Source organism: Thermaerobacter subterraneus DSM 13965 (assembly GCF_000183545.2).
In the GTDB taxonomy this organism is placed as follows: Bacteria; Bacillota; Sulfobacillia; order Thermaerobacterales; family Thermaerobacteraceae; genus Thermaerobacter; species Thermaerobacter subterraneus.
The window spans coordinates 130,183-591,555 of record NZ_JH976535.1 but is presented as its reverse complement, the minus strand read 5'-3'; the positions used below and the strand labels follow the sequence as shown (position 1 = coordinate 591,555).

The following is a 461,373-nucleotide window of genomic DNA, read 5'->3' as shown; positions in this document are numbered from 1 at the left end:
CTGGGCCAGATCGCCCGGGCGAAGGAGAAGACCGGCGCCACCCGGGTGATGGTGGGGATGGAGCCGACGGGGCATTACTGGAAGCCCCTGGCCTGGTACCTGCGGCAGGCCGACTTGACGGTGGTGATCGTCAACCACCAAGAGCGACCGGAAGGACACGTGGGTCATCGCCCAGCTGGTCCTCCAGGGCCGTTTCTCCGAGCCGTATCTCCCTGACGGCGTCTATGCCGAATTGCGGAGCCTGACCCAGGCCCGGCAGCAGCACCGGACCAAACTGAACGCCGCCTTGAACCAGCTGCAAGCCCTGCTGGACGAGTTCTTTCCGGAGTACCCGGAGGTGTTTGCCGACTTGCTGGGGCAGGCGTCCCTGTACGTGCTGCAGCACCGGCCCTTCCCCGCGGACGTGCTGGCGGTGCCGGTGGAGCAGCTTGCGGCCGAACTGCGGGCTGCGAGCAACCGGCGGGTGGGCCTGAAGCGGGCGCAGGCACTGCAGGAAGCAGCCCGCCGGTCCGTTGGAGTACCTTATGGGCTCGCCGCCGCCCGGCTACGGCTCCGGCAGATCCTCCAGGAGGTCACCTTCTGGCAGGAACGGCTGGCCGAGACGGAGGCAGCCATGGCCGAGGCGCTGGAGAAGACGCGGGTTGCCCCGTACCTACTGAGCGTCCCGGGAGTGGGAGTTGTGACCGCTGCCGTTTCCTGGGGGAGGTAGGTGACCTAAGCCGGTACGAGGACTGGCGGCAGCTCCGCAAGCTGGCGGGGTACAACCTGACGGAGAACACATCCGGGGAGAAGAGCCGCAGCCGGACACCCATCAGCAAACGGGGCCGGCCCGGGCTGCGCCAGATCCTGTACCAAATGGCGATGACGGCCGCCGCCAAAAACCGGGAGCTCCAGGCGCTGTACGAGCACTTCAAGACCCGACCGCAGAATCCGCTGAAGGGCAAGCAGGCGCTGGTAGCACTGGCGTGCAAGCTGTTGCGGGTGCTGTTTACGCTGGTCAAGAAGCAGTGCACCTATGACCCGGCCAAGATCCTGGGAGCCCGGCGAGCCCAGCAGCTAGGTATCGCTGCCTGAGAAGGCGGTGTGCCAATCGATGTGCCGCTTTGGGTGGGGGAAACCGAAACGCTCCTTAAGGGCATGACCCTGCATACGAGTCCTGGTGCCCCACCCGCCCCCATTAGGCAGGACGAAGGACTTTCAGGGCAAGACCCCGGGAGACATGATAGGGTAGCCGGGGGCGGAACACGTGGGACCCGTCCAGGCGGCAGTATACCGGCCATGTCTGAAGAGTCGAGCGAGGCTCTTCCCTACCGCTCTTGATTTGTCTCTCTGCGAAAGGACCCACAGTTCTGTCCGTCCGGTATACGGACTCACCCAGGCGAACCGCGAAAAGCTGAGAAAGAGAGAGCAACAACGAGTTTGGGACGACAACATCGAGATAGGAGCGTTGGAAGCAGGAGCGAAAGGTTCAGCCCCAGGAAGGGATTGTGGCATAAGCCTCAACCCGTCCACGAAACCGGGTCAACTCCACCTGGCTGGCCGCAGTCGTTGGGTGCGCCCACGTCCCCGGCAGGCCGCGGGCCCTGGGTGCCGGCCTGCCGACTCCCAAGCAAGGGGCAGGCCGCGTGGAGGCAGGGGATGGCGTGCGAGCCTGCAGCGGCTTCCCAGTGCGAGGGGCAGGATCTCGTTTCCGGGGGCATCGTGGTGCTCTTTACGGTTCCTGTGGTACGTTCTTCAGCGAATGGTTCAGCCACTCGCTCCTGCCCTGGCGGGCGGCTGTCAGAAGCCCCCACCGCCGTTGCGGTGGGGGCTTCAGCAGTGCGGCCGGCACCGAGGACGGCCGGCACGCGAGGACCTCGCGGCCGAGACTCGGTCCGCGGCAGGAACTCGGCCAAAGGTGGAGTACCCCGGCGCCCTTTCTGGGGCCTCAAGGAGGCAGGCGGTCGTGGAAGCGCGTGATCAATGGCGATCCCGCGCCGGCTTCATCTTGTCCACCGTCGGTGCCGCGGTGGGGCTGGGCAACTTCTGGCGGTTTCCCTTCATGGCCTATGAGAACGGCGGCGGCGCCTTCCTTCTTCCGTACTTCGTCGCCCTTCTCACCGCCGGCGTGCCGCTGATGATCCTGGAATTCGGCTACGGCCACAAGATGCGGGCGGCTGCCATCAGCGCCTTTGGCCGCCTCTCTAGGAAGTGGGAGTGGATCGGCTGGTGGCAGGTCATGATCCCGGTCGTGGTGGTCACGTATTACAGCGTGATCATCGGCTGGGCGCTGAATTACATGATCTACTCCTTCACCCAGGCCTGGGGTGCGGATCCCGGTGCCTTCTTCAGCCGCCAATTCCTGGGCGTGTCGGCCGGTCCGTGGGACTTCCAGGGGATCCGGTGGCACCTGCTCGTCGCCACCGCCGTCATCTGGTGGGTGAACTACTATTACTCGATCAAGGGCATCTCCGCCGGTATCGAGGCGGCCTGCCGGTGGATGACCCCCACGCTGGGGATCCTGATGGTGATCATCGCCATCCGGGGCCTCACCTTGCCCGGCGCAGCCCACGGCCTCAACTTCTTCCTGTAGCCGGACTTCTCCAAGATCCTGGACCCGCAGGTCTGGGTGGCGGCTTACGGTCAGGTGTTTTTCTCGGCCACCCTGGCGGTGGGCGTGATGATCGCCTACGCCAGCTATCTGCCCCGGAAGTCGGACCTGGTGAACAGCGCCTTCATCACCGTCTTCGCCAATTCCAGCTTCGACTTCCTGGCGGGGCTGGCGGTCTTCAGCGTGCTAGCAGCCCGTGTGAATAACGCTGCATCAGCCAGGCGATCGGGCAGTATTTTTCGGCTGACATGCCGAAGAAGAAAGACTATGAACAGGAAGAAGTTTCGGGACTACCAACCCCATCAGCTCATGATCCTGCCTCCTGCGCTGGACGAGTGGCTCCCGGAGGATCACCCGGTCCATTTCATCAGCCAGGTGGTCGACCAGTTCGACCTGTCAGCGGTCTACAACGACTACACCGAGCGCCGGGGCCAGCCCCCTTACGAACCGCGCATGATGGTCAAGGTGTGGGTGTACGCGTACATGCGGGGCATCCGCTCCTCACGGCGCCTGGAGCGGGCCCTGTACGAAGACGTGGGCTTCCGGGTGCTTGCGGCGAATCAGCAGCCCGACCACTGGACGCTGTCGAATTTCCGGCGCCGGCACCATGAAGCCCTGGCCCGGCTGTTTGTCCAGTCGGTTCGCCTGGCCCAGGAGGCGGGGCTGGTGAAGCTCCGGCACGTGGCGGTGGACGGGACCAAGCTCAAGGCCTACGCCTCCAAGCACAGCGCCATGAGCTACGGCCGGATGAAGGAGGAGGAACGGCGCCTGACGGAGGAGATCCGGCGCTACTTGGAAGAGGTTGAGGCCAACGACCGGGCGGAGGATGACGAACACGGCTCCGACAGTGGCTGGCGCCTGCCTCCCGAGCTGGCCACGGCGGAAAAGCGGCTGAAGGCGATTCAGGCGGCCAAGGCCCGGCTGGAGCAGCGGGCCCGGGCCGAGGCCGAAGCCAAGGAAGCGGCGCGGGAGGCGGAGGCGGCGAAGAAGGGGCGCCGCTCCCGCCGCAAGCAAGCCCCGTCCGACCCCCTCCCGGCCGACAAGGATCAAATCAACTTCACCGACCCCGAGTCGCGGATCCTGCGCAGCGCCGACAAGGCCTTCATCCAGGGTTACAACGCCCAACTGGCCGTGGACGCGGAAACGCACGTCATCGTGGCGGCGGACCTGACGAACCAGGCCGCCGACGCGCCTCATCTCCTGGGCCAGCTGCAACAAGTCGAGGTCAACACCGGGTGCCACCCCAGGGAGCTTTCCGCCGACGCCGGTTATTACAGCGACGCCAACCTCCAGGCTCTGGAGGAGCGGGGTGTCGAAGCCTTCATCCCGCCGGATAAGATCCGTCATACGGAATGGCGCCAACGCCAGCCACCCCGGGGGCGGATGCCAAAACACATGACGGCCAGGGACCGGATGCGCCGCAAACTGCGAACCGTTCGGGGGCGCCGCCGCTACAAACTCCGCCAGTGCTCGGTGGAGCCGGTCATTGGGCACCTCAAAGAAGCTATGGGACTCCGGCAGCTGCTTCTCCGTGGGCTGTCGAAAGCCCGCTTCGAGTGGCTCTTCAGTTGTACCGCTTTCAACCTCATGAAGCTCTGGCGCCACCACGCGCTTGCCCGCCGGATGGAGGCGATCGCCACCTCCTGAGCAAGGGGTACCGACCGCTCCCATGCCTGGGCGCGGCCGTCTGACGTTTTCAAAGACCAGCGACTTCGAGGGCCAACGGCATTACCAACACGGGCTGCTAGGGTACATCGCCACAACCAACGGGGTACCTTTTGAAGAGATTGCGACCAGCGGGGCCGGCGTCGCCTTCGTGGCCTTCCCCAAGGGCATCAGCCTGCTGCCCATGCCCTATTGGGCGCAGGTCATCTTCGGCCTGATGTTCTTCTTCGCGCTGCTGGTGGCCGGCATTTCCTCCAGCCTGTCCATGTTCGAGGCCTTCGCCTCGGCCCTGATTGACCGCACCGGCGCCGACCGGAAGAACCTGCTGCGCAAGCTGGCCCTCGTGGGCTTCCTGGTCAGCAGCCTCTACACCACCGGTGCAGGGGTTCACATCCTGGACATCGTCGACCACTTCGTGTCCAGCTACGGCATCGCCGTACTGGGCCTGCTGGAGGCCGTCGTCCTCGGCTGGCTCTACGGCACCGAGAAGATCCGGGCGCACGTAAACCCGCTCTCGGACTTTCCCGTCGGACGCTGGTGGGACGTCCTGGTCAAGTACGTCACGCCGGTCCTGCTGGGGTACAACATCCTGAACAACCTGATCCGCGAGTTCCAGCAGCCCTATGGCGGCTACCCGCAGAGCGCGGTCCTGGTGTTTGGCTGAACGGTGGTGCTGGGAATGGTGGCCGCGGCTCTCTACTTGAGTTTCCGGCTGAACGGGGAGACTGCCTACGCCGCAAGTGCCCACGCCACGACAGCCCGGGCCGAAAGGGAGGGGGATTAGACCCATGGCACCCATGGAACAGGGCCTCTTGCCCGGTGCAGCTGCGATGCTGGCCTTCGGGGTCGTCCTGCTTTACGGGGGACTGGCCCTGTTCATCAGCCTGGCTGTAGGGGCGGAAAGGCGGCGGCGCTAGGTTCATCTGCGAGTGCTGGCCGTTGTCGCTTAGGCCTCTCGCCGGTCGGAGGACTGGCCCGAGCCGGGCGGCTGCACCAGGCCACGCGAGATCAAGTACCGGTGGAAGAAGAATTCCACGACCCCAATGACCGACGTGGCCAGAACGATGGCGCCGAACCGCAGGTCCATAGCCGCCACCATAGTGCCGGCCAGCCAGAGGATCAAGAAAGCCAGCAATCCGTCGGCAAGGACGGCGACGGCATTGCCGGCCGCTGGCAGGATCATGCGGTCGCCAAGGACGTAGGCTACAACCGTTAGGACCAGGGACAAGGTTAGCAGCTGGCCCATGGTCAACGCCGCGCCTCCAACGGGAAGGACAAGATACAGTACGGCGGTAATGGCCGCGAACTTGATCAACAACGCTGTGCCGTGTTCCATGGTGGCACCTCCTTTGTGGTAGGGTTTCCCGAAACCGGCGGCCATAATCGACCGCCAACGAGTTCGGCGAGCCGGGTCAACCACCGGTTACAGTCCCTGCAGTGATGGGCGCCGACCCCCTCGATGTTTCAGAGCCCGCTCTGCCGGGCCTCGGGCCGTGAGGAGCCGCAGCCATCCCCGCGACGGTTCCAGCCACCGTCCCCGCGCCAGGTACGCGATGCGCCAGGTTTCCACATGGATACGAACCTAGTGTCAATGCGCGCGCTGGACCTTCCTGCTAGTACGTGCTCCGGAGGAGATCGTCAAGCTGGTCTCCCTGGCGCGGGAATACAAGGTGGCCCTGGTCCCGCGGGGCACCGCCAGGACCATGGGGGCGCCCATCCGGCAGAAGGACCTTACCGATGTGGTGGCGATGGCCCTGGGCATCGAGGATATCCCCGATCCCGGCGACACCGTCGCCAGCTACATGGAGGCGGCCGGGAAGCTGCTGGCGGCCAGCTGCGTCCGGCGCATGGGCTCGGCGTAGGGGGAGCGGGGTGCCTCGGCGAAGGGTCCGGTGAATCGCGGTTGAACGGCACGCCCAGTGTAGGGAACCGGACATGGAAGAACCCCCACCCGGCTGGGTGGGGGTTCCTGTGTTGTCGCCCTTCACGGGACTGCCGGTGGCTGTTGCCGCAGGCGTCACATCACCTGCGCTACCGGTTGCCGGCGAACTCCTCCAGCCGCCGCAGGAACTCCCGCATGAAGCCGGGCAGATCCGGCCACGCGTGGGCGGAGACCAGGTTGCCGTCCACGTGTAGCGGCTCGGTGACGTAGGACGCGCCCAGAGACTCCACGTCCGGCCGGCAGGCGGTGTACGCCGTCAACTTCCGGCCCTTCAAGTGCTCCTTCAGCCGCGCGAATACCAGGGCGGCATGGCAGATGGCGCCGATGGGCTTGTTGGCCTCAAAGAAGTGGCCCACGATGCGCGGCACGTGCTCATTCAGCCGGATGTATTCCGGCGCCCGGCCGCCGGGCAGGATCAGCCCGTCGTACTCCTCCGACTTGACGCCGGCAAAGGCGAGGTCCGCCTGCAGCTGGTAGGCCGGCTTCTCCGTGAACGTTTCCCAACCCGGCTCAAAGTCGTGGACGACGGTCCGCAACGTCTTCTTCGTCGGTGCCGCCACGTGCACCTCATGCCCTGCTTCCTTCAGGCGGTAAAGGGGGTAGTAGACTTCCAGCGCTTCCGCGGCATCGCCCGTGAGGATGAGCACCTTAGCCATACCGGACCACCCTTTCCGTGTATGTAAATGGCATGTGCGACAGAAGAGCGAGGGGTGAGATGGATCTACTTTAAGGAGATTGGTGGACACTCCCGCACCCGCCGAATCCGAAACATCCGAATCGGCGCGGTCCGACGCGTACCGAGAGCCGGTCGCCGTGCGGCGGGAGTAAGGCCGGAAGCGAACCACGTCGTTCCAACAAATAATTTAACAGCTCCCTCTCCGGCTTCGCTAGTGGTGGGGGGCCTGGCGGTGGCGGAAATAACAAGTAGTATGGTAATATGTGGAACATGAGGCAATGAACTGCGCCAGACAATGAAGGCAGGGCATCTGGGCGTGCTCAAGCCGTTGGTGGTTTGTCTCAGTACGGACAGTGCAGATGGATGGCTGATGGACGATGAGTAAGCTTCAGGCTTGGCCACTGATAAGGATCCATCGGATGAGCCACCCTCACAACTATCGTAATAACGGTGTAGTTAGCTGCACCGCGGCTATCCTTACCTACCCTGCACCACCGACACAAGGTCCCAGCCTTGGGGCACTACGACATCCTGCGCTTGGCGACATCCCAAAACACCGGCTACCGTTCCTACAACCAATTCGCAGGCGGCCAAGCGAAACCACACGCCCTCACGAGGACGCCCAACCTAATCATGCCAACACTTCTCACCGCACAAAACAGGTTCACAATTGAACCGAGTTGCCCATCAACGCTACTACGTTGGACCCTTGTGGCAAGCCATTTACGGCGCCCCTTTGGGAGTACCCTTGTCCCGAGTAGACATCATCCCTACCTGGTACCTCCAAATCGTACGCAGTAGCCCGCTATCTCGCTCATCCAACTACACGGTCCCGCTCTCGCCCACCCTTATCTCTCGCCCCTGCCAATTTCCAATGCTAGCCTTACCATCGGGCGTAGCTCACTGTCGGTCGGATCAGGCGGCCGGTCGTCAGTACCATGGTGGAACGGACTACAAAAGTCATTAAGTTGCACGAGATCATCTAGTCTGGCCGCCAGCTGCCCAAACCTAGACAAATCGTTCCGAATGCGTTCGATCATCTTACCAAGGTTCTTAGCCCCTTCCAGCTCAACCGGATATCGATTCCGCAGGTTATGTTCTAAGTATATCCGAATAGTCCTAGCGACCTCGGCTTCATTTCCATTTGGACCCGATGTCAGATAATTCAAGAGCAATTCATAACTCCGATAATAATCGTCTCGACATATGCGATGAATGTCGCACCCTTCTAGAACACTGTAGTCACCACGCCTCGTCAACTGTAGGCACGTCCATATTCCATCATCAGCAATTTTTTCCAACGCATCGCGTAAGAATAGAGCATCGTGTGATAGCACAATCAATTGAGAACACCGTGTGGCAACCTTCAGCAAAGCATCTCGCGTAGCACGTCGACGCCCCATATCAAGACTTGAAACCGGATCATCAATTACAATGATGCAATCCTCCATACTTTGCTCCAAGGTTACCCTCGCCAAGAAGAACGCAAGAGCAAGCGTCCGCTTATCTCCTTCACTCAACGTAGTAACTAAGGAAGGAACATCACTCCTTCCTCCCGGCGAGACAACTGGAATAGTCTCACCCAAGACTCTCAGTCGATACTCAGTGCGAGCCCTACCGCCAGTATGCCTCACCCCGATTTCCACAATCGAGAAATTAGCACCAAACCGGTCCAGCAGGTTGTTGATAGTGTCCCTGTATGTGGCCAACAATTGTTCTGTGTAGTCGTGAAGCTGCTCACGCAGTTCATCCTTGCAACGCTCAAGTAACCTTTTTGCATTTTCGAATCTTTGATAGCGTTGACACACCCTAGAGACTTCCGGCAGCAATCGCCTCTGTGCTGCTTCTAAGCATTCGATATCATTTTCGAGGCGGTCCATATTCTCCACCTTTAGAGAACTTTGGAGCGCCTCGATGTCCCTAACAACCCGAATTATTGCCTCGTTATATGCGTCAACCTGCTTTCGCATTTCCAGATATTTCGTCTTTACATCAGCAACCAATTCTTGGGCATGAAGTTGACGTAACGGAGCGGCTAGTTTCTGTCGTAACAGCTCAATTGCATTATCACGAAGAGCGTCCCATGTACGCCGTAGGGCATTTATATCCACCATCTTGGCGAAATTACAATCGAAGCGATCACTCCACATTCTGCCTGCCAGTTCATTCAGTTGAAAAATCTCGCTAATTGCACTCCAGTTCTCGTGACTAAAAGTCTTCTGAACCTCCTGCAGTGCAACTTCTATCTGCCTTTTCAATGCCTCATAGGCGGCGTTAAAATAGACCTTGTATGCCTCTACGAGAGTAATCCCGTGTAGTCCCTGTCCGCAAAACGGGCACTCGTCTCCATGCCGCAGGTACGCCAAACCTTCACGTAACCATTGCTCACCGTGGCCTCCGAGGCGGCGCGCTATATGTACCTTCACAATTTCCTCTACATCATTATCAACGCTTTCCAACGACTTTCCGAGAATCGTAGATACCGTTTCAATATCAAACTCTGGCATCTGTAGCTGCCGTGGAACCGGGCGATGCAGGAAGTCATCAACTCGCTTTGCGTCAGCCAAACGTTGCTTCAACTCTTTCAAACGACTTTCTATATCGGGTTCGGGTTGGAGCTGCACGAACTCACTTACTTGGTATGGCCCTGAATGTCGCGCAATTTCCGCCGTCAATTCTCGAAGAGTGTTTTGTATATGCCTGATCTTTTCAATAATCTTGTCAATAGTTCTTTTATGCCGAACACCAGTTTCGCCTAGGGCGAATTCCAAAAGATTTTCACGGTGGGCGGGCTCAATTCGGCTTCCGGAACATACATTCTTATCAACGAATTCCGAGTCAAAGACGAGGATTTTGTCGTAACTGGCTGTCCATTGGCCATCGCGAAACTGATAGTTTCTGCCGTTCAGCCGTAAGTGTACAGTCGGTCCATTTTGTCCGCCTATGGTTGTCCTTGCGTTGATGGCGGTAGCGTCGCCACACGAGAAGGCACGAAGCACAGAGGCTAGCGTTGACTTGCCTCGTCCGTTTTCGGCGTATATGGCAGTTATGGGCTTGAGGGTTACGGCTCGCTGTGGAACTGCATTATGTAGCAGACCAATTCCGCGTAAGGCGATTAGTTTTTCAATCATCTACTGTCACCTCGAGGATGGTCTTGGCCATGTAGGGTTAGTAATAGGATACTATTACCAATATCAAGGTGCAAGGATATGGTGGGGTCTTGAGGGAGGCTATCTATCGGCCGAAAGTGACGCTGGCCCATTCCTACCTGGGCGGGACCGTAGGGCATGGCGGCGGAGAGGCCTGTTTGGTATACACCGGAGTGCGTGTTGTCGGCCCCGAGGGTAGATTGACTCCGTAGGGCCAGAGGAAAGGTGACCCCTTAGCCAACCCTAATCCATTCCCCCAAAGGAGTAGAGCTCGGTTCATGCTAAGAGGCCGGCCTGTCTAAGTCGGCGCGGATAGCGGATACCGGGTTAGCGTCCCAGGTAGTGGTGGGAATAGCCGAGCCATAGGGCTCGGCCCTGGTGGCCCTTGACAAGAAAGGTCACCGGCGGCTCCCCTTCGGGTTGGACAAGAACCGGCTCGAAGGGAGGTCCGCTCACCGGTGACCGCTGAGTTCAAGATGGCACTTCTCGAGCTTTTGCGCAAATACCAGGGGGAGCCGGAAGTCGATGCCCTGCGGGAAGGATTGCGCTGGCTGGCTCAGCAGCTCATGGAGCTCGAGGTCAGGGAGCGGATCGGCGCTCAGCGGTACGAACGCACGGAGACGCGGAAGACGTCTCGCAACGGCTACCGCTCGCGGCCCTGGGACACCCGTGTGGGGACGATCGAGCTGCGGATCCCCAAACTCCGCCAAGGCAGCGACTTCCCCAGCCTGCTGGAGCCACGCCGGCGGGCGGAACGGGCCCTGGTCGCCGTGGTGCAGGAAGCGTATGTGCAGGGCGTCAGTACCCGGAAGGTCGACGACCTGGTCCGGGCGTTGGGCCTGGACGGCATCAGCAAGAGTGAAGTCTCCCGGCTTTGTGCGGAACTGGACGAACAGATGGAGCGTTTCCGGAACCGCCCCCTGGAGGGCGAGTACCCCTACCTATGGCTGGATGCCAAACCGATCAAGGTGCGGCAGGACCATCGCGTGGTGAACATGGCCGCGGTCATCGCCGTGGGGGTGACGCGAACCGGGCAGCTTGAGGTGCTGGGCTTTGACGTGGGAGCGGCCGAGACGTACGAGTTCTGGCTCGCGTTTCTCCGCAGCCTGGTGGCCCGAGGGCTCAAGGGCGTTCGCCTGGTCATCTCGGATGCCCACGAGGGACTCAAGCGTGCCATCAGCGAGGTGCTGGCGGGCGCCAGCTGGCAGCGGTGCCGGGTGCACTTCATGCGGAACCTGCTGGCCCGGGTGCCCAAGCACGCCCAGCCGATGGTGGCGGCCCTGGTGCGGACGATCTTCGCCCAGCCCGACCTGGCATCCGCCCGGGAGCAACTCGAACATGTGGCCGCTAACCTGGACCAGCGATTTCCCCAAGCCGCCGCTCTGCTCCGTGACGCCGTGGAGGACGTGCTGGCCTACATGGCGTTCCCGGCCGAGCACTGGCGGCGGATCCACTCAACGAACGTCCTGGAGCGGCTGAACCGGGAGCTCGCGCGGCGCTGCAACGTGGTGGGGATCTGCCCGAACGTGGCCGCGGTCCTGCGGCTGCTGGGGGCTCTTCTGGAGGAGCAGCAGGATGAGTGGCTGGTCTCCCGGCGGTACTTCAGCCTGGAGTCCATGGCCAAGATCGATGCGAACCCACCCCGCGAGGGCTCTCAGCGATCCGGCGACAGGACGGCACTGAAGGCGCTGGCTGTGTGATTCCTCCAACCCGAAGGCGAGAGAAATTTTACACCTCTTGACGGGACGTGACCGCGAGGTCCGCCTGCAGCTGGTAGGCCGGCTTCTCCGTGAACGTCTCCCAGCCCGGCTCAAAGTCGTGGACGACGGTCCGCAACGTCTTCTTCGTCGGTGCCGCCACGTGGGCCTCGTGCCCTGCTTCCTTCAACCGGTACAGGGGGTAGTAGACTTCCAGCGCTTCCACGGCGTCACCCGTGAGGATGAGCACCTTGGCCACACCGGATCACCCTTTCTGCGGTGTAAGTGGCGGATGCAATAGAGGTTCGAGGACGAGATTGACCTGACTTGCCGGTTGGGAAATGAGGTGGTGGGTGCAGATTCCCGCACTCGTCCACTAATCCAGCAGCACCTTTCTCGGCCTGTCCAGTAAGTGTCAAGGGACCTGACAACGGCCATCGCAAGCAGTATGGTAATAAAATGGAACCTTAACAGATGGAGCGGATTAAGGGCTGAAGTTAGGAGTTCGCGCGCCTGGAGGTTGCTGGGAGTTAGCGTATGAGTTACACCAGATAGAAGACCGATCGCCGGCGAGGAGGTTTCACGCGTGGCCCATAATGACGACCGTCGCGTGATCCACCGTGGCGACCGTGGCCATGGGAGCGCCGCCACCTGCACCGTGGCCATCCTGCCGACCCTGCACGATCTGCACAAGGACCCGGCCTTCGCCCATTACGACTACAACATCCTGCGTTCGTTGATCCTGACCTTCGACCCCGACTGCATATGTGGGGAGGTTCGCCCGGAAGATTGGGAGGCCACGGCCGGCGGCACACGTGAGGGCTACTGCGGCCCGGTGGAATACAGGGAATGTATCCTGCCCTTGTGCCGAGAAAGAGGCATTGCCTTTCGCCCCATCGACGCTTACCGGGACGAAGACGTTGCCGAATCGAATCAGCGTTCCGGCGGTGAAGCCCAGGCCGGATCCCGTGGCACCGATGAAGACGGCGAATACGTTGCTTCTTGCGGCGTGGCCCAAAAAGATTCGGTGGAAACTGCCTGGCAGGCGGTCACAGACGTTTTTCTCCAATTGATCCGGCGGTCCGAGTGCGGCGTGCGGGCGTTTTTCGATCCCGCGGTGATGGAGGTGATCCGTGTCAAGCATCGTCTGCAACAGCAAGCCCTTCCCGTCCAAGAGGCGCGCCTCTGGCAGGCCCGCAACCTGCGCATGGCCGCCAACATCGTCGATGTCTGCGCAGAATACCTGGGCGGGCGGGTACTGGTCACCGTCGGTCTTGAGCATGTGCCCTTTCTCTGGGACCTTCTCAGCCTTTCTCACGCTGTGCGGTTAATGCCGATCGACTGGGCGCGTGAAACATGACGGTACCGCACAAGAGCGTGCGTGCATGGCCACAGGCGATGGCCGTGGCGGCCGATCAGTCCTATACCCTTCCCTTTGTCATCCCCTTCGTCGTTTACGCGCCGGCCAGCGGAACCCCCGTGGATCACCGCTGTATGATGCACATGTCGCGAATTGTCCGGGACGGTGGAGAGTTGGCAGGAGGATTGTGACGCCATCGTGCGTATTTCGTTAGTTAGTAATCACTCACTTTTTCTTTCAGTCTGGACACCGTCATTAGGGGACTCCATGATCCACAAACACAGTCCGCGGCTTGCGTCCGAGCCGGACGGGGGGTGAGTCGAAGATCAGCCCGCGGCGAGCGAGAACGAAACGGCCCGAGCAGATCCTCCTCACGGCCAAGTCGGTCTTCGCCCGGTCCAATTACCGGTCGAGCACCACGGCGGAGATCGCCGCCGAGGCGGGCGTCTCGGAGCCGCTCATCTACCGCTATTACCCGTCCAAGAAGCACCTCTTCCTGGCGGTGCTGGAGAACGTGAACCGGCGGATCCTTGGGCGCTGGAACGCCATCCGCCGGTCCGAGACGTCGAGCCTGGCCTGCCTGCGGCGGATCGGGCAGGACTATCTGGATCTCGTGGACCGGAACAGCGAGGACCTGAAGGTGTTCTTCAAGGCCGTCTCCGAGGACAGCGACCCGGAGATCCGCCAGTTCCTGGCCGAGAGTTACCGCCAGTACGCCCGGTACCTGGAAGACGTCGCCCGGCAGGGGCAGGAGCGGGGGGAAATCCGCCGCGACGTCCCGGCCCGCGCCATCGCCTGGCAGATGATGAGCCTGGGCGCCGCCTTCAACCTGTTCGCCGTGCTGGAGCTGTCGGAATGGACGAGGGCGGACCGCGAGGCCCAGTTACTGGCCTTTATCGAGCGCATCAGGGCAGCCGGCGCGCCCGCCGGTTCATCGGCCCGTTCGACGGGCGAACGGGCGACGGGCGCGGTCGCTGGCTCGCATGGCGGCGGCGACGGACGGCCGGCCGCCCGGCCGGATCGGCAGGGGGGATGAACCGTGAGGTACCAGTCCTACGCCTACGAGCAGAACCACTGGGAGCGGGACCCGGACCTGCGCCACGTGTTGGCCCATTACTGGCCGGGTTTCACCGCCCATGAGGACGAGCTGCGCCGCTTCGGCGCCCTGGCGGGGAAGGAGGTCTACGAGGTCGCCTACCACGTGGACCACGACGCCCCGCCGGTGCTGGTCATGCACGACCTGGACGGCCACCGGGTGGACCGGGTGCGCCTGTCACCGGCCCAGCAGGCGCTCCTCCGGGAGCTGGCGCCCATGAACCGGCCACCCTACGAGGGCGGGAGCTGGCACCACCACTACGCCCTGGGTTACCTGGTGGCCGACCCGGGGATCTACTGCATCCTGACCATCACCAACCAGACCGCCTATGTGATTCATAAGTACGCTCCGGAGTTCGCCGAGTGGAAGGCCAAGCTGCTCCGCGGCGAGTTCTGGGGCGCCACCTGGATGACCGAGGTCCAGGGCGGCAGCGACCTGGGCGCCAACACCCTCCAGGCCACCCGTGACGGCGACGCCTGGCGCCTCGACGGCGAGAAGTACTTCTGCAGCGGCGCCGGCCTGACCGATGTGGCCGTCGTCACCGCTCGGCCGGAAGGGGCGCCCGCCGGGCCCAAGGGGCTGGCCCTCTTCCTCGTGCCCCGGATGAACCGGGCCGGCGAGCTGAACTACCACGTCCGCCGGCTCAAGGACAAGAGCGCCACCCGCGCCGTCCCCTCGGGTGAGGTGGATTTCCGCGGCAGCGAGGCCTTCCTGGTGGGCGAGGCGGAGAAGGGGATCTACTACACCCTCGAGGTCCTCACGGTCTCCCGGCTGGCCAACGCCATCGCCGGCATGGGCATCGCCCGCAAGGCGCACCTGGAGGTGCTGGAGCGGGTGCGGCGCCGCCGGTCCTTCGGCCGGCAGCTGGTGGACCACCCGCTGATTCGCCGGGACCTAACCGACATGGCCGTGCGCATCGCCGGCGGCCTGGTGCTGGGCTTCCACGCCGCCGACCTCTTCGAGAAGGCGTGGGACGAGTTACCGCCCTACACGTCCCGCTACCATTACGCCCGGTTCCTCTCCCACCTGGCCAAGAACCGCACCGCCGATCACGCTGCCGAGGTGACGCGGCTGGCCATGGAGCTCTTCGGCGGGCTCGGGTTCCTGGAGGAGTACGCCGTGGCCCGCTGGCACCGCGAGGCCCTGATCACGCCCATCTGGGAGGGGCCCAGCAACATCCAGGCCCTGGACCTGCTGGAGGCCATGCACAAGAAGCGGGCCCACGAGGCCTTCCTGGCCGAGTTCATCGCCATGTTGGAGAAGGCCGGCACGCCCGAGGCCCGGACCGCCCGCGAGGTCATCGAGGGCACCCTGGTCCGGCTGGCCGGCAGCGAGCCCGAGGAAGCCCAGTGGTACGCCAAGGATGCCACCGCCCGGCTGGCCGACGCCGCCCAGGTGGGCCTGCTGTACAAGCTGGCCGAGACCGCGGGCGACCGCTACGCCCACCTGGCAGCCCTGTATGCCCGCCGGTTCCTCCTGGGCGAGGAGTACCCGGCCTGGGCGCTGGAGAGGTCGGAGGTGTGGTCGGCCGACGTGCCGGTAGGGTTCCGGGGGCTGGCATGAGCCGCGCCCCGCGAGGACGAGAAGTCCACAAGGGCGGTTTGCGCCGGCCGGCCCGCCGGCGGCCGCCTACGATCACCGACCACGTGGAAAGGGGGAGCGTCCGGTGCGCGAGCTGGTCGTCCACGAGGTGTTGAAGAGCGCGCTGCACAACAGGCCGGACTCCGAGATCGTCTACGGGGGGCGGCGGTTCACCTACGAGCAGTTCTACGAGCGGGTGCTGCGCCTGGCCCAGAGCCTGAAGAAGCAGGGCGTGGGCCGGGGCACCGTGCTGGGGGTCATGGACGTCAACAGCCACCGGTACCTGGAGCTGCACTACGCTAGTTCCATGCTGGGGGCCGTGTTGCACACCATCAACTTCCGCCTGCCGCCTGACGACCTCCTCTATAGCCTCCAGCACGCCGGCGTCGAGTGGATGTTCGTATGGGAGGGGTTCCGGCAGCCGCTGGCCAAGGCGCGGCCGCTCTTCCGGAACTGGGTCTGGCTGACGGACGGCGACGAGTCGCCCGAGCCGGGCACGCCGACCCATGAGGACCTCGTCCACGAGGGCCGGGCCGAGGTCCCGGACGAGGCAGAGAAGGTCCGCGAGACCGACCCGTATTCCATCTTCTACACCACCGGCACCACGGGCCGGCCCAAGGGGATGCTCTACCGGCACCGGGACATGCTGCTGGCGTCCCTGGGGATCCTCCACCACCTGGCCATCCATCCCACAGGGGCGGCGGCCGGGAGCCGCGACGTGTACATGCCCTGCATCCCCTTCTTCCACATCCACGGCTGGGGCACCGCCCTGTTCGTCCCGTACCTGGGCGCCAAGCTGGTGCTGCCGGGTAAGGCCACGCCCGCCGAGCAGCTGCGACTGATCCTGGACGAAGGGGTCACCTGGTCCAACATGGTGCCCACCCAACTGCACATGCTGCTGGAGGCGGCGGACCAGGCGGGGGTCGGCGAGCTCAAGGGGTACAAGGTCCTCACCGGGGGCAGCCCGGTGCCTTCGGGGCTGGCGCGGCGGGCCCGGGAGCGGGGCATCGCCTACAGCGTGATCTACGGCGGCTCCGACCAGCTGGCGGCCACCATCTCGGTGGTGCCCCGGGGCGTCGAGCCGGGCACGCCCGAGGCCTGGGAGGCGCTCCGGACGAACATGCTACCGCTGGCCATGGTCGAGGTCCGGCTGGAGGGCGACAACGGCCAACCCGTCCCCGCCGACGGGAAGAGCATCGGCGAGGTGCTGGTGCGCTCGCCGTGGCTGCCGGACGGCTACTACAAGGACCCCGAACGCAGCCGAGGGGTTTACGAGGACGGCTGGTTCCGCTCAGGCGACCTGGGCGTGATGAACCCCGACGGCACCCTCTACGTGGTGGATCGAAAGAAGGACGCCGTCAAGAGCGGCGGCGAGTGGATCGCCACGGGCGTGCTGGAGGCGCTGATCTCCGAGCACCCGGACGTGGCGGCGGTGGCCGTCATCGCCCGGCCCGACGAGCGCTGGGGCGAGCGGCCGCTGGCCGTGGTGCAGCCCCGCGGGGGTCTGGCGGACGAAGAGGCCCGGGCGCGCCTGGAAGAGTCCCTCCGGGCCCATCTCGCGACGGCGGTAGAGCGGGGGCGGCTTGCCCGCTTCTGGATCCCCGACCGGTTCGTCTTCGTCGAGCAACTGCCGCTAACCAGCGCGGGGAAGATCAACAAGGTGGCGTTGCGGCGGGAGCTGGTGGGGTAGAATCGTGGGATCACCGGGTCGAGGTACCGGGGGGGGGCGACATCTATGAGTGGCAGGCCCCATGGAAACGTGGGACCTGCCACTCATTTACTACGCCCCCTTGGCTACAACTTCCTGTGAACTAGACGTTTATTACGCCCACATGGCATGCGCCCAACAACATGCCCAAAAACCTGCTCTATGCCCGACAAGCGGACCCACGGCATCTTAGTGGCCGCGTTGGTCCCGATGCTGGAAAGCGGCGGCTTCCCAGAGCCCCGCGCCGGCAGTTGATCGAGGCTACCTTGCCCCTGTCATCGCCGACCTAGAAGTGACCCACTTGGCGCCGGTTGGAAACTGACCCACCCCTGCGGGTCACTTACTCCGCAGAGCCGTCCTGTGGCATCACCTCCCTTCGGGGTGGGGTCCCGCCGAACAGTCCCGCCCGCTTCTTCTCTCGAAGCCGGTAGCTCTCGCCCCGGATGTTGATGACGTGGCTGTGGTGAAGCAACCGGTCGAGGATGGCGGTGGCGATCACCGAATCGCCCAACACTTCGCCCCACTCCGCAAAGCCTTTGTTACTGGTCAAGATGATGCTGCCCCGTTCATAACGGGCCGAGATCAGGGCGAACAGGGCGGTCGCCGCCGCCCGGTCGTAGGGGCAGACCCCGAATTCGTCAATGATCAGCACCTTGGGGGCCAGGTAGACTCGCATGCGCCGGTCGAGTCGGTGCTCGGCTTGGGCGCGGCGCAGGTCTTCGAGCAGCTCGTGAGCTCGCACGAAGTACACCCCATAGCCGGCCTCGATCGCCTTGATCCCGAGAGCCACACTCAGGTGGGTTTTGCCCACGCCGGGTGGTCCGAGGAAGATCACATTGGCGGCGTCGGCGACGAAGGCGAGGGTAGCCAGCTCGCGAATCTGGCGCTCGTCGACGGACGGCTGGAACCCGAAGTCGAACTGCTCCAGGGTGCAGTGAAAGGGCAAATGCGCCAGTCGTGTCCGTGTCCGTAGGTAGCGCTCCCGGCGCGCCGCCGCCTCGAGGCCCAGCAGGTCCACGAGGAAGTCGGGGTAGGGGAGCTGCTTCTGGGCGGCGGCCTCCAGGCGGCTTTCGAGAACCGCCGCCGCGTGGCTCAAGCCCAGCTGCTCCAGGTACTGCCGGGCCTTCTCCAGGGCGATCATCGCCGACTCACCGCCTCGGCCAGAGCCTCGTAGGTGCTCAAAGACCGTCGCTCGACTTCCACCGTGGGCCATTGCACCGCCCGGGGCTCCGGCCGCGGGCCGCCACTCTTCGCGGACAACCCCGCCCACTGCTGCGGGTGCGTGAAGCGCTGGCCCGGCCGGAGGGCCCGGGGATGCACCGCCACCCGCTGGTCACCGACCCAGAGCTCGACCACGCCCTCGCCCGGCTGGACCTGAACGAGCTGGCCGGGCCGCCAGGGCCACGGCAGGCCGTACCACGCCCGTTCCCACTGCACGTAACCGTCCCGGCCCACCTGCCGCGGCTCGCGCAGCCAAGGCCTCAGCCGTTCCTGCGAGGGCAACGGCCGCAAGACCCCTCGTTCGATCGCCAACCGGTCCACGGGCCGCTCATGGGTGGTGCCGTGGATGCGGACGTTGGCCACGGTATCACACCACGCCAGCGCCTGCCGGTTCAGGTCATCCAGATCCGTGAACCGAACCGCGGGCCAGAAGTTGCTCTTGACGTACTTGATGCCGCTTTCTACCCGGCCCTTGGTCTGGGGACGGTAGCCCTGGCAGAGCCGGATGGCAAAACCCAGCCGCAGGGCAAAGTCCAGAAAGCGTTTATTCCACTTGGGCTCGCCGTTCTCGTCCAGCCCCAACACCACCAGCTTGGTCCGGTCGTACAGGCACGTTTCCGGTACCCCGCCGAAGTACCGGAACGCGTTCAGATGGCAGCGGATGAACGTCGCGGTGTCGGCCCGGTCGACAAACTCTACGTACAGGGCCCGGGACCAGCTGAGCACCATGGCGAAGACCCACTTTCGCCGGACCGTGCCGTCCGGCAGCGTATAGGCACAACTGCCCCAATCCACTTGCGCCTGCTGGCCTGGCTGCGTCTCGAACCGGACCGTGCCAGGGATGGATCGGGGGCGACGCAGGGGCCGGACGAACTCCTTGAGGATGGTGTAGCCCCCCTCGTAACCCTGGGTCCGCAGCTCGCGGAGAAGGACGACGCAGTTTTCCACACCTTCCGCGACCCGTTGTAGGATAAACTCTTTGTACGGGTCGCGCTTCGAGCCGCGAGCCGCCCGAGGTGCCGGCTTGGGCACCTCGGTGGCGCGCAAGTACCGCCGCACCGTGTTCCGGGAGATGCCGAGGATTCGCGCGATCTCCCGGATGGACCGACCCTCGCCATGAAGCTCGTATAAGCGTTTCACCTTCCCACCTCCCAGCATGTTGCCGAGGACACCTCCCGCTCCGTGGCTGGATTCGGAAGGTGTCTTTGCTGGGGGGTGGGTCAATTCTTACCCGGCGATCCCGGGTCAGTTTAACACCGGCGATGACACCCCGGCTGGTACCCGTAACAAGCCCGACGAGGCCCAATGCCAACGATACCACAAGCACTCTGTGGGGAATGCGAGACCACGGCAGATCTGGAGACCCTTAATTGGCCTCGCCCCCTTCCCTGGACACGCCCGTCGACGCTCGGTCTGCCGATGGGAGAGTCGCTTCTTTGTCCAACCTGACATAGCGGCAATTAGCGCCTCCGTTGGTCTTGTTGAGGCGTCTTGCGTTTCGCCTGGCTGAACCAAAGGTCCGATCGACTGTGTAGCTGGACGGAGACGGGCGCGTTGCTAATTCTCAAACCTGTGTGGGTCATAAGCAGGACTCAGCGTTGCCAAATGTACTTGGATACCTCCGACAGACCATGCTAAACCCTCCTTGGAAAACACTGGAGATTCGATATACTAGGTAGCAGGACTACATAATTTAGCAGCAAGTCGGGGGGGGGGGGGGGCATTGAATGCGGTTCAGTCTGAATGACAGACCTGAAAATATTATCGCACAGTTCTTTTCGCATCTTGAAACACGTGATAAGGAGCTTGCCCGCATGCTCCGAACTGAACTCCCCACATCTCGAGAATTGAACGGGATAGAAAGAGCCCAGATCACACGTAAGGCGATTCAAATCCTCCTGCACCGGGTTGAAAATCATGACTAGATACTATTTAGCAGGCCTAACTGTAGAAGGGTTTCGTGGGATCAATAACAACGGTAGTCCCTTGAAAATGAAGTTTGATCCCAATAAAATTACTTCGATCTTTGGGGGAAATGGACTAGGCAAGAGTTCCCTATTCGACGCGATAACGTATGCAATCACCGGAAATGTTCCCCGGTTGGCCAAGATCCAAAATACTGAAAACGCAAGCAGATACTACTTGAATCGGTTTCACACTGGACCCGCGGCCATAACGCTTACGTTCATACCCGATGACTCCACTGGCGAAGAAGTCACGATAACGATAAAACGAGACGCACAGGGACGTCGCATTGTCGAAGCCAGCGGCAGTCTCGATCCAGACCAACTATTGACATCAATCAATTGCGAGACGTTGCTATTGGACTACACCACATTCAACGACTTCATAACTAGTTCTCCACTGGACCGTGGCCGCACATTTGCGCGATTACTCGGTTTGGGCAGTCTCAGTGTAATTCGAAAAAACCTGGAAGCGCTGAGCAACACGAGAAATTTAAATTCCGATTGCCAGCTCGAGACGCTACAACGCCGCCTAGGGGAGGTACAGCGTAAACGCGATGAGGCCGCAAATAAAGTACTAGAGCTGCTCACTAGCATGGAAAAGACGGGTTTGCCACCTGATAGCTTTGACCCTTGCTTAGCTGAACGGCTGTGTCTAGAAGCATTGTCGGAGATTTCAGGGCTAAGGTCCCTCGTTGAGGGAAGGAGACTTTCAGATATCGACTTCGACAAGTGTGAAGAACAGCTCAGCAGGGTTGAAGGGGCGAATGAGACAAAGGCTCTAAAGCAGCTGGTGACAACCCGCGAAGACCTTGAAACGGCAGTACCCATAGACAAGCTTAAGAGAAAGTGCGATGCTTTGCTGTCACTCGCACAAACCCATATGAGCCTGACAACAGCCGTCCATAACGAGCGTCCCTACAAGGACCTGTATGAGTCAGCGTTCAAGATTGTCGAGATGGGGTTGGCCGATGAGAAGTGTCCACTCTGTGAGCAGGCCTCGCAGCACCCCAGCGGATTGGATCTTCGAAGTTTTTTGATTCAGGTGCTAGGGGAAATATCGAGAAATAATCCCTATTGAGCGTAAGATGGCAGAGATATGGTCGGCAATTGTCGGCGAAGAATCCCTGGTCAAGAATTGGATGGTACTTAAAAGCAGGCGTTTGCAACCCCCTTCAGGGATAACCCTAGAAAGGGCCAGGGAGATTCGAGTGCCTAGGGAGGATGAAGTGAGGGCACTTCAAGAATGGATTACTCTGCTCGAACAACATCGTAAGGACATGTTGGATCAGATCCAAAAGGCAATTGAGGAGTTGCAGCGGAAAGTCCCCGCTTTCCTTGTGAGATCGGTTACCGTTGTTCACTGTGCTAGGGCACTACGCGATGCATTGATCGAGCATAGGGGGGCGACGGAGGAAGTTGGACGCCTACAACAAGAGTTGGATGCCATTGAACGGTGGCGATCATTCATTAGTGAAGCAGCAAGGGAGTTTGCTGAGGCTGAGGCCGACTTAGTGCGTAGGAAGATTGACATGCTTCAGGATGACATTCGAGCCATTTTTCGGGATATTTGGGCTGGGAGTGAAATAGTGCCGAAGCTTCGGCGTGACGATAGGAATCAACGATTGTATCTAATGCTGGAACGATTCTTTTCCGCGCAAGATCTAGACGCTGTTCCGGTTCTGTCGGAATCGGCAAGAAATGCTCTAGCATTGTCAATATTTTTGGCAGCGAGTAAACGACGACAATTTGGTGGGCGCTTTCTGGTCCTGGATGATGTTACGTCAAGTTTTGATGCTGGCCACCAGACGCGGCTAATAGAAGCAATTCGTACGCATATTGCACGTCCGCACGTTCCGGATGGTTTACAAGTTATCCTGTTGACCTACGACGGTATGCTTGAGAAGTTGTTTGATCAAGCGGTAAGCAATGGTTGGGCATGGACGGGTTATAAGTTGCATGGTACTCCACCAGAAGGTCTGGTAAAAGATTGATGATTCGATACTCACTGTGATGATCAATGAACATTTGGATAATGGACGAGTGGAGCAGGCGTTACCGTTGGTTCGGCAGTACCTAGAGTATAGGCTCTTAGAGGTAATTCGAGAAGTCAACATTCGAGTGCCGCTCGACTTTTCGACTAAGGAGGATAGGAGAATGGTTGGTAATATGCTTGAGGCGATCCGGGCAGAAGTAGCACTTTACAAAAGGGCAGGTCTGCTTGTGCTTTCAGCAGAACAGGAGCGTCGTTTATCCCAGGCTCTCATTCCGGCATTAGTAAGTAACTGGGTCAGTCACTATTCGACAGGTTCAGGAGATGCCTTTTCTCCTAATGTCGTTCGACAGGTGTTGCGTGACATAGATGACTTGGTTAGGTCCTTTAAGTGTCGGTGCGTATGCGGTGAGCAGCCGCAAGAGCGGTTTTACCGGAGTCTTTCTGAGAAGCAAAAGGGTTGCGGAGGTAAATGCCAGCCACTGGATTCGCAACGATTGGTTTCGTAGGCGTTGGGGATGGTCAGTGGGTAGGTGACCTATTTGAGGAGGGCGGAAGGGATAGGAACTGAGCGTGATGAAGTGGGGTGCTGTCCCCAGGGAGCTTGTCAAGCTTTCGGCGTAGACGAGTACAGGCGTGGCGTTCGTAGGGCGACGGCTGAGTGGTATTAGGGCGTGCTGCTCGTGTAAGCGGCTAGTACCTGGTTACTTGCGTTGGTGCCCTGGTGGCCTAGCAGCCCGTGTTAGTAATCGCCGTTGATGTCGGGTTCCCCCGCGGCCGTTGCTCCTTGATAAGACGAAGTGTGGGCCTTATGTCGGCGGGGAGAAACCTCCCTCGCTTCAGCAGGTCGCCATGGCCTCCCCTCGGCGGCCCATCGCTTGCTTCCAGTGGCGCCAAAGCTTCAGTAGGTTGAAGGCTGCGCATGTGAAGAGCCACTCGAAGCGAGCCTTCGAGAGCCCACGGAGCAAGAACTGCCGAAGCCCCATCGCCTCTTTGATGTGCCCGATGACGGGCTCAACGGAACACTGACGCAGTTTGTAACGTTTGCGCCCTCGGACCGTGCGCAGTTTGCGCCGCATCCGGTCTTTGGTGCTCATCTGCTTGGGCATCCGCCCTCGGGGCGGCTGGAGCTGGCGCCATTCCGTATGACGGATCTTATCCGGCGGGATGAAGGCTTCTACACCCCGTTCTTCCAGGGCCTGGAGGTTGGCTTCACTGTAATAACCGGCGTCGGCGGAAAGTTCCCTGGGGCAGCGCCCCGTGTTCGCCTCGACTTGCTCCAACTGAGGCACCAAGTGGGGCGCGTCGGCGGCCCGGTTCGTCAGGTCAGCCGCCACGATGACGTGCGGCTCGGCGTCCACGGCCAACTGGGCGTTGTACCCCTGGATGAAGGCCTTGTCGGCGCTGCGCAGGATCCGCGACTCGGGGTCGGTGAAGTTGATCTGATCCTTGTCGGCCGGGCGCGGTTCGGCGGCGGCCTCCTTGCGGCGGGCGCGACGCCCCTTCTTCGCCGCCTCCGCTTCCCGCGCCACTTCCTTGGCTTCGGCCTCGGCCCGGGCCCGCTGCTCCAGCCGGGCCTTCGCCTCCCGAATCGCCTGGAGCCGCTTATCCGCCGTGGCCAGCTCGGGCGGCAGCCGCCAGCCACTGTCGGAGCCGTGTTCGTCATCCTCCGCCCGGTCGTTGGCCTCAACCTCTTCCAAGTAGCGCCGGATCTCCTCCGTCAGGCGCCGTTCCTCCTCCTTCATCCGGCCGTAGCTCATGGCGCTGTGCTTGGAGGCGTAGGCCTTGAGCTTGGTCCCGTCCACCGCCACGTGCCGGAGCTTCACCAGCCCCGCCTCCTGGGCCAGGCGAACCGACTGGACAAACAGCCGGGCCAGGGCCTGATGATGTCGGCGCCGAAAGTTCGAGAGCGTCCAGTGGTCGGGCTGCTGGTTCGCGGAAAGCACCCGGAAGTCCACGTCTTCGTACAGGGCTCGCTCCAGGCGCCGCGACGAGCGGATCCCCCGCATGTACGCGTACAGCCACACCTTGACCATCATGCGCGGTTCGTACGGGGGCTGGCCCCGGCGCTCGGTGTAGTCGCTGTAGATCGCTGACAGATCCAGCTGGTCCACCACCTGGCTGATGAAGTGGACCGGATGGTCCTCCGGCAGCCACTCGTCCAGCGCAGGAGGCAAAATCATGAGCTGATGGGGTTGGTAGTCGCGAAACTTCTTCCTGGTCATAATGTCTCTTGCTTCGACATCTCGGCCGAAAAATACTTCCCGATCGCCTGGCTTATGCAGCGTTATTCACACGGGCTGCTAGCCTACCGCGGCCTGCCGCCGCACCCGTTAAGGGCCCATCAAGGCTTGCGTAAACTTCGGCAACAAAGCCTCTACCGTTTCTGCAGGCGGCGACCACAGTCCGGCCGGCGGCCGGGGTCCCGCTCGAAACAGAAAAATGCCGGTACCGGGCGGGGTCGCGGCCCCATTGGTACCGGCAGCTGGTATCCCTTGCGTGGGATTCCTTCCCTACGGCCTCATCGCCGCTTGATCACAACGGCCGGCCGCTACAACTGCTGGGCAAATTGTTCGAAATACGCCAGCGACTCCGGATTGCTCATGGAATCCGGGTTCACCGCCTTCTCCCGCGGCACGCCCAACAGGATCTTCTTGATCGGCACCTCCAGCTTCTTCCCGTTCAGGGTGCGGGGCACCTCGGGGATGGCCACGATGTCGTCGGGCACGTGACGGGGCGAGAGGCTCTCCCGGATGCGCTGCTTGATGCGGCTGCGCAGGGCGTCGTCCAGTTCCACCCCTTCCCGCAGCACGACGAACAGGGGCATGTAGGGCCCGCGGCCGGGCAGTTCCAGGTCGATCACCAGGCTGTCGAGGATCTCGGGGATGTCCTCCACCACCCGGTAGATCTCGCTGGTTCCCATGCGGACACCCTGGCGGTTGATGGTGGAATCGGAACGGCCGTAGATGACGACCGTGCCGCGGCGGGTGATCTTCACCCAGTCGCCGTGGCGCCAAATGCCGGGGAACATCTCGAAGTAGCTTTCCCGGTACCGCTTCCCCTCCGGATCGTTCCAGAAGAAGAGCGGCATGGAGGGCATGGGCTGGGCGATCACCAGCTCCCCGACCTGGTCCACCACGGGCCGGCCCTCCTCGTCGAAGGCCTGCACATCCGCACCGAGACAGCGGCACTGGATCTCGCCGGCATGCACCGGAAGCAGCGGGCAGCCGCCCACGAAGGCGGTGCAGAGATCGGTGCCGCCGCTGACCGACGCCACCCAGAGGTCCTTCTTGACGTGCTCGTAGAGCCACTGGAACCCTTCGGGGGAGAGGGGCGAGCCGGTGGAACCCACGCTGCGCAGGGCGCTCAGGTCCAGCTCCCGGCCCGGTTCGATGCCGGCCTTCATGCAGGCGGTAACGTAGGCGGCGCTGGTGCCGAACAGTTTCATCCCTGTGGCCTCGGCAAAGCGCCAGAGGGCATACATGTCGGGATAGCCCGGGCTCCCGTCGTAGAGCAAAACCGTCGCCCCCACCAGCAGGCCGCTGGCGAGGTAGTTCCACATCATCCAGCCCGTGGTGGTGAACCAGAAGAACCGGTCCCCCGGCCCCAGGTCGCTGTGCAGGGCCAGCATCTTGAGGTGCTCCAAGAGGATCCCGCCGTGGCCCTGGACGATGGGCTTGGGCAGGCCGGTGGTGCCCGAGCTGTAGAGGACCCACAGCGGGTGGTCGAAGGGCACCTGCTCGAAGGTCAGGGGCCCGCCCTGGCGCAGCAGGTCCGACCAGGGCAGGGTTCGTCCCGGGAAGAACCCGGCCCCGCCGCCATCCCCGGCGGGACCGCCGCCCTGTCCCGCCGGGACCGGGCCGGCGACGGCCGCCATCCCGCCGGCAACCGCCCGCCCGCCCCCCTCACCCAGGTACGGCACCAGCACCGTCGCCTCCAGGGACGACAGCTGCCGCTGGAGCTCCGCCACCACCGGCCGCCGGTCGTAATCCCGGCCGTTGTAGCGGTACCCGTCAACGGCAAAAAGGATCTTCGGCTCGATCTGGCGGAAGCGGTCGGCCACGCTGGGCGCACCGAAATCGGGCGAGCAGCTGGACCAGATGGCCCCCAGGCTGGCGGTGGCCAGGAAGGCGATCAGGGCTTCGGGGATGTTGGGCAGGTAAGCCACCACCCGGTCGCCCGGCCCCACTCCCAGCTCCCGCAGCCCGCTGGCCACGGCCGCCACCTGCTGGATCAGGTCCGACCACGTCAACATGCCCAGGGGTCGCAGTTCGGACTGGTAGATCACCGCCGGGTCCTGGGGATCCACCACCGGCCGGGCGGGCGCGCTCCCGTCCTCGCCCGGCGTTCCCTGTCCGCCCGCCCTGGCGGCCGCGGCCCGCAAGGCATGTTGGGCGTAGTTGAGGCGCGCGCCCACAAACCACTGGGCGCCCGGCATCTCCCGCCGGCCCAGCACCCTGGTGTAGGGAGCCGACGCCTGGATGCCGAAATACTCCCACAGGCTGCTCCAGAACCCTTCCAGATCCCGCACGGACCACTGCCATAGGGCCTCGTAGGTGGAGAAGGCCAGTCCCCGGTGCCGGGCCAGCCAGTCCATGTAATGGCGCATGCGGGAACGCTGCTGCAGTTCCTCGGGAGGCGACCAGAGCAGGGTGCCCTCGCTGACCGCCGCCATGACCCAACCCCCCATTGCCGGGCGGGCGACCCGCCCCCTTCATTCCTCACCGCTTTGCCGGGACCGGTTCGCCGGGCGACGGACGCTGCCCGGCAAGCCGGGTCCGGTTGGACAAAGGAGATGATAAGTTCGGACAACGGTAGGACGGCGGGTACAAGCCCCGACACGCCAGGTCCCAAAGACCTGTACCATTACGAAAGGGGTTCGCAACACCAGGCGGGGACACCTGCCGGATCCGGCCGGGGGCCGGCGGACCCGCTCGGGGAGCGGAACCGCTCCGGACAACGACAACGGTTGGCCAATTCCCGCGCACACCGGTGCAGAGACGCCAAGCGAAGGTTGGCGAAGCCTGATTCCCGAGGCGCCGGGCGGTCTGGTCCGGCCACCGACGGGATGCGAAAGGAGGGGCCGCCGCGATGGTCTCCGAGCCGGCCAGCCGAGGCCACCGCCCCCGCTCGACGGGCGCCGGGACCCTGCGGGGGCAACGCTGGTTTCGCCTGCGGCAGCTGGCCGCCCGCCTGCCCCAGTACGCACAGCTGGCCCGCCTCATCCTGGCCCTGAACCGGCGGAACGGGGTCCCCGGTGGCGGGCGTGCCCGCCGGCTGGTTCTGGCGGGCCTCGCCTATCTCCTGGTACCCCTCGACCCGCTGCCGGGCTTTGTCCCCGTGCTGGGCCAGCTGGACGACCTGCTGGTGGCGCTCTTCACCCTGCGCCTGGCCCTGCGGTCCCTGCCCGAGCCCGTTCGCTCCTCCCTGCTGCGGCAGGCAGGGCTCGACAGCGCCACCGTGGAACACGACTGGCGCCTGGTCTGGGGCCTCTCCCGCGATCTGGTGGCCGCCACCGGGCGCGGTGCCTGGCGGCTGGGACGCGGCGGGGCCCGCGTTGTCGCCCGGCTGGGGCTTCACGCCGGGGCCCGGCTGGCCCGCCGCCTGCGGGCCCGGCTGTCTCGCCGCTCCCGGGCCAGGCCGTGACCGGCCCCGTGGCGGCCCGGCATCACGGCCTGCCCGGCCTGAACGGCACCCAGAACCAGGGGCAGGCTCGGCCAGCCCGGCAGGCTCCCTCGACGCCATCGCATGGACCCTCTCGTGCTCCACCCCATCCACCCCGGGGGGATGGGTCCACAGGATCCACAGGTTCCTCAGGGGCCATGAGGGCGCATCAGAGTAACATCCGGAGCCCAAGGCGGCCGGAGCCCCCGTGCCCGGAGCCGCCTCCCACCCGGGCCCCGGTGTGCGGCAGGGAACGTTCGCCGCCCGGGACGGGAGCTCACGCCACGCGGACCAGGATCCGCCCCCGCACCCGCCCGGCCAGGACGTCTGCGAAGGCCTCGGGCAGCTCGTCCAGCCCCACCTCGCGGCAGACCAAGGCGTCCAGGGCGGGCGGCCGCAAATCGCCGGCCAGCCGCTGCCAGATCCGCATGCGCAGGGGCATCGGGCAGTATACCGAGTCGATGCCCAGCAGGGAGACGCCCCGCAGGATGAAGGGGAAGACGGTGGTGTTCAGCTGGCTGCCCCCGGTGAGGCCTACGGCCGCCACGGCGCCGCCGTAACGGGTGGTCCGCAGCACATGGGCCAGGGTGTCGCCCCCCACCGCATCGATGGCGGCCGCCCAAAGCTGCTTCTCCAGCGGCTTGCCGCCCTGCACCGCCACCTCGCTGCGGGGGATGACCCGGCTGGCCCCCAGGCGCTTGAGGTATTCCACCGCGCCGTCCTTGCCCGTGCTGGCCACCACCTCATACCCGCGGCGGGCCAGGATGGCTACGGCCACAGAACCCACGCCGCCCGTGGCGCCGGTGACCAGGACCGGGCCCTGGCCCGGCGCCAGGCCGTGTTCTTCCAGGCGATGGAGGGCCAGGGCGGCGGTGAACCCTGCCGTGCCCAGGATCATCGCCTCCCGCAGGTCGAGGCCGCGGGGCAACGGCACGATCCACTGGGCGGGCACCCGGGCGTATTCGGCGTAGCCCCCGTAGTGGCTGACCCCCAGCTCGAAACCCGTCACCAGGACGGGATCCCCGGGCCGGAAGCGGGGATCGGCCGACTCCACCACCTTGCCGGCCAGGTCGATGCCCGGCACCATGGGATAGGACCGCACCACCCGGCCGTCGGGCCGGCTGGCCAGGCCGTCCTTGTAGTTGACGCCGGAATAGGCGACGCGCAGGGTGACCTCGCCCGGCGGCAGGTCGCCGGCATCCAGCGTACGCACCCCCTGGCGCAGGCTGCCGTCGCCGTCCCGCTCGACCAGGTACGCCCTGAAAGACTCCGCCACCGCTGGACTCATGGCAGGTCCCCCTTGTGGATGTTTCAGGCCTTCCCCTGCGCCCGGCGCTGCAGGTAATCGGCGATGCCGAAGGCACAGATGTCCAGGTCCAGGGCCACGGCGGGTTCCACCTCAGCCCAGTCCAGGCCGTGGGCCTCCGCGTCGCGGCGGATGTGCTCGGCCAGGCGGCGGCGGGTCTCCTCCGGGCCGGCCGGCCGCCCGTCCACCTGCCCGCAAGCTACAAACAGGGGAACCTGTTCTTCCAGGCGCTCGGCGATCTCCTCGGGCGACAGGCTGGTGGCCGCAAAATGGGGCAGCAGCATGGTCGCCGGGCGCAACTGGGGCAGCCGCCGGGCGGACTGGAGCATCAGTTCCGGGTCGAACTGGTTGGGCGCGGTGGAAGGCAGGAGGTAGTCCCGGCCCAGGCGCCGGCTCAGGGCGGGATAGCGGACCCCCGCCTCGTCGGCGGTGACCAGAGCCCCGGTGCCCTCATCCAGGATCATGTACTGGTGCCGGGCATGGCCGCCGGCAGCGATGAACCGCAGCCGGTGGCCGGCCCCCAGATCCAGGGTCTCGCCGTCCTCCGGCGTGAGCATCCGCTCCGCAGCCACCGGCTCGGGCAGGCCGAAGAGGCTTTCCAGGCGATCCCCGAAGATCGTCCGGGCTCCCTGCACCAGCCGGGTCGGATCCTGCAGGTGCCGGGCGCCCCGCGGGTGGACCACCACCTGGGCCCGGGGCAGCAGCCGGGCCAGGGTACCGGCCCCCGCCGCGTGGTCCAGGTGGATGTGGGTCAGGATGATGTAGGCGATCTCGTCCCGGGGAATTCCCTGCTGCTCGAGGGCCTCCAGCCATGCCTGGACGCCGGCCCGGCCGCCCGCCTCGATCAGCGCCGGGCGGGGTGCCCGGATGAGGAACCCGGCCGTGCGCTCGGCCTGGCCGCCCTCCCGCAGGTCTACAACGAAGGTGTCGGGGGCCACCCAACCGGCCCCGCGGTCGCTTACGTTGGCGGTCACGGCCCCGCCCCCTCTGCTTGCCATCTTCCAGCAGGGATACATTACGCGAACCGGCGGCCGGTGCCTGCCGGCAGGCCGCGCAGGAGGCGGGCCGCATACCGCGGGCATGCCCCCTTACAACCCGGCCGGCGGCCGGCGCAGGACGAACCAGTAGAACCCGTGGGGGCCCAGGGTCAGAAAGTACGGCTCCTCCCCCACCGGGGGCAGGGCCGAGCCGCCGAAGGCGTCGGCAGGTATGGCGCCCCGGTACGGCCCGAGGCCAAGCCGGACCCCCTGGACGTAGCGGGACAGGTTGGCCACCACCAGAACCGCCAGATCGCCGTGGCGCCGGATGAAGGCCAGCACCCGGGGATTGTCGGCCTCGACCAGCTCCAGGCTGCCGCGGCCCAGCGCCGGCAGCCCCTTGCGCACGGCGATGAGCCGCCGCATCCAGTTGAGCAGCGAGTCGGGGCTGGCCAGCTGGGCCTCGACGTTGACCGCCTCGTAGTGATAGGCCGGGTCGACCACCACCGGCGCGCAGAGCCGCTGGGGGTTGGCCGGTGAGAAGCCCGCATTGCGCCCGCCGCTCCATTGCATCGGCGTGCGCACCGCATGCCGGTCGGGCAGGTAGATGTTGTCGCCCATGCCGATCTCGTCCCCGTAGTAGATCACCGGCGTGCCGGGCAGGGAGAAGAGGAGGCCGTAGGCCAGCTCGATCCGCCGCCGGTCGTTGCCCAGCAAAGGCGCCAGCCGGCGCCGGATGCCCAGGTTGACCCGGGCCTGGGGATCGGGCGCATAGGCGTCAAGGAGCGCTGCCCGTTCCTCCGGCGTCACCATCTCCAGGCTCAGCTCGTCGTGGTTGCGGAGGAACACGGCCCACTGGCAGGCCGGGGCGATGGCCGGCGCGTCCCGCAGCACCTGCTCCAGCGGCCGGGCCTCTTCCCGGGCCAGGGCGAGGAACAGCCGGGGCATCAGGGGGAAGTGGAAGGCCATGTGGCACTCGTCCCCCTGCAGGTAGCGGGCCAGTTCGGCCGGCGGCTCGTTGGCCTCGGCCAGCAGCACCCGCTCGCCGTAACGGGACTCCACGTGGGCGCGGAACTCGCGGACGAAGTCGTGGGTCGCGGGCAAACCCGCACAGGTGGTGCCCTCGGCCTCGTAGAGGTACGAGAGGGCATCCAGCCGGAAGCCGTCGACGCCCAGGCGCAACCAGAAATCCGCTACCCGCAGCATGGCCCGGCGCACCAGGGGATTTTCATAGTTCAGGTCGGGCTGGTGGGCATAGAAGCGGTGCCAGTAGTAGGCCTGGGCCACGGGGTCCCAGGTCCAGTTGCCCTCCTCGTAGTCGGGGAAGATCACCCGGACCCCGCGGTAGCGGTCGGGCGTCTCGCTCCAGACGTAGAAGTTGCGCCACGGGCTGCCCGGCCGGGCGCGCCGGGCCCGCTGGAACCAGCGGTGCTGCCGGGAGGTGTGGTTCAGCACCAGGTCGATGATCACCCGCAGCCCGCGGCGGTGGGCTTCCGCCAGGAACCGCTTGAAGTCGCCCAGCGTGCCGTAGGCCGGGTGGACCGCCGTGTAGTCCGCCACGTCGTAGCCGTCGTCCGCCAGGGGCGACGGGTAGAAGGGCAGGAGCCAGAGCGCCGTGACGCCCAGGTCCTGCAGGTAGTCCAGCCTGGCCGTCAGGCCACGGAAGTCGCCGGTGCCGTCGCCGTTGCCGTCGAAGAAGGTGCGCACGTGCAGCTCATAGAGGATGGCATCCTTGTACCACAGCGTGGGTGGAACCGGCCCCCCGGCCGGCCCCCGGCCGTCCGCCGCTGCCCGAACCTGCAGCACGGTACCGGCCGCTCCCCCTTGCGCCACCCCTTGCCGGGGATGGCCGGCAGCCTGTCCCTCCGGCGCCTGCACGCCAGCGGTCCCTCCCACCGGCTGGGTCGAAGCATTGTCCGGTTTGCCAGCGCCCTCCCGGGATACCCGGGGCAACATCCTATGCAGGTACCGGAAGGCCGGTCAAGGGACGGGGCAACCGTTCCTCAAAACATAGGCATTTATTGCATCCGCCTATGACGCCGGGCGAACAGCGCTCCCGACGATTCGCGCCGGGGGATCGCACCCCGGACCCCAAGCCAGACCATCACACCCCGGGCCGTGCAGGTTGTGAGCTGCCGGTGCCAGGGTGGATCGGGGTTCTCCCCGACCTGGAGTGTCCTCGGAGGACCGCTGATAAAGCCGGTGCGCCCGCTTGCCGCGCACCGACGGGGCGATGCGCCGCCAATCGCTCCAGACGTGCCGCCCTCGATTCCTCGCGGGTAGAGGGCGGGCGGTTCCGGAGCGCAAGCGCTCGCCCAAACCAAGGCCCCGGCGGGCAATCGCCACCGCCGCGGCGGCGTGGGGCGACAGTCCGTACCGGGCCATAAACTTGACCTTGCCAATCACACTGGTGAAGGCCGGGTTGACGCGGATCACTTCCACGCCTTCCCGGGCGGCCCGGGAGAGCAGCAGGGCCATGAACGCGCCATAGGCAAAGGCGGAGAGCATCCGGGCGTAGCGGGGGCCTTCTTCCCGTAGGCGGGTCTTCTTCTCCCGGAAATCGAGGTGCTCCACCACGATGGGCTTGCCGGCGCCCTTTGCCCATGCCACCAGGTCCGCCACCACCTCGCCCAGGATGGCCTTCACCTGCTCCCGGCGTTTGCCTTGAATCTGAAACCGGATGTCGCGAGCCGCCACGGGGTTGCCGAAGCGGTCGACCTCCGCCACGGCCAGCCGGTCGGGATTCAGATCCGCGCCAAGGGCGCCAGCCCTCCGCCAGGTGGTGATCGGAGCCGCGGGCCGTTCGGTGGTGGCGAAGACATACCACGCGCCGTTTTGCCGGACGAACCGATAGCTGATGGCTTGCCCGGACGCAAGGGCCGCCAGGATGACATCCTGTCCGTAGGGGAAGCGGATGCCGTGTAGCCAAACATGCCGCCCCAAGCGGCCGGCCAGGGCGTTGGGCACCCGAAGGCGCAAGCTGTCGCCAAAGAGCGAGCACGTTTGGTTGCCGCTCATCTCGTCTTTGGAGCCGATGCAGAAGAAGCCTTGGCTTCGGGCATCGCGCCATGCCTTGCGCCATTCGTCGTGGGAAGCCAAGCCGTTCTCTGCAAGGTGGAACTGCCGGTGAAACAAACGCCGTGAGCCAAAGCAAATCGGCGGCAATCCCGTCCGGGCTTTTGCCGTTTCAAGGCGGGCGCGAAGCATCGCCAGCCGTCGCTTCTTCTGGTGCAGCCGAAACCGAACCCGGCGGCGACGCTCGGCCCGCTCTTCGGGCGGCAGGCCGGCCCCGCGGCCCTTTCCGGACGCCAGGGCCTTGTCTTGCTTTTGCAACTTGGCAATCGCTCGTTCCGTGGCTTGAATCTGGCCGCGCAGATGCACCAGATGGTGCCGATGGGCTTCCTCCGCCGCCTTCACCTTGGCCTGGAGTTCGGTGGCCAGCGCGTTGAAGTGGCGGGCTGTGATGCCGTAGCGGGCAATGTATTCCCGCTTGCATTCGACAAGGGAACGCTTCCGCACATAGACATCGACAAACAACCGGCGCAGCAGGCGACCGTACAGGGCGGCGATGGCGTCCAGCACGGGATAAACAGACGGGTCTTGAATCTTTGTCTGAAAGGTCGCCTGCATCGGCCAGATCATCCTCCTTTCCTCATAATACCAAACACCTTTTCCGTTCGTCAGCCGAAAGTGGGGGAAAGTGTCGGGAGTGGGGAACAAGTTATGGGAAAGATTCGCCTACGGCGGATAAGAGATGATGATGGAATGGTAAGCAGCTACGAGCCCCTGGACATGCCCTGGAAGGGCAGGGAACCGCTGATCTCCGCCGGCCTGGCCCGCGCGCTCGCCTATGCAGCGCCCGGCGCCCGCTCACCATCCCGCATCCCACCACCCGGCCCCGCGCCGGACCCTCCACCCTGCGTCACCCACAGGTATGTTTGTCACCGCCGCGTCCGGCAGCGCCGCCCCCTCGACGTCGGTGGAGACGCGGCCTGTCGGCGCGGTGTCAAGCCCGTCCAGGCAGGATTTCAGGCTACTACAACGAATTTTTGCTCGTTCACATCGATTGGAGGAATCCCGCCATGGCAGAGGTCCGGCTGGTGGACGTAACGAAGCGCTTTGGCTCCACCGTGGCGGTCGACCGGGTCTCGCTGGACATCGCCGACGGGGAGTTCCTGGTCCTGGTGGGGCCTTCGGGCTGCGGGAAGTCCACGCTCTTGCGGCTCATCGCGGGCCTGGAAGACGTGACCGAAGGCCAGGTGTACATCGGGGACCGGGTGGTCAATGACGTGCCGCCCAAGGACCGGGACGTGGCCATGGTCTTCCAGAATTACGCCCTCTATCCCCACATGACCGTCTACGACAACATGGCCTTCGGCCTGCGGATGCGCAAGGTACCGCGGGACGAGATCGACCGCCGGGTGCGCCAGGCGGCGGAGACCCTGGGCCTGACGAACCTGCTCAAGCGCCGACCGGCCCAGCTCTCGGGCGGCCAGCGCCAGCGGGTGGCCCTGGGCCGGGCCATCGTCCGCGATCCCAAGGTGTTCCTGATGGACGAACCCCTCTCCAACCTGGACGCCCAGCTCCGCGTACAGATGCGCACCGAGCTGGCCCGCCTGCACCAGCGCCTGGGTACCACCACGATCTACGTCACCCACGATCAGGTGGAGGCCATGACCCTGGGTGACCGCATCGCCGTGCTGCGGGACGGCAAGCTGCAGCAGGTGGCCACGCCCCAGGATATCTACGCCCGCCCGGCCAACGTCTTCGTCGCCTCCTTCATCGGCTCGCCGCCGATGAACTTCATCCGCGGTGTGGTGGAACGGATCGACGGGGAGGTCCGCTTCGCTGGCGGCGGCTTGAGCTGCCGCCTGAAGGGCGAGCTGGCCGAAACGGCCGGAGCTTGCCTGTCCTCCGGGGACGGCCACCGGCGGGAAGTGCTCCTGGGCGTCCGGCCCGAACACATTCACGCCCGCCCGGCCGAAGGCAGTGCCGTGCCCGGTGAGACCCACCTGGTGGCCACCGCCGAGGTGGTCGAACCGCTGGGCGCCGAGACCTTCGTATACGTGACGGCGGGGGCGGCGTCCCTGACGGTGCGGGTCGACCCGCGCCTGGCCGTGCGCCCGGGCGACCGGCTGGCGCTTACGCTGGACGCCGAGCACCTGCACCTGTTCGACGCGGCCACCGAGCAGTCCCTGCGGGAACTGGCCGCGCTGGTCCCGGCGTAGCGTACCGGTGTCGCGGTAAACCGTCGGCAAGATCGCAGGCCGAGGTCACCATGGCAGAGCGTGGCATGGGCGATGGAACAGCGTGGCACGGCGCATGGCGATCACGTCGGCAAGACAAGGAGGGCCAGGACCGGGTGCTGAGCTTTGATACGGACGGCGTGCGCTTCAACCTGCGGGTCGCCGGCGTGATCCTCGCCGGCGACCATGTTCTTCTTCACCAGATCGCCGGCACCGATTACTGGATCCTGCCCGGTGGCCGGGTCGAAGGGGGCGAGGCGACGAGTGCTGCTCTGCACCGGGAACTGCAGGAGGAGCTCGGCGTCAACGTCCAGGTGGGCCGCCTGCTCTGGGTTGTGGAATCCTTCTTTACCTTGCAAGGGCGGCGGTTTCATGAGCTGGGGTTCTACTACCGGGTGACGTTGCCCGGTTCCCCGGGCGGACGGGTCCCGGCGCGGGGGCAATCCAGCCACCGGCAGGATGGGTCCAACCTGCTCACCTTCCGCTGGTTCTCCCTTGGTGACCTCGGCCACGGCGTGCGGCTCTTGCCGCCCGTCCTGGGCGCAGCGCTGGCCCACCCGCCCCTGACCACCCGTCACCTGGTGTACCGGGACGAACCGGCCGATTCCTAGCACCCTGCGCCAACGGACTTCGGCTTTGCCCCTCCGCCGGGGGTTCGCCGGCCCGGGCCACGGCCATGGAACGAGCCTCCTCACCAGGGGCTCGCGGCTCACGCCTCGCTGGGGGGTGGGTCCTGCGGCTTGCGAGGGCGCCGCGCCACGGCCGGTGCCACCGGTGCCGGCATGGGCCCGTCCCCGGACCCGCCGCCCCCCAAGCCGCTGCGGGTTGCGGTGCCGCCGGCACGCGGGCCGGGGAGCGGTTCGGGCGGCGGGGAGGAGAACCGGCCGTCCGCAGGGCCCCCGTGGGAGGATGAGGGCCGTTTGCCGGGTTCGTCCGGCACCGCACCGGCCGTGTGGAACCCGGCGCCAGCGGGCGCGGTCCCTGCAGCCACCTCCGGCGTGGGCACCTGTCCCTGCCGCCGGCTCCTCAGCATGAAGAAGCCCGTCACCAGCAGCGTCGCAGCAATGTGGGCCGCCAGGAGCACCCCTTCGGGCACCCCGGCCAGGGCCTCGTGCACAAGCCGGTCCTCGAGCAGCATCTCCACGGCCACCCACACCAGGATGCCGGCACCCACGTGGATCAGCCACGGCCACCGGTCCATGAGCCCGCTGAGGAGCGAACTGCCCCAGATGATCAGCGGTACCGACAGGGCGAGCCCCATGACCAGCAGCCCCAGGTGACCGCCCGAGACGCCGACCAGGGCGAGCACGTTGTCGAGGGACATCACCACGTCGGCCAGGATGATGGTCTGGACCGCCTCCCAGACACCGGCCGCTTCATGCACGTTCTCGTGGCCGCCGTGGTCGCCGGCCACCAGCTTGCGGGCGATCCACAGCAGGAGCAGCCCGCCCACCACCTGCAGCAACGGGATGTGGAGCAGCCACGTGACCGCCGCCGCCAGCCCAAGCCGCAGTCCCACGGCGCCGCCGGCGCCGAGCAGAATCGCCTGCCGGCGCATGCGCCCGTGCAGGCGGCGGGCCGCCAGGGCGATGACCACCGCGTTGTCACCGGCCAGCAGCAGATCTACAAATACAAGCCCAAAGAACCGCGCCGCCTGTTCCCAGAGATCTGCCACCCATCATGCCTCCCGGGAGGATCCAGCAGGTTGGCCCGCCGCCGTTGCGAAGCGCCGTGCCCCGATGCCGTGGGCGGCTCCGGCGGCGTTACCTATAACGTACCACCACTGTTGGGCAGGGGTGAGGCGGGCGCGGGACTGGCGATACTTGCAGGTAAGAGGGCGTGGACCCGCCGGCTCCGGACCACGGGCTGGGGCGCACCGGCGGGCGTCCTGGTCATTCCATGGAGCGGGCCGCCGGGCCGCCGGTGAAGCGGTCGGGCGATGCGCCCCGATCCCACGCCCGTCGCCGGGAAACGGGGCGACCGGCTGCGATCTTGGTCGCCGGCGGGGGATCGGGTCAGGGGGGAGGCGGCATGGAAGCGGGAGTGCAAGGCACCGGTCGAACACGCACCGGCGGCGCGGGGCGCGGTCCTGCCGCCGACAGCTGGCGCTGGGCGGGCCGGCTGCTGGTGGCCGGAGGCCTGCTGGCGGCGGCGAGCACCGTCCTGCACCCCGTCACCTTGGACCCGGGCAACGCGGCGGAGGTGCTGGACGCGGTGCGCCGGGCCCCCGAACGCTGGGTTGCGGTCCACGTGGGTCTGGGCCTTGGGGTGGCCGCCTGGTCCCTGGGCTGGTTCCTGGTGTACCAGGGCCTGCGCGAGGCGGGCCGTGCCCGCTGGAGCGGCGCCGGCGCCATGCTGGCCACGGCAGCGCTGGCCGTGTGGCTGCCGCTGCTGGCGCTGGAAGCCGCCGGGCTCCCCCTTTTGGCCCGGGCCGCGCGCCCGGATGAAAGCCCCCTCTGGTTTGATGTGGCCTGGCCGGCCACCCTGGCGGGTGGGTACGTGGCCACCTGGCTCTACTGGCTGGCGGGGATGGCGGCGGCCTGGGATCTGGCCTCCTTGGCCCCCACCGGGGGTCCCCGGGTTTCCCGGAGCATGGCCCTGGCCGCCCTGCTGCCTGGGCTGCCCGGCATGGTGCTGGCCTGGCTCTTCCCCCATGCGGCCGTTCCCCTGCTGCTGGCGTCCCTGATCCCGGGCGCCCTGTGGGCGCTGGTTCTGGCGTGGCGCCTGGCCAGGGGACCCGGCGGCAGCCGGCGCTGAGCCGCGCCGGCTGGCCAGCCACCGGCCGGATCCACGCCGCCGATCCCTCAGCAACGCTCCCGTATCCGTTACCTGGCGCCCCCAACGGGCCGGTGGCCTCGCTGGCGGGCACGTCCCGGGTCCGGCCGGGACTCCGGCCTCCGCTGCCTAGCACCATTCCAGACAGGCCAGACTGGCCTCCAGGCACCATTCCGGCCTGGCCTGATCGCGCCGCCCGCAGCCGCTCGCCGCACGTTCTTCCCCTCCGCCCCCGCGTTGCGCCCTGGCCATCCTCCGCGACGACTGCCCGCCGACCTCCATCCCCGGCCCGCCCGAGCCGCCTGCCGGCTCCGCCCTCCCCGCGCGGGGCCCGCCGGGCGGTCCGCTCCGTCCCCGGCATGCGGCATGCTTGGATCCCAAGCCAGCCATTTCCGACCGTGAAATCGCCCCTACCGGCAGGAACGGCCCGGCGAACCGCGAAGATCCGCACATAAACACACATGCTCGATAATCACTGAACACTCAATCGAACAGGATAGATCAACACCCGGCCCCGGGACGGCCTCAGCCCCGAGGCAGCCCCCGAGGCGCCCTCACGGCGGCCTCGCCCCCAAGGCGGTCCCCGCGGCGGCCCCGCGACGGCCTGGCCGCCTGGCCCCGGAGCCGGGCCGGGCAGGAGCGATGTCACCATGCTGGCCGAAGAACGGCGCCGGCAAGTCCTGCAGTGGCTGGAAGCCGAAGGGCGGCTTGAGGTCAGCGAGGTGGCCCGGCGCCTGGCCGTCTCCCCCATGACCGTACGGCGCGACCTGGAGCGCCTGGAGGCGGACGGGTTGCTGGTGCGCACCCACGGCGGTGCCCTGCCCGTGGGCGCCGTCACGCCCAGGGAACTGCCCTACGCTACCAAGCGGGCCCGGCAGGTGGAGGCCAAGCGCAAGATCGGCCGGGCGGCGGCGGCCCTGATCCGCCCCGGGGAGACGGTGATCCTGGACGCCGGTTCGACCACGCTGGAGATCGCCCGCCACCTGCCGCCCCGGATCACCCTCAAGGTGGTGACCAACGACCTCTTGATCGCCCGGGAGCTGGCGGATCGCGAGGGCGTCGACGTGTACGTGACAGGCGGCCAGGTGCGCCGGGGTGTCTACAGCCTGCAGGGGCCGGAAACGGAGGCTTACCTGCGCGCCACCCACGTGGACCGGGCCTTCGTGGGGGCCGACGGGGTCGACGTGGCCTACGGCGTGTCCACCACCAACCGGCAGAAGGTGCCGGTGAAACAGGCCATGCTGGCCGCCGCCGAGCGGTCCTACGTGGTGGCCGACCACAGCAAGCTGGGGCGGCGCGCCTTTGCCCGGTTTGCCGGGATCGACCAGATCCGCACCCTGATCTGCGACGACCAGGCCCAGGCGTCCGCCGCCGTGCAGTTGGAGGCCCTGGCGGAAGCGGGCGTCGAGGTGGTGCTGGCCCCGTGACGGCCATCCCCGTTCCTGGACCCAGGGAAGGGAGAGATCCCGGCATGTTCGGACTAGTGGCCGACGACGTGACCGGTGCCAACGCCACCGCGGCCCGGGTGGCCGCGCGGGCCGGTGTTGCCGGCCGGGTGGTCCTGGACCCCCTGCCCCTGGCGGGCCCCACCGCCGGGCTCGCCCCGGCCGGTGCGGCGCTCGTGGTGCTGCCCACCCACTCCCGGGCGGTCGAACCGGCCGTGGCGCGCCGGCGCGTGCGGGCGGCGTTTCAGGCCCTCCGGAGCGCCGGGTGCCGGTTCTTCGGCAAGCGCATCGACAGCACCCTGCGGGGCAACCTGGGGGCCGAGCTGGCGGGTTCCCTGGAGGCCCTGCCCGGGCACCTGGCCGTGGTGGTGGCCGCCTTCCCTGCCTCCGGCCGCGCCACGGTGGGCGGGCGGCTCCAGGTCAACGGGGTCCCGCTTCTGGCGACGGAGGCCGCCCGGGATCCCCTCACCCCCGTGACGGACGACCACGTGGCCCGGCTGCTCGCCGCCCAGAGCGGCCTGCCCGCTGCCTACCTGCCGCCGGACGGCGAAGGCTACGACCACCGCCTGCCGGAGCGGCTGCGTGAGCTCCACCGGGCGGGCACCCGGGTGGTGGTCCTGGACGCGGCCCGGGATGAGGACATCGAAACCCTGGCCGCCCTGGTGGCCCGGGCCCCCATCCCCGTCCTGGCCGTCGACCCGGGCCCCTTCTTTGCGGCCTGGGTCGCCCACCGGCTGGGGGAACGGCCCAGCGAGGGCGCAGCCGGTGCGGACCGCCACGGTGGCCCGGCCACCCCGGCCTCTGCGGCCGCCTCGCCTGCCGCCTCGCCGGCAGCGGGTCGACCTGGCGGGCCGGCATCCCCCGCCTCCCCGGGGGCTGCAGGCGCCGGCGCGGGTCCCTGGCTGGTGGTGGCGGGAAGCCTCACGGACCTGACCCAGCGCCAGCTGGCCGCCGTGACCCGGCGCTGGCCGGTGCCGCGCCTCCACGCCGCGCTGCCCCAGCTGCTGGCCGATCCCGTCGCTGCAGCCCAGACCCTGCTCCCCCAGGTCGAGGCCGCCCTGGCCCGCTGGGGGGTGGCGGTGGTGGAGACGGACCGCTCGGCGGCGACAACCCGGCCAACCCGGCCCCCCGCGGGGTCGCCCGCAGCGGCTGCCCGGAACGCCGGGCGCTCCGGCGGCGCCATTCCGGAAGGCCTGGCCCGGCAGGTGGCCCGCCAGCTGGGGACCCTGGCCGCCACCCTGGTGGAACGCCTCCCGGCCCTGGCGGGGCTCGTGCTGACCGGCGGCGATACCGCGGCGGCGGTGGCGGCGGCGCTGGGGGCCGGTGCCTTGCAGGTGACCGGCGAGCTGGCGCCCCTGGTGGCGGCCGGCTCCCTGGAAGGTGGGCGGCGGCCGGGGCTGGCGGTCATCACCAAGGGCGGGCTGGTGGGGGACGAGGACCTTCTGGTCCACCTGCTGGAGCCGCGGGTCCGCCCCCTGGCGGAGGAGACGGCAGCCGCCACGGAGGGCCCGGGGCCACCCCGAGGGCCGGGGTCGCCCCACCCTGATCCGGGCGGCCGGTCCCAGGCCGCCGCCGGGGCAAGGCCTCCCCGCCCCCAAACCGGGACCTCACCCGGCCGGATCCCCTGAAGACCGCCGGATGCCACGAAGGAGGTGCAGGAGCATGCCAAGCGACCCCTACCACCCCACGCCCCGCGACGGCCGCCCCCTGGTGGCCATCACCCTGGGCGACCCCGCGGGCATCGGGCCGGAGATCGTGGTCAAGGCGCTGGCCGATCCCGGGGTCTACCAGGAGCTGCGCCCGCTGGTCATCGGCGATCGCGGCGCGGTGGAGCGGGCCCGCACCCTGGTGCCCGGGGCGCCGGCGGTGCGGGTCGTCACCCGGCCGGCGGAAGGCGCTTACACCCCCGGCACCCTGGATCTGGTCGACCTGGCCAACGTGCCCCCGGACCTGGCCCTGGGCCAGGTGCAGGCCGCGGCGGGCCGCGCCGCCTACCAGTACATCGAGCGGGCGGTGGCCTGGGCGCTGGCCGGCCAGGTGGATGCCGTGGCCACGGCACCCATCCACAAAGAGGCTCTGCGGGCGGCCGGCGTCCCGCACATCGGGCACACGGAGATCTTTGCGGAGCTGACCGGCTCGCCCGACCCCCTGACCATGTTCGAGGTGGCGGGCATCCGGATCTTCTTCCTGACCCGCCACGTCTCCCTGCGCCAGGCCCTCGACCTGGTGCGCAAGGACCGCATCGTGGCCACGGCCCGCGCCGCCCTGGAACACCTGCGGGACCTGGGCATCGCCCAGCCGCGGCTGGCCGTGGCCGCCCTCAACCCTCACGCCGGCGACGGCGGCCTGCTGGGCCGGGAGGAGATCGACGAGATCGCCCCGGCCGTCCAGGTCCTGCAGCAGGAGGGCCACCAGGTGGTGGGGCCCGTGCCGGCCGATTCGGTCTTCCACCTGGCGCGGCAGGGGGCCTTCGACGCGGTCCTGTCCCTTTACCACGACCAGGGGCACATCGCCGCCAAGAGCATGGACTTCGAGGGCACCGTCAGCGTGACCCTGGGCCTGCCCTTCATCCGCACATCGGTCGACCACGGCACCGCCTTCGACATCGCGGGAACGGGCAAGGCCAGTGCCGTCAGCATGAAGCGGGCCATCCTGGCCGCCGGGCGCCTGGCCGCAGGACGGCCGGGTGCGGGGCGGGCGGGTACGGGGCACCGGGTGGCCGGCGGTCGCCCGGCGGCCGGACAGGAGGAGGCCGGGCTGTAGTCCGCCCGGCCGGCGGACACGAGGCCGGGGGCCGGTTCCTCCCCCGCGGACGAACCGGCGCCCGCCGAGAGGGGAGCGTGACCTGTATGCACGGGGACGGAACGCAGATGGTCCTGGGCCTGGTGCTGGGCGTGGCCGTCCTGATCTTCCTGGTGTTGCGGACCAAGATCCACACCTTCCTGGCGCTGATCGCCGCCGCCGCCCTGACGGGCCTGGTGGGCGGGATGGCGCCGGGCGATCTGGCCCAGGCCATCACCCAGGGTTTCGGCAACACCCTGGCCAGCATCGGCATCATCATCGGCTTTGGCGTCATGCTGGGGCGGATCCTGGAGGTGACCGGCGCCGCCCAGCGCATGGCTCTGACCTTCCTCCGGCTCTTCGGGCGCGGGCGGGAGGAGTGGGCGCTGGGGGCGACGGGGGCGGTGGTGTCCATTCCGATCTTCTGCGACTCGGGCTTCGTCATCCTCTCGCCGCTGGCCCGGGCCCTGGCCCGGGAGGCGGGCAAGCCCGTCCTGGGCCTGGGCGTGGCCCTGGCGGCCGGCCTGATGGCCACCCACCACCTGGTGCCGCCCACGCCGGGGCCTCTGGCCGCGGCCGGCACCTTCGGTGTCGACATTGGCCTGATGATCTTCTGGGGCCTGGTGATCGCCCTTCCGGTCTACGTGGTGACCATGCTCTACGCCCGGTGGATCGGCCGCTGGGCGGCGGCCCGGGGCATCACCGTGGAACGCGGTGCTGCGGCGCGGGCGGCGGGTTCCCGGGCGCAGGCAGCCACCACCGGCATGGTGCCCATCACCGGCGGGTCGGGGGCGGACGCTGCGGCCGGGACGGCCGCCGGCTGGGGCTCCGGGCTCGCCGGCACGGGCGGAGACGACGGCCTGCCCGGCGCCTGGCGCGCCTTCGCCCCCATCGTGGTGCCGGTGCTGCTGATCTTCCTCAACACGACGCTGACGGCCCTTCAGGCTCAAGGGACCCTGGCCAGTTACCTGATCTTCCTCGGCCACCCCGTGATCGCCGTGGCCATCGGCCTGCTGCTGGCCGTCTACGGCCTGATGGGTCGCGCCCCGCGGGAAGAGGTCCTGAAGCGGGTGGAAGAAGGGGTGGCGTCGGCCGGCATCATCATCCTGGTCACCGGCGCCGGCGGCGCGCTGGGCAACGTGCTGCGGGCCAGCGGGACCGGCGACTTCATCGCCCAGCAGATCGCCCAGATGCCGCTGCCGCCGCTGCTGCTGCCCTTCCTGGTGGCGACCCTGGTGCGGCTGGTCCAGGGCAGCGGCACCGTGGCCATGGTGACCGCCGCCTCCATCACCGCCCCCATCCTGGCCTCGCTGGACGTGGCGCCGGTGATGGCCGCCCAGGCGGCCGCCGTGGGGTCCATGGTCTTCTCGTACTTCAACGACAGCTATTTCTGGGTGATCAACCGCACCTTGGGCATCACGGACGTGAAGACCCAGATCCTCACCTGGTCCGTGCCCTCCACCCTGGGCTGGCTGGCGGGGCTGGTCACGCTGCTGATGGTCAACGGCCTGTTCTTCTGACGGGCGAACCGGAGCGGCCGGTAAGAGCGGCCTGAGGCGGATGCCCCGCCGGGGAAATCGGGGCACCCCGTCGGCCCGGTGAACGCGGCGGGGCGGGTCTTCCGAAGACCCGCCCCGCCTGCTCTCCTGGGCGGGGACACCGGCGGCGGAGGGCGCCGGCGGCAAAGCCCGGTGACGGCGCCAGGGCCTAGGGTGGTGCACCTGGGCCGGTCCCGGCCTGCCGCCCCCGCGCCACCGAGGGGCGTCCCCCGGCCGGCTGTCCCGGAGAGGCGTCAGGTCCGGGCGTACGCCCGCTGCGCGTAGGCCTCGTGGCTTCCGGCGTGGCCCGCCGGGTGACCGTAGGCCTGTTGACCGTAGGCCTGCTGCCCGTACGGTGCCTGGAACCCGGAGGCGAAGCCGCCCTGGCCATGGGTGCCGTAGGCACCGGCGCCACCGTGGGCCGCCTGATGCATGCCCGCACCGGCCGCGGCGAAGCCGCGCTGGGCCGGCACCAGGCCCTGCGCCGCCACGGCCTGCCCCACCTGCATCAGCTGGTGCAGCTTCTGGGTGTACTCCTGCACGGCGTGCTGGTCGATGGGCGGCGAGGCGTACACCTGGTGCTGCTCGAGCCAGCGGTAGTGGTCCATGGCCATGCGCAGGTGCTCACCGGCCAGCTGGTACAGGTACGAGCGGGCCGGCTCGCCGCACTCGGTGGCCCCCCAGATGCACTGGACGGCGAAGGTCTTGCACGTGCGCAGGCAGTCGGAGGCCAGGGCGATGTCCAGGGGCTGCCCCTGGATGCCGGCCGCGCCGTAGACCTGGTTCGTCCCGTGGGCCTGGGGCTGGGACTGCCAGGTCGCGCCGCCGCCGGCCTGCCACTGGGCCTGATAGGGCGACTGCCAGGCGGCCGCCGGCCACTGCCAGGAACCGGCCTGCCCCTGCTGGCCGTCCTGGCCGTACCGGCCGTGGGTCCCGTAGCCGCCCTGTTCCTGCAGGAAGCCCATCAGCCGCTGGGCGGCCTGCTGGAACTCCCCGGCGTGCCGCTCCAGGGTCTGGCGCAGCGTGCTGTCCTGGCAGCTTCCGGCCAGGGCACGCAGCTTGGCCCCGGCGACGGCGTGGTCCCGGCAGAGTTCCCACAGCTCGGCCGCCTGATGCTGGGCCATCTGGGGCATGAGCGTCCCTCCTCGGGGGATGGATTTGGCACTCGGCACGAACCCGCGCCCGCGGCCGCCCCTAGTATGCGCCCGCCGCCCCGCGGCCAAGGATGGTATGATGATGGCGATTACCACCAGCAGGCGGCGCGGCCGGGCCGTACAAGGCACCGGCGTGATGGGCCCGGCGGGCCCGGGCGGGCCGCCGCGGACCGGGAGGTCAGGCCGTGCCCCTCTTGCCCCTTCTGTTGTTTTTCCTGCTCTCGCTGCCGATGCTGTTCTTCTTGACGTATGCCCAGGTGGCCGCGCTGTCCTTTGCGCGCCTGGGCTTGAGTCCTGCCGGCGCCTTCCTGCTGTTTGCGCTGTCTCTGGTCGGTAGCGGCATCAACCTGCCCCTGCGGCGGGAGCGGGTGCCCCTGGATCCGCCGCCGGTTCCACCCATCGCCTTCTTCTGGCTTTTCCCCATGGTGCAGCCGCCGCGGGTGGCGGAGCGTGTTCTGGCCATCAACGTGGGCGGCGCGGTGATCCCCACCTTGTTCAGCCTGTTCCTGCTGGGCGCGGGCCGCGCGCCCCTGGTGGCTGCCCTCGTGGCGACGGTTCTGGTGGCGGCGGTGGCCAAGGCCCTGGCGCGGCCCGTACCGGGACGCGGCATCGTCCTGCCTGCCTTCATTCCGCCGCTGGCGGCGGTGGTCATCACCCTGCTGGTGGCGCCACCCGGCAGCCGCGCCGCCGTGGCGTACGTGGCCGGCACCCTGGGCACCCTGGTGGGCGCCGACCTGCTGAACCTGCGGGCCCTGGACCGCATGGGTCCGGGGATGTTGAGCATCGGCGGCGCGGGGGTCTTCGACGGGATCTTCCTGGTGGGCGTGCTGGCCGCCTTTCTGGCTTGAGGCGTGAGGTGGCGTCCGGGCACCGGCCTGGCGGCGGAGCGGCATGGGCCTGCGCACCCGGCCGGACGTACGGATCGAGGTCGTCCACCGCGACGGGGAGTGGGTCTGGTTGGCACGGCGACGCTACGTGGTCACCGCGGCCGATGAGGGACAGCGATTGCACCGGCTGGCCCGCCGGTGGCTGGCGGACGTGCCCCTCAGCGCCGTGTTCCGCATGCTGCGGCAGGGCCGTATCACCGTCAACGGCCGCCGCGTGCCCCGGGACACGGTCCTGCGCGCCGGGGACGTGGTGGAGGCCGAGGTGGTCGATGCGCCGCCCCACCAGGCCGCACCCGGCGCCCCGCCCCCGTCGCCGGCAGCAAGGCCCCGGAGCGGTCCCGCCGGTTCGTCCCGGGCGCCCCGCTTGCCGGCCCCGGCCCGCCACGAGCCCCGGGTGGTGTACGAGGACGAGCACCTGCTGGTAGTCAACAAGCCGGCCGGATTGCTGACCCATGGCGCCGGCGGATTCGGGGCGGCGCGGGAATACACATTACTGGACTGGGTCCGGGACGAACTGGCTCGCCGCGGCACGCTGCCCGAAGGTGCTCTGTACCAGCCGTCGCCCGGGCACCGCCTCGACCGCAACACGTCGGGGCTGGTGGCCTTCGGCAAGACCCGCCAGGGAGCGGCTCGCCTGGCGGATTGGATGCGCAGCGGCGCGGCCGTCAAGGAGTACCTGGCCATCGTCCGGGGCCGGCCGCCGGAAGGGGTCCTCCAGCACCAGCTGCAGCGCGATCGCCAGCGCCGGGTCACCCGGGTCTTGCCTGTCTCCGTCGCGCAAAAGCAGCCTGCCGCACCGGTGGAGATAGGGGAGGCTGGCCTCGAGAAGGCGCCGGGCGCGGCGGAGCAGGCCCGCAGCGCCACCCTTCACCTAACCGTCGTGGGCGCGTCCCGGGGCTACACCTTGTGCCGGATCCGCCTGCTCACCGGACGCACCCACCAGATCCGGGCCCAGCTGGCGGCGGCGGGCCACCCCCTGGCGGGCGACCGCAAGTACGGCGGGCCCAGGGTGGAAGGGCTCGACCGGCCCGCGCTGCATTGTCACCGGCTGGTTCTTCCCGGAGGAGTGGAGCTGGTGGCGCCGCTGCCCGCGGACTTGATGAGGCTGTGCCGGCGTCTGGGGCTGCCGGTACCGCAGGGTGCGCCGGGCCGTCGCGAGCCCTGACCCGGCGGCTCCTACCACGGGGCGCCGGTTCCCGGCTCGGTGGGCGGGTGCCGGGCGCCGGCAACGTGCGGGCTGCCCGGGCCGCCGGTGCTGCCAGCGGGCGGCGCCCGCGCTGGGTTCCGGGCCGGGCTCTGCGAGGCCACCGGTCCCCGAGCCAGCCTTCGCTCCGCCTCAACCTTCCTGGTGAGAGTCGATGGGACCCTGCCACTTCCCTTCGGCCCGCAGCTTGCGCCGGTACTGGCGAACAGCCTCTTTCAGCGTGCTCAGGGCCAGGGTGGCGCAGCGGGGCCGGGTAGCCAGGGCCGATTCGCCGACGAACTGCTTCATGTCTTCCCCGCGCAGGTGGAGGACCTGGTCCATGGTGAGGCCGTCGTCGACCACCTTTTGCAGCAGCATGGACGCCGCTGCCTGGCTGACGTTGCAGCCGCTGCCCTCGAACTTCACCCCGGCGATGCCGTGGCCGTCGCCCGTGCCCTTGAGGTAGATGTGCACCACGTCCCCGCAACCCGGATTGCCGCCCGACACCGTCACGTCGGCGTCGTCCAGCCGCCCGCGCATCCGCGGGTTGCGGGCCTCCTCGATCAGGATCTGGATCAGGGTCTCCCGGTCCCATTCCACGGTTGCGTCCCTCCCAGGCAGTTACCTAACTAATGTATCACGCGCGGCGGGAGTTCCATGGGGGGCCGGTGGATCCGGGCCGGTACGGAAAGACTGGTTGCTGTACCGGGTTTTATTACCTTACAATTCCCCTTAGCTAACTCATCTTTCCCGAGGAGGGATTCCCGTGTCCGAGGCCGCGGAAAAGGTCTTCCAGGAGCGGGGCTACGCCCACCCCGAGGTCCTGGTCAGCACCCAGTGGGTGGCCGAGCACCTGGACGAGCTGGCCGACCCCAACAGCACCAAGTACCGCCTCGTGGAGTCCGACGAGGACGTGACCCTCTACGAGGTCGGCCACATCCCGGGCGCCGTCAAGATCGACTGGCAGACCGACCTGCAGGACCCCGTGGTGCGCGATTACCTCTCGCCCGAGCAGTTCGCCCGGCTGATGTCGGAGAAGGGCATCGACAACGACACCACGGTGATCTTCTACGGGGACAAGAACAACTGGTGGGCAGCCTACGCCTTCTGGGTCTTCCAGCTCTTCGGCCACAAGAACCTGAAGATCATGGACGGCGGCCGCGCCAAGTGGGAGGCGGAGGGCCGGCCGCTGACCAAGGAAGTGCCCACCTTCCCCAAGACCAACTACAAGGCGGTCACCCGCTACGACCCCTACATCCGCGCCTTCAAGGAAGACGTGCTGCGCCACATCGAATTCGGCAAGCCGCTCATCGACGTGCGCTCGCCCGATGAGTACTCCGGCAAGCTGCTGCACATGGAGAACTACCCCCAGGAGGGTGCCCAGCGGGGCGGCCACATCAAGGGCGCCAAGAACGTGCCCTGGGCCAAGGCGGTCAACCCCGACGGCACCTTCAAGTCCGCCGACCAGCTGCGCAAGATCTATCTGGAGGAACAGGGTCTCAAGCCGGACGACGACGTCATCGTGTACTGCCGCATCGGCGAGCGGTCGTCTCACACCTGGTTTGCCCTGAAGTACCTCCTGGGCTTCGAGAGCGTCCGCAACTACGACGGCTCGTGGACCGAGTGGGGCAACCTGGTGCGGGCGCCCATCGAGCGGTAATCAAACCAGCCCGGGACAGGACCATCGCCGGTAACGGCAGGAGGCCCAACCGGGGCCGCCTGCCGCCCGCGGGCGGGCCGGACGCCTGGAGGCTCCGGCCCGCCCGCGCCTTTTTCCCAGGGGCGGTTAGAACCGGCGGGCTGGTGCCCATGCTAGGTGCGCCGGCCCTGCATGTCCAGAAGGGTGCCGGTGCCAGGGAGGTGGCGTCCGGTGCAGGATCCTTCCATTGCACGCTATGCCGGCCGGGCGGTGGACCCGGCCCCAAAGCCACAGGAAGCTGCAGCGACGGGTTCCCCAGAGGCACCCGAGCCGGTCTTCCACCCGCGCGCGGCACGACTCGGGACCTCCGGCGCAAGACCTGCGGGTTCTGGTTCGGTCCGGGCCGGGGGGTTCAGGCGGAGCCGGCCGGGCCGCCGTCCTCTACTGCTGGCGGCCACGGCCCTCCTGACCGCGGCCGCCCTGGCCGGGGGCTGCAGCCTGCCTTCCAGCAAACCCGGTAGTGCTGGAACCCGGCAAATGGTGACCTCGCTGGCCGACGATCCCCAGGTCCAGCAGGCGTTTGCCGCCGGTCGCGGCGAGGTGATCGCCACCGATCCCCAGGCCCGGCGGATCATCCTGGAGGAGATGGTCCGCGAGCAGCGCCGCCTGCTGGAGGAACCTGCCGTCCGGGAGGAGGCGCTGCGGGTCAACGCCGCCCTCACCCGGGCCACGTCGACCCACCGGGAGACGCGCCCGGAGATCCTCGAGAACACCGTCGGCCTGCTGGAGGCGATTCCCGGCGACCCGGAGCTCCGCCGCCGGATGGTCGACGTGATGCGGGAACTCCTGAAGGACCCGGCCATCCAGGCCGACATGGCCGCCATGATGCGGGCCATGATGGCCTCGTCCGGTGCCGGAGGCGGCAGCGGCCAGGGAGCCGGCGGCCCCGGGGCAGACGCGGGCCAGGGAGGCGAAGGTGAAAGGGAAGGCAGCGGCCCCGGCGCGGCGGGCACCCGTCCCGGAGAGGGCAGCAGCGGCCGCTGAGGGACTTCAGCAGGGCAGAGCAGGACGGGGCGACGCCGGGGAGGAAGGCGGCGGAGCGCCGCCCTCCGGCGTCACGCCCCTCGCCACGGGGCAGGGTTCAGCCCGTGCCGGCGCCCTCCTTGCCGCCCGCAGCGGCGGTCCCGACCGGCGCCTGCCACAGGCTGGTTTCGTCCAGCATCAGCCCGCACGCCGTCTTGACCTCTTCCATGGTCTGGCGGGCGATGACCCGGGCGCGGCGGATGCCCTCCCGCAGGACCCGCTCCAGGTAGGCGGGGTCGTTCTCCAGTTCGGCCCGCCGGCGGCGGAAGGGCTCCAGGCTGCGGATCAGGGCATCGGCCAGGGTGCGCTTGAGGTTCACATACCGCAGCGTACCCGCGTCGTACTCCGCCCGCAGCTGGGCGTACTCCTCTTCCGTACCGAAGAGCTTGAGCAGGTGGAACAGGTTGGCCACCCCAGGGCTCATCTCCTCGCCCGCAGGCCCGGTGTCCGTCACCGCCTTCATGATCTTGTCGCGGATCTCCTCGGGCGGATCCGCCAGGGCGATGAGGCTGCGGGGCCCCAGGCTCTTGCTCATCTTCTTCTCCGGCTCGGTCAGGCTCATGATGCGTGCCGTATCTTCCTGGACCAGCGCCTGGGGCTCGGGAAAGATCCGCACCCCGAACAGGTGGTGGAACCGGCGCACGATCTCCCGGGCCAGCTCCAGATGGGGCAGCTGGTCCTCCCCGACGGGCACCACCTCGGCCTTGTACAGGACGATGTCGGCGGCCATCAGCACGCCGTAGGAGAGCAGGCCCAGGTGCACGTAGTCGGGGTGCTGCTCCACCTTCTCCTTGTAGGTGGGCACCCGCTCCAGCCAGGACACGGGTGTCACCGTGCCCAGGATCCAGGCCAGCTCCGTGTGTTCCGGAAGCGCCGACTGGACGATCAGGATGGACCGCTCCGGATCCACCCCGGCCGCCAGGTAATCGATCAGCAGTTCCCGCACGTTGGCCCGCATCTCCGCCGGATCGTAGGGCGTCGTCATGCCGTGGTAGTCGACGATGGCGTAGATGCACTCGTAGCGGTCCTGCAGCTCGATCCAGCTCTTGATGGCGCCCAGGTAGTTGCCCAGGTGGATCTGTCCTGTGGGTCGAATGCCGCTGAACACGCGCTTGCGCGCCACCGCTTGCGCCCTCCCGTCCATGCCCGGCCCGTAAGTCTCGTAAGTCTCGGCAGGCGTTGCCACACGTGTGTTCATCATCTTAACCTTCCCGGCGGCCGCAGGCCAGCTTCCTGGTGACGTCCGGCGCCGCCGCCCGCGCCCGGCCGCTGGCCGAACCGGAACGGCTCCCCGGCCGGCCCTGCCCGGCGCCCCGGGGCCGCGGCGGCGAATGCTGCCATACCGCCGGCTGCGCGCCATCCATGCAGGCAGGCCTAACCAGCCATACAGGCAGGCCTAACCGGTTCCACACCCTGCATACCGATGATTGCCATGAACACCGGCTCGCGCCAGCCCCGTCCCGTCCCGGCCCGTCCTCCCGGAGCCCCCCTCGCCTCCGGGATGGGTACGCCGCCTGCCGGGGGAAGGCAACCGCCCCCCTCCCCGGGGTCGCCGCGGGCTCCGGGGGATGCAGCCGGGCCGGGCTCCTGGCCCGTGGCCGCCACCTTCATCGGCACCGTGGTGGGTGCCGGCTTCGCCTCCGGGCAGGAGATCCTCTCCTTTTTCACCCTCTACGGATGGCCCGGCAGCCTGGGCATCGTGCTGGTGGCCGTGGCCTTCGCCGCCGGCGGGAGCTGGTGGCTGGAGCTGGGCGCCCGCACCCGGGCCCGCTCCTACCGGGACGCCCTGGCCGCCACCGCCGGCCCCTGGGCCGGCAGCCTGCTGGACGGGCTGCTGACCGCCTCCCTGTTCCTGGGCGTCGGCGTGATGACCGCAGGAGCGGCCGCCGTCACCGCCGAGCAGCTGGGGTGGCCGCCCTGGGCGGGGCGGGCTGCCTTCCTGTTCCTCTGCGTGGTGACGGTCTGGCACGGGCTTCCCGGGGTCCTGGCGGCCAACACGACGGTGGTGCCCCTGCTGGTGGGTGTGGTGATCGTGGTGGCGGTGCACGGCCTCCGGGCGGCACGGCCGGCAGCGCTGGCGGCCCTGGCCCCCATGGCTGCCGCCCTGCCCGCCGCCCCCGCTCCCCACTGGCTCGTGGCCGCCCTCCTCTACGCCGGCTTCAACCTGCTGCTGGCGCTTCCCGTGCTCGTCCCCCTGGGAGCGTCGGCTCCCCCCGGCGCCCGGCGGCTGGGCAGCCTGGCGGGTGGGATGGGCCTGGCCGCCCTGGCCCTGCTGCTGCACATGGCGCTGCTCGCCCACATGCCTGCTTCTGCCACCCGGCAGATCCCGGTGCTCTACCTGGCGGCAGGGCTGCCCGGCTGGTTCCGGGCGCTGCTGGCGGTGGTGTTGTGGACGGAGATCTTCACCACCGCCGTCGGCAGCCTTTACGGCCTGGCCAGCCGCCTGGGGGTGCCGGGCTCCGGTTCCTACCGCCTGGCGGTGCTGGTCACGGCTGCCCTGGCGATGGCCGTGGCGGAGGCCGGCTTTGCCCACCTGGTCCGGGTCCTTTATCCCTTGCTGGGCTGGCTGGGCCTCGGCCTGGTGGCCTGGCTGCTGTGGGGCGCGCGCCGCTGAGGTTCTGCCGCCTTCCCAGACAGCCCCGCTCCGGCTACCATGGGACTAGCGCCCCGGCCCTGCCGGTGGCCGGCCGGCCCGCCGCGGCCTGCCGTCCCGGGGCCGCGGCAGATCCGCACAGGGAAAGGATGGAGATCGTGCCCCCCAGGTCGACCCCAGCATCCGGAACCGGGCCCCAGGCCGGTGGCCGGGGGTCCCAGGCGGGAACCCGCTCCGGTCCCCCTCTCCGTCCCCGCTCCGGTCCCCCTCTCCGTCCGGGATCCGGGTCCGGTGGCTACGGCCGCTCCCGGCGCGAGGCGGAAGCGCGGCGCCGCCGGCTCCGGTGGCTCACCCTGGGCACGGCCGCCATGATCGTCCTGGCCGTGGCCCTGGCCGTGGCCGCCACCCGCCAGGCGGACCGGCAAGCCGCCCCGGCGGACCTGTTCCAGCTGGAGCGGCAGCCGGCCCTGGGCTCCGCCAGCGCCCCGGTCACCGTGGTCGAGTTTGCCGATTTCAAGTGCCCCTATTGCCGCGAGTTCACCCTGAACGAGTTTCCCCGGTTCAAGGAAGCCTATATCGACACGGGGAAGGTCCGGTTCTACTTCATCAACTATCCTTTCATCGGCCCCGATTCCGATACGGCGGCCCAGGCCATGGAAGCGGTATACGCCCAGTCCCCGGAGGGCGTCTGGGCCTTCATCGACCGGGTGATGCAGCTGCAGGGGCCCGAAGACCAGCAGTGGGCCACCCCGGAATTCCTGGTGGACGTGGCACGCCAGGCGGTGCCCGGGATCGACGCCCAGCGCCTTTTGGATGACCTGCGGTCCGGGCGGTACGCCGGCGAGGTGGATGCCGACCGGGCCATCGCCGTCCGGGCGGGCGTGCGCGGCACGCCGTCGGTGTTCGTCAACGGCAAGTTCGTGGAGAACTGGTCGTTCGAGGGACTCAAGGCCGCCGTCGACCAGGCCCTGGCCGAGGCAGGAGGCAGCGGCGAGGGCGGCGGGCAGAACGGCGCCGGCGGCGGCCCGGCGGGAACGGGTTCCCAGGGTGGATCCTGACCCGGGCCGGGCGGGTGCTGGCGCCGGCCACGATGCCGGCCGGCTCCGGCCGTCCGGCGTTGCCAGCCGGGGCCGGGCCGTGAGGAGGCGGGGCGTTGCGCCGGTTCTTCCGGGAATACGGGCTTTACCTGGCGTGGCTGGTCGCGACGGTGGCGACCCTGGGGAGCCTCTACTTCAGCGAGGTCCTGGGGTTCATCCCCTGCAAGCTCTGCTGGTGGCAGCGGATCTTCATGTACCCCCAGGCGCTGCTTCTGGGCATGGCCAGCTTCCGGGACGACCGGCGCATCATCCCCTATGCCGTACCCCTGAGCGTGGCCGGCGGGTCGATCTCGGCCTTCCACTACTTGCAGGAGCAGGTGCCCGGCCTGCGGCTGCCCGTCTGCGGGGTGGACGTCTCCTGCTTCACCCCCTGGATCAACTGGTTCGGGTTCATCACCATTCCTTTCATGGCCCTGGTGGCCTTCGCTCTGATCGTGCTCTTCCTCAGCCTGGCCCGCCCGGACGAACCGGCCTGAGCCGCACGGTCTGAGCCGCACCCCCGCTTTCCGCCGGGCTGGCGCCCCAGGTGTGCCCGCTGGCTAGCGGCCCAGTTGCCGGATGAACCGGATCACCGCCCAGCGATCCTCCTCCGTAAGCACGTCGCCGAAAGCGGGCATGGCGGTGCCGTCGATGCCGTGGGTGATCCACCAGTACAGGTCGCCGTCGGTGTGTTGGCGGGTGTGGACGCCGGTCAGGTCGGCCGGCGGGGGCAGCATGCCGGCCGCCGCCGGCCCGTCCCCGCGCCCCTCGGGGCCGTGGCAGGCTGCGCAGTGGGTGGCAAAGACCTGCCGCCCCCGCTCGATGACGGCCGGCGTGCTGGGCAGGGGGTTGGGAACGTCGGTGGTTGGGTAGGCGTCGATCCAGGCCACCTGGCCCAACAGCCAGGCGCCTGCCGCCAGGGCGATGAGGCCCGCAGCAAAGGGGATGGGCCACAGGCGCCGCCAGCCCAGCACCACCAGGACGGCGGCCTCCAGAAGGCCGAGCAAGGCCACCGTCGCCTGCACCGCCCCGGCGGTGGACTGGTAAGCCGCCCGCAGGCTGAGCCGGCCCTGGCGCTGGTTGCCGGGCGCCCCGGCCGCCTCGAAGGTGGTGACCGCCGTCTCCTGGCGGCCGTCCGCCAGGGCCAGGGTCCAGGTGAGCTGCCAGGCACCGGGCATGGGTAGCACGGCGCGGGCCTCCAGGGTCCCGTTGGCGCGGCCGGCAGGTGGACTCAAGGTGACCTGGTAGAGCCCCATGGGATGCTCCGGCATGTCCAGGCGCACGGCGCCTCGGGCCAGGGCGGCCTGACCCAGGGAGCGGGCCGAGAGGGTGACCTCGCCCCGGCCCCCGGGCTCGAGGGCCAGTTCCACCGGCACCCCGGCCACCTGGACCCGCCAGGTGACGGGCTCGGTGGCTGCGGCGGGCCGGTCGGCGGGCGGCAGCACCGCCAGGATCCCCGAGGCCAGCAGCACCGCCAGGGCGGCCAGAGCCTCTGCCCGCACCAGCCGGCGCACGACGGCCACCACGGGTCCGGGCCCTCCGGCCTGAAGCCGGTGGACGCCGCCACCTCCACCCGAGCTGCCGTCACCGGAACTGCCTTCACCGTAGCCGCCTGCCGCTGCCCTCCGCTCCAGCCACGGCCGCAGGGCAAACAGGTTCACCGCCGCGATGGCCAGCACCACGGCGACCAGCAGCAGCTTCACCAGCAGGGCCTGGCCATAGGGGCTGCGCAGCAAGGCATCGGCCCCGTAAAGGTTGCGCCGGGCAGCCAGGATCCCGCTGGTCGCGACGAGCAGCACGGCCACCGCGCCCAGGTTGGAGAAGCGGCGGATCAGCGGGGGCAGGAGGGCAAGGACGGCGGGGGCCCGGTGTTCCGCGGGCCCGGAGGGGTGCAGGCGAGGGCGGCTGCCACCCGGCGGGCCCGCGTCGGGCCGGCCGGGTACGGGTCCGGCGCCTGGCGGCGCGGCAGCCCCGCCGGGTGTGGCCAAGCCGGTGGCGGGTGCCCGTGGACCGGCCAGCTCGCCGAGCCGCCGCCAGTCGAGCAGCGCCAGGCGCAGCAGGCCACCGATCCAAAAGGCCACCGCCACCACGTGGACGCCGTCGACCAGCAAGGCGCTGCCGCCCCGGATGCCGGCGTGGCTGTTCCAGACCAACGCCCCGGCGCCCGCCAGGCCGGGCAGGATCCACCAGCGGCCGGGGGTGGTGGCCCGCGGCCAGCCCGCCGCCGCCAGGGCCGCGCCCGCCAGCCCCACCGCCGCTTGCACCAGGGTGGCCCGGCCCGTGCGGGTGGCGACCAGGTAACGGCCGAGCATCTCGGGTCGTCCCCCGGTCACCTCCCAGGCGGCGACCAGAGCGCCTGCCAGGGCGCCCAGTGCCAGCACCAGCCCTCCCGCCACGGCAAGAGCCCGGCTGCGGCGCCAGTGGCCCGGACCGGCGATGGGGCCGGCCTCCCCGCGGAGGATCCAGCCGTCCAGCACGGCGGGGCCGGCCAGGCCCATCAAGCCCAGCAGGCCCACCCAACGCACGATCCCCGCCGCCAGTTCAGGCAAACCCGACCCCTCCCGCGAACCTCCCGCGGGCCACAGCTTTGTGGAACAGCCCGGGAGCCCGGCCGCACCGTCCGGGACCCATCTCCTTCTTGGGATTGGGCCCTACGGCACCCGGCCACCCTGCAGCTCCCAGGGCCACGAGGATCTCCAGGCACCTTCCGGCTGCGCAGCTCGCCGGCGCGGCCGGCCCGCCGCCGGGGCCTGACACCCGCCCTTACCGCGGGCGCCGGAGCACCGTCATCAACCCGACCGCCACCACGGCCACCAGGGCCACCACCGCGGCCCACAGCCAGGCCTGAGAGCCACCGTCCTGGGCCGGCGCTGGCTCCGCCCCGGCCGGCGGCGTGGTGGCCCCGCCGGGTTCGTCCTGGCCGGGTGCCGGGGGCGCGGGTTGCTGGTCCGCCGTGCCCGACCCGGGCGAGGGCGCGGCGGCCACCACGGAGAAGGTCACGTCCCCTTCCACCGGATGACCGTCCTGGGAGAGCACCTTATAATGCAGGACGTACTGGCCGGCCGGCATGGAGCCCCGCACCTCGGCGCGCAGGGTCTCCCCTTCGGCTTCCATGGGCCCCAGTTCCACGGTCCCGCCACCCTGCCGGGTCAGCGTCAGTTCGCCAAACTCTGGTTCCACCGCTTCGGTGAAAATCAGCTCGATCTTCCGGGGCGCTTCCTGCAGCTGCGCGCCCGGCTCGGGAAAGCTCCCAACCAGGGCCGCGTGGGCCTCCGCCGGGGTCCAGCCGCCGGCACCGGAAGCCACCAGCACCACTGCGAGGACCCCTCCCAGGAGGCTCGCCAGAAAGGCCGTTCGGACCAGCCGCCTCCAGTTCATGATCTTCCCTCCTGCCGTCGTCATGCCTGGTTCGCGCAGCACCGCTAGCGCCAAGGTCCCGTTTCGCCCCGGCGACGGTCGCCGGCCGGAGCTCGGCCGGCGGCCGGAATCTTGCCGCCACTCCCCGAGGGGGCGCGTGCCCGGCCGCGACCCGGACCCGGTACCGGTCGCCGCGGTAGCCGGCAGGGCCGCCCCAACTCGGGCATAGCACAACGGCCAAGGTGCCATCCATCGGGAGGGAATCCCATGGCCCGCATTGACTCAGGTGGATGACCGATCCCGCCCGTCCGGCGGTCCCTACCCCGCGGTCCCCGCCCGGCAGTCCCTGCCCGCAATCCCCGGCCGGCAGCCCCGCCCCGCGGCCCACCCGATCGAGCCGGCGAGGGAGGCTACGGCACCGGTGGCGCTAGGGGCGAGGCTGTTTCGACCGGCGCTGGGACTGAATCCCAGCCAGCACCCCCAGCCACCCCACCACCAGCGCGCCCGCCATGGCGCCTAAGGCCGCCAGCGCCTGCCAGGGCAGAGCGGCCTGTGGCACCACCTGCACCCGTACCGTCCGCGTCACCACCCGCTCGGGCGCCACCCGGGCCGCCAGCACCAGGGGGTACACGCCGGGTTCCGCATCCCGGGGCACGGTCAAGCGCAGCCGGGCCGCCGCCGGGCCGCGTTCTTCCCACACCGTCTCCCACCCCCGGGGCCGGTCAGCCACCTCCCAGGTCACGGGGCCGGAGGCGGGACCGCCCGTCTCGCCGCGGGCCGGCTGGACCAGGGTTGCGTTGACGGACGCCGTACCGGCCGGCACCAGATGGGTCGCCTCCACCCCAGCGGCCAGCTGGATCACCGGCCAGGCGCGAGGGTCAACCCGGCCCACGTAATCCCGGCCGTAAGCGGCAAACCAGATGGCGCCGTCCGGCCCGCGGGCGAGCCACTGCACCCACGACTGGGGCTCGGCGGCCGGCAGCTGGAACAGCTCCATCGTGCTGGTGGCCGGGTCGATGCGGGCCAGGGCGTTGCCGGTGTGCAGGGCGGCCCAGAGTCGCCCCTGCCCGTCCCACTCCAGGTCGTTGGGCCGGGTGGCCTGGATCTCTTCGCCCGGGGGCGCCGGCGGCGTGAGCAGGGGAACCCAGGCCCGGGTCGTGACGTCGAGGCGGCCGATGGTGCGGCCGCCGTGCTCGGTGACCCAGACGCCCTCCCCGTCGGGCGTCACCGCCACCCCGGCTGGTCCCGCCACGTCGGGGGGAAGGGCAAAAGTCGCCCACGTCCCGTCCCGGGGGTCGAACCGGTACACCGTGCCGGTACGGGGGCTCACGGTCCAGAGGCGGCCGGCTTCGTCCCGGGCCAGATCCCAGGTGGAAGGCCACGGGTAGTCCGGCAGAGGAAGGGGGACCACCTCGACGCGGCCGGTGGCGGGATCCAGGCGGCCCAGCCGGTTGCCCTGAAACTGCAGCAGCCAGACGGCATCGCCGGCCGGCAGCACCGCAGCCGCGCCGGCAAAGGGCAGGGGGTAAGCCTGCCAGCGGCCGCCGCTCCCGCTTGTCGCATTCGGGACGAACCGCCAGGCGGTGGCCGCGGGATCTCGGCCGAAGTCGTTGTCGGTAAGCCACAGGGACCCGTCCGGGGCGGCGGCCAGGCGCGCCGGCTGGCGCACCTCCCGTGGCATGGCCACGAAGCGCCAGCGCCCGGTGGCCGGGTCCAGGCCACCCAGCCGGCGGGAGCCGGTCAGGGTCACCCACACCGTTCCGTCCGGTGCCACGGTCACGGCCCAGGGTTTGCTCCCCGGCGGCAGGGGATAGCGGTCGAACCAGCCGGTTCCGCCCGTGGCGGCCCCGGCCGGCCGCCCCGCACCCATCACAGCGGCCAGCAGGGCCAGGGCCAGCAGGGTCGCCCAAAAGCCGCGCCTCCGGGCGGCCCGCTGTCCCCTGGGTTCCTCCGGCAGGGGCCGGTTCACGGCCGCCCCGCCCATGCCAGGGGGCGTAGCCCCGCGCCCCGTCCCGGCAGGAAGCGGCCGTCCTCTCACGGCCTGGCGGCGGCCCGCCGCCGGCCCGGCGTCCATGGCCTATCACCCCCGCGTCCCCCAAGGTGCCCGCCCAGCGTGCCAGCTCGCCCCTGTCTAAGCTGCCAAAAAGAAAGGGCGCCGCACCATGGTGCGGCGCCCGCTGCTTTCCGGTGCAGGAGCTTACAGAACGATGACGTTCTGCGCCTTGGGGCCCTTCTCACCCTCGACCACGTCGAAGGTGACCTTCTGGCCCTCCTCCAGCGTCCGGTAACCGGCTCCGACGATCGCGGAGAAGTGGACGAACACGTCGCCCTGGCCGTCATCGCGGGTGATGAACCCGTAACCCTTCTCCGCATTGAACCACTTGACTGTCCCGGTCAAACCGCGGATACCTCCGTACTGATGTGAGACTCGCTAGCCGGGATTGCTCCCAGGACCCCGCTACCGGCCAGTGGGTGCCGGCCCCCACTGCCCCGCGCGCCGGCCCAGGTCGCGACGGTGAAGCCCGATCGTCGTGACCGGCCTACCGAACGGCTAACTGGTCGTAGTTTACCACACCCGCGGCCCGCGCACTACACATTTTTTTGGTCCCCGCGTTTCTGGTCCCCGCCCACCGCACCGGCCTCACCGGCGGCCCTCTCCCGCCAGCGGCTGCGCCCTGGGTGGCCGTCCCCAAGGGCTCCCGCCCCCGCGGGCCGGCGGCCGCACGTCACCGGCGGGTGCCCGCCAGGGGATGCAGCGGCATGCCGCCCAGCACCCGCGCCACCAGGGAGGCGCCCCCGATCCGGTACAGGTACCGCCAGAGGGTGGCCGATTTCAGCACCCGCGCTGCATGGCCCGTGACCCGGTACCCGTTGCGCAAGAGACCCACCCCGTCCCGGCGGCCCAGGCTGATCACGGTCCCCAGCAGGTGGGGCGTGAAGGGCTCCACGGGCTGCCCGCGCAGGCGGCGCGCCAGCGCGCGCCCCAGATACTCGCCCTGCTGCAGGGCCACCTGGGCCGTGGGCGGGAGGGGCCGCCCGTCCTCGCCGGGGAACGCCGCCGCGTCTCCCGCCAGGTAGACGCCGGCGAAGCCGCGGGCCTGCAAGTCCGGCCCCACCAGCGCGCGGCCCCGCCGGTCCACCTCAAAGCCCGCCTGTTCCACCAGGCGGTGGGCGCGAACACCTCCCGTCCAGATCACCGTGCCCGCTTCCAGCCGCCGACCGTCGGCCAGCACCACGTGGCGCGGGGTGACCTCCCGGATGGGCGTGCCGGTGATCACCCGCACCCCGGCCTTCTCCAGAAAGCGGGTGACGTAGCGGACCAGGGGCGGGTCGAACCCCGGCAGCAACGACGGGGCCGCCTCCACCAGGAAGATCTCGATGGCGCCCGGCGCCACCCCCGTCTCCCGGGCCAGGTCGACCCTCGCCTCGGCCAGCTCGGCAGCCAGTTCGACCCCGGTGTAGCCGCCCCCGCCGATGACGATGCGCCGGCCTTCGGGGCCCAGATCACCCGCGGCGTAACGCGCCAGGCGCTGCTCCACCGTGCTGCGGATGACCGGGCCCGAAGACAGGTCGCGCACCGTCAAGGCGCGTTCCTCCAGCCCGGCGATGCCGAAGAAGAGAGGCTCGCTGCCCACGGCCACCACCAGCAGGTCGGCCTCCAGGCGGCGGACGGCGCCGGTGGCCCGGTCTTCCACATCCACCACCCGCCGCCCGGGATCGACGGCGACCGCCCGGCCCAGCCACAGGGCCACGTTGGGGGGCAGGTAAGGTGCCAGGGGCAGGGCGATGCGCTCCCGCAGGCGCGGGCGCGCCACAGGCTCGTGCAGCAGTGTTGTAAAGTAGTGATACGGATAGGGGTTGACCAGGGTTACCCTCGCCGGGGCCGCCCGCAACCCGCGGGCCACGGCGAATCCGGCGTAACCCGCACCCAGGATCACCACATGGGGTGGGCCGTTACGGGAGGCCCCGGCCGGGCCCCGCGCCGGGTCGACCACAGCAGTCCCTCCTCAGGGGTTAGGGTGTCCAGCCCGCGGCCCCGCCCTCGGAAAGGGGTTTCCCATGGCGGAGGTCACCGTCACCATCCAGCATCCCACGGGCCTGCACGCCCGTCCAGCAGCCCTTTTCGTGCAGACCGCCAGCCGCTTCCGCAGCCGGATCGAGGTCACGGCCAACGGCAAGACCGTGAACGCCAAGAGCATGATGGCCATTCTGAGCCTGGGGGCACGCCAGGGCACCACCCTGACCCTGCGGGCGGAGGGCGAGGACGCGGCCGACGCCCTGGCGGCCCTGAAGGAACTGGTGGAAACCAACTTCGGCGAAGGGTCGTGATCCCGTGCAGGACGAACGGGCCACACCGGCTACCCCCCAACCCCCTGGCGCGCCCGGCCTGGCCACGCCGGGCCCGGCGGCGCCCGGTGAAGGCCCGCAGGCGGCGGGAGCCGTGGCGGGCGGTGGGCCGGCGCCGGGCGAGCGGGTGATCGAGGGCATTGCCGCCGCGCCCGGGCTGGCGCTGGGTCCGGCCTGGGTCTACCGGCCGCCCGACCTGACGGTGCCGCCGCCGGCGGGCCCCGTCGACCCGCAGGCGGAAACGGCCCGGTGGGAAGCGGCCCGGCGCCAGGTGCGGGAGCGCCTGGACCGGCTGGCCGCCCGGGCGCGGGAGCAGGCGGGGGAGGACGAGGCGGCCATCTTCGCCGCCCACCAGCTGCTGGTCGACGACCCCGAACTGGACGGCCAGGTACGCCAGGCCATCGCCGGCGGCAGCACGGCGGAAGCAGCCGTGGCCCGCGCCACCGAGGATTTCGCCCGCATGCTGGAGCAGCTCGACGACGAGTACCTGCGGGGCCGGGCCGCCGACATCCGGGATGTGGGGCGCCAGCTTCTGGCTGCCTTGCTGGGCGCTTCCCTGGATCTGACGCCGGACGAACCCAGCGTCATCGTGGCCCACGACCTGGCGCCGTCGGACACCGCCCGCTGGCCCCGGGAAAAGGTGCTGGGGCTCGTCACGGAAGCCGGCGGTGCCACCTCCCACGTGGCGATCCTGGCCCGGGGCGCCGGGGTGCCGGCGGTGGCCGGCGCAGCCGGAGCCATGGCGGCGGTTCGGCCCGGCCAGCCGGTGGTGGTCGACGGCACGGCGGGCCGGGTCGTCCTCGACCCCAGCCCCCAGCGCCGCCAGGCGGTCGAACAGGCCCTGGCCGAGCAGGCCCGGCGGGCCCGGACCCTGGCCGCCCTGCGGGACCTGCCGGCCGTCACCCCCGACGGCCGGCGGGTGGAGCTGGCCGTCAACATCGGCAGGCCCGAGGACATTGCCGCAGCGGAGCCCTTCGGCCCGGAGGGCGTGGGCCTCTTCCGCACCGAGTTCCTGTTCCTCGACCGGTCCGAGCCGCCGGGAGAGGAGGAGCAATGGCAGGCCTACGTGGCCGCGGTGCGGGCCCTTGGGGGGCGCCGCCTGGTGCTGCGCACCTTGGACGTGGGCGCCGACAAGCGACTGCCCTTCATTAACTGGCCCGAGGAGATGAACCCGGCCCTGGGCTGGCGCGGGGCACGGCTGGGGCTGGAACGGCCGGACCTGCTGCAGGCCCAGTTGCGGGCCGCGCTGCGGGCGGCCGCCGAGGGGCCGGTCAGCGTGATGTTCCCCATGGTGACCACCCTGGAGGAGGTCCGGCGCCTGCGCCAGGCGGTCCAGGAGGCGGCGGCAAGCCTGGAGCGGGAAGGGATCGCCCACGGCCCGGTGGAAGTGGGGATCATGATCGAGGTGCCGGCGGCCGCCCTGGCGGCCCGGACCCTGGCCGGCGCCGTGGACTTCTTCTCCATCGGCACCAACGACCTCACCCAGTACACCCTGGCCGTCGACCGGACCAGCCGGCAGGTCGCCGGCCTGTACGATCCCCTCCACCCGGCGGTGCTGCGCCTGATCCTGGAGGTGGGCCGCGCCGCCGAAGAGGCGGGCATCTGGGCCGGCGTGTGCGGCGAGCTGGGCGGCGAGCCCCTGGCGGCGCCCTTCCTGCTGGGCGCCGGCATGACCGAGCTCAGCATGCACGCCCGCGCCCTGCCGGAGGTCAAGCAGGTGATCCGGGCCGTGCGCTATGCCGACGCCCGGCTTCTGGCGGAAGAGCTGGTCACCCTGCCCGATGGCGACGCGGTGCGCCGGCGCCTACGGGCCTTTCTGGCCGGGGTGGGCGTCGAACCAGCCCATTAGCACCGGCCCTTTTGCACCCTGTAGGTGAGGCCGAGAGGAGGAGCCCGCGGCCGGGAGCCCGTGACCGGACCCGGCTGCCGCTGTGACGGGGGTGATCACGGTGGCCATCCGGCGCGTGCTGATCGCCGGCGGCGGCTGGGGCGGCATCAAGGCGGCCTTGGAACTGCGCCGCCGCCTGGACCCTGCGGATGAGGTGGTCCTGGTCGACCCCAACCCCACCTTCCGGCTGGGGTTCCGCAAGACCTGGCTGCTGGTGGGCAAGACCCGGCTCGACGAGGCCACCCGCTCCAAGCATGCCCTCAACGACCGGGGCGTCCGCTACCTGCAGGCCCGCATCACGGCCATCGCCCCCGAGGAGCGCTGGGTGGAGGTGGAACCGGCGGGCGGGCCGGGGTCCGGGGACCGCCGCCGGCTGGAGTGGGACTACCTGGTGGTCGCCCTGGGCGCCCAGCCCCGGCCGGACCTGGTGCCAGGGCTGCTCGAGGCACCCGGCGCCTTCAACCTCTATGATCCGGAGGGCGCCCTGGCCGCCGGCCGCCGGCTGGCCACCATGACCGGTGGGCGGGTGGTGGTGGCCATCCTGGGAGTGCCCTACAAGTGCCCGCCGGCTCCCTACGAGGCGGCCCTTCTGGTCGACGAGGCCCTCCGCGGCCGCGGCCTCCAGGGCCAGCCGCCCGCCGGCCGGCCGAACTTCTCCATCGCCGTGTTCACGCCCCAGGCCGGCTCCCTGCCCGTGGCGGGCCCTGCCGGCTGCCAGGCCATCGAGTCCAGCCTGGCCCTGCGGCAGATCGACTTCCACCCGAACCGCCGGTTCGTCCGGGTCGAACCGGGCCGCCTGGTGGGCGAAGGGGGCGAGACCGAGCCCTACGACCTGCTGCTGGCCGTGCCTCCCCACCGGATCCCCGACGTGGCCGTGACCGCCGGGCTGGCACCGGGGGGCGGATGGATCGCCGTCGACCCCGCCACCCTGCAAACCCGGTTCCCCCGGGTGTATGCCATCGGCGACTGCACCCAGATCGCCATGGCCAACGGCCAGCCCCTGCCCAAGGCGGGCGTCTTCGCCGAGGGAGAGGCCGTGGTGGCGGCGGCCCACATCGCGGCGGCCCTGACGGGCAGCCGGCCGCCGGAACCGTACCGGGGCGAGGGCTACTGCTTCCTGGAGCTAGGCGGCGGTCTAGCCACCCTGGTGCGCGGCGAGTTCCTGGCCCGGCCTGCACCGCGGGTGGAAGTGGCCTCGCCCTCCCGGGAATTTCTGGACCAGAAGCTGGCCTTCGAACGGGAGCGGCTGGAGGGGTGGTTCGGACCGGCCTCTTGGTCCGCGGAGCCTTCGCGGCTAAAATAGTTTGAGTACCGAAATATTTGTCCGGTGGAGCCTGCCGCGAGCTCTGGAGGTTGACCCATGCCGGATCGAACACCCCCGCCGGCCGGTCCCGGTGCCGGCCATGCCCCTGCCCCGGGTGTCCCCGGCGGATGCCCCCCATCGGGCAACGGGAGGTCGCAGGGGGAGCCTGTGGCCGTTCGGGGCCGGCCGGCGGGGCCCGCCTTGGGGACGGGTCGGCCCCGAACGGGTACGGCCCGGCCGCAGCGGGAGATCCCCCGCACGGAGGAAGGGGCGGCCGGCGGCGGCCCGGCCGCGGAGGAACAGCTCTCCCGCCACGGCTTCTTCATCCTGCTGCTCACCATGTTTTTGACGGTGGCCGGTTTCGGCATCGTCCTGCCGGTGCTGCCCTATTTTGCGCAGGATCTGGGCGCCAGCAGCCTGGAGATGGGCCTTATGGTCTCCCTGTACGCCCTGGCCCAGTTCCTGTTTGCCCCGGTGTGGGGGTCGCTCTCGGACCGGATCGGGCGCAAGCCCGTGCTGATCCTGGGCATGACCGGCTTCGGCCTGTCCTTCATCGCCATGGCCTTCGTCCACTCGGTGGCGGTACTGATCCTGGTACGCTTCCTGGGCGGCATGCTGTCGTCATCCACCTTCCCATCTGCTCAGGCCCTGGTGGCCGACCTGACGCCACCCGAACGCCGCGGCAGCTCCCTGGCCCTGATGGGTGGGTCCAGCAACCTGGGCTTCGTCTTGGGCCCGCTTCTGGGGGTGCCCATCACGTCGCTGGGTTACGGCTTTTCCGGCCTGGCTCTGACGGGGGGCATTGCCATCCTGCTGACCGCCCTGCTGGCCATCGCCGTGCTGCCCGCGCCCCGGCCCCGGGCCGCGACCGCCGGCCGGCGCCCGCCCCTCACCCGGTCCCTGCGGCTGGCCGTCGCCAGCGCCGAGGCGCCGTGCTACTGGCTGGTCCTGGTGGCCGCCATGGCCGGTTCCAGCGTCTTCTCCATGCTGGGGTATTACCTGATGGAACGGATGGGCGCTCCGGAATCGGCCAACCAGCTGGCCTTCTCGGTGATGGGCATCGCCTCGGCCGTCATCCAGTTCACCGTGGTGGGCCGGGCCATGGAGCGCTGGGGCGAGACGCGGACCTCCAGTGCGGGGTTTCTGGCCGGTGCTGTGGCCTTCGTCCTGCTGCTTCTGGCGGGGCGGGTCTGGCAGGCCTGCGCGGCCGTGGCGGTGTGGGGTGTGGCCCTGGCCTTGATTCGCCCGCCCTTGACCACCCTGGTCTCGCGCCGGACCCGGCTGGGCCAGGGGACCGCCCTGGGGATCCAGGCCTCCTTCGAGAGCATCGGCCGGATGGCGGGCCCGCTGCTGGCGGGATTCTTGTTCAGCCTCCATCCCCAGCTGCCCTACGCCGCGGTGGAGGTGCTGCTGCTGGCCGCCCTCTTCTGGGGAAGCCGCGCCCTGCGCCGCCTGGAATCGGGAGACGCCGGTCCGGACGGCGCCGACGGGACGGGGGCTGGCCCTGCGCCGGGTGAGGCGGCGCGTCCGGCGGCGGGAAGTCTGGTGGCGACGTCGACCCGGTAAGGGAGGCGCCGCCCCCTCATCGTGGATCGCCGCCGTTCGGCATGGCGGCGCAGGATGGCGGCCCGGAGCGGGGACACCACCGGCGGCGCCCGGTGCTCAGGCGAGGCGGCTGCGGGCCGGCGTGGGGCCCAGTTCCTCCAGCACGGCCAGGGCCTCGGGGGCGCGCTCGTAGGCCAGGAGGATGCCGTCGGCGTAGGCATCGGCCACCCGAGCCGCCTTGAGCAGGGCCTTGCGGTCCACGTTGAGCGCGTACAGCTCGACCACAAAGGGCGTGTCGCCCAGAAGGTCACGGAAACCCCAGGCCAGGGTTTCTACCCAGTACGTCGTGCTGTAGTGGAGATCATAGATAGGCACTACGAAGAAGTCGACCAGCGGGGCCAGCTGGGCCACGTCCACGCCGAAGCGCCGGAACTGGTGATCGCCGTAGGGATCCGGGTAGAGGGTCAGCGAGAGCAGGGGCCGTGAGGACGCCGGCCGGGTTCCGCCATGGCGGCCTGCCGGACCCGGCAGGATCCCGCCCGCAGCGGAAGCGGAACCGTCCCCTGCCGCCTGCCCCGGGTCCAGCCGGTCCCGGTGGCCTCGACGCGGGCCGGGGCGCGGGCCGGACCCCGCGCCCGGGTCAGAGGGCGGTGCCGGCGGCCGCCCTGCCCCCGCCCGGGCCAGGGCCTCCCGGACGAACCCGGCAATGGTGGCCGCTCGCCACTCCTCTTCACCCAGCCCCGAGGCCGCCTGGGCCGCCCGGCAACGGGGGCAGCGGCAAAACCCTTCGCGGGGAAAGCTCACCGTGTCCAGCCGCAGGCCCGCGATGCCCTCCGCCGCGGCTCGCTCCACCAGCTCCAGCAGCCGCCGGCGGTAGGCCGGTTCGCTGGGGCAAACCCAGTCCCAGTCGAAGTAGGGGGTCCCCCGCACCGCCCGCAGGCCGTCGGGACCAACGGCCGCCAGGCCGGGGTCGGCCTCCACCGCCCGGTTGTCTCCAAAGCAGCTGATCATGTTGTGGGCCCCGGGGAGGGGCGGCTCGACCCGGCCCAGCACGCTTTTGATCTCGTAGAACACGTGGAGGGGAAAGGGCAGGTTTCGGGCGCCCGCCTCCCCCGCCCCCATCCGCTCGCCGCCGGGCAGGAACCCCATGTCCCGCAGCACCCGTAGGTCCCGCCGGTCGTAGGTGACGATGCCCCGCATCCCCATTCCCCCGCTCAGACGTTGAACCGGAACAGGATCACGTCACCGTCCTGGACCACGTAGTCCCGGCCCTCCAGGCGCAGCAGACCCGCCTCCCGCACGGCGGCCATGGATCCCAGGCGGATCAGGTCTTCGTAGGCGACCACCTCCGCCCGGATGAAACCCCGCTCGATGTCGGAGTGGATCTTGCCGGCCGCCTGCTTGGCCGTCAGCCCGCGGCGGATGGGCCAGGCCCGGACCTCCTCCTCCCCGGCGGTGAAGAAGCTGATCAGCCCGCTGGCCTCATAGGCCGCCCGGGCCAGGCGCGCCACGCCCGGCTCGCCGATGCCGTACTCGCCCATGAAGGCCTCCCGCTCGCCGGCGGGCAGCTCGGCGATCTCGGCTTCCACGGGACCGCAGAAGGTGATGAGGGGCTCGCCCCACTGGGCGGCCGCCTGGCGCAGGGCTTCCTCGCCCGGGAAGGTCCCCTGCTGCAGCTGGCCCTCGTCCACGTTGACGGCCAGCACCAAGGGTTTGAGGGTGAGCAGGCCGAAGCCCTTGACCAGGCGCAGGTCCTCATCGGTCCAGGAGAGCTCCCGCAGGGGCCGCTCCTGTTCGAGCAAGGCCTGCATCTCCGGGAGCCGCTCCAGCAGGGCCTGGTCGTCGGGCCGGCGCTTGCGGGGCGGCGTGGCCTCCAGCCGCTGGCGGGCGCTCTCCACCGTCGCCAGGTCGGTGAGGATCAGCTCGTCGCGGATCAGGCGGGCATCCCGCAGGGGGTCCACCTCGCCCAGCACGTGAGGCAGGGAGCCGCCGCCGAAGGCGCGGATCACGTGGACCAGCACGTCCGCCCCTCGCACAGCTTCCAGGAACCGGTTCCACCGCGCCCGGTCCTCGCCCGGCACGGCGCCGGGGATGTCGGTCACCCGCAAGGCGGCGGGGGTCACCTTCCGGGGCTTGTAGAGGGCTGCCAGGCGGTCCAGGCGCGGGTCGGGAACGGACGCCATGCCCACCGTCGCCTGGCCGGGACCCCCCCGGCCCTCGCCGGCCAGCAGCCGGAAAAGCAACGACTTCCCCACCTGGGGAAGGCCGATCAGACCGATGTCCACGGGCGGGCCTCCTTGGTTCGCAGTTGGCTGGTGCGCCGCCGGCGGGTCCGCACCCGCTCCTCCGCGGCGGCGCGGCGGCGTTCCGGGCCCGGCGGCGGGCAGGGCGGCTGGACCCGGCCACCCTGCCCGGCCGGATGCCCCTTATGGGCCGGCCTGCTGGGGACTCCGGGCCACCACCCCGGCGATGCGCACCGCGAGCCGCCCGCCGGGGCCCGGTTCTTCCGTGAAAGTCACCGTGATGCGCACGCCGTCGCTGCGGGTGACCACCAGGGGGCCGCGCTCGTAGTTGCCCCCGACCGCCTCCACCCGCCAGCCCTGACCCAGGGGCCGCTGGACCAGCAGGTCCCGGCCGGCACCGGCCACCGCGGCATCCTGCTGCCGCACCAGGGCGGCGGCCTCGGCCCACCGCCCCCGGCTTACCAGGGTAATGAAGGCTTCCAGCACGCTCAAGGCCCGGTCCACCGGGCGGCTCCATGCCAGCCGGTAGGTGTCCCCCGTCCAGATCCAGCGCTGCTCCCACAGGCCGGGGGCCGGGCCGTCCCGGGTGACCAGCACGGGGCTGCCGCCGGTACTCAGGGCGAGATCGAGCCCGCTGCCGTCAGGGGCCATGCGGACCTGCCGGATGACGATCCCGGCGCCGTCTTCCGGCCCGACCCCGGACTGCGGGCGGCCGGGGGACTTGGGCCCCGGGCTGCCCCCCAAGAGGCTCCACCCGTTTTGCGGCCCGCCGCCGGACGGCCTCCCGAAGACCAACGAGCCGCCGGGCACCACACCCCGGGGCACGGCCGACGCCGCCGGCGGTTCAGGCCATCCCAGGAACCCCACGGGCACCCACTGGTCACCCCATGGTTCCAGCAGCGTCACGCGCAGCGACGGGTCCCGGCCCCCCAGGTGATGCTCCGTCACCACCACCAGCCGGGGCCGCCCGTCAACCCCGGGAAGAACCCACCCGTCCCGGAAGAGGGCGGCCAGTCCCCACCCCCCTCCGGCGGGCGATGCCTGCCACGGGGTGGGCTCGGGTGCCGCTGGCCCACCGGATCCCGGCCCTGGCTGCTGGCCGGTGCCGGTCGCTGCCCACCCTCCAAAACCTTGGCCCGCGGAACCAGGGGCAAGGGGAGCCGGCGGGGCCGACCCGGGGGCCGGATCCCTCCAGGACACCGGCGGCTCGGGCGGCACCCGCCCTTCGTCCTGTGCCGGGCCGGGTGGCGGGCCGCCCATCCCGGCACCCTGTGCCGCCCCGCCCGGCCGGGAGATCGAGGGAGCCTGCCCCCGCGTCCCAGGGTCAGGGGCAGCCGGCCCGCCCGGAGCAGGTGCCTGCCCGCCCGGTTCGACCGCGGCCGCACCGCCCGCCCCCGACCCGGCGGGTGGCAGGCCAGCGAGAGCGGCCCGCTCTCGCTCGTCCAGGACCTGGACGTGGACCCTGCCCTGGTCCGTCCACGTGGCGATCACATGCGCCACCGTTTCGGGAAAGCGGGGCCCGAAGGCGATCAGCAGGACGGCCGCACCCGGGCGGAGGCCGCCGGTTGTGGCCCCTCCCGCCGCGTCGCCGCCATCGCCGGGGGCCGTCCCGCCGGCGCCCGGGATCCCGCTGCCACCCGGGCTCCCACCGGCGGAACCCGGCCCGCCGGAACCGGCGCCCGATGGCGCGGCGCCAGGCGGCTCACCGCTCAAGGAACCCGCCGCGGCCACCCGCCCCGGAACCTTGACCGGGGCCGCGGCCGGCACCGGGCGCGGCACCAGCACGTTGACGAACGGCATCTCGGGGGTGGCCAGTTCCAGCTCGAGGGCCGCGGGATCCCCCTCCAGGCGGGCCGGATCGAGCCGCTCGAGTCGGTAGAGCAGCTGCTGCACGGCTCGGGCGAAGGCGTCGCGCGGGCCGGTGCCCCCCCGGGCCGGATGGAGGGGGGGCGGGCGGTGGGCGGGCGGGGGCTGGGCGAGCGGGGGGGGGCGCTGGCCGCGCCGCCGCCCCCCGGCGGCGGCGCGGCGGGGGGTGCGGCAAGCCCCTGGCTGCCCGCGCCAGCGCCGGGCCCGCCCGGACCCCGGCCGGCCGGGGCGCCCGCCAGCAGCCCGCCGGCCGGCCGGTCGGCGCCGGCTGCGCCACCGGCATCCTGGCCGGCCCCGCCGGCCAGGATGCCGGTGGCTGGGCCCCACGCCCCGGCGGCTGCCCCCGCCGCCTGCCGCCAGAAGGGACCTACTACCAGAAGGGCGAGCAGCACGGCGCCCGCCGCCCGCAGGCGCAGGCCCGGCGGCAGGCGGCGGCCCCGCCCGGGCCCCTCCGGCCGGGCGGGATTGTGGGGCCCGCCATGGCTTCCGCCGTGGCTTCCGGCCGGATCTGGGGCCGGGGCCGGAGCTTCCACGGCCGGCGCGCCCATACCCGGCGTGCCCTGCCGGACCCGGCCGGGCGACGACCCTCCAGAGGTGTTCATATGGGGAGTTTAACATTTTTGAAATGATTTCGTCATCTTAGGTGAATAAGGACGGGCCGTGCCAAGACTGTGGAAACGCGTTTTCCCTGCGGAACGGCGGCTTCCCGGGGCAACAGCGCGCCACGCCGCGCACCCGTTCGCACCCTGTCAGGACCAGGCGGCCGGGAACCCCTCGCCCAGCACCTCCGCCGCATCGGTCACCGCCACGAAGGCCTGGGGGTCCATCTCGCGGATCAGCTGCTTGAGCCGGGCCAGCTCCCGGCGGTTGAGGACGACCAGCACCACCGCCCGCTCTTCGCCCGTCCAGGCGCCCGTTGCCCGCAGGATGGTGGCCCCGCGCCCCAGCTGGACGGTTACCACCCGGGCGATCTCCCGGGGCCGGCTGGTGACGATCCAGGCGCTCTTGGCCCGCAAGGGTCCTTCCTGCACCACGTCGGCCACCCGGCCGCCCAGGAAGGTCACCAGGATGGAGTAGAGGGCGGTGTCGGCCCCTAGGGTCAGGGCGAAGGCTGCCAGCACCAGGCTGTCGGCCACCAGGAAGGTCTCGGCGATGCCGATCCCGTACCGCTCCTTGAGGAACCGGGCGACGATGTCGATCCCGCCGCTGCTGGCGCCGGCCCGGAACAGGAGCCCGATGCCCGAGCCGATGAAGGCGCCGCCGTACAGGCTGGCCAGCAGGGGCTCGTCCACCCGGAAGGCCACGCCCTCCGTCAGCCGCAGGGCCAGGGTGACCAGCAGGGTGGCCAGGCCCGTCCGCAGGATGAACCCCCGGCCGATGGCCCACCAGCCGAAAACGAACAGGGGGATGTTGAGCAGCAGGTAGAGCAGCGAAACGGGCAGGCCCGTGGCGTAGTGCAGCAGCAAGGAGACGCCGCTGAGGCCGCCCTCGCCCAGCCGCGCCGGCACCAGAAAGCCGTTGATCCCCAGGCTGAACAGGGTCGCTCCCGCGGCCAGGAAGGCCACCTGGACGAACCGGCCCGCCTGGAGCGGCCCTGCCCCCGGCCGCCCTCCGGGGCCCCCGGCGCCCGGGCCCGTGCCGGCGCCCTGCGAGGTGGTGGCCGTTCCGCCCACAGGTGCAACCCCCTTCCCGAACCGGCGGCAGGAGTTTTGCCGCCTACAGCCGCCACGCCAGCCGGGCCGGCGGCCGGACCGCCCCAGCCCGCAGCCCCCGGCGGCCCGGCCGCGCAGCGGATCCACCCTCCCCGCAGCGGATCAGTCCTTCCAATCGATCAGGATGGCATCGCCGTCGACCCGCACGGGATAGGTGCGCAAGGGCACCACCGCCGGCAGGGCTCTCACGGCCCCCGTCCGCACGTCGAAACGGGCCCCGTGGCGCGGGCAGATGCACACGTAGCCCTGCAGGCCCCCCTCGCTCAGGGACGCCTGGGCATGGGTGCACGTATCATCGGTAACGAAGAACTCGCCGCTGGCGGTATGCCAGACAGCCACAGGATGGCCGTCGATCTCCACCTTCAGCCCCGTTCCCGCCGGGACCTGATCCCGGGTCGCCACCTGCCTCCAGGCCATGGATCAACCCTCCTCCACGCGAAGGCCGGTGGCCCGAGGGCCACCGGCCTTGCCGGTTCGTTGAGAGCCTCGCTGCCGCCCAGCGCGCCGCCCCGCGCCGCCTTCCATGCGGCCGCCCGGCACAATGCAGGCCGCCCGGCGCAGCGGGACCTCTGGCGCAAGCGGCGGGCGCCGCCCGTCCCGGGGACCGGCCTCCCGGCTTGCCCAGCCGACCACCGCTTCCCAGGGGCGCCCGGTCACGCCCGGCCGCCCCGGTGGGACCGGTGGCGGAGCGGACGGCGGCCGGCCGGACCTGCAGGCCCGGTCGACCGGACGCAGCCGCCGGCCCCAGGAACCCCATCAGCCGACGGAGCCTTCCATCTCCAGCTGGATCAGGCGGTTCATCTCGATGGCGTACTCCATCGGCAGCTCCTTGGTGAAGGGCTCGATGAAGCCGCTGACGATCATGGTGGTCGCCGTCTGCTCGTCGATGCCGCGGCTCATCAGGTAGAAGAGCTGCTCCTCGCTGACCTTGGACACCGTCGCCTCGTGCTGGATGGTGACGTTGTCCTCGTTGATCTCGATGTAGGGGAAGGTGTCCGTCCGGGAGTACGGGTCCAGGATCAGCGCGTCGCACTGGACGTTGACCTTGGCCCGCTCGGCCCCCTCGTGCACCTGGACCAGGCCGCGGTAGCTCTGGATGCCGCCGTCCTTGCAGATGCCCTTGGACACCACGGTGGACGAGGTATCGGGAGCCGCGTGGATCACCTTGCTGCCGGCATCCTGGTGCTGCCCCCGGCCGGCGAAGGCGATGGACAGGATGTCGGCCTTGGCGCCGCGGCCCAGCAGGTACACGCTGGGGTACTTCATGGTGACCTTGGAGCCGATATTGCCGTCGACCCACTCCATGGTGGCCTCTTCATAGGCGACGGCCCGCTTGGTCACCAGGTTGTAGACGTTGTGGGACCAGTTCTGGATGGTGGTGTAACGGCAGCGGCCGCCCTTCTTGACGATGATCTCCACCACCGCGGAGTGCAGCGAGTCGGTGGAGTAGATGGGCGCCGTGCAGCCCTCCACGTAGTGGACGAAGGCCCCCTCGTCCACGATGATCAGGGTCCGCTCGAACTGGCCCATGTTCTGGGCGTTGATGCGGAAATACGCCTGCAGCGGGATGTCGACCCGCACGCCCGGCGGCACGTAGATGAAGCTGCCGCCGGACCACACCGCGGTGTTCAGGGCGGCGAACTTGTTGTCTTCCGCCGGCACCACCGTGCCGAAGTACTCCCGCACCAGGTCGGGGTACTCCTTGACCGCGGTGTCGGTGTCGCAGAAGATCACGCCCTGCTTCTCCAGGTCTTCCCGGATGCTGTGGTAGACGACCTCCGACTCGTACTGGGCGCTGACGCCGGCGAGGAACTTGCGCTCCGCCTCGGGGATGCCCAGCCGGTCGAAGGTGCGCTTGATGTACTCCGGCACCTCGTCCCAGCTGCGCCCCTGGCGCTCGGCGGGCTTGATGTAGTAGTGGATGTCCTCGAAGCGCAGGCCCGACAGGTCGGGACCCCACGTGGGCATGGGCTTCTTCTCAAAGACCTCGAAGGCATGCAGCCGGATCTGACGCATCCAGTCCGGCTCGTTCTTGTAGTGGGAGATGCTTTCGACGATCTCCCGGGTCAAGCCCTTGGGGGACTTGAACACGTAGTTCTCGGGGTCGCGGAAACCGTACTTGTACTCCTGGCCCAGTTCGACCAGTTCCTTGGCCACCCAGCTCACCTCCGGGCGTGGCCCCGTGGGCGATGGCGGACCAACCGTCCAGGGGGATGTTTTTGCGAATCTATCCTTATTTGGTTCTGGTCTAAGGTTACCCGCGGGCCGGCGCCACTGTCAACCGCACGGGAAGCACCGAAAGCGCCCCACGGCCCGCCGGCCACGGCAGGCCGGGGCCGGTCGGCATGACCGCAGGCGCTTAGCGTCATCCGCCGCGCATGATCGCGGTGGGGATCCTCTTGCCAGCTGGCGGCGGGTAGCGGACTGCCCGGCCCGGGCAGGGGCCGGGCGCTGGCCCGGGCAAGCCCGGCAGGTCCTGCTGAAGAGACAGGTTGGCGCAGCTCAAGGCGGCGGGGCGGGGGAACGCGGATCAGTGGGCAGCGGGAATGCGGACCTCCAGGTAGCTCAACTTCCCCGCCTGAGGGTCGAGGACGTAGCCGGGGTGGAACTCGAGGCCGCTCACTTGGGCCAGGTCGGGCTCGAGCCCCGTGCGGAAAGCCAGCACCACCCGCGCCTGCCGGGTGGCGCCCGGCGGGATGCCGCGGGTGAGGTCGTCGCCGTTGCTGGTGCGGTAATAGAGCTCGTACCGCCGGCTCGGGGTGAGCACCGCCCCCTGGGAAGGGCCGCAACCGCCCAGCAGCAGCAACCGCTGGCCGTCGGCTGTGTTCTTCACCGTGACATCCACCAGCACCCGGCCGCCGTCCAGGCTGATGCCGTCGACGCGCAGGGAAAGCCCCCCTGCGCTGTACCAGGCGTCCGGAAGCGGCATGAGGAGTCCGGGTTGGGACGAACCGGCTTCACCGGCTCCGCCCGTGGGCGCTCCGCCCGCGGGCGCGGCAGTCCGGGCAGGCGTTGACGCGCCCGTTCCCACTTCGAGCGGACCCGGGGTGCAACCGGCGACCAGAAGGGACACCGTCAGCAGGACGGCCCCCGCCAGGACCGCCCGCAACGCCCTCCACCCGACTCGGCCGGCCATCGCACCCACCTCCCCGGGGCGTCCCGACCACCCCCGCGGGCCAGAGCGCCGGCACCCGTCGGCCCGGCCTGTCCATGGGCCTTCGTGCAGGACGGCGCACTCACCACGGCGGGCCCGAAAACCGGACACCCCAGCTCACCAGCCCGTTCCTCCGTCACCTCCATGCTACGCCCGCGGGGCTGAGGCGCGGCTGAACGCCGCCTGAGGGCAGCCTGAGGGTCGGCCAGTAGGGAGAGGCCGGGCCAGGGCAGCCAGCCTGGTAGGAGCGGCCGGTCCCGCGCGTACAACTCGGGGAATCCGAGCTGGCAGGGTGGTGGAGACACTACGGGAGCCCTTTACGATGGCGTTCCGGCGTAACAGGGCTCGGCAGCCGTTACGGCCGCCACCGTGCCCGCGGAGCGCGCCTGGCGGCGCCGTGCTCGCCGCGCCACTTGGCCCGGCCGGGCGGGCCCCCCGGTCTCGGCCCCGACCCCGCCACCTCTTGCTCGCCGGTGCGCCTGCAGGCCAGGCCGCCGCCCAACCCGGCGCCCGTGGCCCTACCCGCGCTTCAGGTCCTGCAGCGGGACGCCCTGGCGGCACAGGGGACAGTCGCCCGGCGGGTAGGCGGCCACGGAGCGGGCCAGCAGGGCGGCGAAGGGCACGCCGAAATCCACTGCGCCGCCGCTGCGGTCGACCACGGCCCCCACGGCCACCACCCGGCCGCCGGCCGCCGTGACGGCCTCCATGGTCTTGCGGACCGAACCGCCCGTGGTCACCGCGTCCTCCACCACCACCACCGGCTCGCCCGGCTCCAGGCGGAAGCCGCGCTTGAAGGCCATGCCGCCGCCGGGATCCTTCTCGGCGAAGAGGGAGCGGGCAGGCAGGCACCGGGCCACGGCGTGGGCCAGTAGGATCCCGCCCACCGCCGGGCCGGCCACGGCACCCACCGGCATCCCCGCGGGCAGCACGTTCTTCAGCGCCTCCGCCAGGGCCGCCCCGATGGCTTCAAGGACCTGGGGATACTGAAAGGCCTGGGCCAGGAGGAAGAACTCGTCGCTGTGCAGGCCGGTGGTCAGCCGGAAGTGCCCTCGGCGGTGGGCGCCCGTCTGCTCCAGCAGCGCTTCCACGGAGTCTCCGGCCGATCCGGCGCCGCCGGCCAATCCGCCACCGCCGGCCCATTCGCCCCCGGTCGCCCCTCGCTGGGCCATCCTGGGGTTGCCCCCGCTCATGCCTGGCTCACCTCTTCGTCGCCGGCAGGCCGGGCGCCGGCCCCAACTCCCGCCGGCTTCCCAGCAGCACCTGCGGCAATGCCTTCCGCAGAGTTGCCAGCGGGCCCGGTGGCCCCCGCCGGCCCACCGGCCCCGGGGGCGGCCGCCGGATTCGCCGCTCCGGCCCGCTCCACCTCGGCGGCGATGGCCTCCAGGGCCGCCCGGGGATCGGCGGCTTCCGTGACCGGGCGCCCCACCACCAGGTAGTCGGCGCCCGCCGCCACGGCCTCCCCCGGTGTGGCCACCCGCCGCTGGTCTGCCGCCGGCGCCCCCGAGGGACGGATGCCGGGCGTCACCAGCACCATGCCCGGGCCCAGCACCCGGCGGGCCGCCGCCAGGTCCACCGCCGCGCAGACGATCCCGTCCAGCCCCCAGGCCCGGGCCCGTTCCGCCCGCCGCACCACCTCGGCGGCCAGGGGCAAGGCGGTGCCCGCCGCCTCCCGCAGCGCCCCTTCGTCCAGGCTGGTGAGGACCGTCACCCCCACCAGGAGGGGGCGCGGGCAGCCGGCAGCGGCGGCCCCTTCAGCGGCCCCTTCCACCGCCGCCCGCACCATCTCCGCCCCACCCGCCGTGTGGACGGTGATCATCCACGCGCCCCGGGCGGCCAGGGCGCGGGCGGCCCTGGACACGGTGTGGGGGATGTCGTGCAGCTTGGCGTCGGCGAAAACCCGCAGCCCCTGCCCGGCCAGGCGATCGATCCAGCCGGCCCCCAGGGCGTAGAGCATCTCCAGGCCCACCTTGAACGCGCATCCCGACGGGGCCAGGCGCCGGACCAGTTCCTCCGCCCGCCCCGCCTCGGCCACGTCCAGGGCCACCACCAGGCGCCCCGCCGGAGCCACCTCGACCATCATCCCGCTCCCTCCTCCCCGTTGCCGTGGGCCCGGCCGGTGAGCCGGGCCGCGTCCAGGCCCCTGGCCGCCAGGATCGCCGCCAGTTCTTCCAGCACCCGCACCGGGGCCATGGGGTCGGCCAGGGCCGCCGTGCCCACGGCCACCGCCGCCGCGCCCGCCAGCATGAGCTCCGCCGCGTCCCGGCCCGTCGCCACGCCGCCCATACCCAGAATGGGGACCCGCAGCCGGCGGTACGCCTCCCAGATCCAGTACACGGCGACAGGCCGGATGGCCGGGCCCGACAGCCCGCCCCCCACCGTGGCCAGCACCGGCCGCTCCGCGTCCACGTCGACGGCGGCACCGCGCAGGGTGTTGATCAGCGAGAGGCCGTCGGCCCCCGCCTCCATCACCGCCGCGGCCACCTCCAGGAGCCGGCCGCCCTCCGGCGACAGCTTGACCAGCAGGGGCCGCCGGGTCACCCGGCGCACCTGGCGCACCAGGGCCGCCGCCGTGGCCGGATCCCGGCCGAACTCGAGCCCTCCCGCCTTGACGTTGGGGCAGGAGAGGTTGAGCTCCAGGGCATCGACACCGGCGGCATCCAGCCGGGCGGCCACGGCCGCGTACTCCTCCGCCGTCCGGCCCACCACGTTGGCGATGACCGGCACCGCCAGGCGGCGCAGCCAGGGCAGGCCGTGGGCGACGAAGTGCTCGACGCCCGGGTTCTGCAGGCCGATGGCGTTGAGAAGGCCCGCCGGGGTTTCCACCGCCCGGGGCGGCGGGTTGCCGGGCCAGGGTTCGAGGCTCAGCCCCTTGACGGTCACCGCCCCCAGCCGGTCCAGGGGGTAGAACTCGGCCGCCTCGCGGCCGTAGCCGAAGGTGCCCGCCGCGGTGACCACCGGGTTCTTCAGCACCAGGGAACCGAGGCGCACTTCCAGGGAGGGAACCGGGTTCATCCCAGGATCACCTCCCGCGCCGGAAACCAGCGCCCTTCCCGGCAGGCCCGGGCGTACCGCACGGTCCCGGCGGGGCCGTGCAGGGGCACGGCGCAGCCCAGGCACACCCCGTACCCGCAGGGCATGTAGGCGTCGACGACGAGAAAGCCCTCCGCCGCCGTGCCCCCCAGCGCCGCCTGCACGCCGCGCAGGAAGGGGGCAGGGCCGGCCGCCACCACGCGGCCGGGGCCCGCCGTGCCGGCCACGGCCGGATGGGCGCGCAAGGCCTCCAGCCAAGTCCGGCCGCCTTCCGAGTTGCGGCCACTTGCCGAGGTCCGGCCGCCCCCCGCCTGCTCCCCGCCGGAGGCACCCGGCCAGCAGCTGGAGGAACCGGCCCAGAAGGCGAGGGGCGGCGCCGCCGGCGAAAGCCCGTTCCACACCGCCTCCAGTGCCGCTGCGGGGTCGCTCCCGTCACTGGCGGGGACCGGTGCCGGGCGCTCCGGGCTCGGGGAAGGCACCGGCGGCTGGGGGGGCCGGGGCTCGATCACGCTGGCCACCGTCACCGGCACACCAGCCGCCTGAGCCCGGGCGGCAAGGAGCCGCAGGGCCAGCACCTGCCAGCCGGGCGCCACCAGCAGCAGGGGCCGCGGCGCCGCGGCGCCCGGCCCGCACCGGGGATCCGAAGGCGCTCCCGTGCCCGGTGTGCGCCCGGGGCCCGCCGGCTGCGGGTCCGCCGGCTGTGGAGCGGCCGGCTCGCACCGTGGCTCGGCCGGCTCGACCACACCCGGCCTGCGCCGCGGACCGGCCGGCGCACCGATATCTGGCGTGCACCGGGACTCGGACGGTGCCGCGGCGCCCGGCCCGCATCCGGGCTCCCGTCCTGCTGCCGTTGCAGCCGCTGCCGCTGAGGACCCCGCCGTCCGGCTGCCCGCCGTCCAGCCCGCCGGCGCCGGCCGGCCCAGGGGCCCCAGCACCACCAGCCCGGCGCCCAGCGGCAGGGAGGCCAGGGCCGCGGTGGCCGGCCCGATGACCCGGTAGACCAGGGTGATGCGGCCCCCTTCCGCGTCGGTCCCAGCCACGGAAAAGGGGCGACCCAGGAAGGGGCGCCCCACGGTTCCGCCTGTCGCCACGGGCGGCCGCATCCCCGGCCCGGGGCCGCCGGTCTCCCCGGCGTGCCCCGAGGGCCCCGGCACCCTCAAGCCGCCGGGGTCCCCGGCGGTGCCGCCGGAGCTCCCCGTGTCGCCAGCGAAGCCGCTGGTCCCGCCCGCCGGCTCCGCCTCCGGCACCGGCGGCAGCGGGCTGCCGGCCGGGAGCGGCCAGCCGGCTGCGGGCACCAGCACCTGGACGAACTGCAGCGGCTCGACCCGCCGGGCCAGGGCCGGCTCGGCCAGCGTGGTCATGGCGACGCCCGGCGCCACCCACCGGGTCTCCACCACCCGGGCCAGGACGCGGGAGGGAGAAAACCCGCCGCCCTGGAGGCCTGGGTATGGTTCCGCAGCCCGGTTCACCGCCGCTCCCTCCCCGCCGGGAAGGCCTGAACCGTCCCGGGGACCTGGTGGCCCGACCGCCCGTCGCGGTGCGCTCCGCCACCCGCCCCGCCGCCGGCCACCGCCGGGCCGTGCCCCGCCGTGGCCCCCGGCGCCCCGGCGCCGGGCCGGCTCCCGCCGGCCGCCACCGGCTTGAGGTCCTGCAGGGCGCGGACCTGGGCCGCCAGGGCCCGCCGGTCGGGCCGGTGCATCAGCACCTCCACCAGGGCCGCGGCGGTATCCAGGGAGGTCAGGCAGGGGATGCCCCGCTCCACCGCCGCCCGCCGGATGCGGAACCCGTCCCGCTGGGGATCGCGGCCCTGGGTCAGGGTGTTGATCACCAGGCGCACCCGGCCGTCCCGCAGGGCATCCAGCAGCGGCGTCCGGGACGGGCCGGGGGCCGGTTCGTCCGGCGCGGCGGCAGAGAGCTTGGGTAAAACCGTGGCCTCCAGGCCCGCCGCCGCCAGGGCGGCCGCGGTCCCGGGGGTGGCGTAGAGCCGGTAGCCGGCCGCCGCCAGGCGCCGGGCCAGTTCCACCGCCGCCGGCTTGTCCGGGTCCGCCACGGTCAGCAGCACCCCCTGCCCCGGCTCGGGCAGCTTCATCCCCGCCGCCAGCAAGCCGCGGGCCAGGGCGCCTTCCAGGGTCACGTCGATCCCCATCACCTCGCCCGTGGACTGCATCTCCGGGCCCAGGGAGGGGTCGACCCCGGGCAGCTTGTTCCAGGAGAAGACCGGCAGCTTGACCGCCACGTGCTCGGGCGGCGGCAGGAGGCCCGTCCGCCAGCCCAGGCCGGCCAGGCGCTGGCCCAGGGCGGCCCGGGTGGCCAGCTCCGCCAGGGGCACGCCCGTCGCCTTGGTGATGAAGGGCACCGTGCGGCTGGCCCGGGGGTTGACCTCGAGCACGTAGAGCGTCCGGCCGTCCCAGACGAACTGCAGGTTGATCACCCCGCGCACCTCGAGGGCCCGGGCCAGGGCCACCGTGGCGGCCTCCACCTGGGCCAGCACCGCCGCCGGCACCCCGGGGGCGGGCACCACGGCGATGGAGTCGCCGGAGTGGACCCCCGCCCGCTCGATGTGGCGCATCACCGCGGGGATCACCACCGTCTCCCCGTCGGCCACCGCGTCGACCTCCAGCTCCATGCCGGCGATGTAGCGGTCGATCCAGACGGGCCGGTCGCCCGCCACCCGGGCGGCCGTCTCCAGGTAGGCGGCCAGTTCCTCCGGCGAGGAGGCCACCTGCATGGCCCGCCCGCCCAGGACGTAGGAGGGCCGGACGATCACCGGGTAGCCGATGCGCTCCGCCGCGGCCATGGCCTCCGCCACCGAGCGGGCCGCCGCCCCCGGCGGCCGCTGGAGGCCCAGCCGCGCCAGCAGCTGGTCGAACCGCTCCCGGCTTTCCGCCACGTCCACCGACTCGGGGGCGGTCCCCAGGATGGGCACGCCCGCTGCCGCCAGGGGGGCCACCAGGTTGACGGCCGTCTGGCCGCCGAACTGGGCCAGGACCCCCACGGGCTGCTCCAGGTCCAGCACGTTGCGCACGTCTTCGGGGGTCAGGGGCTCGAAGTAGAGCCGGTCCGCGGTGTCGAAGTCGGTGCTCACCGTCTCCGGGTTGTTGTTGACGATCACCGCCCGGTAGCCCAGGGCCCGCAGGGTCCGCACGGCGTGGACGGCGCTGTAGTCGAACTCGATGCCCTGGCTGATACGGATGGGCCCCGCGCCCAGCACCACCACCACCGGCCGGTCGCCGTCGGCCGCCCGGCGCTCGCCGGCTTCGTCGGCCTCCCCGTGGGTGGAGTAGAAGTAGGGGGTCAGGGCCTCGAACTCGGCGGCACAGGTGTCGACCATCTTGTACCCGGGGCGCAGGCCGGCAGCCCGCCGCGCCTGCCGCACCGCTTCTTCCGTCGAACCGGTGAGCTCGGCGATGCGCCGGTCCGTCAGGCCAAGGCGCTTGGCCTCAAGGAGCAGGTCCGGGGGGACCGGCGCGTCGCCGGTGCCCGGGGCGGCGGCGGGACCTGCCCGCCGCCCCGCGTCCCGCAGCCGCTCCTCCAGCGCCACCACCCGGGCGATGCGGTGCAGGAAAAACCGGTCGATGCCTGTCCAGGCATGGAGCTCCTCCACGCTGCGGCCGCGGCGCAGCGCCTCCGCCAGGAGGAAGAGGCGCCGGTCGTCGCCCTCCCGGATGGCCGCCTCAAGGGCTTGTTCGTCCAGCTGGCGCGCCTCGGGCCACTCCAGGGCGTCGACCCCGATCTCCAGGGAGCGCACCGCCTTGAGCAGGGCGCCCTCGAAGCTGCGGTCGATGGCCATGACCTCGCCCGTGGCCTTCATCTGGGTCCCCAGGCGCCGGTCGGCGGTGGCGAACTTGTCGAAGGGCCAGCGGGGGATCTTGACCACCACGTAGTCCAGGGCCGGCTCGAAGAGGGCCGAGGTGCCGGTGATGGGGTTGCGGATCTCGTCCAGGCGCCGGCCCAGGGCCACCCGGGCCGCCACCTTGGCGATGGGGTAGCCCGTCGCCTTGGACGCCAGGGCGCTGGAGCGGCTGACCCGCGGGTTCACCTCGATGACCCGGTACTCCGCCCCGTCGGGCCGCAGGGCCAGCTGGACGTTGCAGCCCCCCTCCACGCCGATGGCGCCGACGATGCGCAGGGAGGCGGAGCGCAGCCGCTGCAACTGCCGGTCGGTCAGGGTGAGCGCCGGCGCCACCACGATGCTGTCGCCGGTGTGGACGCCCACGGGGTCCACGTTCTCCATGCTGCAGATGGCGATGGCGTTGCCCGCCCCGTCGCGGATGACCTCGAACTCGATCTCCTTCCAGCCCAGCAGGCTCTCTTCCAGGAGCACCTGGCCGATGGGGCTGGCCGCCAGGCCGCGGTCGACCAGGGCCGCCAGCTCGACCTCGTTGCGGGCGATGCCGCCGCCGGTGCCGCCCAGGGTGTAGCCGGGCCGGGCGATGACGGGGAAGCCCACCCGCCGGGCGAAGGCCAGGGCCTCCTCGTAGGAGCGGACGATGGTGCTCTGGGGCACCGGCTCGCCGATGGCCAGCATCAGCTCCTTGAAGGCCTCCCGGTCTTCGGCCCGCTGGATCGCCTCGGGCGGCGTGCCGAGCAGCTGGACCCCGTAGCGCTCCAGCACCCCTGCCCGCACCAGCTCCATGGCCAGATTGAGGCCCACCTGCCCGCCCAGGGTGGGCAGCAGGGCGTCGGGCCGCTCGCGCCGGATCACCGCCTCGGCGAACTCGGCGGTCAGGGGCTCCACGTAGATGCGGTCGGCGGTGCCGGGGTCGGTCATCACCGTGGCGGGGTTGGAGTTGAGCAGCACCACCTCCAGGCCCTCTTCCTTGAGGGCCCGGCAGGCCTGGGTGCCCGAGTAGTCGAACTCGGCCGCCTGGCCGATGATGATGGGCCCCGAGCCGATCACCAGCACCTTGCGCACCCCGGCGGGTGCCCGGCCCGGGTCCCGGCCCGCGCCGGCCCGGGCGCTCCGCACGGGGGCTGCCGGCAGGGAGCGGGTCGGTAGGGGGTCAGTCACCGGCCAGCCCTCCTTCCCCCGCCACCAGGGCGGGCTCGCCCCGCCCGGCCGCCGCCCGCGCCGTCCCGGGCGCCAGCAGGCGGAGGAACTCGGCCAGCAGCGGCGCCGCGTCCCGCGGGCCGGGAGCCGCCTCGGGGTGGAACTGCAGGCCCCGCACCCGCAGGTGGGGGTGGCAGAGGCCCTCCACCGTGCCGTCGTTGACGTTGATGTGGGTCACCACCAGCCCCGCCGCCTCCAGGGATTCGGCGTCCAGGGCATAGCCGTGGTTCTGGGAGGTCATGAACACCCGCCCGTCGCCCTGCCCGGAACCCGGCCAGGCCGCCGCGGCGATCTCCTTGACCGGGTGGTTGGCGCCGCGGTGGCCGAAGGGCAGCTTGTAAGCCCGGGCGCCGAAGGCCAGTCCCAGCAGCTGGTGGCCCAGGCAGATGCCGAAGGTGGGAACCGCCTCCGCCAGCCGCCGGACCGTGCCCAGCACCGCGCCCAGGTCCCGCGGGTCCCCCGGCCCGTTGGACAGGATCACCGCATCGGGCCGCAGGTCCAGGATCTCGCCCGCGGGGGTCAGGGCGGGGACCACCGTCACCCGCCACCCCTGGGCCACCAGGGCGCGCAGGATGTTGCGCTTGACGCCGAAGTCCACCAGCACGGCGTGGGGCGGGAGGAACCCGGCGCGGCGGGCGGGCGGGGCGGCCGCCGCGCCCGCCGGTTCGACCCGGTAGACCTGCTGCGTGCCCGCCGCCAGGGCCGTGGGCGGGGTCCAGGCCGCCGCCCGGGCCGCCAGCTCGGCCGTGGCGGCACGCAGGTCCGTGGTCAGCACACCCCGCAGCGTCCCCCTGCGCCGCAGGTGCAGGGTGAGGGTCCGGGTATCGAAGCCGTCGGCGGCCGGCACGCCGGACCGGGCCAGGTGAGCCGTCAGGGGATGCAAGCCGATGGCGCCGGCATCGAAGAGCTCCCGGGCAATGAGCGCCGTGACCCGCGGGCCGGCCGACTCGTCTTCGTCCTCGTGGACGCCGTAATTTCCGACCAGGGGGTAGGTGAGGACGACGATCTGGCCGTCGTAGGAGGGGTCGGACAAGAGCTCCTGGTAACCCGTCATGCTGGTGTTGAAGACCACCTCGCCGGTGACGGCCCAGGCGCTCCCTCCGGACTCCGGGCCAGACGGACCGGCGGCCGCGCCGCCGGGGGCGACCACCACCCGGCCGAACCACTGGGTGCCGTCTTCCAGCACCAGCCGGGCCGGCACCACCACTTTGGCGGTGGAGGTGGGAGCACCGGGCTCACCCGCCGGCTCCGCCGATCCTGCCTCCTGTGGCCCCAGGCTTCCAGGCTCCATGCGTGCGCCCTCCTTCGCCAACGGCACCCCAGGCATCCGCCTGGAACGGTCACCGTGGCCGAACAACCTTTCCTCCGTGCGATGCATCCGGGCAAGGCAAGCCCTGCTGCCCGTTGCAGACTGCATAAATATACACATAGCCCTTAACATTATACAATCCCGGCCGTCTCCTGGGTCCCCGCCGCCTCCTGAGCCGCGGTCTCGCCGGCTGGCACCGGCACCGGCCCGCCGTCCAGGCGGAACACCATCCGCCCCCCGACCAGGGTGCCCACGGCCCGGCCCCGCAGGGTCCAGCCGGCAAAGGGGGTGTTGCGGCCCAGGCTGGCGAACCGCTCGGGTTCGACCACCCACCGCCGCTGGGGGTCGATCAGGGTGACGTCGGCGGGGGCTCCGGGCCGCAAGGTGCCGCCCGGAAGGCCCAGGATGCGGGCCGGTCCCGCGGCCATGAGCTCCACCAGCCGGGCGGGCGACAGGGGGCGGGGCACCAGGTGGGTGAGCAGAAGGCCCAGGGCCGTCTCCAGGCCCACCACGCCAAAGGCGGCCTCGGGAAAGGGGCAGTCCTTGTCCATCCCGTGGTGCGGCGCGTGGTCCGTGGCGACGGCGTCCACCGTGCCGTCGGCCACCGCCTCCAGGAGGGCTTCCCGGTCCCGGCGGGAGCGCAGGGGCGGGTTCATCTTCCAGTGGGGGTGGAACCCGGCCGCGGCCACGTCCTCGTCGCAGAGCAGCAGGTGGTGGGGCGTGACCTCCACGGTCACGGGGATGCCCCGCGCCTTGCCCCACCGCACCAGGTCCAGGGTGACGGCCGCGCTGGCGTGCAGCACGTGCAGCCGCGCCCCGGCCTGTTCGGCCAGGAGGAGATCCCGGGCCACCATCACCGCTTCGGCGGTGGCGGGGCTGCCGGGCATCCCGGCGGCCGCCGCCACGGCGCCCGCATGCATGGCGCCGCCGGCGCTGAGTTCGGGTTCTTCCGCGTGGACCAGCACGGGCAGCCCGGCGGCCGCGGCCCCTTCCAGCACCCGGACCATCACGCCCGCCCGGGCGATGGGCCGGCCGTCGTCGCTGACCGCCACGGCCCCCGCGGCCTTGAGGGCGGCGTAGGGGGCGGGTTCGTCCCCGGCCAGGCCGCGGGTGGCGGCGGCGACCACGTAGACCCGCACGGCAGCCTCGGCCGCCGCCTTCATGGCCAGCCACTCCACCCGGATGGCATCGTCCAGGGGCGGGCGGGTGTTGGGCATGCAGGCCACCGCGGTGAAACCGCCTGCCGCCGCGGCCGCTCCCCCCGTGGCCAGCGTCTCCTTGTGGGTCTCCCCGGGGGTGCGCAGGTGGACATGGGGGTCGATCAGCCCGGGCACCACCCAGAGCCCCCGGGCATCGAGAACCTGCAGTCCTGCACCGGCGGGATTTGGCCCGGTACCACCGCCGGCTGCCGCGCCATCGCCCAAAGCGCCCGCGTCGGGAAGCCTGCTGCCGGCCTGGGCCGCCGCGGGGGCGCCGGGCAAGGGGGGGCCGGCATAGACGATGCGCCCCCCGGCGATCACCAGGTCGCCGGGCCCGTCCAGCCCCTGGCTGGGGTCGATCAACCGGCCGCCGCGGATCCAGAGGCGCATCAGCGGCCCCCCTCCCCGGTCCTGGCCTCGTCCCCGGGAACGGAAACGAGCCCGACACCGGCCGGGTGTGCCGCGCCCGCCGGTTCGGGCGCCACGCCGGCGCCGGCATCCGGAAGGGCCGGAGCCAGGGCCCACTCCAGGACGGCCATGCGCGCCGCCACGCCGCCAAGGACCTGGTCCTCGATGACGCAGCGGGGATCGTCCATCACGGCGGGATCCAGCTCGACCCCGCGGTTCACCGGGCCGGGATGCATCAGGATGGCATCGGGCCGGGCGCGCTCCAGCTCCCGCGGGCCGATGCCCCAGCCGCGCCGGTACTCGCCCAGGTCGGGCACCACCCCGGCCAGCCGCTCCCGCTGGATGCGCAGGGCCATGACCACATCCGCCCCGTCCAGCGCCGCATCCCGGCTCGGCGTGAGCTTCACGCCCGGGCAGGGCGGGGCCGCAGGCAACAGCCCCGGCGGCCCGCAGAGCCACACCTCGGCCCCCAGCCGGGACAGGAGCAGCGCCGCCGACCGCGCGACCCGGCTGTGGCGCACGTCGCCCACGATGGCCACCTTGAACCCCGCGGGCCATCCCTTGCGGGTGAGGATGGTGACGGCATCCAGCAGGGCCTGGGTGGGGTGCTCCCCGGTGCCGTCCCCGGCGTTGATCACGGGCACGTCCAGGACCGAGGCCGCGTAGGCGGCCGCGCCCGTCACGGGGTGGCGCAGGATCACGGCGTCAAAGCCCAGCGCCTGGCAGGTGCGCAGGGTATCCCGCAGGCTCTCCCCCTTCTGGACGCTGCTGCGGCTCACCGGCAGGTCGAAGGCCGCCGCGCCCAGCCTGTGGGCGGCCAGGTGGAAGGACTGGGCTGTGCGCGTGCTGTTCTCGTAGAACACCGTCACCACCCGGCGGCCCCGGAGGGTCGCCGGCCGGCGGCCGGTGCCGGCCCGGTCCCCGCCACCGCCGTTGCGGTCCCCGGTGGCGGAGCCGGTCGCCGCGCCGGCGGCGGCCGGGTCATCCCCCGTATCCCCGGTGGTGCTCACGAGGGCGGCGTGATGCTCGAGGGCGCGGGACAGCAGGTGAAGCAGGTCCGGGGTGGAAAGCTGCGCGATGCCGGTCAGGGAACGGCGGGAGCGCCGGGCAGGCAGGGCAGGCTCAAGGGGAAGGGGCGGGTCGTGGGGCCCGGCCCCCCTGGCTGCCGGCGGAAGGGGAAGGACCGGCGACCCGGCCGGTTCGGCCCGCTCCGGCCGGCGCGGAGCCTGCGGCGGGGCCGGCCGCGAGCCGGGCGGATCGGCTGGAGGCCGCGCCAGGGGCTCCGAAGGGGGCAGGGTGCGGATCCTGGCGGCCGCGGCACCGCCGTTCCCGGAGTACGGCAGCCGGTCTACGGGGCTCACGGGGTGGGGCGTCGTCCCGGTCCTCACGGTCTCGCCTCCAGATCGCCCCGTCCCGCAGGCACAAAAAAACTTCTTGCCTGCCGGCAAGAAGTCGTGGCAGCTGGCGCGGCCGGCTCGACACCGGACCCGGCTGCGGGCTTGCGCCCGCCAGGGCGGCTCCCGGCCGGGCGGCCGGTTCGACCGCACCCTGGATGGCTCCTTACCGGCCTCACGGGACCAGTTTAAAGGGGCGTTTTTTGCTCCTGGCGGATGCTATCACGGGACCTGACCCGTGTCAACGACCATTTTTGCCCGAACGCCCTGGGCCTACCGCCGCAGGATCCGGGTGGCGTTGAGCACGGCCAGCAGCGCCACGCCCACGTCGGCGAAGACGGCTTCCCACAGGGTGGCCACACCCCCGGCGCCCAGGCCGGCGACGATCGCCTTGACCGCCAGCGCCAGGACGATGTTCTGCTGCACCACCCGCCGGGTGGCCCGCGCCACCTTCACCGCCTCCGCCAGGCGGGAGGGGTCGTCGTCCATGATCACCACGTCGGCGGCCTCGATGGCGGCATCCGACCCCAAACCGCCCATGGCCACGCCCACCGTCGCCCGGGTCAGCACGGGCGCGTCGTTGATGCCGTCACCGGCGAAGGCGATCACCGGGCGGGCGCGGCGCCTCGGTCCGCCCGGCTCGCCGTGCCGGGGCCTCCGCCAGCCGCCTGCCGGGGCCCGGCCCGGCCGCTCCGGCCCCTCTTCCAGGGCGGCCAGCGCCGCGACCTTGTCTTCCGGCAAGAGCCCGGCGCGGACCTCATCGAGGCCCAGCTGGGCCGCCACGGCCCGGGCGGCCGCCGGGGCGTCCCCCGTCAGCATGACCTGGCGCCGGACGCCCAGCCGGCGCAGGCTGCGCACCGCCTCGAGCGTCCCCGGCTTGAGGCGGTCGGCGATGACGATCCGGCCCGCCAGGCGGCCGTCCACCGCCACCAGCACCGCGGTCCCCCGGGTGGAGGGCAGGCCGGCCGTCTCCCCGGCCTCCGGCACCGAGCCGGCACCCAAGTCCGCAGCGATCCCCTCCTCCCGCAGGAAGCGAGGGCTGCCCGCCACCACCAGATGCCCGTCGACCCGGGCCCGGACGCCGCCACCGGCCCGCTCCCAAGCCTCCCTTACCCGCCTCCCGTCCAGGGGCTGGCCGTACGCCCGGGCCAGGGCTCGGGCGATGGGATGGCCGGAGTGGAGCTCGGCGTGGGCCGCCAGCTCCAGCATCCGGCCGGGCGGGACCGGCGCGCCGGCAACCCCGGCCACCTCGACCACCTCGAACTCGCCCCGGGTGAGGGTGCCGGTCTTGTCCCACACCATGGTGTCGAGCCGGGCCAGGGCGTCCAGGAAGTGGGCGCCCTTGACCAGGATGCCCCGGCGCGAGGCCGCGCCCAGGCCGGCGAAGTACCCCAGCGGCACCGAGAGCACCAGGGCGCACGGGCAGGCGATGACCAGCAGCACCAGGGCGCGGCGGAGCCAGAGGTCCCAGGCGGCGCCGGGCAGAACCAGCGGCGGCACCACGGCCAGCAGCGCAGCCGCCGCCACCACCGCCGGCGTGTAGTAGCGGGCGAAGGTGGTGATGAACCGCTCCGTGGGGGCCTTGCGGGCCGCCGCCTCCTCGACCAGCGAGAGGATGCGGGCTACCTGGGAATCGGCGTAGGGCCGGCTGACCTGGACGGCCAGCGCCCCGTCACCGTTCACCATGCCCGCCAGCACGGTGGCGCCGGGTTCGACCCGCCGCGGCACCGGCTCGCCCGTCAGGGCGGAGGTGTCGACGAAGGATTCCCCCTCCACCACGCGGCCGTCCAGGGGGATGCGGTCGCCCGGCCGCACCACGATGGTTTCGCCCACCGACACCTGGGCGGGGTCCACCACCTCCACCCGGCCACCCCGCCGCACCCGAGCCTGCTGGGGCCGCAGGTCCAGCAGCGCCCGGATGGACCGGCGCGACCGCCGGACGGCCAGGTCCTGAACGAACTCGCCGGCGGTGTAAAACAGCATGACGGCGGCCGCTTCGGCCAGCTCGCCCATGGCGATGGCGCCGGCCGTGGCCAGGGTCATGAGGAAGTTCTCATCGAACAGCCGGCCGTGCCGCAGGTTGCGGAGCGCCTGCCCGATGACGCCGTAGCCCGTGGCGGCGTAGACCGCCAGCAGCATGGCGCCGGGCAGCCAGGAGGGGATGCCGGCCGGCTCCGTGGCCTCGAGCCCCAGCGCCACCAGGAAGACCAGGGCCGCCCCGGCAAGGCCGGCCAGGCGTCGCGCGGCCCCGGTGTCCCGCGGTTCCTGCCGCGCTCGCCGGTGGGGATCCCTCAGTGCGGGCGCTTCCTCCGCCGGGTGGCCGGGCGCTGCGGCGCCGGCCCCCTGAACCCGCAGGCGGGCGCCGGGTTCGACCCGGGCAATGATGGCCCGGGCCCGGTCCAGCTGGCCGGGCGGGAGCAGGACGGTGCCCGTGGCGTAGCTGACGGCGGCTCCTTCCAGTCCCGCTTCGCGCCGCAGCGCCTCTTCGATGCGCTGGGCGCAGCGGGCGCAGTCCACGCCTTCCAGGGTATAGGCCTCCATCCGGGCCGGCCGTACCGGGGTCGCCATCCTCACCGCTCCTCGGCGTAGTGTTCCTGGGCTACCTGGATGAGGCGCAGCACGTGGCCGTCGGCCAGGGAGTAGTAGACGTTGCGCCCCTCCCGGCGGCTGGTGACCAGGCGCATGGCCTTGAGCAGCCGCAGGTGGTGGGAGACGGCGGGCAGGGACAGGTCCAGGACGGCCGCCAGGTCGCAGACGCACAGCTCGCTCAGGGACAAGAGGTACAGGATGCGGGTGCGGGTCTCGTCGGCCAGCGCCTGAAACAGGCCGGCCAGGCCGGCCACCTCGGTCACGCGGGCGCGCAGGACCGCCACCTGGTCTCCATGGGGTTCGAAGCGGGCGCAGGTCGCTTCCGCGCCGGCCGGCTCGCCGGTTCCCGCCCAGGTGGATTCCCTGAGGGCGTCCATCCCGCCACCTCCCGCGGGGATCCCGGCCCGCACCCGGGTCATGGCCGGGGCGCGGCCGGAATCGAGAGCACAAGGATCGAGATCAAAAAACGGTATCACGATTCCACAACTGTTTAATCGTTGTTCACGGTAAGGGTATGCCGCGGCGCCGGCCGGCGTCAAGGGTCACCGCGCCCGGTGAATTCAACGGTTACCGTGGGGAGGAAGAACGGGCGGGCCCGGTGGGAGCTCTGCCCCTCACACCCTGAGCGGCCGGTGGCCGCCCGGGTTGCGGGCGATGCGGGCGAAATAGAAGCGGTGCAGGTCGCCTTCCCGCTGGTGGGCGCAGCGCAGGCCCAGGCGGGTGGCGATGCGCTCGAACTGTCCGTAATAGAAGGCATGCCACTGGTCGCGGTCGATCCCGAAGGCCGCCAGAAGGTCGCCGTCTTCGGGCGGCGGCACCAGCTCCAGGCAGGCGATGCCGCCCTCCTCCCGGACGGCCACCACCCGGTCGCCACCGGCGGTGACCATCTGGGCCAGCGCCTGGGCAAACTCGATGCCCGAGCACTGGCGCAGGGGCCCCCAGGTCGGAGCCACCTGGTCAGCCAGGTAGCGGGCCAGGGAGTCCGGCGAATCGCCCCGCTCCCGGGCGTAGCGCAAGAGCAGCATGAGATACCCCCTCAGGTTGGCGCGGGCGATGCGGAGCTGCTGTTCCAGCTCGGCCGGCTCGGGCCGGCCGCCGGGAGCACCGGCAGGATGGGCGTCCAAGGCATCACCTGCGGCCGGAGGGGGCCTGGGCGGGACCTCGCTCCAGGTGGCCGAGCCAGGCGCTTTCGCCGGGGGGTAAGTCCCGGAGGGCCGAACACCGCCGCCGGCTGGATCAACCCGGCCGCCTTCCCATTGTAAACCACCCAGGCCCCCGGCATGTACCCGGCCTCTGGATGCGACGGCAGCAAGCTTCGGCAGGCGTCCCCGGCCCAGAGTCTGGCCGTCCCAGGGAATGGTTCGCCCGGCGGCGGGGCGCCGGGACCCGCTCGGGGCCGGCGCGGGGCTCGAGCAGCGCCGGGATCCGCGCGTCCCGGCACCCAGTGACAACGGCTCACATCGCGGAAATGGTTCAAGAAGCGCCCATTCTTCGACGCACCTTCGCCCGGGCTCACCGCACCAGTGTGACCACGCCGTTCGCGCCCATCGTCAGAAGGATCAATGCCAGCGGCAACGCTGCCAGCGCAGCAGCGACGCGAATGTCGCCTTTCCTCCGGAGAACGACAATGGCGGCGATGGCGAGCAAGATCCCGACTGGAGCGACATACTGGAACCGCGGTGTGAGGGCGAAGTAGCAGAGGGGGCCAATGGCAAACAACGCTGCCGCGTAGACCCAGCCAGCCCGCCGGGTAACCCAGCCGGCGATGGCTGAGCCAATGGACACGATCCAGGCCGGAATCCCCAGCAGGGTTCCCGCCAGCAGCGAGCCAAGGGCTGCCCATGTCATCCCGAGCGTCCCCCTTTCGCCGGCCCGTCAGCGCCGGGAAGATGGTTCGCCAGGCTCCCCGCCATCCTCCTCCCCGCTGCCGTTCCCCTGGGGCGCCTCCGCCCCGCCCCAGGACTGGATCACCTGGGCCGCTCCGGCCTTGCCCTCCCAGAAGGCGGCCAGCGGCGGGCGAACCTGCCGCGCCACATCCCGGTGCTCAGGCCCCGGCGCGCCGGGGGCCGTGGGATAGGTGACGGCCAGGCGCTGCCAGCGGCCCCGAGCGTTCTGGTTCCACACGCCCAGCACCAGGTGCTCCAGCTGCTGCCGGTAGACCGCCGGCAGGGGGCTGGTCGCCCGCCAGGCGGCCAGGGACGTGACATCGGCCGGTACCGCCAGCAGCCGGCGGGTGAGCACGTCGGTGCGCCAGCGGCTGAGGAACCGGGCCAGCTCGACGGCCGCTTGGGTGTGGTCGTCGCCCCGGTACCGGTTCTGCCGGAAGACCATGAGTCCCCCGGTCTCCAGCAAGGCCGGCCGCGGCGCTCCTGCGGGAACGGGCGGCGGCAAGAGCACCAGCCCGTCGAAGCCGGGTGGAACCAGCGGGTCCAGGCGCCGGGGATCCGCCGGGTCCGGGATGCCGCCCGCCAGGCGGCCGCCGGCATCGACCCGCGGAGCCGGAGGAACGGGCCAGCGCTCGGGGACGGCAGGGGTACCGCCGCCGCGGTCCGCCACCAGGGGCGGCACCGCCACCACCCCGGGCCGGGGGGCCGGTTCCTCCGGCCGGCGCGGCACCAGGCCGGCATAACGCTCCAGCAGCCACCGGCCCAGGGCCGGGGTGAACCCGCCGGCGGGTCCCTCCAGGTCGCCCTCGGCCAGCCACTCCACCACCCCCTCGCCGGTCACGGCATGCAGCCGCTGCTGGGACCGGAGCCGCTCCAGCCACGCCAGCGCCGCCCGGCCCTCCGGCCCGGCCCAGGTCACGGCGCCCGAGGGCGCCAGAGGCGCCGCCAGGCCACGCACCCGCAGGAGCTGCTCCAGGGGCAGGTCCGGCCGGGCCGCCCACAGGGTCAGAACAGGCTGGTCTCCCGGCGGTAGGGGTTCCGGCGGCTGGGATGCCGGTGGCTGGGATCCCTGCGCCCGGCCCGCCGGAGCCTCGCCCGCTCCAGCCGAGCCCGGCTCACCGCCCGAGGACTGGCCCGCCAGCCCCACCAGGCGCTCCACATCGGCATACGTCCAGCCCGCCAGCAAGAGCGCGTTGGGGTCGAGCCCCACGGCCCGCAGCCGGGCCGCCGCCACCCACCAGGTGTGGGGCGCCACCCAGCGGGGCCAGACCCAGCTCCGCCGGTCCGCCTGGTAGAGCAGCAGCGCCGTGGGGTTGTACCAGCGGCGCTCGGACCGGCCGAGGTAGGGGTCCAGCGGCACCTGGAGGGGGTGGCGCACCAGCAGGGCGCTGCCCCACCCGCCGAAGACGTCGGGCGGCTTGCCGTCGGCCAGGGCCCGCTGCAGGCGGTCCTGCGCCTCGGAGGCCGGGATCCACTCCACCCGCACCCGGATGTTGGGGAACTGGCGGGCGAAGGCCGCCAGGGCCTGCTGGAGGTACTCGCGGTGGGTGAAAGGACCCGGTTCCGCAAGAGGTGGAACCGGCGGCGGGCCGCCCCGACGGCCGGGTTCGGTTCCCGCCCCGGGGCCGGTTTCGGAGGAAGAAGGAGCGCCGGACTTGCCCGCTTCCGGTGGCGCCGTGGGACCGGGCTGTCCCGCCAAGTCGGACGGACCGGGGGAACCGGCCGCGCCGGAGGGTTCTTGTCCGGAGGGAATCTCGGCCCGGGCCGGTTCCGAGGAACGGGTTCCGGGGCCGCCGGCTGCGCTGCGGCCGCCCCCCGGTCCTGCGGCGCCTGGGGCCCGGGGCTCGGGGCTGGGTCCTCCGGGCAGCCGCAGGGGATCGGGCAGGACGGCCACGGGCATCTCCGTCTCCCAGAGCACGAGCTCATAGGTCTTGCCGGGGTCCAGGGGGACGGGACGGTACCGGGCCCAGGGATCACCCTGGCGCTGCCGCCAGAGGGCGAGGGCCCCGGCGGCCACCACCAGCAGGGCCGCCACCCCGATCACCAGGGCCAGGCGCTGCCAGCGTTGCCGCCCGGCGGGTGGCCCTCCAGGCGTCCCCCGGCGCCGGTTCGTCCGCGGTGGCATGGTCTCTCCCCCCGCGCATGGTCCTCTCGTTCCCGTCGGCCCCGGCCTGGCGCGCCACCAGGAGGGCGGCGGCGATGCCCCAGGACTCCGCCCCGCTGCCCGGAAGGATGGGGGCGGCGATCCCCCGCGGCACCGGTCCCGCCGGCCACCGGATGGCCGCAGCGATCCCCCGGCCCCCGGCCCGGCCGCGCCTTGGGCGGCCGTTCAAGGCAGGCCGCCGCAACGGCCCGGAGTCGTCAGGGCCGGAAACCCACCAGTCGCTGCAGGGCCATGTCCGCCGTGCCGTCGGGATGGAGGCCGAACCACCACTCCGCTTCGGCCACGGTCTTCTCCGTGACACCGCCGTAGACGCCGTCGGCCACCCCGGGGTCGAACCCCGTGGCCCGCAGCGCCAGCTGCAGCAGCACCACATCCTGGCCCACGTCCCCGCGCCGGTAGACGGGCAGGCGGTAGTAGACCTCGGTGGTGCCGGTGATCTTGACCGGGGTCCCCACCTGGACCAGGTGGTCCAGGGTCATCACGTCTTCGTTGAACATGCGGATGCAGCCGAGGCTGGCGTAGGTGCCGATGGAGCCGGGGTTGTTGGTCCCGTGGATCCCGTACGACCCCCAGGGGGCGCTGAGGCCGAACCAGCGGGCGCCAAAGGGGCCGCCGGGCCAGTGGGCGATGTCCGTCACCCGCCACTCGCCCACGGGCGACGGCTCGCCGGGCCGGCCCGCGGCCACCGGGAAGGTCTTGACCGGCACCCCGTCGCGGTAAACCGTCAGCTGCCGCCGGTCGATATCGATCACGATCAGCACGTCGCCGGAGGCCGCCACCGCCTGCCCGCCCTGCAGGGCAAGTCCCGCCACCGACCGCCACCAGCGGGCAAACCGCCAGTAGGCGCTGCGGGCCCCTTCCTGCTCGCCGCAGACGGGACCGGCCCCCGCCAGGCCCCCTCCGGCCTGGTGCCCGCCCACCCAGAGGAGGGCGCCGGCCAGCACCAGGCCCGCCAGCATCCCCCGCGGCAGCCGCCGTCCCGGTCGTGGCGCCGGCCGGCGTGGCTCCGCCCGGACCGCTCCTGGGGCTGTCGGGGGGGTGGGGGCTCCAGGGCCGCCCGGGCCGCCCCGCACCCGGGCCAGCTTGCCCCGAAGGGCCCGGACCGCATCGCCGGCGCCGGACGAACGGGCCCCGAAGGGCCACCGCCCCGCGGGCCGGTGACCAGCGCCGGGCCGGAACGGCCCGCGCCCGGAAGTGCGGCCTGGTCCAGCCATAGGTCCACCCCCACCCGGTCCCGGTGGAACCAGGGATGCCGGGCCGGACCCCCGCCCGGACCCAGCCGGGTCCCCACCGGCCCGGGCACCAGGGACCGGCCCAGGCTAGGCTATGCGCGCTGCAGGCGGGGTAGAAGAAACAGGGGACGCGGGCACGGGAGAGACCCGACCCAGGGGCCAGGCAAAACAGGCCGCGGGCGGCGCCGGGACAGGGCGTTACCTGGAAGGGACAAGGGACCGCATGCCGGTGCAGGGTCTGCCGGTGCAGGGTCACCTGGGGGCCAAGCCGGGCGGCTTTCAGTGTGCCGTCTGGGGCGAATCCTGCTCATGATGAGGGGACCGGCGGCGGAACATCAGGTCAGCGCTTCCCCCGACGCCGCGTCGGCGGGGGCGGGGTGCAGCAGCCGCTGCAGGTCCTCGAGGGCCTCCCGGAGGGCCCGGGCACCGGCCTCAATGCACTCGGGCACCCGGTGCAGGTCGGTCAGTTCCACATCGGGCAGATCGGGCTGGACCACCAGGTCGGCGAACCGCTCCAGCTTGAAGGCTGCCAGGTCCCGGGCCATGAGGTCGAAGGCCTGCCCGAGAAAGTCCAGCAGGCCCGCGGGTTCGCGGCGCTGCCGCACCGACACGTCGACCGCCAGGACCACCTGGGCACCCAGGGCTCGGGCCGCCTCGGCCGGCACCTTGTCCTTGACGGCACCGTCCACCAGCAGGTACGGTCCCAGGCGCTTGGGCTCGAAGATCCCCGGAATGGCGATGCTGGCCCGGACGGCCGCGGCCAGGCTCCCCTTGTCCAGCACGATGGCGCCGGGCATGGCCCGCTCGACCCGTTCCCGGTAGGCGGGCGGGCAGAAGACCGCGGCCCGGCCCGAGCGCACGTCGGCCGCCATGATCGCCACCGGCCGCTCCAGCTGCTCCAGCCGGATGCCGCGGGTCCAGAGGCCGATGAGGCGCTCCAGCTTCTGGCCCTGCAGCATGCCCTGAGGAACCGGCCGCCGGGGCCGCCAGCGCAAGCCCAGCACCTGAGCCAGCACGGCCAGCGCCGAACCCCAGGTGAGGTTGGAATCGTAGAGCTCGGCCGACCGCAGGCGCCGGGCCACGTCTTCCATCTGGGCGGGGCTCCAGCCGCAGGCCCAGAGGGCGGCCAGGATGGCGCCGCTGGAGGTGCCGGTGACGATGCCCGGCGAGTAGCCGGCTTCCTGGAGGGCCCGCAGCACCCCGACGTGGGCCAGGCCCCGCAGGCCGCCCCCGCCCAGGGCGACACCCAGCAGGACGGATCCGTGCCGCCTGTTCATCCGCCGCCACCTCCTCGCCGGCCCGGCACCCGTTCCTATGCCTATTATGGTGCTTGCAAGCCGGCCCGAGCGCCCGGCGCTGGAGCGCCGGGCGCTGGAGCGGAGGGTGTTGAAGCGCCTTGGCACGCGAGCGCCGGGTGCCGGGGGCCGGACGCTAGCGCGAGCGCCGGGCCAGGGTCCGGTCGAGCACCGTGGCGAACATGGCGGCGCCCCGCTCCGCCCGGATGCGGCTGTTGGTATGGGCGCCGACCTCCAGCAACAGGGTCCTCGGGCCCAGATCCTGGTTATAGTTGCCGCGGCCGTAGTAGATTCCCTTCACCAGCCCGGGAAAGCTGCGGTCGGCCTCGGCCTTGAGCCGGCGTGCAAAGGCCAGGTTCGTGCGGCGGAAGGGATTCTCCCGCCCGACCACCAGCCGGATCTGGGTGACCGGCTGGCCCTTCACCACCTCCCGGTAGAACTCGGGTGGCGTGGCGTCCCGGTGCACGTCGAGAAGCACCAGCGGGTTCTTCGGCATCATCTTGAGGGCCGTGCGCCGCGAGCGGCGGTAGGCTCCCCGGTCGTGGGGCAGGTGCAGCGCCTCGGACTTCACCACCCGGAAGCCGTGCTGGGCCAGCTCGCGCCCGAGAACGTCGCCCACCTTGTGGATGCCCCCGCGGCCCTCCACGCTGTGGGTCCCGTCGGTCGGGATGTACGACTCGTCGTTATGGGTGTGGTAGATGCCGATGAGCCCCTCGCCCCGGGGAGTGGGCCGCACAGGGGCCGGGTCGACCACCTTCTGGAACAGGGCCCCCAGCGGCAGGGCCGCTGCCAGGGAGGCCGGTCCCGGCCGGGGGCCGGGCCCCCACCCGCCCAGGCCTGCCGCAGCGCCGGCCGGGACTGGTTCGGACCCGCCCGGCACGGCTCCCCAGGGATCGGGCACCATTCCCGGCGGGGCGAGCCGCCAGGGGGAGAAGAGGGCGGGCGGCGGCGCGGCAAGGCTGTCCAGGTTGGGACGACCGGGCTCCCCGGCCAGGGTCCCGTCGGCGGGGGGGAGCAGGGCGCGGGCGTAGGCCGTGTGGCCGTCCACCCGGACGATGCGGTACCAGCGGTCGGCCGCGTCGATCCAGATGTCCCCGGCCATCATGATGCGGGCCGAAGCCAAAAGCAGCCGCTCCGTCCCGATCTCGCGCAGTTCCATGTGGGTATCGAAGAGCTCGTCGCCGGCAGGGTTCTGGAACCGCGGCCCCAGCCAGGCGGTGGTGGCCACCACCGCTACCGCCAGCCCTGCCAGGAGCCACGAGGCCGCGGCCGAGGGCGCCGCCGGCTGCTCCGCCTCCGCCACCGGCGGGCGCGCCACCGGCCGGGCCGCGCCGCGACGCCAGGGCGCGCGACGGGCCAGCCACTCCCGCGCCTCCCCGACCAGTTCCGCCAGGGCGACCGCACCCACCCCCGCCAGGACCACCGCGTCCAGCACCCCGCCGCCCCCCAGGTTGGCCCAGGCGCCGGGGATCCCGCGGAGGCTGCCGGTGACCGCGCCGATCAGGTCGACCAGCATCACGCCCAGGGTCGCGGCGATGAAGGCCGACCGGCGCGAGCGCCCGGCCAGGTATCCGAAGACGGCCGCCACCACCACGGGAGCCCACAGGGGGTCCATGAGCCACCAGCGGCCGCCGCCCGGGTCGCTGGGGAGGAACCAGTCGCTGGCGTAGACGGCCGCGGCCGTCCACAGGGATGCCACCAGGGCCCGGCGGCGCTCGAAGGCATGGTCGGCCGTGACCAGGAGATAGATGGCGACGGCCGCCGGGACCAGGGCCCCGCCCAGGTCGACGCTGACCCGGGGTTCCAGGGACACCTCCGGCAGGAAGGTGCCCGCGATCATCAGGCCGAGAAGGACCAGGGCCGCCGTCTTGCTGAGCCGCATCCGGTCCAGCACCTGGTGGGTCACGCCCAGCAGCACCAGAAGGGCCAGTCCGATGAGCAGCGCCGTCGATCCCGCCAGCAAGGCCCGCCCCACCCCCTGGGATCCTGGGATCATGGTCCATGCCGTCCATGTCGCTGCGCATGCAGCCCGCCAGGGCGTTCCCGTTGGGCGCGCCCCCATAGGATGCCTCCACCCACCGCTCGGCTTGAGCGGGGCGCTTGGCTTGAGCGGGTCTTCCGGGGGGGGGTCGCCGAACTTGCAGCTCTGCTTCACCGGTGCAACTCCGCCACTCAGGTCATCACCCGACGCAGAGATACCACCTGCGCCCGATTGGGCCGCTTTCTGCAAGGCTGCTATTTTAGACTTGCAATCGGGCCCAACACCCGGCCCGGTTGCAACCGATAAGCGGGCAACACCGCTGTCGGTACACCCCTCTCGCGGGCGGCCGCACCGCCCCGTGACGCATCCCCCAGACACAACAAGCCTCCTTGCGGAGGCTTGTTGTGTTTCGTGATGGATTTCACAAGGCCTGGACTTGCAATCCGGGATTTGCCATCCGGGAGCTTCAATCCGGGAAGTCCAGGGTCAGGGCAGGACCGCACCCCCGGGACCCAGCGGAAGCGCCATCCACTGGGCCAGGAGGAACATCGCCGCCATGGCCGCGGCCATGGCCAGGGCAAAGGCCCACTGGGCTTCGCCACGGAGGCGGCGCGCCCCCGGCACCAGCCGCCCGCCGGCCAGCCCCGAGAGCACCAGGCCGGCCGCCGCGGCCCGCAGCACCAGGCTCCAGGCGACCAGCCCCGCACCGGCGGGGAGGACTGCCGTCAACAGAGGGGGCAGGCCGGCCACCACGCCCCCCGCCAGGAGCTGGCGGCGCGGCGGCCGCCGGCCGTCCGCCAGCAAAAGGCCCAGCCCCCACGCCAGCAGCAGCCGGGCCGCCGCCAGAGCGGCAGCCGGCGCGGCGGCGAGCCCGCCCGCCTCCAGGGCCGCGCGCACTACCCAGGCCCCCGCGGCTCCGTCCAGGCCGAGGGCGGCGGCCCAGGTCCAGCCGACCCGCCGGCCCATCTGCCCGCCGGGCCGGAGCCAGCCGGCGTAGGCCGGGATCAGGAAGGCGGCAAGAAAGGCGGCCTGGAGCCACAGGCCCCGGCCCCACCCGGGGCCCTCCAGGCCGAGCCCCAACGTCGCCAGCCAGTTCGACAGCAAAAGATAGGTGAAAAACCCGGCCGCCAGCCCGCGCCCGCCCGTGGTGCCGCCAGGCCAGCTGCGGGGCCTGCCGCGGGGCCCGGGCTGCCCTCCCCCGCGACCTGGGAGCCGGGAAAGGGCAAGGCCCAGCACCAGAGGGAGGCCATAAAGTACCAGCCCCCACCCCAGGCCGGCCAGCGGGAACCACCAGGCCGTCACCGGAATCCGGATCACCAGCGACATCGCCTCCAGCGCCACAGCAAAACATGTTACCACTTGAGGGGCCGGCTGGGACACGATTCCTGGGACGGCCTGCGGGCCGGCTGCCGGCGGGCCCGCGGCGGTTTCCCCCTGCCCTGCGGGGCGGTAGAATTCGCGGTGGAGGGGACGAATCCGCTTCCGGAGGGAGGAAAGGGCATGGAGAACGTGGTCGGCCGGCTGGACCAGCCCCTGTTCCGCCAGACCATCGAGGAACTGGAACGGCGGCGGGTGACGGGTACGGCCTTCGACCGGCTGGTGGACGAGGCGCCCGCCGGGCAGCTGGGCCCGCGGGTGGCCCGCTTGCGGGAGGCCCTGGCGGCCCGCTTCGGCGCGCCCCGGGTGGATCCCGAGGCGGAGCAGCCCAACTTCCGCTTCCTTTTCGAGCTTTCGCCCAACACGTCGTACCTTGAGGTGGGCACCACCGACGGTCGCCGCGTCTACGTGGACTTCCTGAGCACGTACCTCTTCATGCGGTCCGTCACGCCCAGCAAGGAGACCTGCCGGGCCCTGTGGCTGCCGGCCTATGTCCAGGACGCCATCGCCGAGCTGAAGCGGATCGCCATGGAGGCGGGGGCCCTGGACCGGCCGGCGGCGTGATGCGGCGGCGGGCTGGACCCGCGGCGGACGGGTCCTGCTGCGCCGGTCCCCCCGGCAGGCCGGTCCGGCCGGCCCTGGCCCGGCCGGGCCCGCCCGACCCGGACCAGGTCTAGCGCCACACCAAGCCCGCGGGGGACCTGCGCCCCCCGGGCGGAGGAGGCTCTGATGCAACATGGGTCCGGAAACCCAGGTGACGGCGGGCATCGCCCTGCTGGCCGGGATGGCCTACTTCTTCTCGCCGTGCGTCTGGCCGCTCTACCCGGCCTATCTGGCCCTGCTGGGCGGCACGGCGGGGCCGGCGCAAGGGACTGCTCGGCCGGGGCCTGCAACGGCGCCGGGTGGCCTGCGACACCCTTCTTCCCGGCGCCTGGCCGGGGCGGCCGGGTTCGTCCTGGGGCTGGGACTGGTGTTCATGGCCACGGGGGCCAGCCTGTCGGCGGCGGGAGCCCTGCTCATCGCGTACAAAAGCGTGCTGGAGAAGGTGGCGGGGGTCCTGATCGTCTTCTTTGGCCTGCAGATGCTAGGGGTCATCCGGCTCCGGTGGCTCCAGCGCGAGTGGCGCCCGGCGTGGGCACAGGCGCCGACCGCCGGCGCGGGCGGATTCTGGCCCGGGACCCTGATGGGTGCGGCCTTCGGCGTGGGCTGGACACCCTGCGTGGGCCCGGTGCTGGGATCCATCCTGCTGCTGGCTTCGTCCACGGGGACCGTTGCCCAGGGCATGCTCCTGCTGGCCGCTTTCACCGCGGGGTTTGCCGTCCCGTTCTTCACCCTGGCGGTGCTGATCGACCGCCTCCAGCCGGACCGGCTGCGCCGGGGCGGCCCCCTGCTCCGCCGGGTGGAACAGGCCAGCGGCGTGGCGCTGGTCCTGCTGGGCGTGCTGGTGCTGACGGGCCAGCTGGCCTACATCGCCTCCTGGCTCTGGTACACCGTGCAACCTTGAGCCCGGGCGCAACCTCAAGACCCCGGGCACCCCGGGCTTGAAGGCCACAGGCTGGAAAGGGGAAACGGGCCTTGCCGCCGCCCCGCCCGCAGGCCGGATCGTCCGCCCAGGCCGGGTGGATGGTCGCCAAGGCCCGCAGCCTGTTTCCGATCCCACGTACCGCCGGTCTTCCCGGTATCGCCGTGTTGCCGGTGGAACCGGCCCCCGGCCCCTGCCTCGCCCGGTGCGGCCGTCGCCTCGGGCTGCAGGGCCGCCCGTCCGGGCAGCGGCCGGGATCCCGCCCGGCGGAAGCCGTGACGGGCTCTACCGCCCGCAGGACCCCGCCGGCGACGGATGGCCGGCTCGGCAGGCAGGATCACCGGGCCGGAGAACCCGCCGGCCGGTCAAACCCGGGGGGCCGGCTGGAAGGCGTCGGCCCGGCCGGCCGCCCAGTTCGCCGTCCCGAAGGCCGGCGCTGCGGCGCCGCGGGTCGCGTCGGCCGGCGGCAGAGTGCCCCGCTGCGCCAGCTGCTGCTCCGCCAGGGCGATCATGCGGCGCACCATGTGGCCGCCGACGGCACCCGTCAACCGGGTGGGCATGTCACCCCAGTACCCGTCGGGAGGAATCTGGATGCCCAGCTCCCGCGCCACCTCATACTTGAACTGATCCAGGGCCCGTGAAGCACCCGGGACCAGATGCCGGTTGCTCTGCTGACCACGAGCCAAGGCCTGTCACCTCCTCCCGAGGCCCGTGCCTTTTTGCCGAGGCTGGCAGTCGTAATATGATCCGTCGCCCTTCGCCTCACGCCGGCAAGTCATGGCAGGGGCCCCCCGGCGCACCTGGCGGCCAGGACCGGAGCGGCCGGTGGAGGCCTGCCCCCGCGGGAAGTCCCGGGGACGCGGCCGCCGGTGGGCCACAGGGCCCGGGCAGAGCCGGCGGCTGCCGGCCCTGGGGAGGCGGCCGCCCGGCCACGGTGGACGGTCGCACCCGCTGGCGGCCCAATCCCCGTCGTAGCCGCAGGCAGCTGCTGCGGCCCCGCGCCCAGGCGGGGGACCCCGTATCGGGCCGGCGAGTCACCCTGCGCATCGCACCGTTCAGTCACCCGGGCGCGACCCCTCGGCGGCCGGGCCGTTCTCCCTGCTCCCCGTACGAGCCTCCTGCTGGCGCCCTTCACCCGGCTCGCCGGGCTCGCCGGGTTCGTCCCCTCCGGTCAGGACGTTGTCCGCCGCCGTGAAGGTATCGCCGCCCACCGTGGGCTTCCGGGGGTTGACCGGCCGGCCCTCCACCGGGCGGGGCCGGGAGGGGATGTCGCCGGGCAGGCCGGCCCGGATGCCCGCCCGGTTCACCACCCAGAAGGCCAGGCCCCCCACCACCAGAAGCCCCAGAACGATCATGACGCCCGTGTTCTCCATGGCCACGACCTCCTCCGCCGGGATGGTGATGGCGCCGCAACGCGGCCAGCGTGCCTGGGCCGGAACGGCCCGTCCCGTCAAGCAAAGGATGCCCCGCCGGCCCGGCCGTTGCGGAAGCGGCTGCGGGCACGAGGGATGCCCGGGCCGGACATGCCATAATGGCCGCAGGGGGCGGGGCGCACCGGGAACGCCGCGGCCGGGTCCGATGGCCCCGGCGGAACCGAGGGACTGCGCCCCGGACGGGCTGGTGCGCGGAGCCGCGGGTCATGCGGCGGGGGTCTCGGGTGCAGGCGAGCCGGTCCGCTGCACCGGGCCAGTCGTGGGCGGCGGGGCCCGTCGCGGGGGCCGCCGGGCGCCGGCGTACCGTGCCCGGGGCACGGCGCGGCGCGCAGGGCGCCTGCCGGGCGGCGGGCGGTCGCGGTGACTGCGCGGTGCCGGGCAGGGGTGGCAGGGTGCGCGAGCCGCTCATGCCTAAGGTCCCAAGGGACCTCCGGCCCTTGGGGGGAACGGTTGCGGGGAAAGGAGATGGACGTCTTGGAGGTCGGCATCGTTGGGGTTCCCATGGACCTGGGCAGCAGCCGCCGCGGTACCGACATGGGTCCGAGCGCCATCCGCTACGCCCGCCTGACCGAGGCGCTGAGGCAGGTGGGGTGGCAGGTGCGGGACCTGGGCAACCTGGAGGTGCCCGTGGCCGAAAGCCTGGATGCGGCCAACCCGCGCCTCAAGCACATCGAGGCCATCGAGCCGGTATGGCGGCTGCTGGCCCAGCGGGTTGCGCGCATGGTGACCGAAGGCCGGGTGCCTCTGGTCCTGGGTGGCGACCACAGCCTGGCCGTCGGTTCGGTGGGCGGCTTCCTCAGCGCGGGGGCCGGCGACCTGGGGGTCCTCTGGTTCGACGCCCACGCCGACTTCAATGACGCCGCCACCACGCCCTCCGGCAACGTGCACGGCATGCCGGTGGCGTGCATCGTCGGCAAGGGCGATCCGGAGTTGCTGGCCCACACCCGCTGGCTCCCGCGTTACCTGCCCCCGGACCGCCTGGTGATGATCGGCCTGCGGGACGTGGACCCCGGGGAACGGGAGAAGCTGCGGCAGACGGGCATGGTCACCTACACCATGCAACAGATCGACGAGCTGGGCATCGCGGAGGTGACCCGGCGCGCGCTGCAGCACCTGCAGGGCCGCGGCGTGAGGCGGCTGTACGTCAGCTTCGATGTGGACGTGGTCGACCCCGACGTGGCGCCGGGGGTGGGCACCCCGGTGGTAGGCGGGCTGACCTACCGGGAATCCCACCTGGCCATGGAGATCGTGGCCGAATCCCGCCTGCTGGCGGGCATGGAGGTGGTGGAGGTCAACCCCATCCGGGATGTGCACAACCGCACGGCCGAGGTGGCGGTGGCGCTCATCGCCTCCGCCTTCGGCAAGCGCATCCTGTGACCGGGGTCGTGTAACGGGCCGGCCCGGAACCTTCCACCGGTGGCTTGTCACCCGGTGGCTTGTGGCCCGGGGCCGGGACCGCCGGAGGGGCAAGTGGTAATGTATTCATAAGGTGGACGGGCACCGGCCGGCCAGCCGCCGGTGCCTGCCCGCCGAGGTCCGGTGGCGCCGCCCGGCCGGTGGCCGGGGACCACCGCGAGCCGGATGCGGCAACCGGGTGAAGGGGAGGTTCGGGATGAGCGACCGCATCGAAGTCCGCATCGAGTACTGCACCTCTTGAGGGTACCTGCCGCGAGCCGCCCGTGTGGCGGAAGAGATCCTGGAAGCATACCCGGACCGGGTCGCCTCCTTGACCCTGGTCCCCTCTTCGGGTGGCCGGTTCATCGTCACCGCCGGAGGCCGCGAGGTCTACAACAAGGCGGAAACGGGCCGGTTCCCCGAAGAGGGCGAGGTCCGCAGGCGCATCGGCGAGCTCTGGTAAGCCACGGGCGCCGGTTCCCGGCTGCCCGGCTGCCGGACGAACGCAGCCCGGTGCGGCAAGGCGGGGCATCACGCCCCGCCTTGCCGCTTTGTCATTCCTGCCCCGCCGCCCCCGCCCCCTCCCTGGCCCCGCCCGGCCCCGTCCGGCCCCGGCCCGGCAGCGGTTCCGGCCGGGACCGTTGCCCCGGCACCTGCTCCGGCACCCGCGGCACCTGCCCCCGCAGCCCCGGCACCTGCCTCTGGGGCAGCTTTGCCAGAACCTGCATGGCTTGCTCCAGAAGCCTCCGGTCCAGGGAAGCCATGGGCAGGCCGTCCAGGTGGCCGAGGCCGACCCACCGGACCGCTCCGGAATCCCAGGGCCCAGGCGTTTCGGCCACCCGACCGGCAGGGCCGGGCAGGCCCGCGCCGTGCGGGGGCGCCGCAGCGCCCGACCCCGCGCCCCCGGCCGGAGTCCGATCCCCGCCGGACCAGGCCAGGTAAAGGCGCCAGTGCCAGCGCCGGTGGCTGAAATCCCACCGCCCCTGCAGGGTGTCAGGGTACCAGCGCAGGGACCCCCCGAGTTCGGCGGCCAGCACCGCCCCCAGCCGGTCCCGGGCCTGCACCCAGGTCTCCCCTTCCTGCCGCAGGGCGTAGGGCAAGGCCCAGAGCCCGCCCAGCAGCCCCCCTTCCGGCCGGCGGATCACCGCCACCTGGTCCCCCCGCAGGCACCCCACCACCACCACGTCCTCTTCAGCCCAGCGCACAGCCCGCTGGCGCACCGGCCAGGCCTCGGGCTGCCCCGACCGTCCGGCCACGCACAGGCCGGCCAGCGGGCAACGGTCGCAGCGCGGCCTGCGCGGCGTGCAGACGGTGGAACCCAGCTCCATGACCGCCTGGTTGAGGGCTCCGGGGCGCGGTCCCTGGACCAGCCGGCGCGCCAGCTCGTCCAGCCGGCGGCGCCCCGCCGCCCGGTCGGCCGGTTCGTCCACACCGAACAGGCGGGCCAGGACTCGCTGGGCGTTGCCGTCCACGGCCGGCACCGGGAGGTCGAAGGCGATGCTGCAGACCGCCCCGGCGGTATAGTCGCCCACGCCGGGCAGGGACCGGACCGCCTCGAAGTCCGGAGGAACCCGGCCCCCGTAGCGCTCCACCAGCACCCGGGCCGCCTGGTGCAGCTGGCGGGCCCGCCGGTAATAGCCCAGGCCCTGCCAGAGCCTGAGGACCTCTTCCTCCGGCGCGGCCGCCAGGTGGCAGGCCGACGGGAATCGCTGGAGAAAGCGAAGGTAATACGGCAGGGCCGTGTCCACCCGGGTCTGCTGGAGCATGATCTCCGACACCAGCACCGCGTACGGGTCCCGGGTGCGGCGCCAGGGAAGATCCCGGCAGTGAGCGTCATACCAATGGATTAACCGGGACCGGATCTCCGCGGGGTCCGGTCCCTCTGACGGAGCGTTGTTCATGGTCCGATTTCGCGCACTGGGAAGCGTGCTCATGGAACTCCTGCAAACGCTGGTCCTGTCCCTGCTGCTGGCCCTGGTGATCCGCGCCTTCGTGGCCGAATCCTTCGTGGTGCAGGGCCACTCCATGGAGCCCACCCTCCACCACGGCGAGCGGGTCCTGGTCCTGAAGCTGGGCGCCCGCTGGCGGCAGCCCCGCCCGGGGGAAATCGTGGTGTTCCGCCCGCTTCAGCAGCCGGGCGGCGAGTACATCAAGCGCGTGGTGGCCGGACCCGGTTCCACCGTGGCCATGGAGGACGGCCGGGTGATCCGCGACGGCACCGTCATCGACGAGCCGTACGTGGTGTACGGTGACCGCTCGGACCTGCCCCCGGTGGAGGTACCGCCGGGAACGGTGTTCGTCCTGGGGGACAACCGGCCGAGCAGCTACGACAGCCGCTCCTTCGGGCCGGTGCCCCTGGACCGGCTGGACGGGCGGGCGGTCCTGGTCTTCTGGCCCCTGTGGCGGGTGCGCTGGCTCCACTGAAGTCCCCGCCCGGTGGCCGAGCCCGGCCCCGGGACCGGGCCCCGCCCGCTCACAGTCCAAGACGGCCGGGGCCCAGCCGGCGCCGCCGCTCGGCGGGACGGGCGCCCAGGGTCGAACCGGCCAGCGCCGCCAGCAGCCCTGCCACCCAGAGCGGCCGGGAGCCGAGCACGGCCAGCAGCAGCACCGGCGGCGTCACCCGGCCGGCGGTGAGGGGTTCGACCCGGGCCAGGGCGCTGGCGGCCGCCAGGACCAGGAGTGCCGCTCCCCCGGCCCACAGCAGCGCCAGAGGCAGGCGCAGCCAGACGCTGCGCCCGTCCATCCACCGGCCCCAGCCGGCCGCTACGATGCCGTAGGCTCCCGCCGCACCCAGCAGGGCCAGGGCCAGGGCGGGCCAGGCCAGCTGGGGGAAGGCCTCAGCCCCCTGCCGGGCAGCCGGTTCGACCACCGCCCGGGTGGCCGCCAGCCCGCCGAGCCACAGCACGACCCACGCAACAAGGCGGAGGATGACCGCCACGACGAAGCTCACACCCTTTCGCCTGCCGTTCACGGCCGCTTGCGGCAGCGAGTTCTTCTGCCGTGTGCTGGCTGATCGAGTCCTTCCTTGTCGAGTCCTTTCTTTCCGACGGCCGCGCCTTTTCCTCCCGCCCCGCTGCGGCTCGCAAAAATTGGTGCCGGCCGGACCGGGGGCCTGCCATATCCTGCCCGGCTGCCGCATAGGCTGGCTTGAGGCCCCGTGGCCCCCGCGGCATCACGCAGCACCGCACGCGGCATCATGCAGCACCGCATGGGTTTGCGCGCACCGGTCCCGCCGGTTCCCGCCAGCTCCGGTCACCACGAAGGAGGCTTGGTCATGGCGTCCCGTCGATCCCTCCCCTTCCGCCGGCCGGTCCGCGGCCCGGCAGGTGACGGCGGCCCTCGCCGGCCCGGCGCCGCGGCGGATCCCTCCCCAGGGGAGCACGCCCGCAGCGCAGGGGAAGGGCCGCCCCTGATGGTGGTACCGCCCCTGCCGGCCCCCCAGGCGACCGCAGCCATGGCCCGGCGCCAGGCCGCCGTCCCGGCGGCCCTCCCGGGCCCCGTCCCGGTGGCTGCGGGGCCCATTCCGCCAGGGCCGGACAGGCCCACGCGGGATACCGGACAGGAGCGGCCCGGTGCGGGGCGCTTGGCCGGCCCGGCCGGGGACCCGGCGCCCCGCGGGGCGCGCGGCAGCGGGCCGCAGCCGTGGGCCTGGGGGGCCGCCGTGGGCACCGTCCTGGCGGTGGCCGGCCTGTATGCCACGCTGGCGGCCTCCGTCCGCCACCCCGCGGGCGAACCCGTGCCGCACCCGCTGCTGCTCCTGGGCCTTGCCGCACCGGCGGCGGGGATGGCCGCCTCGGGCCTGGCCGCAGCGGTGCGCGGGCTCCGCCGCAGGGGGCGCCTCCACTCCCGGGCACCGGGCGGCAACGTCGGGGCCCTGCGCAGGAACGCCGGGGCGCGGGGCGACGACGCCCTCAAGGACAACGGCGACCCCCGCCAAAGCCCCCCGGCGGCAGGGGTCAACCCCTGCTCGCAGGTTCCCTACCCGGTTTCGCCCCAGACCCTGCGCCATGTCGTTCCCCTCACCCGGCCTCCAGAGCAGGAGCCGGCCCGGCCCCGCCCCCGGCCGCCGGCCCAGGTCCGGGGACGGCACCACACCGTGGCCCAACCCGAAGCGCAGGGACGGCTCCGGTGGCTGCGGGCGGCCGCCCGCCGCGGGTTGGGCGGGTTGCCGCACCTGGTGGCCCTGGGCGGCTATTTGGCAGCCGCAGCCGGCTGGGCGGGCTGGGGCGCGGACGTGGCCCTGCCGGCCCTGGGGCAGGCCCTGTGGCCGGCCCGGGACCTGGCCGTCCTGGCCGCGGCCGTGCTGGCCGCCCTGGCCGCCGGCGATCTGGCCGGACGCCAGCGCCCCACCCCGGCCGGGAAGGATGCCGGGACGGAGGTTCTGAAGGATGACGCCCGGCCCCTGGTGCTCCGCTGGATCCTGCACGGTGGTGCCCTGGCCCTGGCTCTCGCCGCCCTCGCACCTTGGGAGTTTGCCGCCCTGCCGGCGGACCATCCTGCCCGCCGGCTGCCCTCTGGGCTTTACGCCGCCGCTTCCGTGACCCTGGCAGCCTGGGTGCTGGCCCACGCCGCCGGGTCGGCCCGGCGGCCGGAAGACGCCCCCGCGGCGGCGGCTTCCTATACGATGCTGCGGACCGGGATCATGCTGGCCCTGGCCGGCAGGGCCGAGGTGCCCGCCCCGGCCCAGCCGGTCATCCTCTCGGGCCTGCTCTGGCTCTTGCCGGCCCGCGGCGGCAGGCGCCCTGCCCGCATGCGAGCCGGCCGCGGAACGGAGACCTCAGGGGCCGGCGACCCCGGGCCGGCGGCGGAGGGACGCCGGCCCCGGAAGCCCCTCCGGCGGCCTGTTGCCCGCCATGCCGGAGCCGGTCACGGCAGCCCGCCCGCCGCCCCACCACGCCGCTCCCCCGCACCCGCCGGCGAACGGGGATCCTTGTCACCCCTGCCCGCTCCCCCGGGCACCGGCGACGGATACCCGTCCCCACGCTGGCGGGTGGCCCGCTCCGTGGCCCTGGGCATGGTCGCTGCCGTCCTCTTTGGTCTCGCGCACACCGGGCTGCTCTGGATCACGGGCGCCTGGGAGGCGGGCCCCGGTCTCGGCAACAACCCTCCCGCCGGCGGGCCGGCCATCTCGGGGCCTGTCTCAGGGCCTGTGGGGACGGCCGCCACCGGCATCTTGGCCCCAGGAACGGCGGGCGGCCCGGGGTGGCCCAGCTTCCTTCCCCCCGGTCCCGCCGGGTACGCCTTTCTGGCCGCCCTGGCCGGCCTGGCCGGGTTCGTCCTGGGCTCAGCGACGGCGGCGGCCAGCCGGTGGTGTCTGGACACCGCCCGGCTCCCGGTCCCGGTCGCGGCACGGGCCCGGTCCTTGCCCGGCTCCGGCCTGGCCGAGGCCCCGGGGCCCGGAGGCATGGCAGGCGCTTCGGCGCCGGGAGCCGCCCCGGACCCTGGCACCGAGGCCAATCCCGCAGGTCCCGCAGCGGATGCTGGTCATGCCCTGGACGCCCCACCGGCACGCCAGGCGGCGGGCCTGGAAGTCGCGCAGGTCTTCCTCCCGGCGGTCGCCCGGCCCCTCTTGCCGCCCTGGCAGCCCCGCCCGCCGCTGCCGGCACCCGGCCCTGCTGGCGCCGCTGCGCGTCCCGGCACCCCACCCGGCACCGTGCCCGGCGGCCTGTCCGCGGAAGGAAGGGGGGAAGCCGGGCAGGGTTCGACCCGGCCGGCGGCGGCACCGGGGGAGGTCCCCCAAGGTGCCCCCGGCCAGGCCGGCGTGCTGGGGGAGATCCCCCAGGGTGCCTCCAGCCATGCCGCTACGGTGGGGCAGGTCATCCAGGGTGTCTCTAGCCAGGCGGCGACGCTGGGGAAGGCCACCCAGGGTTCGGCGAGCCCGGCGGCCGTACCGGGAGATGGCTCTCGCGCCTTCCCCGGCCCGGCCACCACCCCGGGGGAGGTCGCCCACGCTGCCCCCGGCCCGGCCGGCTCGCCGGCCGAGGCCCCGCTCCCTGCCCACCCGCCGCAGGAACGCCTCGAGAAAGGTCTTGGTGGGGGTGGGCAGCCACCGTCCACGACCACCAGGGGGGAGGAAGACTCCCTGCCGGTACCCCAGCATGCCTCCGGCCGCCCCCCTAGCCAGCTCCAGATCCCGTCCGGGCACAACCCACCGCCCGGCATTGGGGCGCCGGCGTCCCCAGGGGCCAGGCCCTCCCCGGCGGCGCCCCCTGCGCCTGCCGCACCCGGCGCCTGCGGTGGACCGGTGGCTGCGGGGGCGAGAGCCGGTGCCGCAGCACCGGACGGAACCCTCCCGGCTCCGGACCATGGGGCGGGTGGACCGCAGCAGGTTCCCGCTGCCATGCCGACGAGCATGCCACGGCCCATGACACCGCCGGCTGCTGCTGACCCGGACGCGGCCCATCAACCGCCCGGCCCCGGGGGGACCGCCCGCCAGGCTACCTCGGGCCGGAGCGGAGCGATCCGGAGGATCCGGCGGCGGGTGTTACGGTCATCGGGCCGCCCCTCCCGGACTCCGGCGGGGTGCTCTCCGGCAGCCGCGCAAGGACCGCCCGTGCCCGGGGGACGCCCGCCTGCACCGGCGGGCCTGCAGCCCGAGGACCGGGGGAGACCTCCGGCCCGTTCCGATGCCCCCGGTCCCAGCCTGGGGCGAGTGGTCATGCCGGCGTGGGCGGGCTGGCGAGCGGCGGCAGGCAGCAGCTCGCCTGCCCCACAGCCCTCGGGCCCGCCCGGATCCCCCACGCCCGGCTCCCCCACCGGCCCGGGCGGCCGGCCCCCCCTTGGCAGGCCGGTGCTCCCCTTGCGCAGGCCCGCTGCCCGCGGCGGCAGCCTGCCCAACCGCTGACGCCCTGCTCCCCTGGGCCGCCGGCACAGCGCACCGCTGACGGGCTTCCGGGCTACCGCGATGGCCCGGGAGCCCGTCGGGCTTCGATCCTGGGCTCCGATCCTGGCGGCGGGGGCGTAGCGCCGAATCTCGACGCAGGGAAGCCCCCTGTTCCGGCGCCCGCCGCGTGGCTGTGCACCCGAATTGACAATGCGTGCCATGTCTCGCGAAAGGAGCTCTCATCTGGAAGGCGAAACCATTCCCCCAGACAGGCTGTTCCAGAGGAGGGATGTGGCGTGATGCATCGTTCCCGTCGTCGCCGTGCCCGCCGGCTGCTGGCAACGGCACTGGCCGCTGCCGTCATGGGGACCGCCCTGGCGGCATGGCCCGGAACCGGCTCCGGCAGCCAGGCGCTGGCGGCAGGCGCACCGAAGGCATCACCCGCTGCGGCCGGCGGCACAGCTGCCGCCGGTTCTGCCGGTTTCACCGAGCCGGAACCCATCGACATCGGACCCGCCGTCCGGCACAAGCAATTCCCCGTGATGCGCAAGGGCCAGGTGATCGGAGCCGACCCAGTCGACCAGCCGGGCATCCGGTATGCCAGCGCGGCTTATGACCCCCTCCCAGGAACGCGGCGGACTTTCTTCACCCTGGACTATGCGCGGGGCAGGCTGGTGCCGACGACCTTCGTGCTTCGGGGCATCAGCGAGCACGCCGAAGTCTGGGTGGCGGAAAATCTGGCGTTCCCCGCAGGTGATCCGCGCAACGAGATGGTCGCCATCACCGACGAGCAGGTGGCCTACCTGCTCAATGAGTTCGAGGGCAACATCCGCCCCAAGGAAGAAGCGTTCTTCGGTCCCTGGGATCAGCACGACGGGTCCGAGGCCCTTCTAGATGTGTGGGGCTACGTGCCCGACGGCTATTACACCGCCGCCGACGGCAAGGCGCGGGACATCATCCTGGTAGAGAACGTCAAGGACGAGAACTACTATGACCCGAGCTATCCCTCCTACGTGGCCGGGTTCTACGCGTCGGCCTACGAGGCCTACATGGACCGCAACATCGTCACCATCGACGCCTTCGACTGGGCCCAGCGGCTGGGACCCAACGACGCCCCCTGGCGCCGGGTGCCCGGCACGGGCCGCGCCCACCTGTACGACGGGACCCTGGCCCACGAGTTCCAGCACCTGATCCATGACGACTACGACAGCGACGAGGAGAGCTGGATCAACGAGGGGATCTCCGATTTCGCCGAGTTCCTGGTGGGATACGGCCATCCCGACAGCCACGTGGACTGGTACCTGGACAATCCGGAGAACTCCCTGACCGCCTGGGGGGACCAGGGCGATCGGCAGATCCTGGCCGACTACGGGATCGCGTACCTGTTCCAGCTCTACCTGCACGACCACTTCGGCGGCGGTGAGGTGATCCGCCGGCTGGTGGCCAACCCGGCCAACGGCTCCCAGGGCGTGGACGCCGTGCTGGCCGAACTGGGCCATCCCCAGCGCTTCACCGATGTGTACCGCGACTTCCAGGTGGCGCTCATGGCGGCCGGCCAGTCCCGCCTGCCGCGGGAGTACGCGTTCGACAGCATCGACCTGACCCGGTTCGGCAGCCGCGGCGGCATCAACCTGGACGCCGCCACCTACGGGGACGGGCAGGTGGCGGGCTGGGCGACCGACGTGGCGGCCACCTGGACCCGCGATCAAGCCCGGGCGACCCGGGTGCAGTTCAACGGCGACGACTACCTGCCCATCCCCTGGTCGGTGGTCGCGGCTCCGGCCGGCGGCGAAGGGCTGGCCCTGTGGAGCGGCACCGGCGACCTGCTGGACCAGTGGCTCGTGCTGTCCCTCGACCTGCGGGGAGCCAGCGGCACGGTGCTGGAATTCGACCACTTCTACGACATCGAGGCGGCATGGGACTACGGGTTCGTCCAGGTCTCGGCCGATGGCGGAAAGACCTGGACCAGCCTGGCCAACGAGAACACCACGGACGTGCTGGACCCCCATGCCCACCCGCGGATCCAGGAAAACGTGCCGGGCTTCACCGGCTCGTCCGGCGGATGGCGCCACGAATCCTTCGACCTCTCGGCCTACGACGGCCGGTCCCTCCTGCTGGCCTTCCGCTACGTGACGGACTGGGCCGCGGCCGGCAACGACGGCGACCCCGCCAACGACGGCTGGTTCATCGACAACGTGGTGGTCCGGGCCAGCGGCGGGGTGGTGGCGGGGCCCTTCGACGGCAGCAGCCTGGACGGGTTCAAGAGCCTGGGCGAAGCGACGGGCCAGCCCATCACGTACCTGGTGACCGTGGTGCAGCTGGAGCGGAACGGCAAGGTCCAGGTCCGGGACTTCCGCTTCCACAACAAGCCGCGACAGGAGGACTTGAACGCCCTGCAGGCGACCCTCGGGCGCAGCAACGCCGATCGCCAGCTGATCCTGGTGACCCACTTGGCTCCCGGCGATGCGGGCACCACGGTACACTATCAGTTGGACGTGCAGCGGCGGGAGCGCTGACGCCAACCCCGCCTTGGCCGTGCGGTTCCAGTTCCGGCCTGCAGGCGGCAGGCCGGGCGCGCGGGAGGCCCGATCGGCGCCCGGCTGGGGAACCCGCCAGGCCCGGGAACCCGGGAGCCCGTCAGGGACGGGGACGCCTCCGGCGCCCGCAAAGGAACGACCCGGCCCGCGCGGCACGGCGGGGCAGTCTCGCTCGCCATGCCGGGGCAAGGGATGAACCGAGCGCGGGGCGTGGACACCGGGATAGGTGCCACGCCCCGCTTGCTCGCCTCAGCAGGCCGGCCGGCGTTGGACCTTCACCCGCAGCAAGCAGGGCCCCGGTAAGGCGCGGGCGGCCCCGGTAGGACGCGGGCGGGCGCGGCCCCGGAGGGAGGGCGTGGGCGGCGTACCCACTCTCCCGGCCGGCTTGCCGGACCGGCTTGCGGGACGGGCCGCCCGGGGTGGCCGGGCGGGCCACCCCGGCGGCGACGGCCTGCCCACCGGGCGGCGACGGCCGGTCCGTCCGCCAGCAACGCCCTGTTCGGCCCCCCGGCCCCTCGAACCATGTGAGAAGGATGAAGAACCGGCGAACCGGCGGTGACAATCGGATCGTCTCCGGCGGCGAGGCCGCGGGGCTCCGCGGCGGTGCCGCCGCGGGAGGGAGGCCCGGCGCCGGCCGCCCAGGCGGCGGCGCACCGGGTGGCGCCCACTTGACCGGCGGCAACCCGGGCAGTGGTGACGCGGCCGTGCTCCGGCGCCCGCAGCGGGGCGTGGCAAGGGCAGGCCGGCAACCCCTGTCACCGTGCCCGGCCCGCGTGGCGGCTCTGGACGTGGCCCGCGGTCTCAGCATCAGCCTGGTGGTCCTCGGCCACACGCCCCTGCCCGCCTGGATCAACGGGCCGCTGAGCACCCTGCGCCTGCCGCTGCTGTTCTTCGTTTCGGGCTATCTCTTCAACTGGGACCGGTACGGCACCCGGCCCGGACAGCTTGTGCGCCAGCGGGCCCGCCGCCTGCTCCTGCCCTATCTGGCGGGCGGCCTCATGACCTACCTTTTCTGGCTCCTGGCGCGCCGCGCGGCGAGCCCGGAGGCCCAGGCCGTCCCCTGGTGGTGGCCCCTGGCCGGCTGGCTCTACGGCAGCGCCAGCGCCGGCTGGCTCGTCTTCAACCTGCCCCTCTGGTACCTGCCGGCCGCCTTTTGCGGCCAGGTGCTGTTCTGGGGGCTCCTGCGGCTTGTTGCCCGCCGGCCGCCGCTGCTGCAGGCCGCCGCCGCTCTGGCGGCGGGCCTGGCCGGGATCGCCCTGGGCCGGCACGCCCCGCTGCCGTGGTCGCTGGACGTCGCCTTGGCGGCCCAGCCCTTTTTCTGGGCCGGCTGGTTTGCGCGCCAGGCCGGACGAACCCGGCCCGGCCGCCCCGGCCCCAGGCCCTGGCCGCGGGCAGCGGAGGCCGCCGAGGCCGAGGGTGCAGCCGGCGGCGCCGGCGGCCTCCTGCCGGGGGATGCGACGGCTGCGCCGGGCCGCTGCGGAACAGATCACGACGCAGGGCCGGAAACCGGTTGGACGACCGTGGCTCCCGCCATGCCGGCCCTCACCGGAGGCAGGGCCCGGGCCCAGGCTGCGGGCCCGTCCCTCCTGCCTGGCCGGCTCGGGCGACCGGGGGCGGTTTTGCTCGGGTTGGGGCTCTGGCTGGTGGCCCTGGTGGAGAACGGCGCCGTGGCCATCAACACCCGCCAGTACGGCCATCCCTTCTGGTTCTACAGCGGCGGCATCGCGGCGTGCGTGCTGGCCCTGCACCTGGCCACGGCGCTGGCGCGCCTGCCCCTGGCCTGCCGCACCCTGGCCTACCTGGGGCAGCACTCCATGGTGGTGCTGGTCTTCCACGTGGGCCTGGCATTCCCCGTCCTGGCGTGGCTGCTGGCCGCGCTGGCGGGCGATCCGCTGCTGGATGCATGGGGCCTGTACTGGTTGTGGGGGCTTGGCTTCACGGCGGCCCTGGCGCGACTTGTACAGCCCTTCCCCCGCCTGACCCTGGCGCTCGAGGGCGCCATGCCGCAGCGGGCCGGATCGCTGTGGCCCCGGCGGCCTGAGCAGCGTGCGCCGACAGCGGGCCGGCCTGCGCCGGCGCGCGCTGCCCGGGACCGCAAGTCCGGCCATCCCGGACGGCCCGCAGGTCGCGCCCAGCCCGGCCATCACCCCCAGACCCGTTGGCACGGCGCGGCCGACTGACGGTTGTCCGGGCGGTGCCGCCCCGCCGGAGTCGTCACCGGTGTGCCGTGGACCACGCCGCCCGGACCTTTTCGACCGCCGCCTCCAGGGCGTCGCCCGCCTCCAGCTCCAGCACCACCGGCCCTGCAAACCCCGTTTCGGCCAAGGCTGCGGCCAGCTCCGGCAGGCGCAGGCTTCCTTGTCCCAGGGGCAGGTGGGCCCTGCCGGCGGCTGCGCCGCCGGTCCCCTGGCCCGCTGGCGGCACGGCATCGTGCAGGTGCAGGCCGCGGATGCGGCCGCCCAGGGTGCGCGCCAGTTGCACCGGATCATCACCGTTGCTGACGGCGTGGCCTACGTCCAGGCAGACCGCGACCCCGGCGGCGCGGGCCACCGCGTCGAAAAGAGCCCAGGGCATCCCCTCCAGGTTCTCCAGCGCCAGAGCCGTTGCCGTTGCCGGGGGGACCTCGGCCTGGAGGCGGCGCAGGGCGGCCACCAGGCGGTTGGCCAGTTCGTCCAGCAGGCCGGGCCGCTGGTCGGCCGGTGTAGCCAGCACCAGTGCCTGGGTGGCGTAGTTGGCCGGGTGGACCGCCGCCAGGAGGGGGGCCAGGGGGGATGTGGCACGCAGGGCCGTGACGATGGAGGCGATGCTGCCCTCCCAGACGGGCTGGTCCAGGGCGGTGAGGTCAGGCCACACGTACGGCAGGTGGACGGTGGCCGCCAGGCCCTCGGCGGCCAGAACGGCACCGGCCTCGCGCCACGGGCCTGAAGCCGCATAGCGCGCGTCCAGCACGCAGGCGTCGGCATGAAACTCCACGGCCCCCGCCCCTTGCCGGCGCAGCCGGCGGGCCTCGTCCCGCAAGGCGGCCAGGAAGCGGTCCGGGTCCTCGGGTCGATGACGGCTTCGCCAGAGGGAGCGGCAGGGCAGGGCCAGAAGCGGGTGCGGGCTGCGGGGCCGGCCCGCCGCCGGCGGAACCGGGGCCGGCGGAGCGGGCTCCGGTGGGGTCGATGGCGGTTCCGCCACGGGACCTACTCCTCCCTTTTCCTCGCGCAGTCTCCTCGCATCCTCTGCCGGTTTCTTCCCGTAGGCTTTCTTGCCAAAGAGTTCCCCGCACTCCCCACGGCCCCTGCAGGCAAAAAAGAAAAGGCCGCCCTTGCTCCGGCAAGTGCGGCCTCCACATCTATAAACCTTGGGGCCGAGCCAGCCTGTAAGCCGGGTTCTGTCGAGGGTGATCATCTATCTAGGGCACCCGGTCACCCGGGGCCTCAAGCGGCCAACCCGAGGGCTCGGCGGGCCACCTCATCGCCCTCCTACTCGGCCTTGCTGCCGGTGGGGTTTGCCTAGCCGGCCAGTCGCCTGGCCGCTGGTGCGCTCTTACCGCACCTTTTCACCCTTACCGGTGACCGGCGGCGCGCGGTGCGGGCCGCGCGCCGGGCCGGTTCCACCGGCGGTATGTTTCTGTGGCACTTTCCCGGGGGTCGCCCCCGCTGGGCGTTACCCAGCACCGTGCCCTGTGCAGCCCGGACTTTCCTCGGACGCGGCCTTGCGGCCCTGCGCCCGCGATCACCCGGCTGACTCGACCCGCCATGCCTGCCGCGCCGACCGCACGCCCGGCTCGCCTGCGCCCGCCTCCTCCGGCGGCAGCGCCGGCGGATTGGCGACGGGGCGTTCCAGGCCGCGCCCGGAATCGCGCAGCGGGCCTGGTGGGCGTGCTGCAAGCGCAGTCGCGGCGGATCCCGGGAGCGGTACATGGGGCCGCGACCCGGGCCTGCCCGCGGCCGCCCTGCGCGGCCTGGAACGCGACCCGGGGCCCGGCCTGGGACGCGGCACAAAAGGCGGGACAAACCTGCGGTCCCCGCGTGGGGGACTCCATGGCCATTTTACGGGCCACGGTGCGGCCTCACAAGGTCGGGGCGAACCAGCCCCGCCGGAACCTGCCGCCCGTGCGCCGGGCCATGCCCGCCCCATGGCGGGACCTTCCGCCTGCACGCCGGGACGTGCCGCGCCCGCGCCGGAATCTGCCGGCTGCACCCGAGGGTTGGAGACCGGCACGGCCGCCACGCGGCCCGGGGGCGCGGCACCGGCCGCCATGCCTTGACGCGAACCAGTACCGTCAGCGGTCCCCGGTGCCACCCCAGCACCTTCGCGGCGTCAAGCCGGTCCCGGCGTCCCCTGGGCGCCAGCCATGCCCTGGTCGATGCCCTGGTTGGCCAGCCGGTCGGCTTCCCGGTTCCGCTCGCGGGGCACGTGAATGAACCGCACCCGTTCGAACTGCGCTGCCAAGCGCGCCGCTTGCTCGAACAGCGGTTTCAGCCCCTCGTTCTTCACCCGGTACTGGCCGTTGAGCTGGCGCACCATGAGCTCGCTGTCGGAATAGACGTCCAGGCGCCGGGCACCCCGATCCAGGGCGCGCTGCAGGCCCGTGATGAGCGCCGTATATTCCGCGACGTTGTTGGTCGCCGCGCCGATGAACCGCGCGATGCGTTCAGCCACCGCCCCGTCCGGCCCGATCAGCACCACCCCGATCCCCGCCGGGCCCGGATTGCCGCGGGCTGCACCGTCGGTGTGCAGGCGCCACGGGGCAACGGCCGCCGCCTCTGTCCTGTCCAAACCTTTCCCTCCTGCCGGCGTGCCCGCCGGTGAGCTCGCGTCCAGATCAGGAGCCCTATTCCCCGCTTCCAGGGCCAGCACCTCCCCGAGAAACCCCAGCCATGCCGCCGCCTCGCTCCGCCGCCGCACCGCCCGCGGGGTTGAACCAGTGTTCGCCCGCAGCGCTTTCCGCCAGGGCCGGGCGAGCTCATGGAGCCAAGAGGCGAGCCACGGGCCGGCGCGCCCTGCGGCAGGTGGCCCGGTGACATCCTGGGCCGGCCCGGCACCCGGACCGGCACCCCTTGTCCCAAGGCTGCGGGCGGGGTGCGCCAGCAGGGCAGGCCCAACCCGACCCACGGCCTCTCCGGGGTCGACGCCCCACCGGAGCGCCAGCCCGGCCAGCCGGTGGGCGGCCTCGACCACCGGGGCGTCCCAGAGCCAGATGAACGGCCGTTCGTCCGGAGCGGCGCCCTCCGGACCCGCAGGGTTCGCTATGGCGAACGCCGGACAGCCCACGGGCAGGTGGGACGGAGGTTCAACCACGCGCCCGGCGATGATCACGTAGGCATGGCGACCTTCCACCACCACCCGCTCCTCTTCCAGGGCCAGGCACAAGCAGCGCTGATCAACGCGCAGCGACAACCGTTCCGGCCACAGCCTTCCGGTGCGCCGGTCCAGGGCAGGAAGGTGCAGGGCGGCGGCGCCGCGGGTGGGCTGCAACAGGAGCCGGGTCCCCGGCTCCAGCCGGCCAGCCCCTGCGCGCAGGATGGCCGCGATGGTCTCCCCGTGAAGGCCGCTGATGACCACGGCCCCGGCCTCGCCCGGCCTCAGGGGCAGTAGCCCCGGCCCCTGGCGGAGTTCGACCCGGTCCTGGGTGCCCGTTTCCTCCACCAGCCGCCGCGCCGCGGCCAGGGGCGCGGCCCGCAGGTCGGTGGCGATGGCCCGCCGGGCGCGGCCGCGCAGCACGGCGGTGACGGGCAGCAGGCCGTGGTCGGTGCCGATGTCGGCCAGCACCTCGACCCGGCCCAGCATGTCCAGAAGGGCCTCCAGCCGGGGTCCCAGGCGGCGCGCCGTCATAGGCAAACCCCTTCCTTGCCGCTTCCATTCCGCCGCTGCTATCATGGGCACGCAAGGGACGATCCCGCAAAGGGGGCTTCCCGATGAAAGTCACCGTTCCCATTCCCGTGCGCAAGGTCTATGAGATCAAGGGTCCCAAGCGCGTGCAGGAGATCCTGGACGAGCTGGGCCTGCCATACGAGTCGGTCATCGTGATCCACGAAAAGCGGCTGCTGACCCCCGATGCCCGGGTCCCCGACGACGCCGAGATCGAGGTGCGGCCGGCCATTTCCGGCGGTGCGTAGACCCGGTGCGTAGGCCCGGAGGCTTGTAGAAGAGGCGGCTTGTAGAAGGGTTCGTAGAAAGGAGGTGGCGCCGGTGAAGTGCACCAAGTGCGGCGAACCGGCCGTGGTGCCCATCCGGCGGCACAACGCGGCTTTTTGCACCGAGCACTTCTTCGAGTACTTCGACAACCAGGTCCAGCGCGCCATCAAGGAACACCGCATGTTCACGAAGAACGACCGCATCCTGGTCGCCGTATCGGGTGGCAAGGACAGCCTGGCCGTCTGGGACGTGCTCTTGCGCCTGGGCTATGAGGCCCACGGCTTCTATATCGATCTGGGCATCGGCGAGTACTCCAAGCGCTCCACGGAGAAGGTTCGGAACTTCGCCGCCGAGCGCGGCGCCACCCTGCGCATCGTCTCCGTGGAGGAGGAGTACGGCCTCGGCACCCAGGAGCTGGCCCGCAAGGTCCGGCGGCCGGCCTGCTCCGCCTGCGGCCTGAACAAGCGGTACCTGTTCAACAAGGTGGCGCTGGAAGGCGGCTATGACGTCATCGTCACCGGTCACAACCTGGACGATGAGGCGGCCACGCTCCTGAGCAACGTGCTGCACTGGAACACCGGTTACCTGGCCCGGCAGGCGCCCGTGCTGGAGGCGACGGCTCCCAACCTGGTGAAGAAGGTCAAGCCCCTCTTCCGGCTGACCGAGCGCGAGATCGCGTCCTACTGCGTGCTGCGGGGGATCGACTACATCGTGGAGGAGTGCCCCATGGCCAAGGGGGCCAAGTCGATCCAGTACAAGCACATCCTCAACCAGCTGGAAGAGCTCTCGCCCGGCACCAAGGCGGCCTTCTTCTTCGGCTTCCTCGAGCGCGGCCGCCAGCACTTCGAGGAAGAGCGAGAGCAGGTGGAGATCCGCCCCTGCACCGTCTGCGGACAGCCCACCACCACCGAGATCTGCGCCCACTGCCGCATGCTGCAGCGCGCCGGGGTGGCCGTGGCCGGAGCCTGAGGCGAGCGGGCCCGGGGCGGGCGATCCTCAGGCGAGCCGGGCGGGTGATGCCGGGCCGGGTGGCCGTCCTGGTGGCGGGGCAGGTTATCACCGGAGGTGAGATCCATGCCCCGCACCGGGGAAGAACCCGGCCCCGGCATCTACACGTGCACCCGCTGCGGGCAGACGGTGCGCCTGGACGACCCGGGCGACCGGCTGCCGCCGTGTCCTGACTGCCGCAACACCGAATTCACCCGCGCGGTGACGGATCCCGCGGCAACGGGGGTCAGCGCGCGGATCGAGCCCGAACAGGGCGGCCGGAACAGGCGATGACGGAGGCCGGCGGAAGCAAGTGACGAAAGCAGAAGCAACTGAAAGCAAAAGAAAAGCGAAGAGGCCGGCACCAGCTGCCGGCCTCCGTCTTTGCTGGCTGGTTTGAGCGGGAGACGGGAATCGAACCCGCGGCCTTCACCTTGGGAGGGTGACGCTCTACCACTGAGCTACTCCCGCACAACGAAGGCTTGTAAGGCTTGGTGACACCCGCCGGCTTGCTGCCGGCCGTGCCACCCGGCCGCACGCAAGCTTTATAATAGCGCAGTGCCGGGCCGGTGGCAAGCCGCCTTCGGCCCCGGCGCGGGCCGCGTTCCGCCGGGCCGTGCCGGGCTCGGGTGCCCGCTGGCTTCCTGCCCGCTGGCTTCCACGGGGTTTATGATCGCAAACCGGCCGCACCTTACCCAAGATGGGCCCCTGGTTCGAGGGAGGTCTGACCCATGCCCACCCTGCACGTCCTCTGGACCGCCGGCGACGCCCGCCAGCACGCCTTCGAACCCGGCGACGCCGCCGTGGTCTTCGACATCCTGCGCGCCACCACCACCATCACCGCCGCCCTGGCCGCCGGCGCCCGGGCCCTCTGTCCCGTGGCCGACCGGTCCTCGGCCCTCGCCCTCCGCGACGGGCTGCAGCCTCCGCCCCTCCTGGCCGGCGAGGAAAACATGCAGCGCCAGCCGGGGTTCGACCTGGGCAACTCGCCGCTGGAGATGACCCCCGGCGCTATAGCAGGGCGGGTCCTGGTCCTCTGCACCACCAACGGCACCCGGGCCGCAGCGGCCGCGCTGGCGGCCGGATGCCGGCAGCTGCTGGCGGCGTCCCTGCTCAACCGCAGCGCCACCGCCAGGTACCTGGCGTGGGCCCGGCCGGACCGGATCACCCTGATCTGCGCGGGGACCCAGGGACGCTTCTCCCTGGATGACGTGCTGGGCGCGGGCGCCGTGCTGGAGGCGCTCCTCCGGGAGGACGGCACCCGGTGGGAGCTGACCGATGCCGCCCAGGCAGCCCTCGCCCTGTGGCAGCATCACCGGCCCCAGGTGGAGCGCACCCTGGCCTCCTGCGACCACGGGCGCCAGCTGGTCCGCCAGGGTTTCGCCGCCGATGTGGCCTTTGCCGCCCGCACGGACACCGCAGATTTCGCCATCACCTGGCAGCCGGTGGAGGAGTTGCCGGAACCTGCGGGTGGTGGCTGGTTCGTCCCGACGCATTTCCCGGGAAATCGACGGCCGTCGCTTTGAGAGGGTTCCGCGGCCACTCGCTCCCGCGGCGGGGGACATGGTCCGGCGGGCGGCACCACGGGGCGCGACGGGTGCCTCCGGTGCGGCCACGGCCCGTAGCCCTGGCGAAACGGCCCGGCCCTGCGGTCCGGCCAGGCTCTTGCAATGCGGCCGCGGCCATGCCCTTCGCACGCCCCGTCAAGCGCCTGCCGCCAGTTCCCGATCCAGATCCCGGAGCCAGCGGATTTCCGCGGCGTAGTCCAGCTCGCCGTCGATGGGGGTCTCCAGCAACATGGGCAGGGCGCGCAGCCGGGGATGGCGCAGCAGGTTGGCGAAGCCCCGGCGCCCGATCTCACCCTGGCCCATCTTCTCGTGGCGGTCGCGGCGGGAACCGCAGGGGAACTTGCTGTCGTTGACGTGCAAGGCCTGAACCCGTTCCCAGCCCACGGCGCGGTCCAGGTCTTCCACCAGGCGGTCCACCTGGGCGGGATCGCGCCAGTCGTAACCCGCTGCAAACAGGTGGCACGTGTCGAGGCACACGCCGACCCGCGGGGGCCAGCCCAACCCCTCCAGAATGGCGCGTAGCTCCTCCAGCCGGCCTCCGATCTCGCTGCCCTGCCCCGACATGGTTTCCAGCAGAAGCCACGGCGCGCCGGGTTCTTCCAGAAGGGGAAGAACCGGCTCGATGGCCGCAATGATGCGCCGGGTCCCATCGGCAGGGTCACCCTCCACATAGCTGCCCGGGTGGGTGACGGCGGCGTCCGCCCCGACCCAGCGGCAGCGCTCAAGATCTTCGCGCAGCACGCGCCGGGCGAACTCGTAGGCCGCAGGCTTGGGGGAGGCCAGGTTCACCGTGTAGGGGATGTGGGCGATGGTGTAGCGCAGGCCGGCCTCCTCCCGGCGCTCAAGCCACTGGGCGCGCTCCGCCTCGCTCACCTGCCGCTGGGCACCGCCGCGGGGGTTGCGGGGGAAGAACTGCAGGGCGTTGGCACCCACCTGGACCGCGACCCCGGCCGCTGCAGGAAACCCCTTGGCTACCGAGAGGTGGCACCCCACCACCAGCGACCCCGCCTGGGATGGATCGAAGGGCATGTCCAAGGGCTCGCGCCTCCTTTGCCTTCCGGGCCTGCTTTGGATCCAGCTGGCCTGCTTCGTCCAGACCCTGGGTCCAGACTACCGCCCCCGGATCTCAGGGGGCTGGTGCGGGGGCACGGGTCCCCTCCCTGCCAGGCGAGGGCGGGCTGGCCGCGGCATCCACCGGCCACCCGCTCACCTGCGAGCCGCCTCCAAGCGCCCCGCCAACCTGCCCAGCGGCCGCCCGCGCGCCGTCCCCCCACGGGCCACCGGCCGGCGTGCCGCCACCCGGCCGCCGCCCGGTGACGCCGTCACCGCGCCCGCCGTCACCGGCGGCCAGGGCGTCGATCTCCGCCGCCACCCGGGCCTCGTCCTCGGACAATCCCGCCAGCACCGCCTCCGCCGCGGCCACCAGTCCCTGGCGCAAGCGGGCATAGTCGGCGGCGGCAATCTTGCCGCTGCGGTAGTCGTACTCGAGTTCGGCCAGTTCCGCCAGGATCCGAGCTCTCCCCGTGGCCAGCGCCGGCCGGGGCCAGAGGGAGAAGAGGGTGCCGCCCACCACCAGGTAGCCGCCGATCCAGATCCAGGCCACCAAGGGGTTCAGGTAGAACTCGAAACCGGCCGCGTCCCCTTCCCAGCCGCCCAGCACCACGTACAGGTCGCGGCTGAAGGAGGTCAGCATGGCCACCTCCGGTGTGGCCCCCAGGGTCTCGACAAAACCGGGGTAGAACCGGCGTTCAGGCTGCAGCCGGCCGATCTCCCGCCCCTCCCGGCTGACGGAGAGGTCGGCGTACACGGCCGGAACCCCTTCGGCCACCCGCTGGCCCAGGCCGTGGTATGTGATGGTGAACCCGCCAAAGGTGTAGCTCTCGCCGGGCGAAAGCCCCACCGCCTCCACCTGCTGGTAGCCGTACATGCCGGTGAGGCCGATCATGATCAGGACCACGCCCAGGTGCACCACGTAGCCGCCGTACCGGCGCGGGTTACGGTTCAGCATCTGCCACAGGCCGCGCAGGGAGCGATCGCCGGTGCTCTCGACCCGCGCCGCGTAGGCGGCGATGACGTCGGCCACGGTGGCCGTACCGACAAAAAAGGCGATGGCAAACCCCAGCACGATGGGAAGCTCCCGCAGGCCCAGGACCGCCAGGGCCACGCCCAGGGCCACAGCCCCCACCGCCGGCAGGGCCAAGAGGCGCCGCACCCGCGGCCACGAGGCCTTGCGCCAGGCCAGTACCGGTGCCACGCCCATGAGGATCATCATGGCCAGGAACAGGGGGACCCCCACCCAGTTGAAGAAGGGCGGCCCCACCGAGACCTGTGCTCCGAACAGCGGCGTGACCAGCGGCAGAACCGTTCCCCAGAACACCGCAAAGGTCAGGCCGGCCAGCAGCAGGTTGTTGAGGAGGAACCCGGTCTCCTTGGAAAAAGGCGATTCCGGCCGCCGCTCGTCGGCCAGCAGGGGCGCCCGGTCGATGAACAGGTAGGACGCGACCACCAGCACCAGACCCAGAAAGCCGACAAACCACGGGCTGGTGGGCGATGTGACGAAAGCATGCACCGACGACAGGATGCCGCTGCGGGTGATGAAGGTGCCGAAGATGGTCAGGAGGAAGACGAAGATCACCAGCCCGGCGTTCCACCGCTTCAGCATGCCGCGCTTTTCCTGGACCAGGGACGAGTGGATGAAGGCCGTCGCCAGAAGCCACGGCATCAGGGCGGCGTTCTCCACGGGGTCCCAAGCCCAGACGCCGCCCCAGCCCAGCTCCGTGTACGCCCAGCGGGAGCCGATGAGGATCCCCACGGACAGAAACAGCCAGGCCAGCAGGGTCCAGCGCCGGGTCACCCGGATCCAGGCATCCCCCGCGTTCCGTGTCCAGAGGGCCGCCATGGCAAAGGCGAAGGGCACCGCCATCCCCACGTAACCCAGATAGAGCGCCAGCGGGTGGGAGACCATCCACGGGTTCTGCAGCAGCGGGTTCATCCCCCGGCCGTCGGCGGGAGGGTTGGGCAACACGTCGAAGGGCCCCGACACCACCGCCACCTGAAGGGCGAAGAAGGCGGCCACGAAGCCCAGGGTTGCCAGGGCGTAGGGCAGCAGCGCCGGCACCGCGCGGCGCGCGCTGAAGGCCACCGCCGCCGTGTACCCGCTGAGCAGCCAGAGCCAGAAGAGCAGGGACCCCTCCTGGCCCGACCACAGGGCGCTGATCTTGTACGGGGCCGGCATGTAGCGGCTGGACTGGCTGGCCACGTAGCGGAAGGAGAAGTCGTCGGTGAACAGGGCGTAGACAAGGATGAACACGGCCGCGCTGACGGTGACGAACAGGCCCGCCGCCAGCCAGCGGGCCGGGGGCATCCAGCGCAGCCGCCACCGCCATCGCCCTTCCAGCGGCGCCCACACGGCCAGCGCCACGGCCAGCGCCAGGGCCAGGATGGTCAGGGCATGTCCCACGTTGGCCATGGAAGTCCTCCCTTCTTCACATCCACCGGCGCACCGCCTCTTCCAGGGGGCCGGCAGAGGAGGAGCGGTCGCCGGCGGGGCCGGCCGGGCCGGCGACACCTTCCGGCGATTGCACGGGAACCGGTGGAGCCGTCCCGGAAGCGGCGAAGCCAGCGGAGCCGGGCGCCGGTTCGTCCCCGGCCGGTTCGCCCGCGGGTACGGCCTCACCCGCAACCAGCGGGCCGGGGTGGTGCCCCCTGCGGCCCTGCCGCCACCACCAGGCCAGCAGGCCCGCCCCGGCGGCTACCGCCAGGAACGGAGCCGCCCAGCCGAGAACATACCAGCCGTGCCGGGGCGGCATGTACACCACCCAGGCCCCGTACCGGTCGGCAAAGGACTGCAGGATCTCGTCCCGGGTGCGGCCTTCGGCCAGCATCCGGCGGATCTCCTGGCGCATCTCCAGGGCGACGGCGGAGTTGGAATCGGCCACCGACTGGCCCTCGCAGACCGGACAGCGCAGGGCCCTCTCCAGCGCCCGCGCTTCCCGGTCGCCCGGATCGGCAGAGCCCAGCTGCCAGGCCAGGAGCGGGGCCAGCACCAGGGTGGCGGCCAGAACGGCGATCCACAGCCAGGACGGGCGGGTCACGGCGCTCACCCCGTCCACCAATGTAACCTAGGCGGCTGGGCCATGCCACGGGCCGCCGCCCGAGTATCGGGTCGAAGAAGGACCCGTTCCGGAGGAGACACCCGACCCATGGCGCGAACGCTCCTTAGGCGGCTTAAGCACTGGGCCGGCCCGCTGCTCCGGCTCCCCCTCAACCGCAAGGCCACCTGGCTGCTGGTGGGGGTCAACGCGGTGGGCTCGGTGTGGGGCTTCTGGTGGTACCACGACCAGCTGGCCGCCACCCCCGCCTGGAAGTGGCCCGTGGTGCCCGACTCGCCCACGGCGTCGACCCTGTTTACCGTGGCACTGCTCCTGCAGCTCGCGGGCCGGCGGCTGCCCGCCCTGGAAGCCTGGGCGTACGCGGTGATGATCAAGTACGGGCTCTGGACGGTGGTGGTCCTGGGAGCTTACGCCCTCCGGTCCGGCTCCCTGGGGGCGGAGGCCGCCCTGCTCATCGCCTCCCACGCCGGCATGGCCGTGGAAGCCGTGATCTACCAGCGGGTGTATCCGGGCTCGCTGCGGGGGCTGGCCGCGGTGGTGGCCTGGAGCCTTTTCAACGACGGGGTGGACTATCTGGCCGGGCTCCATCCCACCCTGCCGGGACCGGAGGTGCGAACCCTGGCCGCGGCCAGCGCGCCGCTGCTCACCCTGCTGGCCGCCACTGCCGTCTACCGCGCGGCCGCTGGAGCGGCCGCCGGCGCCGCGACGGGCGCTCCCTCGCCGGCCGGGGACCGCGGCGGCGGGAACGGTGGCCGTTGAAGGCCGTTGTGACCGTGGCGTGGAAGGGCGCGAAGGCGGCGAGCCGTAGCGAGCCCCGTGGCTAGGCTCGGGAAACCCGGGCAGGATCTCGGGCCGGCTCAGCGGGCAAAGACGTGGTTGCCGATCCGGGCGGTCACCTTGAGGGAGCAGAAGAAGTCGCCCCGCGCCCCATCCCCCTCGCACGGGTGCCGCGCGGGGTTGTAGAAGTAGAGGGCCCCCTTGGAAGGATCCTGACCCGCCAGGGCTTCCCGGGCCGCCCGCCGCTCGGACGAACCCGGCCGCACCCGGGGCAGCTTCTCCGCCGCCGTGGGGAACTGGCCCGGCTGGAAGATCACGGCCCGGACGGAGTCGGGGAACCGCGGGCTGCGTACCCGATTGAGGATGACGGCCGCCACCGCCACTTTGCCCTCGTAGGGCTCGCTACCCGCCTCGATCTCCACCATGCGGGCCAGCAGCTCCAGCTCGTCCAGCAGGATCTCACCGCCGGCCGAAGCCGCCCGGGCACCCGTCCGGGACGCCGGCTGGGACCCGGCCTTTTCCGCCTTGGCCACGGCCTCCCGGCGGGCCTGCTCGCGACGCTTGGCCTCTTCCCTGCGGCGGGCTTCTTCCTTCCGGCGCGCCTCTTCCTGCTGGCGCAGGCGGGCCAGCCGCTCCTGGCGGGCCCGTTCTTCCCACCGGGCCTGCCACATGGCCCGGCCCAGCGCGAACTTGTGTCGCTGCTCGATCCGGGCGGCCTCCTGCGCCTCGCGCTCCAGCAGCTTCTGCCGCTCCACCTCCGCCCGGAGCGCCGGGCGGGGCACCAGCGGCGGGGACGAGCGGGCCTGCACGTCGTGGACGGAAGCCAGTGCGGAGAAGGACCAGAGCAGGACGCCCGCCATGATCCCGGCAGGGAGGACCTGCCGGGTCGCCGGGCATGCCCTGGGTCGCACCTGGGGCCGTACATGGGGACGTGTCATAGTGAGGCCATAGTAACCGGTATGTAACAAAAATGCAAGAGGTCCGTGTCGGAAATTTTACATCCCCGGGCCACGGCCCCAAGCCACGCCAAGCCCCTGGCGAAGCATCTTGCCACTTGACACGGCGCCCGCCCGGGACAGGGAGGCCGGGGCGACGGCCCGGCCGGTCACGACGGCTGCCACCCCTGGGGCATCCCCAGCATGAGCCGGAACGGTTCCACCAGCTCCGCCGGCGCCGCCAGCAGCACGTACTTGGCCTGCTCCCGGAAGTTGCGGGCGATGTTGGGCGCCAGGACCGACACCTCCGGATCCGCGGTGGAGTAGACCCGGTCCCCCGCCACCACGGGCACCTCGAAGAACAGCTCCTTGCCGCCGCCGACGATATCCACCAGCAGGTGATGGTCTTCCACCGGCCGGTTCAGTCGCCGCGCCAGGGCGCGGCAGGCATCCCGGGCCCAGGCTTCCCGCTCCCAGTACCCCGCCCGCACCAGGTCGCGGATCTCCGCCCCGTATTCGCCTGCCAGGGCCCGCGGGTAACTGAGGCGCGCCACCCGCTTGTACAGGCGGCGCCCGGCGCCCGTCAGGCGCTCCACCAGGTCGCGGGTCGCAGGATGGGGAACGGCCCGCAACAGTCCCAGGGCCTGCTCGTCGTCCAGGTCGACGAAGTCGTCGATGGCAAAGGCTCCCGCCCGCAGGGCCTCGGTCAGGGCCCGCCGGAGCATGGCGGCGGCGATCCGCCCCGTGTGATGCCAGTACACGTCCCGGTACATGATGTAGGAGGCAAAGATCAGGGTCTCCACCGCCGAGACGCCCTTGGGCGTCACCCCGACGCCCAGGCCGTCGGGGGTCCAGCAGACGGCGTCCAGCAGCCGCTGGTAGTCGATGCCCCGCCCGTAGGGCACGCCGATGTGCTCGCTGTCCCGGGCCAGGTAATCCAGCCGGTCGGGGTTGATGGGGCCCGCCAGCAGGTTGGCCAGCCGCTGGGCCCCCGGGTCGTCCGGTGCCGGTTCTTCCCGGATGATGCGACAAAGGCGGTCCGCATCCACGCCCCAGAGATCCGCCAGGATCTGACGGATTTCGGGGTTCTGCCGGATGATGGCGGCCCCCCGCTCTTCGTGGCGCGGCAGGCGCCCTGCCAGGAACGGGTCGTCGCCGGGGATCTCTTCGATCGTGTGGGAGAAGGGATAGTGGCCCACGTCGTGCAACAGGGCCGCCACCAGGAAGGTGGCCACGTCGCCGGGCGTGAGGAACGTGCCGTCCATCGCCGCCCCACCCGGCTGGCGGCCCGGCCGGGCCAACAGGGCCAGGACGAGCCGGCGGGCCATTTCATAGGTCCCCAGGGAATGCTCGAAGCGGGTGTGGACGGCACCCGGGTAGACCAGAAAGGCCGGTCCGGTCTGGCGGACCCGGCGCAGGCGCTGGAAGGCCGCGCTGTCGATCAACGCCCGCAGGCGGCGGGTGGTGGGGATGTTGCCTGTCACCGGGATCCGCACCGGCGGCAGCTCCCGATCCCAGGCCAGAAGCTCGGGCACCTCCGCCGGATCCCAGGTGGCGGTGGTTGCCGATGGGGTCAAACAGGCTCTCCTCCTTTTCCGCTGCCGCTTTCCGCTGACGCTGCGCCGCGCGTTCCGCTGACGCTGCGCCGCGCGCCGGTGCTTCCCGCCGGCGGCAGGGCGTCACGCCGGCGGCAGCTCTCGGCGCCGGACGTGATGCTTCCCGCGGGCGGCAGCGTTTCACGCCGGTAGCACTTACCACCGGGGCGGCGAGGCGTCACGCCGGCTGTCCCTGGTCCGGGCCGGCCGCCGGAATCCCCACCCACTCGACCTGCCCGTCGGCATAGTGTTCCCGCTTCCAGATGGGCGCCCGGACCTTGAGCTCGTCGATGGCGTAGCGGGCCGCGGCAAAGGCGGCCGGGCGGTGGGGCGCAGCGGCGGCCACCACCACGCTGGCCTCACCGATCGGCACGGCGCCCGTGCGGTGCCCGATGGCCAGGCGCGCACCGGGCCAGCGGGCCTCGGCCTCCGCGCCGATGCGGGCCAGTTCCTCGGCGGCCATGGGCAGGTAGGCCTCGTACTCCAGGTGCTCGGTCTCCCGGTCCCCGGTGAAGCGGCGGGTGATGCCCACGAAGAGGACCACCGCCCCGTGGCTGGGCCGTGCGACGTGGCGAAACAGCTCGTCCAGGGACAGGGGCTCCGCCGTCAGGAAGAACCGGCCCTCCGGCCCGGCCGCCACCCTGCCGCCTGGGCCGGCCGGCGCGGCCGGTTCACCCGGCATCGAGCCCCCGCTGACCGGCGGGATCAAGGCGATCTCGTCGCCCGGGCCGATGGGCGTGGACGGTTCGCAGTAGCGGCCGTTGACCGCCAGGCGGCAGAGGTCCAGCAGCGGCCGCCACCGGGGATGCTGCCGGGCCAGTGCGTCCCGTACCGACCCGGCCGTGGCGCCTGCGGGCAACTCCAGTTCCAGCTGCCGCGCGCCCAGCCGCTCGGCCACTACCGCGAAGAGGCGCACCCGCACCGCGATCGCCGCCCGGGTTGAAGAGGCCGCCGGATCGGCCATGGCCCTTCCCCCTCCCGCTTGCCCTCTTGCACCTTGCCCTCTTGTCTTGCCTACCCGCTCCAGCCAGTCGCTCTGGCGACTTGCTCTGGACGCTACTCTGGACGCTCGCTCAGGACACCCGCCGGGGCCGCCCGGCCTCGCCACTCTTTCTGGCCGCTCGCCCTGGCGTTCGGCGCAGCCACCCGTTCGGATCGCTCTTCCTGCCGGCTCCGCCTGGGCCCCTCGACGCCCAGCCGGGCCGCAGGACGCCTCGACACCCAGGCCTGCCGCCTCACCTGGACGCCTCGACAGCCGGCCTGCCGCCTCGCCCGGCCATCCCACCCGTTCCTTGCCTCTTTCCTTGTTTCGCCCTGGAGGCGCCCGCGCCTGCCGCCTCGCGGTGCGGCCGCGGTCCCGGTGCCCGGCGCCCACGCCTCTCACGCCTCTGCTGGGCCGGCCCCCGGTCCTAGTCCCGGAACCCTGCAGCCCCCCATAAGCAGGGCGCCCACCTTGGGCCGGCGGGCGCCTGGATGGACACGATTTCAGTCGCAGGCGACCGTCCTGGCCGGCGGGCGGGACCGTCCAGGCCGACCCCCACCCTATACCAGCCGGCCGCGCAGGCGGGAGCTGACGGCATCCACCACCAGGACGGTGGCCAGGATCCCCACCAGCACCATGCCGACGTTCTCCCAGTTGCGCAGCTGGACGTTGAAGATCAGGGAGGTGCCGATGCCGCCGGCGCCGATGACCCCGACCACGGTGGCGGCCCGGATGTTGATCTCGAAGCGGTACAGGGCATAGGAGAGGAATTCCGGCAGCACCTGGGGCAACACCCCGTGCCAGAAGGTCATCAGCGGCGAGGCCCCCACCGCCTGCAGCGCCTCGATGGGCTCGCGGTCGACGGCTTCCACCGCCTCCGAGTAGAGCTTGCCCACCGTGCCGATGGAGTGGAAGCCCACGGCCAGCACGCCGGCGAAGGGCGAGGGACCGACGGCCGCCATGAAGATGATGGCCAGCACCAGCTCGGGAAAGGTGCGGATGGCGTCCAGCAGCCCCTTGCCCACCACCGCCAGGGTCGACGCCACGTTCCGCGCCGCCAGGAACCCGAAGGGCACCGCCACGAGCGAGGCGATCAAGGTCCCCAGGAAGGCGATCTGCAGGCTTTCCGCCACACCCTCGAAGACCTTGCCGGCATAGTCCCAGTTGGGCGAGAAGAGGCCGCGGAACACCGGCCCCGGATCGCCCACCAGGGCGAAACGAATGCCCTGGAAGGCCCAGGCGTAGAGGGCGGCCAGGATGCCGAGGGCGAGGACCCACCGCCACCACGGCCGCCGCGGCGGTTCGAGTCCCGCGCGGGTGCCCGCGCCCCCCGAGCCCCGGGACGTCCCGGGCTGCCGCCCACCGGCCTCGCCTGGGCCGGTACCGGTGACGCGGGTCGAACCGGCTCCTGCGCCCGGGCCCGCGCCGGGATCGCCGGCCGGGGTGAGGGGGCCGGCCCCCGCAGCCTGGCCACCGGCCCCCGCCGCGGCTCCCGCGGGCGCCGCTGCGGTGGTGCCCGCGGGCGAGCGGGCCAGGCCGGGTTCTTCCGCCATGAGGACCGGATCGCTCGCCGCCAGGGCGGGCGCGCCCTCCACCAGGCGCTGGCGCCAGCGGGTGCTGATCCAGTCGACCACCACCACCAGTACGAACAGCATGACCACGATGGCCATCAGGCGGTCATAGCGGAAGAAGGTCAGCTGGGTCATCATGGTGGAGCCGATGCCGCCGGCCCCCACCAGGCCCAGCACGGTGGAGGTGCGCAGGTTGATCTCGAACATGAAGAGCGTGTAGGCGATGAAGTGGGGCAACACCTGGGGCACCACCGCGTAGACGATGCGCGCCAGCCGGGAAGCGCCCACGGCATCCAGCGCCTCCAGGGGCCCGGGGTCGATGGCTTCCACCGACTCGCTGACCAGCTTGGCCACGATGCCCGTGGAGAACAGGGTCAGGGCCAGAACGCCCGCCGTGGGACCGATGCCCACCGCCGGGACCAGAAGCGCCGCCCAGACCAGGTCGGGGATCGAACGGATGAGATTCATGATGGCGCGGGCGATCTGGTACGCCCAGCCCGTGCCCGCCACGTTGCGGGCCGCGAGGAAGCTCAGGGGGACGGCCAGGATGGCCCCCAGGGTGGTGCCCAGCAGGGCCAGGCGCAGGGTCTCCAAAAGCGGTCCCACCGTCTCGGGGAGGTAGGCCCAGTCCGCCGGCCACATGCGGCCCAGCATGCGCCCCACGGTGTCGAGGCCCTCCCAGAGGTCGACCAGGCTGACCCGGGTTCCCTCCGAACTCCAGATGTAGAGCAGCACCAGCACCACGAGCCAGAAGAGGGTCTCCACCCGGGCCCGTCCCGGCATCCGGGGACGGCGTTCCCGGCCCGCGGGCACCTCCCTGCCGCCGGCGCCCGAACCCCGGGCAGGGCCGCCTGTTCCCCGGGTTCCAGGATCCCGCCAGCCGCGAACGGACAGGCTCACCGGGAGCTCCCCTCCCCAGGCGCCAGGGCGGCTTCCCGCGCCAGGGGCGCCGCGCCCTCCACGCCTCCCCGAAAGTCTTCGGCGCGCACGGGCCGGCCGTAGATCTCCTCGAAGGTCTTTTCCGTGACCCCTGCGGCGGGCCCGTCGAACACCACCTGGCCGTTGCGCATGCCGATGATGCGGTCGGCGTAGGCCAGGGCCAGGTCGATGAAGTGCAGGTTGACGATGGTGGTGATCCCGTCCTCGCGGTTGATCCGGCGCAGGTCGCTCATCACCACGTGGGACGTGGGCGGGTCCAGGCTGGCCACCGGCTCGTCCGCCAGGATGATCTTGGGCCGCTGCGCCAGGGCGCGGGCGATGGCCACCCGCTGCTGCTGGCCGCCGGAAAGCTGGTCGGCCCGCACCCAGGCCTTGTCCGCGATCCCCACGCGGTCCAGGCATTCCAGAGCGAGGCGCACGTCTTCCCGCGGGAACCAACCCAGCAGCCCGCGCCAGACCGGGGTATGGGCCAGGCGGCCGGCCAGCACGTTCTTGATCACCGAGGACCGCTTGACCAGGTTGAAGGTCTGGAAGACCATGCCGATCTGCGAGCGCAGGCGGCGCAGCTCGGCCCCCTTCAGCTTGCGCACGTCCACGCCGTCCACCAGGATCTCGCCCTCGGTGGGCTCGATCAGGCGGTTGATGCACCGGAGCAGCGTGGACTTGCCGGCGCCGCTCAGGCCCACGATGACCACGAACTCGCCGGGGTTGATCTTGAGCGACACGTCCCGAAGGGCCCGCACGCCGCCCGGGTAGACCTTGCTGACGTGGCGGAACTCGATCAATGGCGTCACCCTGCCGTTGTAGGATCCAGGCGCAAGGGGACGGGGAGCCTCCCGTGCCCCCCGTCCCACCGCGCCGGCACCGGTGTGCTCAGTCGGCCAGTTCTTCCAGGTTGATCCCCATGTCCTTGGCCACGTTGCGGATGATGTCAAAGTCGCTGTCCTTGGCGTCGGTCAGGCCCTCGATCTCGTAGATGTCGAAGAGGACCTTCTTGCCCTCTTCCGTCTGGGCAATCTTGGCAAAGGCGTCGTGGATGCGCTTCTTCAGATCGTCGCTCAGCCAGCTGGCCACCGAGATGGTGTCGTTGGGGATGGGGTCGGTGTAGGCGATGACCTTGACCTTGTCCATCACGTCGGGGTAGTCGTCCTTGAGCAGGGTGCGAGCGTCTTCAAAGCTGGCGCCACCGTCCGTCTGGCCGTTGTACACGCTGAGCACGGCCCCGTCGTGGCTGCCCGCCATGATGGCCTCGATGTCCTTCTCCGGGTCGATCCCGTTCTTGAGCAGGTAGTGGGCCGCGAACAGGTAGCCGGAGGTGGAGGCGGGGTCCACGAAGGCGAACTTCTTGCCCTTCAGGCCCTGCACGTCATTGATCCCGCTATCCGCCCGGACGAAGATCTGCGCCCGGTAGCTGTCGTTGCCGTGGCGCACGCTCTTGAACATGACCTCCACCGGGTCGCCGCGGTCCTTGGCAATAACGTAGGCAAAGGGGTTGAGGAAGCCGATGTGGACCTGCTCGTTGGCCATGGCCTCAACCAGGCCGATGAAGTTGGTGGAAACGAAGACCTCGACAGGAATCCCCAGCTCGTCGGAGAGCATCTTCCCCAGCGGTTCGGCCGTCTCCTGAAGGGTGGTCGCGTTCTGCGAGGGGACGAAGCCCATGACCAGCTTGTCGGGGTCCTTGGGCCCCTCCGCTTGCTGGTTGCCGCCGCCGCAAGCGGACAGCACGAAGGCCGCGACCAGTAAAAGGGCCACCAGGATCGAGGCGGCTTTGCGCTTCGGCACGTCCGGAAAGCCTCCTTATTGATGCCCTAGTCGGCTGGCGAGCCGGGTGCCGGCAACCCGGCTCGTCCAAACCCAGATGTTGTTTGGCGACCGGCGGCCGACTTCCTTCCGGTGGCGCGCGGAAAGTCGCCGGGAATGCGTGGGGCCGCGGGGCCTCCTCCGGCACCCCGCTCCGGTACCCCTGCCGGACGAACCGGCCCACGGCATCGCTCGGCGAACCAGCTTTGGTGCACCACCACCGTGGAGGGGAGGCAGTGGTGCACCGGGTCGCCGGATGCCCGCGGCCACCTTCGCGTCTAGTGTGGGCAAGAGGGCTTGGTCCAACCCCGCCCGGGCGGTGGCGATGGCGGGCAGGACGAGTGACCAGGACCGGAGAATGTCGGCGAGGGCAAAGACGAGGGCAACAATGACGAGGACAAAAATTGTGGACCGCATGGTGGCTTCACCATCCGGTCCTGGTTCCCGTAGTATTCCCTTACGCGCCAGCGGGCCGTACTGGCCCCCGTTCAAGAAATCCTTCTGTGGTGCGGCTTTCTTCACTGTGGGCGCGGGAGGACTCGAACCTCCGACCTCTTGAATGTGAGTCAAGCGCTCTAACCGCTGAGCTACGCGCCCGCCGTATGCTGCGGCGTCACAACGCCATTATAGTGGGCCGGCCGGTCATCGTCAAACGCCAGGGATGTGGGAACCTCCCGGCGCGACGCCGGGATCGGCGGGCAAAACCTTGCCGGGGTTCATGATCCCGTAGGGATCCAGCAAGGCCTTCAGCGCGGCCATGACCGCCACGCCGGCGGGGCCGTGTTCTTCCAATAAGTAATGGCGCTTGCCCAGGCCGATGCCATGCTCGCCCGTGCAGGTGCCGCCGCGCGCCAGGGCATCGCGCACGATGGCCTCGCCGGCCCGGCGGGCGCGCCGCACCTCTTCGGGATCCGCCGGGTCGACGGCGAAGAGCACGTGGAAGTTGCCGTCGCCGGCATGGGCGACGATGCCGGCCGCGAAGCCCAAAGTATCTACGGTGGCCCGCGCGTGACGAAGGGCGGCCGGCAGCTGGGACAGGGGCACGCAGACGTCGGTGCTGAGCTTCTTCCGTCCCGGCGCCACCGCGGTCACCGCCAGCCCGGCGTGATGGCGCGCGTCCCACAGGCGCTCGCGCCCGGCCGCGTCCCGTTCCACCGCAAAGTCCGTGGCGCCCCACCGGGCGCAGGCCGCCCGGCCGCGCCGCGCGTCACCCTCCACCGCCGCCGGCCCGCCGGACCATTCGAGGAACAGGGTGGGCTTTTCCGGGTAAGTGGTGCCGCGGTACGTATTCACCGCCGCCAGGGTCCGCTCGTCCAGGAGCTCGATGCGCGTCGCTGCCGGGCAGCGCCGGGTCACCTCCACGGCGGCCTGGGCGGCGGCCTCCAGGCTGGGGAAGACCGCCCGCGCCGCCACCACCGCCTCGGGCAGCGGATACACCCGCAGGGCCAGGGCGGTGATGACCCCCAGGGTACCTTCGGAACCGACAAACAGGGGCGTCAGATCCCAGTTGGGCAAGGCAACGCACCAGGAAGGCTTGAAACTCCGAGCGCCCGCCGCGACATCCGGCGAACCGCCTGTCACCCGCCCGCCTGGACCCAAGGAAGCCCCCAGCCGGTCCCCGCCACCCTCCCCGGCGCCCGCGGCCCCAGGCCGCTCCTGGCCGGCGCCCGTGGCCGCAGGACGCGCCTGGCCCGGCCACGTCGCGTCCACCCCCAGGGCAGCCGCCGGCCGCTGGGCCAAGCGGGCAAGGAGCCCCGTGCGCAGCACCCTGCCCCCCGCCAGCACCACCTCCAGCCCCAGCACCTGGTGCTTCATGGCGCCGTAGCGCAGGGCGTTGGTCCCGCTGGCGTTGGTGGCCGCCATGCCGCCCAGGGTGGCGTCGGCACCCGGGTCCACCGGGAAGAACAGGCCCTCCCGGGCGAGGTACGCGTTGAGGCGCGAGCGCCGGAGCCCGGGTTCGACCTGCACCACCCTTGCCTCGGGATCCAGGGCAATCACCGCGTCCATGCGCCCTAGATCCAGGCTGATGCCGCCGCGCACGGGAATCACATGCCCTTCCAGGCTGCTGCCCGCTCCGAAGGGAACGACGGGCACTCCCTCCGCCGCCGCCCAGCGCAGCACGGCCTGCACCTGTTCCGTGTTCTCCGGGTAGACCACCACGTCGGGATTGTGGGGCGGGTGGACCGTCAGGTCCCGGCCGTGCTGCTCCCGCTCCGACGCTCCCGCCCGTACCCGCCCGGCGCCCACCAGGGCGCGCAGCGCTGCGGCCAAACGATCGCCGTGCAGGCTCGCCACCCCACTCCCTCCCGCCACTCCGTGCGGCTCCCGCCGCTCCGTCCGCGACCCCCTCGCGGTCCCGGCACCCTGGGGGCGGCCCGGCCAGCCGCCCGCGGCAGCCCTCCGCCTAAACGGGCCCCAGGTCCCGCTCGATAAGGAGGACACAAACCCTACAAGGGTTCCATCATGTTCCAGGCGCGGCACGGCCCAGGGACGCAACCAGGAGTCGGTTGGGGTTCTTCGACAAGTTTCGGCAGCAGCTTACCGTGGGCAGCACCGGTGGCTGGTGCTTTACGGTAACCCGCGCCGGGCCTGGAACCGCCGGCCCGCCACGCCAGGGGAGGAAGAGGAATGCTTCGCGTTGCCGTGGACGCCGTCGCCCCCGGAGCCATCCTGGCGCGCACCCTTTACACCACCACGGGGCAGCCGGTGCTGCGGGCAGGCTTTCCCTTGAATGATTCGGTTCTCCGGCGCCTGCCCTCCTTCGGGATCCGGTTCGTCTGGCTGGACGAACCGGCCCTGGCCGGGCTTGCCCCCGAGGAACCCCTGTCCCAGGTGACCTTCCTGCTCGCCGTCGGCGTCCTGATGCAAACGGCCACAGCGGCGGCGGGCGGCGAGACCCGGCTTCCGGCTACCCTGCGCAGCCAGCTGGCGGACGTGGCGGCCCGGATCGCCGACGAGCTGGAGGCGGCCCCCGGCCTGCCGGGCTGGAAGGAATCTGGAACGGAACGGCCCGGCACCCGCACGCCCGGCCCGGACTGGCACGCCGCCTCCGGTGCCGGCGGCACCGGGGCGGTCCCCATGCCGCGGGAGCACGGCGCTTCGCCGGTCACCTCGGTCGACCCGGGCGCTCCGGCTCCCGGCGCCGCCTTGCCTTACCCTGTAGCGGGCAGCGGGCCCGAGGCGTGGGCGGTCACCGTCCTCAACCGTGCGATCCTGGCCGGGCGCCTCGCCCTGGCCGGTCCCTACCGGGGGCAGGTGCGGGATTTCGTCCTGGCCGCCCTGCTGCAGGATGCGGGCCTGTGGCGCATGCCGGGCGCCCCCTACCGCTGCGACCCGGTGGCGGCGCTGGACGGAACGCTGGGTCCACGGCCCGGCGGTCACGGTGGCTCCCCCGGCGGCGACACGGCGGGCCCCGCCGGCCCCGGCGGCGGGCCGGGTGGCCCTGGCCGCCTCACCGGCCGCGGCCAAGCCCCCGGCCACGACGACGCAATCCCGCAGGGCGGTGCCTTCACCCCCCGCTCCACCGCCACCGGCAGCCGCACCCCCGACCCGAGCGGCACCGCTCCCCACGCCGGCACCGCCGGTCACGTCGCCCTGACCCTGAACTGGCTCTCCGGTGTGGAACTGGGCGGCCTGGTTCGGGCCCTGATCGCCCAGCACCACGAGCAGCTGGACGGAGGCGGCTACCCGGAGGGCCTTCGCGATGACGCCTTCCACCCGGCGGCCCGGCGCATGGCCGCGGTCACCGCCTACACCCTGGCGGTGCAGGGCTGCCCGCACCGCTCCGGCTGGCTCCCCCATGAGGCGTACGAGTGGCTGCTGGCCGAAGGGCCCCGCCTGTGGGGAGCCGACGTGGTGGAGGAGCTGGCTGCCATCCTGTACCCTTATCCGCCCGGCACCCTGGTCCAGCTGGACGGCGGGCCCTGGGCCGTGGTGACCGGCTGTACCGGTGCCCGCCGGCTGCGCCCCCGGGTACGACTGCTGCCCGCCCGCTGGCAGCCGGAGACCGCCGCCCGGGAGGCGGCGGCAGGGGGGGGCGTGATCGACCTTCTCGAGCAGCGAACGCGGCAGATCACCGCCTGGGCGGTGGCCTGGCCGGCAACGGCGGCGGATGCTCCGGCACCTGCCGGCAAGGGGAGGTGAGAGAACGTGCGAGCCGAGTACATCCGCCCCTTCCTGGCGGCTGCCATCGACGTCCTCAAGGTGGACTTCGGCGTCGACCGGGTAGAACGGGGCGAGCTGCGCATCGAGACCAGCTACTACACCACCCAGGAAGTGACCGCCATCATCGGCCTGACCGGGGAGATCGAGGGAACGGCCATGTTCGGCACCACCAAGACCACGGCCCGCCGGATGGTGGAAGCGGTGACCGGCGTCCTGCCGCCCGTGTTCGACGAGATGGCCGAGAGCGCCTTCGCCGAGTTCGGCAACGTGGTGTCGGGCCGCGCCTCGATCCTGTTCGAGCAGCAGGGCTGGCAGTGCACCATCTCGCCGCCCACGGTGATCATCGGGCGCGGCGCCATCATCTCCAACGGCGGCATCCAGCGCCTGATCGTTCCCCTGGAGACCCCCCTGGGCGAGGTCCAGCTGGCCGTGGCCCTGCGGCCCGCCGGCCAGCCGGCCCGCGCCTGACGGAGGAGGCTATGCCGTGGCCAAGATCCTGGTTGCCGACGACGCGGCCTTCATGCGCATGCGCCTGTCCAACCTGCTGACCGAAGCGGGCCACACCGTGCTGGAGGCCACCAACGGCGCCGAGGCGGTCGAGCAGTACCGCCAGGAGCGCCCCGACCTGGTCCTGCTGGACATCACCATGCCCGTCATGGACGGTCTGGCCGCCATCGAGGCGATCCGCGGCATCGACCCCCAGGCGCGCATCGTGGTGTGCAGCTCCCTGGGCCAGCAGGCCATCGTGCTGAAGGCCATCCAGAGCGGAGCCCGGGATTTCATCGTCAAGCCCTTTCAGCCCGAGCGGGTGCTGGACGCCGTCAGCCGCGTCCTGGCGGGATGAACCGGCCCGCGCGGCGGGCGCGGGATGCACCGGCCCGCCGCCCACCGGCCGGTGGCGCGGGACCGCGGCGCCCGCCGCGAAGACAAAAGGAGGCCACCATCATGCGACGACCCCATCTGGGCGTGGGCGCCAAGCTATGGCTCGCCTTCGGGACCCTGCTGGTCCTCCTGGCGTTCATCGCCTACACCGGCATCACGGCCATCCAGCAGTTGATCACCCTCACCGGCGAGGTCGACCGCATCGGCCGCACCCTGACCCTGGCCGCCCAGGTGCGCGCCCTGGCGGCGGAACAGGCCTCAGCCGTCCGCGGGTTCCTCCTGACGGGTGACCCCGCCTACCGCAACGCCTCCCAGGAAGCGGCCACGGCCATGTCCCAGGCCCTGGCCGAGCTGCGCAACCTGGCCACCCAGGCCGGCACCCAGCAGGCCGTGGACGCCGTGGGCACCGCCGCCAACGCTTTCCAGCAGGCGGTCTCACCGGTCCTGGCCCTGCGCCCCACCACCCCCAGCGACGTCCAGCAGGCCCTGACCCGGGTGCGCGACCCCCAGGCGCAGCTGGACGCCGCCGTCGAGCAGCTGGTGGCCAACCGGGAAGAGCGCCACCAGCAGATCGTGGCGGAGCAGCAGGCCACCGAGGCGCGGGCCCGCCTGCTGATCTTCGGGCCCGCGGCAGCGGCCCTGGTCATCGGCCTGTTCATCGCCTCCACCCTGACCCGGTCCCTGACCCGCACCCTGCGTCAGGTGGTGCAGACGGCCCGGCGGGTGGCCGACGGCGACCTGACCGTGCCCCTCCTCAAGGTCCGCAGCCAGGACGAGATCGGGGAAATGGCCCAGGCCTTCAACGACATGCTGCGGGCGTTGCAGGAGCTGCTGCAGGCCGTCCAGGCTTCCAGCCGGGCCGTGCTGGTTTCGGCCCGCGAGCTGAGCGAGGCCGCCGAGCAGTCGGCCCAGGGCGCCGCGGAGGCGGCCCAGGCCGTCAGCCAGGTGGCGGCCGGGGTCACCGAGCAGGCCCAGGCCTCCGACGAGATGCGCCAGGCGATCGAACAACTGCGCCAGACCACCGAGCAGATCGCGACCGGCGCCCAGCAGACCGCCGGCGAGATCCAGGCCACGTCCCACCTGCTGGACCAGATGAACCGGGCCGTGGAGTCGGTGGCCACCAGCGCCGGCCGGGCCCGGGAGCGGGCCGAGCAGGCGGGCAGCACCGCCGACCAGCGGGCCGAGGTCGTGCGCCAGACGCTGGACGTCATGGGCGCCATCCGCCGGGCGGTGGGGGAGTCGGCAGACCGGCTGCGCAACCTGGAGCAGCTTTCTTCCCAGATCGGCGAGATCACCCAGGTGATCTCCAGCATCGCCGAGCAGACGAACCTGCTGGCCCTCAACGCCGCCATCGAGGCCGCCCGGGCCGGCGAGCACGGCCGCGGCTTCGCCGTGGTGGCCGACGAGGTGCGCAAGCTGGCGGAGCGGTCCGCCGTCTCGGCCCGGGAGATCACCGGCCTGATCGACCGGATCCAGGCGGGTACCGCCGCCGTGGTCCAAGCCATGGTGGCCGCCACGGACCAGGTGGAACGGGGCGGCGTCATGGCCGGCCAGACGGGCGAGGCGCTGCAGGCGGTGCTGGAGGCCGTTCAAGCCGTGGTCGACGATGTCCGGGGCATCGCCTCCACTGCCGCCGACCTGCGGGCCAGCACCGAGCAGGTGGTCCGGGCCTTCGACGCCGTGGCCGCAGTGACGGAAGAGAACACCGCCGCCACGGAAGAGATGGCGGCGGGCGCAACCCAGGCGGGCAAGTCGGTGGAACGGGTAGCCGCCGTGGCCCAGGAAAACGCCGCCGCGGCGGAGCAGGTCTCGGCTGCCGTGGACCAGCTCAAGGCCGCCGCCGAGCGGGTCGCCCGGTCGGCCGGCGACCTCAACCAGGTGGTAACCCGCATGGAACAGCACGTGAGCCGCTTCAAGCTGGCGGCCGGCGCGTCAGGATCTGCCGGCGTCCCCGCTGCGGGCGTCGAGGCCGCCCCGGCCCTGGCCGGGGCCATGGCGGCGGTGGCGTCCGGGACCGCCGGTCCGGGAGGCGAGGGCCATGGCCGCTGACGGGCCCCGCAGGCCGGAGGCGACCGCCCAGGAGCCGCGGGTGCTGGTCCTCTTCCGCCTGGCCGGTGAGGACTATGGCATCGATGTGGGCTGCGTCCGGGAGATCATCACCTGGCAGCAGCCCACTCGGGTGCCCCGCACCCCGCCCTTCGTGGAAGGGATCATCAACCTGCGGGGACACATCATCCCGGTCCTGGACCTGCGCCGCCGCCTGGGCCTGCCCGAAGGGTCGCGGGAGCGCAGCACCCGCGTCGTGGTGGTGGAACTGGACACCACGGTGGTGGGCCTGGTGGTCGACGCCGTGTCCGAGGTGGTGCGCCTGCCCGCCGGCACCATCGAGCCGCCGGCCGAGGTCCTGGCGGTGGACGCCAGCTTCATCGAAGGGATTGCCCGCCACGGGGACCGGCTGATCCTGGTCCTGCAGCCCGGCCAGGTGCTGGCGCCGGCGGAATGGCAGGCCGTCCAGGCGGTACAGGTAGCGGAGGCGGCGCCTGCCGCAGCCGCGGCCGGGGGCGCGGATTCCCTCGACGAAGCGGGAGCCGGCGACACCGCGGAAGGGCCGGTCCGGCCCGTCCCCGAGGCCGCAGCGGGACCCGCTGAACCTCGCCGGGACGGGCCTGCCCCGGCCGGCGAGGAGGTTGCCGCAGGGTCTGGGCTGGAAACTCCGGCCGGCGCCGTCCCTGCGCCGGCTCCCCGGCCCGGCCGGCTTCCCGTGGCCGGCGCTGGCGCCCCCGCACCCGGACCGCGCCCGGTCCATGCAGAGCAACCCGGGGACGCGGCGGAACCGCCGGGGACGGCCGGGGGGATGGTCCGGTGACCGGCGATCCCTGGCTGGACCTGAGCGACGAGGAGCGGCAGCTGTTCCTGGCCGAGGGCGGCGAGCTTTTGGATCAGCTGGAGGCCGGGCTGCTGGATCTGGAGACGGGGCAGGCGGGACCCGGCACGGTGCACGCCGTCTTCCGGGCGGCCCATACCTTGAAGGGCTCCGCCGCCACCGTGGGCCTGGACGGCATGGCCCAGCTGACCCACGCCATGGAGAACCGCCTGGACGCCTGGCGCCAGGGTCAGGCGGCGCCGGCCCCGGGTGAGATCTCCCGGTTGCTGGCTGCGGTCGACAGCCTGCGGGCCATGCTGGCCGCGGTGGCGGCCGGGAACACCCCCCCGCCACCGCCGGCCGAGTTGGTGAGCGCCCTGGCCTCCCCGCCGCCGCCAGACGCGGCCGCGCCCCTGGAGGAACCCGCGGCCGGAACCGCCGCAGCCGGTCCTGCCCGCTGGCTGGTGGAGGCCGAGCTGGACCCGGCCTGCCTGATGCCCGCCGTGCGGGCGCTGCAGGTCCTGCTGGCCCTGGAGGAACAGGCCACCCTGGTGGCCTCGGAGCCGCCCCGGGACGGCCTGGAGGCGACCTGGGCAGGGAACCGGGTCCGGGCCTGGGTCGAGGACACCGGCCCGGCGGAGAGGCTCCAGCAGATGGTGGCCGCCGTGCCCGACGTGGCGGCCGTCCGGGTCGTTCCGGCCGAAGGCGGCCGGCAACCTGCTCCGGCTCCCGCCGGAGCCCCGCTCCAGGACCCGGGTGCGGCGCCCCGCCCGGCGGGAGCGGTTCATGCGCCCGCTGCGGCGAACGCCGTTCCCACCGGCGAAGGGGCCGAGCCGGAAGGTCCTGTGTTGGCCGGGCTCCCGGACCCGGCGCCCGCGGGTGCGGCCGCCGGCCCGCTCGCTGCCGGCCGCCCGGCACCCGCACCCGCCGGTGAGGACCGCACCATTCGGGTCGATGTCGCCCTGCTGGACCGGCTGCTGAATCTGGTGGGCGAACTGGTGGTCGAACGCGGTCGCCTGGGCCAGCTGGGGCAGGAGCTGGGCCGGCGGCCCGCCGTGCACGACCTGGCCGACGAGCTCTTCCGGGTCACCGGCCAGATCGCCCGCATCACCGGTGCCCTGCAGGATGCGGTCTTGCAGGCCCGCATGCTGCCCGTGGCCCGGATCTTCCGGCGCTTCCCCCGGCTGGTCCGCGACCTGGCCCTGATGCTTGGCAAGGAGGTGGAACTGGAGCTGGTGGGCGAGGACACCGAGCTGGACCGTACCCTCCACGAGGTGGTGGCGGACCCCCTGCTCCACCTGGTGCGCAATGCCCTGGACCACGGCATCGAGGCCCCGGAGGAGCGAAGGCGGGCCGGCAAGCCCGCCACCGGCCGGGTGCGGCTGGTGGCCGCCCGGGAAGGGCATCACGTGCTCATCCGGGTGGAAGACGACGGCCGGGGCCTGGACCCCCAGCGGCTGCGCCGGGCGGCAGTGGAAAAGGGGCTGATTTCCCCGGACCGGGCGGCAGCCCTCAGCGACCGGGAGGCCTTCGACCTGATGTTCCTGCCCGGTTTCAGCACCGCCGCCCGGGTGACGGGTGTTTCCGGCCGGGGGGTGGGCCTGGACGTGGTCCGCCAGCGCCTGGAGCAGGCGGGTGGCCGGGTGGAGGTGCACAGCCGCCTGGGCCAGGGCACGGCCTTTACCCTGGTGTTGCCGCTGACCCTGGCCACCCTGCGAGCCCTGCTGGTGGAGGTCGGCGACTACGTTTATGCCCTGCCCCTGTCCGATGTGGGCGAGGCGGTACGGGTGACGCCCGGCGAGCTCCGTTCCCTGCAGGGCCGGTGGGTGACCACCGTCCGCGGCCAGGTGGTGCCCCTTCTCTGGCTGCGCCAGTTCGGCGACCCTCGCTTCGGGCCGCAGCCCGGGGACGAGCCGCTGGTCGCCGTGCTGGTGGAGCGCCGGGGCCAACCCATCGGCCTGGTGGTCGACCGCCTGCTGGGCGAGCAGGAAGTGGTGGTAAAGGGGCTAGGAGAACTCCTGGCCGGAACCCGGGGGCTCAGTGGCGCCACCATCCTGGGCGACGGGCGGCTGGCCCTCATCCTCGACACCCCGACCCTGGTGGCGGAGCTGGCCGCCGCCGCGGCCGGTCCGGCGGCCGCCCGCGCCGGGGAGGGGGGTCCGCCGCGATGAGGGCACCTTCCCCCATCCGGGTGCTGGTGGTCGACGATTCGGCCTTCATGCGCCGTGTCCTGACCCGTATCCTGGAGAGCGACCCCGCCCTGCAGGTGGTGGGAACGGCCCGGGACGGCCTGGAGGCGGTGGTCCGGGCGGCCTTGCTCAAGCCGGACGTCATCACCCTGGATGTGGAGATGCCCCGGCTGGACGGCCTATCGGCCCTCCCCCAGATCCTGGCCGCCCACCCCTGCCCTGTGGTGATGGTCTCCAGCCTGACCCAGCAAGGTGCCCAGGCCACAGTGCGTGCCCTGGCCCTGGGAGCCGTCGACTTCGTAGCAAAGCCCTCGGGCGCCATCTCCCTGGACCTGGACCGGGTAGCGGCCGAGCTGGTTGCCAAGGTGAAGGCTGCGGCGTCCGTTCCGCCGGAACGGCTGGTGGTGGCAGCTGGTGGGGGCAAGGGGAATGCGGCCAAAAGGTCCCCCACCCTGGGGGCTGGCCCGGCCGGGTCGGCCGGCGGCCGGGCAGCCGGGATACCGCTGTCCTTCCCGCTCAAAAAGGACGGTGGCCGCACCACAGCTCCCGGGCCGTCCCGTGACGGCATGGCGCTGGACCGCCGACCCCCGGCACCGGGACCTGCCCCCGGGAAGCAGCCAGGACCGGCTCCGCTCGCGGGAGGCAGGACCGCCGGCGGGCATCTGGGCACCCCCTCTGCCGGGCGCCCCAGCGCGTCTGCGGGCCAGCCTGTGGGCAGGCCCCCCGCCGGCCGGCGGCTGTCCCATCTCGTCCTGATCGCTTCGTCTACGGGCGGTCCCGGAGCGCTCTACCGGCTGCTGGGCGCCCTTCCTGCCGGCCTGCCGGCGGCGGTGGTGATCGTGCAGCACATGCCGCCCGGGTTTACTCGAGCCCTGGCCGAGCACCTGGACGCCACCAGCGGCCTCGCCGTGGCCGAGGCGTGGGAGGGCGCGCCGCTCTGTGATGGCTGGGCCTGGGTTGCCCCGGGCGATTACCACCTGCTGGTCACCACGGCGGGCACCCTGCGACTCGACCAGGGGCCGCCGGTCCACGGGGTGCGCCCGGCGGCGGATATCACCTTCGCCTCGGTTCCTGAGGAACTGGCCCGGCGGGCGGTGGTGCTGGTCCTCACGGGCATGGGGGCCGACGGCGCCCGGGGCGCCCAGCAGCTGCACCAGCGGGGCGCCCGGGTCTGGGTCCAGGACGCCGCCAGCTGCGTGGTGCCCGGGATGCCCGGCGCCACTGCGGCCCTGGGCGTGGCCGAGCGGTCAGGGACCCCGGAAGAACTGGCCGCCTGGCTCGTGGAAGCCCTGGCCGGCGGCGGCGAGCCGGCTCCATGAGGCCGTGACGTCGTGGGGCGAGGATCGGGCCGGCCAGCACCGCCGGCGGGGCATGGCAAAAGGGATGACCCGGGCAACGAAACCAGCCTGGGTAACGAATCGGGCCCGAATCGCTGCGGGTGCGGTCCCGGCACGCAGTATGGCCAGGCCGTCCCGCCGGGAGGCCCGCAGGGATCGGGACGGCAGCGGGCTGGAGGGACCGGGCCACAGGCGACAGGCCTGGAGGGGGAACCGGTGAGACATGGTGGAACGGCCATGGCGTGAGGGCAGCACGGCCCGAAGGCATGTGCCCGGGAACGCGGAACCCGGCGACCCCGGCCGCAACGGCGGCCCCGGCGACCCCCACTTCGCGGTGCTGGCCGCCGCCGCGCGCCAGGTCCTGGGCATCGACCTGGATGCCTACCGGTCCCGGCAACTGGAACGGCGCCTGCAGTTCTTCCGCGAGCGTCACGGCCTGCAGGACAATGCGCACCTGGCCGCCCGCCTGCGCGACGACCCTGGCCTGGCCCGCCAGTTCGCCGATTTCCTGACGATCAACGTCTCGGAATTCTTTCGCAACCCGGACCGGTTCGAGGTGCTCAGGGACCGCTTCCTGCCGGCCCTCTTGCGCCGCCGCTCGCCGCTGCGCATCTGGAGCGCCGGCTGTTCCATCGGAGCCGAGATCTACTCCGTGGCCATCCTCCTGCAGGAACTGGACCCCACGGGCCACCACGAGCTCCTGGGCACCGACATCGACGGGGCCGCCCTGGAACGGGCCCGCCAGGGCGTGTTTGAACCCCTGGAAGTGCGGGCGGTTCCGCCCGCCTTGCTGCAGCGTTATTTCCGCCCCGAGGGCCAGGGGTGGGTCCTGCGGCCGGAGATCCGCCACCGGGTGCGGTTCGCCCGGCACGACCTGATCACGGACCCCTACCCGGGCGGCTGGGATTTGATTCTCTGCCGCAATGTGGTGATCTACTTCACGGAAGAGGTGAAGCGGCGCGTCTGGACATCCCTGGCAGGCAGCCTCCGCCCGGGCGGCATCCTGTTCATCGGCGGCAGCGAGAGCCTGTACGGCGTGGCGGGAACGGGCCTGCGCTACCTCACCCCTTGCTTCTACACCCGGGACGAACCGGTCTCCAGCGAGGCCGTACCCGCCACCCGGCCCGGCCCGGCAGGGTCCCCGTCCCTTCCGCCCCGCCGGTGACGGCCCGTCTGCGGGTGATCCGCCAGGGCCGGGCCGCCGCCCCGCGTGTTTCGCCGCTTTCGGAGCCAGGACCGTCAGGCCGCGGCCGCCGGTGCCCGGGACCGGCCCCCGGCCAGATGCAAGGCCACCGCCGCCGCCCCCAGCACCAGTCCCGCCAGGTCGACGTGCGAGCCGGGATACATCAGCGCCATCCCCCCGGCCACCAGCAGCACCCGCTCGTACCAGCGGGCCGGTCCCCGCAGCCAGCCCGCCACACCGGCCACCAGGGCCGCCAGACCGGCGACCGCCGTCAGGGTCGCCCGCAGCACGGCCAACCCGGGCCCGTCCAGCAGCAGGTTCATCCCGGCGGGACTCAAGGTGAAGAGGAATGGAACCAGGAAGGCCGGCAGGGCGTACCGCCACGTCAGCCACATGGTGCGGAAGGGATTGCCGCCCGTGATGGCAGATACGGCGAAGCAGGACAGCGCCGTCGGCGGCGAAACCTCCGAGAGGACGGCATAGTAGAAGGTGAACATGTGGGCCGCCGGTTCGGGAACCCCCACCTGGACCAGGGCCGGTGCCACCGTCACCGCGGCCACGATGTAGGAGGCGGTGATGGGCAGGGCCAGGCCCAGCAGGAGGAGCACCACCGCCGACAACAGCAGGGTGGGGACCAGCTGCCCGCCCGACAGCGCCAGCACCAGGGAGGAGAACTTGAGGCCCAGCCCCGTCAGGTTCAATACCCCGACGATGATGCCGGCCACGGCGGTGGTGGCCACCACCGACAGGGCGGACCGGGCTCCCCGGTCCAGCGCCTCGACCAGCTTGCGGGGTGTCAGGGCGGTATCCCGCCGCAGGTAGGAGACGGCCACGGCCAGGGCCATCGACCACATGACGGCGTAGGCCGCCGTATATCCTGCCAGCAGGAACGCGACGATGGCGACCAGCGAGGTCAGGTGAAACCCGTACCCGCGCAGGAGGCGCCCCAGCGGCGGCGCCTCGGCCACCACCGGCCTGACCGCTCCCCGCGCCGCATCCAGCTCGATCATCAGCAGAATGCACAGGTAGTAGAGGACGGTCGGCACCACGGCCCAGCGGATGACATCCAGGTAGGACACCCGCAGGATCTCGGCGATGATGAAGGAGGCCGCCCCCAGGATGGGCGGTGAGATCACGGCACCGATGCCGCCCGCGGAGAGCAGGGCGCCGGCCCGCTCGGCACTGTATCCGGCCCGCCGGAGCAGGGGCCAGGTGATGGCTCCCAGGGTGACCGCCGTGGCGACCCCGCTGCCCGACGGGCCGCCCAGCAGGAAGGAGGCGGCTGTGACCGCCCGGCCAGGACCCGCCCGGTGACGGCCCACCAGGGCCAGGGACAGGTCCACGAAGAACCGGCCCGCGCCGGAAGCGTCCAGCAGCGCCCCGTACAGGGTGAAGAGAATGATGAAGGTGGCCGACACGCCCAGCGGGACGCCGAAGATCCCCTCCAGGGAGAGGTACATCTGGCCGATCAGCCTGGAAAAGCTGTAGCCGCCGTGCCCCCACATGCCGGGGAAGTAGGGCCCCAGGAACCCGTAGGCAAGAAACGCCACGGCCAGGAGAGGCAGCACCCAGCCCGTGGTCCGCCGGGCCGCCTCCAGCACCAGGAGCAGGGCCAGCGTGCCCAGCACCAGGTCCGGTGTCTCCGGGCGAATGATGCGGTAGGCCACCTCCCGGTAGAAGACCACCAGGTACGCCATGGTGACCACCGCCAGCAGGGCCAGGACGCCGTCGACCCACGGGATGCGGTGGCGGTCCTGCCGCCCCGAGGCAGGGTACAGCAGCAGGATCAGGGCCAGGCCGAAGCCCAGGTGGATGGCCCGCATGGGATGGGCCGGGATGTATGCGAAGGTGGCCCAGACGTGGTAGAGGGCCATGACCACCGCCAGGACCCGGATCACCACCGCCAGCGGTCCCCGGGGCCGGCGGGTCACCCCTTCATAGCGCTCGACCAGTTCGTCCACGTCATCGGAACCCGGCACCGGTCCCGGCGCCACCGCCGGCGCTGCCTCCCGGGCCCTCACCGGCCCGATGCCTTCCGCTCCGTCCCTCGCCATGCCGCGTCCCCCTTGCCTGCCTCTGGGGCCGTCACTCTGTGCCGGCCCGCCGCTCACCGTCCATCCTCGGCCCTGCCGTCCAAACCTTGCTGTGCGCACCTTCTGCCCGGATGCCGATGACGGCCGTGCCCCCGTCTCCCACCAGGCTGTAGAGGGGCAGGCACCGGTCGCCCACCACCAGGGACCGCCGGCCGGTGACCGTGGCCCGCACCTGGAGGGTCCCAGCGGGTTGCGGGACCGTCCCGCCCGCCCCCGGCTGCCCCAGCAGCCGGTTCGCCGCTTGGGGAATCAGGGGCATCTTCAGCGAGAGCCGGTACCACGGAACCGAGTTCCAGGTCCCACCCGCCAGGCGAGTCCTCCCCGCCGCGCCGGACGGGACGGGGACAGCCCCGCCGGCCTGGGCCTGCTGCCGGTTGGCCTGGGCGCCGCCCGTCCCGGGACAGGCCAGGGCCGGGGCCGCGGCCATGGGCTCGAGCCTCGCCCTTGCCCCCAGCCCGTCCCCGTAGTACCACGCGATGTCCGGCGTGGGGGCTTCCACGGCGACCAGTTCCAGCCCCCGCCCCGTCACCCGGAACCGCTCGCGCACGGGAACCCGGAACATGGAGTGGCGGTACTCCAGAACCACCTCCTGGCCTGGCGCCACCGGCCAGCGGGCCAACGGTGCGGGCGGCCACCGCTGCGGGGACCCCCCGGCCAGGCCTGGTAACCGGCCGGGGGCAGCGGTCATGCCGCCCTCCGGCCCCACCGCCCGCACCTCCAGCCACCAGCGGGGCTCGCCGGCGCTGATTGCCTGCCAGAAAAGGAGCCCGGCCAGGGTCACCGCCAGGAGGCCCGCCCGAGCCGCTGCCCAGGGCAAGGCGGCCCGGTGGCGCACCGGTCCCGCCGCCGGGGCCGGTTCGTCCGCATGGCGTGCGGCCTCAGCGGTTCCAGGCACCCTGTTCCTGGTAGTAGCGGATGGCACCGGGGTGATACTCCACCACCTGGCCCGTCACGGCGTTCTCCAGGGTGAGCTTCTCGGCCTCGGGGTGGACGGCAACCAGCTCGTCCTTGTGCTCGAAAAGGGTCTTGAGGATGTCGTAGGCCCGCTGCTCGTCCATGCCGGCAGGGACCAGGAGATAATTGGGCACGGCGACGGTGGGCGTGTCTTCCTTCACGTCACCGCTGTAGGCACCGGCGGGGAAGATGTCTTCAACGTAGACGGCGCCGTACTTCTGGACCAGGTCGTCCACCACTTCGCCCATGGGCACGATGTAGATGTCAAGCCCCGGCGTGTTCGCCAGGTCGCTCACGGCGCCCGTGGGATAACCGCCCGACCAGAAGAAGGCGTCGATGCGGCCGTCGCGCAGGGCATCGGCGGACTCCTGGACGCCCAGGAACTCCCGCTGGACGTCGGTGTCCGGGTCCAGGCCCGCCGCCTCCAGGATGCGCAGGGCCGTCACCTCGGTGCCGCTGCCGGGGGCGCCCGTGGAGACCCGCTTCCCCTTCAAGTCCGCCAGGGTGCGGATGCCCGAATCGGCCCGGGTGACCAGGTGATTGTAGTTGTTGTAGAGGACGGCCAGCGCTTTCACGGGCTGCGGACCGTCAAAGGGGTCCTGTCCCTGGACGGCCAGGTAGGCGGTATCCGCCAGGCTGAAGGCCAGTTCGGCGTCGCCCTGGGCCAGGAGCAGGATGTTGTCGACCGATGCCGAGGTGACCTCCGCGACGGCGTTGACACCCGGAAGGTGCTTGGACAACACGTCGGCCATGGCCCCGCCGTAGATGTAATACACCCCTCCGGTCCCGCCCGTGGCGATGCGGATCTGGCCCCCCTGGGCGCTGCCGCCGCCGCTGCCGGCCGGTGTGCCGGTGCCGCCGCAGCCGGCCAGCACCGCCGCCACCAGCGCGAGGACCAGGAACGGTACCGCCCTCCGCACGGTGAACCGCCACCGCATGCCCATCCCTCCCAGCTTCCTCCGGACCGGCCGCCGGAGGCCTGTCCAGACGCGTTCTCGCGACGGGATTCGGCACGGTGGGGAACCGTTCCTGCCACGTGGCAGCTTGCCTTACATTTATTGCCATGATGCCGCGGCCGGTGCCGGCCGGCCAGGCCATCCATTGGATCGTCCCGGCCAGGGTGCCGGGGGGTGCCCGTAGCGCGGTACCGGTGCCGGCGGAACAGGCGCGACCCATCCGGCAGGTGCCGCGGGCGGAATGGCCCACCCGACAGGCACCGCGGGCGGCGCGGCGGGCACGGCGGGCATGGCCGGAGTGCCCGGGACGGGCGGCTCCACCGTCCGGGCCGGGCCCATCGCCCGGAGCGCCTCCACGGTGCCGGCATCGAGGCGCTGGATCACCGCCACGATCAGCCGGGCCGCTTGTTCCAGGTCGGAGAGATGCAGGATGGAGCCATGGCTGTGGATGTAGCGCACCGGGATGCCGATGGACAGGGTCGGTACGCCCGTCGAGGCCGTGTGGATCTTGCCGGCGTCGGTGCCGCCGCCCGGCATCACGTCGAACTGGATGGGAATGCCGTGGTCGCGGGCCGTGTCGACCACCAGGTCCCGCAGCCGCAGGTGGGGGATCATGCTGGCGTCGTAAAGGGAGATGGCCGGCCCTCCACCCATCCGGCAGGAAGCCGGCAGGCGGCTCCGGTCGATCCCCGGCGTATCGGTGGCCACCGTGGTGTCGATCACCAGGGCCACGTCGGGCGCCACGGCCCGGACGCTGGTGGTGGCCCCGCGCAGGCCCACCTCTTCCTGGACGGTGGCCACCGCGTAGACGGTGTTGGGGTGCGGCACCGTAGCGAGCCGGCGCAGCACCTCCACCAGGATGACGCAGCCGGCCCGGTTATCCCAGGCCTTGGCCAGGAAGGCCCCGGGCGGCCCCAGGGGCTCGAAGGCGCTGGCCGGCACCACGGGGTCCCCCGGGCGAATGCCCAGCCCTTCGGCCTCCTGGCGGCTGGTCGCACCCACGTCGATGAACATGTCCCGCATGTCCACCGGGCGGCTGCGTTCCTCCTGCGGCAGGATGTGGGGCGGCTTGGCGCCGATGATGCCGGTGACCGGCCCGCGGGCCGTGTAGATGCGCACCCGCTGGGCCAGCATCACCTGGCTCCACCACCCGCCGATGGGCTGGAACCGTATGAACCCGCCCTCGTCGATGTGGCTCACCATGAACCCGATCTCGTCCATGTGGGCCGCCAGCATGACCCGCGGCCTCGCGGCCCCTCCGGGCCGCTCGGCGATCAGCGAGCCCAGGTTATCCGTCTCCAGGCGGGGGGCCAGTTGCCCCAGATGCCGGGCCAGCACCTCCCGCACCGGAGCCTCGTAGCCGGAGACGCCCGGCGCCTCCGCCAGCTCCCGCAGCAACGTCCAGCCTGCGGTCATGGCGACACCTCCCGGGCGTAACGTGCGCCCGCGGTGGCACGGTTATCCTCCGGTACCCACGGCCGCCGATGCCCACACCCGTGTCGCGGCCGCGCCCCGGCATAGCAGGGGAGGCCCCCCTGCTCGAATAGGGTGTTTTCGTGCCCCCGGATGACCCGGGAAGGAACACCTGCCTCCGGCCGGCCCGTCCCCGCCCGGGAGCGGCAGCCGGCGGGAATGCGGGGGGATCCGGTCGCTGCCGGGGCGTCCCGCCCCACGGGGGCCGGGAAGGAGGGAAAGATGTGGCGGATCTCTACGACCTGACCGACCGGGAGCTGCAGGTGGCCCGGCTGGAGATCGAGCGGCGCCAGAAGTCGGCGGTGGTGGCCTGGCTGTTGTGGCTCTTCCTGGGCGGCCTGGGCGGCCACCGCTATTACCTGGGGCCGGTCTGGCAGGGCATCCTGATGACCGTGACACTGGGCGGCTTGGGCTTCTGGGCCCTGATCGATGCCTTTTTCATCCCGCGGCGCCTGCGGGCGGTCAACAAGGCCGTGGAAGAGGCGGTCGTGCGGGACATCCTGGCTCGACGGGGCCAGGACGGCCGGGCGCCGGTGGCCTCCCCGGCCGGCTGATCCCTCCGGGGCCTGCGGGCCTCAGCCGGCGGGCCCTCCATGGCGGGCGGCCGGGCCGGGCCGGACGAACCCGGCCCGGCCGCTTGTGGCCGGACCCGGGGCCGGTGGGCCGGTTGACGCCGCATGGCCTGCGGGTGAAACTGGTGGCAAGCCAAGGAACGGCAAGGACCGGCGCCATCTCCGGCAACGCCCGGGAAGGCGCCGGGAGTTGCGGGAAAGGGGGTGCGACCGGTGAGCCGGCTGGTCCGCCACGATCGCAACCGCCCCTATGAGGTGCGGCCCGAGGGAGCGGAGAAGAGCATCTGGATCTGCGCCTGCGGCCTGTCGAAGAACAAGCCCTTCTGCGACGGTTCCCACAAGCGTACCCGGGACGAGAAAGAGGGCGCCCTCTACATCTACGACGACGAGGGCCGCATCGAGGTCCAGTCCATGTACTGAGCCGGTGGACGGGCCCTGCGCCGGCCCGCCGCGGCTTCCACCACCGCTGGGGGCCCATGGCGAGGCGACTGCAGAAGGTGGAGCGCCTCCTGCCGGCCCGCCCCGGGCCGGCAGGAGGACCGGAAACCGTCGGCGGGCGGGACGGTCGCCGGCGGCAGGCCCGGCGTCCCCGCGGCGGTCCGGCGGTGCCAGGCGCCCGCCGGCCGCGTCCCGCCGCTGCGTCGTCTCGCGCCGTCAGGGCTTCTGGGCCACCAGCAGCACCCGCCGCTTGATGTAGACCCATCCTTCGGGGCCTTGCGTCACCACCCGCTCCCGCACGGCCGCTTCATCCCGCTGCCAGCGGTCTTCCAGCTGGGCCAGCACCCCCGGCTCCGGGGCGACGGGATAGAGCCACCGATCCAGCGGCATAGGCTCCACCAGGACCTCCAGGCGTTCCAGCTCAAGCCTGGCCCCTTCCAAGACGCCCGCCCAGCGGCCCGGCGTCAGGGCTTCGACGTGGGAGGCATCCCGGATCCGCTCCAGATCGTTGAAGAGGGCAGCTGCTTCCGGATCGGCGGGCGGCGTCATGTCCACCACCCCCAGGCGGCCGCCGGGGCGGAGGACCCGGGCCATCTCGGCCACAGCGGTCACCACGTCGCCGAAGTGGTGGGCTGCCCGCCGGCAGGTGACCAGGTCGAAGGACCCCTCCGGAAAGGGCAGGGCGTGGACATCGCCGGTGACGAACCGGGCGTTCTGCACTCCCCGGGCTTCCGCCTCCCGGGCAAAGGCCTCCGCCATGGCCGGGGTGGCATCGAGGCCCACGACCTCCGCCACCTGGGGTGCGAAGGTCAGGCCGGTGTGACCTGCAGCCGTGGCCACGTCCAGCAAGCGCTGGTGGGGCTGGGGGTCGAGGGCCGCGACCAGGGCGAACAGGTCGGCCCCGGCCCGGTGCCCCGGGCTCTGCCGGTACGCCTCCGCATGCCGGCCGAAGAAGGCCTGAACCGCTGCCAGTTCCCCACGCCGCTCTCCCCCTGGATCGCCATCACCCTGCCGCCCGCCTGCCACCTCAAAGCCCCGTTCCATCGGGGCACCCCCTCTCCCTTCGGGCCGGCAACCGGTTCCTCCCGTGCCGAAACCCGGGTACCATGGTACCACGGCGCTTGTCCGCCGGTCTGCCCCGCCCGTCCCGGGCGGGTCGGCAACCGGACCCTGCCCCGTACCGCACCGCAGGGGGCACCGCCCGGCCGGGGCCGCCGGGGCGGGAGGGTGAGAAACCAAGCTCACGGGAGGGACGACCTTGGCCAACCTGGCGTTCGTCCACGGCTTTCTGGGACCCATCGTGTTCGCCTTCGCCGTCATGCGGGTGATCTGGACGGGATACCGGCTGCTGGCCGGGCGCGACCTGCCGGCCCATCGCCTGGTGGGAGGCCTGTCCGTGGGCCTGTTCGACCTGCAGGCCTTGCTGGGCATCATCTTGCTGGTGACGCTGGGCTTCGGGACCGTGGGCTGGCAGCACCCTGCCCTGATGCTGGCCGCGGCCGTCCTGGCCCACATGAGCGTGGCCGCCGGCCGGCGAGTGGAGGGGCGGGCGCCTGGACCTTTCGTGCTCGCCCTGATCAGCGTGGTGCTGGTGACCGTGGCCTATCCTGCGCCGTGAGCCACGCGCCGCGAGCCGCGGGACGGCAGGCGGATCCCGGGTGGAACGCCCCGCACCGGATTGGGCGGGTGGCAAGGAGGACTTTCATGGCAAGGGCCTGGCGCAACCTGTACGTTTTTCTGATGGTCGCCTGGTTCGGGGTGATGGTCTACTACACGTTCATCCTGACGCCCACCCTGACCCGCGCCTTCCCCGGCGACTTCGGCACCATCGTCGCCACCCTCTTCCCGGGCTACTTCCGGCTGGGAGAGGTCCTGGGCCTGGTCGCCGCCCTGGCCGCTTGGATGGAGTTCCGCAGCCAGCGCCGCCAGCCCGGCGGCCCGGACGCTCCCGGGGCAGGCTGGCGGCTGGCGGCGGGGCTCATGGCCCTGGCGCTGGTGATCGTCAACCGGGAAGCGGTGCTGCCGGCCGCCCATGCCGCCCGTGGGACGGCCGCTTTTGGGCCGCTGCACGGCATCTCCATGGCCGTCAACCTGGCGACGGCCGCCCTGGCCCTGTTCGGCGGGGCCGGCGGGCTTCTCGCGCCCGCCGCCTCGCGCCCCGGGCGGATCGCCGGGACGAACCGGCGCTGACGGCGGCCCGGTGCGCCCTTAACGCCGCCCATACCCCCGGAGCCGCCCGCCGGCGGCCGGCTCCGGGCCGGCGCGACGGGACCAGGACGTGACCAGGAGGCTGCCACCAGGGGCCTGCTGGCATCCCGGGTCGGTCAGCAGCCTGGGCTCCGGCCCCACCGTGCGGCCTCGCCGCGGCCGGGTTCGTCCCGCCGGGCCCGGGCGGCGATGGCTTCGATGTAGGGCGGGCGCAAGATCCCGCGGTCGGTCACGATGGCGGTGATCAGGGAGGCGGGCGTGACGTCGAAGGCCGGGTTGAAGACGGGTGTGCCCGCTGGTGCCCACCGGACGCCGCCGAAGCCCGTCACTTCCTCCGGGTTTCGCTCCTCGATGGGGATGCCGTCGCCCGACGGCAGGCTGGGATCGACGGTGGACCAGGGTGCCACCACATAGAAGGGAATCCCGTGGTGACGGGCCAGCACGGCCAGCATGCGGGTCCCGATCTTGTTGGCCGTATCCCCGTTGGCGGCGATGCGGTCGGCGCCCACCAGCACGGCGTCGACCCGCCCGGCCGCCATCACCGCCGCGGCCGCGCCGTCGACGATCAGGGTGTGGGGAATGCCTTCCTTCTGCAGCTCCCAGGCGGTCAGGCGGGCGCCCTGCAACACGGGCCGCGTCTCGTCGACCCACACGTGGCGCAGCCGCCCCTGCCGCCAGGCGGTGCGGATCACGCCCAGGGCCGTGCCGTGGCCGCCCGTGGCCAGGGCCCCGGTGTTGCAGTGGGTGAGCACCTGGGCCCCTTCCGGCAGGAGGGCGGCGCCGTGCTCGGCCATGCGGAGGCACATGGCCAGGTCTTCCTCCTGAATGGCCCGGGCTTCGGCTTCCAGCGCGGCCGCGACCTGGTCCGGGCCTGCGCCGGCCGACCGCATCTGGCGGTACCGGCCTTCCATCCGGGCCAGGGCCCAGTGCAGGTTGACCGCCGTGGGCCGGGTGGCCGCCAGGCGCCGCAGGGCAGTCTCGACGACCTCCTCGAGGCCCGCCCCCTCGCCAGGGGTGCCCCCCGGTTCCAGGGCCCCTCCGCCCCGTCCCCGCGCCGCCCCAGCCGCCGCCAAGGCCACGCCGAAGGCCGCCGCGATGCCGATGGCCGGCGCTCCCCGCACCACCATGGTCTCGATGGCGCGGGCCACCTCCTCCACCGACCGGCATGCCTGCCACCTTTCCTCCGCCGGCAGCCGGCGCTGGTCGAGGAGATGGACCACACCGCCTTCATACCGCACAGGTCGGATCACGCCTGGCTCCTCCCGTCGTCCGGATCGGGGCGTCCCGGCGGAGCAGACCCGCCGGGAGGCGTGTCCCAGGACCCGCCCCCTCCCCGTACCGGTCCGGACCGGCTTCCCGCCGGAGCCCCCGCCCCGCCGGACGAACCCGCCCCAGCCGGCGAATCCGCCCCGGAGGCCAGGCCCCAGCGCGCCGCCAGATCCGGCCCGCGGGCCCGGCCCGCCAGGCCCCCGGCCATCTGCCGGTCCAGTTCCAGGGCCAGGGCCATGATCCGGGCCACCACTTCAAACAGTGCGGCCGGGATCGCCTGGCCCGGTGGCACCCGGGCCAGCACCGGCGCCAGGGGCGAGGTCACCTCCGGCACCCCCGCCTCCCGCGCACGGCGCAGGATGGCTTCCGCCATGGTGCCGAAACCGGCCGCTACCACCCGGGGGGCCGGATCGGTGCCGGGATCGAACCGCAGGGCGGCCGCCGCCCGCTGGGGCGGGGGTTCAGCCCCGTCAAGCCGGGATGGCTCCGTTGTCTCGCTCAAGGTATCCCACTCCTTAGCCCGGCGCAAGGATGCCCGGGGTGGGCGCAGCGAACCGGCACCCTGCGAAGTCTATCCACGGAAGCCTACCCCCACGGCCCCTACCGCCGGTCCCGGTGGACGGCGCGCACTCCAGCACCCGCGGGGTCGAACCCGGCGCCGGCCAGAAGGCGGCAGAGGGTTTGCGCGTCCAGGCCTACCCCAGCCAGGATGCCGGCCACCTGGGGCTCCACCGCCAGGTCCAAATAAACCCGCCCTCCCATACCGGCGGCCCGCACACGCCAGCGCCCGGCCCGGGGTAAAGCCCACTCGACCTCCAGGGTCCATGGTTTGGGTGGCGGGCCCGCACCCCCGGCCACCTCCCTTCGGGGCGAGCGGGATGACCGCGAAGTCGCCCCGGGGCGGGAGGGCGGATCCGGACGGGCGGCAGCGGCGGCAGCCGCGGTCAGGCCCGCCCAGCCGCCGGGCGCACCCAGGGCCGAATTGCCCGCTGTTTCCACCGGGGACGCGCCCGGGGCAGCAGGAACGACGGGTCCGGGCGGCGAATCGCGGTAAACCCCACCGGCCGGCTGCCCCGGGCCGTGGGGCTTGCCGGCCGGCAAGCCCGGGTCCTGGCGGGGCATCGCCGCCGGCAGCGCAGGGGGCGGGGATCCAGCCGGTGCCGCGGCGGCCTCCCCACCCCGCCGTGCCGCTGGGCCAAGTGCCGGGCCGCGGGATGTCCCGGGGATCGCCTGGGAGACCGCCGTCGCCGGCGGTAGAGCCGGTTCGGGCGCCCTGGTGGTTCCGGCGGCCGGCTCGTTCCGGGAACGGGCGGGCAGGCCCGGGCTCCCCTCCCCTCGGGCCGGCCCCGCCGGACGGCCACGGCCTGGGAGCGGATATATGCCGCAGATTCCGTGAATGACCTCGCTATTCGGCCACGACGTTACGAAAACCCAAATCAAGCGCGTCTCACCCTTCGTATCCCGTCGACCGCGGTGGCAAGGGCCGCTACGCCTGGATTAAAATAGGGTAGGAGGGATCGGCGGTGACCGCCAGCCTGCTCCCGCTCGAACACCTCACCGACGCCGACTTCGGGTTCCTCGCGGCGGCCGTTTCCCCGCGCCCTGACGCCCGCGACCGCATCGCCCGGCTTTTGCGGGACGGCGGTGAGGCCATCGAGCGGGCGCTGGAGGACGGCCGCACCCATCAAGCCCTGCAGGAAGGCGACGCCGCCCGGAAGATCAGCCCCTACCTGCTCTTCTCCCTCCTGCTGCACCAGTGCCGGATCCAGGAACGGGCCCGCGCCGGAGATCCGGCACCCTCCGGCGACGAGCCGGTCCTCCAGGAGCCGCCGGCGGGGGCCGGAAGCGGCGCCGGCGACGACCTGATGCTCCTTGACGGGCCGGGTGCTGCGCCTGCGACCAGCGGACCCTGCACCGAACCCGGGCGCAGCGGGCCGGTCCTGGCGCTGCTGGAATCGCCCTGGACCGTTCACTACCTGGCGGAACTCCTGGCTTCCTTCGCTTACACTCCGCCGGGGATGGCCGCCTTCACCCTGGGCAGCCGGCAGTACCGCCTGCCCCTGGCCGAGGTCGATCTCGCCGCCCTGAACAAGGTGGCGCTTTTGGCGGCCGAACCCGACCGGCTGTCCATATACCGGCGCCTGGGCGACCTCACGCTGTTCCTGTCATCGGTTGCCCTTCCGGCCGGTGAAGGGGGCACCGCCCAGCCCCAGCCGGCGCCACCCTCTCCGCCGCGGCCGGCGGGGCGGGCGGCGGCTGACCCGACCCCGGCCCGGGGCGGTGACCGCCCGGGCGACGGCCGGCATCGGGACCGGGCCACGGAAGGTTGCACCGGAAGGACGGGTACCGGGAGGGAGACTCCGGATGCCGTGCCGGTGCTGCCTTACTCGGAGGGCGAGCTGGAGCGGGAGGGCCGCCGCTTCTACGAGTACGCCGCCCAGCACCGCGGTGCCGGGACGACCTATCTGGGCCGGACCCTGGCGGTGCTGGCATCCCGGTACGGTACCGCCCGCACCCTCCTGCGCCGCATTGTGCAGCAGGAGCTGCCGCGGGTGTACCCCGGTGGCCTGTACCAGCTGGCCAGCCGGTGGGGAGACGCTCCGCAGCCGGGCGCAGTGGCGCTATCGGCCCCCGAGGGGCCGGCGGAATGATCCCCCGTCATGGGGCTGAGATCCATGGAGCGGCGACTTCAGGGAGCCGCGCCCGTTGACCCCAGGCTCGGCCCGCGGGGATCCCGGCCCCCGGGCAGGGCGGCAGGGCGGTCGCCTTGAGGGGGGCCAGGCCGGTTGCCCTGAGGGGCAGCGGCCCCGTGGCCGTGAGGGGCGGCGCCGGCCGCCGGCATGGTGGTGCGAGGTGCCACGGAGATCGAGCCCCGTGCCGGCGGGCCGCTTGCCGGTGCCGGCCGCCGCACCACCACCGTGACTTCCTCTTCGGCGACCGCATCCTCCACGCCGAAGATGCCCTGCCACGGCCGGGGATACCTGCAAAGGCGGCGGCCCCGCTGGAGGGCGAAGAGGCCGTCCTCATACGCCTGGGCGAAGAAGACGGGGTCCTCCAGCAGCCGGCGGCGCAGCCCGGCCACCCACCGCCGCTCCCGGCGCCAGCGGGCCAGCTGCGCACCCAGCTCGATCACAGCCGCCCCCGTGGCCGCGGCCAGCCCCGCCTGCCACGCCCGTTCCCGCAACAGGAAGAACCCGGCCAGTGCCGCCAGCAGCGCCGCCAGCACGTGGGCATATCCCTGCGCCAGAAAGGTGAGGTAGAGGGCGGGTTCCACCTGGGCCCGCTGCCGGTACAGGTTCACCACGCCCCGCCGGTCGATGCGGATGCGCACCTGCCGCTTGCGCACCAGCCGCTGGAGGCGGGCGAACCAGGCCGGGGCGTCCAGGCGGCCGGCCCCCGCTACAGCCCCGGTCTGCAAGGCGAACGCCGGCACGGTATCCTGCCGGGACGGCGGCCGAGCCGGCGCTGCAGCGCCCGGGCCTGCCCGGACCACCGCCGGGCGGTCCCCCTGGCCCTTCCCTCGCGCTGAATCCCCGGCTCGCAAGTCCCCGGGTCGTACCGGAACGGTGGACCGCGGGGAATCCACGGTCTGGATGGGGTCCATGATGCGGGTGGTCTCCTTCGCCGCGCCTGCGCAGCGCCCTCGCCGGTCGCGCCCGCGCCTCCGGCGGGCACCGGGCTCCGGCGCCGGCCGCCCCCCGGCCGGCGCGGAGCCGCGGTTCCTCCGGGTCGAACCGTCCCGCGCCCACCAGCGCGACGGCCGGCGGTGGACCGGCAAGGGGTCTCGGTGCTCGTTCTGTCGAACGGCCTCGAATCCCTGCCGGGACGGCGATCAAAGGCGAACCTGGTCGATCCAGACGTCGAATCCGGCCTCCCGGGCCCGGCGGGCCAGCCGCTCGGCGTTGGCTTGGTTCCGGAAGGAACCGATGATCACCCGGTACCAGACGCCCCGAGGCTCCGGCTGCTCCGCCTCCTGACCGGGCGGTGCCGGCGGGGCCGCAGGTTCTTCCGCGGGAGGACCGGGCGGAATCCAGTTCCGGCCGAAGTACTCGAGGAGCCCACGGGCGATGGCCTCCGCCACCTGCGCCTGGCCGGATGCGGAGCCCAGGTAGCGCGCGTCCCGCCGGTTGGTGATGAACCCGCACTCCACGATGACCGCGGGCATGCGGGATTCCCGGATCACGTGATAGTAGTCCCTGCCCCCGCGGCCCGCCCGGGAACGGGCCCCGCGGTTGGCGAGGGGCGTGAGCCGGTCGAGCCACTGGACCAGGTAGCGCGCCAGGATGCGGCTGCGGGAACCCGGCTGGACCGAATGCCAGACCTCGAATCCGTTGGCGGACTCGTCAACGTAGGCGTTGCAGTGGATGGACACGTAGACGTCGGCGCCCCAGGCGTTGGCCTCGTCGGTGCGCGCGCGCAGCGGCCGGGTCTGGTCGCCGGTACGGGACATCCGCACGGCCAGCCCGTGGCGCACCAGGTGCACGCGCACCCGGCGTGCAATGGCCAGATTGATATCCTTTTCCACCAGGCCGTTGCCCACGGCGCCGGGATCACTGCCGCCGTGGCCGGGGTCAAGATAGACCTTGGGCATGGAAGCCGCTCTCCTCCCCACGCTGGATGAACTCGAAGGCCAGCCGGTCTCGGGGCACGGGAACGGGCGCCGCCGGACGCCGGTGGCGCCCGCGGTGCCTGTATGGGGAGGCTATGCCCGGACGGCCGCCGGTGCGCCCGGCCCCTGTCCCGGAACGGAGCGGGCCCCGCCGGTCACGGCCGCGGTGGGCCGCACGCGGCGCACCTGAGGCTCCCGGCGCTGCCGGCCTGGCGCCGCCCGGTCCGATGACGGCCGGAATCGCCCCGCACGCCAGCGGTTCGCCCCGGTCCGGGGCGAGGCCAGCCAGTCCCGGCTGCCAGGGCCCGTGTGGTATAATCGCCCTGCATCCACCAGCAGCAACCCCTGGTTGTTTGACGCCGTGCGCCTGTAGCTCAACGGTCAGAGCAGCGCCCTCATAAGGCGTGGGTTGTGGGTTCGAATCCCACCAGGCGCCCTGCGCAGCCGCCCCGGCCTGCCGGAAGCCGGTCGCGGTATCGGGTTCGCGGTGCGTTGCCCAAGCGAGGCCGGTCTGCCGTAGGGGCCCGGCCCGCGGTTCCTCGGCAGCAGGTCCGCGCGCCCGGAGCGGGTCGGCGCGCCCGGGTCGGGCCGGCGCCCGCTGGCAAAAGCCTGCTCGTACACCGCCACCGCGCGGGAGGGCCCTGCCGGGAGCCCGCTGCGCAGCGAACCGTGGAGCCCGCTGCGCTGCGCACCACGGTGCCGGGTTGCGTTGGCCAGGCCGGCACCTGGTGGTGGGCCAGGCTGCCTGCGCCACCGGTGGTTGCCTTGCCGGGGGACGCAAAGGGGACTATAATGCCGTAGGGTCGCCAGCAGCCGCCGGCCGGCAGCCGTCGCCGGTTGCGGGGGACCGCAGGTTCTAGGCCCCATGGTCGAGTGGTTAAGACGCGGGCCTTTCAAGCCCGAGGTAGGGGTTCGATTCCCCTTGGGGCCACAAGGTTAAGCCACCGCAGGAATCAACCGGATAACGCCCCGCCGCGGCGCCGGTTCCGGTGCGCGGCGGGGCGTTGTGTCTCCGTTGTGTCTCCATGTCCTGATGCTTCTCGCGCCCGCTGAATGCCCCGGCCAAGGCGTGCAACAGCTCCGCGATGTATGGCGCCCCCGGCGGCCGGGATTGCTATGGACGTACCCCTGGTGCCGGAGGGAAAGGACGATGGCGCGAGAAGGACCGCCGCTCCCGCCGGCCTCCCCGCCAGCGGCGCCGCCCCGTACGACCATGCGCCCGGCGCGGCCGGGGCCGGCAGGGAATGTCCCGCCACGCCCCGTTGCGCTGGTTCGCGAGCGCCCGCCCGCACCGGGGCGGCCTCTTCACCCGCCGCGGGTGCGCATGTTATCCTTTACCATAACGGGGCGGGGCGGCGACCCTGATGCGGGCAGCGGACCTGGCGCTGGCGAGACCGGTGCCGGAATTGGACCCGGCGCCGGCGAAGGGTCCGGTGTAAGCGCCCGGCACCGCGCCGCCCGGTATCCTGCCCGGCCGGCGGTGACGACTACCGGCACCGGCACCGGCGGCGACCGTCAGGAAAGGGCGGGGAGAGGGCCTGGCCGGGTTCGTCCCCATCGGTCGGGGCCCGAGCAACAACCGGTCCAGGGGGGCGCAACCGCCGCCGACGCACCCTCTGGGACCCAGGAGGTGGAAAGGATGCGGATGGAGCAGGTGAAGGCCGAGCTGGAGCGCTGGGGCGAGGTCATCGTGACCCTGGCCTCCGGACGCAAGTTCGAGCTGCACATCGGCGACACGGAGTTCGACCTGCAGAACCGGGTGATCCGCATCACCGGGCCCGCCGCCCACTTCGTGCTGGACGGCGACGAGATCGAGCACGTGGAGATGCACTTCAGCCACCCGATGGAGTAAGTGGGTGCACAAGTGGTGCAAGGCCATGGCGGCCGGCAGGCTCCCGGGCACCGCTTGCCCGGGAGCCTGCCGGCCTTCGGCTTGTCTTGTCCCTTTTCATCGCGTCAGCGCCCTGAGGTACCGCCCGGCCCCAACCAGCCCCGGGCGCGCAACACCGCCTGGACTCGATCCCGCACCTGCAGCCGGGCATAGATCTCGCTGACCAGGTTCTTCACGGTGCCTTCGGACAGGTGCAACCGGGCGGCAATCTCCCGGTTGGACACCCCCCGGGCCAGGAGCTGGAGGACCTCCACCTGCCGCGGGGTCAAGGGCTCGCCCTGCTCGGCCGGGGCGGGACGCGACAGGGCGTCCTTGCGGCTGGACGGCGGCGGGGCCCCGGTGGGCGTGCCGGCATCCCGCCGAACGCGGCCAGCACCACGGCCCGGTGGCATGTCGGAGCCCGTTCCTCCCGCCGCGGAACCGGTGGACGCGGCGCGGGCCAGGACTCCGGCCAGATCCCCCGGGATCAACCCTCCACCGTATACGACCAGGCGGATGGCATTGGCCAGATCCTCCGGCGCCATGTCCTTGAGCAGGTAAGCCGCGGCACCGGCCGCCAGGCACTGGCGCACCAGGCGGTCGTCGTCGTAGGTGGTCAACATCAGCACGGGCATCTGGGGCCGCAAGGCCTGGAGCCGCCGCAGGCAGGCGATGCCGTCCATGTGCGGCATCCGCACGTCCAGCAAGGCCACGTCGAAGGATGCAGCTGCAGCCCGGGCCACCGCCTCCGCCCCGTCGGCCACGGCCGTCACCTGCAGGTCACCCTGGAGTTCGAGCAGCAGGCGCAAACCGTCCCGCACAAGAGCCTGATCTTCCGCCAGGAGCACCCGAATCATTGTTCATCCCCTGCTTCCCCGGCCGAGCCGGTCATCCCCGCAACCACCATGGGCGCGCGGCGGGGGACCGTGATCTCGACGGCGAAACCCCGGTCTGCCAGCGTCTCGAAGCGAAGGGTTCCACCCAGCCGCTGGACGGTGCGGGTCATGCGGGTGAGCCCCACCCCCGGAACCAGTTCGGCCGCTCCCAGGCCGTCGTCCTGAACCCGCAGGCGCAGGCGCCGCCCTGTGGCGGTGAGGGAGACCAGCACGTGCCGGGCCTGGCCGTGGCGGGCGGCGTTGGTCAGGGCCTCCTGGACGGCCCGGTAGACGGCACCGGTCACTGCGGGGTCGGTGTCGGATACGCTGGCGGCATCGGGATCGAACACCACCTCCACCTGGACACCGCTGGCCGCGCCGAAGTCGCCAGCCAGGCGCTGGACGGCGGCAGCCAGGGGAAGGCGGCCGGGGTGGAGGGAGCGGCGCAGCAACTGCCGTACCTGGGCGAGCCCATCGCGCAGCCCCGCCTCGACGGCCTCAAGGCAGGCCGCCGCAGCCTCCGGCTCCGTGGACAGCAACCGGCGGGCCAGGGACACCTGCAGCAACTGGGCCGTCAGGGCGTGCCCCAGGGCATCGTGCAGGGTACCCAGGAGTTCTTCCCGCTCCCGCTGCGCGCCCAGTTCGCCGCTGCGGGCCGCCAGTTCCGCGAGCCGGTCCTGGGCGGCCGCCAGCCCGGCCACCACCTGCTGCAGCCGTTCCCGCTCAGCCCGGTAGGACGCGTGCATGTCGCCGCTCCAACCCGCCACCAGCAGAACGGCCCCGCCTAACAACGCGGCCTGCAGCCCGGATGCCTGCGCCGCCACGAACGTGGTGGCGACGGCGGCCGCCCCGTTGACCCACCGGGCCGCACCCCGACCCATCACCGTAGGTGACCCCATGAGCACCGCCGCCACCGTCCCGATCAGGGCCGCGTCGCCCCCGCTGGTGGAAGCCCACAGGGTCAGGACCAGCGCACCCGCCCAGGCGGCCACCGCCGTCCAGCGGCGCGGGTCCCAGCCGGCGTTGCCGGCCCGCGCACCCCCTGCCGCCTCGGCCAGCACCTGCAGCACCAGCCCGCTTGCCAGGGCCACCGCCACGCCCGGTGCCGGCTGCGGGCGGTTGAGCAGCCACACCGCCGTGCCGGCGGCGAAAAGGGCCAGGCGGATCAGGTGGAACCCCGCGTCGTTCCACCCATCCTGTTCGCCGGTTTTCCACGGATCCACGCCCGCTCCCCCCGCCGTCCCCACCTGGTCCGGCGTAGCGCGCCCGGCACGGCGCGCAACGGTTCGGTGGTGGGAAGCTCCGGGCCCCCGTTGCGCCCCCCGCCGCCGGCGGCCCTGCGCAGTGACCTTCGGTACCGGCTAAGCCGCCCAGCGGCGGAGTCCCAGGACACCGGCCGTCCCCGCCAGCACCCCCATCAGCACCAGGGTCGCCGCCGCCGGCCACTGGGCCGCACCCGGGCCACCGAAGACGAAAGCCTCACGCAATCCGTCCAACGCCCAATACACCGGGCTGAGCCGCGCCACCTCCTGCAGGGACACCGGAACCACGTCCAGAGGCCAGAACGCGCCGCCCAGCATGGCGGCAATGGTGCCCACCAGCGAGCCGGCCGCGTTGATCTGCCGCGACGTGCGGGTGAACCCTGCCACCGCCAGGGCGATGCCGCATGCGGCCACCAGAGGTGCGATCAAGACCAGGACCAGGGCCGGCAGGCCGGCGGCGAACCACGGAGCACCGCCCAGCGCCGTGACGCCCACCATGGCCGCCGCCTGCAACAGCCCAAGGGGGAACAGCGCCAGGGCGTGGCCGGCCACCATCTCGCCGTAGGTGGCCCCCGCCACCAGCGAGCGGGACAGGGTGCCCAGCTCCCGTTCCCGGTGCAGGGCGGCCGCCTGGGTGATGAGGGAGACCAGGGCGAACATGACGTAGAACCCGTAGACCGTGCGCAACAGCGCAAAGTCGCCCGCCGCGGCTGCCTGCCGCGGTGCTTTGACCACCAACGACAGAGGACCCGCGGGCGTTCCGGTAACGAGGCCGGCCGCTACCGTCCGGATCCTAGCGATTTCTGCGCCGGGCTCGGCCCGCGGAGCGTACCAGAGTTCCAGCCGCGGCACGCCTGCTTCGACCGACCGGGAAAAGCCGTCGGGAATCAGGAGCACCACCCGCTCCCTGCCCTGGTGCAGGCGCGCGGTGGCTTCGTCCCGTGCCAGGCGCTGCAGGTTCATGGGCGTGGCGGACAGGCCGTCCAGCAACGGACCCACCCAAGTCCCTTGATCTTCGACCACCACCGCCAGCCTCGGCGGCTTGTCTGATGGGGCGAACAGGCTTGCTATCACACCGCCGAAGAACAGAGGGACGATCAGGAGCCACAGCAGGTTGAGCGGCCGCAGCAGGGTCCGGCGCGTGGTGGTGGCGGCAATGGCCGCTACCCGCCGCAAGGTGGCACCCCGGTGGCGATTGCCCGCATCCGGCGTCACGGTTCACCCCTCCCCCACCAATCGTGCCAGGAGCTGGTCCAGGGCCCACCCCACCATCAGCAAGGCCGCCCCCGCCGCCGTGAGGCGCAGGATTTCATCTTGAACCGCTGCCGGTCCTGCGCCGGCCATGAGTTCAAGGAAGCCGTCCAGCATCCACCGGTTGGGAACGAAGCGGGAGAGCCGGGCCAGGATCTCGGGAAAGATGAACAGGGGCATCATCGACCCGCCGAAGAACCCCAGCACCTGGGCCAGGGCGATGCTGACACCCTCCAGCACCTCCGGGGACCTGGCAAGCCCCACCAGGACGGCATTGACCCCTGCGGCCGCCAGAGTGGCGGCCAGGGTCAGGGGGATCCATCCCCCCGGGTGGCCCCAGTGGACCCCGAAGAGCCACCGGGTGACCAGCGCCATGACCACCATGAAGGCCAGGCCCGTGGCCACGCTGCCGGCGAAGGTGCCCGCCAGGTAGGCGGCGCGGCCGGTTCCTCCCGCACGGACGCGCAGGTACACGCCGGTGCTGCGGTCGGCCAGGTAGGCCCTGGTCCCCTCGCGGGTCGCCAGGTAGAGCATCATGACGGCCATACCTGCGGCGTAATAAGCCATGGCACCCACCTCGGGTGGCGCGCCGCTGCCAGGCGACTCTCCACCGGCCGGCGGGGGTGCGGGCTGCATGGTGAGGTCGACGGGCACTGGGCGGCCGCTGTCCCCCCCGCCGGCGCCACCGGCCTCTCCGGCAGGGCCGGACCCAGCCGCTGCCGCGGCCTCGCGGGCCAGGGTCTCGACCACAGAGGCCGGTACCGTCCCGGGTTCGGCGATGACCCTGAGGGGCTCCTGGGGGAACCCCGCCGGCACGATCAGGGCCGCATCGGCCCGGCGCTGCCGGACCGCTCCCACGGCGGCCTCGCCTGATTTCACCCTCTGGATCTCGATCCAGCCGTCCGCCTCCCCCGCTGCCAGGACCTGCAGGACTGCCGGCGCCGCTTGGTGGCCGGCCGGCGCGGCGATCGCCACCCGGTAGGGCCGCTCGGGCCGGAATTCGGGGGTGAAGGCCTGGCGCAGGCTTATCCCGAGCACCAGGTTGAAGGCCAGGGGCAGGAGGAAGAGGATCAGCACGCCCCGCCAGTCCAGCACGAAGCGCAGCAGCTGGTTGGCCGCGATGAGACCTGCCTGTCGCAACCCGTCCATGGCCGAAACCCCCTAATCCCGCAGGGCCCGGCCCGTCAGGGCCAGAAACACCGTCTCCAGGTCGGGCGTTTCCACACGCATCCCGCGCAGCGGGATGCCGCGGCGAACCAGTTCCGCGACCACCTGGGCTGCCTGTTCCGGCCCCCCAGGCAGGACGAACCGGGCCTCGCCGCCCGTCACCTCGACGGGGACGCCCAGCTGGCGGGCGACCGCCTGGGGATCCGCGTCAACGTACACAGGGTCCCACGGCAGGCGCAGGATGGCGGCATCACCCGCCAGGGCCCGGACCTCGTCCAGCGGCCCCTGGGCAATGATCCGGCCGTGGTCCATGATGGCGACCCGCCGGCAGAGGAACTCGACCTCCTCCATGTAGTGGCTGGTGTACAGGACGGCGATGCCGGACGCAGCCAGCTTCCGGATGGCCTCCAGGATGTGGCGGCGGGACTGGGGGTCGATGCCCACGGTGGGTTCGTCCAGGAGCAGCAGGCGTGGGCGCCCTAGAAGGCCGATGGCGATGTTGAGCCGCCGCTTCATGCCGCCGGAGAACCGCTCCACCCGCTGGCCCGCGTGCTCCGCCAGTCCCACCAGATGCAGGGCTTCTTCGATCTGCCGGCGCTTTTCCGCGCCCCGCAGGCCGCGCAGGGCCGCGAAGTGACCCATGTTCTGGGCTGCCGTCAACTCGGGGTAGAGGGCAAGGTCCTGGGGCACCACCCCCAGCAGGCGCTGCGCTTCGCGGCGCCGGGCGGCCAGGGAGAAGCCGCCGACCTCCACTTCTCCACCGTCGGGCCTCAGCAGGCCCGCGATGATGGCCAGGGTGGTGCTCTTGCCGGCACCGTTGGGCCCCAACAGCCCGAAGGTCTCGCCGGGTTCCACCGCAAAGGAGATGCCGCCGACCGCTGCCTTCCGCCCGAACCGCTTGACCAGGTTCCGGACCACCAGCACGGGCCCTGGTCCTGGATGGGGTTTCCCCTCCGCACCACCGGCGGATCCAAGGGCTCCGGCACGGTGCCGGTCGGTGCCGCCCGGATCCTGGTGCTCCTCCAGGAGCTTGAAAGGCTGGGCCATGGTCGCTTCACTCCCCGGCTGTGGGTTCACGCCGGTTCCGATGGTAGAGGGGATGGCAGCACGCTGGTAGTGACCGCGGTCATGACTTGAGCGCAGGGCCTGACCAGTACCGGGCCGGCCGGAGCACGGGGCCGGTGCGGACACGCCCTAAAGGCATACCCAGGACCACCGTCCTGCGCTATACTCAGGGTGACTGTGCGCATATTTGTGCACAAGGGCGGGCGGCGGCGGGGGGCGCAGGCGTGGAACTGGTGCGCGTCGGCGAAAAGGTGATCGACCGGCAGCGGATCTACCGGATGGTCGACCGCATCCTGGAGCTGCGCGCCTCCGGCCTCTCCCAGCAGGACGTGGCCCATGAGCTGGGCATCGACCGGACCCTGGTCTCCCGCCTGGAAAGCCTGGGGGAGGTGCGGCGGGGCCATAAGCTGGGCCTGGTGGGCTTCCCCGTAGGGAACCGCGAGGCGCTGGAAGACGTGGCGCGCAGCGAGGGTGTCGACTTCGTCTGGCTGCTCACCGAGGAGGAGCGCCGGCGCTTCATCGGGGAACGCAGCGGCGCCGCCCTGCTCAACGATCTCATGGCCCTCATCGCCCGCGCCCGGGAACTGGACCACTTGATCTTCCTGGGCTCGGACATGCGGATCCGGCTGGTCGAAGCGCTCCTGGGGCCGGACCGGGTGACGGGCATCCAGATCGGCACGTCGCCCATCACCGAGGACCGGTTCGTCGACCCTGAAGCCATTCGCCAGCTGATCCGGCAGCTGCGGCTACCGCGGGACGACCGCGGCGGGCGCGAGCCCGCTCCCTAGCTGGCGCACCGGCTGGAGCGGCTGGCGCACCGGCTGAGCGCACCCGGCTGGAGAGCGTTCCAAGCTGGAGACGGTTCTTCGGGATTGGAGGGCACCGGATGCATCCTTTCCGGCAGTATGTCAACCCCCACCTGGCCGAGCTCCTCGAGCAGATCCAGATGGACAAGCGGTTTGTCCGGGGCGAGGGCTGCTGGCTCTGGGACGACCAGGGCCGCCGTTATCTGGACTTCGTCGCCGCCTACGGCGCGCTGCCCTTCGGCTTCAACCCGCCGGAGATCTGGGCGGCGCTGGAAGAGGCGCGCCACCGCGGCGAGCCGTCCTTCGTCCAGCCGTCCTTCTTGAATGCCGCCGGCGAGCTGGCCCGGCGGCTGATCGAGGTGGCGCCGCCGGGACTGCGCTACGTGACCTTTGCCAACAGCGGTGCCGAAGCGGTGGAAGCGGCCATCAAGCTGGCCCGGGCGGCCACCGGCCGGCCGCGGATCCTCTCCACGGACAACGGCTTTCACGGCAAGACCTTCGGTGCCCTCTCCGCCACCCACCGGGCAGCCTATCAGGACGCCTTCTTCGCCCCGGCCGAGGGCTTCGACAAGGTGCCCTACGGCGACCTGGAGGCCCTGGAGCGGGCGCTGGCGGCCCGGCCGGGCGAGTACGCCGCTTTCCTGGTCGAGCCGATCCAGGGCGAGGGCGGCATCGTGGTGCCGCCTCCCGGCTACCTGCGCGAGGCCCGGGAGGTGTGCCGGCGCCACGGGGTGCTGTTCATCGCCGATGAGGTGCAGACGGGGCTGGGCCGTACGGGCGTGCTCTTCGCCTGCCAGGCGGAAGGCGTCACACCCGACGCCATCACCCTGGCAAAGGCCCTGGGCGGCGGCCTCATGCCCATCGGCGCCGTGCTGTGCACCGAAGAGGTGTATACAGAAGAGTTCGCCACCAAGCACTCCTCGACCTTCGCGGGCAACACCCTGGCCTGCCGGGCCGGCCTGGCCGCCCTGGACCTCCTGACCCGGGACGAACAGGCCCTGGTCCGCCACGTGGCCGAGACCGGCGAGTACCTGCGGCAGGGCCTGCTGGCCATCCAGCGGCGCCATCCCCGGGTGATCCGGGAGGTGCGGGGGCGGGGGTTCATGCTGGGCATCCAGTTCGGGGTCGACCGGGAGGCCTTCCCCGGCAACCTGCTGGGAGTGATGGGCGAGCAGGAGCTGCTCACCCCGGTCATCGCCTCGTACCTGCTCAACGTGGAGGGGTTGCGGGTCGCCCCGACCCTGAACGGTGCCGACGTGATCCGCATCGAGCCGCCCCTCATCGCCACCCGGGCGGAGTGCGACTACGCCCTGGCCGCCATCGAGCGGGTGGTGGAACTCATCGACCGGGATGACACCGCTGCCCTGCTCCGGCACCTGGTCAGCCCGCAGGCGACGACCGGGCAGGCCGTGGACCGGCCCGCCCGCCACCAGCCTGCCCTCCTGGCGGTTCGCTCCCGCGAGCCGGAAGAGGCGGTGGCCCCCAGCGGCGATCCCCGGGAAGGGCGCTTTGCCTTCCTGGTTCATCCCGTCGACCTGGAGAACTACCCGGAGTTTGATCCCAGCCTGGCCGCCTTCAGCCGGGCGGAGCTGGAAGAGCTGGCCGGTCGTTGGAATCACCTCCTCAAGCCCTTCCGCATCGGCCGGACCCGGGTGGTCTCGGCGGCCGGGGCCACCGCCTACGGCGAGTTCTACGCCGTCCCCCGCACCGCCGACGAGTTCCTGGCCATGCCCCAGGCGGAGGCGGTGGCGGAGATCGAGGAAGCCATCGAACTGGCCCGCGAGAACGGCGCCCGGATCGTCGGGCTGGGCGCCTACACCTCGGTGGTCACCCGGGGCGGGCTGCACCTGCGGGACGCCGGCGTCGCCCTGACCACCGGCAACAGCTTCACCGTGGTGGCGGCCGTGGAGGCCATTGCCGAAGCCAGCCGCCGGCTGGGCTTCCCCCTTGGCCAGGGAACCGTGGCCGTGGTGGGCGCCACGGGCGCCATCGGGCGGGCGACGGCCCTGCTGCTGGCCGGTGAGGTGCGCCGGCTGGTGCTGATCGGCAACCCGGCCCGGCCCGAGCAGAGCCGGCGGCGGCTGCTGCGGGTGGCGGCCGATCTGGCCCGCCACGTGCTGAGCCTGGCGGCCTCGGGCCGGCCCCTGGGCCCGCTGGCGCAGGTCCTGGTGGAATTCGGCGGCTGGCCCGATCCCGCAGAACCCGCCGAGGCCTTCCTCCCCCGGCTGGAAGCCTGGCTGGCGGCAGGGCGGTGCCCCCTGGTCGTCACCACGGACCTGGACGCCATGCTGCCCCAGGCCGACGTGGTGGTGACCGCCACCAGCAGCACCGCCCACCTGGTCACGCCGCGCAACGTGAAGTTCGGAGCGGTGGTGTGCGACCTGAGCCGGCCGCCCAACGTCAGCCGGGAGGTGGGCGATGCCCGGCCCGACGTGCTGGTGATCGACGGCGGCGTCATCGAGGTGCCCGGCCGGCCGTCCATGGGGTGGAACTTCGGCTTCGAACGCGGCCTGGTCTATGCCTGCATGGCGGAGACCATGATGCTGGCCCTGGAGCACCACTACCGGCACACCAGCCTGGGGGCCGACCTCAACCTGGAGACCATCCTCTGGCTGAAGGACCTGGCCCGCCAGCACGGGTTCCGCCTGGCCGAGCTGCGCAGCTTCGACCGCCCCCTGCCGGCCGAAGCCTGGGAGCGGGTGCTGGCCGCCCGCTCCGCCCTGGGCACGGCGGCGCGGTAGAACCCGGCCCCGGCCGCAGAGCCGGCCGCGCGGTGCACCGGTCGCGGCCGGTTCTTCCTTCTCGCTCTTTCATCGCCCCTTCTCGTACATCAGGCGCGGCACGGAAGCCCGGCTCCCGTCCCGGGGGCCGGGCTCCGCGTCCTCTTTGCCGCCAAGGGCCGCGGCTTCGTCCCCGGCCTCCACCACCGCCAGCCGGCCCTGTTCCACCAGGTAGTCCAGGTGCGCCACCGTCTCTCCCAGGGCGAACTCCACGTTGGCCAGGGTATCCATGACCCGCCCGAACAACTGCCCGGCCACCTGCCAGGCCGTCACGGGCCCGCCCGCAGCGACGATGGCTTCGACCTCCTCCAGCCGGCGGCGGTGGTGTTCGGCCAGTTCCCGGCACCGTCCGGCCAGATCGTCGAAGGGAGCCCGGTGCCCCGGCAGAACCCGCCGCGCCGGGAGCCGCCCCACCTGCCCGAGCGAGTCCAGATACCGGCCCAGGGGATTGGGGGTCGCCTGGGGGCCGGCGGAGATGTTGGGAGAGATATCGGGAAGGACCATGTCGTCCGCCAGCAAGAGGCCCTCGTCCGGCTGCCAGAGGACCACCAGGCCGTCGGTGTGGCCCGGCGTCCAGAGGACCTGCCACCGCCGCCCGCCCAGGCGCAGCTCCTCCCCTTCCCGCACCGGCGTCACCTGAGGTTGGGGATCCACCCAGGAGACGATCCGGGCCCGGCGCTGGGCCAGAGGGGCGGCCAGTTCATCCGGAACCCCGTGCCGGGCGGCAAAGGCGTTGTAGCCGTCGACAGCGGCCGGCCGCCAGATGCGCCGGGCCAGCTCGAGTTCCCGGTCGTGCATCAGGACCGGCGCTCCCGTGCGCTGCTGCAGCCACCCCGCGGCGCCGAAGTGGTCGGGATGGAAATGGGTGACGAAGACGGCCTCCACATCACCGGGGCCGATGCCCAGCCGGTGAAAGGCCTGATTCCAGCGGGCTTCGGCCTCCGGGGTGTGGAACCCGGTATCCACCAGGGTCCAGCCGTGGGGACCGCGGAGGGCATAGGCATTGACCTCGCGCAGAGGCGCCGGGATGGGGATGGGAACGCGGTACACGCCGGGCCAGACCTCCTGAAGGGACAGCCTCCCGGCACGCTCCCGCCCGTCCCCCTGGGCGTCCTGGGCGTCCGCTACCGCCACCATGGTGCCAGCTCCTCTCCCGGGGGCCCCGGATCCGTCCTGGTTCGCAGGGACCGGCCTGGTGCCACCCCAGCCGGCTGTCCGGGTTCCGGGGCTACCTGATGACCGCCGGTGGCTTGCCGGCCCCCGATCGACCGGTGCGCGCTGGCCGTCTCCCCGTGGCCCGGCTGTGGACCGGCGGGCCCCCTCACCGGCCGGCGGGTTCGTCCAATACCAGGACGGCCGCACCGCGGACCCGGCTCTCCTTGACGGCCGCCAGAGCCTGGTTGGCCTGCTCGAAGGGGTAGCGCTGGACGGCCACCTGGAGGGGCACCGAAGCCGCCACCGCCATGAACTCCTCGGCGTCCCGGCGGGTCACGTGGGCCACGGTCCGCAGGACCCGCTCCCCGTGCAAGAGCCGGTAGGGGAACGAAGGAATGTCCGTCATGTGGACCGCGTTGATGACCACGGTGCCCCCCGGCCGCACCGCCCGCAACGCCAGGGGCACCAGCTCGCCGGCCGGGGCGAAGACAATGGCCCGGTCACAGGCAGGAGGAACGGGCCCTGCCGCCTCTTCCTGCGCCAGGACCTCGGCACCCCCCGCCCACATGGCGCCCAGCTGCCGGGCCAGTTCCCGGTGGGCCGGGCTGCGGGTGAAGACCACCACCTGGGAGCCCTGGTGGCGCGCCACCTGCAGCACCAGGTGGGCCGACGCACCGAAGCCGAACAGGGCCAGCCGCTCCCCCGGCTGCAGGCCGCTGAGCCGCAAGGCCCGGTAACCGATGACGCCCGCGCAGAGCAGGGGCGCCGCCGTGGCGTCGTCGTAGCCCGGCGGGATCGGGACGGTGTAGGCCGCCGGAACCGCCATGGCCTGGGCGAAGCCGCCCGGCGCATGGAGGCCGGTGAACCGGGCGTAGGAGCAGAGGTTCTCGTCGCCGCGGCGGCACGCCTCGCAATGCCCGCACGCCCGGTGCAGCCAGTAGGCCCCCCGCCGCTCCCCGGGGCGAACGCCTTCCACGCCGGGGCCCACGGCCTCGACGATCCCCACCACCTGGTGGCCGGGGGTCACGGGGTAGGCGGGCGCCACCAGGTCACCCTCCGCCACATGCACGTCCGTAAGACACACGCCGCAGGCCCGCACCCGCAGGCGGATCTCCCCCGGTCCCGGCTCGGGCTCCGGAACCTCCACCAGGCACAGGGGGGCCGCCCGGGCATCGGCAGGCCGCAGCAGCTGCCAGGCCTTCACTGGGATGCCGCCTCCCCTTTCCCGTCCCTTGCCGGTTTCTGTTTTCCCCTTCCGCTGGGCAGGCCCTGCCAAGGCAACCTCGTCCCCGAAGTCCACCCCAGCGAGCCCACCCGGCCCCATGACCGGGAGCCGTCGGGGGCCACCGGGGCCGGCAGGCTTCGGGGCCGGGCGGGTACTCCTCGCCGGTCCACGGGCTGATCGGCCCGGGCCGGCAGCGTTGCCCTATGCCCGCGGCCGTGGCATACTGGCGTCGCATCAGGTCGCACGCCAAGGTGGCCGGTGTAGAGGAGATTCAGTCATGGAACCCGATCCCTCCGTCGAATACCGGCAGTTTGATGGCCTCCCCAATGGCGACGTCCTGACCGGTCTTTTGCGGCTGCACCAGCTGGTCTTCGGTGATGGCCAAGCGGATCGCCTGCTGCAGGAAGCAATCAAAAGGCACCGCCTTCTGACCTTGGTGGCAATGGCGGGGCAACAGGTGGTGGGTTACAAGATTGGCTACGAGCGGAAACCCGGCCACTTCTACAGCTGGGTGGGGGCGGTGTCGCCCGGCTTCCGCCGGCGGGGCATCGCCAGCGAGCTGATGCGTCGACAACACGCCTGGTGTCGAGAACAGGGCTACGGTACCATCCGCACCACCACGAAGAACAAGTGGCGCGACATGTTGATCCTGAACCTGCGCCACGGATTCGACATCATCGGCGTCTACGTGGACGAGCAGGGCGAGCCGAAGCTGATCTTGGAAAAGCGGCTGCGCCCGTAGCCAAAGCATGGCGCTTGCCTGCGGGCAGCCCGCGCTCCGGATCGGTGGTTCCTCTCTCGGTCACCCGGCGGAAGGTTCCTTCCAAGTCAGGTTGCACAAATCATGACTCGGCCAGACGAGGAGGGGTAGGCTCTTGACCTACCCCTCCTCGTTTCGTGAACGTACTTAACTGGCCCCGGAATGGGATGGACTGGCATCGCCGGCGCGAGCCGCCGCCTCATTCCAGGTAGTCCTTCAGCTTCTTGCTGCGGGACGGATGCCGCAGCTTCCGCAGCGCCTTGGCCTCGATCTGGCGAATGCGCTCGCGGGTGACACCGAAGATCTGGCCCACTTCCTCCAGCGTCCGCTGGCGGCCGTCGTCCAGGCCGAAACGCAGCCGCAGGACCTTCTGCTCGCGGTCCGTCAGGGTGTGGAGCACATCCTCCAGCTGCTCCCGGAGCAAAAGCTGGGACGCCGCCTCGGCGGGCGCCAGAGCATCCTCGTCCTCGATGAAGTCACCCAGGTGGCTGTCCTCTTCCTCGCCGATGGGCGTTTCGAGGGATACGGGTTCCTGGGCGATCTTCATGATCTCCCGCACCTTCTCCGGCTCGATGCCCATCTCCTTGGCGATCTCCTCCGGCGTGGGCTCCCGCCCGAGCTCCTGCACCAGCTGGCGCTGGACGCGGATGAGCTTGTTGATGGTTTCCACCATGTGCACGGGGATGCGGATCGTCCTGGCCTGATCGGCGATGGCCCGGGTGATGGCCTGGCGGATCCACCAGGTGGCATAAGTGCTGAACTTGAAGCCCTTCCGATAATCAAACTTCTCCGCCGCCTTGATCAGGCCCAGGTTGCCCTCCTGAATCAGGTCCAGGAACAGCATGCCGCGCCCCACGTAGCGCTTGGCAATGCTGACCACCAGCCGCAGGTTGGCCTGGATCAGCTTGCGCTTGGCCTCTTCGTCGCCCTGCTCGATCCGCTTGGCCAGCTCGATCTCCTGTTCCGGCGTCAAGAGGGGGATGCGCCCGATCTCCTTGAGATACATGCGCACCGGGTCGTCGAGGGCGACGCCATCCGGCATGGACAGGTCGTCCTCGTCATCGACGGGCTCGCCCAGCTGGTCGACGCCGGTCCCTTCGGCGGCCGCGTCCTGGTCGCCCTCGTCTCCGGCCTCGCCACCGCCGGCCGTGTCTGCGTCCAGGTCTTCAGGTCGATCCAGTCCCGCGACCCCGTCCAGGGCAGCCTCATCCATCATGCCGTCCAGGCCGGCATCGCCGGAGCGGGTACGGTGACCGCGCGCCGCCCGCCCGTTGCGGGCGCCGTTCCGCGACCGGCGGGGACCCGTCTCCACCTCGATGCCCAGGTCCTCCAGGAGCTGGTAGACCTCGTCCACCTGATCCGCATCCAGGTCGACAGCCTGCAAGGCGTCGGTGACCTCATCCTCCGTCAGCACGCCACCCCGCTGGCGTCCCCGGTCGACCAGGCGCTTGACTTCATCGATCTCCAGCAACGGGCTCTTGACCTCGCTCACGTCCATCGGACTCCCCCCTTTCCGCCGCGGTCCCGGGCCCCCGCAGCGTGGCCCCCGGCCACCTTCCCTGGCGGGGATCGGGACCCGTGATCATTGGCAGAAAAGCATTCGCCGGTCCCCGTCCCTTCCGGTACTGGACCGGCGAGGGCAGCCGCAGCGGGATCATCTTCCCACCCGGCCTTTCAGCTGCGCCGACAGCAGCTGAAACCTGGTCACCAGGTCGACAGGTACATCCTGGCCGCTTGCCTCCAGCTGGGCAATCCGGCGCTGGATTTTCCATAGGCTATGTCGCTTCAGGGTTTTGATATAATCATCTAAAATCCTTTCCATCTCGCCGGGCTCGTCCGGCCCGGGCTCCGGCGCCTGCACCAGGGCCGCCAGGACCGACACCGCCTCCTGGTACACGGCAGCCCCGGCAACGGCCGGCGAGGAAGAACCGGCCGCCCCAGCGGGCAGCCGCTCTTCCACCCCGTCGTGAACCCCGTTCTGGGGCTGATCGGCATCCCGATCTCTTTCATTTTCGGCAGAACCGGCCATGTTTCCTTCCTGCCGGCCCGTTTCCGATCGCCCGATGTCCCCACCCCCGGCGGCCAGGCTGTGAAGCCGCGAAAGCACACGGCCGGTGTCCACCCCGCCGCCCGTCGCCTGCGCCTCGCGGCAGGCCAGTTCGAACAGCAGGCGGTGGGCCGGTGTCACCCAGTCACCAGGCTCCAGCCGGCTGGCAATGAGGGCCTGCCACTGGGGGTGAAACAGGCTGGCGGCCACCAGACCTCGTTCCGCCCGGACTACACCAGCAGGAACTTCCTCCACCGGAACCCGACGGTTAGTATGCCGGACGGTCTGGACGTTATTCCCACCCGCATCGGGAAGGCCCGTCCCACCGGCTCCACCGGCCCTGCCGGCACGCTCCCCACGGACGCCTCCGGTCCCGGCAATGCTTCCCCGCAGGGTTCCCCGGGCGGGGCGCCCCGTGGCCGGCGCCCTGCTGCGCAGGGCCCGGGCGGCTCGCCGCACCTCCTGCCAGAGGATCCCTTCCTCGACGCCCAGGGCGACGGCGTACCGCCGCACATACTCCCCGCGCTCCACGGGACTTGACACCCGCGCCAGCCAGGGCGCCAGGGCTTCCACCGCCTCCGCCCGCCCCCGGGGCGTCGCCGTGTCGACCTGGCCCATGACCTGCCGGAAGCGGTACTCCACCACCGGCACCGCCGCCTCGAGGATGCGCCGCAGGGCGTCGGGCCCTTCCCGCCGCACCACGTCGTCGGGATCGCGGCCCGGCGGCAACTGGGCCACCCTCACCTCCACCCCGGCGTCGGCGAACATCGCCAGGCCGCGCATGGTCGCCCGCTGGCCCGCCGCGTCAGCATCATAGGCGATGATCACCCGCTGCACGTAGCGGGCCAGGAGTTCCACCTGCTCCTCGCTCAGGGAGGTCCCCAGGGAGGCCACCGCCGCGTAGCCCACGCCGGCGCGGTCAACGGCGATGGCGTCCATGTACCCTTCCACCACCACCGCCGTGCCCGTTTCCCGCAGACGCGGGCGGCTCCAGTCGAGCCCGTACCAGAGGCGCCGCTTGTTGAAGAGCGCCGTCTCCGGGGAGTTCAGGTACTTGGGCTCCTGGCCGTCCAGGGAGCGGCCGCCGAACCCGACCACCCGGCCCCGGGGGTCGGTGATGGGGAACATCACCCGGTGGCGGAACCGGTCGTAGTAGCCGCCGCCCGGACGCGGCTGCGCCAGCCCCGCCTCGGCCAGCAAGGCGGGCGCGACCCCTCGCCGCTCCAGCGCCCCGACCAGCCCGTCCCACCCGGGTGGAGCGTACCCCAGGCCGTACCGGTCCCAGAGGGCGGGGGGCAGGCCACGTTCTTCCAGATACGCGCGTGCAGTTTCCCCCGCCGGGGAGCGCAGGGCCTGCCGGAAGAACGCCGCCGCCAGCTCCAGCACCCGGGCCAGCTGCTCCTGCCGGTCCCGCACCCGCCGCTGGCCGGGCGACAGGGGCCGCTCGGGCAGGGCCACCCCAGCCCGCCGGGCCAGCTGGGCCACGGCTTCGGGGAAGGTCCAGCCCTCCTTCTTCATGACAAAGGTGAAGACGTCCCCGCCCACCTGGCAGCCGAAGCAGTAAAACATCTGCTTGGCGGGCGAGACGGTGAAGGAGGGGGTGCGCTCGTCGTGGAACGGGCACAGGGCCACGTACTCGCGGCCCGCCCGGCGCAGGGGCACGTAGTCGCCGATCACCTCGACGATGTCGAGGCGCTGGCGGATCTCGTCGACCACGTGCTCGTCCAGGCGGTACAACGCTCGACCCTCCCCGACCCTGTGGGGATTGAGTTCGCGCCGCACCACCCACGTCCTGCCGGCAATCTATTTTAATAATAAATCTTAATAGGCAAGGGCGGTCCGGGCCCGGGCCGGCGGGCCCGCAAGGGGACAACCGGGCGGCCTGCCTCCGAGGAGGCGAGCACGCCGAGCCGGTACCAGCCGCCGTAGCTGCTACGAGCCGCCGAAGCTGCCACCAGGCGCCGGGGCCGGTCCGCGGAGCCGGAGCCGGTGCAAGGCGCCGGCCGGGCCCCTACGAGGCAGGCGTCGCCTCGACCAGGGCCGCGATGCCCTGGCCCACGCCGATGCACATGGTCGCCAGCCCCCGCCGCGCTCCGCGCCGCCGCATCTCGTGGACCAGCGTGGTCAGGATCCGGGCGCCGCTGCAGCCCAGGGGGTGGCCGATGGCGATGGCCCCGCCGTTGACGTTGACCCGGTCTTCCGGCAGCCCCAGCTCCCGGATGCAAGCCAGGGACTGGGCGGCGAAGGCTTCGTTCAGCTCGATCAGGTCCAGGTCGTCCACCTGCCAGCCCGCCCGGGCCAGCACCTTGCGGGTGGCGGGGACGGGCCCGATCCCCATGTACCGCGGGTCGACCCCGGCCACGGCGCCCGCCACCACCCGCGCCAGGGGCCGGAGCCCCAGCGACCGCGCCCGGTGATCGGCCATGATGACCAGGGCCGCCGCGCCGTCGTTGATCCCCGACGAGTTGCCGGCGGTGACGGTTCCTCCGGGCCGGAAAGCCGGCGGCAGGCTGGCCAGCTTCTCCAGGGTGGTGTCGGGGCGCGGGTGCTCGTCCACCGCCACCACGGCCCGGCGGCCGCGGGGTCCTGCAACCTCCACGGGGACGATCTCGTCCCGCCACTTCCCCGCTTCCTGGGCCGCCGCCCACTTGCGCTGGCTGGCCAGGGCAAACCGGTCCTGGTCCTCCCGGCTGATGCGGTAGCGCTCGGCCACGTTTTCCGCCGTCTCGCCCATGGACTCGGGCGGGAACATGGCGGCCAGCCGCGGGTTGACGAACCGCCAGCCCAGGGTGGTGTCGAACACCTGGACGTTGCCGCGGGGGTAACCCTGCTCGGGTTTGGGCATGACCCAGGGCGCCCGGCTCATGCTCTCCACCCCGCCGGCCACGAAGACCTCGCCCTCGCCGGCGCGGATGGCCCGGGCGGCCTGCAGCACCGCTTCCAGCCCAGAGCCGCAGAGCCGGTTGACCGTCACCCCGGCCACGTGCTCGGGCAGGCCGGCCAGCAGGGCGGCCATGCGGGCCACGTTGCGGTTGTCTTCCCCTGCCTGGTTGGCACAGCCCAGGATGACGTCCTCCACCTCGGCAGGGTCCACGCCCGCCCGCTCCACGGCGGCGCGGATCGCCACCGCCGCCAGGTCGTCCGGACGAACCGGCGCCAGGGCGCCGCCATGGCGGCCGATGGGCGTGCGCACCGCCGCCACGATGACGGGTTCTGCCACCGCGCACCCTCCTCTCCCGTGCCTGCGGGCGTCACCAGGGGCCGCCCGCGTCCCCCTCCATGGGTCCCGGGTCTGCGCCCAAGATGGTGACCACCAGCCCCCGGGCCGCAGCCTTCCGGCGCCCGGCGTGCCCGGCCGCCGGCCGCCCTCGACTCGCCCGGCGCCCACCACCCGGCTCGCCCCACCTCAGGGTCGCCCGGACCCGCCCGCCACCCGGCTCGCCCGGCCCCCGGGCGCCCTGGGCTCGCCCAGCGCTCGACGGCGCAGGGCGGGCAGGGGGCGGTAGCGTTCCTCCCGGTAGTGGCGCCACAGGCCCTCCATCAGGGCCAGCACCCGCCGCCAGCCCCAAAGGGTCCCCCATTCCAGGAGCCCGCGGGGATAGCCGGTGCCCAGGCGCATGGCCCGGTCGACGGCCTCCCCCTCGGCGATCCCGTCCGCCTCGGCGGCCGCCGCTTCCTGGATCAGCATGGCCACCACCCGGGCCGCCACGCCGCCCGGCCCGTCGGCCACGGGGTGGGCGGCCAGGCCCGCCCGTTCGAACCAGGACCAGGCACGGGCCAGGGCCGCGGGGCTTGTCACGGGGCCTGCCGCCAGCTCCACCGCCTGGCCCAGGGGCGGCACGGCCGCCCATCCCACCACCCGCTGGGGGTGCACGAGGCCCCAGGACTGCTCCGCCACAGGCCCGGGCAGCAGGCTCACCAACAGCAAGACCCCGGGCGGCAGCCCCGCCTCCAGCCGGGCCAGGTCCCCGAGCGCCTGGGACCAGAAGGCGGGTGCCAGGGGGTCGAGGTCCTCCCAGGTGAGCACCACCGCGGCGGGAAGGGGGCGCCCCGCCCGGACCGGGGCCGCCGGGGTGACCGCCGCGGCCCCTGCGGTGGAGACTGGCACTGCGACCGGGTCTGCCGGAATTGCTTCTCCGATCCCGCCGGCGGGAGCTGCCGCTGCGGCCGGGGTCCCCGAGGCCGTCACCCCGGCCAGGCGGTGCAGGGCCTCGCGCAGCCCCGCGATCCGCTCGACTTCGACGCCCGCCTGGGACCACCGCGCGCCAAGGGCTTGGGCCAGGGGCCCGTCGCCCACCACCCAGAGGTGGTCCGGCCGGCCTTCCGGCCCCCCACCGGCCGCAGAACCGGTCGCCGGGCCACCGGCAGCCGCCGGCTGGCCTTCCGCGGGCACGCTGGCCAAACCGCTCCCCGCCGCCACCTGCCGCCAGCCGCGCCAGGCCACCCCCACGGGCTCCCCCGCTTCGCTGTAGCGGTAGAAGCCGCGGCCCGTCTTGCGTCCCAGCCACCCCGCGGCCACCAGCTGCTGCTGGATGGGGTGGGGCCGGTAGCGGGTTTCGCCGCCATACCCCTCGAACACCGAACGGGTCACCGCCAGGTTCACGTCGATGCCGATGAGGTCCATCAGCTGGAAAGGCCCCATGGGGAAGCCGGCGGCTCGCAGCAGGGCGTCGATGGTCTCGACCCCCGCCACCCCCTCGCCCAGCAGCCGGAGGGCCTCCCCGTAGAAGGGCCGGGCCACCCGGTTGACCACGAAGCCCGGGGTGTCGGCGCACACCACGGGCTCCTTGCCCAGCCGGCGGGCCAGGTCGACCCCGCGGGCCACGGCCTCGGGCGCGCTGAGGGCACCGGCGACCACTTCCACCAGCCGCATGGCCGGCACCGGGTTGAAAAAGTGCAGGCCGATGACCCGCTCCGGCCCGGGGACCACCCGGGCCAGGGCCGTGATGGACAGGGACGAGGTGTTGCTGGCGACCAGGGCCTCGGGGCGGACCCGCCGGCCCACGCTCGCCAGCAGGTCCTGCTTGAGCCCCAGGTCTTCGGGCGCCGCCTCGATCACCACGGCCGCCGGGGCCACGGCGCCCAGGTCCGTGGTGGTCTGCAGCCGCCCGAGCCGTTCCGCCGCCGTGCCGGGAGGAACGCGGCCCTCCTGCTCGTGGCGCCGCCAGGCCTCCGCAAGCCGCCGGCGGGCCCGTTCCAGGGCGGCGATGGCCACATCGTAGAGGACCACGGCAAACCCCGCCTCCACGGCCACCCGGGCGATGCCGCCGCCCATGGTGCCGGCACCCAGCACCGCCACGACCGCCCCGAGATCCGCCGGGGACCCGCCCGCCACCGTTGACCTGTTCACCGGGGCGGCCTCCCGTCAGCGCCCCTGGAAGCGGGGCTCGCGCTTCTCCAGGAACGCCTGCACTCCTTCGGCGTGGTCGGCGGTGTGGCCGGCGATCTCCTGCAGGTACGCCTCGTATTCCAGCACCTCCGCCAGGCGGGCTCCCGCGGCAAAGTTGAAGGCCCGCTTGGCCAGGCCGATGGCCCGGGTGGCGCCGGCGGCCAGCCGCTGGGCCCACTGGCGCGTGGCTTCGGCCAGTTCCTCATGGGGCACCACGCGGTTGACCAGCCCCATCCGCAACGCCTCCCCGGCAGGGACCAGGTCGCCGAAGAAGGCCATTTCCGCCGCCCGGGCCGGCCCCACCAGCTGCAGGAGGAACAGGCTGGTGCCCGAATCGGGCGCCAGGCCGACCTTGACGAACACCTGCCCGAAGCGGGCCTGCTCCGAGGCCAGGCGCAGATCGCAGGCCAGGGCCAGCCCCAGGCCGGCCCCCGCCGCCACGCCGTTGACGGCCGCCAGGACGGGCTTCTCCATGGTCCGGATCTTCCAGATCAGGGGGTTGTACCGCTCGCGCAGGGATGCGATGAAGGACTTCTCGCCGCCCTCCTGCCGGCTCTTCAGGTCTTCCCCGGCGGAAAAGGCGCGCCCTGCGCCGGTGATCACCACGCAGCGCACCCCGGGGTCCCGCTCCGCCCGGCGCAAGGCGTCCAGCAGCTCGGAGGTCATGGTCCGGTTGAAGGCGTTGAGCACCTCGGGCCGGTTGAGGGTAAGGGTGAGGACGCCGCCCTCCCGCTCGGCCAGGATGGTGGTGTAGCGGCCGTGGCCTTCGGCCATGAACGTCATCCCCTCCAGCAGGATCTGGCCCGGCCGGGGCGGCCCCGCAGGATCTGACCCGGCCTGGGCCTTTTACGCCAATTGGCGTGAGGCGGGTGGATTTCCTTGCGGCTTCCTTGCCGGGGGGTGGGGGGCGAAGATCAAAGGGCCTTCATCTGCTCGAAGGGGTTGCGGCAATCCAGGCAATACCACAGGCTGCGGCACGGGGTCGGCCCGAAGGCGTTCTCCCGGCGGGTACGGCGCGACCCGCAGAAGGGGCAGGTGGCGGCATGGGCAGCAAGGGTCTCCAGACGCCGCAATGCCCCGCAGCCGGCAGGTCCCGGAGGCACCTGGCTGGCGGCCGCCGCGAGGTCCGGTGCTCCGGCACCCGGCATCCCGGCATCCGGCTTCCCGGCGCCGGCGCCCTCGGCGTCTCCGCCCGGCAAACGTCCCGGCCCATGCGGCTCCGGCGCAGATCGCCCGGCGGCGGGCCGCCCCGCTCCCACGGGCGGAGGGGGGGCAATGCCAAAGGAGGCCAGCTTCCGGCGCCCCGCGGGCGTGATCCGATCGGTGGACCAGGGCGGGCTGTAAGCAACCCGCACCTCCACCTCCCGCACGCCCGGGACCGCCTGCAGCCGCCCGGCGACCGCCTGGCGGATCAGCCCCAAGGCCGGGCAGCCCACGAAGGTGGGAAGCAGCGTGACCTGGACGCGGCCGGCGCGGGCGTCGGCCTCCACCGCTTCCACCATCCCCAGGTCGACGACGCTGACCACGGGGATCTCCGGATCGGGCACCTCCGCCAGGGCCTGCCACAGGGCGTCCCGAAGCGCCTGGTCCTCCGGCTGCACAGTGGCCGGACGCCGGCGGGCGGCGGGCCCGCCTCTACCCTGGGCTCCGGTCTCGCCCGGCCGGCAGGCTCCCCCGGCCCCGCCGTTCCCACGGGAGCGGCGATTCTCCTGGCACGGGGCCTGCCCGGGGGCGCTGCCGTCCCCGGACGAACCGGCCGGCACCGATCCCGACGCCTGCCGCAACGGTCCCGCAGAACCCACGGGCTCTCCCTCCCCTGAACCGGCGCCGTCGCCCGGTCCGGCCTCACGGCCCTGCATCCGCCGGCCCCCTTACCATTCCGCCGCCGGGTCCGAGCGGTAGACCAACGTCATCTCAGCCAGCAAGGTCTCCAGGGCGGGCGAGTGGTGTCCTCGCCGGCCTCCCAGGCCTCGCTCGATCCCGGCGGCCGCCGGGCCTCCCCCCATCCCGGGATCCGCCGGTTCCACGCCAGCCGGCTCTCCCGGTCCCGGCTGCCCCAGCACCGGTTCGGCCAGGCCGGCCTCTTCCAGCACCTGGCGGACGGCCGCCCACCACAGCCGGCGAAGCTCCTCCAGGCTGGCCCCCCGCCAGCGGGCAGCCTGCTCCTCCCCTTCCACCGGTTCGAAGAACCCGGCCGCCAGGGCCAGGGCCCGGGTGAGGGCCGGCGCCAGCCGCTCCCGTGCCTCGCCACCGGCGCGGCCGAGTTCGACCACCCACTGGCGGAAGTGGGCCTGGTGGTAAGCCTCCTCCCGGGCAACGCGGGCCGCCGCCGCGGCCAGCGGCTCGTAGGGCGAGCGGGCCAGCGCCGGCCACAGCACGGCCTCGTACTCGCTGTATAGGAAGTGGCGGGCGATCTCCGCGGCCCAATCGCCGTTGGGCTGTTCCAGCAGGATCGCGTTGCGAAAGTCCGCAGGATCCCGGCCAAAAGCCAGGGCATCGGGATCCCCGCCACCCTGGCCCAGGTCGGCGAGCAGCTGATAGAGCAGGGCGCTGTGCCCCACCTCATCCTGGGCGATGGAGGAGAAGGCCACGTCTTCTTCCTGGTAGGGAGCCACGCCCGTCCACTCCGACGCCCGGTGGCCGGCGATCAGCTCGTCGTCGGCCAGGGCGAAGAGCAGGGCCACCAGGCCCGGGTCAGCGCCCGCGGCCGCCGCGCCCGCCGGGTGGGCGGGGAGGGGTTCCATGGCGTGGGCCCGGTTCGACCCCTTCACCGGCCCTCACCCCCTTGCCCGGGCCCGGCCCCAGGGCCCGTCCCGGCGGGGGACCCTGTGCCGGTCCCCGGCCTGGGCCCGGTGTCCTTGCCGGCGTCGCGGCCGGCAACCGCACTGCTCCCCGAACCGGCGGTCCCGGTACCGGGCCTTGCCGCACCGCCCCCGCCACCGGGCGCGGCGCCCTCGGGATCTCGCCGCCCTTCCCGGTCCTGGCGCCGGGGCCCCCGGCGGACCCGCACGTGACCGCTGCGGTTGAGCACGGCACCGGGTACCACATCATCGGATGCGCCCGGCGCGCCAGCCCGGTGGGCCGGGGCGACGGCTGCCGGCCCGTCCTGCCCCGGGGAGGAAGCGTGGGCTCCGGCCGTGCCAGCGCCACCGCGCCCGGGCCCGCCGCGACTCGTGCCGCCGCCCGGCCCCCGGCCGAAGCGCTGCCAGAGGATCCGGGTCCGGGCAAAGCCTTCCCCCAGGCGGTACGTCTTGTCCGTGGCCGGCTGCCACCAGTCGGCGTCACCCTCGCCCACGGCTTCGATGCACGAGCGCGGCACGATCCACAGGCTGACATACTCCTGCCGCCGGCAATAGAGCTGCTGGGCCAGCAGCCGGGCGTTGCGCCGGTCCCCCGCCAGCAGGCTGCCGCAGTGGATGTACGGCTCGCCCCGCCGCGGCTGGCCGAAGACCTCGTAGACCTCCATGGTGACGCCCATGGCCGGTTCGTCCCCTTCCTGGGCCGGGATGATGGCCCGTCAGGCGGCCGCGGCGCCGCGGGCCAGGGCTTCCCGTACCCAGCGGCTCTCCTCGTGGGAGAGGCGCCGGATGGCCAGCCGCGCCTCCGTCCTGGGTCCCTGCCCCTTGACCACGCGCCAGAATTCGTCCCAGTCGGGGTCGCCGTAGACCCAGCGGCCCTGCGCTTCGTCATAGTGCAGCTCGGGGTCGGGGATCTGGAGCCCCAGGGCGCGGATCTGGGGCACGTACTTGCTCAGGAACTCCTGCCGCAGTTCCTCGTTGGTGCGGACCTTGATCCGCCACTTCATGGCCTGCTCCAGGTTGGGCGACATCTCGTCGGGCGGTCCGAAGAAGTGCAGCAGCGGCCGCCACCAGCGGTTCAGCGCGTGCTGGACCATCTGCTGCTGGGCGCGGGTGCCGCTCATCAGGGTGAGGATGATGTCCTCGCCGTGCTTGAGGTGGATCGCCTCTTCGGCGCAGATCCGCCGCAGGATGCGGGCGTAGGGGGCGTAGCTGGTCTGCAGCAGCGCCGCCTGGGTCACCAGGGCGGCCCCGTCGACCAGCCAGGCGATGATGCCCGCGTCGGCCCACGTGGGCGCGGGATAGCTGAAGACGTTGTGGAACTTGGCCTTGCCCGCCACCAGGGCGTCCATCATGTCCTCGCGGGTGATGCCGAGGGGTGCGGCCAGGTCTTCCGCCACGCGGTAGATCAGCTGGGCATGGCCGACTTCATCCTGGACCTTGGCCATGAGGGCCAGCTTGCGGCGCAGGGTGGGCGCCCGCGGGATCCACTCCCGCTCGGGCAGGGCCCCCATGATCTCGCTGTTGGCATGGGTCTGGATCAGGCGGAGGCACTGGCGGCGGTACTCGCTGGGCATCCAGTCGCCCGCCTCCACCTTCTCGCCCCGCTCCAGGCGGGCGGTGAACTCGGCGATGCGCTCCTCCTCCCGCCAGTCACGGGGGCCGGCCGGCCCGGCCGGAGGCCACCCCGCCGGCTGGCCTGCTGCAGCATCGGCCGGGCTCTGCATGCCCTGGTCTGCCATGGTTTCCCCTCCCGTGGCGGCCCCGGCCGGGGCATCCGGCCCCGGGCTGCCCTTTGGGCCCGCCCAGGGCACGGGGCCACCCGGCTGCCGATTCGACCGGCGGGCCGGTTCGACCGGCGGGCCGGGCACCCCAGGACCCCGGCCGGGGACCGCTCCGTGTTTCCCCCAGGGTGACGCGTCCCCAAGACTCCAAAACAAGACCCAAGACTCCAAACCAGGACTCGCAAAACAAGCGTCTTGCGATGCCTTGAGACTTGCGGTGACTTGTAAGGCGGCCCTGAGACTTGCGATGACTTGCAAGGCACCGATGGCGACCCGCCTGGCCCAAGCCCGCTCCCGGGGCCGGACGATCCCGCCTTCCGGCACGGCTTCGTTGCGGCCATAACGCCGGCCGCCCGACCGGCACCGCCCTCAGGACGAGCCGGCCTCCAGGCCCTTGAGGATCAGCTCCGCAAAGGTGGCCGCCACATCGTCCGGTGCCAAGGGCCCGTCCGGCGAATACCACTGGTAGGCCCAGTTGACCGCCGACAGCGCCAGCAGGGCCGCGAACCGCGGGTCGACCGCGCGGAACTCGCCCCGGGCGACACCGTCGGCGATGAGCTCCCGCCAGCGGGCTTCATACCGGTCCCGCTTGGCCTGGATGCGGGACCGCAGGTCAGCACGCAAGAAGCGCCACTCGTGGAAGAACACGCTGGCCGTGTCGCGGTGCTCGGCGATCACCGCCATGTGGGCGGCCAGGGCCCGCCGCAAGCGGTCCCGGGCCGTTGTGCCCTCCCTCCAGGCCTGCTCGATCCCGGCCAGGAACCGGTCGGCCGCGCGGTCCACGATCTCGAACAGCAGCTCTTCCTTGCTCTCGATGTGGGCGTAAAGGCTGCCCCGCTGCAGCTGCAGCCGCTCGGCGATGTCCTGCATGGAGGTGGCGTGATAGCCCTTCTGGCGAAAGAGCTCGCCGGCCACGGTGAGGATCTCTTCCCGGCGGGCGGTGGAACGGCCCATGGCTCCTCCCGGTTAACCAAACAAAGGTAAACCAACAAACGGTCGTTTGGTAATCAGCATAGCAGCGGCCGAACCCCGGCGTCAACCGTTGCCATCCAGCCCGAGCAGGCGGCGGCGCCCGTGCCGTCGCGGGCCGTAACGGTGCATTGGGCTCACTCCCCGGACTCCCCCGTCCCTTCTCCATGACGCCGCCTGTCAAGGCGAATCCCGGATAATACGGCCAAAGCCCGGGCGGGGAGAGGCCGGAGCCCGCCGGGTCCCGGGCCCGCCCGGCCGCAGCGGGAGGGGATGGGCGATGATGGCGGAACCAATGCAGCGCCTGACCGGGCTGCAGATGGCCTTAGGCATGGTCAACCAAGGCATGTTGTGGCTGATTTGCCAGCGGCTCGACCTCCAGCCCCGGTGCGGGCGCAAGCGGGGTCAACTGGCGAACTGGCTGTTCCGCGAAGCCTGCCGCCACCCGCAGCTGGCCCAGCGACTGGCCGCTGAACTGACCCCGTGCCTTCTTCCGGGCTACCGCCCGGGCAGCCCGCCGGAACCCCAGCAGGTGGTCAGCCTGCTCAAGCGGAGCCGCCGGAAAGGGCTGGCCCTCGGGCTGCTGTGGGGCATGGGGGATACCCTGGTTGACCCGGCCTGGGCTTCCGCCTGGAACCAGTGGCTCAAGGACTCGGCGGACTGGCGCCGGCGCTTCGAGCAATACTTGACCCTGCTGAACGAGCAGGAGACCGTGCAGGTTGCCCAGTCCATCGTCACCGAGGCCGAGGCCCGGCGCGACCGGATGCGGCAAGCCCTGGTCAGGATGGCCAGGTCCTGCCGCGAGGAGATGAAGCGGCTGAAGGAGCGCATTGCAACCCTGGAAGAGGTCAACCGCCAGCTGGCGGCCCTGCGCCCCTTGCAGAACACCCGCATCCTGGTCGTAGGCGACCCCAACCACGCCGGCGGTTACCAGCAGGTGGTGAACCGCTACGGGGGCGACATGGTCTTCGCCGACGGCACCAGCCGCCAGTGGGTGCGCAAGGCCCTGGACGGCCGCTACGACGCCATCGTCGTGGTCACCGCCTACGGCTACCACACCACCCAGATGATGATTCAGAAACATGCTCCGGAGGTGCCTCTCTTCAGCGCCCGGCGGGGCGGCCTGGGCGAAATGGAACGGGTGCTGGTCACCCAGGTGATCCCCGCCCTCTTTAAAAGGCTGAGGTCCCTGGACGAACCCGCCTCCGCGTAGGCGCCGCCGCCGGCGGGGCAGCCGTATGCAGCCCTGGGCGTGGGGGCAGGGGCCTGGACGGCCACCCTGTCCCTGGATCCAGTTCCGTAGGCGGGTCCGCTGGCGCCAGCTTCGCCACCGGGCGGGACGCAGCCCCTTCGGGCTGCGTCCCCTTCGTCGCGCTGCTCTTCGAGGACGGCGTCCCAGAAGTCGTCCCGCGGCCACCGCGTGTGGCAAAACCGCCACGACATCCCACCGCCGTTCGGCTCCTGGGTCAGTCGTACCTTACGTTCGCAGCATCCGCCCTGCGTAGGCGGCGCGGACAGCCGCCGACCAGGGCCAAGTACGTGCAAGCAAGGCGATGGCGACCGCCACTGAGGCCGCTGTCACATACACGGCCCGGACGCCAAAGATCTCTCCCAGGGGGCCGGTGATCGCCATCGTGAAGAGGGCGATCGTCCCGGACAGGCTGCTAACGAGCCCCAGAGCCCGCCCGAGCAGATGGTTTGGTGTCTGCTCCTGCCAGAGGGTGGCGATCAAGGGCTGCACGATGCCGTTGCCGATGCCCACACCGACGGACCCGATGAAGAATACGGGCAGCCAGAGGCTAAGCGAGTTATTCAGGCTGCAGCAGAACTGACGTTTGACTACCGGACTTGCCGGAGCGGTGCCGGCCGACCGGGGGACCCCGGCGGCGATCAGGCAGGCCGAGAGCAAGGAAGGAACGGTTTGTCAGCACAGCGAGGTTGAGAACCGGGGCGATTCTCACAGGAGGAGCCCCTCCCCAATGGTGTTGGTGCTAGTCGGCCTAACGTCCTCGGAGTTCTACCAGACGCAAACCGCCTGTCGACCACCAGCCCTGAGAAGTGGTCGCAGGTCCTCGCCACCGGCCGGCGCCCAGGGCTGGGCAGGGCCGTCACGGCTCCCGGTCCACAGCCACGCCCCGCTCCGCCAGCTCCTGGAAGAACGCCTCCGGGTCCGGCCCGCCCGGTGCTTCGGGCGCCAGCACCCCCGGTCCCTCAATTCGCCCCTGGGCCATCCAAAGCGCTCCCAGGGCCAGAGGCACCGCCGTCAGGCTCGCCATGGGCGCCGCCGCCCGGTAGCTGCGTTCCACCACCTGGTCGCCCACCCGGCCCCGCACCCGGACGACGAGCCCGGAAGCGGGCCGGGATGGGGCCCCCACCCGTTCCAGGAGAGGAAGCAGCGGCTTGAGCACCGCGCCCAACCGCTGCCGCCGGCGGTGGGTGGCCATCAACCCCCAGCGCCCGAAGGTGACAGCCAGCCGGTTCAGGGCGGGCTCCGACAGGCCTCCCTTCAGCCGCACCTCCTGCAGGCCGGGAAGGAATCGCGGTAACGTCACCGGTTCGGGGTGCCCGACGTGAAAGACCGTCACGGCACCCAGTGGCGGAGGAAACTCGACCCGTTCCGCCCCGGTCCCCGCAGGGACCTCCTCCCACCGTCCTCCGGCAAAGGACGTGACCGTGCCGCTGAAGATGTGCATGGTGTGGAGGACCACGGCCCAGCCCCGGGAATCCGCCGAGCTGCCGGCCCAGGCGATGTGGGCCGCCTCGACCCGGTCCATCCGCTGGGCCGCATGGCGCACGCAAAGGTTGGTTAGCCCCGGCGTCCAGCCGAGGCCGGTGAGGATGGTGACCCCTGCCTTGCGGGCCGGCTCGTCCAGATCGAGGACCCGCCGGGCCGCGTCGTGATCATCGCAGAGGCTGATGTAGGGGCGCCGGGCCTCGATGGCCGCCCGGACCAGGAGCTCTTCCAGGAGGTAGAACGGGCCCGCCGCTCCCACCGCCACATCGTGAGCCGCCATCAGCTGGGCGGCTGCCCCAGGTGCCAGGATGTCGACCGCCTCCGCAACCACCCGGCAACCTGGCGCCGCCTCTTCCGCCGCCGCGGTGGCCACCGACCGGGCCGCCTCCAGATCCCGGTCCGCTACCGTCACCTGGGCCACACCGGGGGTCCTGGCCAGTTCCCGGACCGCCCGGCTTCCCATGTCCCCCGCCCCGCCGAAGACCACGAAGCGCATTGAGCATCCCCCCGCCGATGTGGTCGGTACTGGCAGGCTCGCCTTCGGCGCCCCCATGGTGGATGGGGCGCCTTCCGCCGGCGGCCGACCCAGCGGTACCGCCGGCCGGCTTCGGCGCCCCATGGTGCATGAGGCGCCCGGCCATCCAGGCCGGTTCTGGCAAGCGCGCAATGGCAGGTTCGCAATGAAGGGCCCGTCCTCCTGGAGGGGGGGCTGGGACTTGGGGATGGGATGACGGCGGATCGGACGATCGAGCATAGCCCGATGGATAGGTGGCCGGGGGAGGAGGCAAGGTGGCCCTGCTGTCGACCTCCGATCACGGCAAAACCCCGGGAGGTCGACAGCAGGAGGTAATTCCACCCAGTTGGCGCCACGCCTGCGTTTTTGGCTTGCCCGCATCCTGTTTTGCCCAGTATCCCTGTATCTGGATCGACAGAAAGCGGGCGCAGGAACCGTTGAAGGAGAACGGTTTCTTCGGTCGAAGATGGGGTTTGTAGGGTGCCTATGAGGAATCGAAACGGATTTGGCGCGGCGGCTGGCACGTGCGGCGGAAGAGTTTGTAGGGTGCCTATGAGGAATCGAAACCCAACTACACGCCCACCCTACAGCACCGTCATCACTGTTTGTAGGGTGCCTATGAGGAATCGAAACGTGTGTCGTGGCCGCGGGAAGGGCGCGGCAAGGGGGGGTTTGTAGGGTGCCTATGAGGAATCGAAACTCGCCGGACATGGCGAGGCGTCTGGAACAGCAGTGCGTTTGTAGGGTGCCTATGAGGAATCGAAACTGAGTGCCAAGGCACCGGCGTCGTGCCAGAGTGCAAGTTTGTAGGGTGCCTATGAGGAATCGAAACACGCGTTCTGACTTCACGTCTGCGGCCGCCCAGATGAGTTTGTAGGGTGCCTATGAGGAATCGAAACCGGCCGCCCAGATGATATCTTCCAGGACCCGCCAAATGTTTGTAGGGTGCCTATGAGGAATCGAAACCTGCGAGCCGAATGAGGACCACTATCCACCCGAACCGTTTGTAGGGTGCCTATGAGGAATCGAAACCGCGAGCTGGACGCCCTGGTGGTGCCCGACACGGCCGTTTGTAGGGTGCCTATGAGGAATCGAAACACCGTCTCAAAACGTGGCTGACCCGAGGCCACCTGCGTTTGTAGGGTGCCTATGAGGAATCGAAACAAAATCGCTCCCTTCTGTTATTTTTAGTGTGTGCGGTTTGTAGGGTGCCTATGAGGAATCGAAACTGGCCGTCGAGGCCTGGCCGCATTCGTAGAGGCCGTGTGTTTGTAGGGTGCCTATGAGGAATCGAAACCTGGCCAATGTGAATGTGTAACCCACAAGCACCGTCGGTTTGTAGGGTGCCTATGAGGAATCGAAACATGGGGAGTTTCAGACTGGCCGCCTTGAGGGCTTCCATGTTTGTAGGGTGCCTATGAGGAATCGAAACTGTTGCGCCGGTGTCTCACTCAGCTAGCTTCACTCAGAGTTTGTAGGGTGCCTATGAGGAATCGAAACACCCTTTACGCCCGCAAGGACGCGACGGAGCAGCTCGTTTGTAGGGTGCCTATGAGGAATCGAAACTGGAATTCGACCGAAGACGCCGACTATGTAGCCATGTTTGTAGGGTGCCTATGAGGAATCGAAACTTCATTTGGTTGTGTGGCAGGCCTGCAACGTTGCGCGTTTGTAGGGTGCCTATGAGGAATCGAAACCCGGCTATCCTGTCTACGACCAGACGGATGCTCCTGGTAGTTTGTAGGGTGCCTATGAGGAATCGAAACATGATATCACGACTAAGGCCGCTAGCGCAGGCCGTGAGTTTGTAGGGTGCCTATGAGGAATCGAAACCGGTAGCAATAAACGCGGCGGAAGGGTTCCGTTGTCGTTTGTAGGGTGCCTATGAGGAATCGAAACGGCACTCCAGGTAAGTTTGGAGACCCGTCGGACTGAGTTTGTAGGGTGCCTATGAGGAATCGAAACGCGCTACACCAGGGCGCTTGCGTGGGTGAGTCACAGTTTGTAGGGTGCCTATGAGGAATCGAAACTGTTGCGCCGGTGACTCAGACAGCTTCACGCAATGAGGTTTGTAGGGTGCCTATGAGGAATCGAAACGACGCACCGCCCGCCGGGGTCAGCATCACGGCGGCCAGTTTGTAGGGTGCCTATGAGGAATCGAAACCTCCAACACCCTCATCGGCCCCGTCCGCATCTCCCGGTTTGTAGGGTGCCTATGAGGAATCGAAACCACCAGGAGCAGGATGCCCATTCGGATTCCGTTTGAGTTTGTAGGGTGCCTATGAGGAATCGAAACCGACCTCTTCGCGGGCCGCGCCGACATCCGCCACCTGTTTGTAGGGTGCCTATGAGGAATCGAAACACAAGGGTCAAAAGGACATGCTCAAAAACTACTGCAAGTTTGTAGGGTGCCTATGAGGAATCGAAACCCAGCATGTCATCGCGGAAGGCTTCTTCCGTTGCGTGTTTGTAGGGTGCCTATGAGGAATCGAAACCGCTTGCGCTTGCCATTCTCCTGCTCCTGTCGCTCGTTTGTAGGGTGCCTATGAGGAATCGAAACCGGCCTTTCGTGCTAGGCTTGCGTTACACTTCGATGAGTTTGTAGGGTGCCTATGAGGAATCGAAACGCGGCACAAGGCCTGGAATGTTGGGCGGCGCGGCCTGTTTGTAGGGTGCCTATGAGGAATCGAAACAATGCTCTGCACCAGCGCCGCCATGGCGCTTTCCGGGTTTGTAGGGTGCCTATGAGGAATCGAAACGTTCGCCTCCCGTGACTTCTGGTCCCGTGACTTCTGGGTTTGTAGGGTGCCTATGAGGAATCGAAACCAGCATAATTTCTGTTTAGCCATTTCGCGGGTGGCTAGTTTGTAGGGTGCCTATGAGGAATCGAAACAGGCCGCACACTCCAGGCCTGGGCGAAGGCCTTGCGCGTTTGTAGGGTGCCTATGAGGAATCGAAACAGTGCGAAGTGTCGGATTACGAATTCGGCGATGACGGTTTGTAGGGTGCCTATGAGGAATCGAAACTCATTCGGTTCGCAGTAGTTCATCCGTTCTGACTTCGTTTGTAGGGTGCCTATGAGGAATCGAAACAGGTTACGGGACCAGAGGATTAATTCCTCTGGTCCCAGTTTGTAGGGTGCCTATGAGGAATCGAAACATGATGAATTTGACTATCAGTCGTGCTGTTCGGTATGCGGTTTGTAGGGTGCCTATGAGGAATCGAAACAGGCCGTCAACGAAGGCCGCAAGGCCGCGACGGCCCACGTTTGTAGGGTGCCTATGAGGAATCGAAACCTGTCAACGTGTACACCTACGGGATTGAGTTCTACTGTTTGTAGGGTGCCTATGAGGAATCGAAACCCGGATCCCGAGACCCCGAAAATGCCGATGTGCGGGTTTGTAGGGTGCCTATGAGGAATCGGAACGGACTTCGGATCAGCGGCCGCCCAGATGACATCTTCGTTTGTAGGGTGCCTATGAGGAATCGGAACATGCCCGGCCAGATGGTGACGCTCGGTGTGACGCCTGAGTTTGTAGGGTGCCTATGAGGAATCGAAACCTTCCAAGGTAACCGACACGGATTATGATGATGACCAGGGTTTGTAGGGTGCCTATGAGGAATCGAAACCTCCTGCTCCTGCTCCTGCTTGCGCTGGCGCTTGCGCTGTTTCTAGGGTGCCTATGAGGAATCGAAACCCCGTCGTCGTGTCCGATCTCCAGCGCCGGCTGAACGTTTGTAGGGTGCCTATGAGGAATCGAAACAGCAACTGGCGCTTATCCTTAGCGATAAATACCAGGGTTTGTAGGGTGCCTATGAGGAATCGAATCCACTCCTGGCGCGGAAGGGTGGTGATGGCGAGCAGGGCGTTTGTAGGGTGCCTATGAGGAATCGAAACATCGGCTCCAGAACGGGCGGAACGGATAGGGTGCGTAGGGGTTTGTAGGGTGCCTATGAGGAATCGAAACAGCATGCCCCGGGCCGTCGGCGCCTCACGCCGGACCGTTTGTAGGGTGCCTATGAGGAATCGAAACTAGAGCCGTTCGCCCCACGGCGCGGGGGGATAGCGGTTTGTAGGGTGCCTATGAGGAATCGAAACCCGCTTCTCGTGCCTCCTGTGCCTCCTCCCACGCTTGTGTTTGTAGGGTGCCTATGAGGAATCGAAACCGCCTTGTTGGGCGCCACCGTCCCGTTGGGCCGGTGCGTTTGTAGGGTGCCTATGAGGAATCGAAACTGCCGTCGGTACAGCACCGCGTAACCTCCAGCGTCGTTTGTAGGGTGCCTATGAGGAATCGAAACCACAAAGTGCGGTAGGCCCTTCGCCGTTTTCCCGGGGTTTGTAGGGTGCCTATGAGGAATCGAAACGCGGTTGAAAAGTTGCGCGAGTACGCCGACATGGACGTTTGTAGGGTGCCTATGAGGAATCGAAACCCCTTCCTCGGCATCGTCCGCGTATACAACCGCCACGTTTGTAGGGTGCCTATGAGGAATCGAAACGGAATCGAGGCATGGCAGGGGTCGGTATACGAGTGGGGTTTGTAGGGTGCCTATGAGGAATCGAAACGGATTATAAGCCTCCAGCGTGCTTAGTGTGGTGAGAGTTTGTAGGGTGCCTATGAGGAATCGAAACTTGGGACCAGAAATTCGCCCGTGATAACGCCACTGCGTTTGTAGGGTGCCTATGAGGAATCGAAACATGAGCTGTTCCGCTTCGAGTAGCCCCGCCGCTTTTGTTTGTAGGGTGCCTATGAGGAATCGAAACGGTGGTATCCGGCGCGGTGATTCCTCCCGCGCCAGGGTTTGTAGGGTGCCTATGAGGAATCGAAACAAGGCGATCATCGAGAGCTACGACGTCGCCCGTCTCGTTTGTAGGGTGCCTATGAGGAATCGAAACAAATTCCAATTCCAACGGAGCCAAAGGCCTACGGCCGTTTGTAGGGTGCCTATGAGGAATCGAAACAACCATGCCTGGATGACTGCGCTTTCCTTCGGTGAGTTTGTAGGGTGCCTATGAGGAATCGAAACGCCGAGTACGTCTGGCCCCCCATGGTGTAGTCCGCGTTTGTAGGGTGCCTATGAGGAATCGAAACATGAGCCGCGCCGAGCTCGCCGACCGGCTCCTCTCGGTTTGTAGGGTGCCTATGAGGAATCGAAACCAAGGACGCGCCGCAATAACCCACCGCAACACGGGAGTTTGTAGGGTGCCTATGAGGAATCGAAACCGGCCAACTGGTCTGCATACTGGCGCAACTGTTCATCGTTTGTAGGGTGCCTATGAGGAATCGAAACCCAGATTCATAACCTGCGTCCGCATTTTTATGATCCGTTTGTAGGGTGCCTATGAGGAATCGAAACGGCGTGTACGCCGTGACGGCCCGGGCGACCACGCCGGTTTGTAGGGTGCCTATGAGGAATCGAAACATCCGCTGCAGCTGTTCGCGGCTGGCCTTGGCCTTGGTTTGTAGGGTGCCTATGAGGAATCGAAACACCAGACTGGCAATCTCCAGCCCGACGCGGATCTTCGTTTGTAGGGTGCCTATGAGGAATCGAAACGCGGCGCAGATTGATGTGTGCGTGCTAATCGAAAACTTGACCACCGTGACAACCTAATTGTTGACCACCCCGGTGTCGGATTTAGAGGTTCGTCAGTGTGAGACCCCCTCCTTCCGCAACCGCTGCTGGCTTTCGCGGAACCGGTAGGACTCGCCCTTGAAGAGCAGCACGTGGGACCGGTGGGTGAGCCGGTCGAGCAAGGCCGAGGTCAGGGTGGCGTCGCCAAAGACCTCGACCCAGCGCGAGAACTCCAGATTGGTCGTGATGAGCAGGCTGCCACGCTCGTAGCGGTGGGCGCAGAACTGAAACAGCAGCGGACCCGCGGGGCCCAGGCCGAGGTACCCCAGTTCATCGAGAATCACGAGGTCGAAGCGATCCCACCCCTTGAGGGCCTTGGGCAGCCTGGCCTCGTTGTGGGCCTGCAGCAGCTCCTGCCCCAGGGCGACGGCCGTGGTGAATCGCACCCGCCAGCCGGCATGGATGGCGGCCACCCCGAGAGCGATGGCCGTGTGGGTCTTCCCCGTTCCCGTCGGGCCCAGGCAGACCACGTTCTCCCGAGCCTTGACGAAGCTCCCGTCCGCCAGCTGGAGCACCCGGGCCTTGGGCAGGTCGGGAAGGGCCGTGAAGTCGAAAGACTCCAGCGTTTTCAGGGCGGGAAACCGGGCCATCCCCAACCGGCGGTTCAAGCGGCTCTGGCGCCGTGACTCGACTTCGGCCGTGAGGCAGGCGGCCAGGTAGGCCAGGTGGTCCTGGCCGCTCTGGGCGGCGTCCCGGGCCAGTTCGCGGTAGGCTTTGCGGAGCCCCGGCAGCCGTAACTCCCGGGCATAGAGGTCGATGAGCGCTTCCTGGGTCGCCTTCGCGGCATTCATCGGCGATTCCCTCCCAGCAGGGCGTCATAACAGGCCGGATCGGAAGCCCGGACCCGAAGGGCGGCGAACCGGTCCGGAACGGGCACCGGCTCGGGTGCAGGACGGGCCAGACGGTTGAGGATCAGCTGGCGAACGGCTTGCGGCTCCAGCAGCCCCTGGGAGGAGGCCTGCTCCAAAGCCTCGGTGATCACCTCAGCCGGGAACTCCCGGTGCAGGAGCAGGATCTGGGCGAACTCACGGTACCCATCGGGACGTCGGCTGCACAGGACGCGCTGGACCTGGGCATACACCGGGGGCAACTTGGGCACAACGGCCAGGTGGGTTGCGGCCCGCGGCTTCCGGGCCAGGGCCGGGAGGTAATGGGCCAGCTCAAGGCTCGTCTCGCCACGGCCATAAGCCCGCCGATGGGTCGCCACCACACGCTCGCCGTCGGTGACCTCAATCCGGTCCGTATAGGCCCACAGGGTCAGCGTGCGGCCCACCCCCTCGCAAGGCACGGAGTACCGGTTCCGGTCGAAGGTCACGAGGCTCAGCTTGTTGACCGTGACGACGTGGGGGCGGGCGGCGCGGAAGGGCCGGTCCGGCAGGGGCCGTAGCGCCGCCCGCTCTTGTTCCCATGCCTCCCCGCGCCGCTGGCGCTCCCGCTCACACCAGGCGAGCAGGTGGGCGTTCAGCGCCTCCCAGTCGGGAAAGTCGGGCACGGGAACGAGGGCGTTTCGCCGCACGTACCCCACGCCATTCTCCACCGCTCCCTTCTCGTGGGCCTCACCGGGGCGGCAGAAGGCACTGTCGAACAGGTAGTGGGCCCGGAGGCTGGCAAAGAGGGTGTGCTCTTCCCGGGCCGGACCGGCGAGGATCTTGGTGACCGCCGTCTTGGCGTTGTCGAAGATGCACTCGCGGGGGACGCCGCCGAGCCAGGCAAAGGCCCGGCAGTGGCCTTCAAGCAGGGCCTCGAGCCGTTCCGTCGGCGACGCCCAGGTGAAGATCACGCCGCTGGCCCGCAAGCGCAGGACGAACAGGTGGGCAACCGTCCGGCGGCCCCCAAGCACCACCACCGCTTCGCCCCAGTCGACCTGGGCCGACTGGCCCCAGGCGGCCGTCAGAGGGAGGAACGGTTCGGGCTGCCGACCGCGGACCTGGCTGACAAACCGCCGGACCGTGGACTCACCGCCTTGAAAGCCGTACTCCTCGACCAGCCGTTGGTAGATCCGGCGGGCGGTGTGACGCTGCTTTCGCGGGGCTGTGGCGTCTTGTTCCAGCCACGTCAGGATGACGTCCCGGTAGGGGTCGAGCACGGGGCTGGGACGTGGCGCCTTGAGCCGGTAACGAGGCGGTTCCGCACTCGCCAGGGCTTTGCGAACCGTCTGGGGCCAGCCCGAGCTGCCGGCTGATCTTCCGGATGGACCAGCCATCGACGAAGTGGCGCTTTCGGATAAACTCAATATCGACCATCCCGAGCACTCCTTCGGCCTCCTGTCCCTGGAAGGTCTGGACACCCTCCCAGCATACAGGGGCCAGGTCTCGGGGTGGTCAATTTTTCGGTTAGCACAAGGGCCCTACGTGGGTCACTTTTCGATTAGCGTTCACATTTGTAGGGTGCCTATGAGGAATCGAAACTGCCACGTATGTTCGAACCCGACGAAAGTAAAAATTGTTTGTAGGGTGCCTATGAGGAATCGAAACAACCGTGGCCTGTCCATTCGCCATCCGGAGTCCCCGTTTGTAGGGTGCCTATGAGGAATCGAAACGGTCTCCCCGGTCGCTTCCGGGGAGCTTCGACCGTTTGTTTGTAGGGTGCCTATGAGGAATCGAAACCACTCCCCTCGGGGCTCGTTGGATCAGCCACCACCCGTTTGTAGGGTGCCTATGAGGAATCGAAACAGGGGCGGGGAAAAGTCACCGCCGCCGATGTCCGGCGTTTGTAGGGTGCCTATGAGGAATCGAAACGAACTATCCACGAAAAGGCAACTGACTCGAAAGGAACGTTTGTAGGGTGCCTATGAGGAATCGAAACCTTCGTCTTTGACCTCCGGCTGGAACAAGACCGGGAGGTTTGTAGGGTGCCTATGAGGAATCGAAACACGAGCGTTGGGGAGCCGTCGCCTCGACCGTAGCAAAGTTTGTAGGGTGCCTATGAGGAATCGAAACCGATCAGTTCCATGACCATCCGGCCGGAGGCGGTTCGAGTTTGTAGGGTGCCTATGAGGAATCGAAACTCCAACCCCATCATCGCCGCCCGGCCCGTCGACTGCGTTTGTAGGGTGCCTATGAGGAATCGAAACCGTGGATGGTCCCCAGGATCGGCACCGGGACGACTTGTTTGTAGGGTGCCTATGAGGAATCGAAACGATCTCAAGGCGCAGCGGTACCGGCCGACGGGCGAGTTTGTAGGGTGCCTATGAGGAATCGAAACGCGACTGCAGCTTCCTCATCAGACGACCACTGGATCGTTTGTAGGGTGCCTATGAGGAATCGAAACGGCACTCGGCGCAAACGGGTTTTCACTCACACACACGTTTGTAGGGTGCCTATGAGGAATCGAAACTATGTCGTCTCGATTCGCGGCGCAATATGCCGGACGACGTTTGTAGGGCGCCTATGAGGAATCGAAACCCACGCACCCGTCTCCGTTGCACACCTGCAGCCGGGTTTGTAGGGTGCCTATGAGGAATCGAAACGTGTCTCAGACAGCTTCACGCAATGAGACACCGGCTTCGTTTGTAGGGTGCCTATGAGGAATCGAAACTCATGAAAAACCGAAGTAAGCAATTCGGCCAAACCGAGTTTGTAGGGTGCCTATGAGGAATCGAAACCGTGCTCGACCTCTGCATCCGGGCCGGGTGGCGCGGTTTGTAGGGTGCCTATGAGGAATCGAAACCCCCGCGTCCCCGCGTACTTCGCCTCGATCCGGACGTTTGTAGGGTGCCTATGAGGAATCGAAACGGCGACGGTCAAGGGCTTCCGGGCGACGGGAAAGTCGTGTTTGTAGGGTGCCTATGAGGAATCGAAACGCGAGGCCGCTCCTCGCGAGCCGCTCGGAAGCCGCCAGTTTGTAGGGTGCCTATGAGGAATCGAAACTCACGATCCCGCCGGACCCTTCCGGGCGCGCCCGTTGTTTGTAGGGTGCCTATGAGGAATCGAAACAGAACGCGACGCTGGCTCTGGCGTGGGCAAAGCGGCGTTTGTAGCGTGCCTATGAGGAATCGAAACGCCGCCTCTTTGAGACCAACCGTCTCCACCAGCCTTGTTTGTAGGGTGCCTATGAGGAATCGAAACTGGCACCGATTGCGGTCGCTGTGTTCGCGGTCGTGCGTTTGTAGGGTGCCTATGAGGAATCGAAACATACGATCATCAAAGAGCTCGCTCGGCGCGCCAAAGTTTGTAGGGTGCCTATGAGGAATCGAAACGGCTGGATGCGCGGCGACGGCCGCCCCGACAGCGGCGTTTGTAGGGTGCCTATGAGGAATCGAAACTTCCAGCAGCTTGGCCCAGCTCTTCCAGCGGCCCTGTTTGTAGGGTGCCTATGAGGAATCGAAACACGATCGCGGGGGCGCCGTTTAGGGCCCTCGACGCGTTTGTAGGGTGCCTATGAGGAATCGAAACCCCAGCTTCACCACCGCCAAGAAAAGCGCCAGGGCTGTTTGTAGGGTGCCTATGAGGAATCGAAACGCGACACTCGGGGAAGAAAGGGTGCTGGAGCAGATAAGTTTGTAGGGTGCCTATGAGGAATCGAAACCCGGAAAGCACGGCGGATGCTACCATGCACACAGAGTTTGTAGGGTGCCTATGAGGAATCGAAACTCGGGCAGTGGGTCGTCTCTCAAGAGACGCCCAGAGGTTTGTAGGGTGCCTATGAGGAATCGAAACCCCCCATCCACCGCCGAAGCACGACTGCGGAACCCGGTTTGTAGGGTGCCTATGAGGAATCGAAACCGGAAATACGTGGCGGTCATGGAGCGCCAGGCGCGAGTTTGTAGGGTGCCTATGAGGAATCGAAACTTACCACGTCATCAGGGAAACGGCTATGCCGGGCGGTTTGTAGGGTGCCTATGAGGAATCGAAACCCCCGAAGCGGAGGCCCGGAAGGCCCAAGGGGTCCAGTTTGTAGGGTTCCTATGAGGAATCGAAACGTCGAAACGACTTTCACGGTGACCCATGCCAGCAATACGTTTGTAGGGTGCCTATGAGGAATCGAAACGCTCGGTGCGAACCCGACCGTGGCATGCACGGCATGGCGTTTGTAGGGTGCCTATGAGGAATCGAAACGATCGGCGGCCGCCCAGATAATGTCTTCCAGCTGTCGCGTTTGTAGGGTGCCTATGAGGAATCGAAACCTGGATCGGCCGAAGGGGGCGCCAGCGAGGTACCCTCAAAAGGTGTGTGCATGATTGAGGTCAAGCCCCCGGCGCAGGAATCGGTACCTTCAAGGGATAACCTTGTGCCGATTCCGTGGGCGGAGGCGGCAGCGGAGCGCAGGCAGGAGGGTGCGCCGCCATTTTACATGGGCAACCAAGCCCGCAGTGGTGTGTGGAGTGGCCCCCTCCTGCGCACCGCCCACATGGGCCTGGGCATGTGTGCCCGTGAGCCCGGACAAGTGTATGCGTGCACGCTGTCCCATTTCGCCGCCCCTGCGCTCGATGGCCTGAGGAGGGAAGGTCGATGCCACGGTATTGGGGGCTTGACTTGCACGCCCAGTACGTGCACGTCTGCGAGTGGCGACCTGAAACCCAAAAAGAGAAGCATTCCCGGTTCCCCAACACCCCGGACGGATGGGCGCGTTTCCTCCAAAGGCTCAGCCCCGACGACCGGGTGGCCCTTGAGGTCACCGGGAATGCGTTCGAAGTGTACGATTGGCTTTCGCCGCATGTCGCCCAGGTCCTCCTGGCCAACCCGGTCGAGTTACGGCGGCTCGGGTCGGGCCGCCACACCGACCGCGTCGATGCAGCCCGGCTGGCCAAGATGCTCGCGGTGGGCACGTTGCCCACGGTCTGGGTGCCACCGCAACCCGTGCACGAGTTGCGGCGGTTGCTACGGTACCGTGAACGCCTCCTCAACGTCGCCACGCGATGGCGAAATCAGATCCGTGCCGTGCTGCGTCGGTATGGTGAACAGCCACCGCGGGGCGTCGACCTCGGTGCGTTTCTGACGCCGGAGCGTTTGGGCGCCTTCGCAAGCGGCGATCGGGCCATCGTGGTCAGCGCCCTTCGGCAACTGCAGTGCACGCAGGAGGAGTGCACCGCCATCGAAGCCGAGATTGCCGAACACCTGGCCCGGACACCCGAAGCGCAAGTCCTGCTCACCATGACGGGGGTGGGGCCCATCACGGCCGCCGCCATCTGGGCCGCCCTGGGCGATCCCCGCCGGTTTCGGACCCCCAAGCAGGTCGCTCGCTATGCCGGCCTCGATCCATCGGCCTACCAATCCGGCGAGACCTACTTCCACGGCAAGATCAGTAAGAACGGCAATCCCCTCCTGCGCACGTACTTGATCGAAGCGGCCCACATTCTTGCACGATTCGATAACGGGCCCCTCGGTCAGTTCTATCACCGGAAGCGCCGGCAGCTCGGCCATAAGCGGGCCGTCGTCGCCTTGGCGCGGAAGCTCCTGATCGTCGCGTGGCGGATGCTCCTGACCGGGGAGTCCTACCGGTATCAGCGCCCCAAAACCGTGCAGAACAAGATGTCCCAGCTTCGGGGGCTCCGACGTCATCAACGGAATTGGGAGGATGTGATGGTCACCGTCCTGGCAAAGCCCCAAGAACGGGCCCGCCAGTCTAGAATGAAAGGATACCAAACAGAGGTTCCGGCTTGACCTCAATCACAAGTGTGTTCGAAGTCAAGCACCCAGCGATCAAGCGACTTTTCGCCGACGGTGGGTCTTGATGTCCTCAGGCCAAAGGGCCTTGGTCACCGCATCCCAATCAACAGCAGCCTGCGCTACATTCAGCAGGCGGCGTTGCTTCCGCTGCACGAGCAACGGCTTGGCCGCCCGGTAGGGCTGGCCCGTAAGGAGCATACGCCAGGCGACGATGAGGAGCTTGCGGGCCAAGGCCACGACGGCCTTCTGATGTCCGATTTGCCGCTGTTTCCGGTGGAAGAACGCCCCCAAGGGGCCCTGGTCGTGACGCGCCACCGCGAGAGCGGCCTCAACGAGGGTGGTGCGCAAAAGTTTGCATCCATTCCGGCTGATCCGTCCCCGGTGGTCCTGCTCGCCGGATTGGTGGACCGACGCGTCCAGGCCGGCGTACCGCGTCACCTGCTTGGCGGTTCGGAAGCGGCTCGGATCCCCCAGATACGCCCAGATCGTGACCGCGGTGATGAGGCCCACCCCGGTGATCGTCAGCAACTGAACGGCCGGCTGGTCGGCCACCTGTCGCGCGATCTCCGCTTCAATGGCCTGAATTTCTATGTCCACCGCCTCCAACTGCCGGAGGGCGCTGAGGAGGATGACGCGTTCGGCTTGCGGCAACGGGGTCAGGGCTTCTCGGTCCAGCCACTGCCGGGGGTCCACCTTCCGCGGGATGGGCAGCCCGTGTCGCTGGAACACGGACTTGGCCTGGGTCAGGTACCGCCGCCGGTTCCGGACCAACCGGTCCCGGTATTGCAAAAGGCACCGGACGTCGCGGACCTCCCGCGGTGGCACCCACACGGCCGGTACCATCCCCAGGGCCAGCATCTTGGCCAGCCGTTCGGCCTCCACGCGATCCGTGTGCCGACCGGCACCCAAGCGCTTCAGCTCCAGGGGATTGGCCAGCAGGACCTTGCCGGCGTACGCCGAAAGCAAGTCGTGCACGTTGAAGGCGTTTCCGGTGACCTCGAGGGCGATCTCGTCATCCGCACGCAGCTGCTCAACGAAGGTCGCCCACCCTGCATCGGTATTGGGGAACCGGAAATGCCTTCCCTTTTGCACGTCCACCTGCCATTCGCAGCCGTGGACGTACCGTTTATGGAGGTCGAGCCCGAAATACCGTGGCACGGCGTTGCCCCCCCTCTCCCGGGCTCTTGGGGCGGAGACGGAGATCGCAGCGCACTCACCTATCCGGGCTGTCGGCCCAAGCCGCGCCCATGTAGGCGGTTCGCAGGAGGGGGCCGACCAGACAACTTTACGAGCTCGAAGCCCACACCACCGTCGGCCGTCCCTCCTGCCTGTGCCCCGCCAAACGGCCGCCCACGAGTCTGGGAAGAACCTTACCCTGGCGGCCGAGCTTGTCCTGCTGCCCGCTGGGGGCTTGCACTCCGATCATGCCGACACCTGTGGTTCATGCGGGTCGGCACCAAATGGAAGAGGGGGCACCCTATTTCCCCAACCAGGTCGTCTCGCCACTCCCGGAGGTCAGCAATCCCACTTACTGGGCCAAAGCCCGATCACTTTGGTCCCGCCAACCCTCCGGCTAAGACGTCTCTTGGCCGGGAGTAGGGGCACCCCCTACCGAAACTGATACAGGTAACTTTTCGATTAGCGTTCACAAGGCCGGCCTTGATCGGCGCTGTACAGATCGGCCGTCTCTTCTTCGACGAACGCAAAATCGACGGCCCGGTCGATGTCCCGGAAGGAATGGTCCGCGGGCAGACGGTTCCTCACGGGCGCCGACTACTCACCAAGGTGCATGGGAAAGGAAAGCGTGAAAGGACTGCGCCCCCGCCTTGAAATATGCGCATATGCACATATATACTTCTTAAAGCGGCGGGGCCCGGCCATGCGCCGGTAGTACTGGAGAACCAGAACGGGCGGGAAGCAGGGGGGGGGGTGACCGAGACGGAACTCTCGCGGATTACGGATGCCTTCAAGGCGCTGTCAGATCCTACGCGCCTCCGGATCGTCCGGCTCATGGCCGCGAATGATGAGGAGGTGTGTGTCTGCGAACTCGTCGACTCCCTTGAGGTACCCCAATACCACGTGTCACGGCACTTGAAAGAGCTCCGCAACGCCAGGCTACTGCGGGCACGACGAGACGGCCGGTGGGTCTACTATTCGCTCGATCTCACGGACCCGGTCGTGAAGGAGCTGGCAGAGGTCGTCAGGCGGCTCCCTGCCGACTTATTCCGTGAAGACCAGAAAAACTTCGAGCAACAGATGACCTTGCGCGTCGGCGGCCGCTGCCGCGCGGGGATTCAGAAGAAGCACCTGGCCCCCAACGTCCGTGTTCGGAAGTAGTGCGAAGGAGGAATTGTCATGGACGAAAAGAGCCTTACCACGCGCGCCGTCGCCGAAGAGGCGGAACGCCATTCCTCGAGCCGAGAAGATGAGGACGCTGAAGAGGAAGAAGGCTTCGAAGGTCCCTGGTACCGCTTCCCCCCCATCCGTAATGCTGGCCTCGGAGGCATCGTGTTGGGCTTGGGCTGGTTAGCCGGGAAGCTAGGCCTTGGCCCCGCGGTCCAGATCCCCTTGTACGTCGTTGCCATTGCCCTCGGGGGCTACTTCTGGGTACGCGAGGGTTGGGAAGAGTTCATTGAAGAGCGGGAAGTAGGCATCGAAGCTCTCATGGCCTTCGCCACGTTGGGAGCCGTCCTTCTCGGCCAGTGGTTTGAGGCCGCCTTCCTTGTCTTTCTCTACGGGCTGGCAGAAGGCCTGGAGGAGTACACCTTCGCTCGCACCCGCTCCGCCATCAAGGCGTTGCTCGATTTGGCCCCCAAGGAGGCGCGGCTCCTCGAGAACGGCCGGGAGCGCATGGTGCCGGCGAGCTCCCTGAAACCGGGCGATCGGTTCCTCGTGCGGCCGGGCGAATCCATCGCCACCGACGCCATCATTCGTGAAGGGCGGTCGAGCATTAACGAAGCTGCGGTCACAGGCGAGTCGGTGCCTGTGGCAAAGGGCCCAGGCGACCGGGTCTTTGCCGGCACAGTGAACGGTGAGGGCGCCCTTGTTCTGGAGGCCACGGCTACTTTCGAGGACAATACCCTGTCCAAGATCATCCGCCTGGTCGAACAGGCTCAATCAGAAAAAGGGCGGGCTCAGCGCTTCATCGAGCGGTTTGGTAGGCGTTACAGCCCTGTTGTCCTGCTTGCAGCCGTGGCCTTGGTCTTGCTCCCGCCCCTGATCGGTCTCGACTGGTCGACCTGGGCCACCCGCGCTGTGGTCCTCCTGGTAGCAGCGGCACCTTGCGCCCTTGTCATGTCGACGCCCGTGGCCATGGCTTCCGCCATCGGTACAGCCGGCAAGAACGGCGTGCTCATCAAGGGGGGCATCCATCTTGAGAACCTCGGCACGGTCCGCGCAGTGGCCCTCGACAAGACCGGAACGCTGACGCGCGGAGAGCCCGTGGTGACTACCATTGTCGCAGCGCCCGGATGGACGGAGCGGGAAGTGCTGGCGCGAGCCGCCGCGATTGAGCGTTTCTCTGAGCACCCCCTGGCCCGAGCCGTCATGGCCAAGGCCCAGAATGAAGGGATCGAGGTACCCGAGGCCGGGGACTTTCAGGCTCTACCCGGAGCCGGGGCCAGGGCGGTGGTCGGCGAGGTGAGCCTATATGTTGGGAGCCCCGCTCTCTTTCAACAGCTGGGAGCCCGGGTCCCCGCGGAGCTGTCGGACAAGATCGACGAGCTGCGGGACGGCGGGCATACGGTCGTCTTCGTGGGCACCGATGAGGAAGTGAAGGGGCTGCTGGCCATCCGCGATGAGATCCGGCCCGAGGCAAAAGACGCTCTACAGGCATTGCGCGAAGCGGGTGTCGAGCACTTCATCATGCTAACCGGCGACAATCAGCGGACGGCGAACGCCATCGCCCGGGAACTTGGCATCGACGATGTCCGGGCGGAACTGAAGCCGGACGATAAGGCGAGGATCGTGAAGGCGCTGGCTGAAGAGTATGGCGGTGTGATCATGGTCGGCGACGGCATCAACGACGCGCCGGCCCTAGCCGCTGCCACGGTCGGGATGGCCATGGGCACCGCGGGAACCGACGCCGCTATTGAGGCGGCTGACGTCGCCCTGATGGCCGACGATCTGAGAAAAGTGGCTTACGCTGTTCGCCTGGGGCGCCGGGCCCGCGCCATCAGCCGCCAAAACATCATCTTCTCGCTAGCCGTTCTGGCGATCTTGATCCCGGGCGCGCTGACAGGCTGGGTTGGCGTCTCGCTGGCCGTTACCGCTCACGAGGTGAGTGAGCTGCTGGCCGTCGCCAACGGCCTTCGTGCCCGTTAGAGGCATCGATGAAGGGGCAGGAGGACCCGGCCGGAGTGCCGGGCCCTGCCCCGCCTTTCCGCGTCAGGCCACCTCGTAACCGGCTTCCTCGACGGCCTCTTTTGTCTCAAACCCGAGTAGGGTGCCTGGAATGACCCGGTTGGTTTTGGAGGTTGCCAAAGAGGAACGTTATCTCTTCTTGAGGAAGGTGAATTCGTCCTACTCCGCGACAACTCGTCCAATCGCCCACGGGGACCAAAAAGCAAACCATGTCCAAGGTTGACCACGGCGCAGCACCAGGCGCCACACCCAAAATCACCGGCATAACACCAAGCCGCCCTGCTCTACTTACGCCAGATTACGCTATTACGCTAGGCCGCGCCGTAACACCCGCGCCGCAACGGCCAGTGCCACCGCATCGAAGGCCAGGAGGATTCCCACCATAGAGAAAACCAGCTGCGTATCCCAGCCGTTGAGGACCAGCGCGCGGGTGGCCTCGATGGCGTAGGTCATGGGATTGGACCGGGCCAGGACCTGCATCCATCCCGGCATGAGGTCGAGGGGGGCCAGAGCGGTACTCAAAAAGAGCAGGGGCAGGCTCAGGAACGCCGTGATGGTAAAGAACTCGGGATGCCGGCGAACAGCGAAGGCGAGGGCAATCGACAAGGTGGCGACCCCCGCCCCATAAAGGGCACCGATGCCAAGGGCCGCCACGATCCCGCCCAGGCCGGTGGCAAATCGAACCCCTAGCCCGTAGGCTGTCAGGATGATAAGCAAGTTCTGTACGGCGGTCACCGCCATGATGTAGACGAACCGGCTGGTGACGATGGACAGCCGCTGGATGGGCGCGGCCAGAAGGCGCTGCAGAAACCCGGTCTCCCGGTCGAAAAGGAGCTCAACCCCACCGTTTATGGCCCCGTTGAACACCGTCATCACCATGGCCCCGGCGCTCATGAAGGCCAGGTAGTTGTGCCCCGGCACATCGCCCGCCGCCATGCGGGCCAGCAGGTGACCGAAAAGCAACAGCCAGAGCACCGGCTGGCTCAACGTCGACAACCACGTCAAGGGCTCCCGGCGCAAGCGGAACCACCACCGCTGGAGCATCACACGGTTTTCCAGCCAGAATTCGCCCATCCTCCGCCCCCTCCAGCAGCGCTCGCCGTACCGTCCCGCTTGGATTGGATCCGACCTTCGGCAGCTTAGACCCAGCTTCCGCGAGTTCCGACCTAGTCCCCGCCAGCTCACACCCAGCCCTTGCCAGGGTAACCTAGCCTGCCGTCTCCCCATCCCGCAAGGCTCGCCCGGTCAAGTGGAGGAACACGTCGTCCAGGGTGGCCGGCCGAGCCGCCACCCCCTCAAGAGCGATCCCCGCCGCCCGGCAGGTGGCCAGGACCGGTTCCAGGGCGGCAAGGGAATCCCGCACCCGCAATCCGATGCGAACGGCAAGCCCGGAGCTGGAACCGGGCCAGTCCACCTCCACCTCCATGACCGGTTCCAGGACCTCGAGCTGCCGGGCCAGCTGCCGCACCTGTTCGGCCGGTTGGCCTGCCGCCACCCGCAACTCCAGATACTCGCTGCCATAGCGGGCCTTGAGCCGCGCCGGGGCATCCAGGGCAAGGCACCGGCCCCCGTCGATGATGGCCACCCGGTCACAGAGCCAGTCTGCTTCCTCCAGGTAGTGGGTGGTGAGCAGAATGGTGGTTCCCCGGTCCCGGAACGTGCGGATGTACTGCCACAGCCGCCGCCGGGTCTGGATGTCGAGGCCCAGGGTGGGTTCGTCCAGAACCAGCACGGCAGGCCGGTGTACCAGCCCCATGGCCAGGTCGAGCCGCTTCCGCATCCCGCCGGAGTAGTCTCGGACGACCCGGTCCGCGGCGTCGGACAGGTCGACCAGCTGCAAGAGCTCCTCCGCCCGCCGGGCTGCATCGGCAGGGGGAAGATGGTACATGCCGGCCACCAGCAGCAAGTTCTCCCGGCCGGTCAACAGGGGATCCACGGCCGTTTCCTGAGGAACCCACCCGACATAGCGCCTGGCCCGCGCGGGTTGCTCCGCCACGTCGATCCCGAGAATCCGGACCCGGCCGCTGGATGGTTTGAGCAATGAAAGCAGCACCTTGATGGTGGTCGTCTTGCCGGCTCCGTTGGGGCCCAGCAGGCCGAAGATCTCCCCTTGCTCGACACGGAAGCTGACGTCGCGGACGGCTTCAATGGCGCCGAAACGCCGGGACAGGTGCTCCACCTCGATCGCCGGTACCCGCGTTGGACCCGGACCGCCACCCGCCGCCGCCAAGGTCCGCCCCGCCGCCCCTGTCACGCCCAGGTCACCATCCGTACAAGAGCGGCCAGAGTCGGACCCATCCCTGCAAGGACCTGGGTCAGGAAAAGCCCAGGGTCCGTCCAGATCCCTCCGGCCCCTGCGAAGGGGCCCCAGGTGGTGCCGATGGCGGCCACAGCCCCCGGCAGTCCCTGCACCAGAGCGGCCAGGGCCTGGACCCCATAGCCGGGCCGGCCGAATCCGTAGAGCAAGAGGAAGGTCAACGGCCCCGTGACCGACGTGAAGAACCAGATGGGATAGGCCCAGCGGGCCACCCGGCGGTGGCGGTCGTAGCGGCCGCGCAGACCCAGGACCAGCGCCACCAGCACCAGGGGGGCCGTCACGCTGGCCGCCAGGCTGTGGGCGCCCAGGATCACCAGGTAGATCAGCCGAATGGCGGCCTGGCCTTCGAACGGCGTCGTCCCGTAGAGGACGCTCTTGGTCAGGTACAGGATGAGGAACACCGCCTGCAACCCGGCCGCCAGCAGCATGCCCCGGCGATGCCCCGCCACGTCACCCGCACGGATCCGCCGGTACGCCCGGGCGATCACCACGGCGCTGATGGCGTTGAGGGTGGCGTTGGTCGCGGCGATGACAAATACGGGGTCGATGGTGGCTCCCGCCTTCCCTGCATGGATTGTGGCGTCATGGTTCTTGAACTTGATGCTTGGTGATGGTTCGGCGATGATGTTCCGGCCGGGCGTTGGGTGTGCCGGAACGCCAAGTGCGTCCGCACCGGATGGGTAGGTGCCTAACCCCATGATACCCGTGACCGTCTCCCAAAGCCTAGCCGAACCTGGCCGCCTGTGAGCGCCGTTTTCAACACCACGGGCCCGCCATCAACTGGCCTGCTCGGGCCAGAAGTGCCGCTTCAGCTCGGGCACGCGGCTGCGAGCCACCGGAATCGTCACCGGCTGGCCGGCGTGGACCACGGTCAGGTTGTAGGTCCCGTTGAAGAACGGGCTGATCTCCCGCACCTTGCGCAGGTTGACGATGTAGCCCCGGTGGCAGCGGAAGAACCGGTCCGGCGGGAGCAGGTCCTCCAGCTCCCGCAAGGTGTAACGGGTCGGGAGGCGGTGGGTCGCCGTGTACACGAAGACCTGGTCGTTCTCCGCTTCGGCGTAGACCACTTCTTCCACGGGGATGGGCACCGCGGCCTCGTCCCGGACCCCCATCACCCAGCGCGGCCGGGGCCGCCCACGGCCACCGCCTGTCGCAGCCGGCCCGCCCCCCGCTCCCTCCGCGGCGCCCGGTGCAGCCGCATGGTCGGCCGCCGCTGCCGCCCCTGGCCGCCCCGTCTGCGCCGGTACCCCACCTGGCGGCGGCGAACCCGCCTGCGCTCCGGCTCCTGCGGCCGTGGATCCCGCCACCGGCGTCGCCGGAGTTCTCGCCGGCCCTGCACCCCCCCGCAAGGCCAGCCGCTCCCGGACCCGGCTCAAGGCCTCCCGCAGCCGGTCGTCGCTGTAAGGCTTGAGGAGGTAATCCAGGGCCCGGGCCTCGAAGGCCTTGACGGCGTACTCGTCGTAGGCCGTGGTGAAGATCACGTACGGAGCGCCGGGCTGCTGCTTGAGCCGCTCGGCCAGTTCCAGACCGGAAATTCCCGGCATGGCGATATCCAGGAAGACCACATCGTAGTCCAGGGCGCCGATCAGCCGCAGGGCTTCCCGGGCAGTGGCCGCCTCGCCGGTGATCTCGACCCCCGGTTCCCGGCTCAGCCGGTAGCGCAGCTCCGCCCGGGCGGGGTACTCGTCGTCGACGATCAGGGCCCGGATGGGCCGGTCCCCTGGCGGCGGGCCGTCCAGATCCCACTCCCATTCGGGGTCGCCGTTCGGGTCGAACGCGGCCCCGCCGCGGCCCGGCTCCCCCGCGGGCGACGGACCCCTCCCGGTCCCGGTGGCGGGCAGCGGTCCTGCGGCTGCGTCCGCACCCCGGTCTTCTTCTGGCCGCCCTTCCGGCTGCCGCTCGGATCGGGGCCGGCGCTCGTACCCCTGCGGCCGCTCAAGCCCGTCAGGCCCTTCCCGTTCCGGCCGCTGCCGTCCCGCCCGTTCCTGTTCGTCCGGCCGTTCCAACTCTGGCTGTCGCTCGGCAGGCACCATCATGGCGCCGGTTCCTCCTTATCGCGCCGGTTCCTCCCTGGCCGGCTGCACGGCCTGGCGCCGCAAGGGGACCACCAGGCGCACCAGGGTTCCCCGCCCCGGGCGGCTCCGCACCTTGAGCCCGTACGCCTCCCCGTACAAGCCCACCAGCCGCTGGTTGACGTTGGAAAGACCCAGCCCCATGCCCTTGCCGACCCCGGGCCGGAAGATCTCCTGGCGCAGTTCCGGGGGGATGCCGACCCCTGAATCGGCCACCACCACGTGCAAGTGGCCGCCGCGCACCCGGGCCGCCACCGTCAGGCGCCCGCCGCCTTCCCGGGGTGCCAGCCCATGGACCACCGCGTTCTCCACCAGGGGCTGGATGGTCAGCACCGGCACCAGGCAACCGAAGGCCCGGGGGTCGATCCGCACGCGGAAGCGCAGGTTGTCGCCGAACCGCGCCTGCTCGATCTCCAGGTACATCTGCACGTACTCCATCTCGTCTTCCAGGCGGATGAACTCGTCCCGTACCGTCAGGGCCCGGCGGAGGAACACCGCCAGCTTCACCAGCAGGTCGCGGGCCCGGTCGGGGTCGGTGCGGCTGAACATCAGGACCGTGTTCAGGGTGTTGAACAGAAAGTGCGGGCGGATCTGGGCCTGCAGGGCCTCGAGCCGCGCCCGGGCTGCCAGTTCCCGCAGCCGCTCGGCCTCGGCCAGCTCCATCTGCAGGCTGAGCAGCTGGGCGATCCCCGCCCCCAGGCGGTGGACCATGCCGGGGATGTCGTTGCGGTGGGTGCGATACAGCTTCAGCGTCCCCACCACCTGGTCCCGGACCTTGAGGGGTGCGATGACCGCCGCCTGCAGGGGGCAGGGGCAACCGGCGATGGGACATTCGAAATCCGCCTTGGAGGCCACCAGCCGCAGCCGGCCCGTCGCCAGCACGTTGCGCGTGGCCCGGGTGAGGATGGGCTGGTGCCGCACCATGAAGGGGCAGCCCAGGCCGGCGTAGCCCAGGATGGTCTGCCGGTCCGTGATGGCCACGGCGTCGACCTCGGCGATGTCGCGGATGATCTCGCAGATCTTCTGGGCCGTTTCCTCGTTCAGCCCCTGCCGCACGTAGGGCAGGGTCTCCTCGCCGATGCGGAAGGTGTGGTCGAGGAAGGTCCATTCGGCCGTCACAGTGCATCCACCCCGCACCCGGTACCCCGTCGTGCGGCACCCGTACCGGCTGCACCCTGAGACCTGTGCCTATGTGAAGTTCGTCACAAATCGGCCAGTTCTTTCTTGACCCCGTCACAGCCAGATGGTATTTTCGACGTTAACATATTCGAGGCGCCCGCGGTATGGAGGGGGTCCGAACGGTATGCTGGTGTACGTGAACGGTCGCTTCGTCCCCAAGGAGGAGGCGACCGTGTCCGTTTTCGACCACGGCTTTCTCTACGGCGACGGGGTGTTCGAGGGCATCCGGGCATACAACGGCCGGGTCTTCAAACTGGACGAACACATCCAGCGGCTTTATGAATCGGCCCGGGCCATCCTGCTGGAGATCCCCATCCCTCCCGAGGAGATGGCCGCCGCCGTGGTGGAAACCTGCCGTCGCAACGATCTGGCGGAAGCCTACATCCGGGTGGTGGTCTCCCGGGGCCCGGGGGACCTGGGCATCGACCCGCGCAAGTGCCCCCGGGCCACGGTGGTCATCATCGCCGACCGGCTGGCCCTATACCCCGCCGAGCTTTACGAGCAGGGCATGCGGGTGATGACCGTCGCCACCCGCCGCACCTCGCCGGCCGCCCTGAACCCGCGGGTCAAGTCCCTCAACTACCTGAATAACATCCTGGCCCGGCTGGAGGCCAATCTGGCCGGTTTTGCGGAAGTCATCATGCTCAATGAGGAAGGGTACGTGGCCGAATGCACGGGCGACAACATCTTCATCGTCCGCCATGGGCGGCTTCTGACGCCGCCGCCCCACCTGGGCATCCTGCAGGGGATCACCCGGGACACGGTGATGGAGCTGGCCCGGCGGCGGGGCATCCCCGTGGAGGAGGCCGTCTTCACCCGGCACGACGTGTACGTGGCGGAGGAATGCTTCATCACCGGTACCGCCGCCGAGGTCTGCCCGGTGATCGAGGTCGACGGCCGCAGGCTGGGGGACGGCCGGCCGGGTCCCATCACCCGCCAGCTGATGGCCGATTTCCGCGAGTACGCCCGCAGCCACGGCACCCCCATCTGGGACGAACCGGCCGCCCAGGCGGCAGCCGGCGCCTGAGGAGGAACGTCCCGGAAGGCGGGAGGCAAGCCCGGCGCCCGCGGCCTGACCTGGGCCGCGGGCGCCCGCCTTTTGAGCCGCGCTCACCGCACCCGCGCTTCAGCCCCTACCCCCGTCACCACTCGTCCCCTCCCGTCACCACTCGTACTCCCGCTTGAAGAACCACCACAGGCCCACGCCCAGCGCCAGCATGAAGGCCAGCAGGGCCGGATACGCCCAGGGCAGGTCCAGCTCGGGCATGTACTTGAAGTTCATGCCGTAGATGCCCGTGAGGAAGGTCAGGGGCAGGAAGATGGTCGAGAGCACCGTGAGCCTCAGGATGAGGCGGTTGGTGCGCTCGGCCGCCAGGGCGAGCCGCAGGTTCATCAGGGTGACGACCAGCTCCCGGGCGTTCTCGAGCCGGCCGCTCAGCCGCCCCGCGTGGTCCCGCAGGGCGCGCAGGTAGGGACGCAGCTGGCGGTCGCCCAGTCCCTCGCCCCGGCCTTCGTAGCCGTTGTAGCTGCTCTCCAGAAGCCGGTCGAGTACCTCGCTCAGGCTGTTCAGCCGCCGGTGCAGCTGGCCGGCCCGCCGGTGCAAGGTACTGAGGAACGACACGCCGCCGGCATCCCGCCACCGCCCGGGGGCGGGGTGCCTGGATCCATTGACCGCCGCGGGCCGCGGTCCCCGCACCCGCCTCCAGCGGGGCTCGCCCGCCGGCGGCTGTCGGGTCCGGTCAGAGGCGGCACCCGCCGGGGCCTTGCCGGTTTGGCCGGCGGCGGGGCCTGCCGGGGCCCTACCGGTTCGGCCGCCGGCGGGATCCGCCGGGGCGGGGGCGGTTTCGTCCGGTGCAGGGCCCGTCCGGCCCGGGGCGCCCGTGACCGTGATCGTGTTGCCCGTGCGGGCCGCGTCGCCCTGGCCGGCAGGCGCGCCCCCGGGGCCGGGTTCGTCCCGGAGGAAGTGGGCCTCCACCGGCTCCAGGCGGTCCTCAAGGCGCTGGACGTGGTCGCCGTAGCTGTGCAGGACGTCTTCCAGCAAGAAGTAGAGGAGCCACGGCGCCGTGCGGGGCACGGAGGCCGGGCCGGTGGCCAGCCGCTCCCGCAGCCGCTCCCACGGGTCGGCTCCCCCGTCGCAGACGGTGGTCACTTCGCCGGGGGCCAGGATGACCAGGCAAGGACGGCCGGCCGGCAGCAGGATCTGAAAGACCAGGGTCCCACCGGCGGCTTCGACCCCGTAGGGTGCCGTGCCCGACTCCAGCCGGCTCCAGAGGAAGGGAGCCAGGGCGCGGCGCCGGCGCAGCAGGCCCCAGTCGGCCGGGGTGGGGTCCCGTACATCGAGCCAGACCACTACCCGGTGGCCGCCGGCACGGCCCGTAGTGCCACGTGTTGCAGGCTCGGCGCGGCCGTCACCTGGTGCCTCGACGCGAGCCGCTCCGGCCTCAGGGTCGCGGCCCGGGGCCCCGGGAGCCTCCGCGCCTCCCGGTCCCTGGCCTGGAGCCTGCCCGTCGCCGGGCACCCTGCCTTCCACCAGGCCCCGCTCCGACCACTCCCACGCCCGGATCAAGCCGCATGCCCACCTCCAGGCCGGTGCCCCTCCTTCTTGGCAGCGCCAGCTCTCCGGCACCGCTTTGCCTGCCCAGCCCTCGGCAGCGCCAGCCCTCCCACACCGCCGTGCCAGCCCAGCCCTCGGCAGCGAGACCCGCCGGCCGCCGCCTGGCCGGACCCGCCCTGCCACCCGCCGATCCCCGGCGCCGTGCTGGCACGCCCGCCCGGGCCCACGCGGCCTGCAGACTCACCCCACCCCATACCCGCCCCGCCGGCACACCCGTTTAGTCTTGCTGGATCACCTCGGCGATATGAAGGCTGACGATCTTCCCGGCAAAGCCCATGAGATCCTTGCCGGCCGCCCGCCCCTCGGCCGATTGCAGCGCCGCCTGCAGGCTGGCGGCGTCGTCGAAGTACATTTCGGCCATCAGGTAGTAGGGCGACGAGCCCCCCGGCGAGCCGGTCACCCGGGCGATCTCGACGCGGCGCAGGCCCGGCATACGCTGGGCCAGGGGCAGGTGCACCTCCCGGTAGTGCCGGTCGAAAGCCTCCGGGTCGTCGGGATGCTGATATAGGGCCACCAGCTTGACCACCATCCATCCCCCTCTCGCGGACTGGTGCGCCTTTCCGGAGGTTTCGGCGGGGCGGCAGGGGGTTCCTGGGCGCGGCTCCATGTGACCCGCATTGCGGGCGGTTACCATCGGCGGGTCATCCCCGCGGGGCCCTTAGAGGATCCATCGACGCCACCTGTCGCGGATACGCTGGTGCTCGTGCGCCCAGCCCTCCCAAGCGGTTTGCGCCCAGCGCTTGATCGCAAGGGTCCGGGCCTTGCCCGCCCCGGCCTGCAGCACATCCAGGACCGTCAGGGCCCATGGGCCGGGCCGGGGATCAAGTCGCGACCAAGCGATCCGCCGTCCGGCGCGCCTGGCCAGTTCCACGTGTGCCTTCTGCACCTGCCGTCCCGTGAACCCGCGTTCGACCGCCAGGTACAAGCCGGCAAGGGCAAACACGGCGGTGATCGGCTTGGTACGCTCCCCCACGTGTTGCGCAGCATAGGCATCCACGCAGTGCTGGTGCACCAAGGCCGGATCGGGGCGCCCCGGGTTTTCGGCGACCAAGCGATGGTAGAGCTCCAGGCATTCCCCGCTCGCATGGAAGGACCGGCCACCGGCAAGTGCCGATCCGCGACCTCGAGACCACATTCCGGGCATCGAGTCCAACTGCCCGTCGACATGGATCAGATGGCGGCGGCCACCCTGGTGGTGCTCCCGTCCCTCGTGCTGTCCCTGGTGCTCTTCTTCCTGTTGCAGCGGGAGTTCGCGGAGGGACATACCTTGAGTGGGATCAAGGTTAGTGGGACCAAGGGGTGACTCCCGGGGTCAAGCGGGTGCGGACCGGAGGCACCCCACAGGGCCCCGGCCGGAGGATCCCCACCGGGTCCCGGCGGAGGATCCCCGCCGGCCCCCGGCGAAAGGCTGCCGGGCGGGTTCCGTCCCGCCATTGCGTCACTGAGCGCCAGGAGCCCCGTGGCCGCCGGGACATGACCGGGGCAGGGGCGGGGGAGGGCCGCCATTGCAAGGCACAGGACGACCACAGCCCGCAGGGCGATCGCGGCCGGGTACGGAGAAGCGGCCACGGGACGGTGCCAGCGAGCCGCTCTTGCCCGGCTCCCCCATCCTCACCGTGCCGGAAGAGCTGGCAGCGGTGGAGCCCGTGGCGGTGACGGGGAACTTCTGGGTGTCCCTGCCGGACCTCGACCCGGCCACCGCGGCAGCGCGGTCCGTGGGCGTGCTGAGCGGCGTCGCCCGGGCCCTGATCGAGTTCACCGGAGCCCCGGTGGGGCGGCAGCCCGGGCACGGGGACGGCCACGGCCCGGCGGAGGGGCCCGGGACCGGTGAGGCGCCCGGTCCCCTGCTCATGCCCGTGGTCGAGCAGGACGGCCGGCGCCTGTGGCCGCCGGCGCCGGAAGGTGGCCGGACGGCCACCGCCGGCCCGGCGACGACCGCTTCGGGGGCGCCTGCGGCGGTGGGGGCCTGCGACCGCCCCGCCACCACCGCCGCAAGGGCGACCGCGGCGGGAGCCGGCGACGGCCCGGTCACGCCCGGCCCAAGGGTGCCTGCGGCCGCAACGGCGGGCGACCGCCCTGCCGGTCGCCTTCCTGGTTCCGAAAGCCCCGAGACCATCGGGGGTGCCCCCCAGCAACTCCCGTCCCCGGCCAGCCCCGAGCTGCACTACCTGGAGGGCTGGGTGCCCCAGTGGCAGATCGACCTCCCCGGCCTGCCGGACTGGCGCCTGGAGGTCACCTGGCTGGCCCCGGCCGGCCAGCGGGGCTTTGCCGTCGCCCTGCGCCTCTTCCCGGCGGCCGGTTCCGGCGAGCGGCCCCCGCTGCCCGCGGGGGTGCGCCTGGGACTGCTGGTTCGTCCGGGGACCGTGTACCGCACGGTCTACCACCGGCGACCCCTGGCCGGTGACGGCGGCCCCTTCCCCTACCGCTGGACCAAGGCCCTGGCCTGGGAGGCTCCCGGCACGGTGCCGGTGGCCGCCCTGGCCCTGCGCTCGGCCGCAGGCGATCCCCCCGAGCGGGAGACGGGTGGGGATGGCTGGGCGTTCTGGTCACCCCCCGGCACCGGGGAGCTCATCGTGTACGGCGGGGTGGCGCCCGAAGCCGACGGTGCCGCCACCACGGCGGTCCACCTGGCCCGGGTGGGATGGCAGCGGCTGCTGGACGCCACCCTGCAGTGGCTGGCAGCCCGGGATCCCTTTCGGCCCCAGCGGGACAGGAACCGGCCGCAGGCGGCAGGCGAGCAGGACCCGGTCGAACCTCACGGGGACCGCCAGCGGGTGGCACCGGCGCCCGAACCCGCCCTGTCTCCCTGGCGCCGGGCCGCCTTGCGCCGGGCCGGCCTGGACCGGGCCGTCGCCCTGGGCCTGCTCAGCCCGCCGGAAGCCCGTGCTCTGGAAGACCGCCTCCGGTGCAACCTCTGGTTCAGCTTGTTCTACGCCCACGGCCGGACCCTGGACGGGGACGACTGGGTCCTGCTCACCTCGCGCAGCCCGCGCTACTACGTGAGCGGCGCCCACTGGACACGGGACAGCCTGCTCTGGGCCTTTCCCGCCCTGCTATCCACCGACCCGGACCTGGCCCGAGAGATCCTGGTGGCCGCCTTCGCACGTTACACCCGCTACCCGGGGGAGCACAGCCAGTACCTGGACGGCACGGTCCTCTATCCGGGCTGGGAGCTGGACCAGGCTGCGGCCTGGCCCCTGACCCTGGCCCGGTACCTGGAGGCCACGAGCGACGCCTCCATCCTCGACGAACCGGCCGTCGCCGCCGGGCTGGCCGCCGTCCTGGCCGCGGCCGAGGCCCGGCGGGATGAGGCCACGGGGCTCGTCGCCACCTTCCTGCTGCCGTCGGACGACCCGGCCCAGGCGCCCTTCGTGACCTACGACAACGCCCTCTACGCCCAGGCGCTGGAGGACCTGGCCCGGGCATCGGCCCGGACCCAGGCCCGCCGGGACCGGCCCGCCGCACCAGGCCATGGGGATGCCTCCGCGGTGGCCGTACTCCCGGTGGCCGTGGGGCCAGAGGTGCCCTGGCGCCCCACCCTCGCCGCCGGCAGCGCCGGCCGCGCCTCGGCGGCTGACCACACCCCGGGCGCCGGTGCCGCCCCGAACATCCCGCCCGCCTCCACCGCCGGTTCTGCCTTCAGCGCCCTGGCTTCCTCTCGGCCCGGAGTGGCCCCACCCGCCGGCACCGGACCCGCGGGCACCCGGACCACCCGCCATCCGGGCGGCAGCCCGGATCCCGCCTGGCTGGCCGGGCGGGCTGCGCAGACCCGTCGGGCCGTGCTGGCCCACTGCGTGGTGCCCGGGCCGTGGGGCCCCCAGCTTGCCTGGGCCGTGGCCGGACCCGGCGGCGCGGGCGCCGTGCTGTACGACGAGCCGCCGGGCACGCTGGAGCTTCTGGGCCCATACGGCTTCGCCCGCCGCCGGCCGGACGACCCGCTGGACGTGGCGGCGGTGCTCGCCAACACGGTGCGGTGGATCTACTCGGCGCACAATCCCTACGGGCCGCCGGCGGGACCCTTCGCCACCCCCACCTGCCCCCACGCCCGCCATCCCTGGCTGCTCAGCGTAGCCGCCGGCTTGCTGGCCGGGCGGCGGGAGTACCTGGGATGGCTGGCCCGGGCCCCCATGGACAGCGGCTTCGCCTGCGAGACCGTGGACGCGGCGACGGGGCAGGTCCGCACCGGCCCTGCCTTCGCCACCTGCGCCGGGTTCGTCACCTGGGCCGCGCTGGCCACCCTGGAACGACTCGCCCTGGAAGAACCAGACGGCAGGAGTGCCCGGGAAGCACCCGGGATGGGCACCGGGTCAGGGGATTCCGCACATTAGACGCCGGAACGATTCCAGGCATCGGAACGGGAGGAGAGGGCTGTGGCAGATTTCGCGCCTGGACGAGGTGTCCACGGCACCCAAGACGCACAAGACGAACCGGCGGGCAGTGCAGCCGCGGAACCCGGATCCCAGGGAACTGCCGGCACCGGGACTCCGGGAACGGGAGCGGCACCGGCCGGCCCGACTGGCCCCCAGGCCAACCCCCATGCCGAACCCCGGGCCGAGCCGGAGGTCAAGGCCCAGGTTGCGGCGCCGGCCCCGGCCGCCGAGCCTGAGCCCGTTGACGTGCTGGTCATCGGCGCCCACCCGGACGACGCCGAGATCGGCATGGGCGGCACCCTGGTCAAGCTGCACCGGCTCGGCTACCGCATCGGCCTGATCGACCTGACCCGGGGGGAGCTGGGCAGCAAGGGCACCCCGGAACGGCGGGCCCAGGAGGCGGCGGCCGCCGCCCGGGTGTACGGCGCCCGTTTCCGCCTCAATCTCCACCTGGGCGACAACCGGGTGGAAGACTCCCCCGCCCTGGGCCGCAAGCTGGCCGCCCTGATCCGCCGCTGCCGGCCGCGGCTGGTCTTCACCCACCATGGCGACGACCGCCACCCCGACCACCGGGGGGCGTGGGCCCTGGTGCGGCGGGCCGTGTTCCAGGCGGCCCTGCGCAACCTGGATCTGGGCGAGCCGTACCACCTGGTGGACGCCCTGCTCTTCTTCCCCGTCAACGAGTGGGTCGAACCCAGCTTCGTCGTCGATATCACGGACACCTTCGAGGGGAAGCTGCAGGCCATGCGGGCCTTCGCCAGCCAGTTCGTCGAGCCCACGGCCCCCATCGACCACAAGTACTTCGGGGTCGAGGACTACCTCGAGGCGGCCACCGTCCGTGCCCGGCACTACGGCCTGCGCATCGGCGTGCGTTACGGCGAGGCGTTCCTGGCCGACGCGGTGCCGGTCGCCGATCCCGTGGCGGCCTTCCGGCGGGGCTGAGGACCCGGCTGCCCGGGTCCCGGCTGTCCGGGTCCCGGGCGGCCGCCCGGTCCCGGGCCGGTCCCCGCCGCGCCGCGGGCTGCCGGGGCGGGGGGCCGTGCCGTGGCCCGCGAACCCGGGGAGGCTCCGGGCGTCTCCACCCCGGGCGAAGAACCTTGACCGCTGCCCGGCGCCGCCGCCGGCCGGGCTGCCGCCATGGCCCGGAGAAGGCGCCGCTCCGCTTCCTGCAGCCGCCTCACCATGGCGATGGGGGGCACCCCTTCTTCCCGGGCCAGTTCGGCAATGGACCGGGGCGTCCCCCCGTCCAGGCCCCACCGCCGCGCCAGGATCCTGGCGTCGGCGGGCGGAACCAGCTCCAGGCCCCGCCGCACCCAATCCGCACCTGCAATCTGGGCAAGACTGCCGAGATGGACGAACACGGTGCCTCCCTCCCCAACCCATACATGCTGCGGCGGGCTGGGGGGTGATGGGCGGCCGTCCCTTCGCGCCGCCCCCGGCCCTGGAGCTGCCCGGCAGTGCTTCCGCAGAGCGCGAGCGAGATTGACGGTGATATCGTGTGATGAAGCGTTATTGGCGAGGACTTTTGCGCTTCGCCACCGTCCACATGGCCAGGTTGGCCACAACGGTGTCTTTCCGGTATCTTATGGTGTGGTTCCTCACGGCGCTTCCATGCCCAGGCTGGTCCCCGGCGAGAGGGCCTGGCTCGCGCGTCTCTCGTGACGTCCTTTCTCCGGTCCATGACGAAGCGGTGGGAGCGAATCGTCAGGAGGTGGTAGCCGGTGGCGGGAGGCAAGGGCCGCGTCCGGCCGGCGCCAGGCGCATGGCAGGAGTTTCTGGCCAGCGAGGCGGGGGCCGGGATCCTCCTCATCGCCTGTGCCGTCATCGCCATGATCTGGGCCAACTCGCCGGCATATGAAGCCTATCGGGCCCTGAAGGAACTCCCGGTGGCGCTGCGGCTCGGGTCTATGGAGCTGGACATGACCCTGGCCGAGTGGGTGAAGCACGGGCTGATGTCGATCTTCTTCCTCGCGGTCGGTCTCGAGATCAAGCGGGAACTGCTGGCCGGAGAGCTGGCCGATCCGCGCCGGGCCGCCCTGGCCGTCATCGCGGCAGTGGGCGGGATGGTGGTTCCGGCGGCGATCTACAGCGTGGTGAATGCCGGCGGGCCCGGCGCACCGGGGTGGGGTATCCCGATGGCCACCGACATCGCCTTCGCCCTCGGGGTCCTCAGCCTGCTCGGCCCGCGGGTGCCCGTTGGGCTCAAGGTCTTCCTCACCGCGGTGGCCATCGTTGACGACCTGGGGGCCGTACTGGTCATTGCCTTGTTCTACAGCGGGGGTCTCCAGCCCGGTCCCCTGCTGCTCATGGCGGTGGCGCTGGCAGGGGCCCTCGCTTACGGCCGCCTGGCCCGCGGCCAGCACCTGGCGGTGTATCTGCTCTTCGGTCTCCTGGCATGGTACGGCTCGCTCCAGGGGGGGATCAGTCCCTCCGTCGCCGCCGTCCTCCTGGCCTTGACCGTCCCCATGGAGGCCACAGAGGGCGCCGGGCCGGCCCGCGGCACCGGCGGCCCGGCCGGCAGTGGGACCACGCCGGCCCACGCGGCGGCCGGTCCCCTGCACCGCCTTGAACACATGCTGAGCCCCTGGGTGACCTATGCCATCCTGCCCTTGTTCGCGCTGTTGACGGCGGGAGTATCGCTGGAGGCCGCCTCCCCGAGCCGTGTCACCATGGGCGCGTTCCTTGGCCTGCTCCTGGGCAAGCCCGCCGGCCTCCTGAGCGCCAGCTGGCTCGCTGTCCGCGCCGGCTGGGCCTCCCTGCCGGCCGGCACGGGCTGGAGCGCCATGGCCGGTGCCGGCCTGCTGGCAGGGATTGGCTTCACCATGTCCCTCTTCATAGCGGGCCTGGCGTTCGACGGCACCCCTTACCTCGATCAGGCGAAGATCGGCGTCCTGACCGCATCGGCGGTGGCCGGTATCGCCGGCCTGGCCGTGCTGAGCGCGGGCACGGCACGATCCGCGACGCGAGCCACAAGATAAGGGGACGGGCAGGCGGCAGCGGAACCGGGCATGGGGCCGGGGCCCTAGGACCGGGCGCGGAGCCCGTGCGAGGGACCCGGCCGCAGGGACGGGTCACGAGGCTCGAGCACGGAGCTCGGCCGCACAGACCGGCCGCGACACCCGAGCACGGAGCCCTGCCGCAGGGACCGGTCACAAGGCCCGGCCGCCAGGCCTATGCCTGTACCCGCCTGCGGGAAGGCAGGGGGAATTCTCGCCAGGGGGTGGAACCATCGACGTCCTGACCCTGCTGCTGCTGGGACTGGGCATTGCGCTGTTGCTGGGGGTGGCGCTGACCTGGCTGGCCGATCGGGTCGCCTTCCCCGCCCTGGTGCTGTTCCTCGGCCTGGGCATGCTGGCCGGCAGCGACGTCCTGGGCTGGGTCTACTTTGACAACGCCCGCCTTGCCCACCAGGTGGCCACCGTCGCCCTGGCGCTCATCCTGTTCGAAGGCGGGCTGGCCTCACGGTGGAGCGAGCTGCGCCCCGTCCTGGCTCCGGGGCTGGTCCTGGCCACGGCCGGCGTCGCCATCTCCGCCGCGCTGGTGGGAGCGGCGGCTGCCTGGCTGCCCGGTCTGGACTGGACCCATGGGCTGCTCATCGGCGCCATCGTCGGTTCCACCGACGCCGCCGCCGTCTTTGCCATCCTGCGCCGCACGCCGCTCCCCCGCAAGCTGGCCGCCACCCTTGAGCTGGAGTCAGGGACCAACGATCCGGTGGCCATCTTTCTCACCGACCTGTTCGTCCGCATGGCGATCGAACCGGTCGCCCCCCTGGAAGGCCTGGCGCTGCTGGTCCGGCAGGTCGGGTTCGGCGCCGTGGCGGGATGGGCGGCCGGGCGGGCAGGAGCCGTCGCCATGAACCGCCTGGCCGCGGAATCCAGCTACCCGTACATGCTGTTGAGCACGGGCGTCGCCCTGACGGCCTACGGCGCGGCGGCGGTGGTGGGCGGCAGCGGCTTTTTGGCGGTCTATCTGGCCGGGCTCATGATGAGCCGCTACGCGCCGGTGTACCGGCTCACGGTGGTGCGGTTCCACGAGGGCCTGAGCTGGGTGGCCCAGGTGGGCATGTTCGTCCTCCTCGGGCTGCTGGTCTTTCCCAGCCAGTTGCCGGAGGTTGCCGGCGGGGCCCTGGTGATCACCGGCGCCCTCATGCTGGTCGCCCGGCCCCTGGCCACCTGGATCTGCACGCTGCCCTGGGACTTCGACTGGCGCGAGCGCCTGTTCCTCGGCTGGGCGGGCCTGCGGGGCGCGGTGCCCATCGTGCTGGCCACGGTCCCGCTGGCCGCCGGGCTGGAAGACAGCTGGTACCTGTTCCACGTGGTGTTCTTCGTCGTCCTGGCGTCGGTGGCCGTCCAGGGCACCACGCTGGCTCCCCTGGCCCGCTGGCTGGGGCTGGCCGCGCCGGGGGCGGGACCTGCGGAGCCCCGGCTGGAGCTGGCGCCGGTGGGCCGGCCCGCCGTGGGCCTGATCCACGTGCAGGTCTCCGAACATGCCTCGGCGGCGGGGCGCAGCCTCTCCCAGGTCAACCTGCCCGGAGGGGCGACGGTCACCATGCTGGTGCGGGACGGCCGGGTGATCCCGCCCCGGGGCCGGACGGTGCTCCATCCCGGGGACCACCTGTACGTTCTCGTACAGGAGCGGGACGTGGAGCCGGTGATCGCTCTGCTGGCGGGCACCGAACCCGGCCCGAGGGGTGGAACGGGCCGGCCCCCAGCCGGAGACGGCGCACCCCCGCCGCCCGCACCGGCATCGGAGGTCACCTGATCCAACCGGACGGCCACCCGGGCTGCCTCGCCCTGGGTGACGATGGGGGCTGCCTCACCCTTCGCCCCCGCCGCCCTCGCTGCCGCCTTCCTCCAACGCCGCCCGGCCCGCCGCCAGCCGGGCGATGAGCACGCGGAAGGGCGAGCAGCTGACGTAGTCCAGCCCCGCCCGGTGGCAGAAGGCGATGGACGCCGGATCGCCGCCGTGCTCGCCGCAGATGCCCACCTTGAGGTCGGGCCGGACCCGGCGGCCGTCGGCCACGGCCAGCTGGATCAGCCGGCCCACCCCGGCGGCGTCCAGGGACACGAAGGGGTTCTCCGGCAGGATCTTCTCCGCCAGGTAGTGGTGGAGGAACTTGCCCTCGGCGTCGTCGCGGCTGAAGCCGAAGGTGGTCTGGGTCAGGTCGTTGGTCCCGAAGGAGAAGAACTCGGCCACCTGGGCGATCTCGCCCGCCGTCAGGGCCGCCCGCGGCACCTCGATCATGGTGCCGATCCGGACCTTCAGGTCCAGGCCCGTCTCCGCCTCCACCTCCCGGCGCACCGCCTCGATGCGCTCCCGCAAGAAGGCCAGCTCCCGCACGTGGGCCACCAGCGGGATCATGATCTCCGGCCGGGCATCCACGCCGCGGCGCCGCAGGTTGGCCGTGGCCCGGAAGATGGCCCGGGCTTGCATCTCGTACACCTCGGGGAAGGTGATGCCCAGGCGGCAGCCACGGTGGCCCAGCATGGGGTTGGCCTCGTTCAGGGCCCGCACCTTGCGCAGCAGCTCGCGGCGCTCCTCCAGCCGGGCCGGGTCGCCGCCCTCCAGCTCCAGCCGCGTCACCTCCACCAGCAGCTCCTCCAGGGAGGGCAGGAACTCGTGGAGCGGCGGGTCCAGCAGGCGGATGGTCACCGGCAGCCCGGCCATGGCCTCCAGGATCCCTTCGAAGTCGGATTGCTGCATCACCGCCAGCTCGGCCAGGGCCGCCTCCCGCTCCTCCCGGGTCTCGGCCAGGATCATGCGCTGGACGGCGGGCAGCCGCTCGGGGCCCATGAACATGTGCTCGGTCCGGCAGAGGCCGATGCCCTCGGCACCGAACTCCCGCGCCCGGCGGGCATCTTCCGGCGTGTCGGCGTTGGCCAGCACCCCCAGCCGCCGCGCCGCGTCCGCCCACTCCAGTAGCTGCCGGAACTCGGGCGACAGCTCCGGTTCCACCAGCGGCACCTGGCCGGCGAATACCCGGCCCGTGGCGCCGTCGATGGTGATCATGTCGCCCTTGCGGAAGACCCGGCCCCCCACCTGGAACTCTTCCCGCTCCAGGTCGATGCGCAGCGCCTCGCAGCCGCAGACGGCGGGCTTGCCCATGCCGCGGGCCACCACCGCGGCGTGGCTGGTCATGCCGCCGCGGCTGGTCAGGACACCCTGGGCCGCCACGATGCCGTGGATGTCATCGGGGGTGGTCTCGGGCCGGACCAGGATGATCGCCTGGCCGTCCCGGCCCAGCCGTTCCGCCTCATCGGCGTCAAAGACGATGGCCCCCACGGCCGCCCCCGGCGAGGCGGGCAGCCCCTGGGCCAGCGGCTCGACCGCCGCGTTGGGGTCCACGTGCTTGTGCAAGAGGCGGGCCACCTGGTCGGGGTCGACCCGCAGCAGGGCCGTTTGCCGATCGATGAGGCCCTCCTGCACCATGTCGCAGGCGATGCGCACGGCGGCCGCCGCCGTCCGCTTGCCGCTGCGGGTCTGCAGCAGGAACAGGCGCCCACGGTCGACGGTGAACTCGATGTCCTGCATGTCCCGGTAGTGGCGCTCCAGGCGCTCCGCCACCTGCTCCAGCTGGCGGTAGAGCGCCGGCCGCTGCTCCTTCAGCCGGGCGATGGGCTCCGGCGTGCGGATGCCGGCCACCACGTCCTCCCCCTGGGCATTAGGAAGGTACTCGCCATACAGCTCGCGGGCACCCGTGGAGGGATTGCGGGTGAACATCACGCCGGTTCCCGAGTCGGGGCCCGTGTTGCCGAAGACCATGGCCTGCACGTTGACACCGGTGCCCAGGTCGTCGGGGATCTTGTGGATGCGGCGGTAGACCTTGGCCCGCTCGTTGTTCCACGAGTCGAACACGGCCCGGATGGCCAGCTCCAGCTGCGCCCGCGGGTCCTGGGGGAAGTCGCGACCGGCCTCCTGCCGGACGATCTCCTTGAAGGTCGCCACCAGCCGCTCCAGTTCCTCCGCCGGCAGTTCGTGGTCGAACCGGACGCCGCGCCGCTGCCGGGCGGCTTCCAGGGCGTGCTCGAAGCGGGCGGCCGGTACCCGCAGCACCACGTCGCCGAACATCTGGATCAGCCGCCGGTAGCAGTCGAAGGCAAAGCGCGGGTCCCCCGTCTCCCGGGCCAGCCCCTGCACCGCCTGGTCGTTGAGCCCCAGGTTGAGGATGGTGTCCATCATCCCCGGCATGGAGACGGGCGCCCCGGACCGGACCGACACCAGCAAGGGCCGTTCGGGATCGCCGAACCGGCGGCCGATCTCCCGCTCGAGCCGCGCCAGCTGCTGCTCCACCTGCTCCATGAGGCCGGGCGGGAACACCCCGCCGGCGGCCTGGTAGGCCTTGCAGGCCTCGGTGGTGATGGTGAAGCCCGGCGGGACGGGCAGGCCGATGCGGGTCATCTCGGCCAGGTTGGCGCCCTTGCCGCCCAGGAGGGCCCGGCCGGCCCCCGCTCCCTCGTCGAAGAAGTAGACCCACCGCCGCGGCGCCGCCTGGGGCTGGGCCGCGGGCTCAGCGGTCCCCGTGCTCATGGAGCTCCCCCTTCGCCAGGATCTGCAGCACCGTGTTGGCCGTCTCCTCCACGGCCTTGTTGGTGACGTCGATGACGGGGCAGCCCAGTTCCCGGAAGATGCGCTGGGCGTAGGCCAGTTCTTCCTGGATGCGCTGCATGCTGCCGTAGCTGGAGTCCTCACCGAGGCCGATGGCCTTGAGCCGCTCCCGCCGGATCCGCTGCAGGGCGTCGGGGCGGATGATCAGGCCCACCAGCCGGTTCCGCGGTACCTTATACAATTCGGGAGGCGGCTCCACCTCCGGGACCAGGGGCACGTTGGCCACCTTGTACATGCGGTGGGCCAGGTACATGCTGACCGGCGTCTTGGAGGTGCGGGAGACGCCCAGCAGCACGATGTCCGCCTGGAGCAGGCCGCGGGGATCCTTGCCGTCGTCGTACTTGACGGCGAACTCCACGGCTTCCACCCGCCGGAAGTACTCCTCGTCCAGGCGGTGGCGCAGGCCGGGCTGCAGCCGCGGCGGGCGCTCCGCCACCCGCATCCAGGCCGCCATCATCGGCCCCATGATGTCGACCACGGGGATGCCGGCCGCCTGGGCCTTCTCGTTCAGTGCCCGGCGCAAGTCCTCCAGGATCAGGGTGTGGACGATCAGGCTGCGCTGCTCGCGACGGGCCCGCGCCACGATCTCGTCGACGGTCTCCATGCGATCGACGTAGGGGAAGCGGTAGAAGGTCGCACGATGACCGTTGAACTGGCTGGCGGCCGCCCGGGCCACCAGCTCGGCGGTCTCGCCCAGGGAATCGGAGACGATGAACACCACCGGTTCTGCCACCAGGTTCCCCCTCCCCCGGCCATCGGGTGTCAGGATTGGACATCCTGGCGCCAATCCCTGGTGCCGGCGGCCCGGGCTTCAGCGGCCGGCGGCCGGGCTAGACGCCGGCCGCCAGCTCCCCGAGGGCCGCCACCCGGCCGGCCAGGCCGGCCACCCGCTTGAGCAAGGCGAGGCGGTTGGCCCGGAGGGCCGGATCTTCCGCCATCACCAGCACCCGGTCGAGGAAGGCGTCGACGGCGGGCCGCAGCCCGGCGATGGCCCGGAAGTAGGCGCCGTAATCCCGGACGGCCAGGGCCTCCTGCACCACCCCGGCGGCTGCCTCCACCGCGGCGTAGAGCGCCTGCTCCTCGGCCTCCCGGAACAGGGCCGGGTCGACGGCGTCCGCCTCCGCCCGCCCGGCCAGGTTGGCCGCCCGCCGGTGGACGGTCAGCACGTCGGCAGCCAGGGGCGAGGCCACCAGTTCCGCCACCGCCCGGGCCCGGGCCCAGACCCCGGGCACGTCGCGGGCGTCGACCGCCAGCACCGCCTGAATGACGTCGTGGGCGTAACCCGCCTCGGCCAGCAGCCCGCGCAGCCGCGCTGCCAGGAAGTCCATCAGCCTGGCCCTGACCTCGTCCGGGTCGAACCGTACCTCCACCGCCGGCGAGGCCACGGGCGGCAGGTAGCCGGCCAGGGCCTGATCCAGCAGGGCATCCAGGGGGGGCAGGGCCGGGTGGCCCGATCCGGCTGCGCCCGCGCCGGCCGGCGCGCCGCCGCCTTCCGCCCGGCCCGCCGGCCCTTGCGCCGCGGGCCCGGCCAGCAGGCGCAGCAGGCCCACCCCCGCCCGGCGCAGGCCGTAGGGGTCCTGGGAGCCCGTGGGTTCCAGGCCTGCGGCAAAGCAACCCGCCAGGGTGTCGGCCCGGTCGGCGATGGCCAGCAGCAGGCCCGGCCAGGTGGACGGCAGCTCGCCGTCGTCCCCGCCCCGCGGCAGGTACTGCTCGGCCAGGGCCTGGGCCACCGCCGGCGGCTCGCCGTCCAGCAGGGCGTACTCCCTCCCCATGCGGCCTGCCAGCTCGGTGAACTCGTAGACCAGGGCGGTCACCAGGTCGGCCTTGGCCAGGCGGGCCGCCCGGGCCGCCTGCTGCCGCTCTTCGGCCGGCAGCCCCAGCTCCTCCGCCAGCCAGCCCACCAGCCGCTCCAGCCGCCGCGTCTTGTCGAGCAGGGTGCCCAGCCCCGGCAGGAAGGAGACCCGCTCCAGGTCCGCCACCCGGTCCGCCAGCCGCCGCTGCCGGTCCTGCTGGAAGAAGAACCGGGCATCGGCCAGCCGGGCGCGGATCACCCGCTCGTTCCCCTGCCGCACCGTCTGAAGGTGCCGCTCGTCGCCGTTGCGGACGGCGATGAAGTAGGGCATCAGGCGGCTCTCCCCCGGCTGCCGCACGGGGAAGTAGCGCTGGTGGACCTTCATCGTGGTGACCAGCACGTCCCGGGGCAGCTCCAGCATCTCGGGGGCGAAGGAGCCGGTGAAGGCCGTGGGGTACTCCACCAGGTCGACCACCTCGTCCAGGAGCTCGGGGTCGATCTCCGCCTCGCCCCCCACGGCGGCGGCCACGGCCCGGGCCTGCTCCACGATGCGCTGCCGGCGCTCCTCGGGGTCGACCACCACATACGCCTCCGCCAGCCGGCGGCGGTACTCGTCTTCCGCCGCCGAGGCCAGTTCCACCGCCTCCGGATGGAGGAACCGGTGACCGTAACTCACCCGCCCGGCCCGCACCCCGGCGAAGGAGACCGGCAGCACCTCCTCGCCCAGCAGGGCCACCAGCCAGTGGACGGGGCGGATGAACCGGTGCTCGCCGGCCCCCCAGCGCATGGTGCGGCGGAACTCAAGGCCGCCCAGGACGGCCGGCAGCAACTCCGCCAGCACCTCCGCCGCAGGCCGCCCCTGGTGGACCTTGCGGGCGAAGACGTACTCGCCCTGGGGGGTCTGGCGCACCACCAGCTGGCTCACCTCGACCCCCTGGCTGCGGGCGAAGCCCAGGGCCGCCGGCGCCGGCTCGCCGCCCGGACCGAAGGCCGCGGCCCGGGACGGCCCCCGGACCCACTCCTCCCGGGCTTCCTGCCGCGGTGACAGCCCCTGCACCACCAGGGTGAGCCGGCGCGGGGTTCCCAGGGACCGCACCACCTCATACGTCAGGCCCGCCTCCGCCAAGGCCGTGCCGGCCCGCTCCGCCAGCTGGCGGCGAGCCTCCCCGCAGTCGCCGGCAGGGATCTCCTCGCACCCCACCTCGACCAGAAGATCGAGCCGCTGGTCCATCTCGGACTGGTCCATCTCACGCTGCTCCATGGTCCTGGCTCCTTCCCCCGACGAGTTTCGCTGTCAACCCCGGTACCCGCCCGGATCAGCCCGCCGCCGGGCCGGAGGCCGGTTCGTCCGCGGGGGCGGGACCGGCGCCCCAGGCTCCGGCCTGCAGCAGCGGGTAGCCCAGCCGCTCCCGCTGGGCCAGGTAGGCCTCGGCCGCCTTGCGGGCCAGGGCCCGCACCCGCCCCAGCAGCGCGGTGCGCTCGTTGGCGCTGACGGCGTTGCGGGCCTCCAGCACGTTGAACAGGTGGGAGCATTTGAGCACGTAGTCGTAACCGGGCAGGGCGAGGCCCTGGTCCAGGGCGCGGCCGGCCTCCCGGGCGGCGTCATCGAACCAGCGGCGGAGCATGTCCACGTCGGCATGCTCGAAGCTGTAGGCCGAGTGCTCGTACTCCGCCATGCGGAACATCTCGCCGTAGGTCACGCCGTCGACCCAGCGGATGTCGAAGACGGTGTCCACCCCCTGCAGGTAGGTGGCGATGCGCTCCAGGCCGTAGGTGAGCTCGACCGACACGGGCTTGCACTCGAAACCCGCCACCTGCTGGAAGTAGGTGAACTGGGTGATCTCCATGCCGTCCAGCCAGACCTCCCAGCCCAGGCCCCAGGCGCCGCCGCTGGGCCACTCCCAGTTGTCCTCGACGAAGCGGATGTCGTGCTCCAGGGGCTCGATGCCCAGGGCCCTCAAGCTGCCCAGGTAGAGCTCCTGCACGTCCGGCGGGGACGGCTTGAGGATCACCTGGTACTGCCAGTGCTGGTAGAGCCGGTTGGGATTTTCGCCGTAACGCCCGTCGGCGGGCCGGCGGGACGGCTCCACGTAGGCCACCCGCCACGGCTCGGGGCCCAGGGCGCGGAAGAAGGTCAGGGGATTCATGGTGCCGGCCCCCGTCTCCACGTCGTAGGGCATGGCCAGCACGCACCCCTGCTCGGCCCAGTACTGGTTGAGCCGGAGGATCATCTGCTGGAAGTCCACCGGGACATCCCTCCTGCGGCACAAAGGTCGAATGGGGCACGAAAATCGAAGGCCGCCCGCCCCCTCAGGGACGGGCGGCCCCTGGCCCCCGCGGTTCCACCCTGATTGGTCCACCGGCACCCCCCGCCGGCGGCGGCCGCGGGCGAACCCGGCCCCGGGCCCGCCACGCCCCTCGACGGGCACCGCACCGGCCGCCGCTTCCCGCCCCGCAGGCGAGCAGCCCGGCAAACCCACCTCACTCCGTGCGGGCTTTACTCGGCAGAGGACGGCCTCCGCAGCCCCGGGGCGCCGCCATGATCCCCATCATCTTGCTCCGCCTCCGGGATGCTGCTCTCCTGCGCCGCCTCCGCCTTTCCTCCCGCGGGCTCAGGGGCGCCTTCCCCCGGGGTCCGGGCCGGCCTTCCACCCTCGCCGGCTCGCTGCCACCGGAAGGACCGGGGTACTCCTCCCCTTCATCGCCTGACAACGACCGGCCGGCCGCCGGCAGCCTGGCTGCCGGCCCGCCCGCCGGCTGGACGGTCAAGGTGAATGTCGTCGATTGCGTATATTCCGTCGATATCGGCAAAACAGGCATTCCGCCTGCAGATGCCGCCCGGAAGGGCCCCATTCGGCGGCGCCGGGTGGAATCCTCCCGGCGGTGGGGCCCGCTCCGGCCGGCGCGCCCATCAATGGCGGGGTCCCGGATCCTGGGTCCCGCCCGCCGCCCCGTCGCCCGGGGAATCCCAGCCGCCGCTGCCCCCGTAGGTGCCGCCCTCACCATAGCCGCCCGCCGGGCCGCCGGCCGCACCCGGGCCCGTGCCGGTCTCGCCCCAGCCGCCGGCCCCCGCCGGGCCCGCACCCCCGGTGCCGCCCGTTCCCTGGCCGGCTCCGGCGGTGCCGTCGTTGCGGCGTTCCACCACGATGGTCGCCCGGGTGACCAGGGCCGCGATGACGCCCACCACCGCCAGCATGGGCGCCAGCAGCGCCCCCAGGGCGCCCACGGTGACGGGCAGCTCCACCAGGGTCTGCCCGTCCTGGTTGCGGATGACGATGCGGCGCACGTTACCCTCGTTGATCAGCTGCCGCACCCGGTCAACCAGCTCGGCCCCCTGGACCTGGATCCGCTCCTGCCAGGTGTTGCGGCGGGACTCCTCCTCCAGGCGGATCAGGGCCTCCACCACGTCCCCGCCGCACTGGTCCAGAAGCTCCTTGGCCCGGCGGTAGCTGACCCCGGCCCGCTCCCTCAGGATATCGATCTTCTCCAGCTCGCTCACCCGCTCCACCCCCTTGGGTCACGACCGGCTAGCGGCCTGCGCTCGCCCCGGGTGCCGGCGGCCCCGCCGGCGGCATCGCTGCTTCATCCAGTATTGCCAAAATGCCGGCCGATCGAAAGGGCCGGCCCAGGTGGTAGACCAGGTGGGTCTGGGTCACCTCCGCCGCCCGGGCCAGGGTCGCCGGCGCCGGCCGCAGCCGGGCCGCCAGCTGGGGGTTCAGCCGCCCGGCCAGGCGCAGCACCTGCCAGGTGGCGGGGTCCAGGGACAGGGCCGCCGGCCGGCCCGGCCGGCACCTCCGGCAGAGGGCGCCGCCCATCTCGGCGCTGTAACCCGCGGGCAGGGCCCCCTCCCCGGGCGCGGGGGCGGGCGGGCCACCCCCCGCGCCGCGCCCCTGCGGCAGCACCAGGGGCCGCCCGCAGTCCTGGCAGGCCTCCAGCTGGATGCCCAGGCCGGCCAGATCGAGCAGCCGGAGCTCCGCATGGCGCAGCCAGAGCCCCTGGGCCACGCGGTCGGCAGGGGCCGCCGCCAGCCCCCGCAGCACCGCCAGCAGTACGGGGAAGACCCCGGGGCTCGGTGCCCCTTCGTGGGTGAACGCCTCGGCCAGCTCGGCCACGTAGGCGGCGGCCGCCAGGGCCTCCAGGCTCCCCCGCAGGCCGGCGTGGGCGTCCAGCACCTGGACCTGGCTTACCCCGTCCAGGGAGCGCCCTTTCCACAGGAGGAACCGGCTGTAGGTGTAGGGCTGCACCCCGGCCGCCAAGGAACTGCGCGGGCGGCGCACCCCCTTGGCCAGCACGGTGCGGCGGGTCCCGTCCCGGTCCACCAGGGTGACCAGCCGGTCCCGCTCGCCGTACTCCCGGGTCCTGAGCACGATCCCTTCCACGCTGTAGAGGGGCATGCCGCCCACCTCCCCGCCCCGGGCGGGCTGCGTGGGGCCCGGTTGGGATGGCACCACGAGGGCCGCTCCGCGCCGGGTCGCCCGGCCCGCCATCAGCCCGCGACGCGGAACAGCAGCCACGTGGCGGTGAGAAAGTACACCAGGGTGCCCACCACGTCCAGGGTGGTGGTGACGAAGGGGCCCGATGCCACGGCCGGGTCGACCCGCAACCCGTGCAGGGCCAGGGGCACCACCACGCCGATGGCCGCCGCCACCAGGGTGTTGAGCCCCATGGCCGTCCCCACCGTCACCGCCACCGCGCCGTTCCCCAGCACCGCGTAGACCAGGCCGGTGCTGGTCAGCGCCAGCACCAGCGCCAGGAGCAACCCCACCTGCAGCTCCCGCCCCAGCACCCCCAGCGCCTCGCCGCGCTCGATCTCCCCCGTGGCCAGCCCCCGCACCGCCGTGGCCAGGGACTGGGTGCCCACGTTGCCCGCGGTGGCCGCCAGCAGGGGGATGAAGTAGGCCAGCTCCGCCACCCGCTCCAGGGTGCCCTCGAACCCCTGGATCACCTTCGCCACCACCAGCTCGCCCAGCAAGAGGCCGACCAGCCAGGGCAGGCGCAGGCGGGCCCGCAGCCAGGAGGTGCCGGCCGCCGCCCCCTCGGGCGTGGCGGTCAGCCGGTAGATGTCCTCGCTGGCCTCCTCCTCCAGCACGTCGACCACGTCGTCCACGGTGACGATGCCCAGGATCCGCCCCTCGGCATCGACCACCGGCACCGCCAGCAGGTCGTACTTGGCCACCACCCGGGCGACCTCTTCCTGGTCCATGTCCGGCGGCACCGTCACCACGCGGGTGCGCATGATGCGGCGGATGGGGGTGTCGGGCGGCGCCACGATGAGCTCCCGCAGGGAGAGGACTCCCTGCAGCCGCTCCTCCCGGTCCACCACGTAGACGTAATAGATCGTTTCCGCGTCGGGCGCCAGCCGGCGCAGGGCGTCGATGGCCTCGGCGGCGGTAAGGTCGTCCTGCAGGGCGACGAACTCGGTGGTCATCAGGCCGCCGGCGGTGTCGTCCAGGTAGGCCAGCAGGGACCGCACGTCCGCCGCTTCCCGGTCGCGCAGCAGCCTCAGCAGGTCGACCGCCCGCTGGGGCGGCAGTTCGCCCAGCAGGTCCGCCACCTCGTCGCTGGACATCTCCTCCAGGACGGCCCCGGCCCGCTGGCGGTCCAGGACCGCCAGGATCTCCGACTGGACCGGCGCCGGCAGCTCCTCCACCACCAGGGCGGCCTGCTCCGGCGGAAGCCACCCCAGCAGCCGGGCCCGGAGGGCCGGCTCCTGGCTCAGGACGAACTCGGCCAGGTCCGCCGGGTGCAGCTCGCCGGCCAGCCGCCCCGCCGCCGCCCCATCGCCGTCCTGTACGGCCCGGGCCAGCTGCTCCTGCCAGGGAGCTGCCGCGCCGGCGGTGGCGGGGCGGGCCGGTGGATTCCGCCGCCCCTGCTGGGCGGGGGCGGCCGGTGCGTTCCGGTGTCTCTGCTGCCCGTTCCCTTCCGACTGCGCCACCGGACCACCTCACTGGTGGAAGCCGAAATTGCTCAGGGCGCCCTGCTTGTTCCTCCAGTCGGGCTTGACCTTGACCCACAGGTCCAGGTAGATCCGGGAGCCCAGCAGGGCCTCGATCTCGAGCCGCGCCAGGCGCCCGATCTCCTTCAGCATGCGGCCCTGCTCCCCGATCAGGATGCGCTTCTGCCCCTCCCGCTCCACGTAGATGGTGGCGGGCACGTAGACCACCCCGTTGGGCCGGCGTTCCACCTTTTCGATCTGCACCGCCACCGCGTGGGGCACCTCTTCCCGGGTCAGGTGGAGGATCTGCTCCCGGATGAGCTCCGCCATGATCTGGGCCTCGGGCTGGTCGGTCACCATATCCTCGGGGAAGAACCGGGGCCCCTCCGGCAGCAGGCCCTCCAGGGTCCCGACCAGCTCGGCGACGCCGACCCCGTGCAGGGCGGAGACGGGGTGGACCGCGGCGAAAGTGCCCAGCTCCGCAAAGCGGGCGGCGATGGCCGGCACCTCCCCCGGGGCCACCTGGTCGATCTTGTTGACCACCAGGACCCGCGGCGTCTTGAGACCGGCCAGCTGCTCGGCGATGAACCGGTCACCCGGCCCCGGCTCCCGGTCGGGAGCCTCCACCAGCCAGCAGACGGCCTCCACCTCCTGGAGGGTGCGGCGGGCGATCTGGACCATGTGCTCGCCCAGCAGGTGCTGGGGCTTGTGGATGCCCGGCGTGTCGACGAAGACCAGCTGGGCCCCGGGCCGGTTGAGCACCCCCAGGATCCGGGTCCGGGTGGTCTGGGGCTTGTCGGACATGATGGCGATCTTCCGCCCGATCAGCTGGTTGAGCAGGGTCGACTTGCCCACGTTGGGCCGGCCGATCAGGGCGACGAAGCCCGAACGGAAACCCTGGGCGCGGGCGCCCGGGGCGGGATGGGCGCCCGGCCCGCCCGGGGCGCCGGGCAGGTCCGGCCGGCGCTCGTGGGGCTCGCGGGGCGACTCGGCGGCTCCGGCCCGGCCAGGGGCCGGCGACTCCTGCCCCGGTCCACCGGTTGTCATGCGCCATCCCTCCTCTCTGCCCGGGCTAGTTGCCCGCCGGCGCCTGGCGGTTGTCCGTTTCGCCGGCGGCGTCCGGCCCCTGGTCCGGCCCCTGGATCTCCACCCGGGTGGACGTGGGAACCAGGTGGACCCAGACCGGACCGGGCACCAGGGTCACGGGCTGGCCGCCGGCCTCCAGCCAGCGGGTGGGTGCGGCGGCCGACGGCTTCTCCCAGCGCCCCTCCCGCCACCGCCCGCCGGTGGCGATGAGCAGGCGCCCGGAACCCGTCACGTCCACGTCCAGCCGCCCGGCCGCATCGCCGGCGATGGGCCGGGACGGCACGAACTGGATCAGCAGGCTCGCCGGCGCCAGGGGCTGCCCGGTCTCCTCCGCGGCATGGGGGCCGAAGGCGGTCTCCCGCCGGAAGCCTTGCCCCGTCCACCGGTAGCGCACCCACCCCTGGCGCCAGCCGGGCCAGTGGACGACCAGTTCCTCTACCTCCTGGCCCGCCGGACGGGCTCCGGGGTCCAGGAAGGTGAAGGGGGCGGCCGGCGGCTGCGCCGTGACGGCCCAGCCGCGTTCTTCCGCAGCCGCCACGGCCACCGGCAAGGATGCATAAAGATTATGGGGCATCGCCCGGCGGTTGTCCCGGGTGAAGACCCGCCGCCCCCCGCCCCGGGGATCGGAACGGACGCCGTCCAGGTCATCCAGGCCGCTGGCCCCGATGCGGGCATAGTGCTGGGGGCTGCCCCCGGCGTGGACGTACAGGGCGTCCCATTCGGCCGCCAGGTCCAGGAAGTAGTGGCGCGAGCTGCGCACGGGCCCCACCCGCTCCGGCCGCTGGGTGACGAACAGGGCCAGCAGGCGGGTGATGCCGCCTTCCGCCGGCACCTCATACACCAGATCGGCCGCCGCCAGTCCCGCCTGGGGGCGGGCGTCAGGATGGTTGTCGATGCTGGCCAGGATCGGGCGCTGCTCCAGGAGGGCCGGATCGTCCAGCGGCAGGCCCGTCAGCGGGTTCACCGCCGCGGGCGGCGTTGGGGCGGGTTCGGCCGGTCCGGGGGGTGGTGGCGAGGTCGGGACCGTGGCCGGTTGCGGCCGGCTGCACGCGACCAGTGCCACGCCGGCCAGGACCATCAGGGCCAGGGCCAGGACCGGGCCCGGGACGAGCCGCCGGCCGGGGTGAAGGGGCGGTACGGCGGGCCGGCGACCGGGCCGCTCCGGCGACGGCGGCAGGGATGGCTCGCGCGGTGACGGCGGCAAGGGTGTCTCCTCCTCCCGTCAGGCTGGAATGGGATGGCCGCTTGCGGCTCCGCCGGCGCGGCCCCCCTGGCACCCGCGGTGGTCCCAGGCAGGTCCTGGCGGCAACCGGCGAGCGGCGGGGGCCGGCCCGGCAGGGCCAGCCTACCGGGCCGGCCGGCGGGCCGCTGCCCGCCGCCGGTCCCGCGCAGGGGGGCGGGGAACCGGCTCGTCCCGGGTCGCCCGGCGGACGCCCAGGGAGCTCACGGCGAAATACAGCGCAGGGAGAAGGGGCCAGAGCCGCCAGGGCGCTTCCCGGGCGTGGGCCAGGAACAGGCCGGGGAGCTGCAGCAGCCCCTCACCCAGCACCACCACCCCCGTCAGGGTGGCTAGCAGGGCGGCCGCCAGCACGGCCCCCGCGGCCACATCCTTGACCCGGCCGGCCAGGGGCCGGAACTCCTCCGTGGCCAGGTCCACCGCCCCTTCGATGGCCGTGTTGAGCCACTCCAGCAGGATGACCATCCCGGCCGCCAGGATCAGGACGGCCCACTGCCAGGACGCGGCCCCGAGCCACCAGGCGGCGGTGAAGAGCAGCGTGGCGGCGGCGAAGTGCAGGCGCATGTTGGCCTCGGTGGCCCAGATCCAGCGGAAGCCGGCCCACGCGTAGCGGAAGGACTCGGCCAGGGTGCCGGCCCGGCCGAAGCTGGGCCGCCGGCCGCCTGTCATGGCCGGCTCAGCCCGCAGTCGGCCAGCGCCGCTTCCGCCTTCTCGTGCATGCGCCGCTCGCGCTCCGCGTCGGGGTGGTCGTAGCCCAGCAGGTGAAGCACACCGTGGGCCAGCAGGTAGCCCACCTCCCGGTCCAGGGAGTGGCCGTAGTCCCGGGCCTGGGCCGCCGCCCGCTCCAGGGAGATCACCACGTCACCTAGGGGCACCGGCTCCGGCCCGGGCGCCACCTGGGCGGGGACGGCCGGCGCCCGCACCAGCGCGGCCACCTCGTCCGGTTCCAGCTGCGGGAAGGAGAGCACGTCGGTGGGCGCGTCCTTGCCCCGGTAACGCCGGTTGAGTTCCTGGATGGCCACGTCGTCGACGAAGGTGAGGGAGATCTCCACGGGGACCCCAAGGCCCTCGGCCGCCAGCAGGCGGCCCACCACCGCCGGCAGGAGGCGATCCCAGTGGGGTGGCACGGCCAGCCGGTCCTGGTGGTTGTCCATCGCCAGCACGGGCTGGGACGGCACGGCGCCGCCATCCTGGTGCATCCCGTTCCCTCCTGCTTCGTTGCCTCCGGCCGGGCCGCCCCAGGCCGGCCGGACGCCCCTCTCCTGCGATCTCAGCTGCCCGGCCTCAGTCGCCGCCGTCCGGGGGGCGGGAGCCGCCGGGACCGCCGGCTCCCGCGGCCGGTCCCGGCGGGTCATCCGCTCCCGTCGCGGCCCGCTCCGGCGCGGCCGGCTCCGGGGTCTGGGGTGGCCGGGACGCGGTCCGGGAGGGCGGCCCTTCCTTGCGCCGGGCCCGCTCCATCTCCTTGAGCACCACCTCGGGGTACTCGATGCGGTGATGGAAGATCCCCGTCAGGACCCGGACGAAGGTGCTGGCGATCCGGTCCAGGTCGCGGAAGGTGAGGTCGGCCCGGTCCAGCTGGCCGTCGTTGAGGCGGTCCTTGATGATCTTGCGCACCACCTGCTCGATGCGGCCCGGGGTCAGGTGTCCCAGGGACCGGACCGTCGCCTCCACCCCGTCGGCCAGCATCACCACCGCCGTCTCGCGGGTGGTGGGGGGCGGGCCGTCGTAGCGGAAGTTGCCCTCGAGCACCTGGTCCGGTTCACCCATCTCCTGCGCGCGCCGCAGGAAGTATTCCACCCTGGTGGTCCCGTGGTGCTCCCGGATGAACCGGATGATCTCTTCCGGCAGGCCGTGCTGCCGTGCCAGCTCGACGCCGTCCTTGACGTGGGCGGTGATGATCAGGGCGCTGAGGTTAGGCGACAGCTTGTCATGGGGGTTCTCGCCCCCGAACTGGTTCTCGATGAAGAAGTAGGGGCGCCGGATCTTGCCCACGTCGTGGTAGTAGGCTCCCACCCGCGCCAGCAGGGAGTTCCCGCCGATCTCCTCCACCGCCGCCTCGGCCAGGTTGGCCACCATCAGGCTGTGGTGGTAGGTGCCGGGCGCCTCCACCAGCAGGCGGCGCAGCAGCGGCTGGTTGGGGTTCGCCAGTTCGATCAGGCGGACCGGCGTGACAAGGCCGAAAAAGCTCTCCAGGAAGGGCAGCAGGCCGATGGTGAGAATGGCCGCCAGCAGCCCGCCGAAGGCCGACCAGCCCACCTGCTTCCAGACCTCGAGCCCGGTGAGGGGCGGGCTGCCGAACATCAGGGCCAGGGCCAGGGTCGACGCCACGTTGACGCCCGCGATGATGGCCCCGGCGCGGATGAAGTCGGACCGGTGCCCCAGGCGGGAGACGGAAAAGGCTGCCGCCGCCCCTCCGAGGAAGGTCACGATGCCGAACCGCAGGCCGTCGCCGGCCATCACCCCCACCGCCACGGAGAGCAGCATGGCGGCCACCAGGGCCGTACGAGGGTTCAGCAAGACCGCCAGTAGCATGGGTCCCGTGGCCACCGGCATCAGGTAGGGCGACACGGGCTGGAGCAGGCGGGCGAAGACCAGGGTGATCACCGGCACCAGGCCGAACAGGACGAACCGCGGTTCGTCCTCGTAAACCCGGCGATCAAAGGTGGCCAGGTACGCGCCCCCGGCCGCCATGCCCAGCAGCACCAGCAGGCCCGTGCCCGCCCAGATGCCCGCCAGGTCCCAGGGATCTTCCTGCAGCAGGCCCGCGTCCCGCAGGCGGACCATGTCCTCTTCCGTCACCTTTTCCCCGGCTTCCACGATGACCTCGCCGGGGACGATGACCACCGGATCGACCTGTTCCATGGCCCTGCGCCGGGCCTCTTCGGTGCCTTCCCGGTCGAAGATCAGGTTGGGCCGCAGCACGCGGCTGCCCACCTGGCGCATGAACTGCCGCAGGGGCTGGGGGTAGTCCAGGTTCTCGATCTCCTCGCCCAGCCGCAGCCGGGTGGCGGCCAGCTGGTCTTCCTTGATCCCCTGGTCCAGCTCCCGCCGCACCAGCGTCCACAGGTCGCGGCGCATGGCCTCCAGCGTGCCCTTGCCGGCCGCCAGGACGGCGTCCGCCACCTCCGCCGGTAGAGAAAAGCCCAGCCGCTCTTCCAGCCGGGTGCGATCCGCAGCCGTAGGGGCGGCCTCCGCCGGCGCACCCTGGCCGTCTGTCTGGTCCCGCCGGGCCATGGCGTCCTGCACGGCCGCCACGGCGGCAAAGGCGGCCTCCAGGTCCCGCCGGGCCTGCTCGGCGGCCGAATCGTCCTCCTGGTACTGGTCGGGGACGGCCCGGGCCGCCTCCTGGCGGAGGCGTTCCGTCGCCGGGCGGTCGATGAGCTGCTTGGGCGCCACCAGATCCCGGGGAGCCGCCTGGCCGGGCCGCACCCGCACCTGGGCCGGCGCCACCGCCGTGGCCAGCAGCAGCGTGAAACACAGGAAGAACAGGCCACTCCACATGAAGCGCCGCACCTGGGGCTCCCGCCACTGCTCGCCCAGGTGGCGATCAAGCCACCGCCCCAGGCCGGCAAAACCTCCGTCCATCTTGTCCACTCCCGGCACAGGCGTCGCTCGCGGTGGACGGGCGGTAGCTCACCGCCCGGCTTGCTGGGCCGGCATCCCGGCGCCAGGACGGCCGGCCGCCTCGCCCGCACCCTGCCCACCGTTGGGGCGCCCTTCCCCAGGGGCACCCGCCGGCGGCGCCGCTCCCCCCTCCCGGTGCGTCCCGTCGCGGCCGGCTGCAGCCTGTTCTTCCTGGCGTTCGTACGCCTCGTACGCGAGGATGATCTGCTGCACCAGGGGGTGGCGCACCACGTCCCGCTCCGTCAGGTAGACGAACTGGATGCCCTCGATGCCCTTGAGGACCTGCTGGACGTGGGCCAGGCCCGAGTGGCGCCCCCGGGGCAGGTCGACCTGGGTCACGTCGCCCGTCACCACCGCCTTGGAGCCGAAGCCCAGGCGGGTGAGGAACATCTTCATCTGCTCGGGGGTCGTGTTCTGCGCCTCGTCCAGGATGATGAACGAATCGTCCAGGGTACGCCCGCGCATGTAGGCCAGGGGAGCCACCTCGATCAGGCCCCGGTTCATGTACTTCTGGAAGGTCTCGACGCCCAGCATGTCCCACAGCGCATCGTACAGGGGCCGCAGGTAAGGGTCGACCTTGTCCTGGAGATCGCCCGGGAGGAAGCCCAGCTTCTCACCGGCCTCTACGGCAGGCCGGGTCAGGATGATGCGGGCCACCTGGTGGGCTTTAAGGCTGGCGATGGCCACGGCCATGGCCAGGTAGGTCTTGCCCGTCCCCGCGGGACCGATGCCGAAGACGATGCCGTTCTCGCGGATGGCCTCGACGTAACGGCGCTGGCCCAGGGTTTTGGGGCGGATCGGCTTACCCCGGGCCGTGGTCACGATGACGTCGTCGGTCACTTCGGGGATGCGTTCGGCCCGCCCCTCCCGCGCCAGCTGGATGGCGTACCGCACGTCTTCGGGCCCCAGGGCCACCCCGCGCCGCACCTGCTGCAGAAGGCCCTCGAACAGCGTGGCGACCTGCCGCACCTCCTCGGGGCGGCCGCGCAGGCGGATGTGATCACCCCGGGACACGATCTGCACGGGAAAGCTGTCCTGGATCAGGCGCAGGTTCTGGTCCCCGCGCCCGAAGAGCTGCAGCGCTTCGCTGTGGTCCGCCAGGTCGATCACGGCCACGTGGCCTTCGGCGGCCGGCGGCGCCGCACCGTTGGGCTGCCGCGCATCGGGCAATGAGCCCATCGCCCTCCTTCGTGCACCGGGTGAGGTCCTCCCGCGCCCCGCGCCCGGCAGGCTCAGCCCCGCGGCCCATCCCGCCCGGGGCGCACCGCCTACCGCGGCTGAAAGGGGCGCTGGACGCCGATATCCTCGATCACCTCGACGGTGGTGCGGACCCCGGCGAACCCGGCGCCCTGCTGCACCACCTGGCTGCGCACCGCCACCACCCGGCTTCCCGGCGGCAGGCCGGCGGTCACCCGGGCCACCACCTGCCGCTCCACCAGCCGCACCGCCTGCTGCAGGGTCAGCACATGCCGGGCCAGCACCACCTGGTGGCGCGTTTCCCTGAGCAGTTCGACAGGCGGCGGGCCATCCCTCCACCCGGGGATGGCCACCAGGACCCGGCGCTCGACCTCGTAGCGGCCGGGATCCCCCCGCTGCCAGTATACCGGCAGGCGCCAGGATCCGATACGCAGGACGATTCGGGTCGACGCGCGTCCCGTGCGCACGGGCCGGGTCTGCTCGAGGGGCACCTCGCGGTACTCGCTGTACCAGGTCCGGGCCAGCACCCGGCCCAGGGCGGCCACCGGCTTGCCCTGGCTGGGGGACGGGGACGGGCGGCCGCCGCGGGCGGCATCGGCGGGAGGCGGCGGCAGGTAGGCGCCGCGGATCAGGATCTGCCCGGCCTTCACCACCTGGCCGGGCTGGACCACCGGCTCACCCCGCAAGGCCATGATCTGGACGACGACGCCCGGCCGGCGGGCGACCACGTGGGCCGGGCGGTCGGCGGGCACGGCCGGCGGGGGATCCTTTTCCACCACATCCAGCACGACCTTGACGCCGTAACGGGTGATGCCCACCCAGGCCACCCCCGGCACCTCGAGGGGCAGCCGCTCGGCCAGCTGGCGGAGGTCGATGGCAGCCTGGCGCACCCCGGGGCGCAGCCCGGCCCGGGCCAGCTCCTGCCGCAGCACGGCCTCCGGCAGGTGTTCCAGGCCCCGGATCTCGATGAACCAGATGGCACCGGACAGGTAATAGACCAGCAGCGCCGTCGCCAGGGCGCCTCCCAGCAGCACCCTTCGCCGCTGGAGGCGTCGCCACAGGAAGGGCCAGCCCACCCGCCGGCCGAAGCGCACCCGGCAGCGGGCGGCCCGGGCCACCGGCCGCAGGCCACCCACCTGGCCGGCGGCCACCCAGCCCCGCAGGGACCCGTCTTCCCGCCGGCGCACTCGCCAGAGGACCAGCCCCCGGGCGGCCGCCAGGTTGAGAAAGGCCTCGGGCCCGGCTCGGGGCAGGCCGGGATCGTCACCCGGTGCCGGGGCGGGATCCCCCGGCCGGCGCTTGGACAGGGGGACGAACCGGCGGCCCCGAGGCGAGGGGCTGACGGTCACCTCCACCGCACCCAGCAAAAACTGCCACAGCCCTCGGGTCACCGGGCCTTCCCTCCCGGACGGGAGGCGCCTCTGCCGGAGAAGCCGCCCGTCCTGCGGGGCCCGGCCCTGCCGCTTTCTTCCCCGCCGCCGGACACCGGCAGGAAGCGCAGCTGTTCCACCTGGCCCTGCAGGCACAGCTGTTCCCGGTCGATCCGGCCGATGGCCAGCTCCCGGCCCGTGACCTCCAGGCGGCCGCCGGGCACGGCCACCAGCACCCGGCCCGGACCGAACAAGAGGACTCCCCGGTGATTCTCAACCACCAGCTCGAGCCCGCCCAGCAAGGTGATGCGGGGAAGGTTGCGCACCGCATCCCGCGGCAGTTCCAGGGCACCGGCAAGGGAGTCCTCCAGGCCCGCCAGCCACTGGCGCCACCCCTCCCCACCGGCGACCCCTCCGCCTGCTCCGCCCCCGCGCCCGTCCCGCGCCAAGGCGCTGCCTCCTTCGTGCACAAGCCTCCGGTGAAGGTTACGGCGGGGGACGGAGCGATATGATGGGCAGGTCACGGCCCCGCACCGGGGTCGGGGGCCTTGCCGGCGGCCACCGGCTCTCCCCGGGCAACGCGGCAGGGGCCGCGGCGTCACCGCGGCCCCTGCCGGACCTGAGTCGTTCGCGGAAGTTCGGGCGTCACCGCTTGCGGCGAAGAGGGGGTTCCGGCGTCCACGGGCGCAGGGCGCGGGGCCGGCCCAGCACCTCCGTCCAGATCCAGGCGGTGCGCAAGGCTTCCCGGCGGGCCGCCGGCGCCATCAACGCGACCGCGGCCGCCGGCGGCAGGGGTCCCTGCCGGCCGGAAGCGGCCGGGCCCGGCGCGGCACCCCCATCCCCCGTGGCGGCGGCCGCCGGACCGCCCGGGGCGGCCGAGGTCCCGGTGCCGGCCCGGATGGCCGGCCGGGCGGCCGTCGCGTGCCTTCCGGCAAGCCCCTCCCGGGTGAGCCGGCCCTCGCGACCGGGCCCGCTCTCCCCGCCGGGGCTTCCCTCGCCGCCGGGCAGGCCCTCCCTGCCGGGGCTGCCCTCGCCGCCCCAGAGGCCCTCACCGCCGGGCACCCCCTCCCGGCCGGCCCGTCCTTCACCGCCCGCCCGCTCCGAACCTCTGCCGCCGGTGCCCGCCCGGCCGGTTGCCGGCCGGTGTTCCTGCGCCGCCTCGCCCCCCTCCGGGCGGCTGCGGGCCGGCGGCCGGGCCCGCCCGGGTTCGTCCTGGGGCAGCGCGACGTCGGTTTCCCGGAGCAGGTCTTCCAGCTGGGACAGGAGGTCACCCCAGAGGTCACCCCAGAGGTCGCCCCAGGGGCCCCGCCGGGGACCGGTCCGGGGCCCTTGGGCCGGCACCTGCGGGCGGCCGGCCCGCGGTGGCGGGGCCCCTGCTGCAGCGGGGGGACGGTGCCCCGGAGGCCCACCGTCCGGGCCGTCCCCTCGGCCCCGGGCAGCCGGGAATCCTGGGCTTTCCGCCCGGCCCGGCTCCCCCAGCCCGCGGGGCGGCGACGGCTGCGGCCCGGGCGGCGCCAGGTCTCTCCCGGGCTCCTGGTGCGCCGGGGGCTCCCGCCGTCCGGCCGCGGGGCGGTCCGGTGCCGGCCCGGTCCCTTGACCCGGCCGTTTCCGGTAAAAGTCGGCCAGACCCCGGGCCACGCTGGCCAGGACCGCGAGCAGGATGGCCAGATTGATTCCCGATTCCAGCAGCCACTCCAACCAGCCGTTCACCACCGCCCACCTCCCGGCGCCCGAACCCGGAGGAACCGGCGCGGCGTCGCGCCCTGCCGGAAGCGGCAGCCCCGGACGCCAAAAAGGCCGCCGGCGCCCGGGCAGCCGCCCGGCTCACGTATCCTGCCGCGGCGGCACCCCTTCGTCCTGGCCCGGACCGCCCGCCAGGGAGGCGCGCATCTCGGTATCGGCCTGGAGGTTGCGCAGGTTGTAGTAGTCGAACACGCCCAGGCGGCCCTGCCGGAAAGCCTCGGCGATGGCCAGGGGAATCTGGGCCTCGGCCTCGACCACCTTGGCCCGCATTTCCTGGACCCTGGCCCGCATCTCCTGCTCCGCGGCCACCGCCATGGCGCGGCGTTCCTCCGCCTTGGCCTGGGCGATGTTCTTGTCGGCCTCCGCCCGGTCCATCTGCAGCTGGGCGCCGATGTTGCGGCCCACGTCCACGTCGGCGATGTCGATGGACAGGATCTCGAAGGCCGTGCCTGCGTCCAGCCCCTTGTTGAGCACCACCCGGGAGATGGAATCCGGGTTCTCCAGCACCGCCTTGTGATCTTCCGCGGAGCCCACGGTGGTGACGATGCCCTCTCCCACCCGGGCGATGATGGTCTCCTCGCCGGCGCCGCCCACCAGCCGGTCGATGTTGGCCCTCACGGTGACCCGGGCCTTGACCCGCAGCTCGATGCCGTCCTTGGCCACGGCGGCCACCACGGGCGTCTCCACCACCCGCGGGTTGACGCTGACCTGCACCGCCTGCAGCACGTCACGCCCGGCCAGGTCGATGGCCGCGGCCCGCTCGAAGGTCAGCGGGATCTCCGCCCGCTGGGCGGCGATCAGGGCGTCGACCACCCGGTCCACGTTGCCGCCGGCCAGATAGTGGGCCTCCAGCTTGTCCAGGCTGACGTCGATGCCGGCCTTGTCCGCCTTGATCAGCGGGTTGATGATCCGGTGGGGTGGAACGCGGCGCAGCCGCATTCCGATCAGGGTGATGATGGGCACCCGCACCCCTGCCGCCAGGGCCGAGATCCAGAGCCCTACGGGAATGAAGCTGAACAGGACCGTCAGGCCCACCAGGATGAGGCCGATGCTCACCAGAAGAACCGGCCAGGAAAGATCCATGGTCGTCCCCTCCCCTTGCCTCGCCCTTGCCGCCGCCCGGCGGCTGGGTTCCTCGCACCGGCGGCCGTGGCCGCCGGTCTCCCGCCCTCACCGGCTGCCCGCTGCCGCTGGCCAGGCCCCCGGCCGGGGGCCGGCCCTAGGCGACGGCCCGGGTACCGGCGCAAAAGCTGCTTGCCCCGGGGCGCCCTGCCCGCCGCCAGAGCCTGCAGCGGCACCGCCCGGGATCGCGGCACCCTAGTCCCCATGGGACGCCTCTCCGGCCTCCGAGCCGGCAGCGGTGCTGCCACCGGAACCGGCGACGGGACCGGAACCGCCCGCGGCGCCAGGGGCCGCCTCCCCGGACCCCCCCTCCCCGGAACCCCCCGGACCGGTGTCGGGTCCGGCCGCCCGCACCACCACCCGGCGCCCTTCCACCCGGATCACCTCCACCCGCGTCCCGGCGGCCAGGTACTCCCCTTCCGTCACCACATCCACGCGCCGCCCGGCGATGGCCGCCGTCCCCGCCGGTCGCAGCGGGGTGAGGGCCGTTCCTGCCATCCCCACCAGCGCCGCGTCTTCCGCCGTGGCGCGAAAGCCCTCGGCCTCCCCCAGGCGGGTGGGCAGGGCCAGCCGGCGCCAGAGGCCCCTGCGGCCGGCCACCCGCGCCAGGACGACCAGCACACCGGTGGTCACGGCAAGGCCGATCAAAAGGGATTGCAACCCCCGCACGGGGTCCCCGGTCACCAGCACGATGGCCGCGCCCATGGCCAGCAGACCGGCCACCCCGAACACGCCGAAGCCCGGCACCAGCAGCTCCACCGCCAGCAGCAGCACGCCCACGAGGAAGAGCAGGAGGATTTCCCACCCGGCGATGCCGGCCAGCAGGTGGCCGCCGAAGAAAAGGGCCAGGCTCAACAGGCCCACGATGCCGGGGAAGCCGAAACCGGGGACGTAGAACTCGGCCACCAGGCCCGCCATGCCGAGGGAGAGCAGGATCGGCGCCACCACGGGATCGGTGACGAACCGGGCCACCCGCTCGGCCGCGGTGGGGACCAGTTCGTCCACGGGCAGGCCGCCCCACCCTGCAGCCTCCAGGGCGGCCTGGCGGCTTGCCGCCAATCCCTCGATGAAGCCGATCTCCCGCGCCCGCTCGCCGGTGAGGGTGAGGATGTGGCCACGCTCCACCAGGCCGGGGACGGCCACGTCCTTGTCCACCATGGCGGCGGCCACCTGGGGATCGCGGCCGCGGCTGCGGGCGGCGGCTTCGAATTCGGCGCGGACGTAGGAGACGGTCTTCTCGTCGGCGGGACGCGGCTCGGCGGCGCCCAGAGTGGCGTCGGGCGCCATGTAGAGGGAGGGAGCGGCGATGGCGATCAGCGCTCCGGCGGAGATGGCGCGGTCGGGAACCCAGGCGGCCACGGGCACCCCGGCCGCGGCGGCGGCGTTCACGGCATCGCGGATCTCGGTGGCCCCGTCCACCCGGCCGCCGAAGGTGCTGATCTCCAGCAGGACCGCCGCCCCGCTGCGGCGGGCTTGTTCCAGCCCCCGGCGGACAAAGCGGGCCAGGCCGGGTTCGATGTTGCCGCGCACGGGGATGACCAGCACCCGCTGGGGCGGGCCGCTGGCGGGCGGCGCCTGCTGGGCTGCCGCTGGCGGGCCGCCGCCCAGCCCGTGGGCCGCCAGGGCGGCCAGCAGGGCCAGCAGGCCGGCCACCCGCAAGAGGACCGTTCGGAACCGGTTCGGGTTCACCACCTGAGCCTGCCTCCCCCGGGCTCCCCCATGCGGTGCGACCGGCCGCGCCCTGCCGGCCCGGCGGGTGCCTGCCGGCGGGTCTGGGGCGTGGCGACCGGCACACCGCACCCAGCTAGTTCATCCGGCTCAGCAGCTCCCGCACGATCCGGCTGGCCTCGCTGCCCTCGGCCCGGCCGCGGATGCGGGGCATCAGCTGACCCATGACCTTGCCCATGTCCTGCGGCCCCCGGGCGCCCACCTGGGCGATGACCTCTTCCGCCAGCAGGGCGAGCTCGGCCTCGGTCAGCGGCTCGGGCAGGTAGGACGCCAGGACCTGGATCTCTTCCTCCATCTGCTCGACCAGGTCCTGCCGGCCGGCCCGGCGGTACTCCTCCAGGGCCTCCTGGCGCTGGCGCTTCTCCCGCGCCAGGACCTGCAGCACCTCGTCATCGCTGAGGGGATGTCCCCGCTCGATCTCCTCGTTCTTGATGGCAGCCCGGGCCATGCGAATGACCGAGAGGCGGGTCTTGCCCGCCTCCCGCGCCTTCATGGCCTCCTTCATGTCCTGTTCCAGGCGCTCCTTCAGGGACATGGGAAGACCTCCCCCGCCGTCCCGCCGCCCCGGGTGCCCGCCCCGGGCTCCTCACCGCGGCGTCGCCTCCCGAGGAACCGCCGGTCTTGCACCGGTCTTGGAAGACCCGACCGTCACGGCGCGATCGGGCCGTCACGGCGGTCCCGGGCGGAGCCTCCGGGCGCTGGGCGGCCCTAGCGGCTCCGCCGGCGGCGGCGGGCGGCATCGCTCTTCTTCTTCCTGCGGACGCTGGGCTTGTCGTAGTGCTCGCGCCGGCGCACCTCGCCGAGAATGCCGGCCTTGCGCAAAGCCTGGCGGAACCGGCGCAGGGCGTCGTCCAGGGTTTCGTTTTCCCGGCGCTTGATCTCGGCCACCCCGGATCCCTCCTTCCCAGCCACGACCTCCGGCCACCGGGGTGGCCGCAGGGAGCCATCAGCCGGGTGGCCACTGCAAGGTGCGACCGCCCAGCACGTGGTAGTGCACGTGGAAGACGGTCTGCAGGGCATCGCGCCCGGTGTTCACCACCACCCGGTACCCGCTCTCGGCCACGCCCACCCGGCGGGCCACCTCGGGGATCACCCGCTGCAGGTGCCCGAGCACGGGGACGTCGTCGTCCCCCGCCTCGTTCAGGGAGGCGATGTGCCGCTTGGGGATCACCAGGACGTGTTGCGGCGCCTGGGGGTTGATGTCCCGGAAGGCGAGGACGTGCTCGTCTTCGTAGACCTTGTCGGCGGGCAACTGCCCCTCGACGATCCGGCAGAACAGGCAATCCGCCACGGGCTTCACCTCCCTGTCCTTGCTCCCGCCGGCGGGATCAAAGCCAGTTTCGCCACACGGGGGCCCGGGTCCTTCAGCTGCCTGGCGGAGCCTCCCGGGCGCCCCCTGCCCCTCTCGCGGGGCACCTCATTCCCCGTCTCCATAGGTTGTCCGGAGGCGGGCTCGTTCACCATGCCGCTCCAGCGCCAGTTCGATGAGGCGGGTGATCAGGTCGCGATAGGGAAGGCCCGCCGCCTCCCACAGCTTGGGGTACATGCTCAGGACGGTGAAGCCGGGAATGGTGTTGATCTCGTTGACCAGCAGCCGTCCCGTGGCCCGCTCGAGGAAGAAGTCCACCCGGGCCAGGCCGGCGGCGTCGATGGCCTGGAAGGCCGCGATGGCCAGCCGCTGCATCTCCTCCACCACCCGGGGCGGAAGCGGGGCCGGTACGATGAGCTCCGATCCGCCCTCGGTGTACTTGGCCCGGTAGGTGTAGAACGCGTCCCGGGGCCGGATCTCGCCCGGCACCGAGGCCACGGGGTCGTCGTTGCCCAGCACGCTGATCTCCAGTTCCCGGGCGTCGACGCCCCGCTCGACCACCACCTTGCGGTCGTAGGCGAAGGCCTCGGCCAGGCCGGCCTCCAGGGCGACCCGGTCGGGACAGCGGGTGATGCCTACGCTGGACCCCAGGTTGGCGGGCTTGGTGAAGCAGGGGTAGCCCAGGGACTGCTCGATGGCGTCCAGCACCGCCGCCGGCTCCCGCCGCCAGCGGGCGGCCGTTACCACCAGGAAAGGCACCACGGGCAGGCCCCGAGCCCGGAAAAGCTCCTTCATGACCGCCTTGTCCATGCCGACGGCCGAGGCCATGACGCCGGCCCCCACGTAGGGGATGCCGGCCAGCTCCAGAAGCCCCTGGACGGTGCCGTCTTCGCCGAAGGTGCCGTGCAGCACGGGGAAGACCACGTCCAGCGGCTCGAGCCGGCGCCCCTGCACGGGCGCCCCGTCCTCCCCGGCCCCTCCGGCTGCGGACGAACCGGCTCCGCCGCCGGCCTCCAGCAGCAGCAGGCGGGAGCCCTGCGGGCCGGGCACCACAGCCAGGGGGATGCCGTCGCCGGGTTCGACCCCCCGCCCTGCCTTCAGCAGGCCCGGCGCATCGTGGGGCAGGATCCAGAGCCCCTCCCGGGTGATCCCGATGGGCACGGGCTCGAACCGCCGCCGGTCCATGGCCTCGAAGACGGACCGGGCCGACATCAGGGAGACCTCGTGCTCCCCCGACCGGCCGCCGAACAGGATGCCCACCCGCAGCCGGCGCGGCCCGGGTGCGGCCCCCGGGCCCGCCGCGGCCGGTCCGGTGGTCCTTCCGCCGTCCTGGCGACGCGGGGCCGGTGCGGGCCCGCCGCCCTGGGGGGCCGCCGCGTGTTCTTGCATGATTTCCCCGCCTTTCCGCAGCCTGCCGCGGCCGCACGGTGTCCGGCAGAGGCGCCTCCGGCCGGAAGGCTTCCGGGCGGCACCAACGGTACGGGGCCAGCCGGGCACCGCGGCCTGTCGCCGGCCCTGCGGCTTCTCGCCCGATGGTATCGATTCAATGGTATCTATGCAGCAAAGGGCCGGCCATCGCCTGCCGGGGTCCCACCCTGGAGACCGTCGCGGCCTTCGCCGACCCGTCCCTCGGCGGCCCGGCGGGCCTAACCCAGATCACCCAGCACGTGCAGCACCAGGCCGGCCACCAGGACCCCCGCCGTCTCGGTGCGCAGGATGCGGGGCCCCAGGGTGACCACCCGGGCGCCGGCCCGCCGGGCGGCCTCGACCTCCCCGGCGTCCCAACCGCCCTCCGGCCCCACCAGGATCAGCACCCGCCGGCCGGCGGCCGGGCGTCCCCAGGCAGCGGCGGCGGCCTCGAGCTCCTCCCGCAGGCCCCGGGCCTCCTCTTCCTCCCAGGGCATGAGGATCAGGTCCCATGCCTCCCCCCGGGAGAGCAGCCCGTCCAGAGAACAGGGCGGTTCGACCTGCGGCACGGCGGAGCGCTGGGACTGGCGGGCCGCTTCCCGGGCGATGCGCTGCCAGCGCTGGACCCGCTGGGCGGCGCCTGCCTCCCCGGGGCGGCTCACCGAGCGGGCGGCCAGGACGGGCACGAAGCGGGCGACCCCCACCTCCGTGCCGTGCCGGATCACCTCTTCCATTTTGGGTCCCTTGGGCAGGCCCTGTCCCAGGGTGACGGCGACGGGCGGCTCGCTGGAGGGCAGCTCTTCCCGGGCCTCCAGCTGGGGCGGGGAGCCCGGCGCCAGCCGGCCCAGCCACCGCCGGCCGGCGGGCGTGACGGCCACCACGGGATCGCCGGGACGGCGGCGCAGGACGCGCAGCAGGTGGTGGGCGTCGTCGGCAGCCAGAGGCGCCGCGGCACCAGGGGCCAGCTCGCGGTCGACAAAGACGTGGGGGACGAACATGCCCTTTCCTTCCGCCTTCCCGCTCCTACTGCGCCCCGGAGGGCGAACCGGCCGGCGTCCCGGCAATCTTTTCTGGCGCCGTGGCGCCGGGCCGCCGCAGCCGCCAGGCCTCCCAGCCCTCGGCCCGGCGCCGCTCCTCCAGCTGCCAGCCGCGGTCGTGGCAGCGTTCTTCCAGGACGGCCGTGCCGGCCGCGCCCTCCAGCAGCCCCGAAAGGATGATGGTGCCGCCCGGCCGGGTCAGGGCGTCCAGGTCGGCCACCATTCCGGACAGCACCTCGGCGGTGATGTTGGCCACGGTCAAGGCGGCGGGCAGGTGGCCGGCCCACCCGGCGGGTGGCACCTGGCGAAGGCCCGCCGGCGTCGCGCAAGCCAGGCCGATCCGCTCCGCGACCCCGTTGGCCGCGGCGTTCTCCCCGGCCACCCGCACGGCCACCGGGTCGATGTCGATGGCCAGCACCCGGGGGGCACCCAGCCGGGCGGCGGCGATGGCCAGGATGCCCGACCCCGTGCCCACGTCCAGCACGGTACCCCCGAGGGAGGCGGGCTCCGGGCCTGCGACCGGCGCGCCGGCACCACCCGCGCCGTGGGGCGGGGCCGCCGGACCGGCGGGGGCTTCCGAGCTCCCCTCTCCCCCCGGCGGTACCAGCACCTCCTCCAAAAGCTCCAGGGCCAGGCGGGTGGAGGCATGCTGCCCCGTGCCGAAAGCCGTCCCCGGATCCAGCACCAGGGGCAGCCGGGGACCCGGGTCCACCTGATCCCGCAGCCAGCCGGGGACCACCAGGAGGTGCCGGCCCACGGGCAAAGGCTTGAAGTAGGCCTTCCAGGCCTCCGCCCATTCGGCCTCGTCCCGGGCCCGCACCGCCGGCGCCCAGGGACCGACGGCCGGGAAGACCTGCCGCACCCGCCGCCACCGCTCCCCCAGCTGCCGGTACCGCTCCTCGAAGCCCTCCTCGGGCAGGTAGGCCCGCAGGCGCACGGCACCGTCGCGATCCTCCCAGACCAGGCCGGAGCCCGCGATCTCCACCAGGGCAGCGGCGGCGGCCTCGGCCGCCTGGGCGGGTACGTCGATCACCATCTCCAGCCAGCGCACCGGCAACCCCCCGTCCGGTCCTGCCTACAGGTTGAAGGCGTCCCGCATGCGCTGGAACAGGCCGCGTTCGTCCGATACGGTCTCGCCCCGCAGCCGGGCCAGTTCCAGCAAGAGCTCCCGCTCCCGGTCGGAAAGCCGCCGGGGGATCTCCACCCGCACCCGGACCAGCTGGTCGCCCCGGCCGCTCCCCCTCAGCCGCGGCATGCCCTTGCCCTTGAGCCGGATCACCTCGCCGGGCTGGGTGCCCGGCGGCACCAGCAGCTCCTCCTCGCCGTCCAGGGTGGGGACCCGCAGCCGGGCGCCCAGGGCGGCCTGCGCCATGCCGACGGCCACCTCGGCCACGATGTCGTCGCCCTCCCGCCGAAAGACGGGATGGGGCTTGATGCGGATGCGCACGTACAGGTCGCCCGGCGGGCCGCCGCGGCGCCCGGGCTGCCCCTGGCCCCGCAGGCGCAGGCGCATGCCGTCGTCGACCCCGGCCGGGATGTCGATCTCCAGGGTGCGGCGCTGGGGCACCTCGCCCCGGCCGCCGCAGGCCCGGCACGCCGCCGCCGCCAGCCGCCCCGCCCCCCCGCAGCGCGGGCAGGTCTGGACGGTGACGAACTGGCCGAAGGGCGTGGTCCGAGCCGTACGCACCTGCCCGCTGCCGCCGCACTGGGGGCAGCTCACCAGCCGGCCGCCCTCGGCGCCCGTACCGCGGCAGGCGGCACATTCCTCCGGCCGCTCGACCCGGATCTCCCGGCGGCCGCCGCGGGCGGCCTCTTCCAGGGTGAGTTCCAGCTCCATCTCCAGGTCGGCACCCCGCGCGGGGCCGCCCCGCCGCGCCGACCGCCCGCCGCCGAAGACCGCGTCGAACAGGTCGCCGAGGCCGAAGTTGCCGAAGCCGTCAAAGTCGCCGAAGCCGCCGAAGGGACCGAAGCCGCCGCCCGGGCCGCCGGCGGTGCCGAAGCCGCCGGCGCCGCCCGGCCAGCCGCCGGCGCCGCCCGGCCAGCCGCCGGCCGCCGGCCCCTCGGCGGTACCGAAGCGGTCGTAGGCCGCTCGCTTCTCGGGGTCGCCCAGGACCTGGTACGCCTCGTTGATCTCCTTGAACCGGCGCTCTGCCTCGGGGTCGCCGGGGTTGGCGTCCGGGTGGTAGCGGCGGGCCAGCCGCCGGTAGGCCTTTTTGATCTCTTCCTGGGAGGCGTCCCGGGACACGCCCAGGATCGCGTAGTAGTCCTTTGCCACGCCGCACCTCCTCCCTCACCGGGCAGGCGCCCGGGCCGGTGCCCCGGCCGGCCGGGCGGCCGAACCGCCCCTACCCCAGCCCGGCCCCCGGCCGGCTCCATGGTCCGGGGCGAGAACCGGCTGCAGCGACCCCCGGCGGCTGCTCAGTCGCCACCGGTACCGGTCCGCTCGTCGTCCCTGGACCGGAAGCCCGTGTCGTACACGTCGCCCGCCGCGCCGGTGCCACCGGCCGCCTGTCCGGGCGAGCCGCCCCCGTCGTTGCCGGCCGTGGCGCCGCCGCCGGCCGCGGCCGCCTGCTGCTCGTAGATGCGCCGGCCCACCTCCAGCACCGCCTCGGAGAGCTCCTCCGCCCGGCGCCGGATGGTGCTGAGGTCGTCGCCCTGGGCGACCTCTTCCAGCGCCTTGATGCGCTCCTCGATGCGCTGCTTGAGGGCCTCGTCCAGCTTGCCCTCGTTGTCCTTGAGGGTCTTGCGCGCCTGGTAGATCAGGCTGTCCGCCTGGTTGCGCGCCTCGATCAGCTCCTTGCGCCGGCGGTCCTCCTCGGCGTGCTGCTCGGCCTCCTTGATCATCCGCTGGATCTCTTCCTCGGACAGCCCGCCCTGGGACTTGATGGTGATCTTCTGCTCGCGCCCGGTGCCCAGGTCCTTGGCGCGCACGTGGACGATGCCGTTGACGTCGATGTCGAAGGTGACCTCGATCTGCGGCACGCCCCGGGGCGCCGGCGGGATCCCGTCCAGGATGAACCGGCCCAGGGTCTTGTTGTCGCGGGCCAGCGGGCGCTCGCCCTGGACCACGTGGATCTCCACCTGGGTCTGCCCGTCGGCGGCGGTGGAGAAGATCTTGGACTTGGACGTGGGGATGGCCGTGTTGCGCGGGATCATGGGCTCCACCACGCCGCCCAGGACCTCCACGCCCAGGGTCAGGGGCGTGACGTCGACCAGCACCAGGTCCTTGACCTCGCCGGCCAGCACCCCCGCCTGGATGGCGGCCCCCATGGCCACCACCTCATCGGGGTTGACCCCCTTGTGGGGCTCCTTCCCGAAGAACTCCCGGATGGCCCGCTGCACCGCGGGGATGCGGGTGGAGCCGCCCACCAGGATGATCTTGTCGATGTCCCCGGGCTTCAGGCCGGCGTCCTCCAGGGCCCGGCGCGTCGGCCCCATGGTGGCCTCCACCAGGTCGGCCGTCAGCTCCTCGAACTTGGCCCGGGTCAGGGTCATGTCCAGGTGCTTGGGGCCGCTGGCGTCGGCCGTGATGAAGGGCAGGTTGATGTTGGTGCTCAGGGTCGACGACAGCTCGATCTTGGCCTTCTCCGCCGCCTCCTTGAGCCGCTGCAGCGCCATGCGGTCCTGGCGCAGGTCGATGCCGTGCTCCTTCTTGAACTCCTCGGCCAGCCAGTCGATGATCCGCTGGTCGAAGTCGTCCCCGCCCAGGTGGTTGTTGCCGCTGGTGGCCCGGACCTCGAAGACGCCGTCCCCCAGTTCCAGGATGGACACGTCGAAGGTGCCGCCGCCCAGGTCGAAGACCAGGATCTTCTGGTCTTCTTCCTTGTCCAGGCCGTAGGCCAGGGCGGCCGCCGTGGGCTCGTTGATGATGCGCAGCACCTCGAGGCCGGCGATGCGGCCGGCGTTCTTGGTCGCCTGGCGCTGGGCGTCGTTGAAGTAGGCCGGAACGGTGATCACCGCCTGGGTGACCGGCTCGCCCAGGTAGGCCTCGGCGTCCTGCTTGAGCTTGCGCAGGATCATGGCCGAGATCTCCTCGGGGGAGTAGAGCTTGCCGTCCACCTCCACCCGGGCGTCCCCGTTGGGCCCTTCCACCACCTTGTACGGCACCCGCCCGGCCTCGTCCCGCACCTCGGCGAAGCGCCGCCCCATGAAGCGCTTGATGGAGAAGATGGTCCGCTCGGGGTTGGTGACGGCCTGCCGCTTGGCCACCTGGCCCACCAGCAGCTCGCCGCCCTTGGACCAACCCACCACGGAAGGAGTCAGGCGGCTCCCCTCGGCGTTGGTGATCACCGTGGGCTCGCCGCCCTCCAGCACCGCCACCACGGAGTTGGTGGTGCCCAGGTCGATGCCCACCACCTTGCCCATGTCGCGTCGCCTCCTCCAGCACTCAACCTGCGGCCGGTGCGCCGGCTCCGGTTCATCCGGACGAACCGGCCGTCCCCTCGCCCGGGGCGGCCTCCGGCGGCGCCACGGCCACCTTCACCATGGCCGGGCGCAGCGTTCGTCCCCGGTACAGGTAGCCCTTCTGGAACACTTCGATGACGGTCCCGTCGGGATGCTCGGCCGTTTCCTCCCGCGCCACCGCCTCGTGCCGGTAGGGGTCGAAGGGCTGCCCCTGGGCCGCGATGGGTTCCACCCCGGCCTGGCGCAGCACCTCGAGGAACTGCCGGTGGACCATGGCGACCCCCTGCACCACCGGGTGGTCGTCCTCGCCGGCGGCCGCCAGGGCCCGCTCCAGGTTGTCGACCACCGGCAGCAGCGCGCGGGCCAGCTCGGCCTCCGCCTCCTGCCGCCACCGGGACTGCTCTTCCATCATGCGCCGGCGGTAGTTGGTGAAATCGGCCTGCAGCCGGCGCAGCTGATCCAGGGTCTCCTGGGCCTGCCGCCGGGCCGCCTCGGCCTCCGCCCGGGCGGCAGCGGCCTCGGCCCGCGCCGCCTCGGCTTCCGCCCGGGCCTGATCCAGCTGGCGCCGCGCATCGGCCAGGGCCGCCTGGGCCGCACCCAGGTCCCCTGCCGGTTCGTCCCCGGAGCCGGGGCCGGATTCACCGGACCCTTCCGGCACCGCGCCCCCTGGAGTATTCGTCACCGCCTCACCCGTCACGATGGGCCCTGCCTCCTTCCCAGCGCCCCGCACCCGTCCCGGCTCCCGGACAAAAAAGCCCCGCCACCGGCTGGCAGGGACAAGCTTTCCCGTCCGGCGGCGGGCCCGGTCACCGAACCGACCGCTCGAGGGCTTCGGTCAGCAGCTGGGCCAGCAGCTCCATCAAGCTGGTGATCCGGGGGTAGTGCATCCGCTTGGGGCCGAGCACGGCAATGCGACCGGCCACCTCGCCACCAAGACGGTACGTGGCGCTGACCACGCTGCAGTCGTACAGATCGGGGTACGGGTTCTCGTGTCCGATGGTGATGACCAGCTCGTCGTTCCCCTGCCGGCCCAGCAGGTCCCGAACCAGCTCCTGCCGCTCCACCAGACCCAGCACGGCCTGGGCCCGCTCCAGGTCCTGGAACTCCGGCTGGCGGAACAGGCGGCGCGTGCCCATGACGAAGACCGGGTGGTCGTCGTCCGAGGCCGAAGGCCGCAAGGCCTCCAGCGCCACCTCCAGCAGCGCCCCGCAGGCCGCCAGCTCGTCGTAGAGCTCCCGCAGCACCGTGTGCCCCACCCGGTCCAGGGTCAGGCCGGCCAGGCGCCGGGTCAGGGCCGCCGAGATGCGCTGCAGGTCCGCCTCGCTGGCGGGTTCGGGCAGCTCCACCAGCCGCTGCTGGACCAGCCCCTCGTCGGTCACCAGGACCAGCACCGCGCGCCGCTCGCTGAGGGGGAGCACCTGCAGGTGCCGGAAGGTCACGGGCTCCACCCGCGGAGCCTCCACCAGGGCCAGGCAGTCCGTGGCCTCGCTGAGGACCTGGGCCGTCTGCCGCAGCAGGCGGCCCACCTGGTCGACCCGCTCGGCGTAAAGCCGGCGCAGGCGTTCGACCAGCTCCGGCGGCGGGACCACGGCCTCCATCAGCATGTCGACGAAGAAGCGGTACCCGCGGTCCGACGGGATGCGCCCGGCCGAGGTGTGGGGTTGCTCGAGGAAACCCATCTCCTCCAGATCCGCCATCTCGTTGCGGATGGTGGCCGGGCTCACCCCCAGCCCGTACTTGCGGGCCAGGGTCCGGGAGCCCACGGGTTCCGCCGTGTCGACGTAGTCTTCCACCACCGCTTTGAGGACCTGCTGCTTGCGCCGGTCCATGGTGATTCCCCCCTCGGCTCCGGACCCCGCTTCCCCACCGGGTACCTGCACCTGCCGCAAGCCGGCGGACCCGGGACCCTTCCAGCCCGGGGCTTGCCGGGGCCAAAAGGGCGGCAGGCTGCAGGCCGGCAGCCGTGGCCGGTACGGCCCAGCACCCATGGCCGGACCGGCGACCTCGACCCGGGCCGCCCGGTGGGCCCTCTCCGGAGACCGAGTCGACGCCCGCTGCCGGAGCCGGCTGCCGCCTGCCCGGCGGTCTCACGGACCCGGAGCCGGCGCCCGGATGCGGGCCGGTTAGCACTCAATATCAGAGAGTGCTAATGATCCTCTTAACAAGGTAGCACCGGCGGCGCCGGCCGTCAACGGGACGGGTCCGCGCCGACGAACTCGGCCAGCACGCTGTTGGCCACGGGCACCGCTTGAAGGCTGAGGCGCAGGTACCCTGCCTCCCGCAGGAGCCAGCCCCCGGCCAGCAGCCGGGCCACCGCCTCCGGGAAGGCTTCCGCCGGGGTCAGGCCGAACCGCCGGGCGAAGCGAGCCTCCTCAACCCCCTCGGCCAGGCGCAGGCCCAGGATCATGGTCTCCTCCATCGCCTGGCGCCGGCCGACGGGTTCTCGCAGGTCCACGGCCGGCTCGCCTTGCTCCAGGCTGGCGGCGTAGGCCAGGGGGTGCAGCCGGTTGCGCCGCCGCTCCCCCTGCCAGCAAGACCAGGCGCCGGGCCCCGCCCCCAGGTAGGAGCCGTTCAGCCAGTAGACCCGGTTGTGGACCGACTCCCGCCCGGGCCGGGCGAAGTTCGAGATCTCGTACCGGACGAACCCGGCCGCGCCTAGCACCTCGTACGCCCGGTCGAACATGGCCCGCTCCGCGTCCTCCCCCGGCAGGTCCAGAAGGCCGGCCTCCCACCGGCGGTGGAAGGGCGTGCCCGGGTGCAGCTCCAGGCCGTAGCAGGAGACGTGCTCGGGCTCCAGCGCCACCACGGCCCGGAGGGATTCCTCCCACTGGGCCAGGGTTTGCCCGGGCAGGCCGAAGATCAAGTCGACGTTCACGTTGTCGAACCCGGCCCGGCGCACCCGCTCGTACGTGGCCTGAAAATCCGCCCAGGTATGGTCCCGGCCGATGGCCTGGAGCAGCTCGTCCTGCACCGCCTGCAGCCCCAGGCTCAGCCGGGTGACCCCGCCCCCGCGCAGGGCCCGCAACCGGCCTTCGTCCAGCGTGCCGGGATTGCACTCCACGGTGATCTCCGCCCCGGGGGCCAGGGCGAAGCGGCGGTGCACCGCCTCCAGCAGCCGCTCCAGTTCGGCGGGCTCCAGGAGGGACGGCGTGCCGCCGCCTACGAAGACCGAGACCAGGGGCCGGGTCAGGCCGGGATCGGCCGCCAGCAGGTCGAGTTCCCGCTCCAGGGCGGCCAGGTAGCGGCGCTTGCCTTCGGGGTCGAGCAGGTAGGTGTTGAAATCGCAGTAGTAGCACCGCTGGCGGCAGTAGGGGACGTGGATGTAGAGGGCGGGTCCGGCATCCCAATCGGGCCAGGTCCCGGCCCCGGGCGGGTCCGGATCCAGGCGGGCGGCCGCGGGGGCCGGGGTCCCGGCGCCAGCACCGGCCCCGCGCCGGGCCTCACCGGCCGGCGGGGACGGGCTGCGGGCCGGGTTCGTCCGGATGCCGGGGGCGGTGGACCCGCCAGGGCCTGAAGGGCCGCCCCCCGCAGGCGAGCCGCCGGTCCCCGCCGCCGGCCCTTGGCTCACGCCTGGCACCGGCCCTGCGGACCCGGCCGGCGCCCCGACCTTGTCGCCGGCGGCGACCGGCCGCATCACCTGCCCCCGCCTCCCCGGGGCTCGTCCACCCGCAGCACGGCCATGAAGGCCTCCTGGGGGATCTCCACCCGGCCCACCTGCTTCATGCGCTTCTTGCCTTCCTTCTGCTTCTCCAAAAGTTTCCGCTTCCGGGTCACGTCACCGCCGTAGCACTTGGCCAGCACGTTCTTCTTCAGGGCGCGGATGGTCTCCCGGGCGATGACCCGCGAACCCACCGCCGCCTGGATGGGTACCTCGAAGAGCTGGCGCGGGATCAGCTCCTTGAGCCGCTCCACCAGGGCGCGGCCGCGGGCGTAGGCCTTGTCCCGGTGGACGATGACCGACAGGGCGTCCACCAGTTCCCCCGCCACCAGCACGTCCAGCCGCACCAGGTCCGACTCCCGGTACCCCTCCAGCTGGTAGTCCAGGGTGGCGTAGCCCTTGGAGCGCGATTTCATCTGGTCGAAGAAGTCGTACATGATCTCCGCCAGGGGCATGAGGTACTCCAGGCGGACCCGCCGCGGGTCCAGGTATTCCATGTTGACGAACTCGCCCCGGCGCTCCTGGCAGAGCTCCATGATGGAGCCCACGTAGTCCTTCGGCGTGAAGATGGAGGCCCGCACGTAGGGCTCCAGGAACGCCTCGATCCGGTCGCGGGGCGGCAGGTCGGCCGGGTTCTGGATCTCGACCTCGCTCCCGTCCCGCAGGCGGATCCGGTAGACCACGCTGGGCGCGGTGGTGATCAGGTCCAGGTCGTACTCGCGCTCCAGGCGCTCCTGGACGATCTCCATGTGCAGCAGGCCGAGGAACCCGCAGCGGAAGCCGAAGCCCAGGGCCTCGGAGGTCTCCGGCTCGAACACCAGTGCCGCGTCGTTGAGGTGCAGTTTCTCCAGCGCTTCCCGCAGCCGGTCGTAATCGCCGGGGTCCACGGGGTAGAGGCCCGTGAAGACCATGGGCTTGGCGGGCTGGTAGCCGGGCAGGGGCTCCGCCGCCGGGCGGTCGACCAGGGTGATGGTGTCGCCCACGCGGCAGTCCCGCACGTTCTTGATGCCCGCGGCGACGAAGCCCACCTCCCCGGCGGCCAGCTCGTCCACGGGAACCAGCATGGGCCGAAAGGTGCCCAGCTGGTCGACTTCAAACTCCGTGCCCGTGGCCATCAGGCGGATGCGGTCGCCGGGGCGCAACCGGCCGTCCCGCACCCGGACGTAGGCGATGACGCCGCGGTAGGGGTCGTAGTGGCTGTCGAAGACCAGGGCCCGCAGGGGCGCCTCGGGATCGCCGGCCGGGGGCGGGATTCGCCGGACCACCGCCTCCAGCAAGGCTTCCACGCCGGTGCCTTCCTTGGCGGACACCAGGAGGACCTCGCCGGGATCGAAGCCCAGGTCGGCCAGCTGCTGGCGCACCTCGTCAGGCCGGGCCGCGGGCAGGTCGATCTTGTTGATCACCGGGATCAGCACCAGGCCGGCGTCCAGCGCCAGGTAGAGGTTGGCGACCGTCTGGGCCTCCACCCCCTGGGTGGCGTCGACCAGCAGGATGGCGCCCTCGCAGGCCGCCAGGGCGCGGGAGACCTCGTAGCTGAAGTCCACATGGCCCGGCGTGTCGATCAGGTGCAGGGTGTATTCCTGGCCGTCGGCGGCGCGGTAGAACATGCGGACCGCCTGGGCCTTGATGGTGATGCCCCGCTCCCGCTCCAGGTCCAGCATGTCCAGCACCTGGTCCCGGCGCTCCCGCTCGCTGATGGTGCCGGTTTGCTCCAGCAACCGGTCGGCCAGGGTGGACTTGCCGTGATCGATATGGGCGATGATGCAGAAGTTGCGGATCCGGGCCTGGAGGCCCCCTCCGGCAGCCTGGTTCATCCTGCACCGAGACCTCGCCGTTTGCGGAATCGGAATGGCGCGCAATGCCCGGGCCGTTCACCGGGCCCCGGACGCCCGGTCCCGGGCGCCCACCTTGACCCGGGCCCGGCACCCCGCCGCCTGCTCAGGCCGGCGGGATTCCCAGAGCCTGGGCAATCGCCGACCACAGCATCTCGTCACCCACGGCCCCGTCCAGGGCCACCCGGTCGTTGACCACCGTCTTGGGTACGGCCCAGACCTGGTACTGGCGCGCCAGCTGCGGGAACGAGCTGGCCTCCACCGCCTCGGCGATCACCCGGGGGCTGGCCAGGGCCAGTTGCATGGCGGAGCGCACGGCCCGCGGGCAATGGGGTCAGGTGGGGGTGAAGAACACCCGCAGGTGGACCGTTTCCTCAGCCTGTTCCAGGAGGGCGAGGCGGTGGGCGTCCAGCACCCCGTCCGCCGCGGAGGAACCCGCCCCGGGGCCGCCCTCCGCCGGGCCCTGGGTCTCCGCGGCTCCGCCCGAAGCCGCGGCCTCGCCGCCCGGCTCGCCCCGGCCCTCGGTGCCCGTGCCGCCCCGGTCCTCGCCGCCCGGGCCGCCGAGCGCCGCCCCATGGCCGTCCCCGCGGCCTGCTTCCACCAGCGCCTCCAGCAGGGTGGCGAACTCGTAGCCCATGGGCGGCCCCACGAAGCGGATGCGGCCGCCGGCCCGCCCGTGGATCACCAGGGTGGGGGTGCGCTCCACGCCCAGGTGGCGAGCCCGCTCGCTCTCCCGGTCGAGGTCGCGCACGACAAGCGCCAGCCGGGGGCTGAGGGCACAGACCTCTTTCAGCAGCTGCACCGTCTCCTCGCAGCGCGGGCACTCCCGGCCGGGGATGATCAGGCGGGTATCGCGGACGAACAGTTCAAGCTCCACGGGAGCGTCGACCGCCGCCAGCCGCTCGGCCACCGCCCGCCTCTGGGACTCGGCGAGGATCGCCACGGGCCCATCGCCTCCTCACGCCGGCGGCAGTTCCCGGCCGCCCCCGGCCGGGAACTGCCGCTACCGTTGAGGATACCGGCGAGGGCCCGCCGTCACAAGCCCGGCCACCCCCGGCCCGGAGGCACCGCCCGGCGGGCCCGGGTCCCCCGGAACCGCCCGCATCCCGCGGCCCGGCCCGCCCGGGGCTCCACCCGGACCCGCCGCGACCCGCCGGACCGGGCCCCCGGAGCCGGACCTCAGCGGGGCGGCGCCACCCCCGGCGGGCACTGAAAGGGACGGTCCGCCTGGGGCACCTTGCCCGCTTCGATGACCGCCGCCAGCGCCTCGGCGAACATCCGGGCGCTGCGGTCCGCTTCCTCGGGCGTGTTGCCGTAGCCGCCGATCTCCACCAGCACCGCACCGGGCCGGACATGCTGGTTGTAGCGGTTGTCCGACAACAGCACGCCCTTGACCAGGCCGGGGTAGCGGGCGTTGAGCTCCGCCACGATCCACTGCACGAAGCAGAAGTTCTTCTTCCAGTGGGGGTGCTCCAACCGGCGGTCGGTCCCCACGACGAAGAGGATGCCGGCGGCCGGCCGCCCGCCCACCTTCACCAGGGTCGAATCCCGCGGGATCCCGTCGCGGTGGACGTCCAGCACCACGTCGACCGTGGGATAGCGGTCCAAAAGGCCGGGTTCCTCCTTGCTGCCGGCCAGGGCCGCCAGGGAACGCTGGTAATTGCCGATGCGCGTCACCCGCTGGCCGTCCCGGTCGAACACCTGGCGCAGGTGGACCGCGCCGATGCCGTGCTCCTCCAGCACCTGCTGGATCACCGCCCCGGCCCCCACCACGCTGGCCCCGGGGTCGCTGGTAAACGCCTCCACCGCCGGGTCGAACCCGGCCCCCGCCGGTACGGCGCCCACGTACGCCTCGCTGGTGTGGGTGTGGTAGATCAGCACCCGCGGCCGGTCGCCGGTGACTGCCACCTCCCCGCCGTCCTGGGCCGGCGCCGGCGGGCGGAAGCGGGGCAGGCCGCCGGCCAGCACGTCGGGGGGCGCCAGCCGGCCGACCACCGGCCCGCCCTCTTCCTCGAAGAGTTCCAGATGGTGCTCTCCGGGGAACTGGGCGGCCACCAGGGTAAGGGGCTCGTCCAGCCGGACGCCGCTGGCCTTCTCGACCAGCAGGTAAGCCAAGCGGCGGCCCAGCTGGCCGGCGTCGCCCGCACCCGCGCCGGCATCCCCCGCGCCCTCGCCTTCACCGGCGGGCGAACCCGGCCACACCGCACGCAGGACGGCGCGCCAGCCCCACAGGCGCTCGCCCAGGGCCTGCCAGAGATCGGGCTCCTCCCCGCTGCCGCCCGCGGCCGGGGCACCGGAATCGCCCCCGCCGGAGGCCTCGCCGCCCGCAGCACCAGGGCCGGCGCCGTCCCCACCACCGGGAGCAGCACCACCTGCAGCACCGAGTGCAGTATCGTCTGCGCCACCGGCCAGAGGGCCGTCCTCCTGCCCTGGTTGGGGGGCCCGGCCGCCGCCGCTCAGGGCCGGAACGGCCGGTTCCTCCAGATCCTGGCCCGGACGGGCTGGTGCGGTGAAGGCACCGCCACCCGCCAGCCGGGCGGGTGCCTCCGCCCGGTCCCAGGGCAACCCTCCCCCCAGCCCGGCCAGGAAGAGGAACACCGCGACCACCAGACCGGCGTAGGTGGCCACCAGGGACCAGGCGTCGGGACGCCCGCCGCCGCCTTGCGGCCGGGCGCCGTCCTTCCTGGCGGGCCCCGGCCTGCCGGGCGGTCCCCCGGGTCCCGAGTCGTCCCGGGCGCCGCCATCGCCGGAGGAACCGGCACCCGTTTCCTCCTGCGCCCCGGGCGGGCCGCCGCGCGGGCCTGCGGCGTCCGGCGCCCCGGGGTCCCGGGTGCCGGCAGCACCGGTTCGCCGGGAAGCATCTTCCCCCCTCGTCGAGACCGCCCGCACCCCGCCGGCCGGGACCGGCCGGGCCGCTCGCTCCCCGGGCCGGCGCGTCCCGGCCGCCGCCGGGTGCATCCCCGGCCGGCCGGATCCCGGCGGCACGCCGGGACCCGTCGCCGCGCCGGGTTCTGCCGCGGCGACGGCCTCTCGGGCCCCGGTCCGGGACGGGACGGCAGGCCGGGAACGATCGGGCACCACCGCGCCAGGGGACGGGCGGCGGCGCCCGCCAGCCGGCCGGCCCAGAGCCGGAGGCACGGGAGCCGGGGCGAGAGGGCCTGTCCCATCGCCGGGCTGCAGCCCCGGCGGGGGCGCGGCCCGGCTCGCGCTCCCTCCCGCGGCCTCACCGGGCGGTGGGACGGCGTCGTCACCCGCGGCACGCCCTGCCTCCCGGTCACCTCCCACTGCCGGGCCGCCGCCCGCCCCCCGGGCCGTGCTGGGCCCGCCGCCGGCCGGCGGGGCGTACCCGCCGGAGGCACGCTCCAGGGCCGGCCCGCCGGCCGGTTCGTCCCGGTGGGAGGCTCGGGCCCGGTCCGGCTGGGACCGGCCCGCGGTGGGCGGGAGCGACGGGTCGCCGAAAGGCCGGGCGGCCGGTGCAGGCGCGCCGGGTGTGCCGTGACCCGGAGGCCGGTTTACGGACATGGCTGTCCCTCCATTCGCCTCCGCTGCACACCTATGCGCCAGGTCAGGTGGTCATGCCGGGGGCCGGCCGCAGGGCACGGGCCCGAGGGCCTCAGCCCCGCCAGGTACCGGGACGGGGTCCGCCTCCGGGTCGAGACAGCGGAGAAAGCCGGAGCAGAGAAGGGCGTGGAGCGGGGCGAGAAAGAGCGGGGAGCCGAGCGTTCAGCCTATGGCGACAACTTGCGGAAGGCCGGCGTGGCCTTGCGCGGAGAGCCGGGCGTGCAGGGCACGGGGTGGCGGAGAGGGCAGGGTGCAGGCAGTGAGCGGAGAACGCCGGTCCCGGCGCACGGCAGGGCGGGCTCCCGCCGGAGCCCGCACCCGCAGCCGGCCCAGGCCACGGGCCTGGCGTGCAGCCGGAACCGGTGGATCCCCCACCGCTCCCCCTTCACCTGAGTTCCGTCGGGACGAAGGCGTCGATGATGCCGATGATCAGCGAGGCCAGCAGCGCGCCCAGAATGGAGACGCTCATGCCGGGCACGATGAACTGCACCGCGTAGATCACCACCGCGGCAGTCAAGAAGCCGACCAGGCCCCGGGCCTGCGGGGAGATGTTCTTCCCCAGGAGCGCCTCGACGAGCCAGCCGATGGCGGCGATGGCCACCGCTGCCAGCAGGGCGTTGACGAAGCCCATGATCCGGAACCCGGGCACCAGGAAACCCACCAGCAAGAGGACGATGGCGGAGACGATGAAGCGAATGATGGCCCCAATCACCACCAGGGTCACTCCTTCCAGGCGCTAGCTCCTTCACCGGCTGTAGGCTAACCCTCCGGGAGAGCCGCTATTCCCCGCCGGCAGGAAGAGCTGGTGCCGGGAGGTGACGTCCCCTTGCTACGCCCGGCCCCGTGGATTAACATGAAAGTCTGGCACGGAGGTGAAGACGGTGCCCAACACCCGTTCGGCGCGCAAGCGGGTCCGGATTGCGGAGCGCAACCGCCTGCGCAACAAGATGTACAAGACCCGGATCAAGACGGCCATCCGGCGCCTCGAGGAAGCCCTCTCCGGAGGCGATGACGACGCCATCAGGGCGGCCCTGCGGCGGGCCCTGAGCGCCATCGACCGGGCGGCGGTGCGGGGTGCGATCCACCGCAACACCGCAGCGCGCAAGAAGTCTCGCCTGATGCAGCGGCTGAAGAAGCTCGGGCGCGCTTCCTGAAAGCGTGCCCCGCAGCCGGGAGCCGGCTTATCGCCTGCTGCCGGCGCCGTCGTGCTGCCGGTACGCTGCTGCCGCGGCCTGCTCTCTGGGGCTGCGCCCATGCTGCTGGTGCATGCGGGTGCGGGGCTGCCTTTTTGCTGCTGGTGCTGCAGGCCGCCGGGCAACGGCCTGATCGCTAGAACTGGTTGGTACTACGGCCGCTTCTGTCGGGAAGCGGCTTCTTTTTTGGCATAGGGTTTCGGGGTTCCCGTGGGCTCGGGTTCCGCCACCTGCAGCCCGGCCAGAAACCAGACCAGGCGCTCCAGGCCGATGCGGGCCGGCCACCGTCCCTGCTTGATGCCCACATCGGCCTCCAGAACCGCTTCCAGGGCCGCCATCGCCCGGTCCGGCGCCAGCTGGCGGGACTGCTGCCAGGCCTTGCGCGCCACGAAGGGGTGAAGTTGCAACCACGCTTGCAGGTCGGCCACATCGCCCCCTTGCCGGCGGAGGCTGGCCGCATAGGCCAGGATGCGGTACTGCCGGGCGATCAGGGCCAGCAGGCGCAGGGGCGGCTCGCTGGCGTCCAGCAACCGCCCCACCAGTTCCATGGCCTGCCGGCGCCGCCCGGCCACGATGGCATCAACCAGCTCGAACACCCCGGCCGTCGCCACCGCCACCCCCACCTGGCGCAGGTCGGCAGCCGTGATCCGCCGGCGGTCGCCCACGTAGGTTGCGACCTTGGCCAGCTCGCTGGCCAGCCGCCGCAGGTCGGGTTCGCCCGATTCCACCAGCCAGGCCACCGCCTCCGGGTCGAGCTCCTTTCCCCAGGCGGCCGCCTGCCGGGCCAGCCACTGCCCGAGGGCCTCGTCCCGCAGGGGCTGGCAGGCCACCGCCCAGCCTCGCTGCCGCAGGCGCCGGACGGCGGCGCGCCGGCCGTCCAGATCCGGAGGATGGCTGATGACCAGTACGGCGCTGGGCGACGGGTCGTCCAGGTAGGCCAGCAGCGCCCCTTCGGCGGGGTCGGCGCTCCGGCCCGTTCCGGCGGACGAACCGGACCCCGCGCCGCCCGCCTCCGGTTGGTCCGCACCGCCTTGCGATCCCGCGGCGCCGGCGTGCCCGCCGGCGTCCCCACCGGTGGTCCGGCCGCCTCCGCCTTGCGCACTGCCCCCCGTCCCGCGACCGCTGCTGGCGGCAGCACCCCGCGGGGCCAGCCAGGCTGCCTCCCGGACCACCACCAGCCGCCGTTCCGCCAGGAACGGGACCGTCCGGGCCTGTTCCACCGCTTGCGCCGGCGCGGCCGACCGGCCGTCCAGCTGGGTGAGGTTCAGCACATCGCCGTCGGGCAGCAACGTCCTGCGCAACGCCTGGATGATGGCGTCGTGCCAGTAGGTCTCCGGGCCGTGCAGCACGTAGACCGGCTGGATCTGGCCCTGCTCAATGGCGGCCAGCACGGTGGCGGCAGGTTGCGACTCCAAGGGCAGGCGGACCTCCTCCCTTGCGTGCCTCCAGCCAGCATCCTACCGGACATCCTACCGGACCGTCGCGCCCTTCACGACCCCCTGAACGCCCGGGAGGCCTCGGAGTTCCCGCCGCCGGGAAGCATGACCCGGACCTCCAGGCGCTGGCCCGGTCCTGCCCGGACCGACACCGCACCCAGCCGGTCGGTCCGCAGCACGGGGATGCCGGCACGCTGCAGGCGGGCCAGGGTCTCCACATGGGGCAGCCCGTAAGGGTTCGGACCGGCGGAAACCACCGCCAGTCGCGGCCTTACCGCCGCCAGGAAGGCGGCGGTGGTCGCCCCGCGCGAGCCGTGGTGGGAGACCTTGAGCACCTCGGCGCGCAGGTCCACTCCCCGGCGCAGGAGCTCTTCCTCGCCGGCTCGCTCCAGGTCGCCGGTCAGGAGCAGGCGCGGTCCGCCGCAATCGAGCCGCAGGACCAGCGACCGGTCGTTTTCGCTGCCGGCCGGCCCGCCGCCGCGGCCGCTTCCCCTTGCGCCATCTGCCGCCGCGGCGCCGGTCCCGGCCGCGCCACCCGGCTCCTGGGGATGCAGAACGTCGACCCGGCAACCGGGCGCCGGCTGCCACCGCCATCCGGCCGCCGGCCGCACCAGGGGCACGCCGCGCCGGGCAGCGGCCGCCTGGAGGGCCTCGTCCAGCGGCACGCCCGGGATGCCGCCCAGCCAGACCATCTGGGCCCCCAGCTGCTCGATGACGGCCCCTGCCCCGCCGGCGTGGTCCCGGTCTCCGTGGGTGACGACCAGCAGGTCCGGCCCCCGGCCCAGCAGCCGCCGCACCACCGGCACCGTGACCTGCTCCCCCACGGCGTCGGCCACGACCGGCGGCGGCCCGGGCCAGTACCGGCCGGGTTCGGCCTGCAGGGCTTTGCCGCCGGCGTCCACCAGGGCGCTCCGGCCCCCCGGGAACTGCACCAGGATGGCGTCACCCTGCCCCACGTCGAGAAACCAGGCCACCCACGTCCCCGGGGCGGGCGGCCGGAGCAGCCAGGCGGACAGGGCCACCGCCGCGACCAGCCCCGTAGCGGCCGGGGCCAGCTGCTGCAGAGGGGGCAGGGGGCGAGGACGCCGGCGCCGGGCGTAGGCCGGGCGCCCGTCGCCCAGGCACCAGAGGATCCAGGTGGTGGCCAGGGCCAGGCAGCCCGCGGCCGCCGGCGCCAGCCCGCCGGCGGCACCCGGTACCCGCCCCGCCACCATGGCCGTCTTCACCATGAGCGCCAGGCTGGCAGCTGCTGGCCACCCCGCCAGCCTGGCCAGCAGGGCGGCCGGTTCCTGCCAGCCAGAGGGCAAGGGGAGAGCATGGAGCGTCGCGCCCAGCGCCGCCGCCGCGGCGGCCGCCACCAGGGCCACGGCGGAGACGGGCACCACGGCCAGGTTCGCCACCAGGGCCAGCAGGGGCGCCCGGCCGAAGAGGGCAACCTGCACGGGCAGGACGGCCAGCTGCGCCGCCAGGGTGACCGCCAGGGCATCGCCGGCCCAGCCGGCGACGTGCCAGAAGGCCCCCCGTACCCGGCCGGCCGTTCCTTCCCGCCAGGGCAGCCCTAGGGGTGCGGCCCGGCCGCTCGCATCGGCGAAAACGGCCGGCATCCCGGCGGCGGCGGGAGCGGCCCTGGACCCGCCGCTGGGTACGAGGGCACCCTGGGGCTGTCCTGGTGCCGCTTGCGGTGGAGCCGGACCGGCGCCGGGCCGGTGCCTTTTTTCCACAACGGGCTCGCGCGGGTTCGCCAGGAGTGGCGCCAGGAAGCCCAGCGGCGGTTCCGGAAAGGCGTGCTCCAGGCGGGTCGCAGCGAGCCCGGCCGGCGCCGCGCGCTCCCCTCCGGGCCGTCGCGGTCCCACCGGCGCCACGAGGGCCCGGCAGCGGTTCCACCACCGCCGCCAGGCCCGCTGCAGGGGGCTTCCCAGCAGGATCAGTCCCGCCGTCGCCGCGAAGGACAGCTGGAACCCCGGATCCAGGAGGACCAGGGGCCGCCAGGCTGCCTGCAGAAACCCCGACCATACCAGAATGGTGAGGGGGCTCACCGGGCGGGCCAGGGCCCGCGCAAGCTCCGCGAGCAGAAAGGTTGCGGTGGCCCGCAGCACCGACGGCGGCCCGCCGGTCAGGCCTGCATACAGGACCACCACCGCCATGGCACCCGCCCGCCTCCGGCGCGGCAGCCAGCGCGCCCTGCCGGCCGTCCAGGTCGCAAGGGCCGCGGCCATGGCCACATGCTGGCCCGACACGGCCAGGGCGTGAATCAGTCCCGTTTCGGCCAGGGCGTTCCGCGCCGTCACGGAAAGGCCCTGGCGCTGATCGAGGAGCAGGGCTGCGGCCACGCCCCGGGGGCCCGGCGGCAAGGCGAGGACCAGGCCCGCTTCCAGGGCATGCCTGAGCCGGGCCAGACCCCGGCCGGCCCAGCTGAAGGGCCCCGGCGCGACCTGCACCCGGGGCGGCCCGTCGGCCCGGAGCTCATAAGCATAGCCCTGGCGCAGCCCGGCCGCCCGGTCGTCGTAGCCGCCGGGATTGGTCGCCGGGCGCAGCCGCCGCAGGGTGCCCGTCACCTGGACCACCGCCCCCGGCGGGATCCCCTGGCCTGGGCCCGCACCCATGGTCCGGGGCCAGCGGACCCGAAGCCGGGTGCGCACCGGGGTGTCGCCGATGGCCGTCACGGCCAGCCGCTCGGCTCCCTCCAGGCGCCCCGTCACCACCACCGGCCGCACCCCTTCCCATGGGGCCGGCCCCCAGGCGTCACGGATCCAGCTGTCGGCTGCCAGCCAGGCGGAGCCGGCCGCCAGCGCCACCAGCAGCGAGCCGGCCATGCGCTCCGGAACCCACCACGGCCGGCGACCGCCCCGGCCGTCTCCGGCCACCCCGTTCCACGGCATGGTGACCAGGGCGGCCCCCAGCCCGAGCAGCGCCGCCTCCGCCGCGGGTGCGCCCGGCGGCGGCGGGCCGGCCTGGTAGCCCGGCCAGCGCAGCAGGGCCCACAAGCCGACGGTGGCCGCGTAAGCCAGCATCCAGCCGGTGCGGTAGACCACCCTGCCCTCTCTCCTTCAACCGGGCGCCGGGAGCATCAGGGGCCGGCGGTGATGTGCGGAAGCAGCTGGGCCAGGGTCTTCTCCCCAATGCCCGGCACCCGGGTCAGGTCCTGGGGACGGCGGAAGGGGCCGTTGACCTCCCGGTCCGCCACAATGCGCTGGGCCAGGGCCGGCCCGATGCCCGGCAGAGCCTCCAGCTCGGCCGCCGTGGCGCGGTTGATGTCGATCCGGCCCTGGGGCCCGCCGGCGGCGCCGGCTCCCCCGCCGGTGGCGGTGCCGGCCGCGGCCCCCGGAGCGGCGGCGGTGACGCCGTCCCGGGCCGGGACGAAGGTTCCGGCCGCCAGCTCCTTCTGGGTGGGCACCAGGACGCGCGTGCCGTCGGCCAGGGGAGCCGCCAGATTCAGGGCATGCGGCGCCGCTGCCGGCGCCGGGCCGCCGGCAGCGGTGATGGCATCGACCACCCGGGCACCGGCCGGGAGGAGGTACACGCCGGGCTGGGCCACGGCCCCGGCCACGTGCACGGTGAGGACCGGCCCGGAGGGCCCGCCCGCCGCGCCCGGCCTCACCGGCCTTCCGGCGGCACCGGCTGCACCCGGATAGAGTTGGGCCCAGACGGCGGGCGAGGCAGGGTCACCGGACTCCCCGGCCCCTGCCTGACGCTCACCGGCCGCCTCCGGCCCCTGGAGCGCGGGGTCGCCGGGTGGGGACGGGGTATCCCCGGGCGCCGTTCCTGGCGTCGCCCCCGCCCGTAGGGGCCCGGGCTGGTCGCCCTTCGACGCAGCGCCCGTCTCGCTCCCTGCTGTCTCGGGCTCCCCCGGCGGCGCGGTGGCGGAGACCTCCGGCCGGCCAGGCCCTGGAGCCGGCCCCGGCTCCACCAGCAGCGGTGCCGCCGCACTGCCGGTCATGGCGCGCCACGACCAGACGGCGGCCAGGAAACAGAGCCCCAGCAGCGGCGCCACCGTTCCGGCCCGGCGCCGCCGGGAGGCCGGACCGGAAACCACCGGAGGCCGGGGTGGCGGCGTGAAATCCGCCCCCGAGGGCGGGCCCGGCTGGGCTCGCCCCGGGCCCCTCCGCGGGCCGGGCACCCGGGCACCGGCTACGGATCCGGAGGGGCGGCTTGCGCCAGGGGCAACCCGCTCCGGCGGCTGGAAGAACACCACGCCGGCACGCTCGCCGTGGTGCGTCGCATGGGGCGGGCGGAACGACCCCGGATCCATGTCCCATGCCTCCCCGCACAACAAAGGGTCCCGCCCTCCGCGATCCGGCCAGGCCCTGCGACCGGCCGGATGCCCCTCGCCACCCCTACCCCGGGGACAGGCAGCGAAGCTCGCGGTGATGGCGGGCTTCCGGCTCGGGCACCGAAGCGCCAAGGACGGCAACCGTAACTACCAATTTATTACACCACACCGGGGACAATGTCAAATACTGGATGAACGGGCGACCCGCGTGAGGCCGCCGGGCCGCCTGCTCACGCCGAGAATCGAGTAGGAGGGGCCGGTCACGGCCCCGTCCTCTCACACCACCCGGCATGCGGGTCCGCACCGGGCGGTTCGTCGAGCATGGCGAAGTGGGTGGTAGTACTGGGTCAGGCTCAGCAGCCCCTGGGCAAGCCAGTAGCGCTTGCCCAGGGCGCTGTTGAGCGGGCCACCGGCCATGGCCCAATAACCCCGGCGCGAAAAGGCCCACTGCCGGGCCTTCCACTCGGGATGTCCCAGGGCGCGGAGTTCCCGCAAACGGGTGCGGGGCCGTTTCCATTGCTTCCAAAGGCACGCCTGCAAGCGTCGCCGGAGCCAACCTTCCACGGTATCGAGGAGGCTTGCCATGTCCGCAATCCGGAAGTACGCAAGCCAGCCCCGCAGGTAAGTGTTGATCCGGCGGATCCGCTCGGCCATGGAAACGGACCACGTCCGGCTGGTCAGGGTGCGAAGCCGGTCTTTGAGCCGCTGCACCGTTTGGGGGGCCACCCGCAGGCGGACGCCGTCCCGGCCGTGATACATGCTGAAGCCGAGGAACTTGCGTCGCCACGGCCGATCAACCGCGCTCTTTTGTTCGTTGACCTTGAGCCGAAGCCGCTGCTCGAGGAAGCGCCGTACGCCTGCCATGACCCGGTGCCCTGCCCGTTCCGAGCGGACGTAGATGTTGCAATCGTCCGCATAACGGACAAAGCGGTGTCCCCGCCGTTCCAGCTCTTTGTCCAGGTCGTCGAGAAGGATGTTGGCCAAGAGCGGGCTGAGGGGGCCGCCCTGGGGCGTCCCCTCTTCCGTCCGCACCTTCACCCCACCGACCATCACGCCGGCCTGCAGGTAGCGGCGGATCAGCATGCGGACGCGCTTGTCCGCGACCTTCCGCATCACCCGGGCCATCAGGACGTCATGGTTCACCCGGTCAAAGAACTGTTCGAGGTCCAGGTCGACCACCCAGGCGTACCCTTCCTCGACGTGCCGCCGCGCCGCTTCGACTGCCTGGTGGGCGGAGCGTCCCGGCCGAAAGCCATAGCTGTGCTCCGAAAAGTCGGGGTCGAAGATCGGCGTCAGCACCTGCAGCAAAGCCTGCTGGATCAGGCGGTCCAGGACGGTCGGAATCCCCAGGAGGCGCGTGCCGCCTCCGGGTTTGGGGATCGCCACCCGGCGGACGGGCTGCGGCTGGTAGGTTCCCGCCAGCAGCTGGGCGCGCACCTGCGGCCACCGCTCCCGCAGAAAACCCCGCAGTTGTTCGACGGTCATGCCGTCGATACCCGGCGCGCCCCGGTTCTGCTCGACCCGTCGTAGGGCGGCCCCCATGTTCTCCCGGGCCACCACCTGCTCCATCAGGTCCACGCCACCACGTCCTCCGCGGGGAGGGGCGCCGGTCTGTCCCGGCCGGGTGCTCCGCTCTCACCCAGGCCCCGGTGGGATTCACCACCGCTTCCTGGGCGAGGCCCTCTCGGGTTGGCTGCTCTCCTCGCACCCGGCGCGAACGCGCCAACACCCTCCCGGACTCGACGTTCGGCCCTTCCCGCCGGCCCGGCCGGCGGTACTACGGCCTCTGCTGACTCCTGCCGGCTCAGCCGCGCCTTGCGGTCGCGGGTTGCCAGCTCCGCTGGCCTACCGGCAGGCCTCCCCGGGTAAGAGCGAGCACTTTCGTCGCACACCCGCCGCGTTTACAGCGCCGCCCTTCGGCCCATCTCGGGCTTCGCTGTGTTGTGCCAGCTCGCCCAGACGGCGCCGCCTCGCCCGCGGTTCCTGGTCGTCGGGTCGCGACTTTGCCTCCGGCTTCCTTCGGATCCCGCGTCGCCGCGGGCACCCTTGCCTTCGGCTAGCGGTTGTACGGGGCCACCCTCCGCAGGGGACTTTCACCCCTTAGCACTCGCCCATGCCGGGCGCACACAACGAGGACGGGTGCACCCGCACCCGTCCTCCGGTGGCTGCGAACCGCAGGCGACCGCGAACCGCAAACCGTGCCTTAAGCACCCCTTGCGCGCCCTGAGAATCCTTGGGAATGAATCGCCGGGCATCACCGTGCCGGCACCGCGGGCCCGTGCCGCCGCGCAAGGCCGGCACCAGGTCCTGCATCCTGGCCCCGGCGCCGGTGCCACGCCCCTGTCCCCGGAGCCGCGGCCCGTGGCCCGGCCGCGCCTTCGCACGGGGGCCGTTCCCCGGCGCCTGCGGGGCCCCATGGCCCCGCCTAGCGGACCACGATGTTCACCAGGCGACCCGGCACGGTGACCACCCGCGCCACGGTCTTGCCGTCAATCCACTCCCGGACCCGCGGGCTGGCCAGGGCCTGCCGGCGCAGATCTTCCTCGCCCAGGCCCGCCGGGACCTGCAGCCGGTCCCGCACCTTGCCGTTGACCTGGACCACGATCTCCACGGTGCCGGCCTCCAGCACCGAGGGATCCCACTGGGGCCAGGGCTGCCGGTGCACGCTGCCCCGCGTCTCCCGCCAGCCCAGCAGTTCCCAGGCTTCTTCCGCCAGGTACGGGGTAAAGGGCGCCAGCATGCGCAAGAGGCGGTCCAGCGCCGCGGCCAGCAGGTCGGCCCGCTGCGCCGCCGGTTCGACCCGGTCCCGGTAGCCGTAGATGGCGTTGACCAGCTCCATCAGGGCGGCCACCGCCGTGTTGTACTGCATGCGCTCGGCCATGTCGGCGGTCACCCGGGCGATGGCGCGGTGGACCTCCCGCCACAGGGCGTGTTCTTCCGGCCCCCAGCCTTCCGTTACGGGCATCACGCCAGCATCTGCCGCGGCCGCCTGCCGGCCTCCGGCCGGCGGCTGCGGGACCTCGGGCCGGGGGACCGCCACCGCCCCGTCGCGGGCTGCCGCCACCTGCCCCGTAGCGCCACGGATCGCACCGGCGCACCCCGCCACCAGCCGCCAGACCCGGTGGACGAACCGGCTGGCGCCCTCGATGCCGTGCTCCGACCACTCCAGGTCGCGCTCGGGCGGCGCGGCGAAGAGGATGAACAGGCGGGTGGCGTCGGCCCCGTACTCCTCCAGGATGTCCTCGGGGCTGACCACGTTGCCCTTGGACTTGGACATCTTGGCGCCGTCCTTGATCACCATGCCCTGGGTCAGGAGGCGCTGGAAGGGCTCGGGGCTGGGCACCAGGCCCTCGTCGTAGAGCACCTTGGTGATGAACCGGGAATAGAGCAGGTGCAGCACGGCGTGCTCGATGCCGCCGATGTACTGGTCGACGGGCAGCCAGTAGAACACCTTCTCCCGGTCGAAGGGCTGGTGCTCGTCCCGCGGCGACGTGTAGCGGTAGTAGTACCAGGACGAGTCGACGAAGGTGTCCATGGTGTCCGTCTCCCGCCGGGCCGGGCCGCCGCAGGCCGGGCAGGTGGTGCGCACGAAGGACTCGGAGGTGGCCAGGGGCGAGGCCCCCACCTCGAAGCGCACATCGTCGGGCAGGAGGACCGGCAGCTGTTCTTCCGGCACCGGCACAACGCCGCAAGCGTCACAGTAGACGATGGGAATGGGCGCACCCCAGTAGCGCTGCCGGGAGATCAGCCAATCGCGCAGCCGGTAGTTCACCGTCCGCCGGCCGATGCCCTGGCGCTCGAAATCCTCGGCCATGCGCCGGTAGGCTTCCCGGCTGTCCATGCCGTCGTAGGGGCCCGAATGGATCATGCGGCCCGGGCCGGTGTAGGCCTCCTCCAGCCGGTCGCCCTCGGCCGGCACGCCCTCGCCCTGGATCACCACCCGGACGGGCAGGCCGTACTGGCGGGCGAACTCGAAGTCCCGCTCGTCGTGGGCCGGCACCGCCTGGATCGCGCCGGTGCCGTAGTCCATCAGCACGTAGTTGGCCGTCCAGATGGGGATCCGTTCCCCCGTGGCCGGGTTGATGGCGTAGGCGCCGGTGAAGACCCCCTCCTTGGCGTCCACCGCCTCGGCCCGGTCCCGGACCGTCAGGCGCGTCACCCTTTCCACGAAGGCGCGCACCGCCTCTTCCTGCGGGGTCCCGCGGGCGAGCTCCAGGGTGAGGGGGTGGTCGGGGGCCAGCACCATGAAGGTCGCCCCGTAGATCGTGTCGTGGCGGGTGGTGAAGACGGTGAGCTTCTCATCCCGCCCGGCGATGGGGAAGTCCAGCTCCATGCCCTCGCTGCGGCCGATCCAGTTGCGCTGCATCACCTTGACCCGCTCCGGCCAGCCCTCCAGCAGGTCCAGGTCGGCCAGCAGCCGGTCGGCATAGGCCGTGATCTTGAAGAACCACTGTTCCAGCTCGCGCTTTTCCACCGGCGTGCCGCAGCGCCAGCAGGTCCCGTCCTCCACCTGCTCGTTGGCCAGCACCGTGGCACAGCGCGGGCACCAGTTCACCGGCGCCTTCTTCCGCTCCACCAGGCCCCGCTTGTAGAGGAGCAGGAACAGCCACTGGGTCCACTTGTAATACCCCGGGTGGGAGCAGGCGATCTCCCGCCGCCAGTCGTAGCTCAGGCCCAGGCGCTGCATCTGCTCCCGCATGGCGGCGATGTTGGCGTAGGTCCAGCGGGCGGGGTGGGTCTGGTTGGCGATGGCCGCGTTCTCGGCCGGCAGCCCGAAGGAGTCCCACCCCATGGGGTAGAGGACGTTGAACCCGCGCATGCGGTAGAACCGGGCCGTGGCGTCCCCGATGGAGTAGTTGCGCACGTGGCCCATGTGGAGCTTGCCCGACGGGTAGGGGTACATCTCCAGGCAGTAGTACTTGGGGCGCGACGGGTCGGCCTCCACGTGGTAGAGGCCTTCCTCGGCCCAACGCTGCCGCCATTTCTTTTCCGCAGCATGGAAGTTGTACCGGTCGTCGAAGGCCATGGCCATAGCCTCCTCCTGGCTCCTGGCTGGTCGCGGCGGGGCCCAGGGCGCCGTGGGATCCCCCGGGCCAATACGCCGGGAGCCTCCCGCCCTCAAGGGACGGGAGGCTCCCGCGGTACCACCCTTCTTGATCAGTGTGGAGCGGATGGGACTCGAACCCACGACCTCGTCAATGCCATTGACGCGCTCTCCCAACTGAGCTACCGCCCCACGCCTCTGACCCACTCGCGCCCTTAACGCGGGCCACGTCACCGGCTCCGGCGGGAACCTGCCGCCCGTCCTTCGCCGGTGCGGCTCCCGGGCGAGTTCCCCTGCCGCGCGCCGCCGGTTTGCACCCCCACCGGCTCTCTGCAGGCCGCCTGCAGGGTACTGCTCCCGTTCACGGCCTTTGCCTTTCCGGTTGTCGAACCGCGTAGCCCATTATAGAGAGGGTCCCGCAGCAGTGTCAAGGCAGGTGGCCGGCGACCGGCCCGGGGTACCGGCGGGGCCCATGATGCGGCCGCTGCACCGCGCGGGGCCGCCCCGCAGCCGCGCCACGGCCACGGCACGCCACCGCCCTGCCCGCCCGCCGCGCCGGCATCACCCCTCGGGCAGCGCCTCCAGCTCCAGGCGCCGCGCATCGCCCCACAGGCGCTCGAGGGCGTAATATTCCCGCTCGGCCGCCAGGAACACGTGCAGCACCACGTCGTCGAAGTCCACCAGCACCCAGCGGGCCGCATCATACCCTTCCCGGTGGCTGGGCACCTGCCCCTTCTCGGCCAGATCCTCTTCGACCCCGTCCGCGATGGCCCGCACGTGGATGGCGTTCTGGCCGTGGCAGATCACAAAGTAGTCGGCAATCAGGGTGATCCCTTCCATGTCCAGGACCACCACGTCGCCCGCCTTCTTCGCCTCGGCGGCGCGGGCGATGGCCAGCGCCTTTTCCCGGCTGGTCAAGCGCCTCATCCCTCCCTGCCGGCCGCGGCCGTCGCCGTTCCTGCGGCCGTGCCGGTGAAGTCCGCCCCCACCACGATGCGCGCGTCGATGCCTTCCGGCAGGTCCTCGGCCGTTTCCACCCGCACCGTCACGGCCGATCCGGCCAGGGCCTGGCGCAGGCGGTCCGCCACCGCCGTATCCTCGGGACGAACCACCACCACCGTGGTGGCGAAGTCGAAGCGCTCGGCGTTGCCGACGGTCACCACGCGAAAACCCAGGCTGCGCAACAGGTCGGCGGCCTGGCCCGCGGCGCCCCGCCGGCCGTTCCCGTTCAGCACCTCGAGGCGCACCTGGGCGTTGGCCTCCACGTCGACCCCCGCCAGGATCTTCATGGCCTCGCGGCGGGCGGCCGCTTCGTCCACCAGCCAGTAGCTGAGGCCGTCCACATAGCCCGGCCGGCCCGGCAGGATGCCCATCTCCAGCCGGTCCAGGTCGAACCGGGGCAGCAGGGCCGCCAGACCCAGCATGCGGGAAGCGGGCATGTTGGTGGTGATCTGGCTGCCCAGGGTGCTGGCCAGCTGGGGCAGCTTCAGGACCCCCTGCATGCTCAGCACCTTGTCCGCCAGCGCCCGGAGGAACTGCTGCTGCCGCTGGATCCGGAAGATATCCCCGTCCTGCCGGTAGCGGACGTAGTGCAGCGCCTTCTCGCCGTCCAGCACCTGGCACCCCGGCTTCAGGTCGATGCGCAGGTTCTGGCTGCGCGCCGTGTAGCGCATGGGCTTGTCGATGCAGACCTCGACGCCGCCCACGGCATCCACCAGGGCCCGGAAGGCGTCGAAGTCGATTTCCACAAAGTAGTCGATCCGGATGCCGAGGAAGTCTTCGACGGTTTCCTCCACCCGCTGCGCTCCCGCGCCGGGACCGCCTTCGGCCTGGCCGTAGGCGTGGGCATGGGCGATCTTCTCCGGGTGCGGCCGGCCGGGGATGGCGACCCGGGTGTCCCGGGGGATGGACAGCAAGCCCACCCGCCCCGTGGTGGGGTTGACGTTGGCCACCATGATGGTGTCCGACCGCTGGGGTGCCGACGGCTCTCCCGCACCCGCGCCGGCGTCGACCCCCAGCACCAGGATGTTCAGGGGACGGTCGGCGGCGGCTGCATGCTGGGACCCCGGGTCCGCGTCCTGTGGCACCTGCTGCACGTGGCTGAAAAACCCGTACAGGGTCGACCCCAGCCAGAAGGCGCCCGTCACGCCGGCCACCAGCAGGACACCCGCCAGTACGGCCAGCACGCGGGCCGCCCTGCGCCGCGGGCGCTTGGGCTCCTGTTCCACCGGTCCAATCAAGGGCATGCTCACCGTCAAGACGCTCCTTTACGGCCCTCGCGCCGCAGGAGGGCGGGCGCTCCTGCTCGCGGCCGCCTCCTGCCATGGTAGCGGCCGGCCTGCCAGGCTGCCAGGTCGACCGGTACCAGCCTCGGGCGGGGACCGGCCGCAGGGCCGTTCCTGGCCCCGGGACGCCCGCTCCGGCCGGGTCCCGATCGGGGTGCCGGCGCCGCCGGGGACGCGCGCCCTCCCGCGCTCAAGACTTCGCGTCTCCGCCTGCGGTTCCCGCCCCGCGGCGCAGCCACTGGTTGCGGGCGGCCACCGTGGCCTCGGGCAGCCACAGGCCGCGATCCAGGCAATAGCGGATCAGGTCGTCCAGGACGGCGGCCATGGCCTGGTCCAGGTCGCGGAAGGCCAGGCGCCGCAGCTCCTCCACACCAGGGTACGTGCGGCCGGGCTCCAACTTGTCCGCCAGGAACAGCAGGCAACCGGTCCGGCCCAGGCCCGGGCGCGCCGTGGTGTGCCACCGGACCGCTTCCAGGACCTCGGGATCGTGGGTGAGACCTTCCTGCGCCGCCTCCCATGCCGCCACCGGGCCGTGCAGCAGGATGGGGTCGGCGCGCTCCGCCGCATCGGGTTCCCATCCCGCCTGGCGGGCCAGGCGCAACAATTCGCCAGGCGGGCGCTCCCGGGCCAGGTCGTGGATCCAGGCGGCCAGCTCCACCGGCCGGGGATCAGTGGCATGGTGTCCCGCCAGCCGGCGCGCCATCTCCACCACCCGCACCACGTGCCGGTACCGGCCGGGGCTGAGGGTGGCCTGCGCTTTCAACTGGGCGCGGCGCAGCGCCTCTTCCAGGGACAAGGCTTGCAAGGGCAAGGCTTGCGGCACCTTTCCCGGCCTTTCCGGCAGCGATCCCGGCATGTCGAGTCTCCCTCCGGGCTCACAGGGCGACGCCGGACGAACCCGGCCGCGCAGCCGGGTTCCCGCCGGCGGGCGGCCACACCCTGGCAGCGCCTCCTCCTTCGGGTCCGCCGGCCGCGTTCCGCGCCCTGCCTTCGACCCCCGCATCGCCCCCCGGCCCCGTCCCCGGGGGCGCCTGCTCCCGGGCCTGGGCGGCCTCCCTTGCCGGCCCGCGTTCCGGCCCGCCCCCGGCCGGTGCGGGCCGGGCCGCGGGCTCCGCCGCCGCGGGGCGGTAAAGCCCATACTTTTCCACGTAGTCCTCCACCGCCGCCGGCACCAGGTACCGGATGGACTGCCCTGCGGCCACCCGCTCGCGCAGCTCCGTGGACGAGATGCCGATCTCCGGGATGGGCAGGACGTGGACCCGGGCGCGGCGGACCGCCGGCAACCCGTCGAGAAACCTCTGCAGCACCGCGCCCGGCAGCCCCGGCCGCGTCACCACGATCAGGTGGCAGACATCCAGCAGCCCGAGGCCGCCCCGCCAGGACGGCAGGGTCACCACCGAATCCGCCCCTGCGATGAAGTAAAGGGATGCACCCGGCCCCGCCATGGTGGACAGCTGGGTCAGGGTGTCGATGGTGTAGGAAGGGCCCTCCCGGTCCAGTTCCAGCCGGGTCGTGTAGAAGTGGGGGTTGCCGGCGGTGGCCAGCACCGTCATGCGGTACCGGTGCTCGGCGTCACTGACGCCCGCCGGGTCCTTGTGGGGCGGCCTTCCCGCCGGCACGAACAGCACCCGGTCCAGGCGGAAGTGGACCCGCGCCGCTTCCGCTGCCACCAGGTGGCCGATGTGAATGGGGTCGAAGGTCCCGCCGAGCACCCCCAGCTGCAGCGGCCGGCCGTCCCGGCGCGGCTTCAGCCACTCCTCCAGCCCTCTGGCCACCGGAATCCTCCTTCGGACCCGCCCCTCCACCCCTGTACCCCTCAGGCGGCGCCTCAAGAGGCGCCGCCTTCGCCGCCGGCCTCCGGCCCCGAGGAGTTCGGGCCCGCCCCGGCCCCGGCGGGTTCCACCGAACCCGCCTCGTCGCCCAGCACCAGCTCCATGGGTCCCAGCCGCACGGTGTCGCCGGTTTCGGCCCCCGCGGCGCGCAGGGCCTGTTCGGCCCCCAGGCGCTCCAGGCGCCGCAGCAGCCAGCGGACGGCTTCGTCGTTGTCGAAGTCCGTCATGGCAACCCAGCGCTCCACCAGAGGGCTGGTGACGACCCAGGTTCCGTCGGGCTCGCGGCGGACCTCCAGCCGGCGCGGGTCCGGTCCCGGCCGGTACACCTTGCGACCGGCCGCCACCAGGGGTGCGGGCACGGGGGCCCGGGCCAGCAGCTCTTCGACCCGGTTCAGCAGCCGGTCCACGCCTTCGCCCGTGGCCGCGGAGATGGGAACCAGCTCCAGGCCGGCCGCCCGTGCCGCCTCTTCCAGGGCGGGCAGGTGCTGGGCGGCCTGGGGCAGGTCCGTCTTGTTGGCCGCCACCACCCCCGGCCGGTCCAGCAGGGCAGGTTCGTATGCTTCCAGTTCGTCCCGCAAGGTGGCCAGGTCCTGCCGGGGATCGCGCCCTTCCGTCGCCGCGGCGTCGACGACATAGATCAGGACCCGGGTGCGCTGGATGTGGCGGAGGAACTCGTGTCCCAGGCCCACGCCCTGGTTGGCCCCCTCGATCAGGCCGGGGATGTCCGCCACCACGAAGCTGCGCCCGGGCCCCCGCTGCACCACACCCAGGTTGGGCGCCAGGGTGGTGAAGGGATAGGCCGCCACCTTGGGCCGGGCGGCGGAAATCCGGGCCAGCAGGCTCGACTTGCCGGCGTTCGGCCAGCCCACCAGCCCCACATCGGCCAGCAACCGTAGCTCCAGCTTGAGCCAGCGCCGCTCCCCCGGCTCTCCCTTCTCCGCCAGGCGCGGCGCCTTGCGCTGGGGGGTGGCGAAGCGGGCGTTGCCCCGGCCGCCGCGCCCGCCGCGGGCCACCACCACCTGCTGGCCGGGGTCGGCCAAGTCGGCCAGCACATCGCCTGTGTCCCGATCCCGGACCACCGTACCGGGCGGCACCCGCACGTAAAGGTCCTCGCCGCGGCGGCCGTGCCGGTTGCCACCTTCCCCGTGGGTACCGCGACCCGCCCGGTAGTGCCGGCGGTAACGCAGGTCGGCCAGGGTGGTGAGGGCCGGGTCGACCACCAGGATCACGTCCCCGCCCCGGCCGCCGTCACCGCCGTCGGGACCTCCCCGGGGAACATACTTCTCCCGCCGGAAGCTGACGGCCCCGTTCCCACCCGTACCGCCTTCCACGTAGATCTCCGCTTCGTCGACGAAATCGGACAAGGGCGTCACCCCGTGCTGCGACCCTGGCTCCCCGCGGCGGCAGCGGGGCCGCCGCCTTCCAGGCCCCACCGCAACCAGCCCTGCCGGCCGTCCCACTGCAGCCAGATGCGCTGGCCCGGCCCCTGCCGGGCTGCCTCCAGAGCTGCTTCCAGGGCCGCTTCCAGCGCAGGCTCCACCGCGGCTGCGGCGTTCCCCTGCCCCGGTCCTTTTGCGGGCGCGGCCGGCGCGGGCGTCCCGTCCCGGCGGGCCGGCCGCCCCAGCCCCCCGTTACCGCGGGCTTGCCCGGCCGCCGTGCCCGGGGCGGAACCGGGGACCGGCGGCCGCCAGGCCACCTCCAGCCCCAGCTCCTCGCAGCGGGCCCGCCACACCAGGTAGCAGGAGGCCGCCTCCACCGGCCAGCAGCGCAGGGCGGCGCCCTCCCACTCCAGCTGGCGGCACCACTCGGCAAGGGCCGTAGCGGCCCGCTCCGGCCGCCCCAGCTGCAGCCATCCCAGCGCCACCTGCAGCCGGTTCACTGCGCCGTGACGCCAGGCCCGTACCACGCTCACCAGCTGGCCGGCGTCCACGCTCAGCAGCGGGGCGGCGCCGGGGGCCCTTTCATCCCGTTCCGTCATCAGGATCCCCCACGGGCCGAGCCAGGTTTGCCGCGGCCGCCGCCAGGATGACCGCGGCCTCCGCAGCAGGCCAGGTAGCAAAAAGCCTCCGCCCAACCGGTACCGGCCGCAGCGGAGGCGCCTGGCAAAGGGGCAAGGTCAGTCGGCAGCAACCTGGGCGGGCTCTTCCGCCGCCAGCGGCATCACGTTGACCACCCGGCGGCCGCCCCGGGTGCCGAACTGGACCACGCCATCGATGAGAGCAAACAGGGTGTCATCGCCGCCCCGGCCCACGTGCTTGCCGGGGTGGAACCGGGTGCCGCGCTGCCGCACCAGGATGGTGCCCGCGCGCACCACCTGCCCCTCGTACCGCTTGACGCCCAGGTACTTGGGGTTGCTGTCGCGGCCGTTGCGGGTGCTGCCGCCGCCCTTCTTGTGGGCGAACAGCTGCAGGTTGATCCGGCGCATGGGCCTCACCTCCCTCCGGTCGACCGTTCTTCCACGCGCACGTACTCGTCGTAGTCGCTGGCGATGGCCTGGATCCCGATCCGGGCCGTCTCCAGGATCGCCTGGGCCGCCCGCTGCAGGTCCGCCGGCACATCGCCAGGGAGCTGGCAGACCAGCCGCCCTTCCTCGTCCAACTCGACCTCAGGCACCAGGTGCAGCACTTCCTCCAGGCCGAGAATGGCCGCCTGCCCCAGGGCCGACACGGCGGCACAGACGATGTCGTCCCCGCGGTCAGCGAACCCCGCATGACCGGTGATCTCGAAGCGCGTGATGGCGCCCTGGCCATCGCGGAAGAACACGGCCCGGATCACGGCTCACGCCTCGATGCGGTCGATCTTCACCCGGGTGAAGGGCTGGCGGTGACCCCGCTTGCGACGGTAGTTCACCTTGTGCCGGTACTTGAAGACGATGATCTTCCGGTCGCGGCCGTGGCCCAGCACGTGGCCCGTGACCCGCGCGCCCTCCACCACCGGCGTGCCCAGGCGGAATTCGTCCCCCTGCTTGACGGCCAGCACCCGGTCGAAGACCACCGTCTCGTTCTCGTCCACGGGCAGCTTCTCCAGGCGCAGCACGTCCCCTTCCTGCACCCGGTACTGCTTGCCCCCCGTCTCGATGATGGCGTACATGGCGTCACCCCGCCTCCACCTGGCTGCGTTCAGATCCGTGCCGGTCACCGGCATCCGTTCCGGTTGATCGCCGCGGCAGCATCGCCGTGCCCTTGTCCGAGGAGAAAAAGGCAGAAAAAGGGGCCCTCGCGGCGCCGGGGCCTTCACAGCGCTAGTATTCTAGTCGCCCGGCCGCCGGGGTGTCAAGGTAAAGGCCGCCGGGTCAACGGGGCACAGGACACGTTGGTGCCGTACCCGGTGGTGCCCTGCCCGGTGGGTGACGCCCTGGGCGGTGGCCCTCCGGCGCCTGCATAGCTGCAGGCGGGCCGAAGCTGCCCTGGCCGGCGGTTGACGGGCCGGGCGGTGGCCGGGACCGGTGCGGGGCCCGCGCGGCCGCCGGGGTGCGCGGGGACGCCCGCCGGCGCGGCACGGGCGACGACCTTGGCCGCTCCTCTCAGGACACCACCCGGGCCCGGGCATAGGTCCGGTAGGCCCGGGTGATCTCCACCACCACCCGCTGCCCCACCCGGTCGCCCGCTCCCTGGATGTCGATGACGTACCCCTCCAGGCGCGCGATGCCGTCGGCCTGGTTGCTGGCATGGCGCTCCTCGACCTCCAGCTCCAGGCGCTGGCCGGCGTGCACAGGCAGGGCCTGGCGTTCCACTTCCTCCCGGCTGCCCAGGGCCACCAGGTGCATGGCTTCCAGGTGGACGTCTTCCCGGCCCCGGATGAACACGCTGCGCCCGGTCTCCCGTTCCAGCTCCCGCAGGTTGGCCCCGCCGGCGCCGATGAGCAGCGATGCCACCGACGGGTGCACCTCCACCAGGATGGCCTCGCTGGGCGAGTGGCGCAGGATGCGCTTGATCTCGCGGCGCACGCGGCGCGCCGCGCTCTCCTCGCTGAGCACCCGGCCCCGCCCCTCGCAGTAGGGGCATTCCCGGGTCAGCTGTTCCAGCAGGCTGCGCCGTCCCTTCTTCCGGGTCATCTCCACCAGGCCCAGGGCCGTGATGCCCAGCACCGTGGCCTTGGTGTGGTCGCGGGCCAGGTGCCGCTCCAGCTCCTGGACGACCCGCTGGCGGTGGGCGGGTTCTTCCATGTCGATGAAGTCGATGACGATGATGCCCCCGATGTCCCGCAGGCGCAGCTGGCGCGCGATCTCCGCCGCCGCCTCCATGTTGGTCCGGAACACCGTGTCGGCCAGGTTCTTGCTGCCGACGAACTTGCCCGTGTTGACGTCGATGGCCGTCAGCGCCTCGGTCTGGTCGATGACCAGGTAGCCGCCGCTCTTGAGCCACACCCGCCGCTTGAGGGCCCGCTCGATCTCCTCGTTGACCCCGAATTGTTCGAAAAGGCTAATTTCGCGGTTCTGGTAGAGCTGGACCCGGTCCCGCAGCGGCGTGGCGAAGGCGGCCATCAGGTCCAGCACCCGCCGGTACTCGCCGGGGTCGTCGATGAGCACCTGGTCGACCTCCGGCGTCAGCATGTCCCGGACCACCCGGAAGACCAGGCCCAGGTCCCGGTAGAGCAGCACCGGCGCCCGCTGTCGCCGGGCCCGCTGCTGGATGTCCGCCCACAGGCGGGTCAGGTACGCCACGTCGCCACGCAGCTCCGCCTCGCTGCGGCCCTCGGCGGCGGTGCGGACGATCAGCCCGGCACCCGCGGGCTGCAGTTCCTGGGCCAGCTGCTTCAGGCGCTGGCGTTCCTTCTCGTCGTGGATGCGCCGGGAGACGCCCACGTAGTTCACGCCGGGCATGAGCACCAGGAGCCGCCCGGGCAGGGTCAGGTGGCGGGTGACCCGGGCCCCTTTGGTGCCCGTCGGCTCCTTGGTGATCTGGACGATGATCTCCTGGCCCGGGCGGAGGATGTCGGTGATGGCGGCGTGGCGGATGTCGTCGGGAAGGTCGTCGGCGTCGTCGGCCTCGTCGCCCCGGGGAACGGCGTCGGCGACGTAGAGGAAGGCGTTGCGCTCGAGCCCGATGTTGACGAAGGCGGCCTGCATGCCGGGGAGGACGTTCTCGACCCGCCCCTTGTAAATGTTTCCGGCGACCCGCTGGGTGGAGGGGCGCTCGTGGTAGATCTCCACCAGCCGCCCGTCTTCCAGCACGGCGACCCGCGTCTCGTCGGGTTCCACCGTGACCAGGATGGACTTGTTCATGAAAAACCACTCCAAACTTGTAGATAAGCTCAGTTTAATCCATCGCCGCGCCTTTGATCCACGGTGCCGGCGTCGCCCGCGGGTGCCGGCACCACCTGCGGGTGCCGGCACCATCCGCGGGTCCCGGCGCCGGCCGCGCGCCGGGCCGGTGGGTTCCGCCGCCCTGCCGGCCTCCCCGGGATCCCGCCCGCCGGGCCGGCCGGCGCTGGTTCTTGCCATGGATGAATATGGCGGGACGGGGCGCGGGCAATACGGCCGGGAGGCCGTCGCCGTCCAACCAGGACCGGCCTGGGCGCCCCCTGCGGAAGACCCCTGGCTCGATGGCGCGGAGCGCCGCCGGGGGCACCCCGGGGGCATACCTGGAGCTGGCATGGCTGGAGCGGCATGCGGCTCGGCAGAGGTCGCAGGGGGTTCTCCGGAGCGAAAGTCGGTGGACGCCGTGCGGGCTCCCGCCGTGCCGGCTCCCGCCGGGGACGGCTTCTGCCCGCCGTACCACGGGATCAGGCGGCCGCACCCCGCCCACTTCCGGCGGGCGCCGCGGCCGGGCCAGCCTCGGGACCGGATCGACCCCTACCCTGCGGTCTTGACCCGTTCCGGGCGACCGCCGGGGCGGAGCCGCCGGCGGGACCGGGGCCGCAGCACCCCTGCCCCTTGCGGACCCGCCGGCCCGCAGGGGCGGCGGCCGTCAGGCGTGCCATTCGAGCAGGTCCCGCACGGGCGCGTCCAGCCCCAGCTGGAGGATGCCGCGCAGCAAGCGCCCCTCGTCCAGTTCCCCCAGGGGGCGCTGCTGGGTGTCGACCACCACGATCTCGTGGTAGCTGCCCGGCCGCAGGGCCTCCGCCACCTGGCGCAGGCTGGTGGTCTCCAGGGCCACCAGGCGGTGCACGGGCAGCACGCCTGTGCGGCGCAGGCGGCCGCGCTTGGTCCACAAGCCCCGCAGGGCGGTGACGCCCACCCACTGCTCTTCCCGCGCCGTGCCGATCCAGATGGTCAGGGCCGCCGCCAGGAGGTGAGGGGCCAGGACCTGCCAGTAGAAGGCGAGAAAGGTGGCCGCCGCCAGGACCAGGGCCACGGACCGGCCCAGCCGGCCCAGCATCATGACCGCCTGGCGCGGCCCGCGGGTACGCTTGAGGAAGGCCAGGAGGATGCGGCCTCCGTCCAGCGGCAGGGCCGGCAGCAGGTTGAACAGGGCCATGGCCAGGTTGGCGGCCTGAAAAGGAGCGACCCACGGCCCCACAAGCCACCCTGCCTGGTGGAGGGCGATGCTGAGAGCCAGAAGCAGCAGGTTGTTGAGCGGGCCGGCCAGGGCCACCACCGCTTCCACCAGGGGTTCCCGCCGGCCCGGCCCGCGGATGTCGGCCACGGCGCCGTAAGGCAGAAGCTCGAGGCGCGCGATCTCCAGCCCGCAGAGCCGGGCCGCGACCAGGTGGGCCAGCTCGTGGGTGGCCAGGACGGCCAGGAGCAACAGCAACTGGCCCGGCAAGCCCAGCAGAGCCGCCAGGGCCACCAGGACCAGCAGCAGCGGATGGACGAACACGGCCACGCCCAGGATGCTGCCCAGCTGCAGGGGCCCTCGCCTCCTTGCGCCCGGGCCGCCCCCCGGGCCCCGAGGGTGCCATGGCGAGGGCGCCTGGCGACCGCCGCCCTAGCGACCGCCTTCCGGCGGCAGGTGCAACTCGGGGTCGACGGCCTGCCCCCGGCGCCGCATTTCAAAGTGCAGGTGGGGTCCGCCACCCTCGCCTTCGGCGGCCACCGCCGCCAGGACCTGGCCCGCCGTCACCGCGTCCCGGTCCCGGACCACCACGTGGTCGACGGCCGCATAGCGGGTCACCCAGCCCCCGCCGTGGTCCACCTCGACCATCCAGCCCAGGCCTGCCCGGTCGTACCACACCCGCGTGACCACGCCGGCCGCCGCCGCCCGGACGGCCGTTCCGGCCCGGGCGGCAATGTCGATGCCCTCGTGAAAGCGCGGGGCACCCCCTTCGTCCAGCTGCCAGCCGAAGGGTTCCGTCACCCGGCCTTCCAGCGGCCAGGCCCAGTGCGGCTCCCAGCCTCCTCCCCCGGAGGAACCGGCCCCGGAACCGCTGCCGGCCGCGCCGCCACCCGCTGAACCGCCCGCCCCCCCATCGCCGTCGCCGGTGAACCCGGCGGAGCCGGGACCTGAACCTTGGGCGCCACCATCCCGCTCCGGCGACCCGCCGCCGGGCTCGGTCCCGGACGGGCCGGGACCGGTTGCCTCGCCGGCCGCCAGGCCCGGCTCCCCGCCGCCGGCACCCGGAAGGGCCGGGCCGGCAGCGCTGTCCGGTGCGGCAGCGCCCCCCGTGGGGCCGGCCGCGACGCCCCCCGGGCCGCCTCCGGCCGGGGCGCCCGCCGGGGAGTTCCCGGCCGGGGCGCCGCCTGTGGAGAGGCTCCCACCGGCCTGCCCCCCGCTGGCTCCGGACCCCGCCGGGTCCGGAGCCAGCGGGGCCAGCGGGGCCAGCGCAGGCACGCTGCCGCCGGTGACGCCGGCGCCCCCGGCGCCGGCGTCACCGGCGTCCTGGCGCCCCAGGACGGCCGCCTGGAGCCAGCCGCCGGCGGGCAGCCCGGAGAGCCAGCGGGCCACCTGGGGCCGGTCGAGCCAGTTGGCGCTGACCATGCCCCCGGTCGCCCGCGCCCAGGCCTCGCCCGCGTCACCGGGCAGCCACCGGCCCGCCACCAGGGCCAGCGCCAGGAGCAGGGGCACCCACAGGGCCGGGCCTTGCCGCGCTCCGGGCATCCATCCCCCCGGTGGCGGCTGCAGGCCGCCTGTGACGGGGCCGGCGAGGCCGGCGCCGGGTCCAGGGTCCGGGCCCGGCAACGGCGGCCCGCCCGCATCGCCCGCCGGGACGGGCCGGTCAGCGCCGCGGCCGGCCCCGGCCGCCGGCCCGGGGGCCGGCGAGGCCGCTTCACCACCGGCAAAGGCACCACCCGCGGCCAGGGCACCGGCCGCACCGTCCCGGGCCGCGCTTTCCCCGGCCGGACCCTTCTCGCCCGCTCCGCCGCCTGCACCTGGAGGCACCATGGGCCGTCCCTCCCGGCGCAGTATATGGATCGCCTAGCCATCCCTATGCCGGCCCCGGCCGGGGCGGCGGGCTTTGCGGCGGCCGCGGTCGTCCCGGGCGGTCCGGACCTCCAGGATCAGGATCCAGGATCAGGATCCCGCGCAGGATTCCGGATTCAGAACAGGATCTTGTGCCGGCGGGCGTAGGCGCTCATCAGGAGGCCCAGGCTGATGCAGTTGGTAAGGAGGTTGCTGCCCCCGTAGCTGATGAAGGGCAGGGGCAGGCCGGTGATGGGCATCAGGCCGACGGTCATCCCGGCATTGATGATGAAGTGGGTGGCCAGCATGGACACCACGCCGGCCCCCAGCAGCATGCCGTAGGTGTCCCCGGCCTGGGTGGTGTCGTGCAGGGTACGCAGGAGCAGAGCCAGCAACAGCAGAACCAGCACGGTGATCCCCACGAAGCCCAGGGTCTCGGCGGCCACGGCGAAGATGAAGTCGGTCTGGGGCTCGGGCAGGAAGCTGGTCGCCGTCTGGCTGGTGCCGGTCAGCCCCTGGCCGAACAGCCGGCCGTTGCCCACCGCCAGGCGGGACTGGAGCACGTGATACCCCGCGCCCAGGCCGTTCTGCCCATCGTTGTACGGATTGATGAACACCACCAGCCGCATCAGCTGGTGGGGCTCAAGGAACGAGATCTTGTCAGGGAAGCGCAGCTGGGCCCACACCAGGCCGGTGGCCGCGGCCAGGCCGGCCGTGGCCAGGCCGAAGAGGCGCCAGACCGGGTAACCGGCCATGAGCAGCATGCCGCCGGTGATCCCGAAGAAGACCAGCACCGTCCCCAGGTCCGGCTGTTTGAGCACCAGCAGGGCCAGGGGAGCCACCATGGCCCCCACCGGCACCAGGTCCAGCCACGTCCAGGGCCGGTCCTCGTGGCGGGCGAGCCAGTCGGCCAGGACCAGGATCAGGATGGGCTTGACGAACTCGGCCGGCTGCAGGCTGACCGGACCGGCCTGGATCCAGCACCGGCACCCGTTGATCTCGGGCGCCACCACCAGCATGGCCGCCAGGCCGGCGATGGCCGCGCCGTACAGGTACCACTGCACCCGCGGCAGAGTACGGTAGTCGACCCACAGGGTGACGGCCAGCATGGTGGCCAGCCCGGCGACGGCGAAGACGGCCTGCTTCTCCACCAGGTCCAGCATCCCCCGGGCCCGTACCGCCACGGAGATCAGGACCAGCCCGCAAGCCATGAGGACCATGACCAGGGCGATCAACGGCAGATCCAGGGTTTTGAGCAACCGCCGGTCCAGCAAGCCCACGGGCCTTCCCTCCCGCGCCGGCCGCCCCGCCGGCGCCGACGCCCGGACAGGCATCGGCGTCCGCGGCCGCTTGCCGGCGCCATCACCCTCCCATGATAGCAGCCGTCCGGCCGGTTCGGGGGCGGGGCTCGCTGCCGCGGCTGGCGGCGCGGCCCAGTGGCCGCTCCTTCCGCCCGTCACCGCCACCTTCCCACCGCCCGGCGGGTCCGGTGGCGGGTGCCGCCGCGGTCCGCCGCGCCTTGGGTTCCCTGCCCTGGCAGGCTCCCGGCCCTCGATGCCGCCGGCCGGGCACCCCGGGCCGCCGCCCGGGGGCCGCCGGCCTCCGGTCCCCACCCCCGGTGCTGCCAGGCCGCCCGTGCCCATGACTCCGGCCACGCCGGCGGCCCTGAGGCGCCCGCGGTGGCGCCGGGGCGGTCCCTGGCATCTCATCCGGCCCCGGCTCGGTCGTCGCCGGCGCCCGTCAGTCCTCTCCTTCGGCCGCCGCCAGCGGTCGCCGCCGGACGGCGCGCACCGGGATGCTGGCCACCAGGGCCACCGCCGCCGCCTCCCGGTGCAGGCTGACCTCCATCCCCGCCCGGTCCACCTCCAGATAACGGGAGATGGCTCGGATCAGATCGTCCTTGAGGGCTTCCATCAGCTCGGGCTCCATGTCGACCCGGTCGTGGACCAGCATGAGCTTGAGCCGCTCCCGGGCGATGTCCTTGCTGGCCACCCGGGCCGTCCCCCAGCCCGGGGTTCCCCCGGCACGAGGTCCGGCCGTCCCTCCGTTCCCGGGCGCCCCGCCCCCGCCGCGTCCCAGGACGCGGGCCAGAAGCTGGATCACCCCACATCCCTCCCCATGGTCCCCGGCTGCGGCCGCTCATCAGGCCCCGCCCAGAAGCCGCCGCAGCCGCCCGAACAGGCCGTGTTCTTCCTTGAAATCGGGGAAGGGGACCTGCTCGCCCAGCAGGCGCCGCACGATGTCCCGGTAGGCGCGGCCCGCCCGGCTGCGCTCGTGGGCCACCACCGGCTCGCCGCGGTTGGTGGAGTCGACCACCTGCTCGTCCTCGGGCACCACCCCGATGAGCTCGATGGCCAGCACGTCCAGCACGTCCTCCACGCCCATCTGGCGCCCCTGCTGGACCATGTCGGGGCGCAGCTTGTTGATGATCAGCCGCGGCGCCGCCAGGCCCTCCGCCTCCAGCAGGCCGATCACCCGGTCGGCATCGCGCACCGACGACACGTCGGGGGTGCACACCACCAGCGCCTCCTGGGCCCCGGCGATGGCGTTGCGGAACCCCTGCTCGATGCCCGCCGGGCTGTCCACCAGCACGTAATCGAACTCGGCCGCCAGCTCCTCGCACAGCGCCTTGAACTGTTCGGGCCGGACGGCGGTCTTGTCCTTGGTCTGGGCCGCCGGCAGGAGGAACAGGCCGTCGTAGCGCTTGTCCTTGATCAAGGCCTGCCGCAGCCGGCAAAAGCCCTCCACCACGTCCACCAGGTCGTAGACGATGCGGTTCTCCAGGCCCATGACCACGTCCAGGTTGCGCAGGCCGATGTCGGCGTCGACCAGCACGACGCGCTTGCCGGTCAGGGCCAGGGCCGTGCCCAGGTTGGCGGTGGTGGTGGTCTTGCCCACGCCGCCCTTGCCCGAGGTGACGACCAGCGTGGTGCCCAAGGCGTACCCTCCTCCGTGGCTGCCGTCGGTGATTCCTGCTTCGCCTCTGCGGGCGCAGGGACGCCGGCCGGCGCGGGCGCGCCCCTGCTGTCGCGCGCCCCCGGTTCCCCGCGCCTGGTTCCGTTCCGTCCTGCTAGGGTTGGGCGGCCTGCGCGCGGCCCCGGTCGTCCCGCTCCGCGGCGCGCTCCCGCTGCCGCTGCCAGAACCAGCGGGCCGGGTCAAAGGGTTCGATCAGCACCTGCCCGTCCCGGACGCAGGCGATCTCCGGGCTGCGCCCGCCTGCGGGTCCGGCGACGGTCCGGCCTGCCGCGCCGGGCGGCGGCTCCCCGTCGGGGGCGCGGCCGATCCAGCGGGCGATGCGGAGCTGCACCGGCTCCATCACCAGGGCGGCCACCACCGCCTGCTCGTCGCCTTTGAAACCGGCGTGGACAGTACCCCGCAGCCGCCCGAAGACCACCACGTCGCCGGCCGCCAGCACCTCGGCGCCGGGGTTGACGTCGCCCAGGATCACCACGTCGCCGTCGTAGACCAGGCGGTGGCCCGAGCGCAAGGTCCGCCTCACCACCACGCCAGCGCGCGCCCGGCCCGCCCCCCGGGACGAACCGGCCCCTGCCGGGGGTGCGGCCGCGGGCTGGCGCCAGTGCGGATCCGTTTCGCCCCACGCCGTGACGGCGAGGCCGGAGGCTCCGCCGGCGGGGCCTGGGGATCCGGCGGCAGGCCTGCGGGAGCCAGGGTATTCCTCCCCGCCTTGCTCCCCGGGCGTCCCGGGCCGGCCCCGCGGAGCCTGTGGGCGGTGATCCCCGCCGCCCGGGCCATCCGGCGGCCCAACCTGCCGGCCCCGGCGGCGGACCCTGGCGGCCCGGACCGCTTCACCGGCCGCACCGGCCCGGTTCCCCTCGCCGGCCGGTGCCGGGCCGACCGGCCTCCGGCCGGTCTCCGGGAAAGACGGCGGGGCACCGGCCAGCGGAAAATCCGAGGCCGGCTCCCGGCCGCCCTCCTGGGCCGGTTCCCGGTGGCCATGCCGGTGCCCATCGGGCACCGGCATGCCCGCCCCCGCCGGCCACGCGAAGCCGTTGGACCGCTCGCGGAGCGGGTGCCGGGAACGCGTCTCGTCCACCTGCTCGGTGATGACGTGCAACAGGCGGGTTCCACCGTAGCGGCTGACCAGGCCTTCAATGGCCATCACCTGGTCGGCGGTCAGTTGCAGCCGGCCCGTATCCAGCACCAGGGCGGGACAGTCCCGCAGGCTGGGGTCACCGGCCAGCATCCGTTCCAGGGTGGAGCACAAGGTGGGGAAATCCAGGTCGGCGGTCACGGAGACGACCACCTCGTCTCCGACCCGCGTCACCAGCGGTGATCCTTTCACCGCGGCCCCCCCTTCCAAACCGGCGCTGACCCGGTCCTTCGCTCCAGGGGGGACAAGTCCTGCCGCGAAGGGTGTCGGACGAACCCGCCCGGCCGCCGCAAAGTTCGGCACGTCAATGCCGCCCGCCGACACAGCGGCGCGGCAACGGCGGCCACCGGGGCGCCCCGGCGGGCGCCCCCATCCCTGGCTTTGTCCAGGATGCCATGGGCAGCGGATCCGGTCAGTCGGAAGGGACCACCGCCGCGCTGCGGGCCGCGTCTTCGTGGGCCTCCTCCGCAGCCGTCTCGGGATTGGCCGGCAGGCCGTACCGGCCGGCGAAGTAGGCGTCCAGCATGGCGCGGGCCACCGGACCGGCGGCCAGCGAGCCGCCGCCCCCGGCCCGGACGACGACGGCCACAGCAATCTCCGGTTGCTCGCCCGGGCCCGCGGGTGCGAAAGCGATGAACCAGCCGTGGTTTTCGTACTCGGGCTCGCGGGTACCTCCCTGGGCCGTACCCGTCTTGCCTGCGGCAACGTAGGGCGCGTCGCGGAACACACCGTAGGCTGTGCCGTACCAGCCGCCGTTGTCCTGGGTCACTGTCACCATGGCTTCCCGCACCTTATCCAGGAACGCCGTCGGAACGTCCACCGTGTTCAGCGGGTCGGGCTTCGCTTCCCACAGCACCCGGCCCGTCTGCGGATCCCGGATCTCCTGGACCAGGTACGGGCGGTAGCGGGTGCCGCCGTTGGCCAGGGCGGCGGTGTAGACGGCCATCTGCAGGGGCGTGAAGGCATGGAACCCCTGGCCGATGGAGGCATTCAGGGTATCTCCGGCGTACCAGCGGCGGTCGGATTCGGTGCTGTTCGGGTCGGCACGCGCCACCAGCTCGGCCTTCACTGCCGGCGTGGCCAGCCAACCCTGGACCTCCCCGGCCAGGTCCCGGAGACCGGTCAACTGTCCGAGCCCGAACTGCGTGGCGACGTCGGCGATGGCGTCAATCCCCGCGTTGAGACCCGTCTGGTAGAAGTAAACGTTGCATGAGCGCCCAATCGCCTTGTCAAAGTCGACGTGACCGTGGACACCCCAGTCCGGCCAGGCCCGGCCGGCAAAATAGAACTCACCGCCGCAGTAGGTGGAGCCGGGCAGGACACCGCGCAGCATGGCCGCCAGCCCCGTGATGGGCTTGAAAGTGGAACCGGGCGGCAAGGCGTCGGCGATGGCCAGGTTCCGTGTTGGCCCCTCGACCCGCTTGCCGCGGTACCGCTCGTTCCCATGGACGTACTGGTAAACCTTGCGGTTCACCGCATCGTAGCGCGGGTCGCTGGGCTCCATGAAAGCCTGACGGGCGAAATCGTTGGGGTCAAAGGTTGGATAAGAGGTCATGGCCAGGATAGCCCCGGTCCGCACGTCGATGGCCACGGCGGCGCCGTTACGGGCCGGGCAGGGGCACGGCCTCGTCTTCAGTTCCCGCAGTTCCTGGATCCGCCGGGCCAGCGCCTCTTCCGCCGCCTTCTGCACCCGGGCATCCAGCGTCAGCACCAGGGTGCTCCCGGGCTTGGGCGGCGCGGCATACCGGTCGGCATCGCCGCCCAGCAACAGGTGGCGGGATTCGTCGCTGAGGGGCCGGCCGCGGGCATCCACCTCCACCAACCGCTGGCCGTCGACCCCCGTCAGGCCGCGCACCGTCCGCCCGCCGGGCAGCTGCACCGGGCCGTTGTAGGTGGCTTCGATGCCCGAATCCCCTTTCAGTTCCCACGGGCGGTTCCCCTCACGTACATAGCCCAGCACATGGGCCGCCAGGGTGCCGCCCGGGTAGTAGCGCAGGGGCTGGGGTTCGACCACCACCCCGGGCAAGCGGTCGCGGTGCTCCGCCAGGGCGGTGATCTCGGCAGGGGTCAGCTCCGCCTTGAGCCGGACGGGGATCTCCGGCACCGGCCGGACGCGGAGCTCGGCCTCCGCCTCCTCGATGGCCTCGACGGGAATATCGAGGATCCGGCTCAGCAGCCGGCGCGCCTCCGGGTCAAGGCCCTCCCGGGTGTAGACCAGATAGGCGGAATAGGCAGGCAGGTTGGTGGCCAGGACCTGGCCGCGCCGGTCCAGGATCTGCCCCCGCGGTGCGGGCACGTACACCTTGCGCAGCCGCTGGCCGGCGGCGTACTCGCTGAGCTCGTCGCCCATGACCACCTGCAGCATGTACAGGCGGCCCAGCAGGATGACCGTCCAGGCCACCAGCAGTCCCATCAGGATGTTGCGCCGGCGCAGGCGCTGCCGGCGGGCCAGTTCTTCCGGGTTCATGGCCATCCTCCCCGCCAGCCGCCCGGGATCTCCGCCTCCCGGGCCTCCCGCTCCCGCCGCTCGATGCCCACCACGAGGCGCAGGAGCAGCGGCGCCGCCACCGCCGCCGCCACCAGCTCCGGCCAGAGAGCCCGGGACCATGCCACCAGGTCGGCCATGGCCAGGGGCAGCCCGGCGGCGGCCGACACCACCAGGCCGCGCGCCAGCTCCGCCACCCAGGTGGCGGTCACCCCCAGGGCCGTGGCCAGGCCGGGCACGTCCCGGTACAGGCTCTCGCCGGCCTTGCCTCCGGCCCAGCCGCCCAGGGCGTGGAGCAGGGTCCAGGACCCCACCAGCCGGCCCGTCCAGAGATCGAGCCCGAAGCCCGCCACCGCCCCCACGGCCATGCCCTGGCGTGGCCCGTAGACGACGCCGGTGGCCAGGGCCAGCAACAGGGGCAGGTGGAACCGGGGCAGGCCCAGGGCGGGAAGCGGCCCCACCTCCAGCCAGAGCAACAGCAGGCTCAGCACGGTCCAGCGCAGGGGACGCCTCATGGCGCCTCACCCTGCCGCGCCGGCTCCAGCAGCAGCACGGCCGCCAGGCGGTTGAGGGGCGCGCTGGGTTCGACCGTCACCTGGATGCCCAGGCCCGTGGGATCGCGACCCACCGAGGTCACGGTGCCGATGGGCAGTCCCGGCGGGAAGACCGGTCCGAGCCCCGAGGTGACCACATCGTCGCCCACCTTCACGTCGGCGCTGGCGGCGAAGAGGGTCATCACCAGCTGGGGCAGGTCGCCTCCCCGGCCGTAGGCGACGCCGGCCTCCCCGCTGCGGCCGATCAGGGCCCCGATGCCGCTCTCGGGATCGGTGATCAGGAGGACCCGGGCGCTGTGGGGGGTGACGGACACCACCCGGCCCACCACGCCGCCGGGCACCACGGCCACCATGCCCGGTCGAACCCCGTCCGCCGAGCCCTGGTCCAGGATGATCTCCTGGTACCAGCGGTCCGGGGTCCGCCCGCTCACCCGGGCAGCCAGCACGGCGTCGGGCCGGGCCTGCTTGAGGCCCAGCAGTTCCTCCAGCTGGCGGTTCTCCCGTTCCAGCTGCCGCACTTGCGCCTCCACGCCCCGCAGGCGCTCCAGTTCCTCCCGGAGGGTCTGGTTCTCCGCCTCCAGCCGCCCCAGGGTCGCCAGGGTCCGACCGATCTCCCCGGCCCCCCGCGCCATGCGGGCCGTAACGCCACTGAGGGGCGCCAGGACCTCCTGCAGCGCCCCTTCCAGCAACGCGGGCCGTGGCCGCAGGTTGCGGGTGGCCGCCATCACGCTCCCCGCCACGGCCAGGACCAGGGCCACGGCCAGCAGCCTGCGGAGCCACGGCACCATCGCCCTTCCGCCCCCCTCCGCCCTCAGCCGGACGAACCGGCCTCAGGCCAGGCGGCGCGAGGTCGCCAGGCTCCGCTGGACGTTGTCGATCACATCCAGGTACTTGCCCGCACCCAGGGCCACCGAGAGCAGGGGGTCTTCGGCGATGTGCACGGGCATGCCCGTCTCCTCGGCCACCCGGCGATCGAGGCCGCGCAGCAGGGAACCGCCGCCGGTCATCACGATGCCGCGGTCCATGATGTCCGACGCCAGCTCGGGCGGCGTCCGCTCCAGCGTCACCTTGATGGCGTCGACGATGGCCGCCACCGTCTCCGACAGGGCCTCCCGGATCTCCGCCGCCGTCACCTCGATGGTCTTGGGCAGGCCGGTGACCAGGTCACGGCCCCGGATCTCCACCGAGCCCTCGTCGTCCATGGGGTAGGCCGACCCGATGGCGATCTTGACCTCTTCCGCGGTCCGCTCGCCGATCAGCAGGTTGTAGTTGCGCTTGACGTAGTTGACGATGGCCTCATCCATCTCGTCGCCGCCGATGCGGATGGACCGGTGGGTGACGATGCCGCCCAGGGAGATGATGGCCACCTCGGTGGTGCCGCCGCCGATGTCCACGATCATGTTCCCCGTCGGCTCGTGGACCGGCAGGCCCGCGCCGATGGCCGCCGCCATGGGCTCCTCGATGGGGTACGCCTTGCGCGCTCCCGCCTGCTCGGTGGCGTCGACCACCGCCCGCTTCTCCACCTCGGTGACCCCCGACGGCAGGCAGATCACCACCCGGGGACGAACCAGCGCCCGGCCGCGCAGCGCCTTGGCGATGAAGTGGCGCAGCATGGCCTGGGTGATCTCGAAGTCGGCGATCACGCCGTCCTTCATCGGCCGCACGGCGATGATGTTGCCGGGCGTGCGCCCGATCATGCGCTTGGCCTCCTCGCCGACGGCCAGCACCTGCTTGGTCTCCGCCTGGACGGCCACCACCGAGGGTTCCTGGATCACGATCCCCCGGCCCCGCACGTAGACCAGCGTGTTGGCCGTCCCCAGGTCGATGCCCATGTCGCGGGAGAAGTAACGGTATACCGATTCAAGCACCACCAACGCCCCCTGACCGTGCCACCTCTTGACCTTCCTTCGCCTCACCTGGCCGGCGCCTCCCCTGGACCGGGGCGCATCAAAGCCGCCGGCCAGGCGCCTTCCCCGGGCCCGTGCAGCCTCCCGCTGCCCGTGCCGCGCCTTCCCGCGGGAGCGCCCTCACGCCTCCCCCACCAGGCCGGCCTCGCGCAAGCTGGCGTAACGCTGGTTGCCGATGATCACATGGTCCAGCACGTCGATCCCCATGATCCGCCCGGCCTCCACCAGGCGGCGCGTCACCTGGACGTCTTCCGGGCTTGGCGTGGGATCGCCGCTCGGGTGGTTGTGCACCAGGACCAGCGCGGCCGCTCCCCTGCGGACGGCGGCCCGGAAGACCTCCCGCGGGTGCACCAGGGACCCGTTCAGCGTACCGATCGAAATCAAGTCCACACCTAGTACATAATGTTTCGTGTTCAACTGAACCACGTATAAATGTTCCCTATCCAGGTCTTTCATGCCGGCCATCAGCAGCCGGCTGACGTCCTCCGGACCCCGCACCCGCGGCCGAACCGGCCACGCCGTGGCCAGGCGCCGCCCCAGTTCTACCCCAGCCACAATCTGGGCGGCACGGGCGGGCCCGATGCCCGGGATCTGGCGGAGTTCCTCCGCCCGGGCCGACGCCAGCCACTGCAACGCATCCCACTCCCCGCCGGGCTCCGGCGCTCCCGCCCTTTCCTCCGGTGGTTGGGCGGGCGCCATGCCTCCGGCTGCCGGCCCGTCGGCCACGGCCCGGCAGCCGGCAACGCTACCGGTGGCGGCCGCTGCGCCGGCCCGCCGGTCACGGCGGCCCGGTTCGTCCTGCTGGAGCCGGCGGGTGGAGCCCCGGCTGCCCCAGGCCAGCACCCGGCGCGCCAGATCCAGGGCCGATTCGCCCCGTCCCGTCCCCGAACCGATGAGAATGGCCAGGAGGTCGACGGTGCTCAGGGAGGCGGCGCCGCCCGCCAGGAGCCGCTCCCGCGGGCGGTCCGACGGGGGCAGGTCTTTGACCCGCAAGGACTCGGGCCGCCGGACCCGCCTCATCGCCCGGAAGCCCCCGGGCCCGGGTGGGCCAGGATCCTCTCGGGTCCCAGCACCCGCACGCCGAAGAGGGAGAGCAGATCGGCCAGCAGGGGCAAGGGCAGGCCAACGACGTTAAAGTAACACCCCTCGATGCGGGGAACAAGGGTCGCGCCGAGGCCCTGGATGGCATAGGCGCCCGCCTTGTCCATGGGCTCTCCCGTCGCCACGTAGGCCTCGATCTCCGTCCGGGTCAGGGGGCGCATCCAGACCCGCGTCAGGCGGGTCCCCGTGGCCGCGCGGCCGGTGGAGGCGTCCACCACCGCCACGCCGGAGGCGACCCGGTGTTCCCGACCGGCCAGGGCGCCCAACATGGCCATGGCTTCCTGCCGGTCCTGGGGCTTGCCCAGAAGCCGGCCGTCCAGCTCCACCACGGTATCGGCACCGATGACCAGCGCTCCGGGGTGGCGCCGGGCCACGTCCTTGGCCTTGCGCAGCGCCTGCCGCAGGGCCCAGTCCTCCGGGTCCACGGTTCCGGCCGGCCCTGCGGGCAGGGGTTCTTCCGCCCGGGACGGGTCCTGTACGAAGGGCAGGCCGAGCATGGCCAAAAGCTGCACCCGCCGCGGCGAGGACGATGCCAGCACCAGCCTGCGCTGCGAGCTTGTCCCCTTCACCGGCCCTCCCCCCGCATCACGCCGCGACGGGACCCCGGACCAGGCGGGCGGCTGCCCCCAGGGCCCATCCCCGCAGCCGCGCCGCCCGGCGCACCTACCGGCGGCGCTGCAGCCACAACAATGCAGCGAGGATGCCCAGCAAGCCCCCCGCCGTGATGTCGAGGCGCAGGCCCAGGGTCACCGCGCCCAGGTACGGCACCACCAGGGTGGTGGGCTCCAGGGAAGGGCCCAGCCCCTGGGACAGCCAGGGCAGCCACCCCGACAGCCCGTGGCGTGCCGCCAGGTTGCCCAGGGCATTGCCCACCAGCACCGCGGCCAGCACGCCCCATCCTCCGCCGTTGCGTCGCATGACCTCCCGTCCTTTCCTGGACGGTGGCTCTTTTCGGTACCGGCACGCTGTTGCCTCCCTTTTGTCGAAAAGTGATGTGGATCACCATTATTTTGTGGCATGCCATTATTTTACATCCTGTTGCTGTCCCCGGCCAGCTGCTCCCGGCGACCGGCACCCGGCGGTTCCGGCCGGCCCCAGTGGCTTGGGGGCAGTAAAAGAAGGGCGGGCGGCTCTGCCGCCCGCCCCTGGCCGGTGGCCTGGGCTAGCCCTTGGGATTGGCCCGCCGGATTGGCCCGCCGCCCCTGGACCCGACCCTGGGCCGGGCCCCTGCCGGGCCGGAACATCTGCCGGCACGCCCGTCCCGGCCTGCCGGCCTGCCGCCCTGCCGCCCTTGCCGCGCGCCCTGGACGCGCTGCCCGCGTTGGAGGCAGCGCCGGTGGCGTTCAACCCAGCTCCGCCAGGCGCTGGGCCAGGAGTTCCAGCCGCGCCGCCAGCTCCTGCTCCCGCTGGCGCTCCTGTTCGACCACCTCCGCCGGCGCCCGGGTCACGAACCCCTGGTTCTGCAGTTTGGCCCGCACCCTTCCCAGCGCCGCCTCGGCCTGCTCCCGTTCCCGCTCAAGGCGCCTCCGTTCCGCCTCCAGATCGATCAAGCCGGCCAGGGGCATGTAGGCGACCACGCCCGGCCCCACATAAGCGGCTGCCTGCGCGGGCCGCTCCCCGCTCCCCGTGGCGATCTCCAGCCGGTCGACCCCGGCCAGGCGGCGAATGGCTTCGGCCTGCTCGCGGAAGGCCTCTGCCTGGGCGGGTTCCTCCGCGTAGATCAGGACGTGGGCCTTGCGCCCGGGCGGCACCCGGAACTCCGCCCGGATGCTGCGCAGGCCGTGGATGGTGTCGATCACCCGCTGGAACCGCGCGATGCGGCCGTCGTCGCCGGCGGCCGCCTCCGGCCACGCCTCGCCCGCCCGCGGCCAGGGGGCCAGGGCCAGGGTCCGGGGCCCGCCGCCGGGACGCGGCAGCTTCTGCCAGATGGCCTCGCTGATGAAGGGCATGAAGGGATGGAGCAGCCGCAGGGTCTGCTCCAGGACCTGCCAGAGGGTGTACTGGGCGGCGTAGCGGCTGGACGCCGCACCGGGGTCGCCCTCACCCGCCCCCGCCGGCGCTTCCGGCTGCACCGCCGCATCCTGGGCCGCCGCCACCTCCGCGCCGGTCGCCGCCGGTGCTGCCAGCCGCGGCTTGACCAGCTCGATGTACCAGTCGCAGAACTCGTCCCAGATGAAGTTGTATAGGGCCCGGGCCGCCTCCCCCAGCTCGAAGGCCTCCAGCAGGCGCTGCACGTCGGCCGTCACCGCCTCCAGCCGGGCCAGGATCCAGCGGTCAGCGGCGTTCTCGCGCCGGGGCTCGCCCCGGGACGGGTCGAAGTCCTGGAGGTTCATCAGCACGAAGCGGGCCGCGTTCCACAGCTTGTTGGCGAAGTTTCGGCTGGCCTCGGCCCGCTCCCAGGAGAAGCGGGCGTCGTTGCCCGGCGCCAGGCCCGTCACCAGGGTGAAACGCAGGGCGTCGGCCCCGTACTTGTCGATCACTTCCAGCGGGTCGACCACGTTGCCGCGGGATTTCGACATCTTCTGCCCCTGGGCGTCCCGCACCAGGCCGTGGAGGAGCACCGTGCGGAAGGGGACGTCCCCCATGAACTCGAGGCCCATCACCATCATCCGGGCGACCCAGAAGAACAGGATGTCATAGCCCGTCACCAGCACCGAGGTGGGGTAGAACCGGCGCAGGTCGGGGCTGTCCGCGTCGGGCCAGCCCAGGGTGGAGAAGGGCCAGAGGGCCGAGCTGAACCAGGTGTCCAGCACGTCCTCGTCCTGGTGCAGGGCGTCGCTGCCGCAACGGGGGCAGCGGTCGGGGTCCTCCCGCGCCACGACGGTCTCGCCGCACTGCCGGCAGTACCAGGCCGGAATCCGGTGACCCCACCAGATCTGCCGGGAGATGCACCAGTCGCGGATGTTCTCCAGCCAGTGCAGGTACACGCGGGTGAACCGCTCGGGCACGATGCGGGTGCGGCCGCTGCGGACCGCCTCCATGGCCGGTTCGGCCAGGGGCTTCATGCGGACGAACCACTGGCGCGAGATCAGGGGCTCGATCACCGTCCCGCAGCGGTAGCAGACCCCCACGTTGTGGCGATGGGGCTCCACCTTCACCAGGTGGCCGCCCTCCTCCAGGTCGGCCACCACCCGGCGGCGCGCCTCCTGGCGGTCGAGCCCGGCGTAGCGGCTGCCGGCGGCCTCGGTCATGCGCCCGTCGAAGCCCACCACCTGGACGGCCTCCAGGCCATGGCGCCGCCCCATCTCGAAGTCGTTGGGGTCGTGGGCCGGCGTCACCTTGACGGCGCCGGTCCCGAACTCCGGATCCACCAGGGGATCGGCGATGATGGGGATCTCCCGGCCCACCAGGGGCAGGCGCACCCGCCGGCCCACCAGGTGGCGGTAGCGCTCGTCCTCGGGGTGGACGGCCACCGCCGTGTCGCCCAGCATGGTCTCCGGCCGCGTGGTGGCCACCTCGACCGCCCCTTCGCCGTCCACCAGCGGGTAGCGCAGGTGGTAGAGCCGGCCCTCCCGCTCCTCGTGCTCCACCTCGATGTCCGCCAGGGCCGTATGGCATTCCGGGCACCAGTTCACCATGTAGTCGCCCCGGTAGATCAGGCCCTTCTCGTACAGCCGGACGAAGACCTCGCGCACGGCGCGGCTGCAGCCCTCGTCCATGGTGAAGCGCACCCGGTCCCAGTCCACCGAGGCACCCAGCCGGCGCAGCTGGCCCAGGATGTTCGCTTCGTACTGGTTCTTCCACGCCCAGACCCGCTCCAGGAACCGCTCCCGGCCCAGGTCCTGCCGGCGCAGGCCCTCTTCCCGGGCCAGCCGCACCTCCACCACGTGCTGGGTGGCGATGCCCGCATGGTCCGTGCCGGGCACCCAGAGGGTGACGTCGCCCTGCATCCGGTGCCAGCGGGCCAGGATGTCCTGCATGGTGTTGTTCAGCGCGTGGCCGATGTGCAGGTTCCCGGTCACGTTGGGCGGAGGGATCACCATGGAGAAGACGGGCCCGGGCGCGTCCCGGTCGGCGTGAAAGGCCCGCTCCTCCAGCCAGAAGCGATAGATGTCCTCCTCGAAGTCCTGTGGCCGGTAGCGCGTCGGCAGTTCCGGCGCCACCGCCTGGTGCACCGGCTCTCCGCTTGCCATGCTCCCTCTCCTTCCACCGGCGCGGCGGCTTGGGCCCGCGCGCCGGCACCAGGCTGTCGTCCCCTGGCCGCCCGCCCCCGGCCGGGCCGACGGCAGGGCACCCGCGGCGCCCGGAGGGACGAACCGGCCCCCGGCGCCATCCTAGCAGGGTCCAACCCGGGTGGCTCCCGCCCGGCGGGGGCGGCCCATGAAAAAAGCCCCTCGCCCCAAGGGGCGAGAGGCCTTGCTCTCGCGGTACCACCCTTCTTCCGCCCCGCCCGGCAGCGCCGCCATGGCCAGCCGCCACGGACCGGCAACGGGCACCCGCCGGGTGCGGGACGCTCACGGCGCGTTCACGGGCGCCACCCGCCCGGCCTACGCCCCCCTGCCATCCCCCGCCCCCCAGGGTCCGGCCCGGGCCGGGGGCACACCGGCAGGCGAGTTGGGACCGGGAGCTCCGGGGCGACTTCGGGCCCGCCTTACCGGAAGGCGCCTTCCAGCCGCCGGGCGCCTCTCTCTGGCCGGGGTTGCGGCCCCTACTCCTCCCCGTCATCGCCCTCTGCCGCGCCCCCGCGGGCCGGCAGCAGGACACGCGCGCCGGCCCCGGGGCGAGCTGGATTGGGTTGACTGTAGTGTAAAAGAAGGAAAGGCGGCCCTGTCAAGGCCTGCTGCAGCCTGCGGCGCGACAAGGGGCAGGCGGCACTCGGCCAAGCGGGACCCGTAGAGCGGGACCCCTTGCACCGGGTGCGGCGGCCTGCCGCGCAGCCTCTCTCCCACCCACAGGGCCGGGCTGGAAGACCCCTGACCCGGGGGCGAAGGAGCCGGCCCCCGGCGGGGAACCCTCACCCTGGGGACCGGCTGCGGCTAGTCGGCGGCTGCGGCCCGCGGGCCCGCCGCGGCAGGGCCGATCCCCGCACCGCCGCCCGGCCCGGCGTCCAGGGCCCGGACCATCAGGTACATGTCGGCCAGCCCGTCCGCCTTGCGGCGTCCGGCCGTGAACCGTCCCCGGGAGCGGAACCCCGCCGCCCGGTAACAGCGCAGGGCGGCCACGTTGCGCACGTCGACCCGCAGGAACAGCTGCTTGAGACCGATCCCGGCGGCATACCGGGCGGCCGCCCGGACGGCGTCCCGACCCAGGCCCCTGCCCCGGTAGCGGGGGTCGCCGATGCGGATGCGCAGTTCGGCTTCCCGCCGCCCCCAGTTGATTTCCACCAGCTCCACATCACCGATGACCTGTCCCGACGGCAGGCGCACCGCCAGCACCACGTGCCGCGGGTCGGCCTGCGCCGCCTGCCACCAGGTGCAGGCCGCGGCCAGGCTGTCGAAACGCTGCCCGGCGAAGCGGGCAACCGCCGGATCCCGTTCCCAGTGCACCAGCCAGGCGAGATCGGCGGGGGTCAGGGGCGTTAGGACCACCCGCTGCCCCCGGATTTGTACGGTCATCGTCCCGGTTCCCCTCGTCCCCAACTGGCGCGGCGGCCGGGGCACCCCAGCCGCCGCGGGTCACAGGCCAGGGGGTTCGGGGAACGGGGGGCGATTTCCTACCTCGCCGGGACAAGCACTTTCCGGCAGGTCCGTCAGTCCTGGGCACCGGGCGCCTGCCGCCGGCCGGTGTCCGGTTCTGGGACCGGCCGGGATGGGCTAGGCGTTGGGCTGCGGGGCGGCCGTCAGCACCTCGGCGCCCACGTCCTGACCGGCCCGCGGCACGGCCGGTTCTTCCCGTACCAGGGCGGCCCGGAGCACCTCCTCCACCGTGTTCACCGGCACCACCTCCAGGCCGCAGCGGCCCAGCGACTCCTGCCAGTTCTCCCGGGGCAGGACCACCCGGCGGGCGCCGGCCTGGCGCGCCGCCGCCACCTTGGCCTGGATGCCGCCCACCGCCCGGACCAGGCCCCGGGCGCTCACCTCGCCGGTGATGGCCACCTGGTTGTCCACCGGGACGCCCGTCAGGGCCGAGTAGATGGCGGCCGCCAGGCACGCCCCGGCGGAGGGGCCGTCCAGGGGAATGCCCCCCGGGAAGTTGATGTGCAGGTCGTAGTCGGCGGGATGAACCGGCAGCAGCCGCCGCAGGGCGGTGAGGACGTTCTCCACCGAGCCGCGGGCGGTGCTCTTGCGCCGCTTCACCGGGCGACCGCCGCCGCCGAATTCCTCCTCGTCGATGACCCCCGTCAGGGTGATGCGCCCCTGGCCTGCAGTGGCAGCCCGGGAGGCGACCACCTCGATCTCGATCAACGTGCCCAGGTTGGGCCCGTACACGGCCAGGCCGTGGGCCACCCCCACCTGGGGCCGGTCCGCGACCCGGCGCTCGGGCCGGGGCGTGTACTGCCCGGTGTTGACCACCCACTCCACGTCGGCGGTGGTCACCCGCCTGCGCCCCTCGGTCTCCGCCAGCCCCGCGGCGATCTGCACGATGTTGACGGCTTCCCGGCCGTTGCGGGCGTACCGCTCGATGACCCGCACCGCCCCTTCGTCCATGGGCAGGTCCAGGCGGGCCGCCGCCCGGCGGGCGATGAGGCCGACCTCTTCCGGCGTCAGGGGGCGGAAGAAGATCTCCACGCACCGCGAGCGGATGGCGGGCGGGATCTCGTCCGGCATCCGGGTGGTGGCGCCCACCAGGCGGAAGTCGGCCGGCAGCCCGTTCTCGAACACGTCCTTGATGTGGGCCGGGAGGTTGGGATCGTCGGGATTATAGTAGGCGCTCTCCAGCAGCACCTTGCGGTCTTCCAGGACCTTGAGTAGCTTGTTCATCTGCACGGGGTGCAGCTCGCCGATCTCGTCGATGAACAGGATGCCCCCGTGGGCGCGGGTCACCGCCCCCGGCTTGGGCTGGGGGATGCCGGCCACTCCCAGCGGGCCGGCCCCCTGGTAGATGGGGTCGTGGACCGACCCGATGAGGGGGTCTGCAATGCCCCGCTCGTCGAAGCGGGCGGTGGTGGCGTCGATCTCCACGAAGGCCGCGTCGGGCCGGAAAGGCGAGCGCGGGTTGCGCTTGGCCTCCTCCAGCACCAGCCGGGCCGCCGCCGTCTTGCCGACGCCCGGCGGGCCGTAGATCAGCACGTGCTGCGGGTTCGGGCCGCAAAGGGCGGCCCGCAGGGCGCGCAACCCCTCTTCCTGGCCGACGATGTCTTCGAAGCGCTGGGGCCGGGTCCGCTCCGCGAGGGGCTCGGTCAGGGCGATGGCCCGCAGCTGGGACAGGCGGTCCTGCTCCTTTCGCGACTCCTTGCGCACGGCCACCTTGCTGCCTTGCTGGGCCTTCAGCAGGTTCCAGAAGTAGAGGCCGATCACCACGGCAAAGAAGAACTGCACGAAGGTGATGATGCTCCCGTAGTCCATGGCCGCCGGGCTCCCCTCACGCTTGGTGGGCGGAACGGCGGCGCCGGTGGAGGGCGCCGGCGTTCCGGGAATCGGTCCTAGTATCTGCCCGGGTACCCGCCTTCACCCCGAGACCCGTGGGCAATGGCCGGCAGCGGCACCAAGGCACCTGGTAAGACCCCGGACAGGGGCCGGCGGGCGGGGACACGGCGGGGTGGCAGGGCGGGACCGTCGGCAAGTAGTGCAGTGGGGGAGGGGAGGGGAGCGCCACAGGCCGTGAGCGCGCGAGAGATGCCGGCCGGGGGCGCCGGCTGCAGGTGACCCGCGGGGACGGAGCCTCCGCAAAACGGCGACTGCCGGCACGGAGGTGGCGGGGCGTGATGCCCTTTGCAGGGTGTGGTGCCCCTGCTTCCCACCGCCGTACCGGCAGTCCGGCCGGGTGACTTCAGGCCCGCCGCCCCTGGCGGGGCGACCCTGGCCGGCCCGCCCTACGGGCCGGCCCTCGTTGCGATCGCCCGGCGCCGGCGGTCCGGCGCCTCAGGCCGATTCTTCCTGCTTCTTGACGCGCTCGCGGGTCACCATGATGGGTTCCCGCCGCTGCCGCACCGTCTCCTCGGTGACGACCACCCGGGCCACATCGTCCCGGCCGGGCAGCTCGTACATGAGGTCCAGCATCAGCTCTTCCACGATGGCCCGCAGGCCGCGGGCGCCGGTGTTCCGCTTCAGCGCCTCCTGGGCGATGGCCCGCAGCGCTTCGGGCTCGAACTCCAGCTCCACGTTGTCCAGCGCCAGGAGCTTCTGGTACTGCTTGACCAGCGCGTTCTTCGGCTCCGTCAGGATCCGCACCAGGGCGTCCTCGTCCAGGGCGTCCAGGGTGGCGATGACGGGCAGGCGCCCGACGAACTCGGGGATGAGCCCGAACTTCAGCAGGTCTTCGGGCATGATGTGGCGCAGGATGTCCCCCACGTTGGTCTCCTGCTTGCTGCGCACCTCGGCGCCGAACCCCATGACCCGGCGCCCGATGCGGCTGGCGATGATCTTGTCCAGGCCCTCGAAGGCGCCGCCGCAGATGAAGAGGATGTTGGTGGTGTCGATCTGGATGAACTCCTGGTGGGGGTGCTTGCGCCCGCCCTGGGGCGGCACGCTGGCCACCGTTCCCTCCAGGATCTTGAGCAGGGCCTGCTGGACGCCTTCGCCCGAGACGTCCCGGGTGATGGAGGGGTTTTCCGCCTTCCGGGCGATCTTGTCGATCTCGTCGATGTAGACGATCCCGCGCTCGGCCCGCTCGATGTCGTAGTCGGCGGCCTGGATGAGCTTCAGCAGGATGTTCTCCACATCCTCGCCCACGTAGCCCGCCTCGGTGAGGGAGGTGGCGTCGGCGATGGCGAAGGGCACGTTCAGCAGCTTGGCCAGGGTCTGCGCCAGCAGGGTCTTGCCCGAGCCCGTGGGGCCGATCATCAGGATGTTGCTCTTCTGGAGCTCCACGTCGTCGATGCGGCCGCCCAGGTGGATCCGCTTGTAGTGGTTGTACACCGCCACGGAGAGGATCTTCTTGGCCCGCTCCTGGCCAATGACGTACTGGTCCAGGAAGGCCTTGATCTCCGCCGGCTTGGGCAGGTCCTTGAGCTCGACGTCGGCCTCCTCGCTGAGCTCCTCTTCGATGATGTCATTGCAGAGCTCGATGCACTCGTCGCAGATGTAGACTCCCGGCCCCGCCACCAGGCGCTTCACCTGGTCCTGGTACTTGCCGCAGAACGAGCACTTCAGCTGGCCCTTCTCGTCGGTGAACTTGAACATGACGACCCCTCTCTTGCCGGGTGGCTACCCGTCCGACCGCTTGGACCGAGGCTCGAGGACATGGTCGATGATCCCGTACTCCTTGGCCTCCTCCGCGGTCATGAAGAAGTCCCGCTCGGTGTCCCGCTCGATGCGCTCCAGCGGCTGGCCGGTGTGCTTGGCCAGGATCTCGTTGGCCACCTGGCGCAGCTTGAGCAGTTGATCGGCGTAGATCTTGACGTCCGCCGCCGTGCCGCCGACCTGGGAGTGGGGCTGGTGGATCATGATACGGGAGTGGGGCAGGGCGTAGCGCTTGCCCTTGGTCCCGCCGGCCAGGAGGATCGCCCCCATGCTGGCCGCCAGGCCCACGCAGTAGGTGGCGACGTCGGGCTTGATGTGCTGCATCGTGTCGTAGATGGCCAACCCCGAGTCGACGCTTCCGCCGGGGCTGTTGATGTAGATCGAGATGTCCCGGTCGGGATCGTCGGTCTGGAGGAACAGCAGCTGGGCGATCACCGAGTTGGCCACCACGTCGTCGATGGGGGTGCCGATGAAGACGATGCGGTCCTTCAAAAGCCGCGAGTAGATGTCGTAGGCCCGCTCGCCCCGGTTGGTCTGCTCGATGACGTACGGAACCAGGTTCATTCCAGCCCACCTCGCCCTCGCCCACCGAAGCCGGCGGCGCACCCGCAGGGGGCCGGCCGGTCTCCGGCCCGGCCGGACCCCCCAGAGGGTCGAACCGGCCGCCCGGAGGCGCGGCTTCGGTGTCTATTATATTGGCCCGATTCTCCGGCCGCCTGCACCTGTCAGGGAATCCGAACCGGCCCGGGACCTTCCGGCGGTACGCCCGGTCCCTGCGGCCGGCTTTCCGTCACACCCTTGCAGTTTGTCATTCCGTGGTCCCGGTCGATGCGCCGGGCGCCTCCGGCGCGTCCGGCGCCTCGGCGCCTTCTGCGACCGGCCCTTCTTGGCCCTGCCGCCCGGGACCGGCGGGAGCCCCCGCCACCGCAGCTTCGGTGGCAGCGGCCTGCGCGGGCCGCCCTCCAGCGGCCTCGCCGCCGGCGGCCGCCGTCCCCGCCGCCTGGCCCGTGGCCCGTTCCACCAGCCAGTCGATGGTCTTGCGCCGCCGGATGTTCTCCGCCACGTCCAGGACCAGGCCGCTACGGGTGAATTGCTGGCGCACCCGCTGATAGGGCTGGCCCATGGCCGCAGCCAGGCTGCGCAGTTCCGCTTCGATCTCGGCGTCGGTCGCCTCGATCCCCTCCGCCTTGGCCACGGCATCCAGCACCAGGTCGGTGCGGACGTCTTCCACGGCCTGCGGCCGCAGGGATTCGGCCAGTTGCTCGCGGGTCTGGTTGGTCGCCTGCAGGTACGATTCCAGGCTGTCGCCCTGGCGGCGCAGCCGGTTCTCCAGGCTGTTGATGCGATCCTCCACCTGGCGGCGCACCAGCGTTTCCGGTACCTCCAGGCGAGCCCCTTCCACCACCTTCTGCACCACTTGCCGGCGCAGGTCCGCCCGGGCTTGCTCCTCGGCAATTCGGGTCAGTTCTTTCTCGACCTGGGCGCGCAACTCCTGCAGGCTGGAAAGTCCCGCCACCTCCTGGGCGAACTCGTCGTCCAGCGGCGGCAGCACCTTGCGCTTGAGCTCCTTCAGGCGAATGTGGAAGGTGGCCGTCTTGCCGCGCAGGGACTCCCCGGGGTGGTCGGCGGGGAAGGTCACCGGAACCTCCTTCTCCTCGCCGGGGCGCATGCCCAGGATCTGCTCTTCCACGCCGTCCAGCAGGCGGCCGGCGCCCAGCTCGACGGCATAATCCTCGGCCTGGCCGTTGGGAATGGGCTGGCCGTCCAGGGTTCCCTCCAGGTCCAGGACCGCCACCATGCCCTTCTCGGCGACCGCATCCTCGCCGGCAGGTTCTAGGGTCGCCCGCAGCTCGCGCCAGCGCTCCAGTTCCCGCTGGACGTCCTCCTCGGTGACGGTGGCCACCGGCACTTCGACCCGCAGGGACCGGTAGTCGCCCAGGTCGACCTCAGGCTTCACCTCCACCTCGGCGGTGAAGCGCAGTCCCTGCTCTTCACTAAAGGTTTCGATGTTGAGCTGGGGCCGGTCGATGGGTTCGATGCCCGTTTCCGCCACGGCCCGGCTGTAGGCCTCGGGCAGGAGGTGATCCAGGGCTTCCTCGAAGAGGGCCGCCTTGCCCAGATGCCGCTCCACCAGGAACCGGGGCGCGCGGCCCTTGCGAAAACCCGGGATCTGGACCCGCCGGACCAGATGGCGGTAGGCATGGTCCAGGGCCCGGGCCACCGCCTCCGGCTCGACCTCCACGGTGAGGGTCGCCCGGCGATTTTCGATCTTTTCCACGGTCGCCTTCAAATCAGCCCATCCTCCCCGGCTCGCCCCGGCGCAAGCAACAGGAGCAAGCCCTCGCCGTACTGCACGCATGCTGCATGCCAGAGCAGGATCCGATCCGCAGGACCCGAAAAGTTTAGCATACCAGGGGACGACCGGCCAAGGCATGGCACCGGCGCCTGCCCTCTGCCCGTGCCCGCGACGCGTGGCCTCTTCCGTGCACCTGCGTCACCGGGGCCCGTGACCTGCATTTCAACGGACGGGCCCGGGCCGCGGCGGGGCGGCACGGGCCAGGCCGGTTCCTGGGAACGCGGGTCGTCACGGTGAACCCTTGGCGCAAGCGCCCTCCGGCTTCATGCGCAGATGGCGCCCTTCGGCACCGGGATGCGACCCGGCGCCCGAGGGCGCCACCGTGGAGCGGGAGACGGGATTCGAACCCGCGGCCTTCTGCATGGCAAGCAGACGCTCTACCCCTGAGCTACTCCCGCACGCTGTCTCGAATGAACCGCGGCTGCTTGGCGAAGCGCTTGAGCCGGCCTGGTGTGGACGGCTTCGGGCCGCCTGACAGCACTTGACGATAGCACAAAATCCGTAACGGCGCAACCCGAACCCGCCGGCTGCACCCCGACCCGCCGGGCTGCCCCGGGCAGGCGCAGCGCCCTGAACCCGGCTGAGCCCCTGCATCTTCAAGCCGGCTCAAGCAGCCGGTGCCAGGTCGCGGGGCGGCCGGCCGGACCTGCCGGCCTCGGCCGGGATGGCCGTCCCTGTGCGGGCGGGGAGACTCGAACTCCCACGGGACGAACCCACCAGATCCTAAGTCTGGCGCGTCTGCCGTTCCGCCACGCCCGCCTGCCAGCGGGATCCGGGATCGCAGCAAGGCTCATTTTAGCATCCCGGTCCGGCGAGTGTCCACGCCGCAACGGGGCCGTGGGCGGCGCTGCCGCCCGGCAACCGGCGGCGGCCGGGAGGGTTCCCATAGCCCGTGGCAAAGTGGCAAAGTGTTGGATTGCAGGGCCGCTTCCCGGCCGCGCGCTGCGGGCCGCAGCTGCGCCGGCCCGGGGCGGAACCCGGCCGACGGCACCGCACGAACCTGACCTCGATCGCAACAACCCTCAGGGCAAAGGAGTGGACGGCAGAGTGGGAGTCAACGAGCTCACCCAGGCCGGCTGGCAGGTGGACCCCGAATCGGGCTGGCTCGTGGAGAACCAGACGGTGGGCTTTCAGGTCCGGTGGCGCCTGCAGCGCCTGCTCCACCACGAGCGTTCCCCCTACCAGGACATCGTGGTGGCGGAGCTGGAGGGATTCGGGCGGGCCCTCTTCCTCGACCGGATCCTGCAGGTGGCCGAGCTGGACGAGTTCATCTACCACGAGATGCTGGTTCACGTGCCCCTGGCGTCGCTGCCCCGGGCGCGCCGGGTCCTGATCATCGGCGGCGGTGACGGCGGCACCTTGCGGGAGGTAAGCCGCTGGCCCGAGGTGGAGGCCATCGACATGGTGGAGCTCGATGAAGCGGTGGTCCGGGTCTGCCGCCAGTGGCTCCCCCAGGTGGGCGGCACCGCCTGGTCGGACCCGCGCCTGCAGATCCACTACGCCGACGGCTTCGCGTTCCTCCAGAAGGCCGAGCCGGGCCGCTACGACGCCATCCTGGTCGACTGCAGCGACCCGGGCACGCCGGCCGACACCCTGTACGGTGAGACCTTCTACCGGCTGGCTTACCGGGCCCTGGCCGAAGGCGGCCTGCTGGTCCAGCAGGCCCTCTCTCCCTTCATCCACCGGGAGGCCCTGACCACCATCACCGGTCGGCTGGCCACGGTGTTCCCCGACAGCGGGGTGTACTATTGCCCTTCCATTGCGTACCTCATCGGCCTGCAGGCCTTCGTCTGGGGAGCGCGCGGGACGGACCCGGGCGCCGGGCCGGTGCGCGGCGCCCCGCAGGGGACCCGGTGGTACACTCCGGAGGTGCACCGGGCGGCTTTCGTCACCCCGCCGGCTCTGGCGGCGCTACGGCCAGCCAGCGCCGGATGACGGGGTCGCGGGCGTGATCACCGGGGGTGCGCTGGCGGGCGTCGCGGGCCCGCGGGTCGGCGCCCCGGTCGAGCAGCCAGCGCACGGCCTCCCGCTGTCCCGCCAGGGCCGCCACGTGCAGGAGCGTCCCCTGCCAGTCGTTGCGTGCCGAGAGCCACCCCGGGTCCCGCTCCACCCAGGCGGCCAGTCGTACCACGTCGCCCAGACCCGCGGCCGCGAAGGGCCCGATGGCGGCCCCCCGCTCGACCAGAAGGCGAGCCACCTGCGGGTGCCCGAAGACGATGGCCCAGTCCAGGGGCGTCTGCCCCCCTGCTGCGGCCACGTCCGGCCGGGCGCCGCGGTCCAGCAGCAGCTCCACCACGGCGCCGTGTCCGTACCGGGCGGCGTAATGCAGGGGGACCAGCCCCCAGCGGTTCACCGCATCGGGGTCGGCCCCCAGGTCCAGCAGCCGCTGCGCCACGCCGGCCCAGCCGTGGCGCGCGGCATGGTGGAGCGGCGTCATCCCGGTGGCCGCCGTCACCCGGGCCAGTCCAGGCTGAGCCGCCAGCAGCGCCAGCACCTCCTCCCTCCGCCCGTCCCGCCCGGCCCGGAGCAGGCGGGCAGCCGGTTCGTCCCCGTCCTGTGCACGCCCTACCGGCCGCGTTCCGCCGTATCCGGCCCCGCCCTGTGCGCACCCTAGCGGCCCGGCCCCGCCCGGACGGTCCCCGCCCGGGCCGCCCCTGTGCTGCCGGGTCCAGGCCGTTTCGGCCCTCCTCTGCCGGGTGGCGTCCTGCTCCGGCGCGGCGGGCTCCTGCCCGTCCCGGCGACGGCCTTGGGGAGATGGAATGGCGCCCTGACCCTCCATCCCGCTCACCTCACCGCCATGATGACTTCCAGTTTGGGCCCTGATGAGCTCCCGGCGCCAGCTCCTGCACCGCCCCGGGGGCCGGCCCTGGCCCGCGCCGGCCCCCTTCCTTGTGGCGTCCCTGTCCGGGATGAGTCCCCTGCCCGGCTCCCATGCTAAGACCCGGCGGTGCCGCGCGCCACCCGCTGGTGGTGCCGCACCGCGCGACGCCACGCAAGGGGGAGTCGCCATGGCCAGGCGCGAGGGGCTGACGGCCGGCCAGCTGACCATGCTGGCCCTGGGCAGTGCCATCGGGGGAGCCTTCTTCCTGGGTTCCGCCGTGGCCATCCGCAGCGCCGGGCCGGCCGTCCTCCTGGGGTTTGCCGCAGGCGGCGCCCTCGTCTACGTGGTCCTGATGGCGCTGGCGGACCTCACCCTGGACGACCCGGCCCCCGGATCCTTTCGCGACTACGCCCAGCGCGCCTTCGGCCCCCTGGCCGGCTTCGTGGTGGGGTGGGTGTACTGGGCCGGGCTCACCCTGGCCATGTCCAGCGAGGCCACGGCGGCGGCCGTGTTCCTGCGGGCGTGGTGGCCCGGCCTGTCCGGTCCCGTGCTGGCGACCCTGATCGTGCTGGTGGTAACGGGGTTGAACCTGCTGGGCGCGCGCCAGCTGGCCCGGCTGGAAGGCGCGCTGGCCGGCGTCAAGGTGCTGGCGGTGGCGGGGTTCGTCCTGGTGGCCCTGAGCCTGATCGCGGGGCTCTGGCCCGGCAAGGCCCCGGTGGGGCTGGGCGCCCTGGCGCGCGAGCCCTGGCAGGCCGCAGGCTGGCGCGGGCTGCTGGGGGCCATGCTGGTGGTGATGTTCACCTACGCCGGGACGGAGATCATCGGGCTGGCGGCCCCCCTCGGCCCGGGATCCCCGGCGGACCGTGGTCCGGGCGGCGCGGTGGACGGCTGTGGTGCTGGCCGGGCTGTACGTGCTGGCCGTGGGGGTGCTCTTGGCCCTGATCCCCGCCCGCAGCGTGAGCGTTTCCGCCAGCCCCCTGGTGGCGGCCCTGGCCGCCCACGGGCTGGGGACCGCCGCCCGCGCGGTCAACGGGGTCCTGGTGACGGCCATCCTGTCGACCATGCTGGCGGTGATGTTCAGCCTGGGCCGGGTGGTGCGCTCCCTGGCCGAAGACGGCATGGGGCCGCCCTGGCTGGTGGACCGTAGCCCCGTCCCGCGCCGCGGGATCCTGTTCTCCGGTGCGGTGATGCTGGCCGGGGTGGCCCTGGGCTACCTGGTGCCGCGGCAGGTGTACCTCTTCCTGGTCAGCGCGGGCGGCTTCGCCCTGCTGCTGGTGTACGCCGGCATCGTGGCCGCCCACTGGCGGCTCCGGGCGGCACAGGCCCGGCTCCACGCCGCCGGCGGCCGGGCCGCCGGGTCCCGGCCCACCCTGGTGCCTGGATTCCCCTGGAGCAACGCCCTGGTCCTGGCCGTCGTGGCAGCGGTGCTGGCGGGCATGCCCCTGGTACCGGGCCAGGGCGCCGGGCTGGGGGCGGGTCTGGCCATGACCGCTCTGGTCTCAGGGATCTACGCCTGGCGGGCGCGGAGGCGCCTGCGGACGCCGGCAGTGGCCCCTACTCCCGGTCAGTCAGCCCCGGCCCGGGCCGAGCAGGCCCCCGCGGCCCCTGCCGCCCCCGCTCCCCACCGTGCTCCTTCCTCCCGGCGGCTCCCGCCGGATCCGGCGAGGACGCCCCTGCAGGCGCCGGACCGTCCCGAACCTGTCCCTGCACCCGCCCTGGGGTGGGAGGTGGCCCCCGAACTCACCCCGGGCGAACCCGCCACCGGCAGGACGCCGCCCCGGCCCCCGGTGCCCCCGGCGGCCGGCGGGCTGGGAGCAGCCCGCCAGGGGCAGCAGCCAGGCCGGTCCCGCAACCCTGGCCACCGCGGGCACAAAGACGAAGGGCCCGCCGGATGACACCTCCGGGCGAGCCCTGCGGGGGTGGGCCATGAGGGAGTCGAACCCCCAACACCCCGGTTAAAAGCCGGGTGCTCTGCCAGTTGAGCTAATGGCCCCTCTTGTGCTGGGGCGGCAGGATTCGAACCTGCGATCGAGGATCCAAAGTCCCCTGCCTTGCCGCTTGGCTACGCCCCACCGAGACCGGCATAAGGCCAATGGGCGGCTCGAAGCCTGTTCGGCTCGGAGCCGCCGCGCTGGGTGACTGAGGGGATTCGAACCCCCGACCTCCAGGGCCACAACCTGGCGCTCTAACCAGCTGAGCTACAGCCACCACGTTTCGTACCGCCGTTTCACCTTGCCCCGGTAGTCCCCGGCCACCCTTGGAACCGTTCCGGGGGCCTTCCGGGGGGACCGTCGCGGGGGCCTTCCCGGGGTCTTCCCGGGCTCTGCGGGCCCGTGCGGGGGCTTGCCCCGGCCGGCAGCGGACCGGTTGGCGCCCAGCCGGCGTCCGGACGGGCCCGGGGCTGCCCAGCGGCGCCGGAGCCTCGATCGCGCCCGCGCCACACGGCCCCTCGCCGCCCGATCGCGGCGCCGGGTCCCGGCATCCCACCGGCTTCCCTATGATAGCACACCGGGCGTGCCCCGTGGACCCACCGGGCGTTCCTGTTCGTCCCACTCCCGGCACCGCGCCGGCTGGCGCGCCCGGAGGGATTTGAACCCCCGACCCACCGCTTAGAAGGCGGTTGCTCTTCCGCTGAGCTACGGGCGCGGGTGGAAGCGCCGGCGAACGCCGCGCGCCCGCTGAGCGGGAGACGGGAATCGAACCCGCGTCACCGGCTTGGAAGGCCGGCGCTCTACCATTGAGCTACTCCCGCGTGTGAGATCCCGTCGCGTGACGGGCCGGCTCTTCATACGGAATACGGACCGCTCGGGCCCGCTTCCACGCCCGGGCGCGGGGGGCGCCGGGTTGTCGGGGCGGGCGGATTCGAACCGCCGACCTCTTGCTCCCAAAGCAAGCGTGCTGCCCCTGCACCACGCCCCGCCGGTCCACGCCGTCAATTAACTATACCTTCCGCCAGCCAGGCGCGCAACGCCGGCAGCAGCGCGCGCAGCGCCCGGGACCGGTGGCTGACGCGATTCTTCGCCTCCGCGCCCGCTTCGGCGAAGGTCATGCCCAGCTCGTCCGAGTAGAAGAGCGGGTCATAGCCGAAGCCGCCCTGGCCCCGGGGAGCTTCCAGGATCCGCCCGGGGGCCTCCCCTTCCGCCCATGTCCAGCGGCCGCCCGGCAGGGCCAGCACCACTACGCAGCGGAAGCGCGCCGTGCGCCGCGCAGGGGGCACGCCGGCCAGTTCCGCCAGCAGGCGGGCGTTGTTGGCCGCGTCGGTGGCGCCGGGCCCGGCGAACCGGGCCGAGTGGACCCCGGGACGCCCGCCCAGGGCATCGACGCATAGGCCGGAATCGTCGGCCAGGGCCGGCAGGCCCGCCTGCCGGGCCACGGCCTCCGCCTTCAACCGGGCGTTCTCCAGGAAGGTGGAACCCGTCTCTTCCGGCAGGCGCACGGGCCCCACCTGGTCCAGGGTGAGGACCTGGACGGGCAGTTTCGCCGCCTCCAGGAGCTCTTCCAGCTCCCGCACCTTGCCCGGGTTGTGGGTGGCCAGCACCAGCCGGGCCGGCGCCCGGCCGGATCCTTCCGCTGGCGGGTGCTTCCCGTGCCGCTGCATCTCCATCACACCTTTTCGGCTTGCTGGCTTTGGCTTGCTGGCGCCTTGCCGGGCCCCGGCCCGGCGGGGGCGGGGCCCGGTCCATGGGCGCCCTCCTGCGCCTTCTCCGCCGGGCGACCGGGGACCGCCGGCGGGCCCCGGCCCGCGCGCGGCCGGCAACTCAGGCCTGGCCCACGGGGACCAGGCCGGCCTTGAGCAGCTTCAGGGCGGCCGCCGGGTCGACCGCGGCCAGCAGGCCGGCATGGCTCAACAGGTACTCCCCGTCGACCCAGAGGCGGGCCTGCCGGGGCCGCAGCACCGGCCCTTCGTCCTGGGGGTCCAGGGCCGCCGCCAGGATCGCGGCCGGGTCGGGGGCGTGGCGGAAGATGCCCCCGGTGCCGATGACGTGGCGGATGCCCCGCAGGTCCTTGCCCCGCTGGATCCAGCGGCGGCCGTGGGGCGTGGCCAGGGCCTCACGGCGGCCGGCGTGGCGTTCCACCGCCAGCCGCACCGCCGCCCGGGCCAGTTCCTGGTCGGCCAGCCGCTCCTCGGTCTCCCGGGGGCCCGGCACGAAGGCCGGGTCGGCGGCGCGCCGCCGCACCCGATCCTGCCAGGGGCCCGGAGCGCCGTCCGGAACGATGAACCCGGCCGCCTCGGCGAGGGACGGCGCTCCATGGCGCAGGCCCAGGTCGCCCTCGACGGTGCGCTGGCTGCGGGGCGGCGGTAGCCCGCGGAGCACGGTCTTCCCGTCGGTGGGGAGCCCGTCGGCCACCGAATGGACGTCGGTGGTGGCCCCGCCGATGTCCACCACCAGCACATCCCCCAGGCCTTCTTCCGGACCGGCGCCGGCGGCCAGAAGCTCCGCCCCGCGCAGGGCGGCGGCCGGGGTCGGCATCAGGATGGAGCCCAGCCGGGACTCCACCTCCTTCCACCCCCGGGCCACCACGATGCGCTCCATGAAGACCCGCCGAATGGCCTCCCGCGCCGGTTCGACCTGCAGGGTGTCCAGGCGCGGCAGCACGTTCTCGACCACCCGCACCGCCTTCCCCGCCGCCTCCAGGATGGCGGCCGCATCGGGGCTGGCCTCCCGGTTCCCGGCCACCACCACGGTGGCGCCGGTGGGGCAGCGGGCCAGGGCGCGGGCGAAGTCCAGCAGGGCGGTGCGGTTTCCCCCGTCGGTGCCGCCCGCCAGCAGGATGATGTCGGGCTCCAGCTCCGCCAGCCGGTCAAGGTCCGCCGGGCGCAGCACGCCGCTGAAGGTGGCCAGCACCCGCGCCCCCGCTCCCAGGGCGGCGCGGCGGGCCGCCTCGGCGGTCAGGCCGGGCACCAGGCCGACGGCCACCATGCGCAGGCCGCCCCCGGCGCTGGAACACGCCAGCCGGTGACGAAAGGCGGGCAGGCGCCCGCCCAGGGCCTCCCGGAGGGCCTCCAGGGCCCTCTCCAGCCCCTGTTCCAGCCCGGTGGCGTAGGTGGTGGGGGCCTGGGCGCGGGCCAGAAGGCGCGGCGGGTCCAGGTCGACGGCCGAAACCTTGGTGAAGGTGCTGCCGAAATCGACCAGCAGGGCGACGTTCATCGGACCGCTCCTCAAAACATAGGCGTTTATTGCATCCACCTATGACGCCGGGCGAACGGCGCTCCCGACGATTCGCGCCGGGGGATCGCACCCCGGCCCCCAAGCCAGACCATCCCACCCGGGGCCGTGCGGCGCGGAAGCCGCCGGTGCCCGGGTGGATCGGGGTTCCCCCCGACCTGGGGCGTCCTCGGAGGACCGCTCGTAAAGCCGGTGCGCCCGCTTGCCGCGCACCGACGGGGCGATGCGCCGCCAATCGCTCCAGACGTGCCGCTCTCGATTCCTCACGGGTAGAGGGCGGGCGGTTCCGGAGCGCAAGCGCTCGCCCAAACCAAGGCCCCGGCGGGCAATCGCCACCGCCGCGGCGGCGTGGGGCGACAGTCCGTACCGGGCCATAAACTTGACCTTGCCAATCACGCTGGTGAAGGCCGGGTTGACCCGGATCACTTCCACGCCTTCCCGGGCGGCCCGGGAGAGCAGCAGGGTCATGAACGCGCCGTAGGCAAAGGCGGACAGCATCCGGGCGTACCGATCGCCCTCTTCTCGAAGACGAGCCTTCTTCTCCCGAAAATCCAGCCGCTCAACGACGATGGGCTTGCCGGCGCCCTTTGCCCATGCCACCAGGTCCGCCACCACCTCGCCCAGGATGGCCTTCACCTGCTCCTGCCGCTTGCCTTGGATCTGAAAGCGGATGTCGCGAGCCGCGATCGGGTTGCCGAAACGGTCCACCTCCGCCACGGCCAGCCGGTCGGGGTTCAGATCCGCGCCAAGGGCGCCAGCCCTCCGCGATGTGGTGATCGGAGCCGCGGGCCGTTCGGTGGTGGCGAAGACATACCACGCGCCGTTTTGCCGGACGAACCGATAGCTGATGGCTTGCCCGGACGCAAGGGCCGCCGGGATGACATCCTGTCCGTAGGGGAAGCGGATGCCGTGTAGCCAAACATGCCGCCCCAAGCGGCCGGCCAGGGCGTTGGGCACCCGAAGGCGCAAGCTGTCGCCAAAGAGCGAGCACGTTTGGTTGCCGCTCATCTCGTCTTTGGAGCCGATGCAGAAGAAGCCTTGGCTTCGGGCATCGCGCCATGCCTTGCGCCATTCGTCGTGGGAAGCCAAGCCGTTCTCTGCAAGGTGGAACTGCCGGTGAAACAAACGCCGTGAGCCAAAGCAAATCGGCGGCAATCCCGTCCGGGCTTTTGCCGTTTCAAGGCGGGCGCGAAGCATCGCCAGCCGTCGCTTCTTCTGGTGAAGCCGAAAGCGGATCCGGCGCCGTCGCTCCGCCCGATCTTCGGGCGAAAGGGCAGCCCAGCGCCCCTTCCCCGCTGCCAAAGCTTTCTCCTGCTTGTGGAGCTTGGCAATCGCTCGTTCCGTGGCTTGAATTTGGCCGCGCAGGTTGGCCTGATGGTGCCGAAGACTTTCCTCCGCCGCCTTCACCTTGGCCTGGAGTTCGGTGGCCAGCGCGTTGAAGTGGCGGGCTGTGATGCCGTAGCGGGCAATGTATTCCCGCTTGCATTCGACAAGGGAACGCTTCCGCACATAGACATCGACAAACAACCGGCGCAGCAGGCGACCGTACAGGGCGGCGATGGCGTCCAGCACGGGATAAACAGACGGGTCTTGAATCTTTGTCTGAAAGGTCGCCTGCATCGGCCCGATCATCCTCCTTTCCCCAGGGTACCAAACATCTGTTCCGTCCGCCAGCCGAAAGTGGGGGATGTCGGAGGTGGGGGCACAGTGCTGCGAAAGATTCGCCTACGGCTGATAAGAGGTGACGATGGAACGGTAAGCAGCTACGAGCCCTCCCCATCCCGGTCCCCCGGTCCGCGTCGTGCTTCCCCGGCGGGAATCGCGGGTTCTACCACGGCGCACCCCGGCTACTTCCCCTTGCGCATGCCGGTAAGGACGCCGCCGATGGCGCGCCGCGTATCCAGCACGGTCACGAAGGCTTGGGGCTCGCGCTCCCGCAGGGTGGCCAGCAGCTGGGGCAGCCGCTTGCGTTCCACGGTGATCAGCAGGACGGTGCGGTGACCTTCCCGGCCCTGGCCCTCCAGCTCCGTCACGCCGTAGCCCTGTTGCCGCAGGTCACCGGCCAGGATCCGGCCCCCCGACCCGTGGGGGATCACCTGCACCATCTCGACGCCCAGGGCCAGCCGCTCCTCCAGCACGCCGCCCAGGTAGCTGCCGCTGGCGAAACCCAGGGCGTAGAACAGCAGGGTGATGGGATCCTCGTGCAGCCGTTCCACCACGAAGCCCAGGGCCACGATGTAGATGCTGACCTCGAACAGGCCGACCAGGGATCCCAGCAGCCGCTGGCCCCGGAAGACCAGCATCAGGCGCAGCGTGCTCAGGCTGACGTCCGCGACCCGGGCCAGGAAAACCAGGACGTAGCTGAGACCGTCGCTCACCGCTGGGCGCCTCCCCGCGGCCGGCGGCCGGGAGCCGGTTCCACCGGCGCGCCCCGCGCCCCTGGCGTAGGGCCGGCGGGCGAGACGGGCCGGCCCCCTCCGGGCAAACCGGCGGGGCCATGCTCCGACGGGACGCGGCGGCCTTGCGGCCGGCCCTGGTGCAACCAGCGGGCCGCCAGGCCGATGGCGCTGGGGCCGAAGCGCCCGCGCACCCGGTCGACGGCCTCCGCCAGCCTTTGGGCCCGCTGGTCGCCGGGCCAGAGCTGCAGCTGCTGAGGGTCCTGGCGGTGGACCAGGCCGCCGGCGGCCACCCCTACCAGCCGCACCCAGCGCCCGGCGGGCACATGCCGCTCCAGCAATTCCCGGGCCACGGCCAGCAGCTCCCCGTCCCCGCAGACGGGCTGCTCCAGGCTGCGGCTGCGGGTGATGGTGGTGAAGTCGGCGTAGCGCACCTTGAGGGTCACCTGGGTCGCCCGATAGCCGTGGCGGCGCAGCCGGCTGCCCAGTTCCTCACAAAGTTCGGCCAGCACCGGCAGGACCTGCCCCGCCCGCCGGTCCCGGGCCAGGGTGCGCTCCTCGCTGAAGGACCGCACCGGCGCGCCGGCTCCCACCGGGCGCGGATCCCAGCCCCGCGCCCGCGCCTGCACTTCGGCCACCCGGCTCTTGAGGACGGGGTGCAACCGGGCCGGATGGGCCGTGGCGAGCTGGCCCAGGGTCTCGATGCCCAGGCGGCGCAGGCGGGCGGCCGTCACCGGACCCAGGCCGGGCAGAGCATCCACCGGCTGGGGCGCCAGCCACCGCTCCACCGCGTCCGGCGGGACCACCAAAAGCCCGTCGGGCTTGGCCATCTGGCATGCCATCTTGGCCACCAGCCGGTTGGGCCCCACGCCCACGGTCATGGCCAGCCCCACCTCCCGCCGCACGGCTTCCCGCAGCCGGCGCGCGGTCGCCGGGCCGTCGCCCCGCACCTCCAGGTACGCCTCGTCGATGGACACCGGCTCCAGCACCGGGCTCTCCCGGGCCAGGATCGCCATGACCCGGCGGGACACTTCCTCATACCGTTCCCGGCGCACGGGGAGGAACACCGCCTGGGGGCACAGGCGGCGCGCCTGGGCCAGGGGCATGGCGGAGCGCACCCCGAAGGCCCGGGCTTCGTAAGAGCAGGTGGCCACCACGCCCCGGGACGCGGGATCGCCGCCCACGATCACCGGGCGGCCCGCCAGCTCGGGCCGGTCCAGCTGCTCCACGGCCGCAAAGAAGGCATCCAGATCGCAATGGAGGACCCAGCGGTCCATCAGGTTCCTCCTCGGACGAACCGGCCTGCGCCCGGACGGCAGGGCGGGCGGCCACGCCACCGTGGCCGGCCCCAACCGGCCGGGCCACGCCACGGCAGGAGCCGCCGCGGTGGAGCCGCCGGGCCGCAGCCAGCCGGCGCCGCGCGCCGGCTTCCGCCCACAAGCACGCCGGCGCCCCGGGCGGCCGGGATCACCGGCCACCCGGGGCGCCCCGGTGGAGGTGCGGGGATTTGCACCCCGGTCCGCCGGCGGGCCAGCCGGAGCCTCTACGAGCGTAGCCCCTGGATGGGTCTCGCCCTCCCGTCCCCCAGGGGCAGGGTCCGGGACGGGCCAGCCCGCTTCGATCTCACCGCCCACCCCGCGGGCCGGGCAGGCGGCCAGCCTGCTGCATGGAACCGCGCCAGCCCCGCAGGCAGGGGCTCACGCGGCTTGGCCGCTAGTGATTAAGCAGCCAGAGCGAGCTCTTCGTTGGCACTTATTGGCCGTTCCGCTGTTTAACGAGGGGCGGAACCTCGGCTCGCTTCTCCAACCCACCCTACCGGCGTCGAATCTAAATCACCCCCGCAGGGATGCCGTCGCCCGCCACGCCGCGGCGGGCGACCCCGCCGCCGCGCCCGCCCTTCCCTGGGCCGGCTCGCCGGGCGGCGGGCACAGAAAGGCTGAGTACATTATAGCGCAATCGCGCCGCGGTGGGGGCGGGGGGGAGGCCGCGCCACCGCCGCGCAGCATGGTGGCGCAGCGGCCGTCCCCACGCAGCGGTCGCGCCGGCCCGGCTCCCGGCCCGCACCACCGGCGGCAGTGCCACCGCCGGTCCGCCCCCGTCCCGGCCCCCGCTCACCGGCGGGCGCGCAGGGCCTGGGCGATGCGCCGCTGGGCTTCCCGCTGGGCAATGGTGGCCCGCTTGTCGTAGCTCTTCTTGCCCCGGGCCAGGGCCAGTTCGACCTTCGCCCAGCCGCCCTTGAGGTACAGCTTGAGCGGCACCAGCGTGTAGCCCCGCTCCCGCACCCGCCCCGCCAGGTAGTCGATCTCCCGGCGGTGCAGCAGGAGCTTGCGCGGCCGGTCCGGCTCGTGGTTGAACCGGTTGCCGTGCTCGTAGGGCGCGATGTGGACGCCGTAAAGCCACACCTCGCCCCGTTCCACCCGGGCGTGGCTGTCCCGCAGGTTGACCCGGCCCGCGCGGATGGACTTGATCTCCGTACCGGTCAGCACCAGCCCCGCCTCGAAGGTCTCGTCGACAAAGTAGTCATGACGTGCCTTTCGATTTTCCGCCACCAGGCGCACTCCGTCGCCCCGTGCCGCCATGGGCTCTCCTCTCCCGGCCCTTGCCGCCGTTGCTCCGGGCGGCGGCCGGCGCCGCCGCCGCGGCGGTGCGGGCCGCCTTCTTCCCTCGCTCAGCCTGGGTGGTCGCGGCGCCGCCCCTGCGGCGCCCGCCGCGCCCCGTCCGGCCGGCATCGTCTTCCAGCTCGCCGGCCAGCTCCGCCAGCACCAGGTCGATGGTGCGGGTCTGGGGATGGACCGCGGCCACCACCACCTCCACCTCGTCGCCCAGGCGGAAGGTGCGGCGGGTCCGCTCGCCCACCAGACTGTAGAGCTTCTCCTCGTAGTGATAATAGTCGTCGGTCAGCGTGCTGACATGGACGAGCCCTTCCACCAGGTTCGGCAGGGTGACGAACAGGCCGAAGGAGGTCACCCCCGAGATGATACCCCGGTAGGTCTCGCCCACCTTGTCCGCCATGAACTGGACCTTCTTCAGGTCGACGCTCTCCCGCTCGGCCTCCTCGGCCACCCGCTCCTGCTGGGAGCAGTGGTCGGCGATCTCGGGCAGGAGGGCCTCCAGCTGGTCGACCCGGGCCGCCGGCAGCGTGCCCCGAGCCACCAGCTCCTTCACGATGCGGTGCACCACCAGGTCGGGATAACGCCGGATGGGCGAGGTGAAATGGCAGTAGAACCGCGCCGCGAGCCCGAAGTGGCCCAGGGCCTCGGTGGCATAGCGCGCCCGCTTCATGGTGCGCAGCACCACGGCATTGACCAGGTACTCCTCGGGGCGGCCCTCCACCTGCTTGAGCACCTGCTGGAAGAGCCGCGGGTGCAGCTTGCGCCGGGGCGGCAGGTGATAGCCCAGGATGGTGAGGAAGGCCGCCAGTTCCTCCACCTCGTCGGGGTCGGGCTCCTCGTGGACCCGGTAGAGGAAGGGCGCCTGCCGCCAGTGGCAGTGCTCCGCCACCGTCTCGTTGGCGGCGATCATGAACTCCTCGATGATCCGGGTGGCGACGGTGCGCTCCCGGCGCAGGAGCTCCCGGGGCATGCCCTGCTCGTCCAGGACCACCTTGACCTCGGCGATGTCGAAGTCGATGCTGCCTCGCCGCTCCCGGCGCGCCGCCAGCCGGGCCGAGAGCCGCGCCATGTCTTCCAGCATGGGCAGCACGTCGGCGTGCTTTTGCCGCAGCGCCCGCACCTCGGGGTCGGCGGGGTCCCCCTCCAGCATCCGCTGCACGCCCTCGTAGGTCAGCCGGTGGCGGGTGCGGATGACGCTGGGGAAGATCTCGTAACCGACCCGCCGCCCCCGGGCGTCGAAGTCCATCAGCACCGTGACGGTCAGCCGGTCGACCCGCGGGTTCAGGCTGCAGATGCCGTTGGATAGGCGGGGCGGCAGCATGGGCACCACCCGGTCCACCAGGTAGACGCTGGTGGCCCGGCGGCGCGCCTCCAGGTCCAGCGGGCTGCCCTCGGGGATGTAGTGGGACACGTCGGCGATGTGGACGCCCAGCCGCCAGGCCGCCTCGCCGCCCTCGGGCAGCCGCTCCAGAGAGACCGCGTCGTCCAGGTCCTTGGCGTCGGCGCCGTCGATGGTGACGATCAGCCAGTCGCGCAGGTCGCGCCGGCCCCGGCGGTCGCGGGCGGTGACCTTCTCGGGCACCTGCTCCGCCTGGGCCAGGGCCGCCGGCGGGAATTCCACCCGCAGGCCCGCCTTGGCGACGATGGCCGCCACGTCGACGCCCGGCGCATCGGCCGGGCCCAGCACCCGCACCACCCGGCCTTCGGGGCCGCGCCGCTTCTCCGGCCAGCGGGTGATCTCCACCACCACCATGTCGCCGGCCTGGGCGCCGCCCAGCCGGCCCTGGGGGATGAAGACGTCCCAGAACACCCGCTGGTCCACGGGGGTGACATAACCGTAGCCTGCCTCGCCCCCGTGCCACTCCAGGCGCCCCACCAGCTCGCGGTTGGCCCGCTCCAGGATGCGGATGACCTCGCCCTCGGCCTTCCGCCCGCCCCGGGCGCGGCCCACCAGCCGCACCACCACCCGGTCCCGGTGCATGGCCCCGTTGAGGTTTTCCGCCGGGATGAAGACGTCGTCCCCGTCGGGCTGGATGAGGAAGGCATAGCCTTTGGGGTGTCCCTGCAGCACGCCCACGGCCAGGTTCATCCGCTCGGGGACGCCGTAGCGGCGGGTGCGGGTGCGGACGACCCGGCCCTCGGCCTCCAGCCGCTCCAGGGCGGCGCGGAAGGCGGCATCCGCCGCGGCGTCTTCCACGCCCAGGGCCGCGGCCAGCTGGCTCGCCGTCAGGGGGCGGTAGGCCTTTTCCCGCATGAAGGCGACGATGCGCTCTTCCCAGCGGGCCACCGCCGCCGGGGCGGCCGCCGGGCCACCGGCGGCGGGGGTGGCCCCAGCGGCCGGGGTGGCACCGGTGGACGCTGCGCCCGCCGCCCCCGTCCCTTCCCCGGCGGCAGCCCGCTCGGGCTGCTCCAGGCCGGCGCCGGCTGCCGGGCCGGCCGGGGCCTGTTCGTCCCGGCCGGCAGCCTGGGCCGCGAGGCCGGTTGTGGTCTCGCCCTGCTTCCTTCTCCGCCTTGCCAAATGAAGGTCCCTCCCGGGCCCGGGAACGGCCCAGGACCCGCAGTCCGGCAGGCGCCGGTCCCCGGGGGACCGGGCCGGGGCCGGCTCGCCCGACCCTGGCACGCCCTGCCTGTCCCCATGATACACGGCCGGCGGCCGCCGGCCTACGCCCGCCGCGCCGCGGTCCCGGCGCCTAGCCGCCCAGCCGCAGGAAGAGGGGCGCGAAGACCAGGGCCACCACGGACATCAGCTTGATCAGGATGTTCAGGGACGGGCCCGCCGTGTCCTTGAAGGGGTCGCCCACGGTGTCGCCCACCACCGCCGCCCGGTGGGGGTCGGAGCCCTTGCCTCCCAGGGCGCCCCCCTCGATGAACTTCTTGGCGTTGTCCCAGGCGCCGCCGGCGTTGGCCATGAAGATGGCCACCAGCACGCCGGTCACCATGGCCCCCGCCAGCAGGCCGCCCACCGCCTCGGGCCCCAGGATCAGGCCTACGGCCAGGGGCGCGGCCACCGCCAGCAGGCCCGGCAGCACCATCTGGGCCAGGGCCGAACGGGTGCTGATGTCCACGCAGCGGGCATAATCGGGCCGCTCCTGCCCCGTTAGGATGCCCGGCTTCTGGCGGAACTGGCGCCGGACCTCCTCGATCATGGCAAAGGCCGCCCGGCCCACGGCCTCGACGGCCAGAGCGGAGAACAGCATGGGCAGCATGCCGCCCACCAGGGCGCCCGTGATCACCCTCGGGTCCAGCAGGTCGATGGCGCCCAGCCCCGTGGTGGTGGCGTAAGCAGAGAAGAGCCCCAGGGCCGTCAGGGCGGCGGAACCGATGGCGAAGCCCTTCCCCATGGCGGCGGTGGTGTTGCCCACGGCGTCCAGCCGGTCGGTGACGGCCCGCACCTCCGCCGGCAGACCGGCCATCTCGGCGATGCCGCCGGCGTTGTCGGCGATGGGACCGTAGGCGTCAACGGCGACGGTGATGCCCGTGGTCGCCAGCATGCCCACGGCGGCCACGGCGATGCCGTACAGGCCGGCGTAGTGGTGGGCCACCAGGGTGGCCACGCCCACCACCAGGACGGGCAGGGCGGTGCTCTTCATGCCTACTGCTAGACCAGCCAGGATGTTGGTGGCGGTGCCGGTGGCGGAAGAACGGGCCACCTGCTGCACCGGCGGCCGGTCGCCGGAGGTGTAGTACTCCGTCACCAGGCCGATGAGGACGCCGGCCAGCAGGCCGGCCACCATGGCCGCCGCCGCCCGGGGCAGCCCGAGCCAGCCCGCCGCCAGCCCCCCGCCTGCCGCCAGCAAGAAGGCCGCGGCCAGGGTACCCCGGCGCAGGGCGGCGGCTGGATCGCCACCCGCCCCGGCCCGGGTGATGGCGATGCCCAGCAGGGAGGCCACCACGCCGACGGCGGCCAGCACCAGGGGAAAGAGCACCTGGGCCGGTCCGGCTGCCGCCGCGCCCGCCAGCGGCCCCGCGCCGCCGTTTCCCGCCAGCCCCCCGCCGGCCCCGCCGGCTGCCGCCCCCCCGGCCGCCGCCACCACCACGGCCGCCACCACCGACCCCACGTAGGATTCGAAGAGGTCTGCCCCCATGCCGGCCACGTCGCCCACGTTGTCGCCCACGTTGTCGGCGATCACCGCGGGATTGCGCGGGTCGTCCTCCGGGATCCCGGCCTCCAGCTTGCCCACCAGGTCCGCGCCCATGTCGGCCGCCTTGGTGTAGATGCCCCCGCCGACCCGGGCGAAGAGGGCGACGGAACTGGCACCCATGGCAAAGCCGTTGAGGACCGCCAGGGTCGCCGGCCGGGCCGGGTCGACCCACGCCAGGTACAGGACGCCCAGGCCCAGCAGGCCCAGGCCCACCACCGCCAGCCCCATCACCGCCCCGCCGCTGAAGGCCACGGCCAGAGCCGCCGGCAACCCGCCCTGCTGGGCCATCCGGGCGGTGCGCACGTTGGCGGTGGTAGCGACCCGCATGCCGCCGAAGCCGGCCGCCAGGGATGCCGTGGCCCCGATCAAGTAGGCAGCGGCCGCCGCCGGGCCGAAGCCGGCGCCGGGCGCCCAGCGACCGGCCACCGCCAGCACGCCCGCCATCACCAGCACGAAGGCCACCAGCGCCCGGTATTCGCGGGCCAGGAAGGCCATTGCCCCCTCCTGGATGGCCCGGGCCACCTCGACCATCTTGCCCTCGCCGGCGTCGACCCGCGCCACCGAGCGGGCCAGGGACACGGCCACCACGAGCGCCAAGAGGCCGGCGGCCGGGACCAGCAGGGCCAGTTCCCGCTCCACCACGGCATGACCCCTCCCTCGGTCGCCCGCGGTCCGGGGACCTGCCCCCGCGGGCTCCTGGGAAGTCCTATGCCGGTGGGCGGCTTGTCATCCCGGCCGCCAGGACCGGAAGAAAGGGGGAAGAACGCGGGGCCCGCATCCTCGCAGGATGCGGGCCCCGCGGCCGCGGCCCGGTACCGGCCCCCGCGGCCCTCCCGGCAGTACGGCGGCCTTCCCGCCAGCCGCCAGGCCGGGCGCCGGCTGCAGCTCACTTCATGAAATAGCCCAGCACGAAGGACGTGACGAAGAACACCACGGCCAGGATCACCGTCATGCGGCCGAGGAAATCGTCCAGCCCCCGCCGCTTGCCGAAGAAGGCCTCGGCCCCGCCGGCGATGGCCCCCGAGAGGCCGGCGCTGCGCCCCGACTGCAAGATGACCACGGCAATCAGGCCGATCACCGCCAGGATGTGCAGGATCAGCATCACCGTCTCCAAGGCATCCACCCCAATCCCGCCGCCGGCCGCTGCCGCCCTGCGGCCGGCGGTGGCTGTGCGGTGCCATGCTACCACAGCCGGCGGGGACCGGCAACGATGGCGGCCAGAGCCCTAGCGGCGGCCGAAGGCGGCCCAGCCGGCGTACTGGGCGCTGTCCCCCAGCTGCTCCTCGATGCGCAGCAGCTGGTTGTACTTGGCGACCCGCTCCGAGCGGGAGGGAGCGCCGGTCTTGATCTGGCCCGCCCGGGTGGCGACGGCCAGATCGGCAATGGTCACGTCCTCCGTCTCGCCCGACCGGTGGGAGATGATGTTGCGGTACCCTGCCCGAGCCGCCGTGTCCATGGTGAGCAGGGTCTCCGTCAGGGTGCCGATCTGGTTCACCTTGACCAGCACCGCATTGGCCGCCCCCGCCGCGATGCCCCGCTGGACCCGCTCCACGTTGGTGACGAACAGGTCGTCGCCCACCAGCTGCAGGCGGCCGCCCAGCTGGGCCGTGAGCCGGCGCCAGCCTTCCCAGTCTTCCTCGGCCAGGCCGTCCTCCAGGGAGACCAGGGGGTAGCGCTCCAGCCAGCGGGCGTACATGGCGATCAGCTCGTCGGCCTCCAGCCGCTGGCCCTGTCCCTCCAGCACGTAGACGCCTTCCTCCGGCCGGTACCACTCGCTGGCCGCAGCGTCGATGGCCAGGGCCACGTCCTCCCCGGGCCGGTAACCCGCCCGCTGGATCGCCTCCATGAGCACGTCCAGGGCCGCCTCGTTGGACTGAAGGTTGGGAGCGAAGCCGCCCTCGTCCCCCACGCCGGTGGACAGCCCCCGCTCGCCCAGCACCCGGCGCAGGGCGTGGAAGATCTCCGCGCCCATGCGCAGGGCGTCGGCGAAGGTGGGCGCGCCCGCCGGCACCACCATGAACTCCTGCACGTCCACGTTGTTGTCGGCATGGCGCCCGCCGTTGAGGATGTTCATCAGGGGAACCGGCAGCAGCCGGGCGTTGACCCCGCCCAGGTACCGGTACAGAGGCAGGCCCACGGACGAGGCCGCGGCCCGGGCCACCGCCAGGGACACCCCCAGGATGGCGTTGGCGCCCAGCCGCCCCTTGTTGGGGGTGCCGTCCAGCTCGACCAGGGTGCGGTCGATGGCGGCCTGGTCCAGGGCGTCCATCCCCACTACCTCGGGGGCGATGACCTCCACCACGTTCTCCACCGCCTTGAGGACGCCCTTGCCCCCGTACGCCTCGCCGCCGTCCCGCAACTCCACCGCCTCGAAGGTACCCGTCGACGCCCCCGACGGCACGGCGGCCCGGCCGAAGGCGCCGTCTTCCAGCCAGACGTCCACCTCCACCGTGGGGTTGCCCCGGGAGTCCAGGATCTGGCGGGCTTCGACCCCCGCGATCAGCGTGCTCACCGGGCTCGGTTCCTCCCTTCCGAATCGCTCTGCCGCTTTCCTGGAGCCGGTTCTACCGCTTCCTGGCTGTGGAGGCGTCCCCGGGCGCCCGGGCCGCCGCCCGGGACCGGTGCCCTGGCCCGCCGCGCCGGGCCGGCCCATGGCCATCCCGCCCCCGCCGGCACCGCCCGCCTCCGACCAGGGCGGAGCCGCTAGCCCCCGGCGATCAGGGACCGGCCGGTCATGGCCCCCGGCGGCTCCAGCCCCAGAAGCTCCAGCAGCGTCGGCGCGGCGTCGGCCAGGATCCCGTCCCGCAGCCGCACGTGGCGGCGCCGCCGGTCGACCAGAACGCAGGGCACGGGGCTGGTGGTGTGGGCGGTGTGCGGCTCGCCCGTGGCCGGGTCGACCATGATCTCGGCGTTGCCGTGGTCCGCCAGCACCAGGGCGGCCCCGTCCTGGCGGCGGATGGCCTCCAGCACCCGGCCGAGGCAGCGGTCCACGGTGGCGCACGCCTGGATGGCCGCTTCCAGCACGCCCGTGTGCCCCACCATGTCGGGATTGGCGAAGTTGAGGACCACGGCGTCGAAGCGGCCGCTGTCGATGGCGGCCACCACCCGCTCCGTCACCTCGGGGGCGCTCATCTCCGGCTTGAGGTCGTAGGTGGCCACCTTGGGGGAGGGGACCAGCACCCGCTCCTCCCCGGGGAACGGCGTCTCCTCCCGGCCGTTGAAGAAGTAGGTCACGTGGGCGTACTTCTCCGTCTCGGCGATGCGCAGCTGGGTAAGCCCGGCCCGGGACACCACCTCGCCGAAGGTCTCCTTCAGGTACACCGGCGGGAACGCGGTGGGCAGGGGGAATTCCTCGTCGTACTCGATCATCTGGGTCAGCGGCAGCGGGCCCACCCCCTGGGGCCGGGCAAAGGCGTTGAAGGCCGGGTCGGCCAGGGCACGGGCCAGCTGCCGCGCCCGGTCGGCCCGGAAGTTGAAGAAGACCGTCTCGTCCCGGGCGGTGATCCGGGGCAGGGGCTGCCCGTCCTCGCCGGTGATCACCACAGGCTCGATGAACTCGTCGGTCTGCCCGGCAGCGTAAGCCTGTTCCACCGCCGCCTCGGGCGAGGGGGCGCGGCGGCCCTCCCCCAGCACCAGCGCCCGGTAGGCGCGCTCGGTGCGGTCCCAGCGCTTGTCCCGGTCCATGGCGAAATAGCGGCCCACCACGGTGGCGATGCGGCCCCCGGCCGCCGCCACCCGCCGCAGGTACTCGGGCGCGCTGGTGGGCGGCGTGTCCCGGCCGTCGGTGAAGGCGTGGACCACCGTCTCGACCCCCTCCCGCCGGCCCAGTTCCAGCAGGGCCAGCAGGTGCTCCAGGTCGGAGTGGACCCCGCCGTCGGACACCAGCCCGATCAGGTGAAGCCGGCCGCCCCGCTGCCGGGCCCGCCGCGCCGCGCCCACCAGGGCCTCGTTGGCGAAGAAGGACCCGTCGGCGATGGCGCGGCTGATGCGGACGATGTCCTGGTAGACGATGCGCCCGGCCCCCAGGTTGAGGTGGCCCACGTTGGAGTTGCCCATGAGGCCGCGGGGCAGGCCCACCGCCTCGCCGCTGGCCTCCAGCTGGCTGTGGGGCCAGTGGGCCCAGAGCTCGTCCATCACCGGGGTCTCGGCCAGGGCGACGGCGTTGTTCTCCCGCTCGGCCCGCAGCCCCCAGCCGTCGAGGATGATCAGGGCCACGGGGCGGGGCCGGTGGATCCCGGCGATGGTCATGGCCGTCCTCCCTCCGGGACGCCGCCGGCCCGGGCCGCCGCGCCTTCCCGGACCAGCCGGGCGAAGGCCGCCCCGTCCAGGGAGGCCCCGCCGACCAGGGCGCCGTCCACATCGGGCTGCGCCATGAAGCCGGCGATGTTGTCGGGCTTGACGCTGCCGCCGTACAGCACCCGCACCGCAGCGGCCGCCGCGGGACCGTGCAGCCGCGCCACCAGTTGCCGGATGGCCGCCGCCACCGCCTGGGCGTCGCCGGGGGTGGCCGGGGTGCCGCTGCCGATGGCCCACACCGGCTCGTAGGCGATGACCACCTGGGCGGCCTGGCCGGGCTCGAGGCCCGCCAGGGCGAAGGCCACCTGCCCCAGCACCACCGCCGCCGTCCGGCCTTCCCGGCGCTGGGCGGCATCCTCGCCGACGCACAGGATCGGGGTGAGCCCGCCCGCCAGGGCCGCTTCCAGCTTGCGCTGGATCAGGGCGTCGGTCTCGCCCAGCAGCTGGCGCCGCTCCGAGTGGCCGACGATGACGTAGCGGCAGCCCAGCTCCCGCAGCATGGGGGCCGAGATGGCCCCGGTGAAGGCACCGAACTCCCCCCAGACCAGGTCCTGGGCCCCCAGGGCGATGGGACTGCCGGCCAGCGCCTGACCCGCCGCCGCCAGCGAGGTGAAGGGCGGGCAGAGCACCACCTCGGCGGACAGGGCTTGTCCTTCCAGGCCCTGGCGGACCGCCGCAGCCAGCTCCGCGGCCTCCCCAGGCAGGGTGTGCATCTTCCAGTTTCCGGCCAGAAGGGGCCTGCGCCCCGCCGGCCCGCCGGAGGCCGCCGGGTTCATCCCGCCATCCCCCCGCCCGGCCCGGCCGGGCCGCCGGGGTCGCTGACGCCACCGGCCCCACCCGCACCGCCCGGGCCGCTCCCGTTCCCGCGAGGCGTCGGCGCCTCGGGCAGGACCGCCACCCCGGGCAGCTCCTTGCCTTCCAGCAGTTCCAGCGACGCCCCGCCCCCGGTGGAAATGTGGTCGATCCGGCCGGCCACGCCGGTGCGCTGGACGGCCGCCACGCTGTCGCCGCCTCCCACCACCGTCACCGCCTCCAGCCCCGCCAGGAACTCCGCCAGGGCAAAGGTGCCGCGGTGGAAGGGTTCCACCTCGAACACCCCCAGGGGACCGTTCCAGAACACGGTGCCCGCCCCCCGCAGCCGCTCCTGCCAGGCCGCCAGGGTGGCCGGTCCCACGTCCACGGCCATGGCCCCGGTGGGGATCCGGTCCACGGGCACCACCCGGCTGGGCGCCCCCGGCTCGAGCTTCTCGGTCACCACCACGTCGGCGGGCAGCAGCAGGCGATCGCCCGCGGTCTCCAGCCACCGCCTGGCCGGTTCGACCTGCTCGGGTTCGTAGAGGGAGCGGCCCACGTCGAAGCCCCGGGCCGCGAGCAGCGTGTTGGCCATGGCGCCGCCGATGGCTAGGCCGTCGCACACCTCCAGGAGCCGCTGGATGACCCCGATCTTGTCCGACACCTTGGCGCCGCCCAGCACGGCCCAGAAGGGCCGCCGGGGGCGTTCCAGCAGACCGCCCAGCACCTCGAGCTCCCTCTCCAGGAGGAACCCGGCCGCCGCGGGCAGGCGCTCTGCCACGCCGACCACCGAGGCATGGGCCCGGTGGGCGGCGCCAAAGGCATCGTTCACATACACATGGGCCAGGCGGGCCAGGGCAGCGGCAAACTCCGGGTCGTTGGCTGTCTCCCCCGGATGGAAGCGCAGGTTCTCCAGCAAAACCACCTCACCGGGCTGGAGACCGGCCACTTCCCGCTCCACCTGGGGCCCCACCACCTCCGGCAGGGCCCGCACCGGCCGGCCCAGGAGCTCCTCCAGGCGCCGGGCCACGGGGGCCAGCCTGAGCTCCTCCACCACCTTGCCCTTGGGCCGGCCCAGGTGGGAGCAGAGGATGACCGCCGCGCCCTGCTCCAGCAGGTAGCGGATGGTGGGAAGGGCGGCGCGGATGCGGGTGTCGTCGGTGATACGGCCGCCTTCCAGGGGAACGTTGAAGTCGGCGCGGACCAGCACCCGCCGGCCGCGCACGTCCAGATCGCGCACCGAGCGCTTGCGCAAGGCCGGGCCTCCTTTCCAGGCCCGGGGCGCCCGGCCGCTCCCGGCCGGGCGCCCCGGCTTCCTGCGAGCTACCCCATGCGCCGCTCTTCACAGGCCCTTCTCGCCGATGAAGGCCACCAGGTCGACCAGGCGGGCGGCATAGCCCCACTCGTTGTCGTACCAGGCCACCACCTTGACCATGTTGCCCTCCATCACCATGGTGGAGAGGGCATCGACCACCGACGAGTAGGTGGAGCCGCGGAAGTCGCTGGAGACCAGGGGCTCCTCGGTGTAGCCCAGGATGCCCTTGAGCTCCCCGGCTGCCGCCTCGGCGAAGGCCTGGTTGACCTGCTCCACCGTCACCGGCTGCTTGAGCTCGGCCACCAGGTCGACGATGGACACCGTGGACACCGGCACCCGCAGGGCGAAGCCGTTGAGCCGGCCCTGCAGGTGGGGCAGCACCAGGCCCACGGCCTTGGCCGCGCCGGTGGTGGTGGGGATGATGTTCATCGTCCCGGCCCGCGCCCGCCGGAGGTCCTTGTGGGGCAGGTCCAGGATCCGCTGGTCGTTGGTGTAGGCGTGGACGGTGGTCATCAGCCCGCGGACGATGCCGAAGCGGTCGTCCAGGACCTTGGCCACGGGGGCCAGGCAGTTGGTGGTGCAGGAGGCGTTGGAGATCACCCGGTGCCGGGCGGGATCATACCGGTCGTGGTTGACGCCCAGGACGATGGTGATGTCCTCGTTCTTGGCCGGGGCGGAGATGATCACCTTCTTCGCCCCGCCGCCCTCGATGTGGGCCACCGCCTTGGTGGCGTCGGTGAACACGCCGGTGGACTCGATGACCACCTCGGCTCCTGCCTGGTCCCAGGCCAGCTGAGCCGGGTCCTTGATGGCGGTGAAGCGGATGCGCTTGCCGTCGACGATCAGGGCGTCGTCCTCGGCCCGGACGTCGGCGTCGAAGATGCCGTAGTTGGAGTCGTACTTGAGCAGGTGGGCGAAGGTGGCCGCCGGCGCCAGGTCGTTGACGGCCACGATCTCGATGTCGTCCCGGCGCCAGGCTTGCCGGAAGAACCGGCGGCCGATGCTGCCGAACCCGTTGATGCCAACCCGAACGGCCATGACATCCCGCTCCTTTCCAGCCCGTGCCTACGGGTCCATCATAGCAGTTTCCCCTGATGATTCCTTGAGTTGCGCCGCCGTGGCCGGGGGAGGTGCCGCCGTCGCCGCGCCCTGCTTTCGGGCATCCTGCCCCTCCGCGCCCTGCCCGCCCGCGCCGGCTGGGCCGGCCGCCCCCACGCCCTCCGGCCCGGACGGGACGGCCTCGCCGCAATCAACGCCCTGGGCCGAACCGCCCCGGGCCGGACCTGCCGCCGGGCCGGCGCCGCCCCCGGCCAGCCGGCGGGCCACCACGTCCAGGGTGACCACATTCAGGGCCGTCATGTGCTCCACCGCCTGCAGCGCCTGGCGCTGGGCCGAGGCCAGCACGGCCCGCAGGGGGCGCCCCGGTTCCACGGCCACCTCCAGGGTGATGGCCACCCCCTCCTCCCGGTCCGTGACGCCGGCCCGCAACACCTCGGACACCCCCGTCACCCGGGCGGCCGCGTAGGCGGCGATGCTGCCCACCACCTGGCGGGTGATGAAGAAGCGGCCCAGGGAGCTGTAGGTGGGGCGCACCATGGTCTTCTCGATCACCTGGCCCGGGCCCGCCGGCCGGTTCTTCCCGCGGTAGAACAGGCGCAGCGGGTCCAGCAGGTAACCGGAGAAGCTGCGCTTCACCTCGAAGGTGGGCGCCGGGATCACGTGCCGGCCCTGGGTCCGGCGGATGAGCTGGGCCCGCCGGATCTCCGCCGGCGTGGCCACCTCTTCGATGCCGATGTAGCGGGCTGGAGCCGGCAGCCCCAGGGCGGCGGCGATGCGGTCCACCATGTCCCGGGAGGTGCCCAGGATCAGCACCCGGCGGGGCCGGAGGGCCTCCAGGGCCCGCCGCACCTCGTCCCGGTGGGCCGGGTCGACGAACAGGGCGCGGCGGATGGCGCCGATCTTGGTCGCCTCCCGCTTGGCCGACACGCCGGCCACGATGCGGCTCTCCCGGATGAGCAGCCCGTCGTCGATCAGGGCGTCGGCCTCCACCTCCCGCGCCACGGCAGCGGCGCGGTGGCTCTTGCCGGTTCCGCTCGGCCCCACCAGGGCGACGACTTCCATGACGGCCTCCCTCGCGCTCGCGGCCGGGACCGGCGTCCTCGCCGCCGGCCCGGGCCTGTCACTGCCGGGCGCGGCGCAGGGCACGGGCATGGGCCTCCACGGTGAACTCGATGTCCTGGTCCGTGTGGGCCAGGGAGACGAAGGCCGCCTCGAAGGCCGAAGGCGGCAGGTACACGCCCTCCCGCAGCATGCCGTGGAAGTAGCGGGCGTAGAAGGCCGTGTCGGAACGGCGCACCTCCTCCAGGTTCCGCAGCGGCCCCGGGTGGAAGAACCCGGTCCACATGGACCCCACCCGCTGCACGCAGTAGGGCACGTCCTGGGCCCGGGCCTCGGCCAGCAGGCCTTCCGCCAGCCGCGCCGCCTGGCGTTCCAGGCGCTCGTAGGTGCCGGGCTGGCTGACCACCTCCAAGGTGGCCAGCCCCGCCGCCATGGCCAGGGGATTGCCCGAGAGGGTCCCCGCCTGGTAGACGGGCCCCGCCGGAGCCACCCGCTCCATGATGTCGGCCCGGCCGCCGTAGGCGCCCACCGGCAGGCCGCCCCCGATGATCTTGCCCAGGCAGGTCAGGTCGGGCACGATGCCGAGCAGCCCCTGGGCACCGCCCAGGCCCACCCGGAACCCCGTGATCACCTCGTCGAAGATCAGCAGCGCCCCAGCCTCCCGGGTCAGGCGGCGCAGGGCGGGCAGGAACCCCGGATCGGGCGGCACCACCCCCATGTTGCCGGCGATGGGCTCGACGATCACTGCGGCGATCTCCTCGCCGTGCCGGGCGAACAGTTCCTCGACGGCTGCCACGTCGTTGTACGGCAGCACCCACGTATCCGCGGCCGCTCCCGCCGTGACCCCCGGCGACCCCGGCAGGCCCAGGGTCAGCACGCCCGAACCCGCCTCCACCAGCAGGCTGTCGGCATGGCCGTGGTAGCAGCCGGCGAACTTGACGATCTTGTCCCGCCCGGTGAAGGCCCGGGCCAGGCGCAGGGCGCTCATGGCGGCCTCGGTGCCCGAATTGACGAACCGGACCCGTTCCATGGAGGGCATGGCGGCGGTGATGGCCTCGGCCAGGGCCAGTTCCACCTCGGTGGGGGCACCGTAGGCGGTGCCTTGCTCCGCCTGGCGCTGGACGGCCTGGACCACGGCCGGGTGGGCATGGCCCAGGATCAGAGGCCCCCAGGCCATGACGTAGTCCACGTAGCGGATGCCGTCCACGTCGGTCACGTAGGGCCCCTTGGCCCGGTCGATGAAGCGCGGCGTGCCGCCGACGGCGGCAAAGGCCCGGACGGGGCTGCTCACCCCGCCCGGGAGCAACTGTCGCGCCCGCTCCCAGAGCTCCCGGGAGCGGGCGGCGCGGCGCTCTTCCCCGCTGTCCATGGGCGTCCCCTTTCTGCTCCTGGGGCCTGGCCGGGCCGGCCTGCCAGGCCTCATGGGCGGCCTCGTTTCGCTGGGCCGCAGCCCCGGCCGGCGGCCTAGCCGCGACCGGGGCTGCGGCGGCTGCCCGGGCCCGGAGTCGCCGGGCCGCCGCCAGCGGCATGGCGCCGGCGGGTGGCGGGCCGGCCCATGCGGCCGGACCTCGGGTGATTTCAGGTTGAATGGTACAATGAACCGGCAAGGAAGACGAGGAGGGCGCGCCGTGGAAGTCAACTGGGACCCCGTATTGATTCAGATCGGCCCCCTGGCCATCCGCTGGTACGGGTTCTTCATGGCGGTGTCCATGGCCGCGGGCCTGTACGTGCTGGTGCGGGACGGTATCCGGCGGGGCTACGACGAGGAGTTCCTCTACAACGCCAGCGCGCTGATCATCGTCGGCGGGATCGTGGGCGCCCGCCTGGTCTACGTGCTGACCAATCCGGGCGATTACTTCGCTCCCGGCCGTTACGGCGAGATCATCCGCGTCGACCACGGCGGGCTCTCCCTGCACGGCGCCCTGCTGGGCGGCGGCCTGGCCGGCTGGTGGTACATCCGCCGCCGCCTGCCGGGGCCGGCCTGGCCCCACTTCCAGCGCCTGCTGGACCTGGCGGTGCCGGGCGTGGCCATCGGCTACATGCTGGTACGCATCGGCAACCTGTTCAACGGCGAGGTGCTGGGCAACTTCACCACCGCCCTGCCCTTTCCCCGCCACCCCGTCCAGCTCTATGCCTCGGCGGCGGGGCTCGGGCTCCTGCTCCTGCATCAACGGCTGGCGCGCCGCCGGCCTCCCGCCGGTTATCTCTTCTGGAGCTTTCTCTACTATTACCAGTGGTGGCGGGTGGCGGTCGAAGAAACGGTGCGGGACGCCCCCATCGCCTGGCCCGTCTACGCCAACCCGGCCTACGGCATCGAGATCCTGACCGTCACCCAGGTGACCACCTGGCCGCTGCTGGTCCTGGCCTGGTGGCTGCGGAAGCGGTCCCTGGAACAGGACATCGATCCGGTCTGGGAGCCCGGGGACCCCGCCAGGGAGCCCGGGGACGGGGTGGGGCTCGATGGCGCCACGCGCGCCGATGGGGCCCCGCGCGCCACGGAAGACGGCAGTGAAGGGGAGCAGTAGATCCCCGCAGCCTGGGGCCACGCCCTCGGCGGGCCCCCGGCACCGCGCTTGCCGGGCCTGCCCGGCCGACGGCGGCTCCGGCGCGCCCCCGGTGCGGGGTCAACCGGGCCGGAATCCCGGGGCTCCGCCCGCCCGCCGGCCCCGAAGGCCGCCGTCCCTCCCGGCTTCAGCCCGAGGGGCCGGGTTCTTCCCCCGGTGCCCCGTCCGGAGACGATCCGCCCGGCATCCCGCCCGGTGCCGGGCCGCCCGGTGCCGGGGGTGGGGCCGCCGGTGATGAGCGCTTGCCCGTTCCCGGCGCAGCGTCCGCCGGGTCCGCTTCCGCCGCCGTGTCCGCTTCCGGGGCTGCATGTGCCTCCGGGCCGGAAGGGGCGAGCGAACGGGAGTCGCCGCCCAGGCGGGGGCCGCCCCGCGGGCGCGGGTACAGGGTGCCCCCCCGGCGGCGGCCGCCGGTAGCCCCGCGCCCCCGCCCGGTAAGCCCCACCCGGTCGAGAAACTCCGCCACCGCCTCCACCTGCTGGTCGTCCAGGGCGGCGAGCCGCTGGCACGCCTCCGCCAGGGCCGGCCGGTCCAGCAACTGGAGCGCCAGTCCCGCCAGCGGCTGAGGCAGCAGGGTCTCCAGCGCCAGCCGGTCCGTCAGGAAGACCGAAACGGGCACTTCGTAGAGGGCCGCCAGCTCCCGCAGCACGTCCAGGCTGGGTTGCCGTTCGTTGCGCTCGTATTTGCTGATGGTCGAGAAATGCATCCCCGTCCGCCGCTCCACCTCGTAGATGCTGAGGTTGCGGCTTTCGCGGATGCGGCGCAAGCGGCCTCCCAGGTCGTCCACGCTGGTCACTCCAGGCGGTGGTGAATGGTCCACCCCGCGGGCCCATGCCCGGCACTCCCTGCCATGCATTCCGGCTGGGCGGGAGGCTTCCTATAGCCACAGCGGACATACACCGGCGTGATGTAGCCATTGTGTCGACACCGGGTGCGGGAGGCCCCGGACGAACCGGCCGCCAGGCCGCCGGTTCGTCCGGCGGGTGGCACCCGGTTGGACCGGTCGCGCGGGCGGGGCAGGGGGAACGGCAGGGATGTGGGCGGCGGCTGTCTAAGGGTTGGCGCGGCCGGCACCGGACTGGTGAGGACTTCCACAGCCCTCGCCGCCCCCTGGGGTGTATCGGGTGCGCCGCGCCATTGGCAAGGTATCGGCGGAAGGAGGATGCGTAGATGCCCGTGCCGGAGTTCCGCAACGAGCCGCTCACGGACTTTACCCAGCCGGCCGCGCACCAGGCCATGACCGAGGCCCTGGCCCGGGTGCGGGCGGAGTTCGGCCGCCACTATCCCCTCTGGATCGGCGGCCGGGCGGTCGACACGCCGGAGCGCATCGTCTCGTACAACCCGGGCCGCAAGTCGGAAGTGGTGGGGACGGTGGCCCGGGCCGGCCGCGAGCACGCCGAGCAGGCCCTGGCCGCCGCCTGGGAAGCCTTCGGACCCTGGAGCCGCCTCTCGGCCGCCGCCCGGGCGGCCGTGCTGTTCCGGGCCGCCGCCATCATGCGCCGGCGCAAGCTCGAGCTGGCGGCGTGGGAGGTCTACGAGGCCGGCAAGACCTGGCCGGAGGCCGACGCCGACGTGGCCGAGGCCATCGACTTCCTCGAGTACTACGGGCGGCAGGCCTTGCGGCTGGAGGAACCGCAGCCCCTGACGCCCCTGGCCGGGGAGTTCAACGAGGCCTTCTACATCCCCCTGGGAGCCGGCCTGGTGGTGCCGCCGTGGAACTTCCCCCTGGCCATCCTGACCGGCACCACCGCGGGCCCGGTGGTGGCGGGCAACACGGTCGTCCTCAAGCCGGCCAGCAACACCCCCATCATCGCAGCCAAGTTCATGGAGATCATGATCGAGGCCGGCATCCCGGCCGGGGTGATCAACTTCCTGCCCGGCCCCGGCCCGGAGGTGGGCGACTACCTGGTGGCCCACCCGCGCACCCGGTTCATCAACTTCACGGGCTCCATGGAGGTCGGCCTGCGCATCTACGAGCAGGCGGCGCGCCGCCAGCCCGGCCAGATCTGGCTCAAGCGGGTGGTGGCGGAGATGGGCGGCAAGGACGCCATCATCGTGGACGAGAGCGCCGACCTGGAGGACGCCGCCAGCGGCATCGTCACGTCGGCCTTCGGCTTCCAGGGCCAGAAGTGCTCGGCCTGCTCGCGGGCCATCGTGGTCGACAGCGTCTACGATGAGGTCCTGCGCCGGGTGGTGGAGAAGACCCAGCAGCTGCGGGTCGGCCAGGCGGACGACCCGGCCACCCAGGTGGGTCCCGTCATCGACCAGGCGGCCTTCCAGAAGATCATGCGCTACATCGAGATCGGCCGCGGCGAGGGCCGGCTGGTGGCCGGCGGCCAGGGCGACGACCGGGAGGGCTACTTCATCCAGCCCACCGTCTTCGCCGACGTGGACGGCCGCGCCACCATCGCCCAGGAGGAGATCTTCGGGCCCGTGGTGGCCTTCATCCGCGCCCGCGACTTCGACCACGCCCTGGCCCTGGCCAACGACACCATGTACGGGCTGACGGGCTCCGTCTACGCCCGCGACCGGTACAAGCTGGAGCGCGCCAAGCGGGAGTTCCACGTGGGCAACCTGTACTTCAACCGCAAGTGCACCGGCGCCCTGGTGGGCGTGCACCCCTTCGGCGGCTGGAACATGTCCGGCACCGACGCCAAGGCCGGCGGGCCGGATTATCTGCTCTGGTTCATGCAGCCCAAGGCGGTCTCGGAAAGGCTGTAGGGCGCCGGCACCGGAACAGCGGGAAGGCCTGAAGCCCGGGGGGCGGGCACCCAGGGCAGGGATCAGGGGCGTGCCCGCCGGCCCCACCGGCTCCCCCGGGTCCTGCCCGGCGGGCTCCTGCCCGGCGGCCCCGCTCGGGGCGGGTGAACCGGCGGACCCGCAGCCCGCGCGGCCGGGTGGACCTGCGAGCACCGGAGGCCCGGTCGGCTACAAGCCGGGTCAAGGGACCGGCGGGGCAGGAGGATACGGGCATGGCATCGGGCGGTACCGCCGGGGCAGCCCTGGCTGCGGCGGTGCCGCCCGGCCCGCGACGGTGCCGCCCGGCCCGTGCCGGCCTGCAGCCGCCGGGCGGGCGTTTGCCCGCCCGGCGGTCGCCTGGCCCCGGCGGAGTCTTTGACGCTGGCAGCCGGTTCCGCCTATAATAGCGATAACGGTTGTATTTTTAGAACCGGTATCGAGTAGTTGGCCGAGCCGGGGGTGGCGGCGCCCCCGCCCGTTCCGTGGGGTGAGCCCGGTGACCATCCGCAGGATCCTGGAGACCCTGGCCCAGCACGAGTACCGCCTGACCTGGCAGCGGTGGGCGGTGGCGGCAGCGGTGGTCCTCAATCAGGACCGCCTGCTGACGGCGGAAGAGCTCTACTCCCAGCTCAAAAAGGATTGGCCGGACATCGGCCTGGCCACGGTCTACCGCACCCTGGACCTGCTGGTCGAGCTGGGGCTGGTGGACCGGGTGCAGGTGGGTGAAGGGCCGACGAAATACGGGCTCCGCAACGCCAACCTGGAGATCCGTCAGCAGCTGGTGTGCGAGTGCTGCGGAGAGGTCGCCCCCGTCGACGACCGCCAGCTGGAGCCGCTGTTCAAGCACCTGGCCCACACCAGCGGCTATCAGATCTCCGAGATCGAAATCAAGGTGACCGGCATCTGCCCGCGCTGCCGCAGCGCCGCACGCTCGGGCACGGCTTCCGGGGCCGCCGCTTCCCGGTCTCCCGGAGGCGGCAACACGGGAGCCTCCGCGGAGAGCGGGGACCAGGCCACCGCCGCCCTGCCGCGACCCACAGGAAGCCCGGCACCCGTTCTTCCCGACGAACCCGGCGCGGGGCGCGCCCAGGCGGGGGCCGGCGCCTAGCGCGCCCGCACCTGCGGGATGGCCGGTGGCACGACCTGCCGGCGCTGCCACAGGCGGCGTGGCCGCTCGGTGGCCACATGCCCCTGCCGCACCTCCCCGTGGGCCCCCGACCGGGCGGCCCGCCAACGGGGGCACGGGCCGCACCCACCGCCAGGCCACGGCGACGTGTGCCGCAGCATGGCGCCGGGTACGCCCCCAACGGGGGCACCGGCCGCACCCACCGCCTGGCCGGCCGGGTCCTCCGGCCGGCCTTGCCGTCGGGTGGCCGAGGTTCCCGAACAATGGCGGCGGCCGCCTCCCGGCGGCCGCCGTCGCATGGCCGGGCAAGCTTCCAAGACGCCCCGGGAAGGCGCCTTCTTTTCTGCGGCGGGATGCCGTCAAGACGCCGACGCCAGGCGCGGGATCTCCTCCACGGGGAACTCCAGCTCGATCAGCTCGCCACCCCGCAGCACCGTCAGCCGGGCCCGGTCGCCCGGCCGCCGGTACGCCAGCACCTTGCGGATGGTCCCGGCGTGGGTCACCGGCTGGTCGTCGGCGCGCACCACCATGTCGAAGGGCTTGATGCCCGCCCGCTTGCCCGGCCCGTTGTCGGCCACGTGGCCGACCACCAGGCCGCGGTCCACCGGCAGGGCGAAGAGCTGGGCCAGGGCGGGGTCCACCACGTCGGGCTGGCCCGAGAAGCCCAACCAGGGATGGGTGGCACGGCCGAACTCGATGATCTGGTTCACCACCCGGCGCACCACGTCGCCCTGCACCGCCAGGCTCATGCCGTGGGACCAGGGGATGCCGTTGACCCCGGCCACGGCGCCGTCCAGGGTGACCAGGGGCCCGCCGGTGTTGCCGGGGTGCATGGGCGCCTGGGTAACGATCAACCCGTCCACAGGAATGCGGTCGGGACGGTACAGGGTCATGTCCACGGTGCTGACGATGCCGAAGGTGGCGTTGAGCTGCAGGTTGAGAGGGTAGCCCGCGGCCACCACGAAGTGGCCCACCCGCAGCTCGGTCGTGGGCCGCCAGGTGGGAAGGGGCCCCGGGAACCGCTCGGCGAGCCGCAACACGGCGATGAAGTACACCGGATCCGACCCGACGACGGTGGCATCCACCTTGGTGCCGCCGGGCAGGGTCACCACCACCTCGACGGCGTCGTCCACCGTCTGGGCGTTGCAGATCACGTGCCAGTGGTCGAAGAGGATCCCCGTGCCGAAGGCCGTGGTCTGGCGCTTGCGGTCGGTCCCTGCCACGTGGCAGAGGAACGGCCGCACCCGCTCCAGGGTTTCGACAATGGCCGTCTCCCAGCCGAACGGTTGCATCATGGCGATCGCCCCAACCCGTCGAGCCCGGCGCGCGCCGGGCTTTCGCGAAGTTACCGGGCCTTGGAAGGGAGGAAGCGCTACCGGCCCCAATGAACCAAGGGGCGGCGCCGGCCTGTCTTGCACCGGTCACCGCCCCTGATGTGCGCCCGGCAGGAATCGAACCTGCGCAAGACGTGGCTCCGGAGGCCACCGCTCTATCCGCTGAGCTACGGGCGCATGCGCGAGCGCCGGTGGCGCCCGCCGCGCTACTCATTATACCCCGCTCCGGGCATGATGCCAAGGGCTGCCCCGGACAAGGCCGGGCTTCCGGAGCACCGCGATCCACAAGCCGAGGGCCGCGAGGCCTGGCGGCGGGCGCGCCGCGCGTTCGGGGGCCGGCGTGCCCTGCGGCCTGCCCGCCGGCGTACCGCGCACCCCGGCGACCGGGTTGCCTCGCCGCCCCGCAGGCACACCGAGCGGCCCGCGGGCGGCGGACCGGCAGGACTCGCCCTGCGGGACGGCCGGTGGCGGACGCGGCCGGATACGCCCCGCCTCCACCGCGCGGGCGGCTTCAACCTCCGGCGGCTCGCCGGCGGAAGGACGGTGAGGACCGGCCCGCCCTGGACGTGGCCCGGACGGGTCCCGTCCGGGGATGGGCGTTCCTGGCAGGGACTGCGGCGCCGGCGCCGAATCGTCTTGTCAGGCCTGGTTCCAGGCGCGCGGGTGCGGGATGGATCGCCCGCTGGGCCGGTCCAGCCCGGCGGCCCGGGCGGGCACCGATCCCGGCCGGCCACCTGCCCGGCAAGGAGGATGGAGCTCATGGCACCCGCAAGCGGGTTGCCGGTGCAACCGGCACATCCCGGCCGCCACGATGCCGGTGCAGCGCAGGGTCGCGCGCCAGCCGGCCACCATCACCACGGCACCGGTCATCAGCACGGTGATCCGCTGTTGCGCCGGCACGGCCAGCCCCGGGCCCACAGCTGGCTGGCCCAGCGGCCCACCACCTTCTGGGGGAAGGTCAAGCAGTTCGTCTGGGGCTTCCTCTTTTTCGACTGGTATCACGAGCTTCAACATGCCCGCTCCCAGTACAACGACGTGATGAACCTGGTGCTGTTCGGCGAGCTGTTGGGGATCCCGCTGATGAACTCGTCCATCGGGCTGCGGCTGCTGCCGTATGTCCTGCCCGACCTGGGCGCCTGGAAGCACCGGCAGCTGGAAGAGCACCTGGTCGAGGAGCATGCGCCCCACATCCATTAGGGGTCAGGCCTTGGAGCTTCGAGGAGCATGCGCCCCCTGAGGGTGCCCGGGGGACACGGCCCCGGGTGGAACCGGCGGGTGAGGTGAACCCCGTGCCCGAACCGCTTCTGGACCGCATGGCGCTGGCCGTGGCCGTCCTGCTGGTCCTGTGGTGGGTGGCCGGCCGGCAGTGGAACCGGCACCGGGCGGTCCAGCTCGCCCGGGTGGCCCGGGAAGCCATGGCCGCGCTGGGCGGCGACGTCACGCTGCGCGCCCTGGGTGGCGGCACCAGCGGCTTCATCATGGAAGTGGGCCGCCCCGGGCCGGGCATCCGCTCCGCCCAGATGCTGTGCCTCCTGGAGCCCCGCGATTTTCCCCTGGCCTGGGCCTGGACCCGCTGGCGCGGGCGGCGGGACCAGTTCATCCTGAAGATTGAGGCCACGGCGTCCTTGCGCCCGGCGCGCCTGGAGGGCCGGGGCGGGCCGGCGGGCGGATTCGGCCTGCGCCGGCTGCTGCTGGCCGCCACCCAGGCCGAAAGCCCCCATGTTCAGGTGAGCTTTGGTGTGGGGCCGGGCGAGGAAAGCGACATCCCGCGGGCCGTCCAGCTGGCGGCCGGGCTTGCCCGGGGCGAGCTGCAGCTGGCGGCCCGGGGACAGGATCCGGCTTGAGATGCCACTGCTCTTATCCCGCGGCCTGGTCTTCGCCCAGGCACGATGCCAGGAGGCGGTCTATGGCCTCGTAGCCTTCATCCAGCCGCACGCAGCGGCCCGAGGCCACCAGGGCCACCTGGCCGGTGCCGATGCCGTACCGGGTGGCCAGCCACATGCCCCTCAGGGAAGTCAGGGGAACGGTGACCACCTGCAGCCTCCAGCCGAAACGGTCCGCCAGGTGAGCCACCAGGGACTCCAGCTGCCGCTGCCGCGCCTGTTCCTCCGGCGGATAGTCCTGGGTCTGGTCTGCAGGCCACTCCAGGCCACAGCCCGCTCCCCAGCCCATGCCGCGCGGGCACATCTTGTAGATGAGGGGAAACAGGCCGACGATCTCCACCCGCAGGGGACGTCGCCGGCTCTTCCTGTCCAGGGTCGCCACTTTCCCGTCCCTCCCTGGCACACCGGCTTGGCCCCGCCCGCGCCGGATTCCTTAATGGCACCGCCACTCCGCCAGCAGGGCCTCCCAGGCAGCCTCCAGGTCGCCCGGCTCACCGCCTGGCGCCGCTTCCAGGCGGATGTACAGGCGGCGGCGAGTGAAGCTGCACTCCAGCACCAGCGCGCGGGCCGGCCGCCATCGCCCGGGGAACCCGCGCCGTACAGCACCTGCGGCCCACCAGCCTGGGTGGCCGTCCAGCAGGCAGCTACCCGTGGCGTCGATCCGGCCGAGCCCCCAATCCCTGGCGGCGGGGCGGCCACCGCCCCTCTTTCCTGATGCCCTTGCCTGCGCTCCGCCCTTTCCGGGCCGGGGGCCGGCGCTCCGCCCGCCGCGCCCCGCTGCCGACGCCGCCTCCGCCGCCGGCGTCCCGGGGCCGGCGGCCACCGCTCCGGCCGGCGTGACCTGGAGGAAGAGCTCCGCCCGCAGTGCCGCCCTGCCCCCCGTCCCGGTCCGGGCAGCCAGCCACCAGTGGCCGCGGCCCGCCGTGGCCCAGCTGACGCCATCCCGTACGTGCCAGCGGTCGACTTCGGGGGGGAAGGCTCCGTCCCCCAGGCGCCATCCGGCCGGCACCCCCAGCAGCAGCAGGTTGCACGTGCCGAAGACCACGCTGCGGACGGCCAGCAGGTGGGGCCGGGCGGCGTCCAGCCCGGCCCCCTGGGCCCCCGCGCTCACCCGGTCACCTGGGCCAGGGCCCAGTGCTGGTCGGGATCGAAGAGGTCATCCACCGCCTGCTTGAGGGCCTCCAGGCCGTGCACCTCGCTCTTGTACAGGGGCAGGAAGGCGCGGACCAGGTCGCCCAGTTCCCGCTGGATCTGCTCCAGATAGCCCGCCTGCTCCTGGTACTTGTTCAGAAGGTACTCGTCGCCGCTGGCTTTCTCCACCTCTTCGCCGCGAATGACACCGTTGACCAGGACCCCGCCCACGGGAATGTCATAGGCGCGCACCATCTTGATGAAGCGGGTGACCACGGAGATGGGCAACGCCAGGGGCAGGGTGACGAAGAAGAAGGCGGTCAGGTTGGGGTCGACCAGCAGCCGCTTGACCGCCTTGAACCGCTCGTCCATGGCGATCAGGTCGGCCAGCATGGGGTCCTTCTTGACTTCTTCCATCACCTTTTCCTTGCGGAAGCTCAGCTGCACCCGTAGCGAGAGCGCCTCCTTGCGCGACTCGATCATCCGCTGTAGCCACAGGCCGTAGATCTTGGACAACCCGATGAGCCGCACGGCGTTGGCCACCGCCGCCGTATCGAACACCAGGATGTCGTACTCCTGCCCTTCCCGCAGCATGATGTCGACCATCTTGTCGAACATGGCCGACTCTTCGAAGGCTGGGTTCGTCACGGCGATGTCGACGAAGGGCTTGGCATCGACGGGGATGTCCGCATACTTGAGGAATTCCTTCACCCGCTGGCCGATGTTCTCCCGGTAGCGGGCCACCACGTCCGAGGCATCCACCTCGACGGCATGGAGGTTGGGTACGCCCTGTACCGGGCGCACCTGGCCGCCCGACAGGTCCTGGCCGAACACGGACGTCAGCGAATGCACGGGGTTCAGGCTGGCCAGCAGGGTGCGCTTGCCCTGCTCGGCAAAATGGTACGCCAGGACGGCGGCACAGATGGTCTTGCCCACACCGCCCTTGCCGCCGGTGAACACGAATTTCAACTGGGGGTGCTCCTGCAAGAAGGCTCCGATGTGCTGCACCCGTGGTCACTCCTTTGCGGCTCCCCAGACCCCGCCCCGGCCCCGGCCGTCAGGCCTCCAGGGCGATCTCGCAGTTCATCAGGTAGCGGGAAGCCTGCTCGATCATCTCCAGCCCCTTGGGCTCCCGGGTGAACATGGGCACCACCGATTGCACCCGGTCGCCGAACTTGCGGGCAATGTCGGCCAGGTGCTGCTGTTGCATCAGGACCCGGTTCCGCAGGTACTCCGACGTGCCGGGGCGATCCAGCAGCTCCCGCGGGTACACCTGGTTGACCACCAGGCCGGACATCTCCATGCCCAGGGCGTGGAACATCGCCAAAGCCCGCTCCGTGTCCAGGATCGCCATCTTTTCCGGGATCAGCACCATGAAGAAGGCGGTGCGGCGGCGGTCGGTGATGAGGTCGGTGAAGGCCTTGATCTTGTTGCGGATGTCGATCAGTTCCTGCATCACCGCGTCCTCATGGCCCTTCTCGCCCTTGAGGGTCGCGGCAATGGCATCGTACTCGGCCACCTTGGAGCGAGCCTCGGTGATCTTCTCCACCCATTTGGAGAGAATGTCCGCCATGGCCACCATGCGCACCCCGTGGCCGAAGGGCGGCATGTCGAAGATGTAGATGTCGTATTCGTGGGCCGCCACCAGCTCGGCCATGGCATCGTAGGTAGCGGACTCGTACATGGCCGGCTCCGCGGAGGTGGAGTCGATGTACTCCTCGATCTCCCGCGGCACCTCGTCCAGGCCGTACATGTCCTTGATCTTCTGTTTCACCGACGCCTGGTAATCGGCCACCCGGCGGTCCGCGTCGATCTCGACCACGAACAGGTTGGGGGCCACCTCGATCTCGCCCAGGCCGTAGAAGTTGCGCTCGAAGATGTCGCTCAGCGAGGCCTGGGGGTCGGTGCTGAAGAGCAGCGTCCGCTTCTTCTTCACCTGGGACATGTACCAGGCCAGGGACGAGCTGGACGTGGTCTTGCCCAGGCCGCCCTTGCCGGCAAAGATGACGATCTCCACGTCGGGGTGCTCGTTGAAGTACGACTCCAGTCCCCGGGGCCGTACCAGGGTGGGCATGCCTCCACTCCTCCCTTTCAGCGTCTCCGGCGGCACCGGCGCCAGGCCCTCGCCAGGAGTCCCGCTCACCCTCAGTAGATGGCGTCGGTGAAGTCCCGCTCCCGGAAGACCCGCTGCTTCCACGACTCGATGTTGGGCACGGCGTACGGCAGGATGCGCAGGCTGTAATAGGGCGGCAGCACGGGGATGCCCAGCATGTCGCCCAGGGTGATGAACATGAACAGATGCTCCAGGTGCATCCGGGTGCGCAGCGCCGCCGTGACGTTGCCGTGGCTCGCCATGCCGTACATGACGCCCCGGAGCTTGGTCAGGAACCCGGCCTTCTGCTCCTTGCGGGCGCCGTTGGGCGGCCCGTCCTTGCGACCCAACATGGGCATGCGCCTCCTTTGTCGACCTTGGCCCGGCCCGGCCGGTGGAACCGGCCCGGCCGCCGGCACGGATGGCGGATCCGGCGGCGGGCCCTGCCCCCGTGGCAGGGCCCGCCACGACGGCCGCCTAAGGTGCCGGTCAGTCGCCCGGTGCCGCCTGCGGCTGGGCCAGCAGGCCCGCCTTGGCGCGGCCGTACGCCTGCAGCGTCAGGATCGCCATCCGCAAGCCGAGGACGAAGAGCACCACGCCGATCAGCACCGACGCCCAGTCGATGATGTTGGCGACGGTGGGCGCCAGGGTCTTGAGCGGGTCCTGGGTCAGCGTCTTGGCGGGCCCGCCCAGGGCGGCCTGGAGGAAGCGCACCCTCTGGACGGCGATGGCCGCCAGCGTGGTGACGATCATGAACAGGGCCGGGAGCAGGGTGTAGCGGCTGGGCGCCTTGACCCGGGCCAGGTGGATGGTGATCAGCATCAGGGCCAGGCCGGCCAGCAGCTGGTTCGACCCGCCGAAGAACAGCCAGATGTTGTTCCACGAGCCGCTGACCGCCATGATCCACGGCAGCAGCAGGCCGATGAAGGTGGCCACATGCTTCTGGGCGAGGATGCTGTCCCCGAACACCTCGACGGAGACCAGGCGCCAGAAGCGGGTGACCAGGGCCTGGACGGTGATGGCGTAGATGACCAGCACCGTACCGAAGAACACGCGGATGGCGTTGTCGGACATGAAGGCGCCGAGGATCGGCTTGGTGATCAGCGTCGCTCCGAACACCCAGGAACCCACGCTGGCGCCGCCCAGCTCGGCGATGCGCTCCGGGCTGAGGACCATGTAGGAGGCCAGGGAGACCAGCGCCAGCAGGCCCTCGCCCAGCATGGCGCCGGCGCCCACGGGGTGGGCGTCGGGCTCGATGTCCAGCTGCTTGGCGGTGCTGGACGAGCTGACCAGGCTATGCCACCCCGAGATGGCACCGCAGGCGATGGCGGTGAACAGTACAGGCCACATGGGGTTGCCACCGGCGGCAAAGCTGCCCTTGGGCCCCCAGAAGCCCACGTACGCCGGCTGCGCCAGGGTGACCCCGGTCAGGGGGGTGACCAGCGCGCCCACCAGGATCACCAGCACCGCGAACATGGCGGGGAAGAAGGACACGTAGTTGAAGGGCTGGATGAAGGTGGGCAGCGGCAGGATCGAACCCACGTACAGGATGACGCAGCACAGCGCCGCCCAGAGCCAGACGTTGAAGTTCAGCGCGCCCTGGGCCGTCAGGTTGAACTTCACCGCTTGGCCGAGGCTGGTGGAACCCAGCCAGAAGGACAGGATCATCAGGGCGAAGGCGATCAGGGTCACCGCACCCACGTTCATCCGGCGCTTGTACAGCAGCTGGCCGCAGATCACACCGGTGAGGATGATGCCAGCGGTGGCCACGAACGACCCCGCGAAGGTGTTCCAGAAGACGGCGATCAGCTGGATGAAGGTGGCCGAGAGGATCAGCAGGTAGAACAGGATGAAGCCCAGCAGGGTACTGCGTCCCGCGGCCCCGGTGAACTCGTAGGTGATCGGGCCGAAGGACCGCCCCTGGTTGCGCACCGACAGCATGATGGCCCCGTAGTCCTGGAGCCAGCCGATGAAGAAGTTGCCGAAGATGATCCACAGCAGGGCGGGGACCCAGCCGTACTGGATGGCGATGAAGGGTCCCAGGATGGGCCCCAGGGCGGCGACGCTCTTGTACTGGTAGCCCCAGAGCACGTAGCGGCTGACGGGGAAGTACTCGACCCCGTCGGTGTACATGTGGGCCGGCGTGGTGCGGTTGGGGTCAGGCCGCCAGACCGTGCGGTCGTACCAGCGCCCGTATCCCCAGTAGGCGATGCCGTAGGCGATCAGCGCCAGCACCACGAACATCGCCGGCGAGTTGAGCATGGCCCTCTCCCCTTTCCCCTCGAGCCGCGCGCCGCCCGCGGGCGCGGCTCCTGCGGGCGATGCCGTCTTGCCACCTTCCGCGGGCCGGGGATGATGACGGGCCATGACTCCTGCTGGGATCGACCGCCCGCCGGCGACCCGGTGCGGGCCGCCCTGCCGGCGCGGGCCTTGAGCCGCAACCGGCGGCGGGACGGCGGCGGATCGCGGCCTGGGTGGGGGCCGGCGATGCCGCCCGGCGGCGATGAGCCCGCGGAAGGCGAAACTCCGGGCTCCGATACCGGCCCCCAGGGTGCATCCCGGCGGCATTCCCCGGGTGGCCGGCGCGGGCCCGGACCTCAGGCTGGTGGTCTCAAGCGCCGGTCAACCGCCCCGCACCAGCCGGACCGGCCCGAGACCGGGCCCGCCGGCAGCCGGTGCCGGGCGACCTTCCACCTCCCTGCCTGGAGCCCCGGCCGGCGATCCCTCCCCCAGCGGGGACCGGCGGCGGGGCGCCTTTCCCGTCTCAGGACCCGACCGGTTCGTGCGAAACCGGTGCCCTGGTCCGGTTTAGCGGTGGATTTCGTCGAGCGGAAGGAAGTTCCTGCTCCGCGGGGGTCCGGACAGCTCGCCGGCCCCGCCCCCGTCAACGGAGGAGCCACCATACGGGCACGCCCGCCAGACCCGCCCCCGCCCTCTCCTGGGGGCCGAAGCCGGCCAGGTTGGCCGGCAGAACCACCGGGGCAGGCACGGGTTCTTCCAGGTGCCGCAGGAGCTCCCGCCGCACCCGGGCCAGTTCCGCCGCCAGGCGGGGCGGCACCTGGTGGTCCCCCTGGAGGCCTGCGGGCATGATGACCGGCCCGGTCGCCGCCGGGGCCCAGGTAGTCACTCGGGCCCAGGCCCGGGCCCATCGAGGCGGCGCCGTCAGGGTATCCCAGGGGAGCAGCACCCAGCGGGTGCCGGCCCGCCGGCCGGCAGCCTCCACAAGAGCCTGCAGGTGCTCCGGGTCCCGGGCCGTCACGCCCTGGAGGACCGTGCCCCACAGGGCTGCCACGGCAGGAGCCGGCACCGGCGTGACTAGCACCCGGGGTGCCGGGTAGCGGCCGGCCGGTCCGGCTTCCGCCCTGCGGAGCTCGTCGCCGTCCAGTTCGTCAAGGTCTGCTAGGTAGGTTATGGTATAACGGTCCGGCACGAGCCGGCCGGCGGACCGGGGAGGGACCGAGCCGCCGCCCGGGGGACGCAGCCCGGCGGCCGGCAGCAGCCAGCGGTCCCCGGGCTCCCACGGTACGGCGGGGCGGGGGGAAGCCTGACGATCGGCCATCATGCCATCATCCTTCCCGTTCTGTCATGGCGGTGCCGCCGCCCCTCGCCGCGGTGCCGCCGCCCGGTTCCCCGGCCGGCCGGGCCCCCGGCGAAGGGCCACCGCTGGAGCAGGCCGCTCCGGCGGCCGCCGGGGCGGTGGTCCCGGGCCGCAGGCCGCGCAGGCAGGCCGGCCACGGCTTCTTCAGCCGCCGGCCGGCGCAACGCCGCCTGCCGGCACCGCGGGCGGCTGCCGGCCGTCCCGGCTGCCCCCGGGACGGCGGGGGTGCCCGTAACAGCCCGCCCGACCGGGAACCTGTTTTCAGCATGGTGCCGGTCCGCGGCACAGGCAAGGACCGCGGCGCAGGAAACGCCGGCCCGGCTGCGAACCTTCACGGGGAGGTCGAGGCCATGTTCCAGAAGATTCTGATCGCCAACCGCGGCGAGATCGCGGTGCGCATCATCCGGGCGTGCCGGGAGCTGGGCATCCGCACCGTGGCGGTTTTCTCGGAGCCCGACGAGGACGCCCTGCACGTGGCCATGGCCGACGAAGCCTACTGCATCGGCCCGGCCCCGGCCACCCGCAGCTACCTTCACATCCCCAGCCTCATCGAGGCGGCCAGCAAGGCCGGCGTGGACGCCATCCACCCGGGCTACGGCTTCCTGTCGGAAAACGCCCACTTCGCGGCCGTTTGCAAGACGTGGGGGATCGAATTCATCGGCCCGCCCCCGGAGGCCATCGAGACCATGGGGCTCAAGTCCCTGGCCCGGGAGGCCATGCTGCGGGCGGGCGTACCCGTGGTGCCCGGCAGCGAGGGTACGGTGGAGGATGAAGACGAGGCCCTGGAGATCGCCCGGCGCATCGGCTACCCGGTGCTGGTCAAGGCGGCGGCGGGCGGCGGCGGCCGGGGCATCCGGGTGGCGCGGAACGAGCAGGAACTGGCCCAGGCCATGGCGTCGGCCCGGCGGGAGGCCGAATCGACCTTCGGCAACGGCGCCGTCTACCTGGAGAAGTTCCTGGAGGAACCCCGCCACATCGAGATCCAGGTGATGGCCGACAAGCACGGCCACACCCTGCACCTGGGCGAGCGGGAGTGCTCGGTGCAGCGGCGCCGGCAAAAGCTCATCGAAGAGGCGCCTTCGCCGGTGATGACGCCGGAGCTGCGCCAGCGGATGGCGGAGGCGGCCGTCCGCGCGGCCGAGGCGGTGGAGTACGTGGGCGCAGGCACGGTGGAGTTCCTGGTGGACCGGGACGGCAACTTCTACTTCATCGAGATGAACACCCGCATCCAGGTGGAGCACCCCGTCACCGAGATGATCACGGGCATCGACCTGGTCAAGGAGCAGATCCGGGTGGCCGCCGGCGAACCCCTGTCCTTCACCCAGGAGGACGTGGCCTTCCGGGGTTGGGCCATGGAATGCCGGATCAACGCGGAAGACCCCGGCAACCGCTTCCTGCCCTCCCCCGGCACCATCACCGCCTGGGAACCGCCGGCCGGTCCCGGCGTGCGCCTGGATGCCGGCTTCCGGGCCGGTTCGGTGGTCCAGCCCTTCTACGATTCCCTCGTGGGCAAGCTGATCGTCTGGGGGCGCGACCGGCAGGAGGCCATCGCGCGCATGCAGCGGGCCCTGGCGGAGTTCCACATCGACGGGATCCGGACCACCATCCCCCTTTACCAGGAGATCCTGCGCCGCGACGACTTCCGCCAGGGCCGGTTCCACACCCGCTGGCTGGAGGAAGAGGTGCTGGCCGGACCGGCAGGCTAGGCGAGCCATCGAGCCGGGAAAGAGAGCCGGCGCCCGGCGGGTTCGACCCGCCGGGCGCCGTGTTGCGACGGATACCGTGCCGTGCCTTTTCCCGGGCAATGGGATCCTGAAGAACCCGGCCGGCGGGCGTCCCCTGCCGGCCCGGCCCCGCGGGCATGCAGCCCGGGGATCAGCGCTTGGAGAACTGCGGCGCCTTGCGGGCCTTCTTGAGGCCGTACTTGCGGCGCTCCTTGACCCGGGGATCCCGCGTCAGCAGCCCCGCCTGCTTCAGGGGCTTGCGGTAGGACTCGTCCACGCGGAGCAGGGCGCGGGCGATGCCGTGCCGAACGGCCCCTGCCTGGCCGGAGATGCCGCCGCCGCCCACCCGGGCAAGCACGTCATACTTGCCCAGGGTCCCCGTCACCTTGAGGGGGCGCTCCACTTCGGCTCGCTGGGCAATGGTGGGGAAATACTCCTCCATGGGGCGGCCGTTGATGATGATCCGCCCGTCTCCCGGGATCAGGCGGACCCGCGCCACGGCCTCCTTGCGCCGCCCGGTGCCCCAGTAAACGGCTGTGGTCGCCACCTTCTCACCTCGCTTCCCGCCGAACCTGTGCCACACGCCCATGCCGTCCTCGTCGCGTGCTCGCAGCCGGTCGCACCAGGTCACCCCGGAGGGTGACCACCGGCCGGACCCGCTCCAGCCGTGGGTCCGGGCCGATTCCGCCCGTCATGGCGGAGTACCGGCCGGCGGGCCCGCGGCCCTGGCGGAGCCGGTTAGCCGTCCTGGCCGGCAGCCGCGCCGCCGTCCCAGACCGGCGTGCCGTCGCTACGCAGGACCAGGGGGCGCGGCTGCTGCGCCTGGTGAGGGTGCTCCGGCCCAGCGTAGACGTGCAGCTTGCGGAATTGCCGGCGCCCCAGGGCGGTGCGCGGCAACATGCGCCGCACGGCCAGTTCGACCATCCGCTCCGGCCGGGTCTCCAGCAGGCGCCGCGCCGTTACGGCACGCAGGCCGCCGGGGTAGCCGGTGTGGCGGTAGTAGACCTTCTTGTGGAGCTTTTCGCCCGTCAGGCGCACCTTGGCAGCGTTGACGACGATGACGTGGTCGCCCGTGTCCACGTGGGGCGTATAGATGGGCTTGTGCTTGCCCCGCAGGATCTTGGCCACCTGGCTGGCCAGACGGCCAAGGGGCACGCCCGCAGCGTCGATCACATACCACTGCTGCTGCACGTCCTGGGGGCGGGCCATGAAGGTGGTCCGCATGGTGTTGCCTCCCGTCGTTCCGGTCCCGGGGCGAAATCAAGAAAGGAGCCCGCGGCGCCGCCGGGGCCGTTATGACGCCAGGAACCCGATAAAAACAGCATTTTCTATACTAGCCGGAGGTCTCCCGGCTGTCAAGGGAACACGACGCCGGGCGTATCAAGGCCGGGAAAGGCCGGGCGGGGCGCCGGGCCAGGGAGGTCCCTCCGCCACCCAGTCGTCGTACTCCACCCGCCACAGGACCAGGCCGTGGGCCGGCGCCGTGGGTCCGGCCAGCTGCCGCCGGCCCGTGGCCAGCAGCATGTCCACGTGGCCGGCGGGCCAGCGTCCCCGACCGATCTCCACCAGGGTACCCACGATGCCGCGGGCCATATGCATCAGGAACCCGTCGGCTTCCAGCACGATCCGCAGCAGCGGGCCGTGTTCCTCCAGGCGGCAGCGATAGAGGGTGCGGCGGGTATTCCGCACCGGAGATCCCGCCGCCTTGAAGGCCGCAAAGTCGTGGCGGCCCTCCAGGCGCCGGGCCGCTTCAGCCATGGCCGCCACGTCCAGGGCCAGCGGCAGATGCCACTGCCACCGCCGGTGCAGGGGGTCCGCCACGGGCGCCCTCCACAGGTGGTACACGTAGGTCTTGCGCCGGGCGGCGTACCGGGCATGGAACCCCGCCGGCGCCTCGCCGGCGGCGACGGCCGCCACGTCGAGCGGAAGCAGGCCGCGCAAGGCCGGTACCAGGCGTTCCGCCGGGAAGGGGCGGGCAGTCTGCCAGTGGATGACCTGGGCCCGGGCATGCACGCCGGCGTCGGTGCGGCCGGCGGCGGTGACCCGCACGGGATGGCCCAGCAGCCGGGAGAGAGCCTCTTCCACCACCTGCTGGACGGTGCGCCGGCCGGCCTGGCGCTGCCAGCCCGCGAAGTCGGTGCCGTCATAGGCCAGCACGGCCCGCAGCGTCCGCTGGCCGGCAGGCACCTGGCGACACCCGGCACCTGGGCCGGCGGGTGTCTTCTGGGCTCTGGCCGCGCCCGGCGCCCGCCCCGGCGGCGTGATGCCGGGGCGACGGGGTTGGCCGCGCCCCGCCTCGGGCGGGGGAGCCGCAGCGGCCCTCGCCCCTGCGTCACCGGGCAGGGCGCCGGGACTGCAGGGGCCGGGCTCGGCGCGGCAGCGTTCGTCCTGGTGGCGCTGGTCCCAAGGTCCCGGCATCCCTCTACCGCCCCCACCACAGGGTCATCCCAAACAGGACGGTGGCCAGCGCCACGGCCATGGCGTCGGCCCGCCCCGGCCGCAGCTCCCGGTAGCGGGTGCGCCCCGCACCGCCGCGGTAGCCGCGCGCCTCCATGGCCAGTGCCAGGTCATCGGCGCGGCGGAAGGCGCTGACGAACAGGGGGACCAGCAGGGGAACCAGCGCCCGCAGCCGCTGCACCGGCCCGCCGCGGTGGAACCGGGCGCCCCGCGCCAGCTGGGCCTTCATGATGCGGTCCGCCTCTTCCGCCAGGGTGGGGATGAAGCGCAGGGCAATGGTCATCATCATGGCCAGCTCATGGGCAGGCACCCTTCGGCCCAGGCGCCGCAGCAGCGCCTCCAGCCCGTCGGTCAGGGCGATGGGTGAGGTGGTCAGGGTCAGCAGGGAGGCGGCCGCGACCAGCAGCAGCAGCCGGACCGCCAGGCGCAGGCCCAGCTCCAGTCCCTGGCGGGTCGCCACCAGCGGTCCCAGATGGACCAGGGGATCACCCGGCACGGCCACCAGATTGAGCACCAGGGTGAGCGCTGCCAGCCAGGCCATGGGCCGCAGGCCGGCCACCAGGTAGGCCAGCGGCAGCCCGGCCACCAGGGTGCCGGCCAGAACCAGGGCCGCCAGGAGCCCGTAGGCGGCCCACTCCCGGACCAGGAACAGCACCACGGTGTAGCCCGCCAGCAGGGCGATCTTGGTGCGGGGGTCCAGCCGGTGGACGAGGCTTTCACCGGGGACGTACTGGCCGACCAGAGGCTCGGGGATCACGGGCCTCCCTCCTCCGCCACGGGCGGCCCGGGGATCGCGGCGGGCCCCGGGTCGGCCTCCCTGCTCTCCTCGGGAGCCCGCCGGTCGCCGGCCCCGGCCTCGCCCGCCGGGCCCCCCGGCGTCCCGGCATCTCCGCTCCTGGTCCGCGCGCCCGATACCGGGGCGCTCGCCCCGTCAGGGGCGGAGGGGCGACCCTCCCCGCCGGCCACGGGCCCCAGCAGGTGCGCCACGGCCAGGAGCTCAGCCTCGGTCTCGTCCAGGCTCACGCGCCGGGGGTTCACCGGCAAGCCCCGCCGGGCCAGCTCGCCCAGCAGCCGGGCCGTGGCGGGCGGCCGCAGGCGGCACTCCGCCAGCAGGGCTTCATCCGCCAGCACCTCGCCCGCAGGGCCGTCGGCCACCACCCGTCCGTCCCGCATCAAGACCACGCGCCGGGCCAGGGCGGCCACCTCGTCGACATCATGGGATACCAGCACTACCGTCAGCCCCGCGTCCCGGTGGAGCCGGTCCAGCAGTTCCACCAGGGCTGCTCGCCCTTGGGGGTCCAGGCCCGCGGTGGGTTCGTCCAGGACCAGGGTCCGGGGCATCATGGCCAGCACACCGGCGATGGCCACCCGCCGCATCTGGCCGCCACTCAGGCTGAAGGGCGAGCGGTGGGCCAGCTCCGGATCCAGGCCGGCCAGGGCCATGGCCCGCTGGACCCGCGCGGCCACCTCCTCCTCGGCCAGCCCCAGGTTCCGCGGTGCGAAAGCGATGTCGTCCCATACCGTTTCGGCGAAGAGCTGCTGCTCGGGAAACTGGAAGACCAGGCCCACCCGGCGGCGCGCCTCGGCCAGCCGGTCGTCGCGGTCGCGCCCGGGCGCCCAGAGATCCAGGCCGTCCACCTCCACGCGCCCGCGGGTGGGACGCAAGAGGCCGTTGAAGTGCTGGACCAGGGTGGACTTGCCGCTGCCGGTGGGCCCCATGATGGCCACCCTTTCCCCGTCTGCGATGGCCAGGTTGACCCCCTTGAGGGCCTCCCTGGCGGCATAGCCCGCACCGCCATAGACGTGAACCAGCCCCTCGACGCGAATGGCCATGGCCCCTCCGCCCGCCCCTCAGAGCCTTTCCTGGGCCGCGGCCGGGGACAGGCCCAGGGCGGCCAGGAAGTCGTCCACGGTGATGATGCCCGGCGGCAAGCACCACCCGCGCCGGCGCAAGCGGGCGGCCAGCTGGCCCATGGGGGGCGGCACCAGGCCCAGCCGCTCCAGCCAGGCAGGCCGGCCGAAGAGTTCCCGGGGCGCGCCGGTCGCCACGATCCGGCCCCGGTCCATCACCGCCACCCGGCGGGCCTTGGCCGCTTCTTCGAGGAAGTGGGTGATGAGGACCACGCTGATCCCGTTCTCCCGGTGGAGCCGGCCCACGGTGTCCAGCACCTCCGCCCGGCCGGCGGGGTCCAGCATGGCCGTGGCTTCGTCCAGCACCAGGCAGGCGGGTTCCATGGCCAGCATGCCGGCCAGGGCCACCCTTTGCTTCTGCCCGCCGGACAGGCGGTGGGGCGGGTCGGCGCGCCGCTCCCACAGGCCGACCGCCTCCAGGGCGGCCCGCACCCGGCGCCGGATCTCCTCCCGGGGCAGGCCCAGGTTCTCGGGTCCGAAGGCCACGTCTTCCTCCACCGTGGGGGCCACCAGCTGGTTGTCCGGGTTCTGGAAGACCAGGCCCACCAGCCGCCGGATCTCCCAGCGGGCCTCGGGATCCGCCGTGGAATGGCCTGCCACCCGCACCTCGCCCCGGGTGGGCAGGATCAACCCGTTGAGCAGCCGGGCCAGGGTCGACTTCCCGGATCCGTTGGCGCCGACCACGGCCAAAAACTCACCCCGGCGCACCTCGAGGTCGATGCCCCGCAGGGCTTCGACGGCGTCGGGTTGGCCGGGGTGGTACACGTAACTGGCTTTCCGAACCTCGATCAGTGGTTCCCCCGTCACGGCGCCGGGCCCTCCACCGCCGCGCCGGGCCGGGCCACCGGGGCTCACACCAGCTCCAGAAGCGCCATGGGCGCGCCGTCGCCCCGGCGCGGCTCCAGCTTCAGGACGCGGGTGTAGCCGCCGGCCCGGTCGCTGTAGCGCGGTCCGATGACGTCAAACAGCTTCTTGACCACCTGCTTGTCGTAGAGCACCGCCAGCGCCTGGCGCCGGGCATGAAGGTCGCCGCGGCGGGCCAGGGTGATCAGGTGCTCGGCCAGCCGCTGGGCCTCCCGGGCCCGGGTTTCGGTGGTCTCGATGCGCTCGTGGATGAACAGCGACGTCACCAGGTTCCGGACCAGGGCCTGGCGCTGGTCCGTGGGCCGGTTCAACCGGGATTTGTGGGCCATGATCATTCCCTCCTGCTGCCTGCCCCCGGCCGGTCCCAGGGCCGGGCCGTCAGTCCTCAGGCTGCTTCAGCGACAGCCCCAGGGCAGCCAGCTTCTCCTCCACTTCCTCCAGCGACTTCTTGCCAAGGTTGCGCACCCGCATCATGTCCTCGGGGGTCTTCTCCACCAGCTCGCCGATGGTGTTGATGCCCGCCCGCTTCAGGCAGTTGTAGGAGCGCACCGACAGATCCAGCTCGTCGATGCTCATCTCCAGCAGCTTGGCGCGGGCATCGTCTTCCTTCTCGACGGCCGTCCCGGTGCCCCGCGCCTGGTCGGTCAGGGTGAGGAACAGGGCCAGGTGATCCGTCAGGATCTGGGCCGCCTGGCTGGCCGCCTCATCGGGCGCGATGGTGCCGTTGGTCCAGACCTCCAGGGTCAAACGGTCGTAATCCGTCACCTTCCCCACCCGGGTGTTCTCCACCTGGAAGTTCACCTTGCGGATGGGCGTGAAGATGGAATCGACGGGAATCACCCCGATGCTGCGGTCGGGGTCCTTGTTGCGGTCGGCCGGCACGTAACCGCGGCCCCTCTGCACCGTCATTTCCATGAAGAGCCGGCCGTCGGGTTCCAGCGTGGCGATCAGGTGATCGCCGTTGACGATCTCCACGTCCGGCGGCGTGATGATGTCGGCCGCCCGCACCTCCCCCTCGCCCTGGGCCTCGATGCGCAGGACCTGGGGTTCGTCGGTATACATCTTGATGGCCAGTTCCTTCAGGTTGAGGATGATCTCCGTCGTATCCTCGACCACGCCCGGCAGGGTGGAGAACTCGTGCAGCACCCCTTCGATGCGCACGCTGGTGACCGCCGCGCCGGGCAAGGACGAAAGCAGGACCCGGCGCAGGGCATTGCCGAGGGTAATGCCGTACCCGCGCTCCAGCGGCTCGACGACGAACCGGCCGTACGTCCCGTCGTCGCTGAGCTCCACCGTTTGGATGGTCGGCTTCTCCATCTCGCTCATGGCTCCGCCCCTCCTGTCGAGCCGCCGACAGCGGGCCTGCGCCGGATCAGACGCGGCGCCGCTTCGGCGGGCGGCACCCGTTGTGGGGGATGGGGGTGACGTCCTTGATGGCGGTCACTTCCAGGCCCGTGGCCTGCAGGGAGCGGATCGCCGCCTCGCGACCCGGACCAGGGCCCTTCACCCAAACCTCCACCTCGCGCATGCCGTGCTCCATGGCCTCGCGGGCCGCCTGCTCGGCGGCCAGCTGGGCCGCATAGGGCGTGCCCTTCTTCGACCCGGTGAAGCCGTTGGTGCCGCCCGACCCGAAGGCGATGGCGTTGCCCTGCAGGTCGGTGATGGTGACAATGGTGTTGTTGAAGGTCGACCGGATGTGGGCGATACCCCGCTCCACGTTCTTCCGGTCCTTGCGGCGCAGCCGGGTTGCCGCCCCCCGGCGGCCACCCCGGCGCGGTGCGCCCGGTCGTGCCATGGGCCAGCCTCCTTAACCCTTACTTCTTGCCCGGCCGCTTCTTGCCGGCCACCGTGCGGCGCGGTCCCTTGCGCGTCCGGGCGTTGGTCTTGGTGCGCTGCCCGCGCACCGGCAGGCCACGGCGGTGACGCAAGCCGCGGTAGCAGCCGATGTCCATCAGGCGCTTGATGTTGCGCTGGACCTCGCTGCGCAGCTCGCCCTCCACCTTGTAGTCCCGCTCGATGATGGCGCGCAGGCGGTTGATCTCGTCTTCCGTCAGATCCCGCACCCGGGTGTCGGGGTTCACCTGGGCCTTGGCCAGGATCTCCCGGCTGCGGGACAGGCCGATGCCATAAATATAAGGAAGCGCGTACTCGACGCGCTTGTCGCGCGGCAGGTCGACGCCTGCGATGCGGGCCATCCGAACACCTCCAGGCTTAACCCTGCACCTGCTTGTGCTTGGGGTTCTCGCAGATCACCCGCACCTTCCCCTTGCGGCGAATGATCTTGCACTTGTCGCAGATGCGCTTGACCGACGGACGGACCTTCATCGTAAAAGCCTCCTCGCAACTCCGCCCCGCCGGCGCGGGACGGAGCCGGCCCAGGCTGCGGTTCCCTTGCCTCACGGGTCGCGGCTGGCCGGATCAACTCCGGTGGCGGTAGGTAATGCGCCCCCGGGTGAGATCGTATGGAGACAATTCCAGGGTGACGCGGTCGCCGGGCAAAATACGGATGAAATGCATGCGGATCTTGCCCGAGACATGGGCCATGACTTTATGGCCATTATCCAATTCTACACGAAACATCCCGTTAGGCAAGGGCTCCACCACGGTCCCCTGGACCTCCACCACGTTCTCCTTGCGTGCCACGGCCTCACCCCCCTTGCACCTCCGGCTTCTGGTCCGCGCTGTCCTTCTCCCCGAAGTACTGGGCCACCAGGCCGCTTAGCGCCCGGCGGAGCTCGGCATTGCTGGGCCGCTGGCCGGCCTCCAGGCGCTGGCGGATCTCTTCCGCCCAGGCGTGATGGAACACCAGGTGGCGCACGTTCTTCCGCTTCGGCCGGTCCGCCGGGCGCAGGTCGCCGTCGGCCACCAGGACGAACCGGTCATCCAGGACGCCCACCACCAGGTACGGGCGCCCCTGGTCGCGCCCGGCGCGGGATGTGACCAGTTGCCCGATGGACTGGTGCACGAAGCCACCTCCGGCCACAATTTATAGTATGGCCAGGCCATTGCCTCAAGATTCCGGTCCTGGCCGCTATTGTCGGCTGTGGTTCAGAAGGCGCCGCCCGTCAGGACCTCCGGCCCGCCGGCGGTGATCAGCACCGTATGCTCGAAATGGGCGGACAGGCTGCCGTCGGCGGTGCGCACCGTCCAGCCGTCGGGGTCCGTCCGGACCGCATGGCCGCCGGCGTTGACCATGGGCTCGATGGCGATCACCAGGCCGGGCCGCAGGCGCAGGCCGGTGCCGGGCTGCCCGTAATTGGGCACCTGGGGATCTTCATGCATGGCCCGCCCGATGCCGTGGCCCGCATAGTCCCGGACCACGGAGAAGCCCGCGGCCTCCACGTACTCCTGCACGGCATACCCGATGTCGCCCAGCCGGTTGCCGGCGCGGGCGGCGGCGATCCCCCGGGCCAGGGATTCCCGGGTCACCTCCAGCAGCCGCCGGGCTTCGGGGGAGGCCTCGCCCACCGCGAAGGTGGCGGCCGAGTCGCCGTAGTAGCCGTGGTACCGCGCGCCCACGTCGATGGAGACCAGGTCCCCTTCCCGGATCACCCGGTGGGGGCTGGGGATGCCGTGGACCACCTCGTCGTTGATGGACGTGCAGATGCTGGCCGGGAAGCCCTGATAGCCCTTGAAGGCCGGTTCCGCCCCCGCCTCCCGGATCAGGCGTTCGGCCAGCCGGTCCAGCTCTGCCGTGGTGATCCCCGGGCGCAGGGCAGCCGCCAGTTCCCGCAGGACGGCGGCCACGATCCGCCCAGCCTCCCGCATGTACCGGATCTCCCGCTCCGACTTGAGCTCGATCATGCGCCAACCCCCGTGATCCGGGCGATCTCCGCCTCTACCGCGTCGATGGGCCGGCCCGCGTCCACCGTGTGGAGAAGGCCGGCCTCCCGGTAGTAGCGGACCAGGGGTTCGGTCTGCTGGCGGTACACCGCCAGCCGCTGCCGCACCGTCTCCTCCCGGTCGTCGGAGCGCTGCACCAGCTCCGCACCGCAGCGATCGCAGCGCCCCTCCACCTGCGGCGGCTCGAAGCGGACGTGATAGGTGGCCCCACAAGCGGGGCAGACGCGCCGGCCGCTGAGGCGTTCCACCACCACCGCATCGGGCACGTCGAAGTACAGGACCCCGTCCAGGCGGGCACCCAGCCCTGCCAGCACCTCGTTGAGGCCTTCCGCCTGGGGCACGGTGCGCGGGAACCCGTCCAGCAGGAACCCCTTGCGGCAGTCGGGCTGCGCCAGCCGCTCCCGGACCAGGCCCAGGGTCACCTGGTCGGGCACCAGCTGGCCGGCCTCCATGTAGCGCTTGGCTTCCAGTCCCAGCGGCGTCCCTTCCCGCACCGCCGCGCGGAACATGTCCCCCGTGGCGATCTGGGGCACGCCGGCCCGCTGGGCCAGACGCGCCGCCTGGGTTCCCTTCCCCGCGCCAGGCGGACCGAGAAAGATCCAGCGCACGTTACCCCTCCCCACCAGGGCCCCTACCAGGCCCCACCGGCGACCCGCCGGGTTCCCCCCGCCGGGCGCCGGGCGTCCTGCTTCAGCCGGTCCCGGCCGGCTTCCAACCGGCCTCTCCTGCCCCAGCCACCGCTCCACCGGACTCGCCACCCACCGGACTCGCCACCCGCCGCGGGGCCGGCGCCGCCCCCGACCCTGCCGGCGGGGTTCCGCCGGCTGCGGCCCCGCCGGCCGGCACCACCCCCGCGGCGACCACCGCGCCCGGCAAGGACCGAGGCCCGGGCCGGTTCCACCGGCCGGCGGGCCTCAGCGCTTCATGAAGCCCTGGTACTGGCGCATCAGCAGGTGGGCTTCGATCTGCTTCATGGTCTCCAGGGCGACACCCACTACGATGAGCAGGGCCGTCCCGCCAAAGTATATGGAGGCGATGTTGGTCACGCCCCGCACCAGGAGGGGCAGGACGGAGATCAGCGCCAGGAACAGCGCGCCGAAGACGGTGATGCGGGTGACCACCCGGGCCAGGTACTCCGCCGTCGGCCGGCCCGGCCGCAGGCCGGGGATGTAGCCGCCGTACTTGCGCAGGTTGTCGGCGATGTCCTGGGGGTTGAACGTGATGGCCGTGTAGAAGAACGTGAAGCCCACGATCAACCAGAAGTACACCGCGGTGTTGAGCGGTGTCCCCCAGTCGAACCACCGCGCCAGGAACTGGGCCCAGCCTGCCCGCGGGAAGAACCCGGCTACCGTCAGGGGCAGTCCGACCAGCGAGGCGGCGAAGATCACCGGGATCACCCCGGCCTGGTTCACCCGGATGGGGATGTGGGTGCTCTGGCCGCCGTAGATGCGCCGTCCCACCACCCGCTTGGCGTACTGCACGGGGATCCGCCGCTGGCCCTCGGTCACCCAGACCACGGCCACGATGACCACCAGCCCCAGGACCACCAGCAGGAGGATCTGGAACAGGTTGACCGACCCGGCCCGCCACATCTCGGCCAGGGTCACCAGCCCGTGGGGCAGGCGCGAGACGATGCCCGCGAAAATCAGCAGGCTGATCCCGTTGCCGATGCCCTTTTCGGTGATCTGCTCGCCCACCCACATCAAGAGGACGGTGCCGGCCGTCAAGGTGATGGCCACCACCGCCATGCCGGGCAGGCCCGGCCACTCCAAGGCCCCCGCCCGGTTGAGGTAGAAGGCGATGCCGCCGGCCTGCAGCAGGGCCATGACCACGGTGCCGTACCGGGTGAGCTGGGTCAGCTTGCGGCGGCCCTCCTCGCCCTCCTTGGCCAGTTCCTCCAGCCGGGGGATCACCACCGTCAGCAGCTGGACGATGATGGACGAGTTGATGTAGGGCGTGATGCTCATGGCGAACACCGAGACGGTGGCCAGGGCGCCGCCCGCGAACAGGTCCAGCAGCTGGAAGATCGAGCCCGTGGCGAAGAGCGGCGCCACCCGCTCGGCGATCACGCCCGGCGTGGGCACGTGGACCCCCAGCCGGAAGACCAGCAGCATGGCCAGGGTGAACAGGATTCGCGCCCGCAGGTCCTCGATCTTGACGGCCCGGCCCAGGTTGGCCAGCATTTCAGATCACCTCGGCCCGGCCGCCCGCCTGCTCGATCTTGGCGCGGGCCGATGCGCTGAACTTGTGGGCCCGCACCGTGAGGGCCACCTTGAGCTCGCCGTCCCCCAGGATCTTGATGCCGTCCCGGGCATCCTTGACGATGCCCCGCTCCTGCAACAGCTCCGGGGTGACCTCGGTGCCCGGCTCGAACCGGTTCAGCGTCTCCACGTTCACCACGGCGTATTCCTTCTTGAAGGGCGCGTTGGTGAAGCCCCGCTTGGGAATGCGCCGCTGCAGGGGCATCTGGCCGCCTTCGAAGCCTGGCCCCTTGGCGCCGCCCGACCGGGCCTTCTGGCCCTTGGTCCCGCGGCCCGCCGTCTTCCCATGGCCCGAACCGATCCCGCGGCCCACCCGCTTGGGGCGGCGCCGGGCTCCCGGTGCGGGCCTCAGCTCATGCAATCCCGCCATGCTTCCAACCCCCGTCGTCCGGACTCGAAGCCGGCCCGCGCCGGCCGGACGAACCGGCGCGGATCGCGGGTGAACCCCGGCTGCGCAAGCCTCAGCCGATCAGCTGCTCGACGGGCTTGCCCCGCAGCCGGGCCACTTCCTCGGCGCTGCGCAGGGACTTGAGACCTTCCATGGTGGCGTACACCACGTTGGCCGGGTTGCTGGAGCCCAGGGACTTGGTCAGCACATCGCGAATCCCCGCCAGCTCCAGAACGGCCCGCACGGCGCCGCCGGCGATGACCCCCGTGCCCGGCGCCGCCGGCTTCATCAGCACCCGCCCGGCGCCGAACTCGCCCACCACGGGATGCGGGATGGTGGTGCCGACCCGGGGCACCTCGATCATGCTCTTCTTCGCCTTCTGGACCGCCTTGCGGATGGCGTCGGGGATCTCCGCCGCCTTGCCCATGCCGACGCCCACCCGGCCGTTGCCGTCACCGACCACCACCAGGGCGCTGAAGTTGAAGCGCCGGCCACCCTTGACCACCTTGGCCACGCGGTTGATGGCGACCAGCCGCTCCTGCAGCTCGTCCCCGTCCTGCTGCCGCCTGCGATGACGCGCCACGCCGTCCCCTCCTTTCCCTGCGGGGCCTTAGAAGTCCAGACCCGCTTCCCTGGCGGCCTCCGCCAGGGCCTTGACCCGGCCGTGATACTTGTAGCCGCCGCGATCGAAGACCACCTTGCTGATCCCCCGGGCCAGGGCCCGCTGGGCGATGGCCCTCCCGACCACCTTGGCCGCCTCCACGTTGCCGCCGTAGCCTCCCACCGCTTCGCGGAGCTCCGGTTCTACCGTCGAAGCGGCGACCAGGGTGACGCCCGCTTCGTCGTCGATCACCTGGGCGTAGATGTGCTTCAGGCTCCGGAAGACGTTGAGGCGCGGGCGCTCGGCCGTTCCGAGGACCTTCTTGCGGACCCGCCGGTGCCGGCGGTCGCGGGCTTCCTCGCGCGTCTTGGGCTTCCGCGCCATTTCGGACACCCCGTTCCTTCAATTGCTGAGCCTCGTCGGCGTGAGCCTGCTGAATCTCGGCTGCACGGGCCCTTGGTGCCTCGACCGCGTTACTTGCCGGTCTTCGCCGGCCGCAGGGCCACCCGCTCGTCGGTGTACCGGATGCCCCGGGGCCCGTCGGCGTAGCGGAACCGGCTGAGGGGCCGCTTGGCCCGGATGGTGGCCGCCACGTTGCCCACCAGTTCCTTGTCGATGCCCCGGACCACCACGGTGTTGGCCGCCGGGACGTCGATCTCGATGCCCTCCGGCGGCGTGTACTCCACCGGGTGCGAGTAGCCCAGGCTCATCACCAGCTTCCGCCCCTGCTTGGTGGCGCGGTAGCCGGTCCCCTCCAGGGTGAGGGAACGCTCGTACCCCTGGGTCACGCCGGTCACCATGTTGGCCAGCAGGGTGCGGAAGAGGCCGTGCAGTGCCCGGCGCCCCCGCTCGTCGTCCCGGCGGCGCACCTCCACCGTGCCGTCTTCGATCACCACGTCCAGGCCGGCGGGGATGGTGCGCTCCAGCTCACCCTTGGGGCCCTTGACCCGCACCACGTTCCCCTGGACGGTCACCTGGACCCCCTGGGGAATGGGAATGGGCTTCTTGCCAACCCGCGACACGCAATCCACCTCCCGCTGCCAGATTCCCGCGCCGGGCCCTTACCAGATGTAGCACAGCACCTCGCCGCCGACGCCCTCCGCCCGGGCTTGCTTGTCGGTCATGATGCCCCGGGAGGTGGAGAGCACCGCGATGCCGAGCCCGCCCAGCACCCGCGGAATCTGGTCCTTGCGGGCATAGATCCGCCGCCCGGGCCGGGAGATGCGCTTGAGCCCCTGGATGACCCGCTTCTTGCCCGGGCCGTACTTGAGGAAGATGCGGATAACGCCCTGCTTGCCGTCATCGATCCACTGGTAGTCGTGGATGAACCCTTCCTGCTTCAAGATGTCCGCGATAGCTCGCTTGATCTTGGACCCCGGCACGTCGACCCGCTCATGCCCCACGGTGTACGCGTTGCGGATCCGCGCCAGCATATCCGCGATGGGGTCGGTCATGGTCATGGGCAGAACCCCCTTTCCCGCTACGCCGGGAGCTCACCAGCTGGCCTTCTTCACGCCCGGGATCTCGCCGCGGTGGGCCAGCTGCCGGAAGCAGTGCCGGCACAGTCCGAAGCGCCGCATGTAGCCGCGGGGCCGGCCGCAGATCCGGCAGCGGTTGCGCCGGCGCACTTCAAACTTGGGCTCGCGGCTGGCCTTGACGATCAGCGCCTTGCGCGCCATGAAGCCACCTCCTCACTGGCGGAATGGCAGGCCCAGCAGGCGCAGCAGCTCCCGCGCCTCCTCGTCGGTCTTGGCCGTGGTCACGATGGTCACGTCCATGCCCCGGACCTTCTCGATGTCGTCGTAGTCGATCTCGGGGAAGATCAGCTGCTCCCGCAGCCCCAGGGAATAGTTCCCGCGCCCGTCGAAGCTGTCGGGCGAGAGGCCGCGGAAGTCGCGCACCCGGGGCAGCGCCAAAAAGATCAGCCGGGTCAGGAAGTCCCACATCCGCTGCTTGCGCAGGGTCACCTTGCAGCCGATGGGCATGCCCGCCCGCACCTTGAAGGCGGAGATCGACTTCTTGGCCCGGGTCACCATGGGCCGCTGCCCCGTGATCAGGGCCAGTTCCTTCACCGCCGAGTCCAGGAGCTTCGGGTTCTGGATGGCGTCCCCCACGCCCATGTTGATGACGACCTTCTCGATGCGGGGGACCTCCATGATGCTCTTGTACCCGAAGCGCTGCATCAGCGCCGGGACGACTTCCTTCTCGTACTTTTCCTTCAGGTTGGTCACCACGGTGGCCATGGTCGTACCCTCCCGTGCCGGCGCCGCGCCGGTCCCTGCCGGCCGTTCGCGCCGGCCTCGCTGCTGCCCTTGCGGACGAACCCGGCCGGTCCGGGGCAGGGCCTCAGCGGTCGATGACCTCGCCGCACTTCTTGCAGGCCCGGACCCGGCGGCCGTCGTCCAGCTGCTTCTTGGCCACGCGGGTGGGCTGGCCGCACCGGGGGCAGACCAGCATCACGTTGGAGCGGTGAATGGGCGCCTCGCGCTCGATGATGCCGCTCTGCACCACCCCGGGCCGCGGCCGCTGGTGGCGCTTGACGATGTTGACGCCCTCCACCACCACCCGCTCCTCGGCGGGCAGGGCCCGCAGCACCTTGCCCTTCTTGCCGGCGTCCTTGCCGGCGATGACCAGGACCGTATCGCCCTTGCGAATGGTCATCTTGCGCGCCATGGGGGACCCCCTTTCCGCGCGGCTCCCCTCCCGGGCACGCCCGCCGGATCACAGCACCTCGGGCGCCAGGGAGATGATGCGCATGAACTGCTTATCCCGCAGCTCCCGGGCCACGGGGCCGAAGATGCGGGTTCCCCGCGGCTCGTGGGCGTCCCGCAGGATCACCGCCGCATTGTCGTCGAAGCGGATGTGGGTGCCGTCCTCCCGGCGCAGGCCGTGGCGGGTGCGCACCACCACCGCCCGCACCACGTCACCCTTCTTGACCACGCCCCCGGGCGTCGCGGCCTTGACCGATGCCACCACCACGTCGCCGATGTTGCCGTACCGCCGCGCGGAACCGCCCAGGACGCGAATCACCATCAGCTCTTTGGCGCCGGTGTTGTCGGCGACGACCAGGCGCGACTGCGGCTGGATCATCCGTCACCCCTCCTTGCCGGCGCGGCCAGCGGCTCAGGCCGGAGGCTGCTCTTCTTCCGGCAGGTCCTCCGCGGCCAGGGCCGCCAGCTGCGGCCGATCCAGGATCTCCACCACCCGCCACCGCTTGTGGCGGCTCAGGGGGCGGGTCTCCATGATCCGCACCTTGTCGCCCACCCGGCATTCGTTGTTCTCGTCGTGGGCCATGAACTTCTTGGTGCGGCGAATGCGCTTCCCGTAGAGCGGGTGGGGCACCAGCGACTCTACCGCCACCACCACGGTCTTGTCCATCTTGTCGCTGACCACCACGCCGACCCGCGTCTTGCGCTTGCCCCGTTCCTGGGCCATCGACCGGATTACCTCCCTTCGCTACCGGTGCCCCGCAGGGCAGCCAGCTCCCGCTGCCGCTGGATGGTCTGAACCCGGGCGATGTCCCGCCGCACCTGGCGCAGGCGCATGGGGTTGTCGAGCTGGCCGGTGGCGGCCTGGAACCGCAGGTTGAACAGCTCTTCCTTGAGGTCGCGGAGCTTCTTGTTCAGCTCCTCGTCGGACAGTTCCCGCAGCTCCTTAGCCTTCATGGGCCTCACCACCCACCGCGCGGGCGACGAACTTGGTCTTGATGGGCAGCTTGTGGGACGCCAGCCGCATGGCCTCCCGGGCCGTCTCTTCCGGCACGCCGGCGATCTCGAAAAGGACGCGGCCGGGCTTCACCACCGCCACCCAGTACTCCGGGCTGCCCTTGCCGCTACCCATGCGGGTTTCGGCGGGCTTCTTGGTCACGGGCTTGTCGGGAAAGATCTTGATCCACACCTTGCCACCGCGGCGGATGTAACGGGTCATGGCCACGCGGGCCGCCTCGATCTGCCGGTCGGTGATCCAGCCCCGCTCCAGGGCCTGCAAACCGTACTCGCCGAAGGTCACGGTGTTGCCCCGCTGGGCCACACCCCGCATCCGGCCGCGGTGCTGCTTGCGCCACTTGACGCGCTTGGGCATCAACATGGCTTATCGGCCTCCCTGGGCGCCCTGCTCGGCGGCCTCTGCCGGCCGCTTGGCCTCGGGCAGGACCTCCCCGCGGTTGATCCATACCTTCACGCCGATCTGTCCGTAGGTGGTGAACGCCTCGGCCTGGCCGTAGTCGATGTCGGCCCGCAGGGTGTGCAGGGGCACCGACCCCTCCGCCGTCCACTCGCTGCGGGAGATCTCGGCGCCGCCCAGGCGGCCGGATACCCGGATCTTGCAACCCTTGGCGCCCGCCCGCATGGTCCGCTGCAGGGCCTGCTTCATGGCCCGCCGCCAGGCCACGCGCCGCTGGATCTGGGCGGCGATGCTCTCGGCCACCAGCTGGGCGTCCAGCTCGGGCTCCTTGACCTCGACCACGTTGATGGCCACCTGCCGGCCGGTCATCCGCTCCAGTTCCTGCCGGAGGCTTTCGACGCCGGTGCCGCCCTTGCCGATGACCATACCCGGCTTGCCGGCGTGGATGGTCAGGCGGATGCGGTTGGCCGCGCGCTCGATCTCCACCCGGGAGATGCCGGCGTCATACAGGCGCTTCTTGATGTACCGGCGGATCCGCTGGTCCTCCAGCAGCAGGTCGACGAACTCCTGCCGCCGGGCATACCAGCGGGAATCCCAGTCGCGAATGATACCCAGGCGAAACCCCTTCGGGTGCGTCTTCTGGCCCACCTTAACCCTCCTTTCTCTCCGCCACGATCACCGTCACGTGGCTGGTGGGCTTCAGGATGGGGAAAGCCCGCCCCCGCGCCCGCGGCCGCCAGCGCTTGAGCCGCGGCCCCTCGTCCACGTACGCCTTGACAATGTAAAGCCGGTCCTCGTCCAGGTCGTGGTTGTTGGTGGCGTTGGCCACTGCCGAGCGAACCACCTTTTCCACGATCCGCGCCGCCCGCTTGGGCGTGAAGCGCAGCAGGGTCAGAGCCTCGCCCACGGGCTTGCCGCGGACGAGGTCCACCACCTGGCGCGCCTTGCGCGGCGACAGCCGGACGAATCGAGCCACCGCCCGGGCCTCCATGGTGTTCCCTCCTTGGCGGCCCGCCCTCACCGCACCCGGGCCTGCCGCTCCGTCTTGTCGGCGTGGCCGCGGAAGGTGCGGGTGGGCGCGAACTCACCCAGCTTGTGACCGATCATGTCTTCGGTGATGTAGACAGGGACGTGCTTGCGCCCGTCATGCACGGCGATGGTGTGCCCCACCATCTCCGGCACGATGGTGCTGTCCCGGGACCAGGTCCGGATGACCCGGCGCTGGTTCTTCTCGTTCAGGGCCTGGATCTTCTTCAGCAGCTTCGGGTCGACGTACGGCCCCTTCTTCAGCGATCGCCCCATCCAGCCTGCACCTCCTTTACCCGGGCTGACGGCTTGCACCCCGGGCGGCGGGCCCGCCCCCGTTGCGGGGCGACCCGCCCTGCCGCCGGCCGCCGGGCCGCGGCCGGGCACCCGCACCTGACGAACCGGCCTACTTGCGGCGCCGGACGATCAGGCGATCCGAGGGCTTCTTCTTGCGCGTCTTCTTGCCCAGGGCCGGCTTGCCCCACGGCGTCACCGGATGGCGGCCGATGGGTGCCTTGCCTTCGCCACCGCCGTGGGGGTGGTCCACCGGGTTCATCACCGAACCGCGGACCGTGGGCCGGCGGCCCAGCCAGCGGCTCCGGCCCGCCTTGCCGATGGTCACGTTCTCGTGGTCCAGGTTGCCAACCTGGCCGATGGTCGCCTTGCACTCCAGCCGGACCAGCCGCACCTCGCCCGAGGGCAGGCGCAGGTGGGCGTAGTCGCCCTCCTTGGCCGCCAGCTGGACCTCCGCACCGGCGGCCCGGGCCAGCTGCCCGCCCTTGCCCGGCTTGAGCTCCACGTTGTGGATCGTGGTGCCCACGGGGATGTTGCGCAGGGGCAGGGCGTTGCCCGGCCGGATGTCGGCGTCGGGACCGGACATCACGGTGTCGCCCACCTTGAGGCCGACGGGCGCCAGGATGTAGCGCTTCTCGCCGTCGGCGTAGTGCAGCAGGGCGATGAAGGCCGTCCGGTTGGGATCGTACTCGATGGACGCCACCCTGGCCGGCACGCCGTCCTTGTCCCGCTTGAAGTCGATGATGCGGTACAGCCGCTTGTGTCCGCCGCCCCGGTGGCGCACGGTGATGCGCCCCTGGGCGTTGCGGCCCGCCTTCTTCTTCAGCGGCGCCACCAGCGACTTCTCGGGTTCGTCCCGGGTGACGATCTGCTTGTAGTCCAGCACCGTCATCTGGCGCCGGCCAGGGGACGTGGGCTTGTACTTGCGAACCGCCATGGTCAGAGCCCCCTTCGGGCGCCCGGCAGGGCCCGGCGCCCTCCACGCCTCACGGGTTCACCACCCGCGTCAGGACACGTCCTCGAAGAACTCCTTGATGCGGTGCCCTTCCGCCAGGGTGACGATGGCCTTCTTGGCGTCGGGCTGGTAACCGGCGAACCGGCCGACCCGGCGCAGCTTGCCCCGCACCCGCACGGTGTTCACCTTGGCCACCCGCACCTTGAAGATCTGTTCCACGGCCCGCTTGATCTGGGTCTTGTTGGCCTTCGGGTGCACGAGAAAGGTGTACTTGTTGTCGGCCAGCTGCTGCATGCTCTTCTCCGTGATCACCGGGCGCAGGATGACATCATGGGGATCGGTGATCATGCCCCCAGCACCTCCTCCGCCCGCTCCACGGCTTCCCGGGCCAGGACCACGTGGCCGTGGCGCAGCACCTGATAGACGTTGAGCCGGTCCACCGTCTCGGTGTCGGCTCCCGGCAGGTTGCGCACCGACAGGTAGAGCGTCTTGTTCGGTTCCGCCAGGACGAACAGGGGCCGCTTGCCCTCCAGGTCGAGGCGCCGGATCAGGGCCGCCATCTCGCGGGTACGGGGCCGCTCCAGCCCCAGGTCATCGAGCCCCTCCAGCACGATCAGCTCGCCGTCGGCCACCTTGGCCGACAGGGCGGACCGCAGCGCGGCCCGGCGCGCCTTCTTGGGCAGGTCCTGGGTATAGTCCCGCGGCTGGGGGCCGAAGACGATACCGCCCTTGCGCCACTGGGGCGCCCGGATGCTGCCCTGCCGGGCCCGGCCCGTGCCCTTCTGCCGCCAGGGCTTGCGGCCGCCGCCCGAGACCATGCCCCGGGTCTTGGTGGCCGCCGTTCCCCGGCGCTGGTTCGCCAGGTAGCGGACCACAGCCTGGTGCATCAGGGCCTCCCGCACCGGGGCGCCGAAGACCGCGTCGCTCAGCTCGATCTCCCCGACCCGCTCGCCCTGGGTGTTGTAAACCGCCACCCTCGGCATGGGGTTGTCCTCCTTTCGCCGCCCGCCGGGCCTCACGCCGGCCGCGTCTTGCGCGGGACGTTGGTCTTGCGGATGGCGACCACGCTACCCCGCGGCCCGGGTACGGCGCCCTTCACCAGCAGCAGGTTGCGTTCGGGATCCACCCGCACCACCTGCAGGCCCCGCACCGTGACCCGCCGGTTGCCGGTCCGGCCCGCCATCCGGCGCCCCTTGAACACCCGGCCGGGGAAGGTCGACGGCGCCAGGGAGCCGGGGCCGCGGTGGTACTTGGAGCCGTGGCTCATGGGTCCCCGGCCGAACCCGTGCCGGGCCACCGGGCCCAGGAAGCCCTTGCCCTTGGAGGTCCCGGTGACGTCCACGTACTCCCCGGCCTTGAACAGCTCCACCGTGAGCTGCTGGCCGACTTCGGGCATGGGCTCCCCCTCGCCCTCCAGCCGGAACTCCCGCAGCACGCGCACGGGATTCACCCCGGCCCGGGCAAAGTGGCCCGCCATCGGCTTGTTCACCTTGCGGGGCTTGATCTCGCCAAAGCCCAGCTGGACCGCCCGGTAACCGTCCCGCTCCTGGGTGCGGGTCTGCACCACCACGCAGGGCCCCGCCTGGATCACGGTGACGGGCACCGCCCGGCCTTCGTCGTCGAAGATCTGCGTCATGCCCAGCTTGCGACCCAACAGGCCGACGCCCATGGGTTGCACCTCCGTTTGCCGTCCTGCCCCTTGCCCGAACGCCTGGCCAAACCAAGGACTCGGCTCAGAGCTTGATCTCGATGTCGACCCCTGCAGGCAGGTCGACCCGCCGCAGCGCATCGATGGTCTTGGGCGTCGGGTCGATGATGTCGATCAGGCGCTTGTGGGTGCGCATCTCGAACTGCTCGCGATGGTCCTTCTCGCCGTTGGGTGCCGTCAGGACCGTGAACACGCTGCGTTCCGTGGGCAGCGGCACGGGCCCGGAAATCTTGGCCCCCGTGCGCCGCGCGGTCTCCACGATCTTGTCGGCCGACTGGTCGAGCACGCCGTGGTCGAACGCCCGCAGCTTGATCCGGATCTTTTGCCGGGCCATCGGTTGTCCCCCCTTGCGCTCTCGTCCCAACCGGACCTACTCCAGGATCTTGGTGACGACGCCGGCGCCCACGGTGCGGCCGCCCTCGCGGATGGCGAACCGCAGCCCTTCCTCGATGGCGATGGGGGTGATCAGCTCCACCGTCATCTCGATGTTGTCCCCGGGCATGCACATCTCCACGCCCTCCGGCAGCTTGATCTCCCCCGTCACGTCCGTCGTCCGGAAGTAGAACTGCGGCCGGTACCCGTTGAAAAACGGCGTGTGCCGCCCGCCCTCTTCCTTCTTCAGCACGTACACGTTCCCCATGAACTTCTTGTGCGGGTTGATCGTCCCCGGCTTGGCCAGCACCTGGCCCCGCTCCACCTCGTCCTTGTCGATCCCCCGCAGCAGGCACCCGATGTTGTCCCCCGCCACCGCCTCGTCCAGCACCTTCCGGAACATCTCCACGCCCGTCACAACCGTCTTCCGCGGCTTGTCGGTGAAGCCCACCAGCTCCACCTCGTCGCCCACCTTCACCCGGCCCCGCTCCACGCGGCCCGTCGCCACCGTCCCGCGCCCCGTGATGGAGAACACGTCCTCCACCGGCATCAGGAACGGCTTATCCACATCCCGCTGCGGCGTCGGAATGTACTCGTCCACCGCCTTCATCAGGTCCAAAATCGCCTGCTCCGCCGCCGCATCCCCCTCCAGGGCCTTCAGCGCCGACCCCTTGATCACCGGCACCTCGTCCCCCGGAAAGTCGTACTGGCTCAAAAGCTCCCGTACCTCAAGCTCCACCAGCTCCAATAGCTCCGGATCGTCCACCATGTCCACCTTGTTCAAAAACACCACGATGTACGGCACGCCCACCTGCCGCGCCAGCAAGATGTGCTCCCGCGTCTGCGGCATCGGCCCGTCCGCCGCCGACACCACCAGAATCGCCCCGTCCATCTGCGCCGCGCCCGTGATCATGTTCTTCACGTAGTCCGCGTGCCCCGGGCAGTCCACGTGCGCGTAATGCCGCGCGTCCGTCTCGTACTCCACGTGCGCCGTCGCAATCGTGATCCCGCGCTCCCGCTCCTCCGGCGCCTTGTCGATCTGGTCGTAGGCCACAAACTGCGCCTTCCCCTGCTTCGACAGCACCTTCGTGATCGCCGCCGTCAGCGTCGTCTTCCCGTGGTCCACGTGCCCGATGGTCCCCACGTTCACGTGCGGCTTCGTCCGCTCGAACTTGGCCTTGGCCATGGGGTAATCGCCTCCTTGCACCCTGTTCTGCTGCCGCTGTTCTGCTGTGGCTCCGCCCGTTCTGGCGCCCTCTGGCCGGCGGGCTGCCGGGATCAGGGACGTCCGGCCGCCGCCGCCTTCGCCCTCGGCCGCTGCCGGCCCGCGCCGGACGCTAGCGGGCCGCCCGGGCCCGGTCGCCCCGGGCCTCGATGATCTGGTCGGCGATGTTGCGCGGCACCTGCTCGTAATGGCTGAACTGCATGGTGTAGGTGCCGCGCCCCTGGGTCTTGGACCGCAGGTCCGTGGCGTAGCCGAACATCTCCGCCAGCGGGACCAGGGCCCGGATCACCTGCAGCCCGCCGGCGTCGGGCTCCATGCCCTCGACCCGGCCGCGGCGGGCGTTGATGTCGCCGATGACGTCGCCCATGTACTGCTCGGGCACCACCACTTCGACCTTCATGATGGGCTCCAGCAGCACCGGGCCCGCCTGCTGGGCCGCATTGCGCAGGCCCATGGAGCCGGCGATCTTGAAGGCCATCTCCGAGGAGTCCACCTCGTGGTACGAGCCATCCACCAGGGTGACCCGCACGTCCAGCATGGGATAGCCGGCCAGGATGCCGTTCTCCAGCGCCTCCCGGACGCCGGCTTCCACCGCCGGGATGTACTCCTTGGGCACCACGCCACCGACGATCTTGTTGACGAACTCGAACCCGGAGCCGGGCTCCATGGGCTCGATCTCCAGCACCACGTGGCCGTACTGGCCGCGGCCGCCGGTCTGCCGGATGTACTTGCCCTCGGCCCGCGCCGGCCGGGTGATGGTCTCCTTGTAAGCCACCTGGGGCTTGCCGACGTTGGCCTGCACCTTGAACTCCCGCATCAGGCGGTCGACGATGATCTCCAGGTGCAGCTCGCCCATGCCGGAGATGATGGTCTGGCCCGTTTCCTCGTCGGTGTGGACCCGGAAGGTCGGGTCCTCCTCGGCCAGCTTGTTGAGCGACTCGCCCAGCTTGTCCTGATCGGCCTGGGTCTTGGGCTCGATGGCCACCGAGATCACCGGCTCGGGGAACTCCATGGACTCCAGCACGATGGGCGCGTTGGGGTCGCACAGGGTCTCGCCGGTGATGGTGTCCTTCAGGCCGACGGCGGCGGCGATGTCGCCGGTCCAGACCTCGTCGACCTCTTCCCGGTGGTTGGCATGCATCCGCACGATGCGGCCGATGCGCTCCTGCCGGCCCTTGTTGCTGTTGTACACGTAGCTGCCGGCCTTCAGGTGGCCCGAGTAGACCCGGAAGAAGGCCAGCTTGCCCACGTAGGGGTCGGTCATGATCTTGAAGACCAGCGCCGAGAAGGGCTCGTCATCGCTGACCTTGCGCTCGATCTCCTGGCCGGTCTTGGGATCGGTGCCGCGCACGGCCGCGATGTCCAGGGGCGAGGGCAGGTAGTCGACCACCGCATCCAGCAGCAGCTGGACGCCCTTGTTCCGGTAGGCGGAGCCGCACAGCACCGGCACCAGCTGGAGGTTGACCGTGCCCTTGCGCAGGGCGGCGCGGATCTCGCCGGTGGAGATCGGCTCGCCCTCCAGGTATTTCATCATGAGTTCCTCGTCGACCTCGGCCACGGCCTCCAGCAGCTTCTCCCGGTACTCGGCGGCCTGCTCCTGCATCTCGGCCGGGATCTCCGCCGCCTCGTAGCGGGTCCCCAGGTCATCGCGGTAGAAGATGGCCTTCATCTCGACCAGATCGATGATGCCCTGAAAACTGTCCTCGGCCCCGATGGGCAGCTGGATGGCCACCGGGTTGGCGCCCAGCCGCTCCCGCATCTGGTCCAGGACGCGGTAGAAGTTGGCGCCGACCACGTCCATCTTGTTGACAAAGGCGATGCGGGGCACCCGGTACTTGTTGGCCTGGCGCCACACCGTCTCCGACTGGGGCTCCACGCCGCCGCGGGCGGCGAAGATGGCGATCACGCCGTCCAGAACGCGCAGGGAGCGCTCCACCTCGACGGTAAAGTCCACGTGGCCGGGCGTATCAATGATGTTGATCCGGTGATCCCGCCAGAAGCAGGTGGTGGCGGCGGAGGTGATGGTGATGCCGCGCTCCTGCTCCTGCACCATCCAGTCCATGGTGGCGGCGCCTTCGTGGACCTCGCCCATCCGGTGCACGCGCCCCGTGTAGTACAGGATGCGTTCCGTGGTCGTGGTCTTGCCCGCGTCGATGTGGGCGGCGATCCCGATATTGCGCGTGCGCTCCAGGGGATACTCCCGGGGCATGTCGTCCCTCCTTCCTCCGCCGCGCCCGGCCGCCGGCCGCTGCCGGCGGCGCGCCCGCCAGCCTGCTTACCAGCGGTAATGGGCAAAGGCGCGGTTGGCTTCCGCCATGCGATGGACCTCTTCCTTGCGGCGCACGGCGCCACCGGTATTGTTGGCGGCGTCGATCAGTTCATTGGCCAGGCGCTCCACCATGGTCCGCTCGTTGCGCTGGCGGGCGTATTCCACCAGCCACCGGAGCGCCAGGGACAGGCGCCGTTCCGGCCGCACCTCCAGGGGCACCTGGTAGGTGGCACCCCCCACGCGCCGGGGGCGGACCTCCAGCGCGGGCATGGTGTTGCGCACCGCCTGCTCGAACACCTCCAGGGGATCCCGGCCGGTCTTGGCGGCGACGCGCTCGAAGGCCTGGTAGACGATGCGCTGGGCCAGGCTCTTCTTCCCGTCCCACATCACCTTGTTGATGAGCCGGGCCACCCGCTCGCTGCCGTAGACGGGATCCGGCTCCACCGGGCGCCGTGGCACCCTGCCTCGCCTGGGCATGCCCTTCCTCCCTCCATACCGTCCTGCTGGCCGGCTGCCACCGGCCGGGCCTGGACATCAGGGCCAGCCCGGCCCCTGACACGCCACGACGCCCGCTCCGGGCGTAAAAAATTCCTCGCCAGCTCCCGGGACGAACCCGCCCCGCGCCTGCAGGGCCACCGGCGGCGAGGATGCGCCCGGCAGCGGGCGCCCGCAGGGGCCGCCCGCCGGCCGCGAGCCCGTGATTCAGCCGACAGCCGTCAGGACTTGGGCCGCTTGGCCCCGTACTTGGACCGCCCCTGGCGGCGCTTCTCGACCCCGGCGGCATCCAGCGCGCCCCGGATGATCTGATAGCGCACGCCCGGCAGGTCCTTCACGCGACCGCCGTGGACCAGCACCACCGAGTGCTCCTGGAGGTTGTGGCCCTCACCGGGGATGTAGGCCGTCACCTCGACGCCGTTGGTCAGGCGCACCCGGGCGATCTTCCGCAGGGCGGAATTGGGCTTCTTGGGCGTCGTGGTGCGCACCTGCAGGCACACGCCGCGCTTCTGGGGGTTGCCCCGCAGCGCCGGCGCACCCGTCCGGCGGGTCACCCGCTCGCGCCCCTTGCGCACCAGCTGGTTGATCGTCGGCATCGAGCGTCACCTCCTTCCCATCCCGGGCCAGGGGGCCGCCGCCGCCTCATTCTTCGAGAATGGCGGCGGAGGCGGCCCCGACCTTGATCCGGCAAGCGCTTCCCAGTTCGCGCATGGTGTCGACGTATTCCACCGCGATGCCGCGCGCCTGGCAGGCCTGCACCAGGTCGCGCACCACGTGGGCTTCCGCGTCGCGGGCCACGTAAACCTGCAACGCCTCGCCCTTCAGGACCGCCTTCAGGGTCTGCTTGGTACCGACGGTGCGGCGCCGGGCCGCCCGCAGGCGATCCAGGGACATCCCTCACTGGCCCTCCTTCGTGCGGCCGCCCTCCGGCCGCCCCCGATTCATCAGGCCAAGACACACTAGGTAAGTGTAGCACCGGCCCTTTTTCAGTGTCAACGCGAGTCGCCTCGCCGCCGGGGCGCCTGGCGGGACGGCGCGGTGGCGCCTCGGGTGCGCACCGCCTGCCTCCGGGCGGGCCGGCCCGCCGCACGGCCGCAGTACCCGACTCAGGGCGGGCCCGCCCGCCCCACGGCCGGCCCGCCGGGTCATTCCGCGGCGGGCTCGTCGCCGGCCACCCCGGCACCGCCCGCCTCCGGGCCTTCCCCGGCGCCGGCTTCCTCCACCGGCGAGCCGTCGCCCGCGCCCGGACCGGCGGTACCGGCAGCCTCCTCCAGCAGCGCGGCGCCGTCGCTGCCCGCGGCCAGGGCCTGGGGGAGCACGTGGCCGTTGGCGGTGCCGTCCAGCGCCCCGTCGCCGGCGGCGGCCACCGCGCCGTCCTCACCCAGGGCGCGGGCCGCCAGGGTCTCGCTGCGGCGGGCCTGGGCCATGACCTCCCGCTCGGTCTTGCCCTCGACCAGGATCTGCATCCGGCGATAGCGGCTCATGCCGGTTCCGGCCGGGATCAGCTTGCCGATGATGACGTTCTCCTTGAGGCCCAGCAGGGGGTCGGTCTTCCCCTTGATGGCCGCCTCCGTCAGGACCCGGGTGGTTTCCTGGAAGGAGGCCGCGGAGAGGAAGGATTCGGTGGCCAGCGCCGCCTTGGTGATGCCCAGCAGCACCGGCCGGGCCGTGGCCGGCCGCGCCCCCTCGGGCAGCTGGGCGTTAGCCTCCTCCAGCTCGAAGACGTCGACCAGGCCGCCCGGCAAGAGGTCGGTGTCCCCGGCGTCCTCCACCTTCACCTTGCGCATCATCTGGCGGATGATGATCTCGATGTGCTTGTCGTTGATGTCCACGCCCTGCATGCGGTAGACCTTCTGGACTTCCTGCAGCAGGTAGAGCTGGACGGCCTGCACGCCCCGCACCTTGAGGATGTCGTGGGGGTTGATGGGCCCCTCGGTCAGCACGTCGCCGGGTTCCACCCGGTCCCCGTCGCGGACCAGGAGGCGGGCACCGAAGGGCACGGTGTAGGCCTCCCAGGTGCCGTCGTCGCTGATGACCCGCACCTCGCGCCGCTGCTTGGTCTCGACCACCTTGACGGTGCCGCCGACCTCCGTCATCACCGCCTGGCCCTTGGGCTTGCGGGCCTCGAACAGCTCCTCGACCCGCGGCAGGCCCTGGGTGATGTCCTCGCCAGCCACGCCGCCGGTGTGGAAGGTGCGCATGGTCAGCTGGGTGCCCGGCTCGCCGATGGACTGGGCGGCGATGGTCCCCACCGCCTCGCCGATGTTGACCATCTTGCCCGTCGCCAAATCGCGCCCGTAGCAGCGGGCGCAGACGCCGTAGCGCGAGCGGCAGGCCAGCACGGAGCGGATCTCCACCTGCTCGATGCCGGCGTCCACGATGGCCTGGGCCCGGTCCTCGTCGATCTCTTCACCCGCCGGCACGATGACCTCGCCCGTCTCGGGGTGCACCACGTCGCGGACGGCGATGCGGCCCACGATGCGGTCCTGCAGGGATTCGATGACTTCCTCCCCGTCCCGGATCTCCGACACCATGATGCCCTCGGTGGTGCCGCAGTCTTCCTCCCGGACGATGACGTCCTGGGACACGTCCACCAGGCGCCGGGTCAGGTAACCGGAGTCGGCCGTGCGCAGGGCCGTGTCGGCCAGGCCCTTGCGGGCGCCGTGGGTGGAGGTGAAGTACTCCAGCACGGTGAGGCCCTCGCGGAAGTTGGCCCGCACCGGCTGCTCGATGATCCGGCCCGAGGGGTCGGTCATCAGGCCGCGCATGCCGCCCAGCTGGGCGATCTGGGTCAGGTTGCCCCGGGCGCCGGAGATGGCCATCATGTAGACCGGGTTGAAGTAGTCCAGGACCTGGGTCAGCTCCTGGGTCACCTTGTCCTTCGTCCGGTTCCAGATGTCGATGATCTTCTGATAGCGCTCTTCGGCGCTGATCAGGCCCCGGCGGTACTGGCTCTCCACCTGCTCCACCTGGGCTTCGGCCTCGGCGATGTACTCGGCCTTGCGCTCGGGGATCTTCACGTCCCCGATGGCGATGGACGCCCCGGCCTGGGTGGCGAAGCGGAAGCCCAGTTCCTTGACGGCGTCCAGCATCTCCACCGTCTTGGCGTAACCCAGGCGCCGGAAGCTCTCGGCCACGATGTCGCCCAGCTTCTTCTTGTCGACCACCTGGTTGACGAACCGGAGTTCCACGGGCAGGGCCTCGTTGAAGATCACCCGGCCCACCGTGGTCTCCAGCAGCCGCCGCCCCTGGGCCGTCTCCACCCGCGCCTTGATCCGGGCGTGGACCTCCACCTGCTTGAGCTGGTAGGCCAGCAGCACCTCATCGGCGGAGCTGAAGATCCGGCCCTCGCCCCGGGCGCCCTCCCGCTCCAGGGTCAGGTAGAAGGAACCCAGCACCATGTCCTGGGTGGGCGTCACCACGGGCTTGCCGTCCTTGGGGTTCAGCAGGTTGTGGATCGACATCATGAGGACCCGGGCCTCAGCCTGGGCCTCCGCCGACAGGGGCACGTGCACCGCCATCTGGTCGCCGTCGAAGTCGGCGTTGTACGCCGTGCAGACCAGCGGGTGGATCTGGATGGCGCGGCCCTCCACCAGCACCGGCTCGAAGGCCTGGATGCCCAGGCGGTGCAGGGTGGGCGCGCGGTTCAGCAGGACGGGGTGCTCCTTGATGACCTCCTCCAGGACATCCCAGACCTCGTCCCGCACCCGCTCCACCATGCGCTTGGCGCTCTTGATGTTGTGGGCGTAACCCAGCTGCACCAGCCGCTTCATCACGAAGGGCTTGAACAGCTCCAGGGCCATCTCCTTCGGCAAGCCGCACTGGTGCATCTTCAGCCGCGGGCCCACCACGATGACCGAGCGGCCCGAGTAGTCCACGCGCTTGCCCAGCAGGTTCTGGCGGAAGCGGCCCTGCTTGCCCTTCAGCATGTCGGACAGGGACTTGAGGGGCCGGTTGCCCGGACCCGTGACCGGCCGGCCCCGCCGGCCGTTGTCGATCAGGGCGTCCACCGCCTCCTGCAGCATGCGCTTCTCGTTGCGGACGATGATGTCCGGCGCGCCCAGGTCCAGCAGCCGCTTGAGCCGGTTGTTGCGGTTGATCACCCGCCGGTAGAGGTCGTTGAGGTCCGATGTGGCGAAGCGGCCGCCGTCCAGCTGGACCATGGGCCGCAGGTCGGGCGGGATGACCGGGATGGCCTCGAGGATCATCCAGGTCGGGTCGTTGCCCGACTTGCGGAAGGCTTCGACCACCTCCAGCCGCCGGACGGCCCGCAGGCGGCGCTGGCCGCTGGAGTTGCGGATCTCGGCCCGCAGCTCCTCGGCCAGTTCGTCCAGGTCGATCCGCTCCAGAAGCTCCTTGACCGCCTCGGCGCCCATGCCGGCGCGGAAGGCGTTGCCGTACTTCTCCCGGGCCTCCCGGTACTCCGTCTCCGTCAGCAGCTGCTTCTCCATCAGCGCCGTCTCGCCCGGGTCGATCACCACGTACGCGGCGAAGTAGAGCACCCGCTCCAGGGCCCGGGGCGACATGTCCAGAAGCAGGCCCAGCCGCGAGGGGATGCCCTTGAAGTACCAGATGTGGCAGACGGGCGCCGCCAGCTCGATGTGCCCCATGCGCTCGCGGCGGACCTTGGCCTGCGTCACCTCGACGCCGCAGCGGTCGCAGACGATGCCCTTGTAGCGGACCCGCTTGTACTTGCCGCAGTGGCACTCCCAGTCCTTGGTCGGGCCGAAGATGCGCTCGCAGAAGAGGCCGTCCCGCTCCGGCTTCAGGGTGCGGTAGTTGATGGTCTCGGGCTTCTTCACCTCGCCCTTGGACCACTCCCGGATCTTCTCGGGCGAGGCCAGGCTGATGCGGATGGCGTCAAAGTGGTTGACGTCCTGGGCAAGCCCGTCGCCGATGCGGTCCTGGAAGCTCTCGATGGTCTTCATGCCTCACTCGCCCCCTCCGCTGGCCCGCAGGTCGTCGTCGTCCTCGTCACCGGGCGCGCCCGCCTCGTCCTCCCCGTCGGCGGGTTCGTCCGCCGCGTCGTCGCCCACGTCAGCGAGGTCGAAGCCGGCATCCAGGTCGGTGTCGTCATAGGCGTCCGGGCTGTCCCCCCAGTCGCCCTCACCGGCCTCGTCACCTTCCAGGCCTTCGTCGCCGGCCCCGTCATAATCGCCGTACCCGTCACCCTCGTCGTACGAACCGGCCTCGGCCGCCCGCCGGCCCGCCCGCACCCGGGCGCCCGCCCGGGCCAGCTCGCCCAGGTCCAGGTCCAGCTCGCCGCCGGTGTCGGCGGCTTCCTCGTCCTCCCGCAACACGATCTCCCGGTTGTCCTCGCTCAGGATCTTCACGTCCAGACCCAGGCTCTGCATCTCCTTGATCAGGACCTTGAACGACTCGGGCACGCCCGGCTCGGGCACGTTCTCGCCCTTGACGATGGCCTCGTACGTCTTCACCCGGCCCACCACGTCGTCGGACTTGACGGTCAGCAGCTCCTGCAGGGTGTAGGCGGCGCCGTAGGCCTCCAGGGCCCACACCTCCATCTCGCCGAAGCGCTGGCCGCCGAACTGGGCCTTTCCGCCCAGGGGCTGCTGGGTGACCAGCGAGTACGGCCCGGTGGAGCGGGCGTGGATCTTGTCGTCCACCAGGTGGGCCAGCTTGAGCATGTAGACGTAGCCCACCGTCACCTCGTTGTCGAAGGGCTCGCCGGTGCGGCCGTCATACAGCACGGTCTTGCCCGACTCGGGCAGGCCCGCCTTGCGCAAAAGCTCCCGGATGCTCTCCTCGCCGGTGCCGTCGAACACCGGGGTCGCCACCCACAGCCCCAGGGCCTTGGCCGCCCAGCCCAGGTGGCACTCCAGGATCTGGCCGATGTTCATGCGCGAGGGGACCCCCAGAGGGTTGAGGACGATGTCCACCGGCGTGCCGTCGGGGAGGAAGGGCATGTCTTCCTCCGGCATGATGCGGGCGATGACGCCCTTGTTGCCGTGGCGGCCGGCCATCTTGTCGCCCTCGGAGATCTTGCGCTTCTGGGCCACGTAGACCTGGACCAGCTGGTTGACGCCCGGCGCCAGCTCGTCGCCGTTCTCCCGGGAGAAGACCTTGACGTCGACCACGATGCCGCTCTCGCCGTGGGGCACCCGCAGGGAGGTATCCCGCACCTCCCGCGCCTTCTCACCGAAGATGGCGCGCAGGAGCCGCTCCTCGGCGGTGAGCTCCGTCTCGCCCTTGGGCGTCACCTTGCCGACCAGGATGTCCCCTGCCCGGACCTCGGCCCCGATGCGGATGATGCCGCGCTCGTCCAGGTCGCGCAGCTGGTCTTCGCCCACGTTGGGGATGTCGCGGGTGATCTCCTCCGGACCCAGCTTGGTGTCGCGGGCCTCGCACTCGTACTCCTCGATGTGGATCGAGGTGAAGACGTCATCCTTGACCAGCCGCTCGCTGATCAGGATGGCGTCCTCATAGTTGTAGCCCTCCCAGGGCATGAAGGCGACCAGCACGTTGCGGCCCAGGGCCAGCTCGCCGTGGTCGGTGGAGGGGCCGTCGGCCAGGACGTCGCCCTTCTCCACCCGCTGGCCCTTGCGCACCAGCGGCCGCTGGTTGAAGCACGTGCCCTGGTTGGAACGCTCGAACTTCATCAGGTGGTAGGTGTCCCGCTGGCCGTCCTCGGTTTCGACCACGATCTCGCGGGCCGTCACCCGCCGCACGGTGCCCGCCCGGCGGGCGGTGATCACCACCCCCGAGTCCACGGCGGTGCGGTACTCGACGCCCGTGCCCACCAGGGGGGCCTCGGTGCGGATCAGGGGGACCGCCTGGCGCTGCATGTTGGCCCCCATCAGGGCGCGGTTGGCGTCGTCGTGCTCCAGGAACGGGATCAGCGCCGTCGCGATGGAGAACACCTGCTTGGGCGAGACGTCCATGTAGTCGATCTCTTCGGGCGCGGCCAGGCGCACCTCGTCGCGGAAGCGCACGGCCACCCGCTTCTCCTTGAAGTACCCGTTCTCATCCAGCTCGGCGTTGGCCTGGGCGATGACGCACTCGTCCTCCTCATCGGCCGTGAGGTAGACCACGTCGTCGGTCACCCGGCCCTTTTCCACCCTCCGGTACGGCGTCTCGATGAAGCCGTACTCGTTCACCCGGGCATAGGTCGCCATGGCGCCGATCAAGCCGATGTTGGGACCTTCCGGCGTCTCGATGGGGCACATGCGCCCGTAGTGGGAGTGGTGCACGTCCCGCACGTCGAACCCGGCCCGCTCCCGGCTCAGGCCGCCGGGCCCCAGGGCCGACAGCCGGCGCTTGTGGGTGAGCTCGGAGAGCGGGTTCGTCTGGTCCATGAACTGGCTGAGCTGGCTGGAGCCGAAGAACTCCTTGACCGCCGCCACCACGGGCCGGATGTTGATCAGCGCCTGGGGCGTGATGGCGTCGGCGTCCTGGATGCTCATGCGCTCCTTGATGACCCGCTCCATCCGCGCCAGGCCGATGCGGAACTGGTTCTGCAGGAGCTCGCCCACCGAGCGCAGGCGGCGGTTGCCCAGATGGTCGATGTCGTCGGTGGTGCCGACGCCGGCAAACAGGCCGAAGGCGTAGTTGATGATGGCGGCGATGTCTTCCCGGGTCAGGGTGCGGACCGTGGTGTCGGGCTGGCCGTTGCCCAGGACCACCACCTCGCGGTCCTCGGGGGTGCGCACCCGCACCCGCCGCACGCCCGCCGCCTGGACCCGCTGGGCCAGCTGGCGGTCGAACCGCTGGCCCGCCTCCACGATCCGCTCCCCCGTCTGGGGATCCACCACGTCTTCCGCGGCGTAAAGGCCGATGAGCCGCGCCCGCAGGTTGAGCTTCTTGTTCATCTTGTAGCGGCCCACGGCCGCCAGATCGTAGCGCTTGGGGTCGAAGAACAGGTTGTCCAGAAGCTGGCGGGCGCTCTCGTCGGTGGGCGGTTCCCCGGGCCGCAGGCGCTTGTAGATCTCGATCAGGGCCTCGGCCTGGGAGTCGGTGTTGTCCTTGTCCAGGGTGGCCCGGACGTGTTCGGTATCGCCCAGCAGCTCCAGCAGCTCGGCATCGGTCTGGTAGCCCAGGGCCCGCAGCAGCACGGTGGCGGGCTGCTTCCGGGTGCGGTCGACCCGCACATACACCACGCCGCTGGCATCGGTCTCAAACTCCAGCCAGGCACCGCGGTTGGGGATCACCGTGGCCGAATAGAGCGGGTTGCCGTTGGCGTCATAGTCCACGCTGTAGTAGACGCCTGGCGAGCGGACCAGCTGGCTGACCACGACGCGCTCGGCGCCGTTGATCACGAAGGTGCCGTGCTCGGTCATCAGCGGGAAGTCTCCCATGAAGACCTCCTGCTCCTTGACCTCGCCCGTTTCCTTATTAATGAGGCGCACCCTCACCCGCATGGGCGCAGCGTAGGTGACGTCCCGGTCCTTGCACTCCTGGACGGAATACTTGGGCTCGCCCAGCGAATAGTCCACGAACTCCAGCACCAGGTTGCCCGTGAAGTCCTGAATGGGCGAGATGTCCTGGAAGGTCTCCTTCAGGCCTTCGTTGAGGAACCACCGGTAGGAGTTCAGCTGCACCTCGATCAGGTTGGGCAGGTCCAGGACTTCGTGGATGCGCCCGAAGCTCAGCCGCTCGCGCTTCCCGCTCTTGACCACGTGCGGCATGCCTTCACACCCCTTCGGCAGAGGATCCGCCATCGTTGCGCCCGTCCGCCCCTGCCGCCCGGCACGGCAGGGCCAGCCGCTCGCCGGCGGCCCGGAGCGGCGCCGCCGGTTCGACCACCACCCGGCCCTGGCAACGCCCGGGCCGGTCCCTTCCCTGCGGTCACCTCCGGTTCATACCCTTTACACAGGCGGCCCATCCCCAGAGGGATCAAGGTGGCAAGCAAATCGCCACAAGCATGGAGTCCACTTGCAGGAACTATGCGTCCCGGCGCCGAACCACCAGGCAAAGGATGGCGGCACCATGGTCGTGCGGGCTCCGGGGATTGTCCCGGGGTCGGTGGGTCTTGTGCGCATGGTCACCTGCCACTGACGGAAACCAATAACAGTGGCAAGGTATAATGCTAGCGCAAGGGCATACCCCTGTCAATGCCGCCAGCCTGTCCCACGGTTTCCCGCAGCAGCCGAAGGGTAAGGCCCACCCGGTCGGGATGGGCTTTCTTGTTGGCGGCTTACTGGCGGCCTTCTGGTGGCACCCCGCCGTCGTCCTTTGGGCCTGCACGGCGCCATCATGCGGGCCTGCACAGCGGGCCTAAAAGGAGTAGGCGCCGGTGCCGCCCCGCAGGACCGCACCGGCGCCGCAACCCAGCGTCTCGCCCCAGCCCACGGTCTTACTGGATCTCCACCGTGGCGCCCACTTCGGCGAGCTTGGCCTTGATCTGCTCCGCCTCTTCCTTGGAGGCGCCCTCCTTGATCGGCTTGGGCGCGTTGTCCACCAGGTCCTTGGCTTCCTTCAGGCCGAGACCCGTCAGCTCGCGCACGACCTTGATGACCTGGATCTTGTTGGCGCCCACGTCCTTGAGGATGACGTTGAACTCCGTCTTCTCCTCCTCGGCCGCCGGAGCCGCGGCGCCCGCCGCGGCCGCGGGCGCGGCCACCGCCACCGGAGCCGCCGCGGAGACGCCGAACTCCTCCTCGAACTTCTTGACCAGCTCCGCCAGCTCCAGCACGGTCATGCCCTTCACGATGTCCAGCACTTCCTGCACCTTGGACACCGCAATCCCTCCTCGTGGGGTCATGTTGGGGTGGCCGGAATTCCGTCCGGCCACCGGTCTTAAGCGGGACGCACCGGCTCAGGCCTGCGCCTCCCGCTGGCGCCGCAGCGCGTCGACGGCGTAGACGAAGGACCGCAGAGTGGCCGCCAGGACGCCGGCCAGGCCGTACAGGGGCGCCTGCATGCCGCCCATGACCTTGGCCAGCAACTCCTCCCGGGAGGGCAGGTCGGCCAGCTGCTGGACCTCCTTGACACCGATGATCCGGCCGTCCAGGAGGCCGCCCTTGATCTGCAGCTGGTTGTACTCCCGGGCGAAGCGGGAAAGCTCCTTGGCCGCCACCACCGGATCGTCGAAGCCGAAGGCCAGGGCCGTGGGCCCCTCCAGCAAGGGGTCCAGGCCCTCGATGCCTGCCTTCTCCGCCGCCCGGCGGATCAGGGTGTTCTTGATGACCCGGTACTCCACGCCCTGGGCGCGCAGGCGCCGGCGCAGCTCCGTGGTCGCGGCCACGTTCAGCCCGCGGAAATCCGTAAGGATCACGCCCTGGGCGCGCTGCAACTTGCCTGCCAGGTCTTCCACCAGCGCTTCCTTCTGGGCCCTGTTGAGCAAGGTGTCACCCCCTTCCGGGCCGGACCGCCCGGTGCCGGGGAACAAGAAACCCCGGCGGCTCCCGCCGGGGTACGGTTGCAGCACGGGTTCGAGTCAGGACCCGGCGGGTCGAACCCGCCCCCGCGGCCCGAGGCCGCGGCCACCGGGGACGGCGCCCCGCCGCGGCCGCCCGCCGGCCGCACGGCCGTCAGCAGGCATGACCGGAGGTGACCGGGGCGCCTCCATCGTCCGATGGGGCCTGTCCTGACCGGCTGTCACCGTTACCTCGGCAGGCGGGCCCGGACGGCCCTTTAAGCACAGGCACCTGCTGTCTGCGGTAACGCCTTGCGGCGGGCGGGCCTGGCGGCCCGCCCGCCGTGCTCACCGTGAAGAAAGGAAACCAGAACTTCGGCCCCGGAGCAAGCCCTCGGGCCGAAAGATGTCAAGCCACCTGCCCGACGGCCGTCGGGCGGATGCGGATGCCCGGACCCATGGTGGACGAGACCGTGACCGAGCGGATGTACTGGCCCTTCGCTGCCGCGGGGCGGGCCCGCACCACGGCCTCAACCAGGGCATCCAGGTTCTCCTTGAGCTGTTCGACGGTGAAGGACACCTTGCCGATGGGGACGTGGACGTTGCCCGCCTTGTCGGTGCGGAACTCCACCTTACCGGCCTTGAACTCCCGCACCGCGTCGGCCACCTCGAAGGTCACGGTCCCCGTCTTGGGGTTGGGCATCAGCCCGCGCGGGCCCAGGATGCGGCCCAGACGCCCCACCACACCCATCATGTCGGGGGTGGCGATGGCCACGTCGAAGTCCAGCCAGCCCTGCTGGATGCGCTCGGCCAGCTCTTCCGCCCCCACGACGTCGGCGCCGGCCGCCTCGGCGGCCTTGGCCGGCTCGCCCTTGGCAAAGACCAGCACCCGCACGGTCCGGCCGGTGCCGTGGGGCAGGGTGACGGTGCCGCGCACCACCTGGTCCGCGTGGCGCGGATCCACGCCCAGGCGCAGGGCCACCTCCACCGTCTCGTCAAAGCGGGCCGAGGCCAGCTCCTTCACCTTGGCCAGGGCCTCTTCGGGCTCGTAGAGGCGCTGGCGGTCCACCTGGGCCGCCGCACCCCGATAGCGCTTGCCGTGCTTCGGCATACAAGATCCACCTCCGTGGTCCGGACGACGGCCTTGCAGCCGTCTCCCACAGGTGATTCATGGAAGAACAGGCCGATCAGGCTCGGGGCGGGCCCGCGTCAGGCCTCGACCACTTCGATGCCCATGCTGCGGGCGGTGCCCTCGATCAGCCGCATGGCGGCTTCCACGTCCGCCGCGTTCAGATCGGGCATCTTGAGCTCCGCGATCTCCCGGATCTGCTTCCGGGTGACGCGGCCGACCTTGTTCTTGTTGGGCGCGCCCGACCCCTTCTCGACGCCCGCCGCCCGGGCCAGCAGGATGGAGGCCGGGGGCGTCTTGGTGATGAAGGTGAAGGACCGGTCCTGGTAGACCGTAATCTCCACGGGGATGATCAGGCCCACCTGGTCCTTGGTGCGCTCGTTGAACTCCTTGGTGAAGGCCATGATGTTGACGCCATGCTGGCCCAAAGCCGGACCGACCGGCGGCGCCGGTGTGGCCTTGCCGGCCGGAATCTGCAGCTTGATCTTGCCGATGACCTTCTTGGCCACGTCGCCTCTCCTCCCGCTCCCGCAGCGTCCCGCCCGCCGGCCGCGGGTCCCGCGGCCGGCACCTGCACCAGGGTCCGGCCCGCCGGACCGCACGGAAGCCGCCGGCCGGCACCGGGCGGGCGGCCACGGTCACTGCACCATTAAAGCTTCTCGACCTGGGTGAAGTCCAGCTCCACCGGAGTTTCCCGGCCGAACATGGAGACCAGGACCCGCAGCTTGCCCTTCTGGTGGTCGATGGTCTCCACCTGGCCGATGAAGCCCTCGAAGGGCCCGTCGGCCACCTTGACGGACTCGCCCACCTCGAACCGGATGAGCGGCCGCGGTTCGTCGACGCCCATCTGCCGGCGGATCTGCTCGACCTCCGACGGCAGAAGGGGCGTGGGCTTGCTCCCGGCCCCCACGAAGCCCGTAACCCCCGGCGTGTTGCGCACCACATACCAGGAGTCGTCGGTCATGATCATGTCGACCAGCACGTACCCCGGGAAGACCTTGCGCTGCACGGTGCGCCGCTTGCCGTCTTTGACCTCGATGGCCTCCTCGGTGGGAACAAGGACCTCGAAGATCTTGTCCTGCATGCCCATGGTGCGCACGCGCTTCTCGATGTTCGCCTTGACCTTGTTCTCGTATCCGGAGTAGGTGTGGATCACGTACCATTGCCGGCGGGGGTCGCTCGGGGCCGGCGGCTGGCCCGTGCTCTCCGGGACCGTTTCCCGGCCGGCCGCCTCCGGGCCGTCTCCCGCGGCGGCCCCTGCCGCTCCATCGCCGCGTCCTGGCGCGGCGGGCCCGTCCAGTGCCCCGCCGGTCCCCGGCTCGTCGGATCGGAATTCTTCCGCATGCCGCTCTCGCACCATGGTCGCGGGTTCCCGAGGAACCCGTCACCCCCTTCGCCTTGTGCCGGTACCGCCTGCCGCACCTGCCCTGATCCCCCGGCTCCCGGGTCACCTTACCCGGCTCGTCGCCCGCTTCCGGGTCCCCTTGCCCGGCCCGCCGGGCCCGCCCGGCCGCCGGTTCGCCCGGCGGTGCCGCCCTGGTGAAGGCACCCGTCGCCGGCCGGCGCTGCAGCGAGCTGGCGCGGGCCACCGGCCACGGCAACCGGAATGGCCGCAGCGGGAAGGGCCCGCCCCTTCCCACACTACCGGGCGTATCGCATCGGCTTCGCCGGGCGTATCACACCGGCCGGCCCTTGCTGCAGGGGCGGCGCCGCGCCGGCAGCGGCTGAGCCGTGACGGCTTGCCCGTTCAAGCCGGGAAGGGGCGCCGGATGATCCCCCTGCGATGGCCGCCATGGGTCAATGTCTGGATCAACCCGGCAAAACCAGCTGGATGACCTGCCGGATCACGAAATCCACGACCCAGATCAGGGCTGCCAGAAAGGCGACGGTGCCCAGCACCACCGCCGTGTAGGTCACGGTCTGCTGGCGGTTGGGCCAAACCACCCGGCGCAGCTCGGCTACGGTCTGGCGGAAGAACCGGGCGACCCTCTCCACCGCCCCGCGCACGGATACCCGCCTGCCCATCGCTGCATCCCTTCCTGCCGCCCCGGCCGGCCGGCTGCCCGCCGCCGGTGGGGCGACCGATCCGCGCTGCCGCGCCATGGCACCGTCACCTCACAAGGGCAAAAAAAGAAAGCCCTGGCCATGATGAGTTTTACAATCCACGTCCCCAACCCACGCACCTGCTCCCTGGCTGCACGCAGCGGCTGCGCACGGCAGGACCGCAGGCACAGAGACGCATTGGGAAGCGGAAAGAAAGATGGCAGGCCCGGAGGGATTCGAACCCCCAACCTGCGGATTTGGAGTCCGCCGCTCTAACCAGTTCGAGCTACGGGCCTGCGAATACGGCGCAAACTACGACCACAGCCCGGAACAGAAACCCGGAGCGCTTTGATTATACCTGCCCCCTGCAGGGCGGTCAATTGCCGGCACGACGGCCAGGGGGCCGGAGGGCGCTGTCCCGGACTGGGGGCCTTGCCGGGAAGGGCCGGGCTCATCCGGCGGCACCGGGCCGGGGCCTGGCGCTGGCGTCACCGGCCTCGGGCCAGGCCGCCTGCCGCCACGCCCCCCGCTCCGGCGCCTGCAGACCCCACCCTTGCCGTCAAGGATCAACGGGTCTCGCGGTGAACGGTGTGACGACCGCACCACTTGCAGTACTTGCGCAGCTCCAGCCGCGAGGTGTGGGTGCGCTTGTTCTTGGTGGTGGCGTAGTTCCGCCGCTTGCACTCGCTGCATTCCAGGTTGATGACGACGCGCATGGCTCATTCCTCCACGGCCGCCCGCCCGGACCCGCCCCACCCTCCCTTCACCGCGAGGATGCGATGACGGTGCACTGCGCCAGGGAGGACAGGTACCGGTGCGGCCGGCAGGCTGAAAGCGCAGCGGGGCAGGCGGCCCTGCCGTTTGCCCCACTGAATGTAGCACGGGGCAGGACGCCTGTCAAAGACGGCCTGCCCCGCTCGCCGCCGGAAAGCCTGCCTGCTCGCCGGCAGCGACCTACTCCAGGATCTTGGTGACGACGCCGGCGCCCACGGTGCGGCCGCCCTCGCGGATGGCGAACCGCAGCCCTTCCTCGATGGCGATGGGGGTGATCAGCTCCACCGTCATCTCGATGTTGTCCCCGGGCATGCACATCTCCACGCCCTCGGGCAGCTTGATCTCCCCCGTCACGTCCGTCGTCCGGAAGTAGAACTGCGGCCGGTACCCGTTGAAAAACGGCGTGTGCCGCCCGCCCTCTTCCTTCTTCAGCACGTACACGTTCCCCATGAACTTCTTGTGCGGGTTGATCGTCCCCGGCTTCGCCAATACCTGCCCGCGCTCGATCTCGTCCTTGTCAATCCCTCGCAGCAGGCACCCGATGTTGTCCCCCGCCACCGCCTCGTCCAGCACCTTCCGGAACATCTCCACGCCCGTCACGACCGTCTTCCGCGGCTTGTCGGTGAAGCCCACCAGCTCCACCTCGTCGCCCACCTTCACCCGGCCCCGCTCCACGCGGCCCGTCGCCACCGTGCCACGGCCCGTGATGGAGAACACGTCCTCCACCGGCATCAGGAACGGCTTATCCACGTCCCGCTGCGGCGTCGGAATGTACTCGTCCACCGCCTTCATCAGGTCCAAAATCGCCTGCTCCGCCGCCGGATCCCCTTCCAGGGCCTTCAGCGCCGACCCCTTGATCACCGGCACCTCGTCCCCCGGAAAGTCGTACTGGCTCAAAAGCTCCCGCACCTCGAGCTCCACCAGCTCCAATAGCTCCGGATCGTCCACCATGTCCACCTTGTTCAAAAACACCACGATGTACGGCACGCCCACCTGCCGCGCCAGCAAGATGTGCTCCCGCGTCTGCGGCATCGGCCCGTCCGCCGCACTCACCACCAGAATCGCCCCGTCCATCTGCGCCGCGCCCGTGATCATGTTCTTCACGTAGTCCGCGTGCCCCGGGCAGTCCACGTGCGCGTAGTGCCGCGCGTCCGTCTCGTACTCCACGTGCGCCGTCGCAATGGTGATCCCGCGCTCCCGCTCCTCCGGCGCCTTGTCGATCTGGTCGTAGGCCACAAACTGCGCCTTCCCCTGCTTCGACAGCACCTTCGTGATCGCCGCCGTCAGCGTCGTCTTCCCGTGGTCCACGTGCCCGATGGTCCCCACGTTCACGTGCGGCTTCGTCCGCTCGAACTTGGCCTTGGCCATGGGGCCACACCCTCCCGATCTGCACGGAGATTGCAGGCATTCGCCCAAAATAAGCGGCTCTATTGTACTGAACTGGATGGGGTGGGACAAGCGGACGGCAGAGGAGGAAATGGCCAGCCGGCCGGGCCCGGACGAGCCCCCGCCCCCGGGTCCCTTGCCGACGGGGGCTTCCCGCACCGCCCACCGCTGGCGCCCGCCCTTCAGGATGCCCCGCCGCGGGCAGAAACGGCATGGCCCCCGCGCCACGGCGGGGGCCATCACACCTTCCTTGAGCTGCCGGGCGGAATCGAACCGCCGACACCAGCCTTACCATGGCTGTGCTCTACCGACTGAGCTACGGCAGCCCGGGGCCGCTTCACAGGCCCACAGACAACAATCAAATGGTTGCGGGGGTGGGATTTGAACCCACGACCTCCGGGTTATGAGCCCGACGAGCTACCTGGCTGCTCTACCCCGCGTCGTGTGGAGAGGGCTGGATTCGAACCAGCGAAGGCGTAAGCCAGCAGATTTACAGTCTGCCCCGTTTGGCCGCTTCGGTACCTCTCCATGCCTGCGCTCGTCCCGCCGCGGCCGTCCCACCGGGCGACCGCTGGGCCGAACGCCGATTCTCATTATATCAGGCCTGTCAAGCGACCCCGGGGAAGGCGATCGGAGCTGGCGGACGGATTCGAACCGACAACCTGCCGCTTACAAGGCGGCTGCTCTACCGTTGAGCTACGCCAGCACGGATCCAACCGCAAGACCGATGATACCACGGGAGTCGCCCCCTCGCAACTGGCTCCCGGGGCTCCCGGCCGTCCGAGAAAACGCCACCGCCCGGGAAGCGCCCCGATGCAGGCGGCCCACGCGGCGACACCCCAGGGGACGCCCCCGGGCGGTGCCGGCGCGCTCGCCGCCGTGCTCCCGTCGCCGGGCCGCACCCGCACCCGCCCTGGCGGACCCCGGCCGCGCCGGTGCCGGCGCGCTCCGGGTGCGCACGCGCGCCCCGGCCCGCCCTTTCCCCGCGCGGCTTCCACGCACCCCGGCGGCCCCGCCAGTGCAGCCGGCCCGGGCTTCAAGCCCGGGCCGGCTGGTCCAGCTGCTGATTGCGCGATTCGATATAGCGCTCCAGCTTCCGCTTGACCCGCTGGAGGGCGTTGTCGATGGACTTGACGTGCCGGTTGAGCTCATCGGCGATCTCCTGATACGATTTGCCATCCAGGTAGGCGATCAGCACCCGCCACTCCAGCTCGCTCAGGATTTCGCCCATCTTCTGCTCGATGTCGCCAAACTCTTCCCGGCTGATGAACAGCTCCTCCGGATCCGTCACCCGCGACCCGGAGATGATATCCAGCAAGGTTCGGTCCGAATCCTCATCATAAATGGGCTTGTTGAGCGATACATAAGAATTCAAGGGAATATGCTTCTGGCGCGTGGCCGTTTTGATGGCCGTAATGATCTGGCGCGTGATGCAAAGCTCAGCAAAGGCCCTGAAGGACGACAGCTTATCGCTGCGGAAATCACGGATGGCCTTGTAAAGCCCAATCATGCCCTCCTGGATGATGTCTTCCCGGTCGGCGCCCACCAGAAAATAGGAGCGCGCTTTGGCGCGGACGAAATTCTTGTACTTTCCGATGAGGTATTCCAGCGCCTCCGGGTTTCCCTGCCGGGCGATTTCGACGATTTCTTCATCTTCCATCCGGTCCAGATCCCGATCTACCAGTGAAGACGCATGCGCCTGGGCGTTCACCGTCTCCATCGCCTCCGTCAGACAGGGTCACGGCGGCTAGCGGGGTCCGCGCGCAACGAGGGTTTGCCGTAAGGGCGGGTACCCGACAACCGGTTTTGCTCCCATGATATGCGCGAAGTTGCGGAAATACCGACCGGTGATGGCGCCTACGGGACGGAAAGCTTCCTGGTCGGAATCTACATGTGGACAAATCGCAAGGCCATTATACTGGCGTGCTTCGACAAGCGTCAAGGATGCGGGCGGGTCCCGCTTCCCCCTGCCGGACCGCTGCCGCCGGTTCCGCCGGGAGCCGCGCCGCGCTGCCGGCGCTGGCGCGCCGCCTCGAACAGCAGGATGCCGGCGGCCACCGATACGTTGAGGGACGCCACCTTCCCGGCCATGGGGATGAAGACCCGGCCGTCGCACTGCCGGAGCAGCAGCGGGGGGATGCCCCGGCCCTCGCTGCCCAGGACCAGCGCCGTGGGCCGGGTCCAGTCCCACTGGTCATAGGGCTGGGCCCCTTCCGGGTCGGCCGCCACCACCCAGACCCCTTGTTCTTTGAACCGGCGGACCACCTGATTGAGGTTGGCCACCTGGGCAACCGCCAGGTGCACCAGGGCACCGGCAGAGCTCTTGAACGCCGTGGGCCCCAGCGGCGCGCTGCGATGGACCGGGACCACCGCGCCATGGGCCCCCGCCGCCTCCGCCGAGCGGAAGACGGCACCCAGATTGTGCGGGTCCTGGATTCCGGCGCAGATCACCAGCAAAGGAGGCTCGCGCCGCCGGGATGCCACCTCCAGCAGATCCAGAGGGTCCGGTTGCGGCAAGGGGGCCGCCAGGGCGATGACCCCCTGGTGTCCCTCGGTCTGGACGCGACGCTGCAGCTCCGCCGGATCGATCTCGGTGACCGGTACGCCCCGGCGGCGGGCCAGCGCCTCCAGCTCTGCCAGGGCCGCGCCCCGCCGCCCGGCGGCCACCCAGACGTGCCGGACGGGATGGCCGCTGCGCAGGAGCTCCAGCACCGGCTGCCGCCCTTCCACCTGGAGGAACCCTGCCCCGCCGGGGGCCGCCGCGCGGGGGCGCCCCCCGGCGCCGCCCCCTGTCGCGGGCCGGCGCCGGGGGCCCCGGATTCCTCCCCTGTCCCGGCCCCGCCCCGCCGGAGCCGTCACGGTCGCGCCCCCCGCGCCAGCGGCTCGGGGTGCTCCCGGCGGCGCACCCGCGTCCCCGCCGGCGTGTCTTCCAGGATGTAGCCCAGCTCGGCCAGGCGGTCGCGGATCCGGTCGGCCAGCTCGTAGTCACGGATGGAGCGGGCGTACTGGCGCACCTCCACCAGCAGGTCCAGCAGCGCCTGGGCATCTCCGGCCGGTTCGCCCGCGGCGCCGGTGCGGAACAGGCGCAAGGGGCGCCCCAGATCCCGGATCAGGTCCAGGGTGGCCTGGATCCAGGCCCGCGGGCTGCCGGGCCCCAGCGCTTTGTGGCCGTCCCGGGCCAGGGTGAAGAGGGCCGCCAGCGCGTCGGCGGTGTTGAAGTCGTCGTCCATGGCCTGCTCGAACTCGGCGCGAGCCTGGGCCAGGCGCGCGGGCCAGTCCACCTGTGCCGCCGGCACCAGGCTGCTCTCGGGCGCACCCGCCCGCTCGGGGGTCCCTGCCGCGGTCCCCACCGCGCTGCCGGGACCCTCCAGACCCCGGCGGGCTTCCGCCGGGTCGTCCTGCGCACCCCCGGAGGCGGCCCGAGCTGCCGGTTCGTCCCCCGCCGGCGCCACCGCCAGCAGGTGCTCCAGATGGGCGATGAAGTTGGTCAGGCGCTGGCGGGCCCGCTCGGCCTGCTCCAGGGCTTCCAGGCTGAACTCCAGGGGGTTGCGGTAGTGGGCGGAGAGGATGAACAGGCGGATCGCCTCGGGGTGGAAACGGGCGCGCAGGTCCCGGACCCGCCAGAAGTTGCCCATGGACTTGCCCATGCGCTGGCCGCCCACCTGGACCAGGGCCACGTGCATCCAGTAGCGGGCGAAGGGTTGGCCCGTGGCCGCCTCGCTCTGGGCGATCTCGTTCTCGTGGTGCGGGAAGACCAGGTCGCTGCCCCCCGAGTGGATGTCCAGGGTGGTGCCCAGCTCGTCCATGGCCATGGCCGAGCACTCGATGTGCCAGCCGGGCCGCCCCGGGCCCCAGGGGCTGTCCCAGGCGGGCTCGCCCGGTTTCTGGGCCTTCCAGAGGGCGAAATCCAGGGGGTTGCGCTTGTTCTCCGAAGCTTCGACCCGGGCACCGGCCAGCAGCTGCTCGGTACGCTGGCCGGAGAGCTTGCCGTAGTCGCGGAAGCGGGAGACGTCGAAGAAAACGTCGCCGTTGGCGACATAGGCGTAACCCTGGTCGATCAGGCGCTGGATCAGGCCGATGATGGCCCCGATCTTCTCCGAGACCCGCGGGTGGACGTCGGCCCGGACGATGCCCAGGGCGTCGGCGTCCTCGAAGTAGGCCCGGATCTGCTCGTCCGCCAGCTCCTTGACGCTGATCCCCCGCTCTGCGGCCCGGCGGATCAGCTTGTCGTCGATGTCGGTGAAGTTCTGGATGTAGCGGACCCGGTACCCGCGGTACTCCAGCCAGCCGCGCACCACGTCAAAGAAGAGGAACGTGCGCAGGTTGCCTACGTGGAAGTAGTCGTAGACCGTGGGGCCGCAGTTGTACATGCGCACCCGGCCGGGCTCCAGCGGCTCGAACGGCTCCTTCTGTCCCGTCAGGGTGTTGTAGATCTGAATGGCCATGCTCGTCCCCTTCCTCTGTCCCCTTCCTTGACCCCTTCACGCCCGGCTACTGCCCGCAGGCCGCTCCCGCCGGCCGGCGGCCGCGTTCGTCCGATTCAAGGGCCGCGGGTGCAGCACCCGGTCGCCCGGCGCCCTGCGGTCCCCCGTTGACGTGCTCGCGGGTGGCCGCGGCCCTTTCCTGCTCCAGCGCCGCCCTCTCCTGTTCCAGGGTCAGCAGGCGATGTTCCAACTCCTCCACGTAATCCTGCAGGCGCTGGATCGCCTCGGACACGGGGTCGGGCAGCTCGCCGTGGTTCAGGTCGACCCCCACGCGGCGGCCGTCCCGGATCACCACCTTGCCGGGGATCCCCACCACCGTGCAGTTGGGGGGCACCGGCTTCACCACTACGGCGCCCGCACCGATCCGGCAGTTGTCACCGATGGTGATGGCGCCCAGCACCTTGGCCCCCACCCCCACCAGGACGCCGTTGCCCAGGGTGGGATGACGCTTGTCCCGCTCCTTCCCCGTGCCGCCCAGGGTGACCCCCTGGTAGATGGTGACGTCGTCGCCGATCTCCGCCGTCTCCCCGATCACCACGCCCAGGCCGTGGTCGATGAAGCACCGCCGCCCGATGCGGGCACCGGGATGGATCTCGATCCCCGTCAGCCACCGGGAGAAGTGGGATATTCCCCGGGCAATGAAGTACAGGCGGCGCCGGTAGAACCAGTGGGCAATGCGGTGCATCCACAAGGCGTGCAGCCCGGGGTAGAAGAAGACCACCTCCCAGACGGAGCGGGCGGCGGGGTCGCGCTCGAAGACCACCTGGATGTCTTCCCTCAAGCGTTCCAGCAGGCGGCGCAGCATGGGCTCCACCCCCAAATGAAAGGGCCCTTCCGCCTTCAGAGGCGGGAGGGCCCGCGGTTCCACTCTGATTGGGTGCCGGTCCCGCGGCGGGACGGCCGGTCACCCCCCTCCTGCCGGCCCCCGGGCCACCACCTCCACCGGCTCGCAGCCGAACCACCGGCGGAGGCCGTGGCATCCCGCCCAGGCGGGAGCCCGGCAGCACCCGATAACGGCGGGCATCCGGCGACGCCTACTGGGCCGGCCAGAAGGCCCCGGCCAGGCCGGGGCGCCGGAATCCGGGCAGGGTCGAACCCGGCCCGGAGAGCCGGCCGTTGGGCGCGCAGCTCCCGGGTGCACTTCGGCAACGCCCCGGCCGGGGACCGCTTCCAGCCGGCGGCGGTCCCTCTCTGGCGGCGGAACGCGCCTACTCTCCCGTTCGTCACCTGTGTCGCAATGATCGTCGTGCCAATTGCCATGCCAGCGGCGCCGGAGCCGGCGACCGGAAGTGTGGCGCCTGCCGGCCTGCCAGCGACTGGCTTGCCGTCATTATAGCCGCGGCCTTCCACCGGGGTCAACGCGCCGTGGTGCGAGCCAAAGGGCCCCCGGGGCGGCCCCTGGGGCACGCCCGGCGGCGGCCCCGGCGGAGGCCACGGCGGCAGCCCCGGCGCCCCGGCAGCGGGACGGGCCGTGCCGCGCCCCCTTGCCTGCCGGGCGCCCGCAACGTCACCCGCCCCAGCGCAGCACGCGGTACATCACCCGGGCCACACCGGCGGAGATCATGCCCAGGGCCTCGGCGGCCGCCTCCGACAGGTCCAGGTCGCGGCCCTCCACGTACGGCCCGCGGTCGTTGATGCGCACCCGCACGCTGCGGCCGGTTTCGGGGTACGTCACCAGCAGCACGGTGCCGAAGGGCATCGTCCGGTGGGCCGCGGTCATTTCCCGGCCGGTGAAGATCTCGCCGCTGGCGGTGGGCCGGCCATAAAAACCGGGCCCGTACCAGGAAGCGACGGCCGGAATCCAGTTCGGCCCAGCGCCCCTCTCCGCTGCAGGGGCGCCCGCGTCCCGGTCGAAAGGGGCCTCGTCCTGCTCCTTGCCTGTCGCGGCACCCTCCTGGCTGCGGGACGGGTCCTGCGGGGCGGCAACGGAGCCCGGCTCCCCCGGCCCATCCCCTCGGGAGGAACCGCCCCCGCCCCCCGGCCCGCTCTGGCCATCAGCTTCCTGGTCAGCGGCTGCCTGGGCCGAAACCTCAGCCCGCAGGCCGGCATCGGGGATCAGCGCCACCGGATCCGGCAGGGCACCGGCGGTGACGGCACCGGCGGTGACGGCACCGCCCGCCCCGGCCCCCGCCTCCACCCCCTCCCCCGCGAGGGCGGGGATGCTTTCTCCGGCCGGCCGTGGCCCGCCACGCCCGGCCGGTCCCGGGGCGTCATCCACTGGACCGCCCCCCTCCCCGTTGCCGCCGGGAGACAGGGTCGGCCAGGCCTCGCCGGCGGCCATCTCCGGCAGCACGCTCCACCCGCCGGGGTTCAGCTGGGGCAGGGCCGGCGGCCACCAGCCCGCCAGCTGCCGGTGTAGGTCCTGCCACACGGGCTGGACCGGTGTCGCCGTGGCGGCCACGGCATCGCGCGCCGCGGCGACGGCGTCGTCCAGACGGGGCAGGGCCGCCTGCCCCCACTCCCTCAGGCTGCCGGCGGCACCGCGCCACTGGGCACGGGTATCGGCCGCCAGAAAGGCCGCGAAGTCGTCAAGCCGCTGCACCTGTTCCCATACGTTGCCTACCCAAGCGCCCGCGGCGCCCGCCACCGCCACCGGCTCCGCGACCGCGGAGCGGGGCGGTGCGACGGCCGCCGGCCAGGCACCACCGGCGGCTGCCCCCATGGCGAGCACCAGCAGCATGCCGCGGAGAGCTCGCCCGAGGGCCCTTGCCGTCTCCATGCCTTCACCCTCCCCACTGCGGGGGGCCATGGCATCCGCATCCTCCGGGAGCGGTCCAGCGCCGGTCCGGCCACCGTCCCTGCTGGACAGTCACCATCCTGGCCGGCGGGCAGGCCGGGGCGAAGGTCGTCAACGCCGCCGCCGGCGCCGCCCTGCCCCGCGGGGTCAGCCCTCGGTGGGCGGGTGGTCGGGCCCTGGCCCCTGATGCCGGCGCCGGCCGGGGTGCGGGTAGAACCCTGCCATGGCTCCCCCTGCCGGTGCTGGCACAATGCGCCAGCAGGACCAAGTCTGGCCGGAGCGGGCGTTTTCTATGCGGGCCCCCCAGGCCCCGGCCCGGCGCAGCGGGCTCGCAGGTGAGAAGCCCGGACGGTGTCTCGCGGGGAAGCCAGGACAGTGATGGCGGGACGCCGGAGCAAGGGAAGGGGGATTACGAGCAGGCAGGTGAACAGGAGGTGGCCATTAGGCCGGCGCTCGGCGAGGGGTGCCGCGCCCTGCTTGCCGGGGGCAGCGGCGCGGGAAAACCGGGCGCGGGAAGGCGGGGAGGAACAGGTGCCCCGCCGGGCCCATGAGCCCGCAAGGGCACCTTGCCCGCCCGGCGGCGCCGGGAAGGGGCGGGCCGGGCAAAGGGCCTGGCCGGCCTGGCCGCACAAGCCTGGTGTCCCCGCGGGACGGCGTCCGTCGGGTGCTCAGGGTGCGGCAGGACGCCTGTTCAGGGCGTGTCAGGCCGCCGCAGCAGCACGGCCACGGCCATGGCCGCCACGCCCTCCCGCCGCCCGATGAAACCCACCCCTTCATTGGTGGTGGCCTTGATCCCCACCGCGCCCACCGGGACCCCGAAGGCCGCCGCCACCGCCTGCCGCATGGCCGCCACATGGGGCCCCAGCCGGGGTTCCTCCGCCACCACGGTCAGGTCCAGCTGCGCCGGCTCCCAGCCGTGACGGCGCACCAGGCCGGCCACCCGGGCAGCCAGGGAGGCGCTGGAGGCGCCGGCCCAGCGGGGGTCGCCCGGCGGGAACCAGTGGCCGATGTCGGGCAGGCCGGCCGCCCCCAGCACGGCGTCCATGGCCGCGTGGAGCACCACGTCGGCATCGGAATGCCCTTCCAGGCCTCGCTCCCAGGGGATCGGCACACCTCCCAGCACCAGCGGGCGGCCCGGCGCGAACCGGTGCACGTCGTAGCCGAAGCCGACCCGCCAGGGCAGGACCGCCCCAGGTCCGCCGCCGCCCCAGGGCCCGCTGGGGGATCCGGCCTGGTCCGGCACGGGCTGTTCCGCGGCGGCCTCCGCCCCCGACGCCGGCAGCCGGGATGTGCCCCCCGCGGGGTGGCGGGCCGGACCAGGGGCCTGCTCCTGCGCCTGCACCAGGTGGGCCGCCACGGCAAAGTCCACGGGCCAGGTCAGCTTGAGGTTGGCGGGGTCCCCCGGCACCACCGCCACCGGCACCCCCAGCCGCTCCAGGATGGCGGCGTCGTCGGTGAACCCCTGCCAGCCGCGGCGGCGAACCTCCTGGTGGGCTGCCCAGATCAGGTCCAGGCGGAAACCCTGGGGTGTCTGCACAGCCCGCAGGCGCCAGCGGGGCAGGGTGGATGCCACCCACTCGGGCAGGGAACCCCCGGCCGGGTCCGCGCCCGCCGGGTCTACCGGCAGGGCCGCACCGGCCCCCTCCCTCTCGCCCTCCCCGGCTCCGGGCTCGGGGCCGGGGGGATGGCCGGCCACCTCCTTGATGGTGTCGCCCACCGGCACCGCCGGTACTGCCGCCCCGTACCGGCCGGCGGCCGCCAGCACAGCGCGGATCAGGTTCGGGGTGACCAGGGGGCGGGCGGCGTCATGGATCAGGACCCAGGCCGGCGGCCGCGGCCCCTCCGCCAGGCAGCGCAGGGCTGCGTAGACCGAATCCTCCCGCTCTGCGCCGCCGTCCACCAGCTGCACCGCCACGCCGGGGGGCAGCCAGGGGCGCACCCGCTCCTCCCAGAGAAGACGCTCCTCGGGGCGCAGGGCCACCACCAGCCGGCCGATCCCCGCGGCCGCCAGGGCCTGAAGGGAGCGGGCCAGCACCGGCCGGCCCGCCAGATCCCGGAACACCTTGTTCAAGCCGCCGCCCAGGCGGGTGGAACGACCGGCGGCGGGGACCACGGCGGCCACACCGCCGGCCAGGGCGGTGGCCCCACCGGCCACCGTCACCGGTTCATCCGGACGGGTCACGGCGCCGCCCGCCCCATCACCCGGGGCCGTGCGAAGATCATGCGCCCGGCGGCGGTCTGCAGCACCGTGGACACTTCCACGTCGATGCGCTGGCCGATGTACCGCTTGCCGCCCTCCACCACGATCATGGTGCCGTCATCCAGGAAACCTACGCCCTGGCCCGCCTCCTTGCCCTCGCGGATGATCTGGACCTCCATGGACTCGCCGGGCAGCACCACCGGCTTGACGGCGTTGGCCAGCTCGTTGACGTTGAGCACCGGCACGCCCTGCAGGCCCGCGATCTGGTTCAGGTTGTAGTCGTTGGTGACCACCTTGCCGTTGAGCCGCCGGGCCAGCCGCAGCAGCTTGGTGTCGACGTCGTCTCCCTCCACGTCGCCCTCGTAGATCTCCACGGGCACGGACGATTCCTGCTGGATGCGGCGCAGGATCTCCAGGCCCCGCCGTCCCCGGTTGCGCCGCAGGGTGTCGGCCGAGTCGGCGATGCGGCGGAGTTCTTCCAGCACGAAGCCGGGCACCACCAGGGTTCCCTCGAGGAACCCCGTCTCGACCACGTCGGCGATGCGGCCGTCGATGATGGCGCTGGTGTCCAGGACCTTGTACGAACCGGCCGGCCGGGATGGGGCGCGGTCCCGGTCCCGCTCCCGCTCCCGGTCCCGCTCCCGCCCCGGTCGCGGCAGGGCGGCCAGCAGGTGAACCAGGTCATCCCGCCGCTTGACGGCCACCACCGCCCCCAGATAGGCCAGCAGCACCGCGAAGATGGGGGGCAGCAGCGGGCCCACCACCGGCACCAGCCCCAGAGGGCCGCTGAGCAGGTTGGCGATGACCAGGCCCGCGATCAGCCCCAGCACCCCGGCCAGGGTGTCCTGGATGGGCGTTCGCACCAGCCGGGATTCGACCCACTGGGTGAACTGGACCACCTGCTGCCAGATGCGCAGGGCCGCCGCATACCCGCCGAGGCCGCCCAGCAACAAAAAAAGAACCATGATTCCGTATGTCCACTGGCGGGGCAGCTCGGCCAGGATCTGTAGCGACTCCTGCTGCAGCAGCCCATAGTAGGCCAGCCCCAGGCCGCCCAGGGCACCCAGGACGGCGAAGGCCAGCCGGATGGACCGCATGCGCACGCCTCTCGCCTCCCTTCGGTCGGCCCCATGTCGCCGTTGGCCCGATGGATCCGCGAGGGGATCCGCGAGGCGCCCGCCACTGCAGACTGCCCGGCGCCTGGCGGCGGGCCGGCCCGTTCCCGGATCCCGCTCTCCGGCCCCCCAAAGGACTTCGCCCCCTCAGCCTCCTTTGGGCGGGTCTGTGGCAGTCTCTGGCGGGTGCAGTTCGATTATACCCCCGCGTAGGCCCCCGCACAGGAAGGGCGACGCCGGTGCCGACGGCCGGGTCCCGGTTTACGCCCCGCCCGCCGGCTCGGCCGCCCCGAGGTGCCGTTCCACCAGGGCGTCGGCCTCGTCCCGCCCCATGCCGCCGGCCAGGGCCAGCTCGCTGACCAGGATCTGGCGCGCCTGATCCAGCAGCCGCCGCTCACCCCCGGACAGGCCGCGGGCCTTCTGGCGGGCGCTGAGGTTGCGGACGACCACGGCCACCTCCAGGATGTCGCCGCTGCGCAGCTTGTCGGCATGCTCCCGGTAGCGGTGGTTCCAGTTGGAGTCCAGGGGTGGAACCGGTTCACACAGGGCCTCCAGCACCGCCGGCACCTGGTCCGCCGGGATCACGGGCCGCAGGCCGCTCTGCGGGGCGCTGGCCGTGGGGATCATAAGCCGCATGTCCCCCACGGGCAGCCGCAGGATGTAGTACCGGTGCCGTTCCCCCAGCACCTCCCGTTCCTCGATGGCCTCGATGACGCCCGCGCCGTGCATGGGATAGACGACGCGATCCCCCACCTGGAACACCGCCTCACCTCCCAGGGCCGGGGCCGGGGCCAGGGCAGCACCACGGCTCCCGCTCCCCCAGTGTACACCAGGGAGACCCCCTGCGGCAAAAGATTGAATTTATCACCCTGATTAAGCCCCGTCAACGGACTCTTTGGGACTGGCTGCCCGCCGGCGCCCCGGGAGCCCAGGCCTTGACGTGTCAACTCAGCTAAAAATGTTACCCAACGGGTCCTGATCACTCACGTAAGGATGTTACCGAACACCTCAATCGGCGGACATGGTCGTTTCCGGGGGTTGCTGGAGGCCAGCGATCAGGTCGTCCAGCTCCCGATGGAGCTTTAGGGGGTTGAGAGACTGGCGAAGGGCCAGCCAGCGCGCCCGTTCCTCGGGCGAGAGCACGTCGCGCTCGAGGATGCGATCCAGCGGGGGCCGGGCGGCGTCGTAGGATTTGCGCACCCGGGCGCCCTCCCGGACCTTGTTCTTGAGCTTCCGGGTTGGGAGGAACAGGTTGGCGTAGAGGTCCAAGCGGGCGTAGAGCCGGTTGAGCTGTTCGACCTGCTCGGGGCGGTCGTAGCGGGCATAGCCGACGATCTCCCGGACCAGCTGGCGGTTGCGCTGCTCGACGTGGGCGTTGTCGTTCTTGCGATAGGGGCGGCTGCGGGTGAACGTCAGGTGGTGCGCTTCGGCGTACCGGTGCAGGTGATGGTTGACGAACTCCGCGCCGTTGTCGGTGTGCAGGCCCCAGACGGGATAGGGCCATTGGGCGATCAGGTCCTGGATGGCTTCGTGGACGGCGCGCTGGCTTCGGCCGAGCAAGGCGCGGCGGCGGCTCCAGCCCGTCACGATGTCGACCATGCTGAGGGTGTACGCGTACTGGCCGGCGGTCGAGCCGCCGTTATGTTCGACCAGATCGACCTCCAAGGCCCCGGGCCGGGCTTCGTCCCAGTCGTAGGTGGCCATGGGGATCTGGCTTTGCAGCAGCCCCGGTCGCGGACGAGGAAGCCGACGGCGCGGCTTGGGCGAGGGCATCGCAGCGAGGCGGCGGGCCAGGGTGGCGCGGCTGATCTGCCGAAGGGCGTCGCGAACGGCCCCGGTGAGGACCACTTCCCCATGGGCGGCCAGGTGCTCGGCCATGGGCAAGAGGACCGGGTGAAGCCGTTCGGCGCAAGGGTAGTCCAGCGCTTCCCAGACCCGCGCGATGACCGGCAAGGCCTCCAGGTAGCGCAGGGCCCGCTTGCGACGGCGCTTGGCCGGGGCCGGCGGCGTAGCCTGTCGGAGGACCCGGATCGCGTACTTGCGGTGATACCCACAGACTTGCTGGACTTCGTTCAGGATCTCGGTGCGTTCCCGGCGGGTTCGGGCCGCCCAATACCGTTCTCGCATGGTGGCGAGATACTCCCGGCGGCTGGCGAGCGACATTGGCACAGCACGTCCCTTCGGTAAGATTTCTCCGTGAGTGATCCGGGACCCCTTCGGTTACATTTTGGCTGAGTGATTGCGCTTGATTGACGCGCCTTTCCCGGGGTGCCTATAATAGCGCCAGGCCGTGGGGATGCCCGTGCAAGAGGGGTGACGCGGTTGAAGGACCTGTTGGTGGATGAGTTTCAACACGCGGTGGCCGACTGCCTGGTACGTCACCGCAGCGTGTTGGACGTCCTGTCGAAGTTTCAGGAAGCCAACGCCCGCGTACACCGCGCCGTGGCCAAGGCCGTAACCAGTTGTGGCTGCATCAGCATCCACGCGCAGCGGCCCAAGATTCCCGCCCAGAGCACCCTCCGGGACTTGAAGAGCTATATGGACGACCATGTCGACGGGACGCTTTGCGAAAGCTGCCGCGAGGTCCTCGAGGAGGAACTTGGCAAGCAGCTTTTTTATTTGGTCGCCCTCTGCAACCTGTTCGACATCAACACCTTCGACCTTTTCATCAAGGAGAACCGCAAGCTCTCCACCCTGGGGATGTACCACATCTCCTGAGGGCCGGACTTCCCGAGCCGGATCCCCTGCCCGGGCTGGCAAGCCGGGACCCGGGACGCAGCAGCGGCGGGGACGGCTGCACGGCAGAAGCCGGGCAAGAGGGGAACGCCGGTTCCGTGGCCGGACGGGGTTGCGCGCCCGCGGGAACTTCCCCGCTGCACCCGTTGCAGGACGGTGCCGGTTCCGGCCGCGAGGAGGCGGAAGCTTGTTCCGCGTCACGGCTGCGGCCCGCACCGCGGCCGCTAGCTGGCGCGGCCACGGCTAGCTGGCGCGGCAGCAACGGCCACCCACGCCGCGACCCGGAGGCGGTTCCCGCCGCAAGGGGATCGCCCACGCTGCGGCCGGAAGGCGGCAGCCGCAGAGGACACGATTGGAGGGCAGGGGGCGGCACCCCGGGGTGCCGCCCCCTGCCCTCAAGCCCTCGCACGGAAACCCGCGCCGGCCGCACCCGGCGCCGTTCAAGCGCCCTGGGCCGCCAGGGCATCCCGCAACAGCTCCGCCACCTCCGGCCGGGTGAACTCGGGCGGCGGCAGCTCGCCGGCCCGGAGCATGGCCCGCACCCGGGTACCGCTCAGATGGAGGCGGTCGGCGGGCGGGTGGGGACAGGTCTTCACCGTGGCCATGGCTCCGCAGCGCCGGCAGTAGAAGGCGTGCTCGAAGCGCAGGGGGATGACGCCCAGTTCCTCCGGCGCGAAGCGGTCGAAGATGCGATGGGCCGCGTAGGGGTCGTAGTAGGAGCCCACCCCGGCGTGGTCGCGCCCCACGATGAAGTGGCTGCAGCCGTAGTTCTTGCGGATCAGCGCGTGGAAGAGGGCCTCCCGCGGGCCGGCGTAGCGCATGGCCGCCGGGAAGGCCGCCAGGACCACCCGCTCCTGGGGATAGTAGGCCCGGACGGCCACCCGGTAGCTTTCCAGCACCACGTGCCGGGGCAGGTCGTCGGCCTTGGTCTCCCCCACCAGCGGGTGCAGCAGCAGCCCGTCGACCATCTCCAGGGCGCACTTCTGCAGGTATTCGTGGGCCCGGTGGAGGGGGTTGCGGGTCTGGAAGCCCGCCACTAGGCGCCAGCCCCGCCGGGCGAAGAGGCGACGGGTCTCCGCCGGCTCCAGCACCCACTCCCGGGCCCAGGTGGGCTGGCGCTCAAACACCACCACCGGCCCGCCCGCGCACCAGTCGCTCTCCCCGGCCAGCCGCGCCACCCCGGGATGTGCCACATCGGTGGTTCCGAAGACCAGCACCGCCTCCCGCTGCCGGTCCCGGCGGAAGACGTCCCGGACCTCCATGAGCCCGCAGGGCCGGCCGCCCTCATCCACCAGCAGCACCGCCGGCGCTCGCCGCACGGCCTCCACCTGGTCCGGCGGGACGGACAGCACCACGGGCAGCGACCACGGCAGGCCCGAGGCCAGCCGCATGGCGTCCACGCAACCGTGATAGTCTTCTGCGGTCATGAATCCCTCCAGCGGGCTCAGGGCACCGGTGGCCAGAAGCTCCAGGTCCGAGCGCTCCCGGGGCGAGAGCAGCAGCCGGGGCAGGCCGGCCGCCTGGGCCGCAGCCCGCCGCTCCGCCGCCAGGGCGGGGTCATCCACCAGGCGCCGGCAGAGGCGCCCGCCGTGGGGTGGAACCAGCCCTTCCTCCCCCGCGTCCACTCCCAGCTCCGGCCCGGCGGCCCGGGGTGAGCCTGGCGCCTCCACCTGCGGCGCGGCGTGGCCGGCGTCCCTCGCTTCATGGGTTCCGGTTCCTGCCGCGGCCGGTCCACCGGCTCCCTGCGCCCGGCCCCGGGCCGTTCCGCCGGCTCCGGTTCCTTTCCATCCCGTCATGCCACCTGTCTCCCCTTCCGCCCTGCCGTCAGGCATGCAGGCCGCACTCCGTCTTGTTGAACCCCGCCCAGCGGCCGGCCCGCGGATCCTCCCCCGGCGCCACGGGGCGGGTGCAGGGGGCGCACCCGATGCTGGGGTAGCCGTGGTCGTGCAGGGGGTTGTAGGGCACGCCGCGCCGGAGGATGTAATCCCACAGCTGGCTGCGGGTCCACCGGGCCAGGGGGTTGACCTTGATCAGGCCGAACCGGCGGTCGGCCTCCACCACCGGAGCGCCGGCCCGCTGGGGCGTCTGCTCGCGGCGGATGCCGGTGACCCACGCGTCGAAGCCGGCCAGGAACCGCTGCAGGGGTTCCACCTTGCGCAACCGGCAGCAGAGGTCCGGGTCCCGCTGCCACAGGCTGGGGCCGTGGCGCCGGGCCTGTTCTTCCAGGGTGAGAAGGGGCCGGACGGCCACCGGCTCGATGCCGTAGTACTCCGCCACCCGCCGGCAGGTGGCGTGGGTTTCGGGAAAGTGCAGGCCCGTGTCCAGGTAGAACACGGTCACGGCCCCCAGCTTGCCGGCGGCGGCCGCCATGTCGATCAGGGCCACGTCTTCCGCCTGGAAGCTGCAGGCCAGGGCCAGCCGGCCCGGAAAGCGGTCCAGGGCCCAGCCCAGGATGGCCTGGGGAGACGCCTCTTCCAGGGAGCGGGCCAGGGATGCGATCTCTTCCTCCGGCAGGGCCAGGGGGCGCGGCGCCTGCGCGTTGGCCAAGGTCTCCACCTCCCGAGGTTGGAGCCAGGTCCCGGTTCCGCCCCGCGAGGCCAGGGCTCGCGACCACGGCCGTGGCAGGGGGCAGGGGCAGGGCGAGCCGCTCCGCGTAGGCCCGGCGGGGCCATGCGCAGGTGGAACCGGGACCGGTGGGGCAGGGCGGCCGGAGCCCCGGCCGGGGTGCCGGCCCGCCCTCACCCGCATTAGCCTAGTGCGCAGGCGGGGCAAAGGTGCAGGGAAGCCGGGCAACCGGCCCATCCTGGGCGGCCCGGGGGCGGAGCCGGGCCCCGGCGGACCGGGACCCGCCCTGGCTGCACGCCGCGCCGGTTCACGTTCTGGGGGGTGGGCGCTATGGTAAGGCCACCTCCCGCGAGCCAGGCGCCAGGCCGCACGGGCGGTCCGGAGGCGAGGCTGCGCCCCGGCGCCGGTTCGCCCTCCGGGGACCGGGCGCCAAGGCAAGGCCGCCTCCCCAATCCTGGCGCCAGGCCCCAAGGGGGCCGTCAGGCGGCTTGCGGAGGAGGGGGCGCAGGATCCGCCGGCGGGTCGCAGGGGGGCGGGCGGCGACGGGGCTTAAAGCTCAGTGGCGCCGCTCGAGGAAGGCCTGGTCCTGGAGCCGGCGCAGGCCATCCTTGATGGCCCGGGCGCGGATGCCGCCGATGCCCTCTACTTCGTCCAGCTGGTCGACGGTGGCGGCCAGGATGCGGGGCAGCCGCTGGAAGTGGCGGACCAGGTTCTCGATCACCGCGGCGGGCAGGCGGGGGACCTTGTGCAGGATGCGGTAGCCCCGGGGGGTAAGGGGGGATTCGTCGTCCTCCTGGGCGGCGTAGCCGAGGCAGCGCGCCACCGCCGCCCGCTGGGCCAGTTCCTCGGGCGAGAGGGCGTGCAGGGCGGCAAGGGCCTCCCGCTCGGTGCCGGGCTCGGCCACGTAATCCCACACCACCAGCCGGTACTCGTTTTCCAGGCCGCTCAGCAGCTCGTCCAGCTGCAGGCGGACCAGCCGGCCCTCGGTGCCCAGCTCGACGGTGTACCCCTCGATCTCCTGGCCGATGCGGCGGACCTGCTCGGCCCGCCCCAGCACGTAGGCCACGTCGCCGGCGGTGACCAGGTCCTCGAACTCCAGCACCGTCAGGTGCCCGAGGGCCTGGAGGAACACGGCCCGGTAGCGCTCCAGGGTGGCCAGGGCCTGGTTGGCCTTGGCCAGCATCAGGGCGGGATCGCGCAGCACGTAGCGCAGATCCCCCCGGTAGACGGTGATCACGTTGCGGCGCTGGGAGATGGCGATCACCAGGGCGCCCGTCTGCCGGGCCATGCGCTCGGCGGTGCGGTGGCGGATGCCCGTCTCGAAGGACAGCACCCGCGGGTCGGGGATCAGCTGGACGTTGGCCCGCACGATACGCCGCCCGTCGGACGAGAGGATGATGGCCCCGTCCATCTTGGCCAGCTCGTAGAGGTGGGCCGGGGTCAGCTCCACGTCGAGCTCGAAGCCCCCGGAGCACAGCTCCAGCACCTCCGGGCCGTCGCCCACGACGATCAGGCCCCCGGTGCGGGCCCGCAGGATCTGGTCCAGGCCCTCCCGCAACCGGGTGCCGGGCGCCAGGCGGCGCAGGGCGGCCATCAGGCTGTCCTTGCGGTCGTCGGCGGTCATGGCAGCCTCCTCGCTGGCGGGCCGGGCCAGCCTGGCCCGCCTCCTAGCCCACGGTGGCGGCGATGGCTTCTTCCACCCGCTGCACGGGCACCAGCTCCAGCTCGCCCACCACCCCCGCCAGGGCCGGGGTCAGGTTGCCCCGGGGCAGCACCACCCGGCGGAAGCCCAGGCGCTGGGCCTCCCGCAACCGCTCGTCAACCCGCTGGACCGAGCGCACCTCGCCCGCCAGCCCCAGCTCGCCGATGACCACGGCCTCGGGATCGGCAGGCCGGTCCCGGTGGCTGGAGGCCAGGGCGACCGCCAGGGCCAGATCCAGGGCCGGCTCGTCCACCCGCAGCCCGCCTGCCACCTTGAGGTACACGTCACAACCGCCCAGGTGGAGGCCGGCCCGCTTGTCGAGCACCGCCAGCACCAGGGCGGCCCGGCCCAGATCCAGGCCCGTGGCCACGCGGCGAGGGTTGCCGTAGGGGGCCGGCGCCACCAGGGCCTGGATCTCCACCAGCAGGGGCCGCGTCCCCTCCACGGCGGCCACCACCGCCGAGCCCGCCGCCCCCCGGGGCCGCTCGGAAAGCAGCCGCGCCGACGGGTTGGCCACCTCCGCCAGGCCGCGATCCTGCATCTCGAACAGGGCGATCTCGTGGGTCGCCCCGAAGCGGTTCTTGATGGCCCGCAGCAGGCGGTAGGCGTGGTGGGCGGGCGATTCGAAGTAGAGCACGGCGTCGACCATGTGCTCGACCACCCGCGGCCCGGCGATGGTCCCCGCCCGCGTGACGTGGCCCACCAGCACCAGGACCACCGGCAGCCGCTTGGTCACCGCCATCAGAAGCGCCACGCTCTCCCGGACCTGGCTGACGCTGCCCGGTGCCGAGGCCACGTCGGGGTGCGCCAGGGTCTGGATGGAGTCGATCACCGCCAGGGCGGGCTGGTAGCGGCCGATGGCCTCCGCCGCCTGCAGGGCGTCGGTGGTGGGCAGCACCGCCAGGTCCGGGGCCAGGGCTCCCAACCGCTCCGCCCGCAGCCGTACCTGGGCGGCCGACTCCTCTCCCGTTACGTAAAGCACCGGTAAGCCGCGGGCAGCCAGGTGCTGGGACACCTGCAGGAGCAGGGTCGACTTGCCCACCCCGGGGTCGCCGCCCACCAGTACCACCGACCCCGGGACGAACCCGCCCCCCAGCACCCGGTCCAGCTCCGCCATGCCCGTGGGCAGCCGCGGCTGCCGGCCGGCATCCACCTGGTGCAGGGCGATGGGCTCCACCGGCTCCGTGGCCGCAGCCAGAACGCCGGCCAGGGCATGACCGCCGCGGCGCCCGCCACCTCGGGCGGGCGCCGCGGCCCGTTCTTCCACGAAGGTGTTCCAGGCGCCGCAATCGGGGCAGCGGCCGAGCCACTTGGGGCTCGCGTGGCCGCAAGCCTGGCACGTGAAGACGGTGCGCGAGGCCACCGCCGTCCTCCTTCCACCGGCCGGCCGCCTACCGGCGGGCTGCCTGCGTGGCCGGCCACGGGGCCCGGGGGTTCGCGCCCGGGCCTGGCCCCCGGGACCCGGGCCGCACGCCGGACCCCCGGCAGGGGCGATCCCGCAGAGGCCTGCCCTACTGGGCGGCCGGTTCGTCCGCGCCGGCCGGGCCGCCGCCGGCCGGAGCCGCCGCGCCCGCCGCCACCTTCTCGCCCTGGCGGAAGACGATCTTGCCCTCGGCGTCCACGTCGACCAGCACGGTGTCGCCTTCCTTGAAGCGGCCCGCCAGCATCTCCTCGGACAGCGGGTCCTCCACCAGCCGGGTGATGGTGCGGCGCAGCGGCCGGGCGCCGTAGACCACGTCGGACCCTTCCTTGACCAGCTTGCGCTTGGCCGCCTCGGTGACCTCCAGGGCCAGGCCGTGTTCCTTGAGCCGCTCGGCCACGCGCTTGAGCATCAGGTCGACGATCTTCATCAGGTGCTCTTCCGTCAGCGCGTGGAAGACGATGAGCTCGTCGATGCGGTTGAGGAACTCCGGCCGGAAGGTCCGCTTGACCTCGTCCATGATCTTGCGCTTCATGTCCTCGTAATCGGGCGCCTCCTGCTCGGCGGCCTGGAAGCCCACCCGGCCCTGGCGCCGGATCAGGTCGGCACCCACGTTGGAGGTCATGATGATCACCGTGTTGCGGAAGTCCACGGTGCGGCCCTTGGCCTCCGTCAGGCGGCCCTCCTCCAGGATCTGCAGCAGCACGTTGAAGACCTCGGGGTGGGCCTTCTCGATCTCGTCGAACACCACCACCGAGTAGGGCCGGCGGCGCACCTGTTCGGTCAGCTGCCCGCCTTCCTCGTAGCCCACGTACCCCGGCGGCGACCCCACCAGGCGCGATACGGTGTGCCGCTCCATGTACTCCGACATGTCGAGGACGATCATGGCGTCCTCGTCGCCGAACAGCGCCTCGGCCAGGGCCTTGGCCAGCTCCGTCTTGCCGACGCCCGTGGGCCCCAGGAAGATGAACGAGCCGATGGGCCGCCGCGGGTCCTTGAGGCCGGCCCGGGCCCGGCGGATGGCCCGCGCCACGGCCCTGACGGCATCGTCCTGGCCGACGATGCGCTCGTGGAGGATCTCCTCCAGCTTGAGCAGCCGCTCGCTCTCCGCCTGCTCCAGCCGGCGCACCGGGATGCCCGTCCAGTTGGAGACGATCTGGGCGATGTCGTCGGCGGTGACCACGATCTTCTCGTTGAGCTGCTGCTGCTGCCACTCGCTCTTCTTCCGCTCCAGCTCCTCCACCAGCTTCTGCTCCTGGTCCCGCAGGTTGGCGGCCTTCTCGAACTCCTGGGACTGCACGGCCGCCTCCTTCTCCTTGCGGATCTCCTCCAGGCGCTGCTCGATCTCCTTGAGCTCGGGCGGCGCCACGAACGCCTGCAGCCGGGCGCGGGAGGCCGCTTCATCGATCAGGTCGATGGCCTTGTCCGGGAGGAACCGGTCGGAGATGTAGCGGTCCGCCAGCTTCACCGCCGCCACGATGGCGTCGTCGGTGATCTCCACCCGGTGATGCGCCTCGTACCGGTCCCGCAGGCCGCGGAGGATCTGGATGGCGTCCTCCACGCTGGGTTCCTCCACCATGATGGGCTGGAAGCGCCGCTCCAGGGCAGCGTCCTTCTCCACGTGCTTGCGGTATTCATCCAGCGTGGTGGCGCCGATGGTCTGCAGCTCGCCCCGGGCCAGGGCCGGCTTGAGGATGCTGGCCGCGTCGATGGCCCCCTCGGCGGCGCCGGCCCCGATGATGGTGTGCATCTCGTCGATGAACAGGATGATGTTGCCGGCCCGGCGGATCTCGTCCATGACCTTCTTCAACCGCTCTTCGAACTCGCCCCGGTACTTGGAGCCGGCCACCAGGGCGCCCAGGTCCAGGGCCACCACCCGGCGGTCCTTGAGGATCTCGGGCACCTTGCCCTCAGCGATGCGCTGGGCCAGGCCCTCGACGATGGCCGTCTTGCCCACGCCGGGTTCCCCGATCAGCACCGGATTGTTCTTGGTCCGCCGGGAGAGGATCTGGATCACCCGCTCGATCTCCTTGTCCCGGCCGATGACGGGATCCAGCTTGCCCTCCTCGGCCATCTGGGTCAGGTCCCGGCCGAAGTTGTCCAGCACCGGGGTGGTGCTCTTCTGCCGGCGCTGGCGGGCTGCGGGGGCCGGCGCCGCGGTGCCGCCCAGCAGCTTGATCACCGTCTGGCGCACCCGGTCCAGGTCGGCGCCCATGTTCTCCAGGACCTTGGCCGCCACGCCCTCCCCCTCACGGATGAGCCCCAGCAGGATGTGCTCGGTGCCCACGTAGTTGTGGCCCAGCAGCCGGGCCTCCTCCGGGGCCAGTTCCATGACCACCTTCTTGGCTCGCGGCGTGTAGCCGATCTCCCCCTGGATGGGGCCGTTGCCGCGGCCGATGATCTTCTCCACCTCGGCCCGGACCTGCTCCAGGTTGATACCCAGGCTCTGCAGCGCCTTGGCGGCGATGCCCGTGCCCTCCCGGATCAGGCCGAGCAGCAGGTGCTCCGTGCCGACGTAGTTGTAGTTCAACCGGCGCGCCTCTTCCTGGGCCAGCAGGATCACCCGCTGGGCCCGCTCCGAATACCGGCCAAACATGGGCGGACCCCCCTCCACCGGTCACTGGGTAGTTTTCCGTAGCGCTGCGGCGATCCTCTCCCGGATCAGCCGCGCCCGGAGCAGATCCCGCTCCCGGGCATCCAGTTCCTTGCCCGCCAGCTTCTGCAGGCAGGCCGGCCGCGTCAGCACGATCAGCTCGTTGAACACCTCCGGCCGCACGTGGGAGAGAACGTTCAGGTCGATCCCCAGGCGCAGGTCCGAGAGCAGCCGGATCGCCTCTTCCGACGAAATGGTCCAGGCGTTGGTCAAAAGGCCGTAGGCCCGCATCACCCGGTCCTTGACCCCGTCCTCGTTCTCCCGGTAGAGCCGCTCCCGGGCGCTGCGCTCCTGATCCAGCAGCTGGCGGGTGAACCCGATCAGGTTGTCGATCAGCTCCTCCTCCGACGGCCCCAGGGTGATCTGGTTGGACACCTGGAAGACGTTGCCCAGGGCCTCGGTGCCCTCGCCGTACAGGCCCCGCACCACCATGCCCACCTTGCCCAGCTGGCTGAGCAGGCGGCCCGCCTGGCGGGCCAGCACCAGCCCCGGCAGGTGGACCATCACCGACGCCCGGATGCCCGTCCCCAGGTTCGTCGGGCAGGTGGTCAGGTAGCCGCGCTCGTCGTCAAAGGCGTAGCGCACGTGGGCCTCGATCACGTCATCCACCCGGGTCGCCACGGCCCACGCCTCGTGCAGCTGCAGCCCGCCCAGCAGGCACTGGATGCGCAGGTGGTCCTCCTCGTTGACCATGATGCTGATGGAGCGGTCGTCGTTGAGGATCACGGCACCCGTGGCCGCGTTGCGGGCATGCTGCGGGCTGATGAGGTGCTGTTCCACCAGCACCCGCCGGTCCAGGGGGCTGAGGTCGGCCATGCGCAGCAGGGTGAACCGGCCCAGGCCCGCTGCCGACAGGTGCTCGGTCACCCCCTCCATCAGCCGGATGATCTCCTGGCCTTGCTCAGGGCCCAGCAGGGTGGGGAACGGGTAATCCTCCAGGTTGCGGGCCAGGCGGATCCGGCTGGAGAGGACCAGATCCGCAGCGGGCCCGCCCCCCTCCATCCACCGCACCCGCTGGACACCCGGGTTTGCCGTCATGTCCGGTCCCTCCTAACGGCCGGGTGCGGTGCCCGGCGGCGCACTGCCGGGACCACCCGGCGGCGCCCCGGGCCCGGCGGTACCCGCCCAGCCCTCGCCCGCCCGCACCCGCTGCTCCAGCTGGCGGATCTGGTCGCGCAGGCGGGCGGCTTCCTCGTATTCCTCCCGCGCCACGGCCTCCCGCAGCCGGGCCCGCAACTGCTCCAGCTGCCGGCCCAGCTGGACCCGGCTGCCGGCCCGGGACGGCACCTTCCCCCCGTGACGAACCTGCCCCTGGATCCGCCGCAGCACGGGCTCCAGCTGCTGGCGGAAATCCTCATAGCAGTGGCTGCACCCCAGGAGCCCCGTCCGGGCGAACTCCCGGTAGCGGAGACCGCAACGGGAGCAGCGCAGATCCTGCACCGTGCCCGCCGGCGGCTGCCATCCTTCCAGCAGACCAGCCAGCAGGTTGTGGATGGAAAACTGGGGCTCGAAGAAGAACTCGTGCTCGTGCCGCTGGGCGCAGTGGGCGCACAGGTGCCGCTCGGTCTTCTTACCGTTGATGATCTGGGTCAGGTGCACCGTGGCCTTGCGCTGCCCGCACTCGTCGCAGAGCATCGCCACCGCCTCCGTCCTCCCGGGTAGGCTCCCCGCCCTTGAGCAGCTCCAGCACCATGGCCTTGAGCAGGCGGGCCCGGACCATGTCCCGCCAGGGCAGGTCGACGGCCAGGGTGTTGCGGTCCACCGCCGCCCGCATCAGCGCCGCCTCGCGGCGGCCGGCGATGCCCTCTTCCTCCAGCCGCGCGATCAGCGCCTCGGCCCCGTCCTGGTCGATCATGTCGCCCACCCAGCGGTCCAGCACGTCCAGCAGGTTGCCCCGCTCCGCCAGCGGCAGCCGCACGATGCGGATGAACCCGCGGCCGCCGCGCCGGCTCTCGATGGCGTAGCCGGCCGCCGGCGTGAAGCGCGTCTCCAGCACGTAGTTGATCTGGGAGGGTGCGCAGGCGAAGCGGGCCGCCAGCTCGCTGCGCTGGAGTTCGAGCACCCCGCCCGCCCGCTCCAGCTCCCGCTTGAGATATTGCTCAATCAGGGAACACAGCGATGCCATGGCTCCTCCTCCCCGCTTGGCCCCACCAGCACCCGCGGGCCCGGGCGCCGCACCCCTCCCGGTGGCCCGGGCCCGCCTGGCGGGCCCCGCGGCCTGAGCGGCCCTGTTTGACTATCTTTGACCTTTCGCCCTTATTATAGGAATCCCCCAGAGGCGCCACAAGGGGGCAACCCTGGACATTCCCACCCGCAGCTGCCAGCAAGAGGTCACGGGCGGGCGGGTCGTGGCGGTGGGATGCGCCCCCCCCCACCGTCGCCACCGGCTTGCCGCGTCGGGCCCGGCTTGCCGGCCGCCGGCACTCCGGCAGCCCCGGGCCCGGCTGCCCGCGGCACCGTGGCAGGGGCAGCGCCCCACGGCTCCGAATCCCGAGGAGCGGACTCGACGGAAAAGGGAAAGGGTGTCCAGCCTTGGCCGCATCCCCCCCACCGCATCGCCCCCGTCCCGGGGACGCACCCGCCGGTCCCGCCGGTCCGGTTCCCAGCCCGCCCCGGCCGCCCGGGTCAGAGGACCTGGGCACCCCCGCCATGGTGCTGGCCCCCGGCCGCCGGCGCCGGACGGGCGACCGGCCTTTGCAAGGGCGGCGCCTGCTGGCCGTCGCCCTGACGGCCACCGTGGCCCTGTCCCTGCTGGGCGGTACCGCCTACTGGGTCCGGACAGCGGCAGGACAGGGCACGGGGAGGGACCCGCAGGGCCTGCCCGGGCCCCACGGGGGGGTACCGGGTGGTACGCCAGCCGGCGCCGCGGGCCCGGCCCCGGCGTCGGGCGACCCTGCGGCTGCCCCTGGGCAGAGCCCGGCGGCGGCCACCGGCGCACCCCCTACCGCCGGAAGCGGCCATCCTCCGGCCGCCGGCCCCGGTGTGCCACCGTCCGGGGGCACCGGTCCCTCCTCGGGAGGCGACCGCCCCGGCGACGCCCGGGATAGCGGCGCTGGGCCGGCCTCCGCGGGCCCCGTCTTCGACCTGTTGATCCGCGGCGGCCTGGTGGTCGACGGCAGCGGCCGGCCGGCTTACAGGGCCGACGTGGGCGTGCGGGGTGATCGGATCGCCGCCCTCGGCCGGCTGGACGGTGCCCGCGCCCGCCGCGTCGTCGACGCCGACGGCCTCGTGGTGGCGCCAGGCTTCATCAACGCCCACTCCCACACCTACGAGTACGTGACGTCGGTGCCGGGCGGCGATGCGGACCTGCTTCAGGGCATGACCACGGTGATCGGCGGCGTGGACGGCCGCTCGCCCATTCCCCTGGGCCCGTTCCTCCGGCGCCTGGAACGGCAGGGCGTGGGCACCAACCATGCTCTCTTTGCCGGTCACGGCAGCATCCGGGCCGCGGTGATGGGCACGGTCCGGCGGGAGCCCACGGGCGCCGAGCTGCGGGCCATGACCCGGCTGCTGGAGCAGGCCATGGCGGACGGGGCCCTGGGCCTGTCGACGGGCCTGGAGTACGTGCCCGGGCGGTACGCCACCACCGCCGAGATCGTGGCCCTGGCCCGGGTCATCGCACCGTACGGCGGCATCTACTCGACCCACATGCGCAGCGAGGGCGATGCCGTCGCCCAGGCGCTGGCCGAGGCTCTGGCGATAGGGCGGGAGGCCGGCGTGGCGGTGGACATCTCCCACTTCAAGGTGGTCTACCGGCGGAACTGGGAGGTGCAGCCGCAGCTGATCGAGCAGATCCTGGCGGCCCGGGCGGAGGGCCTGGCCGTGGTGGCCGACGTCTACCCCTACCGGTCGCCGGACTACGCCAGCGCCCTGCCCCTGGCCCAGGCCTGGAACCGCTACCCCCCAGGGGATCTGGTCATCCGGCATAGCCGCCTGCCGGAGGTGGAGGGGATGACTCTGGCCGAGCTGGCCGCAGCCCGGGGAACCTCCCCCGCCGCCGCGGCGCGGTGGCTTCTCGACCGCGACCCGGGCGCCGTGGCCACGGCCCTGGTCGTAGGCGAGGACAACCTGCGCCAGCTGCTGCGACAGTCCTTCACCATCATTTCCAGCGACGGCGGGGCCCGCTCCCCGTCCGCCGCCCGCAGGGACCCCCGGCTCCACCCGCGGGTGTACGGCGCCTACCCGCGGGTGCTGGCCCGTTACGTTCGGGAGACCGGGGTGCTGGGGCTGGAAGAGGCGATCCACAAGATGACGGGCCAGCCCGCCGCCTTCTTCGGCCTGCGGAACCGGGGCCTGATCCGGGTGGGCATGTACGCGGACCTGGTGGTCTTCGACCCGGCCACCGTGGCGGACCGGGCCACGTGGCAGGAGCCGGCGGTGCCGCCGGAGGGCATCGACCTGGTGGTGGTCAACGGCCGGATCGCGGTGGAAGATGGCCGCCGGGTTCCCGGCGTCCTGGCGGGCCGGGTGCTGCGCGGCGGGCGGGATGCCCTGATGGCCCCGGCGGCTGGCGCTGGCCGGGACTGAGGGCGGGACTCAACCCTGGCGCGGCCCCGGGCCGGCCCCCTCAGCGCCCGCCCGGGGCCGCCTCTTCCTCCAGCCAGCGCAGATAGTCGGGGTTCCCGTCCCGCACCTCGAAGACCAGGATGGCAGGCACCGTATAGCTGTGCCAGCCGCGCACGGCCCGGATCAGCTCGGCCACGCGGTCGCGCCGGGTCTTCAGGACGACCACCGCTTCGTGGTCTTCCACCAGCTCCCCCTGCCACCAGTAGAAGGAGTCGATGTGCGGGTAGACGTTGGCACAGGCGGCGAGGCGCTGTTCCACCGCCTGCCGCCCGATTCGCCGGGCCTCGCCGGCGTTGGCGGCGGTCACGTAGACCAGCACGGCCTGGGCCCCGCCCGCCTGGGGGCGGCCCGCGGCCGGTTCGACCCCGGGACCTTCCCCTGCGGGCCCTTCCGTTCCGGGCACCCGCGCGGCCGCGGGCTGCTGGGGGCTGACATCCCGTGTCATGGCGATCCCTCCAGCGCACGTCCCGGCCGGTGTCCGGGCGGGCCCGCCCGGGACACCGCCTGTTTGCGGGCCCTCGGACCCGGGACGGGCTCAAGTGGCCGGCAGGCTGCGACGGCGGCGCCGGCGCCCTTCCTCCTGGCGCTGGGGCAGGCCGATGGCGAAGTCCTGCTTGTAGATGTCCAGCACCAGGGAGGTCTGGGTGTTGGTGATGCCCTCGATCTGCGACAGTTCCTCCAGCAGGAAGGACGCCATCTCCCGGTTGTCCGAGAAGAAGGCGTACACGATGATGTCATAGATGCCCGTGGTCATGGCCACGTAATGGACCCGGGGCAGCCGGGTGAGCTTCTCCACGATCTCGCGGATCCGGCTCTGGTCCACGTTGAGCCCGATGATGGCCGGCGCGTTGAACCCCACCTCGAAGGGATCCGTCACCGCGGCGATCTTGATGATGCCCTCTTCCAGCAGCCGGTAGAACTTGCGCCGGATGGTCCCCTCGGTGACCCCGATCTGCTCGGCCATGTCCACGAAGGACATGCGCCCGTCCTTCTGCAGGAGCTTGACGATCTCCCGCTCGGTCTTGTCCAGCACCACCATGGTCTGCGCCTCCGTCGACCCGCGCCCGCCGGGAGGGCCGGGGCGGCCCGGGCCTGGGCCGTCCCGGCCCCGCGCCCGTCACCGGAACACGGCGGCCAGGGATTCTTCCAGCACGTCGCACGCCTCGTCGATCTGCTCGGGGGTGATGACCAGCGGCGCCAGCACCCGGATCACGTTCCCGTACAGGCCTGCCCGCGCCGTGATCACGCCCCGCTTGAGGGCCTCGGCGATGATGCGGCCCACCGCCTCGCTGGCGGGTTCTTTGGTCGCCCGGTCGGTGACCAGTTCCATGGCCACCATGGCACCCAGACCCCGCACCTCCCCGATCTGGTCGAACCGGCTCTGCATCGCCTCGAACCGTTGCCGGAAGCGGCGGCCCACCTCCTCCGCCCGGGCCAGCAGGTTCTGCTGCTCGAACACGTCAAGCACCGCCAGGGCGGCCGCGCAGGCCACAGGATTGCCCACATAGGTCCCGCCGATGGCCGTGTCGCGGGCGGCGTCCATGATCTCCGCCCGGCCGACGACCCCCGAAAGCACCATGCCGCCGGCAATGGACTTGGCCACCGTCATCAGGTCCGGCTCGATGCCGAAGTGCTCGGTGGCGAACATCCGGCCGGTACGGCCGAAGCCGGTCTGGACCTCGTCGCAGATCAGGACGATGCCGTGCCGCGTGCACAGCTCCCGCACCTTCTGGAGGAAGTTGGCCGGCGGCACGACGAAGCCGCCCTCGCCCTGCACCGGCTCGATGACGATGGCGGCCACGTCCTCGGGCGCCACCGTCACCTCCAGCAGCCGCTCCAGCTGCCGGTACGCCCACAGGCCCACCTCGTCGGGCGACAGGCCCTGGGGTCCGCGGTACGGGTAGGGATAGGGTGCCCGGTAGACCTCGGGGACGAAGGGCCCCAGGCCCGCCTTGTAGGGCTTGACCTTGTGCGTGAGGGTGAGGGCCATCCAGGTGCGGCCGTGAAAGGCGCCTTCAAAGGCGATCACGGCCCGGCGCCCGGTGTAGTGCTTGGCGATCTTGACGGCGTTCTCCACGGCCTCGGCGCCCGAGTTGAAGAAGGCGGCCTTGACGGGGCCGGGGATGGGTACCAGGTCCGCCAGGCGCTGGGCCAGGCGTACATAGGGCTCGTAGGGCACCACGGTGAAGTCGGTGTGGGTGTAGCGCTGCGCCTGGCGGCAGATGGCCTCCACCACCGCCGGCTGGGAGTAGCCCACGTTCATCACGCCGAAACCGCCTGCCAGGTCGATGTAGGTGTTCCCGTCCACATCGGTGATCAGGGCGCCCTCCGCCCGCTCGATGAACACCGGGGCCAGCACCGACTTGGCGTTGGCCACGTACCGCTGCTTCAGCGCCAGGAGCTCCTGCGAGCGCGGGCCGGGAATCTCCGTCCGGCGCACGATGGAACCTGCCACCCCGATCCCCTCCTTGGGCTGGTGAACCGCACATCCTTACAGTGACCCCTGCTGCGATGCCAAGGGCACCAGGGCCATGCGATCGCCGGCCGCGGCACCGGCGCCTGGGCCGTTCTTCCTGCCGGTTCTCGCATGAAGAAAGCGCCACCGCCGCGATGGCGCAAGTAAACCTTTATAGTATTCATGCTTTTCCCGCAAGCCCCTGCCGCGGCCGCCCGGGAGGCCCGCCTTCGGCGCCCGCCTACGGACGCCCAACCGCGGGGCCCACCCGCGGCGCCCGCCCGCGGGGCCGGTGATCCGAACACCCTGAGGCCCACGTCGAACCCGGACGACCAGGTGGACCGAGCATCCTGGGACGGCCCCGGGGGCGACCCGGCCCCGGTGACCTTGGCGGCGGACCGCATCGCTGGCGAATCCCGTTTCTCTCTACACCTAGTAAAAGGAAATTAGCCTATCGACTGGAAGTATCCCGGGAGGCACCCATTCCGGTGAGGAGGTCTGCCCTTGCGACCGGTCCATGCCGTCAACCCTTTCAGTGCGCCCGAGCGCACCTGCTCCCCGTCACCTGGCCCGGCACCCGTGCCGCCACCGGTTTCGCCGGCAGTCGACGGCCGGCCGCGCTCTTCGCGGCCATGGCCGGACAAGGCGACACCGGCAGCCCAGGGGATGAGGCCTGCGCCCGTCCCCGCGGCCCCTGCCGCAGGGTTTCCCCACGGTCTGGGCATTTCGCCTCAGGACTGGCGGTGGGCCATGGCCCAGGCCCAGATCCGGCGCTGGCGGCCCGGCGAGCTGGTATTCGCGGGAGGCACCGCAGCCCAGGGTATCTTTTGGCTCGCCCGGGGCGCACTACGCCTGGCCACCGATGACGGCGGCGAAGCGCGCCTGGTGGCCGTGGTGACCGCCCCCGCCCTGGCCGGGGATCCCGCCCCCCTCTTCGGCCGCCCGGCCGCCCTGCTGGCCGCCACATCCATCACCGCCTGCCACACTGCCTTCTGGCCGTACCACCGCTTCACCACCATGCTGGCCCACCGCCCGGGTCTGGCCCTCCTTCTGGCCCAGCAGGGCATGCAGTCCTACCACCAGACCCTGGGCCGGGTCACGGGCTTGCTGTGGCCTTGCGCCCGCCTGCGCATCCTCCACGTGCTGGTCACCCTGGCCCAGGCTTTCCCCGCGCCGGGCGGCGGGGGAAGCCGGCTACCGGCAGCGCTGACCCAGCGGGCCATCGGCCTGGCGGCCAACACCAGCCGGGTCAGCGTGAACCGCGTTCTGGCCGACCTGCGGCGCCAGGGCATTGTCGGTCGCACCCGGCCGCTCCACGTCCGGGACACCGCCCGGCTGGAAGCCCTTTTGCAGGCGGAAGTCCTGGCGGCCGGCGAGGAGGCCGCCGGGTGCTGATCCGGGGGTGATCCGGGGACCGTGACACCGGCACCGCTGCGGGGTGCCGTGGCACCGGCACGGCCGCGCACACGCGGTTCCACCCGCGGGCATGGGCCGGCCCGGGGCGGGCGCTGGCCGCACCCGCCCCGGGCCGTTTCCCTCCGGGCCGCGGACTGGTTCAGCGGCCCCGGCCGGTTCCAGGACCACCTGCGGGGGCCGGCGGCCGGTCCTCAGCCTGCCGTTCCACGGGGGACCACCGGTGCCCCAGCGCCCCTGGTTGAGCCGCGACCGGCCTCTCCTGCCGGATCCTGGCCAGGGTAGGGAACGGGCCTGACCTGGCCTTCCGGCCGGCCATACCGGTCCTGCCGGGCTCCCCCGCCGGCGTGGAGGGCGCCGGGTACATCGGAGCCCGCTCGCGGCCCTGCGGCGTGATCCCGGGCACGGGCTCGGGCGGCTTGCTCCCCCTTGCGGAGGCCGGTAGGGCGCGGTACCGCTCCGTGCAGGGCACCAGGTACCGGGGCCCGGCGACGGGCGGGCGGGTGCCGCCGCGCCTGCCGGGGCGGCAAGGTCCAGCGGGAGGGGTGCTCGGCGGCCAGCAGGGCCAGGTCGCGCAAGATGTCGGTGAGGTGGACGGGCGACACGGGCACCCGAGCCTCCGCCAGGCGGCCGAAACTCTGGCGGGCCGCCTGTTCGTCGTTGCGCCCGGGCAGCCGCTGAACGGCAAAGTCCTCGCCGGTCAGCCGGCCCTCGTCCCAGGTCTCCACCCGGCTCTTGATGTAGAAAAAGACGGCCCCATGGGGCGTCCGCTCGCGGCAAAGGATGTACCAGTACCGGCGCTCCACGCCACCGGCGGCCAGGGAGCGGCTGGCTCTTGCCAGCTCGGTGTAGGCGGCCACCTTCCCCCACCGGCCGTGCTGTGGCTGGTCCATCGACTCCATCCCCCATCTCTCCCCCGGCTGCCGGCTGCAACGGCATCCGGCAGCCTGCTCAGGCGTGATGACACCTCCCAGCGTGCACCGGTGCAATTCCTGGGAGGCCCATTATAAAACGGGTCCGGGCCCCACCTGTGTTCAGCACGATACACCGGAAGCGATTTCCGTGGACCCTGGCGCCCATTTTTTGCCCGAGGTAGCCATGACGGCTACCCCATGGTGGACCCGCACCCCGACGGGACGGGTCCGGACGGCGGTGACGGCAATGGGCTATCCTGGAGGGGAGCGGCCTTCCGGCCGCCAGGTATCCCTGCCGGCCTCCGGCGAAGGATGAGCGAGCATGGAACGGAACCACCCTGGCCATCCCCCGGCCGATCACCTGCTGGCCGCCGTCGACGAGGCCATGCTGGCCCGGCTGGCGCCCGAGCCCGTTCGCATCCGGGCCCTGGACCTGTTTCTGCTGGGCCGGGTGGAACACCGCCTGGTTTCGGGTGTCCGGTTGCTGGGGGAAGTGCGCGGCTCTCGCGGCGTCTACCGGACGGTGGTCCACGTGCTGCGCGGTCCGGAGGGGCCCGATGCGGCAGGCCAGTGCGAGTGTCCGCGCCGGGCCCGGGGCGGCCTGTGCAAGCATGCCGTGGCGCTGCTTTACGCCTGGATCCACGCGCCCGAGACCTTCGCCTCCGTGGACCAGCGGCTGGAGCACCTGGAGGAACGGCCCCGGGGGGAGCTGCTGGAACTGATCCGCCGGCTGGTCGAGGAAGAACCGGCCCTCTTGGCCGAAGTGGACGCGGCGATCCCGGCTCCGGCCCCGCCGCCGGAGGAACCGGCTCCGGCGGGCGGCACGGGTCCGGCGGGTGCCACCCCTGGTGCCCAGGGGGATGACGGCTCCGCCTCCCGGCAGGATCCCGTTGCCGCCGGTGGGCGGGAACCAAACTCCGCCGGGGCGCCGGAACCCGCCCCGGACGGCCGGGTGGCCGTGGCACCGGCGGGCTCCCGGCCTGCCGCGCGCCCGTCCGCGTGGCTGCTGGAGCTGGAGCGCCGGGCAGACCCCGACCCGGAGACCCTGCACCGGTGGGCGGATGCCCTGGAGGCCGGATGGGCAGGCACGCAGAGCTCCCCGGCCCCCCTGACAGGCCCCGGCTCTCCCTCCCGGGCCCTGGCGGCGGCCGCCGTCGACGCCCTGACCCTGACGGTGACGGGGCTTCTCTGGCGCCAGGCCGGCCTGGTGCTGGCGGCCCGGGCCCGGGGCGAGGCGGCGGCCGCCCGCTGGCTCTTCCGCCGGTGGGAGGCAGCCGCGCGCCTGTTAACCCGACTGGAAGCCCTGCCCACCGGCGGCTCACCGGAGGCCCTCGGCCACGGTCCGGGCACCGGCGACCCCGCAGCCGGGTCCGGCACCCCCGGCACCCGCGGCGCCGGCGAACCGGCGACCCGGGACGGGAACGGAAGCCGCGCCCCCCGCCACGTTCCGGGTGCCGCGGGCCGGCCCGGCCACGGCGTCACCCACCCGGCGGGCCAAGGGCTCGCGGCCCAACCGGCGGGCGGTCCCGGCCGGCCGGGACCGCTCCGGTCCCGCGCAGCGGCCTCCGTGGCCGTCACCGCCGCTGCCCTGGGCCCCGAGGCGCTGCTGGCCGGGAGCCGGTTCTTCCGGGAAACGGGGCGGTACGAGGTGGCCCTCAGCCTGGCTCGCCGTGCCCTGGCCCAGGCGGGCGAGCCGGACGTCTTGGCGGCGGCCCGCCAGGCAGTGGCAGAGGTGTGGCTGGACCGGGGGCGTCCCGAGCGGGCGGTACCGTATCTGGCCGCCAACTTCGCCGACCGCCCGTCCCGGGCGGCCCTGGACGCCCTGGAGGCCGCCGCCCGGGCCGCGGGCGAATGGGAGAGGGTGGCCCCAGGGGTAGAGCGCCACCTGGAGCAGAGGGGCGATGCCGCCCTGCGCGCCGAACTGCTGCTCCGCCAAAACGATTGGCGCCGTCTGGCCGCCTGGTTGGAGCAGCCCGACGCCCGCTCGGTCCTCCCCGCCCGGCTGCTGGTGGCCGCGGCCGACCAGCTCCGGCGCCCCGCACCGGAGCTGGCCGCCGTCCTCTACCGGGAAGCCATAGCCCGCCCGGACGCCGGCAACCCGCGGGATCTGGCGGCCCGCTGGCAGGCCCTGCAGCACCGCCTGGGAGGCGGCCACCCCGTGCCGCCCGGGATCTCCTCGGGCGGCGACGGCGGCAGCCCCCAGGAGGACGGGGAACGGTGAAGTCATCCGCCCCCGGCTACGGGTGTCCAAGCGGGCGGCGGGGGCCATCCCCGCAACAGCCGGGCGGCCCGGCCTGCCGGCGCCCGCTCAGGGAGCCGCCGCCCCCGCCACCACCGCTGCCCCCGCAATGACCAGCACGGCCAGGACGGCCAGCCCCAGGAAGGCCAGAACGGGAACGAACAAAACGATGAGCGCGTCGCCGCGGCTGAGGTGCTTGGTGGCCCGCAGGGCCCGGTAGGTGAGGATCAGCGACCAGATGCCCATAGCCAGGGCGCTCACGTCGCGCAGCGCACTCCCGGCGCTGCCCAGCCGCGCCGCCAGCGCCTCCAGGGGGATGCCGATCAGGTTGGGGGGCAGGGAGGCCAGCGCCATGGCGGCCAGCAGGTGGACCCCGCTTCCGCGGCCGCCCGCCAGGTCGGCGACCAGGTGGAGGAACCCGGCTCCCACGAACATCATCACCACGCCCAGGATGGCCACCAGCACCCCCAGGGCCAGGTTCACTCCCGGATTCCGGGCCAGGTCCGGGGGCAGCAGCGGGGATTCCCCGGGCGCCACCGGCAGGGCCAGCTCCCGGACGGCCGCCGTGCCCTGCACCAGGCCGCTGACGGCGGTGATCAGGATCGCCACGGTGAGCAGCATCCCCAGGGGCGGGCGGTCCAGCGCCGCCAGGCGGGCAAAGGTCGCCCGCGGCGTGAAGATCACCCCGAACACCCAGTCCACCAGCCCCGGCCGGTCGCCGGTGCCCAGAGGCTCTGCAACCCCTCCGGGCCCGCCGGGGACCCCCGCCCGGGAGGCCCCCCCGTCCCCGTCGCGCCCGGCCCTCTCCCCGGAAGCGGATCCCGCCGGGGAAGGGGCCGGCTGCTGTTCCGTAGCGGGCCGCTGATCGGCACGGGACGGCCCGCCGCCTCCATCGGGCTGCTGGCGGGCGGGCGACGCCCCCGCCTCCTCCTGGAAACCCCGCTCCGTCTCCGCCTGCTCGCCCTGGTTCCTCGGCTGCTCTTCCACTCCGCCCTTCCCCCCTGGTCGCGCCCCGCCGGTGCAGGCCGGGGCGCTCCTCACCCGCGGCGGTTTCCCGGACCGCGGCCCGAGGTACTAGCGAGGCACCGCCCGGTACAGCTCCCAGCGCACCAGCTCCGGCACCAGGCCGGCGCCCTGGACCAGTCCCGTGCGGCCGCTGGCGCCGAGCCAGCGCAGCAGGTCCTGCAAGGGACTGGAGGGACCGTATTCGATGAGCTCGTAGTCTTCAAGCCCCGCCAGCTGGGCGGCCAGGTCGGCCGCATCCTCGAAGGTGCCCAGCTGGTCCACCAGGCCCTCCGCCTTGGCCTGGCGCCCCGTGAAAACCCGTCCGTCGGCCAGCTCCAGCACCCGCTCCCGGCTCATGCCCCGCCCCCGGGCCACCACGTCGACGAACTGCTGGTAGATGTCGTTGACCAGCCCCTGAAGCAACCGCCGCTCCTCGGCCGTCAGCGGCCGGGTGGCCGAGCCGATGTCCTTGAAGGGCCCGCTCTTGATGGTCTCGACATCGATGCCCAGCTTCTCGTACAGGTCCTCGTAGTGGGTGACCTCCATGATCACGCCGATGCTGCCGGTCAGGGAGGCCGGGTTGGCGACGATGCGGTCGGCCATGGCGGCGATCCAGTAGCCTCCCGAGGCACCCAGGTCGCCGATGGACACCACCACCGGCTTCCCCGCCTCCCGCAGGCGCTGGACGGCCACGCCGATCTCCTGGGCCGCGGCCGCGCTGCCACCGGGCGTGTTCATCCGGATGACCACGGCCGCTACCGCCGGGTCCTCGCGGGCCTGCTGCAGCTGGCTGACGATGTCGTCGGCCCCCACCACGGCGCCCAGCAGCCCCTCGGCGCTGGCCCCGGCGGCGATGGGCCCGTCGATGGTCACCACGGCGATCTGGCCGGCGGTTCCTGCCCCCAGGCCGTCTCTTCCGCCGGGTACCAGCAGGGCCACCACCGATCCGGCCACCAGCAGGCCGAGGACGAGCACAAAAGCCCACTGCAGGCGCCGGCTGGCCCATGGCTGACGCTGGCTGGTCATGGTTCGCTTCTCCTCGTGGGGGATTCCTCCCGCCGGTCGTCCGGGCCCCGCCGGGTACCCGGTATCCCTGCCGGTTCAGGTTCAGGTTCCGTTCAGCCGCCCCGGTTCCCTGCCGGCGCCCGCGGGGTCAGGACCGGGCCCCTGCCCGGACAGGCCGCAGGCCGGCTCGCTCCGCCGCCGCCCGGACGAAACCGGCAAAGAGGGGGTGGGGACGCGTGGGCCGCGACTTCAGTTCGGGGTGGTACTGGGTACCCACGAACCACGGATGGCCCTGCAACTCGACGACCTCCACCAGATCGCCTTCCGGCCACACGCCGGTGGTGCGCAGGCCCGCGGCATTGAGGCGGTCGCGGTACCGGTTGTTCACCTCGTAGCGGTGGCGGTGCCGCTCGTAGATCAGCTCCTGCCGCCCGTAGAGCTCCCAGGCCAGGGATCCCGGTTCCAGCCGGCAGGGATAGCGCCCCAGCCGCATGGTGCCGCCCAGGTTGGTGACCTGCTTCTGTTCCTCCATGAGGTCGATGACGGGATGGGGCGTGCCGGCGTCGAACTCGGTGCTGTGGGCTTCCTCAAGCCCCAGCACGTGGCGGGCGAACTCGATCACCGCGCACTGCAGCCCCAGGCAGATGCCCAGGTACGGCACCCCGTGTTCCCGGGCATAGCGGGCTGCGGCGATCTTGCCCTCCACGCCGCGGTAGCCGAAGCCCCCGGGAACCAGGATGCCGTGCATGTCCTTGAGAAGGCGCTCGGCGCCCTGTTCCTCCACGGCCTCGCTGTGGATCCAGTGGAGGTCGACCCCCAGCCGGTGGGCGATGCCGCCGTGGCCCAGGGCCTCCGCCACGCTGATGTAGGCGTCGGTCAGGTCCACGTACTTGCCCACCACGGCGATCCGCACCTGGCCGTCGGGATGCTTGATGTGTTCGACCATCTCCCGCCACTGGCGCAGGTCCGGTTCCCGCCGGGGCAGGCCCAGGCGGCGCACCACGATCTCCCCCAGCCCCTCTTCCTCCAGGCGCAGGGGGACCTCGTAGATGGTGTCCACGTCGGGGTTGCTCACCACCGCCGAGGGTTCCACGTCGCAAAAGAGGGCGATCTTCTCCCGCACGTCCCGCGGCAGGGGCCGCTCGCAGCGGCAGACGATGGCGTCGGGCTGGATGCCGATGCTGCGCAGCTCCTTGACGCTGTGCTGGGTCGGCTTGGTCTTCAGCTCTCCGGCGGCACCGATGTAGGGGACCAGGGTCACGTGGATGTACATGACCTCGTCACGGCCGATGTCCCGGCGCAGCTGCCGGATGGCCTCCAGGTAGGGCAGGCCCTCGATGTCGCCCACCGTCCCGCCGATCTCGACGATCACCACGTCGGCCCCGCTGGTCTCGGCCACCGACAGGATGCGGCCCTTGATCTCGTTGGTGATGTGGGGGATCACCTGAACGGTACCGCCCAGGAAGTCCCCGCGCCGCTCCTTTTCGATCACCGCCTGGTAGACCTGCCCGGTGGTGACGCTGTGGGCCCGGGAGACGTTCTCGTCGATGAACCGCTCGTAGTGCCCCAGGTCCAGGTCCGTCTCGGCCCCGTCTTCGGTGACGAACACCTCGCCGTGCTGCAGCGGGCTCATGGTGCCCGCATCCACGTTGATGTACGGGTCGATCTTCTGGATGGCCACCCGCAGGCCGCGGGCCTTGAGCAGGCGGCCCAGCGAGGCGGCGGTGATGCCCTTGCCCAGGGCCGAGACCACGCCTCCGGTGACGAAGATGAACTTGGCCATCGATCCCCCTCCGGATTGCTCGCTGGCCGCCCGGGCGGGCGGGTCCCGCGGCAGGACCCCGGCCCGGGGCGGCCGCCGGCGCCGCCTACATCCGTTCGGGCGCCGTCACCCCCAGGAGCCCCAGGGCGGTCGCCAGCACCTGGCGGGTGGCGTCCACCAGGACCAGCCGGGCCCGGGCCACGGGGTCCTCCTCACCCAGCACGCGGCAGCGGGTGTAGAACTGGTGGAACAGGGTGGCCACGTCCTTCAGGTAATAGGTCAGCCGGTGGGGCTCCCGGGCTTCGGCCGCCGCCGCCACCTCACCCGGCAGATCCAGCAGGCGCCGGGCCAGATCCCGCTCGGCCGGGTCGCCCAGGGGGCTCAGGTCGGCCGACCCGTCAGGACGCAAGCCGGCTTCCGCTTCCGCCTGCCGCAGGATGCCGCAGGCCCGGGCGTGGGCATACTGCACGTAGTAGACCGGGTTTTCGCTGGAGCGCAGGTTGGCCAGGTCCAGGTCGAAGTCCAGGTGGGTGTCGGGCGAGCGCATCAAGAAGAAGTACCGGGCCGCGTCCACATCCACCTCATCCAGGAACTCGGCCATGGTGACCAGCTCGCCGCGCCGCTTGGACATGCGCACCGCCTGGCCGCCCCGCACCAGGTGCACCATCTGGGTCAGTAGCACCTCGAACCAGCCGTCGGGCAGGCCCAGGGCCCGGAGCGCCGCCTGCATAGGCACCACGTGGCCGTGGTGGTCCTGGCCCCAGATGTCGATGGCGCGCTGGAAGCCCCGCTCCCACTTGGTCAGGTGATAGGCGATGTCCACCAGGGTGTAGGTGTACTCGCCGTCCCGCCGCACCAGTACCCGGTCCTTGTCGTCTCCCACCGCGGACGAGCGCAGCCACAAGGCCCCGTCCTGCTCGTACACCATGCCCCGCTGGCGCAGGCGCTCCAGCACCCGCTCGGGGTAGCCGGCCTCCCGCACCCGGGTCTCCGGGTACCACTCGTCGAACTCCACGCCGAACCGCGCCAGCTGGGTGCGCATCTGGGCCACGATGGCCTCGACGGCGAACCGGGCCATGCGCTCCCAGCGCTCTTCCTCGGGCCGGTCCAGGAGGGCCGGGCCCTCGGCGGCCAGAAGGTCCCGGGCGATATCGATCAGGTACTCGCCGGGGTAGCCGCCTTCGGGGATCTCCGCCGGCTGGCCCAGTTCCTGGCGCATGCGGGCCTCCAGGGAGAGGGCCAGCTTGCGGATCTGGTTGCCGGCGTCGTTGAGGTAGAACTCCTTCTCCACCCGGTAGCCCGCGGCTTGGAGCACCCGGGCCAGGGCATCGCCCAGGGCGGCGGCCCGGGCGTTCACCACGCCCAGCGGCCCCGTGGGGTTGGCGCTGACGAACTCCACCTGCACCCGCAGGCCGCCGCCCCGGTCCGTGCGCCCGAAGGCCTCGCCCGCCCGGAGGATGGCCCGCACGCCCTCCCTCCACCAGTCGTCGGCGAGATGGAAGTTGAGGAACCCGGGGCCGGCTGCCTCCACCTTGCGCAACCAGGCGCCGCCCGGCAGGTGGCGCTCCAGGACGGCGGCCACCTCCCGGGGGGCCCGGCGGGCCCGCCCTGCCAGCACCAGCGCCGCGTTGCTGGCGAAGTCCCCGTGGCGGGGATCCCGGGGCACCTCGACCTGCACGCCCCGCCAGGCCTCGGTGCCGGGCGCCGCCTCGCCGGGCAGCTCGCCCGCGGCCACCGCTGCAGCGGCGGCCGACTCCAGGGCCTGGCGCACCTGCTGCCGCGCCGCCGCAACGGGATCCATCGCCATCACTGCGCCACCTCCCCCGTGAAGGCCAGCAGGATTTCCCGGGCAATTTTTGCCGCCACGATTTCCGTCCGCCCGCTGGGGTCCAGGGGCGGCGCCGTCTCGACGATGTCGGCCCCCACCAGCCGCGCTCCGGCCCGGGCCAGCCGGTAGAGGGCCCGCAGCAGGGTAGCGAAGTCGGGCCCGCCGGGCTCGGGGGTGCCGGTTCCCGGCGCCACCGACGGATCCAGCACGTCGATGTCCACCGTCAGGTACAAGGGAACGCCTCGCAGCGGCCCCGCCAGCTGGCCGGCCAGGGCGTCCGCACCCTCCTCCACGTCGTGGTAGAACCGGCCCTGTTCCCGCGCCAGCTGGAACTCTTCCCGCAGCCCCGAACGGGGCCCCAGCTGCCAGAGCCGGCCGGGACCCACCAGGTCCAGCACCCGGCGCATCACCGTGGCGTGGGAGTAGGGCTCGTCCAGGTACCGGTCGCGCAGGTCCGTGTGGGCGTCCAGCTGGACCACCACCAGGTCCGGATAGCGGTCCAGGGCGGCGTTCACCGCCGCCAGGGTGACCAGGTGCTCGCCGCCCAGCAGGAGCACCCGTTTCCCGCCGGCGTAGGGCCGCCGGAGGGCGGCCTCGATCCGGGCCAGGCTCTGGCCCAGATTGCCCAGCGGCAGGGCGATGTCCCCGGCGTCGTGGATCGCCAGCTCCTCCAGGTCCCGGTCCAGATGGGGGCTGTAGGTCTCCAGGGCGTAGGACGCTTCACGGATGCGGGCGGGCCCCCAGCGGGTGCCCGCCCGGTAACTGACGGTGAGCTCCAGGGGCGCGCCGGCCAGCACCCACAGGGCTTCGGGGTAGCCGGCCTCCGCCGCCATGAACCGTCCCGGCCGTTCCCAGAGGCCGGGAGACCAGGGTTCTTCCATGGCCGTGTCCCTCAAGACCCCTTGCCGCCCGGAACCGGTGGGCCACCCGCCGGTGCACCGGCCGGCTCCGCCTCCACCAGCTCGGCAACGAAGGGTGGTAGTGCAAAAGCTGCCCGGTGGATCTCCGGACTGTAGTACCGCGTCTGGAGGCGCGCTTCTTCCCAGGCCCCTTCCCGCGGCCGGCGCGGGTCGGTGCCCCGCGTGCCCACGCTGTAGGTCCAGAAACCGCCGGGGTAGGTGGGCACCACGCCCCAGTACAGGCCGGCCACGGGGAAGACCTGGCGCAGCGAGGACTGCACCTGGCGAATCAGCTCGCGGTTGAAGAAGGGCGACTCCGACTGCTGGACGAAGATGCCCCCGGGCCGCAACGCCCGGAAGACGGCACGGTGAAAGTCCGAGCCGAAGAGGGCCACCGCCGGCCCCACCGGATCGGTGGAGTCGACGATGATCACGTCGTAGGTGTCGGGATGCTCTTCCACGTGGCGGATGCCGTCGGTGAAGAACACCCGGGCGCGGGCGTCGGCGAAGTTGTTCAGCTCGGGCAGGTGCCGGCGGGAGACCTCGACCACCCGCTGGTCGATCTCCGCCATGTGGGCCTCCTCCACCGTGGGGTGGCGCAGGACCTCCCGCAGGACGCCGCCGTCCCCGCCGCCGATCACCAGCACCCGCCGCGGGTGGGGGTGGGCGAACAGGGGCACGTGGGCCATCATCTCGTGATAGGCGAACTCGTCCTTCTCGGTGGTCTGGATCACGTCGTCCAGCACCAGCATGCGGCCGAACTGGACGGTGTCCAGCACCATGATCTCCTGGTAGGGGCTGCGCTCCTGGTGGAGCACCTGCCGCACCCGTACCGAGATCCGGAGGTCGGCCGTCTGGTCTTCGGAGAACCAAACCTGCACTGCGCCCACCCCGCTCTACCGCCGGAACGGCGCCCTCCGGTGGCGGGTCCGCCGCCCGGCATGCTGAAACCTAATACCAGAGCACCGCCGCAGCCACCACGGCGCCGGGCCGGTCCCCCACCACCATCTCCGCCGCGGCGACCCGCACCTCCCGCAGGGCCATGCCCCGACGCCGGAAGGCCTCTTCCACCATGGCCCGCACGGCCTGCTCGGCTTCCTTCTGGGTACAATGCCCCGAAAATTCCATGATGGTGCCGTAGTCACGGTCGGAGAACCCGACCGCCACCGCCGCGGCGATCCGGTCGCCCTTGACGTCGCTGGCGATGGTTCCGTAGGCCGTGGGGGTCAGGGAACCCGGAGGGATGTCCAGCTTGTCCACCACCTCGCAGTCGGGCGGAAGGATGCTGGACACCTTGATCAGATTGAGGTTGCCGATGCCGGCCGCCAGCAGGGCGTTGTCGAAGGCCGTCAGCTTGTGGTCGCCCTCGCCGCTGCCCGCCACCACAGTGACCTTCTTGGGTGTGGGAAGCAACCCCTTCGCCTCCTTGCCCGGTGCCGGAATGGGGCGCGGTCGCTGCCGGGACCTGGCCGCCGCGAAAACACGGCCGCCGGCCCTGTTCCCGGCCGGCATGCCCCTGCAGCGCCGGACGGGCGCCCGGCGAGCCGCACCGGCGCCGTCCACGGCCCCGCGCCCGCTTTGCCGGCCGCTCGTCCGGCCGGGCCGTCCTGAAAACCATGCTGTAATGTATCGAAACCCTCCCGGCCATGCAAGGACGAGTTGGGCGGCCATACTACCCGTGGGAGGGTTGCCGATGGGCACCGCCAACGGCGGCCGGCACGGGGGGACGAACCGGCCCGGGCCGCGCGGCGGGGACTACACCGAGTGGCGCCCGCGGCGCCGGGCCGGCGGTATGGGCGACCGCCGGCCCGGGCCCGCAGGAACCGGCGGGCGCGGTTCCGGACCTCGGGGCGGCCGCCACGGCCGGCCGTCCCTGGCCCGGCGGGTTGCCCGCTGGGCGGGCCTGGCGGTGGTCTTCCTGGCCCTGGCCGGTGCCGGCGTCGTGGCTTTCGCCGCCGCCACGCCCCTGCCCAAGCCCCAGGTCCCCCAGGCCACGGTGGTCTACGACATCGACGGCCGCATGATCGCCAGCCTGTACCGCCAGAACCGCCAGCTGGCCCGGCCCGAAGAGATCCCGCGCAGCTTGCGTCAGGCCGTGGTGGCCGCGGAGGACGCCCGGTTCTACCGCCACCACGGCTTCGATCCCGTGGCCATCGGCCGGGCCGTGGTGCGGAACCTGGAAGCCGGCCGCATCGTGGAAGGGGGCTCGTCCATCACCCAGCAGCTAGCCCGGACCCTGTACGACCTCTCCCTGGAACGCACCTTCGGCCGCAAGTTCCGGGAAGCCCTGCTGGCGGTGAAGCTGGAGACCCACTACACCAAGGACCAGATCCTGACCATGTACCTCAACCAGGTGTACTTCGGGCGCGGCGCCTACGGGGCCAAGGTGGCGGCCCGGGAGTATTTCGGCAAGTCCCTGGATCAGCTGACCCTGGCCGAATCGGCCACCCTGGCCGCCTTCATCCGCGGTCCCGAGATCTACTGGCGCGATCCGGAGCGGGCCAAGGGGCGGCGCGACTGGGTGCTCTCGCGCATGGCCGAGCTGGGGATGATCACGGCGGCGGAAGCCGAGCAGGCCCAGGCGGAGCCCCTGCGCCTGCGGCCGCCGGACGAGCCGGACACCCGGGCGCCCTACTTCGTGGACTACGTCCGGGACCAGCTGGCCGCCCAGGTGCCCGAGCTGGCAAACCAGATCTATACCGGCGGGTTCCGCATCTACACCACCCTGGACCTGGACATGCAGCAAGCGGCGGAAGCCGCCGTGCAGCGGCTGGACGACCTGGTGGCCCCCCTGGAGGAGCACCGGGGCATCCCGCAGCCCCAGGTGGCCCTGATCGCCCTCGACCCGTCCACCGGCGGCATCCGGGCCATGGTGGGCGGCCGTGACTTCAAGACCACCCCCTTCAACCGGGCGGTGCGGGCCCGTCGCCAGCCGGGGTCCGCCTTCAAGCCCTTCCTGTACACGGCCGTGCTGGCCTCCGGGGAACCGGTCACCGCGCCGGTGGCCTGCCGTGCCCGCGAGTACCCCGGCGGCGAGGGCGGCCGGCCTTACGTGCCCAGCGACTACGGGGACGAGAGGTACCACAACGCCTTCCTGGACATCCGGCGGGCCGTGGCCATCTCCGACAACGTGGTGGCCGTGGAGTGGATGAACCGGGTCAAGCCGGGCCGCGTGGCCGCCCTGGCCCGGCGCATGGGCATCACCTCGCCCCTCACCACCCAGCACCTGACCCTGGCCCTGGGCGAATCGGCGGTCACCCCCCTGGAGCTGGCCCGCGGCTACGCCACGCTGGCCAACCTGGGCCAGAGGGTCGACCCCTTCGCCATCCTGCGGGTTGAGGACCGAGACGGCAGGGTGCTCTTCCGGAACGACCCCCAGGCGGAACGGGTCCTCGCCCCCGAGGTGGCCTGGCTGATGATCGACGTGCTCAAGAGCGTCTTCGATCCGGCCTATAGCGGCACCGGGCGCGCCCTGGGCATCGGCCGGCCTGCGGCGGGCAAGACGGGAACCACCGACGCGTCACGGGACGTCTGGTTCGTGGGCTATACACCGGACCTGGTGGCCGCGGTCTGGGTTGGTGCCGATGACAACCGGCAGACGGTCCGGCTGCCCGGTGGCGCAGGGGCCACGGGGAGCAGCACCGCCGGGCGCATCTGGCAGGCGTTCATGCGGGTTGCGCTGGAGGGTCGCCCCGCCCGGGACTGGCCCCGTCCCGACGGGGTGGTGCGGGCCAGCGCCTGCACCCTGACCGGTGCCCTGGACAACCCGCAGTTCCAGTGGCGGGAGGAATGGTTCCTGGCCGGGCACGTGCCTCCGCCCAACTGCCTGGCCCTCCTGCAGGATCCCCACATCCGGGAGGACCTGGCCGCCGCCGGAGGCGCGCCCCGGGGGCTCTTGCCGGTGCCCCTGCCTTCGCTGCCCGGGCTGCCGGGGCTGCCTGAGTTGCGTCCACCCGCAACGGAGCCGCCGGGCCCAGGGCGGGAAGCCCCGGAGGGCGGCCCGCCCGGCGGCCCTCCCGGTCCGGAGGGCCCGCAGGCGCCGGTGGAGCCACCTCGCGGGCCGGCCCAGGCACCGGAAGGCGGGCCGGAAGGGGAAGCACCGGAAGCGGCTCCGTCCCAGCCCGGCGGCCCCGGCCCAGGTGCGGCGCACGAGGACGGGGAGCGCGGCGGGCCAGGCTCCTCGCCCGGCAGCCCGCAGGGGGAGGCCAGCCCCGAACAGAGCCCTGCCGGCCAGGGCGGCACGGGTACGCCCGGAGGAGACCTGCCCGGAGCCGGTGACGGTCCGGGGGAGGAAGGTGCCGGCAACACCACCCCGGGGCTCCGGCCGCCGGCCGGTCCCCGGGATGCGGGCGCCCGCTGGCCCGGGGAGGGCTTGCCGCGCCCGCCCGAGGGCCGGGCACCGCAGCCCTCGCGGAACGGCTGGGCCAGCTTACCGGGTCAGTAGTGGTACGGCTCGCCCCGGAGGATGCGGAAGGCGCGGTAGAGCTGCTCCAGCAGGATCACCGGCACCATCTGGTGGGGGAAGGTCAGGTGGGAGAGGGACCACCGTTCCCGTGCCCGCTCCAGGACCTGGGGTGGCAGGCCCAGGGGACCGCCGATGATGAAGACCAGCCGGCTGTCCCCCTCCACCATGCGCTGGTTGAGCCACCCGGCTACGTCCTCGGAGGTCAACATGCGACCCCGGCGGTCCAGGGCCACCGCGTAGCTCCCCGGATCGAGGGCGGCCAAAAGCCGCCGGCCCTCGGCCTCCAGCACCCTCTGGACCTCACCCTGGGTCCGGCGGGCCGGGATGGGCTCGCCGGGCACCCGCCGCTGGTGGACCCGGGCGTAGCGTTCCAGGCGGCGCGCATACTCTTCCGCCGCCCGCCGCAAGGCCGGCTGGTCCAGTTCCCCGACCGCCAGCAGTTCGATGTGCACGGGCAATGGGCTCACCCCGGCCCCATGATACACCCTGTCAGGTACCGAGTTCGGCCAGGGTGACCTGGATGCGGCGGGTGCCGGCGGCGCCGGCTACCTCCAGGGTGACCTGCTGGCCCGCGGCCTTGCCGTCGATGATGCGCAGGAGGTCGACGGTGTCGTGGACGGGCTCGCCGTCGCAGCCTACCACCACCTCACCGCGGGCCAGGCCCGCGCGAGCCGCCGGGGAGCCGGGTTCGACCCGCCAGATGACGGCGCCGCGTCCGCGGGCCAGAGCCGTGGCAAACTCCAGGGCCCAGGCGGGATCTTCCCGGGCCAGCGCCGTTACCTGGACCACGTCCACCACCTCGACCCCCAGGGAGGGCCGCCGCACCCGGCCATAGCGGATCAGGTCGCCGGCGATGCGGCGCACGTCGTTGGCGGGGATGGCGAAACCCAGCCCCTCGAAGTGGTCCTCGAGGCCGCCGCCGCCGGCGATCTTGACGGTGTTGATCCCGATGACCCGGCCGCGGGCGTCCACCAGGGCCCCGCCGCTGTTGCCCGGGTTGATGGCCGCGTCGGTCTGGATCAGCCTGAAGATCCGTTCGCCCACCACGGGGGCGCCTGCGGCGGGCGGCGGCACCGGCTGGAACAGTTCCTCCCGCACCCCGCTGACGATGCCCAGGCTGACGGACCGGAAGAGCCCGGCCGGGCTGCCGATGGCGGCCACCCACTGGCCCACCCGCACCCGGTCGGAATCGGCGAAGGTGGCCGGCTGGAGGGGGCCCGCCCTCTTGGGGTCGACCCACAGGACGGCCAGGTCGGAATAGGGGTAGTCTTCGGCGACCAGCCGCGCCGGCACTCGCCGGCCGGAGGGGAGCAGGACTTCGATGCGCTGGGGATGGATGTCCGCGTGCCGGTCCGGCCCGCCGCCCGCGCGGCCCGGGCTGCTTCCGGGCGGGGAGGCGGAGGGGGACGGCGGCCCGCCGGGGGCGCCGGCGGAGCCGGTGCCGCCCGCAGTCGTCCCGGGGGCAGCCGGCATGGAGACCACGTGGTGGTTGGTGACAATGAAGCCCCGCGCGTCGAAGACGACCCCCGAACCGGTCGCCCGGGCAGCCACCATGGGCGTTCCCGTCACGGGATGGGGTCGCAGGTAGGTGCTGATGACACCGACCACCGAAGGCCCGGCGATGCGGTGGATCGCCTCGGCGGGGGATGACGCCGCGGGGCCGGCGGGCCACAGACCCGCACCCAGGATACCGGGCTTGGCCAGCCAGGCAGCGCCTGCACCCACCAGCCCGCCCACCACCCCGGCCAGCAGCGCCAGAACCCAGCCACCCGCCAGCCGGCGTACAGCGCGGCGGGCCCCTTCGCGGAATCCTTTCACCGGCCTGCCTCCTCGGGTCAGGAGCCCGGTGCCCCCGGCAGCAAGCGTGCCGGTTCGACCCCGTAGACCTGGCGGGCCGCCGCGGCAAAGGGGCGCCCCGCGGCCAGCTCCCGGGCCAGCTGGGCCAGATGGCCGGGCCCGGCCTGGGCGGCCAGCCGGTCGTAGAGGCACAGGGCCGCGCCGTAGGCGTCGTCCGTGGGCAGGGAGGCAAAGGCGCCGTTCAGGTCGTCCCATGCCACCGGCGGGCACCGTCCGGCCCAGCCGAAGGTGAAGCCCGTCAGCTCCCGGTCCACCGCCTGCGCGAGGCCCTCGGTGAACCAGGCGGGATAATTGCCCAGGGCCGCCCGGTCCAGCAGCCAGTGGGCCAGCTCGTGGGGCACCGGTCCCAGGCGCATGAAGGTCTCCCGCTCCCCCGCCCAGGTCAGGGGGTCGGCCACGTGGATCACGCCCGCGGCGTAGAACCCCAGGGGCGGGTCCTGCGGGTCCCATCCGAAACTACGCGCCAGGTCGGCCGGGGATGCGTGCACCACGAACACCGCCGGCTGGTCGGGCAACGGCAGGCCGGTGACCTGGGCCACCCGCGGCAAGGAGGCAAGGGCGTAGTCCCGTACCCAGAGGGCCCCTTCCTGGTGGCCGGCGGGGTAGATCACCTGCACGGGACCTGCGGCCAGCTGCTCCCAGCCCGGCCGCGGCAGCTGGACGGCAGCCCGGGAGGCGGCGGTGCGGGCCGTCCAGGCCACCTGGGCGGCCCGCACCGAGGGCGAGGCGCCACCGGGCGCCATACCCAGCACCCATCCCAGCAAGGCGACCAGCAACAGGGCTGCCAACCGGCGCCGGAGGTGGGCTCGGTGCGGGCCCCCGGTTACAGGGTCCGGGGCGCCACCGCCCGTCGCAGGATCCGAAGCGCCGCCCGCAGCCGGGCCGGCAGCCGGCGCAAGAAGGCAGGCGGAGGCCGGCACGCCGGAAGCGGGCCGATCCGCGGGCAGGTCCGCGGGCCGGCCCGTCCCGGGCGTGCGCCGGTTGGGCATGAACTGGTGGATCCAGCGATGCAAAATCCCCATGGTGGCGCCTCCTCCGGTCTCTCCCGCCTTTCTTTGTACAGCGGGCCGGTGGAAGGCGCCACGTAAGAACTGCCACAGCCGCGCCGGTCACGTTCCAAGGGGCCGGATGCAGAGACGATGGGCTTGCGTGATCGCCAGGTCCCGGCACCGGCGCGTCCAGGCTCGCGCCGGCCGGCGCCCTCAGGCAGGAAGGAACGAGCGGCACCCGGGCTGGGTGCCGCCCTCTGGGATTCCGGATCGCCCGGGGATCAGAGCAGGCAGCCCCACGGCATCAGGGCAGGTGGGGCCATGGCGAGACGGCGCAGCCGGGGCTTGGGCAGCGGCGCACCTCGAAGTGCAGGTGGGAGCCGGTGCTGCGGCCGGTGCTCCCGACGTAGCCGATGACCTCGCCCTGGGCGACCCCCTCGCCCACGCGCACCGCGATGCGGCTCATGTGCGCGTAATAGGTGTACAGCCCACCCTGGTGGCGGATCTGGACGGCGTAGCCGTACCCGCCTGCCCAGCCTGCACTGACCACCGTGCCGCCGTCGGCGGCCCGCACCGCCTGGCCGGTGACGCCGTCGATGTCGATGCCGGTGTGCATGGAGCCCCAGCGCGGGCCGTAATTGGAGGTGATGCGGCCGCGCAGCGGCCAGATGAAGCGGCCCGTGCTGACACCGGCCACGGGCCTGGTGCCGATGACCACGATGCGGTCCACCGGCTGGCGAGTGACCTCTTCCTGGACCTTTTCCTGTTCCACGATGCGGCCGTCCCGGCGCTTGATGGCGTAGGTGATGACCTTCTCGCCGTATTCGCCCTCCTGCTTCACCCGCTGCTTGCCCGCGTCCAGATCGTCATCGTACTCGCGGCGGGTGGCGAAGGGCACGCGCTCGGTGACCACCAGGAGTTCTTCCGACTCGAAGCTGATCCACTGCTCCGGGACGTTGAGGCGCAGCTCCTGGCCGGGCTGAAGGCGTTCCGGGTCGACGTCCGGGTTCGCCGCCAGCAGCTGGTCGACCGTAAGGCCGTTGGCCGAGGCGATGGTCCAGGGCGATTCGCCCTCCCGGACCACGTGCACCTTCTCCTCTTCCTTGCCGGCCGCCAGCATGGCGAGAACCTGGACCGCATCCTTGATCTGATCGACGGGGACATTGTCGCGCTCCTGGAATTCCACCTTCTGGCGGATGGTCACCCGGCGGACGTCCAGCTTGCCCTTGCCCGCGCGGGATTCCAGTTCCCGGACATACCGCGCCTTCAACTCATCCAGTACGGACTGGGCCGCTTCTTTTGAAGGCAGCGCCGCCACTTCCTGACCGTCGACCACCAGCACGGTCGCCCGGGTCAGGAAATCGCCCGCTGCCCGCAAGCGCTCCGCCAGGGCATCCTGGGAGAGGGTGGGGTACCGGTCGTGGGTCACGATCTGCTCGACCGAAGGCGGCGTGGCGAGGCGCACCGGAAAGCCGAACTGGTTGCTGGCGTCGCGCTCGGCCTGGGCCACGGCGTCACCCACCGTCTGCTGGCCGGCGACATACCCCAGGGTCTCGCCCCGCAACTCCACACGGTAATAGGTCGACTGGGACTGGACGTAGACCGTGGTGCCAAACAAGTACACCACGATGGCGGCGGGAATAAGGGCAACCCACCAGCGCCTCCCCCCCGGCGGCGCGTGGGAGCCAAAGAACGACAGGATTCGCTTGGCCACGGGCCGATTCTCCCTCCCCGGAGGATACGGAACCCATAAAGGGGATTCGCATGCCCACCAGGTTTTCCTTCTGGTGGACAGCCCTTTTTTCGCATTGGCAGGGTCCTCGCCGTCAACACGCGGGGAAGGCGGCCCGTCCTGGGCCAATTACGGTTCATGCGCGGCCGGTGCTTGTCCAGATTGGTCAACGCCAGCCCGCCAGCCACGCGGCGTACTCGACGGGCGCGCGGTGGATGCGTTCATGGGCCTGCGGGTCGTGGGCAAAGATGCCCAGGTCCGGCCCGCCGTTGCATTCCAGCAGCCAGAGGCGCCCGCCCTGGTCCACCGCCAGGTCCAAGCCGAGGTCGGCCAGGTGGGCAAAGCCGCGATCCAAGGCAGCGGCCACCAGCAGCGCGGCCTGTGCCAGCTCGCGGGCGAGTTCCGCGCCGCGGGAGGGGCTGAATACCTCGACCAGCACCGCCTCCGGATCCATGGGGGTGGCGCCATGGCGGATGTGGGTCAGGACCGCGCCCGGTGCGGCCACTCGCGCCACCGCAGCCGTGCACTGCCAGTCGCCACCGGCCCCGCGCTGAACCATGTAGCGGAAGTCGAAACGGCGCCCGTGCCAGCAGGCCAGGTCCAGCCCCTGCTGCACCAGGAAGCGGCTGCCGGGCGCCAGGCGCTCCAAGAGAGCCACCAGTTCTCCGTGGGAGGACGACGCCGGTGGCCTGCGGGCTGTTTGGCGGCTGATCCATGGCGATGTACCGGGGGCAGTGGCCGCAACGGACACGAGCATGAGCAACCGCCCAATTTGGTGAAACCGGCGACATTGCGCGAAGCAAAAACAAACCCGCCGCGGGTCGCGCCGCGGCGGGCTCTGGAGCTGGTGGCCGGATTCGAACCGGCGACCTGCGCATTACGAGTGCGCTGCTCTGCCTGCTGAGCTACACCAGCCCGTCGGCAGGAACGGCGCCGGGTCTCCGGCGATAAGCCACACCCATTCTAGGACCCGCCGGCGGGAGCCGTCAAGCCGCCCGGCCCGCTGCCGCGGGGAACGGGGCGCGCGCCTTCAGGGGACGGCTCGGATGGCTCCTGAAGCCCTGCCGTACCCGCCGGCCCTGCGGGGCCTTCCCCAGCCGGGAATTCCCGGGCCCGCCTCCGCGAGCGCCGGTACAGCCAGCGCAGCCAGAGAAATCCGCCCAGGTCGCCCAACAGCCGGCCCGCCACGTAGAGGCCGCCGCCCACCCAGAGGGCGTATTGCAGGAGGGAGAACGGGTATCCCCACAGGGGCACCCGCAGGCTGTGCCAGGACACCCATCCGGCCGCCAGGGGAAGAACCAGCAACGCGGGCAGGGCCGCCCAGGCCCAGCCGTCGGGCCGCCGCCCGATCCGCCACAGGCCCGCGCGCGCCAGCGCGAAGACCGTCCAGGTGACCACCAGGAGCCAGAGCACGTCCCGGCGGCGGGTCACCACCCGGCCCCACATGCCGGTGGTGGCCGTCGTGGCGACAACCACCCGGGGCGGCGCCGTCTCCCAGCGGTGATAGCCGTAAGCCCCCGGCCGGGATCCGGCGCGGCCGGCATCATCCTGGAGCCCCTGGCCGGTAGAAGCAGGTTGCGGCCCTCCCTGGTCAGGGCCGGATGCAGCCACGCCCGCCACGTAACCCGGCGGCACCGCCACGTGCACGTCGACGGGGCCGAAAGCGGCCCATGCCTCCGGGGACAGTGGGACCTCCAGCTGGTAGACGGGCGACAGGTACCTGCTGGTCTCCCATCCCAGGGCCACGCGGGGAAAGCGCAGGAGAAGTTCGTGGCTCTGTCCCGGGCGAAGGGTGACGTCGGTCCCCAGGGCCTGGCTGGCAACCAGGGCGGCCGGTGGCGACGGGACGGGGTAGAACCCGCCCGCCAGCGGGTCCAGCCACAGCCCGGCGCCAGCGGGCGGCCAAGGCGCCCTGGTGCCGGGTCCGGGTTCCGTCCCGGTGCCCGCCGGCTGTCCGGGCTGCTCGCCGGGGTAGACACCGGGATACAGCTCGGCCGGCCGCCCGTCCCATCGGGCGTCGACCTCCGGCGGCGCCAGAAACCGCAGCGACACCGCGCGCGGGCGGTCCGCCTCGCCGGCCAGGCGCAGGGTGTACCGTGCCTCCACCGTGGCCGTCACCCGGGCGGGCAGCAGGGAGAGGGTGGCCTCCTCGGCCTCCACGTTCACCGACAAGACCAGGCGGCTGACCTCCACGGGCACGGCCTTGTCCACCGGTACCACGCCCCCTACGGCGGGTCCTGCTACTACCGGCGGCAGGCCGTCCTCGGCGGCTGCGGGCCCCGTCGCCAGCGGCCCCGCCACTACCGCCGCGCCAGCGACGGCAGCCACCAGGAACCAGCGCGCCAGGACCCGCAGGCGACGTCTTGGGAGCCGCGCCCCTGGTCCCCGGGTATCGATGGTGCCGCCCCGCCCTGGATGCTTGACCCCTCGGCCCATGCCATCACCGCCGCCATTCGCTGCCCGCGCCATGCGCCGGCCGGCCCGGTCCTGCCGGGCTTGCCTCGTCAACCGGCCTTCGCCAGCGGCGGCGGCCGTTCCTGCCGCGTTCCGCCAAGCTCGCGGGTCGGCCCATGACGCCCTGGAATCACCCGGGCGGCAGCGCCAAGCGGCAAGAAGCGGCACGAAAAGGCCGGGGCGCCCGGGTCCCCAAAGGGACCGGGCGCCCCGGTTCCGGGTCGTCACCGGCTGCCTGGCTCCGGTCCGGCCGGCGGTTACCGGCCTCGCCGTCCAAGCTGGTACCGGTCAGATGGCCTGGCGGAGGCGACGGGGATCGAACCCGCGATCTCCGGCGTGACAGGCCGGTGTGTTAACCACTACACCACGCCTCCAACCGCAGCACCCGCCACCGCAAAAGCTCCCGCCGGTGTTCGGCAACCCTGGCAGGAACGGCCCCGGCGGCGCCGGGCGCGATGGTCATTCTAGCACCGGGCCCGGGCGGGTGTCAACGGGCGTCGCGGGCCGCGGCCTCCGGCCGGCACCATCAACCCAGGCCGCCCGCGCCCCGCGGCACGAAAACGTCGCGCAACCCCAGGGTCTGGGCGCGCTCGCGGCCGATGGACACCAGCACCACGGGCACGCCCACCAGCTCGGCGATCCGCTCCAGGTAACGGCGCGCCGCAGCGGGGACCTCCTCCCAGCGGGTGAGCCCCGAGAAGTCGGCCGGCCAGCCGGGCAACTCCTCGTAGATGGGCCGGCAGCGGGCAAGCTTGAGGGCGCCGGGCGGCAAATCCTCGACCCGCCGCCCGTCCAGCTCATAGGCCACGCAGATGCGCACGGTGTCCAGACCGCCCAGGGTGTCCAGGCGGGTGATGGCCAGGCCCGTCAAGCCAGAAACCCGGGCCGCGTAGCGCAACACCACGGCGTCCAGCCAGCCGCAGCGCCGCGGCCGCCCCGTGGTGGTGCCGTACTCATGACCCCGCTCCCGGATCCAGTCGCCCGTCTCGTCCAGCAGCTCGGTAGGGAAGGGGCCGTCGCCCACCCGCGAGGTGTAAGCCTTGGCCACCCCGATCACCTGGTCGATCCGCGTCGGCCCGACGCCCGCGCCGATGCACGCGCCGGCCGCCGTGGGGTAGGACGAGGTCACATAGGGATACGTCCCGTGGTCCAGATCCAGCATGGTCCCCTGGGCGCCCTCGAACAGGACCCGCTGGCCGGCGTCGATGGCATCGTTGATGAGGCGGGAGGTATCGGTCACGAAGGGCCGCAGCCGCTCGGCGTACTCCAGATATTCCTGGAGCATCTGATCGTAGTCGTACCCCTCCACGCCGTAGACCCGCTCCAGCAGCCGGTTGACCTGGTCCAGGTTGCGGCGCAGCAGGCGGCGGAACTGGGCCTCGTCCAAAAGATCGTCGACCCGGATGCCCGTGCGCGCCGCTTTGTCGCGGTAGGCGGGCCCGATGCCCTGGCGCGTGGTGCCGATGCGGTCCTCGCCCCGCCCGGCCTCCTCCAGCTCATCCAGGCGCTTGTGGTAGGGCATGATGACGTGGGCGGCGCCGCTTACGGCGACGGCGTCCACGGCGTGGCCCCGTTCCTCCAGATATTCGATCTCCCGGAGGAACACGGCCGGATCCAGCACCACCCCGTTGCCGATGACGCAGCGCTTGCCGTGCAGGATGCCCGAGGGAATCAGGTGGAGCCGGTACTCCCGGCCGTCGACCACCACCGTGTGGCCGGCGTTGGCGCCGCCCTGGTACCGCACCACCATGTCCGCCTGTTCCGCCAGGTAGTCCGTGATCTTCCCCTTGCCCTCGTCGCCCCACTGGGCGCCGACGATCACCACCGTGGACATGGGCGTCCCCTTTCTTGTTCCCCGCCCTGGCCTGGGGCGTGCGTTGCCAGCCCGGGCCCGGCTTGCCTGTACCCCGTTCCCTAGCCCGCCGCGTAGCGGGTGGTGTCCAGGTTGCCGAAACGGCCGAACTCCTTCAGGAAGTATAGCTTGACCGACCCTGTGGGGCCGTTGCGCTGCTTGGCCACGATGATCTCCACCACGTTCTCGGCAGCGTCCTCCGGGTTGTGGTAGATGAACAGCACCACGTCGGCGTCCTGCTCGATGGCCCCCGACTCCCGCAGGTCCGACAGCTGCGGGCGCCGGTCCTGCCGCTGCTCCACGGCGCGGCTCAGCTGGGACAGGGCCAGCACCGGCACCTTGAGCTCCCGGGCCAGCGCCTTGAGCGACCGCGAGATCTCGGAGATCTCCTGCTGGCGGCTTTCGGCACGGCCCCGGGTGTGCATGAGCTGCAGGTAATCCAGGACCAGCAGGCCGATGTCGTGTTCCGCCTTCATGCGCCGGGCCCGCGCCCGTACTTCCATGATGGAGAGGTTGGGCGTGTCGTCGATGAACACCGGCAGCTCGCTGAGCCGGCCGATGGCGTCGGTGAGCCGTGGCCAGTCGTCCTCGGCCAGCATGCCGGTGCGGAGGCGCTGCTGGTTCAGCCGCGCCTCCGCCGCCAGGAGGCGCATGGCCAGCTGGTCGCGGGACATCTCCAGGCTGAACACGCCCACGGGATAGCCATGGGCGGCGGCGTGGGCCACCATGTTCAGGGCAAGGGTCGTCTTGCCCTGCGAGGGCCGCGCCGCCAGGATGATCAGCTCGGACGGGTGCAGGCCCGCCAGCATGCTGTCCAGGTCGCGGAAGCCTGTGGGCACGCCGATGGTCTCGCCCTGGTGCAGGTAGAGGCGCTCGATGTGCTCGAAGGTGTCCACCAGCACGTCGCGGATGGCGGCATAGCCCTGCCGCCGGCGATCCTGGGCGATGGCGAAGATGGCCTGCTCGGCCGCGTCCAGCTGTTCCTCCGCCGGATCCTGGCCCTCGTAGGCGCGCCGGGCGATGTCCGTCGCCGCGGCCACCAGCCGGCGCAGCAGCGCCTTCTCCTCGACGATGCGGGCATAGTGCTCGGCGTTGGCCGCCGTGGGGACGGCATTGGCCAGGGAGGTCAGATAGGTCAGCCCGCCGACTCGTTCCAGCCAGCCCCGCTGGCGCAGGGCCTCGCTGAGGGTGATGGTGTCCACCGCTTCCCCGCGCTCGAAGAGTTCGGTAGCCACCTCGAAGATGCGCTGGTGGGCTTCCCGGTAGAAGTGGGAGGGCTCCAGGATCTCCAGCACCCGGGCCAGGGCCTCGCGATCGATCAGGATGGCGCCCAGCACCGATTGCTCCGCTTCCACATTCTGCGGAGGAACCCGGTCGGGTGGTGGCAGGGTGCTCACGGTCTCACGCCTCCGGGCGCACCACCACGGTGACCCGGCAGGTCACCTCAGGGTGCAGGCGCAGGACCACGTCGTAGGAACCCAGTTGCCGCAGCGGTTCCGGCAGCTCGACCCGCTTGCGATCGATCTTGACGCCGAAGGTCCGGGCCAGGGCCTCCACCACGTCCTGGCTGGTCACCGAACCGAACAGGCGGCCGCTCTCTCCGGCCCGCGCGCGCACCTCCACCGCGCGGCCGTCCAGCCGCTGGGCCAGCGACCGGGCCTGCTCCAGCTCCTGGCGGGCGCGCCGCTGCCGGGCCGCCTCCTGCTGCTGGATCTGGTTCAGCACCTCGCGGGTGGCCTCCCGGGCCAGGCCCTTCGGCAGGAGGAAGTTGCGGGCGTAGCCGTCGGCCACGTCCTTGATGTCGCCCTTGCGGCCAAGCCCCTTGACGTCCTGCAGCAAGACCACCTTCATGTTTCTCGCCCCCTGCCCTGAGGTACCGCCGCGTGACTCCGCCAGCGGCCGCGCCGCCGCGGCCGCCGGCCATCCGGTACCGCTGCAGGCCGGTTGGTGCGGGCCGGCCGGCGGTCGCGGTGCCTGGCTTTCACCCGGATCCCTGGCCCGTCTCCTGCGGTCGCCCGCGGCGCTCCAGGTGCTGGCGGATGGCGCTCAGGTCGCCGAATCGGTCCTCCAGATAGTGGCCGCTCAGCGCCTCCGCGGCCAGGCGGCGGGCCACCTCGGCGTCCAGGCGCTCCAGTGGGATGCCCCAGCGGCGGGCCAGGGCGTAGACCGTGATCTGCAGGGCAGCCAGGGTTTCCAGCAAGCGTGCCGGCTCCCGCGCCACCCCGGCACGCAGCACCGCCCCGGCGGCCGCGACCAGCTCGGCCTTGAGCCAGTCCAGCACCTGCAGGCTTTCGGTGATGTCGAGCCCCGGCACCGGGTCGTCCACCGCTGGTGCTCCTTCCTTCTCCCCCGGGCGTGGCCGCCGCCACGGGGCGGGCGGCCCCGGGGCTTCTTTCCTTCGGCGACGCCCGGGAGGTTCCCTTTGCCCGCATACCCCTTGACCGCCGGACGGTCCGGCCCGCTGAGGCGCCGCTTCCGGACGGCGGCGACGGCAATGCCGGGCCCAGCGACAGGGAAGGCCCGCCGGTGGCGGGCCCTGACCTGGCGTGAGCTGCCGTGATGCACCGGTCCGCCGCCGGACCGGTGCTTCTGCTTCACGGCCGGCCGGAACCCGGCTGCGGCACCGGCTTGCCCGATCGCACCGGGCCGGGCGGCGCGGCGCCGGTGGACGGCTCACGCCCTGCGAACGGCTTACTCGATGGTGAACGGCAGCAGGGCCATGATGCGCGCCCTCTTGATCGCCCGGGTCAGCTGGCGCTGGTGCCCCGCGCAATTGCCGGTAATCCGGCGCGGCAGGATCTTGCCCCGCTCCGTGAGAAACTTGCGCAGGCGTGCGCTGTCCTTGTAGTCCACCACCGCGATGCGGTTGACGCAGAACTCGCAGACCTTGCGCCGCTTGCGCCGGTCACGGCGCCCCATGATGGCTCCAACCTCCTCAGGATTCAGAAGGGGATGTCGTCGTCCGGCAGGCCCGTCACGTCGCCGAAGTCGGCCAGGTCCTCGCCTCCCGGGGAGTTGCCGCCAGGAGCGCTTCGCTCCCCGCCCGGCCCCCGGTCAAGGAAACGGACGTCGTCAGCCACCACTTCGGCTACGCGCCGCCGCTGGCCGTCCTGGGTCTCGTAGCTGCGGACCTGCAGCCGTCCCCGAACGGCCACCAGGCGGCCCTTGCTCAGGTGGTTGGCACAGGTCTCGGCCAGCTTCCGCCAGACGACGATGTCGATGAAGTCCGCCTCGCGCTCGCCCTGCTGGTTGGCAAAGGGCCGGTCGACGGCCAGCGTGAAGCCCCCGACCGCCACGCCGCTGGGCGTGTAGCGCAGCTCGGGATCGCGTACCAGGCGGCCGATCAAGACCACCACATTCAGCACGGGAGCGACCTCCTTGCCCCGCGGCCCGCCTCCAGGCCCTATCCGGCCGGCGCAGGCTTCGGGGGCCGGCACCGCCGGTGCCGGCACCTCCGGGCACGCGCCCGCGGCGGACCTTGTCGCCCGGCGGCCCTCAGGCCACCTTCTCGCGCAACACGATGATGTGGCGGATGATGTCGTCGGTGATGCGGATCACCCGCTCCAGCTCGTGGGTCACCCCGGCAGGGCCCTGGAACTGGACCACCGTGTAGTGCCCCTCGCGGTAGCCGGCGATCTCGTAAGCCAGCCGGCGGCGGCCCCATACGTCCACCTGCTCGACGGTGCCACCCCCGTCGGTGATGATCTTCTGCAGGCGGTCGAGGAGCGCCTTTTCCGCCTCCTCGTCCAGGTCGGGGCGGGTGATGTACATGAGTTCATAGGCGCGCACGACGGCACCTCCTTCCTCCGGACAAATGGCCCCCGCCCGGTTGCCGGGCGGCAACGGCGGGAGCAGGAAGGCTCGTGGAAGCCTTTTGGCGTACCCGATGGGGATCGCCGGTGCTGATGCAATGGAAAGGACCCGTGGGCCCGGCAACCGGTGCCGGACCACACGCTAACTCTAACCCCCGCCCGCCTCGGGTGTCAACGCGGCCTGCTGCCGGGCTCCCCCGGCGGCGCGCCCGGTCCACGCCAGGGCCTGTGGCACCGGGCGCTGCCCTGCCGCCGCACCCGTCATGGGGCCGAACCGGTTCCCTGGGCCGGGTCCTCCTGGGGCGGGCGGTTGGGCCCGCCCAGCACCTGGCGGACCGCCCGCTCGAACTTGCGGCGGGGCATCATCACCAGATGACCGCAGCCCAGGCAGCGGATGCGAAAGTCCATCCCGACCCGCAAGACCTCCCAGCGGTCCGAACCACAGGGATGCGTCTTGCGCATGCGGACCACGTCTCCCAGATAGAACTTCATCGGTCCCGCCATGATGGGCTCCTCCCCACGGCGCCGTCCCGCGGCGCGCAGTGCGCCGGGCACCAGGCCGGCGGCGCCCGCCGGGCTCGGCCGTCCCGCCCCGCGGGGGGCCATGCCGGCCTGCGGCGGTCCCGGGTCGGAACGTTCAACGGGTTCCGGTTGCGGGCAAGGCGCCCCCGCCCAGGGCGGCCCAGACCCCTTCCCCTACGACCAGCAGGCCCGCCGCCAGCCGCGATTGCTCCAACCCGGTCCACCACGCCGGATCGATCCAGCCGGGTGCCAGGCCGGCCAGCTGGCGGGCCAGCAGCAGCAGGCCCGCCAGAAGCAGGGCTCCTTCCAGGCCGCCCGCCACCACCCCCAGCAGCCGGTCCCAGCGGCCCCAGCCCCGGTGGTGCATCGTGCCCGCCAGGCGGCGGGCGGCGGCCGACAGCACCAGGCCTCCGGCCAGGGGAAGACCGTACAGGGCCACGTCGGCAATGACAGCCGAGGCCAGCACCGTGGCCAGGAGGCTTGCCACCGTCGTCTGGCCTCCGGCGGCCCGGGCGGCCTCCCGCAGGGCATCGGCCCACTCTGCCCGGACGGCCGGCGGCAGGGGCATGGCGTCCAGCACATGGAGGACCCGCAGAACGTAGGCAGGCTGCACCGGAGCCCGAGCCACCTCCGGCGGCAGCCAGGCCGCCGCCGCCGGCTGGAGCCACTCGGCCAGGCGGGGCAGCAGCCCGGTACGGGCCGCCCATGCCTGGACCTCGGCCGCCCGGGTGGCGACGAACCAGGCGGCCGCGGCAAAGCTCAGCAGGCCCGCCGTCGCCACCAGCCCGCCTCGCCGCCATCCCTGCCAGGCGGCGATTAGGATCATGGCGGCCAGCCCCGCATCCAGGGCCCAGGCCCCGGACCCCGGGGCGGGCCCCCCGGTACTGCCCCCCACCACCTGTTGCCTCCCTGCCTGGAGGCCCCGCTCCCGGCGAACCCGGCGGCAAGCGGTCACCCAAGGCCGGCCGCAACACCGGCCGGGCACCCTTCGCCATCACGGCCGCCCGCCGGGGCGACGTCGGGCCGGCGGACGTCTCCGCCTGCGCCGGTCCTCTAGGCACCCAGGTAGGCGGCCTGGACCCGCGGATCGTCGATCAGCCGGTCCGCCGGGCCCTCGAGGGCCATGCGCCCGCTTTCCAGGACGTAGGCCCGGTGGGCGATCTGCAACGCCTGGTGGGCGTTCTGCTCGACCAAGAGGATGGTCACGCCGTCCCGCTGGTTGATTTCCTTAATGGTAGCGAAGATTTCCCGGACCAACAAAGGGGCCAGGCCCAGCGACGGCTCGTCCAGCAGCAGGAGCCGGGGCCGGGTCATCAGGGCCCTGCCGATGGCCAGCATCTGCTGCTCGCCGCCTGACAGGGTGCCGGCCAGCTGGTGCTGTCGCTCCTCGAGGCGGGGGAACCTGGCAAACACCTCCCGCATCCGGGCCTCCACATCGCCCCCGCTGCGCACCGTGTAGGCACCCAGCTCCAGGTTCTCGCGGACGGTGAGGGGAGCGAACACCCGGCGCCCCTCGGGAACGTGGACCAGGCCCGCCGCGACGATGCGGTGGGCCGGCCACTGGGTGATCACCCTGCCGTCGTAGACGATGCGTCCCGACCGGGGCCGGATGAGCCCGCTGATGGTCCGCAGGGTGGTGGTCTTGCCGGCGCCGTTGGCACCCAGCAGGGCGACGATCTCCCCTTCGCCCACCTCCAGGGAGAGGTCCTGGACGGCCTTGATGGCGCCGTAGGCTACGTTCAGTTGTTCCACCGCAAGCAGCATCAACCGGCCTCCTCCCCCAGGTAGGCGGCGATCACCGCCGGGTTGCGGCGCACCTCATCCGGGGTGCCCACGGCGATGGTGCGGCCGTAGTCAAGGACCACCACCCGCTCGCAGACACTCATCACCACGTCCATGTGGTGTTCGATGAGCAGCGTGGTCAGGCCGAACCGGCGGTGCACCTCTTCGATCAGGTCCCGCAGTTCGCGGGATTCGCTGGGGTTCATCCCCGCCGCCGGCTCGTCCAGCAGGAGGATGCGGGGCCCCGTGGCCAGGGCCCGGGCGATCTCCAGCCGCCGCTGCTCGCCGTAGGGCAGGTTGCGGGCCAGCTCCTCGGCCCGGTGGGCCAGGCGCAGGGTTTCCAGCAGCTCCAGGGCCCGCCGGGTCACCGCCTGTTCTTCCGCGTGAAAGCCGCGGGTGCGCAGGATGGCCGGGATCACACCGGTCCGGGTGCGGGAGTGGAAGGCCGTCCGCACGTTGTCCAGCACGGTCATGTTGCCAAAGAGGCGAATGTTCTGGAAGGTGCGCGCCACCCCCAGCTGGGTGATGCGATGCGGCTTCAACCCCGCGATGGGCCGGTGGAACAGGCGGATCTCACCGGCGGTGGGGCGGTAGATGCCGGTGATCAGGTTGAACACCGTAGTCTTGCCCGCGCCGTTGGGCCCGATCAGTCCCACCAGCTCCCCCTGGCGCAGGGTGAGGTTGAAGCCCGCCAGGGCGACCAGTCCTCCGAAACGGATGCTGACGTCCCGGCACTCCAGCACGACGGGCAGCGCGCCGGTGTCCAGGCCGGCCTGTTCCCCGGCGGCGTCCGGCCCACCAACAGGCCCGGGATCGCCGGAAGCGGCCGTGCCGCCGGGTGTGAACGTGCCCGGCCGGGGACCGGATGCGGCAGCCGGGGCGGTCCCGTACCGTTCCGCCGGGCCGGAGCCGGCTGGGGTGCCGGTGTTGCCCGCCTGTTCTTCTTCCCGGGGTTCCCGCTGCACGCCCATCACGCCTGCCCTCCTCTGGCCACACCGCGCTGCCGGCCGGCACCGGCGAGCAGGCGCCAGGCCCGGCCCAGCTGGTCCCAGGTGAGTTCGACCCCGCCCAGCAGGCCGCGCGGCCGGACCAGCATGACCACGATCAGCAGCACGGAGAACAACACCATCCGCACCGCCGGAGGGTCGATGGACGGGGGCAGGTGCAGCGCCTGCATCCAGTTGGGCAGCGCCTGGTTGGTGTAGGTGAAGAACACGGCGGCGGCCACCGCCCCCGTGGTGCTGCCCATGCCGCCGATGACCACGATGACCAGGATGAACACGGAGTTCATGAAGCCCGCCACGGCCGGGTTGAGATAGAGGTACTGGTGTGCGTACAGGCCCCCGGCCACCCCGGCCAGCATGGCGCTGATGGTGAAGGCCAGCACCTTGTAGCGGGTGGACGGGATGCCCATGGCCTCCGCCGCCACCTCGTCCTCGCGGATGGCGATGCAGGCGCGGCCGTGGGTGGAGTGGACGAAGTGCCAGACCACCTTGATGGCCAGCACGGCCACCAGGTAGGTCCAGGCAAAGGTCGTGTGCCGGGGAATCCCGATCAGCCCCTGGGCGCCGCCCACGTCGATGACCCGGTCCCCCACGGGCACCTCGTTGATCAGGGAGAGAAGGACGCTGATGATCTCGCCAAAGCCCAGGGTGGCAATGGCCAGGTAGTCGCCCCGCAGCCGCAGGCTGGGGATGCCCACCAGCAGTCCGGCCGCGCCTGCCGCCACGGCCCCCGCCAGCAGCGCTGCCGGAAAGGGTACGGAAAAGAACTTGGTCAGGATGGCCGCGGCGTAGCCGCCCACCGCCATGAAACCCGCATGGCCGATGGACAGCTGCCCGGTATAGCCCAGGATCAGGTTGAGGCTGACGGCCAGGATCACGTAGATGCCCGCCTGGGTCAGGACCACCAGCAGGTAGCGGTTGCCTCCTACCCAGGCCAGCAGCAATTCATAGATCCCGACGATCACCGCCAGCTGCAGCAACCAGCGGCCGATGACCACCGGCCACGGCGTGGCCCGCAAGGGTCCGGCTGTCGCTGCCGGTGCCAGCTCGCTCACCGCACGACCTCCTTCGGCGCTAGACCTTGTCGTAGACCCGCTCGCCCAAAAGACCTGTGGGCTTGAAGAGCAGCACGATGATCAGGACCAGGAAGGCCACGGCGCCGGTGAGTTCCGAACGGACGGACGCAACCCCCACCTCGGCCATACCCATCAGCAGGCCGCCCAGCATGGCCCCGGGAATGCTGCCGATGCCCCCCAGCACCGCCGCCACGAACGCTTTGAGTCCGGGAATGATGCCCATGAAGGGGTCGATCCGGGCATAGGTCACGCCGACCAGCACCCCGGCACAGGCCGCCAGGGCCGATCCCAGCATGAAGACGGCGGCGATGATGCGGTTGACATCGATGCCCATGAGCCGCGCCGCGTCAAGGTCGTAGGCCACGGCGCGCATGGCCTTGCCGACCCGGGTGCGCATGACCAGATACTGCAGTCCGGCCATCATCACCAGGGCGATGAGGAAGGCGACACCGAAGCGGAGGTTGATGACGATCCCGGCCAGGTCGACCTGGCGCAGGGGGATGAGCCCCGGAAAGGGGCGCGGGTTGGGCCCGGCGATGATCTGCATCAGGTTTTCCAGCAGCAGGGAGACGCCGATGGCCGTGGTCAGCGCCGCCAGCCGGGGCTGGTTCCGTAACGGCCGGTAGGCGGTGCGTTCAATGAGGGCGCCCAGCAGCGCACAGCCCGCCATGGCCGCCACCAGGCCCACCGCGAACAGCACCAGCGCCTGGCCCGGCGTGACGTCACCCGCAGCGGCCGCCGCCGTCACGGCAAAGGCCACGTACGCGCCCACCATGTACACGTCGCCGTGGGCGAAGTTGATCATCTTGACGACGCCGTAGACCATGGTATAGCCCACGGCGATGAGGGCGTAGATCGCGCCCAGCTGCAGCCCGTTGATCAGCTGTTGCAGGCCGTAGATGCCCACGTAGGCGACGACCAGTAGGACGATCAGGGTCAACACGCCCCACCGGCGTACCCTGGCGCCCTCGGCCACCTTCTGCACCGTCGTCTGGGCTGTCGTCTGCACCGTTGCCGACCCTCCCGACCGCCGGGAAGCTTGGCGCCGCCCGGACCCGGGCGGCGCCGCCCCCCTCGTGTGCGGTCATGCTTGCCGGCCGGTGGCGCCCGTGGGGGCCGGGAGGGCTCTCAGCCTCCGCCCAGGGTGCGGGCCGCCGCCGGCCTGCCCCGGTGTGTCACTGGGGCGAGACGGTGGTCACGTACTTGTGCCCCTCGGAAGTGGTCTGCAAAACCACCGCGTCCTTGATGGGGTTGTGGTTTTCGTCGAAGGAGATGGTGCCCGTCACGCCCTTGAAGCCCTGGGTCTGCTCCAGCGCGTCGCGGATCTGCGCCGGGTCGGTGGGATCGCCGCCGCCGTCGATCACCCGCTGGATGGCATCCAGCAGCAGGTTGGCGGCATCGTAGCCCAGAGCCGCCAGGGCGCTGGGGTCTTCACCGTACTCCTGGCGGAAGGCTTCGACGAAGGCCTTCGATTCGGGATTCTCCTGCTCGATGGAGTAGTGGTTGGAGAAGTACCCGTCCAGGATGGCCTCGCCGCCCAGCTCGTAGAGCTTGCTGTCGTCCCAGCCGTCAGCCCCCAGCAGGGTCGCCTTCACACCCACCTCGCGGGCCTGCTGGGCGATGACGCCCACCGGATCATAATAGTCGGGCAGGAAGAGCACGTCCGGACCGGCCTGGGCGATGCTGGTCAACTGGGCGCGGAAGTCCTGGTCACCGGTGCGGTAGGAGTCCACCTTGACCACCTGGCCGCCCATCTCCTGGAAGGCCGCCTCGAAGGACTTGTACAGGCCCTCGCTGTAGGGGTTCGCCATGTCGTAGAGGATGGCCGCCGTCTGGGCGTTCA

Annotated in this window: 379 protein-coding genes, 21 tRNA genes, 2 other RNA genes, 3 pseudogenes and 2 CRISPR repeat arrays (2 of these 407 cut by a window edge); of the genes and pseudogenes, 89 read left to right on the top strand and 316 right to left on the bottom strand. The window is 71.7% G+C overall.

The features are described 5' to 3' along the window. The 5 genes and pseudogenes from THESUDRAFT_RS12630 to THESUDRAFT_RS14880 all read left to right on the top strand — a co-directional run. Window positions 1-1,074 (top strand): annotated as a pseudogene (locus THESUDRAFT_RS12630) (IS110 family RNA-guided transposase) (it extends 177 nt beyond the left edge of the window). Window positions 1,075-1,945: 871 nt separating this feature from the next. Then, window positions 1,946-2,572: an SLC5/6 family protein gene (locus THESUDRAFT_RS02600; protein WP_051009226.1), complete on the top strand. Its 627-nt coding sequence runs from the start codon at window positions 1,946-1,948 to the stop codon at window positions 2,570-2,572. Window positions 2,573-2,584: 12 nt separating this feature from the next. Beyond that, window positions 2,585-4,237, top strand: a pseudogene (locus THESUDRAFT_RS02595) (IS1182 family transposase); the annotation flags it as partial. Between the two features lie 22 nt (window positions 4,238-4,259). Then, the gene (locus tag THESUDRAFT_RS02590) at window positions 4,260-4,919 is read left to right on the top strand and encodes an SLC5/6 family protein (RefSeq protein WP_051009225.1); all 660 of its coding nucleotides are present in this window, start codon (window positions 4,260-4,262) and stop codon (window positions 4,917-4,919) included. 124 nt (window positions 4,920-5,043) lie between these two features. Then, complete coding sequence (locus tag THESUDRAFT_RS14880; protein WP_006903163.1) at window positions 5,044-5,172, top strand: hypothetical protein; 129 nt, start codon at window positions 5,044-5,046, stop codon at window positions 5,170-5,172. A 29-nt stretch (window positions 5,173-5,201) separates the two neighbouring features. Here THESUDRAFT_RS14880 and THESUDRAFT_RS02585 read toward each other — a convergent pair whose 3' ends face one another. Next, window positions 5,202-5,591, bottom strand: coding sequence for a DUF2512 family protein (locus THESUDRAFT_RS02585; protein ID WP_006903162.1), 390 nt, complete (start codon window positions 5,589-5,591; stop codon window positions 5,202-5,204). Between the two features lie 334 nt (window positions 5,592-5,925). Here THESUDRAFT_RS02585 and THESUDRAFT_RS13195 point away from each other — a divergent pair, with 334 nt between their 5' ends. Then, window positions 5,926-6,117, top strand: a complete 192-nt coding sequence (locus THESUDRAFT_RS13195; protein ID WP_006903161.1) for a hypothetical protein — start codon at window positions 5,926-5,928, stop codon at window positions 6,115-6,117. Window positions 6,118-6,286: 169 nt separating this feature from the next. On the opposite strand, the gene THESUDRAFT_RS02580 is transcribed toward THESUDRAFT_RS13195, so the two are convergent. After that, window positions 6,287-6,853: a DJ-1/PfpI family protein gene (locus THESUDRAFT_RS02580; RefSeq protein ID WP_006903159.1), complete on the bottom strand. Its 567-nt coding sequence runs from the start codon at window positions 6,851-6,853 to the stop codon at window positions 6,287-6,289. 868 nt (window positions 6,854-7,721) lie between these two features. Beyond that, window positions 7,722-10,004, bottom strand: a complete 2,283-nt coding sequence (locus tag THESUDRAFT_RS12625) for an AAA family ATPase (protein ID WP_006903158.1) — start codon at window positions 10,002-10,004, stop codon at window positions 7,722-7,724. A 476-nt stretch (window positions 10,005-10,480) separates the two neighbouring features. Here THESUDRAFT_RS12625 and THESUDRAFT_RS02575 point away from each other — a divergent pair, with 476 nt between their 5' ends. Continuing rightward, window positions 10,481-11,722 (top strand): IS256-like element ISTsu1 family transposase, encoded by a 1,242-nt coding sequence (locus THESUDRAFT_RS02575; RefSeq protein ID WP_006903157.1) that lies wholly within the window; start codon window positions 10,481-10,483, stop codon window positions 11,720-11,722. Between the two features lie 28 nt (window positions 11,723-11,750). On the opposite strand, the gene THESUDRAFT_RS02570 is transcribed toward THESUDRAFT_RS02575, so the two are convergent. After that, window positions 11,751-11,978 (bottom strand): DJ-1/PfpI family protein, encoded by a 228-nt coding sequence (locus tag THESUDRAFT_RS02570; RefSeq protein ID WP_006903156.1) that lies wholly within the window; start codon window positions 11,976-11,978, stop codon window positions 11,751-11,753. A gap of 327 nt (window positions 11,979-12,305) precedes the next feature. Between THESUDRAFT_RS02570 and THESUDRAFT_RS02565 the strand changes: the two genes are divergently transcribed. From THESUDRAFT_RS02565 to THESUDRAFT_RS02550, 4 genes are all read left to right on the top strand, one after another. Next, window positions 12,306-13,079, top strand: a complete 774-nt coding sequence (locus THESUDRAFT_RS02565; RefSeq protein WP_006903155.1) for a hypothetical protein — start codon at window positions 12,306-12,308, stop codon at window positions 13,077-13,079. Window positions 13,080-13,371: 292 nt separating this feature from the next. Further along, window positions 13,372-14,115, top strand: a complete 744-nt coding sequence (locus tag THESUDRAFT_RS02560) for a TetR/AcrR family transcriptional regulator (protein WP_006903153.1) — start codon at window positions 13,372-13,374, stop codon at window positions 14,113-14,115. A 3-nt stretch (window positions 14,116-14,118) separates the two neighbouring features. Continuing rightward, window positions 14,119-15,738, top strand: a complete 1,620-nt coding sequence (locus THESUDRAFT_RS02555) for an acyl-CoA dehydrogenase family protein (protein ID WP_006903152.1) — start codon at window positions 14,119-14,121, stop codon at window positions 15,736-15,738. A 103-nt stretch (window positions 15,739-15,841) separates the two neighbouring features. Then, window positions 15,842-17,446, top strand: coding sequence for an AMP-binding protein (locus THESUDRAFT_RS02550; protein ID WP_006903150.1), 1,605 nt, complete (start codon window positions 15,842-15,844; stop codon window positions 17,444-17,446). A 358-nt stretch (window positions 17,447-17,804) separates the two neighbouring features. Here the strand turns inward: THESUDRAFT_RS02550 and istB (THESUDRAFT_RS02545) are convergent, their stop codons facing one another. Further along, a complete protein-coding gene (gene istB / locus THESUDRAFT_RS02545; RefSeq protein WP_006903148.1) occupies window positions 17,805-18,605 on the bottom strand; it encodes an IS21-like element helper ATPase IstB in 801 nt (266 codons plus the stop codon). After that, window positions 18,602-19,825, bottom strand: a complete 1,224-nt coding sequence (istA, locus tag THESUDRAFT_RS02540) for an IS21 family transposase (RefSeq protein ID WP_006903147.1) — start codon at window positions 19,823-19,825, stop codon at window positions 18,602-18,604. The genes istB (THESUDRAFT_RS02545) and istA (THESUDRAFT_RS02540) overlap by 4 nt, the downstream gene beginning before the upstream one ends. A 777-nt stretch (window positions 19,826-20,602) precedes the next feature. Here istA (THESUDRAFT_RS02540) and THESUDRAFT_RS12620 point away from each other — a divergent pair. Together THESUDRAFT_RS12620 and THESUDRAFT_RS13190 are read left to right on the top strand one after the other, a co-directional pair. Then, window positions 20,603-21,730: an AAA family ATPase gene (locus THESUDRAFT_RS12620; protein WP_083855316.1), complete on the top strand. Its 1,128-nt coding sequence runs from the start codon at window positions 20,603-20,605 to the stop codon at window positions 21,728-21,730. Between the two features lie 148 nt (window positions 21,731-21,878). After that, the gene (locus THESUDRAFT_RS13190) at window positions 21,879-22,643 is read left to right on the top strand and encodes a hypothetical protein (RefSeq protein ID WP_156821686.1); all 765 of its coding nucleotides are present in this window, start codon (window positions 21,879-21,881) and stop codon (window positions 22,641-22,643) included. An 838-nt stretch (window positions 22,644-23,481) separates the two neighbouring features. Here THESUDRAFT_RS13190 and THESUDRAFT_RS02535 read toward each other — a convergent pair. Next, entirely contained in the window at window positions 23,482-24,867 is a 1,386-nt protein-coding gene (locus THESUDRAFT_RS02535) for an IS1182-like element ISTsu2 family transposase (RefSeq protein ID WP_006903146.1), read from the bottom strand. Window positions 24,868-25,193: 326 nt separating this feature from the next. Beyond that, a complete protein-coding gene (locus THESUDRAFT_RS02530) occupies window positions 25,194-27,317 on the bottom strand; it encodes an acetoacetate--CoA ligase (RefSeq protein ID WP_006903145.1) in 2,124 nt (707 codons plus the stop codon). A gap of 416 nt (window positions 27,318-27,733) precedes the next feature. On the opposite strand from THESUDRAFT_RS02530, the gene THESUDRAFT_RS12040 reads away from it, so the two are divergent. Then, window positions 27,734-28,288, top strand: a complete 555-nt coding sequence (locus THESUDRAFT_RS12040; protein ID WP_006903143.1) for a YkvA family protein — start codon at window positions 27,734-27,736, stop codon at window positions 28,286-28,288. Between the two features lie 295 nt (window positions 28,289-28,583). On the opposite strand, the gene THESUDRAFT_RS02520 is transcribed toward THESUDRAFT_RS12040, so the two are convergent. The 4 genes from THESUDRAFT_RS02520 to THESUDRAFT_RS02505 all read right to left on the bottom strand — a co-directional run bounded on the left by THESUDRAFT_RS02520 (window position 28,584) and on the right by THESUDRAFT_RS02505 (window position 34,231). Continuing rightward, window positions 28,584-29,594: an acrylyl-CoA reductase family protein gene (locus THESUDRAFT_RS02520; protein WP_006903142.1), complete on the bottom strand. Its 1,011-nt coding sequence runs from the start codon at window positions 29,592-29,594 to the stop codon at window positions 28,584-28,586. Between the two features lie 23 nt (window positions 29,595-29,617). Further along, window positions 29,618-30,586 (bottom strand): MBL fold metallo-hydrolase, encoded by a 969-nt coding sequence (locus tag THESUDRAFT_RS02515; RefSeq protein WP_006903139.1) that lies wholly within the window; start codon window positions 30,584-30,586, stop codon window positions 29,618-29,620. 114 nt (window positions 30,587-30,700) lie between these two features. After that, complete coding sequence (gene treS / locus THESUDRAFT_RS02510; RefSeq protein WP_006903138.1) at window positions 30,701-32,467, bottom strand: maltose alpha-D-glucosyltransferase; 1,767 nt, start codon at window positions 32,465-32,467, stop codon at window positions 30,701-30,703. 153 nt (window positions 32,468-32,620) lie between these two features. Continuing rightward, a complete protein-coding gene (locus THESUDRAFT_RS02505) occupies window positions 32,621-34,231 on the bottom strand; it encodes an IS200/IS605 family accessory protein TnpB-related protein (protein WP_242823209.1) in 1,611 nt (536 codons plus the stop codon). Between the two features lie 440 nt (window positions 34,232-34,671). On the opposite strand from THESUDRAFT_RS02505, the gene THESUDRAFT_RS02500 reads away from it, so the two are divergent. Beyond that, window positions 34,672-35,817, top strand: coding sequence for an ABC transporter ATP-binding protein (locus tag THESUDRAFT_RS02500; protein ID WP_006903136.1), 1,146 nt, complete (start codon window positions 34,672-34,674; stop codon window positions 35,815-35,817). A 134-nt stretch (window positions 35,818-35,951) separates the two neighbouring features. Continuing rightward, complete coding sequence (locus tag THESUDRAFT_RS02495) at window positions 35,952-36,446, top strand: NUDIX hydrolase (RefSeq protein ID WP_006903135.1); 495 nt, start codon at window positions 35,952-35,954, stop codon at window positions 36,444-36,446. A gap of 98 nt (window positions 36,447-36,544) precedes the next feature. Here THESUDRAFT_RS02495 and THESUDRAFT_RS02490 read toward each other — a convergent pair whose 3' ends face one another. Then, window positions 36,545-37,510 carry a TerC family protein gene (locus THESUDRAFT_RS02490; RefSeq protein WP_006903134.1) on the bottom strand — a complete coding sequence of 322 codons (966 nt, stop codon included), beginning with the start codon at window positions 37,508-37,510 and terminating at the stop codon, window positions 36,545-36,547. A 356-nt stretch (window positions 37,511-37,866) separates the two neighbouring features. Here THESUDRAFT_RS02490 and THESUDRAFT_RS02485 point away from each other — a divergent pair, with 356 nt between their 5' ends. The 5 genes from THESUDRAFT_RS02485 (at window position 37,867) to THESUDRAFT_RS02465 (ending at window position 44,356) form a co-directional block, all read left to right on the top strand. Then, window positions 37,867-38,592 (top strand): hypothetical protein, encoded by a 726-nt coding sequence (locus tag THESUDRAFT_RS02485; RefSeq protein ID WP_006903133.1) that lies wholly within the window; start codon window positions 37,867-37,869, stop codon window positions 38,590-38,592. Between the two features lie 668 nt (window positions 38,593-39,260). Further along, a complete protein-coding gene (locus THESUDRAFT_RS02480) occupies window positions 39,261-40,037 on the top strand; it encodes a DeoR/GlpR family DNA-binding transcription regulator (RefSeq protein ID WP_006903132.1) in 777 nt (258 codons plus the stop codon). 44 nt (window positions 40,038-40,081) lie between these two features. Beyond that, window positions 40,082-41,683 (top strand): four-carbon acid sugar kinase family protein, encoded by a 1,602-nt coding sequence (locus THESUDRAFT_RS02475; protein ID WP_006903131.1) that lies wholly within the window; start codon window positions 40,082-40,084, stop codon window positions 41,681-41,683. Window positions 41,684-41,717: 34 nt separating this feature from the next. Continuing rightward, entirely contained in the window at window positions 41,718-42,818 is a 1,101-nt protein-coding gene (gene pdxA / locus THESUDRAFT_RS02470) for a 4-hydroxythreonine-4-phosphate dehydrogenase PdxA (protein ID WP_006903130.1), read from the top strand. A gap of 86 nt (window positions 42,819-42,904) precedes the next feature. Next, a complete protein-coding gene (locus tag THESUDRAFT_RS02465; protein WP_006903129.1) occupies window positions 42,905-44,356 on the top strand; it encodes a GntP family permease in 1,452 nt (483 codons plus the stop codon). Window positions 44,357-44,628: 272 nt separating this feature from the next. Here the strand turns inward: THESUDRAFT_RS02465 and THESUDRAFT_RS02460 are convergent, their stop codons facing one another. Beyond that, window positions 44,629-45,507 (bottom strand): hypothetical protein, encoded by an 879-nt coding sequence (locus THESUDRAFT_RS02460; RefSeq protein ID WP_006903128.1) that lies wholly within the window; start codon window positions 45,505-45,507, stop codon window positions 44,629-44,631. 206 nt (window positions 45,508-45,713) lie between these two features. Between THESUDRAFT_RS02460 and THESUDRAFT_RS02455 the strand changes: the two genes are divergently transcribed. Next, window positions 45,714-46,376 (top strand): DUF1614 domain-containing protein, encoded by a 663-nt coding sequence (locus THESUDRAFT_RS02455; protein ID WP_006903127.1) that lies wholly within the window; start codon window positions 45,714-45,716, stop codon window positions 46,374-46,376. Window positions 46,377-46,419: 43 nt separating this feature from the next. Then, window positions 46,420-47,580, top strand: a complete 1,161-nt coding sequence (locus tag THESUDRAFT_RS02450; protein WP_006903126.1) for an RluA family pseudouridine synthase — start codon at window positions 46,420-46,422, stop codon at window positions 47,578-47,580. A gap of 171 nt (window positions 47,581-47,751) precedes the next feature. On the opposite strand, the gene THESUDRAFT_RS02445 is transcribed toward THESUDRAFT_RS02450, so the two are convergent. Next, complete coding sequence (locus THESUDRAFT_RS02445; RefSeq protein WP_006903125.1) at window positions 47,752-48,198, bottom strand: iron-sulfur cluster assembly scaffold protein; 447 nt, start codon at window positions 48,196-48,198, stop codon at window positions 47,752-47,754. Between the two features lie 166 nt (window positions 48,199-48,364). Between THESUDRAFT_RS02445 and THESUDRAFT_RS02440 the strand changes: the two genes are divergently transcribed. Next, on the top strand, window positions 48,365-49,258 hold the full coding sequence (locus THESUDRAFT_RS02440) for a sulfurtransferase (protein WP_006903124.1): 894 nt from the start codon (window positions 48,365-48,367) through the stop codon (window positions 49,256-49,258). Window positions 49,259-49,774: 516 nt separating this feature from the next. Continuing rightward, window positions 49,775-50,281: a hypothetical protein gene (locus tag THESUDRAFT_RS02435; protein WP_006903123.1), complete on the top strand. Its 507-nt coding sequence runs from the start codon at window positions 49,775-49,777 to the stop codon at window positions 50,279-50,281. Between the two features lie 97 nt (window positions 50,282-50,378). Here THESUDRAFT_RS02435 and trpS read toward each other — a convergent pair whose 3' ends face one another. Then, the gene (trpS, locus tag THESUDRAFT_RS02430; protein WP_006903122.1) at window positions 50,379-51,443 is read right to left on the bottom strand and encodes a tryptophan--tRNA ligase; all 1,065 of its coding nucleotides are present in this window, start codon (window positions 51,441-51,443) and stop codon (window positions 50,379-50,381) included. 471 nt (window positions 51,444-51,914) lie between these two features. Between trpS and THESUDRAFT_RS02425 the strand changes: the two genes are divergently transcribed. The 3 genes from THESUDRAFT_RS02425 (at window position 51,915) to THESUDRAFT_RS02415 (ending at window position 54,486) form a co-directional block, all read left to right on the top strand. Next, complete coding sequence (locus THESUDRAFT_RS02425) at window positions 51,915-52,934, top strand: YkvI family membrane protein (RefSeq protein ID WP_006903121.1); 1,020 nt, start codon at window positions 51,915-51,917, stop codon at window positions 52,932-52,934. Between the two features lie 347 nt (window positions 52,935-53,281). Next, on the top strand, window positions 53,282-53,971 hold the full coding sequence (locus THESUDRAFT_RS02420) for a DsbA family protein (protein ID WP_242823208.1): 690 nt from the start codon (window positions 53,282-53,284) through the stop codon (window positions 53,969-53,971). Window positions 53,972-54,066: 95 nt separating this feature from the next. Further along, window positions 54,067-54,486, top strand: a complete 420-nt coding sequence (locus tag THESUDRAFT_RS02415; protein ID WP_006903119.1) for a disulfide oxidoreductase — start codon at window positions 54,067-54,069, stop codon at window positions 54,484-54,486. Window positions 54,487-54,549: 63 nt separating this feature from the next. Here THESUDRAFT_RS02415 and THESUDRAFT_RS12035 read toward each other — a convergent pair whose 3' ends face one another. The 5 genes from THESUDRAFT_RS12035 to THESUDRAFT_RS02390 all read right to left on the bottom strand — a co-directional run bounded on the left by THESUDRAFT_RS12035 (window position 54,550) and on the right by THESUDRAFT_RS02390 (window position 61,341). Next, window positions 54,550-56,538, bottom strand: a complete 1,989-nt coding sequence (locus tag THESUDRAFT_RS12035; protein WP_006903118.1) for a c-type cytochrome — start codon at window positions 56,536-56,538, stop codon at window positions 54,550-54,552. A 214-nt stretch (window positions 56,539-56,752) separates the two neighbouring features. Further along, on the bottom strand, window positions 56,753-57,367 hold the full coding sequence (locus THESUDRAFT_RS12615) for a copper resistance CopC family protein (protein ID WP_006903117.1): 615 nt from the start codon (window positions 57,365-57,367) through the stop codon (window positions 56,753-56,755). A gap of 406 nt (window positions 57,368-57,773) precedes the next feature. Beyond that, on the bottom strand, window positions 57,774-59,315 hold the full coding sequence (locus THESUDRAFT_RS02400; protein ID WP_040826186.1) for an SMP-30/gluconolactonase/LRE family protein: 1,542 nt from the start codon (window positions 59,313-59,315) through the stop codon (window positions 57,774-57,776). A gap of 228 nt (window positions 59,316-59,543) precedes the next feature. Beyond that, complete coding sequence (locus THESUDRAFT_RS02395; protein WP_006903115.1) at window positions 59,544-59,744, bottom strand: cold-shock protein; 201 nt, start codon at window positions 59,742-59,744, stop codon at window positions 59,544-59,546. A 328-nt stretch (window positions 59,745-60,072) separates the two neighbouring features. Continuing rightward, complete coding sequence (locus THESUDRAFT_RS02390) at window positions 60,073-61,341, bottom strand: NAD(P)/FAD-dependent oxidoreductase (protein ID WP_006903114.1); 1,269 nt, start codon at window positions 61,339-61,341, stop codon at window positions 60,073-60,075. 64 nt (window positions 61,342-61,405) lie between these two features. Between THESUDRAFT_RS02390 and THESUDRAFT_RS02385 the strand changes: the two genes are divergently transcribed. The 4 genes from THESUDRAFT_RS02385 to THESUDRAFT_RS02370 all read left to right on the top strand — a co-directional run bounded on the left by THESUDRAFT_RS02385 (window position 61,406) and on the right by THESUDRAFT_RS02370 (window position 66,450). Further along, window positions 61,406-61,675, top strand: coding sequence for an HPr family phosphocarrier protein (locus THESUDRAFT_RS02385; protein WP_006903113.1), 270 nt, complete (start codon window positions 61,406-61,408; stop codon window positions 61,673-61,675). A gap of 112 nt (window positions 61,676-61,787) precedes the next feature. Further along, on the top strand, window positions 61,788-63,542 hold the full coding sequence (ptsP, locus tag THESUDRAFT_RS02380) for a phosphoenolpyruvate--protein phosphotransferase (RefSeq protein ID WP_006903112.1): 1,755 nt from the start codon (window positions 61,788-61,790) through the stop codon (window positions 63,540-63,542). Window positions 63,543-63,642: 100 nt separating this feature from the next. Continuing rightward, window positions 63,643-64,884 carry an NAD(P)/FAD-dependent oxidoreductase gene (locus tag THESUDRAFT_RS02375; protein WP_006903111.1) on the top strand — a complete coding sequence of 414 codons (1,242 nt, stop codon included), beginning with the start codon at window positions 63,643-63,645 and terminating at the stop codon, window positions 64,882-64,884. A 201-nt stretch (window positions 64,885-65,085) separates the two neighbouring features. Next, complete coding sequence (locus THESUDRAFT_RS02370) at window positions 65,086-66,450, top strand: MFS transporter (RefSeq protein WP_169328692.1); 1,365 nt, start codon at window positions 65,086-65,088, stop codon at window positions 66,448-66,450. Window positions 66,451-66,546: 96 nt separating this feature from the next. Here THESUDRAFT_RS02370 and THESUDRAFT_RS13805 read toward each other — a convergent pair whose 3' ends face one another. The 24 genes from THESUDRAFT_RS13805 to THESUDRAFT_RS02250 all read right to left on the bottom strand — a co-directional run bounded on the left by THESUDRAFT_RS13805 (window position 66,547) and on the right by THESUDRAFT_RS02250 (window position 100,267). Further along, entirely contained in the window at window positions 66,547-67,629 is a 1,083-nt protein-coding gene (locus THESUDRAFT_RS13805) for a hypothetical protein (protein WP_006903109.1), read from the bottom strand. Between the two features lie 14 nt (window positions 67,630-67,643). Then, window positions 67,644-68,714, bottom strand: a complete 1,071-nt coding sequence (gene ychF, locus THESUDRAFT_RS02360; protein ID WP_006903108.1) for a redox-regulated ATPase YchF — start codon at window positions 68,712-68,714, stop codon at window positions 67,644-67,646. Between the two features lie 141 nt (window positions 68,715-68,855). After that, a complete protein-coding gene (locus tag THESUDRAFT_RS02355; protein ID WP_040826184.1) occupies window positions 68,856-70,565 on the bottom strand; it encodes a hypothetical protein in 1,710 nt (569 codons plus the stop codon). Window positions 70,566-71,287: 722 nt separating this feature from the next. Beyond that, window positions 71,288-72,211, bottom strand: coding sequence for a YitT family protein (locus tag THESUDRAFT_RS02350; protein WP_006903106.1), 924 nt, complete (start codon window positions 72,209-72,211; stop codon window positions 71,288-71,290). A gap of 141 nt (window positions 72,212-72,352) precedes the next feature. After that, window positions 72,353-72,667 (bottom strand): non-heme iron oxygenase ferredoxin subunit, encoded by a 315-nt coding sequence (locus tag THESUDRAFT_RS02345; protein ID WP_006903105.1) that lies wholly within the window; start codon window positions 72,665-72,667, stop codon window positions 72,353-72,355. Window positions 72,668-73,006: 339 nt separating this feature from the next. After that, window positions 73,007-74,407: a Fe-S cluster assembly protein SufB gene (gene sufB, locus THESUDRAFT_RS02340; RefSeq protein ID WP_006903104.1), complete on the bottom strand. Its 1,401-nt coding sequence runs from the start codon at window positions 74,405-74,407 to the stop codon at window positions 73,007-73,009. A gap of 373 nt (window positions 74,408-74,780) precedes the next feature. Then, window positions 74,781-75,386 (bottom strand): hypothetical protein, encoded by a 606-nt coding sequence (locus THESUDRAFT_RS02335; protein ID WP_006903103.1) that lies wholly within the window; start codon window positions 75,384-75,386, stop codon window positions 74,781-74,783. A 536-nt stretch (window positions 75,387-75,922) separates the two neighbouring features. Next, window positions 75,923-76,594, bottom strand: a complete 672-nt coding sequence (gene pyrE / locus THESUDRAFT_RS02330; RefSeq protein ID WP_006903102.1) for an orotate phosphoribosyltransferase — start codon at window positions 76,592-76,594, stop codon at window positions 75,923-75,925. Next, on the bottom strand, window positions 76,591-77,484 hold the full coding sequence (pyrF, locus tag THESUDRAFT_RS02325; RefSeq protein WP_006903101.1) for an orotidine-5'-phosphate decarboxylase: 894 nt from the start codon (window positions 77,482-77,484) through the stop codon (window positions 76,591-76,593). Before pyrF ends, pyrE begins: the two co-directional genes overlap by 4 nt. Beyond that, on the bottom strand, window positions 77,481-78,416 hold the full coding sequence (locus THESUDRAFT_RS02320) for a dihydroorotate dehydrogenase (protein WP_006903100.1): 936 nt from the start codon (window positions 78,414-78,416) through the stop codon (window positions 77,481-77,483). Before THESUDRAFT_RS02320 ends, pyrF begins: the two co-directional genes overlap by 4 nt. Beyond that, window positions 78,413-79,903, bottom strand: coding sequence for an iron-sulfur cluster-binding protein (locus tag THESUDRAFT_RS02315; protein WP_006903099.1), 1,491 nt, complete (start codon window positions 79,901-79,903; stop codon window positions 78,413-78,415). Before THESUDRAFT_RS02315 ends, THESUDRAFT_RS02320 begins: the two co-directional genes overlap by 4 nt. Next, window positions 79,900-83,445 carry a carbamoyl-phosphate synthase large subunit gene (gene carB / locus THESUDRAFT_RS02310; RefSeq protein WP_006903098.1) on the bottom strand — a complete coding sequence of 1,182 codons (3,546 nt, stop codon included), beginning with the start codon at window positions 83,443-83,445 and terminating at the stop codon, window positions 79,900-79,902. Before carB ends, THESUDRAFT_RS02315 begins: the two co-directional genes overlap by 4 nt. After that, on the bottom strand, window positions 83,438-84,775 hold the full coding sequence (carA, locus tag THESUDRAFT_RS02305; RefSeq protein WP_006903097.1) for a glutamine-hydrolyzing carbamoyl-phosphate synthase small subunit: 1,338 nt from the start codon (window positions 84,773-84,775) through the stop codon (window positions 83,438-83,440). Before carA ends, carB begins: the two co-directional genes overlap by 8 nt. 149 nt (window positions 84,776-84,924) lie before the next feature. Further along, the gene (locus tag THESUDRAFT_RS02300) at window positions 84,925-86,382 is read right to left on the bottom strand and encodes a dihydroorotase (RefSeq protein ID WP_006903096.1); all 1,458 of its coding nucleotides are present in this window, start codon (window positions 86,380-86,382) and stop codon (window positions 84,925-84,927) included. Then, the gene (locus tag THESUDRAFT_RS02295; protein WP_006903095.1) at window positions 86,382-87,788 is read right to left on the bottom strand and encodes an aspartate carbamoyltransferase catalytic subunit; all 1,407 of its coding nucleotides are present in this window, start codon (window positions 87,786-87,788) and stop codon (window positions 86,382-86,384) included. The genes THESUDRAFT_RS02300 and THESUDRAFT_RS02295 overlap by 1 nt, the downstream gene beginning before the upstream one ends. A 279-nt stretch (window positions 87,789-88,067) precedes the next feature. Continuing rightward, entirely contained in the window at window positions 88,068-90,362 is a 2,295-nt protein-coding gene (locus tag THESUDRAFT_RS02290; protein ID WP_006903094.1) for a heavy metal translocating P-type ATPase, read from the bottom strand. A 2-nt stretch (window positions 90,363-90,364) separates the two neighbouring features. Then, entirely contained in the window at window positions 90,365-90,760 is a 396-nt protein-coding gene (locus tag THESUDRAFT_RS02285) for an ArsR/SmtB family transcription factor (protein WP_006903093.1), read from the bottom strand. A gap of 237 nt (window positions 90,761-90,997) precedes the next feature. Then, on the bottom strand, window positions 90,998-91,507 hold the full coding sequence (locus tag THESUDRAFT_RS02280; RefSeq protein WP_006903092.1) for a hypothetical protein: 510 nt from the start codon (window positions 91,505-91,507) through the stop codon (window positions 90,998-91,000). Window positions 91,508-91,895: 388 nt separating this feature from the next. After that, window positions 91,896-92,231, bottom strand: coding sequence for a hypothetical protein (locus THESUDRAFT_RS02275; protein ID WP_006903091.1), 336 nt, complete (start codon window positions 92,229-92,231; stop codon window positions 91,896-91,898). 27 nt (window positions 92,232-92,258) lie between these two features. Then, window positions 92,259-94,394, bottom strand: a complete 2,136-nt coding sequence (locus tag THESUDRAFT_RS14875) for an extracellular solute-binding protein (protein WP_006903090.1) — start codon at window positions 94,392-94,394, stop codon at window positions 92,259-92,261. 236 nt (window positions 94,395-94,630) lie between these two features. Next, window positions 94,631-95,392, bottom strand: a complete 762-nt coding sequence (locus THESUDRAFT_RS02265) for a L,D-transpeptidase family protein (protein WP_083855313.1) — start codon at window positions 95,390-95,392, stop codon at window positions 94,631-94,633. A 608-nt stretch (window positions 95,393-96,000) separates the two neighbouring features. After that, window positions 96,001-96,942: a patatin-like phospholipase family protein gene (locus THESUDRAFT_RS02260; RefSeq protein WP_006903088.1), complete on the bottom strand. Its 942-nt coding sequence runs from the start codon at window positions 96,940-96,942 to the stop codon at window positions 96,001-96,003. 154 nt (window positions 96,943-97,096) lie between these two features. After that, window positions 97,097-98,956: a stage II sporulation protein P gene (gene spoIIP / locus THESUDRAFT_RS14870; protein WP_278199592.1), complete on the bottom strand. Its 1,860-nt coding sequence runs from the start codon at window positions 98,954-98,956 to the stop codon at window positions 97,097-97,099. A 471-nt stretch (window positions 98,957-99,427) separates the two neighbouring features. Next, window positions 99,428-100,267, bottom strand: coding sequence for a hypothetical protein (locus THESUDRAFT_RS02250; RefSeq protein WP_242823207.1), 840 nt, complete (start codon window positions 100,265-100,267; stop codon window positions 99,428-99,430). A 174-nt stretch (window positions 100,268-100,441) separates the two neighbouring features. Here THESUDRAFT_RS02250 and THESUDRAFT_RS02245 point away from each other — a divergent pair, with 174 nt between their 5' ends. Both THESUDRAFT_RS02245 and THESUDRAFT_RS02240 read left to right on the top strand, forming a co-directional pair. Next, window positions 100,442-100,882: a hypothetical protein gene (locus THESUDRAFT_RS02245; RefSeq protein WP_006903085.1), complete on the top strand. Its 441-nt coding sequence runs from the start codon at window positions 100,442-100,444 to the stop codon at window positions 100,880-100,882. Window positions 100,883-101,054: 172 nt separating this feature from the next. Then, a complete protein-coding gene (locus THESUDRAFT_RS02240) occupies window positions 101,055-101,822 on the top strand; it encodes a cytochrome c biogenesis CcdA family protein (protein ID WP_006903084.1) in 768 nt (255 codons plus the stop codon). A 383-nt stretch (window positions 101,823-102,205) separates the two neighbouring features. Here THESUDRAFT_RS02240 and THESUDRAFT_RS02235 read toward each other — a convergent pair whose 3' ends face one another. Continuing rightward, on the bottom strand, window positions 102,206-102,526 hold the full coding sequence (locus THESUDRAFT_RS02235) for an alpha/beta-type small acid-soluble spore protein (RefSeq protein WP_006903083.1): 321 nt from the start codon (window positions 102,524-102,526) through the stop codon (window positions 102,206-102,208). Between the two features lie 369 nt (window positions 102,527-102,895). Further along, the gene (locus THESUDRAFT_RS02230; protein WP_006903082.1) at window positions 102,896-103,213 is read right to left on the bottom strand and encodes a hypothetical protein; all 318 of its coding nucleotides are present in this window, start codon (window positions 103,211-103,213) and stop codon (window positions 102,896-102,898) included. Between the two features lie 525 nt (window positions 103,214-103,738). Here THESUDRAFT_RS02230 and rocF point away from each other — a divergent pair. Together rocF and THESUDRAFT_RS02220 are read left to right on the top strand one after the other, a co-directional pair. Further along, entirely contained in the window at window positions 103,739-104,650 is a 912-nt protein-coding gene (gene rocF, locus THESUDRAFT_RS02225) for an arginase (protein WP_040826690.1), read from the top strand. A gap of 235 nt (window positions 104,651-104,885) precedes the next feature. Continuing rightward, window positions 104,886-105,131: a SelT/SelW/SelH family (seleno)protein gene (locus THESUDRAFT_RS02220; RefSeq protein WP_006903078.1), complete on the top strand. Its 246-nt coding sequence runs from the start codon at window positions 104,886-104,888 to the stop codon at window positions 105,129-105,131. A gap of 91 nt (window positions 105,132-105,222) precedes the next feature. On the opposite strand, the gene mutY is transcribed toward THESUDRAFT_RS02220, so the two are convergent. Further along, entirely contained in the window at window positions 105,223-106,569 is a 1,347-nt protein-coding gene (gene mutY, locus THESUDRAFT_RS12025; RefSeq protein WP_006903077.1) for an A/G-specific adenine glycosylase, read from the bottom strand. Between the two features lie 31 nt (window positions 106,570-106,600). On the opposite strand from mutY, the gene lepB reads away from it, so the two are divergent. Further along, window positions 106,601-107,092, top strand: a complete 492-nt coding sequence (gene lepB, locus THESUDRAFT_RS02210; RefSeq protein ID WP_156821679.1) for a signal peptidase I — start codon at window positions 106,601-106,603, stop codon at window positions 107,090-107,092. A gap of 49 nt (window positions 107,093-107,141) precedes the next feature. On the opposite strand, the gene THESUDRAFT_RS02205 is transcribed toward lepB, so the two are convergent. After that, the gene (locus THESUDRAFT_RS02205; RefSeq protein ID WP_006903074.1) at window positions 107,142-107,618 is read right to left on the bottom strand and encodes a hypothetical protein; all 477 of its coding nucleotides are present in this window, start codon (window positions 107,616-107,618) and stop codon (window positions 107,142-107,144) included. 324 nt (window positions 107,619-107,942) lie between these two features. On the opposite strand from THESUDRAFT_RS02205, the gene THESUDRAFT_RS02200 reads away from it, so the two are divergent. The 3 genes from THESUDRAFT_RS02200 to THESUDRAFT_RS02190 all read left to right on the top strand — a co-directional run bounded on the left by THESUDRAFT_RS02200 (window position 107,943) and on the right by THESUDRAFT_RS02190 (window position 116,208). Continuing rightward, on the top strand, window positions 107,943-111,512 hold the full coding sequence (locus THESUDRAFT_RS02200) for a hypothetical protein (RefSeq protein ID WP_006903073.1): 3,570 nt from the start codon (window positions 107,943-107,945) through the stop codon (window positions 111,510-111,512). 278 nt (window positions 111,513-111,790) lie between these two features. Continuing rightward, the gene (locus THESUDRAFT_RS02195) at window positions 111,791-114,007 is read left to right on the top strand and encodes a M6 family metallopeptidase (protein ID WP_006903072.1); all 2,217 of its coding nucleotides are present in this window, start codon (window positions 111,791-111,793) and stop codon (window positions 114,005-114,007) included. A gap of 689 nt (window positions 114,008-114,696) precedes the next feature. Further along, window positions 114,697-116,208, top strand: a complete 1,512-nt coding sequence (locus THESUDRAFT_RS02190) for an acyltransferase family protein (RefSeq protein ID WP_006903071.1) — start codon at window positions 114,697-114,699, stop codon at window positions 116,206-116,208. Window positions 116,209-116,242: 34 nt separating this feature from the next. Here THESUDRAFT_RS02190 and THESUDRAFT_RS02185 read toward each other — a convergent pair whose 3' ends face one another. From THESUDRAFT_RS02185 to THESUDRAFT_RS12020, 3 genes are all read right to left on the bottom strand, one after another. Next, window positions 116,243-117,208, bottom strand: coding sequence for a sugar phosphate isomerase/epimerase family protein (locus THESUDRAFT_RS02185; RefSeq protein ID WP_006903070.1), 966 nt, complete (start codon window positions 117,206-117,208; stop codon window positions 116,243-116,245). A 169-nt stretch (window positions 117,209-117,377) separates the two neighbouring features. Beyond that, an RNA gene (rnpB, locus tag THESUDRAFT_RS12500) (RNase P RNA component class A) lies at window positions 117,378-117,764 on the bottom strand. Window positions 117,765-118,336: 572 nt separating this feature from the next. Continuing rightward, a complete protein-coding gene (locus THESUDRAFT_RS12020) occupies window positions 118,337-119,851 on the bottom strand; it encodes a tRNA (adenine(22)-N(1))-methyltransferase TrmK (RefSeq protein ID WP_006903068.1) in 1,515 nt (504 codons plus the stop codon). Window positions 119,852-119,934: 83 nt separating this feature from the next. On the opposite strand from THESUDRAFT_RS12020, the gene THESUDRAFT_RS02175 reads away from it, so the two are divergent. The 3 genes from THESUDRAFT_RS02175 (at window position 119,935) to THESUDRAFT_RS02165 (ending at window position 121,435) form a co-directional block, all read left to right on the top strand. Then, complete coding sequence (locus tag THESUDRAFT_RS02175) at window positions 119,935-120,135, top strand: MoaD/ThiS family protein (protein WP_006903067.1); 201 nt, start codon at window positions 119,935-119,937, stop codon at window positions 120,133-120,135. Window positions 120,136-120,208: 73 nt separating this feature from the next. Next, window positions 120,209-121,123, top strand: coding sequence for a TIGR00269 family protein (locus THESUDRAFT_RS02170; RefSeq protein ID WP_006903066.1), 915 nt, complete (start codon window positions 120,209-120,211; stop codon window positions 121,121-121,123). Between the two features lie 105 nt (window positions 121,124-121,228). After that, the gene (locus THESUDRAFT_RS02165) at window positions 121,229-121,435 is read left to right on the top strand and encodes a zinc ribbon-containing protein (RefSeq protein ID WP_006903065.1); all 207 of its coding nucleotides are present in this window, start codon (window positions 121,229-121,231) and stop codon (window positions 121,433-121,435) included. A 105-nt stretch (window positions 121,436-121,540) separates the two neighbouring features. On the opposite strand, the gene THESUDRAFT_RS02160 is transcribed toward THESUDRAFT_RS02165, so the two are convergent. Then, window positions 121,541-121,612: transfer RNA gene (locus THESUDRAFT_RS02160), tRNA-Gly, on the bottom strand. 260 nt (window positions 121,613-121,872) lie between these two features. On the opposite strand from THESUDRAFT_RS02160, the gene THESUDRAFT_RS02155 reads away from it, so the two are divergent. Beyond that, window positions 121,873-122,667 carry a 2-phosphosulfolactate phosphatase gene (locus tag THESUDRAFT_RS02155; protein WP_006903064.1) on the top strand — a complete coding sequence of 265 codons (795 nt, stop codon included), beginning with the start codon at window positions 121,873-121,875 and terminating at the stop codon, window positions 122,665-122,667. Window positions 122,668-122,844: 177 nt separating this feature from the next. Here THESUDRAFT_RS02155 and THESUDRAFT_RS02150 read toward each other — a convergent pair whose 3' ends face one another. From THESUDRAFT_RS02150 to THESUDRAFT_RS14090, 3 genes are all read right to left on the bottom strand, one after another. Then, on the bottom strand, window positions 122,845-123,738 hold the full coding sequence (locus THESUDRAFT_RS02150; protein WP_040826685.1) for a deoxyribonuclease IV: 894 nt from the start codon (window positions 123,736-123,738) through the stop codon (window positions 122,845-122,847). A 97-nt stretch (window positions 123,739-123,835) separates the two neighbouring features. Further along, window positions 123,836-126,178 (bottom strand): heme lyase CcmF/NrfE family subunit, encoded by a 2,343-nt coding sequence (locus tag THESUDRAFT_RS02145; RefSeq protein WP_006903060.1) that lies wholly within the window; start codon window positions 126,176-126,178, stop codon window positions 123,836-123,838. Window positions 126,179-126,194: 16 nt separating this feature from the next. Next, on the bottom strand, window positions 126,195-126,803 hold the full coding sequence (locus tag THESUDRAFT_RS14090) for a cytochrome c-type biogenesis protein (RefSeq protein WP_242823206.1): 609 nt from the start codon (window positions 126,801-126,803) through the stop codon (window positions 126,195-126,197). A gap of 108 nt (window positions 126,804-126,911) precedes the next feature. On the opposite strand from THESUDRAFT_RS14090, the gene THESUDRAFT_RS02135 reads away from it, so the two are divergent. Continuing rightward, window positions 126,912-127,580, top strand: a complete 669-nt coding sequence (locus THESUDRAFT_RS02135) for a DUF1405 domain-containing protein (protein WP_006903058.1) — start codon at window positions 126,912-126,914, stop codon at window positions 127,578-127,580. 98 nt (window positions 127,581-127,678) lie between these two features. On the opposite strand, the gene THESUDRAFT_RS02130 is transcribed toward THESUDRAFT_RS02135, so the two are convergent. From THESUDRAFT_RS02130 to THESUDRAFT_RS14860, 8 genes are all read right to left on the bottom strand, one after another. Then, window positions 127,679-128,458 (bottom strand): cell wall hydrolase, encoded by a 780-nt coding sequence (locus tag THESUDRAFT_RS02130; RefSeq protein WP_169328691.1) that lies wholly within the window; start codon window positions 128,456-128,458, stop codon window positions 127,679-127,681. A gap of 245 nt (window positions 128,459-128,703) precedes the next feature. Next, on the bottom strand, window positions 128,704-130,110 hold the full coding sequence (locus THESUDRAFT_RS12015; RefSeq protein WP_006903056.1) for an HD domain-containing protein: 1,407 nt from the start codon (window positions 130,108-130,110) through the stop codon (window positions 128,704-128,706). A 196-nt stretch (window positions 130,111-130,306) separates the two neighbouring features. Continuing rightward, a complete protein-coding gene (locus tag THESUDRAFT_RS02120) occupies window positions 130,307-131,092 on the bottom strand; it encodes a molybdenum cofactor biosynthesis protein (RefSeq protein ID WP_006903055.1) in 786 nt (261 codons plus the stop codon). A 578-nt stretch (window positions 131,093-131,670) separates the two neighbouring features. Beyond that, window positions 131,671-133,581, bottom strand: a complete 1,911-nt coding sequence (phnE, locus tag THESUDRAFT_RS14865) for a phosphonate ABC transporter, permease protein PhnE (protein WP_006903054.1) — start codon at window positions 133,579-133,581, stop codon at window positions 131,671-131,673. Continuing rightward, window positions 133,578-134,405: a phosphonate ABC transporter ATP-binding protein gene (phnC, locus tag THESUDRAFT_RS02110; protein ID WP_006903053.1), complete on the bottom strand. Its 828-nt coding sequence runs from the start codon at window positions 134,403-134,405 to the stop codon at window positions 133,578-133,580. The genes phnE and phnC overlap by 4 nt, the downstream gene beginning before the upstream one ends. Before the next feature lie 88 nt (window positions 134,406-134,493). Next, window positions 134,494-135,405: a phosphate/phosphite/phosphonate ABC transporter substrate-binding protein gene (locus THESUDRAFT_RS02105; RefSeq protein ID WP_006903052.1), complete on the bottom strand. Its 912-nt coding sequence runs from the start codon at window positions 135,403-135,405 to the stop codon at window positions 134,494-134,496. A 542-nt stretch (window positions 135,406-135,947) separates the two neighbouring features. Continuing rightward, a tRNA-Val gene (locus THESUDRAFT_RS02100) sits at window positions 135,948-136,020 on the bottom strand. A gap of 51 nt (window positions 136,021-136,071) precedes the next feature. Beyond that, window positions 136,072-137,718: an FAD-binding oxidoreductase gene (locus THESUDRAFT_RS14860; protein WP_006903051.1), complete on the bottom strand. Its 1,647-nt coding sequence runs from the start codon at window positions 137,716-137,718 to the stop codon at window positions 136,072-136,074. A 333-nt stretch (window positions 137,719-138,051) separates the two neighbouring features. On the opposite strand from THESUDRAFT_RS14860, the gene THESUDRAFT_RS02090 reads away from it, so the two are divergent. The 8 genes from THESUDRAFT_RS02090 (at window position 138,052) to THESUDRAFT_RS02055 (ending at window position 148,023) form a co-directional block, all read left to right on the top strand. Next, window positions 138,052-139,566, top strand: a complete 1,515-nt coding sequence (locus THESUDRAFT_RS02090; protein ID WP_006903050.1) for an HD-GYP domain-containing protein — start codon at window positions 138,052-138,054, stop codon at window positions 139,564-139,566. A gap of 6 nt (window positions 139,567-139,572) precedes the next feature. Beyond that, entirely contained in the window at window positions 139,573-140,055 is a 483-nt protein-coding gene (locus THESUDRAFT_RS02085; RefSeq protein WP_006903049.1) for a chemotaxis protein CheX, read from the top strand. A gap of 16 nt (window positions 140,056-140,071) precedes the next feature. Further along, the gene (locus THESUDRAFT_RS02080; RefSeq protein ID WP_006903048.1) at window positions 140,072-140,431 is read left to right on the top strand and encodes a response regulator; all 360 of its coding nucleotides are present in this window, start codon (window positions 140,072-140,074) and stop codon (window positions 140,429-140,431) included. A gap of 101 nt (window positions 140,432-140,532) precedes the next feature. Beyond that, a complete protein-coding gene (locus THESUDRAFT_RS14855; RefSeq protein WP_006903047.1) occupies window positions 140,533-142,518 on the top strand; it encodes a methyl-accepting chemotaxis protein in 1,986 nt (661 codons plus the stop codon). Next, window positions 142,508-143,335 (top strand): chemotaxis protein CheW, encoded by an 828-nt coding sequence (locus THESUDRAFT_RS14055; protein WP_006903046.1) that lies wholly within the window; start codon window positions 142,508-142,510, stop codon window positions 143,333-143,335. Before THESUDRAFT_RS14855 ends, THESUDRAFT_RS14055 begins: the two co-directional genes overlap by 11 nt. Continuing rightward, entirely contained in the window at window positions 143,332-145,503 is a 2,172-nt protein-coding gene (locus THESUDRAFT_RS02065; protein WP_006903045.1) for a chemotaxis protein CheA, read from the top strand. The genes THESUDRAFT_RS14055 and THESUDRAFT_RS02065 overlap by 4 nt, the downstream gene beginning before the upstream one ends. Continuing rightward, a complete protein-coding gene (locus tag THESUDRAFT_RS02060; protein ID WP_006903044.1) occupies window positions 145,500-146,840 on the top strand; it encodes a protein-glutamate methylesterase/protein-glutamine glutaminase in 1,341 nt (446 codons plus the stop codon). Before THESUDRAFT_RS02065 ends, THESUDRAFT_RS02060 begins: the two co-directional genes overlap by 4 nt. Before the next feature lie 241 nt (window positions 146,841-147,081). Then, a complete protein-coding gene (locus THESUDRAFT_RS02055) occupies window positions 147,082-148,023 on the top strand; it encodes a CheR family methyltransferase (RefSeq protein ID WP_006903043.1) in 942 nt (313 codons plus the stop codon). Window positions 148,024-148,097: 74 nt separating this feature from the next. Here THESUDRAFT_RS02055 and THESUDRAFT_RS02050 read toward each other — a convergent pair whose 3' ends face one another. The 4 genes from THESUDRAFT_RS02050 to THESUDRAFT_RS02035 form a co-directional block, all read right to left on the bottom strand. Then, window positions 148,098-150,095: a TRAP transporter permease gene (locus tag THESUDRAFT_RS02050; protein WP_006903042.1), complete on the bottom strand. Its 1,998-nt coding sequence runs from the start codon at window positions 150,093-150,095 to the stop codon at window positions 148,098-148,100. A gap of 31 nt (window positions 150,096-150,126) precedes the next feature. Further along, window positions 150,127-150,969, bottom strand: a complete 843-nt coding sequence (locus tag THESUDRAFT_RS02045; protein WP_006903041.1) for a hypothetical protein — start codon at window positions 150,967-150,969, stop codon at window positions 150,127-150,129. Window positions 150,970-151,012: 43 nt separating this feature from the next. After that, window positions 151,013-152,032 carry a TAXI family TRAP transporter solute-binding subunit gene (locus tag THESUDRAFT_RS02040; protein WP_242823205.1) on the bottom strand — a complete coding sequence of 340 codons (1,020 nt, stop codon included), beginning with the start codon at window positions 152,030-152,032 and terminating at the stop codon, window positions 151,013-151,015. 111 nt (window positions 152,033-152,143) lie between these two features. After that, complete coding sequence (locus THESUDRAFT_RS02035; RefSeq protein ID WP_006903039.1) at window positions 152,144-153,460, bottom strand: M42 family metallopeptidase; 1,317 nt, start codon at window positions 153,458-153,460, stop codon at window positions 152,144-152,146. A 281-nt stretch (window positions 153,461-153,741) separates the two neighbouring features. Here THESUDRAFT_RS02035 and THESUDRAFT_RS02030 point away from each other — a divergent pair, with 281 nt between their 5' ends. Both THESUDRAFT_RS02030 and THESUDRAFT_RS02025 read left to right on the top strand, forming a co-directional pair. After that, window positions 153,742-154,071: a TM2 domain-containing protein gene (locus THESUDRAFT_RS02030; protein WP_006903038.1), complete on the top strand. Its 330-nt coding sequence runs from the start codon at window positions 153,742-153,744 to the stop codon at window positions 154,069-154,071. A gap of 231 nt (window positions 154,072-154,302) precedes the next feature. Beyond that, window positions 154,303-154,509, top strand: coding sequence for a CDGSH iron-sulfur domain-containing protein (locus THESUDRAFT_RS02025; RefSeq protein ID WP_006903037.1), 207 nt, complete (start codon window positions 154,303-154,305; stop codon window positions 154,507-154,509). Window positions 154,510-154,743: 234 nt separating this feature from the next. On the opposite strand, the gene THESUDRAFT_RS12005 is transcribed toward THESUDRAFT_RS02025, so the two are convergent. Next, the gene (locus THESUDRAFT_RS12005) at window positions 154,744-155,571 is read right to left on the bottom strand and encodes a class I SAM-dependent methyltransferase (RefSeq protein ID WP_006903036.1); all 828 of its coding nucleotides are present in this window, start codon (window positions 155,569-155,571) and stop codon (window positions 154,744-154,746) included. Between the two features lie 214 nt (window positions 155,572-155,785). Between THESUDRAFT_RS12005 and THESUDRAFT_RS02015 the strand changes: the two genes are divergently transcribed. Together THESUDRAFT_RS02015 and THESUDRAFT_RS02010 are read left to right on the top strand one after the other, a co-directional pair. Further along, window positions 155,786-156,145: a hypothetical protein gene (locus THESUDRAFT_RS02015; RefSeq protein WP_006903035.1), complete on the top strand. Its 360-nt coding sequence runs from the start codon at window positions 155,786-155,788 to the stop codon at window positions 156,143-156,145. Between the two features lie 86 nt (window positions 156,146-156,231). Next, the gene (locus THESUDRAFT_RS02010) at window positions 156,232-156,717 is read left to right on the top strand and encodes a DUF4149 domain-containing protein (protein ID WP_006903034.1); all 486 of its coding nucleotides are present in this window, start codon (window positions 156,232-156,234) and stop codon (window positions 156,715-156,717) included. A gap of 134 nt (window positions 156,718-156,851) precedes the next feature. Here the strand turns inward: THESUDRAFT_RS02010 and mtnA are convergent, their stop codons facing one another. The 3 genes from mtnA to THESUDRAFT_RS13165 all read right to left on the bottom strand — a co-directional run bounded on the left by mtnA (window position 156,852) and on the right by THESUDRAFT_RS13165 (window position 158,748). Then, window positions 156,852-157,982 carry an S-methyl-5-thioribose-1-phosphate isomerase gene (mtnA, locus tag THESUDRAFT_RS02005; RefSeq protein ID WP_207635431.1) on the bottom strand — a complete coding sequence of 377 codons (1,131 nt, stop codon included), beginning with the start codon at window positions 157,980-157,982 and terminating at the stop codon, window positions 156,852-156,854. After that, complete coding sequence (locus THESUDRAFT_RS02000) at window positions 157,982-158,506, bottom strand: EscU/YscU/HrcU family type III secretion system export apparatus switch protein (RefSeq protein ID WP_006903032.1); 525 nt, start codon at window positions 158,504-158,506, stop codon at window positions 157,982-157,984. The genes mtnA and THESUDRAFT_RS02000 overlap by 1 nt, the downstream gene beginning before the upstream one ends. A gap of 98 nt (window positions 158,507-158,604) precedes the next feature. Continuing rightward, on the bottom strand, window positions 158,605-158,748 hold the full coding sequence (locus tag THESUDRAFT_RS13165; protein ID WP_006903031.1) for a hypothetical protein: 144 nt from the start codon (window positions 158,746-158,748) through the stop codon (window positions 158,605-158,607). 779 nt (window positions 158,749-159,527) lie between these two features. On the opposite strand from THESUDRAFT_RS13165, the gene THESUDRAFT_RS01990 reads away from it, so the two are divergent. Continuing rightward, entirely contained in the window at window positions 159,528-160,655 is a 1,128-nt protein-coding gene (locus tag THESUDRAFT_RS01990) for a hypothetical protein (RefSeq protein ID WP_006903030.1), read from the top strand. 38 nt (window positions 160,656-160,693) lie between these two features. On the opposite strand, the gene THESUDRAFT_RS01985 is transcribed toward THESUDRAFT_RS01990, so the two are convergent. Together THESUDRAFT_RS01985 and THESUDRAFT_RS01980 are read right to left on the bottom strand one after the other, a co-directional pair. Further along, complete coding sequence (locus tag THESUDRAFT_RS01985) at window positions 160,694-161,437, bottom strand: hypothetical protein (protein ID WP_040826167.1); 744 nt, start codon at window positions 161,435-161,437, stop codon at window positions 160,694-160,696. A gap of 399 nt (window positions 161,438-161,836) precedes the next feature. Then, window positions 161,837-162,595 (bottom strand): N-acetylmuramoyl-L-alanine amidase, encoded by a 759-nt coding sequence (locus THESUDRAFT_RS01980; protein ID WP_006903028.1) that lies wholly within the window; start codon window positions 162,593-162,595, stop codon window positions 161,837-161,839. Between the two features lie 381 nt (window positions 162,596-162,976). Between THESUDRAFT_RS01980 and THESUDRAFT_RS01970 the strand changes: the two genes are divergently transcribed. The 3 genes from THESUDRAFT_RS01970 (at window position 162,977) to THESUDRAFT_RS01960 (ending at window position 164,465) form a co-directional block, all read left to right on the top strand. Beyond that, window positions 162,977-163,049 (top strand) — tRNA-Ile (locus tag THESUDRAFT_RS01970). Between the two features lie 423 nt (window positions 163,050-163,472). Next, window positions 163,473-163,544 (top strand) — tRNA-Glu (locus tag THESUDRAFT_RS01965). A gap of 708 nt (window positions 163,545-164,252) precedes the next feature. Then, window positions 164,253-164,465: a hypothetical protein gene (locus THESUDRAFT_RS01960; protein ID WP_006903027.1), complete on the top strand. Its 213-nt coding sequence runs from the start codon at window positions 164,253-164,255 to the stop codon at window positions 164,463-164,465. A gap of 104 nt (window positions 164,466-164,569) precedes the next feature. Here THESUDRAFT_RS01960 and THESUDRAFT_RS01955 read toward each other — a convergent pair whose 3' ends face one another. From THESUDRAFT_RS01955 to THESUDRAFT_RS01935, 5 genes are all read right to left on the bottom strand, one after another. Next, window positions 164,570-165,340, bottom strand: coding sequence for a response regulator transcription factor (locus THESUDRAFT_RS01955; protein WP_006903026.1), 771 nt, complete (start codon window positions 165,338-165,340; stop codon window positions 164,570-164,572). Beyond that, window positions 165,337-166,581, bottom strand: a complete 1,245-nt coding sequence (locus THESUDRAFT_RS01950; protein ID WP_006903025.1) for a sensor histidine kinase — start codon at window positions 166,579-166,581, stop codon at window positions 165,337-165,339. The genes THESUDRAFT_RS01955 and THESUDRAFT_RS01950 overlap by 4 nt, the downstream gene beginning before the upstream one ends. A 138-nt stretch (window positions 166,582-166,719) precedes the next feature. Beyond that, entirely contained in the window at window positions 166,720-167,835 is a 1,116-nt protein-coding gene (locus tag THESUDRAFT_RS01945) for an ABC transporter permease (RefSeq protein WP_006903024.1), read from the bottom strand. A 3-nt stretch (window positions 167,836-167,838) separates the two neighbouring features. Then, window positions 167,839-169,020, bottom strand: coding sequence for an ABC transporter permease (locus tag THESUDRAFT_RS01940; protein ID WP_006903023.1), 1,182 nt, complete (start codon window positions 169,018-169,020; stop codon window positions 167,839-167,841). Window positions 169,021-169,032: 12 nt separating this feature from the next. Continuing rightward, complete coding sequence (locus THESUDRAFT_RS01935) at window positions 169,033-170,085, bottom strand: ABC transporter ATP-binding protein (RefSeq protein WP_006903022.1); 1,053 nt, start codon at window positions 170,083-170,085, stop codon at window positions 169,033-169,035. Window positions 170,086-170,327: 242 nt separating this feature from the next. On the opposite strand from THESUDRAFT_RS01935, the gene THESUDRAFT_RS01930 reads away from it, so the two are divergent. After that, window positions 170,328-170,891: a helix-turn-helix domain-containing protein gene (locus THESUDRAFT_RS01930; RefSeq protein ID WP_006903021.1), complete on the top strand. Its 564-nt coding sequence runs from the start codon at window positions 170,328-170,330 to the stop codon at window positions 170,889-170,891. A gap of 98 nt (window positions 170,892-170,989) precedes the next feature. Then, window positions 170,990-173,650: an aminotransferase class III-fold pyridoxal phosphate-dependent enzyme gene (locus tag THESUDRAFT_RS01925; RefSeq protein ID WP_006903020.1), complete on the top strand. Its 2,661-nt coding sequence runs from the start codon at window positions 170,990-170,992 to the stop codon at window positions 173,648-173,650. Between the two features lie 69 nt (window positions 173,651-173,719). Here the strand turns inward: THESUDRAFT_RS01925 and THESUDRAFT_RS01920 are convergent, their stop codons facing one another. Both THESUDRAFT_RS01920 and THESUDRAFT_RS01915 read right to left on the bottom strand, forming a co-directional pair. Then, on the bottom strand, window positions 173,720-174,826 hold the full coding sequence (locus THESUDRAFT_RS01920) for an MBL fold metallo-hydrolase (RefSeq protein ID WP_006903019.1): 1,107 nt from the start codon (window positions 174,824-174,826) through the stop codon (window positions 173,720-173,722). Window positions 174,827-175,010: 184 nt separating this feature from the next. Beyond that, window positions 175,011-176,048, bottom strand: a complete 1,038-nt coding sequence (locus THESUDRAFT_RS01915; RefSeq protein WP_006903018.1) for a zinc-dependent alcohol dehydrogenase family protein — start codon at window positions 176,046-176,048, stop codon at window positions 175,011-175,013. A 298-nt stretch (window positions 176,049-176,346) separates the two neighbouring features. Between THESUDRAFT_RS01915 and THESUDRAFT_RS01910 the strand changes: the two genes are divergently transcribed. After that, on the top strand, window positions 176,347-176,811 hold the full coding sequence (locus tag THESUDRAFT_RS01910) for a GNAT family N-acetyltransferase (protein WP_006903017.1): 465 nt from the start codon (window positions 176,347-176,349) through the stop codon (window positions 176,809-176,811). 217 nt (window positions 176,812-177,028) lie between these two features. On the opposite strand, the gene rpoD is transcribed toward THESUDRAFT_RS01910, so the two are convergent. The 10 genes from rpoD to THESUDRAFT_RS01860 all read right to left on the bottom strand — a co-directional run bounded on the left by rpoD (window position 177,029) and on the right by THESUDRAFT_RS01860 (window position 189,801). Further along, entirely contained in the window at window positions 177,029-178,327 is a 1,299-nt protein-coding gene (rpoD, locus tag THESUDRAFT_RS01905; protein ID WP_006903015.1) for an RNA polymerase sigma factor RpoD, read from the bottom strand. A gap of 156 nt (window positions 178,328-178,483) precedes the next feature. Further along, on the bottom strand, window positions 178,484-180,613 hold the full coding sequence (gene dnaG / locus THESUDRAFT_RS01900) for a DNA primase (protein WP_006903014.1): 2,130 nt from the start codon (window positions 180,611-180,613) through the stop codon (window positions 178,484-178,486). A 274-nt stretch (window positions 180,614-180,887) separates the two neighbouring features. Beyond that, complete coding sequence (locus tag THESUDRAFT_RS01895; RefSeq protein ID WP_006903013.1) at window positions 180,888-182,096, bottom strand: thiolase family protein; 1,209 nt, start codon at window positions 182,094-182,096, stop codon at window positions 180,888-180,890. A 186-nt stretch (window positions 182,097-182,282) separates the two neighbouring features. Next, on the bottom strand, window positions 182,283-184,226 hold the full coding sequence (locus THESUDRAFT_RS01890) for a 3-hydroxyacyl-CoA dehydrogenase NAD-binding domain-containing protein (RefSeq protein ID WP_006903012.1): 1,944 nt from the start codon (window positions 184,224-184,226) through the stop codon (window positions 182,283-182,285). A gap of 15 nt (window positions 184,227-184,241) precedes the next feature. Further along, window positions 184,242-185,048 carry an enoyl-CoA hydratase/isomerase family protein gene (locus tag THESUDRAFT_RS01885; protein ID WP_242823204.1) on the bottom strand — a complete coding sequence of 269 codons (807 nt, stop codon included), beginning with the start codon at window positions 185,046-185,048 and terminating at the stop codon, window positions 184,242-184,244. 131 nt (window positions 185,049-185,179) lie between these two features. After that, window positions 185,180-186,124, bottom strand: a complete 945-nt coding sequence (locus tag THESUDRAFT_RS14850; RefSeq protein WP_083855310.1) for a metal-sulfur cluster assembly factor — start codon at window positions 186,122-186,124, stop codon at window positions 185,180-185,182. 12 nt (window positions 186,125-186,136) lie between these two features. Further along, complete coding sequence (gene paaC / locus THESUDRAFT_RS01875) at window positions 186,137-187,036, bottom strand: 1,2-phenylacetyl-CoA epoxidase subunit PaaC (protein ID WP_006903009.1); 900 nt, start codon at window positions 187,034-187,036, stop codon at window positions 186,137-186,139. Next, window positions 187,033-187,743, bottom strand: coding sequence for a phenylacetic acid degradation protein PaaB (locus tag THESUDRAFT_RS01870; RefSeq protein ID WP_006903008.1), 711 nt, complete (start codon window positions 187,741-187,743; stop codon window positions 187,033-187,035). Before THESUDRAFT_RS01870 ends, paaC begins: the two co-directional genes overlap by 4 nt. 39 nt (window positions 187,744-187,782) lie before the next feature. Continuing rightward, window positions 187,783-188,805 (bottom strand): 1,2-phenylacetyl-CoA epoxidase subunit PaaA, encoded by a 1,023-nt coding sequence (gene paaA, locus THESUDRAFT_RS01865; protein WP_006903006.1) that lies wholly within the window; start codon window positions 188,803-188,805, stop codon window positions 187,783-187,785. A gap of 411 nt (window positions 188,806-189,216) precedes the next feature. After that, on the bottom strand, window positions 189,217-189,801 hold the full coding sequence (locus THESUDRAFT_RS01860) for a TetR/AcrR family transcriptional regulator (protein ID WP_006903004.1): 585 nt from the start codon (window positions 189,799-189,801) through the stop codon (window positions 189,217-189,219). A 295-nt stretch (window positions 189,802-190,096) separates the two neighbouring features. Here THESUDRAFT_RS01860 and THESUDRAFT_RS01855 point away from each other — a divergent pair, with 295 nt between their 5' ends. After that, window positions 190,097-191,029 (top strand): hypothetical protein, encoded by a 933-nt coding sequence (locus THESUDRAFT_RS01855; RefSeq protein ID WP_006903003.1) that lies wholly within the window; start codon window positions 190,097-190,099, stop codon window positions 191,027-191,029. Window positions 191,030-191,293: 264 nt separating this feature from the next. Here THESUDRAFT_RS01855 and THESUDRAFT_RS01850 read toward each other — a convergent pair whose 3' ends face one another. From THESUDRAFT_RS01850 to istA (THESUDRAFT_RS01835), 4 genes are all read right to left on the bottom strand, one after another. Beyond that, window positions 191,294-191,578 (bottom strand): hypothetical protein, encoded by a 285-nt coding sequence (locus tag THESUDRAFT_RS01850; RefSeq protein ID WP_040826163.1) that lies wholly within the window; start codon window positions 191,576-191,578, stop codon window positions 191,294-191,296. Window positions 191,579-191,924: 346 nt separating this feature from the next. Beyond that, a complete protein-coding gene (locus tag THESUDRAFT_RS01845) occupies window positions 191,925-193,046 on the bottom strand; it encodes a saccharopine dehydrogenase family protein (RefSeq protein WP_006903001.1) in 1,122 nt (373 codons plus the stop codon). A gap of 489 nt (window positions 193,047-193,535) precedes the next feature. Further along, a CRISPR array of direct repeats spans window positions 193,536-198,617; the repeat unit is 30 nt; unit sequence GTTTGTAGGGTGCCTATGAGGAATCGAAAC. A gap of 92 nt (window positions 198,618-198,709) precedes the next feature. Then, window positions 198,710-199,486 carry an IS21-like element helper ATPase IstB gene (gene istB / locus THESUDRAFT_RS01840; RefSeq protein WP_006903000.1) on the bottom strand — a complete coding sequence of 259 codons (777 nt, stop codon included), beginning with the start codon at window positions 199,484-199,486 and terminating at the stop codon, window positions 198,710-198,712. Next, complete coding sequence (gene istA / locus THESUDRAFT_RS01835; protein WP_242823203.1) at window positions 199,483-200,928, bottom strand: IS21 family transposase; 1,446 nt, start codon at window positions 200,926-200,928, stop codon at window positions 199,483-199,485. The genes istB (THESUDRAFT_RS01840) and istA (THESUDRAFT_RS01835) overlap by 4 nt, the downstream gene beginning before the upstream one ends. Window positions 200,929-201,073: 145 nt before the next feature. Then, window positions 201,074-203,820: direct repeats of the CRISPR family, unit length 30 nt; unit sequence GTTTGTAGGGTGCCTATGAGGAATCGAAAC. A gap of 325 nt (window positions 203,821-204,145) precedes the next feature. Here istA (THESUDRAFT_RS01835) and THESUDRAFT_RS11995 point away from each other — a divergent pair. Then, entirely contained in the window at window positions 204,146-205,297 is a 1,152-nt protein-coding gene (locus tag THESUDRAFT_RS11995; RefSeq protein WP_006902998.1) for an IS110 family RNA-guided transposase, read from the top strand. A gap of 39 nt (window positions 205,298-205,336) precedes the next feature. Here the strand turns inward: THESUDRAFT_RS11995 and THESUDRAFT_RS01825 are convergent, their stop codons facing one another. Beyond that, window positions 205,337-206,461 carry an IS110 family RNA-guided transposase gene (locus THESUDRAFT_RS01825; protein ID WP_006902997.1) on the bottom strand — a complete coding sequence of 375 codons (1,125 nt, stop codon included), beginning with the start codon at window positions 206,459-206,461 and terminating at the stop codon, window positions 205,337-205,339. A 480-nt stretch (window positions 206,462-206,941) separates the two neighbouring features. Beyond that, the gene (locus THESUDRAFT_RS14845) at window positions 206,942-207,067 is read right to left on the bottom strand and encodes a transposase (RefSeq protein WP_278199591.1); all 126 of its coding nucleotides are present in this window, start codon (window positions 207,065-207,067) and stop codon (window positions 206,942-206,944) included. Window positions 207,068-207,232: 165 nt separating this feature from the next. On the opposite strand from THESUDRAFT_RS14845, the gene THESUDRAFT_RS12610 reads away from it, so the two are divergent. After that, a complete protein-coding gene (locus THESUDRAFT_RS12610; protein WP_006902996.1) occupies window positions 207,233-207,640 on the top strand; it encodes an ArsR/SmtB family transcription factor in 408 nt (135 codons plus the stop codon). 18 nt (window positions 207,641-207,658) lie between these two features. Beyond that, window positions 207,659-209,626, top strand: a complete 1,968-nt coding sequence (locus tag THESUDRAFT_RS01815; RefSeq protein WP_006902995.1) for a heavy metal translocating P-type ATPase — start codon at window positions 207,659-207,661, stop codon at window positions 209,624-209,626. Between the two features lie 345 nt (window positions 209,627-209,971). On the opposite strand, the gene THESUDRAFT_RS01810 is transcribed toward THESUDRAFT_RS01815, so the two are convergent. The 5 genes from THESUDRAFT_RS01810 to THESUDRAFT_RS14840 form a co-directional block, all read right to left on the bottom strand. Further along, window positions 209,972-210,739, bottom strand: a complete 768-nt coding sequence (locus tag THESUDRAFT_RS01810; protein ID WP_006902994.1) for an ABC transporter permease — start codon at window positions 210,737-210,739, stop codon at window positions 209,972-209,974. Between the two features lie 133 nt (window positions 210,740-210,872). Continuing rightward, window positions 210,873-211,895 carry an ABC transporter ATP-binding protein gene (locus tag THESUDRAFT_RS01805; protein ID WP_006902993.1) on the bottom strand — a complete coding sequence of 341 codons (1,023 nt, stop codon included), beginning with the start codon at window positions 211,893-211,895 and terminating at the stop codon, window positions 210,873-210,875. Between the two features lie 20 nt (window positions 211,896-211,915). Further along, on the bottom strand, window positions 211,916-212,680 hold the full coding sequence (locus THESUDRAFT_RS11990) for a DUF420 domain-containing protein (RefSeq protein ID WP_006902992.1): 765 nt from the start codon (window positions 212,678-212,680) through the stop codon (window positions 211,916-211,918). Window positions 212,681-212,758: 78 nt separating this feature from the next. Then, window positions 212,759-214,018, bottom strand: coding sequence for a LytR/AlgR family response regulator transcription factor (locus THESUDRAFT_RS01795; protein WP_006902991.1), 1,260 nt, complete (start codon window positions 214,016-214,018; stop codon window positions 212,759-212,761). A gap of 15 nt (window positions 214,019-214,033) precedes the next feature. Further along, window positions 214,034-215,173: a histidine kinase gene (locus THESUDRAFT_RS14840; protein ID WP_006902990.1), complete on the bottom strand. Its 1,140-nt coding sequence runs from the start codon at window positions 215,171-215,173 to the stop codon at window positions 214,034-214,036. Window positions 215,174-215,357: 184 nt separating this feature from the next. Between THESUDRAFT_RS14840 and ilvE the strand changes: the two genes are divergently transcribed. Beyond that, the gene (gene ilvE, locus THESUDRAFT_RS01785; protein ID WP_006902989.1) at window positions 215,358-216,260 is read left to right on the top strand and encodes a branched-chain-amino-acid transaminase; all 903 of its coding nucleotides are present in this window, start codon (window positions 215,358-215,360) and stop codon (window positions 216,258-216,260) included. A gap of 135 nt (window positions 216,261-216,395) precedes the next feature. On the opposite strand, the gene THESUDRAFT_RS01780 is transcribed toward ilvE, so the two are convergent. From THESUDRAFT_RS01780 to THESUDRAFT_RS01770, 3 genes are all read right to left on the bottom strand, one after another. Further along, window positions 216,396-217,799 (bottom strand): magnesium transporter CorA family protein, encoded by a 1,404-nt coding sequence (locus tag THESUDRAFT_RS01780; RefSeq protein WP_006902988.1) that lies wholly within the window; start codon window positions 217,797-217,799, stop codon window positions 216,396-216,398. Window positions 217,800-218,064: 265 nt separating this feature from the next. Next, the gene (locus tag THESUDRAFT_RS01775; RefSeq protein WP_006902987.1) at window positions 218,065-218,376 is read right to left on the bottom strand and encodes an EthD family reductase; all 312 of its coding nucleotides are present in this window, start codon (window positions 218,374-218,376) and stop codon (window positions 218,065-218,067) included. Between the two features lie 129 nt (window positions 218,377-218,505). Then, the gene (locus THESUDRAFT_RS01770; RefSeq protein WP_278199623.1) at window positions 218,506-218,982 is read right to left on the bottom strand and encodes a DUF5946 family protein; all 477 of its coding nucleotides are present in this window, start codon (window positions 218,980-218,982) and stop codon (window positions 218,506-218,508) included. Between the two features lie 30 nt (window positions 218,983-219,012). Here THESUDRAFT_RS01770 and THESUDRAFT_RS13160 point away from each other — a divergent pair, with 30 nt between their 5' ends. The 3 genes from THESUDRAFT_RS13160 (at window position 219,013) to bshB1 (ending at window position 223,159) form a co-directional block, all read left to right on the top strand. After that, window positions 219,013-219,150, top strand: coding sequence for a hypothetical protein (locus THESUDRAFT_RS13160; RefSeq protein ID WP_156821674.1), 138 nt, complete (start codon window positions 219,013-219,015; stop codon window positions 219,148-219,150). A gap of 202 nt (window positions 219,151-219,352) precedes the next feature. Continuing rightward, a complete protein-coding gene (locus THESUDRAFT_RS01765) occupies window positions 219,353-222,175 on the top strand; it encodes a hypothetical protein (protein WP_006902984.1) in 2,823 nt (940 codons plus the stop codon). A gap of 42 nt (window positions 222,176-222,217) precedes the next feature. Next, the gene (gene bshB1 / locus THESUDRAFT_RS01760; RefSeq protein WP_006902983.1) at window positions 222,218-223,159 is read left to right on the top strand and encodes a bacillithiol biosynthesis deacetylase BshB1; all 942 of its coding nucleotides are present in this window, start codon (window positions 222,218-222,220) and stop codon (window positions 223,157-223,159) included. Here the strand turns inward: bshB1 and THESUDRAFT_RS01755 are convergent. Continuing rightward, window positions 223,090-223,578, bottom strand: coding sequence for a hypothetical protein (locus THESUDRAFT_RS01755; RefSeq protein WP_006902982.1), 489 nt, complete (start codon window positions 223,576-223,578; stop codon window positions 223,090-223,092). The two genes, bshB1 and THESUDRAFT_RS01755, sit on opposite strands and share 70 nt — an antisense overlap. Window positions 223,579-223,938: 360 nt before the next feature. Between THESUDRAFT_RS01755 and nhaA the strand changes: the two genes are divergently transcribed. Together nhaA and THESUDRAFT_RS01745 are read left to right on the top strand one after the other, a co-directional pair. After that, window positions 223,939-225,195: a Na+/H+ antiporter NhaA gene (gene nhaA / locus THESUDRAFT_RS01750; RefSeq protein ID WP_006902981.1), complete on the top strand. Its 1,257-nt coding sequence runs from the start codon at window positions 223,939-223,941 to the stop codon at window positions 225,193-225,195. 199 nt (window positions 225,196-225,394) lie between these two features. Continuing rightward, entirely contained in the window at window positions 225,395-226,978 is a 1,584-nt protein-coding gene (locus THESUDRAFT_RS01745) for a potassium/proton antiporter (protein ID WP_341349098.1), read from the top strand. 54 nt (window positions 226,979-227,032) lie between these two features. Here THESUDRAFT_RS01745 and ppdK read toward each other — a convergent pair whose 3' ends face one another. From ppdK to THESUDRAFT_RS01580, 33 genes are all read right to left on the bottom strand, one after another. Continuing rightward, window positions 227,033-229,744: a pyruvate, phosphate dikinase gene (gene ppdK / locus THESUDRAFT_RS01740; RefSeq protein WP_006902979.1), complete on the bottom strand. Its 2,712-nt coding sequence runs from the start codon at window positions 229,742-229,744 to the stop codon at window positions 227,033-227,035. After that, entirely contained in the window at window positions 229,725-230,555 is an 831-nt protein-coding gene (locus tag THESUDRAFT_RS01735) for a pyruvate, water dikinase regulatory protein (RefSeq protein WP_006902978.1), read from the bottom strand. The genes ppdK and THESUDRAFT_RS01735 overlap by 20 nt, the downstream gene beginning before the upstream one ends. A 97-nt stretch (window positions 230,556-230,652) precedes the next feature. Further along, a complete protein-coding gene (glyS, locus tag THESUDRAFT_RS01730) occupies window positions 230,653-232,875 on the bottom strand; it encodes a glycine--tRNA ligase subunit beta (RefSeq protein WP_006902977.1) in 2,223 nt (740 codons plus the stop codon). Between the two features lie 55 nt (window positions 232,876-232,930). Beyond that, window positions 232,931-233,860 (bottom strand): glycine--tRNA ligase subunit alpha, encoded by a 930-nt coding sequence (gene glyQ, locus THESUDRAFT_RS01725; RefSeq protein ID WP_006902976.1) that lies wholly within the window; start codon window positions 233,858-233,860, stop codon window positions 232,931-232,933. Between the two features lie 665 nt (window positions 233,861-234,525). Then, window positions 234,526-235,113 (bottom strand): DUF4342 domain-containing protein, encoded by a 588-nt coding sequence (locus THESUDRAFT_RS11980; RefSeq protein ID WP_006902975.1) that lies wholly within the window; start codon window positions 235,111-235,113, stop codon window positions 234,526-234,528. A 28-nt stretch (window positions 235,114-235,141) separates the two neighbouring features. Then, window positions 235,142-236,008: a DNA repair protein RecO gene (recO, locus tag THESUDRAFT_RS11975; RefSeq protein ID WP_006902974.1), complete on the bottom strand. Its 867-nt coding sequence runs from the start codon at window positions 236,006-236,008 to the stop codon at window positions 235,142-235,144. 92 nt (window positions 236,009-236,100) lie between these two features. Beyond that, on the bottom strand, window positions 236,101-237,549 hold the full coding sequence (mgtE, locus tag THESUDRAFT_RS01710) for a magnesium transporter (RefSeq protein ID WP_006902973.1): 1,449 nt from the start codon (window positions 237,547-237,549) through the stop codon (window positions 236,101-236,103). Window positions 237,550-237,558: 9 nt separating this feature from the next. Continuing rightward, window positions 237,559-238,596 (bottom strand): GTPase Era, encoded by a 1,038-nt coding sequence (gene era, locus THESUDRAFT_RS01705; protein WP_006902971.1) that lies wholly within the window; start codon window positions 238,594-238,596, stop codon window positions 237,559-237,561. A gap of 25 nt (window positions 238,597-238,621) precedes the next feature. Continuing rightward, window positions 238,622-239,839 (bottom strand): DUF3048 domain-containing protein, encoded by a 1,218-nt coding sequence (locus THESUDRAFT_RS01700; RefSeq protein ID WP_006902970.1) that lies wholly within the window; start codon window positions 239,837-239,839, stop codon window positions 238,622-238,624. Between the two features lie 141 nt (window positions 239,840-239,980). Continuing rightward, the gene (locus tag THESUDRAFT_RS11970) at window positions 239,981-240,541 is read right to left on the bottom strand and encodes a diacylglycerol kinase family protein (protein WP_006902969.1); all 561 of its coding nucleotides are present in this window, start codon (window positions 240,539-240,541) and stop codon (window positions 239,981-239,983) included. After that, complete coding sequence (ybeY, locus tag THESUDRAFT_RS01690) at window positions 240,538-241,071, bottom strand: rRNA maturation RNase YbeY (RefSeq protein WP_006902968.1); 534 nt, start codon at window positions 241,069-241,071, stop codon at window positions 240,538-240,540. The genes THESUDRAFT_RS11970 and ybeY overlap by 4 nt, the downstream gene beginning before the upstream one ends. Window positions 241,072-241,156: 85 nt before the next feature. Then, complete coding sequence (locus THESUDRAFT_RS01685) at window positions 241,157-243,457, bottom strand: HD family phosphohydrolase (RefSeq protein ID WP_006902967.1); 2,301 nt, start codon at window positions 243,455-243,457, stop codon at window positions 241,157-241,159. Between the two features lie 48 nt (window positions 243,458-243,505). Further along, window positions 243,506-244,666 carry a PhoH family protein gene (locus THESUDRAFT_RS01680; RefSeq protein ID WP_006902966.1) on the bottom strand — a complete coding sequence of 387 codons (1,161 nt, stop codon included), beginning with the start codon at window positions 244,664-244,666 and terminating at the stop codon, window positions 243,506-243,508. A 98-nt stretch (window positions 244,667-244,764) separates the two neighbouring features. Further along, complete coding sequence (gene yqfD, locus THESUDRAFT_RS01675; RefSeq protein ID WP_006902965.1) at window positions 244,765-246,084, bottom strand: sporulation protein YqfD; 1,320 nt, start codon at window positions 246,082-246,084, stop codon at window positions 244,765-244,767. Then, window positions 246,081-246,512, bottom strand: coding sequence for a YabP/YqfC family sporulation protein (locus THESUDRAFT_RS11965; protein ID WP_006902964.1), 432 nt, complete (start codon window positions 246,510-246,512; stop codon window positions 246,081-246,083). The genes yqfD and THESUDRAFT_RS11965 overlap by 4 nt, the downstream gene beginning before the upstream one ends. 196 nt (window positions 246,513-246,708) lie before the next feature. Beyond that, window positions 246,709-247,773 (bottom strand): hypothetical protein, encoded by a 1,065-nt coding sequence (locus THESUDRAFT_RS01665; RefSeq protein WP_156821673.1) that lies wholly within the window; start codon window positions 247,771-247,773, stop codon window positions 246,709-246,711. A 114-nt stretch (window positions 247,774-247,887) separates the two neighbouring features. Beyond that, window positions 247,888-248,889, bottom strand: coding sequence for a flotillin-like protein FloA (gene floA, locus THESUDRAFT_RS01660; RefSeq protein ID WP_006902962.1), 1,002 nt, complete (start codon window positions 248,887-248,889; stop codon window positions 247,888-247,890). A gap of 234 nt (window positions 248,890-249,123) precedes the next feature. Further along, window positions 249,124-250,620 carry an NfeD family protein gene (locus tag THESUDRAFT_RS01655; RefSeq protein WP_006902961.1) on the bottom strand — a complete coding sequence of 499 codons (1,497 nt, stop codon included), beginning with the start codon at window positions 250,618-250,620 and terminating at the stop codon, window positions 249,124-249,126. Between the two features lie 112 nt (window positions 250,621-250,732). Beyond that, window positions 250,733-251,191, bottom strand: a complete 459-nt coding sequence (locus tag THESUDRAFT_RS01650) for a GatB/YqeY domain-containing protein (protein WP_006902960.1) — start codon at window positions 251,189-251,191, stop codon at window positions 250,733-250,735. 173 nt (window positions 251,192-251,364) lie between these two features. After that, window positions 251,365-251,544, bottom strand: coding sequence for a 30S ribosomal protein S21 (gene rpsU / locus THESUDRAFT_RS01645; protein ID WP_006902959.1), 180 nt, complete (start codon window positions 251,542-251,544; stop codon window positions 251,365-251,367). Between the two features lie 58 nt (window positions 251,545-251,602). Continuing rightward, window positions 251,603-251,947 carry a histidine triad nucleotide-binding protein gene (locus tag THESUDRAFT_RS01640; RefSeq protein WP_006902958.1) on the bottom strand — a complete coding sequence of 115 codons (345 nt, stop codon included), beginning with the start codon at window positions 251,945-251,947 and terminating at the stop codon, window positions 251,603-251,605. Window positions 251,948-252,073: 126 nt separating this feature from the next. After that, window positions 252,074-253,354 carry a D-alanine--D-alanine ligase family protein gene (locus tag THESUDRAFT_RS01635; RefSeq protein ID WP_006902957.1) on the bottom strand — a complete coding sequence of 427 codons (1,281 nt, stop codon included), beginning with the start codon at window positions 253,352-253,354 and terminating at the stop codon, window positions 252,074-252,076. Window positions 253,355-253,611: 257 nt separating this feature from the next. Further along, window positions 253,612-254,370, bottom strand: coding sequence for an RsmE family RNA methyltransferase (locus tag THESUDRAFT_RS01630; protein ID WP_006902956.1), 759 nt, complete (start codon window positions 254,368-254,370; stop codon window positions 253,612-253,614). Window positions 254,371-254,395: 25 nt separating this feature from the next. Further along, window positions 254,396-255,460 (bottom strand): 50S ribosomal protein L11 methyltransferase, encoded by a 1,065-nt coding sequence (locus tag THESUDRAFT_RS01625; protein WP_006902955.1) that lies wholly within the window; start codon window positions 255,458-255,460, stop codon window positions 254,396-254,398. A gap of 24 nt (window positions 255,461-255,484) precedes the next feature. Beyond that, entirely contained in the window at window positions 255,485-256,684 is a 1,200-nt protein-coding gene (gene dnaJ / locus THESUDRAFT_RS01620) for a molecular chaperone DnaJ (RefSeq protein ID WP_006902954.1), read from the bottom strand. A gap of 143 nt (window positions 256,685-256,827) precedes the next feature. Beyond that, a complete protein-coding gene (dnaK, locus tag THESUDRAFT_RS01615) occupies window positions 256,828-258,774 on the bottom strand; it encodes a molecular chaperone DnaK (RefSeq protein WP_006902953.1) in 1,947 nt (648 codons plus the stop codon). A gap of 52 nt (window positions 258,775-258,826) precedes the next feature. Continuing rightward, window positions 258,827-259,510 carry a nucleotide exchange factor GrpE gene (gene grpE / locus THESUDRAFT_RS01610; protein ID WP_006902952.1) on the bottom strand — a complete coding sequence of 228 codons (684 nt, stop codon included), beginning with the start codon at window positions 259,508-259,510 and terminating at the stop codon, window positions 258,827-258,829. 109 nt (window positions 259,511-259,619) lie between these two features. Continuing rightward, window positions 259,620-260,642: a heat-inducible transcriptional repressor HrcA gene (hrcA, locus tag THESUDRAFT_RS01605; protein WP_006902951.1), complete on the bottom strand. Its 1,023-nt coding sequence runs from the start codon at window positions 260,640-260,642 to the stop codon at window positions 259,620-259,622. 359 nt (window positions 260,643-261,001) lie between these two features. Further along, a complete protein-coding gene (hemW, locus tag THESUDRAFT_RS01600) occupies window positions 261,002-262,447 on the bottom strand; it encodes a radical SAM family heme chaperone HemW (RefSeq protein ID WP_242823327.1) in 1,446 nt (481 codons plus the stop codon). Beyond that, window positions 262,447-264,285, bottom strand: a complete 1,839-nt coding sequence (gene lepA / locus THESUDRAFT_RS01595; protein ID WP_006902949.1) for a translation elongation factor 4 — start codon at window positions 264,283-264,285, stop codon at window positions 262,447-262,449. Before lepA ends, hemW begins: the two co-directional genes overlap by 1 nt. 124 nt (window positions 264,286-264,409) lie before the next feature. Further along, on the bottom strand, window positions 264,410-265,246 hold the full coding sequence (locus THESUDRAFT_RS01590) for a thioredoxin family protein (RefSeq protein ID WP_083855305.1): 837 nt from the start codon (window positions 265,244-265,246) through the stop codon (window positions 264,410-264,412). 236 nt (window positions 265,247-265,482) lie between these two features. Next, complete coding sequence (gene spoIIP / locus THESUDRAFT_RS14835) at window positions 265,483-267,288, bottom strand: stage II sporulation protein P (RefSeq protein ID WP_156821672.1); 1,806 nt, start codon at window positions 267,286-267,288, stop codon at window positions 265,483-265,485. A 961-nt stretch (window positions 267,289-268,249) separates the two neighbouring features. After that, window positions 268,250-268,579, bottom strand: a complete 330-nt coding sequence (locus THESUDRAFT_RS01580; protein ID WP_006902945.1) for a phage holin family protein — start codon at window positions 268,577-268,579, stop codon at window positions 268,250-268,252. A 166-nt stretch (window positions 268,580-268,745) separates the two neighbouring features. Between THESUDRAFT_RS01580 and rpsT the strand changes: the two genes are divergently transcribed. After that, the gene (rpsT, locus tag THESUDRAFT_RS01575) at window positions 268,746-269,018 is read left to right on the top strand and encodes a 30S ribosomal protein S20 (protein WP_006902944.1); all 273 of its coding nucleotides are present in this window, start codon (window positions 268,746-268,748) and stop codon (window positions 269,016-269,018) included. Between the two features lie 191 nt (window positions 269,019-269,209). Here the strand turns inward: rpsT and holA are convergent, their stop codons facing one another. The 37 genes from holA to THESUDRAFT_RS01390 all read right to left on the bottom strand — a co-directional run bounded on the left by holA (window position 269,210) and on the right by THESUDRAFT_RS01390 (window position 314,760). After that, on the bottom strand, window positions 269,210-270,472 hold the full coding sequence (gene holA / locus THESUDRAFT_RS01570) for a DNA polymerase III subunit delta (protein WP_006902943.1): 1,263 nt from the start codon (window positions 270,470-270,472) through the stop codon (window positions 269,210-269,212). 74 nt (window positions 270,473-270,546) lie between these two features. Further along, complete coding sequence (locus THESUDRAFT_RS01565) at window positions 270,547-273,525, bottom strand: ComEC/Rec2 family competence protein (protein WP_006902942.1); 2,979 nt, start codon at window positions 273,523-273,525, stop codon at window positions 270,547-270,549. A gap of 35 nt (window positions 273,526-273,560) precedes the next feature. Next, on the bottom strand, window positions 273,561-274,742 hold the full coding sequence (locus tag THESUDRAFT_RS11955; RefSeq protein ID WP_006902941.1) for a ComEA family DNA-binding protein: 1,182 nt from the start codon (window positions 274,740-274,742) through the stop codon (window positions 273,561-273,563). A 297-nt stretch (window positions 274,743-275,039) separates the two neighbouring features. Further along, on the bottom strand, window positions 275,040-276,332 hold the full coding sequence (gene ltrA / locus THESUDRAFT_RS01555; RefSeq protein WP_207635430.1) for a group II intron reverse transcriptase/maturase: 1,293 nt from the start codon (window positions 276,330-276,332) through the stop codon (window positions 275,040-275,042). Window positions 276,333-277,188: 856 nt separating this feature from the next. After that, a complete protein-coding gene (gene leuS / locus THESUDRAFT_RS01550) occupies window positions 277,189-279,789 on the bottom strand; it encodes a leucine--tRNA ligase (RefSeq protein WP_156821671.1) in 2,601 nt (866 codons plus the stop codon). Between the two features lie 137 nt (window positions 279,790-279,926). Further along, a tRNA-Ala gene (locus THESUDRAFT_RS01545) sits at window positions 279,927-279,999 on the bottom strand. 369 nt (window positions 280,000-280,368) lie between these two features. Continuing rightward, entirely contained in the window at window positions 280,369-280,725 is a 357-nt protein-coding gene (rsfS, locus tag THESUDRAFT_RS01540; RefSeq protein WP_006902938.1) for a ribosome silencing factor, read from the bottom strand. Window positions 280,726-280,730: 5 nt separating this feature from the next. Next, window positions 280,731-282,053, bottom strand: a complete 1,323-nt coding sequence (locus tag THESUDRAFT_RS01535) for an LCP family protein (protein ID WP_242823325.1) — start codon at window positions 282,051-282,053, stop codon at window positions 280,731-280,733. Window positions 282,054-282,282: 229 nt separating this feature from the next. After that, entirely contained in the window at window positions 282,283-282,948 is a 666-nt protein-coding gene (yqeK, locus tag THESUDRAFT_RS14830; RefSeq protein WP_006902936.1) for a bis(5'-nucleosyl)-tetraphosphatase (symmetrical) YqeK, read from the bottom strand. Between the two features lie 19 nt (window positions 282,949-282,967). Then, entirely contained in the window at window positions 282,968-283,867 is a 900-nt protein-coding gene (gene nadD, locus THESUDRAFT_RS01525; RefSeq protein ID WP_006902935.1) for a nicotinate-nucleotide adenylyltransferase, read from the bottom strand. Window positions 283,868-283,920: 53 nt separating this feature from the next. Continuing rightward, entirely contained in the window at window positions 283,921-285,297 is a 1,377-nt protein-coding gene (gene obgE, locus THESUDRAFT_RS01520) for a GTPase ObgE (protein WP_006902934.1), read from the bottom strand. Further along, window positions 285,294-285,902, bottom strand: coding sequence for a Spo0B domain-containing protein (locus THESUDRAFT_RS01515; RefSeq protein WP_006902933.1), 609 nt, complete (start codon window positions 285,900-285,902; stop codon window positions 285,294-285,296). Before THESUDRAFT_RS01515 ends, obgE begins: the two co-directional genes overlap by 4 nt. A gap of 138 nt (window positions 285,903-286,040) precedes the next feature. Beyond that, window positions 286,041-286,349: a 50S ribosomal protein L27 gene (gene rpmA / locus THESUDRAFT_RS01510; RefSeq protein WP_006902932.1), complete on the bottom strand. Its 309-nt coding sequence runs from the start codon at window positions 286,347-286,349 to the stop codon at window positions 286,041-286,043. A 5-nt stretch (window positions 286,350-286,354) separates the two neighbouring features. After that, window positions 286,355-286,699 carry a ribosomal-processing cysteine protease Prp gene (locus THESUDRAFT_RS01505; protein ID WP_006902931.1) on the bottom strand — a complete coding sequence of 115 codons (345 nt, stop codon included), beginning with the start codon at window positions 286,697-286,699 and terminating at the stop codon, window positions 286,355-286,357. Between the two features lie 3 nt (window positions 286,700-286,702). Continuing rightward, window positions 286,703-287,014 (bottom strand): 50S ribosomal protein L21, encoded by a 312-nt coding sequence (gene rplU, locus THESUDRAFT_RS01500; protein ID WP_006902930.1) that lies wholly within the window; start codon window positions 287,012-287,014, stop codon window positions 286,703-286,705. 433 nt (window positions 287,015-287,447) lie between these two features. After that, a complete protein-coding gene (locus THESUDRAFT_RS01495; protein ID WP_006902929.1) occupies window positions 287,448-289,148 on the bottom strand; it encodes an Rne/Rng family ribonuclease in 1,701 nt (566 codons plus the stop codon). 685 nt (window positions 289,149-289,833) lie between these two features. Beyond that, window positions 289,834-290,691 carry a site-2 protease family protein gene (locus tag THESUDRAFT_RS01490; RefSeq protein ID WP_006902928.1) on the bottom strand — a complete coding sequence of 286 codons (858 nt, stop codon included), beginning with the start codon at window positions 290,689-290,691 and terminating at the stop codon, window positions 289,834-289,836. A 102-nt stretch (window positions 290,692-290,793) separates the two neighbouring features. Then, on the bottom strand, window positions 290,794-292,188 hold the full coding sequence (locus THESUDRAFT_RS01485) for a M23 family metallopeptidase (RefSeq protein ID WP_006902927.1): 1,395 nt from the start codon (window positions 292,186-292,188) through the stop codon (window positions 290,794-290,796). A gap of 155 nt (window positions 292,189-292,343) precedes the next feature. Next, window positions 292,344-293,486, bottom strand: coding sequence for an FtsW/RodA/SpoVE family cell cycle protein (locus THESUDRAFT_RS01480; protein WP_006902926.1), 1,143 nt, complete (start codon window positions 293,484-293,486; stop codon window positions 292,344-292,346). Window positions 293,487-293,946: 460 nt separating this feature from the next. Then, window positions 293,947-294,309, bottom strand: a complete 363-nt coding sequence (gene minE / locus THESUDRAFT_RS01475) for a cell division topological specificity factor MinE (protein WP_006902925.1) — start codon at window positions 294,307-294,309, stop codon at window positions 293,947-293,949. Between the two features lie 39 nt (window positions 294,310-294,348). Next, entirely contained in the window at window positions 294,349-295,143 is a 795-nt protein-coding gene (minD, locus tag THESUDRAFT_RS01470) for a septum site-determining protein MinD (protein WP_006902924.1), read from the bottom strand. A gap of 133 nt (window positions 295,144-295,276) precedes the next feature. After that, window positions 295,277-296,509, bottom strand: coding sequence for a septum site-determining protein MinC (locus tag THESUDRAFT_RS01465; protein WP_006902923.1), 1,233 nt, complete (start codon window positions 296,507-296,509; stop codon window positions 295,277-295,279). A gap of 220 nt (window positions 296,510-296,729) precedes the next feature. Continuing rightward, window positions 296,730-298,790: a penicillin-binding protein 2 gene (gene mrdA, locus THESUDRAFT_RS01460; protein WP_242823202.1), complete on the bottom strand. Its 2,061-nt coding sequence runs from the start codon at window positions 298,788-298,790 to the stop codon at window positions 296,730-296,732. Continuing rightward, window positions 298,781-299,317 carry a hypothetical protein gene (locus tag THESUDRAFT_RS01455; protein ID WP_006902921.1) on the bottom strand — a complete coding sequence of 179 codons (537 nt, stop codon included), beginning with the start codon at window positions 299,315-299,317 and terminating at the stop codon, window positions 298,781-298,783. The genes mrdA and THESUDRAFT_RS01455 overlap by 10 nt, the downstream gene beginning before the upstream one ends. Next, on the bottom strand, window positions 299,314-300,144 hold the full coding sequence (mreC, locus tag THESUDRAFT_RS01450) for a rod shape-determining protein MreC (RefSeq protein ID WP_006902920.1): 831 nt from the start codon (window positions 300,142-300,144) through the stop codon (window positions 299,314-299,316). The genes THESUDRAFT_RS01455 and mreC overlap by 4 nt, the downstream gene beginning before the upstream one ends. A 42-nt stretch (window positions 300,145-300,186) precedes the next feature. Then, on the bottom strand, window positions 300,187-301,227 hold the full coding sequence (locus THESUDRAFT_RS01445) for a rod shape-determining protein (RefSeq protein ID WP_083855411.1): 1,041 nt from the start codon (window positions 301,225-301,227) through the stop codon (window positions 300,187-300,189). Between the two features lie 156 nt (window positions 301,228-301,383). Then, on the bottom strand, window positions 301,384-302,283 hold the full coding sequence (gene radC, locus THESUDRAFT_RS13800) for a RadC family protein (RefSeq protein ID WP_006902918.1): 900 nt from the start codon (window positions 302,281-302,283) through the stop codon (window positions 301,384-301,386). Continuing rightward, window positions 302,280-302,933: a Maf family protein gene (locus tag THESUDRAFT_RS01435; protein ID WP_006902917.1), complete on the bottom strand. Its 654-nt coding sequence runs from the start codon at window positions 302,931-302,933 to the stop codon at window positions 302,280-302,282. The genes radC and THESUDRAFT_RS01435 overlap by 4 nt, the downstream gene beginning before the upstream one ends. Before the next feature lie 94 nt (window positions 302,934-303,027). Beyond that, window positions 303,028-303,282 (bottom strand): hypothetical protein, encoded by a 255-nt coding sequence (locus THESUDRAFT_RS01430; protein ID WP_040826154.1) that lies wholly within the window; start codon window positions 303,280-303,282, stop codon window positions 303,028-303,030. A gap of 425 nt (window positions 303,283-303,707) precedes the next feature. Beyond that, window positions 303,708-306,497 (bottom strand): valine--tRNA ligase, encoded by a 2,790-nt coding sequence (locus tag THESUDRAFT_RS01425; RefSeq protein ID WP_006902915.1) that lies wholly within the window; start codon window positions 306,495-306,497, stop codon window positions 303,708-303,710. 843 nt (window positions 306,498-307,340) lie between these two features. Next, complete coding sequence (locus THESUDRAFT_RS01420) at window positions 307,341-307,919, bottom strand: GNAT family N-acetyltransferase (protein ID WP_006902914.1); 579 nt, start codon at window positions 307,917-307,919, stop codon at window positions 307,341-307,343. Between the two features lie 198 nt (window positions 307,920-308,117). Next, window positions 308,118-309,809: an ATP-dependent protease LonB gene (gene lonB / locus THESUDRAFT_RS01415; RefSeq protein ID WP_006902913.1), complete on the bottom strand. Its 1,692-nt coding sequence runs from the start codon at window positions 309,807-309,809 to the stop codon at window positions 308,118-308,120. A 516-nt stretch (window positions 309,810-310,325) separates the two neighbouring features. Then, window positions 310,326-311,585: an ATP-dependent Clp protease ATP-binding subunit ClpX gene (gene clpX, locus THESUDRAFT_RS01410; protein ID WP_006902912.1), complete on the bottom strand. Its 1,260-nt coding sequence runs from the start codon at window positions 311,583-311,585 to the stop codon at window positions 310,326-310,328. 24 nt (window positions 311,586-311,609) lie between these two features. Beyond that, a complete protein-coding gene (gene clpP / locus THESUDRAFT_RS01405; RefSeq protein WP_006902911.1) occupies window positions 311,610-312,209 on the bottom strand; it encodes an ATP-dependent Clp endopeptidase proteolytic subunit ClpP in 600 nt (199 codons plus the stop codon). A 244-nt stretch (window positions 312,210-312,453) separates the two neighbouring features. Further along, window positions 312,454-313,935 carry a trigger factor gene (gene tig, locus THESUDRAFT_RS01400; protein WP_006902910.1) on the bottom strand — a complete coding sequence of 494 codons (1,482 nt, stop codon included), beginning with the start codon at window positions 313,933-313,935 and terminating at the stop codon, window positions 312,454-312,456. 389 nt (window positions 313,936-314,324) lie between these two features. Then, window positions 314,325-314,399 (bottom strand) — tRNA-Gly (locus THESUDRAFT_RS01395). 279 nt (window positions 314,400-314,678) lie between these two features. Beyond that, window positions 314,679-314,760 (bottom strand) — tRNA-Leu (locus tag THESUDRAFT_RS01390). Between the two features lie 288 nt (window positions 314,761-315,048). On the opposite strand from THESUDRAFT_RS01390, the gene speE (THESUDRAFT_RS01385) reads away from it, so the two are divergent. Then, window positions 315,049-315,936, top strand: coding sequence for a polyamine aminopropyltransferase (gene speE / locus THESUDRAFT_RS01385; RefSeq protein ID WP_006902909.1), 888 nt, complete (start codon window positions 315,049-315,051; stop codon window positions 315,934-315,936). On the opposite strand, the gene THESUDRAFT_RS01380 is transcribed toward speE (THESUDRAFT_RS01385), so the two are convergent. Further along, window positions 315,890-316,780, bottom strand: a complete 891-nt coding sequence (locus tag THESUDRAFT_RS01380; protein ID WP_083855303.1) for an ankyrin repeat domain-containing protein — start codon at window positions 316,778-316,780, stop codon at window positions 315,890-315,892. The two genes, speE (THESUDRAFT_RS01385) and THESUDRAFT_RS01380, sit on opposite strands and share 47 nt — an antisense overlap. Before the next feature lie 43 nt (window positions 316,781-316,823). Between THESUDRAFT_RS01380 and THESUDRAFT_RS14825 the strand changes: the two are divergent. Beyond that, window positions 316,824-317,597: pseudogene (locus THESUDRAFT_RS14825) on the top strand (amino acid permease); the annotation flags it as partial. Window positions 317,598-317,685: 88 nt separating this feature from the next. Continuing rightward, window positions 317,686-318,717 (top strand): amino acid permease, encoded by a 1,032-nt coding sequence (locus THESUDRAFT_RS14820; protein WP_341349075.1) that lies wholly within the window; start codon window positions 317,686-317,688, stop codon window positions 318,715-318,717. Between the two features lie 25 nt (window positions 318,718-318,742). Here THESUDRAFT_RS14820 and THESUDRAFT_RS01370 read toward each other — a convergent pair. The 23 genes from THESUDRAFT_RS01370 to hemL form a co-directional block, all read right to left on the bottom strand. Beyond that, a tRNA-Lys gene (locus tag THESUDRAFT_RS01370) sits at window positions 318,743-318,815 on the bottom strand. Window positions 318,816-318,823: 8 nt separating this feature from the next. Next, window positions 318,824-318,894, bottom strand: a tRNA-Gln gene (locus tag THESUDRAFT_RS01365). Between the two features lie 62 nt (window positions 318,895-318,956). Next, window positions 318,957-319,030 (bottom strand) — tRNA-His (locus THESUDRAFT_RS01360). Between the two features lie 363 nt (window positions 319,031-319,393). Next, window positions 319,394-319,468, bottom strand: a tRNA-Arg gene (locus THESUDRAFT_RS01355). A 35-nt stretch (window positions 319,469-319,503) separates the two neighbouring features. After that, window positions 319,504-319,574 (bottom strand) — tRNA-Gly (locus THESUDRAFT_RS01350). Between the two features lie 95 nt (window positions 319,575-319,669). Further along, window positions 319,670-319,741: transfer RNA gene (locus tag THESUDRAFT_RS01345), tRNA-Pro, on the bottom strand. Window positions 319,742-319,754: 13 nt separating this feature from the next. Continuing rightward, window positions 319,755-320,420 (bottom strand): XTP/dITP diphosphatase, encoded by a 666-nt coding sequence (locus THESUDRAFT_RS01340; protein WP_006902906.1) that lies wholly within the window; start codon window positions 320,418-320,420, stop codon window positions 319,755-319,757. A gap of 160 nt (window positions 320,421-320,580) precedes the next feature. Beyond that, entirely contained in the window at window positions 320,581-321,972 is a 1,392-nt protein-coding gene (gene glmL / locus THESUDRAFT_RS01335; protein WP_006902905.1) for a methylaspartate mutase accessory protein GlmL, read from the bottom strand. A gap of 39 nt (window positions 321,973-322,011) precedes the next feature. Next, window positions 322,012-323,610 (bottom strand): IS200/IS605 family accessory protein TnpB-related protein, encoded by a 1,599-nt coding sequence (locus THESUDRAFT_RS01330; RefSeq protein WP_006902904.1) that lies wholly within the window; start codon window positions 323,608-323,610, stop codon window positions 322,012-322,014. Window positions 323,611-323,837: 227 nt separating this feature from the next. Continuing rightward, window positions 323,838-324,368, bottom strand: a complete 531-nt coding sequence (locus tag THESUDRAFT_RS01325) for a DUF2179 domain-containing protein (protein ID WP_006902902.1) — start codon at window positions 324,366-324,368, stop codon at window positions 323,838-323,840. Then, window positions 324,365-325,663, bottom strand: a complete 1,299-nt coding sequence (dinB, locus tag THESUDRAFT_RS01320) for a DNA polymerase IV (RefSeq protein WP_006902901.1) — start codon at window positions 325,661-325,663, stop codon at window positions 324,365-324,367. The genes THESUDRAFT_RS01325 and dinB overlap by 4 nt, the downstream gene beginning before the upstream one ends. A 212-nt stretch (window positions 325,664-325,875) precedes the next feature. After that, window positions 325,876-326,226, bottom strand: a transfer-messenger RNA (tmRNA) gene (gene ssrA, locus THESUDRAFT_RS12590). 271 nt (window positions 326,227-326,497) lie between these two features. Beyond that, a complete protein-coding gene (gene smpB / locus THESUDRAFT_RS01315) occupies window positions 326,498-326,965 on the bottom strand; it encodes an SsrA-binding protein SmpB (RefSeq protein ID WP_006902900.1) in 468 nt (155 codons plus the stop codon). Next, on the bottom strand, window positions 326,907-329,516 hold the full coding sequence (gene rnr, locus THESUDRAFT_RS01310; RefSeq protein ID WP_006902899.1) for a ribonuclease R: 2,610 nt from the start codon (window positions 329,514-329,516) through the stop codon (window positions 326,907-326,909). Before rnr ends, smpB begins: the two co-directional genes overlap by 59 nt. A gap of 172 nt (window positions 329,517-329,688) precedes the next feature. Next, complete coding sequence (locus THESUDRAFT_RS01305) at window positions 329,689-331,782, bottom strand: sodium-translocating pyrophosphatase (protein WP_006902897.1); 2,094 nt, start codon at window positions 331,780-331,782, stop codon at window positions 329,689-329,691. Window positions 331,783-332,026: 244 nt separating this feature from the next. After that, window positions 332,027-332,242: a preprotein translocase subunit SecG gene (secG, locus tag THESUDRAFT_RS01300; RefSeq protein WP_006902896.1), complete on the bottom strand. Its 216-nt coding sequence runs from the start codon at window positions 332,240-332,242 to the stop codon at window positions 332,027-332,029. A gap of 123 nt (window positions 332,243-332,365) precedes the next feature. Then, window positions 332,366-333,652, bottom strand: a complete 1,287-nt coding sequence (gene eno / locus THESUDRAFT_RS01295; protein WP_006902895.1) for a phosphopyruvate hydratase — start codon at window positions 333,650-333,652, stop codon at window positions 332,366-332,368. Window positions 333,653-333,843: 191 nt separating this feature from the next. Further along, on the bottom strand, window positions 333,844-335,388 hold the full coding sequence (gene gpmI / locus THESUDRAFT_RS01290; RefSeq protein WP_006902894.1) for a 2,3-bisphosphoglycerate-independent phosphoglycerate mutase: 1,545 nt from the start codon (window positions 335,386-335,388) through the stop codon (window positions 333,844-333,846). Beyond that, window positions 335,385-336,212: a triose-phosphate isomerase gene (gene tpiA / locus THESUDRAFT_RS01285; protein WP_006902893.1), complete on the bottom strand. Its 828-nt coding sequence runs from the start codon at window positions 336,210-336,212 to the stop codon at window positions 335,385-335,387. Before tpiA ends, gpmI begins: the two co-directional genes overlap by 4 nt. Beyond that, window positions 336,209-337,483 (bottom strand): phosphoglycerate kinase, encoded by a 1,275-nt coding sequence (locus tag THESUDRAFT_RS01280; RefSeq protein WP_006902892.1) that lies wholly within the window; start codon window positions 337,481-337,483, stop codon window positions 336,209-336,211. Before THESUDRAFT_RS01280 ends, tpiA begins: the two co-directional genes overlap by 4 nt. An 87-nt stretch (window positions 337,484-337,570) precedes the next feature. After that, the gene (gene gap, locus THESUDRAFT_RS01275) at window positions 337,571-338,581 is read right to left on the bottom strand and encodes a type I glyceraldehyde-3-phosphate dehydrogenase (RefSeq protein WP_006902891.1); all 1,011 of its coding nucleotides are present in this window, start codon (window positions 338,579-338,581) and stop codon (window positions 337,571-337,573) included. Between the two features lie 27 nt (window positions 338,582-338,608). Beyond that, window positions 338,609-339,664, bottom strand: coding sequence for an Asp23/Gls24 family envelope stress response protein (locus THESUDRAFT_RS01270; protein ID WP_006902890.1), 1,056 nt, complete (start codon window positions 339,662-339,664; stop codon window positions 338,609-338,611). 58 nt (window positions 339,665-339,722) lie between these two features. Further along, a complete protein-coding gene (gene hemL / locus THESUDRAFT_RS01265) occupies window positions 339,723-341,030 on the bottom strand; it encodes a glutamate-1-semialdehyde 2,1-aminomutase (protein ID WP_006902888.1) in 1,308 nt (435 codons plus the stop codon). A 259-nt stretch (window positions 341,031-341,289) separates the two neighbouring features. Here hemL and THESUDRAFT_RS01260 point away from each other — a divergent pair, with 259 nt between their 5' ends. Then, entirely contained in the window at window positions 341,290-342,186 is an 897-nt protein-coding gene (locus tag THESUDRAFT_RS01260; protein ID WP_006902887.1) for a prolipoprotein diacylglyceryl transferase, read from the top strand. Window positions 342,187-342,352: 166 nt separating this feature from the next. Here the strand turns inward: THESUDRAFT_RS01260 and THESUDRAFT_RS14020 are convergent, their stop codons facing one another. Beyond that, complete coding sequence (locus THESUDRAFT_RS14020) at window positions 342,353-343,009, bottom strand: helix-turn-helix domain-containing protein (protein WP_006902886.1); 657 nt, start codon at window positions 343,007-343,009, stop codon at window positions 342,353-342,355. 383 nt (window positions 343,010-343,392) lie between these two features. On the opposite strand from THESUDRAFT_RS14020, the gene pruA reads away from it, so the two are divergent. Together pruA and THESUDRAFT_RS01245 are read left to right on the top strand one after the other, a co-directional pair. Further along, window positions 343,393-344,943: an L-glutamate gamma-semialdehyde dehydrogenase gene (pruA, locus tag THESUDRAFT_RS01250; RefSeq protein WP_006902885.1), complete on the top strand. Its 1,551-nt coding sequence runs from the start codon at window positions 343,393-343,395 to the stop codon at window positions 344,941-344,943. A 514-nt stretch (window positions 344,944-345,457) separates the two neighbouring features. Then, window positions 345,458-346,069 (top strand): Fur family transcriptional regulator, encoded by a 612-nt coding sequence (locus THESUDRAFT_RS01245; protein ID WP_006902884.1) that lies wholly within the window; start codon window positions 345,458-345,460, stop codon window positions 346,067-346,069. Between the two features lie 377 nt (window positions 346,070-346,446). Here the strand turns inward: THESUDRAFT_RS01245 and THESUDRAFT_RS01240 are convergent, their stop codons facing one another. Together THESUDRAFT_RS01240 and THESUDRAFT_RS01235 are read right to left on the bottom strand one after the other, a co-directional pair. Then, window positions 346,447-347,382, bottom strand: a complete 936-nt coding sequence (locus THESUDRAFT_RS01240; protein WP_051009216.1) for a S1C family serine protease — start codon at window positions 347,380-347,382, stop codon at window positions 346,447-346,449. 141 nt (window positions 347,383-347,523) lie between these two features. Next, window positions 347,524-347,598 (bottom strand) — tRNA-Arg (locus THESUDRAFT_RS01235). A gap of 582 nt (window positions 347,599-348,180) precedes the next feature. On the opposite strand from THESUDRAFT_RS01235, the gene THESUDRAFT_RS01230 reads away from it, so the two are divergent. Next, the gene (locus THESUDRAFT_RS01230; protein ID WP_006902883.1) at window positions 348,181-348,618 is read left to right on the top strand and encodes a DUF7990 family protein; all 438 of its coding nucleotides are present in this window, start codon (window positions 348,181-348,183) and stop codon (window positions 348,616-348,618) included. Between the two features lie 92 nt (window positions 348,619-348,710). Continuing rightward, window positions 348,711-349,265: a hypothetical protein gene (locus tag THESUDRAFT_RS01225; protein WP_006902882.1), complete on the top strand. Its 555-nt coding sequence runs from the start codon at window positions 348,711-348,713 to the stop codon at window positions 349,263-349,265. Window positions 349,266-349,278: 13 nt separating this feature from the next. On the opposite strand, the gene THESUDRAFT_RS01220 is transcribed toward THESUDRAFT_RS01225, so the two are convergent. From THESUDRAFT_RS01220 to THESUDRAFT_RS01190, 7 genes are all read right to left on the bottom strand, one after another. Beyond that, the gene (locus THESUDRAFT_RS01220) at window positions 349,279-349,686 is read right to left on the bottom strand and encodes a hypothetical protein (RefSeq protein WP_006902881.1); all 408 of its coding nucleotides are present in this window, start codon (window positions 349,684-349,686) and stop codon (window positions 349,279-349,281) included. 51 nt (window positions 349,687-349,737) lie between these two features. Continuing rightward, the gene (locus THESUDRAFT_RS01215; RefSeq protein ID WP_006902880.1) at window positions 349,738-350,415 is read right to left on the bottom strand and encodes a hypothetical protein; all 678 of its coding nucleotides are present in this window, start codon (window positions 350,413-350,415) and stop codon (window positions 349,738-349,740) included. Continuing rightward, the gene (locus THESUDRAFT_RS01210) at window positions 350,412-351,443 is read right to left on the bottom strand and encodes an ArsA family ATPase (protein ID WP_006902879.1); all 1,032 of its coding nucleotides are present in this window, start codon (window positions 351,441-351,443) and stop codon (window positions 350,412-350,414) included. The genes THESUDRAFT_RS01215 and THESUDRAFT_RS01210 overlap by 4 nt, the downstream gene beginning before the upstream one ends. Window positions 351,444-351,492: 49 nt before the next feature. Further along, a complete protein-coding gene (locus THESUDRAFT_RS01205) occupies window positions 351,493-352,509 on the bottom strand; it encodes an ArsA family ATPase (RefSeq protein WP_006902877.1) in 1,017 nt (338 codons plus the stop codon). A 71-nt stretch (window positions 352,510-352,580) separates the two neighbouring features. Continuing rightward, window positions 352,581-352,880, bottom strand: a complete 300-nt coding sequence (locus tag THESUDRAFT_RS01200; RefSeq protein ID WP_006902876.1) for a DUF7990 family protein — start codon at window positions 352,878-352,880, stop codon at window positions 352,581-352,583. Between the two features lie 136 nt (window positions 352,881-353,016). Next, on the bottom strand, window positions 353,017-354,894 hold the full coding sequence (locus tag THESUDRAFT_RS01195) for a carbon starvation CstA family protein (protein ID WP_242823201.1): 1,878 nt from the start codon (window positions 354,892-354,894) through the stop codon (window positions 353,017-353,019). A 517-nt stretch (window positions 354,895-355,411) separates the two neighbouring features. After that, window positions 355,412-356,089: a hypothetical protein gene (locus tag THESUDRAFT_RS01190; RefSeq protein WP_006902874.1), complete on the bottom strand. Its 678-nt coding sequence runs from the start codon at window positions 356,087-356,089 to the stop codon at window positions 355,412-355,414. 386 nt (window positions 356,090-356,475) lie between these two features. Between THESUDRAFT_RS01190 and accC the strand changes: the two genes are divergently transcribed. Continuing rightward, window positions 356,476-357,831 (top strand): acetyl-CoA carboxylase biotin carboxylase subunit, encoded by a 1,356-nt coding sequence (gene accC, locus THESUDRAFT_RS01185; RefSeq protein WP_006902873.1) that lies wholly within the window; start codon window positions 356,476-356,478, stop codon window positions 357,829-357,831. Window positions 357,832-358,000: 169 nt separating this feature from the next. Here the strand turns inward: accC and rpsI are convergent, their stop codons facing one another. The 65 genes from rpsI to THESUDRAFT_RS00860 all read right to left on the bottom strand — a co-directional run bounded on the left by rpsI (window position 358,001) and on the right by THESUDRAFT_RS00860 (window position 410,950). Then, window positions 358,001-358,438 carry a 30S ribosomal protein S9 gene (gene rpsI, locus THESUDRAFT_RS01180; RefSeq protein WP_006902872.1) on the bottom strand — a complete coding sequence of 146 codons (438 nt, stop codon included), beginning with the start codon at window positions 358,436-358,438 and terminating at the stop codon, window positions 358,001-358,003. A gap of 149 nt (window positions 358,439-358,587) precedes the next feature. Further along, entirely contained in the window at window positions 358,588-359,073 is a 486-nt protein-coding gene (rplM, locus tag THESUDRAFT_RS01175; RefSeq protein WP_006902871.1) for a 50S ribosomal protein L13, read from the bottom strand. A gap of 156 nt (window positions 359,074-359,229) precedes the next feature. Next, window positions 359,230-360,036 carry a tRNA pseudouridine(38-40) synthase TruA gene (truA, locus tag THESUDRAFT_RS01170; RefSeq protein WP_242823200.1) on the bottom strand — a complete coding sequence of 269 codons (807 nt, stop codon included), beginning with the start codon at window positions 360,034-360,036 and terminating at the stop codon, window positions 359,230-359,232. A 235-nt stretch (window positions 360,037-360,271) separates the two neighbouring features. Next, window positions 360,272-361,063 carry an energy-coupling factor transporter transmembrane component T family protein gene (locus THESUDRAFT_RS01165; protein WP_006902868.1) on the bottom strand — a complete coding sequence of 264 codons (792 nt, stop codon included), beginning with the start codon at window positions 361,061-361,063 and terminating at the stop codon, window positions 360,272-360,274. Beyond that, complete coding sequence (locus THESUDRAFT_RS01160; protein WP_006902867.1) at window positions 361,060-362,139, bottom strand: energy-coupling factor transporter ATPase; 1,080 nt, start codon at window positions 362,137-362,139, stop codon at window positions 361,060-361,062. Before THESUDRAFT_RS01160 ends, THESUDRAFT_RS01165 begins: the two co-directional genes overlap by 4 nt. 18 nt (window positions 362,140-362,157) lie before the next feature. Beyond that, window positions 362,158-363,024: an energy-coupling factor transporter ATPase gene (locus THESUDRAFT_RS01155; protein ID WP_006902866.1), complete on the bottom strand. Its 867-nt coding sequence runs from the start codon at window positions 363,022-363,024 to the stop codon at window positions 362,158-362,160. Window positions 363,025-363,068: 44 nt separating this feature from the next. After that, window positions 363,069-363,410 (bottom strand): 50S ribosomal protein L17, encoded by a 342-nt coding sequence (gene rplQ, locus THESUDRAFT_RS01150; protein WP_006902865.1) that lies wholly within the window; start codon window positions 363,408-363,410, stop codon window positions 363,069-363,071. A gap of 49 nt (window positions 363,411-363,459) precedes the next feature. Next, on the bottom strand, window positions 363,460-364,407 hold the full coding sequence (locus tag THESUDRAFT_RS01145) for a DNA-directed RNA polymerase subunit alpha (RefSeq protein WP_006902864.1): 948 nt from the start codon (window positions 364,405-364,407) through the stop codon (window positions 363,460-363,462). A gap of 46 nt (window positions 364,408-364,453) precedes the next feature. Next, complete coding sequence (rpsK, locus tag THESUDRAFT_RS01140) at window positions 364,454-364,876, bottom strand: 30S ribosomal protein S11 (protein ID WP_006902863.1); 423 nt, start codon at window positions 364,874-364,876, stop codon at window positions 364,454-364,456. Window positions 364,877-364,895: 19 nt separating this feature from the next. Further along, the gene (gene rpsM, locus THESUDRAFT_RS01135) at window positions 364,896-365,276 is read right to left on the bottom strand and encodes a 30S ribosomal protein S13 (RefSeq protein ID WP_006902862.1); all 381 of its coding nucleotides are present in this window, start codon (window positions 365,274-365,276) and stop codon (window positions 364,896-364,898) included. Window positions 365,277-365,292: 16 nt separating this feature from the next. After that, window positions 365,293-365,406, bottom strand: a complete 114-nt coding sequence (gene rpmJ, locus THESUDRAFT_RS01130; protein WP_006902861.1) for a 50S ribosomal protein L36 — start codon at window positions 365,404-365,406, stop codon at window positions 365,293-365,295. Window positions 365,407-365,499: 93 nt separating this feature from the next. Beyond that, the gene (infA, locus tag THESUDRAFT_RS01125; protein ID WP_006902860.1) at window positions 365,500-365,724 is read right to left on the bottom strand and encodes a translation initiation factor IF-1; all 225 of its coding nucleotides are present in this window, start codon (window positions 365,722-365,724) and stop codon (window positions 365,500-365,502) included. Between the two features lie 4 nt (window positions 365,725-365,728). After that, window positions 365,729-366,046: a KOW domain-containing RNA-binding protein gene (locus tag THESUDRAFT_RS01120; RefSeq protein ID WP_006902859.1), complete on the bottom strand. Its 318-nt coding sequence runs from the start codon at window positions 366,044-366,046 to the stop codon at window positions 365,729-365,731. 83 nt (window positions 366,047-366,129) lie between these two features. Further along, window positions 366,130-366,885 (bottom strand): type I methionyl aminopeptidase, encoded by a 756-nt coding sequence (gene map, locus THESUDRAFT_RS01115; RefSeq protein WP_006902858.1) that lies wholly within the window; start codon window positions 366,883-366,885, stop codon window positions 366,130-366,132. Next, on the bottom strand, window positions 366,882-367,532 hold the full coding sequence (locus THESUDRAFT_RS01110) for an adenylate kinase (protein WP_006902857.1): 651 nt from the start codon (window positions 367,530-367,532) through the stop codon (window positions 366,882-366,884). Before THESUDRAFT_RS01110 ends, map begins: the two co-directional genes overlap by 4 nt. A gap of 306 nt (window positions 367,533-367,838) precedes the next feature. Then, window positions 367,839-369,107: a preprotein translocase subunit SecY gene (gene secY / locus THESUDRAFT_RS01105; protein ID WP_006902856.1), complete on the bottom strand. Its 1,269-nt coding sequence runs from the start codon at window positions 369,105-369,107 to the stop codon at window positions 367,839-367,841. 1 nt (window position 369,108) lies between these two features. Continuing rightward, on the bottom strand, window positions 369,109-369,555 hold the full coding sequence (rplO, locus tag THESUDRAFT_RS01100; RefSeq protein ID WP_006902855.1) for a 50S ribosomal protein L15: 447 nt from the start codon (window positions 369,553-369,555) through the stop codon (window positions 369,109-369,111). A 91-nt stretch (window positions 369,556-369,646) separates the two neighbouring features. Beyond that, entirely contained in the window at window positions 369,647-370,156 is a 510-nt protein-coding gene (rpsE, locus tag THESUDRAFT_RS01095) for a 30S ribosomal protein S5 (RefSeq protein ID WP_006902853.1), read from the bottom strand. 27 nt (window positions 370,157-370,183) lie between these two features. Next, the gene (gene rplR, locus THESUDRAFT_RS01090; protein ID WP_040826147.1) at window positions 370,184-370,558 is read right to left on the bottom strand and encodes a 50S ribosomal protein L18; all 375 of its coding nucleotides are present in this window, start codon (window positions 370,556-370,558) and stop codon (window positions 370,184-370,186) included. Window positions 370,559-370,647: 89 nt separating this feature from the next. Next, the gene (gene rplF, locus THESUDRAFT_RS01085; protein WP_006902850.1) at window positions 370,648-371,196 is read right to left on the bottom strand and encodes a 50S ribosomal protein L6; all 549 of its coding nucleotides are present in this window, start codon (window positions 371,194-371,196) and stop codon (window positions 370,648-370,650) included. A 39-nt stretch (window positions 371,197-371,235) separates the two neighbouring features. Further along, window positions 371,236-371,634, bottom strand: coding sequence for a 30S ribosomal protein S8 (rpsH, locus tag THESUDRAFT_RS01080; RefSeq protein WP_006902849.1), 399 nt, complete (start codon window positions 371,632-371,634; stop codon window positions 371,236-371,238). Window positions 371,635-371,667: 33 nt separating this feature from the next. Next, a complete protein-coding gene (locus THESUDRAFT_RS01075; protein ID WP_006902848.1) occupies window positions 371,668-371,853 on the bottom strand; it encodes a type Z 30S ribosomal protein S14 in 186 nt (61 codons plus the stop codon). A 12-nt stretch (window positions 371,854-371,865) separates the two neighbouring features. Continuing rightward, window positions 371,866-372,417 (bottom strand): 50S ribosomal protein L5, encoded by a 552-nt coding sequence (rplE, locus tag THESUDRAFT_RS01070; protein ID WP_006902847.1) that lies wholly within the window; start codon window positions 372,415-372,417, stop codon window positions 371,866-371,868. A 103-nt stretch (window positions 372,418-372,520) separates the two neighbouring features. Then, on the bottom strand, window positions 372,521-372,847 hold the full coding sequence (rplX, locus tag THESUDRAFT_RS01065) for a 50S ribosomal protein L24 (RefSeq protein ID WP_006902845.1): 327 nt from the start codon (window positions 372,845-372,847) through the stop codon (window positions 372,521-372,523). A 48-nt stretch (window positions 372,848-372,895) separates the two neighbouring features. After that, on the bottom strand, window positions 372,896-373,264 hold the full coding sequence (gene rplN, locus THESUDRAFT_RS01060; RefSeq protein WP_006902844.1) for a 50S ribosomal protein L14: 369 nt from the start codon (window positions 373,262-373,264) through the stop codon (window positions 372,896-372,898). Between the two features lie 33 nt (window positions 373,265-373,297). Next, window positions 373,298-373,609: a 30S ribosomal protein S17 gene (gene rpsQ / locus THESUDRAFT_RS01055; protein ID WP_006902843.1), complete on the bottom strand. Its 312-nt coding sequence runs from the start codon at window positions 373,607-373,609 to the stop codon at window positions 373,298-373,300. An 8-nt stretch (window positions 373,610-373,617) separates the two neighbouring features. Continuing rightward, window positions 373,618-373,839: a 50S ribosomal protein L29 gene (gene rpmC / locus THESUDRAFT_RS01050; protein ID WP_006902842.1), complete on the bottom strand. Its 222-nt coding sequence runs from the start codon at window positions 373,837-373,839 to the stop codon at window positions 373,618-373,620. Further along, a complete protein-coding gene (rplP, locus tag THESUDRAFT_RS01045) occupies window positions 373,829-374,260 on the bottom strand; it encodes a 50S ribosomal protein L16 (protein WP_006902841.1) in 432 nt (143 codons plus the stop codon). The genes rpmC and rplP overlap by 11 nt, the downstream gene beginning before the upstream one ends. 3 nt (window positions 374,261-374,263) lie before the next feature. Continuing rightward, window positions 374,264-374,944 (bottom strand): 30S ribosomal protein S3, encoded by a 681-nt coding sequence (rpsC, locus tag THESUDRAFT_RS01040; protein ID WP_006902840.1) that lies wholly within the window; start codon window positions 374,942-374,944, stop codon window positions 374,264-374,266. Window position 374,945: 1 nt separating this feature from the next. Then, on the bottom strand, window positions 374,946-375,287 hold the full coding sequence (rplV, locus tag THESUDRAFT_RS01035; protein ID WP_006902838.1) for a 50S ribosomal protein L22: 342 nt from the start codon (window positions 375,285-375,287) through the stop codon (window positions 374,946-374,948). Between the two features lie 26 nt (window positions 375,288-375,313). Continuing rightward, window positions 375,314-375,598, bottom strand: a complete 285-nt coding sequence (gene rpsS / locus THESUDRAFT_RS01030; RefSeq protein ID WP_006902837.1) for a 30S ribosomal protein S19 — start codon at window positions 375,596-375,598, stop codon at window positions 375,314-375,316. 130 nt (window positions 375,599-375,728) lie between these two features. Further along, window positions 375,729-376,553, bottom strand: a complete 825-nt coding sequence (gene rplB, locus THESUDRAFT_RS01025; protein ID WP_006902836.1) for a 50S ribosomal protein L2 — start codon at window positions 376,551-376,553, stop codon at window positions 375,729-375,731. Window positions 376,554-376,622: 69 nt separating this feature from the next. Continuing rightward, window positions 376,623-376,919, bottom strand: a complete 297-nt coding sequence (gene rplW, locus THESUDRAFT_RS01020; protein ID WP_006902835.1) for a 50S ribosomal protein L23 — start codon at window positions 376,917-376,919, stop codon at window positions 376,623-376,625. Continuing rightward, on the bottom strand, window positions 376,916-377,554 hold the full coding sequence (gene rplD / locus THESUDRAFT_RS01015; RefSeq protein ID WP_006902834.1) for a 50S ribosomal protein L4: 639 nt from the start codon (window positions 377,552-377,554) through the stop codon (window positions 376,916-376,918). The genes rplW and rplD overlap by 4 nt, the downstream gene beginning before the upstream one ends. Window positions 377,555-377,586: 32 nt before the next feature. Then, a complete protein-coding gene (gene rplC / locus THESUDRAFT_RS01010; protein WP_006902833.1) occupies window positions 377,587-378,240 on the bottom strand; it encodes a 50S ribosomal protein L3 in 654 nt (217 codons plus the stop codon). Between the two features lie 64 nt (window positions 378,241-378,304). Continuing rightward, window positions 378,305-378,613 (bottom strand): 30S ribosomal protein S10, encoded by a 309-nt coding sequence (gene rpsJ / locus THESUDRAFT_RS01005; RefSeq protein ID WP_006902832.1) that lies wholly within the window; start codon window positions 378,611-378,613, stop codon window positions 378,305-378,307. A gap of 36 nt (window positions 378,614-378,649) precedes the next feature. Next, window positions 378,650-379,837 carry an elongation factor Tu gene (gene tuf / locus THESUDRAFT_RS01000; protein ID WP_006902831.1) on the bottom strand — a complete coding sequence of 396 codons (1,188 nt, stop codon included), beginning with the start codon at window positions 379,835-379,837 and terminating at the stop codon, window positions 378,650-378,652. A 151-nt stretch (window positions 379,838-379,988) separates the two neighbouring features. Then, window positions 379,989-382,085, bottom strand: coding sequence for an elongation factor G (gene fusA / locus THESUDRAFT_RS00995; RefSeq protein WP_006902830.1), 2,097 nt, complete (start codon window positions 382,083-382,085; stop codon window positions 379,989-379,991). A gap of 66 nt (window positions 382,086-382,151) precedes the next feature. After that, window positions 382,152-382,622: a 30S ribosomal protein S7 gene (rpsG, locus tag THESUDRAFT_RS00990; RefSeq protein WP_006902829.1), complete on the bottom strand. Its 471-nt coding sequence runs from the start codon at window positions 382,620-382,622 to the stop codon at window positions 382,152-382,154. A gap of 239 nt (window positions 382,623-382,861) precedes the next feature. Further along, window positions 382,862-383,236, bottom strand: coding sequence for a 30S ribosomal protein S12 (gene rpsL, locus THESUDRAFT_RS00985; RefSeq protein WP_006902828.1), 375 nt, complete (start codon window positions 383,234-383,236; stop codon window positions 382,862-382,864). Between the two features lie 46 nt (window positions 383,237-383,282). Beyond that, on the bottom strand, window positions 383,283-383,534 hold the full coding sequence (locus tag THESUDRAFT_RS00980; RefSeq protein WP_006902827.1) for a ribosomal L7Ae/L30e/S12e/Gadd45 family protein: 252 nt from the start codon (window positions 383,532-383,534) through the stop codon (window positions 383,283-383,285). 251 nt (window positions 383,535-383,785) lie between these two features. After that, the gene (rpoC, locus tag THESUDRAFT_RS00975; protein ID WP_006902826.1) at window positions 383,786-387,568 is read right to left on the bottom strand and encodes a DNA-directed RNA polymerase subunit beta'; all 3,783 of its coding nucleotides are present in this window, start codon (window positions 387,566-387,568) and stop codon (window positions 383,786-383,788) included. 3 nt (window positions 387,569-387,571) lie between these two features. Beyond that, window positions 387,572-391,285: a DNA-directed RNA polymerase subunit beta gene (gene rpoB / locus THESUDRAFT_RS00970; RefSeq protein WP_006902825.1), complete on the bottom strand. Its 3,714-nt coding sequence runs from the start codon at window positions 391,283-391,285 to the stop codon at window positions 387,572-387,574. Between the two features lie 668 nt (window positions 391,286-391,953). Continuing rightward, window positions 391,954-392,337, bottom strand: coding sequence for a 50S ribosomal protein L7/L12 (gene rplL / locus THESUDRAFT_RS00965; RefSeq protein ID WP_006902824.1), 384 nt, complete (start codon window positions 392,335-392,337; stop codon window positions 391,954-391,956). Between the two features lie 78 nt (window positions 392,338-392,415). Next, a complete protein-coding gene (gene rplJ / locus THESUDRAFT_RS00960) occupies window positions 392,416-392,943 on the bottom strand; it encodes a 50S ribosomal protein L10 (RefSeq protein WP_006902823.1) in 528 nt (175 codons plus the stop codon). Between the two features lie 421 nt (window positions 392,944-393,364). Next, the gene (rplA, locus tag THESUDRAFT_RS00955; protein ID WP_006902822.1) at window positions 393,365-394,066 is read right to left on the bottom strand and encodes a 50S ribosomal protein L1; all 702 of its coding nucleotides are present in this window, start codon (window positions 394,064-394,066) and stop codon (window positions 393,365-393,367) included. Window positions 394,067-394,164: 98 nt separating this feature from the next. Continuing rightward, window positions 394,165-394,593: a 50S ribosomal protein L11 gene (gene rplK / locus THESUDRAFT_RS00950; protein WP_006902821.1), complete on the bottom strand. Its 429-nt coding sequence runs from the start codon at window positions 394,591-394,593 to the stop codon at window positions 394,165-394,167. Window positions 394,594-394,733: 140 nt separating this feature from the next. After that, window positions 394,734-395,444, bottom strand: a complete 711-nt coding sequence (nusG, locus tag THESUDRAFT_RS00945) for a transcription termination/antitermination protein NusG (RefSeq protein WP_006902820.1) — start codon at window positions 395,442-395,444, stop codon at window positions 394,734-394,736. Window positions 395,445-395,893: 449 nt separating this feature from the next. Continuing rightward, entirely contained in the window at window positions 395,894-396,109 is a 216-nt protein-coding gene (gene secE / locus THESUDRAFT_RS00940) for a preprotein translocase subunit SecE (RefSeq protein WP_207635409.1), read from the bottom strand. A gap of 236 nt (window positions 396,110-396,345) precedes the next feature. Next, window positions 396,346-396,423, bottom strand: a tRNA-Trp gene (locus tag THESUDRAFT_RS00935). A gap of 270 nt (window positions 396,424-396,693) precedes the next feature. After that, window positions 396,694-396,843: a 50S ribosomal protein L33 gene (gene rpmG, locus THESUDRAFT_RS00930; protein WP_006902818.1), complete on the bottom strand. Its 150-nt coding sequence runs from the start codon at window positions 396,841-396,843 to the stop codon at window positions 396,694-396,696. A gap of 238 nt (window positions 396,844-397,081) precedes the next feature. Then, window positions 397,082-398,269 (bottom strand): elongation factor Tu, encoded by a 1,188-nt coding sequence (tuf, locus tag THESUDRAFT_RS00925; protein WP_006902817.1) that lies wholly within the window; start codon window positions 398,267-398,269, stop codon window positions 397,082-397,084. 271 nt (window positions 398,270-398,540) lie between these two features. Continuing rightward, window positions 398,541-398,613, bottom strand: a tRNA-Thr gene (locus tag THESUDRAFT_RS00920). Between the two features lie 37 nt (window positions 398,614-398,650). Beyond that, a tRNA-Met gene (locus THESUDRAFT_RS00915) sits at window positions 398,651-398,727 on the bottom strand. 5 nt (window positions 398,728-398,732) lie between these two features. After that, window positions 398,733-398,815, bottom strand: a tRNA-Tyr gene (locus tag THESUDRAFT_RS00910). A gap of 106 nt (window positions 398,816-398,921) precedes the next feature. Beyond that, window positions 398,922-398,993 (bottom strand) — tRNA-Thr (locus THESUDRAFT_RS00905). A gap of 330 nt (window positions 398,994-399,323) precedes the next feature. Further along, window positions 399,324-400,007, bottom strand: a complete 684-nt coding sequence (sigH, locus tag THESUDRAFT_RS00900) for an RNA polymerase sporulation sigma factor SigH (protein WP_051009215.1) — start codon at window positions 400,005-400,007, stop codon at window positions 399,324-399,326. 218 nt (window positions 400,008-400,225) lie between these two features. Next, window positions 400,226-401,017, bottom strand: a complete 792-nt coding sequence (rlmB, locus tag THESUDRAFT_RS00895; RefSeq protein ID WP_242823199.1) for a 23S rRNA (guanosine(2251)-2'-O)-methyltransferase RlmB — start codon at window positions 401,015-401,017, stop codon at window positions 400,226-400,228. A gap of 125 nt (window positions 401,018-401,142) precedes the next feature. Then, on the bottom strand, window positions 401,143-402,732 hold the full coding sequence (gene cysS, locus THESUDRAFT_RS11945) for a cysteine--tRNA ligase (protein ID WP_006902814.1): 1,590 nt from the start codon (window positions 402,730-402,732) through the stop codon (window positions 401,143-401,145). 46 nt (window positions 402,733-402,778) lie between these two features. Beyond that, a complete protein-coding gene (gene cysE, locus THESUDRAFT_RS00885) occupies window positions 402,779-403,576 on the bottom strand; it encodes a serine O-acetyltransferase (RefSeq protein ID WP_006902813.1) in 798 nt (265 codons plus the stop codon). 702 nt (window positions 403,577-404,278) lie between these two features. After that, entirely contained in the window at window positions 404,279-405,490 is a 1,212-nt protein-coding gene (locus THESUDRAFT_RS13785; RefSeq protein WP_006902812.1) for a septal ring lytic transglycosylase RlpA family protein, read from the bottom strand. Window positions 405,491-406,199: 709 nt separating this feature from the next. After that, a complete protein-coding gene (gene ispF / locus THESUDRAFT_RS00875) occupies window positions 406,200-407,690 on the bottom strand; it encodes a 2-C-methyl-D-erythritol 2,4-cyclodiphosphate synthase (protein ID WP_006902811.1) in 1,491 nt (496 codons plus the stop codon). Further along, window positions 407,687-408,811 (bottom strand): PIN/TRAM domain-containing protein, encoded by a 1,125-nt coding sequence (locus THESUDRAFT_RS00870; protein ID WP_006902810.1) that lies wholly within the window; start codon window positions 408,809-408,811, stop codon window positions 407,687-407,689. Before THESUDRAFT_RS00870 ends, ispF begins: the two co-directional genes overlap by 4 nt. Window positions 408,812-409,084: 273 nt before the next feature. Continuing rightward, the gene (locus tag THESUDRAFT_RS00865; RefSeq protein ID WP_006902809.1) at window positions 409,085-409,585 is read right to left on the bottom strand and encodes a CarD family transcriptional regulator; all 501 of its coding nucleotides are present in this window, start codon (window positions 409,583-409,585) and stop codon (window positions 409,085-409,087) included. 246 nt (window positions 409,586-409,831) lie between these two features. Then, window positions 409,832-410,950 carry a DDE-type integrase/transposase/recombinase gene (locus THESUDRAFT_RS00860; protein ID WP_242823198.1) on the bottom strand — a complete coding sequence of 373 codons (1,119 nt, stop codon included), beginning with the start codon at window positions 410,948-410,950 and terminating at the stop codon, window positions 409,832-409,834. 195 nt (window positions 410,951-411,145) lie between these two features. Here THESUDRAFT_RS00860 and THESUDRAFT_RS00855 point away from each other — a divergent pair, with 195 nt between their 5' ends. Next, a complete protein-coding gene (locus THESUDRAFT_RS00855) occupies window positions 411,146-411,541 on the top strand; it encodes a nucleoside triphosphate pyrophosphohydrolase family protein (RefSeq protein ID WP_006902807.1) in 396 nt (131 codons plus the stop codon). A 458-nt stretch (window positions 411,542-411,999) separates the two neighbouring features. Here THESUDRAFT_RS00855 and sat read toward each other — a convergent pair whose 3' ends face one another. From sat to THESUDRAFT_RS00815, 8 genes are all read right to left on the bottom strand, one after another. Further along, window positions 412,000-413,355, bottom strand: coding sequence for a sulfate adenylyltransferase (sat, locus tag THESUDRAFT_RS00850; RefSeq protein WP_006902806.1), 1,356 nt, complete (start codon window positions 413,353-413,355; stop codon window positions 412,000-412,002). Between the two features lie 28 nt (window positions 413,356-413,383). Then, window positions 413,384-414,115, bottom strand: a complete 732-nt coding sequence (locus THESUDRAFT_RS00845) for a phosphoadenylyl-sulfate reductase (RefSeq protein ID WP_242823197.1) — start codon at window positions 414,113-414,115, stop codon at window positions 413,384-413,386. 565 nt (window positions 414,116-414,680) lie between these two features. Continuing rightward, window positions 414,681-415,748 (bottom strand): DNA integrity scanning diadenylate cyclase DisA, encoded by a 1,068-nt coding sequence (disA, locus tag THESUDRAFT_RS00840; protein WP_006902804.1) that lies wholly within the window; start codon window positions 415,746-415,748, stop codon window positions 414,681-414,683. 43 nt (window positions 415,749-415,791) lie between these two features. Then, window positions 415,792-417,189: a DNA repair protein RadA gene (radA, locus tag THESUDRAFT_RS00835; RefSeq protein ID WP_006902803.1), complete on the bottom strand. Its 1,398-nt coding sequence runs from the start codon at window positions 417,187-417,189 to the stop codon at window positions 415,792-415,794. A gap of 148 nt (window positions 417,190-417,337) precedes the next feature. Continuing rightward, the gene (locus tag THESUDRAFT_RS00830) at window positions 417,338-419,842 is read right to left on the bottom strand and encodes an ATP-dependent Clp protease ATP-binding subunit (RefSeq protein ID WP_006902802.1); all 2,505 of its coding nucleotides are present in this window, start codon (window positions 419,840-419,842) and stop codon (window positions 417,338-417,340) included. A gap of 21 nt (window positions 419,843-419,863) precedes the next feature. Further along, window positions 419,864-420,937: a protein arginine kinase gene (locus THESUDRAFT_RS00825; RefSeq protein WP_006902801.1), complete on the bottom strand. Its 1,074-nt coding sequence runs from the start codon at window positions 420,935-420,937 to the stop codon at window positions 419,864-419,866. A 12-nt stretch (window positions 420,938-420,949) separates the two neighbouring features. Further along, a complete protein-coding gene (locus tag THESUDRAFT_RS00820; protein WP_051009214.1) occupies window positions 420,950-421,534 on the bottom strand; it encodes a UvrB/UvrC motif-containing protein in 585 nt (194 codons plus the stop codon). Further along, window positions 421,470-422,024: a CtsR family transcriptional regulator gene (locus THESUDRAFT_RS00815; protein ID WP_006902799.1), complete on the bottom strand. Its 555-nt coding sequence runs from the start codon at window positions 422,022-422,024 to the stop codon at window positions 421,470-421,472. Before THESUDRAFT_RS00815 ends, THESUDRAFT_RS00820 begins: the two co-directional genes overlap by 65 nt. Window positions 422,025-422,593: 569 nt before the next feature. Between THESUDRAFT_RS00815 and THESUDRAFT_RS00810 the strand changes: the two genes are divergently transcribed. After that, window positions 422,594-424,426, top strand: a complete 1,833-nt coding sequence (locus THESUDRAFT_RS00810) for an N-acyl-D-amino-acid deacylase family protein (protein WP_242823196.1) — start codon at window positions 422,594-422,596, stop codon at window positions 424,424-424,426. 40 nt (window positions 424,427-424,466) lie between these two features. On the opposite strand, the gene cutA is transcribed toward THESUDRAFT_RS00810, so the two are convergent. The 3 genes from cutA to gabT all read right to left on the bottom strand — a co-directional run bounded on the left by cutA (window position 424,467) and on the right by gabT (window position 426,920). After that, a complete protein-coding gene (cutA, locus tag THESUDRAFT_RS00805; RefSeq protein ID WP_006902797.1) occupies window positions 424,467-424,910 on the bottom strand; it encodes a divalent-cation tolerance protein CutA in 444 nt (147 codons plus the stop codon). Window positions 424,911-425,000: 90 nt separating this feature from the next. Continuing rightward, window positions 425,001-425,504, bottom strand: coding sequence for an Lrp/AsnC family transcriptional regulator (locus THESUDRAFT_RS00800; protein WP_006902796.1), 504 nt, complete (start codon window positions 425,502-425,504; stop codon window positions 425,001-425,003). A 78-nt stretch (window positions 425,505-425,582) separates the two neighbouring features. Continuing rightward, window positions 425,583-426,920, bottom strand: coding sequence for a 4-aminobutyrate--2-oxoglutarate transaminase (gene gabT / locus THESUDRAFT_RS00795; RefSeq protein WP_006902795.1), 1,338 nt, complete (start codon window positions 426,918-426,920; stop codon window positions 425,583-425,585). Window positions 426,921-427,670: 750 nt separating this feature from the next. Between gabT and THESUDRAFT_RS00790 the strand changes: the two genes are divergently transcribed. Then, window positions 427,671-428,315, top strand: a complete 645-nt coding sequence (locus tag THESUDRAFT_RS00790) for a Crp/Fnr family transcriptional regulator (RefSeq protein WP_006902794.1) — start codon at window positions 427,671-427,673, stop codon at window positions 428,313-428,315. 212 nt (window positions 428,316-428,527) lie between these two features. Here THESUDRAFT_RS00790 and THESUDRAFT_RS00785 read toward each other — a convergent pair whose 3' ends face one another. Next, window positions 428,528-429,235: a hypothetical protein gene (locus THESUDRAFT_RS00785; protein ID WP_006902793.1), complete on the bottom strand. Its 708-nt coding sequence runs from the start codon at window positions 429,233-429,235 to the stop codon at window positions 428,528-428,530. 334 nt (window positions 429,236-429,569) lie between these two features. Between THESUDRAFT_RS00785 and THESUDRAFT_RS00780 the strand changes: the two genes are divergently transcribed. Next, the gene (locus tag THESUDRAFT_RS00780; protein ID WP_006902792.1) at window positions 429,570-431,468 is read left to right on the top strand and encodes an SWIM zinc finger family protein; all 1,899 of its coding nucleotides are present in this window, start codon (window positions 429,570-429,572) and stop codon (window positions 431,466-431,468) included. 87 nt (window positions 431,469-431,555) lie between these two features. Here THESUDRAFT_RS00780 and THESUDRAFT_RS00775 read toward each other — a convergent pair whose 3' ends face one another. The 7 genes from THESUDRAFT_RS00775 to THESUDRAFT_RS00745 form a co-directional block, all read right to left on the bottom strand. Next, window positions 431,556-432,473 (bottom strand): Yip1 family protein, encoded by a 918-nt coding sequence (locus tag THESUDRAFT_RS00775; protein WP_006902791.1) that lies wholly within the window; start codon window positions 432,471-432,473, stop codon window positions 431,556-431,558. Window positions 432,474-432,560: 87 nt separating this feature from the next. Continuing rightward, entirely contained in the window at window positions 432,561-433,517 is a 957-nt protein-coding gene (gene sppA / locus THESUDRAFT_RS00770) for a signal peptide peptidase SppA (protein ID WP_006902790.1), read from the bottom strand. Between the two features lie 127 nt (window positions 433,518-433,644). Further along, a complete protein-coding gene (locus tag THESUDRAFT_RS00765) occupies window positions 433,645-435,279 on the bottom strand; it encodes a CTP synthase (RefSeq protein ID WP_006902789.1) in 1,635 nt (544 codons plus the stop codon). 85 nt (window positions 435,280-435,364) lie between these two features. Beyond that, complete coding sequence (gene argS / locus THESUDRAFT_RS00760; RefSeq protein ID WP_006902788.1) at window positions 435,365-437,065, bottom strand: arginine--tRNA ligase; 1,701 nt, start codon at window positions 437,063-437,065, stop codon at window positions 435,365-435,367. Further along, window positions 437,065-437,982 (bottom strand): agmatinase, encoded by a 918-nt coding sequence (gene speB, locus THESUDRAFT_RS00755; RefSeq protein WP_242823195.1) that lies wholly within the window; start codon window positions 437,980-437,982, stop codon window positions 437,065-437,067. Before speB ends, argS begins: the two co-directional genes overlap by 1 nt. Next, entirely contained in the window at window positions 437,979-438,866 is an 888-nt protein-coding gene (gene speE, locus THESUDRAFT_RS00750) for a polyamine aminopropyltransferase (RefSeq protein WP_006902786.1), read from the bottom strand. Before speE (THESUDRAFT_RS00750) ends, speB begins: the two co-directional genes overlap by 4 nt. A gap of 70 nt (window positions 438,867-438,936) precedes the next feature. Further along, the gene (locus THESUDRAFT_RS00745; RefSeq protein WP_006902785.1) at window positions 438,937-439,398 is read right to left on the bottom strand and encodes a pyruvoyl-dependent arginine decarboxylase; all 462 of its coding nucleotides are present in this window, start codon (window positions 439,396-439,398) and stop codon (window positions 438,937-438,939) included. A gap of 280 nt (window positions 439,399-439,678) precedes the next feature. On the opposite strand from THESUDRAFT_RS00745, the gene THESUDRAFT_RS00740 reads away from it, so the two are divergent. Continuing rightward, window positions 439,679-442,429 carry a transglycosylase domain-containing protein gene (locus THESUDRAFT_RS00740; protein ID WP_006902784.1) on the top strand — a complete coding sequence of 917 codons (2,751 nt, stop codon included), beginning with the start codon at window positions 439,679-439,681 and terminating at the stop codon, window positions 442,427-442,429. On the opposite strand, the gene THESUDRAFT_RS00735 is transcribed toward THESUDRAFT_RS00740, so the two are convergent. The 22 genes from THESUDRAFT_RS00735 to THESUDRAFT_RS00625 form a co-directional block, all read right to left on the bottom strand. Continuing rightward, on the bottom strand, window positions 442,423-442,917 hold the full coding sequence (locus THESUDRAFT_RS00735) for a 23S rRNA (pseudouridine(1915)-N(3))-methyltransferase RlmH (RefSeq protein WP_242823194.1): 495 nt from the start codon (window positions 442,915-442,917) through the stop codon (window positions 442,423-442,425). The two genes, THESUDRAFT_RS00740 and THESUDRAFT_RS00735, sit on opposite strands and share 7 nt — an antisense overlap. A gap of 22 nt (window positions 442,918-442,939) precedes the next feature. Further along, window positions 442,940-444,268: a S1C family serine protease gene (locus THESUDRAFT_RS00730; RefSeq protein WP_006902782.1), complete on the bottom strand. Its 1,329-nt coding sequence runs from the start codon at window positions 444,266-444,268 to the stop codon at window positions 442,940-442,942. A gap of 17 nt (window positions 444,269-444,285) precedes the next feature. Further along, on the bottom strand, window positions 444,286-445,329 hold the full coding sequence (locus THESUDRAFT_RS00725; protein ID WP_006902781.1) for a hypothetical protein: 1,044 nt from the start codon (window positions 445,327-445,329) through the stop codon (window positions 444,286-444,288). Window positions 445,330-445,600: 271 nt separating this feature from the next. Next, a complete protein-coding gene (locus THESUDRAFT_RS00720) occupies window positions 445,601-447,010 on the bottom strand; it encodes a M23 family metallopeptidase (protein ID WP_006902780.1) in 1,410 nt (469 codons plus the stop codon). 184 nt (window positions 447,011-447,194) lie between these two features. Beyond that, window positions 447,195-447,785, bottom strand: a complete 591-nt coding sequence (locus THESUDRAFT_RS00715) for a YheC/YheD family protein (RefSeq protein WP_006902779.1) — start codon at window positions 447,783-447,785, stop codon at window positions 447,195-447,197. 82 nt (window positions 447,786-447,867) lie between these two features. Then, window positions 447,868-447,943: transfer RNA gene (locus THESUDRAFT_RS00710), tRNA-Thr, on the bottom strand. Window positions 447,944-447,991: 48 nt separating this feature from the next. Further along, on the bottom strand, window positions 447,992-449,464 hold the full coding sequence (locus THESUDRAFT_RS00705) for a hypothetical protein (RefSeq protein ID WP_006902778.1): 1,473 nt from the start codon (window positions 449,462-449,464) through the stop codon (window positions 447,992-447,994). A gap of 316 nt (window positions 449,465-449,780) precedes the next feature. Continuing rightward, a tRNA-Asp gene (locus THESUDRAFT_RS00700) sits at window positions 449,781-449,856 on the bottom strand. Between the two features lie 152 nt (window positions 449,857-450,008). Then, window positions 450,009-451,316: an adenylosuccinate synthase gene (locus tag THESUDRAFT_RS00695; RefSeq protein ID WP_006902777.1), complete on the bottom strand. Its 1,308-nt coding sequence runs from the start codon at window positions 451,314-451,316 to the stop codon at window positions 450,009-450,011. A gap of 80 nt (window positions 451,317-451,396) precedes the next feature. Beyond that, window positions 451,397-452,731 (bottom strand): replicative DNA helicase, encoded by a 1,335-nt coding sequence (dnaB, locus tag THESUDRAFT_RS00690; protein WP_006902776.1) that lies wholly within the window; start codon window positions 452,729-452,731, stop codon window positions 451,397-451,399. Window positions 452,732-452,735: 4 nt separating this feature from the next. After that, complete coding sequence (gene rplI, locus THESUDRAFT_RS00685; RefSeq protein ID WP_006902775.1) at window positions 452,736-453,185, bottom strand: 50S ribosomal protein L9; 450 nt, start codon at window positions 453,183-453,185, stop codon at window positions 452,736-452,738. 130 nt (window positions 453,186-453,315) lie between these two features. Then, window positions 453,316-453,660 (bottom strand): MazG-like family protein, encoded by a 345-nt coding sequence (locus tag THESUDRAFT_RS00680; protein ID WP_006902774.1) that lies wholly within the window; start codon window positions 453,658-453,660, stop codon window positions 453,316-453,318. A 365-nt stretch (window positions 453,661-454,025) separates the two neighbouring features. Next, window positions 454,026-454,253, bottom strand: a complete 228-nt coding sequence (rpsR, locus tag THESUDRAFT_RS00670) for a 30S ribosomal protein S18 (RefSeq protein WP_006902773.1) — start codon at window positions 454,251-454,253, stop codon at window positions 454,026-454,028. A gap of 23 nt (window positions 454,254-454,276) precedes the next feature. Next, window positions 454,277-454,699 (bottom strand): single-stranded DNA-binding protein, encoded by a 423-nt coding sequence (gene ssb / locus THESUDRAFT_RS00665; RefSeq protein WP_006902772.1) that lies wholly within the window; start codon window positions 454,697-454,699, stop codon window positions 454,277-454,279. A gap of 130 nt (window positions 454,700-454,829) precedes the next feature. Next, a complete protein-coding gene (rpsF, locus tag THESUDRAFT_RS00660; protein WP_006902771.1) occupies window positions 454,830-455,123 on the bottom strand; it encodes a 30S ribosomal protein S6 in 294 nt (97 codons plus the stop codon). 284 nt (window positions 455,124-455,407) lie between these two features. Then, on the bottom strand, window positions 455,408-455,650 hold the full coding sequence (locus tag THESUDRAFT_RS00655; RefSeq protein WP_006902769.1) for a DUF951 domain-containing protein: 243 nt from the start codon (window positions 455,648-455,650) through the stop codon (window positions 455,408-455,410). Between the two features lie 133 nt (window positions 455,651-455,783). Next, window positions 455,784-456,566, bottom strand: coding sequence for a hypothetical protein (locus THESUDRAFT_RS00650; protein WP_006902768.1), 783 nt, complete (start codon window positions 456,564-456,566; stop codon window positions 455,784-455,786). Between the two features lie 155 nt (window positions 456,567-456,721). Then, a complete protein-coding gene (locus tag THESUDRAFT_RS00645) occupies window positions 456,722-457,432 on the bottom strand; it encodes an ABC transporter ATP-binding protein (protein WP_006902767.1) in 711 nt (236 codons plus the stop codon). After that, entirely contained in the window at window positions 457,432-458,202 is a 771-nt protein-coding gene (locus tag THESUDRAFT_RS00640) for an ABC transporter ATP-binding protein (RefSeq protein ID WP_040826534.1), read from the bottom strand. Before THESUDRAFT_RS00640 ends, THESUDRAFT_RS00645 begins: the two co-directional genes overlap by 1 nt. 218 nt (window positions 458,203-458,420) lie before the next feature. Continuing rightward, complete coding sequence (locus tag THESUDRAFT_RS00635) at window positions 458,421-459,509, bottom strand: branched-chain amino acid ABC transporter permease (RefSeq protein WP_006902765.1); 1,089 nt, start codon at window positions 459,507-459,509, stop codon at window positions 458,421-458,423. Between the two features lie 19 nt (window positions 459,510-459,528). Further along, on the bottom strand, window positions 459,529-460,431 hold the full coding sequence (locus THESUDRAFT_RS00630; RefSeq protein ID WP_156821798.1) for a branched-chain amino acid ABC transporter permease: 903 nt from the start codon (window positions 460,429-460,431) through the stop codon (window positions 459,529-459,531). A gap of 274 nt (window positions 460,432-460,705) precedes the next feature. Beyond that, window positions 460,706-461,373, bottom strand: partial view of an ABC transporter substrate-binding protein gene (locus tag THESUDRAFT_RS00625; RefSeq protein WP_006902763.1) — the 3' portion only. Its footprint extends 544 nt past the window's final position; only the last 668 of its 1,212 coding nucleotides appear in the window; the start codon falls outside the window, past its right edge; the stop codon is at window positions 460,706-460,708.

Excerpts from the sequence above, each read along its gene's own strand:
- THESUDRAFT_RS02040 (WP_242823205.1), bottom strand. The coding sequence starts at position 152,032 with ATGGGCATGCGGTGGCGGTTCACCGTGCGGAGGGCGGTACCGTTCCTG.
- THESUDRAFT_RS01160 (WP_006902867.1), bottom strand. The coding sequence starts at position 362,139 with ATGGCCATTCGCGTCGAGGGGCTGGTTCACGTCTATGGCGGTGCGGGC.
- smpB (WP_006902900.1), bottom strand. The coding sequence starts at position 326,965 with ATGGCGGCACGGGGCGACGGAGTGCGCCTGGTGGCGGAAAATCGAAAG.
- rpsG (WP_006902829.1), bottom strand. The coding sequence starts at position 382,622 with ATGCCCAGGCGAGGCAGGGTGCCACGGCGCCCGGTGGAGCCGGATCCC.
- disA (WP_006902804.1), bottom strand. The coding sequence starts at position 415,748 with ATGACCGCCGACGACCGCAAGGACAGCCTGATGGCCGCCCTGCGCCGC.
- THESUDRAFT_RS01455 (WP_006902921.1), bottom strand. The coding sequence starts at position 299,317 with ATGAGGCGTCCCCTGCGCTGGACCGTGCTGAGCCTGCTGTTGCTCTGG.
- istB (WP_006903148.1), bottom strand. The coding sequence starts at position 18,605 with ATGATCGCCCTGGAGAAGGCCCGGCAGTACCTGGAGCAGCTGGGCTTG.
- THESUDRAFT_RS13805 (WP_006903109.1), bottom strand. The coding sequence starts at position 67,629 with ATGCGGGGCATCGTCACCTACGACCGGCGGGACCTACGGGTGCTGCGG.
- rplN (WP_006902844.1), bottom strand. The coding sequence starts at position 373,264 with ATGATCCAGCCGCAGTCGCGCCTGGTCGTCGCCGACAACACCGGCGCC.
- THESUDRAFT_RS01340 (WP_006902906.1), bottom strand. The coding sequence starts at position 320,420 with ATGCAGCGGCACGGGAAGCACCCGCCAGCGGAAGGATCCGGCCGGGCG.
- THESUDRAFT_RS02290 (WP_006903094.1), bottom strand. The coding sequence starts at position 90,362 with ATGGCGACCCCGGTACGGCCGGCCCGGATGGAGGCCTATACCCTGGAA.
- hemL (WP_006902888.1), bottom strand. The coding sequence starts at position 341,030 with ATGGACAGCGGGGAAGAGCGCCGCGCCGCCCGCTCCCGGGAGCTCTGG.
- THESUDRAFT_RS00715 (WP_006902779.1), bottom strand. The coding sequence starts at position 447,785 with ATGCTCGTGTCCGTTGCGGCCACTGCCCCCGGTACATCGCCATGGATC.
- THESUDRAFT_RS02090 (WP_006903050.1), top strand. The coding sequence starts at position 138,052 with ATGCTTCGCGTTGCCGTGGACGCCGTCGCCCCCGGAGCCATCCTGGCG.
- rplB (WP_006902836.1), bottom strand. The coding sequence starts at position 376,553 with ATGGCGGTTCGCAAGTACAAGCCCACGTCCCCTGGCCGGCGCCAGATG.
- rplP (WP_006902841.1), bottom strand. The coding sequence starts at position 374,260 with ATGTTGATGCCCAAGCGCGTCAAGTGGCGCAAGCAGCACCGCGGCCGG.
- cysE (WP_006902813.1), bottom strand. The coding sequence starts at position 403,576 with ATGCTGCGCCGCCTGCTGGAACGCTTGAGGGAAGACATCCAGGTGGTC.
- THESUDRAFT_RS02035 (WP_006903039.1), bottom strand. The coding sequence starts at position 153,460 with ATGACCGCAGGCTGGACGTTGCTGCGGGAGCTGGCGGAGGCGCCGGGC.
- THESUDRAFT_RS02535 (WP_006903146.1), bottom strand. The coding sequence starts at position 24,867 with ATGACCAGGAAGAAGTTTCGCGACTACCAACCCCATCAGCTCATGATT.
- THESUDRAFT_RS01810 (WP_006902994.1), bottom strand. The coding sequence starts at position 210,739 with ATGGGCGAATTCTGGCTGGAAAACCGTGTGATGCTCCAGCGGTGGTGG.
- rpsR (WP_006902773.1), bottom strand. The coding sequence starts at position 454,253 with ATGGGGCGCCGTGACCGGCGCAAGCGGCGCAAGGTCTGCGAGTTCTGC.
- rpsL (WP_006902828.1), bottom strand. The coding sequence starts at position 383,236 with ATGCCGACGATCAACCAGCTGGTGCGCAAGGGGCGCGAGCGGGTGACC.
- THESUDRAFT_RS02265 (WP_083855313.1), bottom strand. The coding sequence starts at position 95,392 with ATGCTGGCGGGCCTGGTGCTGGCCGGCGCCCTCCTCTGGGTGGGCGGG.
- THESUDRAFT_RS01205 (WP_006902877.1), bottom strand. The coding sequence starts at position 352,509 with ATGCCCACCCTGGTACGGCCCCGGGGACTGGAGTCGTACTTCAACGAG.
- cutA (WP_006902797.1), bottom strand. The coding sequence starts at position 424,910 with ATGACACGGGATGTCAGCCCCCAGCAGCCCGCGGCCGCGCGGGTGCCC.
- cysS (WP_006902814.1), bottom strand. The coding sequence starts at position 402,732 with ATGGCCATTCAGATCTACAACACCCTGACGGGACAGAAGGAGCCGTTC.
- THESUDRAFT_RS00780 (WP_006902792.1), top strand. The coding sequence starts at position 429,570 with ATGGAACGGAACCACCCTGGCCATCCCCCGGCCGATCACCTGCTGGCC.
- istB (WP_006903000.1), bottom strand. The coding sequence starts at position 199,486 with ATGAATGCCGCGAAGGCGACCCAGGAAGCGCTCATCGACCTCTATGCC.
- THESUDRAFT_RS00655 (WP_006902769.1), bottom strand. The coding sequence starts at position 455,650 with ATGGCGGGACCGATGAAGTTCTATCTGGGAGACGTGGTCCGCATGCGC.
- THESUDRAFT_RS11990 (WP_006902992.1), bottom strand. The coding sequence starts at position 212,680 with ATGGGGTTAGGCACCTACCCATCCGGTGCGGACGCACTTGGCGTTCCG.
- rpoB (WP_006902825.1), bottom strand. The coding sequence starts at position 391,285 with ATGCCGCACGTGGTCAAGAGCGGGAAGCGCGAGCGGCTGAGCTTCGGG.
- THESUDRAFT_RS01145 (WP_006902864.1), bottom strand. The coding sequence starts at position 364,407 with ATGAGCGAGATGGAGAAGCCGACCATCCAAACGGTGGAGCTCAGCGAC.
- THESUDRAFT_RS12040 (WP_006903143.1), top strand. The coding sequence starts at position 27,734 with ATGGTCTCCGAGCCGGCCAGCCGAGGCCACCGCCCCCGCTCGACGGGC.
- ilvE (WP_006902989.1), top strand. The coding sequence starts at position 215,358 with ATGCTGGTGTACGTGAACGGTCGCTTCGTCCCCAAGGAGGAGGCGACC.
- THESUDRAFT_RS01980 (WP_006903028.1), bottom strand. The coding sequence starts at position 162,595 with ATGCCCAAGGTCTATCTTGACCCCGGCCACGGCGGCAGTGATCCCGGC.
- gap (WP_006902891.1), bottom strand. The coding sequence starts at position 338,581 with ATGGCCGTTCGGGTTGGCATCAACGGGTTCGGCAGCATCGGCCGCCGG.
- THESUDRAFT_RS00725 (WP_006902781.1), bottom strand. The coding sequence starts at position 445,329 with ATGGGGATTTTGCATCGCTGGATCCACCAGTTCATGCCCAACCGGCGC.
- fusA (WP_006902830.1), bottom strand. The coding sequence starts at position 382,085 with ATGCCCCGGGAGTATCCCCTGGAGCGCACGCGCAATATCGGGATCGCC.
- THESUDRAFT_RS01195 (WP_242823201.1), bottom strand. The coding sequence starts at position 354,894 with ATGGCCCGTCATCATCCCCGGCCCGCGGAAGGTGGCAAGACGGCATCG.
- dinB (WP_006902901.1), bottom strand. The coding sequence starts at position 325,663 with ATGGACCGCTGGGTCCTCCATTGCGATCTGGATGCCTTCTTTGCGGCC.
- THESUDRAFT_RS00825 (WP_006902801.1), bottom strand. The coding sequence starts at position 420,937 with ATGACGGCAAACCCGGGTGTCCAGCGGGTGCGGTGGATGGAGGGGGGC.
- THESUDRAFT_RS02200 (WP_006903073.1), top strand. The coding sequence starts at position 107,943 with ATGGCGTCCCGTCGATCCCTCCCCTTCCGCCGGCCGGTCCGCGGCCCG.
- THESUDRAFT_RS12625 (WP_006903158.1), bottom strand. The coding sequence starts at position 10,004 with ATGATTGAAAAACTAATCGCCTTACGCGGAATTGGTCTGCTACATAAT.
- THESUDRAFT_RS01955 (WP_006903026.1), bottom strand. The coding sequence starts at position 165,340 with ATGATTCGGGTGCTCCTGGCGGAAGATCAGGCTCTTGTGCGGGACGGT.
- THESUDRAFT_RS02435 (WP_006903123.1), top strand. The coding sequence starts at position 49,775 with ATGGTGACCTCGCTGGCCGACGATCCCCAGGTCCAGCAGGCGTTTGCC.
- floA (WP_006902962.1), bottom strand. The coding sequence starts at position 248,889 with ATGGATCTTTCCTGGCCGGTTCTTCTGGTGAGCATCGGCCTCATCCTG.
- pyrE (WP_006903102.1), bottom strand. The coding sequence starts at position 76,594 with ATGAGCGGGGGCAACCCCAGGATGGCCCAGCGAGGGGCGACCGGGGGC.
- THESUDRAFT_RS11995 (WP_006902998.1), top strand. The coding sequence starts at position 204,146 with ATGCCACGGTATTGGGGGCTTGACTTGCACGCCCAGTACGTGCACGTC.
- THESUDRAFT_RS01815 (WP_006902995.1), top strand. The coding sequence starts at position 207,659 with ATGGACGAAAAGAGCCTTACCACGCGCGCCGTCGCCGAAGAGGCGGAA.
- THESUDRAFT_RS00645 (WP_006902767.1), bottom strand. The coding sequence starts at position 457,432 with ATGCTGCTTGCGGTGGAACAACTGAACGTAGCCTACGGCGCCATCAAG.
- rpmJ (WP_006902861.1), bottom strand. The coding sequence starts at position 365,406 with ATGAAGGTCCGTCCGTCGGTCAAGCGCATCTGCGACAAGTGCAAGATC.
- THESUDRAFT_RS01960 (WP_006903027.1), top strand. The coding sequence starts at position 164,253 with ATGCGGATGGAGCAGGTGAAGGCCGAGCTGGAGCGCTGGGGCGAGGTC.
- era (WP_006902971.1), bottom strand. The coding sequence starts at position 238,596 with ATGACAACCGGTGGACCGGGGCAGGAGTCGCCGGCCCCTGGCCGGGCC.
- rpsS (WP_006902837.1), bottom strand. The coding sequence starts at position 375,598 with ATGGGGCGATCGCTGAAGAAGGGGCCGTACGTCGACCCGAAGCTGCTG.
- rplM (WP_006902871.1), bottom strand. The coding sequence starts at position 359,073 with ATGCGGACCACCTTCATGGCCCGCCCCCAGGACGTGCAGCAGCAGTGG.
- THESUDRAFT_RS01685 (WP_006902967.1), bottom strand. The coding sequence starts at position 243,457 with ATGGACGGAGGTTTTGCCGGCCTGGGGCGGTGGCTTGATCGCCACCTG.
- tuf (WP_006902831.1), bottom strand. The coding sequence starts at position 379,837 with ATGGCCAAGGCCAAGTTCGAGCGGACGAAGCCGCACGTGAACGTGGGG.
- pyrF (WP_006903101.1), bottom strand. The coding sequence starts at position 77,484 with ATGATGGTCGAGGTGGCTCCGGCGGGGCGCCTGGTGGTGGCCCTGGAC.
- carA (WP_006903097.1), bottom strand. The coding sequence starts at position 84,775 with ATGGAGCCTGGAAGCCTGGGGCCACAGGAGGCAGGATCGGCGGAGCCG.
- THESUDRAFT_RS02500 (WP_006903136.1), top strand. The coding sequence starts at position 34,672 with ATGGCAGAGGTCCGGCTGGTGGACGTAACGAAGCGCTTTGGCTCCACC.
- THESUDRAFT_RS01425 (WP_006902915.1), bottom strand. The coding sequence starts at position 306,497 with ATGGCAAGCGGAGAGCCGGTGCACCAGGCGGTGGCGCCGGAACTGCCG.
- THESUDRAFT_RS01270 (WP_006902890.1), bottom strand. The coding sequence starts at position 339,664 with ATGGAAGTCGTCGCCCTGGTGGGGCCGAGCGGAACCGGCAAGAGCCAC.
- gpmI (WP_006902894.1), bottom strand. The coding sequence starts at position 335,388 with ATGACCATCGCCGGGATCCACCGGCCCCGCCCCGTGGCCCTGATCATC.
- THESUDRAFT_RS01420 (WP_006902914.1), bottom strand. The coding sequence starts at position 307,919 with ATGACCGTACAAATCCGGGGGCAGCGGGTGGTCCTAACGCCCCTGACC.
- rpsH (WP_006902849.1), bottom strand. The coding sequence starts at position 371,634 with ATGACCATGACCGACCCCATCGCGGATATGCTGGCGCGGATCCGCAAC.
- THESUDRAFT_RS02055 (WP_006903043.1), top strand. The coding sequence starts at position 147,082 with ATGGTGGAACGGCCATGGCGTGAGGGCAGCACGGCCCGAAGGCATGTG.
- THESUDRAFT_RS00765 (WP_006902789.1), bottom strand. The coding sequence starts at position 435,279 with ATGGCCAAGTTCATCTTCGTCACCGGAGGCGTGGTCTCGGCCCTGGGC.
- glmL (WP_006902905.1), bottom strand. The coding sequence starts at position 321,972 with ATGAACGTCGCCCTGCTGGTCGATTTCGGCAGCACCTTCACCAAGGTT.
- THESUDRAFT_RS01515 (WP_006902933.1), bottom strand. The coding sequence starts at position 285,902 with ATGACGGAACGGGATGAAAGGGCCCCCGGCGCCGCCCCGCTGCTGAGC.
- dnaK (WP_006902953.1), bottom strand. The coding sequence starts at position 258,774 with ATGGGCAAGGTGGTGGGCATCGACCTGGGCACCACCAACTCCGTGGTG.
- THESUDRAFT_RS01650 (WP_006902960.1), bottom strand. The coding sequence starts at position 251,191 with ATGTCCCTGAAGGAGCGCCTGGAACAGGACATGAAGGAGGCCATGAAG.
- yqeK (WP_006902936.1), bottom strand. The coding sequence starts at position 282,948 with ATGCCGGGATCGCTGCCGGAAAGGCCGGGAAAGGTGCCGCAAGCCTTG.
- THESUDRAFT_RS02135 (WP_006903058.1), top strand. The coding sequence starts at position 126,912 with ATGGCGCGAACGCTCCTTAGGCGGCTTAAGCACTGGGCCGGCCCGCTG.
- ybeY (WP_006902968.1), bottom strand. The coding sequence starts at position 241,071 with ATGCACCAGGATGGCGGCGCCGTGCCGTCCCAGCCCGTGCTGGCGATG.
- THESUDRAFT_RS02335 (WP_006903103.1), bottom strand. The coding sequence starts at position 75,386 with ATGGCCGGCCGAGTCGGGTGGAGGGCGTTGCGGGCGGTCCTGGCGGGG.
- THESUDRAFT_RS01200 (WP_006902876.1), bottom strand. The coding sequence starts at position 352,880 with ATGTTGGGTCGCAAGGACGGGCCGCCCAACGGCGCCCGCAAGGAGCAG.
- THESUDRAFT_RS01845 (WP_006903001.1), bottom strand. The coding sequence starts at position 193,046 with ATGCGCTTCGTGGTCTTCGGCGGGGCGGGGGACATGGGAAGCCGGGCG.
- rpmG (WP_006902818.1), bottom strand. The coding sequence starts at position 396,843 with ATGCGCGTCGTCATCAACCTGGAATGCAGCGAGTGCAAGCGGCGGAAC.
- THESUDRAFT_RS01855 (WP_006903003.1), top strand. The coding sequence starts at position 190,097 with ATGATGGCGGAACCAATGCAGCGCCTGACCGGGCTGCAGATGGCCTTA.
- THESUDRAFT_RS01795 (WP_006902991.1), bottom strand. The coding sequence starts at position 214,018 with ATGATGGTGCCTGCCGAGCGACAGCCAGAGTTGGAACGGCCGGACGAA.
- THESUDRAFT_RS01910 (WP_006903017.1), top strand. The coding sequence starts at position 176,347 with ATGGAACCCGATCCCTCCGTCGAATACCGGCAGTTTGATGGCCTCCCC.
- THESUDRAFT_RS01940 (WP_006903023.1), bottom strand. The coding sequence starts at position 169,020 with ATGGACGGGTTGCGACAGGCAGGTCTCATCGCGGCCAACCAGCTGCTG.
- THESUDRAFT_RS02590 (WP_051009225.1), top strand. The coding sequence starts at position 4,260 with ATGCCTGGGCGCGGCCGTCTGACGTTTTCAAAGACCAGCGACTTCGAG.
- hemW (WP_242823327.1), bottom strand. The coding sequence starts at position 262,447 with ATGCGGCCGGTCGCCGCCGGCGACAAGGTCGGGGCGCCGGCCGGGTCC.
- lepA (WP_006902949.1), bottom strand. The coding sequence starts at position 264,285 with ATGAACCAGGCTGCCGGAGGGGGCCTCCAGGCCCGGATCCGCAACTTC.
- THESUDRAFT_RS14850 (WP_083855310.1), bottom strand. The coding sequence starts at position 186,124 with ATGCAGGGCCGTGAGGCCGGACCGGGCGACGGCGCCGGTTCAGGGGAG.
- THESUDRAFT_RS12620 (WP_083855316.1), top strand. The coding sequence starts at position 20,603 with ATGACTAGATACTATTTAGCAGGCCTAACTGTAGAAGGGTTTCGTGGG.
- rpsJ (WP_006902832.1), bottom strand. The coding sequence starts at position 378,613 with ATGGCCCGGCAAAAGATCCGGATCAAGCTGCGGGCGTTCGACCACGGC.
- THESUDRAFT_RS13785 (WP_006902812.1), bottom strand. The coding sequence starts at position 405,490 with ATGGAGACGGCAAGGGCCCTCGGGCGAGCTCTCCGCGGCATGCTGCTG.
- THESUDRAFT_RS01430 (WP_040826154.1), bottom strand. The coding sequence starts at position 303,282 with ATGCGACGCAACGGCGGAGGATGGGGCGTGCTGGCCGCGGTGCTGGTG.
- THESUDRAFT_RS00800 (WP_006902796.1), bottom strand. The coding sequence starts at position 425,504 with ATGGTGGTGCTGGACAAGACCGAGCGGGAGATCGTCAAGCTCCTGCAG.
- rplR (WP_040826147.1), bottom strand. The coding sequence starts at position 370,558 with ATGGCGCGGAAGCCCAAGACGCGCGAGGAAGCCCGCGACCGCCGGCAC.
- clpX (WP_006902912.1), bottom strand. The coding sequence starts at position 311,585 with ATGTTCAAGTTCACCGACGAGAAGGGCCAGCTGAAGTGCTCGTTCTGC.
- THESUDRAFT_RS00785 (WP_006902793.1), bottom strand. The coding sequence starts at position 429,235 with ATGGAGTCGATGGACCAGCCACAGCACGGCCGGTGGGGGAAGGTGGCC.
- THESUDRAFT_RS02060 (WP_006903044.1), top strand. The coding sequence starts at position 145,500 with ATGAGGGCACCTTCCCCCATCCGGGTGCTGGTGGTCGACGATTCGGCC.
- THESUDRAFT_RS02145 (WP_006903060.1), bottom strand. The coding sequence starts at position 126,178 with ATGGCCAACGTGGGACATGCCCTGACCATCCTGGCCCTGGCGCTGGCC.
- radC (WP_006902918.1), bottom strand. The coding sequence starts at position 302,283 with ATGAGGCGGGTCCGGCGGCCCGAGTCCTTGCGGGTCAAAGACCTGCCC.
- THESUDRAFT_RS14880 (WP_006903163.1), top strand. The coding sequence starts at position 5,044 with ATGGCACCCATGGAACAGGGCCTCTTGCCCGGTGCAGCTGCGATGCTG.
- THESUDRAFT_RS00830 (WP_006902802.1), bottom strand. The coding sequence starts at position 419,842 with ATGTTTGGCCGGTATTCGGAGCGGGCCCAGCGGGTGATCCTGCTGGCC.
- THESUDRAFT_RS02275 (WP_006903091.1), bottom strand. The coding sequence starts at position 92,231 with ATGACATGGGCAGCCCTTGGCTCGCTGCTGGCGGGAACCCTGCTGGGG.
- spoIIP (WP_278199592.1), bottom strand. The coding sequence starts at position 98,956 with ATGATCCCAGGATCCCAGGGGGTGGGGCGGGCCTTGCTGGCGGGATCG.
- mutY (WP_006903077.1), bottom strand. The coding sequence starts at position 106,569 with ATGAACAACGCTCCGTCAGAGGGACCGGACCCCGCGGAGATCCGGTCC.
- lonB (WP_006902913.1), bottom strand. The coding sequence starts at position 309,809 with ATGGACTACGGGAGCATCATCACCTTCGTGCAGTTCTTCTTTGCCGTG.
- hrcA (WP_006902951.1), bottom strand. The coding sequence starts at position 260,642 with ATGGACCGGCGCAAGCAGCAGGTCCTCAAAGCGGTGGTGGAAGACTAC.
- rplV (WP_006902838.1), bottom strand. The coding sequence starts at position 375,287 with ATGGAGGCCCGGGCGGTGGCTCGATTCGTCCGGCTGTCGCCGCGCAAG.
- THESUDRAFT_RS02530 (WP_006903145.1), bottom strand. The coding sequence starts at position 27,317 with ATGGCGGCGGTCAGCGAGGGCACCCTGCTCTGGTCGCCTCCCGAGGAA.
- THESUDRAFT_RS02420 (WP_242823208.1), top strand. The coding sequence starts at position 53,282 with ATGATCGTCCTGGCCGTGGCCCTGGCCGTGGCCGCCACCCGCCAGGCG.
- rpsQ (WP_006902843.1), bottom strand. The coding sequence starts at position 373,609 with ATGGCCCAGGAACGGGGCAAGCGCAAGACGCGGGTCGGCGTGGTGGTC.
- THESUDRAFT_RS02175 (WP_006903067.1), top strand. The coding sequence starts at position 119,935 with ATGAAAGTCACCGTTCCCATTCCCGTGCGCAAGGTCTATGAGATCAAG.
- THESUDRAFT_RS00860 (WP_242823198.1), bottom strand. The coding sequence starts at position 410,950 with ATGCGAGAACGGTATTGGGCGGCCCGAACCCGCCGGGAACGCACCGAG.
- THESUDRAFT_RS01635 (WP_006902957.1), bottom strand. The coding sequence starts at position 253,354 with ATGCAAGAACACGCGGCGGCCCCCCAGGGCGGCGGGCCCGCACCGGCC.
- recO (WP_006902974.1), bottom strand. The coding sequence starts at position 236,008 with ATGCCCCTCTACAGCGTGGAAGGGATCGTGCTCAGGACCCGGGAGTAC.
- THESUDRAFT_RS02155 (WP_006903064.1), top strand. The coding sequence starts at position 121,873 with ATGCCCACCCTGCACGTCCTCTGGACCGCCGGCGACGCCCGCCAGCAC.
- rocF (WP_040826690.1), top strand. The coding sequence starts at position 103,739 with ATGGACGTCTTGGAGGTCGGCATCGTTGGGGTTCCCATGGACCTGGGC.
- tuf (WP_006902817.1), bottom strand. The coding sequence starts at position 398,269 with ATGGCCAAGGCCAAGTTCGAGCGGACGAAGCCGCACGTGAACGTGGGG.
- THESUDRAFT_RS02385 (WP_006903113.1), top strand. The coding sequence starts at position 61,406 with ATGGCGGAGGTCACCGTCACCATCCAGCATCCCACGGGCCTGCACGCC.
- pdxA (WP_006903130.1), top strand. The coding sequence starts at position 41,718 with ATGCCAAGCGACCCCTACCACCCCACGCCCCGCGACGGCCGCCCCCTG.
- THESUDRAFT_RS02585 (WP_006903162.1), bottom strand. The coding sequence starts at position 5,591 with ATGGAACACGGCACAGCGTTGTTGATCAAGTTCGCGGCCATTACCGCC.
- THESUDRAFT_RS02250 (WP_242823207.1), bottom strand. The coding sequence starts at position 100,267 with ATGTCGCTGGTGATCCGGATTCCGGTGACGGCCTGGTGGTTCCCGCTG.
- rpoD (WP_006903015.1), bottom strand. The coding sequence starts at position 178,327 with ATGGACGTGAGCGAGGTCAAGAGCCCGTTGCTGGAGATCGATGAAGTC.
- THESUDRAFT_RS00815 (WP_006902799.1), bottom strand. The coding sequence starts at position 422,024 with ATGGCATCGCTGTGTTCCCTGATTGAGCAATATCTCAAGCGGGAGCTG.
- secG (WP_006902896.1), bottom strand. The coding sequence starts at position 332,242 with ATGCTGATCCTGCACATCCTGGCGGTGATCGGCCTGATTGCCGTGGTC.
- sat (WP_006902806.1), bottom strand. The coding sequence starts at position 413,355 with ATGACGGGATGGAAAGGAACCGGAGCCGGCGGAACGGCCCGGGGCCGG.
- THESUDRAFT_RS01535 (WP_242823325.1), bottom strand. The coding sequence starts at position 282,053 with ATGCCCTTGATTGGACCGGTGGAACAGGAGCCCAAGCGCCCGCGGCGC.
- THESUDRAFT_RS00695 (WP_006902777.1), bottom strand. The coding sequence starts at position 451,316 with ATGTCCACGGTGGTGATCGTCGGCGCCCAGTGGGGCGACGAGGGCAAG.
- rplQ (WP_006902865.1), bottom strand. The coding sequence starts at position 363,410 with ATGGCCCACAAATCCCGGTTGAACCGGCCCACGGACCAGCGCCAGGCC.
- THESUDRAFT_RS02195 (WP_006903072.1), top strand. The coding sequence starts at position 111,791 with ATGCATCGTTCCCGTCGTCGCCGTGCCCGCCGGCTGCTGGCAACGGCA.
- secE (WP_207635409.1), bottom strand. The coding sequence starts at position 396,109 with ATGGGCAGGCGGGTATCCGTGCGCGGGGCGGTGGAGAGGGTCGCCCGG.
- THESUDRAFT_RS02450 (WP_006903126.1), top strand. The coding sequence starts at position 46,420 with ATGGGCCTGCGCACCCGGCCGGACGTACGGATCGAGGTCGTCCACCGC.
- THESUDRAFT_RS02465 (WP_006903129.1), top strand. The coding sequence starts at position 42,905 with ATGCACGGGGACGGAACGCAGATGGTCCTGGGCCTGGTGCTGGGCGTG.
- mrdA (WP_242823202.1), bottom strand. The coding sequence starts at position 298,790 with ATGGCCATGAACCCGGAAGAACTGGCCCGCCGGCAGCGCCTGCGCCGG.
- rplD (WP_006902834.1), bottom strand. The coding sequence starts at position 377,554 with ATGCCGAGGGTGGCGGTTTACAACACCCAGGGCGAGCGGGTCGGGGAG.
- THESUDRAFT_RS02010 (WP_006903034.1), top strand. The coding sequence starts at position 156,232 with ATGGCAAGGGCCTGGCGCAACCTGTACGTTTTTCTGATGGTCGCCTGG.
- THESUDRAFT_RS12020 (WP_006903068.1), bottom strand. The coding sequence starts at position 119,851 with ATGACGGCGCGCCGCCTGGGACCCCGGCTGGAGGCCCTTCTGGACATG.
- THESUDRAFT_RS01770 (WP_278199623.1), bottom strand. The coding sequence starts at position 218,982 with ATGTGGTCTCGAGGTCGCGGATCGGCACTTGCCGGTGGCCGGTCCTTC.
- THESUDRAFT_RS02520 (WP_006903142.1), bottom strand. The coding sequence starts at position 29,594 with ATGAGTCCAGCGGTGGCGGAGTCTTTCAGGGCGTACCTGGTCGAGCGG.
- THESUDRAFT_RS01920 (WP_006903019.1), bottom strand. The coding sequence starts at position 174,826 with ATGGTGGCGGTAGCGGACGCCCAGGACGCCCAGGGGGACGGGCGGGAG.
- THESUDRAFT_RS01230 (WP_006902883.1), top strand. The coding sequence starts at position 348,181 with ATGGCACCCGCAAGCGGGTTGCCGGTGCAACCGGCACATCCCGGCCGC.
- THESUDRAFT_RS02300 (WP_006903096.1), bottom strand. The coding sequence starts at position 86,382 with ATGCGCCTCTGGATCCGCGGCGGCCGGTTGATCGACCCCAGCCAGGGG.
- THESUDRAFT_RS02345 (WP_006903105.1), bottom strand. The coding sequence starts at position 72,667 with ATGGCCTGGAGGCAGGTGGCGACCCGGGATCAGGTCCCGGCGGGAACG.
- THESUDRAFT_RS02165 (WP_006903065.1), top strand. The coding sequence starts at position 121,229 with ATGCCCCGCACCGGGGAAGAACCCGGCCCCGGCATCTACACGTGCACC.
- secY (WP_006902856.1), bottom strand. The coding sequence starts at position 369,107 with ATGCTGGCCAACCTGGGCCGGGCCGTCAAGATCGAGGACCTGCGGGCG.
- pruA (WP_006902885.1), top strand. The coding sequence starts at position 343,393 with ATGCCCGTGCCGGAGTTCCGCAACGAGCCGCTCACGGACTTTACCCAG.
- THESUDRAFT_RS02460 (WP_006903128.1), bottom strand. The coding sequence starts at position 45,507 with ATGCCCCAGATGGCCCAGCATCAGGCGGCCGAGCTGTGGGAACTCTGC.
- THESUDRAFT_RS01485 (WP_006902927.1), bottom strand. The coding sequence starts at position 292,188 with ATGGTGCCTCCAGGTGCAGGCGGCGGAGCGGGCGAGAAGGGTCCGGCC.
- accC (WP_006902873.1), top strand. The coding sequence starts at position 356,476 with ATGTTCCAGAAGATTCTGATCGCCAACCGCGGCGAGATCGCGGTGCGC.
- THESUDRAFT_RS02130 (WP_169328691.1), bottom strand. The coding sequence starts at position 128,458 with ATGGCGGGCGTCCTGCTCTGGTCCTTCTCCGCACTGGCTTCCGTCCAC.
- ppdK (WP_006902979.1), bottom strand. The coding sequence starts at position 229,744 with ATGAGCACGGGGACCGCTGAGCCCGCGGCCCAGCCCCAGGCGGCGCCG.
- THESUDRAFT_RS01935 (WP_006903022.1), bottom strand. The coding sequence starts at position 170,085 with ATGGCCCAGCCTTTCAAGCTCCTGGAGGAGCACCAGGATCCGGGCGGC.
- argS (WP_006902788.1), bottom strand. The coding sequence starts at position 437,065 with ATGGCGATGGATCCCGTTGCGGCGGCGCGGCAGCAGGTGCGCCAGGCC.
- rpmC (WP_006902842.1), bottom strand. The coding sequence starts at position 373,839 with ATGAAGGCTAAGGAGCTGCGGGAACTGTCCGACGAGGAGCTGAACAAG.
- paaA (WP_006903006.1), bottom strand. The coding sequence starts at position 188,805 with ATGGCAGACCAGGGCATGCAGAGCCCGGCCGATGCTGCAGCAGGCCAG.
- ltrA (WP_207635430.1), bottom strand. The coding sequence starts at position 276,332 with ATGGAGCAGGTGGTGGCCCGGGAGAACATGGGGGCCGCCCTACGACGG.
- THESUDRAFT_RS01870 (WP_006903008.1), bottom strand. The coding sequence starts at position 187,743 with ATGGGCGTCACCATGGAGGTCTACGAGGTCTTCGGCCAGCCGCGGCGG.
- THESUDRAFT_RS02580 (WP_006903159.1), bottom strand. The coding sequence starts at position 6,853 with ATGGCTAAGGTGCTCATCCTCACGGGCGATGCCGCGGAAGCGCTGGAA.
- THESUDRAFT_RS13160 (WP_156821674.1), top strand. The coding sequence starts at position 219,013 with ATGGATCAGATGGCGGCGGCCACCCTGGTGGTGCTCCCGTCCCTCGTG.
- rplU (WP_006902930.1), bottom strand. The coding sequence starts at position 287,014 with ATGTACGCCATCATCGAGACGGGGGGCAAGCAGTACCGGGTGCAGGAA.
- clpP (WP_006902911.1), bottom strand. The coding sequence starts at position 312,209 with ATGAACCTGGTTCCGTACGTCATCGAGCAGACCAACCGGGGCGAGCGG.
- THESUDRAFT_RS00820 (WP_051009214.1), bottom strand. The coding sequence starts at position 421,534 with ATGCTCTGCGACGAGTGCGGGCAGCGCAAGGCCACGGTGCACCTGACC.
- THESUDRAFT_RS00705 (WP_006902778.1), bottom strand. The coding sequence starts at position 449,464 with ATGGGCCGAGGGGTCAAGCATCCAGGGCGGGGCGGCACCATCGATACC.
- THESUDRAFT_RS02050 (WP_006903042.1), bottom strand. The coding sequence starts at position 150,095 with ATGGCGAGGGACGGAGCGGAAGGCATCGGGCCGGTGAGGGCCCGGGAG.
- THESUDRAFT_RS12005 (WP_006903036.1), bottom strand. The coding sequence starts at position 155,571 with ATGGAACGGGGCTTTGAGGTGGCAGGCGGGCGGCAGGGTGATGGCGAT.
- sppA (WP_006902790.1), bottom strand. The coding sequence starts at position 433,517 with ATGACCAGCCAGCGTCAGCCATGGGCCAGCCGGCGCCTGCAGTGGGCT.
- rpoC (WP_006902826.1), bottom strand. The coding sequence starts at position 387,568 with ATGAAGACCATCGAGAGCTTCCAGGACCGCATCGGCGACGGGCTTGCC.
- rplX (WP_006902845.1), bottom strand. The coding sequence starts at position 372,847 with ATGGCGCGCAAGATGACCATTCGCAAGGGCGATACGGTCCTGGTCATC.
- tpiA (WP_006902893.1), bottom strand. The coding sequence starts at position 336,212 with ATGAACCCGGCGGCCTCCGGCGGGCCGGCGGGGCGCAGGCCCCTTCTG.
- THESUDRAFT_RS01630 (WP_006902956.1), bottom strand. The coding sequence starts at position 254,370 with ATGTTCGTCCCCCACGTCTTTGTCGACCGCGAGCTGGCCCCTGGTGCC.
- THESUDRAFT_RS01190 (WP_006902874.1), bottom strand. The coding sequence starts at position 356,089 with ATGATGGCCGATCGTCAGGCTTCCCCCCGCCCCGCCGTACCGTGGGAG.
- THESUDRAFT_RS01495 (WP_006902929.1), bottom strand. The coding sequence starts at position 289,148 with ATGAACAAGTCCATCCTGGTCACGGTGGAACCCGACGAGACGCGGGTC.
- rpsI (WP_006902872.1), bottom strand. The coding sequence starts at position 358,438 with ATGGGCGTGTGGCACAGGTTCGGCGGGAAGCGAGGTGAGAAGGTGGCG.
- rplO (WP_006902855.1), bottom strand. The coding sequence starts at position 369,555 with ATGGCGGGATTGCATGAGCTGAGGCCCGCACCGGGAGCCCGGCGCCGC.
- rplW (WP_006902835.1), bottom strand. The coding sequence starts at position 376,919 with ATGATCACCGATCCCCATGATGTCATCCTGCGCCCGGTGATCACGGAG.
- THESUDRAFT_RS02485 (WP_006903133.1), top strand. The coding sequence starts at position 37,867 with ATGGAAGCGGGAGTGCAAGGCACCGGTCGAACACGCACCGGCGGCGCG.
- THESUDRAFT_RS02260 (WP_006903088.1), bottom strand. The coding sequence starts at position 96,942 with ATGAACAGGCGGCACGGATCCGTCCTGCTGGGTGTCGCCCTGGGCGGG.
- THESUDRAFT_RS00740 (WP_006902784.1), top strand. The coding sequence starts at position 439,679 with ATGGGCACCGCCAACGGCGGCCGGCACGGGGGGACGAACCGGCCCGGG.
- THESUDRAFT_RS02245 (WP_006903085.1), top strand. The coding sequence starts at position 100,442 with ATGGAGAACGTGGTCGGCCGGCTGGACCAGCCCCTGTTCCGCCAGACC.
- THESUDRAFT_RS02285 (WP_006903093.1), bottom strand. The coding sequence starts at position 90,760 with ATGGACGCCCTCAGGGAATCCACCTGGGCGGGAACCGGCGAGCCGGCC.
- THESUDRAFT_RS12615 (WP_006903117.1), bottom strand. The coding sequence starts at position 57,367 with ATGAACTGGAGGCGGCTGGTCCGAACGGCCTTTCTGGCGAGCCTCCTG.
- THESUDRAFT_RS01075 (WP_006902848.1), bottom strand. The coding sequence starts at position 371,853 with ATGGCGCGCAAGGCGCTGATCGTCAAGGCCAGCCGCGAGCCCAAGTTT.
- THESUDRAFT_RS14055 (WP_006903046.1), top strand. The coding sequence starts at position 142,508 with ATGGCCGCTGACGGGCCCCGCAGGCCGGAGGCGACCGCCCAGGAGCCG.
- THESUDRAFT_RS02505 (WP_242823209.1), bottom strand. The coding sequence starts at position 34,231 with ATGATCTGGCCGATGCAGGCGACCTTTCAGACAAAGATTCAAGACCCG.
- THESUDRAFT_RS01885 (WP_242823204.1), bottom strand. The coding sequence starts at position 185,048 with ATGACGTTCATGGCCGAAGGCCACGGCCGCTACACCACCATCCTGGCC.
- THESUDRAFT_RS01330 (WP_006902904.1), bottom strand. The coding sequence starts at position 323,610 with ATGCAGGCGACCTTTCAGACAAAGATTCAAGACCCGTCTGTTTATCCC.
- rpsK (WP_006902863.1), bottom strand. The coding sequence starts at position 364,876 with ATGGCACGACCGGGCGCACCGCGCCGGGGTGGCCGCCGGGGGGCGGCA.
- THESUDRAFT_RS00980 (WP_006902827.1), bottom strand. The coding sequence starts at position 383,534 with ATGTCCCTGGATCGCCTGCGGGCGGCCCGGCGCCGCACCGTCGGTACC.
- THESUDRAFT_RS00790 (WP_006902794.1), top strand. The coding sequence starts at position 427,671 with ATGGCCCAGGCCCAGATCCGGCGCTGGCGGCCCGGCGAGCTGGTATTC.
- THESUDRAFT_RS11970 (WP_006902969.1), bottom strand. The coding sequence starts at position 240,541 with ATGACAGGCGGCCGGCGGCCCAGCTTCGGCCGGGCCGGCACCCTGGCC.
- THESUDRAFT_RS14875 (WP_006903090.1), bottom strand. The coding sequence starts at position 94,394 with ATGCCACCGCGGACGAACCGGCGCCGGGGGACGCCTGGAGGGCCACCC.
- rplC (WP_006902833.1), bottom strand. The coding sequence starts at position 378,240 with ATGGGCGTCGGCCTGTTGGGTCGCAAGCTGGGCATGACGCAGATCTTC.
- THESUDRAFT_RS02150 (WP_040826685.1), bottom strand. The coding sequence starts at position 123,738 with ATGCCCTTCGATCCATCCCAGGCGGGGTCGCTGGTGGTGGGGTGCCAC.
- leuS (WP_156821671.1), bottom strand. The coding sequence starts at position 279,789 with ATGGCCTTCGACGACCGGTACAACTTCCATGCTGCGGAAAAGAAATGG.
- THESUDRAFT_RS01775 (WP_006902987.1), bottom strand. The coding sequence starts at position 218,376 with ATGGTGGTCAAGCTGGTGGCCCTATATCAGCATCCCGACGACCCGGAG.
- THESUDRAFT_RS01925 (WP_006903020.1), top strand. The coding sequence starts at position 170,990 with ATGCATCCTTTCCGGCAGTATGTCAACCCCCACCTGGCCGAGCTCCTC.
- THESUDRAFT_RS01860 (WP_006903004.1), bottom strand. The coding sequence starts at position 189,801 with ATGGGCCGTTCCACCGCCCGCCGGGAAGAGATCCTCACCGTGGCCGGC.
- rpmA (WP_006902932.1), bottom strand. The coding sequence starts at position 286,349 with ATGCGCCGGATCAACCTGCAGCTGTTCGCCCACAAGAAGGGCGGCGGC.
- rplE (WP_006902847.1), bottom strand. The coding sequence starts at position 372,417 with ATGGCCACCGTGGTGACCAACCTGAAGGAAAAGTACGAGAAGGAAGTC.
- THESUDRAFT_RS02120 (WP_006903055.1), bottom strand. The coding sequence starts at position 131,092 with ATGGCCGATCCGGCGGCCTCTTCAACCCGGGCGGCGATCGCGGTGCGG.
- THESUDRAFT_RS11955 (WP_006902941.1), bottom strand. The coding sequence starts at position 274,742 with ATGGATCCGGGGTCGTTCCGCCCGCCCCATGCGACGCACCACGGCGAG.
- sigH (WP_051009215.1), bottom strand. The coding sequence starts at position 400,007 with ATGGAGACGGTGAACGCCCAGGCGCATGCGTCTTCACTGGTAGATCGG.
- mreC (WP_006902920.1), bottom strand. The coding sequence starts at position 300,144 with ATGGTGCCGTGGCTCCGCAGGCTGCTGGCCGTGGCCCTGGTCCTGGCC.
- THESUDRAFT_RS02475 (WP_006903131.1), top strand. The coding sequence starts at position 40,082 with ATGTTCGGACTAGTGGCCGACGACGTGACCGGTGCCAACGCCACCGCG.
- rpsM (WP_006902862.1), bottom strand. The coding sequence starts at position 365,276 with ATGGCCCGCATCGCAGGCGTCGACCTGCCGCGCGACAAGCGCGTCGAG.
- THESUDRAFT_RS02240 (WP_006903084.1), top strand. The coding sequence starts at position 101,055 with ATGGGTCCGGAAACCCAGGTGACGGCGGGCATCGCCCTGCTGGCCGGG.
- THESUDRAFT_RS01380 (WP_083855303.1), bottom strand. The coding sequence starts at position 316,780 with ATGGAGGGTCAGGGCGCCATTCCATCTCCCCAAGGCCGTCGCCGGGAC.
- THESUDRAFT_RS14855 (WP_006903047.1), top strand. The coding sequence starts at position 140,533 with ATGCGACGACCCCATCTGGGCGTGGGCGCCAAGCTATGGCTCGCCTTC.
- nusG (WP_006902820.1), bottom strand. The coding sequence starts at position 395,444 with ATGGTGCGAGAGCGGCATGCGGAAGAATTCCGATCCGACGAGCCGGGG.
- lepB (WP_156821679.1), top strand. The coding sequence starts at position 106,601 with ATGGAACTCCTGCAAACGCTGGTCCTGTCCCTGCTGCTGGCCCTGGTG.
- THESUDRAFT_RS01240 (WP_051009216.1), bottom strand. The coding sequence starts at position 347,382 with ATGATGCAACCGTTCGGCTGGGAGACGGCCATTGTCGAAACCCTGGAG.
- rplI (WP_006902775.1), bottom strand. The coding sequence starts at position 453,185 with ATGAAGGTGGTCTTGCTGCAGGACGTCAAGGGGCTTGGCCGCAAGGGC.
- glyS (WP_006902977.1), bottom strand. The coding sequence starts at position 232,875 with ATGGAGCAGCGTGAGATGGACCAGTCCGAGATGGACCAGCGGCTCGAT.
- THESUDRAFT_RS02480 (WP_006903132.1), top strand. The coding sequence starts at position 39,261 with ATGCTGGCCGAAGAACGGCGCCGGCAAGTCCTGCAGTGGCTGGAAGCC.
- map (WP_006902858.1), bottom strand. The coding sequence starts at position 366,885 with ATGATCGAGCTCAAGTCGGAGCGGGAGATCCGGTACATGCGGGAGGCT.
- THESUDRAFT_RS02230 (WP_006903082.1), bottom strand. The coding sequence starts at position 103,213 with ATGGAGAACACGGGCGTCATGATCGTTCTGGGGCTTCTGGTGGTGGGG.
- THESUDRAFT_RS02320 (WP_006903100.1), bottom strand. The coding sequence starts at position 78,416 with ATGAACCCGGTTCCCTCCCTGGAAGTGCGCCTCGGTTCCCTGGTGCTG.
- rplA (WP_006902822.1), bottom strand. The coding sequence starts at position 394,066 with ATGCCGAAGCACGGCAAGCGCTATCGGGGTGCGGCGGCCCAGGTGGAC.